This is a genomic window from Pseudomonas sp. AK106 (genome assembly GCF_053903055.1).
In genome coordinates this window covers 3,487,994-3,867,500 of the sequence record NZ_CP096426.1, presented here as the reverse complement: position 1 = coordinate 3,867,500, position 379,507 = coordinate 3,487,994, and the positions used below count along the sequence as shown (strand labels likewise).

Annotated in this window: 313 protein-coding genes, 4 tRNA genes, 3 rRNA genes and 7 pseudogenes (2 of these 327 cut by a window edge); 162 read left to right on the top strand and 165 right to left on the bottom strand. The window is 61.1% G+C overall.

Annotated features, from left to right (window positions below):
* From M1E04_RS17075 to rrf, 5 genes are all read left to right on the top strand, one after another.
* A 16S ribosomal RNA gene (locus M1E04_RS17075) occupies positions 1–319 on the top strand; it begins 1,218 nt to the left of the window's first position.
* A gap of 121 nt (positions 320–440) precedes the next feature.
* Positions 441–517 (top strand) — tRNA-Ile (locus tag M1E04_RS17070).
* 10 nt (positions 518–527) lie between these two features.
* Positions 528–603 (top strand) — tRNA-Ala (locus tag M1E04_RS17065).
* 233 nt (positions 604–836) lie between these two features.
* Positions 837–3,729, top strand: a 23S ribosomal RNA gene (locus M1E04_RS17060).
* A 146-nt stretch (positions 3,730–3,875) separates the two neighbouring features.
* A 5S ribosomal RNA gene (gene rrf / locus M1E04_RS17055) occupies positions 3,876–3,991 on the top strand.
* The 16S, 23S and 5S rRNA genes sit together here with 2 tRNA genes alongside, the layout of an rRNA operon.
* A 112-nt stretch (positions 3,992–4,103) precedes the next feature.
* Here rrf and queD read toward each other — a convergent pair.
* On the bottom strand, positions 4,104–4,460 hold the full coding sequence (gene queD / locus M1E04_RS17050; protein WP_074893670.1) for a 6-carboxytetrahydropterin synthase QueD: 357 nt from the start codon (positions 4,458–4,460) through the stop codon (positions 4,104–4,106).
* 104 nt (positions 4,461–4,564) lie between these two features.
* Entirely contained in the window at positions 4,565–5,647 is a 1,083-nt protein-coding gene (locus M1E04_RS17045; RefSeq protein WP_192136159.1) for a patatin-like phospholipase family protein, read from the bottom strand.
* Between the two features lie 162 nt (positions 5,648–5,809).
* On the opposite strand from M1E04_RS17045, the gene M1E04_RS17040 reads away from it, so the two are divergent.
* From M1E04_RS17040 to M1E04_RS17015, 6 genes are all read left to right on the top strand, one after another.
* A complete protein-coding gene (locus M1E04_RS17040) occupies positions 5,810–6,118 on the top strand; it encodes a PepSY domain-containing protein (RefSeq protein ID WP_065989102.1) in 309 nt (102 codons plus the stop codon).
* Complete coding sequence (locus M1E04_RS17035) at positions 6,118–6,447, top strand: PepSY domain-containing protein (RefSeq protein ID WP_065989104.1); 330 nt, start codon at positions 6,118–6,120, stop codon at positions 6,445–6,447. The genes M1E04_RS17040 and M1E04_RS17035 overlap by 1 nt, the downstream gene beginning before the upstream one ends.
* Complete coding sequence (locus M1E04_RS17030; RefSeq protein ID WP_065989106.1) at positions 6,447–7,115, top strand: response regulator transcription factor; 669 nt, start codon at positions 6,447–6,449, stop codon at positions 7,113–7,115. The genes M1E04_RS17035 and M1E04_RS17030 overlap by 1 nt, the downstream gene beginning before the upstream one ends.
* Positions 7,112–8,470, top strand: coding sequence for an ATP-binding protein (locus M1E04_RS17025; protein WP_456291763.1), 1,359 nt, complete (start codon positions 7,112–7,114; stop codon positions 8,468–8,470). Before M1E04_RS17030 ends, M1E04_RS17025 begins: the two co-directional genes overlap by 4 nt.
* Before the next feature lie 82 nt (positions 8,471–8,552).
* On the top strand, positions 8,553–10,232 hold the full coding sequence (locus M1E04_RS17020; RefSeq protein ID WP_456291762.1) for a methyl-accepting chemotaxis protein: 1,680 nt from the start codon (positions 8,553–8,555) through the stop codon (positions 10,230–10,232).
* 141 nt (positions 10,233–10,373) lie between these two features.
* Positions 10,374–11,438: an AI-2E family transporter gene (locus tag M1E04_RS17015; protein ID WP_192136167.1), complete on the top strand. Its 1,065-nt coding sequence runs from the start codon at positions 10,374–10,376 to the stop codon at positions 11,436–11,438.
* A 765-nt stretch (positions 11,439–12,203) separates the two neighbouring features.
* Here the strand turns inward: M1E04_RS17015 and nuoN are convergent.
* The 23 genes from nuoN to cspD all read right to left on the bottom strand — a co-directional run bounded on the left by nuoN (position 12,204) and on the right by cspD (position 39,272).
* Positions 12,204–13,661 carry an NADH-quinone oxidoreductase subunit NuoN gene (nuoN, locus tag M1E04_RS17010; protein ID WP_074892029.1) on the bottom strand — a complete coding sequence of 486 codons (1,458 nt, stop codon included), beginning with the start codon at positions 13,659–13,661 and terminating at the stop codon, positions 12,204–12,206.
* 7 nt (positions 13,662–13,668) lie between these two features.
* Positions 13,669–15,201 carry an NADH-quinone oxidoreductase subunit M gene (nuoM, locus tag M1E04_RS17005; protein ID WP_456291761.1) on the bottom strand — a complete coding sequence of 511 codons (1,533 nt, stop codon included), beginning with the start codon at positions 15,199–15,201 and terminating at the stop codon, positions 13,669–13,671.
* Positions 15,202–15,253: 52 nt separating this feature from the next.
* Positions 15,254–17,101 (bottom strand): NADH-quinone oxidoreductase subunit L, encoded by a 1,848-nt coding sequence (gene nuoL / locus M1E04_RS17000; protein WP_108122801.1) that lies wholly within the window; start codon positions 17,099–17,101, stop codon positions 15,254–15,256.
* A complete protein-coding gene (gene nuoK, locus M1E04_RS16995; protein WP_065989117.1) occupies positions 17,098–17,409 on the bottom strand; it encodes an NADH-quinone oxidoreductase subunit NuoK in 312 nt (103 codons plus the stop codon). Before nuoK ends, nuoL begins: the two co-directional genes overlap by 4 nt.
* 4 nt (positions 17,410–17,413) lie before the next feature.
* The gene (gene nuoJ / locus M1E04_RS16990) at positions 17,414–17,914 is read right to left on the bottom strand and encodes an NADH-quinone oxidoreductase subunit J (protein WP_037008804.1); all 501 of its coding nucleotides are present in this window, start codon (positions 17,912–17,914) and stop codon (positions 17,414–17,416) included.
* A gap of 9 nt (positions 17,915–17,923) precedes the next feature.
* Positions 17,924–18,472 carry an NADH-quinone oxidoreductase subunit NuoI gene (gene nuoI / locus M1E04_RS16985; RefSeq protein WP_037008808.1) on the bottom strand — a complete coding sequence of 183 codons (549 nt, stop codon included), beginning with the start codon at positions 18,470–18,472 and terminating at the stop codon, positions 17,924–17,926.
* A gap of 11 nt (positions 18,473–18,483) precedes the next feature.
* Positions 18,484–19,473, bottom strand: a complete 990-nt coding sequence (nuoH, locus tag M1E04_RS16980; protein ID WP_037008811.1) for an NADH-quinone oxidoreductase subunit NuoH — start codon at positions 19,471–19,473, stop codon at positions 18,484–18,486.
* Positions 19,470–22,181 (bottom strand): NADH-quinone oxidoreductase subunit NuoG, encoded by a 2,712-nt coding sequence (gene nuoG, locus M1E04_RS16975; RefSeq protein ID WP_456291760.1) that lies wholly within the window; start codon positions 22,179–22,181, stop codon positions 19,470–19,472. The genes nuoH and nuoG overlap by 4 nt, the downstream gene beginning before the upstream one ends.
* Before the next feature lie 134 nt (positions 22,182–22,315).
* On the bottom strand, positions 22,316–23,674 hold the full coding sequence (gene nuoF / locus M1E04_RS16970) for an NADH-quinone oxidoreductase subunit NuoF (protein ID WP_065989122.1): 1,359 nt from the start codon (positions 23,672–23,674) through the stop codon (positions 22,316–22,318).
* Positions 23,671–24,168 carry an NADH-quinone oxidoreductase subunit NuoE gene (nuoE, locus tag M1E04_RS16965; RefSeq protein ID WP_456291759.1) on the bottom strand — a complete coding sequence of 166 codons (498 nt, stop codon included), beginning with the start codon at positions 24,166–24,168 and terminating at the stop codon, positions 23,671–23,673. The genes nuoF and nuoE overlap by 4 nt, the downstream gene beginning before the upstream one ends.
* A gap of 2 nt (positions 24,169–24,170) precedes the next feature.
* Positions 24,171–25,952 (bottom strand): NADH-quinone oxidoreductase subunit C/D, encoded by a 1,782-nt coding sequence (nuoC, locus tag M1E04_RS16960; protein WP_108122805.1) that lies wholly within the window; start codon positions 25,950–25,952, stop codon positions 24,171–24,173.
* 74 nt (positions 25,953–26,026) lie between these two features.
* Positions 26,027–26,701 carry a NuoB/complex I 20 kDa subunit family protein gene (locus M1E04_RS16955; protein ID WP_065989126.1) on the bottom strand — a complete coding sequence of 225 codons (675 nt, stop codon included), beginning with the start codon at positions 26,699–26,701 and terminating at the stop codon, positions 26,027–26,029.
* A gap of 10 nt (positions 26,702–26,711) precedes the next feature.
* Entirely contained in the window at positions 26,712–27,125 is a 414-nt protein-coding gene (locus M1E04_RS16950; RefSeq protein WP_037008823.1) for an NADH-quinone oxidoreductase subunit A, read from the bottom strand.
* A 512-nt stretch (positions 27,126–27,637) separates the two neighbouring features.
* Complete coding sequence (gene aceA / locus M1E04_RS16945; RefSeq protein ID WP_065989127.1) at positions 27,638–28,963, bottom strand: isocitrate lyase; 1,326 nt, start codon at positions 28,961–28,963, stop codon at positions 27,638–27,640.
* 621 nt (positions 28,964–29,584) lie between these two features.
* A complete protein-coding gene (locus M1E04_RS16940) occupies positions 29,585–30,373 on the bottom strand; it encodes a secretin N-terminal domain-containing protein (protein WP_065989135.1) in 789 nt (262 codons plus the stop codon).
* Between the two features lie 164 nt (positions 30,374–30,537).
* Entirely contained in the window at positions 30,538–30,963 is a 426-nt protein-coding gene (locus M1E04_RS16935; RefSeq protein ID WP_065989671.1) for a GNAT family N-acetyltransferase, read from the bottom strand.
* Positions 30,956–32,122, bottom strand: a complete 1,167-nt coding sequence (locus M1E04_RS16930; RefSeq protein ID WP_192134588.1) for a ribosomal protein uL16 3-hydroxylase — start codon at positions 32,120–32,122, stop codon at positions 30,956–30,958. The genes M1E04_RS16935 and M1E04_RS16930 overlap by 8 nt, the downstream gene beginning before the upstream one ends.
* 84 nt (positions 32,123–32,206) lie before the next feature.
* Positions 32,207–33,577, bottom strand: coding sequence for an adenylosuccinate lyase (gene purB / locus M1E04_RS16925; protein ID WP_410935464.1), 1,371 nt, complete (start codon positions 33,575–33,577; stop codon positions 32,207–32,209).
* Positions 33,578–33,709: 132 nt separating this feature from the next.
* Positions 33,710–34,330 carry a high frequency lysogenization protein HflD gene (hflD, locus tag M1E04_RS16920; protein ID WP_065989140.1) on the bottom strand — a complete coding sequence of 207 codons (621 nt, stop codon included), beginning with the start codon at positions 34,328–34,330 and terminating at the stop codon, positions 33,710–33,712.
* The gene (gene mnmA, locus M1E04_RS16915; RefSeq protein ID WP_065989142.1) at positions 34,330–35,460 is read right to left on the bottom strand and encodes a tRNA 2-thiouridine(34) synthase MnmA; all 1,131 of its coding nucleotides are present in this window, start codon (positions 35,458–35,460) and stop codon (positions 34,330–34,332) included. The genes hflD and mnmA overlap by 1 nt, the downstream gene beginning before the upstream one ends.
* Before the next feature lie 93 nt (positions 35,461–35,553).
* Positions 35,554–35,994, bottom strand: a complete 441-nt coding sequence (locus M1E04_RS16910; RefSeq protein WP_065989143.1) for an NUDIX hydrolase — start codon at positions 35,992–35,994, stop codon at positions 35,554–35,556.
* Positions 35,995–36,194: 200 nt separating this feature from the next.
* Positions 36,195–38,420 (bottom strand): NADP-dependent isocitrate dehydrogenase, encoded by a 2,226-nt coding sequence (locus M1E04_RS16905; RefSeq protein ID WP_456291758.1) that lies wholly within the window; start codon positions 38,418–38,420, stop codon positions 36,195–36,197.
* Positions 38,421–39,005: 585 nt separating this feature from the next.
* Positions 39,006–39,272 carry a cold shock domain-containing protein CspD gene (gene cspD, locus M1E04_RS16900; RefSeq protein WP_296306127.1) on the bottom strand — a complete coding sequence of 89 codons (267 nt, stop codon included), beginning with the start codon at positions 39,270–39,272 and terminating at the stop codon, positions 39,006–39,008.
* Positions 39,273–39,494: 222 nt separating this feature from the next.
* Here cspD and clpS point away from each other — a divergent pair, with 222 nt between their 5' ends.
* Positions 39,495–39,857 carry an ATP-dependent Clp protease adapter ClpS gene (gene clpS, locus M1E04_RS16895; RefSeq protein ID WP_065989146.1) on the top strand — a complete coding sequence of 121 codons (363 nt, stop codon included), beginning with the start codon at positions 39,495–39,497 and terminating at the stop codon, positions 39,855–39,857.
* A 30-nt stretch (positions 39,858–39,887) separates the two neighbouring features.
* Positions 39,888–42,158 (top strand): ATP-dependent Clp protease ATP-binding subunit ClpA, encoded by a 2,271-nt coding sequence (gene clpA / locus M1E04_RS16890; RefSeq protein WP_065989148.1) that lies wholly within the window; start codon positions 39,888–39,890, stop codon positions 42,156–42,158.
* A 126-nt stretch (positions 42,159–42,284) separates the two neighbouring features.
* Here clpA and infA read toward each other — a convergent pair whose 3' ends face one another.
* The 3 genes from infA to aat form a co-directional block, all read right to left on the bottom strand.
* Entirely contained in the window at positions 42,285–42,503 is a 219-nt protein-coding gene (gene infA, locus M1E04_RS16885; protein WP_002553999.1) for a translation initiation factor IF-1, read from the bottom strand.
* A gap of 101 nt (positions 42,504–42,604) precedes the next feature.
* The gene (locus M1E04_RS16880) at positions 42,605–43,312 is read right to left on the bottom strand and encodes an arginyltransferase (protein WP_065989154.1); all 708 of its coding nucleotides are present in this window, start codon (positions 43,310–43,312) and stop codon (positions 42,605–42,607) included.
* Between the two features lie 47 nt (positions 43,313–43,359).
* Positions 43,360–44,049: a leucyl/phenylalanyl-tRNA--protein transferase gene (aat, locus tag M1E04_RS16875; protein ID WP_456291757.1), complete on the bottom strand. Its 690-nt coding sequence runs from the start codon at positions 44,047–44,049 to the stop codon at positions 43,360–43,362.
* A 461-nt stretch (positions 44,050–44,510) separates the two neighbouring features.
* On the opposite strand from aat, the gene M1E04_RS16870 reads away from it, so the two are divergent.
* The 6 genes from M1E04_RS16870 to cysG all read left to right on the top strand — a co-directional run bounded on the left by M1E04_RS16870 (position 44,511) and on the right by cysG (position 52,032).
* Entirely contained in the window at positions 44,511–46,925 is a 2,415-nt protein-coding gene (locus M1E04_RS16870) for a DNA translocase FtsK (protein ID WP_456291756.1), read from the top strand.
* A gap of 76 nt (positions 46,926–47,001) precedes the next feature.
* Positions 47,002–47,625 (top strand): outer membrane lipoprotein chaperone LolA, encoded by a 624-nt coding sequence (gene lolA, locus M1E04_RS16865; protein WP_065989159.1) that lies wholly within the window; start codon positions 47,002–47,004, stop codon positions 47,623–47,625.
* 18 nt (positions 47,626–47,643) lie between these two features.
* Positions 47,644–48,966 (top strand): replication-associated recombination protein A, encoded by a 1,323-nt coding sequence (locus M1E04_RS16860; protein ID WP_065989161.1) that lies wholly within the window; start codon positions 47,644–47,646, stop codon positions 48,964–48,966.
* The gene (gene crcB / locus M1E04_RS16855; protein ID WP_456291755.1) at positions 48,966–49,340 is read left to right on the top strand and encodes a fluoride efflux transporter CrcB; all 375 of its coding nucleotides are present in this window, start codon (positions 48,966–48,968) and stop codon (positions 49,338–49,340) included. Before M1E04_RS16860 ends, crcB begins: the two co-directional genes overlap by 1 nt.
* Before the next feature lie 16 nt (positions 49,341–49,356).
* The gene (gene serS, locus M1E04_RS16850) at positions 49,357–50,637 is read left to right on the top strand and encodes a serine--tRNA ligase (protein WP_456291754.1); all 1,281 of its coding nucleotides are present in this window, start codon (positions 49,357–49,359) and stop codon (positions 50,635–50,637) included.
* Entirely contained in the window at positions 50,638–52,032 is a 1,395-nt protein-coding gene (gene cysG, locus M1E04_RS16845) for a siroheme synthase CysG (RefSeq protein ID WP_065989167.1), read from the top strand.
* A 69-nt stretch (positions 52,033–52,101) separates the two neighbouring features.
* On the opposite strand, the gene M1E04_RS16840 is transcribed toward cysG, so the two are convergent.
* From M1E04_RS16840 to M1E04_RS16810, 7 genes are all read right to left on the bottom strand, one after another.
* Complete coding sequence (locus M1E04_RS16840; RefSeq protein ID WP_456291753.1) at positions 52,102–53,103, bottom strand: glutathione S-transferase family protein; 1,002 nt, start codon at positions 53,101–53,103, stop codon at positions 52,102–52,104.
* A gap of 97 nt (positions 53,104–53,200) precedes the next feature.
* On the bottom strand, positions 53,201–54,202 hold the full coding sequence (locus M1E04_RS16835; RefSeq protein WP_410935470.1) for a glycosyl transferase family protein: 1,002 nt from the start codon (positions 54,200–54,202) through the stop codon (positions 53,201–53,203).
* Entirely contained in the window at positions 54,199–54,534 is a 336-nt protein-coding gene (locus M1E04_RS16830) for a TusE/DsrC/DsvC family sulfur relay protein (RefSeq protein ID WP_410930390.1), read from the bottom strand. The genes M1E04_RS16835 and M1E04_RS16830 overlap by 4 nt, the downstream gene beginning before the upstream one ends.
* Entirely contained in the window at positions 54,531–54,830 is a 300-nt protein-coding gene (tusB, locus tag M1E04_RS16825) for a sulfurtransferase complex subunit TusB (RefSeq protein WP_456291752.1), read from the bottom strand. Before tusB ends, M1E04_RS16830 begins: the two co-directional genes overlap by 4 nt.
* Positions 54,830–55,192, bottom strand: coding sequence for a sulfurtransferase complex subunit TusC (gene tusC / locus M1E04_RS16820; protein ID WP_456291751.1), 363 nt, complete (start codon positions 55,190–55,192; stop codon positions 54,830–54,832). Before tusC ends, tusB begins: the two co-directional genes overlap by 1 nt.
* 1 nt (position 55,193) lies before the next feature.
* Positions 55,194–55,586 (bottom strand): sulfurtransferase complex subunit TusD, encoded by a 393-nt coding sequence (gene tusD, locus M1E04_RS16815; protein WP_456291750.1) that lies wholly within the window; start codon positions 55,584–55,586, stop codon positions 55,194–55,196.
* Between the two features lie 114 nt (positions 55,587–55,700).
* The gene (locus M1E04_RS16810) at positions 55,701–56,372 is read right to left on the bottom strand and encodes a Bax inhibitor-1/YccA family protein (protein ID WP_065989182.1); all 672 of its coding nucleotides are present in this window, start codon (positions 56,370–56,372) and stop codon (positions 55,701–55,703) included.
* Positions 56,373–56,541: 169 nt separating this feature from the next.
* Between M1E04_RS16810 and M1E04_RS16805 the strand changes: the two genes are divergently transcribed.
* Positions 56,542–56,632, top strand: a tRNA-Ser gene (locus tag M1E04_RS16805).
* A 187-nt stretch (positions 56,633–56,819) separates the two neighbouring features.
* Positions 56,820–57,632 (top strand): XRE family transcriptional regulator, encoded by an 813-nt coding sequence (locus M1E04_RS16800; protein ID WP_192134562.1) that lies wholly within the window; start codon positions 56,820–56,822, stop codon positions 57,630–57,632.
* A gap of 91 nt (positions 57,633–57,723) precedes the next feature.
* Here M1E04_RS16800 and M1E04_RS16795 read toward each other — a convergent pair whose 3' ends face one another.
* Positions 57,724–58,044 carry a DUF1654 domain-containing protein gene (locus M1E04_RS16795; protein ID WP_456291749.1) on the bottom strand — a complete coding sequence of 107 codons (321 nt, stop codon included), beginning with the start codon at positions 58,042–58,044 and terminating at the stop codon, positions 57,724–57,726.
* Between the two features lie 495 nt (positions 58,045–58,539).
* Here M1E04_RS16795 and M1E04_RS16790 point away from each other — a divergent pair, with 495 nt between their 5' ends.
* The 5 genes from M1E04_RS16790 to M1E04_RS16770 all read left to right on the top strand — a co-directional run bounded on the left by M1E04_RS16790 (position 58,540) and on the right by M1E04_RS16770 (position 61,153).
* Positions 58,540–58,743, top strand: a complete 204-nt coding sequence (locus tag M1E04_RS16790) for a Com family DNA-binding transcriptional regulator (protein WP_296311197.1) — start codon at positions 58,540–58,542, stop codon at positions 58,741–58,743.
* Positions 58,733–59,905, top strand: a complete 1,173-nt coding sequence (locus M1E04_RS16785) for a cellulase family glycosylhydrolase (RefSeq protein WP_192134556.1) — start codon at positions 58,733–58,735, stop codon at positions 59,903–59,905. The genes M1E04_RS16790 and M1E04_RS16785 overlap by 11 nt, the downstream gene beginning before the upstream one ends.
* Positions 59,906–60,180: 275 nt before the next feature.
* A complete protein-coding gene (locus M1E04_RS16780) occupies positions 60,181–60,498 on the top strand; it encodes a phage holin, lambda family (protein ID WP_192134554.1) in 318 nt (105 codons plus the stop codon).
* Entirely contained in the window at positions 60,495–60,701 is a 207-nt protein-coding gene (locus M1E04_RS16775; RefSeq protein WP_192134552.1) for a hypothetical protein, read from the top strand. Before M1E04_RS16780 ends, M1E04_RS16775 begins: the two co-directional genes overlap by 4 nt.
* 26 nt (positions 60,702–60,727) lie before the next feature.
* Positions 60,728–61,153 carry a cell wall hydrolase gene (locus tag M1E04_RS16770; RefSeq protein WP_192134551.1) on the top strand — a complete coding sequence of 142 codons (426 nt, stop codon included), beginning with the start codon at positions 60,728–60,730 and terminating at the stop codon, positions 61,151–61,153.
* Between the two features lie 70 nt (positions 61,154–61,223).
* Here M1E04_RS16770 and M1E04_RS16765 read toward each other — a convergent pair.
* Positions 61,224–61,823: pseudogene (locus M1E04_RS16765) on the bottom strand (methyl-accepting chemotaxis protein); the annotation flags it as partial.
* A gap of 306 nt (positions 61,824–62,129) precedes the next feature.
* Positions 62,130–62,849: pseudogene (locus M1E04_RS16760) on the bottom strand (MCP four helix bundle domain-containing protein); the annotation flags it as partial.
* A gap of 263 nt (positions 62,850–63,112) precedes the next feature.
* Between M1E04_RS16760 and M1E04_RS16755 the strand changes: the two are divergent.
* Positions 63,113–63,997, top strand: a complete 885-nt coding sequence (locus tag M1E04_RS16755; protein WP_192134549.1) for an EamA family transporter — start codon at positions 63,113–63,115, stop codon at positions 63,995–63,997.
* 119 nt (positions 63,998–64,116) lie between these two features.
* Here M1E04_RS16755 and M1E04_RS16750 read toward each other — a convergent pair whose 3' ends face one another.
* Positions 64,117–65,604, bottom strand: a complete 1,488-nt coding sequence (locus M1E04_RS16750; RefSeq protein ID WP_296311186.1) for a SulP family inorganic anion transporter — start codon at positions 65,602–65,604, stop codon at positions 64,117–64,119.
* Between the two features lie 469 nt (positions 65,605–66,073).
* On the opposite strand from M1E04_RS16750, the gene M1E04_RS16745 reads away from it, so the two are divergent.
* Entirely contained in the window at positions 66,074–68,296 is a 2,223-nt protein-coding gene (locus M1E04_RS16745; protein ID WP_456291748.1) for a TonB-dependent siderophore receptor, read from the top strand.
* A 50-nt stretch (positions 68,297–68,346) separates the two neighbouring features.
* On the opposite strand, the gene M1E04_RS16740 is transcribed toward M1E04_RS16745, so the two are convergent.
* Complete coding sequence (locus M1E04_RS16740; protein ID WP_192134543.1) at positions 68,347–69,075, bottom strand: SOS response-associated peptidase family protein; 729 nt, start codon at positions 69,073–69,075, stop codon at positions 68,347–68,349.
* Positions 69,076–69,173: 98 nt separating this feature from the next.
* Between M1E04_RS16740 and M1E04_RS16735 the strand changes: the two genes are divergently transcribed.
* The 15 genes and pseudogenes from M1E04_RS16735 to M1E04_RS16665 all read left to right on the top strand — a co-directional run bounded on the left by M1E04_RS16735 (position 69,174) and on the right by M1E04_RS16665 (position 81,333).
* A complete protein-coding gene (locus M1E04_RS16735) occupies positions 69,174–69,614 on the top strand; it encodes a LexA family protein (protein ID WP_065989204.1) in 441 nt (146 codons plus the stop codon).
* Between the two features lie 113 nt (positions 69,615–69,727).
* A pseudogene (locus M1E04_RS16730) lies at positions 69,728–70,813 on the top strand (transglycosylase SLT domain-containing protein); the annotation flags it as partial.
* Between the two features lie 1,065 nt (positions 70,814–71,878).
* On the top strand, positions 71,879–72,820 hold the full coding sequence (locus M1E04_RS16725) for a sigma 54-interacting transcriptional regulator (RefSeq protein WP_456291747.1): 942 nt from the start codon (positions 71,879–71,881) through the stop codon (positions 72,818–72,820).
* A 215-nt stretch (positions 72,821–73,035) separates the two neighbouring features.
* On the top strand, positions 73,036–73,944 hold the full coding sequence (locus M1E04_RS16720) for a sigma 54-interacting transcriptional regulator (protein WP_192134537.1): 909 nt from the start codon (positions 73,036–73,038) through the stop codon (positions 73,942–73,944).
* Positions 73,945–74,114: 170 nt separating this feature from the next.
* Complete coding sequence (locus M1E04_RS16715; RefSeq protein ID WP_065989208.1) at positions 74,115–74,447, top strand: hypothetical protein; 333 nt, start codon at positions 74,115–74,117, stop codon at positions 74,445–74,447.
* Positions 74,448–74,500: 53 nt separating this feature from the next.
* Complete coding sequence (locus M1E04_RS16710) at positions 74,501–75,547, top strand: type III secretion system effector HrpZ (protein WP_456291746.1); 1,047 nt, start codon at positions 74,501–74,503, stop codon at positions 75,545–75,547.
* 41 nt (positions 75,548–75,588) lie between these two features.
* Positions 75,589–75,963 (top strand): type III secretion system inner rod subunit SctI, encoded by a 375-nt coding sequence (sctI, locus tag M1E04_RS16705; RefSeq protein WP_065989211.1) that lies wholly within the window; start codon positions 75,589–75,591, stop codon positions 75,961–75,963.
* 9 nt (positions 75,964–75,972) lie between these two features.
* Positions 75,973–76,776 (top strand): type III secretion system inner membrane ring lipoprotein SctJ, encoded by an 804-nt coding sequence (gene sctJ, locus M1E04_RS16700; RefSeq protein WP_369319888.1) that lies wholly within the window; start codon positions 75,973–75,975, stop codon positions 76,774–76,776.
* Entirely contained in the window at positions 76,776–77,318 is a 543-nt protein-coding gene (locus M1E04_RS16695) for a type III secretion protein (RefSeq protein ID WP_456291745.1), read from the top strand. The genes sctJ and M1E04_RS16695 overlap by 1 nt, the downstream gene beginning before the upstream one ends.
* A gap of 37 nt (positions 77,319–77,355) precedes the next feature.
* A complete protein-coding gene (gene sctL, locus M1E04_RS16690; protein ID WP_456291744.1) occupies positions 77,356–77,937 on the top strand; it encodes a type III secretion system stator protein SctL in 582 nt (193 codons plus the stop codon).
* Positions 77,938–78,027: 90 nt separating this feature from the next.
* Positions 78,028–78,252: a type III secretion protein gene (locus M1E04_RS16685; protein WP_065989219.1), complete on the top strand. Its 225-nt coding sequence runs from the start codon at positions 78,028–78,030 to the stop codon at positions 78,250–78,252.
* Positions 78,239–78,667: a type III secretion system chaperone family protein gene (locus M1E04_RS16680; RefSeq protein ID WP_192134524.1), complete on the top strand. Its 429-nt coding sequence runs from the start codon at positions 78,239–78,241 to the stop codon at positions 78,665–78,667. The genes M1E04_RS16685 and M1E04_RS16680 overlap by 14 nt, the downstream gene beginning before the upstream one ends.
* A 1-nt stretch (position 78,668) precedes the next feature.
* Positions 78,669–80,771, top strand: a complete 2,103-nt coding sequence (gene sctC / locus M1E04_RS16675; RefSeq protein WP_065989224.1) for a type III secretion system outer membrane ring subunit SctC — start codon at positions 78,669–78,671, stop codon at positions 80,769–80,771.
* A complete protein-coding gene (gene hrpT, locus M1E04_RS16670; protein WP_074891941.1) occupies positions 80,768–80,971 on the top strand; it encodes an HrpT family type III secretion system protein in 204 nt (67 codons plus the stop codon). Before sctC ends, hrpT begins: the two co-directional genes overlap by 4 nt.
* Before the next feature lie 2 nt (positions 80,972–80,973).
* A complete protein-coding gene (locus M1E04_RS16665; protein WP_065989226.1) occupies positions 80,974–81,333 on the top strand; it encodes a type III secretion protein HrpV in 360 nt (119 codons plus the stop codon).
* Positions 81,334–82,145: 812 nt separating this feature from the next.
* Here the strand turns inward: M1E04_RS16665 and sctU are convergent.
* From sctU to sctW, 12 genes are read right to left on the bottom strand one after another with little or no spacing between them, the layout of a single operon-like run.
* A complete protein-coding gene (sctU, locus tag M1E04_RS16660) occupies positions 82,146–83,222 on the bottom strand; it encodes a type III secretion system export apparatus subunit SctU (RefSeq protein WP_456291743.1) in 1,077 nt (358 codons plus the stop codon).
* The gene (gene sctT / locus M1E04_RS16655) at positions 83,219–84,013 is read right to left on the bottom strand and encodes a type III secretion system export apparatus subunit SctT (protein WP_065989230.1); all 795 of its coding nucleotides are present in this window, start codon (positions 84,011–84,013) and stop codon (positions 83,219–83,221) included. Before sctT ends, sctU begins: the two co-directional genes overlap by 4 nt.
* Positions 84,014–84,280: a type III secretion system export apparatus subunit SctS gene (sctS, locus tag M1E04_RS16650; RefSeq protein ID WP_065989232.1), complete on the bottom strand. Its 267-nt coding sequence runs from the start codon at positions 84,278–84,280 to the stop codon at positions 84,014–84,016.
* Between the two features lie 7 nt (positions 84,281–84,287).
* Positions 84,288–84,941, bottom strand: a complete 654-nt coding sequence (gene sctR / locus M1E04_RS16645) for a type III secretion system export apparatus subunit SctR (protein ID WP_065989234.1) — start codon at positions 84,939–84,941, stop codon at positions 84,288–84,290.
* Positions 84,938–85,414: a FliM/FliN family flagellar motor switch protein gene (locus tag M1E04_RS16640; RefSeq protein WP_455914082.1), complete on the bottom strand. Its 477-nt coding sequence runs from the start codon at positions 85,412–85,414 to the stop codon at positions 84,938–84,940. Before M1E04_RS16640 ends, sctR begins: the two co-directional genes overlap by 4 nt.
* Positions 85,404–86,303: a type III secretion system protein gene (locus tag M1E04_RS16635; RefSeq protein WP_456291742.1), complete on the bottom strand. Its 900-nt coding sequence runs from the start codon at positions 86,301–86,303 to the stop codon at positions 85,404–85,406. The genes M1E04_RS16640 and M1E04_RS16635 overlap by 11 nt, the downstream gene beginning before the upstream one ends.
* Positions 86,300–86,854, bottom strand: coding sequence for a type III secretion system HrpP C-terminal domain-containing protein (locus tag M1E04_RS16630; RefSeq protein ID WP_410935495.1), 555 nt, complete (start codon positions 86,852–86,854; stop codon positions 86,300–86,302). The genes M1E04_RS16635 and M1E04_RS16630 overlap by 4 nt, the downstream gene beginning before the upstream one ends.
* Positions 86,851–87,306, bottom strand: a complete 456-nt coding sequence (locus M1E04_RS16625; RefSeq protein WP_369319405.1) for a type III secretion protein — start codon at positions 87,304–87,306, stop codon at positions 86,851–86,853. Before M1E04_RS16625 ends, M1E04_RS16630 begins: the two co-directional genes overlap by 4 nt.
* A gap of 4 nt (positions 87,307–87,310) precedes the next feature.
* Positions 87,311–88,660, bottom strand: a complete 1,350-nt coding sequence (locus tag M1E04_RS16620) for a FliI/YscN family ATPase (RefSeq protein WP_065989242.1) — start codon at positions 88,658–88,660, stop codon at positions 87,311–87,313.
* Complete coding sequence (gene sctD / locus M1E04_RS16615) at positions 88,657–89,637, bottom strand: type III secretion system inner membrane ring subunit SctD (RefSeq protein ID WP_192134508.1); 981 nt, start codon at positions 89,635–89,637, stop codon at positions 88,657–88,659. Before sctD ends, M1E04_RS16620 begins: the two co-directional genes overlap by 4 nt.
* A gap of 18 nt (positions 89,638–89,655) precedes the next feature.
* Positions 89,656–91,791, bottom strand: a complete 2,136-nt coding sequence (sctV, locus tag M1E04_RS16610; RefSeq protein ID WP_296313206.1) for a type III secretion system export apparatus subunit SctV — start codon at positions 91,789–91,791, stop codon at positions 89,656–89,658.
* A complete protein-coding gene (gene sctW / locus M1E04_RS16605) occupies positions 91,791–92,894 on the bottom strand; it encodes a type III secretion system gatekeeper subunit SctW (RefSeq protein WP_192134504.1) in 1,104 nt (367 codons plus the stop codon). The genes sctV and sctW overlap by 1 nt, the downstream gene beginning before the upstream one ends.
* Positions 92,895–93,164: 270 nt before the next feature.
* Between sctW and M1E04_RS16600 the strand changes: the two genes are divergently transcribed.
* The 3 genes from M1E04_RS16600 (at position 93,165) to M1E04_RS16590 (ending at position 97,805) form a co-directional block, all read left to right on the top strand.
* Positions 93,165–93,716, top strand: coding sequence for an RNA polymerase sigma factor (locus tag M1E04_RS16600; RefSeq protein ID WP_065989250.1), 552 nt, complete (start codon positions 93,165–93,167; stop codon positions 93,714–93,716).
* A 675-nt stretch (positions 93,717–94,391) separates the two neighbouring features.
* Entirely contained in the window at positions 94,392–96,770 is a 2,379-nt protein-coding gene (locus M1E04_RS16595) for a type III effector HrpK domain-containing protein (RefSeq protein ID WP_456291741.1), read from the top strand.
* A 30-nt stretch (positions 96,771–96,800) separates the two neighbouring features.
* Complete coding sequence (locus M1E04_RS16590; protein WP_456291740.1) at positions 96,801–97,805, top strand: transglycosylase SLT domain-containing protein; 1,005 nt, start codon at positions 96,801–96,803, stop codon at positions 97,803–97,805.
* Between the two features lie 55 nt (positions 97,806–97,860).
* Here M1E04_RS16590 and M1E04_RS16585 read toward each other — a convergent pair whose 3' ends face one another.
* The 8 genes from M1E04_RS16585 to M1E04_RS16550 form a co-directional block, all read right to left on the bottom strand.
* Positions 97,861–98,325 carry a GNAT family N-acetyltransferase gene (locus M1E04_RS16585; protein ID WP_456291739.1) on the bottom strand — a complete coding sequence of 155 codons (465 nt, stop codon included), beginning with the start codon at positions 98,323–98,325 and terminating at the stop codon, positions 97,861–97,863.
* Positions 98,326–98,472: 147 nt separating this feature from the next.
* Positions 98,473–99,765, bottom strand: coding sequence for a PQQ-dependent sugar dehydrogenase (locus M1E04_RS16580; RefSeq protein ID WP_456291738.1), 1,293 nt, complete (start codon positions 99,763–99,765; stop codon positions 98,473–98,475).
* Positions 99,762–100,190, bottom strand: a complete 429-nt coding sequence (locus M1E04_RS16575; protein WP_296310037.1) for a DUF2231 domain-containing protein — start codon at positions 100,188–100,190, stop codon at positions 99,762–99,764. The genes M1E04_RS16580 and M1E04_RS16575 overlap by 4 nt, the downstream gene beginning before the upstream one ends.
* A 197-nt stretch (positions 100,191–100,387) precedes the next feature.
* Positions 100,388–101,734, bottom strand: a complete 1,347-nt coding sequence (locus M1E04_RS16570) for a TolC family outer membrane protein (RefSeq protein WP_456291737.1) — start codon at positions 101,732–101,734, stop codon at positions 100,388–100,390.
* A gap of 13 nt (positions 101,735–101,747) precedes the next feature.
* The gene (locus tag M1E04_RS16565; RefSeq protein ID WP_296310033.1) at positions 101,748–103,052 is read right to left on the bottom strand and encodes an HlyD family type I secretion periplasmic adaptor subunit; all 1,305 of its coding nucleotides are present in this window, start codon (positions 103,050–103,052) and stop codon (positions 101,748–101,750) included.
* The gene (locus M1E04_RS16560) at positions 103,045–104,823 is read right to left on the bottom strand and encodes a type I secretion system permease/ATPase (RefSeq protein ID WP_456291736.1); all 1,779 of its coding nucleotides are present in this window, start codon (positions 104,821–104,823) and stop codon (positions 103,045–103,047) included. Before M1E04_RS16560 ends, M1E04_RS16565 begins: the two co-directional genes overlap by 8 nt.
* A 23-nt stretch (positions 104,824–104,846) precedes the next feature.
* Positions 104,847–105,176, bottom strand: a complete 330-nt coding sequence (locus M1E04_RS16555) for an AprI/Inh family metalloprotease inhibitor (RefSeq protein ID WP_456291735.1) — start codon at positions 105,174–105,176, stop codon at positions 104,847–104,849.
* Between the two features lie 112 nt (positions 105,177–105,288).
* The gene (locus M1E04_RS16550) at positions 105,289–106,704 is read right to left on the bottom strand and encodes a serralysin family metalloprotease (RefSeq protein WP_065989262.1); all 1,416 of its coding nucleotides are present in this window, start codon (positions 106,702–106,704) and stop codon (positions 105,289–105,291) included.
* A gap of 471 nt (positions 106,705–107,175) precedes the next feature.
* Between M1E04_RS16550 and M1E04_RS16545 the strand changes: the two genes are divergently transcribed.
* Both M1E04_RS16545 and M1E04_RS16540 read left to right on the top strand, forming a co-directional pair.
* Positions 107,176–107,406, top strand: coding sequence for a hypothetical protein (locus M1E04_RS16545; protein WP_296310027.1), 231 nt, complete (start codon positions 107,176–107,178; stop codon positions 107,404–107,406).
* 220 nt (positions 107,407–107,626) lie between these two features.
* Positions 107,627–108,625, top strand: coding sequence for a bile acid:sodium symporter family protein (locus tag M1E04_RS16540; RefSeq protein ID WP_456291734.1), 999 nt, complete (start codon positions 107,627–107,629; stop codon positions 108,623–108,625).
* Positions 108,626–108,699: 74 nt separating this feature from the next.
* On the opposite strand, the gene M1E04_RS16535 is transcribed toward M1E04_RS16540, so the two are convergent.
* The 4 genes from M1E04_RS16535 to M1E04_RS16520 form a co-directional block, all read right to left on the bottom strand.
* The gene (locus M1E04_RS16535) at positions 108,700–108,960 is read right to left on the bottom strand and encodes an Imm32 family immunity protein (RefSeq protein ID WP_192134483.1); all 261 of its coding nucleotides are present in this window, start codon (positions 108,958–108,960) and stop codon (positions 108,700–108,702) included.
* A gap of 581 nt (positions 108,961–109,541) precedes the next feature.
* The gene (locus M1E04_RS16530; RefSeq protein WP_456291733.1) at positions 109,542–110,174 is read right to left on the bottom strand and encodes a hypothetical protein; all 633 of its coding nucleotides are present in this window, start codon (positions 110,172–110,174) and stop codon (positions 109,542–109,544) included.
* Position 110,175: 1 nt separating this feature from the next.
* Positions 110,176–114,903, bottom strand: coding sequence for an RHS repeat-associated core domain-containing protein (locus M1E04_RS16525; protein WP_456291732.1), 4,728 nt, complete (start codon positions 114,901–114,903; stop codon positions 110,176–110,178).
* Between the two features lie 414 nt (positions 114,904–115,317).
* Positions 115,318–115,761: a hemerythrin domain-containing protein gene (locus tag M1E04_RS16520; protein ID WP_065989270.1), complete on the bottom strand. Its 444-nt coding sequence runs from the start codon at positions 115,759–115,761 to the stop codon at positions 115,318–115,320.
* 228 nt (positions 115,762–115,989) lie between these two features.
* Here M1E04_RS16520 and M1E04_RS16515 point away from each other — a divergent pair, with 228 nt between their 5' ends.
* Positions 115,990–116,724: an alpha/beta hydrolase gene (locus M1E04_RS16515; protein ID WP_456291731.1), complete on the top strand. Its 735-nt coding sequence runs from the start codon at positions 115,990–115,992 to the stop codon at positions 116,722–116,724.
* Between the two features lie 146 nt (positions 116,725–116,870).
* Positions 116,871–117,041 carry a hypothetical protein gene (locus M1E04_RS16510; protein ID WP_456291730.1) on the top strand — a complete coding sequence of 57 codons (171 nt, stop codon included), beginning with the start codon at positions 116,871–116,873 and terminating at the stop codon, positions 117,039–117,041.
* 100 nt (positions 117,042–117,141) lie between these two features.
* Here the strand turns inward: M1E04_RS16510 and M1E04_RS16505 are convergent, their stop codons facing one another.
* Positions 117,142–118,326, bottom strand: a complete 1,185-nt coding sequence (locus M1E04_RS16505; protein ID WP_410929476.1) for an MFS transporter — start codon at positions 118,324–118,326, stop codon at positions 117,142–117,144.
* 279 nt (positions 118,327–118,605) lie between these two features.
* Here M1E04_RS16505 and ku point away from each other — a divergent pair, with 279 nt between their 5' ends.
* A complete protein-coding gene (gene ku, locus M1E04_RS16500; RefSeq protein ID WP_065989284.1) occupies positions 118,606–119,523 on the top strand; it encodes a non-homologous end joining protein Ku in 918 nt (305 codons plus the stop codon).
* A gap of 60 nt (positions 119,524–119,583) precedes the next feature.
* The gene (gene ligD, locus M1E04_RS16495; protein ID WP_456291729.1) at positions 119,584–122,259 is read left to right on the top strand and encodes a DNA ligase D; all 2,676 of its coding nucleotides are present in this window, start codon (positions 119,584–119,586) and stop codon (positions 122,257–122,259) included.
* A gap of 65 nt (positions 122,260–122,324) precedes the next feature.
* On the opposite strand, the gene M1E04_RS16490 is transcribed toward ligD, so the two are convergent.
* Positions 122,325–122,660, bottom strand: a complete 336-nt coding sequence (locus tag M1E04_RS16490; protein WP_065989285.1) for a hypothetical protein — start codon at positions 122,658–122,660, stop codon at positions 122,325–122,327.
* A gap of 340 nt (positions 122,661–123,000) precedes the next feature.
* Here M1E04_RS16490 and M1E04_RS16485 point away from each other — a divergent pair, with 340 nt between their 5' ends.
* Positions 123,001–123,978, top strand: coding sequence for an aldo/keto reductase (locus M1E04_RS16485; protein WP_456291728.1), 978 nt, complete (start codon positions 123,001–123,003; stop codon positions 123,976–123,978).
* Between the two features lie 53 nt (positions 123,979–124,031).
* On the opposite strand, the gene M1E04_RS16480 is transcribed toward M1E04_RS16485, so the two are convergent.
* The 5 genes from M1E04_RS16480 to M1E04_RS16460 form a co-directional block, all read right to left on the bottom strand.
* On the bottom strand, positions 124,032–125,108 hold the full coding sequence (locus M1E04_RS16480; protein ID WP_456291727.1) for a nucleoside hydrolase: 1,077 nt from the start codon (positions 125,106–125,108) through the stop codon (positions 124,032–124,034).
* A 190-nt stretch (positions 125,109–125,298) separates the two neighbouring features.
* Positions 125,299–126,612 carry an MFS transporter gene (locus M1E04_RS16475; protein ID WP_456291726.1) on the bottom strand — a complete coding sequence of 438 codons (1,314 nt, stop codon included), beginning with the start codon at positions 126,610–126,612 and terminating at the stop codon, positions 125,299–125,301.
* A gap of 164 nt (positions 126,613–126,776) precedes the next feature.
* Positions 126,777–127,424, bottom strand: a complete 648-nt coding sequence (locus M1E04_RS16470; protein WP_192134464.1) for an N-carbamoylsarcosine amidohydrolase — start codon at positions 127,422–127,424, stop codon at positions 126,777–126,779.
* 35 nt (positions 127,425–127,459) lie between these two features.
* Positions 127,460–128,278: an alpha/beta fold hydrolase gene (locus tag M1E04_RS16465; protein WP_456291725.1), complete on the bottom strand. Its 819-nt coding sequence runs from the start codon at positions 128,276–128,278 to the stop codon at positions 127,460–127,462.
* Positions 128,275–129,423: an FAD-dependent monooxygenase gene (locus tag M1E04_RS16460; RefSeq protein WP_455914103.1), complete on the bottom strand. Its 1,149-nt coding sequence runs from the start codon at positions 129,421–129,423 to the stop codon at positions 128,275–128,277. The genes M1E04_RS16465 and M1E04_RS16460 overlap by 4 nt, the downstream gene beginning before the upstream one ends.
* 359 nt (positions 129,424–129,782) lie before the next feature.
* Between M1E04_RS16460 and M1E04_RS16455 the strand changes: the two genes are divergently transcribed.
* The 4 genes from M1E04_RS16455 (at position 129,783) to M1E04_RS16440 (ending at position 135,815) form a co-directional block, all read left to right on the top strand.
* Positions 129,783–130,832, top strand: coding sequence for a 2,5-dihydroxypyridine 5,6-dioxygenase (locus M1E04_RS16455; RefSeq protein ID WP_296312368.1), 1,050 nt, complete (start codon positions 129,783–129,785; stop codon positions 130,830–130,832).
* 287 nt (positions 130,833–131,119) lie between these two features.
* Complete coding sequence (locus M1E04_RS16450; RefSeq protein WP_065989299.1) at positions 131,120–131,578, top strand: MarR family winged helix-turn-helix transcriptional regulator; 459 nt, start codon at positions 131,120–131,122, stop codon at positions 131,576–131,578.
* A gap of 140 nt (positions 131,579–131,718) precedes the next feature.
* Entirely contained in the window at positions 131,719–132,237 is a 519-nt protein-coding gene (locus M1E04_RS16445) for a (2Fe-2S)-binding protein (protein WP_456291724.1), read from the top strand.
* Positions 132,234–135,815: a molybdopterin cofactor-binding domain-containing protein gene (locus M1E04_RS16440; RefSeq protein ID WP_456291723.1), complete on the top strand. Its 3,582-nt coding sequence runs from the start codon at positions 132,234–132,236 to the stop codon at positions 135,813–135,815. Before M1E04_RS16445 ends, M1E04_RS16440 begins: the two co-directional genes overlap by 4 nt.
* Before the next feature lie 229 nt (positions 135,816–136,044).
* Here M1E04_RS16440 and M1E04_RS16435 read toward each other — a convergent pair whose 3' ends face one another.
* The 3 genes from M1E04_RS16435 to M1E04_RS16425 all read right to left on the bottom strand — a co-directional run bounded on the left by M1E04_RS16435 (position 136,045) and on the right by M1E04_RS16425 (position 139,190).
* Positions 136,045–136,701, bottom strand: a complete 657-nt coding sequence (locus M1E04_RS16435; RefSeq protein ID WP_456291722.1) for a TetR family transcriptional regulator — start codon at positions 136,699–136,701, stop codon at positions 136,045–136,047.
* A 4-nt stretch (positions 136,702–136,705) separates the two neighbouring features.
* Positions 136,706–138,049, bottom strand: a complete 1,344-nt coding sequence (gene pssA / locus M1E04_RS16430; protein WP_456291721.1) for a CDP-diacylglycerol--serine O-phosphatidyltransferase — start codon at positions 138,047–138,049, stop codon at positions 136,706–136,708.
* Positions 138,050–138,185: 136 nt separating this feature from the next.
* Complete coding sequence (locus M1E04_RS16425; RefSeq protein ID WP_410935523.1) at positions 138,186–139,190, bottom strand: NADP-dependent oxidoreductase; 1,005 nt, start codon at positions 139,188–139,190, stop codon at positions 138,186–138,188.
* A gap of 267 nt (positions 139,191–139,457) precedes the next feature.
* Between M1E04_RS16425 and M1E04_RS16420 the strand changes: the two genes are divergently transcribed.
* The 4 genes from M1E04_RS16420 (at position 139,458) to M1E04_RS16405 (ending at position 143,527) form a co-directional block, all read left to right on the top strand.
* A complete protein-coding gene (locus tag M1E04_RS16420; RefSeq protein ID WP_065989312.1) occupies positions 139,458–140,219 on the top strand; it encodes an SDR family oxidoreductase in 762 nt (253 codons plus the stop codon).
* 834 nt (positions 140,220–141,053) lie between these two features.
* A complete protein-coding gene (locus M1E04_RS16415; protein WP_456291720.1) occupies positions 141,054–142,538 on the top strand; it encodes a mechanosensitive ion channel domain-containing protein in 1,485 nt (494 codons plus the stop codon).
* A 252-nt stretch (positions 142,539–142,790) separates the two neighbouring features.
* Complete coding sequence (locus M1E04_RS16410; protein WP_456291719.1) at positions 142,791–143,153, top strand: hypothetical protein; 363 nt, start codon at positions 142,791–142,793, stop codon at positions 143,151–143,153.
* The gene (locus tag M1E04_RS16405; protein WP_410935526.1) at positions 143,150–143,527 is read left to right on the top strand and encodes a hypothetical protein; all 378 of its coding nucleotides are present in this window, start codon (positions 143,150–143,152) and stop codon (positions 143,525–143,527) included. The genes M1E04_RS16410 and M1E04_RS16405 overlap by 4 nt, the downstream gene beginning before the upstream one ends.
* Positions 143,528–143,878: 351 nt before the next feature.
* Here the strand turns inward: M1E04_RS16405 and M1E04_RS16400 are convergent, their stop codons facing one another.
* Positions 143,879–146,590, bottom strand: coding sequence for an AAA domain-containing protein (locus M1E04_RS16400; protein ID WP_456291718.1), 2,712 nt, complete (start codon positions 146,588–146,590; stop codon positions 143,879–143,881).
* 702 nt (positions 146,591–147,292) lie between these two features.
* Here M1E04_RS16400 and M1E04_RS16395 point away from each other — a divergent pair.
* The 3 genes and pseudogenes from M1E04_RS16395 to M1E04_RS16385 form a co-directional block, all read left to right on the top strand.
* Positions 147,293–147,550 (top strand): annotated as a pseudogene (locus M1E04_RS16395) (SseB family protein); the annotation flags it as partial.
* A gap of 80 nt (positions 147,551–147,630) precedes the next feature.
* A complete protein-coding gene (locus M1E04_RS16390; protein WP_456293208.1) occupies positions 147,631–147,750 on the top strand; it encodes a hypothetical protein in 120 nt (39 codons plus the stop codon).
* Positions 147,751–147,871: 121 nt separating this feature from the next.
* Complete coding sequence (locus M1E04_RS16385; RefSeq protein ID WP_456291717.1) at positions 147,872–148,318, top strand: GNAT family N-acetyltransferase; 447 nt, start codon at positions 147,872–147,874, stop codon at positions 148,316–148,318.
* A gap of 169 nt (positions 148,319–148,487) precedes the next feature.
* On the opposite strand, the gene M1E04_RS16380 is transcribed toward M1E04_RS16385, so the two are convergent.
* From M1E04_RS16380 to M1E04_RS16365, 4 genes are read right to left on the bottom strand one after another with little or no spacing between them, the layout of a single operon-like run.
* Positions 148,488–149,441, bottom strand: a complete 954-nt coding sequence (locus M1E04_RS16380) for a hypothetical protein (protein ID WP_456291716.1) — start codon at positions 149,439–149,441, stop codon at positions 148,488–148,490.
* 2 nt (positions 149,442–149,443) lie between these two features.
* Positions 149,444–151,237: an ORC-CDC6 family AAA ATPase gene (locus M1E04_RS16375; RefSeq protein WP_456291715.1), complete on the bottom strand. Its 1,794-nt coding sequence runs from the start codon at positions 151,235–151,237 to the stop codon at positions 149,444–149,446.
* Complete coding sequence (locus tag M1E04_RS16370) at positions 151,230–152,405, bottom strand: metallophosphoesterase family protein (protein ID WP_456291714.1); 1,176 nt, start codon at positions 152,403–152,405, stop codon at positions 151,230–151,232. Before M1E04_RS16370 ends, M1E04_RS16375 begins: the two co-directional genes overlap by 8 nt.
* Positions 152,402–153,250, bottom strand: a complete 849-nt coding sequence (locus M1E04_RS16365; protein ID WP_456291713.1) for a DNA adenine methylase — start codon at positions 153,248–153,250, stop codon at positions 152,402–152,404. The genes M1E04_RS16370 and M1E04_RS16365 overlap by 4 nt, the downstream gene beginning before the upstream one ends.
* A 784-nt stretch (positions 153,251–154,034) precedes the next feature.
* Between M1E04_RS16365 and M1E04_RS16360 the strand changes: the two genes are divergently transcribed.
* The 3 genes and pseudogenes from M1E04_RS16360 to M1E04_RS16350 all read left to right on the top strand — a co-directional run bounded on the left by M1E04_RS16360 (position 154,035) and on the right by M1E04_RS16350 (position 157,100).
* Positions 154,035–154,964, top strand: coding sequence for a S66 peptidase family protein (locus tag M1E04_RS16360; protein ID WP_456291712.1), 930 nt, complete (start codon positions 154,035–154,037; stop codon positions 154,962–154,964).
* A 165-nt stretch (positions 154,965–155,129) separates the two neighbouring features.
* A pseudogene (locus tag M1E04_RS16355) lies at positions 155,130–156,239 on the top strand (HAMP domain-containing protein); the annotation flags it as partial.
* The gene (locus tag M1E04_RS16350) at positions 156,219–157,100 is read left to right on the top strand and encodes a methyl-accepting chemotaxis protein (protein WP_456293207.1); all 882 of its coding nucleotides are present in this window, start codon (positions 156,219–156,221) and stop codon (positions 157,098–157,100) included. The pseudogene M1E04_RS16355 and the gene M1E04_RS16350, both read left to right, overlap by 21 nt.
* A gap of 38 nt (positions 157,101–157,138) precedes the next feature.
* Here M1E04_RS16350 and M1E04_RS16345 read toward each other — a convergent pair whose 3' ends face one another.
* Together M1E04_RS16345 and M1E04_RS16340 are read right to left on the bottom strand one after the other, a co-directional pair.
* Positions 157,139–158,329: a benzoate/H(+) symporter BenE family transporter gene (locus M1E04_RS16345; protein WP_456291711.1), complete on the bottom strand. Its 1,191-nt coding sequence runs from the start codon at positions 158,327–158,329 to the stop codon at positions 157,139–157,141.
* 128 nt (positions 158,330–158,457) lie between these two features.
* Complete coding sequence (locus tag M1E04_RS16340; protein WP_192134429.1) at positions 158,458–158,901, bottom strand: MarR family transcriptional regulator; 444 nt, start codon at positions 158,899–158,901, stop codon at positions 158,458–158,460.
* 81 nt (positions 158,902–158,982) lie between these two features.
* Between M1E04_RS16340 and M1E04_RS16335 the strand changes: the two genes are divergently transcribed.
* From M1E04_RS16335 to M1E04_RS16325, 3 genes are read left to right on the top strand one after another with little or no spacing between them, the layout of a single operon-like run.
* Positions 158,983–160,149, top strand: a complete 1,167-nt coding sequence (locus tag M1E04_RS16335) for an aminotransferase-like domain-containing protein (protein ID WP_192134427.1) — start codon at positions 158,983–158,985, stop codon at positions 160,147–160,149.
* Between the two features lie 60 nt (positions 160,150–160,209).
* Positions 160,210–160,812, top strand: coding sequence for a glutathione S-transferase family protein (locus M1E04_RS16330; protein ID WP_192134425.1), 603 nt, complete (start codon positions 160,210–160,212; stop codon positions 160,810–160,812).
* Positions 160,813–160,845: 33 nt separating this feature from the next.
* Positions 160,846–161,232 carry a lysozyme inhibitor LprI family protein gene (locus M1E04_RS16325; protein WP_369319448.1) on the top strand — a complete coding sequence of 129 codons (387 nt, stop codon included), beginning with the start codon at positions 160,846–160,848 and terminating at the stop codon, positions 161,230–161,232.
* A gap of 270 nt (positions 161,233–161,502) precedes the next feature.
* Here M1E04_RS16325 and M1E04_RS16320 read toward each other — a convergent pair whose 3' ends face one another.
* Complete coding sequence (locus M1E04_RS16320; RefSeq protein WP_282373082.1) at positions 161,503–161,868, bottom strand: glutathione S-transferase N-terminal domain-containing protein; 366 nt, start codon at positions 161,866–161,868, stop codon at positions 161,503–161,505.
* Positions 161,869–161,947: 79 nt separating this feature from the next.
* Positions 161,948–162,493 (bottom strand): GTP cyclohydrolase I FolE, encoded by a 546-nt coding sequence (folE, locus tag M1E04_RS16315; protein ID WP_065989346.1) that lies wholly within the window; start codon positions 162,491–162,493, stop codon positions 161,948–161,950.
* 235 nt (positions 162,494–162,728) lie between these two features.
* Here folE and M1E04_RS16310 point away from each other — a divergent pair, with 235 nt between their 5' ends.
* Positions 162,729–162,929, top strand: a complete 201-nt coding sequence (locus M1E04_RS16310; protein WP_244160372.1) for a hypothetical protein — start codon at positions 162,729–162,731, stop codon at positions 162,927–162,929.
* A 470-nt stretch (positions 162,930–163,399) separates the two neighbouring features.
* Here the strand turns inward: M1E04_RS16310 and M1E04_RS16305 are convergent, their stop codons facing one another.
* The 3 genes from M1E04_RS16305 to M1E04_RS16295 form a co-directional block, all read right to left on the bottom strand.
* On the bottom strand, positions 163,400–163,960 hold the full coding sequence (locus tag M1E04_RS16305) for a Smr/MutS family protein (RefSeq protein ID WP_065989376.1): 561 nt from the start codon (positions 163,958–163,960) through the stop codon (positions 163,400–163,402).
* A gap of 106 nt (positions 163,961–164,066) precedes the next feature.
* Complete coding sequence (locus M1E04_RS16300; RefSeq protein ID WP_192134419.1) at positions 164,067–164,387, bottom strand: hypothetical protein; 321 nt, start codon at positions 164,385–164,387, stop codon at positions 164,067–164,069.
* 234 nt (positions 164,388–164,621) lie between these two features.
* On the bottom strand, positions 164,622–165,245 hold the full coding sequence (locus tag M1E04_RS16295) for a cysteine hydrolase family protein (RefSeq protein ID WP_065989378.1): 624 nt from the start codon (positions 165,243–165,245) through the stop codon (positions 164,622–164,624).
* 253 nt (positions 165,246–165,498) lie between these two features.
* On the opposite strand from M1E04_RS16295, the gene prmB reads away from it, so the two are divergent.
* Positions 165,499–166,407 (top strand): 50S ribosomal protein L3 N(5)-glutamine methyltransferase, encoded by a 909-nt coding sequence (gene prmB / locus M1E04_RS16290; RefSeq protein WP_065989379.1) that lies wholly within the window; start codon positions 165,499–165,501, stop codon positions 166,405–166,407.
* A 970-nt stretch (positions 166,408–167,377) separates the two neighbouring features.
* On the opposite strand, the gene M1E04_RS16285 is transcribed toward prmB, so the two are convergent.
* Both M1E04_RS16285 and M1E04_RS16280 read right to left on the bottom strand, forming a co-directional pair.
* Positions 167,378–168,178 (bottom strand): hypothetical protein, encoded by an 801-nt coding sequence (locus tag M1E04_RS16285; protein WP_065989380.1) that lies wholly within the window; start codon positions 168,176–168,178, stop codon positions 167,378–167,380.
* Between the two features lie 128 nt (positions 168,179–168,306).
* The gene (locus M1E04_RS16280; protein ID WP_456291710.1) at positions 168,307–169,302 is read right to left on the bottom strand and encodes an alpha/beta hydrolase; all 996 of its coding nucleotides are present in this window, start codon (positions 169,300–169,302) and stop codon (positions 168,307–168,309) included.
* Positions 169,303–169,429: 127 nt separating this feature from the next.
* Between M1E04_RS16280 and aroC the strand changes: the two genes are divergently transcribed.
* The 6 genes from aroC to M1E04_RS16250 all read left to right on the top strand — a co-directional run bounded on the left by aroC (position 169,430) and on the right by M1E04_RS16250 (position 174,703).
* Positions 169,430–170,521, top strand: a complete 1,092-nt coding sequence (aroC, locus tag M1E04_RS16275) for a chorismate synthase (RefSeq protein ID WP_456291709.1) — start codon at positions 169,430–169,432, stop codon at positions 170,519–170,521.
* Between the two features lie 31 nt (positions 170,522–170,552).
* The gene (locus tag M1E04_RS16270) at positions 170,553–171,707 is read left to right on the top strand and encodes an MFS transporter (RefSeq protein ID WP_296310881.1); all 1,155 of its coding nucleotides are present in this window, start codon (positions 170,553–170,555) and stop codon (positions 171,705–171,707) included.
* On the top strand, positions 171,704–172,318 hold the full coding sequence (locus M1E04_RS16265; RefSeq protein WP_192134414.1) for a methylthioribulose 1-phosphate dehydratase: 615 nt from the start codon (positions 171,704–171,706) through the stop codon (positions 172,316–172,318). Before M1E04_RS16270 ends, M1E04_RS16265 begins: the two co-directional genes overlap by 4 nt.
* A gap of 110 nt (positions 172,319–172,428) precedes the next feature.
* Positions 172,429–172,974, top strand: a complete 546-nt coding sequence (locus tag M1E04_RS16260) for a 1,2-dihydroxy-3-keto-5-methylthiopentene dioxygenase (protein ID WP_065989385.1) — start codon at positions 172,429–172,431, stop codon at positions 172,972–172,974.
* 6 nt (positions 172,975–172,980) lie between these two features.
* A complete protein-coding gene (gene mtnC / locus M1E04_RS16255) occupies positions 172,981–173,664 on the top strand; it encodes an acireductone synthase (protein ID WP_455914124.1) in 684 nt (227 codons plus the stop codon).
* 322 nt (positions 173,665–173,986) lie between these two features.
* Positions 173,987–174,703 (top strand): helix-turn-helix transcriptional regulator, encoded by a 717-nt coding sequence (locus tag M1E04_RS16250; RefSeq protein ID WP_065989388.1) that lies wholly within the window; start codon positions 173,987–173,989, stop codon positions 174,701–174,703.
* A gap of 168 nt (positions 174,704–174,871) precedes the next feature.
* Here the strand turns inward: M1E04_RS16250 and M1E04_RS16245 are convergent, their stop codons facing one another.
* Positions 174,872–175,150 (bottom strand): DUF3509 domain-containing protein, encoded by a 279-nt coding sequence (locus M1E04_RS16245; protein WP_065989389.1) that lies wholly within the window; start codon positions 175,148–175,150, stop codon positions 174,872–174,874.
* A 511-nt stretch (positions 175,151–175,661) separates the two neighbouring features.
* On the opposite strand from M1E04_RS16245, the gene M1E04_RS16240 reads away from it, so the two are divergent.
* The 15 genes from M1E04_RS16240 (at position 175,662) to M1E04_RS16170 (ending at position 191,910) form a co-directional block, all read left to right on the top strand.
* A complete protein-coding gene (locus tag M1E04_RS16240) occupies positions 175,662–176,198 on the top strand; it encodes an ankyrin repeat domain-containing protein (RefSeq protein WP_065989390.1) in 537 nt (178 codons plus the stop codon).
* A gap of 67 nt (positions 176,199–176,265) precedes the next feature.
* A complete protein-coding gene (locus M1E04_RS16235) occupies positions 176,266–176,790 on the top strand; it encodes a hypothetical protein (protein WP_192134410.1) in 525 nt (174 codons plus the stop codon).
* Positions 176,791–176,899: 109 nt separating this feature from the next.
* Positions 176,900–177,091 (top strand): PLDc N-terminal domain-containing protein, encoded by a 192-nt coding sequence (locus M1E04_RS16230; protein WP_037009073.1) that lies wholly within the window; start codon positions 176,900–176,902, stop codon positions 177,089–177,091.
* Between the two features lie 200 nt (positions 177,092–177,291).
* Positions 177,292–178,152 (top strand): polyamine aminopropyltransferase, encoded by an 861-nt coding sequence (gene speE, locus M1E04_RS16225; protein ID WP_065989394.1) that lies wholly within the window; start codon positions 177,292–177,294, stop codon positions 178,150–178,152.
* A 127-nt stretch (positions 178,153–178,279) separates the two neighbouring features.
* The gene (locus M1E04_RS16220) at positions 178,280–178,531 is read left to right on the top strand and encodes a helix-turn-helix domain-containing protein (protein ID WP_192134406.1); all 252 of its coding nucleotides are present in this window, start codon (positions 178,280–178,282) and stop codon (positions 178,529–178,531) included.
* Positions 178,528–179,739: a type II toxin-antitoxin system HipA family toxin gene (locus tag M1E04_RS16215; protein ID WP_456291708.1), complete on the top strand. Its 1,212-nt coding sequence runs from the start codon at positions 178,528–178,530 to the stop codon at positions 179,737–179,739. Before M1E04_RS16220 ends, M1E04_RS16215 begins: the two co-directional genes overlap by 4 nt.
* 270 nt (positions 179,740–180,009) lie before the next feature.
* Positions 180,010–182,082, top strand: a complete 2,073-nt coding sequence (locus tag M1E04_RS16210; protein ID WP_296311929.1) for an LTA synthase family protein — start codon at positions 180,010–180,012, stop codon at positions 182,080–182,082.
* A 169-nt stretch (positions 182,083–182,251) separates the two neighbouring features.
* A complete protein-coding gene (locus M1E04_RS16205; protein WP_065989399.1) occupies positions 182,252–182,488 on the top strand; it encodes a hypothetical protein in 237 nt (78 codons plus the stop codon).
* A 249-nt stretch (positions 182,489–182,737) separates the two neighbouring features.
* On the top strand, positions 182,738–183,076 hold the full coding sequence (locus tag M1E04_RS16200; protein WP_065989401.1) for a ribonuclease E inhibitor RraB: 339 nt from the start codon (positions 182,738–182,740) through the stop codon (positions 183,074–183,076).
* Between the two features lie 460 nt (positions 183,077–183,536).
* Positions 183,537–184,946, top strand: a complete 1,410-nt coding sequence (locus M1E04_RS16195) for a circularly permuted type 2 ATP-grasp protein (RefSeq protein ID WP_065989403.1) — start codon at positions 183,537–183,539, stop codon at positions 184,944–184,946.
* Positions 184,947–184,958: 12 nt separating this feature from the next.
* On the top strand, positions 184,959–185,918 hold the full coding sequence (locus M1E04_RS16190) for an alpha-E domain-containing protein (RefSeq protein ID WP_065989404.1): 960 nt from the start codon (positions 184,959–184,961) through the stop codon (positions 185,916–185,918).
* Positions 185,915–186,766 carry a transglutaminase family protein gene (locus M1E04_RS16185; protein WP_065989410.1) on the top strand — a complete coding sequence of 284 codons (852 nt, stop codon included), beginning with the start codon at positions 185,915–185,917 and terminating at the stop codon, positions 186,764–186,766. The genes M1E04_RS16190 and M1E04_RS16185 overlap by 4 nt, the downstream gene beginning before the upstream one ends.
* A gap of 857 nt (positions 186,767–187,623) precedes the next feature.
* Positions 187,624–188,829, top strand: coding sequence for an acetyl-CoA C-acetyltransferase (locus M1E04_RS16180; RefSeq protein WP_192134402.1), 1,206 nt, complete (start codon positions 187,624–187,626; stop codon positions 188,827–188,829).
* A gap of 67 nt (positions 188,830–188,896) precedes the next feature.
* Positions 188,897–191,038: a 3-hydroxyacyl-CoA dehydrogenase NAD-binding domain-containing protein gene (locus tag M1E04_RS16175; protein ID WP_456291707.1), complete on the top strand. Its 2,142-nt coding sequence runs from the start codon at positions 188,897–188,899 to the stop codon at positions 191,036–191,038.
* A 149-nt stretch (positions 191,039–191,187) separates the two neighbouring features.
* A complete protein-coding gene (locus tag M1E04_RS16170; protein ID WP_192134398.1) occupies positions 191,188–191,910 on the top strand; it encodes an amidotransferase in 723 nt (240 codons plus the stop codon).
* 880 nt (positions 191,911–192,790) lie between these two features.
* Here the strand turns inward: M1E04_RS16170 and M1E04_RS16165 are convergent.
* From M1E04_RS16165 to M1E04_RS16120, 10 genes are all read right to left on the bottom strand, one after another.
* Positions 192,791–193,762, bottom strand: a complete 972-nt coding sequence (locus tag M1E04_RS16165) for a magnesium and cobalt transport protein CorA (protein WP_065989417.1) — start codon at positions 193,760–193,762, stop codon at positions 192,791–192,793.
* A 92-nt stretch (positions 193,763–193,854) separates the two neighbouring features.
* Positions 193,855–194,610, bottom strand: a complete 756-nt coding sequence (locus M1E04_RS16160; RefSeq protein WP_192134396.1) for a lysophospholipid acyltransferase family protein — start codon at positions 194,608–194,610, stop codon at positions 193,855–193,857.
* Positions 194,611–194,760: 150 nt separating this feature from the next.
* Positions 194,761–195,450, bottom strand: a complete 690-nt coding sequence (locus M1E04_RS16155; RefSeq protein ID WP_192134394.1) for a crotonase/enoyl-CoA hydratase family protein — start codon at positions 195,448–195,450, stop codon at positions 194,761–194,763.
* 132 nt (positions 195,451–195,582) lie between these two features.
* Positions 195,583–195,876, bottom strand: coding sequence for a DUF6388 family protein (locus tag M1E04_RS16150; RefSeq protein ID WP_065989420.1), 294 nt, complete (start codon positions 195,874–195,876; stop codon positions 195,583–195,585).
* Between the two features lie 227 nt (positions 195,877–196,103).
* Positions 196,104–197,606, bottom strand: a complete 1,503-nt coding sequence (locus M1E04_RS16145; RefSeq protein WP_192134392.1) for a purine-cytosine permease family protein — start codon at positions 197,604–197,606, stop codon at positions 196,104–196,106.
* A gap of 183 nt (positions 197,607–197,789) precedes the next feature.
* Complete coding sequence (locus tag M1E04_RS16140; RefSeq protein ID WP_192134391.1) at positions 197,790–198,200, bottom strand: YybH family protein; 411 nt, start codon at positions 198,198–198,200, stop codon at positions 197,790–197,792.
* A 165-nt stretch (positions 198,201–198,365) separates the two neighbouring features.
* Positions 198,366–198,800, bottom strand: coding sequence for a DUF4124 domain-containing protein (locus tag M1E04_RS16135; RefSeq protein WP_065989424.1), 435 nt, complete (start codon positions 198,798–198,800; stop codon positions 198,366–198,368).
* Between the two features lie 67 nt (positions 198,801–198,867).
* The gene (locus M1E04_RS16130; RefSeq protein WP_065989425.1) at positions 198,868–199,362 is read right to left on the bottom strand and encodes a helix-turn-helix domain-containing protein; all 495 of its coding nucleotides are present in this window, start codon (positions 199,360–199,362) and stop codon (positions 198,868–198,870) included.
* 470 nt (positions 199,363–199,832) lie between these two features.
* A tRNA-Ser gene (locus tag M1E04_RS16125) sits at positions 199,833–199,922 on the bottom strand.
* A 165-nt stretch (positions 199,923–200,087) separates the two neighbouring features.
* Entirely contained in the window at positions 200,088–200,837 is a 750-nt protein-coding gene (locus M1E04_RS16120) for a 3-oxoacyl-ACP reductase family protein (RefSeq protein ID WP_296310414.1), read from the bottom strand.
* A 185-nt stretch (positions 200,838–201,022) separates the two neighbouring features.
* Here M1E04_RS16120 and M1E04_RS16115 point away from each other — a divergent pair, with 185 nt between their 5' ends.
* Positions 201,023–201,583 (top strand): cysteine hydrolase family protein, encoded by a 561-nt coding sequence (locus tag M1E04_RS16115; protein WP_456291706.1) that lies wholly within the window; start codon positions 201,023–201,025, stop codon positions 201,581–201,583.
* 27 nt (positions 201,584–201,610) lie between these two features.
* Here M1E04_RS16115 and M1E04_RS16110 read toward each other — a convergent pair whose 3' ends face one another.
* A complete protein-coding gene (locus tag M1E04_RS16110; protein WP_065989428.1) occupies positions 201,611–203,056 on the bottom strand; it encodes a SulP family inorganic anion transporter in 1,446 nt (481 codons plus the stop codon).
* A gap of 204 nt (positions 203,057–203,260) precedes the next feature.
* Here M1E04_RS16110 and M1E04_RS16105 point away from each other — a divergent pair, with 204 nt between their 5' ends.
* A complete protein-coding gene (locus M1E04_RS16105) occupies positions 203,261–204,469 on the top strand; it encodes an MFS transporter (protein ID WP_410929526.1) in 1,209 nt (402 codons plus the stop codon).
* A 9-nt stretch (positions 204,470–204,478) separates the two neighbouring features.
* A complete protein-coding gene (gene zapE, locus M1E04_RS16100) occupies positions 204,479–205,600 on the top strand; it encodes a cell division protein ZapE (protein WP_456291705.1) in 1,122 nt (373 codons plus the stop codon).
* Positions 205,601–205,624: 24 nt separating this feature from the next.
* On the opposite strand, the gene rarD is transcribed toward zapE, so the two are convergent.
* A complete protein-coding gene (gene rarD, locus M1E04_RS16095) occupies positions 205,625–206,509 on the bottom strand; it encodes an EamA family transporter RarD (protein WP_065989432.1) in 885 nt (294 codons plus the stop codon).
* 803 nt (positions 206,510–207,312) lie between these two features.
* On the opposite strand from rarD, the gene M1E04_RS16090 reads away from it, so the two are divergent.
* Complete coding sequence (locus tag M1E04_RS16090) at positions 207,313–208,464, top strand: MFS transporter (RefSeq protein WP_456291704.1); 1,152 nt, start codon at positions 207,313–207,315, stop codon at positions 208,462–208,464.
* 15 nt (positions 208,465–208,479) lie between these two features.
* Here the strand turns inward: M1E04_RS16090 and M1E04_RS16085 are convergent, their stop codons facing one another.
* Both M1E04_RS16085 and M1E04_RS16080 read right to left on the bottom strand, forming a co-directional pair.
* A complete protein-coding gene (locus tag M1E04_RS16085; RefSeq protein ID WP_192134378.1) occupies positions 208,480–208,917 on the bottom strand; it encodes a carboxymuconolactone decarboxylase family protein in 438 nt (145 codons plus the stop codon).
* A gap of 121 nt (positions 208,918–209,038) precedes the next feature.
* Entirely contained in the window at positions 209,039–209,524 is a 486-nt protein-coding gene (locus M1E04_RS16080) for a multidrug/biocide efflux PACE transporter (protein WP_369319480.1), read from the bottom strand.
* Positions 209,525–209,642: 118 nt separating this feature from the next.
* Between M1E04_RS16080 and M1E04_RS16075 the strand changes: the two genes are divergently transcribed.
* Entirely contained in the window at positions 209,643–210,530 is an 888-nt protein-coding gene (locus tag M1E04_RS16075; protein ID WP_192134376.1) for a LysR family transcriptional regulator, read from the top strand.
* A 6-nt stretch (positions 210,531–210,536) separates the two neighbouring features.
* Here M1E04_RS16075 and M1E04_RS16070 read toward each other — a convergent pair whose 3' ends face one another.
* Complete coding sequence (locus M1E04_RS16070) at positions 210,537–211,463, bottom strand: LysR family transcriptional regulator (RefSeq protein WP_065989446.1); 927 nt, start codon at positions 211,461–211,463, stop codon at positions 210,537–210,539.
* Between the two features lie 327 nt (positions 211,464–211,790).
* On the opposite strand from M1E04_RS16070, the gene M1E04_RS16065 reads away from it, so the two are divergent.
* From M1E04_RS16065 to M1E04_RS16045, 5 genes are all read left to right on the top strand, one after another.
* Positions 211,791–212,519 (top strand): DUF969 domain-containing protein, encoded by a 729-nt coding sequence (locus M1E04_RS16065; protein ID WP_192134371.1) that lies wholly within the window; start codon positions 211,791–211,793, stop codon positions 212,517–212,519.
* Positions 212,516–213,466: a DUF979 domain-containing protein gene (locus tag M1E04_RS16060; RefSeq protein WP_456291703.1), complete on the top strand. Its 951-nt coding sequence runs from the start codon at positions 212,516–212,518 to the stop codon at positions 213,464–213,466. Before M1E04_RS16065 ends, M1E04_RS16060 begins: the two co-directional genes overlap by 4 nt.
* A 337-nt stretch (positions 213,467–213,803) precedes the next feature.
* Positions 213,804–214,724: a ribokinase gene (gene rbsK / locus M1E04_RS16055; protein WP_296312252.1), complete on the top strand. Its 921-nt coding sequence runs from the start codon at positions 213,804–213,806 to the stop codon at positions 214,722–214,724.
* A 67-nt stretch (positions 214,725–214,791) separates the two neighbouring features.
* Positions 214,792–216,123 (top strand): L-fucose:H+ symporter permease, encoded by a 1,332-nt coding sequence (gene fucP, locus M1E04_RS16050; RefSeq protein WP_065989457.1) that lies wholly within the window; start codon positions 214,792–214,794, stop codon positions 216,121–216,123.
* Complete coding sequence (locus tag M1E04_RS16045) at positions 216,120–217,205, top strand: aldose 1-epimerase family protein (RefSeq protein WP_456291702.1); 1,086 nt, start codon at positions 216,120–216,122, stop codon at positions 217,203–217,205. Before fucP ends, M1E04_RS16045 begins: the two co-directional genes overlap by 4 nt.
* Positions 217,206–217,422: 217 nt before the next feature.
* Here the strand turns inward: M1E04_RS16045 and deoR are convergent, their stop codons facing one another.
* Positions 217,423–218,193, bottom strand: coding sequence for a DNA-binding transcriptional repressor DeoR (gene deoR / locus M1E04_RS16040; RefSeq protein WP_065989462.1), 771 nt, complete (start codon positions 218,191–218,193; stop codon positions 217,423–217,425).
* A gap of 130 nt (positions 218,194–218,323) precedes the next feature.
* Between deoR and deoC the strand changes: the two genes are divergently transcribed.
* The 5 genes from deoC to M1E04_RS16015 all read left to right on the top strand — a co-directional run bounded on the left by deoC (position 218,324) and on the right by M1E04_RS16015 (position 224,130).
* Positions 218,324–219,004, top strand: coding sequence for a deoxyribose-phosphate aldolase (gene deoC / locus M1E04_RS16035; RefSeq protein WP_456291701.1), 681 nt, complete (start codon positions 218,324–218,326; stop codon positions 219,002–219,004).
* Between the two features lie 173 nt (positions 219,005–219,177).
* The gene (locus M1E04_RS16030) at positions 219,178–220,131 is read left to right on the top strand and encodes an alpha/beta hydrolase (RefSeq protein WP_456291700.1); all 954 of its coding nucleotides are present in this window, start codon (positions 219,178–219,180) and stop codon (positions 220,129–220,131) included.
* 67 nt (positions 220,132–220,198) lie between these two features.
* Entirely contained in the window at positions 220,199–221,038 is an 840-nt protein-coding gene (locus M1E04_RS16025) for an AraC family transcriptional regulator (RefSeq protein WP_456291699.1), read from the top strand.
* A 1,005-nt stretch (positions 221,039–222,043) separates the two neighbouring features.
* The gene (locus M1E04_RS16020; protein WP_456291698.1) at positions 222,044–222,424 is read left to right on the top strand and encodes a cupin domain-containing protein; all 381 of its coding nucleotides are present in this window, start codon (positions 222,044–222,046) and stop codon (positions 222,422–222,424) included.
* A 629-nt stretch (positions 222,425–223,053) separates the two neighbouring features.
* On the top strand, positions 223,054–224,130 hold the full coding sequence (locus tag M1E04_RS16015) for a hypothetical protein (protein ID WP_456291697.1): 1,077 nt from the start codon (positions 223,054–223,056) through the stop codon (positions 224,128–224,130).
* A gap of 116 nt (positions 224,131–224,246) precedes the next feature.
* On the opposite strand, the gene M1E04_RS16010 is transcribed toward M1E04_RS16015, so the two are convergent.
* A complete protein-coding gene (locus M1E04_RS16010) occupies positions 224,247–225,158 on the bottom strand; it encodes a LysR family transcriptional regulator (RefSeq protein WP_456291696.1) in 912 nt (303 codons plus the stop codon).
* Between the two features lie 128 nt (positions 225,159–225,286).
* Here M1E04_RS16010 and M1E04_RS16005 point away from each other — a divergent pair, with 128 nt between their 5' ends.
* The 8 genes from M1E04_RS16005 to dctM all read left to right on the top strand — a co-directional run bounded on the left by M1E04_RS16005 (position 225,287) and on the right by dctM (position 234,153).
* On the top strand, positions 225,287–226,126 hold the full coding sequence (locus tag M1E04_RS16005) for an FAS1-like dehydratase domain-containing protein (RefSeq protein ID WP_456291695.1): 840 nt from the start codon (positions 225,287–225,289) through the stop codon (positions 226,124–226,126).
* A 64-nt stretch (positions 226,127–226,190) separates the two neighbouring features.
* Positions 226,191–227,354, top strand: coding sequence for an acyl-CoA dehydrogenase family protein (locus tag M1E04_RS16000; protein ID WP_456291694.1), 1,164 nt, complete (start codon positions 226,191–226,193; stop codon positions 227,352–227,354).
* A 10-nt stretch (positions 227,355–227,364) separates the two neighbouring features.
* Positions 227,365–228,714 carry an MmgE/PrpD family protein gene (locus M1E04_RS15995; RefSeq protein WP_456291693.1) on the top strand — a complete coding sequence of 450 codons (1,350 nt, stop codon included), beginning with the start codon at positions 227,365–227,367 and terminating at the stop codon, positions 228,712–228,714.
* Positions 228,715–228,843: 129 nt separating this feature from the next.
* Entirely contained in the window at positions 228,844–230,043 is a 1,200-nt protein-coding gene (locus M1E04_RS15990) for a CaiB/BaiF CoA transferase family protein (protein WP_456291692.1), read from the top strand.
* A gap of 68 nt (positions 230,044–230,111) precedes the next feature.
* Positions 230,112–230,936 (top strand): HpcH/HpaI aldolase/citrate lyase family protein, encoded by an 825-nt coding sequence (locus M1E04_RS15985; protein ID WP_456291691.1) that lies wholly within the window; start codon positions 230,112–230,114, stop codon positions 230,934–230,936.
* A gap of 182 nt (positions 230,937–231,118) precedes the next feature.
* On the top strand, positions 231,119–232,117 hold the full coding sequence (locus M1E04_RS15980) for a TRAP transporter substrate-binding protein (protein WP_296313269.1): 999 nt from the start codon (positions 231,119–231,121) through the stop codon (positions 232,115–232,117).
* Between the two features lie 120 nt (positions 232,118–232,237).
* Positions 232,238–232,870 (top strand): TRAP transporter small permease, encoded by a 633-nt coding sequence (locus M1E04_RS15975; RefSeq protein ID WP_410929544.1) that lies wholly within the window; start codon positions 232,238–232,240, stop codon positions 232,868–232,870.
* Positions 232,870–234,153, top strand: a complete 1,284-nt coding sequence (gene dctM, locus M1E04_RS15970; RefSeq protein ID WP_456291690.1) for a C4-dicarboxylate TRAP transporter large permease protein DctM — start codon at positions 232,870–232,872, stop codon at positions 234,151–234,153. Before M1E04_RS15975 ends, dctM begins: the two co-directional genes overlap by 1 nt.
* A 1,139-nt stretch (positions 234,154–235,292) precedes the next feature.
* On the opposite strand, the gene M1E04_RS15965 is transcribed toward dctM, so the two are convergent.
* Positions 235,293–236,225, bottom strand: a complete 933-nt coding sequence (locus tag M1E04_RS15965) for a hypothetical protein (RefSeq protein WP_456291689.1) — start codon at positions 236,223–236,225, stop codon at positions 235,293–235,295.
* A 343-nt stretch (positions 236,226–236,568) separates the two neighbouring features.
* Here M1E04_RS15965 and M1E04_RS15960 point away from each other — a divergent pair, with 343 nt between their 5' ends.
* From M1E04_RS15960 to M1E04_RS15950, 3 genes are all read left to right on the top strand, one after another.
* Positions 236,569–237,045 (top strand): GNAT family N-acetyltransferase, encoded by a 477-nt coding sequence (locus tag M1E04_RS15960; protein WP_065989503.1) that lies wholly within the window; start codon positions 236,569–236,571, stop codon positions 237,043–237,045.
* 361 nt (positions 237,046–237,406) lie between these two features.
* Positions 237,407–237,667, top strand: a complete 261-nt coding sequence (locus M1E04_RS15955; protein ID WP_456291688.1) for a DUF1652 domain-containing protein — start codon at positions 237,407–237,409, stop codon at positions 237,665–237,667.
* Between the two features lie 86 nt (positions 237,668–237,753).
* On the top strand, positions 237,754–238,215 hold the full coding sequence (locus M1E04_RS15950) for a hypothetical protein (RefSeq protein WP_456291687.1): 462 nt from the start codon (positions 237,754–237,756) through the stop codon (positions 238,213–238,215).
* A gap of 12 nt (positions 238,216–238,227) precedes the next feature.
* Here M1E04_RS15950 and M1E04_RS15945 read toward each other — a convergent pair whose 3' ends face one another.
* Positions 238,228–238,542: a hypothetical protein gene (locus tag M1E04_RS15945; RefSeq protein ID WP_456291686.1), complete on the bottom strand. Its 315-nt coding sequence runs from the start codon at positions 238,540–238,542 to the stop codon at positions 238,228–238,230.
* A 954-nt stretch (positions 238,543–239,496) separates the two neighbouring features.
* Between M1E04_RS15945 and M1E04_RS15940 the strand changes: the two genes are divergently transcribed.
* Positions 239,497–240,864 (top strand): pyridine nucleotide-disulfide oxidoreductase, encoded by a 1,368-nt coding sequence (locus M1E04_RS15940; protein WP_456291685.1) that lies wholly within the window; start codon positions 239,497–239,499, stop codon positions 240,862–240,864.
* An 84-nt stretch (positions 240,865–240,948) separates the two neighbouring features.
* On the opposite strand, the gene M1E04_RS15935 is transcribed toward M1E04_RS15940, so the two are convergent.
* Positions 240,949–242,202: a M20/M25/M40 family metallo-hydrolase gene (locus tag M1E04_RS15935; protein ID WP_456291684.1), complete on the bottom strand. Its 1,254-nt coding sequence runs from the start codon at positions 242,200–242,202 to the stop codon at positions 240,949–240,951.
* Positions 242,203–242,364: 162 nt separating this feature from the next.
* Here M1E04_RS15935 and M1E04_RS15930 point away from each other — a divergent pair, with 162 nt between their 5' ends.
* Positions 242,365–242,601: a DUF465 domain-containing protein gene (locus M1E04_RS15930; RefSeq protein ID WP_456291683.1), complete on the top strand. Its 237-nt coding sequence runs from the start codon at positions 242,365–242,367 to the stop codon at positions 242,599–242,601.
* A gap of 280 nt (positions 242,602–242,881) precedes the next feature.
* Here the strand turns inward: M1E04_RS15930 and csrA are convergent, their stop codons facing one another.
* The 3 genes from csrA to M1E04_RS15915 all read right to left on the bottom strand — a co-directional run bounded on the left by csrA (position 242,882) and on the right by M1E04_RS15915 (position 245,667).
* Positions 242,882–243,070 (bottom strand): carbon storage regulator CsrA, encoded by a 189-nt coding sequence (gene csrA / locus M1E04_RS15925; RefSeq protein WP_065989520.1) that lies wholly within the window; start codon positions 243,068–243,070, stop codon positions 242,882–242,884.
* 588 nt (positions 243,071–243,658) lie between these two features.
* Positions 243,659–245,011 (bottom strand): GntP family permease, encoded by a 1,353-nt coding sequence (locus tag M1E04_RS15920; protein ID WP_065989522.1) that lies wholly within the window; start codon positions 245,009–245,011, stop codon positions 243,659–243,661.
* A 128-nt stretch (positions 245,012–245,139) separates the two neighbouring features.
* Entirely contained in the window at positions 245,140–245,667 is a 528-nt protein-coding gene (locus tag M1E04_RS15915) for a gluconokinase (RefSeq protein WP_369319398.1), read from the bottom strand.
* Positions 245,668–245,934: 267 nt separating this feature from the next.
* Between M1E04_RS15915 and gntR the strand changes: the two genes are divergently transcribed.
* Positions 245,935–246,951, top strand: coding sequence for an HTH-type transcriptional regulator GntR (gntR, locus tag M1E04_RS15910; RefSeq protein ID WP_065989526.1), 1,017 nt, complete (start codon positions 245,935–245,937; stop codon positions 246,949–246,951).
* Positions 246,952–246,969: 18 nt separating this feature from the next.
* Here the strand turns inward: gntR and M1E04_RS15905 are convergent, their stop codons facing one another.
* The 5 genes from M1E04_RS15905 to glcD all read right to left on the bottom strand — a co-directional run bounded on the left by M1E04_RS15905 (position 246,970) and on the right by glcD (position 253,501).
* Positions 246,970–249,147, bottom strand: coding sequence for a malate synthase G (locus tag M1E04_RS15905; protein WP_410929549.1), 2,178 nt, complete (start codon positions 249,145–249,147; stop codon positions 246,970–246,972).
* A gap of 57 nt (positions 249,148–249,204) precedes the next feature.
* Complete coding sequence (locus tag M1E04_RS15900; RefSeq protein WP_065989530.1) at positions 249,205–249,612, bottom strand: heme-binding protein; 408 nt, start codon at positions 249,610–249,612, stop codon at positions 249,205–249,207.
* Between the two features lie 65 nt (positions 249,613–249,677).
* On the bottom strand, positions 249,678–250,901 hold the full coding sequence (gene glcF / locus M1E04_RS15895; protein ID WP_456291682.1) for a glycolate oxidase subunit GlcF: 1,224 nt from the start codon (positions 250,899–250,901) through the stop codon (positions 249,678–249,680).
* Positions 250,902–250,904: 3 nt separating this feature from the next.
* Positions 250,905–252,002, bottom strand: a complete 1,098-nt coding sequence (glcE, locus tag M1E04_RS15890) for a glycolate oxidase subunit GlcE (RefSeq protein ID WP_456291681.1) — start codon at positions 252,000–252,002, stop codon at positions 250,905–250,907.
* Entirely contained in the window at positions 252,002–253,501 is a 1,500-nt protein-coding gene (gene glcD / locus M1E04_RS15885) for a glycolate oxidase subunit GlcD (RefSeq protein WP_456291680.1), read from the bottom strand. Before glcD ends, glcE begins: the two co-directional genes overlap by 1 nt.
* 283 nt (positions 253,502–253,784) lie before the next feature.
* On the opposite strand from glcD, the gene glcC reads away from it, so the two are divergent.
* The 3 genes and pseudogenes from glcC (at position 253,785) to hppD (ending at position 256,533) form a co-directional block, all read left to right on the top strand.
* On the top strand, positions 253,785–254,558 hold the full coding sequence (gene glcC, locus M1E04_RS15880; protein ID WP_192134293.1) for a transcriptional regulator GlcC: 774 nt from the start codon (positions 253,785–253,787) through the stop codon (positions 254,556–254,558).
* A 125-nt stretch (positions 254,559–254,683) separates the two neighbouring features.
* Positions 254,684–255,314, top strand: a pseudogene (maiA, locus tag M1E04_RS15875) (maleylacetoacetate isomerase).
* Between the two features lie 142 nt (positions 255,315–255,456).
* Positions 255,457–256,533 carry a 4-hydroxyphenylpyruvate dioxygenase gene (hppD, locus tag M1E04_RS15870; RefSeq protein WP_065989542.1) on the top strand — a complete coding sequence of 359 codons (1,077 nt, stop codon included), beginning with the start codon at positions 255,457–255,459 and terminating at the stop codon, positions 256,531–256,533.
* 185 nt (positions 256,534–256,718) lie between these two features.
* On the opposite strand, the gene M1E04_RS15865 is transcribed toward hppD, so the two are convergent.
* Positions 256,719–257,513, bottom strand: a complete 795-nt coding sequence (locus M1E04_RS15865; RefSeq protein ID WP_369319357.1) for an IclR family transcriptional regulator — start codon at positions 257,511–257,513, stop codon at positions 256,719–256,721.
* Positions 257,514–257,621: 108 nt separating this feature from the next.
* On the opposite strand from M1E04_RS15865, the gene hmgA reads away from it, so the two are divergent.
* Both hmgA and fahA read left to right on the top strand, forming a co-directional pair.
* Positions 257,622–258,938, top strand: coding sequence for a homogentisate 1,2-dioxygenase (gene hmgA, locus M1E04_RS15860; protein WP_456291679.1), 1,317 nt, complete (start codon positions 257,622–257,624; stop codon positions 258,936–258,938).
* A complete protein-coding gene (gene fahA, locus M1E04_RS15855) occupies positions 258,935–260,233 on the top strand; it encodes a fumarylacetoacetase (RefSeq protein WP_192134283.1) in 1,299 nt (432 codons plus the stop codon). The genes hmgA and fahA overlap by 4 nt, the downstream gene beginning before the upstream one ends.
* Before the next feature lie 552 nt (positions 260,234–260,785).
* Here fahA and M1E04_RS15850 read toward each other — a convergent pair.
* The 4 genes from M1E04_RS15850 to M1E04_RS15835 form a co-directional block, all read right to left on the bottom strand.
* The gene (locus M1E04_RS15850) at positions 260,786–262,243 is read right to left on the bottom strand and encodes an N-acyl-D-amino-acid deacylase family protein (protein ID WP_456291678.1); all 1,458 of its coding nucleotides are present in this window, start codon (positions 262,241–262,243) and stop codon (positions 260,786–260,788) included.
* Positions 262,244–262,247: 4 nt separating this feature from the next.
* Complete coding sequence (locus M1E04_RS15845) at positions 262,248–263,108, bottom strand: MurR/RpiR family transcriptional regulator (RefSeq protein WP_456291677.1); 861 nt, start codon at positions 263,106–263,108, stop codon at positions 262,248–262,250.
* A complete protein-coding gene (locus M1E04_RS15840) occupies positions 263,109–264,458 on the bottom strand; it encodes a GntT/GntP/DsdX family permease (RefSeq protein WP_065989551.1) in 1,350 nt (449 codons plus the stop codon). It abuts the gene before it with no gap.
* Between the two features lie 382 nt (positions 264,459–264,840).
* A complete protein-coding gene (locus M1E04_RS15835) occupies positions 264,841–265,824 on the bottom strand; it encodes a GlxA family transcriptional regulator (RefSeq protein WP_456291676.1) in 984 nt (327 codons plus the stop codon).
* Between the two features lie 163 nt (positions 265,825–265,987).
* Between M1E04_RS15835 and M1E04_RS15830 the strand changes: the two genes are divergently transcribed.
* Complete coding sequence (locus M1E04_RS15830) at positions 265,988–266,668, top strand: DJ-1/PfpI family protein (RefSeq protein WP_065989554.1); 681 nt, start codon at positions 265,988–265,990, stop codon at positions 266,666–266,668.
* On the opposite strand, the gene M1E04_RS15825 is transcribed toward M1E04_RS15830, so the two are convergent.
* Both M1E04_RS15825 and M1E04_RS15820 read right to left on the bottom strand, forming a co-directional pair.
* Positions 266,665–267,306 (bottom strand): TetR/AcrR family transcriptional regulator, encoded by a 642-nt coding sequence (locus M1E04_RS15825; protein WP_456291675.1) that lies wholly within the window; start codon positions 267,304–267,306, stop codon positions 266,665–266,667. The two genes, M1E04_RS15830 and M1E04_RS15825, sit on opposite strands and share 4 nt — an antisense overlap.
* Before the next feature lie 131 nt (positions 267,307–267,437).
* On the bottom strand, positions 267,438–267,599 hold the full coding sequence (locus tag M1E04_RS15820; protein WP_456291674.1) for a hypothetical protein: 162 nt from the start codon (positions 267,597–267,599) through the stop codon (positions 267,438–267,440).
* Between the two features lie 15 nt (positions 267,600–267,614).
* Between M1E04_RS15820 and M1E04_RS15815 the strand changes: the two genes are divergently transcribed.
* A complete protein-coding gene (locus M1E04_RS15815; protein WP_456291673.1) occupies positions 267,615–268,712 on the top strand; it encodes an MBL fold metallo-hydrolase in 1,098 nt (365 codons plus the stop codon).
* A 10-nt stretch (positions 268,713–268,722) separates the two neighbouring features.
* On the opposite strand, the gene M1E04_RS15810 is transcribed toward M1E04_RS15815, so the two are convergent.
* The 3 genes from M1E04_RS15810 to M1E04_RS15800 all read right to left on the bottom strand — a co-directional run bounded on the left by M1E04_RS15810 (position 268,723) and on the right by M1E04_RS15800 (position 271,127).
* Positions 268,723–268,878: a hypothetical protein gene (locus M1E04_RS15810; RefSeq protein WP_167355798.1), complete on the bottom strand. Its 156-nt coding sequence runs from the start codon at positions 268,876–268,878 to the stop codon at positions 268,723–268,725.
* Between the two features lie 46 nt (positions 268,879–268,924).
* Entirely contained in the window at positions 268,925–270,472 is a 1,548-nt protein-coding gene (locus M1E04_RS15805) for an FAD-dependent oxidoreductase (RefSeq protein WP_456291672.1), read from the bottom strand.
* A gap of 166 nt (positions 270,473–270,638) precedes the next feature.
* Complete coding sequence (locus tag M1E04_RS15800; RefSeq protein ID WP_456291671.1) at positions 270,639–271,127, bottom strand: GFA family protein; 489 nt, start codon at positions 271,125–271,127, stop codon at positions 270,639–270,641.
* A 140-nt stretch (positions 271,128–271,267) separates the two neighbouring features.
* Between M1E04_RS15800 and M1E04_RS15795 the strand changes: the two are divergent.
* The 3 genes and pseudogenes from M1E04_RS15795 to M1E04_RS15785 form a co-directional block, all read left to right on the top strand.
* Positions 271,268–272,038: pseudogene (locus M1E04_RS15795) on the top strand (MCP four helix bundle domain-containing protein); the annotation flags it as partial.
* Positions 272,039–272,080: 42 nt separating this feature from the next.
* Positions 272,081–272,944 carry a methyl-accepting chemotaxis protein gene (locus M1E04_RS15790; RefSeq protein WP_410929565.1) on the top strand — a complete coding sequence of 288 codons (864 nt, stop codon included), beginning with the start codon at positions 272,081–272,083 and terminating at the stop codon, positions 272,942–272,944.
* A 281-nt stretch (positions 272,945–273,225) separates the two neighbouring features.
* Positions 273,226–274,470, top strand: a complete 1,245-nt coding sequence (locus M1E04_RS15785) for a D-mannose isomerase (protein WP_065989570.1) — start codon at positions 273,226–273,228, stop codon at positions 274,468–274,470.
* A 75-nt stretch (positions 274,471–274,545) separates the two neighbouring features.
* On the opposite strand, the gene M1E04_RS15780 is transcribed toward M1E04_RS15785, so the two are convergent.
* Both M1E04_RS15780 and M1E04_RS15775 read right to left on the bottom strand, forming a co-directional pair.
* On the bottom strand, positions 274,546–275,328 hold the full coding sequence (locus M1E04_RS15780; RefSeq protein WP_456291670.1) for an exodeoxyribonuclease III: 783 nt from the start codon (positions 275,326–275,328) through the stop codon (positions 274,546–274,548).
* Between the two features lie 119 nt (positions 275,329–275,447).
* A complete protein-coding gene (locus M1E04_RS15775) occupies positions 275,448–276,545 on the bottom strand; it encodes an AbrB family transcriptional regulator (RefSeq protein WP_296314258.1) in 1,098 nt (365 codons plus the stop codon).
* A gap of 102 nt (positions 276,546–276,647) precedes the next feature.
* Here M1E04_RS15775 and M1E04_RS15770 point away from each other — a divergent pair, with 102 nt between their 5' ends.
* On the top strand, positions 276,648–277,550 hold the full coding sequence (locus tag M1E04_RS15770; RefSeq protein WP_065989580.1) for a LysR family transcriptional regulator: 903 nt from the start codon (positions 276,648–276,650) through the stop codon (positions 277,548–277,550).
* Between the two features lie 66 nt (positions 277,551–277,616).
* Complete coding sequence (locus M1E04_RS15765; protein ID WP_065989581.1) at positions 277,617–277,838, top strand: hypothetical protein; 222 nt, start codon at positions 277,617–277,619, stop codon at positions 277,836–277,838.
* Positions 277,839–278,005: 167 nt separating this feature from the next.
* Here M1E04_RS15765 and M1E04_RS15760 read toward each other — a convergent pair whose 3' ends face one another.
* A complete protein-coding gene (locus M1E04_RS15760; protein WP_456291669.1) occupies positions 278,006–278,509 on the bottom strand; it encodes a nucleoside 2-deoxyribosyltransferase in 504 nt (167 codons plus the stop codon).
* A gap of 163 nt (positions 278,510–278,672) precedes the next feature.
* On the opposite strand from M1E04_RS15760, the gene M1E04_RS15755 reads away from it, so the two are divergent.
* Positions 278,673–280,334: a VRR-NUC domain-containing protein gene (locus tag M1E04_RS15755; protein WP_456291668.1), complete on the top strand. Its 1,662-nt coding sequence runs from the start codon at positions 278,673–278,675 to the stop codon at positions 280,332–280,334.
* A 406-nt stretch (positions 280,335–280,740) separates the two neighbouring features.
* On the opposite strand, the gene M1E04_RS15750 is transcribed toward M1E04_RS15755, so the two are convergent.
* From M1E04_RS15750 to mfd, 3 genes are read right to left on the bottom strand one after another with little or no spacing between them, the layout of a single operon-like run.
* On the bottom strand, positions 280,741–283,449 hold the full coding sequence (locus M1E04_RS15750) for a DEAD/DEAH box helicase (RefSeq protein ID WP_369319371.1): 2,709 nt from the start codon (positions 283,447–283,449) through the stop codon (positions 280,741–280,743).
* Between the two features lie 13 nt (positions 283,450–283,462).
* Entirely contained in the window at positions 283,463–283,999 is a 537-nt protein-coding gene (locus tag M1E04_RS15745; protein ID WP_456291667.1) for a CsiV family protein, read from the bottom strand.
* Positions 284,000–284,008: 9 nt separating this feature from the next.
* Positions 284,009–287,473, bottom strand: a complete 3,465-nt coding sequence (gene mfd / locus M1E04_RS15740) for a transcription-repair coupling factor (RefSeq protein WP_456291666.1) — start codon at positions 287,471–287,473, stop codon at positions 284,009–284,011.
* Positions 287,474–287,642: 169 nt separating this feature from the next.
* Here mfd and M1E04_RS15735 point away from each other — a divergent pair, with 169 nt between their 5' ends.
* Positions 287,643–289,106, top strand: a complete 1,464-nt coding sequence (locus M1E04_RS15735) for a glyceraldehyde-3-phosphate dehydrogenase (protein ID WP_065989594.1) — start codon at positions 287,643–287,645, stop codon at positions 289,104–289,106.
* Positions 289,107–289,237: 131 nt separating this feature from the next.
* Here M1E04_RS15735 and tcuC read toward each other — a convergent pair whose 3' ends face one another.
* Positions 289,238–290,530, bottom strand: a complete 1,293-nt coding sequence (tcuC, locus tag M1E04_RS15730; RefSeq protein ID WP_065989595.1) for an MFS transporter — start codon at positions 290,528–290,530, stop codon at positions 289,238–289,240.
* A gap of 297 nt (positions 290,531–290,827) precedes the next feature.
* Between tcuC and M1E04_RS15725 the strand changes: the two genes are divergently transcribed.
* Both M1E04_RS15725 and sthA read left to right on the top strand, forming a co-directional pair.
* The gene (locus tag M1E04_RS15725; RefSeq protein WP_456291665.1) at positions 290,828–295,414 is read left to right on the top strand and encodes a dermonecrotic toxin domain-containing protein; all 4,587 of its coding nucleotides are present in this window, start codon (positions 290,828–290,830) and stop codon (positions 295,412–295,414) included.
* A gap of 286 nt (positions 295,415–295,700) precedes the next feature.
* Entirely contained in the window at positions 295,701–297,095 is a 1,395-nt protein-coding gene (gene sthA / locus M1E04_RS15720) for a Si-specific NAD(P)(+) transhydrogenase (RefSeq protein ID WP_065989599.1), read from the top strand.
* Between the two features lie 42 nt (positions 297,096–297,137).
* Here sthA and M1E04_RS15715 read toward each other — a convergent pair whose 3' ends face one another.
* Together M1E04_RS15715 and M1E04_RS15710 are read right to left on the bottom strand one after the other, a co-directional pair.
* Positions 297,138–297,860: a glycerophosphodiester phosphodiesterase gene (locus tag M1E04_RS15715; protein WP_296306031.1), complete on the bottom strand. Its 723-nt coding sequence runs from the start codon at positions 297,858–297,860 to the stop codon at positions 297,138–297,140.
* 45 nt (positions 297,861–297,905) lie between these two features.
* On the bottom strand, positions 297,906–298,499 hold the full coding sequence (locus M1E04_RS15710) for a PilZ domain-containing protein (RefSeq protein WP_456291664.1): 594 nt from the start codon (positions 298,497–298,499) through the stop codon (positions 297,906–297,908).
* 148 nt (positions 298,500–298,647) lie between these two features.
* On the opposite strand from M1E04_RS15710, the gene M1E04_RS15705 reads away from it, so the two are divergent.
* The 4 genes from M1E04_RS15705 to queF all read left to right on the top strand — a co-directional run bounded on the left by M1E04_RS15705 (position 298,648) and on the right by queF (position 302,933).
* Entirely contained in the window at positions 298,648–299,898 is a 1,251-nt protein-coding gene (locus tag M1E04_RS15705) for a lipoprotein-releasing ABC transporter permease subunit (RefSeq protein ID WP_065989603.1), read from the top strand.
* Positions 299,899–299,905: 7 nt separating this feature from the next.
* Entirely contained in the window at positions 299,906–300,589 is a 684-nt protein-coding gene (gene lolD / locus M1E04_RS15700; protein ID WP_166650625.1) for a lipoprotein-releasing ABC transporter ATP-binding protein LolD, read from the top strand.
* 68 nt (positions 300,590–300,657) lie between these two features.
* Positions 300,658–301,902 (top strand): lipoprotein-releasing ABC transporter permease subunit, encoded by a 1,245-nt coding sequence (locus tag M1E04_RS15695; protein ID WP_065989608.1) that lies wholly within the window; start codon positions 300,658–300,660, stop codon positions 301,900–301,902.
* 200 nt (positions 301,903–302,102) lie between these two features.
* Positions 302,103–302,933: an NADPH-dependent 7-cyano-7-deazaguanine reductase QueF gene (gene queF / locus M1E04_RS15690; protein ID WP_456291663.1), complete on the top strand. Its 831-nt coding sequence runs from the start codon at positions 302,103–302,105 to the stop codon at positions 302,931–302,933.
* A gap of 94 nt (positions 302,934–303,027) precedes the next feature.
* On the opposite strand, the gene M1E04_RS15685 is transcribed toward queF, so the two are convergent.
* Together M1E04_RS15685 and M1E04_RS15680 are read right to left on the bottom strand one after the other, a co-directional pair.
* Complete coding sequence (locus tag M1E04_RS15685) at positions 303,028–303,291, bottom strand: DUF4404 family protein (protein ID WP_065989610.1); 264 nt, start codon at positions 303,289–303,291, stop codon at positions 303,028–303,030.
* 110 nt (positions 303,292–303,401) lie between these two features.
* On the bottom strand, positions 303,402–304,037 hold the full coding sequence (locus M1E04_RS15680; protein WP_296306032.1) for an HAD family phosphatase: 636 nt from the start codon (positions 304,035–304,037) through the stop codon (positions 303,402–303,404).
* 201 nt (positions 304,038–304,238) lie between these two features.
* On the opposite strand from M1E04_RS15680, the gene M1E04_RS15675 reads away from it, so the two are divergent.
* On the top strand, positions 304,239–304,940 hold the full coding sequence (locus tag M1E04_RS15675; protein ID WP_192134241.1) for an MlaA family lipoprotein: 702 nt from the start codon (positions 304,239–304,241) through the stop codon (positions 304,938–304,940).
* 98 nt (positions 304,941–305,038) lie between these two features.
* Here M1E04_RS15675 and M1E04_RS15670 read toward each other — a convergent pair whose 3' ends face one another.
* Positions 305,039–305,338 carry a PilZ domain-containing protein gene (locus tag M1E04_RS15670; protein ID WP_065989616.1) on the bottom strand — a complete coding sequence of 100 codons (300 nt, stop codon included), beginning with the start codon at positions 305,336–305,338 and terminating at the stop codon, positions 305,039–305,041.
* A gap of 265 nt (positions 305,339–305,603) precedes the next feature.
* Between M1E04_RS15670 and rssB the strand changes: the two genes are divergently transcribed.
* Together rssB and rssC are read left to right on the top strand one after the other, a co-directional pair.
* On the top strand, positions 305,604–306,785 hold the full coding sequence (gene rssB / locus M1E04_RS15665) for a two-component system response regulator RssB (protein ID WP_192134238.1): 1,182 nt from the start codon (positions 305,604–305,606) through the stop codon (positions 306,783–306,785).
* Positions 306,785–307,267, top strand: a complete 483-nt coding sequence (gene rssC / locus M1E04_RS15660) for an anti-sigma factor antagonist RssC (protein ID WP_037009276.1) — start codon at positions 306,785–306,787, stop codon at positions 307,265–307,267. The genes rssB and rssC overlap by 1 nt, the downstream gene beginning before the upstream one ends.
* Before the next feature lie 78 nt (positions 307,268–307,345).
* On the opposite strand, the gene tal is transcribed toward rssC, so the two are convergent.
* The 7 genes from tal to M1E04_RS15625 form a co-directional block, all read right to left on the bottom strand.
* A complete protein-coding gene (tal, locus tag M1E04_RS15655; protein ID WP_192134236.1) occupies positions 307,346–308,272 on the bottom strand; it encodes a transaldolase in 927 nt (308 codons plus the stop codon).
* 339 nt (positions 308,273–308,611) lie between these two features.
* Positions 308,612–308,920 carry a curli-like amyloid fiber formation chaperone CsgH gene (gene csgH, locus M1E04_RS15650; RefSeq protein ID WP_065989708.1) on the bottom strand — a complete coding sequence of 103 codons (309 nt, stop codon included), beginning with the start codon at positions 308,918–308,920 and terminating at the stop codon, positions 308,612–308,614.
* A 5-nt stretch (positions 308,921–308,925) separates the two neighbouring features.
* Positions 308,926–309,435 carry a curlin-associated protein gene (locus M1E04_RS15645; RefSeq protein ID WP_065989623.1) on the bottom strand — a complete coding sequence of 170 codons (510 nt, stop codon included), beginning with the start codon at positions 309,433–309,435 and terminating at the stop codon, positions 308,926–308,928.
* Positions 309,419–310,321 (bottom strand): CsgG/HfaB family protein, encoded by a 903-nt coding sequence (locus M1E04_RS15640; RefSeq protein WP_065989627.1) that lies wholly within the window; start codon positions 310,319–310,321, stop codon positions 309,419–309,421. The genes M1E04_RS15645 and M1E04_RS15640 overlap by 17 nt, the downstream gene beginning before the upstream one ends.
* Before the next feature lie 52 nt (positions 310,322–310,373).
* Positions 310,374–311,357 (bottom strand): hypothetical protein, encoded by a 984-nt coding sequence (locus tag M1E04_RS15635; RefSeq protein WP_065989631.1) that lies wholly within the window; start codon positions 311,355–311,357, stop codon positions 310,374–310,376.
* A 60-nt stretch (positions 311,358–311,417) separates the two neighbouring features.
* Complete coding sequence (locus M1E04_RS15630) at positions 311,418–311,864, bottom strand: curli assembly protein CsgF (RefSeq protein WP_197986036.1); 447 nt, start codon at positions 311,862–311,864, stop codon at positions 311,418–311,420.
* Positions 311,861–312,304, bottom strand: a complete 444-nt coding sequence (locus tag M1E04_RS15625; protein ID WP_065989635.1) for a CsgE family curli-type amyloid fiber assembly protein — start codon at positions 312,302–312,304, stop codon at positions 311,861–311,863. Before M1E04_RS15625 ends, M1E04_RS15630 begins: the two co-directional genes overlap by 4 nt.
* A 452-nt stretch (positions 312,305–312,756) precedes the next feature.
* On the opposite strand from M1E04_RS15625, the gene dusA reads away from it, so the two are divergent.
* Complete coding sequence (gene dusA / locus M1E04_RS15620) at positions 312,757–313,767, top strand: tRNA dihydrouridine(20/20a) synthase DusA (RefSeq protein WP_065989637.1); 1,011 nt, start codon at positions 312,757–312,759, stop codon at positions 313,765–313,767.
* Positions 313,768–313,810: 43 nt separating this feature from the next.
* Here the strand turns inward: dusA and M1E04_RS15615 are convergent, their stop codons facing one another.
* The 6 genes from M1E04_RS15615 to xylA form a co-directional block, all read right to left on the bottom strand.
* On the bottom strand, positions 313,811–314,095 hold the full coding sequence (locus M1E04_RS15615) for a type II toxin-antitoxin system RelE/ParE family toxin (RefSeq protein ID WP_456291662.1): 285 nt from the start codon (positions 314,093–314,095) through the stop codon (positions 313,811–313,813).
* Complete coding sequence (locus tag M1E04_RS15610; RefSeq protein WP_369319374.1) at positions 314,085–314,327, bottom strand: CopG family ribbon-helix-helix protein; 243 nt, start codon at positions 314,325–314,327, stop codon at positions 314,085–314,087. Before M1E04_RS15610 ends, M1E04_RS15615 begins: the two co-directional genes overlap by 11 nt.
* Positions 314,328–314,557: 230 nt before the next feature.
* On the bottom strand, positions 314,558–315,694 hold the full coding sequence (locus tag M1E04_RS15605; RefSeq protein ID WP_192134226.1) for a sugar ABC transporter permease: 1,137 nt from the start codon (positions 315,692–315,694) through the stop codon (positions 314,558–314,560).
* On the bottom strand, positions 315,691–317,277 hold the full coding sequence (xylG, locus tag M1E04_RS15600; protein ID WP_456291661.1) for a D-xylose ABC transporter ATP-binding protein: 1,587 nt from the start codon (positions 317,275–317,277) through the stop codon (positions 315,691–315,693). The genes M1E04_RS15605 and xylG overlap by 4 nt, the downstream gene beginning before the upstream one ends.
* Before the next feature lie 218 nt (positions 317,278–317,495).
* Complete coding sequence (xylF, locus tag M1E04_RS15595) at positions 317,496–318,497, bottom strand: D-xylose ABC transporter substrate-binding protein (RefSeq protein WP_065989643.1); 1,002 nt, start codon at positions 318,495–318,497, stop codon at positions 317,496–317,498.
* 712 nt (positions 318,498–319,209) lie between these two features.
* Positions 319,210–320,526, bottom strand: coding sequence for a xylose isomerase (gene xylA / locus M1E04_RS15590; RefSeq protein ID WP_456291660.1), 1,317 nt, complete (start codon positions 320,524–320,526; stop codon positions 319,210–319,212).
* 188 nt (positions 320,527–320,714) lie between these two features.
* Here xylA and M1E04_RS15585 point away from each other — a divergent pair, with 188 nt between their 5' ends.
* The 14 genes from M1E04_RS15585 (at position 320,715) to fhuF (ending at position 361,686) form a co-directional block, all read left to right on the top strand.
* Complete coding sequence (locus M1E04_RS15585; RefSeq protein WP_065989647.1) at positions 320,715–321,902, top strand: XylR family transcriptional regulator; 1,188 nt, start codon at positions 320,715–320,717, stop codon at positions 321,900–321,902.
* 66 nt (positions 321,903–321,968) lie between these two features.
* Positions 321,969–322,895, top strand: coding sequence for a Gfo/Idh/MocA family protein (locus tag M1E04_RS15580; protein WP_456291659.1), 927 nt, complete (start codon positions 321,969–321,971; stop codon positions 322,893–322,895).
* Between the two features lie 496 nt (positions 322,896–323,391).
* The gene (gene nudK / locus M1E04_RS15575; protein ID WP_369319378.1) at positions 323,392–323,970 is read left to right on the top strand and encodes a GDP-mannose pyrophosphatase NudK; all 579 of its coding nucleotides are present in this window, start codon (positions 323,392–323,394) and stop codon (positions 323,968–323,970) included.
* A gap of 147 nt (positions 323,971–324,117) precedes the next feature.
* Positions 324,118–324,669 (top strand): sigma-70 family RNA polymerase sigma factor, encoded by a 552-nt coding sequence (locus tag M1E04_RS15570; RefSeq protein WP_167355800.1) that lies wholly within the window; start codon positions 324,118–324,120, stop codon positions 324,667–324,669.
* Positions 324,670–324,714: 45 nt separating this feature from the next.
* Positions 324,715–326,409 carry a multidrug ABC transporter permease/ATP-binding protein gene (locus M1E04_RS15565; protein WP_192134216.1) on the top strand — a complete coding sequence of 565 codons (1,695 nt, stop codon included), beginning with the start codon at positions 324,715–324,717 and terminating at the stop codon, positions 326,407–326,409.
* Positions 326,410–326,573: 164 nt separating this feature from the next.
* A complete protein-coding gene (locus M1E04_RS15560) occupies positions 326,574–327,920 on the top strand; it encodes a lysine N(6)-hydroxylase/L-ornithine N(5)-oxygenase family protein (RefSeq protein ID WP_369319379.1) in 1,347 nt (448 codons plus the stop codon).
* Positions 327,921–328,049: 129 nt separating this feature from the next.
* The gene (locus M1E04_RS15555) at positions 328,050–337,784 is read left to right on the top strand and encodes an amino acid adenylation domain-containing protein (RefSeq protein WP_456291658.1); all 9,735 of its coding nucleotides are present in this window, start codon (positions 328,050–328,052) and stop codon (positions 337,782–337,784) included.
* On the top strand, positions 337,784–353,983 hold the full coding sequence (locus M1E04_RS15550) for a non-ribosomal peptide synthase/polyketide synthase (protein WP_456291657.1): 16,200 nt from the start codon (positions 337,784–337,786) through the stop codon (positions 353,981–353,983). Before M1E04_RS15555 ends, M1E04_RS15550 begins: the two co-directional genes overlap by 1 nt.
* Positions 353,976–355,406 (top strand): diaminobutyrate--2-oxoglutarate transaminase, encoded by a 1,431-nt coding sequence (locus tag M1E04_RS15545; protein ID WP_456291656.1) that lies wholly within the window; start codon positions 353,976–353,978, stop codon positions 355,404–355,406. The genes M1E04_RS15550 and M1E04_RS15545 overlap by 8 nt, the downstream gene beginning before the upstream one ends.
* A gap of 175 nt (positions 355,407–355,581) precedes the next feature.
* Entirely contained in the window at positions 355,582–357,780 is a 2,199-nt protein-coding gene (locus M1E04_RS15540; protein WP_456291655.1) for a TonB-dependent siderophore receptor, read from the top strand.
* A gap of 1,074 nt (positions 357,781–358,854) precedes the next feature.
* Positions 358,855–359,055, top strand: a complete 201-nt coding sequence (locus tag M1E04_RS15535; RefSeq protein WP_456291654.1) for an MbtH family protein — start codon at positions 358,855–358,857, stop codon at positions 359,053–359,055.
* Between the two features lie 37 nt (positions 359,056–359,092).
* The gene (locus tag M1E04_RS15530) at positions 359,093–360,085 is read left to right on the top strand and encodes a TauD/TfdA family dioxygenase (RefSeq protein ID WP_456291653.1); all 993 of its coding nucleotides are present in this window, start codon (positions 359,093–359,095) and stop codon (positions 360,083–360,085) included.
* 11 nt (positions 360,086–360,096) lie between these two features.
* On the top strand, positions 360,097–360,930 hold the full coding sequence (locus tag M1E04_RS15525; protein ID WP_410929411.1) for a N(5)-hydroxyornithine transformylase PvdF: 834 nt from the start codon (positions 360,097–360,099) through the stop codon (positions 360,928–360,930).
* 42 nt (positions 360,931–360,972) lie between these two features.
* The gene (fhuF, locus tag M1E04_RS15520; RefSeq protein ID WP_192134205.1) at positions 360,973–361,686 is read left to right on the top strand and encodes a siderophore-iron reductase FhuF; all 714 of its coding nucleotides are present in this window, start codon (positions 360,973–360,975) and stop codon (positions 361,684–361,686) included.
* A 229-nt stretch (positions 361,687–361,915) separates the two neighbouring features.
* On the opposite strand, the gene M1E04_RS15515 is transcribed toward fhuF, so the two are convergent.
* The 7 genes from M1E04_RS15515 to M1E04_RS15485 all read right to left on the bottom strand — a co-directional run bounded on the left by M1E04_RS15515 (position 361,916) and on the right by M1E04_RS15485 (position 368,536).
* Complete coding sequence (locus tag M1E04_RS15515; RefSeq protein WP_456291652.1) at positions 361,916–363,148, bottom strand: sugar MFS transporter; 1,233 nt, start codon at positions 363,146–363,148, stop codon at positions 361,916–361,918.
* Between the two features lie 160 nt (positions 363,149–363,308).
* Positions 363,309–363,686, bottom strand: a complete 378-nt coding sequence (locus tag M1E04_RS15510) for an L-rhamnose mutarotase (RefSeq protein WP_456291651.1) — start codon at positions 363,684–363,686, stop codon at positions 363,309–363,311.
* Positions 363,687–363,696: 10 nt separating this feature from the next.
* Positions 363,697–364,473: an L-fucose dehydrogenase gene (locus M1E04_RS15505; RefSeq protein ID WP_456291650.1), complete on the bottom strand. Its 777-nt coding sequence runs from the start codon at positions 364,471–364,473 to the stop codon at positions 363,697–363,699.
* The gene (locus M1E04_RS15500) at positions 364,470–365,363 is read right to left on the bottom strand and encodes an amidohydrolase family protein (protein WP_456291649.1); all 894 of its coding nucleotides are present in this window, start codon (positions 365,361–365,363) and stop codon (positions 364,470–364,472) included. The genes M1E04_RS15505 and M1E04_RS15500 overlap by 4 nt, the downstream gene beginning before the upstream one ends.
* Before the next feature lie 51 nt (positions 365,364–365,414).
* Positions 365,415–366,692: an L-fuconate dehydratase gene (locus M1E04_RS15495; protein WP_456291648.1), complete on the bottom strand. Its 1,278-nt coding sequence runs from the start codon at positions 366,690–366,692 to the stop codon at positions 365,415–365,417.
* 191 nt (positions 366,693–366,883) lie between these two features.
* Positions 366,884–367,729, bottom strand: coding sequence for a fumarylacetoacetate hydrolase family protein (locus M1E04_RS15490; RefSeq protein ID WP_456291647.1), 846 nt, complete (start codon positions 367,727–367,729; stop codon positions 366,884–366,886).
* A gap of 66 nt (positions 367,730–367,795) precedes the next feature.
* A complete protein-coding gene (locus tag M1E04_RS15485; RefSeq protein WP_456291646.1) occupies positions 367,796–368,536 on the bottom strand; it encodes an SDR family oxidoreductase in 741 nt (246 codons plus the stop codon).
* Between the two features lie 247 nt (positions 368,537–368,783).
* Here M1E04_RS15485 and M1E04_RS15480 point away from each other — a divergent pair, with 247 nt between their 5' ends.
* Positions 368,784–369,545 (top strand): FadR/GntR family transcriptional regulator, encoded by a 762-nt coding sequence (locus tag M1E04_RS15480; RefSeq protein WP_192134190.1) that lies wholly within the window; start codon positions 368,784–368,786, stop codon positions 369,543–369,545.
* Positions 369,546–370,018: 473 nt separating this feature from the next.
* Here M1E04_RS15480 and M1E04_RS15475 read toward each other — a convergent pair whose 3' ends face one another.
* From M1E04_RS15475 to M1E04_RS15460, 4 genes are all read right to left on the bottom strand, one after another.
* Positions 370,019–370,852 carry an oxidoreductase gene (locus M1E04_RS15475; protein WP_456291645.1) on the bottom strand — a complete coding sequence of 278 codons (834 nt, stop codon included), beginning with the start codon at positions 370,850–370,852 and terminating at the stop codon, positions 370,019–370,021.
* 141 nt (positions 370,853–370,993) lie between these two features.
* Positions 370,994–372,319 (bottom strand): MFS transporter, encoded by a 1,326-nt coding sequence (locus tag M1E04_RS15470; protein WP_456293206.1) that lies wholly within the window; start codon positions 372,317–372,319, stop codon positions 370,994–370,996.
* A gap of 397 nt (positions 372,320–372,716) precedes the next feature.
* Entirely contained in the window at positions 372,717–373,064 is a 348-nt protein-coding gene (locus tag M1E04_RS15465; protein ID WP_456291644.1) for a hypothetical protein, read from the bottom strand.
* A 590-nt stretch (positions 373,065–373,654) separates the two neighbouring features.
* Entirely contained in the window at positions 373,655–374,851 is a 1,197-nt protein-coding gene (locus tag M1E04_RS15460; RefSeq protein WP_456291643.1) for an amino acid aminotransferase, read from the bottom strand.
* A 333-nt stretch (positions 374,852–375,184) separates the two neighbouring features.
* Here M1E04_RS15460 and uvrB point away from each other — a divergent pair, with 333 nt between their 5' ends.
* Positions 375,185–377,200, top strand: a complete 2,016-nt coding sequence (gene uvrB, locus M1E04_RS15455; RefSeq protein WP_065986047.1) for an excinuclease ABC subunit UvrB — start codon at positions 375,185–375,187, stop codon at positions 377,198–377,200.
* A 259-nt stretch (positions 377,201–377,459) separates the two neighbouring features.
* On the opposite strand, the gene M1E04_RS15450 is transcribed toward uvrB, so the two are convergent.
* Both M1E04_RS15450 and M1E04_RS15445 read right to left on the bottom strand, forming a co-directional pair.
* The gene (locus M1E04_RS15450; protein WP_456293205.1) at positions 377,460–378,950 is read right to left on the bottom strand and encodes an MDR family MFS transporter; all 1,491 of its coding nucleotides are present in this window, start codon (positions 378,948–378,950) and stop codon (positions 377,460–377,462) included.
* 49 nt (positions 378,951–378,999) lie between these two features.
* Positions 379,000–379,507 carry the 3' portion of an HlyD family secretion protein gene (locus M1E04_RS15445; protein ID WP_456291642.1) on the bottom strand. The gene runs 548 nt beyond the window's last position, so the window shows 508 of its 1,056 coding nt (coding positions 549–1,056); the start codon falls outside the window, past its right edge — the gene reads right to left on this strand; the stop codon is at positions 379,000–379,002.

Genomic DNA, 379,507 nt, shown 5'->3' with positions numbered 1-379,507 from the left:
TACACACGTGCTACAATGGTCGGTACAGAGGGTTGCCAAGCCGCGAGGTGGAGCTAATCCCAGAAAACCGATCGTAGTCCGGATCGCAGTCTGCAACTCGACTGCGTGAAGTCGGAATCGCTAGTAATCGCGAATCAGAATGTCGCGGTGAATACGTTCCCGGGCCTTGTACACACCGCCCGTCACACCATGGGAGTGGGTTGCACCAGAAGTAGCTAGTCTAACCTTCGGGAGGACGGTTACCACGGTGTGATTCATGACTGGGGTGAAGTCGTAACAAGGTAGCCGTAGGGGAACCTGCGGCTGGATCACCTCCTTAATCGAAGACTCAGCTTCTTCGCAAGTTCCCACACGAATTGCTTGATTCATTGAAGAAGACGATAGAAGCAGCTTTAAGCTCCAAGCTGATAGCTCACGCTAACAGTTACAAGCTCGAAATTGGGTCTGTAGCTCAGTTGGTTAGAGCGCACCCCTGATAAGGGTGAGGTCGGCAGTTCGAATCTGCCCAGACCCACCAATTTTGTTATGGGGCCATAGCTCAGCTGGGAGAGCGCCTGCCTTGCACGCAGGAGGTCAACGGTTCGATCCCGTTTGGCTCCACCATAACTGCTTCTGATTGCTGAAAGCTTAGAAATGAGCGCTCCATCCGCTGGGATGATGAGTGTTGATTTCTGGTCTTTTGACCGGATCGTTCTTTAAAAATTTGGGTATGTGATTGAAATATAGACTGGGCACCTCTTTCACTGGTGTGTGTCCAGGCTAAGGTAAAGTTTGTGAAATGCAAACTTTCGGCGAATGTCGTCTTCACAGTATAACCAGATTGCTTGGGGTTATATGGTCAAGTGAAGAAGCGCATACGGTGGATGCCTTGGCAGTCAGAGGCGATGAAAGACGTGGTAGCCTGCGAAAAGCTTCGGGGAGTCGGCAAACAGACTGTGATCCGGAGATGTCTGAATGGGGGAACCCAGCTGTCATAAGACAGTTACCTTACACTGAATACATAGGTGTATGGAGCGAACCAGGGGAACTGAAACATCTAAGTACCCTGAGGAAAAGAAATCAACCGAGATTCCCTTAGTAGTGGCGAGCGAACGGGGACCAGCCCTTAAGTTGATTTGAGATTAGCGGAACGCTCTGGAAAGTGCGGCCATAGTGGGTGATAGCCCTGTACGCGAAAATCTCTTGTCAATGAAATCGAGTAGGACGGGGCACGAGAAACCTTGTCTGAACATGGGGGGACCATCCTCCAAGGCTAAATACTACTGACTGACCGATAGTGAACCAGTACCGTGAGGGAAAGGCGAAAAGAACCGCGGAGAGCGGAGTGAAATAGATCCTGAAACCGTATGCGTACAAGCAGTGGGAGCCCACTTTGTTGGGTGACTGCGTACCTTTTGTATAATGGGTCAGCGACTTATTTTCAGTGGCGAGCTTAACCGAATAGGGGAGGCGTAGCGAAAGCGAGTCTTAATAGGGCGTCTAGTCGCTGGGAATAGACCCGAAACCGGGCGATCTATCCATGGGCAGGTTGAAGGTTGGGTAACACTAACTGGAGGACCGAACCGACTACCGTTGAAAAGTTAGCGGATGACCTGTGGATCGGAGTGAAAGGCTAATCAAGCTCGGAGATAGCTGGTTCTCCTCGAAAGCTATTTAGGTAGCGCCTCATGTATCACTGTAGGGGGTAGAGCACTGTTTCGGCTAGGGGGTCATCCCGACTTACCAAACCGATGCAAACTCCGAATACCTACAAGTGCCGAGCATGGGAGACACACGGCGGGTGCTAACGTCCGTCGTGAAAAGGGAAACAACCCAGACCGTCAGCTAAGGTCCCAAAGTCATGGTTAAGTGGGAAACGATGTGGGAAGGCTTAGACAGCTAGGAGGTTGGCTTAGAAGCAGCCACCCTTTAAAGAAAGCGTAATAGCTCACTAGTCGAGTCGGCCTGCGCGGAAGATGTAACGGGGCTCAAACCATGCACCGAAGCTACGGGTATCATCTTAGGATGATGCGGTAGAGGAGCGTTCTGTAAGCCTGTGAAGGTGAGTTGAGAAGCTTGCTGGAGGTATCAGAAGTGCGAATGCTGACATGAGTAACGACAATGGGTGTGAAAAACACCCACGCCGAAAGACCAAGGTTTCCTGCGCAACGTTAATCGACGCAGGGTTAGTCGGTCCCTAAGGCGAGGCTGAAAAGCGTAGTCGATGGAAAACAGGTTAATATTCCTGTACTTCTGGTTATTGCGATGGAGGGACGGAGAAGGCTAGGCCAGCCTGGCGTTGGTTGTCCAGGTTTAAGGTGGTAGGCTGAAATCTTAGGTAAATCCGGGATTTCAAGGCCGAGAGCTGATGACGAGTGTTCTTTAGAATACGAAGTGGTTGATGCCATGCTTCCAAGAAAAGCTTCTAAGCTTCAGGTAACCAGGAACCGTACCCCAAACCGACACAGGTGGTTGGGTAGAGAATACCAAGGCGCTTGAGAGAACTCGGGTGAAGGAACTAGGCAAAATGGCACCGTAACTTCGGGAGAAGGTGCGCCGGTGAGGGTGAAGGACTTGCTCCGTAAGCTCATGCCGGTCGAAGATACCAGGCCGCTGCGACTGTTTATTAAAAACACAGCACTCTGCAAACACGAAAGTGGACGTATAGGGTGTGACGCCTGCCCGGTGCCGGAAGGTTAATTGATGGGGTTAGCTAACGCGAAGCTCTTGATCGAAGCCCCGGTAAACGGCGGCCGTAACTATAACGGTCCTAAGGTAGCGAAATTCCTTGTCGGGTAAGTTCCGACCTGCACGAATGGCGTAACGATGGCGGCGCTGTCTCCACCCGAGACTCAGTGAAATTGAAATCGCTGTGAAGATGCAGTGTATCCGCGGCTAGACGGAAAGACCCCGTGAACCTTTACTATAGCTTTGCACTGGACTTTGAATTTGCTTGTGTAGGATAGGTGGGAGGCTTTGAAGCGTGGACGCCAGTCTGCGTGGAGCCAACCTTGAAATACCACCCTGGCAACTTTGAGGTTCTAACTCAGGTCCGTTATCCGGATCGAGGACAGTGTATGGTGGGTAGTTTGACTGGGGCGGTCTCCTCCTAAAGAGTAACGGAGGAGTACGAAGGTGCGCTCAGACCGGTCGGAAATCGGTCGTAGAGTATAAAGGCAAAAGCGCGCTTGACTGCGAGACAGACACGTCGAGCAGGTACGAAAGTAGGTCTTAGTGATCCGGTGGTTCTGTATGGAAGGGCCATCGCTCAACGGATAAAAGGTACTCCGGGGATAACAGGCTGATACCGCCCAAGAGTTCATATCGACGGCGGTGTTTGGCACCTCGATGTCGGCTCATCACATCCTGGGGCTGAAGCCGGTCCCAAGGGTATGGCTGTTCGCCATTTAAAGTGGTACGCGAGCTGGGTTTAGAACGTCGTGAGACAGTTCGGTCCCTATCTGCCGTGGACGTTTGAGATTTGAGAGGGGCTGCTCCTAGTACGAGAGGACCGGAGTGGACGAACCTCTGGTGTTCCGGTTGTCACGCCAGTGGCATTGCCGGGTAGCTATGTTCGGAAAAGATAACCGCTGAAAGCATCTAAGCGGGAAACTTGCCTCAAGATGAGATCTCACTGGAACCTTGAGTTCCCTGAAGGGCCGTCGAAGACTACGACGTTGATAGGTTGGGTGTGTAAGCGCTGTGAGGCGTTGAGCTAACCAATACTAATTGCCCGTGAGGCTTGACCATATAACACCCAAGCAATCTGCACAAAGACAGCAGATTGCGGTGTGTGAAGACGCATGAAGACGAAAGTTTGCGAACACACAAGCGGTACCTTGATCACATACCCGATTTGCTGAAGCGTTCGAGAGAACGAGTCAGTACCCGAATTTCTTGACGACCATAGAGCGTTGGAACCACCTGATCCCATCCCGAACTCAGCAGTGAAACGATGCATCGCCGATGGTAGTGTGGGGTTTCCCCATGTGAGAGTAGGTCATCGTCAAGATTAAATTCCAGAACCCCATTTGCGAAAGCAGATGGGGTTTTGTTTTTGCGCGCGATAAAAGAATAGAGCAAAAAAAACCACCCCGTAGGGTGGTCTCCATTTCCAACGCTGATCAGTCACCACGATAGACGCAACCGCTAGTACAGGTTTCGTGAATCCGTATAGCGGACAACTCTGGCAGCAGCGGCTTAAGCTCTTTCCAAATCCACTTCACCAGCACTTCACTGGTCGGATTTTCGAGGCCGGGGATGTCATTCAGGTAGTTATGGTCCAGGCGCTCGTACAGAGGCTTGAAGATTGTCTTGATCTCGGAGAAATCGCGAATCCAGCCGGTATGCGGATCCGGTTCGCCCTGCAGATAGATCGCTACACGGAACGAGTGACCGTGCAGACGTCCGCACTTGTGTCCGTCCGGCACGTGAGGGAGCCGGTGAGCGGACTCGAACGTAAATTCTTTAAAAATTTCCACGGTGATATAAGCCTTGAGAAGTGGCGATCGCCTGCGCGATAAATGCAAGCTGCGAGTTTATCAGCAATGGTTTGGCGAGTGACAGGCTGAACCTGACCACGTGGTTAAACCAGAGGCTCCAGCCGTTCGGCGAGACGGCCCGTGTCTACGAGCTCCAGAAACTCATCCCCCAGCCGCTGGCTGCTTTCCATTGCAGTGCGCCAGTACCGTTGCCGATCTGCATCCCTCCCGACGAACCGTTTGAAATCGCTTCTATCAGGCAGCTTGCGGTAGGGCAGCGTAGCCAGGTACGCGTGTGAGGGAGCCAGCAGCACCACGTCTTGAAGCCGAGTCTGGTCGCCTCTGCGCCATGGCAGTGCCTTGTCAAACCAACCCGGAATGATTTTGTCGGTGAAGTGCGGATACAGCACAATGTCGCTTCCGCTGTACGGAAGGTCCAGATGGTAGTCGAGCAGGCCGCCGTCGCGGAACATCCCTGCGCCGACACCGGGTATCTCTCCAACGCCCTCCATGACCATCGGAATGGAGCCAGACGCCAGCAATGCCTGGCGCAGGTTCAGAGTGTCCAGCGGCAAGCAACACGATGGGAAGTCAGTCAATGGCAGCAGGGGAGGGACGAGGCGTGGGTCGTGCATGACCAGTCGTTCGAAATGTCGCGACAGGCGTGCGCGCCCGATCAGGTTATCAGCGACGACAGCCCCTAGCCCCAGGCTTAACCCTGCGCGATGATCCCGGGCAAGCAAGCCACGGCTTCTGACGATCATCACGTTGAGACGGTAATGAGCATTCGCCAGAACGTGTGCATCATTCGCCTGCAAAAGCGCATCAAGCATCGTCACGCAGCTTCGAGTGACCTGTGCCATCGTCACGCCTTTGGCGAAACTCTGCTCGTTGTACAGGTGGCCAAGTCGCCGGATACCTGCAACCGGGTCCGGCAGGCAGGCGCTAGCAAATCGCCACGAACCGATAGAGGCGCCAATCAACGATCGCTCCCGTTGAGCCCGGGGCAGCCATTCACCGAACAGCGCCAGATCCAGGCCCTGAATGCCCAATGCTTTCGGACCACCCGCGGCGCCAGGGATGATGCCGACATCTATCGGCGATAGGCCTTGCTCCCTGATCCGCGTCATCGCACGCCTGCCGGCCTTGATAGTCAATGCCGGGTATTTGATGTGAATGTTGCTCATGGCCCCTCCGGGTTGGACAGGGGCGAAGTATATCGTGGGTCCCGCTTTCATCCACTGGAGGCTCGACGGGTAGTGGCACGTAGCCAGATAAATTCAGCTTCAATTAAGTTCGCCCGTTTATGGTGGGTTCCGTAAACAACCAGACCCCTACGGAGATCCACCATGAAAATCCTGACTGCCTTTATCGCTGCCACTGCACTCACTGTCACAGCCGGTTATGTCCAGGCCCGGGATTTAGGTCCTGATGAGGCGCTGAAACTGCGCGATGCAGGTACTATTCAGTCCTTTGAAAAACTCAACGCTGTCGCCTTGGCCAAGCACCCTAAATCCACCATTACTGATACCGAGCTGGAACAGGAATATGGCAAGTACGTTTACCAGATCGAACTGCGCGATGCGCAAGGTGTGGAGTGGGACGTTGAAGTGGACGCCGTCAGCGGGCAGATTCTCAAAGATCACCAGGACGCCTGATGATCGCCAGTAAGCGTCCCGCCAAGCGTTTCGTTTACTGTCTGGTGGCCGTATGTGCGGTCACCTCGAGCCTGGAGTGCCTGGCTCGGGACCTGAATCAGGACGAGGTGCTTGAGCTGCGAAGGAAAGGCGTGATTCTGCCGCTTGAGCAGTTCATTGATCAGGCATTGGGGCGTTACCCCGGCTCTAAGTTGCTTGAGGCCGAACTTGAGGAAAAACACGGCGTGTTGGTGTATGAGATTGAGCTTCTCACTGCCGATCATGTGGTGCGCGAGCTGAAATTCGATGCCGGTGACAGCCGCCTCTTGCAAGACAAGGAAGACGATTGATGCGTTTGTTATTGGTTGAGGACCACGTTCCTTTGGCGGACGAGCTCATCAGTACGCTGGGCCGGCAGGGCTACGCGATCGACTGGCTGACCGACGGCCGCGACGCCATTCATCAAGGTGCCACCGAGCCCTACGACCTGATCGTGCTTGACCTCGGTCTGCCGGGGGTTCCGGGGCTTGAGGTCCTGCAGAAATGGCGCTCCGGCGGGCTGTCCACGCCTGTCCTCATTCTGACCGCGCGGGCCTCTTGGGCCGAGCGTATCGAGGGCCTCAAGGCCGGCGCCGACGACTACCTGACCAAACCCTTCCATCCCGAGGAACTGCAGTTGCGCATCCAGGCGCTGCTTCGCCGTGTCCGAGGTCTGGCCAACCAACCGAAACTCGAAGCCGCAGGCCTGCACCTGGACGAGGGGCGCCAGTGCGTCAGTCGCGGTGAGGAGGACATTCAACTGACGGCGGCGGAATTTCGCCTGCTCCGTTATTTCATGCTGCACCCCGGGCAGATACTCTCCAAGAGCCACTTGGCAGAGCACCTTTATGATGGGGAGAACGAACGGGACTCGAACGTCATCGAGGTCCATGTCAATCATTTGCGTCGCAAGCTTGGCCGCGCCGTTGTCGAGACGCGGCGTGGGCAGGGCTATCGTTTTGCCGGGACGGGCGAGTGAGGTCCATTCAGCGACGGTTGAGTCTGGGCCTGATCAGCGTGCTGTTGATTGTCGGGTTGGTCTTGGCGCAGATCAGCCTGTGGCTGTTTGAAGTGGGCTTGCAGCGATACCTCGAGTCTGGCCTGCGCAATGAAAGCGAACTGCTGCTGGTGGCACTGGTTCGCGGTCCGGACGGCTTGCAGCTCGACGAGCATCGGCTGTCGCCCGGCTACCAACGACCTTATTCCGGCCATTATTTCCGGATTGATTTCGACCAGGGTCATTGGCGGTCGCGCTCGTTGTGGGATCTCGAGTTGCCGCATCCCGGACAGCCCGGCCTGCATGCCGATCTTGCCCTGGAAAAGACCGATCAATCGCTGTTGTTGCTGCACACCGATTACCGCAAGTTCGGCCAGACCATCTCCATCACCGTCGCTCAGGACTACACCCCGGTGCGAGACAGCTTTGCACTGGTCCAGCGCATCGGTCTCGGGTTAGGGCTGATGGCCCTGATCTTGATTCTGGTGTTGCAGCGCGTCACCGTTCGCCGCGCCTTGCGCCCCTTGGAAAGGGCCAGAGAACAGATTTTCCAGCTGCAACAAGGGCAGCGATCGCAACTTGATGAGCGAGTGCCGGTGGAACTCGAGCCCTTGGTCGCGCAGATCAATCATCTGCTGGCCCACACCGAGGACAGTCTCAAACGTTCTCGCAATGCCCTTGGCAACCTGGGCCACGCGCTGAAGACGCCGCTCGCGGTCCTGATGAGCCTGGCCGAAGGCGACAAGCTGGCCGGCCACCCGCATGTGCGCGACACCCTGCGCGATCAATTGCAGCACATTCAGCAGCGTCTTGAGCGTGAACTTAATCGTGCGCGGTTGTCAGGCGATGCCTTGCCGGGCTCGCGGTTTGATTGCGCTGCGGAGATTCCCGGGCTGTTCTCCACCTTGCGGATGATTCATGGCGAGCACCTTGAGCTCAGCAGTGAAATCGGTGCGGGTCTGTTTCTGCCGTGGGACCGTGAGGACATCCTCGAATTGCTCGGCAACATCATGGACAACGCCTGCAAGTGGGCCGACAGCCAGGTCAGCCTGAGCATTGCCAAGCACGCTGACGGCTACTGCCTGCTGATCGACGACGATGGCCCGGGCATCCCCGTGCAGCATCGCGATGACGTCATCGGCCGTGGCAATCGCCTGGACGAGCAAGTGACCGGCCACGGTCTGGGACTCGGCATCGTCAAGGACATCGTCGAGGCGTGGGGCGGGCGCATTCAGTTGCTGGACAGCCCCATGGGCGGGTTGCAAGTGCGCATCGATTTGCCCGAGCGAATCAGCCCGCAACTGCCGGGGAGCGAAAGCGCACGTCAATCTTCATGACCTCAACTTTTTGCGCGCCGGGCCGTTAACCGTAAAGGAACCCCAACGGCTCAACGCACAAAAACAAAGGGTCATGACTGCTATGCGGCTAAATCTCAAAGCCAAAGTACTTTCGCTCGCGGTGCTCCCGGTATTGGTGTTCGCACTGATCATCAGCGCCAGCACCGTCATCATGCTGCGTGAACAGGGCAAGCGCGAAGTCGAGGAAACCCGCCAGCACCTGCTCGCGGAGGCCAAAGCCACGTTGCAAAGTTACGTGGCTGTCGCGCTGGGCACCATCAAACCGCTGTATGACGCCTCGGCCCCGGGTGACATGGAGGCCCGCGCGCAAGTCATCAAAATGCTCTCTCAGGTCAACTACGCCAAGGACGGATACTTCTTCGGTTACGATTCTCAGGCGGTGCGGCTGTTCAAGGGCAATAGTCCAGACGGCATCGGCAAGAGCTTTAAAGACGCCCGCGATCCGAACGGTGTTTTCGTCAATGCTGGTCTCGTTGACGTCGCGAAAGCAGGTACTCATTACCTGGAATATTCCTCGGCGCTGCCCGGTTCGAGCGAACTGGTGCCCAAACTGGGGTATACCGAATACCTGCCCAAATGGGACATGGCGTTCGGGTCGTCGATCAACCTGGACAACATCGATGCCAAAGTCATGGAGCTGCAGAAGAATGTCGCCGAGCGCCGGCAGAGCATGCTTGTCAGCATCATCGGCATCACGCTGCTGGTACTGGTGATCATCGCGGCGGCGGGTTTCTGGATCGCGGGCGGTATCCTGCGGCCCCTGCGCCTGATGAAAGCCAACCTCGATGACATCGCCGCCGGTGAGGGTGATCTGACACGGCGTCTGGCGGTGACCTCCCAGGACGAACTTGGCGATCTGGCGGGTTCGTTCAACCGTTTCGTCGACAAGATTCACGGGCTGGTCCGGCAGATCGCCGAAATGACCTCTCAATTGACCGGGCTAGTGGGTGAAGTGACCGATCAGGCGCAGCGTTCCGAGCAGGCCATGGAGCGTCAGCGTCACGAGACCGATCAGGTGGCTACGGCGATTAATCAGATGTCGGCCGCGGCCCAGGAAGTCGCGAAGAGCGCGCAGGGTGCCTCGGTGGCTGCGCAGCAAACCGATGCCGAGGGTCAGGCCGCCAAGCGAGTGGTCGACGGCAGCATTCAGCAGATTCACGCGTTGGTGAACGACATCCGCGACAGCGGTACGTCACTGGACAGCCTGCAGAATGACGTGTCGTCCATCGTCGGCGTGCTCGGGGTGATTCGTTCCATCGCCGATCAGACCAATCTCCTGGCGCTCAACGCCGCGATCGAAGCCGCGCGTGCCGGGGAAGCGGGTCGCGGGTTCGCAGTGGTAGCGGATGAGGTGCGTGCGTTGGCCAGCCGCACGCAGCAAAGCACTCAGGAAATTCAAGGCATGATCGACCGTTTGCAGCAGGGCACCCACGGCGCGGTGCAGGCCATGAAACGTTCGAGCGAGGCGGGCGACGGGACTTCCGCTCGCGCCAACGAAGCCGGCGCGTCGCTGGACACCATGGGTCAACTGATCGGCACTATCAACGCGATGAACGCGCAGATTGCCAGCGCTGCAGAGGAGCAGACGGCCGTGGCGGAAGAGATCAATCGCAGCGTCCACCAGATCGCCGTGGCGGTCGAAAGCGTGGCCGATGAAACCCGCCACAGCGCCTCCACGTCACGTAACCTCACGGCGCTTAACCAACGCCTCGGCCAGTTGGTTCGGCAGTTCAGAATCTAGACGGGGCGGCGGGCCTCGCTCGGGGCCCGCTGTCAGCGCTTCCTCCACTGACCGTGCACTTCAGGCGCGGCACTCCTGCGGCGATTGACGGACTAAGCATCAGGCCGTGTGCTTGGCGCGGTGTAATGACATGGAAGAAACATGAACGAAACCGCGCTGCAAAAGAAAACCCTCCTGCTGTTATTGATACTGGTCACCATCGCGTTTATCTGGATTCTGCTGCCGTTCTACGGCGCGGTGTTCTGGGCGGTGATCCTCGGTATCATCTTCGCGCCTCTGCAACGCCGTCTGTTGGCCCGCTTCGGCTGGCAGCGCAACCTGACGTCCCTTTGTACGCTGATGATCTGTCTGGTCATCGCGATTCTGCCGGTCATCGTCATTGCGGCGTTGATGGTTCAGGAGGGGGCGACGCTCTACAAGAATGTGGAAAGTGGTCAGCTCGACATCGCCAAGTACCTGGCTGAATTCAAGGTGCTGCTGCCGCCCTATGTGCAGCATTGGCTTGATCGTCTGGGCATGGGAGATTTCAACGGGCTGCGCGACAAGATCGCCAAAAGCGCGATGCAGGGCAGCAATTACCTGGCGACCCAGGCGTTCAGCTTCGGGCAGGGTACGTTCGATTTCGTGGTCAGTTTTTTCATCATGCTCTACCTGCTGTTCTTTTTCCTGCGTGACGGACAGGACCTTACCCGCAAGATCCGCATCGCGATTCCGTTGGCCGAGCCTCAGAAACGCCGATTGCAGTTGAAATTCACGCGTGTTGTGCGTGCAACGGTGAAGGGCAATATTGTCGTGGCCGTGACGCAAGGCGCGTTGGGCGGGTTTATTTTCTGGGCACTGGATATCCCGAGCGCTTTGCTGTGGGCGGTGATGATGGCGTTTCTGTCGTTGCTGCCGGCGGTGGGGGCGGGGATTGTCTGGGCCCCGGTTGCGCTGTATTTCCTGCTCAGCGGGATGATCTGGCAGGGTGTGGTGTTGGGGCTATTTGGGGTGTTTGTGATCGGGCTGGTGGATAATGTGTTGCGTCCGATCCTGGTGGGCAAGGATACGCGGATGCCCGATTATCTGATTCTGATCTCGACGCTGGGCGGCATGGCGGTGTTCGGGTTGAACGGGTTCGTGATCGGGCCGATGGTGGCGGCGTTGTTTATGTCGACGTGGGCGTTGTTTACCGGCGACAAGAAAACCGTTCGATTGCCTGGTTAGCGTGTGTTTTAAGATCAAGATCTAAAGCGTCTGCCTAAGGGCAGACTGTTTCGCCTTCGGCGAGTTACTTGGAAAAGCACCCCAAGTAACCAAGGGTGCTTGCTCCTGGTTGGGCCCTTCCTTCGTCAGGGTTCCTTCACTCCGGTCTCGCTCCGTGGGCCCGCGCCGAACGGACATCCATGTCCTGACGGCGCTCTCGCCGCATCCATGCGGCTCGGCCCACGGAGCGAGCCCTGCGTTCAGCCTGCACCCAAGTCGCGATTGGCGGTGTTTGAGCCTTTTGCGTGTGAAGATCAAAAGCACATCTAAAGCAGATCAAGGGCTTCCCGGCTAAAGCCAGTCCTACAGGTATTCGCGCACGGTCAGTAGGACCGGCTTTAGCCGGGAAGCTGTTGATCTTGATCTTCATACACAGCCAGTCCAGACGACGCCAATCGCGACATTGGTGCAGGCTGAACGCAGGTTTTGCGCAGTGTGCCGAGCCGCATGGATGCGGCGAGAGCGCCGTCAGGACATGGATGTCCGTTCGGCGCGGGCCCACGGAGCAAGACCGGAGTGAGGGTATTCCGACGAAGGAGGAACCAAACCGAGAGCAAGCACCCTTGGTTACTTGGGGTGCTTTTCCAAGTAACTCGCCGAAGGCGAAACCGAGGCCGTTAGGCCGTTAGGCCGACGCTCTTGATCCTCGGCTCTTCCAAAGTACTAAAGCCAAAGCCATAAAAAAACCCTGCTCTAGAGCAGGGTTTTTTTTGCATCACTCACTCATCACAAACCCGCATGGCCCACCAGGGTCAGCAGCGGTTGCGGGTACACGCCCAAGAAGAACGCCAGCAGCGTAATCCCCAACAGCATCACGCCACCTGCACGCTGTGCCCAGTTGAACGGGGCGTCGTGGCGCTGGATCTTCGAGTCCTGCAGATACAGCGTCACCATCACACGCAGGTAATAGAAGACACCAATGGCGCTGCCCACGACCAGTGAACCGGTCAGCCACCACAGGTGTGCTTCGACGCCCGTCGCGATGATGTAGAACTTGCCGATGAAGCCAGTCGTCAGCGGGATACCGGCCAGGGACAGCATCATCACGGTCAGCACCGCCGTCAGGTACGGACGACGCCAGAACAGGCCGCGGTATTCGAACATCGCATCGGCATCGCGGCCGCTGTACGGTGACGACATCAACGTGACCACGCCGAACGCGCCCAGGCTGGTCAGCACGTACGTCACCAGATAAACGTTGATCGCCTCGACGGCCATGCCTTTGCTCGCCACCATCGCGATCATCAGGTAACCGAAGTGCGCAATCGACGAATAGCCCAGCAGACGCTTGAGGTTGTTCTGCGTCAGGGCCAGCAGGTTACCGACCAGGATCGACGCCACGGCAATGACCGACATCACGTCGGTCAGCACACCACTGGTGGCCGCCGGAGATATCTGGAACAGGCGAACCAGCACGCCGAACACCGCGACCTTACTGGCCGTGGCAAGGAAAGCCGCCACCGGGGCAGGGGCGCCTTCGTACACGTCCGGTGTCCACAAGTGGAACGGCACCAGCGACAGCTTGAAGCCCAGACCCACCAGCATCATGCCCAGACCCAGGCTGGCGATCGGGCTTGGCATACCGGTGGCCGCGATAGCCTTGCCGATCTCGCTGAAACCCAGGCTGCCGGATTCGGCATACAGCAGCGCCATACCGAACAGCAAGAAAGCCGAACCGGCGGCTGACAGCACCATGTACTTGATGCCGCCTTCCAGCGAACGCTTGTTAAAGAAGGCGTAAGCGACCAGACCGTAGACCGGCACCGACAGCAGTTCCAGACCGATGAACAGGCTTGCCAAGTGTTGTGCAGCGACCAGTACCAAGCCACCGGCCGCGGCCATCAGGATCAGCAGGTAAAGTTCTTCGCGGTTACCCGGATAGCCCGCCTTGCCTTCACCCAGGTAAGCGTGAGCCAGGGTGACGCAAGCCAGCGTGGACACCAGGATGATGCCCATGTAGAGGCAGGCGAAGCTGTCGATTTGCAGCAATGGCGTGACCACCAGCGGCGCAACTTTCAGCGCCGGGTAGATGGACAGCAAAGCCAGGTTGAGTCCCGCTACCGTCAGCAGGAATGATTGCGAGTGATTGCGACGCCATGCGATGCCCAGCATCACCACCACAATGGTGATGCTGGTAATCAGCAGCGGCGCCAGCGCAATAAAGTGTTGAATCGTCAGGTCCATAGCGCTCTTACCGGGCCGAAGCGAGTTGAGTGAAGGCGGTGCCGAGCCATTGCTGCACGCCATGCATGGTCGCCGAGGAGGTGTCGAGGATCGGTTGCGGGTACACGCCCAGCAGAATCAACAACACCGCCAGACCCAGCACCATGATCAATTCCCGGCCGTCCATGCCTTTATAGACCGCGTCGGATTTGGCCGGGCCGAAGTAGGCGCGGTGGATCATGATCAGCGAGTAGACAGAACCGAACACCAGGCCGGAGGTGGCGATGGCGGTGATCCACGGCGCGCTGACAAAGCTGCCAATCAGGATCAGGAATTCGCCAACGAAGTTACCGGTGCCTGGCAGGCCGAGCGACGCGGCAGCGAAGAACAGGCTGATGGCCGGCAGGTACGCGATCTTGTTCCAGAGACCACCCATCTCACGCATGTCCCGGGTGTGCAGACGCTCGTACAACTGGCCGCTGAGGATAAACAGCGCAGCCGCCGACAGACCGTGAGCGAGCATCTGAACCACGACGCCCTGCAACGCCTGCTGGCTGCCGGAGTAGATGCCGATCAGCACGAAGCCCATGTGCGAAACGCTGGAAAACGCGATCAGGCGCTTGATGTCGGTCTGGGCGAAGGCCAGGAAGGCACCGTAGAAGATACCGATCAGGCCCAGAACCATGGCGATCGGAGCGAACTCGGCCGAAGCATTCGGGAACAGCGGCAGGGCAAAACGCAGCAGACCATACGCAGCGGTCTTCAGCAGGATGCCCGCCAGGTCCACGGAACCTGCGGTCGGCGCCTGGGCGTGAGCGTCAGGCAACCAGGAGTGCAGCGGCACGATCGGCAGCTTCACCGCGAAAGCGATGAAGAAGCCCAGCATCAGGATGTATTCGGTGCCGTGGGACAGCTTGGTTTTCAGCAGGTCCGCGTAACCGAAGGTGATCACGCCGGTCTGGTTGAAGTGCACCAGCACCAGACCCAGGATCGCTACCAACATGATCAGACCGCTGGCCTGAGTGAAGATGAAGAACTTGGTCGCTGCGTAGATCCGCGTCTTCTTGCCGTCCGCCGAGCTGTGACCCCAGAGCGCGATGAGGAAGTACATCGGCACCAGCATCATTTCCCAGAAGAAGAAGAACATGAACAGGTCGATGGCGAGGAACACGCCGACCACACCGCCCAGGATCCACATCAGGTTCAGGTGGAAGAAGCCGACGTTACGTTGAATCTCTTTCCACGAGCAGAGCACCGAGAGGATACCCAGCAGGCCGGTCAGCAGAATCATCAGCAGGGACAGGCCATCGAGGGCCAGGTGCACGCTGATGCCGAAGCGCTGGATCCACTGGAGCTTGAATTCAAGGGCCCAGGTCGGATCGGCGCCCGGAGCAGGAGCATAGGTAAAGGTACCGGTGCTCCAGACCCACAGGCCCAGAATCGTCTCGAGAGACATGGTCAACAGCGCAATCCAGCGCGGCAGGGTAGGGCCGAAGCGCTCACCTTGCCAGCACAGCAGGCCGCCGATGAAGGGGATCAGGATTAGCCAAGGCAGAATCATGACGGGCTCAATTCCTTTTCGTAAGTCGCAAGGTTCATGTCAGATCGACTCATCAGACCAGCACAATCGCGCCGAGTACCAGTACGGCACCTGCGGCGATCGAAGCGGCGTACCAACGGAGCTGACCGGTTTCGGTGCGGGTCATCAAGCCGTTACCGGCTTTGACCAGACGCGGAATCAGGCCGATTGTGTGGTCGAGCGGGTCGGCACGCAGGAGGCGACTGATTGCCAGGTAAGGTTTGACGAACAGCACGTCGTATACCCAGTCGAAGCCCCAGGCCGCAAACCACCATGCCGACAGGAAACGACCCGGACCGCTGTTGGCGATGGCAGTGGCCAGACGACGCTTGCCGAGGAACAGCACCGCCGCCAGAAGAATACCGGCCAGAGCGATGGCGCCCGAGGCGATTTCCAGACTGTGCTTGGCTTCGCCGCCCGCATGGCCCGCGCTTTCCGGCAGCACGCCGGCCAGTGGCGGATGAATCCAGGCGCCGATGAACGTCGACAGTACGATCAACACACCCAGCGGTAACCAGTGGGAAATCCCGTGGCCGGCGTGGGCTTCGGTCTTCGCTTCGCCGTGGAAGGCGATGAAGATCAGGCGGAAAGTGTAAAGCGAGGTCATGAACGCACCGACCAGACCTGCATACAGCAGGTACTGATGGCCGCTGGCGAAGGCTTCCCAGAGGATTTCGTCCTTGGAGTAGAAGCCCGCGGTGACCAGCGGCAAGGCCGACAGCGCAGCGCCGCCGACGATGAAGCTGGCGTAGGCCAGTGGCAGTTTCTTCCACAGGCCGCCCATCTTGAAGATGTTCTGCTCGTGGTGGCACGCAACGATCACCGCACCGGACGCGAGGAACAGCAGCGCCTTGAAGAAGGCGTGGGTCATCAGGTGGAAAATCGCGCCGTCCCAGGCGCCCACGCCCAACGCCAGGAACATGTAGCCAATCTGGCTCATGGTCGAGTAGGCGAGGATACGTTTGATGTCGGTCTGCACCAGTGCGGCGAAACCCGCCAGTACCAGGGTCACGCCGCCGACGATGCCCACCAGATGCAGGATGTCCGGCGCCAGGATGAACAGGCCGTGGGTCCGTGCGATCAGGTAAACGCCTGCGGTTACCATGGTTGCGGCGTGGATCAGTGCCGAAACCGGGGTAGGGCCGGCCATTGCGTCTGCCAGCCAGGTTTGCAGCGGCAGTTGCGCGGATTTACCGACCGCACCGCCCAGCAGCATCAGGGTGGCCAGAACAATCCAGAAGTCGCCGACCTTGAAGTGCTGTGGCGCACGAACCAGCAATTCCTGGATGTTCAGCGTGCCCAGTTGCTGGAACAGAATGAACAGGCCAATGGCCATGAACACGTCGCCGATGCGGGTCACGATGAAGGCTTTTAGTGCGGCGTTGCCGTTGTTGCGGTTGCTGTAATAGAAACCGATCAACAGGTACGAGCACAGGCCCACGCCTTCCCAACCGAAGTAGATGAACAGCAGGTTGTCGCCCAGGATCAGGAACAACATGCTGGCAATGAACAGGTTGGTGTAGGCGAAGAAGCGCGAGTAGCCGTCTTCACCGCGCATGTACCACGAGGCGAACAGGTGAATGAGGAAGCCGACGCCGACCACCACACCGAGCATGGTGATGGACAGGCCATCGACATACAGGGCGAAGTTGGGCTCGAAGCCGTCCACCGACATCCAGCGCCACAGCACCATGGTCAGATGACCGCCTTCCGGTGGTGAGACGTTGAATTGCCAGATCACGTACGCGGCAACGATGGCCGACAGGCCAATGGAACCTACGCCGATCAGGGCTGAAAGGTTTTCCGACCATTTGCCGCGCGAGAACGACAGCAGCAGGAAACCGATCAGGGGGAATACGAAAGTCAGAAAGAGTAGGTTCATCCGCGCATCTCGCTGGCAGCGTCGATATCGAGCGTGTGGAAGCGGCGATACAGTTGCAGCAGGATCGCCAGGCCAATGCTGGCCTCGGCTGCGGCAAGGCTGATCACCAGAATGAACATGATCTGGCCGTCAGGCTGTGCCCAGCGGCTGCCCGCGACGACAAAGGCCAGCGCGGCTGCGTTCATCATGATTTCCAGGCTCATCAACACGAACAGAATGTTGCGGCGTACCAACAGGCCCGCCAGGCCGAGGCAGAACAGGATGCCGGCGACCGCCAGACCATGTTCCAGAGGGATTGCTGAGTTCATGGCTTTACTCCTTCGCCTCGTTGCGGCCGACATGGAACGCCGTCACGGCTGCCGCAAGCAGCAGCATCGAGGCGAGTTCGACAACCAGCAGGTAAGGGCCAAACAGGCTGATGCCGACGGCTTTGGCGTCCACCGTGGTGTGCCCGATGGAGGCGCCGGTGGAGTTGGCAAACAGCACGTAGATCAACTCCGCCAACAGCAGGCCGCCCAGCAGAATCGGGCCGAGCCAGATGCCGGGTTTGAGCCAGGCGCGTTCTTGTTGAACCGAGGCCGGGCCCAGGTTCAGCATCATCACCACGAAGACGAACAGCACCATGATGGCGCCCGCATAGGCGATCACTTCAAGCGCACCGGCGAACGGCGCGCCGAGGCTGAAGAAGGTCATGGCCACGGCGATCAGCGAAATGATCAGGTAGAGCAGGGCGTGCACCGGGTTCGTGTTGGTGATCACCCGGAGGGTGGCCACCACAGCGATGCCGGATGCGAAATAGAAAGCGAATTCCATCTTTCTTCCTTAAGGCAGCAAGCTCTTGACGTTGATGGGCTGGGCTTCGTTCTGCGCATCGCCTTTCGGCTTGCCGGCGATGGCCATCCCTGCAACGCGGTAGAAGTTGTAATCAGGGTTCTTGCCGGGGCCGGAGATCAGCAGATCTTCCTTCTCGTACACCAGATCCTGACGTTTGAACTCGGCCATCTCGAAATCCGGTGTCAGCTGGATCGCGGTGGTCGGGCAAGCTTCCTCACACATGCCGCAGAAGATGCAACGCGAGAAATTGATGCGGAAGAACTCCGGATACCAACGACCGTCGTCGGTCTCGGCCTTCTGCAGCGAGATGCAACCCACCGGGCAGGCCACGGCGCACAGGTTGCAGGCCACGCAGCGTTCTTCGCCGTCGGGGTCGCGGGTCAGGACGATGCGGCCACGGTAGCGGGGCGGCAGATACACCTGTTCTTCCGGATATTGCAGGGTGTCACGCTTACGGAAGCCATGGCCGAAGACCATGATCAGGCTGCGCAGCTGGGTACCCGTACCCTTAACGATGTCGCCAATATATTTGAACATGGGTCAAATCCTCACTGAGCCGCCAGGACGACCGCAGCGGTCACCAGCAAATTGATCAGGGTCAGTGGCAAGCAGAACTTCCAGCTGAAATCCATCACCTGGTCATAACGCGGACGAGGGATCGAAGCACGCAACAGGATGAACAGCATGATGAAGAACGCGGTTTTCAGGGCAAACCACATGAACGACAGTTGCGGCAGGATATCGAACGGGCCATGCCAGCCACCGAAGAACAGCGTTACCAGCAGCGCCGAGATCAGGATGATGCCGATGTACTCACCGACGAAGAACATGCCCCATTTCATGCCGGCGTATTCAATGTGGTAACCGTCGGCCAGTTCCTGTTCCGCTTCCGGCTGGTCGAACGGGTGACGGTGAGTCACGGCGACGCCAGCGATGAAGAAGGTACAGAAACCGAAGAACTGCGGAATGATGAACCACAGGTGATCGGCCTGGTACTTGACGATGTCGCCCATGTTGAACGAACCGACCTGCACCACGATGCCCATCAGCGACAGGCCGAGGAACACTTCGTAGGACACCGTCTGCGCCGAAGCACGCAAGCTGCCCAGGAGGGCGTACTTGTTGTTCGATGACCAACCGGCGAACAGCACCGCATAGACCGACAGACCGGCCATGGCGAAGAAGAACAGCAGGCCGATGTTCAGGTCGGCGACCACCCAGGTCTGGGTCACCGGGATAACCGAGAACGCGATCAACAGCGCGCTCATGGCCACCACCGGCGCCAGGGTGAAGATCACCCGGTCGACGAAGGGCGGGTTCCAGTCTTCTTTGAAGAACATCTTCAGCATGTCGGCAGCAATCTGGAACATGCCGAACGGACCCACGCGGTTCGGCCCGTAACGGTCCTGCCACCAGCCCAGCAGACGGCGCTCGACGAAGCTGAGCAGCGCGCCGCAGACCACCACGGCGAGCAGCACCACGATGGCCTTGACGACAGCGATGATCGAGTCGATCACTTCAGGGGTGAACCAGGTCATTGAGCGGCCTCCTGCACTGCATCAACGGTTTTGCCGAGCAGCGCCGGAGGAATACCGGCCAGACCGGACGGCAGCGCCACCAGGCCTGCGCCCAGTTCCTCGCTGATGCGCAGCGGCAGACGCAGGGTCTGGCCGGCAACACTCAGGCTGAGCAAGGCGCCTTCGTTGACACCCAGACGGTCCGCTTCGGACTTGGCCAGCGCAACATAGGCCTGGGGAATACGCTCTTGAACCGGCGCGGCTTTGGAGGAGGTTTCTTCGCTGCCGAACAGGTGATAGAACGGCACAACCTGCCAGGTCCCTTGTGCAGGGGAGAAGGCACGCGGCACGTTGGCGAACCAGCCCAGCCTGTCGCCGCTGCTTTCGATCAGGCGTACGCCTGGATCGCCAGCACGCAAGTGACCGCCGACTTCGTCCTGAAACTTGTTCCACGCTTGTGGCGAGTTCCAGCCCGGCGACCAGGCAAATGGCACCTGAGAACGCGGTTCGGCAGAGCCCGAATAACCTTCCATCGAGAACGCGAACGCGGTGTCGATGTCCTGCGGCATACGCGGTTCGTGCACGCTGATGTTGGCGCGCATGGCGGTCCGGCCGCTATAACGCAGCGGTTCGCGTGCCAGCTTCAGGCCCTTGATGCGGAACGCGGCAGACGGCGCGGCACCAACGATCCCGGCCAGTTGCGGATTGCTTGCGGCGCAGGCAGCGGTGACGTGGTCGAGCTGGGTCCAGTCAACCGGCTGATTCAACAGGGTGGCGCGCAGGGCATGCAGCCAGCGCCAGCCTTCGTGAACCAGAATGCTCGCGTCCAGGTACGTCGGATCAAAGACCTGGAAGAAGCGCTGGGCGCGGCCTTCCTGGCTGACCAGCGTACCGTCGCCTTCGGCAAAGCTTGCGGCCGGCAGCACCAGGTGCGCGCGGTCGGTGGTCGCGGTCTTCTGATGATCGGCAACGATCACCACTTTCGCGGCCTTCAGTGCAGCCTCGACCGTCGCAGCGTCAACACGGGTGAACAGATCGTTTTCCAGCACGACGATGGCGTCGGCCTGGCCCGAAATCACGGCCTGCAGCGCAGCGTCGACCGAGTCGCCACCGAACAGGGTCAAGCCCATGCTGTTGGCTTCCGGCACGATCAGGCTCAGCGAACCCTGCTTGTCGCGCAGCTTCAAGGCCTTGGCGATGTTCGCCGCCGCTTCGATCAGCGCGTTCGAGCCCAGCGAGGCACCGGACACGATCAGTGGGCGCTTGGCTTCAAGCAACGCAGCAGCAATGCGCTCGGCCAGTTCCAGCGCTTCGCTGTCCAGACCAACAACGGCCGGGGCGCTCGGGTCGATGGCGTGGGCCACGGCGAAACCGATGCGCGCCAGATCATCGGGCGCCGCGTGCACGCACTCCTCGGCGATGTCGTCGAGGCGGGTGTCGGTCAGGCTGGCGATGAACAGTGGGTTCAGCTCGTGCTGACCGATATTTTTGACCGCAGCGTCCAGCCACGGTTGGACTTTCATCGCAGCGGCCATGTCTTCGGCTTTGTTCTTCACCGACTGACGCAGGCCGAGGGCCATGCGCGCAGCGGTCTGGGTGACGTCTTCACCGAGAATGAACACGGCGTCGTGCTCTTCGACTTCACGCAGCGTCGGGATCGGCAGCGGGCTGTCTTTCAGCACCTGAGCGATCAGGCGCAGACGCTCCAGCTCACCGGCCTCGATGCCCGAGTAGAAGTGCTCGGCACCGACCAGCTCGCGCAGGGCGAAGTTGCTTTCCAGGCTGGCGCGCGGCGAACCGATGCCGACGATGTTGCGCCCGCGCAGCAGGTCAGCGGCCTTGTCCAGCGCAGCGTCCAGGCCCAGCTTGGTGCCTTCGGCCAGCGGCTGGCGTGGACGGTCCGTGCGGTTGACGTAGCCATAACCGAAACGGCCGCGGTCGCAGAGGAAATACTGGTTCACCGAACCGTTGTAGCGGTTCTCGATACGGCGGATTTCACCATAACGTTCGCCCGGGCTGATGTTGCAGCCGCTTGAGCAGCCGTGGCAGATGCTCGGCGAGAACTGCATATCCCATTTCCGGTTGTAGCGCTCGGAGTGGGTCTTGTCGGTGAACACACCGGTCGGGCAGACCTCGGTCAGGTTGCCGGAGAACTCGCTTTCCAGGGTGCCGTCTTCAACGCGACCGAAGTACACGTTGTCGTGGGCGCCGAACACGCCGAGGTCAGTACCCCCGGCGTAGTCCTTATAGAAGCGCACGCAGCGATAGCAGGCGATGCAGCGGTTCATCTCGTGTGCGATGAACGGCCCCAGTTCCTGATTCTGGTGGGTGCGTTTGGTGAAGCGATAGCGGCGCTCGTTGTGGCCGGTCATCACCGTCATGTCCTGCAAATGACAGTGACCGCCTTCCTCGCAGACCGGGCAGTCGTGCGGGTGGTTGGTCATCAGCCATTCGACGACGCTGGCGCGAAACGCCTTGGATTCGTCGTCTTCGATGGAGATCCAGGTGTTGTCAGTGGCGGGCGTCATGCAGGACATGACGATACGACCACGGGTGTCGTTCTCGTCGGTGTACTGCTTGACCGCGCACTGGCGACAGGCGCCAACACTGCCAAGTGCCGGATGCCAGCAGAAATAAGGGATGTCGAGGCCCAGCGACAGACATGCCTGTAACAGGTTGTCTGCGCCATCGACTTCGAGCGCTTTGCCGTCTACGTGGATAGTGGCCATGGTTCAAAGTTCTTCGTTGGCCCGGTGTCAGCGGGCGTGGCTAATGGAATCTCGGTGCCATCCGACTCAAACAGCCTCGCGGCGTCGTCGGATGCAAGGAAGGCGGCCTTGAGAGCCGCCGACCGTTTATCGTGTTATGCGCCGACCACGGTCGGACTGATGACCTGATTGAGGTCGCCCGCACGTGCCGGTGCGATGCCTGCCTCGAATTCCGGCCGGAAATACTTGATCGCGCTGCCCAGAGGTTCCACGGCGCCCGGTGCGTGGGCGCAGAAGGTTTTGCCTGGGCCGAGGAAGTTGACCAACCCCAGCAGCGTCTCGATATCGCCCGGTTGACCCTGGCCATTCTCGAGGGCGCGCAGCATTTTCACGCTCCACGGCAAGCCATCGCGGCACGGCGTGCAGAAACCGCACGACTCCTGGGCGAAGAACTCTTCCATGTTGCGCAGCAGCGAAACCATGTTGACCTTGTCGTCCACCGCCATCGCCAGACCGGTACCCATCCGGGTGCCGACCTTTGCCACGCCGCCGGCGTAGAACTGGCAATCGAGGTGTTCCGGCAACAGGAAACCGGTACCGGCGCCGCCGGGCTGCCAGCACTTGAGCTTGAAGCCGTCGCGCATGCCACCGGCGTAGTCTTCGAACAGCTCGCGAGCGGGGAGGCCGAACGGCAGTTCCCACAGGCCAGGGTTCTTCACCTTGCCGGAGAAGCCCATCAGCTTGGTGCCGTGGTCTTCGCTGCCTTCGCGGGCGAGGGACTTGTACCAGTCGTTACCGTTGTTAACGATGGCCGGGACGTTGCACAGGGTTTCGACGTTGTTCACGCAGGTCGGCTTGCCCCATACGCCCACCGCAGCGGGGAAGGGCGGCTTGGAGCGCGGATTGGCGCGACGGCCTTCGAGGGAGTTGATCAGCGCGGTTTCTTCACCGCAGATGTAACGCCCTGCACCGGTGTGCACGATCAGCTCGAAATCAAACCCGCTGCCGAGGATGTTCTTGCCCAGCAGGCCGGCGGCTTCGGCTTCTTTCACCGCGCGGCGCAGGTGCACCGCCGCAGTGGTGTATTCGCCGCGCAGGAAGATGTAACCGCGGTAGGCCTTCAGCGCGCGCGCACTGATCAGCATGCCCTCGATCAGCAGATGGGGCTGTTGCTCCATCAGCATGCGGTCTTTCCAGGTGTTCGGCTCCATCTCATCGGCGTTACACAGCAGGTAACGGATGTTCATGGATTCGTCTTTGGGCATCAGCCCCCACTTCACGCCGGTGGGGAAGCCTGCACCGCCGCGGCCTTTGAGGCCGGAGTCTTTGACGGCCTGGACGATTTCGTCAGGCGACAGCGTCGCAAACGCTTTGCGCGCCGCGGCGTAGCCGTCTTTCTTCTGGTATTCATCGAGCCATACCGGCTCGCCGTCATCGCGCAGACGCCAGGTCAGCGGATGGGTTTCCGGGGCGCGAGTGATGAGGTTGGCGGGGCCGAAGGAAGTGATGGTCATACGTAACCCTCCAGCAGCGGGGCGACGCCCGCGGGCTGCAGATTGCCGAAAGTATCGTCGTCGATCATGACCGCCGGCGCCTTGTCACAGTTGCCCAGGCAGCAGGCCGGCAACAGCGTGAAGCGGCCGTCGGTGGTGGTCTGACCCAGGCCAATGCCCAGCTTGCTCTGAATCTCGCTGACGATGTCTTCGTGACCGGCGATGAAACAGACCATGCTGTTGCAGACGCGAATGATGTGGCGGCCCACCGGCTGACGGAAGATCTGGCTATAGAATGTCGCCACGCCTTCAACGTCGCTGGCAGGGATGCCCAGCACTTCACCGATGGCGTAGATGGCGCCGTCCGGCACCCAGCCGCGTTCTTTCTGGACGATCTTCAGGGCTTCGATGGACGCCGCACGCGGGTCCTCGTAGTGATGCATTTCGTGCTCGATGGCCGAGCGCTCGGATTCGCTCAGGGCGAAACGGTCTGTCTGGATAAGCGTGCTGTTCATGCTTAGCGGTCCACGTCGGCCATAACGAAATCGATACTACCCAGGTACGCGATCAAGTCCGCGACCATGCTGCCTTTGATCACCGAAGGGATCTGCTGCAGGTGCGGGTAGCTTGGGGTGCGAATCCGGGTACGGTAGCTCATGGTGCCGCCGTCGCTCGTCAGGTAATAACTGTTGATGCCCTTGGTCGCCTCGATCATCTGGAAGGATTCGTTGGCCGGCATGACCGGACCCCACGAAACCTGCAGGAAGTGCGTGATCAGGGTTTCAATGTGCTGCAGGGTGCGTTCTTTCGGCGGCGGCGTGGTCAGCGGGTGATCCGCCTTGTACGGCCCGGCCGGCATGTTGCGCATGCACTGCTCGATGATCTTCAGGCTCTGGCGCATCTCTTCGACACGCACGATGCAGCGATCGTAGGCGTCGCCATCGTGGGCCAGGGGCACTTCGAACTCGAAGTTCTCGTAACCCGAATACGGACGCGCCTTGCGCAGGTCGAAGTCCAGACCGGTCGCCCGCAGGCTAGGTCCGGTGACGCCCCATTCCAGCGCTTCCTTGGTGTTGTACGCGGCAACGCCGACGGTACGACCTTTGAGGATGCTGTTTTGCAGTGCCGCTTTGGTGTACTCGTCCAGACGCTTGGGCATCCAGTCGATGAAGTCCTTGACCAGTTTCTCCCACCCGCGGGGCAGGTCGTGGGCAACGCCGCCGATACGGAACCAGGCCGGGTGCAGGCGGAAACCGGTGACGGCTTCGATCACGGTGTAGGCGCGCTGACGGTCAGTGAACGTGAAGAATACCGGGGTCATGGCGCCGACGTCCTGGATGTAGGTCCCCAGGAACAGCAGGTGGCTGGTGATGCGGAAGAACTCGGACATCATGATGCGGATGACGTTGACCCGATCCGGCACGGTGATGCCGGCCAGTTTCTCGACCGAGAGCACGTACGGCAGGTTGTTCATCACGCCGCCGAGGTAATCGATGCGGTCGGTGTACGGAATGTAGCTGTGCCAGGACTGGCGCTCGGCCATCTTCTCGGCGCCACGGTGGTGGTAACCGATGTCCGGCACGCAGTCGACGATCTCTTCGCCGTCCAGCTGCAGGATGATGCGGAATGCACCGTGGGCCGAAGGGTGGTTCGGGCCCAGGTTGAGGAACATGTAGTCCTCGTTGGTGCCGGAACGCTTCATGCCCCAGTCTTCCGGACGAAAGCGCGCGGCTTCCTCTTCCAGCTGCTGCTTGGCGAGGGTCAGGCTGTAGGGGTCGAATTCGGTGGCACGGGCCGGGAAATCCTTGCGCAGCGGGTGACCTTCCCAGGTCGGCGGCATCATGATGCGGGTCAGGTGCGGGTGGCCCGGGAAGTCGATCCCGAACATGTCCCACACTTCACGCTCGTACCAGTTGGCGTTTGGCCAGATGCCGGTCACGGTCGGCATGCTCAGGTCGCTTTCGGAAAGCGCAACCTTGATCATCACGTCACTGTTACGTTCTATCGACATCAGGTGATAGAACACGGTGAAGTCAGCATCCGGCAGGCCACGTCGCTTGGTCCGCAGGCGTTCGTCGACGCCGTGCAGGTCGTACAGCATCACGTACGGCTTGGGCATCTGACGCAGGAAGGTCAGGATCTCGATCAGCCGGGCGCGTTGTACCCACAGCACGGGCATGCCAGTGACGGTGGACTGGGCGCTGAAGGCTTCAGCGCCAAAACGGTTATGGAGTTCAACGACGACCTCTTGGTCGTCAGCCTTGTGAGGCGGGATGTACAGAGCGGTGTCTGCAGTCATAGGTCTCGATCGCTATCGGTCAACGTACAGAATGAACCCAGGTTCAGGCTTCTTTTTGTAAAAGAAAAACTGGATCAGACTTCGTCGGGGCTGCGCAGGTTGGTCACCGCAATACGCTGTTCGCGGCGCTGTTCCTTCTGCGACGGCATCTCGGCGCGATAAACGCCCTGGTCACCGACGACCCAGGAAAGAGGACGACGCTCCTGTCCAATGGATTCCTGCAACAGCATCAAGCCTTGCAGAAATGCCTCTGGGCGGGGCGGGCAGCCGGGCACGTAAACATCCACGGGGAGGAATTTATCCACGCCCTGAACCACGGAGTAGATGTCGTACATGCCACCGGAGTTGGCACAGGCGCCCATGGAGATCACCCACTTGGGCTCCAGCATCTGCTCGTAGAGGCGCTGGATGATCGGGGCCATCTTCAGAAACGGTGTACCGGCGATCACCATGAAATCCGCCTGACGCGGCGATGCCCGGATGACTTCAGCGCCGAAGCGCGCGATGTCGTGGGGGGCAGTGAAGGCGGTGGTCATTTCCACATAGCAGCACGACAGACCGAAGTTGTACGGCCAAAGGGAGTTCTTGCGACCCCAGTTGACGGCACCATTCAGCACGTCTTCGAGCTTGCCCATGTAAATGTTTTTGTGGACTTGATCTTCTAACGGATCGGAAACGACTTCGCGTTCGCCGATGGGGTACTGCTCGTTAGGAGCATCCGGGTCGATCCTGGTGAGATTATATTGCATTGCCAAAGCCTCATTGTTTTAGCTTCGCCTGCCGGTTACGACGACCAACGGGAGCCCAATCGAGCGCCCCTACCCGCCATAGGTAGACAAGACCTGCCAACAGAATTGCTATGAAAACGAGCGCTTCGGCGAAGCCGGTCCAGCCGCTTTCGCGGACGGACACAGACCAGGCGTAAAGAAAGAGGGCTTCAATGTCGAAAATCACGAACAGCATCGCGACCAGATAGAATTTTGCCGAGAGCCGCAGACGGGCGCCGCCGGTGGGCAGCATGCCGGATTCAAACGGTTCGTTTTTGCTGCGGCCCCAGGCTTTGGAACCCAGCAGGCTGGAAAGGCCGAGCATGAAGGCGCAGAGGCCGACGACACCAAGGAGAAACACGGCGAAGCCCCAATTGTGGGCAATCAATCCTGTCGAGTCGGGCATGCTGGCAGTCCTTAACAGAGAGCAAAGGTCTCTGGGCTTGAAAGAAGTAGAAGCAGTGACGATATGTCGCAGTGCGATCAATCCCGGGATTTTATGTGCAAAAGGAGGGCAAGTAAATTTTCTGCATCAAATTTATTCGCAGGATTAATGAGATAGGTCACGGTTTTCATGCTTAGCCCCAGCAGGGGCGGGCGTCGAAGGCGCTTTGGAGAAATATGTATCGTAGGCCGAGCCGGCAATTAGCCACGACTTAAATGATAATAAATATCATTTGGACAGGATGATTATCATGTGTCACTGCGACGTGACGAAGTTCCCGTTAATTATCGCGGGGAAGTTATCCGGTTATTGATGGCCTGATTAATTAACTTTTATCGGCTGATGAGAGTTGTCTATCGTTAATAGTTGACTGTTAACGTAGGTTAATTCCGGGCAGTCAGCAGAAAGCCGCCCGAAGGCGGCTCCTGTATTCTGCGCCGGCTTTCGCCGGGAAGAGGGCGGTTCGAAAAGCGTCAGTGGAACTGTTCTTCTTCCGTCGAGCCAGTCAGTGCCGTCACCGAAGACTTGCCGCCCTGAATGACCGTGGTCATGTCATCAAAGTACCCGGTGCCCACTTCCTGCTGGTGCGCCACGAACGTGTAGCCCTTGGCGGCGTCGGCGAACTCCTGTTCTTGCAGCTTCACGTAGGCAGTCATGTCGTTGCGGGCGTAGTCATGGGCCAGGTTGAACATGCTGTGCCACATATTGTGGATGCCGGCCAGGGTGATGAACTGATGCTTGTAGCCCATTGCTGACAGCTCGCGCTGAAATTTCGCGATGGTCGCGTCGTCCAGGTTCTTCTTCCAGTTGAAGGAAGGCGAGCAGTTGTACGACAGCAGTTGATCGGGGTATTCCTTCTTGATCGCTTCGGCGAAGCGACGGGCCTCGTCCAGATCCGGCTTGGCGGTTTCACACCAGATGAGATCGGCATACGGCGCGTACGCCAGGCCGCGGGCAATGGCCTGGTCCAGGCCGGCACGTACTTTGTAGAAGCCTTCCGGCGTGCGGGTGCCGGTGACGAACGGCTGGTCGTACGGATCGCAGTCCGACGTCAGCAGGTCCGCCGCGTTGGCGTCGGTGCGCGCCAGAATGATGGTCGGCACGCCGGCAACGTCAGCCGCCAGACGTGCGGCCACCAGTTTCTGTACCGCCTCCTGGGTGGGGACCAGAACCTTGCCGCCCATGTGACCGCATTTTTTCACGGACGCCAGTTGGTCTTCGAAGTGCACGCCGGCAGCGCCTGCCTCGATCATGCTCTTCATCAGCTCGTAGGCATTGAGCACGCCGCCGAAACCGGCTTCGGCGTCGGCCACGATCGGCGCGAAATAATCGATATAGCCTTCGTCGCCCGGGTTCTTGCCGGCTTTCCACTGGATCTGGTCCGCGCGGCGAAACGAGTTATTGATGCGCTTGACCACGGTCGGCACCGAGTCCACCGGGTACAGCGACTGATCGGGGTACATCGATTCGGCGGAGTTGTTGTCCGCCGCGACTTGCCAGCCAGACAGGTAGATCGCCTGGATACCGGCTTTGACTTGTTGCACGGCCTGACCGCCAGTGAGAGCGCCCATGCAGTTGACGAAATCCTTGTCGGGACGAAAGGACGGCTTGGCGCCCTGGGTCACCAGGTTCCACAGCTTTTCAGCGCCCAGCTTTGCAAACGTGTGTTCAGGCTGAACCGAGCCACGCAGGCGGACGACGTCAGCAGCGGAGTAGGTGCGGGTGACGCCTTTCCAGCGTGGATTCTCGGCCCAGTCTTTCTCGATGGCTGCAATGTGTTGTTCGCGTGTCAGTGCCATGGGGTAAACCTCGTTGCTTGATGTTGTGGGTCTTGAGGTGAAGCGCCTTGCTTCGCCGGCGCCGGTCTTTCTTCAAGACGCGCGGATGGCTGCTCGCTGATTCGGGGAGCATTGTTTCGGTCAGATTTATTCGCCATCGAGATGATGAGGCGATGAAACAGCCGGCGTAAATGACGCTAATCGGCACGAACGTGTTGAGTTCGAGCGCGATCAGGGAGAGTTCTGCACGACCCCTGATCAGCGGGAGCGAGGCCATCATGCCTCGGCAATTTTGCCTCGTCAAACACTTTGTAGTGCTTTTTTGGATGCACTACATCTTTCGTCTCATGGGACTTGTCGGTCAGTTTCAGGCGTGTGGGTGCTGGGAAGGGGAAGTCACCGTGGACACTGGATGGTCACGGGTTTGCGGCGTTATGTAGTCCCGGATCGGGCACTACATAATTAGCGGTTTAACCGAAGCGGCACAGATGGACACGGTCCGTGTGGGAGCGACAGGGGTGGCGCTCCACCTTGCTCGCGAAGAGGCCAGTACATCCGCCGAATCTTCATTGGCTGAGACAGAGCCTTCGTGAGCAAGCTCACTCTCACAAGGTGTGCGCAGTAACTCGCGATCACATCATGTCAATCCAGGCTGTCGACCTTCACCCGCAGTTGCATGTCGTTGCTGCCCTGAGTCGAGTAGCGCCGGGCCACGCCGTGCTCATCGGCGCGGGACTGACCGCTGGCGCCCGCCAGCGTGATCCACTCACCCAGCCGACCACTGACTTGCGTGTCGGTGCTCTGCACCTTGATCGCGTCAGCCTGTTGCTGGCTCATGCGGTCGTTGTTGGTGCTGATGCTCAGATGGACGATATCGCCGGTGACCGTCGCCGTGACATAGAAGCCCTGGGTCACGTTGCGGTATTGAGTATTGGTCTGCGGGTAGCCATAGCCATCGGACTGCACCGAGGTGATCGGTATGCTCTGGCCCATCTGGATCAGCGCCGGCGTCCCTTCGCTGGCCTGAACCTGCTGCACGCCGCCGTCGCGGCTCGCGGTGCCGTAATTCTGGATGCGCGTCCGGCCGTCGGCACTGAGGCGTCCGTCCTGCGAACGCACGGTGCCGTTGACCGAGTAGCCCTGGTCGCTCTGCACCGTGCTGTCGCTGGTGTCGACGCTGATCATCAGACGCTTGGGCGCAGTGTCGAGCTGGCCGAGGAGGTCGCGCAGTTCGCTGATCTTGTCCGGTTCGGCGTTGACGATCAGTTTGTTGCCATAGGCATTGACGCTGCCTTCGTTGCCCAGGAACGACTTCACAGTGGGCAGCAAATCGTCGCTGGTGCGGTAATTCAGGGGGATGACTTCAGTGGCGGCCGCGGCCGTGAAGCTGCAAGCCAACAGCAGTGAAGCGAGCAGGGTGCGTAATGACATCGATGTGGTCTCCGCGAGGGGCACGTCTGAACGACGAGTTTGCCAGTTTGTCGGCCTGGGCAGCACCAAGTTGAATCGCAGACAGCAAAACGCCCCGGTGCTTTTGTTTCAGCTTAGGCAGCTGAAGCGCGAACGCCGGGGCGCAAGGATGTCGCCGGGCGCAGTCAGTGCGAGTTGCGCACCATGTCCACGTGGGGCAGGCCGGCTTCGAGAAACTCGTCGCTGACCACGGTAAAGCCAAAGCGCTCATACAGCGCCGTGGCATGAACCTGTGCGCTGAGCCGCGTCTGTTTCAGGTCGCGGCGCTCTGCTTCGGCGAGGATCGCGGTGATCAACGCCTCACCCACGTTCAGGCCGCGCCAGTCCTTGAGCACGGACAATCGGCCGAATTCACCATCGGGCAGCAAGCGCGCGGTGCCCACGGCGTAATCCCCTTCAAGCGCCAGAAAGTGCAGGGCGCCTGCATCTTCCGAGTCCCATTCCAGTTCGGGCGGAACCGACTGTTCAAACACGAACACGGCGTCACGAATTCGCCGAATGTCGGCGTTGTCTTTCTGCCAGTCGGCTACCCGTACGTGGATCTTATTCATCAGCAAACCCCAGACTTCCTTGTTTGACCAGCTCACAGAGCAGGTTACGTCCATCATCATCTGCCAGCCATTGGCCCAGATTGTCGATGTGCAGCGCATCGGCCGCGCAGATCATTTTCAGCAGTTCACGCAGATGGCCCGGCAACAGACGGCTCTGACCACTGGCGAACAGCAGCAGGTCGTCGTCGACTTCCGACCACGCCAGTCGCGCGCTCGGGTTGCGGATCAGCACGGCGCCCTGTTCCAGGCTGTCGAGTAACTCGCTCTCGGCCAGTTCCGGGCCGACCACCAGTTCAGGATAGCGCGGTTCGGTCATGAACTGGCCGAACCAGGTCAACAGCAGGCGCTCGTCACCCATGTGCTCGGCGAGCAAGCCCTTCAGGCGGTCAAGAGCGTCGTGTTGAATCTGGTGCGGATCGCTGACCGGTTGCGCGTCGGCGTCGGTGTAACGCTCTTCTTCAGGCATGAACTGGCTGAGGAAGTCCGTGAAGTGGGTCAGCACTTCGGCGGCGCTTGGCGCGCGGAACCCGACCGAGTAGGTCAGGCACTCATCCACCGCGACGCCGCAGTGGGCGAGGCGCGGCGGCAGGTAGAGCATGTCGCCCGGTTCCAGCGTCCACTCGTCGGTACCCTGGAAGTCGGCAAGGATGCGCAGGTCGGCGTGCTCGAGTAGCTTGCTTTCGGAGTCGCACATCTGGCCGATCTGCCAGTGACGCTTACCATGGCCCTGTAGCAGGAACACGTCGTAGTTGTCGAAATGCGGACCCACGCTGCCGCCCGGCGCGGCGTAGCTGATCATCACGTCATCGATGCGCCAGCTCGGCAGGAAGCGGAAGTTTTCCAACAATTCGCTGACTTCAGGAACGAACTGATCCACAGCCTGGACCAGCAGGGTCCACTCGCGCTCCGGCAACGTGCTGAAGTCGTCCTCGGCGAACGGGCCGCGACGCAGCTCCCACGGGCGCTCGCCTTTCTCGAGGACCAGGCGCGATTCAACTTCTTCTTCCAGTGCCAGGCCGGCCAATTCGTCAGCGTCGATCGGGCTCTGGAAATCCGGAATGGCCTGACGGATCAGCAAAGGTTTCTTCTGCCAGTAGTCACGCAGGAACTCGCGCGCTGTGATGCCACCTAGGAGCTGAAGAGGGATGTCAGGATTCATGTGTAACCTATTGAAAAAACGGATTTTTACGACGGGAATAAAAACGCCCGGCTCAGCCGGGCGTTCAGAGCGGGTGCAGTGCGGTCAGATGCGCTTGGCTTGCGCCACGGCGTTGCCGATGTAGTTCGCCGGCGTGAGCTTCTTCAGCTCGGCCTTGGCTTCGGCAGGCATGTCCAGGCCGTCGATGAAGGTCAGCAGCGCTTCAGGGCCGATGCCCTTGCCGCGCGTCAATTCCTTGAGCTTCTCGTACGGGTTTTCGATGTCGTAGCGACGCATGACCGTCTGGATCGGCTCGGCCAGGACTTCCCAGCAAGCGTCCAGATCGGCGGCGATCTTCTGCTCGTTGAGCTCCAGCTTGCCGATGCCTTTGAGGCTCGCTTCGTAGGCAATCACGCTGTGAGCAAAGCCCACGCCGAGGTTGCGCAGCACGGTGGAGTCGGTCAGGTCACGCTGCCAGCGGGAGATCGGCAACTTGCTGGCCAGATGCTGGAACAGCGCGTTGGCGATGCCGAGGTTGCCTTCGGAGTTTTCGAAGTCGATCGGGTTGACCTTGTGCGGCATGGTCGACGAACCGATTTCACCGGCGATGGTGCGCTGCTTGAAATAGCCCAGGGAGATGTAGCCCCAGATGTCGCGGTCGAAGTCGATCAGGATCGTGTTGTAGCGGGCGATCGCGTCGAACAGCTCGGCGATGTAGTCGTGGGGTTCGATCTGCGTGGTGTAGGGGTTGAAACCCAGACCCAGCTCGTCTTCGATGAAGGCGCGGGCGTTGGCTTCCCAGTCAATGTCCGGGTAGGCCGACAGGTGCGCGTTGTAGTTGCCGACGGCGCCGTTGATCTTGCCCAGCAGCGGCACGGCAGCGACTTGAGCGATCTGACGCTCCAGGCGGTAGACGACGTTCGCCAGTTCTTTGCCCAGGGTGGTCGGCGAGGCCGGCTGCCCGTGGGTGCGCGACAGCATCGGCACGGCGGCGAAACGGATCGCCAGCTCGCGGATGGACTCGGCGATCTGGCGCATCAGCGGCAGCAGCACGGTGTCACGGCCTTCGCGCAGCATCAGCGCGTGGGACAGGTTGTTGATGTCTTCGCTGGTGCACGCGAAGTGGATGAACTCGCTGACCTTGGCCAGCTCCGGCAACTTGGCAGCCTGCTCCTTGAGCAGGTACTCGATGGCCTTGACGTCGTGATTGGTGGTGCGCTCGATCTCTTTGACACGCTCGGCGTGCTCGAGAGCGAAATCGTTGGCCAGGGCATCGAGGATGGCGTTGGCTTCGGCGGAGAAGGCCGGGACTTCAGGGATTTGCGGGTGAGCCGCCAGGCGTTGCAGCCAGCGTACTTCCACCAGGGCGCGGAAACGGATCAGGCCGTATTCGCTGAAAATCGGGCGCAGGGCCTGGGTTTTGCCGGCGTAGCGGCCATCTACAGGGGAAACCGCAGTGAGCGAAGAAAGCTGCATAGGGTGTTCTCGGACTGTCGGGCAACGAAAAGGGGCGCGTATCATACATGAAAATTCCGGTCAGCCGAGGCTGGCTGACCGTTATGAGTCGCGCGATGTCGGGTCGGAAGCGAGCTGAAGGGCGTTGGCCCCTCAGCGGTGAAGCAATGGATACAGTTCTTTCAATAACTTGCGGCGGCTGATGACCAGTTGCCAGCGGTGACCGCCCACTTGTCGCCACAGTCGCGCGCAACGAATCCCGGCCAGCAAAAGCGCGCGGATTTTCGACGCATTGTTGGGTTGCTGCAGATTGCGCATGTCGCCGTGGACCTGAATCCGCTGGCGCAAGGTGCTCAGGGTGTCCTGATACAGCGCGCCGCTGGCGGCAATGACGTTCTCGTGAGCAATACCGAAATGCTCGACCTGGGATTTGATCTGCGGCAGGCGCTTGCCGATGGTGTCGAGCATGTCGTCGCGCTTGGACAGTTGACGCTCCAGGCCCAGCATCGCCAGGGCATAACGCAATGGTTCCCGTTGCAACGTGGCCGGATCGCGTTCCAGGGCGCTGGCGAGGGCGCGGTAGCCCTCGTGCAGATTCAGGTCGTCGCCACCGAACACGTCCAGCGTGTCTTTCGGGTCCATGACCAGCAGGGTGCCCATCATACAGCCCACGGCGGCTTCACCGGCCTGACCGGTCTTGGCGATGCGATCGACCAGCACGGCGGCCTGAAAGACCCCCGCCAGGGCGACGAGTTGTTCCTGAATCGGGGTCATCAACGTGCGTCCCTGGTGTGCCACGGCTCGGCGATTTCGATGACGCCGCCGCCCAGGCAGACCTCGCCGTCGTAAAACACGACGGACTGGCCGGGCGTGACCGCGCGTTGCGGCTCGTCGAAGGTGGCGCGGTAACCGCTTTCAGTGCGTTCCAGGGTGCAGCGCTGGTCGCTTTGGCGGTACCGCACTTTGGCGGTCAGCTGGCGCGGACTGCTCAGGTCGATCGGGTTGACCCAGTAGATCTCAGAGGCGAGCAGGGCGCGGGAAAACAGCCACGGATGCTCGTTGCCCTGGCCGACGATCAGCTCGTTGTGCTCCAGGTCCTTGACCAGTACGTACCACGGCTCATCACCGGCATCTTTCAGCCCGCCGATGCCCAGGCCCTGGCGCTGGCCGATGGTGTGGTACATCAGGCCGGCGTGGCGACCGATGACTTCGCCTTCGGTGGTCTTGATTTCGCCGGGCTGCGCAGGCAGATATTGCTTGAGGAAGTCGGTGAAGCGACGCTCGCCGATGAAGCAAATGCCGGTCGAGTCCTTCTTCTTCGCGGTCGCCAGCTGGTATTTCTCGGCGATGGCGCGCACCTGGGGCTTCTCCAGTTCGCCGACCGGGAACAGCGTCTTGGCGATCTGCTCGCCGCCGACGGCATGCAGGAAGTAGCTCTGGTCCTTGTTCGGGTCCAGGCCCTTGAGCAGTTCGGTGCGGCCGTCGATGTCGCGGCGACGCACGTAGTGACCGGTCGCGATCAGGTCGGCGCCGAGCATGAAGGCGTAGTCGAGGAAGGCTTTGAACTTGATTTCGCGGTTGCACAGGATGTCCGGGTTCGGCGTGCGCCCGGCTTTGTATTCCTCGAGGAAGTGTTCGAAGACGTGGTCCCAGTACTCGGCCGCGAAGTTCACGGTGTGCAGTTTGATACCGATCTTGTCGCACACGGCCTGGGCGTCCGCGAGGTCGTCCATGGCGGTGCAGTATTCCGTTCCGTCGTCTTCTTCCCAGTTCTTCATGAACAGGCCTTCCACCTGGTACCCCTGCTCCATGAGCAGAAGGGCGGAGACCGAAGAATCCACGCCGCCGGACATGCCGACAATGACGCGCTTCTTTTCTGTATCGGAAAAGGCTGAATCAGACATAGGAATTCGATTGGGTAGCAGCAGGAAAGGGCGCGATTCTAACAGGGAGTCGGCGCCAAGGCTAAAAGCTATTCAGTTGCGCTGGGCGGCCGGTCAGTCGCGCACAACCTCGATGCTGTGAATCGGACCTGTCAGGTAGTCGTCCACGCAGCGCAATACCAGCTCGCTGCGCCAGCGCTCCGGTTGGCTGGCGAGTTCGTCGCGGCTGAACCAGGGGGCGCCGACGATGCCGGTGTCCAGCGCACGCTCGGGGTGGTGTCGCGTCGCTTTGGCCGAAAAACACACACGCTGATAGGTCACGCCATTGCTTGGCGCAGTGTACAGGTAGATGCCGACGACGCCCGTCAGCTCGACGTCCCAGCCGGTTTCTTCAAGGGTTTCGCGGATGGCCGCTTCACGCAACGTCTCATCAGGCTCCAGGTGCCCGGCCGGCTGATTGAGCACCAGCTTGCCGTTTTTCAGTTCTTCAACGAACAGGAAACGGCCGTTGTCTTCGATGACGGTTGCGACGGTGATGTGGGGGTGCCAGGTCATTGGGGCTTCTCGTTATCTGTAGGAGCCATCCGAGTTTACGAGGGTCGCGATGCGGAGTGTCAGGTGAACCGCATTCGCGACCGTCGTAACCTCCGATGGCTCCTACATGGAGCGGTGTCAGTCAGCAAAAAAAGCCCCGGCGCAATGGCCAGGGCTTTCTTATCGCACTAGACAGCTTTTCAGCCGCCGGTCGCCGTGCCTTACTTCAACGCGTCGATCGCGTCGTTCAGGGTCTTGCTTGGGCGCATGGCGTTGCTGGCCAGTTCCGGGGTAGGGAAGTAGTAGCCGCCGATGTCCAATGGCTTGCCCTGTACGCTGTTCAGCTCGGCGACGATGGTCGCTTCATTGTCAGCCAGGGTTTTTGCAAGCTCGGTGAACTTGGCTTGCAGCGCCGTATCTTCGGTCTGTGCCGCCAGAGCCTGAGCCCAGTAGGTGGCCAGGTAGAAGTGGCTGCCACGGTTGTCGATACCGCCGACCTTGCGCGATGGCGACTTGTTGTTGTCCAGGAACTGGCCGGTGGCCTTGTCCAGGGCGGTGGCAAGTACCAGCGCTTTCGGGTTGTCGTAGACGTTGCCCAGGTGCTCGAGAGACGCGGCCAGCGCCAGGAATTCACCCAGCGAATCCCAGCGCAGGAAGTTCTCTTCGTTCAGCTGTTGAACGTGCTTGGGCGCCGAACCGCCTGCGCCGGTTTCGAACAGACCACCGCCGCTCATCAGCGGCACGATGGACAGCATCTTGGCGCTGGTGCCCAGTTCCATGATCGGGAACAGGTCGGTCAGGTAGTCGCGCAGCACGTTGCCGGTCACCGAAATGGTGTCCTTGCCCGCGCGGATACGCTCCAACGAAACCTTCATCGCGTCGACGGGCGACTGGATGCTGATGTCCAGGCCTGCCGTGTCGTGATCCTTCAGGTAGTGCTCGACCTTCTTGATCATCGCCGCGTCGTGGGCGCGCTCAGGGTCCAGCCAGAAAATGGCCGGGGTGCCGCTCAGGCGCGAACGGTTGACGGCCAGTTTGACCCAGTCCTGAATCGGCGCGTCTTTGGTCTGGCACATGCGCCAGATGTCGCCGGCTTCAACGGTCTGCTCCATCAAGACCTGACCTTTGTCGTCGGTCACACGGACCACGCCATCGGTGTCGATCTGGAAGGTTTTGTTGTGCGAGCCGTACTCTTCGGCTTTCTGCGCCATCAGGCCAACGTTTGGCACGCTGCCCATGGTGGTCGGGTCGAAGGCGCCGTGCTGCTTGCAGTCTTCGATTACTGCCTGGTAAATGGTCGCGTAGCAACGATCCGGGATCACGGCCTTGGTGTCCTGCAGAACGCCGTCGTTGTTCCACATCTTGCCGGAATCACGAATCATCGCCGGCATCGAGGCGTCGACAATGACGTCGCTCGGCACGTGCAGGTTGGTGATGCCTTTGTCGGAGTTGACCATCGCCAGAGCAGGGCGGGTCGCGTAAACGGCTTTGACGTCCGCTTCGATCTGCGCTTGCTGGTCGGCCGGCATGTCTTTGATGCGGGCGTACAGGTCGCCAATGCCGTTGTGCAGGTTGAAGCCGATTTCCTTCAGGACGTCAGCGTGCTTGCTCAGCGCTTCCTGATAGTACTCAGCGACGAACTCACCAAACATGATTGGGTCCGAGACCTTCATCATGGTGGCTTTCAAGTGCACGGAGAACAGCACGCCGAGCTTCTTGGCGTCTTCGATTTCACGGGCCACGAAAGCGCGCAGGGCTTTCTTGCTCATGACCGCGCAGTCGATGATCTCGCCGGCCAGTACCGAGGTCTTGTCCTTCAGCACGGTGGTGCTGCCGTCTTTGCCGATCAGCTCGATCTTCACGGCGCCAGCGGCTTCGATCAGCGAGGATTTTTCGCTGCCGTAGAAGTCGCCGTTGTCCATGTGCGCCACGTGGGACTTGGAGTCCGCCGACCAGGCGCCCATCTTGTGCGGGTGCTTGCGCGCGTAGTTCTTGACGGAGAGCGGCGCTCGACGATCAGAGTTACCTTCACGCAGAACCGGGTTCACGGCGCTGCCTTTCACTTTGTCGTAGCCCGCCTGGGCAACCTTGTCGGCTTCGGTCACGACTTCATCGGGGTAGTTCGGGATGTCGTAGCCCTTGGCTTGCAGTTCCTTGATCGCGGCCTTCAGTTGTGGAACCGAGGCGCTGATGTTCGGCAGCTTGATGATGTTGGCTTCCGGCGTGGTCGCCAGTTGGCCCAGCTCTGCCAGATCGTCGGACACCTTCTTGTCACCCAGGCGCTCGGGAAAGCTGGCGAGGATGCGGGCTGCAAGCGAGATGTCGCGGGTTTCAACGGCGATGTCAGCGGAGGCGGTGAACGCTTCGATGATAGGCAGCAGTGAGTAGGTGGCGAGGGCTGGCGCTTCGTCAGTGAAGGTGTAGATGATCTTCGAGCGGTTGGACATATTCGGGATAACTCTCTTCTTTGCTGAGCGTACACAAAATTTCGAGATGCGCAGGGTAGGCACTTTCGCCCAAGGTATCGATGAGCCGAAAGTCGAGAATTTCGTCGCGTGATAGGGGGTGCATCAGTCGAGCGTCAAACGGTCGGACCCGGGTAGCGGTCTGGCCTGTCGAGGGCTGAAAGCCTGGTCTCAGGTGGTTCGGCCCTCAATGACCCAACGGTCACCGGCGCTGAGTATATCACTGCACCCGGCCATTACTACGGTACTCGTGTGACGGCTTTGCGGTGCCCGGGGCGGTCGCGCGGATTCAGGCAAGCGTCATGATTTCCCCGGAAAACCCTTCAGCCCTTGTACAGCGGGGCCTGCGGCAAGCTGTCGCAGTGGTCTGAAGGCGATGTACCCGGTTCGGTCGCTCAAGGGATTTCGACTAAAGGCGCATCCCCATCACGGCAGCGTTTCTCACGGCTATATAGATGCACGTCGCGAGAGGGGAGCGGCACAAAAAAAAGCCGGTCAACCCTGAACGGATTGACCGGCTTTTCGAATCTCGCGCTTGAACGGTCCGGCTCAGGCGTGATTGTTACGCTATGCCCGCTGCTTCTCTTCCTGTCTCTGATGTTGAGTGACGGCTTCATGGGCAGCAGCGGGGACCTGCGCAATGATCCCCACGGCGTGAAGACCTTTTGGACCCTGGATGATCTCGAACTGGACCGCCTGTCCGGCCTTCAGCGTTTTATAGCCGTCCATAGCGATCGCCGAGTAATGAGCGAACAGGTCTTCAGACTTGCCGTCTTCAACGATGAAGCCATACCCCTTGGCGTTGTTGAACCACTTGACCTTACCGCTGTGCATAGTCACATCCCTCTGCAAAGGACTCCGATGGGAGTATCATCACCTCTCATCCGCCGGACCTAAAAAATTTTGGTTGACTGCGCGGACCCTTTTTACCCAATGTGGGTTCTATTGTTTGTAACACCGATTGGCCGATAGTCAAGGTCAAGCGGCGGTCCAGTTGAAAACCGGTATCACCGCCACCACTTATTTCAATCACGTCCTCTGTGAACCTTCTTTACCATGCATGCATTCAGCAAGATTCGACTAACATTCAATCAGGATGACCCGCAGCCCCATGAGGACGATGCGTCGGGCATCGCTGTACAAGAAGCCAAGCCGACATTGCAGGTGCCGCCTATGTATAAGGTGGTTTTGTTCAATGATGACTACACCCCGATGGATTTCGTTGTCGAAGTGCTCGAGGTGTTTTTCAACCTGAATCGTGAGCTGGCAACCAAGGTCATGCTGGCCGTCCATACAGAGGGACGGGCCGTTTGCGGATTGTTTACCCGCGACATCGCCGAGACCAAGGCTATGCAGGTCAACCAGTACGCCAGGGAAAGCCAGCATCCGCTACTCTGTGAAATCGAGAAGGACGGTTAACCGCCGGACACTTGGGTATGAGGTGAAGCTATGTTAAACCGTGAGCTCGAAGTCACCCTCAATCTGGCTTTCAAGGAGGCCCGCTCGAAACGTCATGAGTTCATGACCGTCGAGCACCTCCTGCTGGCCTTATTGGACAATGAGGCTGCCGCCACCGTACTGCGTGCCTGCGGCGCAAACCTCGACAAACTCAAACACGACCTCCAGGAGTTCATCGACTCCACCACGCCGCTGATTCCCGTCCACGACGAGGATCGCGAGACCCAACCTACACTCGGCTTCCAGCGCGTTCTACAGCGTGCGGTTTTTCATGTGCAGAGTTCCGGCAAGCGGGAAGTCACGGGCGCAAACGTGCTGGTGGCGATTTTCAGCGAGCAGGAAAGCCAGGCAGTGTTTCTGCTCAAGCAGCAGAGCGTTGCCCGTATCGATGTCGTCAACTACATCGCCCACGGCATTTCGAAAGTGCCCGGGCATGGCGATCAATCTGAAGGTGAGCAAGATATGCAGGATGACGAGGGCGGTGAGTCTTCTTCCTCAGGCAATCCTCTGGATGCCTATGCGAGCAACCTGAATGAGCTGGCCCGTCAAGGCCGCATCGATCCGCTGGTAGGGCGCGAGATGGAAGTCGAGCGCGTCGCTCAGATTCTCGCGCGGCGTCGCAAGAACAACCCGCTGCTGGTGGGCGAGGCCGGGGTGGGTAAAACCGCCATTGCCGAAGGCCTGGCCAAACGCATCGTCGACAACCAGGTGCCGGATCTGCTTGCCAACAGCGTCGTCTACTCCCTCGACCTGGGTGCACTGCTGGCCGGTACCAAGTACCGTGGCGATTTCGAGAAGCGCTTCAAGGCGTTGCTCGGCGAGTTGAAGAAACGTCCGCACGCGATCCTGTTCATCGACGAAATCCACACCATCATTGGTGCGGGCGCTGCGTCAGGTGGCGTGATGGACGCTTCCAACCTGCTCAAGCCGCTGCTGTCTTCGGGTGATATCCGTTGCATCGGCTCGACCACGTTCCAGGAATTCCGCGGCATCTTCGAGAAAGACCGTGCGCTGGCCCGCCGCTTCCAGAAAGTCGACGTGTCCGAGCCCTCCGTCGAAGACACCATCGGCATTCTGCGTGGCCTGAAAGGTCGTTTCGAACAGCATCACAATATCGAATACAGCGACGAAGCCCTGCGTGCCGCTGCCGAGCTGGCATCGCGCTACATCAATGATCGTCATATGCCCGACAAGGCCATTGACGTGATTGACGAGGCCGGCGCCTATCAGCGGCTGCAACCGGTGGAAATGCGCGTCAAGCGCATTGAAGTACCACAGGTCGAAGACATCGTGGCGAAGATCGCGCGGATTCCGCCAAAACACGTCAATAGCTCCGACAAGGAGTTGCTGCGTAACCTGGAACGCGACCTGAAGCTGACCGTTTTCGGTCAGGATGCCGCCATCGACTCGCTGTCCACTGCGATCAAGCTGTCCCGTGCCGGCCTCAAGTCGCCGGACAAGCCTGTCGGTTCGTTCCTGTTCGCAGGTCCGACCGGTGTCGGCAAGACCGAGGCTGCGCGTCAGTTGGCCAAGGCGCTGGGTATCGAGCTGGTGCGTTTCGACATGTCCGAGTACATGGAGCGTCACACCGTATCGCGTCTGATCGGTGCGCCGCCGGGCTATGTCGGTTTTGATCAGGGCGGCCTGCTCACTGAAGCCGTCACCAAGCAACCGCATTGCGTGCTGCTGCTCGATGAAATCGAGAAGGCGCACCCGGAAGTCTTCAACCTGCTGCTGCAGGTGATGGACCACGGGACGCTGACCGACAACAACGGACGCAAGGCTGACTTCCGGAATGTGATCGTGATCATGACCACCAACGCCGGTGCTGAAACGGCGGCGCGTGCTTCGATCGGTTTCACCCATCAGGATCACTCCTCTGATGCGATGGAAGTGATCAAGAAGAGCTTTACGCCGGAATTCCGCAACCGTCTGGACACCATCATTCAATTCGGTCGCCTCAGCCATGAGGTTATCAAGAGCGTGGTGGACAAGTTCCTTACCGAGCTTCAGGCGCAGCTGGAAGACAAGCGCGTACTGCTGGAAGTGACCGAAGCGGCGAGAGGTTATCTGGCCGAAGGTGGTTACGACGCGGCGATGGGCGCACGTCCGATGGCACGACTGATCCAGGACAAGATCAAGCGTCCGCTGGCCGAGGAAATCCTCTTTGGCGAGTTGTCCGAGCATGGCGGTGTGGTACACATCGACTTCAAGGACGGCGAGATCACGTTCGATTACGAGACCACGGCTGAAATGGCCTGAGGTTTTGGCTATCGCAATAACCCTCAAAGGCGCCGAAAGGCGCCTTTTTTGTGTCTGGCTGGCTCGGGACTAAACCCGCGCACACAAAAACGCCCGGCATATGCCGGGCGTTTTTGTTAAGACCTGTTAGCGGGCGCGGTAAGTGATGCGACCTTTGCTCAAGTCGTAGGGCGTCAGCTCAACGCGGACCTTGTCGCCGGTAAGAATGCGGATGTAGTTCTTGCGCATCTTGCCGGAGATGTGCGCGGTTACGACGTGCCCATTTTCCAACTCCACACGGAACATGGTGTTGGGCAGGGTGTCGACGACAGTGCCTTCCATTTCGAAGCTGTCTTCTTTCGACATGCAGTAAAGCCCTCGGTATCCAATGAATGGCCCGGTGCAAACGGCAGCCAGGCAAAAGCGGGCTGCATTGTGCCCGAAAACTGAGGTTTAAGCCAAGGGCTTCAGTAAAGAGTGACCCATCTTTGATTGGTGAGCAGTTCGATGGGGCGATATTGGGTCTTGTAATTCATCTTTTTGCAGTTCTTTATCCAGTAGCCGAGGTATACCGCATGCAATTGCATGCGTGCGGCTTCGGCGATCTGCCAGAGAATCGCGTACCGCCCAAGGCTGCGGCGCTCCTCCGATGGCTCGTAGAAGGTGTAAACGGCAGAAAGACCGTTGGGCAGCAGGTCGGTGACGGCCACGGCGAGCAGTCGGCCTTCCAGACGGAATTCGTAAAAACGCGAAAACGGCAGGTCCCGGACCAGGAAGGTGGAAAACTGGTCGCGGCTCGGCGGAAACATATCCCCATCGGCATGGCGCTGTTCGATGTAGCGCTGATACAGATCGAAGTACTCCTCACTGAAATGCGGCTTAGTGCTCGTCACTTCGAGGTCGGCGTTCCTTTTGAAAATACGTTTTTGCTGACGATCGGGCACGAACAGTCCCACAGGAATGCGCGCAGGCACACAGGCGCTGCAGTTCTGGCAGTGCGGACGGTAAAGATGATCGCCACTTCGGCGAAACCCCATGTCCGAGAGATCGGCATAGACCTGGACATCCATTGGCTGGCTGGGGTCGAGAAACAGCGTAGTGGCTTGTTCCTCGGGCAGGTAGCTACAGGAGTGGGGTTGAGTGGCATAGAACTTCAGCCGCGCCAGCTCGGTCATGATCAACCCTCGAGAAAAACTGTAGACATGAGTGTATGCCAGGCCAATCAAACTCGCCTAGGTGACCAATCGGCTGAATGGCTCCCGTCGAGGTGTTTGTGCAGATAGTCGGCGAAGGTCTGGCGCGCAATCGAGCGCGCGCCAAGGCTTAGCAGGTGCTCGGTAGGCATCTGGCAATCAATGAGAACAAAACCCGATTCTTTCAGGTATTCGACCAACGTTGCGAAACCGACCTTGGAAGCGTTGTCGGCGCGGCTGAACATCGATTCGCCGAAGAACAGCTGGCCCATTGCCAATCCGTACAGGCCGCCCGCCAGCGCGTCGCCGTCCCAGACTTCGACGCTGTGGGCGAAGCCGCGGGCGTGCAGTTCAATGTAGGCTGCCTGCATGGAGCCGGTGATCCACGTGCCGTCGGCGTAGGCCCGGGGTTCGGCGCAAGCTTGAATGACCGCCGCGAAATTTTGGTCGAAGGTGACCCGATAACGCCCCTGACGCAGCAACTTGCCCAGGCTGCGGGATACATGCAGCTCTTCCGGAAACAGCACGGTGCGCGGGTCCGGCGACCACCAGAGAATAGGCTGGCCCTGCTGATACCACGGAAAGCAGCCATGCCGGTACGCAGCGATCAGGCGATCAGCGGACAAATCGCCGCCGCCGGCCAGCAGTCCGTTGGGCTCGCGCATGGCTTTTTCCAGCGGAGGGAAATCAAAGGTGTCGCGTTGTAACCAGGTCAGCATGGCATCCAGACTTTACGAGAGGGGAGGGGAGTCAACGCGGTGTGCAACTCCGTAGTGCAAATGCGGTCACAAGCCGCTTGATCGCGCCTGGAAACTGGAACAGTTGGCTTTTTCATCCAGACATGGCCTTTTGATAGTTCAAGCGAGTCGCAAAAACCCGTCATAAGCCTTTGTCGGCAAAGAAAATGCGTGCTCAAATTGTCAGCGGCCGGCGAAGCTTGAACATCTGCAAGCACCGCGCCAGACTAACGTAGCGCGCGGCGCGCAAATCCGTACAATGCCGATGTTGTTTAACCTCATTTCAAGTCACCTGTCGAGCGTGCGTTATCGCAGGCGCGGTTTTCCCTGTTGCCAGGATGCTCTTCTGGCCGATGTTCGGGAAAGCCACTGCCATTTCGCCCAAGCAGTCGTACACAGTCAATCATCAGATGTTCGCGCTTGCGCGCAGGAATTGAAGCGTTTTGAAGAAATCCACCATAGCACCCACCCCCGTTCCGCTCTGGCGGCAGCACCTGCACTACCGGCTCAAGGAAGGTGCACTGATCGCGTTCGGCGCGCTGTGTCTGTATCTGATCATGGCGCTGTTGACCTACGATCAGGCCGATCCGGGCTGGAGCCACACAAGCAGCTCGAGCAATTCGGCGCAGATCCAGAACGCCGCAGGCTTCGCCGGTGCTTATTCTGCCGACATCCTGTTCATGATCCTCGGCTACTTCGCCTACATCTTCCCGTTGCTGCTGGGCGTCAAGGCCTATCAGGTGTTCCGCCAGCGCCATGAGCCATGGCAATGGAGCGGCTGGCTGTTTTCCTGGCGCATGATCGGGCTGGTGTTTCTCGTGCTGGCGGGCGCTTCGCTCGCGCACTTGCACTTTCATTCGGCGTCGGGCCTGCCGGGTTCGGCCGGTGGCGTGCTGGGCGAAGTGCTGGGCGATCTGGCCAAGCGTGCGCTGAATGTTCAGGGCAGCACGCTGCTGTTCATCGCCTTGTTTCTGTTCGGCCTGACCGTGTTCACCGATCTGTCCTGGTTCAAGGTGATGGACAACACCGGCAAGATCACCCTGGATCTGATCGAACTCTTCACCGGCTCCCTCAACCGCTGGTGGGCCGCCCGCAATGAGCGCAAGCAGATGGTGGCTCAGTTGCGTGAAGTCGACATGCGTGTCGACGAAGTGGTCGCACCGGTGGCCCCGGATCGACGTGAGCAGGCCAAGGCCAAAGAACGCCTCATCAAGCGCGAGCAGGCGCTGACTGAGCACATGGTCGCCCGTGAGAAGCACGTGCCCGCCGTCATCGCGCCTGCACCGCCACGCGCACCTGAGCCGAGCAAGCGCGTGCAGAAAGAGAAGCAGGCGCCGTTGTTCGTCGACAGCGCCGTGGAAGGCACCTTGCCACCCATCTCGATCCTCGATCCGGCTGAGAAAAAGCAGCTCAACTATTCGCCTGAATCCCTGGCGGCGGTGGGGCATCTGCTGGAGATCAAGCTCAAGGAATTCGGCGTCGAAGTCACCGTGGACTCGATTCATCCAGGGCCGGTGATCACCCGCTACGAAATCCAGCCGGCTGCCGGCGTGAAAGTCAGCCGTATCTCGAACCTGGCCAAAGACCTTGCGCGTTCCCTGGCAGTGACCAGCGTCCGTGTGGTCGAGGTCATTCCCGGCAAGACCACCGTCGGTATCGAAATTCCCAACGAAGATCGCCAGATCGTGCGCTTCTCCGAGGTCCTGTCGACGCCGGAATACGACGACGCGAAATCGCCGGTCACCCTGGCGCTGGGTCACGACATTGGCGGCAAACCGGTCATCACCGACCTCGCCAAGATGCCGCACCTGCTGGTCGCCGGTACCACCGGTTCCGGTAAGTCGGTGGGCGTGAACGCCATGATCCTGTCGATCCTGTTCAAGTCCGGCCCGGAAGACGCCAAGCTGATCATGATCGACCCGAAAATGCTCGAGCTGTCGATCTACGAAGGCATCCCGCATTTGCTGTGTCCGGTGGTGACCGACATGAAGGACGCCGCCAACGCCTTGCGCTGGTCGGTGGCTGAAATGGAACGCCGCTACAAACTGATGGCCAAGATGGGCGTGCGTAACCTGTCGGGCTTCAACCAGAAGGTGCGTGAAGCGGAGGAGGCCGGCACGCCGCTGTCCGATCCGCTGTACCACCGCGAAAGCATTCACGACGAAGCGCCGCTGCTGACCAAGCTGCCGACCATCGTTGTGGTGGTCGACGAATTCGCGGACATGATGATGATCGTCGGCAAGAAGGTCGAAGAACTCATCGCCCGTATCGCCCAGAAGGCCCGTGCGGCAGGTATCCACCTGATTCTCGCGACCCAGCGACCGTCGGTGGACGTGATCACCGGTCTGATCAAGGCCAACATCCCGACGCGCATGGCGTTCCAGGTGTCGAGCAAGATCGACTCCCGGACCATCATCGACCAGGGTGGCGCCGAACAACTGCTCGGTCACGGCGACATGCTCTACATGCCGCCGGGCACCAGCCTGCCGATTCGTGTGCACGGCGCGTTCGTCTCGGACGAAGAGGTTCACCGCGTCGTTGAGGCGTGGAAGCTGCGGGGTACGCCGAACTACAACGACGACATCCTGGCCGGCGTTGAAGAGCCGGGCAGCGGCTTCGACGGTGGCGGTGGCGGCGGTGATGGCGAAGACAGCGAAAGCGATGCGCTGTATGACGAAGCGGTCAAGTTCGTGCTGGAAAGCCGTCGCGCGTCGATCTCTGCGGTACAGCGCAAGCTGAAGATTGGTTACAACCGCGCCGCGCGGATGATCGAAACCATGGAAAACGCCGGCGTCGTGACACCCATGAACACCAACGGCTCGCGCGAAGTGATTGCGCCAGCCCCTGTGCGTGACTGACACTTCCCGGCCACGCGTTACCGGGCGTCGCCATCGCGACGGCGCCCGGCTTCAACCACACTCAAAGAGGAATCCCATGCGTCTTATCCGCATGCTGTTGGTATCTGCACTGGCTTTTTCTGCTGTCTCGGCCCACGCCGACAGCAAGGACGTGGCACGCCTGACCCAACTGCTGGAAAACTCGAAAACCCTGAGCGGGCGCTTCTCCCAGCTCACACTCGACGGTGGCGGCACGCAGTTGCAGGAAACCTCCGGTCAAATGACTTTGCAGCGCCCGGGCCTGTTCTACTGGCACACCGACGCGCCGCAAGAGCAACTGATGGTGTCCGATGGCAAGAAGGTTTCCCTGTGGGACCCTGACCTGGAGCAGGTCACCATCAAGACCCTCGACCAGCGTCTGACCCAGACCCCGGCGCTGCTGCTGTCCGGCGACGTGTCGAAAATCAGCGAGAGCTTCGACATCAGTGCCAAGGAGGCGGGCGGCGTGATCGACTTCGTGCTCAAGCCCAAGTCTCGGGACACCCTGTTCGACAGCCTGCGCCTGTCCTTTCGCAACGGCATGATCAACGACATGCAATTGATCGACAGTGTCGGCCAGCGCACCAATATCCTGTTCACCGGCGTCAAGGCCAACGAGCCTGTCGCCGCGAGCAAATTCCAGTTCCAGATCCCGAAGGGCGCTGACGTCATTCAGGAATAAAAGGGGTTCGCCTGTTTCATGGACCTGTTCAGCACTGAACCGATCGCGCAACCGTTGGCCGCGCGCCTGCGAGCGACCAATCTGGACGAGTACGTCGGCCAGCAGCACCTGCTCGCCCACGGCAAGCCACTGCGTGAAGCGCTGGAGCAGGGTGCGCTGCATTCGATGATTTTCTGGGGGCCGCCCGGCGTGGGCAAAACCACGCTGGCGCGGTTGCTGGCGAAAGTCTCCGACGCGCATTTTGAAACGGTGTCGGCGGTGCTGGCGGGGGTCAAAGAGATCCGCCAGGCGGTGGAGGTCGCCAAGCAGCAGGCGGGTCAGTACGGCCGCCGCACCATTCTGTTCGTCGACGAAGTGCACCGTTTCAACAAGTCCCAGCAGGATGCGTTTCTGCCCTACGTGGAAGACGGCACGCTGATCTTCATAGGCGCCACCACCGAAAACCCTTCTTTCGAACTCAACAACGCGCTGTTGTCTCGCGCCCGGGTCTATGTGCTCAAGAGCCTGGACGAAGGGGCGCTGCGCCAGTTGGTCAACCGCGCGCTGAACGAAGAACGCGGGCTGGGCAATCGCCATCTGACCTTGGGCGACGAGGCGTTCAAGACGCTTCTGGCTGCAGCGGATGGCGACGGCCGGCGGATGCTCAATCTGCTGGAGAACGCCTCGGACCTGGCGGAAGACGGCAGCGAAATCGATCCCGAGTTGCTGCAAAGCCTGCTGGGTGACAGTCGCCGTCGCTTCGACAAGGGCGGCGAAGCGTTCTACGACCAGATTTCCGCGCTGCACAAATCCATTCGCGGCTCCAACCCCGACGCCGCGCTGTATTGGTTCGCGCGAATGATCGACGGTGGCTGTGATCCGTTATACCTGGCGCGGCGCGTGGTGCGCATGGCCAGCGAAGACATCGGTAACGCCGATCCGCGCGCCTTGCCGCTGTGCATGTCGGCGTGGGATGTGCAGGAACGCCTCGGCAGCCCGGAAGGCGAGTTGGCCGTCGCCCAGGCCATCGTGTATCTGGCTTGCGCGCCGAAGAGCAACGCCGTGTACATGGGTTTCAAAATGGCCATGCGCGAAGCCACCGAGCACGGTTCGCTGGAAGTGCCCTTGCACCTGCGCAACGCGCCGACCAAGCTGATGAAACAGCTCGGCTACGGCGAAGAGTACCGCTACGCCCATGATGAGCCGGATGCCTACGCGGCGGGTGAAGACTACTTCCCCGACGAGCTTGAACCGCGTCAGTATTACCAGCCGGTCCCCCGCGGCCTTGAGCTGAAGATCGGCGAAAAACTCAAACACCTGTCGGCGCTCGACCGCGCCAGCCCTCGTCAACGGAGAAAATAGTGATTCAGTTGATTCTTGCCGTGTCCGCCGGTGGCGTCGCTGGTACATTACTGCGTTTCGCCACGGCTAACATCGTGGCCGCGAACTGGCCGCGCTACTTCTACACAGCAACGCTGGCGGTGAATCTGGTCGGGTGCCTGCTGATCGGTCTGCTCTACGGGCTGTTTCTGATTCGCCCGGAAGTCCCGATCGAGTTGCGCGCCGGATTGATGGTGGGATTCCTCGGTGGTTTGACGACGTTTTCGTCTTTCTCACTGGACACGATTCGTCTGCTTGAAAGCGGCCAGGCTCCTCTGGCCATTGGCTACGCCCTCATCAGCGTACTGGGCGGGCTGCTCGCAACGTGGGCTGGCCTGTCTTTGACCCGAATTTAATATACGAGAGACCGATATGCTCGACTCCAAACTGTTACGTACCCAACTTCAGGACGTAGCGGATCGCCTGGCTTCCCGTGGCTTCACACTGGACGTGGCCCGCATCGAAGCGCTGGAAGCCCAGCGCAAGACGGTGCAGACCCGCACCGAACAGCTTCAGGCCGAGCGTAACGCCCGTTCCAAATCCATCGGTCAGGCCAAGCAGCGCGGCGAAGACATCGCGCCGCTGATGGCTGACATCGATCGCATGGCCGAAGAGCTGAGCACCGGCAAGAAAGAACTGGACGCCATTCAGTCCGAGCTCGATGCCATGGCCCTGAGCATGCCGAACCTGCCCCACGAATCGGTGCCGGTGGGCGCTGACGAAGAACAAAACGTCGAAGTGCGTACCTGGGGCACACCGGCTTCATTCGACTTCGCGGTTCAGGATCATGTCGCCCTGGGCGAGAAGTTCGGCTGGCTGGACTTCGAAACCGCCGCCAAGCTGTCCGGGGCCCGTTTCGCGTTGTTGCGTGGCCCGATTGCGCGCCTGCACCGTGCGTTGGCACAGTTCATGATCACGCTGCACATCAATGAGCATGGTTACGAAGAGACCTACACGCCGTATCTGGTCCAGGCGCCCGCGCTACAGGGCACCGGCCAGCTGCCGAAATTCGAAGAAGACCTGTTCAAGATCTCCCGCGAAGGCGAGGCCGATCTGTACCTGATCCCGACCGCCGAAGTGTCGCTGACCAACATCGTCTCTGGCGAGATCCTCGACGCCAAGCAGCTGCCGCTGAAGTTTGTCGCCCACACCCCGTGCTTCCGCAGCGAAGCCGGCGCGTCGGGCCGCGATACCCGCGGCATGATCCGTCAGCACCAGTTCGACAAGGTCGAGATGGTGCAGATCGTCGAGCCGGAAAAATCCATGGAAGCGCTGGAGAGCCTGACCGGTCACGCCGAACGCGTTCTGCAACTGCTCGAATTGCCGTACCGCGTACTGGCGTTGTGCACAGGCGACATGGGTTTCAGTGCGGTGAAAACCTACGATCTGGAAGTGTGGATTCCGAGCCAGGACAAATACCGTGAAATCTCGTCGTGCTCCAACTGCGGCGATTTCCAGGCGCGTCGCATGCAGGCGCGCTGGCGCAACCCGGAAACCGGCAAGCCGGAACTGGTTCACACGCTGAACGGTTCGGGTCTTGCGGTGGGTCGCACGCTGGTGGCGGTACTGGAAAACTACCAGCAGGCCGACGGCTCGATCCGCGTGCCGGACGTTCTCAAGCCATGGATGGGCGGCATCGAGGTCATCGGCTAAATGGAATTTCTGCCACTGTTCCATAACCTTCGGGGCGCTCGGGTGCTGGTGGTCGGCGGCGGCGAGATTGCCTTGCGCAAGTCTCGCCTGCTGGCTGATTCCGGTGCGGTGCTGCGCGTGGTTGCTCCCGAGATCGGGGCGGAAGTGCGCGAGCTGATCGAGCGCAGCGGTGGCGAGCAGATTCTGCGTGGCTACACCGAGTCGGACCTCAACGGCTGCGTGCTGATTATCGCCGCCACCGACGATGAGCCGCTCAATGCGCAGGTGTCAGCCGATGCCCGCCAGCGCGGTGTGCCGGTCAACGTGGTGGATGCGCCTGCGCTGTGCAGCGTGATCTTCCCGGCGATTGTCGACCGGTCGCCGTTAGTGATCGCGGTGTCCAGCGGTGGCGATGCGCCGGTGCTGGCGCGTCTGATCCGCGCCAAGCTGGAAACCTGGATTCCGCCCACCTACGGGCATCTGGCCGGTCTGGCCGCGCGCTTTCGTCATCAGGTGAAAGGGCTGTTTCCTAACGTTCAGCAGCGTCGGGCGTTCTGGGAGGATGTATTTCAGGGGCCCATCGCTGATCGGCAGCTGGCCGGACAGGGCGCCGAAGCCGAGCGCTTGCTGCAAGCGAAGATCGACGGCGAGGCGCCGCCCACGACCGGTGAGGTGTACCTCGTCGGCGCGGGGCCGGGCGATCCTGATCTGCTGACCTTTCGCGCACTGCGTCTGATGCAACAGGCGGACGTGGTGCTTTACGACCGCCTCGTAGCGCCAGCGATCCTGGACTTGTGCCGACGCGACGCTGACCGGGTCTACGTCGGCAAGCAGCGCGCCGACCACGCCTTGCCCCAGGATCAGATCAACCAGCAGTTGGTGGACCTGGCCAAGCAGGGCAAACGCGTGGTGCGCCTCAAGGGCGGCGATCCGTTCATCTTCGGCCGTGGCGGCGAAGAAATCGAAGAGCTGGCCGCCCATGGCATTCCGTTCCAGGTCGTGCCGGGTATCACCGCGGCCAGTGGTTGCGCGGCCTACGCCGGTATTCCGCTGACCCATCGCGATCACGCGCAGTCCGTGCGTTTCGTGACCGGCCACCTGAAGAACGGCTCTACCGACCTGCCGTGGAAGGATCTGGTGTCGCCATCGCAGACGTTGGTGCTCTACATGGGCCTGATCGGGCTGCCGGTTATTTGCGAGCAGTTGATCCGGCACGGTCGCTCTGCCGATACCCCGGCTGCGCTGATCCAGCAGGGCACCACGGTTAACCAGCGCGTCTTCACCGGCACGCTGGCCAATCTGCCGCAGTTAGTCGCCGAGCACGAAGTCCATGCGCCGACCCTGGTGATTGTGGGCGAAGTGGTGAAGTTGCGGGAGAAACTGGCATGGTTCGAAGGGGCTCAGGCGAGCGTCTGATTCCACCGCAGTCTTTCAAAGTTTATGCGGTGGAGAGCCAGGTGGGGTTTCAGTGTTAACTGAAACCCTTCAGCCGTTGTGCAAGATCCCTTTCCCGTTCAAACGCCCCCGATCATGCTCGCCGCTGAAGTCCTGCTGCGGCCCTTTTGGCACGATACCGGTCGGGTTGATGGTGGCGTGGCTCCCGTAGTAGTGATGCTTGATGTGCACGAAGTCCACCGTCTCGGCAACACCCGGCAGCTGATACATCTCGCGCACCCAGTTGCTCAGGTTCGGGTAGTCGGCAATGCGTCGCAGGTTGCACTTGAAGTGCCCGTGGTACACCGCGTCAAAGCGAATCAGCGTGGTGAACAGGCGCACGTCCGCTTCAGTCAGGTACTCGCCCGCCAGATAGCGTTTCTCGCGGAGCAGCGTTTCCAGTGCATCCAGCTCGGCGAACACTCCATCGAAAGCCTCTTCGTACGCACCTTGCGACGTCGCGAATCCGGCGCGATAGACGCCGTTGTTCACGGCCGGGTAAATACGGTCGTTCAGCCGGTCGATCTCGTTGCGAAGCGGCTCTGGATAGAGATCCAGGTGATTGCCGGTCAGTTCGTCGAACGCCGAATTGAACATCCGGATGATTTCCGACGACTCATTGCTGACGATGCGATTCAGCTGCTTGTCCCACAGCACCGGTACCGTAACCCGACCGGTGTAATCGGCGGTGTCGGCGAGGTAGCGCTGGTACATAAAGGTATGGCCATCCAGCGCATCGCCGGTAGAACCGGTCTGCTTGTCGAATGTCCAGCCGTTCTCGCGCATCAGCCAACTGACCACCGAGACGTCGATCAGGCTTTCCAGACCCTTGAGCTTGCGCACGATCAACGTGCGATGGGCCCACGGGCAGGCCAGGGAAACGTACAAATGGTAGCGGCCGGCCTCCGCCTTGAAGCCGCCTTCACCGGACGGGCCGGGGCTGCCATCAGCAGTCACCCAGTTCCGGCGCTTGGCTTGCTCGCGCTGAAACGCGCCGTCTTTGCTGCTTTCGTACCACTGGTCTTGCCAGCGTCCTTCAACGAGAAGGCCCATGCCTGACTCCAAATTGAGCTGTACCGAAGTACGTTGGAGATCAGTCTAAAGGCAATCGTTCGAACGAATGGCGCAAAGACTGGGGAGTAGCTATCGGCTAAATCGATCTGTTCCGGTTTGCCCAATACTGCTCCGCCTGGGCGAATGCTTCAGCCCGCGGCATCCCGAGGCCCCGCAGTGCCAGCGCCATGGTTGCGATCAGCGCCAGCTGCGGGTAGCTGTCCTCGATATCGCCTTTCCAGATCGCGACCAGATGCAGCGGGTCGAGGGTGGCAGGCTTCACGTGGCGACGGTCCGACAATGCCGGCCATTCCTCATCCCACGGCTGGCCATCGGTGGTGCCGTACAAATGGCTGATGGTGTCGGGATTGATCTCGACCTCACCACCGTCGCCCTTGATCACGATGGCGTGGTCGCCGAGCAGGCTGCTGGCGTCGCGGTGCACGCCCTGATAGCCAGGATGGAAAATACTCTGCAGCCCGCACCGCGCGCCCAGTGGGTTGAGGATGCGCGCCAGCGAATGGATCGGCGAGCGCAGCCCCAGCGTGTTGCGCAGATCGATCATGCGCTGAAGCTGCGGCGCCCAGTCGCCGAGGGGAAAGAACGCAATGTTCTGCTGCTCCAGCGCTTCACCCACCGCTTGCCAGTTGCGACACAGCGGAATCCCCAACAACTCTAGCAACTGCTCGCTGTACAACCGGCCGGCGGTATGGGCGCCGCCGCCGTGCATCAATACGCGCACGCCGTTCTGCGCCAGGCACTTGGCCGCCAACAGATACCACGGCAGGTGACGCTTCTTGCCGGCGTAGGTCGGCCAGTCGATATCGACCGTCAGTTCCGGCGCATGCAGACGCTCGCGCACCGCTTCGGTGAAGCCTGCGAGCTCATCCGGGCTCTCTTCCTTGTGCCGCAGCAGCATCAGGAAAGCGCCGAGCTGGGTGTCTTCGACTTTTTCATCGAGCACCATGCCCATGGCTTCCCGGGCTTCGGCGCGGGTCATGTTGCGCGCACCACGCTTGCCCTTGCCGAGAATACGAACGAAGGGCGCGAAGGGATGCTCGGCAGGGGTTTCGGTGACAAGGGGGGTGAAGTCAGTCATAGGCAATTGGTCGGCTTGGGCAGGCCCGCCAGCTTGGCGGCAAGTTTGGCGGGAGTGCCGTTGAACAGACGATTCAGGTGCAAGCTGTTGCCTTTGTCGGCGCCCAGTTTCAGCGCGGTGTACTTGACCAGCGGCCGTGTGGCCGGGGACAGCTGAAATTCTGCATAGAACGCGCGCAGCAATTCGAGAACTTCCCAATGCTCCGGCGTCAGGGCGATGTCTGCCTCAAGGGCCAAGGCTTCAGCGACCTCGCTGGACCAGTCGTGCAGGTCCTCTAGATAGCCGTCTTTGTCCAGCTGAATATCGCGCCCGTCGACGATGAGCTGTTTCATAGCCACGTGTTGACCTTGTCGTAGTGCACCGAGAGCGTCACGAAGCCGGCATAGTCGACGCTTTGTGCCCAGTCAGGCAGCGCGATGTGTCGAGCGGTGGCGTCTTCATCGAGCACGAACACCTTCAGGCTGCCGGTTTTCGCGTTCAGCGACTGGGCGGCAGCGGTGTCTGCGCGCAACGCATAGGTCGCGTCGCCGCACAACAGGATTGCGTCTTCGCTGCCGAGCACGCGGAGGCAACTGCCCAGGCGCGAGTCTGTGAAAGGGGAATGAGAGAGTACGTGCAGGGTAGCCATCAGATCGTAATCACTTGGTCGTAACGGTCAATGAGCGCGGCGATTTGCGGGTCATCCAGCACCTGGAGCGGTTCGACGCTTAACCCGGTTGGCGGCATCCCGCGCTGATTCAGGCTGGTGCGGCAGACGAACAAGTCTTCCACGCCGAACATCGACAACGCCTGCAGGTTGGCGCTCAGGTCTTTCTGCTGCACCTGGCTGGCGTTCTGCGCCGTGGCCAACTGAAGCACACCGTCGTCCATGAACAGCATGGCGACCGGCAGATCGAACGCTCCGCCGGCCAGGGCAATATCCAGCGCCTCGCGGGCATCCGGACCCGCCCATGGCGCCTGACGGCTGATGATCAATAATGACTTCGCCACGTCATGGCCCTCCAAAGCAGATCAAGCGATCAGCCGCCTGGATCGCGTCATGCAGCTGACCCAGCCCCGACAACTCCCAGGGTGCCGCAAGGTTTGCCGCAGGTCGCGAGTAGCGCTCCGCTTCCTCAGCATTCAACACGCCCCGACGCAGGGCGGCGGCAATGCAGACCACGCCGTCAAGCTGGTGGGTGGTGACGAAATCACGCCATTGCGCGGCGGTGTCCGACTCGTCCTGGGGCGACACCACATTGCCGGACGCGCTGTGCACGCCGTCCTGATAGAAGAACAGGCGCACGATTTCATGGCCCTGCGCCAAAACCGCTTTGGCGAACAGCAATGCACGCCGGGAGGAGGGCGCGTTGGCGGGCGAATGCAGGGCAATGGCGAACTTCATGGGCGGCTCGGTCGGGCGCTGACAGGGAACATGGGCGCAATGATAAAGAATTCACGAACGCCGGACAGCAAAAAGCCCGCCGAAGCGGGCTTTTTGTTAAAGCGGGCAAACGGATCAGTCTTTGCTGCCCATGATGCCGAAGATCTGCAACAGGCTGATGAACAGGTTGTAGATCGATACATACAGGCTGATGGTCGCCATGATGTAGTTGCGTTCACCGCCGTGGATGATCGCGCTGGTCTGGAACAGAATGCAGACCGACGAGAACAGCACGAAGCCGGCGCTGATTGCCAGTTGCAGGCCGCTGATCTGGAAGAACATGCTCGCTACTACGGCCCCGAGCAACACGAAAAAGCCTGCGGTGATGAAGCCGCCGAGGAAGCTCATGTCCTTGCGCGTGATCAGCACATAGGCCGACAGACCACCGAAGACCAAGGCCGTCATCGCGAACGCGGAGGCAACGACTTCAGCGCCGCCCTGCATGCCGATATAGCGGTTGAGAATCGGGCCGAGGATGAACCCCATGAAGCCCGTCAGCGCGAACGCCGAGACCAGACCCCACGCCGAATCGCGCAATTTGTTGGTGAGGAAAAACAGACCGTAGAAGCCGATCAGCACAACGAAGACGTTCGGGTAACGGAAGTTCATCTGTTGGGAGACGAACGCCATGACGCCGCTGAAGGCGAGGGTGAGGGCCAGAAGGCCGTAAGTGTTGCGCAGGACGCGGCTAACCTCTAGCTGCTCGACCTGCACGCGGTTGTTGACTGCGTAATCCTGTTCGCGCATGGCGCTACTCCTGGTGGTGAAAACGAAGGGTTTGAAACCTCAAGTTGCAAAGATCATAACAGAGGCGAGGCAGCGCGCTAGCCGCAGAGTTTGACAGCTTGTTTCATTACGGTATTATGGCGCCCGCAAAGCGACGGAGGGGTGAAAAACCTTCGACGCCAAATGCTTCGGGGAATTGGCAGAGTGGTTGAATGCACCGGTCTTGAAAACCGGCGAACGTTAATAGCGTTTCTAGGGTTCGAATCCCTAGTTCCCCGCCAAACACAGTAAAAAGCCCTGCATATGCGGGGCTTTTTTCGTTTTCGGGGTCTGGTTTTCGCTGGGCTGGATTTGATCTTCATCTTTCGGATCATCCTGCCCGGCTTGCGTGAGCATTAGCAAAGGCTAATCATGTGGCTGATAGCAGACCGTAATTTACTGTATGCTAACCGGAAGCGATGATGGGACATGGACATTAACAAGCTTAGAGCCGACGCCCTGAAAGCCCTGATGGCCGGGGCCTCCCAGAAAGATTTCGCCAATAGGCACGGCCTTGATGCGTCGTATCTGTCCCAGATTCTTAACGGGCACAGAAATCTCGGCGAGAAAGCTGCTGCGAATTTGGAAGAGAAGATCGGCCTTCCTTCGGGAAGCCTGGTCAGCCCTGCTGCGTCCGAGACTTCCGCGACAGCAGTGAAGGCCGGGCTTTCGGCACTGGAACAGCTCAAACAGTCCCTCGCCAAGGTGAAAGGCTTTTCAAATGAGGCGCGGGACCGGATTGTGGCGGCGGCTGCCGACCCGGATGACCAGAGCACAGACGTGCTTCCGGCCAATTACGCCGCCCTTCGTCCTACCCAGGAAGAGATTGTCATTCGCCAGTACGACATACGTGCAGCGATGGGTCACGGACAGGTGCCGCCTGATTACAATGAGGTCGTGCGCAACTTGGTTGTCAGAGAGGAGATTCTTCGCGAGAAAGGTGTGACCTACACCTCGAAGACAGCTCTGGCCATGATCAGTGGCTGGGGTCAGAGCATGGAAGGAACCATCAACGATAAAGACTTGGTGATCGTCGACAAAGGCGTGCAGGACTTCATCGGTGAGGGCATCTACGTACTGACTTGGCACCAAGAGCTGTACATCAAGCGCGTGATGCGACTGGACGAAGAGAATTACAGGCTTATTTCAGACAATCAGCATTATGAGAACCAGACGGCAAGGATCGACGACGTGACGATCCATGCGAAGGTTTTATTGATCTGGAACGCAAGAAAGGCCTAGTTGCGCTGGCCGATCTGGCCGACTAGTGGCCGGCACAGGCGGTTTTTTGAAGGTGCAGACGCCCGCGAATCAAGCGGGCTTTTTTGTGCACTCAGAAAGGCGCGGCTTCCTCCAGTGCTTCGAATTCGTCCCGCACTTGGACGCGGGGATCGTCATCTGACGGCGCTTCCCACTTCAGCGTGACCGAACTGTCTTCATCGTTGAAAACCATCTCTATCCCATCCACTTCCGCAATAGCCCCCATCACCTCGTTCCACTCTCGATCGCCGTCGGTCTCCAGCTTATGGATCGTGACCCACATCTGATCCTGGGCGATCGGGTGGTTGATCATGCCCGCCACCCTTAGGTTCAGGCGCTCCAGGCCGGACATAGGCTCGCGCTCTTGAGACTTTTTCTTCTCTGGTAGGGACATCAGTTTCTCCTTGATTACTGTATATGCGTACAGTTCTCGTAAGCATAACGGCAGTCAGCTGTTTGCAAAACCCCTGTCAGAAATATCGACCTGCCTCGAGCGACCAGCACCCATTACAGGCACGAAAATAATTTAGCATTAGCTATTGACGCTAAATTTAGCGCTTGCTAACTTACATCCATCGCAGCGACATACCGCAGCGATACATGACTGGTGAAGCCGCCAGATAGCCAGGGACCAGCGAAGTGGTCTCCCAGCCCCGACAAGGGACCGACTGGATCAAAGCTCTTTAGCAGGACGGAATCACCGATTTCGCTGGCTGGCCTTGGCAACAGGGCCAGACGGGAAATCAACGAAGAAAGAGAGGGCAGTCAGGCGGGTGCACTAACACCCACAGGGATCGCCAGATCGCAGGCTGTACCTGCAAACCAGCCGAGGCCCTTACTCTCCGCGCGAGCGGGGCGGAGCCTGGCAGAATCCAAAAGGCTTCGCGGAATGTTGAAAGATTGCAGATGTGGAAAGTGCAAAAGACTTCTCGCCCGTATCGGTGAGATGACGGAGCTCCAGATCAAGTGTTCCCGGTGCGGGACGTTGAATCATGTGAGGGCCACGTGCCCCGAGCTATCGCCTGTGAGCGACATGAATGCGGAATTCTCCGCTAAAAATCATTCGACTCAAGGTAATCAAAATGTCCAATAGCAGCTCAGTAATCGCCCAGCTCAAAAACATTCCTCTGGTAGGAATCAACCTGGGCTCGGTCGCCAATGCTGGTCAAATCCTTCCAGGTTCGGCCGGCACTCATTATCAATGGCCCACTCGGGACACCATCACTCACTGGGTGAAGAACCTCGGTGTGCGCCTTATCCGTTTTCCGTTCGAACTGCAGCGCGCCATTGAGCTGTCGACAATTGACGGTCTGCCAGGTCAAGGCGCGAACTTGAAGCAGGAGTTCGTGGACAAGTGGAAGGTAATGCTGAAGGCGATCAGCGATGACTCTAACGGTGAAGCCAGGATCATCCCCGATCCGCATCACTACATGCGCCTGCATCGCTACCAGACCGATGCGAATGGCCAACTGACCGGTCAGCTTTACCCAAGTAAAGAGGCGGGCAATCAAGACGGCTGGAAAATTACAGAGCAGGTTCTGATCCAGGACGGTAACTCCGTCGGTGGTGGTTCCTGGAGTGCGGTCCACTTGGCGAACTTCCACCAGAAGTTGGTCGTTGCATGCGATGACCCTATGGTTCTGGGTTGGGGTTTGGGCAACGAGCCCTATCCCAACCCCAACGCCGGCGCAAAGGACTACATTACGTCGGGCGACTTGGAAACCCTTTACATCAACACGATGAATACCGTGCTGAAGGCCCTGCGCAACAGCTCCAAAAAGCCAGTCTTCATATGTGGGCTGCAATTCGCGAGTGCCAAGGACTGGGCGGGTGTCTCGGCGAATCTACAGTCGAAGATTGTAGATCCGGCGAACTCTATCGTGTGGGAAGCGCACGCCTATGCTGACGTCGATGGCGGATCGAGCGGTGCCTACAACGGCGACAACACCCAAATTTCGCCGACGGCACTGCGCGACCAAATCGTGGGTCCGTTTCTGACTTACGCCAAAGCCAACAAGATGGCAGCATTCATCGGCGAGACTGGCATTCCACCAACGGATGCTGGCCGTACCGCGCTGAAGAATCTGCTCGACAAAGCCAAGGCTGAGAAAATCCCCGTCACCCTATGGGTCGCGGGTCCGGGCACTGACGGCGAGAAGATGAGCCTTGAAGCGAGTAACCAGGCGGCAACGGTTACGATGGTGAAGCCATACTTCGCTGAGCGCATCACTCAGTGGGGTTACGCGCAAGCCTAGGTCTGGCTGGTAGAGCCTGAGCCTCCCATTCCGGGAGGCTCTCCTTCCCATTCTTTCAGCGACCGAGGGTGTGACACCCGATCCGGAACGCTACATAACAATACCCGCGCTGCTCCGACGGGCAGCGTGAACGACATGCACTTATTCAGAGCCTCGGCATTTGCCGGGGCTTTTTCGTATTCAGCCCCGCCACATTCATCGCTCCAAGTAGGGATTGCCGAGGGGCTGACCCATTCCCCGAGCCCGAGGGGGCGGACTGTCGGAGGTCGACGAAGATGCCGGAAAAAACACCTGACTTCTGGGCGCACGTCTGGCTGATCATCACGACGCCGCTCTGGCAGGGAGCGATCATGGCCGCCACCACTTCTCTGTTGCGCGTGCTCTATGAAGGCAAAGAAGCCAACAAATGGCGCGTCGTGCTTGAGGCGCTGATCTGTGGTGCGTTGAGCCTGTCAGCCAGCAGCGTCATCGAATGGATGGCCTGGCCGTCGAGTCTGTCCGTCGCCGCCGGCGGCACCATAGGGTTCATCGGCGTGACGGCGATCCGCGAGCTGATCATCCGGTTCCTCGGACGCAAGGCGGATTCGTTATGAGCCTTGGGGCCATTGTCGCCGTAGCCAAAGCGGGTTCCACATTGCGAGCCATTGCAGCCGCCGTGGTCATTGCAATCGTGCTGGGACTGCTGATTGCGCTCCAGCAGATTCGCGTTGTCAGTCTGCAGGGCGCCATCGCCCTCGATCGTGACGCGCGGCAGACCGCCCCCAAAAGCACATCCGATCGTCTAGCCCGCCGCTGAGCGGGTTTTTTGTCTGGAGAATAGCCATGACCGTCACTGATAGAGATCGCGACGTGCTCGCCCGCACGCTGTATGGCGAAGCTCGTGGGGAAGGGCTTGCCGGAATGCTGGCCGTGGCCTGGACGATCCGCAACCGCGTGAACGATGGACAAGAAAGGTCATGGTGGGGCGAGGGCTATGCCGGGGTGTGCCAGAAGCCCTATCAGTTCAGTTGCTGGAACAAGGGCGACCCGAACTATCCGTCCGTGAGCGGCGCGCGACAGATTCCGTTCCGCGAGTTGGCGCAGTGCCAAATCGCTGCCGACCAAGTAATCGACGGGAACGTGCCAGACCCCACCGGCGGGGCGACTCACTATTACGCGACCACTTTGTCGAGGGCTCCGGCGTGGGCAGCCAGCGCCAAGCCGACTCTGAAACTCGGGAGCCACATGTTTTTCAAGGACGTTCCGTGATCAGCGGCACAGTCATCTGCAAGCCGTTGGGGTAGGGAAGCCGGCTTCAGGGCGTCAAAGCAGCCATGGGCTAAAGCCGGAACTTGCCGACCATGTCGTTGAGTCGGACCGCGAGCGTCGACAGTTCGCTGCTTGCCTCCAACGTCTGTCTCGCGCCCTCGGTGCTTTGCATGGCCAAATCCCGAATGCTCACCAGGTTTCTGTCCACATCGCGGGCAACATGGGCTTGTTGCTCCGAAGCCGTCGCGATCTGCATGTTTCGTTCGTTGATTTCAAGGACTGCGTCGGTGATCAGGCGCAGGGACGAGCCTGCGTCTTTCGCAGAGGTCAGCGTGCTATGAACCTCCTGCCTGCTTTTGTCCATGGATTCCACCGCCGCGGCGGACCCTGACTGGACCTTGGTGATCATCTGCTCGATTTCCTGAGTAGACAGCTGGGTCCGGTGCGCCAGGGCTCGTACCTCATCTGCCACTACGGCAAAGCCGCGTCCTTGTTCCCCGGCGCGCGCCGCTTCAATTGCCGCGTTCAACGCGAGCAGGTTTGTCTGCTCGGCGATGGCGCGGATGACGCTCAGCACTTTCGTAATATCGTCAGCCTGACTGGCCAAGGCCTTGACCTGTACCACAGAGTTGTCCACGAGGTCGGCGAGGTTCGTCATGGCCGTCACCGTGTTGACGACCCGGCGGTTGCCCTCTTCGGCAGATGTGCTGGATGACTGCGCGGCCTCGGACGTCGAGTTTGCGTTTCTTGCGACTTCTTCCACCGCCGCACTCATCTCGGTGACCGCCGTGGCCGCCTGTTCGATCTCACTGTTCTGTCTTTGAAGTGTCCGGTCTGCGTTTTCGGTGATCGATGTCATTTCGACGGACGCGGTGCTCAGTTGGTCGGCCGCTCCCGATATTTCAGTCAGCGTGGTCTTCAAATTGCCGGCCATGAGATTGAGCGCAATCATCAGACTGGATATCTCATCCCGCCCTGTCACGGCGAGGACGCCGGAGAGGTCGCCCGTTGCGATTTTCTCCGCGAAGGTCAACGAACTGCCGACCGGCTTCACGATGCTTCGGGTCAGGGCATAAGCCAGGCCTATGGTGAGCACCGATGCACCCAGAACAACGGAGATAAGAACCATGATGCTGTGGTTGTAAACCTCTGCAGCGCGATGCCCGGCGTTGACGGCGTTCTGTGAATTAAGGTCGCGCAGCTTTGTGAGCTCTGCCTGATACTGCGTCGCGGTCTGCGCCTGTTCGTTGTTGGCGTAGTCCAGCGCGCTTTGATGGTCGGTTTTATTCAGCGAAATAATGTTTTTGACGCCAGCTATGTATTTCTCCATCAGGCCGTTCGCGGTTTGAAACTGCTTGTTATCTTCTTCGTCAGTAATCAGGTGTGCTCGGTAGTAGCCCGTCTTGTCTTCGAGCGTGGCGATGTCTTGAAAAATATTATCGGTGACTTTGCGTTGTGCGTCTGAGCCCGACACCGCCAGCGATCGTATGCTTTCCAGCCGGGTATGCAGCAGAGCGATCTGGATATCGTCAATCACCTGAATGCTGGGCACCACGTCGGTTTCCAGCTTTTGTTCAGTGGCACGCATTTCATCAATTTGAACGTAAGCGAACACGCCAAGGCCTAGCAGGATCAGCGTGATCAGACCGAAGCAGAGCAGCGCTCTGGTCGCAATTCTAAAGTTTTGTAGTTGCATGTGAGTTTCTCCGGAGCTCCAAAGGAAGGCGCTGAGGTCCGTTCCAGCGATCAGCGTGTCTGCCGGATTTTTGAATACTTAAGGTGCGTTCGGCGGATGGGCAGGCCTATGGCTAGCATGTCCGCGGGTTTGCTCAGTGCTAAATAATCAATTAACTAATTCTTCATTCAACGGTGCCAAGGCGTTTGCAAATGCAACAGACACGAGGCGATTATTGTTTCATCGGGCTCTCCCCAACTACCTGCCAACTCTTAAGGAACACCATGCCGTTTAAAGACCTTTGCCTGGCATTGCTGGTCATCATCGCGTGGGGTTTGAATTTCATCGTGATCAAATACGGGCTGGATGGCCTGCCGCCGATGCTGCTGGGCGCGCTGAGGTTCACGCTGGTTGCGATTCCGGCCGTGTTTTTCATCCGTCGTCCGCAGTTGCCCTGGTTCTGGCTGCTTGCGTACGGAGCGACCATTTCCTTCGGTCAGTTCGCCTTTCTGTTCGAGAGCATGGCCCATGGCATGCCACCGGGGCTGGCCTCCCTGCTGCTGCAGGCGCAGGCGTTCTTCACGCTGCTGTTCGCGGCGATCTTCATCGGTGAGAAATTACGCGTCTATAGCGTGGCGGGTTTGCTCATCGCCGCAGGCGGATTGACCCTTATCGGCATGGGCACAGGGGCTGCGACACCGCTGCTGGCGGTGTTGCTAGTGTTGTGCGCGGCCTCGATGTGGGCGTTGGGCAACATCATCACGCGCCGGTTCGGCAACGTCGATCTGGTTGCCCTGGTGGTATGGGGTGCGATTGTTCCGCCACTACCGTTTCTCGCCATGTCGCTGTGGCTGGAGGGGCCGGCGCTCATTGAGCATTCATTGCTCAACCTGAGTTGGAGCTCGGTGCTGTCGCTGGCTTATCTGGCCTTCGTCGCCACGCTCTTCGGCTACATCAGCTGGAGCAAGCTGCTGTCTCGCTACCCGGCGGGCAAGGTCGCGCCGTTTTCCCTGCTGGTGCCGGTGGTCGGCCTGAGTTCCTCAGCGTTGGTGCTGGGCGAGCGACTCAGCGTGCTGCAATGCGCGGGGGGTGTGCTTGTGATGTTGGGTCTGACAGTCAATTTGTTGGGCCCCAAATTATTCGGTGGAGGGCGACGCGCGGTGGCTTGATGACGCGCGACGCCGGATCACTTTCGCAAACCACGCGTATCCATTGCAGCGCTGCGTCTCTGCGCAGCGCAGGCCGTTGCCAAGCCTTCCCGGCGTCACTGCTGACCGTTTTGCTGCGGTCAGTGCCCCATTGGCGTCTCTAAACCGTCCGGTTTGTCATGAATGCCGAAGCGATCCACGAGAGTTGCACTGGCCTGGTTCATCCCGATGACATCCACCTGGACCCCCAGTCGACGAAGCTTGAGCACCACTTTGTCCAATGCCGCAACCGCCGTGATGTCCCAGAAGTGCGCGGCGCGAAGGTCAATGGCCAGCGTCTCGAGGGGCTCTTTGAGATCAAAGGATCGGATAAACCTGTCCGCTGATCCGAAGAACACCTGACCGGTTACCTCATACGTGCGGTGAGGGTGCTCGGGATCACGGGTTGAGCTCACCTCGAGCTGATGGCCGATCTTGTTTGCGAAGAACATTGCCGCCAGCAAGGTACCCGCCACAACGCCGAAGGCCAGGTTGTCGGTGGCGACCACGACCACGACCGTCACCACCATAACGATGTTGGTTGAAAGCGGGTACTTGTTGAGGTTGCGGATCGAGTCCCAGCTGAACGTACTGATCGACACCATGATCATCACGGCCACCAGCGCCGCCATCGGGATTCTCGCAAGCCAGTCGCCGAGAAACACCATCATGACCAGCAGCGACACCCCGGCGCTCAGCGTCGACAGTCGGGTGCGGCCGCCGGATTTCACGTTGATCATGGACTGCCCGATCATTGCGCAACCCGCCATGCCGCCTATCAGGCTGGACGCGATGTTCGCGATGCCTTGCCCCTTGCACTCGCGGTTCTTGTCGCTGGAGGTGTCAGTCAGGTCGTCGACGATGGTCGCGGTCATCATCGACTCCAGCAGCCCTACGACCGCCAGGGCGGCAGAGTAGGGCAAAACGATCAGCAGGGTGTCGAGGTTCAGCGGCACGTCCGGCCACAGAAATATCGGCAGGCTGTCAGGCAACGATCCCATGTCGCCTACGGTGTGTACGGTCAGTCCCATCGAGATTGAAATCGCGGTGAGTACGATAATGCACACCAGCGGCGAGGGGAGCAGTTTCCCCAGCACCGGCAGTCGTGGAAACAGGTAAATGATGGCCAGCCCGCCCGCCGTCAGGGCATAAACCGGCCAAGTCACTCCTGTGAGTTCCGGCAGTTGGGCCATGAAAATCAGGATCGCCAAGGCGTTCACGAACCCGGTCACGACGGAGCGGGAGACGAAACGCATCAGCTCACCCAGGCGCAGATAGCCGGCGATGATCTGAAGCACTCCGCACAGCAACGAAGCTGCCAGAAGGTATTGAAGGCCATGGTCCCTGACCAGATTGACCATAAGCAGGGCCATCGCACCGGTCGCCGCCGACACCATCGCCGGGCGGCCGCCGACGAAAGCGATGACGGTGCAGATGCAGAAAGAGGCATACAGGCCGACCTTAGGGTCGACGCCTGCAATGATGGAGAAGGCGATCGCCTCGGGGATGAGGGCCAGCGCAACAACGAGTCCAGCGAGTACGTTCGCTCTGGCGTCGGACAGCCAGGCGGTTCTGATGTTTTCAAACATTAATTCACCCAGGGCAGGCACGGCATGACGCACAGCGGCGGGCGCTGGGCGATACACGTGTGTCTGTTTCAATTGAGTTGTGGATTAGCCGCGGACAGAAAATCAGGCGCAGCAGGATTCGACCGCAGTCAGGTGGCGGTCAGGGTCAAGCGAGGGGGGCGTAGCGCTAAGGCGGCGTAGGCAGCCAGTTGGAACGGGGCAAGGTAGTACCTTTGGTTATTCATCGTGAGACATGGGCATGATAGTTGTGATCTCGCCGCCCGGTCCAGACTGAATTCGCCCGAGCCGACTGATGGACATAAGAGCAGTAAAAACAAATCACACGCTTTAACAAATGGAAACGGTTTGCATTAACAATTTATAAAAAGGTTGTTACGATCGGCGCCCTCATAGCTTTTCGCCATGTGGAACGTCGCTCATCAGGGTGATGCGCCGCAGATCAGCTCTCGCCCTTTCCAGGAAGCACCCGATGCTACGTCCCGCCCTGCCAGCCTTGTCGGCACTTGTTGCCCTTGGTTTCTCCAGCCATTCCTTCGCAGCGCCGACGCAGCAGAATTTGCCGGATCAGCCACCGGTAACATCGCTCGCTCAACCGGGCAGTGCCAGCAGCAATTTGGCGTCGGGCGCCGTCGCGCTGGAAGGCTTGAGCATCAACGCCGATTACGGCATTGCGGGGCAGGCGACCACGGAGAGTTCGGGCTCTTACACAACGGGTTCCATGAACACGGCAACCAAGCTGCCGCTGTCGATTCGCGAGACGCCGCAGTCGGTGAGTGTGATCACCCGCCAGCGCATGGACGATCAGGGCATGAATGACCTGAACGACGTGGTGAAATACGCGCCCGGCGTGACGTTGCACCGAACGGCGTCGGACCGTCAGGAGTTTCTGGCGCGCGGTTTCAAGATCGACAACATCATGTACGACGGCCTGCCGAGCAGCATCAGCGCCTACACCCAGGACGTGATTTCCGGCGCGGATCTGGCCATGTATGACCGCGTCGAAGTGGTTCGCGGGGCGACGGGCCTGATGACCGGCGCGGGCAGCCCGGCGGCGACGTTGAACCTGGTGCGCAAGCGCCCGACCGCCGTGCCGCAGGTCAGTGTCACCACCAGCGCCGGCAGTTGGGACCGTTACCGCACCGAGGTCGATGCGTCGAACAAGCTCAACGATTCCGGCACCGTTCGCGGCCGTGTGGTGGCCGCGTACGAAGATGACAAGAGCTTCTCCGATATCCGCAAAAATCAGCGGCAGACCTTTTACGGGATTCTCGAAGCCGACCTGAACGACTCGACCACCTGGACCGTCGGCGCGTCCAAACAGCGTGACGACAACACCTCGGACTGGGGCGGTCTGCCCAGCGGCCCGAACGGCGAAGACCTGCACCTCAAGCGTTCGACGTTCCTCAGCAACGACTGGTCGTACTGGAACAAAGACAACATCATGTTCTTCACCGACGTCACCCACCGTTTCGACAACGGCTGGTCGGCCAAGCTGGCGGGACAGAAGATCTGGGCTGAAGCGGACACCTTCTCCAGCTACATCGGCAACTACGACGGTCTGGGTTTTCAGCAGTACCACGGCAAGTACCGCGACGACGATGACCAGACCAACCTCGATGCGTCCCTCAGCGGGCCGTTTCAGATGTTCGGTCGCGAGCATGAACTGGTCGTGGGCGTGAGCCACCGGCAGGAGAAATTTCACCAGTGGGGCGGCTGGACCGACGGCACGCCCATTGACCTCTACAACCCGACCCATTCACTGCCCAAACCTGACGTCGACACCAGCCTGTACGAAACCCGCAATGCCGCTACCGAAGAAGGGGTTTACGCCGTCGCGCGCTTGAACCCGATCGACCCCCTGCACGTCACCCTCGGCAGCCGCGTCAGCTGGTATGACTTCGACAACCGCGCCGGCAGCGGCGATTACAAGGTGGTCCGCGAAGTCACGCCCTACGCCGGCGTCATCTATGACCTGAACGACACGTACTCGGCCTACGCCAGCTACACCGAAATCTTCAAGCCGCAGACCGAGATGGATTCAGCGCGCTCGGTGTTGAAGCCAATGACGGGCAAGAACTACGAGATCGGCCTGAAGGGCGAATACTTCGACGGCGCGCTGAATGCCTCGGTGGCGCTCTTTGAAATGGAGCAGGAAAACCGGGCGTACCTGGTGCAGGACCAGAACTCCACTAATTGCCCGAGCTTCCCGGCGTCCAGCTGCTACGGTGCAGCGGGCAAAGTGCGCAGCCGCGGGATTGATACCGAACTGAGCGGCGCGCTGACGCCGGACTGGCAGTTCTCGGCGTCGTACACCTACGTGTTGAGCCAGTTTGTCGAAGACGGCACCAAAAGCAACGAAGGCAAACTGTTCGCCCCCGAGCAGCCGAAGCATCTGTTCAAAGCCGCGACCAGCTACACCCTGCCGGGCGAGCTGCACAAATGGCGAGTGGGGGCGGACGTGCTGGCCCAGAGCAAGACCTTCAACCGCGTTGGCGACGGCCAGGCCGATCAGGACGCTTACGGCATCGTCGGCCTGATGGCCGGCTACAAGCTGAACGAGCACTGGGACGGCCGGGTCAACGTCAACAACCTGTTCGACACCCGCTACTGGCAGGGCATTCCGATCGCGTCGGGTACCGGCGTTTACGGCGATCCGCGCAACCTGATGTTCTCGGTGAAGTGGACGCTCTGATCACTCCAAACCTGCCCCATTGAGTGCCGCGTGATCGCCATGTGCAGCGATCAAACGTTCTCGTCCTGATCCTCCGTCAGCAAATCGGGCCCGGCCAAGGGCTCGATCAACTGCGCACCCTCGTTGCGCACATTTCCGACCTCTTTGCCCACGGCATGCCAGTGAAAATCGCTGACCGGCCGGCAGCCTTCCTGGGCGATTTGCGCGAGCCGTGAGGCCGGTGTCTGCGGGTCGACCCATTCCCGTGCGAGCTCGGGCGTCAGCACCAGGGGGCGGCGGTCGTGGATGTCGAGCATGCCCGCGTCGCTCGCTGCGGTGATGATGACGAAGCCGTCGCGCTCATCCGGCTCAAGGCCAGGCCTGACCTGTCCCAAGGCGGCGAAGTACATCGGCCCCTGGTCGTTCAGATGGATGAAGTACGGCTGCTTGCGCTTCGAGTCGATCGGGTCTTTGACCCATTCGTACCAGCCATTGGCCGGGGCCAGGGCGCGACCGTTCGGCCACAGATCCTTGAAGAACTTGCCTGTCATGACCGTTTCGACCCGCGCATTGATCGGGTCGGGCCGTTTACCTTTGGCCCAGTGGGGCGACCAGCCCCAGCGCACTTTGTCGACGCTCAGGCCGTCAGTCACCGGGCGGATGATTTCGACGCGGGTGGTCGGCGCCACGTTGTAACGCTCGATGGGCCAGAGATCGTAGCCGTTGATCACCAACTGCTCTGGCGCAAGCGTCTTGAGGTAATGGTCCATTGGCTCGTAGATCGAGTAGCGTCCGCACATGTGTCACCCGTCGAATTTTCCTGCCTACAACATTGACCGCACGCGGCTGAGAACGTTAACTGTATATACGTACAGTTAACAAACACAAGGTCAGTCCCATGAGTGTCACCATCCTTGGCCGGTTGTCAGCGGCGGGCGAGCGGTTCCCCCTTTATGCCTTTCAAGTACCGGCGGGTTTTCCCTCGCCAGCGGCCGATCACATCGAGCGGCACATCTCGCTGGACGAGCTCTTCGACATCCGCGCGCCCCATGTCTATCTGGTCAAAATAGAAGGCGACAGCATGCAGGGCGCGGGCATTTATTGCGGCGATCTGGTGATCGTCGACCGCAGCCTGTATGCCGAGCATGGCGACATCGTCATCGCCGCGCTGAATACCGAGCCCGTCTGCAAACGCCTGCACATGCGTGGCAACGAGGTCATCCTCAAGTCCGAGAACACCAAATACCCGCCGCGCTACGTTATGGAGGGCGACGAGCTGCTGATCTGGGGCGTGGTGAAATACAGCGTTCGCGATCACGACAAGGTGATGCACTCGTGATGCAGAGGCTTTCTATATAAGGAAGGCGCGCAGGAGGGGTGTGACAGCACGGGCGTATTGGAACCATTCAAGCGCCCGTGCCACACAGCATAAACCTCTCAGGATGACCTCCCATGCCGCCTGCCTTCCGCCCGTATTCGGGCGTTTTGCGTGTCGTTCGACCGATGCGCATCGCTTCACTGACCGTCGCGGTGCTGTGTGCCGGGTGCCAGTCCTACGGCCCTCCCGAGGCGAGTACCGAACGCACGCCGCGCCTGGTGGCGGGGCTCCATCGCAGCGAAGAGCCGTTGGCTTACTCGCGGCCGACGCAACCCTACGACGGCAGTGATATCTGGCAGCGAATGGGGCAGGATTTCCGCCTGGCCGACGACAATGGCGTCAATGAACGCATCGTGCGTCAGCGCAACTGGCTGCTGGGCAATGCAGGGTTCATCCGCAACGCCAGCCAGCGGGCCAGCCCGTATTTGCACTTCATCGTCGAAACCCTCGACCAGCGCGCGATGCCGGCGGAACTGGCCCTATTGCCGATCATCGAGAGCGCCTACAACCCCAAGGCCAATTCGATCCGTGACGCGGCCGGGCTGTGGCAGTTCATGGCGGCCACCGGGCGCGATTTTGACCTGCGCCAGACCGCCTGGTACGACGGCCGCCGGGACGTCGTGGCTTCCAGCAAAGCGGCGATGGATTACCTGACGCGTCTGCATGGCCAGTTCGGTGGCGACTGGTTGCTGGCCATGGCCGCCTATAACGCAGGGGAGGGCACGGTGAGCCGGGCTATCGACGCAAATCAGCGGCGAGGGCTACCCACCGATTACTGGCACCTGAGCCTGCCGAAGGAAACCCAGGATTATGTGCCGCGCCTGCTGGCGCTGTCGTTGCTGGTGCGCGAACCCGAGACCTATGGCGTGAAACTCAGCCCGGTGGCCAACGCGCCGTATTTCACGGAGCTGGAGCTGGCGCGGCCGGTGGATCTGGAGCGCCTCGCTGTCAGCGCCGGCATCGATCGCTCGGTGCTGTTGAACCTCAACCCGGCATTTCTGCGCAAAAAAACAGCCGACGGACCCTCTCGCCTGCTCGTGCCTCGCGACCAGTTCGAGCAGCTTTCCGCCACTCTGGACAAAATGACCGACGACGTCGTGCACGGTAACGAGGCACTGGCGGTCACGACTGCCACGGCGTCAGCGGGAATTGTGCGCCCCTGAGGCGACGCCTCAGCCGTGAGGTTGTCCGCTTCGGGCCCACTTTTGGCAGCAATGGGCTCGCCGTGTACCGGCGCAGACACACATCCGCCCGCCTGCTTTGCACGTCCCATCGACCCGGATGAGCCGGGTCAGACTTATTCACACAATGAATTAACGAAAATTTCACCGAACTTTGCCGGCGTTTTGTAAAAACGCCGATACATCATGGCCAGTCGCCTTCGAAGACACAATTCGAAACATCCACTGCCCTAGGTTGATGAGCCTTTTGGCTCGTTGAGCAGTGCCTGGCAGATCATCCTGCGCGGCGAGGATTAGTTGGATCCCATTACCGAATCGTTATTGATCCGCAAACCTTTGCTTCGCTGTTAATAGTTCAAATCATGATAGTCGGTATGTCCGACCCGCTAAACGCAAGGGGTTTGGACCTATACGCGAGAGTACAGTAAAGCGTGTTCGGAAAACCGACTTGGCTCAGTCGGATTTCCGAACGGAGTTAAACTAGCCTTCCTTGAAACTAATAATTCAGGTGTCAATGATAGGGTCGCTTTAAATAGGTGGGTGACGTTATATAAGTTATAAAGGGGCGGGATATATAAGTCAGGCGATCAAGTAAGTTCGCATTACTTGTCCGGGACGAGCGAATATTAAATAGGCGGTGGTCGAGCGCGCGCGAGGAATGACAATAAGTTTGAAACGGCATGAGTCAGCGTGCTGGCTTGTCAACCGGTTCGCCGCCGCCATAGCGATGAGGGGAAGACAAAGGGGACGCACCATGGCAGAGCATAACCTGATGATTGTTAAGCTATTGTGATGCAGGCGCCAGGCTGGCCGGGCCGTTGGACGCCTCCGACGCTTCATCGTCCAGTCGGGGGCAACGGATGATTTTAAATAGTCGTTTGAATGTTTTGCGGATAATTAGTTGTCTTCGTCAATAAAGTCAAAGTGCTACCACTGGTCGCGTGTGAAGTAGGTCTCGCGACGTCGGGGAACTAAATTTAATTGTGGCTGCCTTTGTAATGCGTGGTATTAATAAATCGCTTGCTCCCACTACGAGAGGTATCGATGAAAGAAGAAATCGATGTAAGCGACTGTTCCTGTCCGCCAGAAAATGTGGCGCTGGATATCCAGCAGATAGCATTGAATACCGCAAACCTGAGTATGGATTTGCTGCTGTGCGGGGAGACAGGAACAGGCAAAGACACGCTGGCCAAACGTATTCATGACTTGTCCGGTCGGACAGGTTCTTTCATCGGTATGAACTGCGCGGCTATTCCGGAATCCCTCGCGGAAAGTCAGCTGTTCGGGGTCGTGAACGGCGCCTATACCGGTGTCAGTCGGTCTCGGGAGGGGTACATCGAAGCGGCCTGCGGCGGCACGCTGTACCTGGACGAGATCGACAGCATGCCGCTGAGCCTGCAGGCCAAGCTGCTGCGGATTCTGGAAACCCGGGGCATCGAGCGCCTGGGGTCGACCGACTTCATTCCGGTGGACCTTCGTGTCATCGCTTCGGCGCAGCGCCCTCTGGATGAACTCGTGGAACAAGGGCTTTTTCGTCGCGACCTGTTTTTCCGGCTCAATGTGCTGACTATTCAAATGCCAGCCTTGCGCAAGCGTCGCGAGCAGATCCTGCCATTGTTCGACCAGTTCACCCAGCAAGTCGCCGCCGATTTTGGCTGCCCGGTTGCCGAGCTGGACAATCGCCTGGTGCAGGTCCTGCTCAGCCACTCATGGCCCGGCAACATTCGCGAGCTGAAGTCGGCCGCCAAGCGGTTTGTGCTGGGGTTCCCGCTGCTGGGCGGCGATGCGCCTGCGGACCGAGACCTGGAAACCGGCCTGAAGACCCAACTGCGCGTCATCGAAAGGATGCTCATCGAAGACGCACTCAAGCGTCACAAACACAGCATGGAAGCGGTGGTGCAGGAGCTCGAAATTCCTCGGCGCACCTTGTACCACCGGATGAAGGAGCTGGGGATGAATGATGCTGAAGAAGCGGTGATTTCGTAGGACCGTCTTCAGCCGGGAAGGGGCCGGTGTGAAAGGCATGAGATGTGTGGTGTGACGCCTGACGCCTTCCCGGCTAAAGCCGGTCCTACAAACGCGAGTTCCGCCCTGAGCCCCACAAATACCTGCCTCACCAAGCGCGCTGTTTCGCAATGGACGCCTCGCAGCCAATCTCGCGCAGCCAATGTCGCGTAACCCTGAGATACCAGAGGTCGTGGATGAGTGTGTACGAGTTATTCGATGAGCAACTGGAGGACGACCATCAGGTGCCGAACCTGCGGGTGGTGGCCCGCAGTCTCGGCCAGTTGGGGATCGACCTGCTGCTGTCAGGCGAAACCGGGACTGGCAAGGACACCGTCGCCAGCCGGATTCATGCGCTGTCCGGCCGCAAGGGCCGGCTGGTGGCGATGAACTGCGCGGCCATCCCGGAATCCCTGGCCGAGAGCGAACTGTTCGGCGTGGTCAGCGGCGCCTACACCGGTGCCGATCGGGCCCGGGTTGGCTACATCGAAGCGGCCCAGGGCGGCACGTTGTACCTCGACGAGATCGACAGCATGCCCTTGGCCCTGCAAGCCAAACTCCTGCGGGTGCTGGAAACGCGCTCCATCGAACGCCTCGGCTCGACATCACCCATTGCCTTGGACGTGTGCGTCATCGCCTCGGCTCAGCGCTCCCTTGACGAGATGGTCGAACAGGGACGTTTTCGCCGGGACCTGTATTTCCGCCTGAACGTCTTGACCGTGACCCTGGCGCCTTTGCGCGAGCAGAGGGCGCGCATCCTGCCGTTGTTCGCGCGTTTTGCTGAAGCCGCGGCGCAGGAATCGGGTGTTCCGATGCCCGAGACCACTGGCGTGCTGCGCCACGTCCTGCTCAACCACGACTGGCCGGGCAATATCCGCGAACTGAAATCAGCCGCCAAGCGTCACGTCATGGGCTTTCCGCTGCTGGGCGGGGAGGCCAGCGAAGAGGGCGAATCATCGGGCCTGAGATCGCAGTTGCGGGTCATCGAAAAAGCGCTGATTCAAGCCGCGCTCAAGCGCCACAACAACAGCGTCGATGCCGTGAGCCAGGAGCTCGAAATCCCCCGTCGGACGCTCTACCACCGCATGAAAGAGCTCGACGTCTGACCTCCGTTTATCCCGCTTTCTCTGGCGACACACCCTGCGTTCAAACGGCCAGATCCGCAGCGTCCCCGCCTGCTACGAACTTTATTGAGCGACATGGGAACCGATCCTGAGGTCCGGGCCACCCATTGGCACCAAGCACTTTCGCTGGTGATGACTCAGGAGTGTTCGACATGCCAAATCCAATAGCAATGGTCGGTGGCCTCGCCAACAGCTTTATCACTGGCGCCGGGCAGGCGACTCAGCAGGGCGCCAACGCTGTGACCAAAGTCCAGCAGGAAGGCCAGATCACGGATTCCGCTGCCCCTTCCAAGGCCGAAGCGGCACAAAACGCCGCTACCGAAAAGGCCGATGCCAGCCAGGCGCGCCTGATTGCCATGCAGACCGAAGCCGACATCCGCAAGCAGACCAACGATGTCCTCAGCGCCATCCGTTCCGGCAAGGAAGACAGCGCCAACAAGGCGATCAGTGCCGAAGCGCAGAACGCCAAGGGCATCAGCTACTGATCGGTCCGAGCGCCCCCTGAAAAGGGGGGCATCCACCTAAGGATGGAGGTTTCATGCTAAGTCTCAATGCCAATACCAATCCGCTGCAAAACCTGCACATCGGCACCGTGGCTTCCCAGCCGACGTCAGGCGGCGACAAGACCCCGCAGTCGCTGAAGGACGTCATTGATCAGCTGGCTCAGGCGCTGACCAAGGACGGGCACCTGGACAAGGAATCGCCGCTGGGCCAGATGGTCGGCAAGCAGATGGAGAAGAACAATCCGTTGGCGTCCCTGATCGGCGGCAATCCGGACATGATCAAGGCGGCGCTGGGCGACCTGATCAAAGACAAGCTGGGCGACAATTTTGGTGCTGCCGCCGATGCAGGCCAGGCGGGTGCCGGCGCGCCGGACCTGATGTCAAAGACCCTCAACGGTCTGGCCAAGGCCTCACTGGACGACCTCCTGACCAAGACGGACAAAGGCACCACCTTCTCCAAGGGCGACATGCCGCTGCTGGAAAAAATCGCTGAATTCATGGACCAGCGCACGGCCCAGGATCCGGTCAAATTCCCGGCACCGGACTCGGGCTCCTGGAAGATTGAGCTCACGGCTGAGGGCGACAACTTCCTCGACGGCAAAGAGACCGCTGATTTCCGTTCTGCGCTCGACTCTCTGGGCGGTCAACTCGATCAGCAACAGAACGGCCTCAGTGATGCCGGCGGCGGATCGCAGCTGAGCAGCCTTTCTCCCGCCGATCCATCGGGCGGCGCTATGCAAACCCCCGGCAGCGTGAATCAGGACCTCGGCCAACTGCTGGGCGATCTGCTCCAGAAGGGCGTCAATGCCAGCGTCGGCGGCGGCCTCGGTACGCCGATGAACGACGCGTCTCAGTCGGGCGGTGCCACCCAGAGCGTGACCCAGGACCTGGGGCAACTGCTCAGCGGCCTGATCAAGAAAGGGCTTGAAGCGGAACAGAACGGTGCCGGCGTCAACGGCGCAGGCGGGCAAAACCCGTTCGCCCAACAGGATCAGCAAAACACCCTGGCCCAGGCCGCTGCTGCCCTTGTCTCGGCATTGGTGGGCGGTGGCAACAGCAGCAATAGCAACAGCCTGTCCTGAACCGAGCTGCGCCCCTCGACACCGTCTGCCGGAGAACCCCCGTGACCCTTTCCAATGTCAACCAACTCAAATCGCCGTCCACCGATCTTGAGCCACGCCTGGATCAGGGACTGGTCAGCGGGCCTTCGCAGGCGGACGTCGATCTGTTCAACGCCGCCATGCGTCCCGAGCTGTCGATGCAGCAAAGCCATTTGTCCGAACAGATCGCCAGCGCGCTGTCGGAACGCCTTGGCGCCACTGACAAGCTGTCGCAGCAAGCGGCGCGCAAGATGAAACGGGCGTCCACCACCGACGACCCGCTGGAAATCTCCCAGATGAGCCGGTCGCTGTCGCAGTATTCGCTGCAAATGGCGCTGACCACCAAAGTCGTCAGCAAGAGCGCCCAGGCCCTCGATAAACTGACCAACCTGCAGTAGAGGCATGCCGTGAAATACCTGACTGCAGGACTGATCTGCCTGATGCTGCTGCTCAGCGGGTGCAGCGATGACACGGACCTGTTCACCGGGATGTCCGAGCAGGATTCCAACGACGTGATCGCCAGCCTCGCCGACCAGCACATCGACGCGCGCAAGCGCAGCGAGAAGACCGGTGTGGTCATCAGCGTGCCGACCGCCGAGATCAATCGCGCGGTGCGGATCCTCGATGCGGCCGGCCTGCCGCGTCGTTCGCGCACCAGCCTGGGTGAAATCTTCAAGAAAGAAGGGGTGATTTCCACGCCGCTGGAAGAGCGCGCGCGGTACATCTATGCCTTGTCCCAGGAGCTGGAAGCGACGCTGTCGCAGATCGACGGCGTGATCGTCGCCCGCGTGCATGTGGTGCTGCCTGAACGCATCGCGCCGGGCGAGCCGGTGCAGCCGGCTTCAGCGGCGGTGTTCATCAAACACACCTCGGCCCTCGACCCCGACAGCGTGCGCGGGCGTATTCAGCAGATGGTCGCCAGCAGCATTCCCGGCATGTCCGGCGAGCCCCTGGATTCGAAGAAATTCGCCATCGTGTTCGTGCCGGCGGCGGAGTTTCAGGACACCGAACGGCTGGTGAGTTTCGGGCCGTTTCTGGTCGACAGCGCCAACCTCGATTTCTGGAACCGCATGCTGTGGCTCGCGCCGTTTGCCGCGCTGCTGCTGATTGCCCTGATCGTGTTGGCCCTGCGCGGTGACTGGCGCGATGCGCTGTTGCAACGCATCGGCCTGCGCCGCAGTGCCCGGACGAGCATGCCGGTGAGGGCGTAATGCTCAGCGCCGAGGAGCACTGGATTCGCTGGTGGTGTGCGCCATGGGAATGGGCCCATGCCGACTGGATCGACGTGTTCGCGGACCATTGCGGCGTGACGCGCGAGGATGGCACCGAGTTGCTCGGCACGCGGCACGACGTCTTTCTGCACAGCGTCGGCGTGGTCCCGAGCCAGCCGCCGCCGCCCGTTGACTCGATGATGCAATGGCTGCAACTGGATGACGCGCAACAGCAGCAGGCGCTGTCGTTGGCCGGCCGCATCTGTTTCGGCCAGGGCGGGCAGGCGAGCGCTGATCACGCCGGGCATGTGCATGAGCCCTGGTGCCGCGCCGTGGCCAAGGCGTTGCGGCCCGGTTTATGGCTGGACGCCTCGGTGAGCGATGCGCGCGTATTGCTGGCGGCGTGGGCGGGCGAGCCTTGCTGGTCACGGCTGCGCCTGTCGTGGGCGCCGGATGTGTTGCCGACGGCGTGCGCCGAGCTGCCCGAGAACAAGCTGCAAACCCTCTGGCACTCGGTGTTGTGGCGAGTGACGACGCCTTGATGATTGCCGTTACCTCATTGTATTTCAGGAGCTGAACATGCTCGCCAAGCGTCGTCTCGTGTTGTCTTCCTCCACCGTGCTGGTCACCGACATCCTCCGTCGCGAAGACCTGGCCAGTACCGTGCTCGCCGCTGAGGTGCTGGACAATGCCCGGGCAGAAGCCGAGCAGATTCTGGCCGCCGCCCACGCCCAGGCGCAGCACGAAAAGGATCAGGCGCTGGCGCAATTCTGGGACAGCGCCAACGGTTTTCTGCAGCACCTTGAGCAGCAGCGACTGGCCTTGGCCGAGGCGTCGATGGAGGCCGTGGAATCCCTGCTCAATGAGGCCCTTGCCGAGTTGCTCGACCAGACCACACTCGCTGAACGCAGCCGCGCCCTGATGCGCAATCTGGCTGCCGGACAGTCCGTTGAAACCACCGCCGTGCTCAGCGCCCATCCCGACATGCTCGGCAGCCTCGGCGAGTGGCTGTCGGCCAGTCGATTCGCCGGTCACTGGCAGGTCAAGTCCGACCCGGCCCTGGCGCCGCAGACCCTGCGCCTGAGCGACGCCAACGGCGCGTTCGACATCGACTGGGACAGCCTGCGCCGCGGGCTGGTGGGGTCTTCGGCGCCTTCATGAGATTTTCTTGACCCGGTTGTGACGGTTCATGGAACCGGAGCGGCCGCAGATTCCACTCAGGGGTTGAATCCCTCAGTTGGAGCCACCGGCATGATCAGTTTCAAATCCCTGCAAAACCACCTCGATCACTCCTATTCCCGCGCCCAGGACGACATGCAGGACGCCGCCGAAACCGCCTCGGAAAGCGGCACCATGGAAGACTTCCAGGCGTTCAGCGATGCCTCGCAGCAGACCAACGTCGCCAACATGATCCTCAACGAAGGGCTGCGCGCCAAACACGGCATCACCAAAGCGATCATCGATGGAATTCAGTGAATTCAGCGCGATCCTCGCTCAGTGGTGCGAGCGACGTCCGCTCGCACCACTGGACTGCTGGATCGACGACGCCAACGCGCGGCTGGCGGTGTCGGGCAACGGCATTCGCCTGAGCCTGGATGTGCTTGATCCCTACGACGGCAGCGACCCGCAACGCCTCGACGCGGTACTCGCCCAGGGCGGTGCCGGCGTGGCCTGTGCCTGTGAGGGCGGACTGGCGATCGACCCCGACACCCGCTGCGTGGTGTTGGTCAGCTGGATTCCCGACCCCTGCAATCCCACGCAACTGCTCGAACGTCTGGAGCGCCTGGCCAATCAGCGCGCCGCGATGCTCAGCCTCATGCAAACCTCGATTCGCAGCGCGACCGCCTCGTCGTCCCGCTCGACCCTCAAAACCTGGCAACCGGGAGTGTGAAATGCGCAAGGCCTTAATGTGGTTGCCTTTGCTGATGATCGGCATCGGCGCGCCGGCGCTGGCAGCGGTGCCTGACGCCTGGAAACACACCGCCTACGCCTACGATGCGCGGCAGACCGAGCTGGCTACTGCGCTGGCAGATTTCGCCAAGGAGTTCGGCATCGGCCTGGACATGCCGGCGATGCCGGGCACGCTGGACGGGCGCATTCGTGCGCAGAACCCTCAGGAATTCCTCGACCGGCTGGGTCAGGAGCATCACTTCCAGTGGTTCGTCTACAACGAAACCCTGTACATCAGCCCGACCAGCGAGCAGACCTCGGCACGGATCGAAGTGTCGCCGGAAGCGGTCGATGACCTGCAGCAGGCGCTGTCCGATGTCGGCCTGCTGGACAAGCGTTTCGGCTGGGGCGCCTTGCCCGACGAAGGGGTGGTGCTGGTGCGCGGTCCGGCCAAGTACGTCGACTTCGTGCGCAGTTACAGCAAGAAGGTCGAGGCACCGGAAAAAGCCGAGAAGCAGGACGTCGTGGTCCTGCCGCTGAAGTACGCCAACGCCGCCGACCGCACCATTCGTTATCGCGATCAACAGCTCACCGTCGCCGGCGTCGCGAGCATTCTTCAGGAGCTGCTGGAAAGTCGCTCCCGTGGCGAATCCATCAACGGTGTCAACCTGCTGCAAGGGCAGGGTGGTACAGCCGGATCCGGAGGCGGCACCACGTCGTCGGGCCTGAATTACGGCGGCATGGAAGGCCAGGGTTTCGACACCGGCGCCATCGAACAGGGGCTGGACCGCGTGCTGGGATCCCGTGGCAAGCGCGGCGGGTCCTCCAGTGAAGAGAAGGGCCGTTCGAAGATCCGCGTCAGCGCCGACGTGCGCAACAACTCGGTGCTGATCTATGACCTGCCCAAACGCCGGGCGATGTACGAGAAGCTGGTCAAGCAACTGGACACGCCGCGTAACCTGATCGAGATCGACGCGGTGATTCTCGACATCGACCGCAACGAACTGGCGCAGCTGTCCAGCCGCTGGAATTTCAAGGGCGGCAGCGTGAGCGGCGGCGCCAACCTGTTCGAGCAGGGCACCAGCACCACGCTGTTTATCCAGGATGCCGGTAAATTTTCGGCCGACCTGCATGCCCTCGAAGGCAACGGCGCGGCGTCGGTGATCGGCAATCCGTCGATTCTGACCCTGGAAAACCAGCCGGCGGTGATCGACTTCAGCCGTACCGAATACCTCACTGCCACTTCCGAACGCGTCGCCGACATTCAGGCCATCACGGCGGGCACCAGCTTGCAGGTGATTCCGCGCTCCCTGGACCAGAACGGCAAATCCCAGGTGCAACTGATCGTCGACATCGAAGACGGCCAGATCGACACCTCGCAAATCAACGAAGATCAGCCGGCGGTGCGCAAGGGCAACGTCAGCACCCAGGCGGTGATCGCGGAGCATGGCTCCCTGGTGATCGGCGGATTCCACGGGCTGGAAACCACCGACAAGGTCAACAAGATCCCGCTGCTGGGCGACATTCCGGTGATCGGCAAGCTGCTGTTCCAGTCCCGCAGTCGCGAGCTAAACCAGCGTGAGCGCCTGTTCATCCTGACGCCTCGGCTGATCGGCGATCAGATCAATCCGGCGCGCTACGTGCAGAACGGCAACCCCCACGATGTCGATGACCAGATGAAGCGCATCAAGGAACGTCGCGACGGTGGTGAACAACCGACCCGCAGCGATGTGCAGAACGCCTTCACCCAGTTGCTCGACGGCGTGACCCCGGTGGGCTTCAACAGCGGCGAGACCCTGCCGTTCGAAGCCGACAGCCTGTGTGATCCGGGCGTCGGCCTGAGTATGGATCGCCAGCGTTCCCAGTGGTTTACCCGCAAGGACTGGGGCATCGCGGTGGTCGTGGCGCGCAACACCACCAGCAAGCCGGTGCGCATCGATGAAAGCCGCTGTGGCGGTCGCTGGGTGATGGGTGTCAGCGCCTGGCCCCATGCGTGGCTGCAGCCGGGGGCGGAGAGTGAAATCTACATCGCCCTGCGTCAGCCGCAGGTGTCGAGCAAGGCCAAACAGAACCGACCTTCGCTGCTCAAGGGGGCTACACGATGAACCTGCGCGGTTTGCTTTTGCTGTTTCTGGTCACTGCCACGTTGGCGGGGTGTGCCACCCATGGGTGCTCGGGTTATTCGTGCAAGCGGCCAGATTCCAATGACCGGGAGTTGGTGATCTGGTGGCCGCCGGACATGCGTCAGGGGATTGATGAGCGTGACCATGAGCAGGATTTTACTGTGGTGCCATTAAAGGACTGAGCATGATTCGGGTATCGGAAAAAGCAGCGTTTTATGCCCACGTCGCCGCTGAGCGTGCGGCGATCTGGCCGGTGGCGACGGGCGTGGCGTTTGTCAGTCGACGTGAGCATCGGGACTGGGGCATTGCGTTGCATATCGAGGGCCGGGCCTTGCGTCCGGAGCAGTTGCGCGATGCGTTGGAGCGGCGGTTTTCGCAGGCGGAGTTGTTTAACGATTTCTTTTTGTTTTTGGATGTTCAGCGGGATTTTGTGGTCTGGCATGCGGTGCCCGATGCGCAGGGGGCGGCGGTGAGTCTGGACAGTATTCGCCGGCAGGAGCTGGAGCTGGCGGGGTTGGGGCATCTGAGTGATGCTTTGCAGTAATTCAAGATCAAGATCAAGGGCGTCTGCCTGGGGGCAGACGTTTCGCCTTCGGCGAGTTACTTGGAAAAGCACCCCAAGTAACCAAGGGTGCTTGCTCCTGGTTAGGTTCCTCCTTCGTCGGAATACCCTCACTTCGACGACGCTCCGTGGGCCCGCGCCGAACGGACATCCATGTCCTGACGGCGCTCTCGCCGCATCCATGCGGCTCGGCCCACTGCGCGTCGTCTGCGTTCGGCCTGCACCCAAGTCGCGATTGGCGGTGACTGAGCCTTTTGCGTAGGAAGATCAAAAGCGCGCTTACGCTTAGTAGGACCGGCTTTAGCCGGGAAGAGGCCAGTGCGGCCACCACCCATTTCACTGGATGCACGCGCTGCTTTTTTGTGGGACCGGCTTTAGCCGGGAAGAGGCCCGCTCAGGCGCTGATATTTGATCGTTCCCACGCTCCAAGTGGGAACGATCAAAAGTGGCCGCAACCTCGACCGTAGTACCGGCTTTAGCCGGGAAGCCTTTGCTTTTGCTTTTGCTTTTGATCTTCTACGCAAGAAGTCCAAACGACACAAAACGCGACTTCGGTGCAGGCTGAACGCAGGTCTCGCGCAGTGGGTCGAGCCGCATGGATGCGGCGAGAGCGCCGTCAGGGCATGGATGCCCGTTCGGCGCGGGCCCACGGAGCGAGACCGGAGTGAAGGAACCCTGACGAAGGAAGGGCCCAACCAGGAGCACAAGCCCTTGGTTACTTGGGGCTTTATCAAGTAACTCGCCGAAGGCGAAACAGTCTGCCCCCAGGCAGACGCTGTTGATCTTGATCCTGATCAAACATCGTCAATTCGAATGACCTCGTCCGGAACGTCCTCAAGCTGCCGCACGATCTGATAAATATTCGCCACCGCCAACAGCGTCGTGCGCGGGATGTACTTGCCGGCCTTGACCTTATAAAGCGTCCGCGCCAGCCAGATACTCTGCACCACCGGAATCCCCGCCTTCTTCGCCCTCGCAATCAACGCCAGCGCCTCATCATCCTCACCCTTGCAATGAATCTGCGGCAGCGGCGTCGTGCCCGGCCGGTAATACAACGCCACCGCATAATGCGTCGGATTCACCACCACCATGTCCGCATCCTCCACCGGCTTGGCCGGCGCAGTCGGTGCCTGGTTCAACAACTCATGGGCCAGCTGCCGACGATGCCCCTTCACGTGTGGGTCACCCTCGGCCTGCTTGTACTCCTTCTTGATGTCCTCATGGCTCATCCGCAGCTTCTTCGCGTGGAAATACTTCTGCAGCGCAAAGTCCACCGCGCCGATGACCAACAGCAACCCCAGCGTCGCCCGCAAAATGTGCCGGAACACCTCCAACAGCGCATGCCAATACGTCGTCAGGTCCGTGCTCGACAGCAAAATCAGCGTGCCCAGCGACGGCTTCACCACCACGTACAGCGTCACGGCGATGGCCGTGGCTTTCAAAACGCTGAGCAGCAAGGTCGTCAGGCTCTGCGCCGAGAACATCTGCTTGGCGTGGGCGAAGGGGTTGAGCTTGTTGAAGTCCAGCTTCAATGCCTTGGGCGCAAACAGGAACCCGATCTGTATCCAGCTGCCCACCAGCCGCATCAGCATCGCGATGCCGACACTGCTCAGGATGAAGCCGATCAACACGCTCGCGCCCTCGCTGGCGACCTGCTCGACGGTGTGCATGAAGGGCTGGCCAACCCCCTTAAACGACAGGTTCAGCAAGTTCAGCAAGCGCGCGACGCTTTCATCCGCCAGGCCCAGGGTCACTTCGCTGACGACCAGCAGCACCAGCAGTTTGCTCAGGTCCTGGCTTTGCCCGACCTGACCCTTTTCGCGGGCGTCGCGCACCTGTTTGGGCGTGGCTTTTTCGGTTTTTTCGCTCACGGCATATGCACCAGTTGACCGAGCAAATGCTTCAGGTCGGCGAGTTGCATGATCTGGCCGTTGCCCAGTTCCAGCAGCGTCGGCAGGTAGATGAGCAGGAACGCGATGCCCGCCATGCTCTTGGCCGGCATGGCCAGGATCGACACGTTCAGTTGCTGCGCGTACAGGCCGATGATCGCCAGCGCGGCCTCGATCAACAGCAGCAAACCAATGAACGGCGCGGCGTAGAGCATCATGTGCTGGAGGGTCTGGTTGAGCTGTTCGAGAAACAGGTCCAGGCCGTCGACAGTCATGCCGGGCAGCCAGGCGGTGGGCGGCCAGACCTGATAGCTGTCCCAGATCACCTGCGTGATCAGCGACAAACCGCCGGACAGGATCACCAGCATGATCAACGTTTCCTGAAACAGCTCGCCCAGCGGCGTCGCGTCAGGCCCCAGCGCCGGGTTCAGCTGACCGCCGCTCAAGGCGCCGCGCTGGCTGTCGAGCAACGCGCCCACCGAGGCGAACATCCAGAACGGCGCATACAGCAACAGGCCGAGGAGGGTGCCGAGTACGGCCTCTTTGAGCAGCAGCGCGCCGATGGAAAACCAGTCGTCATTCATCCCCGACAGCGCGCGGCTGATGCTCGGCGCCGGCACCATCGACACCACCAGCACCACCGCGTAACGCAGCGGGCCCTTGAGGTATTTGAAGCAGAATGCCGGCACCAGAATCATGCACGGCAGGATGCGCGCCGCCGCCAGGCCCATGCCCAGCATCAGTTCGAACAGGCCCTGGGCGTCGAAGGGCATCTAGTGCGCGCCGCCGGACCGGGCGATCAGGTCGAAGGCCAGGTTGATGAACTGGATCAGCTCGACACCGATCCAGCGCCCGGTCATGGCCAGGGTCAGCCCAACGGCGGCGAGCTTGATGCCGAAGGGCAGGGTCTGGTCCTGGATCTGCATCAAGGCCTGCAGCAGCGAAGTGATGACGCCGACCAGCACGGCGACCCCCAACGGCGGCGCCGTGAGAATCACCACCAGAAACATGCCCTGCTTGAACAACGCCAGCGCTTCCATCACCGCCTCACATGTACGAGTAGAAAAGGCTGTCGAGCAGGCGCGTCCAGCCTTGCACCAGCACGAACAGCAGCAGTTTGAGGGGCAGCGAAATGGTCATCGGCGAGACCATCTGCATGCCCAGCGCCAGCAGCAGGTTGGAGACGATCAGGTCGATGACGATGAACGGGATGTAGATCAGAAAGCCGATCTGAAAACCGGCCTGCAACTCGGACAGGACGAAGGCGGGGACGGCCAGCAGCAGGTCGCTTTTGCTGGCCTGATCGGCCATGTCCTTGGGCCACATGCGCTGGGTGTTGTCGAGCAGATGCGCGACAACTTCCGGGTCGGTGTTGCGGCTCATGAACCGTTGCAACGGCTCGATGACGGTGTTGGCGCTGGCCTGCAATTTCTCGGTGCTGCCCATCTCCAGCGGGCGGTCGTGAACCCGCTGCTGGATTTCGTGGGCGACGGGGGCCATGACGAACATGGTCGCGGCCAGGGCGATGCCGTAGAGCGCCATGTTCGGCGGCACTTGCTGCACGCCGATGGCGTTGCGGGTAATCAGCAGGGTCATGGAGATCTTGAGAAAGGCCGTGCAGACGATCAACAGAAACGGAATCAACGACAGGGCGCCGAGAAACAGCGCCAGCATCACCGGGTTCATCCCGTCCATGATCATGGGCGGGACGCCATGCGGGTGATCTGCAGACCGAGCCGGCCCTCGACACTGACCAGCTCGCCCTCCGCGACGATGCGATCGCCATGGCACAGGGTGGCGAAGCCCGGCGTGACGCCGTTGACCGGTAATACGGTGCCGGCAGCGACGCGGCGCAGGTCGCCGAGGGTCAGTTCGAGGCTGCCGCAGCGCAGGGTCAGGGCCAGCGGCAGTTGATCGAGGGAGTCGAGGGAGGGGTGGGTTTCTGTTGATTGAGGCTCGTAAGAATCGTCCGCGTAGCCAACGGCGGCGGTTTCATCCTGCCACTCGTTTTCAGTGGATTGATGTTCGGGGGCGCCGTGATGTCCAGGGTCCTCAAAAGCTTCCCGGCTGAAGCCGGTCCTACTCTGATCCGGCGCCTGATTCAGCGGTGGCTCAATTGACTCATCGTCGGCAAGATCCTCGATCTCGTCTTCGTACAATTCTTCATTGACCATGTCCCAAGTCTTCCTCGTGGCTGAACCGTACATACAGCTGCTCTGCGCGGCTGTCCGTCTGCACTGCCCATTGCCGACCCGCCAGTTGCAGGCGCCCGCCGCCTTCCTCGTCGAAATGACACAACGACGGCAGCAGCACGTCCCCCGGTTGCAACGACGCCAACTGGTCGAGGCTCAACGACAGCTCGCCCAGCACCAGCGGCTGGCGGATGGGCCAGTCCTGCGCGACGTTCTGCCGGTGTGGCTGCCAGTGGTGGCCGCCGAGCAGTTGCAGCATGACCCGCGCGTCGGTGCAGAGCTGTGCGTGCAACACCTGCGAACCCAGCCGCAGGTGCAATCGGCAGGTCATCGGCGCGGTAGCCGGGCGTTGGTCATCAACGGACAGCGCAGTGATATCGCTGAGTGGCCGCAAGGGGCAAAGCAGTTCCGCCAGTTCGGTATTCATGCGTTGATTCACCAGTTGCCAGTACCACGGCTGGTGCTCGCCGCCGAGGGTGACCGGCAGTTCGCCCAGCAAACTGAGCACTGCTTCGGCGTCGCTCAGGGCGAAGGGGCCGATGGCGCTGTCGAACCAGGTCAGCGATGACGTGTTCCCGGCTAAAACCGGTCCTACGAAGGGCGAGCCATCCCGGTTTGCATCGTCGGCTATCAATCGCAGGGTCAGTTCGCCGCGCTGGCCCTGGGCGGTGTAGCTGCAGCTCACGCCGGCGCCCAGCAAACGCGAGGCCTCGGCGACGGCGGCGCTGACTTCCCGCAGTGTCAGCGGACTGAACGACGGGTTCCCGGCTAAAGCCAGTCCTACAGGGTTCGGGCGGCTGATGTTCAGAGGGTTCACGTCCAATCCAGCCATGTCCACGTTGCTCACGTCCGAATTTATATCCGGGTTCATGTTGCCGCCTCCTCGTGCAACGACAAATCAACGTCACAGCCCAGCGCCTGTTCCAGCGCGCTTTCGCAGTTGCGTTGATGGGGCTGCAAGCGTTTCAGCACGCCCCGTCGGGCGAAACCCAGTTCGATGCTCCACTGGTTGTCGCGCTTGTTCGCGTTGACCTGCACCTTGCCCAGATTGGGCATTAGCAAGGTCAGGCTCAACGGGCCGTCCGGCTGTTGGGGCAGGCGTTGGGCGAGCTCGTCGATGAGCTGCGTCGGCACGCCTTCAGCGGGGAACAACGTGCTGAAACTGCTGCCGGTAAAACCCGATTCGCTTTGATCTTCCGTCACCGGCGGCACCAGCAGTTGGGAGAAAAACATCCCGTCTGCACTCAACGACGCAGGCGAAGCGGATTCATCGCACAGCCGGCGCAGGCGTTCGGCATCGGCGCGACGCACGTTGGGCTGCGGCTGGCGCGTTTCACTTGGGGAAGCCGGAGAGGGCGTACGGGGCGGTTCAGCGCGTTGTTGCGGTTGCGGGCGAGGCGGGTGTTGCACCGGGCTGTTCATGACGATTCACCTTGTTCGTTGAGGGCCTCGGCCAGGCAGGCAAGTTTTTCCACGGCGCGTTGGGACGCTTTCGCCGCGTCTTTTGCCTGGGCCAGACGCTGCTGTTGTTCGTCGATACCCAACGCCTGGCGAGCCATGTCCTGGCGGATATAGGCGAGCCGGTCGAGCATGCGGTTTTCCTTCTCGTGCCAGCGTTCGAGGTCGTCCAGCGACATTGCTTTGTTGACGTGGGCGCTGCTCAATACCTGCCGGCGTTCACGCTGGTTATGGCGTTCCTGCGCGTAGGAATCGCGAGTCTGTTGCAGGTGTTCGTGCATCTGCTCCAGGGTTTTCTGCGCCTGCCGCTGCGCCCGTTCGGCGCTGGCCTGGCGATGCTGACGCAAAGGCGTGAGCACGCTGATGACCTGCTCCATGGCGAGGGTTTGCGGATCGACTTCGAGCGCTTCTTCCACGCGACTACTCCGGCAGTTGCGAGGTGAGTTGCATCAGTGCGGCCAGGGTCTCTTGCAGCGGCACCGGTTCGCGCAGGTCCTGGCGCAGAAACGCGTTGATCGGCTCGTTCAGCCGCACGGCGCAATCGGTCACCGGGTCGCTGCCGGGCTGGTATTCGCCCAGGCGCAGGAGCATTTCCACCTGCTTGTACGCGGCCATCAAGCGACGCAACCGGTTGTTCGCCTGCTGGTGCTCGCGTCCGGTGACGTTGCTGATGATCCGGCTGATGCTGGCCTGCACGTCGATGGCCGGGTAATGCCCGCGCTCGGCCAGTTTGCGCGACAGCACGATGTGGCCGTCGAGCAGCGAACGCACCTCGTCGGCGACCGGGTCGTTCATGGAATCCTGTTCGATCAGCACGGTATAGAGCGCCGTGATCGAGCCTTTTTCGCTCATGCCGGCCCGTTCAACCAGGCGCGGCAGCAGGGTGTAGACCGAAGGCGGCAGGCCGCCACGGCCGAGGGGTTCGCCGGCGGCAATACCGATCTCGCGCTGGGCCCGGGCGAACCGGGTCAGGGAGTCGAGCAGCAACAACACCTTCAGGCCGCGCTCGCGAAAGGCCTCGGCGATGGCGGTGGCAGTGAACGCCGCGCGGGCGCGCTCCATGCTGGAGCGGTCCGAGGTGGCGCAGACCAGCACCGAGCGCGCGCGCAAGGTGGCGTCCAGTTCGTGGTCGAGAAACTCGCGCAGCTCACGGCCCCGTTCGCCAATCAGGCCGAAGACGATGACGTCGCAGTCCATGTTGCGCGCCAGTTCGGCCATCAAGGTGGTCTTGCCGCAACCGGCGCCGGCGAATAAGCCGACGCGCTGGCCTTCGCCGAGCAGAATCGCGCTGTCGATGGCGCGCACGCCCGTGGGCAATGCCCGGCTGATCCGCGGCCGCTGGGTCGGCGGCAGGGCGTCGGCGATCACCGGCAGGGTCACGCGGCGATCACCGGGCCCGGCGAATGCGCCTTCTGAATCCCCCAGCAGCGGGCGACCGAAACCGTCGAGCACGCTGCCCAGCAAACGGTCATCGACGCCGATGCGGTGGGCCATGCCCAGGGGCCGGATGTGCGCGCCGACCTGAATCCCGTCCGGAGTGCCTAGGGCACTGAGCAACGTGCAGTCGCGGGTGAAACCGACGATTTCCGCGAGCATGGTGCTGCCGTCGGATTTGCTCACTTCACACAAGTCACCGACCTTGGCTGCGGGAATCTGACACTCCAGCAAGATGCCGCTGACGGCGCTGACACGGCCGCTGACTTTCACCGCAGAAAAGCCCTTCAGGCGCTGAAGGTGGGCGGATTTCCATTGATCCAGCGCCGCGTTCACCAGCTCACCTCGTAGTGGCGGTCGCCGTCGAACTGGATGCGGTTGTCATCGATGCGGGTCAGGCGCAGCCCGGCCAGTTCGTCGCCGACGTACAGCCGGCGACCGTCCGCCGTGACCAGGTGGGCGTGGGGACCGGACATGATCTGCACGATGGTGAACGGCAGGCCACTGGTGCCGGCGGCGACGTTGTCGATCAACGCGACCGGCGTGTCATAGCGGTCCTTGAAACGCTGCAGCATGCGCTGATACACCAGCTGCGATTCCGGCTTGAGATTGCCGCTCAACGCCAGGCCCTCGGGCGTCTGCTCCAGGGTGACGTCGCTCAGCAGGCGTTCGCTGAGCATGGTGTTGAGCTGGCGTTTGACGTCATCGATGCTGGTCAGCCGGATGCGCTTTTTGGCGGCTGCTTCGGTCGGTTTGCTCTTCTCGCTCGAAGGCCTGGCCTGCTGTGCGAGCTGCTGCGCAGGGGAGCTGATCGCCAGTTGCTCCGAAGCGGGTGCGGCGCTGCGGCTCAGGCTCCAGGCGCTGCCGGCAATGCCCAGCAACAGGCCGATGACCACGCCGGTGGTGCGGTTGAAGAAGCGTGAGCGAGACTCGACCTTCTCCAGCGGCGCGCTGGCCGGCGCTTCGGTCTGTGCCGTCTGTTCGGACTGCGCTTGAGGAATCACCGCCGGCAGCGAAGGCCAGGGGTCCTCGGCCGGGGACACGCACAGCCAGACCGAACCCAGCACAAAAGCGGTGTTGGGGGTGAGCAGGGTGCTCCCATGAAGGTGGCCTTCTTCATCGGCAACGGCGCCGTCGGCCGCGTCGAGCCGCCAGTCTTCGCCCTGGCGTTGCAGGCGGCAGTGCAGCTGTTCGACGCCGGGATCGTGCAGCGCCAGATCCTGATCGGCGTCAGCGCCAATGCCCCATTGCTCACCCACCAGCGGCAGCGCGGCGCCCTGGTGCAGGCCGGTCAATACGCGTAATTCAAACATGTGACGCTCTCCAGGCACTCAAGCGGCGTACTCGTTATCCAGCGCGTGCGGGTCGTCTTCGTGATCGCTCTCGAAGTCGTCTTCTAGGTCGAAGCGCCCGAGCACCTTGACCTGCGCCGCGTTGCTGATCTCGGCAAACGACAGCACCGGCACGTGATAGAACTCCTCCTGCAGCAGGGTGCGCAGCGGGCTGCGCAAATCCTGGGCGACCAGCAACACCGCGCGCTGGGCGCTGCGCAGGGGGAAGGCGATGTGCAGCTGCTGCACCAGCAGCTGGCTGGTTTCGTTGTCCAGCGCGAAGAAGGTTTCGGTCTGGGTCTGGCGCAGGCCGTCGCGCAGAATGCCTTCGCTTTCCGGCGTCAGGACCCAGACCAGCAAACCCTCAGGGCCGGAGTACTGGTGGTAGATCTGCGACTTCAGGGCGATGCGGACGTAGTCGGCGAGCACCGTGACTTCACGCTCGTGCTGTCCGTGCTCGATCAGGGTCTCGGCGATCACCCGGATCGCCCGCAGCGGCACGCACTCTGAAGCCAGGCGTTGCAGCACCGCCGAGAAGCGCGCCAGCGGCAGCACGCGCTGCATTTCCTGGGCAAGCTCCGGCTGCTCCGATTCCAGCCAGCCGAGGATCGCCTTGGTTTCCTGCAGGCCGATGAACTGCGGCCCGCACGACTGCAGCGCGCGTTCCATGCGCTCAATGATCAGCGTGGTCGCGTCGATGCGCTCGACGTCCCCATGCTGCAATTGCGGCGAATCGGTCGGCAGCCACAACCACTGAGCTTCTTCGCGCTCAACGCTGCCGTGCACGGCCGATTCCAGCGAGGCCGACTCCGGCAAGCCTTCTACCGAGCGCGCGTCCACCGCGACGTGGGTCTGGCTGAGCGTGGCCCGAAGCAGCGGCACTTCGTAAACCGAAAAACGAAACTCGTCCGGTGGCAGCAGCTCGCTGGTTTCGATGATGAAGGAGGGCAGGGTCAGGCCGTATTGCACCACCAGCCGGTTGCGTCGCTGACGGATTTCGCTGACCAGCGCTTCGATCTGCGCCGGGTTCTGGCTGGGGTGAAAATGCAGCACGAACTGGCGGCTGGGAGAGAAGGTGCGCAGGTCTTCGCGGCCGTTCATTTCCGGCGCGACGGCCACGGCCTGGGCAAGCTCGGCCTTGGGCTTGGCGCGGTGCAGCTGGAGCAGGCCGCCGACCCCGCAGATGATCGAGATGACCACGAACACCGCCGTCGGCATGCCCGGTAGTGCGGCGAATCCCAGCATGGCCACCGCCGCGATGATCCACGCCTTGGGCTGGCTGGTGATCTGCTCGGCGATCTCTCGGCCGATGTTGGCTTCGACGCCGTTTTCGCCGCTGGGCACGCGGGTGATGATCATGCCGCAGGTGACCGAAATCAGCAGCGCCGGGATCTGCGCGATCAGGCCGTCGCCGATGGTCAGCACGGTGTAGACCTGCAAGGCGTCGCCGGCGGTCATGTTGTGCTGCACCACGCCGATGGCGATGCCGCCGATCATGTTGATCGCGACGATGATCAGGCTGGCGATGGCATCACCGTTGACGAACTTCATGGCCCCGTCCATGGCGCCGAACAGCTGGCTTTCCTTGCCCAGTTCGGCGCGGCGTTTGCGCGCTTCGTGGACGCTGATCAGGTTGGCGCGCAGGTCACTGTCGATGGACATCTGCTTGCCGGGCATCGCGTCGAGGGTGAACCGCGCGCCGACTTCCGCCACCCGCTCCGACCCCTTGGTGATCACCAGAAAGTTGACCACGGTGAGGATCAGGAAGATCACCAGGCCCACCGCCAGATTGCCGCCGACCACGAACTGGCCGAACGCTTCGACGATGTGCCCGGCGTCCTGGTTGAGGAGGATCAGGCGCGTGGTGGAGATCGACAGCGCCAGCCGAAACATCGTCGTCAGCAGCAGCACCGCCGGAAACGTCGAGAACGCCAACGGGCGCGGCAGGTGCATCGCCAGCATGATCAACAGGCACGAGATGCAGATGTTGATGGCGATCAGCACGTCCACCAGTCCGGTGGGCAGCGGCGTGATCATCATGAACACGATGGCGATGACCACGAACGCACCGACGATTTCCGAGCGGCGCATGGCGGCGTGCGCGATCGAATTGAGCAGGTTAATGACACGATCCATCAGGCGAGGCCCCCCTGGAGCTGGTTCTGTTCCTGCCGAGTCAGTTCGGCCATGAGAATGAGCAGGTTGCCCAAGGCGTTCTGGCGGCTTTTCAGGTCGCGCCAGAGCAGAATCGGCAGCTGTTGCAGCATGGGCCGCAGCCCGTTGAGAAACGCCAGTTGATGCTTGAGCTGGTTGCCGCCGATGTGTTGCGTCAGTTGCAGGGTTTCGCCCAGGTTCATGCCCTTGCCCGACAGCGCCAGCAGGTGTTTGAGAAAGGCCGCTGCATCCACTTGCAGCGCGGGGTTCTTGTTGCGCATGCGGCCCAGCAGATGCTCGCAACTGCGCAGCAGGGTGGTGACGTGCCGGGCAGTGTTCAGGCCGTGCATCAAGGTGCGCAGTTGCTGCGGCGACGTAGATGGCGTGAGCGATGAAAGATCGTCGGCGAGGGCGCTGCGCATGTCCCGCAGGTTCAGCTCGAATTCGCCGGGTTCTTCCTGCTCATTGATCAGCGCGTCGATCAGCCCGGTGATGTTCTGCTGCCCGGCCACCGCCACGCTGTAGAGGTTGCGCAGGGCACCGCGGCGCTTTTCCGAGGTCGGCCGGGAAAACGCCTTGGCGCTGTTGATGCCTGCGCGGGTGCGTTTGCCGTATTGACGGCGCAGTTGCTTGAGCTGCTGGCTCAGCACCACGTGTTCGCCCATTTCGCCGTCGGCCTGGGCCTGCTTTCTCGCTGCTTGCAGCATCACATGGGCCTTGGCCGGGTCGCCGTCTGTGTAACTCAGAATCTGCGCGAGGCTCGACGCGTTCTGCTTTTGCAGCTGCTTGCGCAGGTTACGCGCGGCATCGTCGAGGCCTTTGTCCTGACTGCCCATCAACAGCTGATACAGCTCGCCCAGTTTCACCGCCCGCGATTGCAGGGCGTTCCCGCTGGCGAGCAGCTCCCGCTGGCTGAGGCTGCGGCTCTGCTGAACCAGCGCCGACGCGAAGCGCGCGACCTGTTGCGGCGAGGTGCCGTTGACGTTCGGCGGATTGACATGCAGCGGCGCGGGCGCCTGCGTTTTTGCCGGCGTGATCGCAGGGGGTTGCAATGCCTGTGGGGCAACGGGGGCGGCGATCTTCATAAGTCGGCTCTGGATGGCTCGGTTCGGGGCCTGGTCATGGGTCCTGAGTGGAGCGCGGCGGCAAACGGTTCCATCTATTTGTGCGCAGATGTGGGAGCAGACCGATCTGTGCCAAATCTCGTCCGAGAAACAGCGTGTTCGCGCAAAGATTTGCACAGTGCTGTGCCTGAAGATTTATTTATTCATCTAAATTCAATGGCTTATGGGTTTTTGAGGGGTGGCACGCATATCGCTATACGGCTAATACACTCAAAACAAGGAAGAGCCCTGATGTTTTCCAACCTTGCGATTCTCGACATTGACTCCCCAGTGCGCCGTCCCGCCCAAGGGATACGTCACCTGACCAGTGATCAGATCAAGATGATTCGCGGCTTCATTCAGAAGCGGGTCATGAACCCGGAAGATGTCGACGACATTCTGCAGAGCACCTTTCTGGAAGCGCTGCGCAGCGAACACAAGTTTCAACACGCGAGCAAACCCCAGACCTGGCTGTGTGGTATCGCGCTCAACCTGATCCGCAACCACTTCCGCAAAATGTATCGCCAGCCGTACCAGGAAAGCTGGGAAGACCACACCCATTCCGAACCCGATAGCCATGGCGACATCGGCCATCAGGTCGACGGCCATCGTCAGTTGATGCAGGCCGTCAGGGCGATCGGCACGCTGCCGTCGAACATGCAGCGGGTGATTGAGGTGTCGCTGGAAATGGACGGCAATTATCAGGAAACCGCGTCGTCCCTCGGCGTGCCGATCGGCACCGTTCGCTCACGCCTGTCCCGGGCCAGGGAACAACTCAAGCGGCAGATGGACCCGTTTGGCTGAGTGCCGAGTGGGACTGAAGGAACGCGGACTTTGTGGGACTGGCTTCAGCCGGGAAGGCGTCGGGCGCCACGCCGCAGGGTTAATGGTGTTCACCCAGGCCTGTTCCCGGCTAAAGCCGGTCCCACTAAAGCAGATTGCGTGCATCCAGCGGGACTGACGGAACGCGGGCTTTGTAGGACCGGCTTCAGCCGGGAATGCGTCGGGCGTCACGCCGCAGGATTGATGGTGTTCACACAGGCCTTTTCCCGGCTAAAGCCGGTCCTACGCAAAGCATTGTGCGTATCCAGCGGGACTGACGGAACGCGGACTTTGTGGGACCGGCTTCAGCCGGGAAGGCGTCGGGCGCCACGCCGCAGGGTTGATGGTGTTCACACAGGCTTCTTCCCGGCTGAAGCCGGTCCTACGCAAAGCACCGCGTGCATCCAGCGGGACTGACGGAACGCGGACTTTGTGGGACCGGCTTCAGCCGGGAAGGCGTCGGGCGTCACGCCGCAGGGTTGATGGTGTTCACCCAGGCCTGTTCCCGGCTGAAGCCGGTCCTACGCAAAGCACTGCGTGCATCCAGTGAGACTGGCTGCCCGCTCGGTGGTTGGGAAACAAACTGCAACATTTATCGGAACCGACGCGGCGCATCAGCCACACAGTCGCTATCCCTCATGCCCGGATGACGACTTCATGCGTATCTCAAGCACACCCTACAACGGCGTTGCCCCTCAACCCGCCGGCGCCGATGCCGCCCAGGGGTCGCCGCTGACCGAACCCAAATCGGCGCTGTTGCTGAAGGGCGGGGTCGATCCGAATGTGCGCTTCGGCGCCTCGACCCAGTCGTCCCCGGCGAACGGTGCATTTGCCGGCAGTAGCCCGTCAGGCAAGGCTCAAAGCACTGAACAGCAGCTGCTTTCGTTGCTGAACCAGCTCACTCAGCTCTTCAAGGGCCCGGCGCAATCGTCGCCCGAGTCCGCCGCCTCGTCGCCCGATGCCCCCGCGCAGAATGCGCCCACCGGCGGTGCGGTTCCCACAGGCAACCCGCAGCCTGTGGCTCAGGTCAACGCCCCAGCCCCCGCAGCCCCCGTCGAGGCGGCGAAACCCGCCGAAGAGCCGAAATCCACCGAAGCAGCGTTTCTCGATGACTCGAAATACTCGTCGCCCAAGGAGCTTGAGCGTTGGGCGCCAATGGTCGCCAACCTGCCGGCGGATCAACGCGATCAGGCCGCCAAAGAGCTGAACCGGCCCATCGCTGCTGCACGCATGGCCGCGGAAAAAGGCCCGGACGCGGCCAAGGCCATGGACTTCATCAACGCCAACCCGTCGCTGAAAACGGCGGTCGATACCGGCAAGCACGGCGGCAAAGCGGACGGCAAAATCACCGACGGCGACCTCAAGGCCTTTGCCAAGAACATGCAGAAAGCCGCCGACAGCGCGGACAAGGACATTGCCAACTACCAGAAAGACCATCCGGACGCCGACCCTCAATCCCTGGAAATGGTCCGCAGCGCGGCGATGATGCGGGCCAACGAACCCCTGACGAAAGCCGCCGACCCCAAGCATGCGCTGGGCGCCGACGGCAAAACCAAGGTCGACGGCCTGACCAGCGCCGACGGTCTCAAGGCGATTCAGAACGACAACCCCGGCCTGGGCGGGCCCTTGAAGCAGGCAGCGAAAACCTGGTCGCAGCCCGGTTTTCTCACCCAGATCGACCAGGGTGGCCTGAGCGGTCGCTCGCTGGCGGCTCACAGCCCGGACAAGTTGTTCAATGCCAAGAACATCAGCGACTGGATCAAGAAGCAGGCCCCCACCAACGGCGGCGAATTTGCCAGCGTGCTCAGCGATGCGGCCACGCTCAACTCAGTGGCCAACGTCGATATCTCCAAACTGGGGAAAGACGTCTTCGACAATCCATCGGCCTACAGCGGCGAGCAGAAAGCCGCAGTCATGGTCAAGCTGCAACAGACCCAGCAGAGCGTCGTCGCCGGCCAGGACCTGCGCAAGACCGGCAAGACCGAAGATGCGCTGAACGAAAAGATCGGCCAATTACAGGCCGATCCCGACGTGCAGGCATTTCTCGACAAACAGATACCGCAGCAGTCGCGGGCGCTGGTCGACAGTACGCCGTCGTTGCAGGAAGCCGTCACCCGGCAGATGCAGAGGGTCAACAGTGGCGAGGCCCTGCAAGCGGACCTGAGCACGGCCGACAAGGCCACCAAAAAAGACAAGCCGAACGCCGATTACAGCAGCGCCCTGGGTGGGTTGTCGGCGCAGTTGCAGATGCAGAAAGACCTGCTCGGCGACGACGCGAACGTGCCGACCGAGCAGCAGGTACTCGGCCAGCGTCCTGATCTGCAGGGCAAGATTCAGGATTCGTACGTGCGCAACTTCAGTGAAGGCGGCGCCGTCAGGCAGTTGCTCGATCAGAAGAAAGCCGATGGCGAAGAGGCGCTGCAGACCGCCGACGCGCAGAAGGCCGCCTACGACAGCGTCCTGCCGGACACCTTCGTGCAGAGCCAGCAGTCGCGCTATGTGGATTCGACCTTCCACCATCTGGAAGACACCAAGAGTGGTCGCAAGGTGCTGGAAAATGCCAAGGGCGATAAAGACCATGCGCCGTCGATGGCGGCTCAAGTGGCCTCAAATATGGGGCCTTCAGCGCTGCGCTCGGTCGCAGGCTTTGCCTCGGTCTCGGACATGCTCGCCCGCGGCGACAAGACCGATGCCGCCAAGACGATTTACGACAGCACCAAGTCAGGCCTTTCGGCCGCCAAGACCGGTTATGACGCCGTGGCCAAGTCCGCCGGACGTGCGGGGCTGGGCGAGGTCGCGGCGAAAGTCGGCGGCCGCGTTGCCGGCATGGTCGTGGGTGAAGCAGCGGGCTTGGCGGCCGGCGCTGCCATTGGCGCATCCATTCCGGTGGTCGGCTGGATCGCCGACGCGGCCATGGCCCTGGGTTTCGGCATCTCCGCCATCATCGAAGCCGTCAAGAAGCACAAAGCCCAGAAGGCCTTCGATCACAACGTCGACCCGGTCCTCGATCAGTTCGGCATCCCCAAAGCCCATTGATGTTTCCTGACCCGAAAGAGGTAAGTGATCATGAGTATCGGTATTTCCCAGAATCAGCCATTGAGCAATCCCGCCGCCCACACGGATTTTTCGTCCCTGAGCGGCAAGCCTGGCCAGAGTAATTCGCTGGGCGGTGGCGGCGGTGCCGGTCAGGCCCTCGACGCCAGCTCGATTCTCTTTGCCCATGCCGGGCAGTCCCAGGTCAACTTCGGATCGCCTGGAAACCAGGACACGAAAACCGACGCCGCCAACCCCCTCGCCAGCGGTGCGGATCAGAATGGCATTGCCCAGCAGCTCATGGCGTTACTCCTGCAGTTGATGCAAATGCTGATGCAGAACAACCCCAATCAAACCGGTAATCCCGCTGCGCAGAACAATGCGGTGACTGGCGGCGGCGGGGGAGGCGGTGGTGGCGCGACCGAGGGGGCTGGCGGCGGAGGCGGCGCTGCGCAAGGGGCGGGCGGTGGTGCAGAAGGCGCAGGTGCCGGCACGGGTGCTGCTCAAGCCGCCGCTTCACCCGCCGCCAGCACTGGCGCGGTGTCGAGCGACACCTCCCTCAGCGGCTCGGGGGATTTGCACTTGCCGCCCCAGCTTGAAGACTACCGCAAGGACATCATGGAGGCCTCCAGCGCCACCGGCGTGCCGCCGAGCATTCTGGCCGGGCAGATCTGGGCCGAGTCACGGGGTCAGTTGGGCCAGGACACCACCAACGTCAACGGCAAGACCGATGCCGGCGTGATGCAGGTCAACGCCGACACCTTCGCCGCCCTCAAGCGAGACAACCCCAAAGAGCTCGGCAACGCCGACGTCAACAACGCCCACGACAACATCATGGCCGGCGCGCTGTACATGCGCGACCAGAAGAAGGAGTTCGGTGACTGGGATTCGGCACTGCGTGCCTACAACTCGGGCCCGGACAAGGTCAACAAGGGCAACCTCGCGGACGCCGGCGGCATAGGCGATCCGAAGTACGTGGAGAACGTCATGAACTTCGCAAAAATCATTGAAAGCGGCCAGGGGCAATTGCCGGCCTGATGCAGGTCTTCGATCCACTAGGGGCGGGCGAGCAATCGCGCCCCTCTTGCCCCTCTTACAGCGTGAGGAGTTTTTCCATGAACACGCTGTTGGGATCATCCTGGTAATCACCAAAGGGACCCCGACGCTGATACCCGTTGCGCTCGTAAAACGAGAGGGCTTCGTGTTGCAGGTACCCGGTCTCAAGCATGACTCGCATGCAGCCTCGTCTCCGAGCCTCTTCTTCCAGAACAGCCAGAATGCTGCCGGCCAGACCCTGCCCGCGTGAGGCCGGTTGGGTGAACATCCGCTTCAGCTCGGCGTAGGTCGGGTGCACCACCAGCGCTCCGCACGCCACGGCTTGTCCATCACTTGAACGTGCGACGGCGAAGCCGGTATTAGCCGAAGCCAGCGCGTTTATGTCGATGCCATGGTGACTTTCCGCCGGATAGAGCGGTATTTGGTAGGCGTCCAGCGCTTCAATGAGCGCGATGATTTCCGGCTGGTTCGGTGATTCAAGGGAGACGGTGGGTGAGTTCAAAAGCCTGCACTCCGTTGGCCAGATGTCAGATCAATGGGGTTACGACGAATACTCGCCCTGTTACGTCCCATGAATCAACCTACGCCATTGGTGCGGTAACGGCCTTTTGTGCATTCCAGGCAGGATTGCCCTGCCCGGAATCGGTCCTCATCGATTGCGAGTGACCCGCCACACGGTGTTCGCCAGGTCGTCGGCGATGATCAGTGCACCGCGAGGGTCCACGGTGACGCCGACTGGCCGGCCGCGGGTTTTGCCGTCGGCACCCCGAAAGCCGGTCGCGAAGTCAATCGGCGCACCGTTCGGACGGCCATTGCTGAAGGGTACGAACACAACTTTGTAGCCCACCGGATTCTCCCGGTTCCAACTGCCGTGTTCGCCGATGAACACACCTTCGGCGTACTTGTCGCCCATCGCCGGGATGGAAAAATCCACGCCCAGCGCAGCGGCGTGGGACCCGAGGCTGTAGTCGGGTTTGATGGCGGCAGCGACCATTTTCGGGTTTTGCGGCTGGGCCCGCGTGTCGACGTTCTGACCCCAATAGCTGTAGGGCCACCCATAAAACCCGCCCTCGCGAACCGAGGTCAGGTAATCCGGTACCAGATCTGGGCCCAGTTCATCGCGTTCATTGACGACTGCCCATAACTGCCCGGTTTTCGGCTGGATTGTTAAGGCCGTCGGGTTACGGATGCCGGTCGCGAACGCCTTGTGAGCCCCAGTCTCGGCATCCACTTGCCAGACCCGCGCTCGGTCGAGTTCGACCTCCATACCGCGCTCGGTGACATTGCTGTTCGAACCGATGCCGACGTACAAGGTGCGCCCGTCGTCGCTGACGGCCAGTGACTTGGTCCAGTGGTGGTTGATTTCAGCAGGAAGGTCAGTGACTTTGATCGGCGGGCCGCCGGCTTTGGTCTGGCCTTCTTCATAATCGAAACGCACCAGTTCGTCCTGGTTGGCCACGTACAGTTTGCCGTTGGCAAAAGCGAGGCCGTAGGGCGCGTTAAGGTTCTCCGCGAACACCGTCTTCGTCTCGTAGACGCCGTCACCGTCAGCATCGCGCAGCAAGGTCAGGCGGTTGCCGCCTTTGACCTTGGTGTTGCCTTGAGCTTTGATATAGCCGGCGATGACGTCCTTGGGTTTGAGCTTCGCGGCGCTTCCGCCACGGCCTTCAGCCACGAGAATATCGCCGTTAGGCAGCACGAGGGTCTGGCGAGGAATCTGCAAGTCGGCGGCGATGGCCGTCACGCTGTAACCCTCAGGGACTGTCGGCTTTTGATCGCCCCACAAGACCGGTTCTGCAATCTTCATGTTGGGCAAAAGGCCGCGCTGGGGGGCCGGCATTTTCGGATCAGGCCCCAGGGCCTGGGTGGCATCCCCTCCGTCACCGCAGCCGCTTAACAGCAGCGCCATGCTGATCGCGGTCAGTTTGATCGAGTGGCTCATTGTCCTTCTCCCGAACGGATGCTGGTGAGTCCCAGCCACGCCGTCACGCCAATCAACAGCGTGGTCAGTGCGGAGAGAATGAGGCCCGACGGCATAGTGGCGAAGGCATCCTTGGCGTGTTCGAAGGCGTTGACCAGCCCCAGTGCCCAGGTCACCACCAACAACACGAGGTACACCACAGGGCGCCCGGCTTTGCGATCGGCCCGGATCAGATTGACCAGCGCGAACAGTACGGCGAGTCCGCAGAACACCAGGCCCCCGGCGATAAGCCAGGAGGCGAAGTTGCTCCACTGAATCTGGTACGTCTGAAAGTAGGTGATGTCGCTCAGCAATGCGCCGAGAAACAGCGGGACGGTGCCGGCCAGCAATATTGCGTGCAGCGGACCTGGCGGGCTTCGGTAATCAAGATGGGTAGTAGTGTTCAAAACGGCTCCCTATTTTACTGATGCTTACGCTGTGCAGATGAACTGACCCATCAGGGCCGCGCAGGGTGCGCATGGTTTGGGATCAACTCCCAAGGAACATAGTTCACCGCATTTAGGCGTCATGCATATGCAGTTACAACTGCCGTTCTGGTGGCCAGCTGAGGTGAGCCGGACGTTGCCCGTACGGCCACTGATGCTTAGCGATACGGACGTCCCGCGCCAAACGCCTCATCGACCCGCGCCAGCTGCTCGGCGGTCAAGGTGCCGGCGTAGTAATGCAGCTTGATCCAGGCCATCAAGTACTCATATCGAGTCTTCGCCAGGTCCTGACGGGTGCTGTAAAGCTGTTGTTGCGCATTCAGTTCGTCCAGGTTGACCCGCTCGCCACCCTTGATGCTGTATTGCGTGGACACCACCAATGCCTCCGCCGACGCCAACGCCTTGTCGTAAGCGCGAATCTTCCGTACGCCCGTAGCACAAGCGTTGAACTGGCGGCGCAACTGGATCAGCGTCTCACGGGTTTTGCCCTCAAGGTCATACTCCGCTTGCTCCAGGCTACGACTGGCCTGGCGGCTGGAGGCGCTGACGCCACCCCCGGCGTACAGCGGCAGGCTGATTTCAAGGCCAATGGTGTTGGTGTCGTAACGCTGGTTGTAGGTGTTGCCGCTGTCGGATTCCATGCTGCGCACCGTGGCGTAGGCGTTGAGCTTGGGCAGATGCCCGGCGACGTTGCGTTTCACCTCCTGGTGCGCGACTTCCAGCAGCTGGCGCTGGGAGGCGAGGTCGGCGTTCTCACTCAAGGCGATGGCGTTCCACGCCTCGTACGTGGTGGGCGTCAGGGCCAGGAAGTTGAACGGCGTCCGCAGGGGCGCCAGTTCGTCGATGCGCACCTCGGGCACGCCGATCAAGGCCCCCAGCTCACGCAACGCAGCGTCTTGCTCATTCTGCGCTTCGATTTCCTCGGCACCGGCCAGTTCGTAACGGGATTCGGCTTCCAGGATGTCGGTTCGGGTGCCTTCGCCTTGATCGAACATCTGTCGGTTTTGCTCGAACTGCCGCTCGAACGCTTTCTTCTTTGCCTCGGCAATCTCGATCTGGTCGCGACTGAACAGCGCCTGGCTGTAAGCGGACAGCACCCGCACCAGCAACTCCTGACTTTTGCCTCGAAAGGCCTGGTCGGCAAACAACGCCTGTGCCAAGCCCTTGCGATAGTTGGCGTAGGCCTCGTAGTCGATGATCGGCTGCTGCACGCTCAGGGTTGAACCGAAACTGTTGTAGTGACGGTCCTCGCGGGAGCTAGGGCGATCGTCGCTTTTGTACGTGGCCCTGGAGTCGTTGCGTCCCTTGTTGTAATTCCAGGCCACTTGAGGCAACAGCCCGGCACGGCCGATATTCCGATTCTCCAGCCCCGCGTCACGCTCCTTCATGGCGCCGAGAAAGACCGGGTCGTTACGCAAGGCCTGCTCATAAACGTCAAACAAACCCATTGCCTGGGCCTGCATGTTGGCGCTGATCCACAGCAGCGCTGCCAGCCAGATTTTCATGTACCGAAACATCCTATTCCTCGGTCAGTGCCATGCCTGCGCGATCCATCAAAGGCTTGAACAGGTAATTGAGAAGAGAGCGCTCGCCGGTGCGGACGAACATCTGCGCCGGCATGCCGGGTTTGATCACCAAGCCCTTGAGTGTGGCCAGCGCTTGGTCGGTGACAGTGCTGCGCACGATGTAATAGGGCTGGCCACTGCGCTCGTCGAGTAACTGGTCGGCGGAAATCAGGCTCACCGTGGCGTTCACCCGTGGCGTACGGCTCTGATTGAACGCGGTGAAGAGCACATCCACCGGCAGCTGTTCGGCCACCTTGTCGACCATGTTCACCGGGAGGTGGCCTTCGATCTCAAGGCCCTCGCCCTGGGGCACGATTTCCAACAGCGATTCACCGGCATGCACCACCGCGCCTTCGGTGTGCACCGAGAGGTTCACGGCGATGCCATCGGCCGGGGCGTTGATTTCACTGTGGGTCAGACTGAATTGTGCCGAGGCCAGTTGCTGGCTCAGCGTGATGCTTTTCAGCTCGGCATCGGCCAGTTGCCCGCGCACCTCCTTTTGGTACTCCTCGACACCTTGCTGCAGGCTCAGCCGCGATTGCTCGATCTGCTGAGCGACCCGCCCTGTGTCGCCGGTGTTCTGTGCCAGATCCCGTTGCACCTGGGACAGTTGCCGGTCGTAGTCCATCAAGCGGTTGCGGGCGATGTAGCCGCGCTCGGCCAGCGGCCGTAGGTTCTCCAGTTGCTGGCGCAACGACTCGGCCTGGGCCTGAAGGTCATTGCGCGCCTGGCGCATCCCGGCGAGTTGGGCAATGCCACCTTCGATGGTTGCATGGATGCCTGCCTGGGATCGCTGAAACGCCTGGTGCCGGCTGCTGAACAACTGCCGCTGGCCTTCCAGCACACCGAGCAGCTGTGCAGACGCTTTTTGTAACAGGGCCTCGGGAAAGCGCACCTGCACACTGCCGTCGCGTTCGGCCTGGAGCCTGGCAATGCTGGCCAGGGCCAGTTCGTACTGGGCGCGCAACGATTGCACGTCGGCCTGCACCTGGGTGTGGTCAAGCTGGAACAGCGGTTGGCCCTGATGCACCAATTGGCCCTCGCGCACCAGGATGCGACTGACCACGCCGCTGTCCACCGATTGCACCGCTTTGCGCTTGCCCGAGACCACCACGGTGCCAGGCACTGCAATGCCTTGGTCGAGCGGGGCAAGTGCAGCCCAGAGGAAAAAGCTCCCGGCACCGAGCAGGGCCAGCCACCAGCCTGCGCTGACGAAAAACTGTGCGCTGCGCTCGGGTTTGAGGATGTGTTCATTCATGGCGCTGACCTCCTTGCTGCGCGCCGAGCTGGCGACTGGTACTGACCCCTTGCATCCCATGCGGCCGTTCAGGCGCAGGCGGAGCACCGGAGAGCGCCCTCAAGACATCACCCGCGGGACCGAACAATTGCAGACGTCCATCGTTGAGCACCAGCAGGCGGTCTGCCTGATTCAGTACGGCTGAGCCATGGGTAATCAGAATCACCGTGCAACCGCGGGCCTTGAGCTGCGCGATGGCAGCGGCCAGTGCGGCCTCGCCGTTGCTGTCGAGGTTGGAGTTGGGCTCGTCGAGCACCACCAGTTTCGGCTCGCCGTACAGCGCACGGGCCAGCGCCACGCGCTGCTTCTGACCGCCGGACAGCCCGGAGCCGCCGTCGCCCAATTGCGTGTCATAGCCTTGGGGCAGACGCAGGATCATTTCGTGCACCCCTGCCAGTCGTGCGGCGGTCACCACCTGGTGCGGATCGGCGTCGGTAAAGCGTGCGATGTTGTCGGCGATGCTGCCGCTGAACAGTTCGATGTCCTGGGGCAGATAACCGACATGGGCGCCCAGCGCGTTGCGGTCCCAGCGGTGCAGCTCTGCACCGTCCAGACGCACCACCCCGGCCAGGGGTTGCCAGACCCCGATCAACACCCGGGCCAGGGTTGATTTGCCGGAGCCGGATGCACCCAGCACACCCAGGGTTTCTCCGGCATTCACGGTGAAACTCAGTTGCTGCAGCGTCACGGTGGTCCGCCCCGGTGGCGCGGCGCTGATTTGCTCGACACTGATATGGCCGGTGGGAGCGGGCAGGGGCATGGGCGTTGGACGCTCGGGATTGGCGATCAGCAGGGCGTCGAGCCGCTGCCATGCCAGGCGCGCTGAACTCCACTGTTTCCAGACCGCGATGAGTTGATCAATCGGGGCCAGCGCACGACCCATGAGGATGGAGCCGGCGATCATCATGCCGCCGCTCATCTGGCCTTCGATGACCAGCAGTGCACCCAGCCCCAGCACCAGCGATTGCAGGCACAAACGCAGGCATTTGCTGAACGAACCGATCAGCGCGCCGATGTCGCTCGCGCGGTTTTGCCGCTCCAGAAAACGGCTGTGCAAGGCGAACCAGCGCTGGCGCAACGGCACCAGCATGCCCATGGCCTGGATCGCTTCGGCATTGTTCAGGTGACTGCCGGACAACTGGCTCGATGCCACGGAAAAGTGCCCGGCCTGGGCCAGCGGCTTGCGGGTCAGCGTTTCATTCAGCCAGGCGAGGGCGATCAGTGCCAGCGCACCCACCGTGGCAAACACGCCCAGCCAGGGGTTGAACAGAAAGATCACCGCCAGGTAGATGGGGAACCACGGCGCATCGAAGAAGGCGAACAATGCCGGGCCGGTGGCGAACTGCCGGACCAGGGTCAAATCGCCCAGCGCCTGTGCGGCATTGCCTTCGCCCTGGCTGAGGTTGCGTTCGAAAGCCGCCTGGTACACCTGCAGGTTCAGGCGCCGCTCCATATCGCTGCCGATACGGATCACCACAAAGCTGCGTATGGCTTCCATGAGCCCGATGAACATGAAAAAGGCGACCACCATCACGGTCAGCATCGCCAGTGTGGTTTCGTTTTGCGATGACAGCACCCGGTCGTAAACCTGCAGCATGTAGACCGAGGGCACCAGCATTAACACGTTGATCAGCGCGGTGAAGGCGCCGATGCTGAGCAGGATGCCTTTATAGGCCTTGAGCGTGGCCCACATGGGCGCGCGCTGCAGGGGGCTTGGCCGGCCTTGGGTCATGGGGGTTCATCCTTGAAAAAGAGTCAGGAGCGTGGGGTGGCGCTGGCGGGTTCGCGTTGCAGTAAAAGGGTGCGGCCATCGGGCAGTTGGGCCATGTAGAACCCCTCTCGCTGGCGACCCATGTGCACCAGGAGTTCGTCGTGGTCGTCGACCAGCGCGATGCCATCAGGCGTCGGGTACCAGGTTGCCGCTGTGCCGCCCAGCCAGTGACCGGCGCAGGCCAGATCTCCGGCGAGCCGCCCGTCCTGTTCCTGCAGAATCAACGTGCAGGGTTTCTGCGCATCGTCCTTGGGGTAAAACTGCCAGGGACCGGCCAGTTCGGCGGGGCTCGCGAGACGTAGGCTGCTGGCCATGAGGGGTGCTCCGCTTAAGGTGAAAAGCGTCGTGAACAGACACGCCGCGGTCTTCCAATTCATTGATCTGCTCCGGGTATAGGGACGGCGCTCGCACGCCGCCCCCTCAGGCTTAAACCACGATGTCAGTCGTGGCGGCCTGGCCTACGGTGTTCACCATGAAATCGGCCGCACGGTCGCCCGTAAGGTCGATCGACAAGGTGCTGCCAGTGCTGATCTGGGACAGCATGGCCTGACCTGCCGTACCGCTGAACGCACTGACGAACGTCAGCGGGATGTGGCTTGTCGCAAACTCCGGCATGGCCGACAGATCGATTTTGTCCTGACCGCTGACAAAGTCCATGAGCTGGTCCGGCGCCGACGGCCGTGAGTCACTGCTGGCCGCGAATACAAACGTATCCGCGCCCGTACCACCCCACAGTTTATCGGCACCGCCGCCACCGAAGATGATGTCGTTGCCGGCACCACCACGGAGTTCGTTGGCTGCGCTGTTGCCAATGATCAGGTCATTGCCCGAGCCGCCGATGGCGTTCTCGATGACCACACCTTTGGCAATGGACACGTTGCCCACCAGGCCGCCGACATCCGAAAACGAAGCCTCGTTGAGGTTGATTTTCTGGCTGCTGGTGTAGCCGGAGAAGTCCAGAGTGTCCTTGCCACCGCCATCCCATACCGCGAACACCAGCTTGGACGACGAGGACGTCGCCGAGTAGTAGTCACGATCTGCTGTGGAGTTGAAGCCGTAGGTGGTGTCTGCGGCACGTGTCGCGAGATTGGCACCGTACAGCTTTTGTACGGCGGCAATATCGTCGAGCAAGGGTGCCGAGGCGTAAGCCCCTTTGGCGTTCTGCCCGGTGTTGGTTTCGCTCCAGTAGCTCATCACGCTGTAGCCGCGAGTGTCCTGGGCATAGGTGGCATCGGCATAGGTCGGGTTGCCGTTGCCGGCGTTGTAATCGCCGGGGTGCGACAGGCCCAGGGTATGGCCGATTTCGTGGGTCAGGGTCTGGCGCCCGTAGTTGCTGGTGCCAGGGTTGGCGTTGACCTGATAGCTGTTGTTGATCATGTACCAGGACTGACCTGCATACGAGCCGCTATCAGGGAGGTAGGCAAACGCCGCGCCGCCGTTGTCACCGCTGTAGTTGCCGAACGTCATGTGCCCGTCACCGCCGGAATTGGCTTGGGTGAAGGTGACTTTCGCGACATCGGCCCAGGACTGCATCGACAGCTTGGCCTGGGATTGTTGCAGCGCCGAAAAGGCGCTGAACGTGCCCAGGGTGCGATCGAAATCGGCGGGTCGGCTGGTCAGGAAGGTATAGGTCAACTCGATGGTGCCGCTCTTGTTCGAGTCTGCCCATGCGGCATGGTCGCGCAAGATGTAGTCGGCTGCCTTGTCCACCGTGTACGACGGTTTTCCGTTGATCGGGTTTCCGCCTCGATCATATTGGTGGCTGAACGTGTTGATCTGGTTGTAGGCAGAGCTTGGACCCTGCGGCGTGACGCCGAGGGCATTGAGTTTAAGTTTCGACATTCAGACATATCCTTGTCTGCGTGAAAAAAAACGACCGAATGACCTCAGGTGCGAGGTCATCCAATCACTCGCTTGGTGCATGAAGCGAGGAAAAATTGGCACAGGGTTGGGACGATCGTCCAGCGATTTAGTTAAAAATGTATCAAGATTTCTCAAATATGTAACAAATTCGACAAACATTTGCCATCAAGTGACACGCTGGCGTTACACATGAGGCGGGGTAGGAGGGTTGCAAGCTCAGCGAGACCGCTTTGTTCGTGATGGCACATTGGGGGTGGTTGAACCGGTCTTTCCCTGACAGTTTTGAAGGGGAAAATGAGTGAGAGGCGGCCAGGCCTCTGTTGGTCTGAACTTTGCTACAGCCCTGTTACAGGCGGCCTTGATCACCGAAAATTGGCGCGAAGGCACTCCTGACATCACCTTTCGTTTTGAATCGGCATGCGCCACGACGCGCACGCCCAGGAGCCGGCCATGAGTACTCTCTCGGAAATTGCAGCAAACCTCCTGAAACGCGAAGACAGTCCCGAGATATCCGCTGCACAGGCTGGCCCCCGTGGGCCGATGGGCTGGGAACAACTGATGATGCTCTCGAAAGAGAAAGACATATTGAAGTGGCAAGCCGCATTGTCCCGCCTCATCGCCGACAACCCGGGCCAGCGTCGGGTGACCGTGATGCGCGTGATTCAGGGCGGTCTTGCCTGACATAACCCGGGTTATCGCTGATCCGCTTGTCGACGCAATGTCTGGCAAGCGGCTCCCCCTGCGTCTAGTGGGACCGGCTTTAGCCGGGAACAGGTACTCGGTAGGTCCAGATCGGCCGAGTTGTCCGTTAGGCGCTATTGATCGACTTATTGGCGTTAGTCGGCACGTGCATTGCGCGCTAAAGTGACGGGCATGTTCCTGGCACCTTCGGATGACGCAGATGACCCGCCCCCGCTTTCTCCCCGACAACTTCACCCTCATGCTGATCACCGTGGTGATCATCGCCAGCTTCCTGCCGGCCACCGGGCAAGTGGCCGTTGGCTTCGGCTGGCTGACCAACATTGCCATTGCGCTGCTGTTCTTTCTCCACGGCGCCAAACTGTCCCGCGAATCGATCATCGCCGGGGCAGGGCACTGGCGCCTGCACCTGCTGGTATTCGGGCTGACATTCGTCCTGTTTCCCTTGCTCGGTCTGGCACTCAAACCCGTGCTGTCGCCCCTGATTGGCGAGGACCTGTACATGGGCATCCTGTACCTGTGTGCGCTGCCCGCGACGGTACAGTCGGCGATCGCCTTCACCTCACTGGCGCGCGGCAATATCCCGGCGGCGATCTGCAGCGCGGCGGCCTCCAGCCTGTTCGGGATATTCCTGACGCCGCTGCTGGTCACGCTGTTGCTGAACGTTCACGGCGAAGGTGGCTCGACCCTCGATGCGATTATCAAGATCAGCGTGCAGTTGCTGCTGCCGTTCATTGCCGGCCAGATCATGCGGCGCTGGATTGGCGCCTGGGTCGGACGCAACAAGAACTGGCTGAAATTCGTCGATCAAGGCTCGATCCTGCTGGTGGTCTACGGCGCGTTCAGTGAAGCGGTCAACGAAGGCATCTGGCAGAAAACACCGATCTGGGACCTGGCCGGGCTGGTGGGAGTGTGCTGCCTGCTGCTGACACTGGTGCTCGTGGCTGCGACCCTGCTGTCCAAGCTGTTCGGCTTCAATCAGGAAGACCGCATCACCATCCTGTTCTGCGGCTCGAAGAAAAGCCTGGCCACCGGCGTGCCGATGGCGCAGGTGCTGTTTGCGGGAAGTACGATTGGGTTGCTGATCTTGCCGCTGATGCTGTTTCACCAGATTCAGCTCATGGTGTGCGCGGTGGTGGCTCAGCGGTATGCGAAGCGGACGGAGCCGGTGGCGGAGTTGATGGCGCAGGTTGATCCTTGATTCTGGGGATCAACGAAGTGCCGTGATGAAAAGCCCCGATGATTCGGGGCTTTTTGTGTTTGGAGTGGGTGGGCTTATTCGTTCGCAAGGTCAACAAGCTCTCGGTTCAGGGCGATAAAATCCACCTGGGTTTCATGGGAGAAATTTTCGGCGAAGTCTTGAAGATGGAGGTGTTCCACACCGTATTGCGCCATTTCTTTCGCTGCATTGATCAGGAAATTTCCTAAAGCTCTCATGGTTTCTGAATCCGCGATGATCGATATCTCATCAAGTTGGATGCTTTTATGGCTGCCGGTTGCCGTGCCATGTACGGTAAAAGCTGTGAGGTTTTTCATAGGGTGAATGCGATCGAATGAGTTAGAGGGGGGCTAGTTTAAGTCAATCTTACTTTATGAAATGGCGTACGAGCTTACTTAGTTGAATGGCAGCTCTACCACGCTATCGAGACAAGTTAACTCGCCACGACCATCGACCATCGACCATCGAGTTAAACTCTTCGAAGAAATAATCCAAATTTCTCGAAAATACGAAAAACGCATCCTGTCCGTGTTCTCGAGAGATAGTTGGCACTAGGATATAGTGACAAGTCTCCACCAAAGCTTCGAATAATTTCTTGTGAGATATTGGCAGGTTGCTGTCTTGTAAAATTCCTGTGAGTCTGGATGTTTTAGGTTTATCGGCATGTCGATGCCTACTGATCACCAGATTTTTTTTAGGTTTCTCTCGTACTTGACGTGCTCTTCAAGAAGTTACTTAAAGCCACCACTCTTTGTTCTAAGCAAGATAAGTTAAAGGGAGCCGTCCCCTTTAACTCGCTATTGTTTTTCTACTGAAAGTCACATCTCCGCTACCTTTGTCGTGCACTGAATCGTCAATATGGCTTAAGGGTCTGTCCCCTTTATAATAACCCTTCAAGTTAATAATAGATAAGTTCGCGCGTGCTTTTGACAAACTTAATTGTCGCGTGATCCGCGATTATCTCTTTGAATTCGCTGAAGAAGAAATCTAGATTCGAGGAGAAAACGATAAATGCATCGCGGCCATGCTCGCCCGATACCACCCGCCGCATTACATAGTGGCAAGTCTTGTCTAAAGCTTCATATAAATCCTTCCCAGTGATCGACAAACGTTCGTCCCTAAGCATGCCGGCAAGTGTTGACATCGTTGGCATCACGGCAGGCCTGTGTCTTGAGATCACTTTATATTTTTTTAGGTCAGCTTCATATTTTGAATGTTCGCTCAGCAATGATTCAAACTTGCCATCCTTTTCCCGAAATAATAGTCGAGACATTCGCACGACGTCCCCTGCCTGCGGTCGTTTGACGCTTAAATGCTGTAAATCAACTGAATAGCATCTGGAAACCAGCGTGCGAATTGCGGCATTACCATGAGGTGTGGTATGGAAGCCAACATTATTTTGTAAGTCAGTTGCCATTAGTAGCGCAAACTCATCATGATTTCCCGCGGACATTTCGGTTATGAGATTATCCACTTGAGTTCTAAACTCTGAGAAATCCGCTTTGAAGCACATAATTTTATAGTATTTCATCTCAGTGTCCTTTACGGCCTGACGGATAGGTAAATATTAACACCTCACCTTTTTTATTTGTCGCGTGGACATGAGGCATTTCATGGTGCTCCGGTTGTCCAGGCCCAACCAAGTCAGGATGTCCATCTGGGTGGTCAAATACCTCTAGCTGCTGTTCTTCAACTTCGCGACCGAGCGTGGCAATTCCTCGTTTTTTTAGGCAGGCACAATTTACTCCACGGCTACTAGGGTGGAGTCGTTCCATTGGAATGTCCTTTCCTCCTCTACCTACTCGCGGGACTTGGGCATGTTGCTGCGCCTTCTTCATTGCGCTCCTACGGCTGTTCGTTGCGATGACTTTATGCAAGCCGAGTGGGTCGATCCACTCCACCGGGTTTGCAGCATATGCGTAAAGGTTTAGCCCGCCCGAATACCCTATCGGATCCTTGCTAATGAACCGCCCGACCTTTGGATCATAGTACCGATGCCGGTTGTAGTGCAGGCCGGTCTCGTGGTCGTGGTATTGGCCCTGGAAGCGGATCGGGTTGGTCAGGCCGACTTGTTGGGCGAATTCAGAACGCTGTTCTTTCGCTTCGCCCCACGCTTTGTATTGGGCGCTCCAGGCGGTATTGCCGTTTTGGTCGGTGATTTCCTGCGGGGTGCCGAGGTGGTCGCACTGGTACCAGGCTAGGACGTCGATGGGCAGTGCTACCGGTTTGTAGTTCCAGAGCGGGTCTTCCTTGAAGTTGTAGCGGCCCTGATAGGTCGGTTGGCTTACCAGGCGGATGGTTTCGTGGCGCATGGCCTGGGCCACGGGAACGAAGGTGCCGGGCTCGTGGATGTAATGCACCGTGCGGCCTAGCGCGCCGGCATAGGGCGGCGGACTGCTTTCCCACGCCAGGTTGTCGCCGTCCCAGCCATACAGGGTGAAGCCGCAGCCGAGCTCGCGCTCTTTACGGGCGTGTTCGTTTTCGTTCCAGCCAGTGCCGGCTTCCGGGCGCGGTCGGTAGTGTGCTTTTGAGAGTTTGTAGAGGCGACGTCCCAGTGGGTCGTAGCCGAAGTCGACAGCCAGGCGCGAATCTCGGAAATGCGCGAGGCGATCGAAGAGATCCCAGTGCAGCTCGCTGCGCAGGCCGTTGGTCCAGCGCTCCGTCTGGTTGCCGCGTTCGTCGTATTCGTAGTGGTTGCCGGCGTAGTCGCGCAGCAGGTTGTCCACGAGTTTGTTTTGAATTGGTTCTGGGTCGAGTGGGCGGCGGACGGGCGTGGCGGTTTCGTTGCGCAGGTTGCTCGCAGGGTCGAAGGCGAAGGTTTCCACACCCAAGCGACTAGTCGCATTGATTAGCCGGCTGACGGGATCGTAGCGGTAGCTGAGCGGCCCGCGGCGGCTGTCATTGATGTCGGTGAGTTGGCCGGCGGCATCGTAGGTGTACGCGCGTTTAATGAGTGTGGCTTTGTCGTCGGGACGTCCTAGCAGTTGCTCTTGCAGGCGTCCCGCCGGGTCCCATTGTTGGGTTTGCAGCAGTTTATTGCCTTGGTGGCGGGCGACTTCGCGATGGAGGTCATCACGTTCGTAACTGAGCAGTTCGTGCTCGTCGAGCTTCATACCCAGCAAATGACCGCTGCCGTATGTCAGCCAGCTGACGCGATGTCCGTCCGGTCTGATAGTCGCGACGCGGTGGTTAAGCGGGTCGTACTCGTGCTGCCAGACGGCAACCAGCGGTTTATCCAGATTCGAGTAGTGCTGGTGCTCTCGCAGCAGGTTGCCCGCCGGGTCGTGAAACCATTGCAGCCGGCTGACGGCGTTGGTTGCCATGACCAGATGGCCATTGCCGTCGTAGGCGAAGGTTTCGCTCTGGGACTTTTCGCCGAGGGTGGCGCGGCGTTCGGTCAGGCGGCCCACGGGGTCGAAGGTCAGCGCGATGGTGCGTTGGCCGTCGATGGTCTCCGCAAGGCGGCTGGTTTCGGGATCGTACTGATAGCGGGTGGATCGCCCGTCGAAGCCGCTTTCTTGCAGCAGCCGGCCCACCGGGTCGTAGTGAAAGTGCGCGCGGCGTTCGTTTTCGTTTTCCAGCGCAACGAGACGACCAAGTTTGTCCCAGCGGTAACGCAAGGTTTGCTCGGCAGCGTCGACGCGTTCGGCGATAAAACCGGCAGCCGTGTAGCGCCAGGTGGTGCAGCGTTCAAGGCCATCAGAATGCGCCAGCAAACGACCTTCGGCATCGCGGCTAAAACGTTCTTCGGTTTTGTCCGGATGCTTGATCAGCACTAACTGGCCTAACTTGTACTCGTAGGTCGTGCTGTGCCCGGCCGGATCGGTGAAGCGATCCATCTGGCCGCGTTCGTCGTACTCCCACGTACTGACCTTGCCCGAGCAGTCGGTGTACTTAACGAGTTGTCCGGCGTCGTTGTAGGCCAACGCTTTTGTATTGCCGTTGGCATCCTTGATCGCTGTAGGAAGGCCGAACGAGTTGTAGGCGTATTCGGTAACGTTCTCTAGCGGGTCGATCGCTTCAACCAAATTGCCGCGAAGGTCATAGTCCCGTTTCCACAAGCCACCCTCGCCATCGCTGATCTTGATCAGGTGGCTTTTGTCGTCGTACGCGTAATTCATCACGCTGTGATCAGCGCGGGTGTGTTCGGTCAGATTGCTTAGCTTGTCGTAGCGATAGCGGTCGGTGCTGCCGTCGGTGTGAACATGGCGGATGATGTTCTTGGCAGCATCACGGAAGAACCACTCAGAGCGCCCGTCGGCGTGGCAGATGCGGTACGTGTAACCCAGGCTGTCGTAGTAATGCCGGGTTTCATGACCGAGAGCATCGGTGACATAGGTCAGGCGGATGTTTTCATCCCACGCCAACCGAGTATCAAAGCTGCCGTCGTCAGCCCATTCACGGACAGCTTTCGCGTCGGGGCCTGTTCCTTGCCACTGCAAATTCAAACCACGATTGGTGCGGTCGGTGTAGCGAGTAATCAGGTGGTTCTGATACTCGTAGCGCCACGCGGCGCCATTCTCATCCTGAGCCAGAACAAGATCGCAATAATCGTCGTATTGATACGCGCACAGTTGGCGTTTGACGTCGCCGTCACGTATTTCCCAAAGGCCGGTCAACCGCCCCTGATCATCAATCAACGTACCCAGGCGCAGATGGACTTTGTTGACGTCTTTTTCCGAGTAAGTCACCAACTCGGAAAGAACCATCTGATCACCGTGCCGATGCTCGTGATGCAGCATCAGCCCGGCGCCGTTGGGCAAAACCTTGTTGATCAGAACAAAACGGCCACCCCGCCGAACATAGGTTTCCCTGTGTTCCAGGCCACGCATCAGCACTAACCGGTCCTTGCTGAGGCGAATAACGGTCAGATTTTCAATGGCGTCGAAGTGAAACAGCTTGACCTTGGGCAGAGGGAATTCATGACTGCGACCGTCGGCATCGTGGAAGACCAAACCATCGCCGACGAGATCAAAGCGTGTCGTAAACGGCGTAATCCAGCGTGCGCCGATAACGTCCTGATCGTAGGCATCGAGGCTCGAGCAATAAGTCCGAGTCCACTCAATCGGAAACGGCCCCGGCAGACTGAAATCGGTGTGACTGACCGACTCCGAGCCCATCGCAAAACTGATGCTGTTCCGCGTCGCCGCACACGCACACTCACAAGGACACGGGCACGCACATTTCTTCCGCTCGTTAGGCCGCCCCTTCGCAGGCCGCTCATGCTGAACAGCCTCCAGCTTGCCTTCACCCGCCTGGCGCTTGGCCTGATTGGTAACGCCAGGCTTGATGTTGAAAGACTGCCCATGCCCATTGCGCGAACGCCAACTGACAACCGCGCCGGCCAGTGTCTGCAGCAACGAACCGATGGAGTTCTGAACCTCTGGATCCGCCAGACGATTTATCTGAGTCCTGAGGTCTTTGCCCATAGCACGCAACGAGTCGGCGTGACCTTGGACTTTGGTTTCCAGCGCCTCGGGCAGCAGAGTCTCGACAACGTCATTGACCTTGTCTTTGCCTGCGGCGATGTAGAGTTCGGCAACCGCAGCGAACATGTTGCCAATCGAAGCTTTGTGGTCGTACGCCCACTGATCGCGGGAGACGCTGATCAGGTGTACCGCTTCATTTAGGTTGCTTTCGGCGTCAAGCTTGCCGACGACCTTCCTCGCGCCGTGGGCAACCTTGGCCACCTTCTCAAGGCCATCGGCGATCTCGATAAACACGCTTTCGCCCAGTGCCACGGCGCCATCGAGAATCCCGGGAAGCTTGCCCTGCGCCTGACGCACAAAGTCATCAAGGGTCCCGACAATGGTGGCATTGAGGTGCCCGATCAGAATCTCGATCAGCGCATCGCCCAACACAACCTTGCCCGACCGACGCATTTCCTGACGCACCAGAAACAGCATCGGACGAAGGCTCATCCGCGCTGCTGCCATGGTGGGCGGGATTGGCATCATCCCGATCAGATTAATGCCGAGGCTTACCCAATCCAGAAGCTCACGCTCCGGACTTTTCGAGAGGGTGGCGATGTCATTCAGCGCATCGACCAGCGCCATGACGTTGCCCACCACCGGCAGAAACCCGGCCGCGCTTTTGATTCGCTCGAGCGTGACAACCCCGCCACTGATCTCCTGCAGCCAGGCGTCAACGTTGGCCGCACCGGCGCCAACGTCTTCTAGCTGAATCTGATCAAGCGGAACGATCGCCACTTGGGGTTCGCGTTTCTCACCACCAACGGGCAGATTTAAGGGGGTCGCCAAGGATGCTCTCCGTGCTCAAAAAACCACCCGGCGGGCGTGTTTGCCGAGCCGGGGGCCACGGAGATATCAAGGGCTGTGCCAGCCACGAATTAGCCAATTAAAATCAATGACTTAAGAGAGGAAAAAGCAGGTATTAGTGAACGCCGCACCTAAAGACAAAGAAATAGTGCGCAAGAAGTTGCGCACCCCTGGGCAACTTCTTGCTCACTCGCCTGCACGCCACAAACTACGTGGCCTCCCGCCGGTCAATCGCCCCATTTCCAACAAACGGGTGCGCAACTTCCTGCGCACACCGCCAAGACAGCACCCAGCGGGTCTTCACCAGAAACACTGCATCGCGAACAAGAACACACGGCAGAAAACGCAGCCAAAAAAAAGCCCCGAAGAATCGGGGCTTTCAGCATTCAGAGCGGCTCAGGCTTCAGCCAGTTGCTCCTCGTACTCCTTCTGATACTCACTGGCCAGCGACTCTTTCTGCTTGTCGTCCAGCAGCTTACCCGCCGACTGGAAGAACTTCTGCTCTTCTTCCTTGAGGTGGTGGTGGACTTTCTCCGACAGCTTCTTGGCCGTCGCCAGCCATGAGGGGCTGGACATATCGGTCTCGTCGAGTTCTTCCATCATTTCGTCCATTTCATGGTGCTCGGAAATGGCATGGCGGCTGAGGTCGATGCCGTTGTCGAACTGCATCAACGGGATATAAAAGAAGCGCTCTTCGGCGGTTTCATGGGCCTGCAGCTCCGCTTTCAGCTGTTTGTAGGCTTCGACGCGTTCCTTGCTGTCGCCATGGGTTTGGATCAAGGCATCGGCATAGCCGCGTTGCCGGTCATGACTTTCTCTCAGGGCTTCAAAAATATTCACGGGTGCTCCTTGGTTCGGCGACGGGCTGATGTGCTTATCCCTAGACCGCAACGGGTATTCGGCCGTTCCGTTGTACTTCGAGCCTGAACGTATTGCCCATCCCCGGCCAAGATGAAAACCCGCTCCCATACAGCCCGCCGACAGCTCTGATCGAACACTCACGGGCTGACATTCGCGACATGCTGCGTATGATGAGCCCGACGTTTTTCGCAAAAAAGGCTCACCCCCATGATGAAATTTTTCGCCGCGCTGCTGTGCATGTTCACTGGCATGGCCCACGCAGAACCTGCGCTGCTCACCGATCTGGCGCTGCCGTACGTGGCAGCGGCGCCCGCTGAATCGAAAGACAAACCCCTGATCATTTTCCTGCACGGCTACGGCAGCGACGAGCGCGACTTGCTCGATATCAAAAACGATCTCTCCTCGAGCTACACCTACCTCTCCGTGCGTGCGCCGCAGGAAGTCGACGGCGGCGGCTACAAGTGGTTCACCCAAGACACCGATCAGGCCGAATACGAGGGCGTGACCAGCGACGCCGACAAAAGCACCGACTTGCTGCGGACCTTCATCCAGCAGGCCACCGAGAAATACCAGACCCAGCCCGATAAAGTGATCCTGGTCGGCTTCAGCCAGGGCGCGATGATGAGCTATCAGATCGGCCTGCAATACCCGGAACTGGTTCACGGCATCGCACCCTTGAGCGGCAAGATTCTCGCGTCCCTCCATTCACGTTTGAAACCTGATGAGCGCCTGAAATCGCTGAAAGTGTTTATCGGCCACGGCTCGGCCGACACCCGCGTGGCTTACTCTGGCGCGACGGATGCCAAAGCCGTGCTGGAGAATCTGCTGATCGTTCCGGAATTTCATTCCTACGCCGGGGCAGGGCATACGATTACAACGGCTGAGGTGGCGGATTTGAAACGCTGGCTGGAACGCGAGTTGAGGGTCAAGGGGGCTGATTAGCCGGGGAGCCAAGCGTGCAGAGAGCCGCGTTGCGGTTGATGTGTGATGTGGTCGCGAAAAATGCATTCGCTATAAATAGTTACCGCACAGAGGCGCGGCGCTACCGCCATAATCTGCGCTATGGATGTATGGCGAGAGGGCACGTTATGAACATCAAAAAACGCAAGGCCAAGATTCGGGAAATGACGGAATTCAGTGCCGAAGCGCGCAAGCGCGCTGTTGAAATAATCCCCTCGCAGATGCACTTTCTGCGCGGAGCGCTCGAGATTGAAAGAGACCTTGAACCCGCCGGCCCCATGGCTGGTTTCAGGGGCTGACTCTTCACAAAAAACCGCCGAATCGGCGGTTTTTTCTTGGGCTGCAATCAGCGGCTTACGTCTATGGTCTAAGCATCCTGCGCGTGCCGTGCTCCGTTCTTCATGGCCGTGAGTTCCTCAAAAAACCCAACAACGCCAACACCGGAAACACGCTCCCCACAATGACAATCCAGACCCAGCCACCATGGTCATACAGCGCGCTCGCCACCACCGAACCAATCGCGCCGCCGATAAAGATGCTGGTCATATACAGCGCGTTGAGCCGGCTGCGGCTTTTGGCGTCGAGGGCGTAGACCGCACGCTGGCCGAGGACCATGTTCATCTGCACGCAGAAATCGAGAATGACCCCGGTCACTGCCATGCCAATCACGGCGTATGCCGGTTCGATCAGGCTCGGCAGGAAGCTCAGTGCGGCGAATAGCATCGCGCACAGGCTGGCAACCCGGGTGTGTCCGGCATCGGCCAGGCGGCCGGCGATGGGGGCGGCGATAGCGCCAATGGCGCCGACCAGAGCGAAGAGGGCGATCTGGCTTTGCGACAGGCCGTGATTGCCTGCCAGTTCCAGCGGCGCGGCGGTCCAGAACAGGCTGAAGGTGGCAAACATGCAGGCCTGATAGAACGCGCGCTGTCGCAGGACCGGCTGTTTGCGCAGCAGGGTCCATAACGATTTGAGCAACTGGCCATAGGTGGCCGTGTGCGTCGGCTGATGTTTGGGAATGGTGGTCGCCAGCACCACGCTGATCAGCAGCATCACCGCGGCCGCCGTGCCAAACACCGCGCGCCAGCCGAAGTGGTCGGCGATCAGACTGGCAGCGGGCCTGGCCAGCAGAATCCCCAGCAGCAGGCCGCCCATGATGCTGCCGACCACGCGCCCGCGTGTTTCTTCCGGCGCCAGGTTGGCGGCCAGTGGCACCAGAATCTGCACCGCCACCGAGCTGAAACCCACCAGCAGCGAGGCGATCAGGAACAGATTGGGCGTTTGCGCGAACGCGGCGCTGAGCAGACTGAGAATGGCGACGCCGGTGGTGACGATCATCAGGCGACGGTTTTCCAGCAAGTCGCCCAGCGGCACGAGGAAGAACAGGCCGAGGGCGTAGCCGATCTGGGTGAGCGACACGATGAAGCTGGCCAGGGTGCCGGACAGCCCGATGTCCGGCGCAATCAGGCCAATGATGGGCTGGGCGTAATACAGGTTGGCAACGATCGCGCCGCAGCAGAAGGCGAACAGCATCGCCAGGCCCTTGGTCATCGTGGCGCCGTGGATTGCGGGGGAACTGGAGGTCATGGGGATACCGGTGAGGTCGCAGGCCTGACAGAGACGGCTCTGGTACGGCGTGCAGAATAGAGTGGCGCGAGGTTAACGCTTTTTCATTGCGTTAAGAAGGGGCCGCTGGGCAATCGCGCAGCGTTGGTCAGCGCGGCTTGCGGCCCGAGACCATGACTGCCCATAAGCCGGGCAGCCCCTGATAAGAGTGACGCTCCGGTCGTTCGGCCGAAACTTTTCCGCGTGCGCTCCGGTCACTGCTTACACATACCCCCTCACACCCCATCGGAAATACAAACTATGCCTCGGGCAATCTGGAAAGGCGCGATCAGTTTTGGGCTGGTGCATATTCCTGTGGCGCTGGTGTCGGCAACGTCCCGGCAAGGTGTCGATTTCGACTGGCTGGACAAGCGCAGCATGGATCCGGTCGGTTACAAGCGCATCAACAAGGTCTCCGGCAAGGAGATCAATAAAGAAAACATCGTCAAGGGCGTGCAGTACGAGAAGGGGCGATACGTCGTCATCAGTGAGGACGAGATTCGCTCGGCGCACCCGAAATCGACCCAGACCATCGATATTTTCGGTTTTGTCGACAGCGATCAGATTCCGCTCCAGCACATCGACACGCCTTATTTCCTGGCCCCCGACAAGCGCGGCGAAAAGGTTTACGCGCTGTTGCGCCAGTCGCTGGTCGACACCGGCAAGGTGGCGCTGGCCCATGTGGTGATTCGCACCAGTCAGCACCTGGCGGCGGTGATGCCGCTGGAATCGGCAATCGTGCTTGTGCTGCTGCGCTGGCCTTCGGAAGTGCGCGGGCTGGACAGCCTCGAACTCCCCAAGGAAGCCACCGACGTCAAGCTCAGCAAGAGCGAACTGGACATGGCCAAGCGCCTGATCAAGGACATGAGCACCGAGTGGACGCCGGACGCCGACGAGTACCGCGACACCTTCCAGGATCAGATCATGTCGCTGGTGGAAACCAAGGCCCGCGAAGGCAAGATCGAGAACGTCGAAACTGACGCCGGCGACACCGAGCGCAAGTCGGCTGATGTCATCGACCTGACCGAGCTGCTCAAGCGCAGTCTGGGCGGTCGCAGCGGCGCAGCCAAGGCACCTGCAAAAGCCAAACCGGCCAGCAAAAGCAAAGCCGAGTCCAAGGACGATGCGCCGGCAAAGCGCCGTGCACCGCCCCGGAAGAAGACCACCAAGGCTTCTTGAACGCGAGTCGTGTTGTAGCGTTAAAAGATGCAGCGTTCCAATGCGCAGAGGTTCATCGTCATGGCAAAACCTGTGAGTGAATACACCCGCAAGCGCAACTTCGATGTCACGTCCGAGCCGGCCGAAGGCGAGGGCAAGGCAAGAAGCAAGAAAGGCAAGGCGCTGAGTTTCGTCATTCACAAGCACGATGCGCGCAATCTGCATTACGACTTTCGCCTTGAGCTGGAGGGCACGCTGAAAAGCTGGGCGGTGCCGAAGGGGCCGAGTCTGGACCCGAAAAACAAGCGCCTGGCGGTGCACGTTGAAGACCACCCGCTGGACTACGGCAGCTTTGAGGGCAGCATTCCCGAGGGCGAATACGGCGCCGGTGACGTGATCGTCTGGGATCGCGGCATCTGGCAGCCCCACGGCGACCCGCAGGAAACCTACAAGGCGGGCAAGCTCAAATTCACCCTGATCGGCGAAAAACTCACCGGTGACTGGGCGCTGGTACGGACCCGTTTGCCGGGCAACAGCGACAAGGAGCAGTGGCTGTTGATCAAGGAAAAGGACGGCGCCGTGCGCGCGGGCGAAGACTACGACATCGTCGTCGACAAACCTGAGAGCGTGGTCAGTGGCGCAACGGTGGGCGAGGGACGTAACCCGGCTAAGAACGCCAAACGTCAATCGGCGGCGCCTGAACCCGCCAGTAAAACTTCGGCCAGTACGAAGCCCGCAAAAAAGCCAGTGGAAAAGAAAGCCAGAGCACCGTCGCCCAAACAGAAAGGCGTGCCGGCCAAGCTCTCGCCGCAGTTGGCGACGCTGATGGACGCGCCCCCCGAAGGCAAATGGCTTTACGAAATCAAGTACGACGGTTACCGGATCCTGACCCGCATCATCGATGGCGAGGTGAAGTTCTTCACCCGCAACGGCAACGACTGGACCGAGCGCCTGCCGCTGCAGGCCAAGGCCATTGGCGGTCTGAAGCTGGACAACACCTGGCTGGACGGCGAAGTCGTGGTCCTCAATGCCGCCGGGTTACCGGATTTTCAGGCGTTGCAGAATGCGTTCGACATCGACCGCAGCATGGACATCATTTATTACCTGTTTGACGTGCCGTTCCTGAACGGGGAAGACCTGCGCGAGACACCCGTCGAAGACCGTCGCGCGGCGCTGAAGAAAGTCCTTGGGCGACAGAAAAAAGGCCTGCTGCGGTTCTCCGAAGCCTTCTCGGCAGGCCATCGCGACATCATCGAGAGCGCCAGTCTGATGTCCCTCGAAGGCGTCATTGGCAAGCGTGCCGGTAGCGTGTATCAGTCCAGTCGCAATGCCGACTGGATCAAGCTCAAGTGCAAGTTACGGCAGGAGTTCGTCATTGTCGGCTTCACTAAACCCCAGGGCGCGCGCAACGGTTTTGGCGCGCTGCTGTTGGCGGTGAACGAGGAGGGCGCAGGTCTGGTGTACGCCGGTCGGGTCGGCACCGGATTCAATCAGCAGATGCTCGGCGACTTGCTCGAGCAGATGAAGCCGCTGGAACAGGACACATCGCCCTTGGAGAAAAAAGTGACGAGCGTCCAGGCCCGGGGCGTGCACTGGATAAAGCCGACCTTGGTGGCGGAAGTCGAGTTCGGCGAATGGACCCGCGACGGCATCATCCGTCATTCGGCGTTTGTCTCACTGCGCAGCGACAAGCCGGCCAGCGAAGTGGTCCACGAGCACCCGATACCGCCGAAGGACATCAAAGCGCCGTTCAAGCCCCGTGCCGCCAAGGCCTCAGCGCCCGCGAAGAAGTCCGGGGCCGGTGACAATGCTGGCGCCGAGAAATCCAGGCCGACCCGTAAGCGCGCAGGCAAGGACCGCATCGAAGTGGCCGGCGTGATGGTCAGCCATCCCGAACGGGTGATCGATGCGCAGAGCGGTTTGCACAAGATCGAGCTGGCGCAGTATTACGAGTCGGTGGCCGACTGGATTCTGCCGCACCTCGACCACCGTCCCGTGGCGCTGCTGCGTTGCCCCGAGGGCGTGGAAGGCGAGCAGTTTTTCCAGAAGCATTCCGAGCGCATGGCGATCCCCAATATCAAGCAGCTGGACCCCAAGCTCGACCCCGGCCACGCGCGGTTGATGGAGATCGACAGCGTCAAGGCACTGGTCGGCGCGGCGCAGATGGGCACCATCGAACTGCACACTTGGGGCGCGACCTACGACCAGATCGAGCTGCCGGACCACTTCGTTCTCGACCTCGACCCGGACGACCAGTTGCCTTGGCGCAGCATGATCGAAGCCACGCAACTGACGCTGTCGACCCTTGATGAGCTGGGCCTGGACGCGTACGTCAAGACCAGTGGCGGCAAGGGTATGCACATCGTCGTGCCACTGGCGCGTCGGGCCGATTGGGAGTCGGTCAAAGCCTTCGCCAAGGCGCTGGCGCAATTCATGTCGCGAGAGTTGCCGGACCGATTTACCGCCACGTCCGGGCCGAAAAACCGGGTCGGCAAAATTTTCATCGATTACCTGCGCAACAGCCGCGGCGCCAGCACCGTGGTGGCCTATTCGGCGAGGGCGCGGCCAGGGTTGCCAGTGTCGGTGCCGATCAGCCGTGACGAGCTGACTGAGGTGAAGTCCTCGGCGCAGTGGAACATCGCCAATCTGCAGCAGCGGTTGCGCAAGCTGAAGGCGGATCCGTGGGCCGGTTACAAGCACAGCCAACGCTTGACCAAACCGATGTGGAAACGCCTGGGCGCAACGCCGCCAGCTTGAGGCATCGGATCAGGCGTCGATATGGTTGGTCAGGCTGCGGCGCAAGTCGCCACCGCGCCGTTAAATCACTTGACCCCGTCGATCCTTTCGCCCACTTCCGCTGGATAAAACTCTCCCTCAAGCCCGGCGGTCAGCAGGCGTTCACGCACTTGGGTTTCGACCTCCAGGACTTGGTCGGGGTTATCAATGTTGTCGACGACGAGCCAGACGGGCATCACGTTCTGGCCATGGGTGCCTTCGCTGAGCATGTCGTGGGAGAAGACTTGATTGGCGCGCCACAGGCACAGTTCGTCATCGGTGTGGTGGGGTTCGCGGACGGCGGTTGGCGAGGTGAGCCAGATTTCGGTGTAGGGGCGAAGGTCGGCGTTGGCGAGTTCGTTCAGGGTGATGACGGTTTTCATTTTGTGTCCTCCAGTGTTCAAGATGGAGTTGTGACGCATCAGGCCGAGCAGCGTTCCCGCTATTTGCTTCGATGGTCGCGGTATTCGGCGAGATCGAGCGCGTCTGCCTGACGGCAGACTGTGAAGACCAAAAGCGCTGCGCAGATCAAGAGCTTCCCGGCTGAAGCCGGTCCTACGCCGCCGCCGGGGTGCCTCTGGATGCACGCGCTGCTTTTTAGTGGGACCGGCTTTAGCCGGGAAGAGGCCAGTGCAGGCGCTGATGGTCCTGCGGATTTGAACCGAGGCCGGCCGCGTGGGGTCGATTAATCACTGTGCGTTCACGTCAGCCCGACCCGGAGAGATGCCCGTGACCGACCCACACCCGCTCACCCGTAGAAGACTGCTCACCCTGGCAGCCGGTGCCTCGGCGGCGCTGGTGTTTGACGCCGTCAGTCGCCATGCGCAGGCATCCGAAGCGCCGCAACCCGGTCCTTCGCCCGGCCAATCTGGAGAACGGAACATGCTCACGCGAGACATTCCATCCAGCGGCGAAGCATTGCCGATGATCGGTCTCGGCACGTATCGCGGGTTCGATTTCGAGCCCGGCAGCGACGCGTACAAACTGCTGCCCGCCGTGGTGGACCAGCTGTTCCACGCCGGCGGCAGGGTGATCGACAGTTCGCCGATGTACGGTCGCGCCGAGGAAACCACCGGCGAGTTGCTGGCGATCCATCAGCCGCCATCGTCGGCTTTTCTGGCGACCAAGGTCTGGACCCGGGGACGCGATGAAGGCATTGCCCAGATGGAAGCCTCGTTCCGGCTGCTGCAGACCCAGCGCATCGACCTCATGCAGATCCACAACCTGCTGGACTGGAAAACCCACTTGCCGACGCTGCGTCAGTGGAAAGAACAAGGGCGCATTCGCTACATCGGCCTGACGCACTACACCCCGTCGGCCTACGCCGAGGTGGAAGCCGCGCTGAAGGCCGAGGTATTCGATTTCCTGCAGATCAATTACGCCCTGGACGATCGCGCCGTCGAAGCGCGGTTGTTGCCGCTGTGTCGTGAGCGCGGGGTGGCGGTGATCTGCAATCGGCCTTTTGGTGGCGGCGGTTTGCTCGGGCGATTGCGCGACAAACCCCTGCCGGGCTGGGCGGGGGAAGTTCAGGCCACGAGCTGGGCGCAGCTGGCGCTGAAGTTTTTGATCTCTCACCCGGCGGTGACGTGCGCGATTCCGGGTACGGGCAATCCGAAATACATGAAGGAAAACGCCGAGGCAGCCAGAGGGCCTTTGCTCACCGATGCCCAGCGCCAGCAGCTGATTGCCCTGATCGGCTGATTTTACCTACCGCCGGTTGGGCCGTTTCATATCATCCGCGCGAACCGAGGCGATCAGCGTTTGACCGGCGCAGGCAGAGTGACCAGATCTTCGTACGCGTCCCAGAACTTCTGCTGGTCCACGGTGTACACCACTTTCGCCTTCTGCGTGCCGACGGGCGCGCCCTTCTTGTAGCCCATGGAGCGGCCGTAATCCGGTCCGAAGTGGGCGTCGACGTCGACCCACAGGTCTTTGGACACGGTGACCAGTTCCGGATGCACCAGGTACAGCGCGGGCAGGCTGTCCCAGGTGAAGCTGTGATAATTCGGGTCCTTGTCGAACTCAGGCCCCAGCACCGCTTTGTACAGGTCGGGAATCACGCCTTTGCTGGCGACGATGCGTGTGTAGACCGAGGCGTCGAAGATGACTTTTTCGCAGACATCGTTGGGGAAAATCACGTGCTCGATGGGCGAGCGCAGGACGATTTTTGCCGCCTCGGGGTCGAACCACCAGTTGAATTCCGCCGCTGGCGTCGTGTTGCCGGGGATCTCGATGGCGCCGCCCATGTACACGATGCGTTTGATCAGCGGCACGATTTCCGGGGCGCTGCGAATCGCCAGCGCGATATTGGTCAATGGGCCAACGGCCAGCAGGGTCACCTCGTGAGGGTTTTCCTTCACGCTGTCGACGATGAACTGCGCGGCGGATTTACTGCGCAATGCAGTGTGCGTAGCAAGCCCGTCCGGCGGCGAAACCAGTTGCGAGGCCGAGGTCGGGCGCGGGGTCTTGAACGCCCCCGGCCAGCCTGCGCCGAACAGGGCTTTTTCCTGTTCATAGGTGGCGAAGTCGTGCAGCAGCGGGTAGGCCGCGCCAGAGTACACGCCGATGTCCTTTTCCACGCCCATGCGCTCGACCGCCTTCAGCGCATCGACCTGCTCCTGATCGACCCACGCGTTGCCACTGACAAGGGTCATGCCCAGCAGATCGATGCGCTGTTGCGCGTGCAGTTGCGCCAGCATGATGAAGGCCTGGCCGTCGTCGTTGAGCACGTTGAAATCGGTGTCGAAGATGACCTTTTCCGCCGCCTGCAAGGAGGTCGCGGACAGTCCCAGCGTCAGGGCCAGGGCACAGCTTTTCACAAACGCCTGCATGAGCGGTTTCCACCGTTGTTATTGGATGAATGCGATTAGCAGTGTAGGAGCGTGGCTTGTCCCGCGATCGGCTGCGCAGCAGTCGTAAAGTCAGACGCCCTTTGCACCTGATACACCGCATCTACCGGATACACGACGACTGCGTCGCCGATCGCGGGACAAGCCACGCTCCTACAGGATTTAGATCTGATTATCTGTTCACCAGCTTCGCCGGCAACGCCACCACCAGCAGGCTGCTCAAAATCAGGCACCCGGCGAAGAACCACAACGCCCCGGCGCTGCTGCCGGTGACGTCGATGGCGATGCCCATCATCGAGTTGCTCACCAGCCCGGCGATGTTCGCCAGCGAGCAGGCCAACGCAAACCCTGTCGCCGCCGCCCGGCCTTTGAGGAATGTGGCTGGAAGACTGAAGAACACCGGCACGGCGCCAATGATCGCGGCCGACGCCACGGCGAACAGCGCGACGGTCGCGACCAGGTTATGGGTGAAGAACGGGCTGGCGGCCATGGCCACGGCGCCGATCCAGAACGGCACGATGATGTGCCAGCGACGTTCACGACGACGGTCGGAGCTGGCGCCGATCATCAGCATGCCGATCAGCGCCGCCACGCTGGGCAATGCCGTCAACACGCCGATGTGGAAGGTGTCAGTGACCCCGGCGTTCTTGATGAACGTCGGCATCCAGAAACCCATGGCGTAGGCGCTGAGCAAGATCGAGAAATCGATGCCGCCGAGCATCCACACTTTCAGATTGAAAAACCCGTCGCGAAAGCTGTGTTTGCTGTCCTTGCCCTCGGCATCGTCCAGGCGCAGTTCGCCTTCCAGCAATGTTTGCTCGGCGCCGTTCAGCCATTTGGCTTCTTTCGGGTTATTCGGCAGCGCCCAGAACGTCATCACCCCCAGCAGCACGCTGGGAATGCCCTCGATCAAGAACAGCCACTGCCAGCCCCGCAGCCCGGCCGTCTGGTCGAAATGGCCCATGATCCAGCCCGACAGCGGACCGCCGATGACGCTGGAAAGCGGCAGGCCGATCATGAACAGCGCGATGATGCGACCCCGGCGATAGGTCGGGAACCAGGTGGTCAGGTAAAACAGCACCCCCGGCAGAAAGCCCGCTTCAGCGGCGCCGAGCAAAAAGCGCAGCACGTAGAACTGCGTCGGCGTGCTGACGAACAGCGTGCAGGACGACAGCAAGCCCCAGGTGATCATGATCCGCGCGATCCAGATTTTCGCGCCGACCTTTTCCAGCACCAGGTTGCTCGGCACTTCGAACAGGATATAACCGACGAAAAACAGCCCGGCGCCGAGCCCGAACGCGGTCTCGCTGAAGTGCAACTGGTCGAGCATCTGCAGCTTGGCGAAGCCGATGTTGATGCGGTCCAGGTACGCGGCCAGGTAGCAGAAACACAGGAAGGGGATGAGCTTCCAGGTGATCTTGGTGTACAGCGCTTTGATCGGGTCCACGGTTAAGTTCGCGGAGGTTTCTACATTCGCAGAGGGCATGGGTGTCTCCTGGCGGTTCTTCGACCGGTGAGCGCGGCGGCGGCTGATTTTGCCTGTGTTTGCGGTGTTCTGATATGGGTGAGGCAGGCTGCGAACTTCAGCGGCAAGCCACAAGCTTCAAGCTGCAAGAGGGGAACGCGTGCGCTTCACTTGCAGCTTGCGGCTTAACGCTTGGAGCTCACGGCCCGCAACTGCTCAATGGCTTCCTGCTTACCAACCACATCCCCGTACTTGCTGTCGATGTCGAACAGGTTCGCTTCGTGGGGATCGGGGTGACGGTCGCCCACGCACTCGCGCACGACGATGGTCCGGAAACCGTGCTGCACGGCATCCACCGCGGTTGCCCGGATACAGCCGCTGGTGGAGCAACCGGCCAGCACGACGGTATCGATGCCTTGGGCGTGCAGCATTGATGCCAGTGAGGTGCCGAAGAATGAACTGGCGTACTGCTTACTGATGACGACCTCTTCGGGCAATGGCTGCACGGCCTCGCAGAATGCGGCCAGCGGATTGCCTTCGACCATGTCCTTCATCACCGGCGCTTTTCTCACCCACATGCCGCCGTCCGCGAAATGCGTGGGGTGGTAGCGGATATTGGTGTGCACCACCGGGATGCCGTGTTCCCGCGCGCAGGCCAGCAGCTCGACGCTTTCGGCCACGGCGCTGACCACGCCCGGCGCATATAAAGGTGCACCGGGTTGGGTGTATCCCTGCATGAAGTCGATCATCAGCAAGGCCGGTTTCGCACCAAAACCGATGCGATTGCCCCAGACGCCCTGATAGTTGGCGTCCGCGCTTTGTGAATCGGTCATTGGGTTCTCCTGTTCATCGTATTAAGCGAAGGCCGTTAAGTGAGCGGCGTGCCGAGAAAATCGCCGAATGCGGCAAAGAATCCCGGCAGGTTGTCCCACGGGATCATGTGCCCGGCGTTTTCCACTCGCGCGATCAGAATGTTCGGCTGCAGCTGTCGGATCTCGGCCTCGTCTTCCGCCTGAATCACACCCCCACGCTCAGCGACGATGAGCAGGGCAGGGACCGGAAGATTCGGCAGGTCCTGATGGAAATCCACGTCATGGAAGTCGTTGAAGGCGCGGACGATGGCCGGTTCGTAGCAGGTGTGCAGCCACTCGGCACGCAACTGCAACTGCTCCTCGGTCCAGGTCGGGCAGAACGTGCGCATGTCCTCGGCGCTCATGCCCTGTTGCGACTGGCGGATCGAATCGACGTACCACGGCAACTTCGCCGGGTATTCACGACGCCCCGGACCGGACACCGGTGGATCGATCAGCACCAGGCTTTTCAGTCCTTGGGGACAACGAATCGACGCCCGTACCGCAAAACGTGCGCCCATCGAATGACCGGCCAGGTGGTAGCTGTGGATGCCCATGGCCGCGGCGAACGCACCGATGTCATCGGCGCAGGTGTCGACGCTGTAATCCAGATCCGGCCCCGTGGAAGAAAGCCCGCGACCCCTGGCATCCAGCACGTAGGTGTCGAAAGACTGGCCCAGACGTTCGGCAACGAAACCCCAGGTGATCGCCGGGCTGGTGATGCCCGGGATCAGGATCAGCGCCGGTTTGCCAGAGTGAATGTCGCCGCCGTAGCGCAGGTAATGCTGACGGATACCGTTGGCTTGGACGTTGCCGCCATGAATGAATGTGCTCACGCCGCCACCCCCGATTTCAGCGCCTGGCCGTACAAGTCATAGCCGTAGACCCAGGCCGGATCTTCCTGGGTGCGCAGCCAGGTGTTGGCGTTGGAAACCGCTTGCACGCGAGAGGCGCGTTCCTTGCGATTGGTTTCGTAGAGCTGGAACGCGGTGCGGTAGTCGCTGAGGCCGGTTTCCTGCAGGCAGCGGGTGAGCATCGCGGCGTCTTCAATGGCCATGCCGGCGCCCTGGGCCATGTGCGGCTTCATCGGGTGGCAGGCATCGCCGAGCAAAACGAGGCGGCCGCGACTCCACAGGGGCAGCGGGTTCCGGTTGAGCAGCGGCCACTTGGTCACGCTGTCGGTGGACTCGATCAGGGCCTGCACGGTGGGGTGGTAGCCGGCGAAGGCTTCGTACATTTCGTCCCGGCTGCTGTCGACCCAGTTGCCCTCGAAATCCCACGCCGCATGGGGTACGCCCGTGACGTAGTAGTACTCATCGCGCTTGCCGGTGGTGTGATAAACCATCATGTGACGGTCCTCGCTCCACCATTTCACGCAGTTCTCGAACTCCAGGTTGTACTTGGTGAGTACCTCGCTGGGGATCAGCGCACGGTGGGCGACCCAGCCGCTGTACAGCGGTTTCTCATGGCCCAGCAGCTCTTCGCGGATCTTCGAATTGATGCCGTCGGCGCCGATCACGATGTCCGCGTCGGCGTGGGTGCCGTCGGCAAAGTTCAGGCGCACGCCGTTGTCGCGTTCCTCCAGCGTGGTCAGGCATTTGCTGAAATGCACGCTGCCGGGCGCCAGCGTCGACATTTGCAGCGCATGCAAGTCCCCGCGGTGCACGGTGATGTAGGCCGCGCCGTACTCTTTGAGGGAGAACTCGCCCAAGGCGATGCGCGACAGGTAGTCGCCGGTCGCACCGTCGCGGCTGAACCAGAAATCCGGGTGCGAACCCATGTCGCTCAGCTGTTGCTCGATGCCCATGCGCCGGAAGATTTTCATGATGTTCGGGCCCATGTGAATCCCGGCACCGATGCGAGAAAAGGCGGGGGCCTGCTCGTAGATGTCGACGTGGAAACCGGCTTTCTGCAACAGCGTTGCAGCCGCAGCGCCCCCCAGACCGGATCCGACGATGGCGATTTTTTGCGTGGTTGGCATGGCGCGCATTCCTTTGTGTTTCATGAGCTCTGAATGACAGGAGCTCTGGATGACGGCGAGGCGAAGAAGGGCTGTCGCGTCGCTGGGTTTTTAAAGTGTATACGCTGATATTTTTAAAAGTGAACCGATATTTCCAGAAACGGCCGGAGGTGTCGCAAACAGACATGTCACTCGCTGTAACCCATATATTCGGGTATCTGTGTGGTTAGGTAACAGAGTGGCGTGCCTATTGCAGCGGCGTCCGGAATGATGTCTTATCGCTTTAAACAAGTGTGTACGCTTTAAAAAATGCACTGGTCTGATGCGCGACGCCTTGCAATGGTGCATCCGACCGGTCATCCCCCGAGAGGAGAGAAGAGATGCCGGTTAGCGATTGCGAATTGACCCAGATGTTCGAACACGTGCTGAAACTGTCGAAAGTGGACGCGACCCAAAGCGTGGCGGTGCTCAAGAGCCACTACTCCGATGGGCGCACGGTGCGCGCGGCCATGGACGCCGCCCAGCGCCTTGGCGCGAAGGTGTATGCGGTCGAGCTGCCTTCTTTCAATCACCCCAAAGCCATGGGCAATGACATGACCGCCTACTGCGGCGACACCGCGCTGACCGGCAACATCGCGGCGCAACGTGCCCTGGAGGCGGCTGACCTGATCGTCGACACGATGATGCTGCTGCACTCGCCGGAGCAGGAGCAGATCCTCAAGACCGGCACGCGGATCCTGCTGGCGGTCGAGCCCCCTGAAGTGCTGGCGCGGATGCTGCCGACAGTGGCCGACAAGGAGCGGGTGCTGGCCGCCGAACAGGTGTTGAAAGCGGCGCGCTCGATTCAGGTGAAGTCCCGCGCCGGCAGCGATTTCCGTGCGCAACTGGGGCAATACCCTTCCGTCACCGAATACGGTTTCGCCGACGAGCCGGGCCGTTGGGATCACTGGCCCAGCGGCTTTCTGTTCTCCTGGCCCAATGAAGAGACCGCCGAGGGCACGCTGGTCATTGATGTGGGCGACATTGTGCTGCCGTTCAAAACCTATTCCCGGGAGCAGATCACCCTGGAGATCGACAAGGGTTTTATCACCGGGATTCACGGTGGATTCGAGGCGGAGTACCTGCGCGAATACCTGAAGTACTTCAATGATCCGGAGGTCTACGGCATTTCCCACATCGGCTGGGGCCTGCAACCCCGCGCCCAGTGGACAGCCATGGGCCTGCACGACAAGAACGACGGCATGTGCATGGACGCCCGGGCGTTCTACGGCAATTTCCTGTTTTCCACGGGGCCGAATACCGAGGTCGGCGGCACCCGCAAAACGCCGTGCCACCTGGATATCCCGCTGCGCCGTTGTGACATATATCTGGACGACCAGGCCGTGGTGCTGGCGGGGGAAGTGGTGGCGCCCGAGGCTTCAAAGGCCTGAGGCAGATATACATCCCACCGCGGACCTGTAGGAGCGTGGCTTGTCCCGCGATCGGCTGCGCAGCAGCCGTAAACCCGACAATCGCGCTCTTACTGACGCACCGCGTTGGCAATATCACTGCCGCTGCGCGCCAGATCGCGGGACAAGCCACGCTCCTACAGTCGATATCGCCTTATCCATACGCGCATCTCTGGCGCGATAAAACACGCTCGTTCCGAAGATTCCCCTCAACCCCCGCAAACGTTACTGTAGCCACCACTTCCCAGATCCTGCCGAACGAGCCATCCGTGTCCACTGACAACCCTTCCAACAATAACTCGTCCTACACCTTCTCCGAGCAAGTGGGCCATTTGCTGCGCAAGGCCTATCAGCGGCATCTGGCGATCTTCCAGCAGAACGTCGGTGATTCGCAGCTCACGGCGGTGCAATTCGTGACGTTGTGCGCGCTGCGCGATCACGGCCCCAGCTCCCAGACCGAGCTGGTCAAGGCCACGGCCGTGGACCAGGCCACCATTCGCGGCATCGTCGATCGCCTGAAAGCCCGGGACCTGATCAGCCTTGAGCCGGACCCGCAGGATCGCCGCAAAGTCATCTGCAGCCTCACCGACAGTGGCCTGCATCTAGTGCAGGAAACCGTGCCCCGCGCCGCGCAGATCAGTGAACTGACCCTGAGCAAACTCAATCCTGCCGAGCGTGTGGCTGTGCTGTTTCTGCTGCGCAAACTGATCGACGAGGGTGATGAATAACGCCGGCTGACCCCCATCATCAGGCGATATATCTACGTCGGAAACTCCAACGTCCTACAGCCTTTTCTCCGCTGGCATGCTTCCTGCTCTCGTTTCATGAAGTAATCACTTCATCAAATGCAAGCTACAGCGGGTAACACATGAAGGCTGACACGAGCGAGCTGCAGCGGGCGGCGGAGAAGACCGTGACCCTGAACGTCAACGGTCAGGCCACACGCGTCACGGCAATGCCTGACACGCCGCTGTTACTGATCCTACGCAACGACCTGCACCTCAATGGGCCCAAATACGGTTGCGGCCTGGGCGAGTGCGGCGCCTGCACGGTGATCATCGACGGCGTCGCCGCACGTTCCTGCGTGTTTCCGCTGGCGGGCGCACAAGGGCGTGAGATCACCACGCTGGAAGGGATCGGTTCGCGAGACCGACCGCATCCGGTGCAGCAAGCCTTCATCGACGAACAAGCCGCGCAATGCGGCTACTGCATGAACGGCATGATCATGACCGCCAAAGCGTTACTCGACCGCAACCCGCACCCCACCGAAGCGCAGATCCGCAACGAACTGTCGGCCAACCTGTGCCGCTGCGGCACGCACCTGGAAATCCTCCGCGCGGTCATGCGTGCCGCGCGTCATCAGCCCAGCCCGGATCCCGTCCAATGACCCAGACTTTGCCCACGCGCGATGAATTGCTCGCCCAAAACGGCGTGCTGTTGATCGTCGACGACATCCTGCCGCCGTCCGGTCCGGTGGCCAAAGGCGGCATGCCCACGGTCCGGCCCATGGAGCTGGGGCTGTTCATCGCCATCGATCAGAACAGCCGCGTCTACGCTTTCAACGGCCACGTCGACCTCGGCACCGGCATCCGCACCTCGCTGACACAGATCGTCGCCGAAGAGCTGGACCTGCAGATGGATCAGGTGACGATGATTCTGGGGGACACCGAGCGTGCGCCGAATCAAGGTGCGACCATCGCCAGCGCCACGCTGCAGATTTCCGCCATTCCGCTGCGCAATGCCGCCGCCGAGGCCCGGCGGTACCTACTGCAGCAGGCCGCACAGCGCTGGGCGGTCGCTGTGGAATCGTTGGTGATTGAAAGCGGGGCGATCAAGGCGCAGGACGGGCGCGAACTGACCTTTGGCCAACTGCTGGTCGATCAGCGCGTCGAGTTGCGCATCTCCGGCAATGCGCCACTCAAGCGGCTGGAGGACTACAAACTGGTGGGGCAGGGCGCCGCTCGCGTGGACATTCCGGGCAAGGCCACTGGCGAATTGACCTACGTGCACGACATGCGTTTGCCGGACATGCTCCATGGCCGCGTCGTACGTCCGCCCTACGCCGGTTACGACACCGGCGAATTCGTCGGCACCAGCCTGCTGGACGTCGACGAATCTTCGATCGCGCACATTCCCGGCATCGTCCGCGTGGTGGTCATTCGCGACTTCGTCGGCATAGTGGCGATGCGTGAAGAGCAGGCGGCCAAGGCTGCGCGCGAGCTCAAGGTCACCTGGAAGCCGTGGCAGCATCAGTTGCCGGACATGGGCAACATCGAGCAGGCGATTCGCGACAACCCGAGCATTGAGCGCGTGGTGCTCGATCAGGGCAATGTCGAAGAGGCGTTGGCTCAGGCCAGCGAGCGGATGACGCGAACCTATCTGTGGCCCTACCAGATCCACGGCTCCATCGGACCTTCGTGCGGGCTGGCGGACTACAGCGAAGATGGCATTCGGGTCTGGTCCGGCACGCAGAACCCTCACATGCTGCGCGCCGATCTGGCCTGGCTGCTGGAATACCCTGAAGAGCGCATCGACATCATCCGCATGGAAGCGGCGGGTTGTTACGGGCGCAACTGCGCTGACGACGTTTGCGCCGACGCGGTGTTGCTGTCCCGCGCCGTGGGCCGGCCGGTGCGCGTGCAACTGACCCGTGAGCAGGAACATGCCTGGGAGCCGAAAGGCACCGCTCAATTGATGGAAGTCGACGGCGGGCTAAACGCCGATGGCGGCATCGCCGGTTATGACTTCAGCACCCGTTATCCGTCGAACAACTCGCCGACCCTGGCCTTGCTGCTGACCGGGCGCGTGGAGCCGGTGGCGACGATGTTCGAAATGGGCGATCGCACCTCGATCCCGCCCTACGACATCGAGCACATGCGCGTCACCATTCACGACATGGCGCCGATTGTGCGGGCGTCGTGGATGCGCGGCGTGTCGGCGCTTCCCAATACCTTTGCACACGAGTCCTACATCGACGAGTTGGCTTTCGCGGCCGGCGTCGACCCCGTCGAGTACCGGCTTCGTTATCTGCACGACGAGCGTGCCGCCGAACTGGTCCGTGCCACCGCCGCCCGGGCCGACTGGGCGCCGCGCACCCAACCGATGCAGATCCCGGAAGAAGACGGCGTCTTGCGCGGGCGCGGTTTTGCTTACGCGCGCTACATCCACAGCAAGTTTCCCGGCTTCGGCGCGGCCTGGGCGGCGTGGGTCGCGGACGTGGCGATCGACAAGCACACCGGCGATGTCTCGGTGACCCGCGTGGTGATCGGCCACGACGCCGGCATGATGGTCAACCCCGCGGGCGTGCAGCATCAGATTCACGGCAACGTCATTCAGTCCACCAGCCGCGTGCTCAAGGAACGGGTGACGTTCGAGGAGTCCACGGTGGCGAGCAAGGAGTGGGGCGGCTACCCGATTCTGACGTTCCCGGAAGTGCCGAAGGTCGACGTCATGATGATGCCGCGCCAGGCCGAGCCGCCCATGGGCGCCGGGGAATCGGCGTCGGTGCCGAGCGCGGCGGCCATCGCCAATGCTGTGTACGACGCGACCGGGATTCGCTTTCGCGAGCTGCCGATCACGGCGGAACGCATTCTTGCCGCGCTGAACAGCGCAGGCACGCAGGCCAACAGCCAACCCCCGCAATCGCCGAAAGCCAAACGTTCGAAATGGCTGTTCGGTTCGTTGTTCGCAGCGTTCGGTGCGCTGCTGGGCATGGCCGCGACCGCATTACCCTGGCGTGGGGAAATCGCGCCGATCACGCCGCCTTCATCGGGCACCTGGTCGTCGGCGACCCTGGAGCGCGGGCGTTTGCTGGCAGCGGTCGGCGATTGCGCGGTCTGCCACACCGCCCCGAATGGCGCCAGCAATGCCGGCGGGCTGGCGATGCAGACGCCGTTCGGCACTTTATACAGCAGCAACATCACCCCGGACCCGGAGACCGGCATCGGCAACTGGTCCTATCCGGCGTTCGAAAGGGCGATGCGTGACGGCATCAGTCGCGATGGCAAACACCTTTATCCGGCGTTTCCCTACACGGCTTTCAGAAATATCGAAGACGCCGACATGCAGGCGCTGTACGCGTACCTGATGTCGCAGACACCGGTAAAACAGGTTCAGCCCGCCAATGACATGCGCTTCCCCTTCAATGTGCGACCGTTGATGGCCGGTTGGAATGCCTTGTACCTGCGCAAAGGCGAGGTGCAGACGCAGCCCCAGCAAAGCGCGCAATGGAATCGCGGTCAGTATCTGGTCAATGGATTGGGGCATTGCGCAGCGTGTCATTCACCCCGGGATCTACTGGGAGCGGAGAAGGGCGGCACGTCGTTTCTTGCGGGCGGCACGGTGGACGGCTGGGAAGCGCCGGCGCTCAACAGCCTGTCGAAAGCGCCGACGCCGTGGACCGAGGATCAGTTGTTCAACTACCTGAGCAGCGGGTATTCCGATGCCCACGGTGTGGCCGCTGGGCCGATGGGGCCGGTGGTCTCGGAACTGGCGAAACTGCCGAAGAGTGACGTGCGGGCGATTGCGGTGTATCTGGCGGCGTTGAATGAGCCGGCGTCCGGCAGCGCTGATGCCCGTCCGGCGACGGCGACTCGTCTGGCAGAGATGCCCAGCGTTTCGCCCCAGTCGTTGAGCAATGGCCAGCGGGTGTTCGAAGGCTCGTGCCAGGGGTGTCATGCCGACGGTCTGGGGCCGAAGCTGTTTGGCGTGAGCCCTTCGCTGGCAACCAACACCAATGTCCACAGCGCGTTGCCGGACAATCTGATCAAAGTGATTCAGCAGGGAATAGACAGGCCGGCGACGGCAGATCTGGGTTACATGCCGGGCTTCAAGGACAGCCTGTCAGACACCCAGATCAGCGACCTGGCGGCGTACCTGCGCAGCCGATTTGCGCCGAATGAACCGCAGTGGACGGGGTTGTCAGAGAAGGTGGCGCATTTGAAAGCCAATCCCGGAACGCACTGATTGGGTAAGCCTGAGGGATTTACTTACTCTTCAGGGACTGCGCTGGACCTGTGCTGAATAAAGTCCGTGTGGGAGTGAGCTTGCTCACGAAGACTGCATTTCAACCGCTAAATATCTAGCGGGTGTACTGGCTTTTGTGGGAGTGAGCTTGCTCACGAAGACGGTATCTCAACCACAGAATAATCAGCGGATGTACTGGCCTCTTCGCGAGCAAGCTCGCTCCCACAGTTTAGATGTGTGGCGTCTGAGCGGCCTTTGCCACCCCGCGCATCACCAAGTCCTGAATAAACGCCAACCAGTCCGTGCGCTCCCCATCAGCCGCCATGTCCTGACCCAGGAAAGAGCTGAGGGTGTGCAGGTTGGAGTTATAGAAGTAGCACAGCGACGCGATCATCAAATACACGTGCTTGATGTCGAGGTCCTGCCGAAACAGACCCTGCGCCTGACCGGCATCAATGATTGGTCTGAGCACGCCGACGGCTTCGCCTGACAGGCGTCGCAGCTCACCGGACTGGCGCGCGTGCTTGCCCTTGTGCAGGTTTTCGATGCTGAGGATGGCAACGAATTCCGGGTGGCTGACGTAATAGTCCCAGACGAACGCCACCAACTGGCGCAGCGTCTCCACCGGCGTCGACGGGTCCAGTGACAGCAGGCTTTCGGCGCGGTTGAACTGCTCGTAGGTGTGCTCAAGCACTTTGACGAACAGCTTCTCCTTGCTGCCGAAATAGTAATAAATCATCCGGTCGTTGGACTCGGCTTCGGCGGAGATCTTCTCGATGCGCCCGCCGGAATAGCCGTCGCGGGTGAACACCGTGATCGCCGCCTGAAGAATGCGCGCCCGGGTCTGATCGGCCTGTTGCGCACGCACGCCGGTGCTTTTGCCCATGGGCTTACAGAATCCGGTAGAGCAGGCGCTCGACGCGGACCCGGCTGACACGGCGCAGGAAGGTGCGCACGCCGACCGGGTATTCGCTCAGGGTGTCGAGCTCGTCGAACTTGCCGACCCGATGGGTATCGCGCATCAGCAGCGCGATCTCTTCCGCGCGTGGCTTCAGCCATTCGCCCTTGGGGTCATCGATCAGCACGGCGTTTTCCAGGTCCAGCTGAAAGGCCCGCGGGTTCAGGTTGTTGCCGGTTAGCAGGGTGTAGCGGTCGTCCGACCACAGGCCCTTGAGGTGATAGGTGTTGTCGCCGTCTTTCCACAGATGGATGTTCAGCTGATGCTTGGCGATCGCCGTCTGATGCTTCTGCATGAAGCGACGCAGGCTGATCTCGTACAGATACGGCAGCGCGGAGATCACCTTGAACGGCTCCTCCGGCGAAATGAAAAAGTCGTTGGCGGTCTTGTCGCCGATGATGATGTCGACCTTCACGCCTCGCTTCAGCGCGCGGTTGATCTCGCGCTTCACCACCAGCGGCATGTTGAAGTACGGCGTGCACAGCGTCAGTTGCTCGTTCGTCGCGGCGATCAGGTCGCAGAGGGTTTTGCTCAGCGGGTTCTTGTTGCCGATGCCCAGCAGCGGAATGACGCGGAACCCACCGTTGTCCCGCACGCCGTCGTTGACGTCATAGCTGGCGCGCTTGAGGTGCTGACGGAACTGACGAATCTCCCCGCGCAGGCTGCGCGAGCTGGGCGGCGAGGGCAGGTCGAGGCGATGCACGGCGTCAGACGGCAGAATGTCCTGCTGCACCAGGCGCTGGAACGAGTCCGCCAAGCCTTTGCTGTCGATCAGGTGATAGCGATCGAGCCGGTATTTGCCGAGCTTGTGCAGGTAGACGTTGTTGATGCTGGCGCCGCTGTAAATCACGCAGTCATCGATGACGCAGCCCTTGAGGTGCAACACGCCGAACAGCTCGCGGGTTTGCACCGGCACGCCGTACACCGGCACTTCCTGGTCGTGTTCCAGGTTCTGCGCCTGATACCACGCCGAGTTCCCGGCCTGCTTGCCCGCGCCAATCAGACCTCGCTGTGCGCGGAACCAGTCGACCAGCACCACGACGTCCAGCGCCGGCCGGGCAGCCTTGGCGGCATACAACGCATCGAGAATTTCCTGGCCGGCTTCATCTTGCTGCAAATACAGGGCAACGATGTAAATCCGCCGGGTGGCGGCGGCAATCTTTGCCAGCAGCGTCTGCCGGTAATCGGCGGCACTCGGCAGAATCGTGATCGCCGTGCCGGAGGATTCAAAACCGCGCAGCGCTGCAAGGGTAGAACGTCGGAAGGGAGCCCGCATAAGCCTCTCGATGGGTCGGATCAACAGCGCACGAGCTTACACCAGAGTGCGCCCTCTGGTGGTTTTGGCAGCGTTATCCGTGAGTTGTTCAGCGGATTATCAGCCTCGGCTCAGCCCTTGAGGTCTCGCCTTCACCTCATACCTTCAGGACCAGCTTGCCGCTGTTTTCGCCCTTGAACAGCATCTGCAGGGTTTCGGGGAAAGTTTCCAGGCCTTCGACGATGTGCTCTTTGCTCTTCAGCTTGCCCTGGGCCAGCCAGCCGGCCATTTCCATCCCGGCTTTGGCGAAGTGTTCCGCATGGTCCATGACCACGAAACCTTCCATGCGTGCGCGGTTGACCAGCAGCGACAGGTAGTTGGCCGGGCCTTTGACGGCTTCTTTGTTGTTGTACTGGCTGATGGCGCCGCAGATCACCACCCGCGCCTTCAACGCCAGGCGCGTCAGGACCGCATCGAGGATGTCGCCGCCGACGTTGTCGAAATACACGTCCACGCCCTTGGGGCATTCGCGTTTCAGGGCGGCGTGGATGTCCTCGTTCTTATAATCGATGGCGCCGTCGAAGCCGAACTCATCCATCAGCGTTTGGCACTTTTCCTTGCCGCCGGCGATGCCGATGACCCGGCAGCCTTTGATTTTGGCGATCTGACCGGCAATGCTGCCCACCGCACCGGCCGCGCCGGAAATCACCACGGTGTCACCGGCCTTGGGCTGGCCGACTTCGAGCAGGGCGAAATACGCCGACATGCCGGTCATGCCCAGCGCCGCCAGGTACACCGGCAACGGCACGAGCTTGGGATCGACCTTGTTGAAGCCCTTGGGCTCGCCGACGAAATAATCCTGCACCCCCAGCACGCCCTGAACGTAATCGCCCACCGCGAATTTCGGGTGCTGCGACTCGATCACCTTGCCCGCACCCAACGCGCGCATCACCGCTCCCAGCTCGACCGGTGCGATGTACGACTTGCCCTCGTTCATCCAGCCGCGCATGGCCGGGTCCAGGGACAGGTATTCACTTTTCACCATGATCTGTCCTGGGGCGAGCTCCGCAACGGGCACGGTCTGGAAGGTGAAATCCTCCCGGCTGGCAGCACCCACCGGGCGGCGTGCGAGGAGGAATTGGCGGTTGTTCAAGGCAGTCATGACAGGCTCTCGTTTGCGGTGGCTGAAGGTTTACGGATCGCAGCATTGATAGACCGTAACGGTCCGGACAGCAAGGAATGCCACTGTACCGAATGCCCGCCGATCCATGCTGCTGATGGCGCACTTCGCGGATCATCATCGCCACCAATGGCCCGGCAACCGGCCTCCTGATAGTGCTGACGCCGATTGTGTCGCGACCGCTAAGCTGCGGCTCACCACGGCATGTGCCGAGCCTCCTATTAATACGTACAAAAAAAGGACGATCCCATGAGCATGACGTTTTCCGGCCAGGTTGCGTTGGTCACCGGCGCCGCTGCAGGCATTGGCCGAGCGACCGCGCTGGCGTTCGCCGAACACGGCCTGAAAGTGCTGGTGGTGGATCTGGACAGCGCGGGCGGCGAGGGCACGGCCCAGTTGATTCGGCAGGCGGGAGGCGAAGCGCTGTTTCTGCCGTGTGACGTGACCAAGGACGCCCAGGTGCAGCAGATGATGGCCCAGGCCGTGGACGCTTACGGCCGTGTCGATTACGCCTTCAACAACGCCGGCATCGAAATCGAGAAGGGCCGCCTCGCCGAAGGCAGTGAAGCCGAGTTCGACGCGATCATGGGCGTCAACGTCAAAGGCGTCTGGCTGTGCATGAAACACCAGTTGCCGCTGATGCTGGCCCAGGGCGGCGGGGCAATCGTCAACACCGCATCGGTCGCCGGACTGGGCGCGGCGCCCAAGATGAGCATCTACAGCGCGTCCAAGCACGCGGTAATCGGCCTGACCAAGTCGGCCGCCATCGAGTACGCCAAGAAACACATCCGGGTCAACGCCGTGTGCCCGGCGGTGATCGACACCGACATGTTCCGCCGCGCCCACGAAGCCGACCCGCGCAAGGCCGAATTCGCCGCGACCATGCACCCGGTCGGGCGGATCGGCAAAGTCGAAGAAATCGCCGCCGCCGTGCTCTACCTGTGCAGCGACGGCGCCGCGTTCACCACCGGGCATTCATTGGCGGTGGACGGCGGCGTCACGGCGTTCTGATTCGTCTGATCATTCACCACACGGCTAGCTGACCTACCGCATTCGCCAGCAAGCCGGCTCCCACAGAATACGTGTTCTCCGAAGATTCGGGATGTTGTCGAGATCAACTGTAGGAGCGCGCTTGCCCGCGAAAAATATCGGCTGCGACATCACCGGGCCTGATCCAACGCATTCGCCAGCAAGCCGGCTCCCACAGAATACGTGTACGCCAAAGATTCGGGATGTTGTCGAGATCAACTGTAGGAGCGCGCTTGCCCGCGAAAAATATCGGCTGCGACATCACCGGGCCTGATCCAACGCATTCGCCAGCAAGCCGGCTCCCACAGAATACGTGCACGCCAAAGATTCGGGATGTTGTCGAGATCACCTGTAGGAGCGCGCTTGCCCGCGAAAAATATCAGTCGCGACATCACCGCGCCTGACCCACCGTATTCGCCAGCAAGCCGGCTCCCACAGAATACGTGCACGCCAAAGATTCCGGATGTTGTCGAGATCAACTGTAGGAGCGCGCTTGCCCGCGAAAAATATCAGCCGCGACATCCGCATGCCTGAACCACCGCATTCGCCAGCAAGCCACCCCCCACAGAAAATGTGTACGCCAAAGATTCCGGATGGTGTCGAGATCAACTGTAGGAGCGCGCTTGCCCGCGAAAAATGTCAGCCGCGACATCCAGCCGCCTGCCCCCCGCATTCGCCAGCAGGCCGGCTACAGAGTGAACACCAGCATCAGCCTTCGCCCCGATTCGCTTCACTGTTCCCCCGATGAGGTGACCGGCACTTCCCTGCAGGGTATTCAGCTAAGCTTCACGGGCTGTCCACCCTCAGGGAATGTCGATGGATCATTTGTGGTTCGCCTATCCGCTGATCAGCGCTGCCGTGCTGCTGGTCATCGACCTCACGCTCTGGCAGTGGCTGCACCCGCGCTGGCTGCGTCGCAAACTCATGTGCCGGCTGGTGCTGTTCGTGCTGTTCAGCATGGCGCTGCTCGATGGCGGGCTGAGTCCGCTGTATGCGGTGCCCGCCGACTGGTCCGCTCCCCGGCATGTCCTGGCCACCATTTTGACCATCGCGTGGTGGCTTTACGGCGCGCGAACCCTGACCGTGCTCGCCGTCGTGGTCATGGAGCCACGCATCGGCGGCAAGGGCCATCTGCTGCAAGACGTCATGGGCGCGATCATCTTCCTCGTTGCGGCTGTGGCGGCGGCCGCCTACGTACTCGACCTTCCGGTCAAAGGCCTCTTGGCCACCTCCGGCGCGGTGGCAATCATCTTCGGCCTTGCCGTACAAAGCACACTGGGTGACGTGTTCTCCGGCATCGTCCTCAACGCGACCAAACCGTTCCGGGTGGACGACTGGATTCGCGTCGACGACATCGAAGGCAAAGTCATCGAAATCGACTGGCGCTCCACCCACCTGCTGACGGCCGAGGGCAGCATGGCCGTGATCCCCAATGCCATGGCCGCCAAGACCCGCATCGTCAACTTCAGCCGGCCGGACCATTTCCATTCGGTCACCCTGTCCATCGAACTGTCGACCCGCCTGCGGCCCAGCCTGGTGCTGGATTCCCTGGAGAAAGCGCTGCTCGGCTGCCGCGAATTACTGGCCCAACCCGCGCCGTCGGCAGTGGTGGTCAAGTCCGGCCTGCGCATCGTCGAATACGAAGTCACCGGCTACGTAAAATCCCGGGACCGGCGTTCAGCGGTGCGCAACCAATTGTTTGACCTGATCCACCGGCAACTGGCTTCCACTGAAACCCGCCAGGACCAACAACGCCCCGCCACCCGCCAGTCTGCCGTGCTCAATGCCGTGAATGCGCTGCGCATGCTCAGCGACGCCGACCGCGCGCAACTGGAACAGCACATGCGCCTGGGTGCGTATCCGGCGAAAGACATCGTGCTCGCCGAAGGCGTGGTGCCTGATGCGCTGTTCATTATTGAGTCCGGGGTGGTGTCGGCTTCGCTGCAACGGCCGGATGGCTGGCTGGAAGTAGGGCGCATGGGGCCGGGTGAACTGTTGGGTGAGACGGGTTTCCTGGACGCGACCCCGACGGTAGCGCGGTTCTGCGCGTACACCGACTGCATGATTTACCGGATCGACAAAGCGGATCTGGAGCCGTGGTTGGCGGAGCATCCGGAGTTGATTGGGGCGTTGGCCGGGTTGGCGAAGTTTCGGGCGAAGGCGCGGGCGGCGATGCTGGAGGCCAAGCCGGTGGTGGCTGATGCCAATGGGTTTCTGGGTTGGTTGCGTAAGAATGTCAGGCGGTTTGAGGTGACGCGGGGGCAGGGGGCTGATGATAGAAAAGCAGGGAAGAATGGCTGATAAGCCTGCTGGTTGCTGAGAAGTAACACTGTCGCGGTCAATCGGCGTTTGGCGAAAGCCACTCGATGAAGTCGCCAAACGAGGCTGACGGTGGATCTGGAATCACAAGACCTGCTACACGTTATCGATGCCCAAGGTGATTTCACCGAGTATTCGCACAAGGGGATAAGGGCTCTGGGCAAGCTGGCGTTTGCGCTCAAGTACCTTCATTGTCCGTAGCTGACTCTGTTGAGGGAACTGATGGTATCTGGGGTGGCGCAGGCCGTTAAATGGGTAAAACGAGGCACCTATATTGGGACAGCGCTTGATGTAGGCGCCACCGCACTGGCAATTCGAAATGCTTGCGCGGTGGGACGCGAGGAGCAGTGTACAAGAGCAAAATATGTTGAAAGCAGCTCTCTCCTTGGAAGTTTAGCAGGAGCTGGTTTCATGGGATATGTGGGCGGTTTTGCTGCAGGAGCTGCTTGCGTAATCATTGGTGTTCCCACTGGCGGAATGGGTACACTCGCGTGCGGAGTTGTCGGAGGGGCATTAGGAGGAATGGGCGGTGGAGCCTTAGGTGGAGCGGGCGGCGAAGCATTTGGTGATGTTTTATACGGTAAATTCGGAAAATGAATAGCATTCAGATTGGCTTGGCTAACGGGATCGTATTGTTGCTTTTGTCGTTAGTGTGTTTTTCAATAGCGTCTATTGCCCATAAGTATATTGACGCTATCGAGAGTCGTCTGACCAACTGCTCTTATGTGAGTGATACGCGAAAAGTGTGGGGTAATGCTGGTTTGATTGGAAAAGTCATGAGGGGTGGAGTTATTGCTGCCGTAGTAATGATGCCAAAGATCCATGCTAAACGAGGTTTGGTCGATGCTGGAGAGGTTGGACGCCTCCCTAGTTACTATAAAAAACTTCTGGTTGTTCCCATCGCTTTGGGTTCTGTATTGATTCTTTGTCTCATCGCTCTTAATCTAGCGTCGCGTCTGATCAGTCAATAATTATGCCTCCCCACTAGCCACATTTGCGCGCGCCGGGAACTGTCGCAGCGTGGAACCCCGCGTTGCGACCATTGGCCATTCGCGATGTTGTAAAGGGGAACGGATTTATTTGCTGGGTGAAGTAAATCCGTCTCATATTGAGGGATCGAAAGCGATCTCTCACCAGCAGTTGCTTCGATCCGATCACTGAGGCGAAACAAAGACCAATTTTGAGTCTCGCCAACCTAATGATGTCTTCGTGTGGCAGCCAGATCACTTTCGGGAACCTTCGATCCACCAGCTTTCGTCCTGGCTACAGGCAGCTTCGGATCGAAATCTACCAGCGGCGAATGGCGCCCGCCGCCGCAGCGCTTAGGCACTCTGAGTAGGACTCGCCCACTGCCCGATGAAGTCGTCAATTCTCCGCTCGATGTCACTTTCCACTGTCCGAAGCCGAAGAATCGGAATGCCACTTCTGGCCAAAATCTCATTTTTCATAGCGTCCCGAGCTGCCTGCACAGGTTGGTCGTGGTAACCCCCATCAACCTCAATCACCCCGATTGGTTTCTTGCCTACTTTAAAATAGAGCACGAAATCGCAACTGGCGCGCCTCATGAACGCCCGCTGGCGCTCCGTCCAGTCGAGGCTACCCGGCGATGCAAGCTGATCCAGCTGGATCTGGGTGTGATATTTCAGTGCCTGATAGGGCGGGGCTGACAGCGCCTCGCGCAGTAACTGAGCAATGATCTGCTCAGACTTGTAGCGCGAATCCTCAGCCCTAAGGCGGGCGTCCAGGCGGGCGAGCGACTGGTCGTACTCGCGGTACAGCAAGTCGAATGCCGATACCACGGGCGCGCGCACGATATGCTCGCCTTGCGCGTAATAGCTGATGTAGCGGATCAGCGCAGCGATGTGGCCATTGTTGTCAGTAAATACCTCATCGCCGGTCACCAGGGTGAAGCGATGTTTGGCCCGCGAAACTGCCACGTTGATCATGCGTGGATCGTCGACGAAATCCAGGCGTTTTTGCATTTGGTTGTAGCGCTTCTTGTCTAGGACGGTAGAGAAGACAATTTCGTCGCATTCGCGGCCCTGAAACTTGTGCACGGTGTCCTTCACGAAATCCGTCGGTAAGTGCGTGCCGGAAAGGCTGACCTGCGCCCGAAACGGAGCGATGTACCCGCGGCCTTCGCTGTCCACTCCGACGGGCTCCCCCTCGTCCTCAAGCACCTTTAGCAGAGAGTCCAATTCCCGAAGGTTGGTGTTAGTCCTGGCGTGGTTACCCTTGGCTGTAACTACCAGGCGCAAGGGATCTTCGCCCTTGTCTTGTGTCATTGGCACTAGCGCGTTGTCGTAGAACTGCTGGTTGCAGAACTGAATGATCCTGGGGTGGCAGCGGTAATGTTCTTTCAGCAGAGTTCTGGGCAGCGCGTCCTGGAACACGGCAATGCACGAATCCAGCAAGCTGTAGCGCTCGCAATCGTAGACATCGGCGGGCGCTTGAAGCCCGAGTGACACAGGTATATGCGGCAACTGTCGGTTGTCTCCAACAACGATCAGATTCTTTGCGCAGCCGAGTGGGAGGATGCCTGGCACGATGTCTTGCAAAGAAGCTTCGTCAATGATCACGTAGTCGAGAACCGCTCCCGGCGCGATGGAGTTCACGATCGAGTGCGTGCCGCTGCCAAGGATAGGGAAGCGCTTCACAAAGACGTCGAAATGCTTGCAGTAAGTTTTGGCATCAAAGCTATCCGACGGCGGCACCTGAAGTTGCAGATGCTGCTTCAGATGGTGCATGGACGCTGATGTAAGTTCGTTCAGCAAGGCTGTGAAGTTCGCACGTGCCAACGATTCACGGCACGCCCGGAGCTCCGCTTCCTTGTGCCGAAGCGACTCATCGTAGTAATGCATCTGCAATGCTTGGAAAACAGCCATGCGCGCTTCGCTATTGGCGAATGGCTTGGTGCGAAAGATTCTAAATTTGAACAGCAGCTCGACTCGGTCTTTGAGATGAATGCGCTGTTCGCCGAGGTAAGCCAGGTAGGCCATGAGGTCAGTAGTCTTGCGCGGTGTCAGGCAGTACTTGTCGAGCGAGCCTATGAGCTGCACATCGCTTTCTGCTTGCCACTGCTGCAAGTGGCGTCGCTCAATGACCAGCTCGTCCAGCTCAATTTGCAGTTGTGCCGCCCTGTTGTGCTCTTGCAGGTGCTGCTTCAAGCGGGTCAGCAACGCTTGGATATCCTCCAGGGACGGCGCAGGCTCGTGCGCGCATGTTGGCCAAGCAGGCAGGTCAGCGAAGAAGGCCTCACGTTTTTTCTGGTTCCCGAGTTGGGCGACCAAGTGGCCCAGGCCGTACTTCTCCAGCTTTTCATAGACGTTTTCTACGGCAGCATTGTTGTTCGACAGCACTGCTACCGTCTGCCCACGTAACAAAATATTGGCCAGGATATTGAGGATTGTCTGGGTCTTGCCGGTCCCTGGCGGGCCCTCGATCACGCTCACTTGCGCGCTGAACGCTCGCTCGACCGCCTGAAGCTGACTCTCGTTAAGCCCGAACGGGTAAATAAGCCCTTGACCCGGCGTCAGCGTGCCGTTGCGGCCCGTACAATAGGCATCCAACGCCGTACCGGCGATGGCGGGAAGTTTGTTTAGCTGGCGCACCACATTGTCGGCAATGTCGCGATCAGTCTTGGACTCAGCCTGATCCCGCCGGGCATTCGCAACGACGGTGATATAGCGGAAGACCGGCGTTTCCTTCATCGCTGTCGGCGCGGTCAAACCGATGCTGTCCATCTTGTAGACATAAGGCTTTTTGACGCCCGGGTAGTGCACTACGGCGTATCGCTCGTCGTAAATCGTAGCCTTGGCAATGGGCGTAGCTATCATGCTGCCGGGCTTTTGCAGCAATACGTTGGTCAAGTCGCGGCTGGGCGAAACTTGGCAATTACTGAGCGGGCGGGTGTATTTTTTTTTGGAAGGAAAGTGACAGGTCAGTTCCAGGGCTTCGTACTGGTCGCTCCAGCGAATCGTCCAATCGCTGATCTTTCCGGTCTTGTCCTCACCATCCATCTTTATCGAAGCCATCTTCCCTGTCCCTATGCGCATGACGTCCGGCTTGCTTTGCGCCGAACGTTACCTTTCTCCTAAGGGGGTCATAGTGCCATCGTTGCATCCAAGGTCGATAGCCGGTTCATGCGTTTATTCATCTTGGGTATTCCGACCTGGCTAGAAACCTATTGCCTGCGACAGCTGTCGACCTACAGCTGCCTGTTGCGAAGTGCGGGAACCAGCCAGAAGCGATCTGTCGCGAATACTCGGTCTTTGGGATGGTGGGCGATGCGAGCAGCAGTTGCGGTTCGCCGCTGATACCAAACATTGTGGTGCTGGATGGCTGCGGTAGGCCGCCGTGAATTTGCCACAGCAACGGCGCGGCGACGGCGAGTCAGGACAAACCGAAATCAATGCTCACCGATAAGGTTAAGCGATATACCCGCTGAGGGACGGAACATGACCCTGATTACTAAACTTCAATCAATGTTGGCGAGTGCTGTAGGTCTCAGCACTTGGGTATCGTGGCCGGCTACAGCATTGTATGGGAGCTGTTTGCACTGCTGCGGCAGCTTCGAGGTTAATCATCGCCTGCCCATAGGCGTACTTGCCTTAGACTGAGTCCGCTGCTCCTTACACTGCCGTTTGCCCCAGATTCATTCGTTTACTGTTCTTCCTGTTTTCACAATCACGTGAAAAACTACGCGCTGTTTGCGCTCATTTTTGATTGAACCACGGATGGATATCATGGATACCCAGCAAGAAAACACCCTCGAACAATCACTCAGGATGGCGGCGGATGAACCGGCCCATCGACCTGACTTTTTCACGACGCTGTTGAATTCCACCGTCTACGTGCTTGGCACTGCCGGGACCGGCAAAGGTCATGTCACGCTCGAAGCGGGTAGCGACATCAGCATCGCGAATTGGCACAAAGCTGACGGCTCCCCGGTCATCCCGTTTTTCTCTTCATTGCAAACACTCCAGGCATCCATAGAGAGCGAAGAGTCCTACGTAGAGATCCCGGCAAGATCGCTGTTTGAAATCACACTCCCCTTGCCGAAGATCAGGTCTACATCCCGCAGCCGTACCCGTTTCTCGGCGGCAGCGAAGCCCTGGAGACGTACGAAAAGGGGGATGCATGGGTCTTTATGAACATAGTGGCCCAAATGCACGACCTCGACGGCGGCGCCTGAACGGCCGCCCATTGACGCCGAACGACGGTGGAATCACGTACGGCAGGGCATCCCATCCTGTGTGACTGATCGGAAGACGCCTTGTGAGCCAGTTAGGTCTGCACTCCATCAAGGAAGACGCATGAGCCAAGTCGACATTCAACTGGTCACCCATCTGCCCACACAGATTCGGGCGCTGGAGAAAGAGGCGGTGCGCGAGGGCTTCAGGTTCCTTACCCGCCTGATTGACGAATGGAGCTCAGGAGCAAACCGCTTCGATGCCCCCGGCGAGTGTCTGATGGCTGCGTATCGAAACCAGCAGCTGATAGGCATCGGAGGCCTTTCAGTTGATCCCTATACCAGAGAGAACATGGCCAGGCTGAGACGGGTCTATGTCAGCGCTTCATCAAGAGGGCATCACGTTGGAAGAATGCTGGTAACGGAGCTTGTTGCACATGCCGCTATGAGCTTTCAGAGCGTGTGCCTTTTCACGGATACCGCTGAAGGCGATGCGTTTTACCTGAAGTGTGGCTTCATGCGGATAGACGATGATCATGCCACCCACTTAATGTTCTTAAGCAACAGCTAACTCAGACGAGCAAAAAAGGGGCGGGTTGATTTTTCAAGCAAAATCAATCAGTCCCCTTATCTGCAATCGCAAAACGGGGTTGTACACGCTTTTGGATGTGGGGATTTGGGTGCCAGCAATAACAACATATGCTGGCCCTCCGAAGTATCCCCTCACCCAGAAAAGCCGACTACGTAGATTCCACTCGAGATTGAGATTGCGGTGGTTGGCAAGAAAAGCGTGCCAAAGCGGTTTCACCAGATGCAACTCTATCAACAGGGCTTTCCAATTCTCCGGAACTCACTCGCCAGACCGAAATATCAGGGAAGAAATTTATAGCAGCAGCGCAAGTTATAGCAGTAAATATTTTCGGCCCGAAGGGAAGCATAAGTGGGCGGGTCTCGCTTTTAAGCCCCCACAGCAATGAATGAATCTGCATATACGCACTGACTGGATCATCTAGTCGGTAATCTATTACGCGGCTGGCTCCGGTTTTCTCAATCAGGGTTTGATTTGCTTTGTTAAGAGATGCAAGGAAACGGTTATCAAAACCGACCGGTCTAAACAACCAAAGCTGAGCTGCCTCTAAATACTCTGCAGCACCGATGGCGCGCCCCTCATCATAGCCAAGCCCAATCAGGCAGGAAATCGGCTTGCTTGGATCGCTAGGCCAACCTGCCAGTGATAAAGTTATCGGTCCCACATTTGTTATTGGAGGAAAATCAGAGGAAGGGGCAGTGTACCTCGCAACTGAATAGGCGACATCTACTTCTAGCTGGCTTGAGTTTGTCTTGGAAAAGCTATATATCGCCCAGATTAGTTTTGCAATTCGTAGCCTTGAAAAAGATGAAATGTCAATAAGAATCTTTGTCGGGCGGAACTCTGCGAGAAGGTGCTCAATATGAGCATCAAACCTATCATCGCTAAGCGCGGTTAGTTCCCATTTAGAGTCTTTATAGAAAGCACTAGATTTAGCATGAGCGAGCACATGTCCATAATTGAATCCAATAGCGACCTTTTTAAAGGCCTTTATCTTAAATTTTTTGACAACCGCTGTACATCTGGATTCATACCCATATGAGCTTATGAACAGATCATAGGCGTTATTTTCGATACTCTTCAAATTAGATATGAGTATAGTCATGATCAGCCAAATACCAAATCTGCTTGCTGGGATGTCTCGGTATGCGAGAGAATTCGTTTGAGTTTTACATCTTTCATGAGTTGTAGCGGTATTCTGTATTTTGGCGCCAGCAAGTAACAGATACGGAATCTTTGGTTGTCCAAGCTTCGTAAGAATGTCGCCTCGGTTAGTGTGCTTGCAAGTACTATTGCTCCAGCATTGAGAGCTGCACCTAGGCTCTTCTTGAGCTCGGGTGAAAGGTCGCTATCAACAACAAAGGAGCCTGCTGGCTCTATGATTAGCTTTTCACCCAGAACCTCGGATTTGAAATAGTTACCAATGGTATCTATTGCTTTGTCGACTCCGACAGCCGAGATAGAGGAGGACTTAATTGGGCAGGGAATTGTTTTCAGAAGCGAAAGAAACTTGGCAGCGGCTTTCTCGATCTCGATTACTTGCCTTTTGCGTGAAACACTTTTTTTACTAGTAATATATTCTGCAATGAGAGGTTCAAAAACTCCGATAAACCACCGCGGATTAGCCTCGACCATATCGAAAAGAGCATTAGCGCCGGAATACATTGTGGGAATAGACTTTCGACTACGTTGGCCATCACTTCCTTCCCTCAGGAACTCATAACGCGCGCGAAGTATAGGGATCGCCTTCCGTAAATGCTGTGCTCTTTTTATGCCCTTAAGCTGAATTAGGTCGGAAGCTCTGATATTATTTTCTGCTAGATAATTGATAGAGGCCTCATCGTCTTGCTCTCGCGCAATTCCATCGAGTATCTCATCGTAGCCATCCAGCTCAGATTTCCCGAATATCTGCTCAGCTGTGGTATCGAAAATTCCTTTCTCGGTGAGCATGGAATCAAGCAGGTCTATACAAAATTTTCTAGCTTCGCTGGTCTTTTTTGCACTCCAAAGTGGGATAAGATCGAAGTCATTCCCGTCTGTGGCAGAGAAAATATTACTCTCAATATCGAAGTTCGGGTTATATGGAGCTAAAGATAGTTTCAATAGGATCTTATCTCCGCCGCCACGCATTGACGTCATCAACCGTTTAACTATTAACGCTGGAGCGATTTCAAGTTCGTCGAATAGTAAGGCCCAAGTTTGGTTATCCTGCTTGGCGAAGCTGTTTACTATATCAATAAAGGTCTCAGTGGCCTTTAAGAAATCTAGGAAGAAAAATTCCTGATCAGCAATTCTCGACGATCTACCGTCCTCTCCCAAAACGCGTTCCCTTGCAATGAAGGCCGGGATTTCACATTTTAAGGAAGCAAGTTCTGATATGAGAGAATTAAATGTGTATGTCGATGGCTTAACGCGCCAGCCTTTCGAAATCTCTCTTACAAGTTCATACTCCTCGTTGTTACTCATCTCGATCTTCCAATTGATGGAGGAGGATTCTCGGCACCTGTACTTTATGCACTCGGCTAGCCTATGAAGAACCTGGGCACAAAAAAGAGAGGAGGTAAATAGCTCTGAATGTTCGCTTGTGAATCCGAGTCCTGTCAGAGTTTCAACTTGCTCATTCCAAAGGCGGTCGGTAGGTATGAATACGGCACAGAAATCAATATCTGTTAGATTTTTCTTGCTCTCAATCCATATGTCTTGGGCTCGACATTCTAACATTTTAAATAGTGTAGTTTTTCCACTTCCGCGGGGTCCCAAAACTACGCTGTGGCGTTTTTTGGAAATCTTCTTATAGTGCTCAGACGGAACAAATGTCTTCGCTACTTGTTCAGGTCGAAGGTTCCTGGCGTTAAAGGAGTCGAATGCAGATGGTGCTTGGTTAGTAATTGATTCAGTCATCTGCAGAAATCCCCATGGAAGTGATCTTTCCCTTAGTTATATCTATCGTTATGTTGTGGCTTTCCCTAAGCTTTTCTTTTACTTTCTGGAGGTCAAGTGGGGTGACGTATATTAAATCTTGATAATGGTTATAAATGTCATCTTGCTGAGCGAGTTTTTGGCTTGTTAGCAGCTTTGCAAGTTCAGTAGCGATCTTCGTGGAAGACGCCCGGTGGCCAAAACCACCTTGGTGTGGCAAGCCTTTTTCATCAGGTGCTGGTATCCAGCCTATGCCGTTCGACCAGTCCCAAGTTTTAAATGTCCCATGGCAATGGCCTTCGTCATTAGTCTTCTCAACATCAATTTCAATAACATGGAACTGATTCCCCACCCGAGCTGATATTTCTTGATGCAAATAAGCTGAAAAACTAGCAGCCGAGAATATAACTGGAGAATCGGAAGTTCCTTGTGCATAGAATATTTTGGGGAAGTGTTTGTGGCCATGGATAACTAGCCAAGGTCCGGAATTTGAGCTGTCAAGCCTGCTTAATAATAACTCGCCGTTGACCATTGACTCATAATCGCCCAGTATGTCTTCGTTTCTAACGGGATGGTGATGACAGACTAATACGTTTATTGGGTTTTTGTTATGGCTAACATAGTCTGCAATCATGTCAACAGTTCGCGGAGCTACTCTTCCATGACAATACTCCTCTTTTATGCCATGGTATGCGCTAGTATTTAATACAATAAATCTACATTTTTCAAGTTTCGACTCAGCCCAGTGCCATGCCCAGAAATGAGTATTCTTTTCGTGCTCAGAGAATGGAAAACCTGGCTCAAGGCTTTGGAGAAAATATTTTGGATCAAAATCTACCTGTGTCCCTCTAGAGTCATGATCATGATTCCCGGGTGAGGTAATGACTGCGCTTGCACACAAGTACTCTTTAATCTTATGTATGCTCTGCCAGCCATATTTTATGCTTGCCTGATCAGATTTATTACCAAAATCTCCAGGGCACACCACGACGTCCACTTTGAGCGAATAGCTTTTAGCTAGTTTTCTAATGCCACTGACAGGATGAAATGCTTCATTTTCTTCAGCATCTGTATGTAGATGTGATTTTTTCTGATCAGAGGATACTGTAGGATGAAGATCACTCAGAACGGCTATAGTTATCTTGGTCATAGCGATGCAAGCTCGTAGTTCGCGACTAATACTTCTTTCGCTATGCTCCGATGCTGCTTAAATCCAGCAACATGCCTATTCACACTTAGCTCAAGTTTATTCCATCTGCTAGGCAGCAAATCTAACAGCGCATTGTCACAGCTATACGACAAAAGAAAATAAGCACCTTTTTCATCAATTTTTTCCAGATAGCTTATAAGGGTTGGAATATCTTGGTAGTCAAATGACCCGTGGCCATATTCGCCTCTGTTTTTCGCTCCCTCCTTTGTGTAAGGGGGGTCAAGATATACAAAGTCGCCTTGCTCAATGTACTTTAATGTTTTCTTGAAGTCGCCATAAATAAGTCTGGCCCCCTTTAGGGCCTTTGCGCAATCTGAGATTTTTCCAGGGGTTGGTAGATTTCCTGTTTTGCTTCCCATGGGAACATTAAATTTTCCTTCCCTGTTTGTTCGATATACACCGTTAAAGCAAAATCTATTTAAATAAATGAATCGATATGATCTTTCAATCTCATCTAGACTGCTCGGATCCAACTCTCGTAGCCTGAGATACTCGTTTTTGCACTTTTCAGCACCTAAAAGTCTTTCAGTGATCTTTTTGGAGTCTTTTTTTATTGTTTTATAGCTTATTATTAGCTCTTTATTAATGTCGCTGAGCACAGCTTTAGTAGGCCGAAGGCTGAAATAAAGGCATGCCGATCCACAAAATGGTTCAATATATTTATTGAATGTTCTTGGTGTGTTTGCTTTAAGCAGGGGAATTAGTTTTTTCTTGCTTCCTGCCCATCTTATTAGGGGCTCTAATGGCCGCCTTGCAACTTCTTCTTTATATTCTGCGTTGGCCATTTTCATCTATATTAGGTAATAGTGAGATTCTCTCGATTCTACTGTATGCGCGGTCGCTCGACTACCCGTTACTGGGGGTGTTGATGCTCTATATGAGGTATTCGGCTTTTTGGGCGAACGAAACGAGGACCGTCGGGTGGTGAGAGGACCGCTACCCACTCTAAAAGCCTGATTGGGTGCACTGATTTGGTGCTCGCATTGCGCAGCGATCCCTTGCCCTTCGATTGGCTGAGTCAGTGAATTCCCCTCCACCAGTGATCATCAACGCAATCAATACGCTTTGCGCGGGTATCTGCTGCTCGTTCATCCGATGATAAATGTCGAGTGGAGTGCTTGGCTGCAAGAATGGCTCGAAGCTTATGGAGGGCTGCAGTAGCTGGTGCTAATGCTGGTCCAGCTTCAAGTGCTGATCCCAAGAGCCGCGACCCAATAGTGCTAAAAGCTCGTCGCATGGACACTTTGCTCATTAGCCCTTGAAATCAGCTTGACGACATTTAACGTAGTACCACTGCGGGGTTCTAATCTCAACCTTCTAAGCTTCTGAGCAGCCCCAAGCCTACCTGAACGTTCGTATCTGCCCGATTTTCGATCGTTACTCTGGATAGCTGCCAATCAAATGACCGCACAGCGGCTGCTGTCCAAACTTCAGCGAAGCACCTATGCACTATTTTCTGCAATCACGTCTCTAGCCGGTCCTAGAAGGCGGGTCAGCACCCCCCACTGGATTCACTCCCCCCAGTGCTCTACATTGCACCATCACCAAACACCCGCCGAGCCTCCAAAAATGCCTGCCTCCCGCCCAACCCTCCACCCCCAACCCCTCCGCGCTGGCGATGCCGTAGCGCTGGTATCCCCAGCCGGCCCGGTCGCCGAAGCCCGGGTCGAGGCAGCCGTGCGGGAACTGACCTCCTGGGGATTACGCCCCCGCGTCTACCCCCACGCTCTGGACAATATCGGGTTCCTGGCAGGCACCGACGCCAATCGCATTTCCGATCTAAACGACGCCCTGGCCGACCCTGAAATCCGCGCTGTCCTGTGCAACCGTGGCGGCTACGGCGTTCAACGCATCCTCGGGCAACTCGACTACGACGCCGTGCTCCGCGACCCGAAACTGGTAGTCGGTTTCTCGGACATCACCGCCTTGCACGCCGCACTCTGGACCCACACAGGCCTCGCCACAGTTCACGGCCCAATCGCCGCGCAGCTGGAAAAAGGCGGCATCTTTGCCAGCACGCTCAAGCACGCATTGATGAGCACCGAGCCTTCCATCATTCATGCCGACCCGGCCGAACCCACTTTCACCGTGCGCACGTCGGGTTCGGTGGAGGGCGTCCTGCTTGGGGGAAACCTGAGCATGCTGAGCACCTGCATCGGCACGCCGTTCATGCCGGATCTGGAAGGCGCGATCCTGCTGCTCGAAGACGTTGGCGAGCTGGCGTATCGGGTTGACCGCAATATCACTCACCTGCTCAATTGCGGGATTCTGCAACGGCTCGGCGGTATCGCGTTGGGTCAGTTCAGCGAGCCGGGTCACGGCAATAATCCGATCCGGCCGCCCGATGTCTTGATCGAGCGTCTGGGTGATCTGCGCATTCCGGTGCTCGGCGGTCTGTCCATCGGCCATGGCGACCCCAATTTGGCGGTGGCATTGGGCAGTCGCGCGGTGCTGGACACCGAGGCGGGCACGCTGACGGTGGCTGCGGCCACGCGCTAGTACGACGATCACCGTTCTGGAAGCGACTTCGATCTAGCTTTTTGCCATCATTCTGCCGTCAAGACCTTGTTTTGCCCCGTGGGCATTGCGAATCTTCACGGATATTGATTGGCCGTGCGCGGGTGGCCTTGCCATGTGCGCCCTCAAGCTGTGGAGCGGAAACTGATGATGTCGGCCGTGAAGACGCGTTTCGCCAATCTGGGGATGGCCAAGAAGCTGGGCATCGGGTTCGTGCTGGTGCTGCTGTTGACGGCGCTGGTCGCGGCCATCGGGGTCTGGTCGTTGCGTTCCATCAGCGCGCATTTCGACAGCCTGAAGGCGATGACGGCACTCAACGGCGACGCGAATCGCGTGCGGTTGCTGGAGCAGGATTACGCCTTGCACGGCGATCCGAAGGTGGTCGATCAGGTTCACACCGGGCTCGATGGCTTGAATGCCCAGGCGGAGCAGCTCAAGGCGGGCGCGCCGATCAACGCGCAGGTGATGGGCGAGGTGCAGCAAGCGCTGGCGGCCTATCGTGCGTCGTTCGACGAGTTTGTCAGCATCAGCCAGAGCAAGGACCTGGCGCTGGAGATGGCCAGTTGGTCGGTGTCCAGCGTCGCCAATAACCTGGACGTGTTGCAGGCGGGGCTGGCCGACGACGGTGCCTACACGCTGAAGGATTCCCAGGGCCAGCAGGGCGCGGAATTCATTGAGCAGGCCGGTCAGGTCAGCCAGGTGTCGAAACTGATGATGCAGGCCATGGATGAAGCCCGGGTGCGCCTCGACAAGAGCCGCAAGACGGGCTCGGGCGAGGAGGTCAAGACCGGCAAGATCGAGCAGGCGGTGCAGGCCCAAGAACTGGCCGAGCAGCTCAAGGGCGTGATCAAGGACGCCGGTTACCTCACGGTGCTGACCGAAGTGGGCGGGCACATCAGCAATTTCAGCGACAAGCTCAACGAATACACCGGGCTGCTGGAGTCGGAAGCGAAGGTCTCGCAACAACTGGCGAGCAACGCCAAAGCCGTGGTGCAGCAGGTCAATCAGGCCTATGACGCGGAAGGCCAGTCGATGCAGAGGGAGTTGCAGGCCAACGCGATGATGATCATCGGCTCGTCCTTGTTGGCGCTGCTGGTCGGGCTGATCGCGGCGTTGGTGATAACGCGCCTGATCGTCGCGCCGCTGCGCAGCGTGATTGCCACGGCCCAGCGGATTGCGGCCGGGGACCTGAGCCGCACCGTGAACGTCACGCGCAAGGACGAAATCGGCCAGTTGATGCAAGCGATGCAGCAGATGGGCGCGGGCTTGAGCACCATCGTCAGCGGCCTGCAGGCGGGCATCGAGCAGTTGGCGACGTCCGCCCGTTCCCTCTCGGCGGTCACGGAGCAGACCAATCTGGAAGTCAGCAGCCAGAAGGAAGAGACGGAGCAGGTGGCGACGGCGATGAACCAGATGACCGCCACCGTTCACGACGTCGCACGCAACGCGGAGGAAGCGGCGCTCGCGGCGCAGACTGCCGACACCAAGGTCGATTCCGGCCAGGCCGTGGTGCGCCAGAGCATGCAGCGGATTGAACAGTTGGCGTCGTCGTCCCGTTCCGCCAGCGATTCGATCGAGAACCTCAGCGCGGAAATCCACAACATCGGCACAGTGCTCGGCGTCATCAAAAGCGTCGCGGAGCAGACCAACCTGCTGGCACTGAACGCGGCCATCGAAGCGGCGCGGGCGGGGGAGCAGGGCAGGGGCTTTGCGGTGGTAGCCGATGAAGTTCGCGCGTTGGCCAAGCGCACGCAACAATCCACGGAAGAAATCGAGCGGCTGGTTACCCGATTACAAAGCGGTGCCCAGGCGTCGGTGGCGCAGATTCAGAACAGCGGCGAGCTGGTCAAACTGGCGGTGAGCGACGCCCTGCAAACCGAGAGCGCGCTGGGCAGCATTGCCGCGGCGGTGTCGATGATCCAACAGATGAACCAGCAGATTGCTGCGGCGGCGGAAGAGCAGAGTTCGGTGGCGGAAGAGATCAACCGCAGCGTCACCAGCATCCGTGCCAGTGCCGATCACTCCGCGCTGGCGATGCAGGGCAACGCGGCTTCCAGCATCGAATTGGCCTCGCTGGGGTTGGAGCTGAAAGGCATGGTCGGGCACTTCAAGCTGTGAATTCGGCGGCCCGTTTCTTGAGCCGCTCTAAATAAGACTCAGGCCTTGCGGCCGTTCAATATCACCAGCGTCAACACCCCCGCGACGATGCCCCAAAACGCCGAACCGATGGAAAACAGCGTCAGCCCCGACGCGGTGACCATGAAGGTGATCAGCGCGGCTTCGCGTTCCTTGGGCTCGTTCATGGCCACGGTCAGGCCGTTGATGATCGAGCCGAACAGCGCCAGGGCAGCGATCGACAACACCAGTTCCCTGGGAAACGCCGCGAACAATGCCGCCAGTGTCGCGCCGAAGACCCCGGCGATGGCGTAGAAAATCCCGCACCAGATTGCCGCCGTGTAGCGCTTGTCGCGGTCTTCGTGGGCGTGGGGGCCGGTGCAGATGGCGGCGCTGATGGCCGCGAGGTTGATGCCGTGGGCGCCAAACGGCGCAGTGATCAGCGAGAGGATGCCGGTGGCCGTGATCAGGGGCGAGGCGGGGACCTGATAACCGTCTGCGCGCAACACCGCAACGCCCGGCATGTTCTGCGAGGTCATGGCGACGACGAACAGCGGGATGCCGATGCTGACGGTCGCAGCGATGGAGAACGAAGGCGTGGTCCACACCGGCATCGCCACTTCGAGGGCGAAGCCGCTGAAGTTCAGCAGACCCAGCATGCCGGACAGCGCGACACCGACCAGCAAGGTCACCAGCACGGCGTAGCGCGGCGAGTAGCGCTTGACGATGAGATAGGTGAAGAACATGCCCAGCACCAGGCCGGTGCGGTGTTGCGCGGCGACGAAGATTTCGCTGCCGATCTTGAACAGAATGCCTGCCAAGAGTGCCGCCGCCAGTGACGTCGGCAAGCGCTTGACCAGCCGTTCGAAGCTGCCGGTGATGCCGCAGATGATCACCAATACCGCGCTGGTGATGAACGCGCCGATCGCTTCGGGGTAGGCGACGCCGCCCAGGCTGGTGATCAGCAATGCCGCGCCCGGCGTCGACCATGCCACGGTGATGGGCGAGCGATAGCGCAGCGACAGGCCGATGCTGCACACCGCCATCCCCATGAACAGCGCCCAGATCCACGAGGAAATCTGCGCCGAGGTCAGCCCGGCGGCCTGACCGGCCTGAAACATCAACACCAGCGAACTGGTGACGCCGGTCATCATGGCGATGAAGCCGGCGACGATGGCGGAGGGCGAAGAGTCGGTCAGTGGTCGCAATGGCGCGAGGGGCACGTCAGTCATGCGGGTCTATCCTTGGCGCAGCGGTTGAACAGAGCAGCCAGCCTATACGCAGTGGTCATGCCCCGTTGCAATACAGCCATCGGCGCAATGGTCGGCACAGTTTCGGCAGTGCCCTGTAACGCGCCCGATCAGCCGCGGGTCATCGTGTTGCCAAGCGCCTGGTTCACCGCCATCCAGCCGTCCACCGCTTCACGCCCGGCTTCGGCGAACACCCGTTGCAGCAGCTTGACCTGCTCGCGGCGCAACGACTCTTCAAACGTGCGGCCCTCGGTGGTCAGTTGCAGCAGGCGCTTACGTTTGTCGTCCTCGGGCGCCACGCTGAGCACCAGCTCCATCTCGATCAACTGCCGCAGCGGCGTGTTCAGTGCCTGCTTGCTCACCCCCAGTTTGCCGAGCAGTTCCTTGACGCTCAGGCCGGGATAGCGGGCAATGAAAAACACAATGCGCTGGTGCACCCGACTCAGGCCACGGCGGTCGAGCATTTCATCGGCTTTGGCAGTGAACGCCTGGTAGCCGAAGAAAAACGCTTCCATGGCAATTTGCTGGGTCGATGAATTTTTAAGGTCAAGCATATTGACGTATCCGTGCGCGGCATCGTAATTTCGGTCAAGCAGTTTGACTTATTCCCCTTTCTTTCCGCCAGCGGTGATCCGATGCCATTTTCCGAACGCGTTACCCGTTTGAAGAGTTCACTGATTCGCGAAATCCTCGCCGCCGCCCAGCGCCAGGAGATGATGTCGTTCGCGGGCGGATTGCCGGCCGAGGCCATGTTGCCGAAGAGTGAATGGTCTGACATGCCGCGCAGCATCGGCCAGTACGGCATGAGCGAAGGCGAGCCGCAGCTGCGTGAAGCGCTGGCCGCCCAGGCGCGCGCGTTGGGCATCGACTGCGACGCGAGTCAGGTGATGATCGTCAGCGGTTCCCAGCAGACGCTGGATCTGGCCGCCAAGCTGTACATCGATAAGGGCACCGAGATCCTGCTCGAAGCGCCGACCTATCTGGCCGCGCTGCAGATCTTCCAGCTGTTCGGCGCCGACTGCCTGACCGTGCCGCTGCTCGCCGAAGGCCCGGACCTTGCAGCGCTGCGCCAGCGACTGGAGCAGCACTCGCCCTCGTTCGCCTACCTGATTCCCACGTTCCAGAATCCGTCGGCGGTGCGTTACAGCGAAACCGCGCGGGATGCGGTGGCGGCGTTGCTCGACGAATTCGGCGTCACCCTGATCGAAGATGAGCCTTACCGCGAGCTGACGTTCGACGGCGGCAGCGCGCGGCCCATCGTCAGCCGCCTGAAAACAGCCAGCTGGATCTACACCGGCACCGTGTCGAAAACCCTGATGCCGGGGTTGCGCGTCGGCTACCTGATCGCCACGCCGGACCTGTTTCCGCATCTGCTCAAGCTCAAGCAATCGGCGGATCTGCACACCAATCGCGTGGGGCAATGGCAGGCGTTGCAGTGGATCGGCAGCGAGCACTACGAGCAGCATCTGCTGGAGCTGCGCACCTTCTATCGGACCCGTCGCGATGCATTCGAAGCCGCGCTGCAGCGGCACTTCGCGGATCTCGCTGAGTGGAACAGCCCTCAAGGTGGACTGTTCTTCTGGCTGACCCTCAAACACAAGCTCGACACCCGCACCTTGCTCGACAGCGCCCTGGCGCAGAACGTGGCGTTCATGCCGGGCGAGCCGTTCTTTGCCGACCCGGACGCCAACCCGGGGTATCTGCGGCTGAACTTCAGTCACATCGACCCCGAGCGCCTGGACGAAGGTTTGAAGCGGCTGGCCGACGTCATTCGGCAAACACAGCTTTCACAGGCGGCCTGATACATAACGCACACGCACGACCGGCAAGACTGACGGCACACGATTGAGGGGAGAGGGTTGATGTACAAGGTTTACGGCGATTACAACTCGGGCAACTGCTACAAGATCAAGCTGATGCTCAACCTGCTCGGCGCGGAATACGAGTGGGTGCCGGTGGACATTCTCAAGGGCGAGACCGAAACCGAGGCGTTTCTGGCGAAGAACCCGAACGGCAAGATTCCGGTCCTTGAGCTTGAAGACGGCACCTGCCTGTGGGAGTCCAACGCGATTCTCAACTTCCTCGCCGAAGGCACGCCTTACCTGCTGACCGAACCGCGGCTGCGCACGCAAATGCTGCAGTGGCAATTCTTCGAGCAGTACAGCCACGAGCCAACCCTGGCGGTGGCGCGCTTCATTCAGTTCTATCTGGGGATGCCAGAGGAGCGGATGGAGGAATACCACTCGCTGCACCGGCGCGGTAACAAGGCCCTGAAAGTCATGGAGCAGCAGTTGCTGCGCACGCCGTTCCTGGTGGGCGACAGTTTCTCCATCGCCGACATCGCGCTGTACGCTTACACCCATGTTGCCGATCAGGGCGGCTTCGATCTGGCGCAGTTCCCTGCGATTCAAGGGTGGCTCGCCCGGGTCAAGCAGCAACCGGGTTATGTCGGCATGCTGGACTGAGGTTTGGTGCTGTTCACTAAAAGGAGATGAGACATGCAGTACAGGATGATTGCGGTGGGAATGATGATGGCGTTGGGCATCGGCTGCTCGGCCCAGGCTCAGGACTGCGACGCCAATCAGGCGTCGATGAACCAGTGCGCGAGCCAGGAGTACAAGGCGCTGGACGCGGAATTGAACACCCAATACAACGCGCAGATGGGCTACCTGAAGACGCCGGCGCGCAAGAAGGCGCTGCAGGATGCGCAGAAGAAGTGGATCGCGTTTCGTGACGCCGATTGCCAGTATCAGGCCGGCAAGCGGGAAGACGGCGGGAGCATGTGGCCGCTGGTTCAGGCGCAATGCCTGTCAGCGCAGACCAAAGTGCGGGTTGAGCAATTGAAGGCGTATACGGCGTGTCGCCAGGAAGGTTGCCCGAAGTAAAGGCGTAAGAGGCCAGGACATTCGCTAAATCTCCAGCGGTTGAAACGGCCCTTTCCCGGCTAAAGCCGGTCCTACTCAGCGCATGGGGTGTGTCAGTGGGACCGGCTTTAGCCGGGAAGAGGCCAGTCATTACACTGGATCCCCATCGGCAGACATGCCACCTTCGCGAGCAAGCTCGCTCCCACAGGTTTTGCGGAATGGCTGAGAGGGTGAGTCGATCGCCGATCACGTTGGAGCGGCGTTGACGCATCGGCTATGTAAGCAGCATCGTCAAACTGCGGAGAATCGCTTCTCCAGGTAATCAACGATCACCTTCGATTCATACATCCACACCGTCTGACCTTCTTCCTCGATCCGCAGGCAAGGCACTTTGATCCGGCCGCCGCCACTCAGCAATGCCTGGCGATCCGGCTCGTTGTTCTTCGCGTCACGAAGGGCCACGGGCACGTTCAAACGGCGCAGCGCCCGGCGGGTTTTCACGCAGAACGGGCAGGCGTGGAACTGATACAGCGTCAACGCTTTCGCCGACGCATCGACGGCAGCCTGCGCTTCGGGAGAACGCTTCTTTTTGCTCGGCCGGGTCAGAAAATCGCCCGCGATCACGAGCTGTCCGAGCCCGACTCTCACTGCTTTCATCAACACGCTAAAACCTCACTCGGCGGCACGAACCGCCAGACAGCCGCAGCCTAATGCTGCGGCCTTCAGGACGCCGGGATCATTTGATCAGGCTGAGAAACTCGGTGCGGGTCGCGGCGTTTTCGCGGAATTCACCCAGCATCACCGACGTGATCATCGACGAATTCTGCTTTTCGACGCCGCGCATCATCATGCACATGTGCTTGGCTTCAATGACCACCGCCACACCCAGAGCGCCGGTGACCTGCTGAATGGCTTCGGCGATCTGGCGGCTGAGGTTTTCCTGGATCTGCAGACGACGGGCGTACATGTCGACGATGCGCGCGACCTTCGACAGGCCCAGCACTTTGCCGCTCGGGATATAGGCGACGTGGGCCTTGCCGATGAAGGGCAGCAGATGGTGTTCGCAGAGCGAATACAGCTCGATGTCCTTGACGACCACCATTTCGCTGTTGTCGGAGCTGAACAGCGCACCGTTGGTGACTTCTTCGAGGGTTTGCTCATAGCCGCGGCAAAGGTACTGCATGGCTTTGGCTGCGCGTTTCGGGGTGTCGCGCAGGCCTTCGCGGGAGACGTCTTCGCCGAGTTGACCGAGGATGGCGGTGTAGTTCTGTTCCAGAGTCACAGGGGTGTGTTCCGTGTGGGTTCAAAAAACGCAGGGTTGCAGGCCTGCAAAGGCGCACATAGTAGCGTAGCTGGACGCGCAGGGGTACGGCAGGCGGCCCGGACCCCTGCGGCATGGCGCCGCCGGGGCAGTGTCAGCTGACCTTTACCCAACCTTTACCGAGGGGATATGTCGGAATATGTCGGCGTGATGTCTGACGTAACGGGTGACAGATGCCCGGATGAAGAGAGTGCTCATGATGGTTAGCCGAATCGCGAAAATCGCACTGGTGATTGCCCTGGCGTCGTCGGTTTCGGGGTGTTTTTTCGGACCGGGTTGGGGCCGCCACGGCGGTGGCTGGCACGAACACCGTTATTACGACGGCGGCCCCTACGATGGCGGGCGGGGCGGTTATGGGCCCGGACCTGGACCTGGGCCGGGTTACTACCGCCGCTGATTGTCACTGATCATTTGAACGCGTAAAGCAAAGGCTGCGACGGCATTACCTGTCCCTCGCGGCCTTTTTTGTCGGCAGCTGCTTCGTACCTGTTTCGATACCTGATCGCTACCAAACCACGACGCGGATTCACGGGCGTGCGCTGTCAGAAGCAGCAGGTGATGAATGCCTGAGATCAAGCCCGTTTTGAGAGAGAAAACGAAATGTTGAGTCGTATAGCGAAAGTCGCGATGGTCATCGCGGTGATGTCAGCCATGTCCGGATGCTGGCCATTCTGGGGCCCGGGCGGGGGAGGCCACGGTGGTCACGGAGGCGGTGGCGGCGGCGGTCACTATGAAGGTGGCGGCCCGGGTGGCGGCGGCGGTGGCGGCGGTCCTGGTCCAGGTCCGCGCTGATCGGATAAACGCTCAATGAGCGGTGGGAGCGGGCGGGTTGGCGCTCCCACAGGGACTGGTCAGCAAGTCCCCGCGTTACTCGTCACGCCCTTCCATCATGGTCCGCTTGAGGATCACGTACACCGCACCGGCGCCGCCATGCTTGGCGATGCACGATGCGAATCCCAATACCTGCTGATGCTGGCGCAACCACGTGTTGACGTGGCTCTTGATCATCGGCCGCTTGCCGTCCAGCCGCACGGCCTTGCCGTGGGTAATGCGCACGCAACGCACTTCAAGCTTGGCCGCCTCGGCCAGGAATTCCCACATCGTCTCGCGCGCCATTTCGACGCTCATGCCGTGCAGGTCCAGGCTGCCTTCGAAGCTGATCTGCCCAAGCTTGAGCTTGCGCATCTGGCCTTCCTGCACCCCGTCACGGGCCCAGTACAACGTGTCTTCTGGGCCGACATCGATCACGAATTGGTCTGACAGGCCATCAACGGTAATCGTCGCATCGGAACGCACGGTGGCCGCCTGACGAAGCTTGGCCAGGTTCTTACGGTCGGTTTTGGGTTTTCCTACGTCCGCATGTTCAGTCTTGATGGGCTTTACGCCGCGAATCTCACTTCTGAACAGGGAAAAATCGTCGTCTTGCATGGTGGTCTCCGCGAAGGGGGCCAGTTTAACCGCGTCACGCCATAATCGGCGCGACTATCGATGATTTAGACTCTCGATGATTAAACGGCAGCGGATGACGCGAAGGTCAGTCGTGTTTCTTCATCAGATGGGGAGACATGTTGAGTTCACCGGCACGACGACGGCGGCGGCGACTGCGGCGCCAGAACCAGATACCGACGTACAGCATCAGCAAACCGATAATCACCGTCACCACGGCGCCCGCGGGACTGGCGTTGAGTTCGCCCAGCGCAACAGGGTTGCCGATCAGACTGGCAATGCCGGCCATGGCCAACAGCACGCCAGCGGTGGCCAGAACGGCCGAAATCGCAGCGATTATGCGCATCCGCCAGCTGCCCTGGCCCTTGGGGCGCAGGCGACGGGCATCAAAACCATCGGATATTTTCATTCCGATTTCCTCTATGGGTATCGGCGCTCTGACCAGCGCAGTGTGGGGGTGGTTCCCGCCTGGCCAGGTTTCAGGGGCATCGCGCATTGATTACGGATAGGCGGTCAGGTGAACAGGATTACCCTGCCTGACGACTGCATTTGTACGCCTTTTCTTCAGGAACTGCCGGAAAATGATCCGCGCGAGGGGCCTGCGCAGTCAGCTCGGTTGCAACAGCTCCTGTCGAGGGAGGAATCAGATCAGGTCTTTGGTCAGCGCCAGTTTGGCGAAGTTGTCGTTCATGATTGCCATCTCCGCCTGCTGCACCAGCTCGGCTTTGATGACACCGCTCGGGGTCGGCAGGTCGCGGGTGGCGCAGGCGTCTTCAACCAGCGTGCAGCGAAACCCGTAATCCTTGGCCGCGCGCACGGTGGTGCTGACGCTGGAGTGGCTCATGAAACCGCAGACCACCAGGTCCAGACGGCCACGGCTTTCCAGCAGGCTGTGCAGGGTGGTGCGGTCGTCGGTGGAGACCGTGCCATTCAGCGCGTTGGGCAGGCGTTTTTCGATGATGACTTCATCACCCTGTGGCTGCAGTTCGGGGACAAATTGCCCGCGCTCGCCCTGGGGATCGAACATGCCGCCGACGGTGCCGAGATGGCGCACGTGAATGATCGGCGACTTCGCAGCACGGGCTGCGGCGACCAGTTTGACGATGTTGTTGATGGCGTCCTGAACGCCGGTCAGGGCCAGAGGGCCGCTGAGGTATTCCTTCTGCGCATCGATGATGATCAGCGTGGCATTACTTAATGTCGCCGCTGCGTATTCACGGCCACTGAGTTGAAACATGGTCTTTGGACCAGTGTTTGAAACAGACATCGGGGGGCTCCTTCGAGTGGGGCTTTTGCCACATTGTCCACTGGCAGAGCGATTCTGTGAATCGCCGTGCGCACAGACCTCGCTATTTTGCCGGGCTTCAAGCCGTCGAGCAGGTCGCGGTTGCTGTCATAGTGCCTGCAAAACGAGGCAAAGACTGCGGAAAATTTTGCGCGGGGCCGCCGCGGCCGGTGCGGGATCGTTTGTTGCGTGGATGGCTGATAGAATCGCCCGTCGTTTTTTCAAGGAGTCTGCCGTGATCACTTCCCGCCTGCGCACCCTGCGCGATCATATCCGTTGGGCTGTCAGCCGATTCCACGGGGAAGACCTGTTTTTCGGTCATGGCACCGACAACGCGTGGGACGAAGCTCGCCAGCTGGTGCTCGGCGCCCTGCACCTGCCGTGGGAAATTGCCGACAGTTACCTGGATTGCAACCTGGAAGACGAAGAGCTGGTGGCGGTTCAACACCTGATCAAGCGACGCATCGAAGAGCGCGTGCCCACGGCGTATCTGCTGGGTGAAGCGTGGTTCTGCGGGATGTCATTTATCGTGGATGAGCGCGTGCTGATTCCGCGCTCGCCCATCGGTGAACTGATCGAGCAGCGGTTCGCACCCTGGCTGGCCAGCGATCCGGCCCGCATTCTCGACCTTTGCACCGGCTCCGGCTGCATTGGCATCGCCTGCGCCGACGTGTTCCCCGACGCTGAAGTGGTGTTGGCGGATCTGTCGTTCGAGGCGCTGGAAGTGGCGAATCAGAACATCGAGCGCCATGGTGTGGATCAGCGCGTGTACACCGTGCAGGGCGATGGTTTCGACGGCCTGCCGGGCCAGCGTTTTGACCTGATCGTGTCCAACCCGCCGTACGTCGATGCCGAAGATTTCGCCGACATGCCCGACGAATACCAGCACGAACCCGAGCTGGCGCTGGCCTGTGGTGACGACGGCTTGAACCTGGTGCGGCGCATGCTGGCCCAGGCAGCGGACCACCTGGAGGAAAAGGGCTTGTTGATCGTGGAAGTTGGCAACAGCCAGGTTCACGTCGAAGCGCTGTACCCGGAAGTGGATTTCGCCTGGCTGGAATTCGAGCGCGGCGGCCACGGCGTGTTCATGCTGACGGCCGAGCAGTGCCGCAATCATCAAGACCTCTTCGCGGCGCGGATCTAGTCAGGCCATCCGCGGGCCTCTTCCCGGCTAAAGCCGGTCCCACGAGGACACGGCATCCATCCAGATTCACCGCGCATGCTGGATGTAGGACCGGCTTCAGCCGGGAAGGCGTCGGTTGTCACGCCACACATCTGATGGCGAGCACACGGGCCTCCTCCCGGCTAAAGCCGGTCCCACGAGGACACGGCATCCATCCAGATTCACCGCGTATGCTGGATGTAGGACCGGCTTCAGCCGGGAAGGCGTCGGTTGTCACGCCACACAGCTGATGGCGAGCACACGGGCCTCTTCCCGGCTAAAGCCGGTCCCACGAGGACACCGCATCCATCCAGATTCACCGTGTATCCTGGATTTAGGACCGGCTTCAGCCGGGAAGGCGTCGGTTGTCACGCCACACAGCTGATGGCGAGCACACGGGCCTCTTCCCGGCTAAAGCCGGTCCCACGAGGACACGGCATCCATCCAGATTCACCGCGCATGCTGATGTAGGACCGGCTTCAGCCGGTAAGGCGTCGGTCGTCACGCCACACATCTGATGGCGAGCACACGGGCCTCTTCCCGGCTAGAGCCGGTCCCACGAGGACACCGCATTCATCCAGATTCACCGCGCATGCTGGATGTAGGACCGGCTTCAGCCGGGAAGGCGTCGGTTGTGACGCCGCAAATCTGATGGCGAGCACACGGGCCTCTTCCCGGCTAAAGCCGGTCCCACGAGGACACCGCATCCATCCAGATTCACCGTGTATCCTGGATTTAGGACCGGCTTCAGCCGGGAAGGCGTCGGTTGTCACGCCACACAGCTGATGGCGAGCACACGGGCCTCTTCCCGGCTAAAGCCGGTCCCACGAGGACACGGCATCCATCCAGATTCACCGTGTATCCTGGATGTAGGACCGGCTTCAGCCGGGAAGGCGTCGGTCGTCACGCCACACATCTGATGGCGAGCACACGGGCCTGGCTTAACGCCGGGTCACCGGTGCGTTGCAATCCAGATCAGGAGGCCGGCCTGAAACACGGCAAAGGTCACCAGGCAGGCGATGGTGAAGCGCAATCCGGCGTCGTCCCGGCGGTATTTGTTGACCTTGTCTTCGGTCTTCTTGATCGTAACGTCCTGTTCCTGAATCCTCTGTTCGGCCTGTTGCAGCATCTGCGCGGCGTCGAGGATCTGCACGATCTGGATTTTGTCGGCGTTCCAGGTGTTATTGAGGTTGCCGACCTTGGCGTCCTTGATGGTGCCTTTCAGGTGCTGCGCATCGGCGTAGACGACTTCGAAACCCTGGGTTTTGAGGAAGTGATCACGACGCAGGCGCGTGTCCTCGTTGAGCGCATCCTTGTTGGCCAGCGCAACGCCTTCGATCTTGTACGCGGCGCAACGTTTCTGCGCCCAGGTGATGCCCTGAGCCAGCATGAAGCGCCCCAGACCACGGTTCCACGGGTCGATCTGCAAACCGGATTCCGGGCCGACGCGGACGCTGCGATTGGCGTGGTCCACCCAGATATCCAGTCGATTCTGCTCTTTACGGACCTTCTGACCCGGCAACTGATAGCTCATGCGCAGCAGGCTGAATTCCTTGTTGTGGCGCTCGGCCTTGCCGAACTCGACGAACCGCAGCGGGCGTGCGCCGGTGGCACGGTCGGTGGGCAGAGGCGCCAGACGCAGCATCGAGAAGTGCTCGGCGTGGACTTCTTCCCACAGCACAGGCGCGGCGACTTCGCCTTCTTTGGCATCGGTCGGATCGACCGCGTCGGTTTGCATGGTTGCTTCTGTCATCACGGCGATCCTGTTATCGACATTGCCTGGCACATGGCACCGGCACACGATGCCAGCAGACTGCTATCGGCCGTTTCTGACGAAGCTGAAGGGATCCTGCGTTGAGCTCGAATCGAAGAGCGCCGGCCTCAGGCGGCCGGTATCGAGTCGAGGAATTTCAGGATGCGATCGGTGACTTCGCTGGCCAGTGGCAGCTGTGGATCCTTGTAGGACGCCAACTGCCGCTTGATGTCCATCGGCACGATGCGCAGCACGTGGTTCATGCCGTCGATGATCGCCAGTTGCGAGTCGGGTTTGGCCTTGTGCAGCAGCTCGGCATCGCCCACGCCCACTTGCATGTCGTTGCGCCCCTGAATGATCAGCGTCGGGATCTTCAACTGCGCGAACGCCGCCGTCGGGTTCTGCCGGAACAATGAAATCAGATAAGGCTGCACACTCGGCCGGAACACCACCTGAAGGGGTTCGGGCACGTCGTTGTCGGTCTTGCCGGCTTTGATCTCTTCGATCAGTTGCTCACTGCGCGCCAGCAGCGGAGGAGGGAGGCGATCCTGCAGTTGCTCGCGGACCACTTGATCCACCGGGCGACCGGTGCCGGCTACCGAGATCAACGCCACGGCGCCCGCACGTTCTGCTGCTAGGGTGGCGACCAGCGCGCCCTCGCTGTGGCCCATCAGAATCAGAGGCCCCAGGCGCGTATCGGTTTTGAGCTTGGCGGCCCAGGCGACCGCGTCGTCGACGTACTTTTCGATGCTCAGGTCGCGCTCGTCCGGGGTGGCAGGGCGACTGGCCGCGACGCCGCGCTTGTCGTAACGCACGCTGGCGATGTTGTGCTTGGCGAGGATCAGCGCGAGACGCTTCATGCTGTCGTTGCGCCCACCGTCAGAGTTGTTGCCGTCACGGTCGGTCGGCCCCGAACCGGCGATGATCAACACCACTGGCACGGGTTTGGTCGATTTGGGCAGCAGCAGCGTGCCGAACAGCTCGCCGGTCCCGGTGTCCAGGCTGATGGGGCGCTGCAGCACGACGGGCGTTCCGGCGTGGGCGATGGACGACAGCAGGGTCAGGCTCAAGATGATCGCTCGCAGCGGCCAGAAGCCGCGAATCAGGGGTAAGGCGCTTAGCATTGCAGGACCGTCATCAATAAAGTGTCAATTGGACGCGGGCAAATGAATAAGGTTCGAGGATGAACTGCGCCATAAGCCTGCGTATACTGGCGCGCTTGAGTTTTTGAACGTCCTCGGAGCCTCCCGCATGTCCGGCAATACCTACGGCAAGCTGTTCACTGTCACCACTGCCGGCGAAAGCCACGGTCCGGCACTGGTTGCCATCGTTGACGGCTGCCCGCCGGGCATCGAGCTGTCGCTGGAAGACCTGCAGCGTGACCTCGACCGCCGCAAGCCGGGGACCAGCCGCCACACCACCCAGCGTCAGGAGCCCGACGAGGTCGAAATCCTCTCCGGCGTCTTCGAAGGCAAGACCACCGGCGCGTCCATCGGCCTGCTGATCCGCAACACCGATCAGAAGTCCAAGGACTATTCAGGGATCAAGGACCTGTTCCGGCCCGCCCACGCCGATTACACCTACCACCATAAATACGGCCTCCGCGACTACCGTGGCGGCGGTCGCAGCTCGGCGCGGGAGACCGCCATGCGCGTCGCCGCCGGGGCCATCGCCAAGAAGTTTCTCGCCACCCAGGGCATTACCGTTCGCGGCTACATGAGCCAGCTCGGCCCGATCGAAATCCCGTTCAAGACCTGGGATTCGGTGGAAGACAACGCGTTCTTCAGCCCCGACCCGAGCAAGGTGCCGGAGCTGGAAGCCTACATGGATCAGCTGCGTCGCGATCAGGATTCGGTGGGCGCGAAGATCACGGTTGTGGCCGAAGGCGTGATGCCCGGCCTGGGCGAGCCGATTTTCGACCGTCTCGACGCTGAACTGGCCCACGCGCTGATGAGCATCAACGCGGTCAAGGGCGTCGAGATCGGCGCCGGCTTTGCCTGCGTTGCCCAGCGCGGTACCGAGCACCGCGATGAAATGAGCCCCGAGGGTTTTCTGTCGAACAACGCCGGCGGCATCCTCGGCGGGATTTCGTCCGGCCAGCCGATCATTGCGCACCTGGCGCTGAAGGCGACTTCCAGCATCACCACGCCGGGGCACTCGATCGACGTCGATGGCAACTCCGTTGAAGTCATCACCAAAGGCCGCCACGACCCGTGCGTCGGCATCCGCGCCACGCCCATTGCCGAAGCGATGATGGCCATCGTGCTGGTCGACCACCTGCTGCGCCATCGCGGCCAAAACGCTGACGTGCGTGTCACGACGCCGATTCTGGGTCAGCTGTAATGCCTGAGCCGCGCGTTGCCGCCGCGGTCATCTGAGCGTGGCGGCGCTTCCTTACTGGCGCCTCGCCAGCTTCTATCTCTTCTACTTCGCCCTGCTTGGGGCCACGGCGCCTTACATGGCGCTGTATTTCAGCCACCTGGGTTTTTCCGCTGCGCGCATCGGCGAGTTGGTAGCGATCCCGATGCTGATGCGCTGTGTCGCGCCCAATGTCTGGGGCTGGCTCGGCGATCACACCGGGCGACGTCTGGCCATCGTGCGCTTTGGCGCTCTCTGCGGGCTGGCCTGTTTCAGCCTGATTCTCGTCGACACGTCCTACGCCTGGCTGGCAATGGTCATGGCGCTCTATGCGTTTTTCTGGCACGCGGTGCTGCCGCAGTTCGAAGTCATCACGCTGACGCATTTGCAGGGCCAGACTTCCCGCTACAGCCAGATCCGGCTGTGGGGATCGATCGGCTTCATCCTCTCGGTGGTCGTGCTGGGCCGGATGCTCGAGTGGTTCAGCCTGGATTACTACCCGCAACTCTTGCTGCTCATTCTGATCGGCATTGTCGCCAGCAGTTGGTGGGTGCCGAATGCACAACCGGTGGTCTCGGGCGCGCGGGTCGCGGGGGAGGGGTTTCTCAGGCAGTTGATGAGGCCGGGCGTGCTGGCGTTTTACGTCAGCGTCGCCCTGATACAACTCAGCCACGGGCCGTATAACACTTTTCTTACGCTGCACCTGGAACACCTCGGTTACACCCGCGGCATCATTGGCCTGCTCTGGGCGCTGGGGGTGATTGCCGAAGTGTTGATGTTCATGCTGATGAGCCGTGTGCTGCAGCGATTCAGTGTCCGCCAGGTGCTGATGACCAGCTTCGTGATCGCCGCCTTGCGCTGGCTTTTATTGGGTAATCTGGCCGATCATCTGGCGATTCTGATCGTCGCCCAACTGATGCACGCGGCCACCTTCGGCAGTTTTCATGCCTCGGCCGTGCATTACGTGCAGCGCAGCTTCGGCCCGCGCCAGCAGGGTCAGGGTCAGGCGCTGTACGCCGCCCTTTCCGGCACCGGCGGGGCGATGGGCGCTTTGTATGCCGGGTACAGCTGGAATGCGCTGGGCGCCAGTTGGACCTTTGCCATTGCGAGTCTGGCGGCCGTGGCCGCTGCTGTTCTGACCGCCACATGTATGAAAGAGGAGCGCGTATGAGTCGCGAAGCACTGGTGCGGGAAATCATCGAAGCGGGGCAGTTTTTGTACGCCCGGGGCTGGTCGCCCGCCACCAGCAGCAATTATTCCGTGCGCCTGTCGCCGACCGAAGCGCTGCTGACCGTCTCCGGCAAGCACAAGGGCCAGTTGGGCATGGACGACGTGCTGGCCACCGACCTTGCCGGCAACAGCCTGGAGCCCGGCAAAAAGCCGTCGGCTGAAACCCTGCTGCACACGCAGCTTTATAGCTGCAAGCCGGCGGTGGGCGCGGTACTGCACACCCATTCGGTCAACGCCACCGTGCTGTCCCGGCTCACGGCCGGTGATCATCTGGTGTTCGAGGACTACGAGCTGCAAAAGGCCTTCAGCGGCGTTTCCACCCACGAATCAAAAGTGCTGGTACCGATTTTCGACAACGATCAGGACATCGCCCGGCTCGCCGACAAGGTCCAGCCCTGGCTGGACCAACACCCTGACTGCGCCGGTTACCTGATTCGCGGTCATGGTTTGTACACCTGGGGCGCGAAAATGAGCGATGCCTTGCGCCAGATCGAAGCCTTCGAATTCTTGTTCGAATGCGAGCTCAAGACGCTGTCCGTGCTCAACCGCTGATCCCTGACGTACGCAACGATCAACGCACCGCAGCGTTCCCACTGCCTGAATCAACGTGTCGGATCGGCCCCAGAGCCGACCGATGCGGACCGAACCGAGGAAGCCCCGAAATGAGCAGTCTGTCCGTTTATCACGTGTCATCCCCCGAGCTGCCCAACAAGGTCCTGACGCACCTGGAAGACATTGCCTCGACCCTGGCCGAGCACGGTGTGGCGTTCGACCGCTGGCAGGCGGCAGCGCCCATCACCCCGGGCGCCAGCCAGGAGGAGGTCGTCGCGGCCTACCGCACCCAGATTGACAGGCTGATGACCGAGCGCGGTTACGTGACCGTCGACGTGATCAGCCTCAACAGCGATCACCCGCAGAAGGCCGAACTGCGCGCCAAGTTCCTCGAGGAGCACCAGCATGGCGAAGATGAGGTGCGTTTCTTCGTTGCCGGCCGTGGGCTGTTTACCCTGCACATCGACGACTTTGTCTACGCCGTGCTGTGCGAAAAAAACGACCTGATCTCGGTGCCGGCCGGCACCCGCCACTGGTTCGACATGGGCGAGAATCCGCATTTCGTCGCCATCCGCCTGTTCAATAACCCGGAGGGCTGGGTGGCCAAATTCACCGGCGAAAGCATCGCCGGCCAGTTCCCGCGTCTGGAAGACTGATTACCCATGACCATTAAAGCGATCCTGACCGACATCGAAGGCACCACCAGCGCGGTGAGCTTCGTCTTCGACGTGCTCTTTCCGTATGCCAAACAGCATCTGCCCGCGTTCGTTCGCGAGCATGCCGCCGACCCCGAGGTGGCCGCGCAGTTGCAGGCCGTGCGCAACGACAGTGCCGAACCCGATGCGAGCGTCGATCGGGTGATCGAGATCCTGCTGCAATGGATCGCCGAAGATCGCAAAGCCACGCCGCTGAAAGCCTTGCAAGGCATGGTCTGGCAGCAGGGTTATCAGGCCGGCCAGCTCAAGGGGCATGTCTACCCGGACGCCGTGGAGGCGCTGAAACGCTGGCATCAGGCGGGGTACGCGCTTTACGTCTACTCCTCGGGCTCGATCCAGGCGCAGAAGCTGATCTTTGGTTGCTCCGAGGCGGGCGATCTGTCCGGACTGTTCAGCGGCTACTTTGACACCACCTCCGGGCCCAAGCGGGAGGAGGCGTCCTATCGATCGATTGCGTCGAGCATCGGTCAGCCGGCGGAAGCCATTCTGTTTCTGTCTGACATCGTGGAAGAGCTCGATGCGGCGCAAGGGGCCGGCATGGTCACCTGCGCACTGGTGCGCGATGGCGGAGAACTGGATGGGCACATCAACGTCAGCAGTTTTACGGGGATAGAGCCCTGCGCTTTCTGACGATTCAAGCGTGCTGAAAACCGACGGCCGATGTCTTTGACATTGGCCGTTTTTGTATCCAAATGCGGAAAAATGTAAGTTGGTTTTTGTTCGTTTGTGGGAAGTTGCTTGTTTTACGGTCAGGCATGCCTGTTTGTTTTTGACGCTGTGTTTAACCCTCCTCGACTGTGTAACCCTTCGCCTGCCGGACCCTGACAGCTTTTGAGTGCGCCTCGTGCGGTCGTGTTGACGACAGCACCTGACGCCGTTTTCAGCTGCCATGCATAAAAAATCCAAGGGGCATCAGGGCCGCGCATTTGATGGTTTTAAACGGGAGGGGAACATGAAAAACGCGCAGACAGGGACGCTGAGTCCGTTGATACAACAAATGGTCACCAGCATCACTGAACAGGATGGCGATGCGGCCATCGCCAACGCACTTGACTGGCTGAGAGCTGAATGCCGCAGCGAACGGGCCATGCTCTATCAGTACCGAAACGGCGTGCTCCTCAGTTGCATCACGTCGAACGTCGACAGCTACTGGAAGGACCTTTATTGCCAGGGACGCCTGATGATCGAGGACCCGGTTATCCGCTGCTACCGACACACCATGGGCTTTCTGAATTGGGAAGAGGCCTTCAAGACCTACCCGCCATCACCCGCCTACATGGCGGCGGTGGAGGATTGTGACCTGCTGCCGGCCTTCTCCTACGGCTACAGCAGCCAGACGCGGGCCAATCAGGGTGTCATCACCATTTGCACGCTCAACGGCATGGAGCGCCCGCTGACCCACAACGATCGTTACCTGCTGACGAGTCTGGTGCCGATGCTTCATGTGGCGGGGAAAGGGCGTCAACTGCAGACCCGGGCGCTGTCGCCCAAAGAGCTGGAAATTCTCAAGTGGGCGCGGGAAGGCAAGACGGCGTGGGAGATCGGGCTGATAAAGGAAGTCTCGGAAGCAACCGTCAAACATCACTTCAAGAGCATCTACGCCAAGCTCGGGGTGACCAATCGCGCGCAGGCGGTGGGCGAGGCGTTGTGCCGAGGGATTATTCAATAGGCCCGCTCTGACAGACAGCGCCGCAATGACTGTCATTGCGTGAAGGGAGTGACTCGAAAAAAGCTCAAAAAAAACCGCGATAGCATCAACTATCGCGGGAATCTACAAGGGATGCTTCGATGAGAGTGAAACGTGCTGCTGCCGGAACGCAATGTTCCGGCCTGATACCTATCGGGTGTGATAAGTAGGCAAATCAAAACGGTGCTGGCTTTGCAACATCGAGATGGCGGGCAGCTCGCTGGCTTGTGCGGCCAAGTCGCGACGAATCGCGCTGATCACCCATTCCAGTTGCACTGGGGTGTGCAGTTGAGCGTAGGACACGCAGCGACGGATGTTGGTGCCTTGATCGTTACGCAGAGTCAACAGAACCCCACCGTCCGGACGCGGTTGAGTGGTGACTTCGAAATCGGAAAATACGGATGCGAATTTTTCTTGGATGAAAGTCATGTCTAGAGGCTCCATTGCTCATGGGATAACAAGCTTGGAATGACTAGTGCAGTGACTGTGCCAGTTTTTGAGGTTAAATAAATATCAATGAAATCAGCGGCTTACGGTTTTTTAAAAAATGCTGCCTCGTGCAATTTGCATGAATGCCTCTCGTGCATCCTGCAATTTACCGGAGTTGGGAGTGAGTAGTGGGCGACGCGGGGAGGGGTGCACGCATTGCGTGACATAACTGAGACAGCGGTATAGGGGATTTATTTCACGTTGTTGCGAAATTTTCTCGGTGAGCGTTCAGGCGCCACTATCAGCCCCATTGAAACCGATGGTTGGGCGCCGATCATTGGTGCTGGCAGGGTTGGCGTCATGTGAGGCGGCGCTCTCTGCGCTGCGCGCCTGGAGTTGTTGCCGTGAGTGGAACTACCCGCTTTGTCCATGGCTCATAGATTGCCTGGCCCGTAGATCGCCGCATCCCTTGATTCATACCGCGCAATGCATTGCGCTACTGGAGTTACCTATGTCCGAAGCCCCCAACACGACCGGTTCTGCCACGCGCATGACAGACGAAGAAGCACTGGAATTTGCCGAGCAGGTATTCGACCGGGCCCGTGCTGGCGACGCCCCGATGCTCGACCGGCTGCTGGAAAACGGCTTGACCCCCAATCTTCGCAACCACAAAGGCGACACGCTGTTGATGCTGGCCAGCTATCACGGTCATCAAGACGCCGTGCGGGTGCTGCTCAAGCACAAGGCTGACCCTGAACTGCGCAACGACAACGGCCAGAGCCCCATCGCCGGCGCTGCTTTCAAGGGCGATCTGGAAACCGTGAAGATCCTCGTGGAAGCTGGCGCAGAGGTTGAAGGCGCTTCCGCCGACGGCCGCACGGCATTGATGATGGCGGCGATGTTCAACCGTACGGCGATCGTCGATTACCTGATCTCCAAGGGTGCCAACCCTCATATCCAGGATGCCAAGGGCGTCACTCCGCTGATGGCCGCGCAGACCATGGGTGCGACCGAGACCGCCGAGCAGCTCACCCGTCTGGGGGCGTAAGCGATAGAGGCGCGCCGCATTTCCAGCTATTCTGCGCGCCTGTTTTCCAGCCCTCGGACGATCTGCCATGAAAGCTTCACTCATCGAATTCATCAGCAAGATCAGCTCCGGCTGCATGAGCGATGAAGAAATCGAAAAAATCGCCGATGAGGCCACCCAGGCTTACGGCGATCCCGATGCGTTCCTGACCGCCAACCCTGACATCAATTTCGACGACACCTTCCCGATCCCGCTGGGGGAGTGGGTGGTGATCGGCAGCCTTCCCGACACCGTGTTGTTTCAGGCCGATACCTATCCCGACCTGCTCACCGAGATCATGGCGTCGTTTGGCCCGAACGTAATGTTCAACATCAAGCCCAAACAGCTGACCAAGGCCGAACCGCTGGCCGCGCTTAACCGTATACAGATTCAGCTGTCCAGCATGAACAAGGACATGGGCGGGTACGTGTTGATGGACGTCAGCGAGCCGCTGGACCACGTGCTGCAAACGGTGCTGGTCTACGGCGCCGACGTTGAGAGAGTCATGGCACTCGGCGTTGAACTCGGCCTATTGATCGAGCCCGCGCTGGAGGCGCTCAAGGCGCAGATTTGATCGCCTTCGACGCGTTTTGCTGCGCAGACAAATATCCCTGCCGACCAACGGAACCCTCGTTGCAGGCCACCACTCTCAAGTGGGCAAGCCTTCAATAAGGAGCAACACCATGGGTTCTACTTTCAACGGTCTGATCGGCCTGATCATTCTGGCGCTGGATATCTGGGCCATCATCAACGTGCTGAAAAGCGGCGCGGAAACCGGGAAGAAAATTCTCTGGATTTTGTTGATCGTCATCCTGCCGGTGCTGGGCCTGATCATCTGGGCAATCGCTGGCCCGCGCGGCAACGTGCGTATCTAGTAGCGTGCATCTCTAGAAGCGCAGCAAGGCTTCAGAACACATCACGCCCGACTGGCCTGGCCAGTCGGGCGTTTTTGTTGGGGGCGGATCACCCTTGCGCCGCCGCGACATTCGACCTGTCATGCGCCGCGACGTAGAATGCGCGCCTTCTTGTGGGCGGCGCGCCGTCCTGTCATCAGTAGTTATCGGGGACTCCATCCATGAGCGATTATCAAGAAACGTTGTACGAAGGCTATGGCCAGCGCTTTCGCATGGAAAAAATGCTGCATGAAGTGCGCACCGAGCATCAGCATCTGGTGATCTTCCAGAACCCGCGCATGGGTCGCGTCATGGCGCTGGACGGCGTGATTCAGACCACTGAAGCCGACGAGTTCATTTATCACGAGATGCTCACCCACGTGCCGATTCTGGCCCACGGCCGCGCCAAACGCGTCCTGATCATCGGCGGTGGCGACGGCGGCATGCTGCGCGAAGTCGCCAAGCACGCGACGGTCGAGCACATCACCATGGTCGAAATCGACGGCACCGTGGTCGAGATGTGCAAGGAATACCTGCCGAATCACTCCAAAGGCGCTTTCGATGATTCGCGTCTTAACCTGGTCATCGACGACGGCATGCGCTTCGTTGCCAACACCGAGGAAAAATTCGACGTCATCATTTCCGATTCCACCGACCCGATCGGGCCGGGCGAAGTGCTGTTCTCGGAGAATTTCTATCAGGCCTGCCATCGCTGCCTCAACGAAGGCGGCATTCTGGTCACGCAGAACGGCACGCCATTCATGCAGCTGAGCGAAGTGCAAACCACGGCAGGGCGCATGAATGGACTGTTCGCCGACTGGCATTTCTATCAGGCAGCGGTGCCCACCTACATTGGCGGCGCGATGACCTTTGCCTGGGGCTCTACGGATTCCCAGCACCGCAAGATTTCGCTGGACACTTTGCATCAGCGGTTCGCCGGCAGCGGCATCGTCACCCGTTACTACAACCCTGAGGTCCACATCGGCGCCTTCGCATTGCCGCAGTACGTGCTTCAGGCGATCAGCAAGCCAAGCAACGCCTGACCTCGCTGCAAGGTTACGTAAACCTGACATCCATGGGCTGATGTCAGGTAAGCGTAACTTCTCCTTGATCGCCCTGCATGTCACGTATACATTCCATTCATCGTTGAATGTTATGCAGGCGTGACAAATGGACGCGACGTTGTTGCTTGAGCGGCTGGGTAGCCAGATCGAAGAAATGCGTAGGTCCCGCGGGCTGACTCAGGTTCAGTTGGCCTACCAGTCGGGCATGACACGGCAAAAGCTTGCCGAAGTCGAAAAAGGCAGCCCGACCGTGGCGGTGAATTTCTACGCCAAGGTCCTGGCCGCGTTGAATGCCGAGATAAAAGTCGTCTCCGCACGACGTCCGACGTTTGAAGAGCTGCGCGAGGTGTTCCAGTGAAACCCCTGGATCGTGTACGCATTTTTACCCCGGAGGGTGAGAGTGGTGAGCTGTCGGCATCGGCGTCCGGCGACTACCTGTTTCGCTACGGCCTGGACGCCAGCCCGGCGTCGCAGATCAGCCTGACCATGGGGGTTCGCGATGCGGCCTACGTATCGCGCAGCCTGCACCCGGTCTTCCAGATGAACCTCCCCGAAGGCTTCGTGCTGGAACAGCTGCGCAATCGCCTCGCTAAAACCACACCCATCAACCCGATGCTGCTCATGGCATTGACCGGCAGCGGTTCGCCGGTCGGCCGCGTGGCGGTGGCGTCTCCCATGATCGACGAGTTGCTGGGTGGCGCGGGCCCCGTCCCAGGCAGAAGCCTGGGGCAGATACTCAGTTGGGACGGGACGCAGGATCTGTTTGCCGAACTGGTCGATCAGTACATTTTGCGCACCGGGATTTCAGGTGTTCAGCCCAAAGTCATCGTGCCCGACTCGGATTTCGTCACGGACCCGAAAGCCACGCTGTTGATGCCGGAACTGATCGTCAAATCGGGGAGGGCGGACTTCCCCGGGTTGGCCGTTAACGAGTACGTGTGCATGGACGCTGCGCGCGGAGCCGGCATGCCGGTGCCGGAATTTCATCTGTCGGATAACCGCCAGCTGTTCGTCATGCGCCGTTTTGATCGTGATGCTGAGCAGCGGGCCATCGGCTTCGAGGACATGGCTGTGCTGATGGGCCGGGGCACCGAGCAGAAATACGACTCCAGCTACGAAAACATCGCCAAGGCCATTCGCCTGTTTTGCGCGCCTGAGCATGTGCGTGAATCGCTGTATCAATTCTTCGACATCGTCGCGCTCAGTTGCATGGTCGGCAACGGCGACGCCCATCTGAAGAACTTCGGGGTGTTGTATCGCGACCCGCTGGGAGCGGACGCACAACTGGCGCCGGCCTACGACATCGTCAACACCACTGCGTACATAAAGGACGACGCGCTTGCCCTGCGTCTGGATGGCTCAAAGAGCCTGTTCGGATCGCGGCTCGGCATTCTGAGCCTGGCGTCGACCTGTGACATCCGCAAACCGAACGTGCGCATTGCGCGACTGATCGCGGCCGTGCAGGCGTCCCTGCAGGAAAACGCCTCGCTCCACCCCCACGCGCCCCTTGTCTTTGAAGCCATCGAGCACGCCGTCGAGCGCTATGCCCAGACGTTCAAGGTTTAATCCTGATTCGAGGCTTTGTAAGAAAATATGTGAGGGGGAACTAATCAACGGAATTTTCACCGTTTCTTCGGGAAGATTCGCGCCGTTCCGAGATTGCTCCCTGATTGTGATAACCGTTTGTGCCGATCCGTCATGAAGAATGCGCGGCATCGGTGGTAAACCGCGGAGGTTCACGTAATATTTGGCCCCCGCAGCCCGGACCGGCATTTCGATGGGGTCGGGCGCACAGCTTTTTGAACTTAAACCTGAATCCAACGGATCCCACAACCCATGGCCAAAACGGACGCCCCGGCGCGCGCGCCGCAACCTACCGTCAAATCGCACCTGGCCTATACGCTCCTGAGCGGCCTGGTGCTGATGGTTCTGTACACCCTTCTGCGCGTAGCGCTACTGGTCTATAACCGCGAAGGCATCGGTGCGACGCCAGCGTCGACCTTCGTCGAGGCGTTCGCCAATGGCCTGCGGTTCGATTTGCGTCTGGTCGTGTACATCCTGATTCCCCTTCTGCTGTCCCTGTTCAGCGCGCGCATGATGGCGGCCCGTGGGGTCTTCCGCTTCTGGCTGACGCTGGTCGCGAGCCTGACCGCGTTCTTCGGCCTGATGGAGATGGATTTCTACCGTGAATTCCACCAGCGCCTGAATGGCCTGGTGTTCCAGTACGTCAAAGAAGACCCGAAAACCGTCCTGAGCATGATCTGGTACGGCTATCCGGTGGTTCGCTATCTGCTGGCGTGGGCGCTGGTCACCTGGCTGCTGAGCCTGGTCTTCAAAGGCGTCGATCGCGTGACCCGGCCCCGTGGCGGGTTCAACGTTGCCAGCGCTGACAACCGTGTGGTGGCGCCGCTGTACAAGCGCGCCGTGGTGTTCCTGCTGTGCCTGGTGGTGGCCGTCATCGCCGCTCGCGGCACCCTGCGCCAGGGTCCGCCGCTGCGTTGGGGCGATGCGTACACCACTGACTCTAACTTCGCCAACACCCTCGGGCTAAACGGCACGCTGACGCTGATCGCGGCCGCCAAGAGCCGGATGTCCGAAGACCGCGACAACATCTGGAAGGCGACCCTGCCTCAGGCCGAAGCCCAGCAGGTCGTTCGTGACATGCTGCTGACCGCCAACGACAAGCTGATCGATCCAGAAAAAGCCGCTGTGCGTCGTGATTTCACGCCGCCGCCGGCCAACACGCTGCCGATCAAGAACGTCGTCGTGATCCTGATGGAAAGCTTCGCCGGCCATTCGGTGGGTGCGCTGGGCGACGAGTCGAACATCACGCCTTACTTCGACAAACTGTCCCAGGAAGGTCTGCTGTTTGATCGCTTCTTCTCCAACGGCACACACACCCACCAGGGCATGTTTGCGACCATGGCCTGCTTCCCGAACCTGCCGGGCTTCGAGTACCTGATGCAGACGCCGGAAGGCAGCCACAAACTGTCCGGTCTGCCGCAGCTGCTCAGCGCGCGCAAGTACGACGACGTGTATGTCTACAACGGGGACTTCGCCTGGGACAACCAGTCGGGCTTCTTCAGCAACCAGGGCATGACCAACTTCATTGGCCGCAATGACTTCGTCAATCCGGTGTTCTCGGACCCGACCTGGGGCGTTTCCGACCAGGACATGTTCGACCGTGGCGCCGAGGAACTCAAAGCCCGCGAAGCCAAGGGCAAGCCGTTCTATGCGTTGCTGCAGACCCTGTCCAACCACACGCCGTACGCACTGCCGGCAAACCTGCCGGTCGAGCGTGTGACCGGCCATGGCACGCTGGATGAACACCTCACCGCCATGCGTTATTCGGATTGGGCGCTGGGTCAGTTCTTCGAGAAGGCCAAGAAAGAGCCGTACTACAAGGACACGCTGTTTGTGGTCGTCGGTGACCACGGCTTCGGCAACAACGAGCAGATCACCGAGATGGACCTGGGCCGCTTCAACGTGCCGATGCTGATGATCGCCCCGGGCCTGCAGGACAAGTTCGGCAAGCGCAGCAGCATCGTCGGCACGCAGATCGACATCGTCCCGACCATCATGGGCCGCCTGGGTGGCGACACCGTGCACCAGTGCTGGGGCCGCGACCTGCTCAATCTGCCAGCGGGAGACGAGGGCTTTGGTGTGATCAAGCCATCGGGCAGCGAGCAGACGGTTGCGCTGGTCACTGGCAACCGGATCCTGATCGAACCCAAGGAAATGGAGCCGAAGGTGTACAGCTACGAGTTGGGCACCAAGCCCCACGCCGAGCTGATGCCGAACGCGCCGGACGTCACCGAGTTGCGCAAGAAGCTCGACAGCTTCCTGCAGACCGCGACCAAGAGCCTGCTGGACAACACGGCAGGGGTCAAAGACGCCAAGCCGCAATGACTGCAGCCTGATGAAGAACGCCCCGAGACCGGGGCGTTTTTTTTGCCTGCGGATCGTTGGCATCACGCTGCTAACGTCAGCCGGGCGCTGACGATTCGGGTTGAACGTCGTTGCGCTGCAAGGGTCAAGATCACTAGGCCGTTGTCCGGCCCTTACTGAGGAGACATTGATGAAAGTGTGGACTATTTCGTTTCTGGACAAAGACGGTGTGCAGCAAACCCTCGATCTTGAATCCGATCACCGTCCCAGTGATGAAGAGGCTGCGCAGCGAATCCGTCCGATCCTGTTTCCGGTCGCCAGTGATCTTGATCTGATCGACCTCGACGGTCGCACCGCCGAGCCCACCGTGAAGACACTCAAAGAGCAGAACGCGGTACAGATCATCTCCATCGTAGAAGCCCCCTAAAAAGCCTGGGTTTCCCGCCAACCTGCCAATTGGCAACGCACTATCAATGCGCGTACTCTGCCAGTGAGGTCGGTGAAGCATCTACCCGAGTCAGCTCGCGTACGTATGCCCGTTTTGTAAAACGCACCGGCCTTGTCAGCGACATGCTTGAGTCCCGGGCGGCAGATGACCTGCCGCTACACGCCTCGCCATCGGGGAGTGTTTCGGGATAGTTGAAACTCTATCTATCGTTGCATAGGAGGACGTTTCATGAGCACAGCCTATCAAGAAGACGTCAGCAGCCATGTTCTGCGCTGCATGAAAGAAGGCGGTTTCGACTTCGCACGCATTCACCCCATCGAGTTCTATGCCACCTTTCCGGATGAGGACCGGGCGCGTCAGGCAGCGGAAAAATTTCGTGGCGAGTCAGTCAATGTTCAGCTCAATGCTCTGGAAGACGGTGCGTGGCACCTGGAACTGAGCAAGTTGATGTACGCGACCTACGACGGGATAGGCGACTTCGAGCAGGATTTCCAGACCGCGATTTTCGGTCTGGACGGGGAGGTTGAAGGCTGGGGCGTCAAGCAGGAGCTCAAGCGCCTTCATTGATCGGGCTTAATTGACAGTCAGGCCCGAAAACAGGGCATGCACGGTTGAATGCCGTCTCTCGGCTCCACGGCAAATCAGTGGAGCGGGAGAGGCACCGAGCCGAATCGCAGGCAAAAAAAAGCCGCTCTCATGGGAGCGGCGGAAAGGGAATATCGGGTGGCGTTGCCAATCAGGTTTTGAGCCAATCGCCTTGTGGAATCCAGCGGGTTGGTCTGCGGTATGAGGCGATTATGCTCAGTGCGCGTAACGCGCGGAAATGAACTGTGGCTATGCCTGCGATAGATTTTCAAACGGAACGACGCTTCGCCATGAAGCGCCGGGGAACGGGTTAGGGCGCATCGTGCACAGGAATGGTGCGGACGCTCCGGCTGTTTAATTCAACCCATTGATATTAAAGCGTTTATGCCGATGGCACGGGCCTTGCGAAGGCTCTGGTGTCCATGGTGACAAGGAGTACGGCATGATCCGCACCTTTTATGACGAGATGTACGATGCGGGCGGCATAGTTCGTCCGCATTATCGGGAATTCGCCCGCTGGTTGGGCGAAGCGCCGCCTGAGTTGCTCGCTCAGCGCCGGCGTGAGGCCGATCTTTTGTTTCATCGCGCCGGGATCACGTTCACGCTGTACGGCGACGAGCAGGGCACCGAGCGGCTCATCCCTTTCGACACGATTCCGCGCAGCATTCCGGCCAGCGAATGGCGGGTGGTCGAGCGCGGCTGCATACAGCGCGTCAAGGCGCTGAACATGTTTCTCGCTGACCTCTATCACGATCAGCGCATCATCAAGGCCGGGATCATTCCCGCCGAACAGGTCCTCGCCAACGAGCAATACCAGTTGGCGATGCAGGGCCTGAATCTTCATCGTGACCTGTATTCGCACATCTCAGGCGTCGATCTGGTGCGTGATGGCGACGGCACGTATTACGTGCTCGAAGACAACCTGCGCACGCCCAGCGGCGTGAGCTACATGCTCGAAGACCGCAAGATGATGATGCGGCTGTTCCCCGAGCTGTTCGCCGCGCAACGCATCGCGCCGATCGATCACTACCCGAACCTGCTGCTGGACACCCTGAAAAGCTCCAGCCCGCTGGATAATCCGAGCGTCGTGGTGCTGACGCCCGGGCGCTTTAACAGCGCGTTTTTCGAGCACGCGTTTCTGGCTCGGGAAATGGGCGTCGAACTGGTGGAGGGCGCTGACCTTTTCGTGCGCGATGACCGCGTGTTCATGCGAACCACCGACGGCCCGAAAGCGGTCGACGTGATTTACCGCAGGCTCGACGACGCGTTCCTCGATCCGCTGGCATTCAACCCGGATTCAATGCTCGGCGTGCCGGGCCTGCTGTCCGCGTACCGTTCGGGCAATGTGGTGCTGGCCAATGCCATCGGCACCGGCGTGGCGGACGACAAGTCGGTTTACCCCTTTGTGACCGACATGATCCGTTTCTACCTCGACGAAGAGCCGATCCTGAAGAACGTGCCGACCTGGCAGTGCCGCAAGCCCGAAGAGCTGTCCCACGTGCTCGCCAATCTGGGCGATCTGGTGGTCAAGGAAACCCAGGGCTCCGGCGGTTACGGCATGCTCGTGGGCCCCGCCGCCACCGCCGCGGAAATCGAGTCGTTCCGGGCGCGGCTCAAAGCCAAGCCCCACGCGTATATCGCGCAACCGACCTTGTGTTTGTCGACCTGTCCGACCTTCGTCGAGAACGGCATCGCCCCGCGCCACATCGACCTTCGCCCGTTCGTCCTGGCTGGCCGTGAAACCCGTGTAGTGCCCGGTGGTCTCACGCGCGTTGCCTTGCGCGAAGGGTCGCTGGTGGTGAACTCGTCGCAGGGTGGCGGAACCAAGGACACCTGGGTGGTCGAGGATTAAGGATGCCTGCCAATGCTAAGTAGAACTGCCTCGGATTTATATTGGATGTCGCGGTACCTGGAGCGGGCCGAAAACCTCGCGCGGATGCTCGACGTCAGTTACTCGCTGTCGCTGATGCCACAGGACGGACGCGGGGATGGCCTCAATGAAATCGCCATGCCACTGCTGATCACCGGAACCCTGGACGATTACCTGGAGCGCCACGGCGACCTGCACGCCGAGCGCTTGCTGCACTTTTTCGCGCTGGACGCCGAAAACCCGGCCAGCATCTTCAGCTGCCTGGGCGCGGCGCGGGCCAGTGCCCATGCGGTACGCGGGCGTATTACTGCGGACATGTGGGAAAACATCAACGCCACTTACCTGGAAATTCGCGGCATCGCCGAGCAGGGATTGAGCCGCTACGGCATGAGCCGTTTCTGCGAGTGGGTCAAGGAGCGTTCGCACCTGTTCCGCGGCGCGACCTACGGCACCATCATGCGCAACGACGCCTTCCGGTTCATCCGTCTGGGGACGTTCATCGAGCGCGCCGACAACACCCTGCGCATGCTCGATGCGCGTTATGAAATGCTCGAATTGCGCGGCCCGTCCGCCAACGCGGCGGCAGACAGTTCCGCCGCCGGCTACTACCAATGGAGTGCGCTGTTGCGCGCCTTGTCGTCATTCGAGGCGTACACGGAAGTCTATCGCGACGCACCGGGTGCTCGTCAGGTCGCTGAATTGCTGCTGTTGCGTGCGGATATTCCGCGCTCATTGCGTGCGTGTCTGGAGGAGCTGGACATCATTCTCGCCAGTCTGCCCGGGGCCAATGGCCGTCCCGCTCAGCGTCTGGCCGCCGAGCTGGACGCTCGCCTGCGCTACACCGGCATCGACGAGATTCTCGATGAAGGCCTGCATGAGTGGTTGAACGAATTCATTCCACTTCTGGCCCAACTGGGTAGCGTCATTCACACTTCTTACCTGGAGGCTGCATGAGACTCTCAATTAGCCACGAGACCACTTATCACTACGACGATCAGGTCCGCGCCAGCATCCAGTATTTGCGTCTGACCCCCCACGACAGCGAGCGTCAGCAAGTGCTGAGCTGGCAGTTGGCGTTACCCCGTCCGGTGCGCGCGCAGATCGATCCTTTCGGCAATATTCTCCACGTGCTGACCCTGGACGAGCCCCACGAAGCGATCGTGATTGGCGCACGTGGCCAGGTCGAGATCGACGAGAAGCGCGAGTCGGAACATGAGAGCCAGTCGTCGCTGCCGTTCCTGCGTTTCACCCGCCTGACCGAAGCTGACGAAGCGATTCGCGCCTTCGCCGTCGCGCAGACCCAGAAGCGCACCGACCGCACTGCGCTGATCGATATGATGCACGCGCTCAACGAACACATCACTTACACGCCGGGCGCGACAGCGGTGGATACCTGCGCTGCCCAGGCATTCGCCAACCGCGCGGGCGTCTGTCAGGATCACACCCACGCATTTCTGGCCTGCGCCCGCAGCCTTGGGGTGCCGGCGCGCTATGTGTCGGGTTACCTCTACAGTGACAGCAGCGAACATCTGTCCAGCCATGCGTGGGCAGAGGCCTGGATCGACGACGCCTGGTACAGCTTCGACGTGACCAATCAGTTGGCGATCCCGGAGCGGCATCTGAAGCTGGCGGTGGGCCTGGATTATCTGGATGCCTGTCCGGTACGTGGCATGCGCCGCGGCGGCGGTTGTGAGCAGATGCACGCCAAGGTCGTGGTGTCGCCCTCAGCGCCGATTGCGGTTCCGGCGGCGAAGAAAAAGCCTGTTCCCGCGCCGATGATCCAGGTGCAACGCCAGGGCTGATCAGCCCGTCGCGGTCGAGCGCTCAGCTCGGCCGCGTTCCCACGGTCTGCGCGCCACTCAGTGCGACAGACAGCCCTGCGTTCATTTCGCCCAACGCGCTGATCTCATACAATCAGCCCCCTTACGATCCGCTGCCAGACCATCCGCCGCCACGCCCTCCAAGACGCAACCACGCGATACCCGCACGGCCAACGGCCGCCTGTTTGAAACAGGCAGCCCGCCGAGTGCGTGTGGGGGTCTGCAGGTAGCAGAGCGAAGCATGCTCAGCCGAACAGTCGCGTCATGTTCGGCAGGATCAGCAGCAGTGTGGTCGCGAAAACGATTAATCCGGCCTGACGTATTTTCGAGCGTTTGAACCTGAACTTGAACATGGTAAATGCCTTTTCTTGTTATTCCTGAGCAACAGAAACCCATGGACCTTGGGCGTGACCAAGACGAGGGTTGGCAAAGGTGAGGCAAAAGAGCAGGTGCCCCGATCAGCAAATCGCGGGCGGCAGGCGCTGGGTGAAACGATTTTGTTATGGCGCCACTGCTACTGACTAAACCTTAGAAGCCACGTGCCGCGCGGTTTAGATCATTGAGGACTAACCAGTTGCGCCTTTATAACTTTAGCACTTTTGGCGAATGGCCATCGCTCAAATATTCGCCTGCTAGACGCCTGCGTCCAAAACGGTCCACGCTCAATAGCTCGCTACCGTTCGTCCGAGTCCGAAACTTCGCACAACCCGCTACCCTGTCACTTGATCCGGCGAAACAGCGCGCCCTGTGTGTCGCTTCGTGATAGACAGTGCCCCCATGACAGTTCGACTGTCGATCGCACAGATAAAAAGACAGTTCATCGGGTTAGCGAGGACAGGATGACCGAAGCGTTTATTTACGATGCCTTGCGCACGCCGCGGGGCAGGGGCAAGTCGGACGGCGCGTTGTACAGCGTCAAACCGGTGGAGCTGGTGGCAGGGCTGTTGAAAGAACTGCAAGTGCGCAATCACCTCGACACCCACCACGTCGATGACATTGTGCTGGGCTGCGTCACGCCCATTGGCGATCAAGGCGCCGACATCGCCAAAACCGCAGCGCTGGTCGCCAATTGGGCCGTGAGCGTGGGCGGGGTTCAGGTCAACCGGTTCTGCGCCTCGGGGCTTGAAGCGGTGAATCTGGGGGCGATGAAGATCCGCTCCGGGTTCGAGGACTTGGTGGTGGTGGGCGGCGTGGAGTCGATGTCGCGCGTGCCGATGGGCACTGACGGCGGCGCCTGGATGCTGGACCCGCACACCAATCTGCACACCCACTTTACGCCCCAGGGGATCGGCGCCGATCTGATCGCCACCCTCGAAGGCTTCAGCCGCGACGATGTCGACCTGTTCGCCGTGCAGTCCCAGCACAAGGCGTCACTGGCGCGCGAGCGGGGTGCGTTTCGCCGTTCGCTGGTGCCGGTTAAAGACCAGAACGGCCTGCTCTTGCTCGACCATGACGAGTTCATTCGTCCCGACACCACGTCCGAGGCCCTGGGCAAGCTGCGCCCGAGTTTCGAAGCAATCGGCAAAATGGGCTATGACGCCACGGCGCTGCGGGTCTACAGCCATGTTGAACGGATCGAACACGTGCACACGCCGGGCAACAGCTCCGGCATCGTCGATGGCGCCGCCTTGATGCTGCTCGGCACCGCGCAAAAAGGCCAGGCGCTGGGGCTGCGACCACGGGCCCGCATTGTGGTGACGGCGGTGACCAGCACCGATCCGACCATCATGCTCACCGGTCCTGCGCCCGCTACGCGCAAAGCCTTGGCGCGAGCCGGGCTGACCATTGATGACATCGACCTGTTCGAGGTCAACGAAGCCTTCGCCTCGGTGGTGCTCAAGTTCATCAAGGACATGGGCGTCGACCCCGACAAGGTCAACGTCAACGGCGGCTCGATTGCCCTCGGCCACCCACTGGGTGCCACGGGTTGCATCATTCTCGGCACGCTGCTCGACGAGCTGGAAGCCCGGCAGTTGCGTTACGGCCTGGCGACCCTGTGCGTCGGCGGCGGTATGGGCATCGCGACGATCATCGAACGGGTATGAACGTGGAGCACGATAAGCGCTTCGCCCACCGCCTTTATCCGATAACTGTTTCAGGAAGAAAGACCGCATGAGCGATGCCATCCGCTACGAAACCGGGCCGGATCAGATCATCACGCTGACCATCGACATGCCCGGCCAGCAGGCCAATACCATGAATGCGGCCTATCGCCAGGCCATGGCGGAGACCCTTGAACGCCTGCTGGCGGACAAAGAGGCCATCGCCGGTGTGATCATCCGCTCGGCGAAGAAGACGTTCTTTGCCGGCGGAGACCTCAACGAGCTGAGTCAGATTGACGCCGCCCGCGCTGCCGCTTTCTACCAGATGACCATGGACGTCAAGGCCCAGCTTCGCGCGCTGGAAACATTCGGCAAACCGGTGGTGGCCGCCATCGAGGGTTCTGCTTTGGGCGGTGGCCTGGAGCTGTGCCTGGCCTGTCACCATCGCATCGCAATCAATGGTGGCCAGGTCAGATTGGGCTTGCCGGAAGTCACCCTCGGTTTGCTTCCGGGTGGCGGCGGCACCGTGCGGCTGGTGCGCATGTTGGGGCTGGAGAAAGCCCTGCCGTTGCTGATGGAGGGCCGGACCCTGGGCGTCGATCACGGGTTGAAACTCGGTGTGATCGATCAGTTGGCCAGCGACGCCGATGACCTGATGGCCAAGGCGCGTGAATGGATTATGGCCAATCCGGCGCCGATCAAAGGCTGGGATCAACCGGGGTTTGAATTGCCCGGCGGCACGCCTGCGCACCCGAAAGTGGCGCAGATGCTGGCCATCGCGCCGTCGATCCTGCGCAGCAAAACCTGGGGTTGTTACCCGGCGCCGGAGAAGATCCTGGCCGCCGCCGTGGAAGGCGCGCAGGTGGATTTCCATACGGCGGAGAAAATCGAGGCGCGTTACTTCACCGAGCTCGCCACCGGCCCCATCGCCAAGAACATGATCGGCAGCTGGTTTCAGCTCAACCGGGTCAAGGCCGCAGAGGCGCGGCCCAAGGCGCCGCCGGTGTTCAACATGCGCAAGGTCGGCATTCTCGGGGCGGGGTTAATGGGTGGCGGCATTGCCTATGTCACGGCGGTGGCGGGCGTCAGCGTGATCCTCAAGGACGTCAACCTGGCGGCGGCGCAGAAGGGCAAGGATTACTCGGCGCGGTTGCTGAACAAGCAGGTTGCCAGCGGTCGCCTCACCGAGGCTCAGCGCGACGCCGTGCTGAGCCGAATCAAGCCGACCGGCCGCGACAGCGATCTCGAAGGTTGCGACCTGATCATCGAGGCGGTATTCGAGAATCGCGAGCTGAAAGCGCAGGTCAGCGCCGCCGCCGAGCAGGTGGTGGTGCCCAATGCGGTGATTGCGTCCAACACCTCGACGCTGCCCATTACCGGGCTGGCCAGCGCCATCAGCCGGCAAGAGCGCTTCATCGGCCTGCATTTTTTCAGCCCGGTGGAGAAGATGCGCCTGGTGGAAATCATCAAGGGCGCACGCACCAACGACATGACCCTGGCGCGGGCCTTCGATTTCGTTCAGCAGATCGGCAAGACCGCGATTCTGGTCAACGACACACGTGGCTTCTTCTCCTCACGGGTGTTCGCCACCTATGCCGATGAAGGCATTGCCATGCTCGGCGAGGGCGTCAGTGCGCCGATGATCGAGACCGAGGCGCGCAAGGCCGGTATGCCCGTGGGGCCGCTGGCGGTGTCCGACGAGGTGTCGTTGAGGCTGATGATTCAGATTCGCCAGCAGGCGCGCAAGGACCTGGCCGAGCAGGGCGTTGAGCGGGCCGGGCATCCGGCCGACGCGGTGATCGAGCAGCTGCTGCATGAATTTGATCGCGCAGGGAAAACCTCCGGTGGCGGTTTTTACGACTACCCCGACGGCGCGCCCAAGCACTTGTGGCCAGAGCTGAAAATCCGGTTCGAGAAGCCCGACGCACAGATCAGTGGTCAGGATATTCGCGACCGCTTGCTGTTCATCCAGGCCCTCGAAACGGTGCGCTGCATGGAGGAGGGCGTGCTGCGCTCAACAGCGGACGCCAATGTTGGTTCGATGCTCGGGATCGGCTTTCCGGCCTGGACCGGCGGGTCTTTGCAGTTCATCAATCAATACGGGCTGAAGCCGTTCATTAACCGCGCCCGCGCCTTGGCTGAGCGCTACGGCGAGCGCTTTAAACCGCCTGCGCTGCTGTTGCAGAAAGCCGAGGAAGGGACGCTGTTCTAGCGAAGACTCCTCGCTGTGCCGTATCAAGTGTTGGGACAGCGTGGGTTCAACTGAACACGGCGCACTGCTTCAACTGGGCCTTGCCTTGCCCTGGCCTTCAAGGCAGGCTTGGCCCACGCATTTTCGCTTTTGTCGCTTCAGGGATTTTTATGTCGTTACGCATCTGCATTCTGGAAACCGACGTACTTCGCCCGGAACTGGTCGATCAATACCAGGGTTACGGGCGGATGTTCGAGAAACTCTTCGCGCGCCAGCCGGTGCCAGCGGAATTTGTCGTCTACAACGTCATGCAGGGCGATTACCCGCCAGATGACGAGCCGTTCGACGCGTATCTGATCACCGGCTCCAAGGCTGATTCCTTCGGCACCGATCCGTGGATCGAAACCCTGAAAACCTACCTGCTCGACCGCTACAAGCGCGGCGACAAGTTGCTGGGTGTGTGTTTCGGTCATCAGTTGCTGGCACTGCTACTGGGCGGCAAGACCGAGCGCGCGCCACAGGGGTGGGGTGTCGGCATTCATCATTACAACCTCGCACCCACCCAACCGTGGATGACGCCGGCGCTGGACAAGCTCACGCTGCTGATCAGCCATCAGGATCAGGTCACTGCGCTGCCCGAAGGCGCGACGGTCATTGCCACCAGCGAGTTCTGCCCGTTTGCTGCTTATCACATCAACGACCAGGTGCTGTGCTTCCAGGGGCATCCGGAATTCATCCACGACTACTCGCGCACGCTGCTCGACATCCGCCAGGACGCCCTGGGCGAACAGGTCTACGGCAAAGGCATCGCCAGCCTGGAAGAAGACCACCACGGCACGGCGGTGGCGGAATGGATGATGCGGTTTGTGGCGAACAAGCGGCCGGTGAGCTAAAGCGCTGTTTTGCCGGGTGCAATAACCAGGCAGGACCGGCTTCAGCTGGATTGCGCGTAGGACCGGCTTTAGCCGGGAAGGGGTCAGTTGCCACGCTGCAAAATTGATGCTGCTCAAACCGGCCTCTTCCCGGCTAAAGCCGGTCCTACTGACAGCGCGTATTCCACCTGCGGGACCGGCTTCAGCCGGGAAGGCGTCAGTCGCCACGCTGCAAAATTGATGGTGCTCACGCGGGCCTCTTCCCGGCTAAAGCCGGTCCTACTGACAGCACGTATTCCACCTGTGGGACCGGCTTCAGCGGGGAAGGCTCAGTTGCCACGCTGCAGAATGGATGGTGCTCACACCGGCCTCTTCCCGGCTAAAGCCGGTCCTACTGACAGCACGTATTCCACCTGTGGGACCGGCTTCAGCCGGGAAGGCGTCAGTTGCCACGCTGCAAATTTGATGGCGCTCACACCGGCCATTTCCCGGCTAAAGCCGGTCCGACTGACAGCACGTATTCCACCTGTGGGACCGGCTTCAGCGGGGAAGGCGTCAGTTGCCACGCTGCAAATTTGATGGCGCTCACACCGGCCATTTCCCGGCTAAAGCCGGTCCTACTGACAGCACGTATTCCACATGTGGGACCGGCTTCAGCCGGGAAGGCGTCAGTTGCCACGCTGCAAAATGGATGGCGTTCACACCGGCCACTTTCCCGGCTAAGGCCGGTCCTACTGACAGCGCGTATTCCACCTGTGGGACCGGCTTCAGCCGGGAAGGCGTCAGTCGCCATACTGCAAGATTCATGATGGTCACACCGGCCATTTTCCGGCTAAAGCCGGTCCCACAGTCGTAGGCGTCTTCGAAGCCGGTGCCACAGCCGTAAGCACATTCAAAAGCCTCAAAGCCAACCCGACCGCTTGAAGCTGGCAAACAAGATCCCGCACCCGCCGACGATCACCCCCAACACCATGTAATACCCGTAGTGCCAGGTCAGCTCGGGCATGTTCTCGAAGTTCATCCCATAGATCCCGGCGATGGCGGTGGGGAAGGCCAGGATCGCGGCCCAGGCGGCAAATTTGCGCTGGGTCAGGCTCTGTCGCGAAGACTCCAGCAGCAGGCTGATTTCGATGGTTTGGCTGGCGATGTCGCGAAGGTTGGAAAGGTCTTCCATCTGCCGCTTGACGTGGATTTCCACGTCGCGGAAGTAAGGGCGCATGTTCTTGTCGATGAAGGGGAAGCTGAGCTTCTGCAGCTCCTCGCCAATCTCGACCATGGGCGCCACGTAACGGCGCAGGCGCAGCAGGTCACGACGCAGCGAGTGGATCCGGTGGATGTCGGCTTCGTTGAGGTCCTTGCGCAGCACGTTGTGCTCAAGCTCTTCAAGCTCGCAGTGAATCGATTCGGTGACCGGCTGGTAGTTCTCGGTAACGAAATCCAGCAGTGCGTACAGGACGAAGTCTTCCCCATGTTCCAGCAGTAACGGCCGGGCTTCGCAGCGCTGGCGCACCAGGCCATAGGATTTCGAGTCACCGTTGCGCGAGGTGATGACGTAGCCCTTGCCGGCGAAAATATGGGTTTCGATGAAGATCAGCTTGCCGTTCTCGCGAATCGGCGCGTAGGTCACGATGAACAGCGCGTCACCAAAAGTCTCCAGCTTCGGCCGGCTGTGGACTTCCAGCGCGTCTTCGATGGCCAGCTCGTGCAGATTGAACTGCCGTTGCAGCGTGGTCAGTTCTTCGAGGCCCGGATGCTCCAGGCCGATCCAGACGAAATGCCCGGGTTTCGCCGCCCAGGCTGCGCCTTCGTCGAGGGCAATATTGGTGACTTTCTTTCCCGCACTGTAAACCGCAGCGGCAACCACTCGACCCATAATGTCTGCTTCTTCTTTTAGGGAAAACTCACGCGCAGCTTAGCGCGCTCCCTGATCAGAGTCGGCGGATTTAAACGAGTTCGCAGGTTTTTTCAGTGCGGTTCAGCGTCTGTTGGAAGGGTAGCCGCGCAGCCTCGGACTTGCGCGTCCATGCTGGCGATGCAGGCTTGCATCTGGCCGTGGCACAGCGCGATGAGTTGAGGGATATCGTCGCCGGTGAGGTTTGCGGTCGGGATCGCGGGCAGCGTGCGGATGATCACCTCGCCGCTGTTCCATCGGTTCAACTCCATGCTGCGCACGTAGGTGCTCACGCACACAGGCACAATGGGCACACCGGCTTCGATCGCCATCTGAAACGCCCCGCGCTTGAACGGCATCAGCCCTTCGCCCTTGTTGCGCGTGCCTTCAGGGAACACCCAGATGGACGTGTCCTTGTGCTGCAGGGTGTCGGTGGTCTGGAGAATGGCGCGGCGTGCCTTCTGCGGATTGCCTCGGTCGATCAGCACGTTGCCCGCCAGCCAGAACAGCTGGCCAAAAAACGGCACCCACTTGAGACTTTTTTTGCCGATGCAGACCGTGCGCGGCGGCACGATGTTGCCGAGGACAAACAAATCGTAGTTGGACTGATGGTTACAGATGATCACGCAGGGCCTGGTCTGCTCGAACTGCGGGCTGAGCTGGGTGTTCAGGCGCAGCCCGAGAATGCCGATGGCGGGGAGGGCGTAGAGGCGAGCACACAGACGGCTGTTGTCAGGGTTGAACGGGCGGCACAGGCCAAGTAAAAGCCCCAGTGCGCCTGCGATGAGAAAGTGCAGGCCCATCAACAACATACGCAGTAAGAACAGCATGCAAACCACCCGGTAGGCGAAAAGCCGCGCAGTGTACGGATGTGCACTGGAATCGGCAATCGCCCACAGGCCGGGGAGAGGATCAGGAATTTAACGGGATGTTTCATGGGCAACGCGCTGCCGGGAATGCAGCGCGTTGTCAGGGCTACCTCAGAGCGGGATCTGACGATCCAGCTCGATAGCCCGGTCGAGGGTCTCGAGAAATGCCTTGCGCACTTTTAGTTTGGTCTGCTTGTGGGCGCGCATGTTGATCTTCTTCATCTGCAGCGCCACGGCGCGCGCGGCCTCGGTGAGTTGTTCCGATGCGACCACCTTGTCGAAGAACCCGGCTTGCAGCGCGCCCTGGGGATCGAACATCTCGCCGCAGATCACCGAGCGACCGAAGGCACTTTTGCGCAGGCGATCACGGGCCAGTTCGATGCCGGCATGGTGCATGGTCATGCCGATCTGCACCTCGTTCAGACCGATGCTGAAAGGGCCTTCGACGCCGATGCGGTAATCCGCCGACAGCAGCAGGAACGCGCCTTTCGCTACAGCATGACCGCCGCACGCGACCACGACCGGGAACGGAAACGACAGCATTCGCCGCGCCAGGGTTGAGCCTTGGGCGACCAGGGCCATGGCGGCTTCCGGCGACGAGGTCATGATTTTCAGGTCATACCCGCCGGAGAGAATCCCCGGCTGACCGGTGATGATCACCACGGCACGGTCCTGCTCGGCGCGGTCCAGTGCGGCATTGAACGCGGCGACCACGTCGTTGCTGATGGCGTTGACCTTGCCGTTGGTCAGGGTCAGCGTCGCAACGCCGTCATCCAGTTGATAGGCGACCAAATCACTCATGGCGCGAGTCCTTTTTTGTTTTGAAGTGGCGCAGACGTTACTCACCCGGCAGGGCAAGGTAAAGCGTAAAGGATGACTGGCAAGTCAGGGGCGGGCCGCCAGGTCTGGCGACCCTGAGAGGGAACGGAGCGGTTAAACCTCGACTTCATTCAGTTCGCAGTACTCATCCCAGTCCATGTCCAGTGCCTCGGCCGCTTCCTTGTGCGTAGCCAGACGCAGTTCCTTCAATTGCTCGGGGGTTTCGGCAATGAAGGTCAGCGCCAGCTCCCAGGTCGGGATGCCCTGGGCTTCGGCTTCGTCTTCGAAAGCCCAGAGGGTTTGCTGCTGCTGTTCTTTCGGGCTCAAATCCTGGATTTCAGCCTGCAACATCGGATTGGTCACGATGTACTTCGCCAAGGCAGCTTCGGTCCAGTCGTTTGCGTTCATGCGGGGGTGATCTCCTGTGGGTCGAGCTGACGTGTTGCGGTGGGTGGGATGCTGCTGAGGTCATGAGCCAAGCGGCGATTGTGCGTGATGTGCATCACTGGCGCCAGTCACAGGCGACCCGTCGGTCGGTGTAGCCCGGGGCTTGGATCGCTGAACGAATAGCGCCGCCGCGGACACGTAAAAAGGGCCCGCCTTGCAGCGAGCCCGCGGGCGACGGCGTCGGACTGTCAACCGATCGCCATCGGCTTCTTCATATTACGGCGCGCGTTATTGCCGAGCAGCGGGTGCGGACCCTGAGCACCATACACGCCGACCGGTTCCGGGAAGGTGCGCAACAGGGTGATGTACAACAGCGTCGCCAGGCCAAGGGTGATCGGCAGGCTGATGTCGATACCGCCCGCCAGATTGCCCAGTGGACCGACAAACTGCCCCGGCAAGTTGACGAAGCACAGGCCCACTGCCGCGCTTGGCAGCCACGCGCCCAGCCCGCGCCAGTTCCAGCCATGCTCGAACCAGTAGTGTCCACCGCTCTGGCCACGGGTGAACACTTGCAGGTCCGCCGGATGATAGAAGCCACGGCGTACGATCAGGCCCAGGACCATGATGACGATCCACGGCGAGGTGCATGTCACGATCAGCACAGCGAAGGTCGACACGCTTTGCACCAGATTGAAGGCGAAACGGCCGATGAAGATGAAGGCAATCGCAGCGATGCCGATCAGAATCGTCGCCTGGGCGCGGTTGAGCAGGCGCGGAAACATGCTCGACATGTCCAGCCCGGTGCCATAAAGCGACGTCGTGCCGGTCGACATCCCGCCGATGATCGCAATCAGGCACACCGGCAGAAAGAACCAACTGGGCGAGACCGCCAGCAGGCCGCCAACGTAGTTGTTGTCCGTGATGTATTGCGGCGCCTGGGTGGCCACGATGGTCGCCGTGCACAGCCCGAACAGGAACGGAATCAGCGTGCAGATCTGCGCCAGGAACACCGACGCCATGATGCGTTTTTTCGACGTCTGGCGTGGGATATAGCGCGACCAGTCACCGAGAAATGCACCGAACGACACCGGATTGCTCATCGCCAGAAGCGCCGCCCCGATGAACGCTGCCCAGAACCCTTCGCTGCCCCGATTGACCGTGCCGGCGAAGCCCGCATCGAAGCTGCCGCCGAAGGCAAAGAGGCCGAGCAGGAACAACAGGCTGGAAGCGAAGACCGCGATCTTGTTGACCCACAGCATGAAGCGGAAACCGTAGATGCACACCGCCAACACCAGTACGGCAAAGACGCCGTAGGCCAACGCCAGGGTGACGTCGTTTTCCGGCAGGCCGACCATGCGTTTGGCGCCGCCGATCAACGCATCCCCCGAGCTCCAGACCGACAGCGAGAAGAACGCGACCGCCGTGAGCAGCGACAGGAACGAGCCGACGATGCGTCCGTGAACGCCAAAATGCGCGCCGGATGAAACCGCGTTGTTGGTGCCGTTGAGGGCGCCAAACAGACCCATCGGCGCAAGGATGATCGACCCGAGCACGACGCCCAACAGGATGGCCCAGACGCCGGCGTGGAACGACAGGCCGAACAGCACCGGAAAGCTGCCCAACACTGCCGTGGCGAACGTGTTGGCGCCGCCGAAGGTCAGACGAAACAGGTCGAGGGGTGCGGCGTCGCGCTGATGATCGGGGATTTGTTCGACCCCGAAGGTTTCGATCGTGGTGGTGGGGTGAGCCATGGGAGGTTCCTGCGCGCTGTCGTGTTGTTATGGGGCCGGCGAAAAGCGCTGGCCCGTTATCTCGACCGGTGAAACCGATCGTGGCATTGGCAGTGGTCGGCATTGCGACCCTGAATCAGGTGAGGCAATGGGTGGTGCGTACGGCAGCCTCTGAGGGCAACTCGCCATTGATTGCGCGTCGCGCTAGTCGGTTTTCACGGACAGGTGTTCGTGGCACGCCAGCCAGCGCGCGCCATATTGCCGAAAGACAATGGTTTCACGTTCGCTGGAATGGCTTTCCTGATCGCCGAAGCGGACGTGGGTGTCGACGTCGTGCATGAAAATCGCGGTCTCACCCTGCAGGCAGATGTGCGCGTTGCGCGATTGGCAACCCAGCACCGCAAAGCCGTCGGCCTGCCAGCCGGCCCACACATCGCGGTAAGCGGCGCGTGACAGCAGGGGCGCAGGCAGCGTGTGAAAGAGGAAAGTGGCGTCTTCGGCGAATGCGGCGAAGTAGGCGTCCGTGTTGTTGCTGGCGAACGCGTCAATGAGCGCTTGTGCCGCGTGTTGAACGGCGTCGTGGCGGGTGTCGTGGCGGGTGTCGGTGGAGGTCATGGCCGGCTCGTTTTTGTGATTCTGGCGATGGGGCCCGACTGTAAGCAGCTGTCACGGGGCGTCACATCGGCGCCGGTAAAAACTTAGTTCAGAAAATCGAGAAGTAACGGTGAGCGGCAAGCCTTAAGCGGCAAGCCGTAACTAAGCAATAAGCAGGCAACGCTGTCAGTTTCCTGAGGATTTCATCAGGCCGCTTTTGACCGGCTGACGAACCCGGCCGCCGGAGGGGTCGAAGCAGGCACTGTCGTAACGAGGGGCGACGCAGGTCGAGGGGAGGCCAGGGGGAGGGGGGCGAATGCTTTGCAGGCGATCGGCGATCTCCCGCTCGTTGGTGATGATGAGCTTCCGGCGTCGGCTGACTTGCAGAATTTCAGTGGCGTTTTTGTTCAGGCGATAGGGAAAATCAGTCTCTTCCCACTCGCTGGAAAGCCGGGACGGAGGCGGGCGCTGTACCGTGGATTCGCCCACGTAAGTCGGGCAAGGGCTTTGGGCGAAACTGATGGCGCCGTTGGCGGCGACGCATTTGAACACGTCGGCGTTTGCCATACCGGACAAGGGCAACATTATGGCCGTCAGGCACAGCGCTGGAAATCTGATCATCGAAACCTCCCTGGATGGCGCAAGGCTACCATCTGAGAGGTTCGGCTGTCAGTCACGCTGATCGGGATCAGTGGGTTTCGTGGGCGGCTTTCTGGACTTTCGCCAGGGCGAGTGCCGCGAACATGTCGGCGTCGCTTTGCAACACCCTCAGGTGGTCTTCGACATGATCAGCGCTTGCGCGCGGTTCTTCGGAATTCACCAAACGGGTCACTTCGCACAATGCATTGGCCGTGATCCACAGGCTCTGGCGCAGCTGGCTGATGATTTTCACCATGCTTTCCGAGCTGTCGAGATCGGCTGCACCCTCCATGTCCTGGTCTGTCTGCACCGTCGAAAAGGTGGGCATTTCAGCGCGGGCCGAGGGGTCGACCCCAGTGACAACGCGGTTAATGTCCACTCCGGCGGCGGCGATCTTGAACAGATAATCCGCCCTGGGCAATCGCTGCCCGCTCTCGTAATGCCCCTGAGCGTTGGCTTCCACACCACCGATAGCGCCCAGCGCGCTTTGTGTCAATTTCAGACGTTTTCGTTCTTGGCGCAAACGTTTGCCGATGCCATTCATCTACCTTCTCCTGCGAATTCGCACCCTGCAGATGTCTCTCGCGGGTGCGCAATGGGGGCCGGAATACGGACTGTTTTCTGTTGGTGTAGCGCTAGCCGTTAACGGGAATTGGAGTCATTCCCACGTACAACGGGTAGACCTTAGCTGCTAAGACACCCAAATGGCGATTTTTCCGACGCTTTGCGTGGAAAAATAAACGCGGGGCGATTCTAGTTATTCTATTGGGTCGGGTCACGTGTTGGTGACATGGCGGGATGGCAGGGGCATGGCGAGATACCTCACAGTTGTTTCAGTCGATGAAAGAACTGTGGGAGCGAGCTTGCTCGCGAAGATCGTGTTTAATCTGCAGAGTAGTCAACGGTTGAAATGCCGTCTTCGTGGGCAGGGTCACTCGCGCATAGACAGTGGTTGCCACGCACCACAAACAAAAATCCCCGCACGCCAGAAGCGTTGCGGGGATCTTTTTAATGTGGCGGTGAAGGAGAGATTCGAACTCTCGATACAATTTCTTGTATACACACTTTCCAGGCGTGCTCCTTAAGCCACTCGGACACTTCACCGTATCTCTTCAGACGTTCAGTCTGTCGAGGCGCGCTAATGTAGTCGAAAGCTTTGGCGAAGGCAAAACTTTTTTTCAGAATTTTCATGCGCTTAAGCAAAAAAGTCCGAGGCCCCGGCTCCTGAACGAGGTCCGGGGCTTCGTGTCGGTGGCGAGTGCGCGGGGATCAGGCGCCGAAGCCGCCGTCGATGGTCAGGCTGGCGCCGGTGACATAGCCCGCTTCGGGGCCGGCGAGGTAGGCGACCATCGCGGCGATTTCTTCGGACTTGCCGTAGCGCGGGATGGCCATCAGGCCCATCAGTGTTTCGGCGAACTCGCCGTCGGCCGGGTTCATGTCGGTGTCGACCGGGCCGGGCTGGACGTTGTTGATGGTGATGCCGCGCGGACCGAGGTCGCGGGCCAGGCCCTTGGTCAGGCCGACCAGCGCCGATTTGCTCATCGCGTAGACGCCGCCTCCGGCGAAGGGCATGCGGTCGGCGTTGGTGCTGCCGATGTTGATGATGCGACCGCCTTCTTTCATGTGACGCGCCGCTTCCTGACTGGCGATGAACACGCTGCGCACGTTGATCGCCAGGGTTCGGTCGAAGTCTTCGAGGGTGAATTCGTCCAGCGGCGCGATGGCCAGCACACCGGCGTTATTGACGAGGATGTCGAGGCCGCCGAAGGTCTTCACGGTCTCGGCGACGGCGTCGCGGATGTCTTCGGCGTTGGCGCTGTCGGCCTGGATCGCCAGGGCTTTGCCGCCGGCTGCGGTGATGCTGTCTTGCAGTTCCCGGGCTTTGGCTTCGGAGCTGACGAAGGTGAACGCCACCGCTGCGCCTTGTTCGACCAGACGCTTGACGATCGCAGCGCCGATACCGCGCGAGCCGCCTTGTACCAGTGCTGTTTTACCAATCAGATTGGTGGGATGAGTCATGTCGATCTCCTTTAGGCCTGAGTGCTCATTCGTGGGTGGATGGGCAACAGTATCTGCCCTCCATGGCTCGCGCGGTAACCGGTGGTCGAGATAGTCTGGGTAAACCGGAGGTCGTGAGTGAAGGCGATGAAGCACTTTCAACGCGCCTTGGTCTTCACGGCACTGACGTCATCAAAGGGGACAACATGCACATCCAACCGAAAGCCGCCCTGGTCCTCATCGATATGCAGCAGGGCATCAACCACCCGAAATTGGGCCAGCGCAACAACCCTGACGCCGAGCAGCGGATGCTGGAACTGCTGAGCGCGTGGCGCGAAAGCGGGCGCACGGTGATTCACGTGCGGCATTTCTCCCGCTCACCGGACTCGGTGTTCTGGCCGCAGCAGTCCGGCGTCGAGTTTCAGCCGGCATTTGTGCCGTGGGATGACGAAGGCGAGCTGCACAAACAGGTGCCAGACGCGTTCTGCCATTCGGCGCTGGAAGGGTGGCTGCGTGCGGACGGGATCAATCAGGTGGTGATCGTTGGTGTGGTGACCAACAATTCCGTGGAGTCCACCGCGCGCACTGGCGGCAATCTCGGCTTCGAGGTCATCGTGCCCCATGACGCCTGCTTCACCTTCGACGGCGCGGACTTCTTCGGGCAATCGCGCAGTGCCAAAGACATCCACGCCATGTCGCTGGCCAACCTGCACGGTGAGTACGCGCAGGTGATGGCGACCGAGGCGGTTCTGCGAGCGCTCAGTTAACCCGCATGTCAAGGCTCAACGCGCGGCTCAGGCGTGCTGCACACCCGCGCGCTTGAGCAGCTTTTTGCAGCGTTCCGACAGGTGCACCACGCGCAGGTGTTTCCCCGCTTTCTGGTAGCGCTCGCGCAGGGTTTTCAGTGCCGCGATGGCGGAATAGTCCACGAAGATAAGATGACGGCAATCCAGCGTGACCTGTTGCGGATCGTTGACGTGATCGAACTGATCCAGGAAGGGCGTGGTGGAGGCGAAGAACAGCGTGCCGTGCAGGTGATATATCTTGCTGCCGTCCGGCTCGGTGTGGCTGTCGGCGTACAGCTCGCGCGCCTGTTGCCAGGCGAAATTCAGCGCCGCCACCAGGATGCCGAACAGCACGGCGGTGGCCAGGTCGGTGAGGACGGTGACGATGGTCACGGCAATGATTGCGAAGACATCGTTCAGCGGGACTTTGCGCAGCACGCGCAAGGACGCCCAGGCGAACGTCTGCTGGGCCACCACGAACATCACGCCGACCAGCGCCGCCAAGGGAATGCGCTCGATGAGGGGCGACAGGAACAGCACGAACATCAGAATCATTACCCCGGCGACGATGCCGGACAGACGACCGCGGCCGCCGGAACTCAGGTTGATCACGGTCTGGCCGATCATCGCGCAGCCGCCCATGCCACCGCACAGACCGGACGCCAGGTTGGCGACGCCGAGGGCAACGCACTCGCGGTCGGGGTAGCCGCGGCTCTCGGTGATTTCGTCGGTGAGGTTCAGGGTCAGCAGGGTTTCCAGCAGACCGACCAGCGCCATGAGAATCGCGTAGGGCGCGATGATCTGCAGGGTCTCCAGATTCCACGGCACGTCCGGCAGCGACAGGCTCGGCAGACCGCCGGCGATGTGCGCCATGTCGCCGAGGGTGCGCGTCGGCAGGTCGAACAGGTACACCAGCAGGCCGACGCCGAGGATGGCGACCAGCGCCGGCGGCACCGAGCGGGTCAGGCGAGGCAGCAGGTACACCACCGCCATGGTCAGCGCCACCAGGCCGATCATCAGGTACAGCGGCGTGCCGCTGAGCCAGGATTCGCCGCTTTTGAAATGCTCCAGCTGCGCCATGGCGATAACGATCGCGAGGCCGTTGACGAACCCGAGCATGACCGGATACGGCACCATCCGCACCAGTTTGCCCAGGCGCAGCAGTCCGAACGCGATCATCACCAACCCGCCCAGCAACACCGTCGCCAGCAGGTACTGCACGCCGTGTTGCACCACCAGCGCCACGATGACCACGGCCATCGAACCCGCCGCGCCGGAGACCATGCCGGGACGCCCGCCGAACAGCGCGGTCAGCGTACAGATGATAAAGGCCCCATACAGGCCCATCAGCGGGTTGAGGTGCGCGACCAGCGCGAAGGCGATGCACTCGGGCACCAGGGCAAAAGAGGTGGTGAGTCCGGCGAGGACATCGGCGCGAAGACGGGCGGGTTTCATGACATTCCTGAAGGGCGGTGGGCAAAAGGAGGGGATGTTACGGAATGTAAGCGGCGACGGCCAGTCGCAGGAATGCCGCACCCTGCTGCCTTTCACTCATTCTTCATGTGTCCTGTCGCGGCCGATTATGTAACGATGTTTGACTCAAACAGCTCGCCGATTCCTGTCGCCCAGGCTCGGCACGTCATCAAGGACAGAACACGGATGCTCGCTGCGCTCAGACACTACCCGGCTTCGGTCAATCTCCTGCTTTCGTCGTCGTTGTTTCTGACGCTGGGCAGGGCGATTACTCTGCCGTACCTGGTGATTTACCTTTCTTCGAATTTCGTCCTGGGCATGAGCGACATCGGCATGGTCGTCGGCGGAGCGCTGATTGCCGGCTCATTGCTGAGTCTGTACGGCGGCTACCTCACCGACAAGCTGTCCAGCTACCGGCTGATTCTGTGCTTCACCGGGTTCTTCGTCGCCGGCTTCATCGGCATGTGCGTGACCAGCAAGCTGTGGCTGTTCTTCCTGTTTCTGGTGTCGTTCAATTTCGCGTATTCGGTCATTGATATCGTGGTCAAGGCGGCATTCGGCAAGCTGCTGCCGGTGGCCGAGCAGAGCAAGGTATTCTCGGTGCGCTATACGCTGATCAACATCGGTTATGCGGTCGGGCCGTTCATTGGCGCAGGGCTGGCGCACTGGAACATGAAGCTGCCGTTCGTGATGTCGGCCGCGCTGGGCCTGGGTTTCCTGGTGGTGTACGCGATGTACGGGGACCGCAAGCTGAGCTCGGCGGACCCGGCCAATGCGCCGATTTCCTTCATCGCCGTCGGACGCATCCTGCTCAAGGACTACCGACTGGTGTGCTTCACCATCGGCGGCGTGCTCAGCGCGGTGGTGTTCGGGCAGTTCACGGCGTACCTCTCGCAATACCTGGTGACCACCAGTACGCCGGAATTTACCTATCAGGTGATCAGCTCGGTGGTCGCGGTGAACGCCGCCGTGGTGATCTGCTTGCAGTACCTGGTCGGCAAACGCATCAGCCATGAGTACCTGAATCAGTGGCTGACCGCGGGTTTCAGCCTGTTCCTGATGGGCGTGGTGGGGTTCGCCCTGTCGACGACGGTGCTGCACTGGTCGCTGGCGGTGGCGGTGTTCACCCTCGGCGAGATCATCGTGTTTCCCGCCGAGTACATGTTCATCGACCGCATCGCGCCCACTCATTTGCGCGGCATGTATTACGGCGCGCAAAACCTCTCCAACCTCGGCGGCGCGCTGGGTCCGGTGTTGTGCGGCTTCGCATTGGCGACCCAGTCGGCGCATTTCATGTTTTACATGCTGGCGGCGTTTATCATTGCCGGCGGCTGCTTCTATCTGTTGGGCGCCTCGTATTCCAGACGCCACGACCAAAATTCCACTGCGCAGTGAAGCGTTTCGATGACCGTTCTGTCTCCACTTGAGGCCTGGCAGCAGGCCGTTGATGCCCAGGGCTTTCAGCCGGACGAGGCCCAGCGCAGTGCCGTGTTGCACTTGCAGGCGTGCTGGCAGGGGCTGAACGAAGGCAAGCGCGGCCACGCGGTCAAGGGCGTTTATCTGTGGGGCCCGGTGGGACGTGGCAAGACCTGGCTCATGGACCGTTTTTACGAAGGCCTGCAGGTCCCGGCCCGGCGCCAGCATTTTCATCACTTCATGCGGTGGGTGCATCAGCGGCTGTTCCAGCTGACTGGCGTGGCCAAACCCCTGCAGGTGCTGGCCCGGGAGCTGACCCAGGACGTGCGCGTGCTGTGTTTCGACGAGTTGTTCGTCAATGACATCGGCGACGCGGTGATTCTCGGCGGCCTGTTGCGCGCGATGTTCGACGAGGGCGTGGTGCTGGTCTGCACCTCAAATCAGTTGCCCGAGCAGCTGTACGCCACGGGGCATAACCGCGAGCGTTTCGTGCCCGCTATTACAGCGATCAACCACTTCATGGAAGTGGTGTCGGTTGACGGCGGCGAGGACCACCGGTTGCACCCCGGTCAGGCTCAGCAGCGTTACTGGGTGAAGGCGGAGCAGGGGCCGAGCGCGTTGGTGGAGGTATTCGAAGCGCTGAGCAGCGGTGAGTCGGTGTCGACTCAGCCGGTTCCGCTGGGTCGTCGCCATGTGCCGGTGGTGCGCAGCAGTCGAACGGTGATTTGGTGCCGGTATGCCGTCTTGTGCGAGCAACCGCTGGCGGCGATGGATTTCATCGAGCTGTGCGATCGCTATAAAGCGGTCTTGTTGAGTGAAGTGCCGGCGTTGAGCGCGCCCCAGCGCGAAGGGCGCATTGCCCGTGGTACCGAGGATGGCGTGGAGCAGGTGACGGCGGGGGACCGCGAGCTGCCCCAGCTGTCGCCTTACGACGACGGCGTTCGGCGCTTCATCGCCTTGGTCGACGAGTGCTACGACCGCAAGGTGCCGCTGTACATAGAAGCCGCGATGCCGATGGCCGAGCTGTACACCGAAGGCTACCTGGCGTTCGCGTTCCGGCGCACGCTGAGCCGGTTGCAGGAAATGCAGCTGGCGCGCTTCGGTCATTAACGCTGCCAACGAGCAAACGTCAATTCACACGCTGTTGCGTCGCCGCTGGGCCAACACATGTTTGGCGCCTTCTCCCACCAGGACCATGACCGCCAGCCAGATGGGCAGGTAGGTCATCCATTCATCGCGGCCGATGGATTCGCCCAGCAGCAGGGCGACGCCGACCAGCAGCACCGGCTCGACGTAGCTCAGCAGGCCGAACACGCTGAACGCCAGCAGGCGGCTGGCGCGAATGTAGCTGACCAGCGCCGACGCACTGATCGCCCCCAATACCGGAATCAGCACATAGAACCGCGGGAATTGTTCCACCACCGACGGGTTGCCTTGGCAGATGAACAGCACCGCGACGGGCAGGATCAGCAGCATGTCCCACCACAGGCCGCCGAGGTTGTCGGTCTTGAGCTTGCGCCGCAGCACGAAGTACAGCGGATAACCCAGGCAGACGAGCAGGGTTTCCCAGGAAAAACTGCCCAGGCGCAGCAGTTCGTTGCCGACGCCGACGAGGGCGCAGCAGGCGGCGATTTTTTGCAGGTGGGACAGGTGTTCGCCATACACCACGCGTCCGGTGAGGATCATCGTCAGCGGCAGCAGAAAATAACCCAGTGATACTTCCAGGCTGCGGCCGTGCAGCGGCGCCCACATGAACAGCCACAATTGCGCGCCCATCAAGGTCGCTGACAGCGCCATCGCCGCCAGCAGGGCAGGCGTCTGACGCACACGGGCGGCGAGGGCGCGGGCGAGTTTCCAGTCGCCGGTGGAGAGCATGAACAGCGTCACGCAGGGCAGGGTCAGCAGCATGCGCCAACCGAAGATTTCTTCACCGCTCAATGGCGTGAGCAGTGAGGTGTAGTAGTACATGACCGCGAACAGGCAGGAGGCCATGACCGATAACGCAACGCCCTTGTACACAGGGGCTCCTTGTTTTCGATGCTTCAGGATTGGGGTGCAGGGATGCTTTTATCGGCGGGCTCTGATGGCGCGCTTTGATGGCACTTGTTGAGGCGCTTTTTGAGGCATAGCGCACTGCAACGGCGCAGAGTTTATCCGAGGTCGTGCCGTCGGTCCGCAGCAATCTGGTAAACCGCAGGTGGGCTGGCAGTAAACGATGCTCGTTCGGGATCAAGATCAAGATCAAGATCTACAGCGGTCGGCCTAGGGGCCTCGGGTTTCGCCTTCGGCGAGTTACTTGGAAAAGCACCCCAAGTAACCAAGGGTGCTTGCTCTCGGTTAGGCCCTTCCTTCGTCAGGGTTCCTTCACTCCGGTCCAGCTCCGTGGGCCCGCCGCCATCCGCCATCCATGGCGGGGGGCGGCTCTCGCGGCATCCATGCCGCTCGGCCCACTCCGCGAGACCTGCGTTCAGCCTGCACCAAAGTCGCGATTGGCGGTGTTTGAACTACCGCGTAGAAGATCAACAGCGACAGCGACAGCAACAGCAACAGCAACAGCAACGGCAACGGCTTCCCGGCTGAAGCCGGTCCCACTGAAGCAATTGATCGTTCCCACGCTCCGCGTCCGTGTCGTCGAGATCGATTGAGGCGTTCTTGAGGCCACTCCCTTCAACATCCCTTCTTCGGCATTGTTTCAAGCTTTGTTAGGCTGGTCCCAATTCGAGGGGACTATTTCGAGGGGACTGATTTATTTACAGCGCTTCACCGTAAATGAATCTGTCCCCGTCCAAGAGTCCCCGTCCAAGCATTTCAAGGGAGCGGCAATGACTTCCATCAGCACCGCAGCGCCCGTGGTACCGGGGCGGCTGGAGCAGTTTTCGACGCGTATCGCGTTTTTTGTCACCGGGTTCAGTATGTCGGCCTGGGCGCCGCTGGTGCCTTATGCGAAAACCCGTCTGGGCCTGGATGACGCCGGCCTCGGGTTGTTGCTGTTGTGCCTGGGCATTGGCTCGATCGTGTCCATGCCACTGGCCGGAGCGATGACGGTGCGTTATGGCTGTCGGCGGTTGATCGTGATAACGGGCGGCATCGCCTGTGTGTGCCTGCCTTTATTGGCGACGCTCAGCTCGGTGCCGCTGATGGTCGCCACGCTGTTTGTCTATGGCGCGAGCATGGGCGCGCTGGGTTGCGTCACCAATATCCAGGCGATCATCGTCGAACGGGCGAGCGGCAAGACCATGATGTCCGGGTTTCACGGGCTGTTCAGCTGCGGTGGGATTCTGGGGGCGGCGGGGGTGTCGGCGTTGTTGAGCGTTGGCGTCTGGCCGTGGCTGGCGATGGCCTTCGTCGCGTTGTTCATTGCCCTCGCGCTGTATAAAGCCGCGCCGCACTTGTTGCCCTATGGCAGCGAACCGGGCGGGCCGGCGTTTGCGATTCCGCGGGGCGTGGTGCTGTTCATCGGGTTGATGTGCTTCACGGTGTTCCTCACCGAAGGCGCGATGCTCGACTGGAGCGCGGTGTTCCTCAGCGCCCAGCGCGGGGTCGAGCCGTCTTACGCAGGGTTCGGTTATGCGGTGTTCGCGCTGTTCATGGCAATTGGGCGCCTGTGCGGCGATCCGATCGTCCGGCGCCTCGGTGTGCACAAGATCATCCTGTTTGGCGGGCTGTGCGCGGCCGCCGGGATGACCGTCGCGACGCTGATTCCGGTTTGGCAGGCGGCGCTGTGCGGGTACGCGCTGGTGGGCATTGGCTGTTCCAACATCGTGCCGGTGTTTTACAGCGCGGTCGGCCGGCAGAAAACCATGCCGGAGAACGTGGCAGTGCCGGCGATCACCACATTGGGCTACATCGGCATTTTGATGGGGCCGGCCGGCATCGGTTTTGTCGCTCACCTCAGCAGCCTCGGCGCGGCGTTCATGATCATCGCTGTGATGCTGCTGGGCGTGGCGATCAGCGGGCGGTTCTTGCGGGTGTGAGGCCAATAACGGGAATCAGCTCGGCATCATCGCAAAGCCCACGCCGAAGCGGTTCCAGGCGTTGATGGTGGCGACGGCGAGCGTGATGTTGACCACCTCGGCGTCGCTGTAGTGCTTGAGCAGCGCCTCGTACTGATGCTGCGGCGCGCGGTGCACGGGCAGCAGCGTGAGGCTTTCCACCCAGGCAAGTACGACCTTTTCCTTCTCGGTGAAGAATTCGGTGTCTTCCCACACGCTAAGGGTCTGCAGACGGGCCTCGGTTTCGCCGGCCTTGCGTGCGTCATTGGCGTGCAGGTTGACGCAGTACGCACAGCCGTTGAGCTGCGAAGCACGCAGACGTATAAGCTCCGAGAGCGAATGATCCAGCCCCGATTTGCTCAGCGCCGTCTCCAGCCCGACCATGGCTTTGTAGGCCTCCGGCGATTTCTGGGCCCAGGCGATTCGGTTGTTCATGTCAGTGCTCTCTTCAAAGGTTGCCGGCGATAGCCGCTGGACGTGGCGAAAGCTTACGTCGGCGCTGGGGCACGCCGAATAGCCAATGAAGGAGGTTTAGGGGAGACCAATTACACGGTTATCAATCAGCGGCGCATGACTGGGGCCGGGCGATCAGTCGCTCGCGAATACCGTCGTAGGCCAGGTTGAACAGCATTGTGTACGGGAGATACAAAAGCACCAGGCCGATGTCCAGCAGGAAGGCTTCCAGCAATGTGACCGACAACCACCACGCCACCATCGGCACCACCAGGAAAATCAGTCCCGCTTCAAAGCCGATGGCATGCAGCGCACGCGCCTTGAGATTCAGGGCGAAACCCAACTGCGCCCGCAGGCGGTCGAACCCGGCGTTGAAGACCATGTTCCAGAGCATGGCGATCGTGGAGATCATCACGGTCATCGCGCCCATCTTGCCAATGGACTGGCCGAGCACCCAGGCCAGCCCTGGCGCAAACATCAGCACGCCGATCAGTTCGAACAGCAGCGCATGCAGGACGCGCTCTTTGAGGGACTTTCGCGACACAACCGGCTTCGCGGTCGTGTGGGAGGTCAGGGTATGCAGAGGCATGGGGGCGATCACTTTTTCGGGGCAGGTGTGCATTGTCGTGGTGCGATGGGCTAGAGTGAAAATCGGTCCCATCGGAAAAACCGATGGAGAATTCAGCGCTGTGCAGAGGTGCCACCCCGTGAGTTATTCCCCCGAAGCCCTTGAAGCGTTCGCGCAGACCATCGCGCTGGGCTCGTTCAGTGCCGCTGCGCGACGGCTGGGCAAGAGTCAATCGACCATCAGCGAGGCCATTTCGCGGCTGGAGATTGATCTGGGGGTCGAACTGTTTGATCGGTCAACCCGCCATCCGGCGCTTACCGAAGCGGGCAGGGCGCTGGAAGGGCGCATCGAAGACGTGCTCGCAGCGTCCGACACCTTGCGCCGCGCGGCAGGGCGTCTGGTTGAAGGGATGGAGCCGCGCCTGACGCTGGTGCTGTCCGACGCCAACCAGTTCGCTGAATTTCAGGCACGCATGACCGAACTCGATCAGCGCTTTCCGGAGCTGGAACTGGAGTGCGTGTTTGCCGAGCACGGCGACGCGATCAACTTGATCCAGACGGGTCGTGCCTCCCTGGGTTTGCTGTCGGCCCAGGCCTCGTATCCGCCGGAAGTGGGCTACGCGACTATCGTCGAGCGCGCCGACTTCGGCATCTTCGTTTCCCACAACCACCCGCTGGCCACTGAAAAGGCCGTCGATTATCGCCATCTCGCGCAGCATCGGGCGTTGCGCCTGAACACCATCGTCGACGAAAGCGTGCCCACCGACGATCTGCCCAGTGGCGCGCGGCGCAGCTGGTCAGCGCCTAATTACCTGCTGCTGATGGACATGGCGATCTTCGGATTCGGCTGGTCGGCACTGCCGCGCTGGCTGGTCAGCACCTGCGGTCAGGGCCGGTTGAAGGAACTCACGGTGCCGGGTTGGCCGCGCAGCTCGGCGGTCGACGTGATCTGGTCCCGGCAAAAAAGCCTGGGCCCGGCGGGGACGTGGCTGCTGGACACGCTGCTGGAGGGGCGGGGGGGCTATTGATCGGGCTTACTCGGGTCCGCCCTCCAGTACAAACCCTTCCGGCATCTCCTGAGCGAACGCGTTTACCACCTCGCGGGTCAGGCTGACGATGTCTTCCACCAACTCCATGCCCGCGCCGGTGCGCCAGCTGGCGACGATGTCCATCAGCGGCGGCAGCGGCACGTTCTCGATCAGCGTCAACGCGCCCTGGGCCAGTTCGCCATGGACCAGCGTCACCGGCAGCGCGCCGATGCCGAAGCCGTCGCGCACCAGGCGGGTGATCGCCGACGCCGAGTTCACGCAGTTGATCCGTGGCGTGACGATGTTGGCGGTGTGCAGCATGTTGAGGATGTCCTGGTGCGGCCGCGAGTTGCGCGAGAACGTGACGATGCGCGCTTCGGCGATCTCTTCGAGGGTCACGTCCGGGCGGTCGAACGCCGAGCCGGTCGGCACTACCCAGCGCAGGGGATAGCGCGCCAGCACCGCGTTGCGCACGCTGTCAAAACGCAGCACGTCGGTCTGGAAAATGATGTCCTGATACCCCTTTTCCAGCTGCGAGCAGAGGTTGCTGGCGGTCTCGGCGGTGAGCTCGATTTCCAGGTTCGGGTAACACTTCATCAGGCGTGTTACCAGGGGGCTGAGCCAGGTGTGTATCACCGTATCCATGGCGCCGATGCGGATGCGGCCGCGCACCTGGCTCGGGTCCTTGATCGCCGCCTTCATGCTTTGCATGGTGTCCATGATGTGCTCGGCGTATTCGAGCACGCGCAGACCCTCTTGGGTCAGCGACACGCCCCTGGAATCGCGGACGAACAGGCGCACGCCCATTTCGTCCTCCAGCGCGGCGATGCGGCTGGAGATAGAGGCCTGGGTGCTGAACAGCTTTTCCGCCGTCAGACGAAAGCTTTTCAGCCGCGCGACCCAGACGAAGGTTTCCAGAAACTTGAGATTCACCGAGGGATTTCCTTAAGCAATTGAGCGCCGGCTGACATTCAGCATGACCTGCGATCGACACATCGTGACCGGCACGGCCTGTGCAAACCGAGCACTGGAACAGCAGGTTGCATGCCATCCCGGCAACAGAAAATCTTATGGACCATAGCGGGTTTTTCCCGTTGGACGCCCCGGCGGGACTGCGGTGCCATGGGGCAGCGGCGCTGTGACTCCGTTGAGCCTGGGCTTAGCCTGTGCTGAGCATAAGTGCTGTCATCGCTCGTTTCTCGACCCTGTTCCTCATTCGTGCCCCAGCAAGGTACCGCCACTGCCAACGAGAACCCCATCATGCAAACCGCTATCAACCTCTGGCCGCTGCTTGGCGTGCTGGTCATCGTTCTGGGCTTCGTCCTGCGTTTCAACCCGATGCTGGTCGTGGCGCTTGCCGCTCTGGCCACCGGCCTTGCCGCCAGCATGCCGCTGGAAACCATTCTGGCGACCATCGGCACGGGCTTCATCAAAACCCGCACGCTGCCGCTGATCATCCTCTTGCCTCTGGCGGTGATCGGTTTGCTGGAACGCCACGGCCTGCGTCTGCACGCGCAGAACTGGATCGCCCGGTTCACCGGCGCGACGGCCGGACGTTTGCTGATCGCCTACCTGTTCGTGCGGGAAACCACTGCAGCCTTGGGGCTGACCAGCCTCGGCGGCCACCCGCAGATGGTGCGGCCGTTGCTCGCGCCCATGGCCGAGGGCGCCGCTGAATCGCGTTTCGGCAAGCTGCCCGAGGGGTTGCGCATCAAGCTGCTGGCGTTGTGCGCAGCGACCGACAATGTCGGGCTGTTCTTTGGTGAAGACATCTTCGTCGCGTTTGGTGCGATTGCGCTGATGCACACCTTCCTGCTCGGCTCCGGCATTGATGTCAACCCGATGCACATCGCCTTCTGGGGGATTCCGACAGCGATCTGTGCGTTCGTCATCCACGCCATCCGCCTGCACCGTTTTGATCAGCGCCTGAACCGTGAGCTGACGGCGCTGCCGCCGGCTTCCGCCGTCGACAAGGAGCTGGCGCGATGATCATTTCCATTCAATACCTGTACTGGCTGGCGGGCGTGATTCTGGCGATCACCGCGTTCATGACCGCGACTGATCGGAGCAACCCCAAGCGCTGGACCACGGGGCTGTTCTGGGGTCTGTTCGCCATAGCGTTTCTGGTCGGCGAGAAGCTGCCACCGGTGTGGGTGGGCGTCGGGGTGATCGTCATGGCGGTGATCGCGGGCTTCGGCGGCGTCGGTTTCGGCCAGCATGAGAACCTCAATGACCGGGCGCGGCGCGAGAGTGCAGGGCGCCTGAAGAACAAGCTGTTCATTCCGGCGCTGGCGATTCCGCTGGTGACCGTGATTGGCGCGGTGCTGCTGAAGAACATCAAGTTTGGCGACGTCTTTCTGCTGGACCCGGCCAACAGCACGTTCGTGTCGCTGGGCATTGGCAGTCTGGTAGCGCTGGGACTGGCCTGCTGGCTGACCCGCGACACGCCGGTGCAGGCCATGCGCGAATCGCGGCGCCTGACCGAAGCGCTGGGTTGGGCATTGGTGCTGCCGCAGATGCTGGCAATGCTCGGCCTGGTGTTCAACGATGCGGGCGTCGGCAAAGCGGTGGCTCACCTGGCCACGGCCTACATCAACCTGGATTTTCGTCTCGTCGCGGTGATGGTGTATGTGCTGGGCATGGCGCTGTTCACCATCGTCATGGGCAACGGCTTTGCTGCGTTTCCGGTGATGACCGGCGGCATCGGCGTGCCGGTGCTGGTAGGCATGTACGGCGCCAACCCGGCGGTGATGGCCGCCATCGGCATGTTCTCGGGCTACTGCGGCACGCTGATGACGCCGATGGCGGCCAACTACAACCTGATACCTGCGGCGTTGCTGGAACTGCCTGACAAATATGCCGTGATCAAAGCGCAAATCCCCACCGCGCTGGCGATGCTGGTGGCGAATATTCTCCTGCTGTATTTCCTGATGTAGTCATTTACTGATCTGGTTTCAGCGCCCGGCCCGCAGGCTTTTGCGGGCAGACCTCCTCCCTCGGCTCGCTTCCACCATTCAAATTCGGCGTTGTCTGCCCCTCACCGCAAACGTTTGCGCGAATTCGTGGTCTGTACGACCAGTGGCTGCAAACCCTCTGCCTCAGGGCTTACAGCCCGCTTCCCATGAACACCGTGTGCACCCGATACCAGGCCGCATGTCTCCCCGGGAAGAAATAGGTTGAATAGTCACACAAAATGTTATTTAAATAACAAAAATAAAACCGCGACGGTGGCTCATTCTTCGGGCCCAGCGCGTGAACAAGGTACTCACACACATGAATAAGATCGCGGTCATCGGCAGCAATATGGTGGATTTGATCACCTACATCGACCGGATGCCGGCGCAGGGTGAGACCCTCGAAGCACCGAATTTCGCCATGGGCTGCGGCGGCAAGGGCGCCAATCAGGCCGTTGCAGCGGCCAAGCTGGGCGCTGACGTGCTGATGCTGAGCAAGGTCGGCGACGACATGTTTGCCGACAACACCCTGGCCAATTTCAAGCGCTACGGCATCGATACCCAATTTGTCCAGCGCGTTCCCGGCGTATCCAGCGGCGTCGCGCCGATCTTCGTGCAAAGCGATTCCCACAACAGCATCCTCATCGTCAAAGGCGCCAATGCGCACCTGAAACCTGCGGACATCGACGCTGCCCAGGCCGCTTTGCGCGACTGCACGCTCATCGTGCTGCAACTGGAAATCGAGCTGGAAACCGTCTACTACGCCATCGAATTCGCCAAGGCCAACGGCATTCCGGTGCTGCTCAATCCTGCGCCTGCCGTGAAGGGCTTGAGCCGCGAGCACCTGTCGCAGCTGGACTTTTTCATTCCCAACGAAACCGAACTGGCGCTGGTCACCGGGCGTGTCATCGACTCGGTGGAATCGGCGCGCGCGGCCGCCCGGCAACTGGTGCAGGACGGGATTCGTCACGTCATCGTCACCCTCGGTGAGAAGGGTGCGCTGTACGTCGGCGAACAAGGCGAATTTCGCGTCGAAGGCATCAAGGTCGATGCCCGCGACACCACCGGCGCCGGCGACGCGTTCATCGGTTGCTTCGCCCGCCACTGGAGCGAAGACGGCGACATGCGCAACGCCATGACCCGCGCGGTGGCCTATTCCGCCTGCTCGGTCACCGGCCTCGGCACCCAGAGTTCCTACCCGGACGCTGCCGCGTTCAGCCACTTTCTCGACACTCTTTGAGCCGCCGCGCCCTGCCGATCGCCTGATCGGTGGGGCGGGTATTTCCTGTACTTCCCGGAGAACAACAATGACAAAGCCCGCGCTCCAACAATCACCGGACGGGTTCTACCTGAACCGCACGCCGTGGTTCGCCTTCCTGCTGCTGTGCTGCTGTTTCGCACTGTGGGCGGCGGCCGCGAGCATGAACGACGTGCTTATCGCGCACTTCAAGAAAGCCTTCCTGCTCAGCGATGTGCAGACCTCTTTCGTGCAATCGGCGTTCTACCTCGGTTACTTCTTCGTGGCGATTCCGGCGGCGATGGTCGTCAGACGTTTCAGCTACAAGACCACCATCCTCATCGGCCTGGTGCTGTACATGGCGGGCTGCTCGCTGTTCTTCCCCGCAGCGTCGATGGCCAAATACGGCATGTTCCTGATGGCGCTGTTCGTCATCGCGGCCGGCCTGGCTTTCCTTGAAACCGCCTGCAACACCTACTCGACGCTGATGGGGCCGCGTGAGACCGGCACCCGTCGCCTGAACATCTCCCAGACCTTCCACCCGTTCGGCGCGATGACCGGCGTGTACGTGGGCAGTTTTGTGATGTTCAAGGACACCGACGCAACCCGCGAGCAGTTGACGCAAATGAGCGCCTCGGAAGCCGCCGTCCAGCAACTGCAGATGATTCAGTCCACGCTGCTGCCGTATAAATGGATGATCGCGGTGCTGGTCCTGATGTTCGTGCTGATCGCGTTCACCAAGTTTCCGGCGTGCAAGGGCATCGTCAAGGCCAACGTCAAATCCAGCAGCATCGGCCAGAGCCTGTCGCGTCTGTGGCGCAACCCGCGCTTTACCTTCGGCGTGCTGGCGCAGTTTCTGTATGTCGGCGCCCAAGTGGGCGTGTGGAGTTTCACCATTCGCCTGGCGATGCAGATGGGCGGGATGAACGAGCGCAGCGCCTCGTGGTTCCTGCTGACCACTTTCGCGGCGTACTTCGTCGGCAAGATGGTCGCCAACCTGCTGATGCGCAAAATGTCCCCGGCCAAGGTGCTGGCGATCTACGGCGTGCTGGCCATCGTACTGCTGGCCTACACGATTCTGGTGCCGAACATCAGCGCGGTGTATGCGGCGGTGGGTGTGAGTATTTTCCTGGGCCCGTGCTGGCCGACCATTTATGGCCTGACCATCGACGGTCTGGGTGAGGACACCGGCGTCGGCGGTTCGCTGCTGGTGATGAGTATTGTCGGCGGCGGCGTGATGCCGATCTTCCAGGGCCTGCTCTCCGACGCCACCGGCGGCAACATGCAGATCGCCTACACCGTGCCACTGCTGTGCTTTGTGGCGATCGTCGCTTATGCCATCAAGTGCATGCGTGATCCGCTGCCGGCCCAGGCGCCGGCTGGCGCGGTGACGGCATCATGAGGGGCACCGAAACGCGCACCACGATTTCGCTGTACCCGGAGCTGTTCAGTGGCGATGAAAAGACGCTGCTGGAATCCGCTGACTTTCGTGTGCTGGCCTGGACCTATCCCAGCGGCGTGAAAGCCCTGGCGCTGGAGAATGACCGCGGCCGGGTCGTGGTGCTGCCTTATCAGGGGCAGATGGTCTGGTCAGCGGTGTTCGATGGCTGCGACCTGACCATGCGCAACATGTTCGAGCAGCCGCGCCCGAGCCCAACGGTGATAGGCACCTACGGCTGCTTCATGTTCCACAGCGGGATCTTGCGCAACGGCTGCCCGACGCCGGAAGACGATCATCCGTTGCACGGCGAAATGCCCTGCGCGCCCATGGACAGCGCCTGGCTGGAGATCGGCGAGGACGCTGGCGGCGGGTTTTTGCGCATCGGCGGCGAGTATGAATATGTGATGGGCTTTGGCGACCACTACCGCGCCAGGCCCAGCGTGACCTTGCGCCCGGGTTCGGCGCTGTTCGACATCGGCATGGACGTGCGCAACCTGGCCGGCAAGCCGATGGAGCTGATGTACATGGCGCACATGAACTATGCCTACGTCGACGGCGGACGTTTCGTCGAGCCATTGGGCATGGCGCGTACACGGGTTCGCAGCAGCGTGCCGGCCCACGTCAAGCCGACGCCGGCATGGTCGGCGTACATGGCCGAACTGAGCGAAGACCCTTCGCGGCTGGAAAGCCTGAGCACGCCTGATTTGTACGACCCGGAGATCGTTTGCTTCTTCGACGGCGTCCACGCGGACGACCAGGGCAATGCGCATTTCCTGCTCAAGCACCCTGAAGGCCCGGCGTTTTACACGCGTTATCAGCCGGCGCAGTTCGACCATGCGGCGCGGTGGATCCTGCACAACGCTGATCAGCAGGTGGCTGCGTTTGTGCTGCCTGCGACTTGCGAGCCCGAGGGGTATCTGGCGGAAAAGGCCAAAGGTAATGTGCGTTTGTTGGGTGCGGGGGAGAGCGCGTCGTTCAGCGTGACGACGGGGTATCTGGGGGCTGAAGAGGTGCGGCAGCTGGAAAGCGATCTGAAACGCTGAAGGCGCCTTCGCGATCAAGGTGGAGCGCCACCCCGGTCGCTCCCACCGTGACCGGTTTCCGTCAACAGATGTCCGGTGACTTCTGATTCGCTGAGAGTGAGCTTGCTTACTCTCACAGTGATCAGTTTCCATCCTCGGATCTTGAAACCACATCATACTTGTGGGAGTGAGCTTGCTCACGAATGCAGTGGCGCAGGCAACACAAATTCAGGGCCGATCACACCACCCAACGCGCCCCATACCCCTCAATCAAATCCCGATAAACCTTCGGCAGCTTCTTGTCGCTCACCACCACATGAAAGTCCTGCAACGTCGCGAAATGCGCCGTGCGCACGGCATCGAACTTGGAATGATCGGCCAGCAACATGCAGTGCCGGGCCTGGCGCAGGACCTTTTGCTTGACCTCCACTTCATTGAAGTTGAAGCAGGTCACGCCCAGCTCGTCGCTGACCCCGGCTGCTGAAACGAAGGCCCAGGTCAGGCGGATGCCATCCAGAATCGTCGCTTCGCTGTGGTGCTCGAACACCTGATTCTTGCGATGAAAGGTCCCCCCGCACAACACGATGGAGCAGTTGGGCTTCTGCTGCAGCTTGAGCAGGACGTTAAGGGAATTGCACACGGCGGTGAATTCCAGCTCGTCCGGAATGAAGTCGATGACGAAAGGGATCGTGGTGCCGCAATCGAAAAACACCGTATCGCCGGGTTGGATGAACGCTGCCGCGAGCTTGCCGACCCGGCGCTTTTCCTCGACGTGACGGGTGCCTTGCTCAGTGACCTTGTAATCACTGGCCTCGGACGGATCAAATGCCAGGGTGATGTGCCCGCCCAACAAGTGGAATTTGTCGGGGTGGCGGGTCAGGTCACGACGCAGGGTCATCTCCGAAACGTCCAGCAGGGCGGCCATTTCCTTCAGGTGAATAGCCTTCTGATCGTGCAGGGCTTGCTGGATCAATTTGATCCGGTCGGATTTTTTACTGTCCACGGGCATTCCGATTGTCGAATGGATATGGTAAAAAAATAACATTCATTGTTATATTTACAACATAAAATGATGCGCTCAGGCATGAAGCTTAAAGCGTGTCGCTGGTTACCGCCTCACTATCAGGAAACGATTGGCCATGAAGATCGAACCCGCAGCACTCGCCCAGTACATCGACCACACCTTGCTGGCCGCCGACGCCAGTCGCGAGCAGATCGCCACCCTGTGCCGCGAAGCCCAGGCGCACGGATTCTATTCGGTGTGCGTGAACTCTGGCCAGGTGCCTTACGCCGCCTCGTTGCTGGAAGGCCAGGTCGTCAAGGTCTGCGCCGTGGTCGGCTTTCCGCTTGGCGCCGGGCTGAGCGACACCAAGGCTTTCGAGGCGAAGCAGGCCATCGCGGCCGGCGCGGGCGAGATCGACATGGTCCTGAACATCGGCTGGCTGAAGGACGGTCTGTTTGATGAAGTGAGCGACGACATCGCTGCCGTCAAAGACGCCTGTGGTGCGGTCCCGCTGAAGGTCATCTTCGAAACCTGCCTGCTGGATGACGCGCAGAAAACCCGCGCCGCCGAGATCTGCCGTGACCTCAACGTCGCCTTCGTCAAGACCTCCACCGGTTTCAGCCGCAGCGGCGCGACCCTGGAAGACGTCGCCCTGATGCGCAAGGTCGTGGGGCAGGGCGTTGGCGTGAAAGCGTCCGGCGGCGTGCGTGACTATGCAACAGCGGTGGCGATGATCGAAGCGGGCGCGACGCGGCTGGGCACCAGTTCCGGGATCGCGATCGTCAGTGGGGCGGCGGCTTCGGGCTCGGGTTACTGATTCTGCCGGAAGGTGTCTGGCGCTGACCCTCGCAGGGCACCGTCCCTGGTGTGGGCTGGCCTTTCGACAGAAGGCCTTTCGACAGAAGCCTTTCGCCGAAAAGAGCAGGACCCACCCCGCCAATGAGTGGCAAACTGCCGGTGCACTCACTTCTGCACCGGACACCTTTCTCAATGCGAACATTCTCCCTGGCGCGGCTCAAGGCTCGCTGGTTCTTCTGGCTGTGCATGCTGCTGATCGTCGTCGGTCTGCCGGTCGGTTGCGCAGCGCTGCAGCACAAGGAGCGTGAACTGGTCTTCATGATCGAGCCCGGCACGGCGAGCTGGTACCGCGGCCTGCCGTCCGATGTGCAAGAGCTGGAACTCAAGGGGCCATCGTTTGGCCTCGGGCAGAACATCCATGCCTGGTGGTGGGCTTCGGACAAAAAAGACGCTCCCGCCATTCTGTATCTGCACGGCTCGCGCTGGAACCTCACCGGTCAGCTGTTCCGCATCGAACAACTGCGCGCCCTGGGCTTTTCAATCCTCGCCATCGACTACCGCGGTTTCGGTCAGAGCAAGGGCCAGTTGCCGTCGGAAGCGTCGGTCTATGAAGACGCGCGCATCGCCTGGGAACGTCTCAAGCAGATTCAACCCGACCCGCAAAAACGCCTCATCTACGGTCATTCGCTGGGTGGCGCCGTGGCCGTTGACCTCGCCGCCGAACTGGGCCGGGACACGCAGAAAGGCGACGGGCCAATTCAGGCGCGGGGTCTGATCATCGAATCGACCTTCACCAACCTCGCCGACGTCGCGTCCTCCGTCGCCAGCAAACGCACCTCGTTGCCGGTGCGCTGGCTGGTCTCGCAGAAATTCGACTCCATCGACAAGATCGCCGATGTGCACATGCCGGTGCTGATCGTCCATGGCACGGCGGACCCGTTCGTCGCGCCGCGTTTCAGTGAAGCGTTGTTCGACGCGGCACAGGAGCCGAAGAACCTGCTGATGGTGCCGGGTGGTAACCACAACAACAGCATGAACCTTGGGCGCGAGGCCTACAGCCAGGCGATCCAGAACCTGCTCAGGGAGAAGCCTCCGGCAGTGCATGCGTCCAACGCATCGGCGGCGTTGCTCAAGCAACCCGGTTAGCCCCTTTTCATGAACGCGGCCGGTGTCCTCTCAAAGCACCTGCCGTCCACTGCCGCGAGCGCTGCCAATGGACACACACGCAGACGAAGACACCCATCTGACCCACTCCGCCCGGGACTGGGTGCTGCGTGCCGCGCCACTGCCGCAGATCGAGCGGATCGAGGCGTATTTTCACGGCCACGGTTTCGAGATGCACCGCCACGACACCTACGCGATCGGCCACACGATGTCCGGAGTGCAGAGCTTTCAGTACGGCAAGGAACAGGTCAACAACCTGCCGGGGCAGACGATGGTGCTGCATCCCGACGAAGCCCATGACGGCCATGCCGGGACCGAAGACGGCTTTCGCTACCGGATGTTCTATCTGGAGCCGGCGATGATTCAGCAGGTGCTCGGTGGCAAGCCGCTGCCGTTCATCAAGGGCGGGGCGTCCAGTGATCCGTGCCTGTTCAGGGCGACTCAGGCGCTGCTGTCCGACCTGAATAACGCGCTGGATCCTCTGGAACTGGACGACGCGATCTACGACCTCGCCATCGCCCTGCAAGCGGCCGCCGGTGTGCGCAAGGGCCGTCAGACCGTCAATTACACCGGCGCGCAACGTGCGCGGGAAATGCTCATGGCCAGTCTGGAACAGGGCGTGAGCCTCACCGATCTGGAACAGGCCAGCGACACCGATCGCTGGCGCCTGTCGCGGGATTTCCGCGTGCTGTTCGGCACCACGCCCTACCGCTACCTGACCCTGCGCCGGCTGGACCTGGTGCGCCATTCGATAGCGTTGGGCGTGTCGTTGAGCGATGCGTCGGTGATGGCAGGATTCTCCGACCAGAGCCACATGACGCGGCATTTCCTGAAGACCTTCGGCTACCCGCCGGGGCGGTGGTTGAAGATGTTGGGGGCAGGCGCATAGCGGATCGAACGCCCTTGGTGGGACTGGCCTTGGCTGGGAAGGCTGTACACCTTGTGGGACCGGCTTTAGCCGGGAAGGCGCCAGGCGTCACGCCGCAGAATGGATGGCGTACCCACCGGCCTCTTCCCGGCTGAAGCCGGTCCTACTATTTGGACGCGGTCATCCTGTAGGACTGGCTTTAGCCGGGAATGCATCATGCGTCACACCGCAGAATGGATGGCGTACCCACCGGCCTCTTCCCGGCTGAAGCCGGTCCCACTATTTGAACGCGGTCATCCTGTAGGACTGGCTTTAGCCGGGAATGCATCATGCGTCACACCGCAAAATGGATGGCGTACATACCGGCCTCTTCCCGGCTGAAGCCGGTCCCACTATTTGAACGCGGTCATCCTGTGGGACTGGCTTTAGCCGGGAATGCATCATGCGTCACGCCGCAGAATGGATGGCGTCCACGAGGGCCTCTTCCCGGCTGAAGCCGGTCCTACTATTTGAACGCGGTCATCCTGTAGGACTGGCTTTAGCCGGGAAAGCGTCAGACGTCACACCGCAAGATGGATGGCGTATGCAAGGGCCTCTTCCCGGCTGAAGCCGGTCCTACTATTTGGACGCGGTCATCCTGTGGGACTGGCTTTAGCCGGGAATGCATCATGCGTCACACCGCAAAATGGATGGCGTACGCACTGGCCTCTTCCCGGCTAAAACCGGTCCCACTATTTGAACGCGGTCATCCTGTGGGACTGGCTTTAGCCGGGAAAGCGTAAGGCGTCACGCCGCAGAATGGATGGCGTACCCACCGGCCTCTTCCCGGCTGAAGCCGGTCCTACGAAGACACCGCATACCCCCCTGAAACACTGCCCGCTTTTGTAGGACTGGCTTTAGCCGGGAAAGCGTCAGTCGCAACACCGCAAAACCGGCTGCACCCACCACCGTGCAATAACGTACAAGACCCCACCCACTCCCGTGCTCTAGATTGGCTCTACATCAAACCCCATCGGAGCCGCCCTCGTGTCCACGTCCAACACCCAACACACCCCTATCAACTTCGCCCAGAAATACAGCCTGTTCACCGAGCAGTGGCAGCCAAAAGTCATCGCGCAGATGAACGACTACCAGTTCAAGCTGGCACGGCTGGAAGGGGAGTTTCTCTGGCACCGCCACGCTGACACCGACGAAACCTTCATCGTGCTCGACGGCTGTTTGCGCATCGATTTTCGCGACGGGTTCGTCGAACTCAATGCGGGCGAATTGTATGTCGTGCCCAAGGGCGTCGAGCACAAGCCGTCCGCCGCCCAAGAGGTGAAGCTGATGCTGATCGAGCCAAGCGGGGTGATCAACACCGGCGACGATACCAACGAGCGCACGGCGCCGAATGATAGGTGGATTTGAACAATGTGGTTCAACCTTCCGCTGATTATTGCCCGAGGCGCCCAGGGTTTTAGGTGTGGTCGATACCTGGCGCCTTTTGCAGGGCTCACCACTCATCCCCCTGGACCTCCCACCTGCACGTAATTGTCGTGGAAAGCGTAGGGCCTCAGACCGTTTCGAAATAGTGGTTATTTCGAAAGCGCCTGGTGTGAATTAACCCCCTGATTATTCGGTTCATTCGCAATCGCTCGGGCTTGGCAATTCTGTGGCTGCTGTCATATTTGACAGTAGCCACACCAAGCTTATGAAATTACCTTGGACGGAAAGGTCGTAGCAGATGTGTCGATATCGGGTTTCGGGAGTGTGGGTCAAAGCGTTGAACTGTCTGATGCTGGAGAAAACAGATGACTGACAATGTGGATGGTCCCTGAGGATTGAGTTCTACAAAGATCGGGCCAGTGAAAGCTGGCTTCATTCCAGCGGGTGATTTTTTTCACGAATACTTCGGTAGTAATTGCCCGCATAACATGTCCATCAACTTGACCGGCGCCAACAGGATACCCGTGCTTTGAGTCGTCTGTACGCAGTTGCCTGATATGACAGGGTTAACTTTCAATAACAGCAATGATCCAAACGTTTAGGTGAATACGATGACAGACGAAAATACTCTATGCGAGGTTGTCAAAAATCCGGGAGCAGGCTTGGCCTCTCGCACCGCCGGGATGGCTTCAACAACAGTGGATATATATGACGGTGATGTAAAAGTGGGAACAGCGCCGGTCGTCGATGGAGCATGGCAATATACCGCCTCCTCCCTCGCCAAAGGCGATCATCATTTTACGGCGAGACTCGATGCCCTGCGCAGTAATTCGTGGCACCTGACGATACGCGACGCGCTGCAACTGACCGCGCCGGGTGTCGTTGAGGTTTTCATGGACAGTGGGACTGGCTTTGGCAACTCGTTGAATCTCTTGAAAAGCATCAATTCTGCGACCGTGATTGTTAAATATCCCGGGATGGAAACGGGAGACCAGGTGACAATGAGCTGGAATGGAGCAGGAGGCTCCACCTCTGAAACCAAGCTGGCTGGAAGTTCAGGAGATGTAAGCTTTATCGTTCCGAAAACATATATAACTAGCAACATTAATCAGCGTGTTCGGGTGTCGTATACGGTCGTGCCAGTGGGTGCGACGAACACAGTTAATTCGCCCGAGGTGGTGTTTGAAATTACTAACGATTCGTTGGTTGGTAACCCCTATTTTGTTGAGGGGTTTAGAACATCGTGGTACCGCTGTACTTTTAGAGCGGGTGAAATAGCCGTAAGTAACAGTACGAGTTCAGGCACCCGTATAGGCTCGACTCCGGATGGAGATCCGAGCGCGGAAACGCGATTCAGAGCCACCGAGACAACCTCCACTTTTATGGAGAATAAAATCGGCGCTCAGCCGTGGCGCGATTCAGCAATATATCCAACTAACGTACCCGGTGTCGGTTTCAAGCTAATTGATGACCGTGGCCAAAGTTTTGAGGCTGGACCTGGTAATCGCAATGGGGCTGGCCTCTATGGTAATCCCGGTACTACGATGAGGGTCGAGTTTTTTAAGACAGGGTTCGTGGAACCCGGCACGATACCCGCAGGTGACGTAGTGGAGTGGAGATTTGGCGCTAATCGGCTTTATTACATGTCAGTTTACTTAGCTGACGCTATAAGAATAGTAGTGACTTGAATCGTAATCCTCGGCGAGATATCCACGGCATACCGCAATTACGTAGCGCGTCGCGTTGCAGCCGTCCGGCTTGCGGGCGCCCGTGTCGTCAGGGCCGCCGCCGACAAGCTGTGCGGCTACCGGATCGGTGTTTGCGGGGCTATGTTGTCGGGCAGCAACACCGCAATCAACGCCCTGACCACCCCCGGCAGGGCGTCCAGTTCGCGGACCAGAATGCTCCGTTCGCGCACCGCCCAGGGCTCGTCCAGCTCGATGGTCACCAGCTTCATCGTCCGGCTGTGGCGCGACGCTGCCGACTCCGGGATCACCCCGATGCCCACCCCGGCTTCGACCATCCGGCAAATGGCCTCGAAGCTCGACACCTGAATCCGCAACGACAAATTCTGCCCCAGCCGCTCCACGTGATCGCGCAGAAAACTCAGCAATGTGCTGCCTTCGTGCAGCCCGATGTGCTGAAACGCCAGGGTTTGCTTGAACGTGATCTTTTTCTCGGCCGCCAGCTCATGGCCCACCGGCACGGTCAGCACCAGGCGGTCGGTGCTGAAATGGATGACCTGCAAACCCGCTGCTTCCACCGGCCCGGCGATGATGCCCATGTCGGTGCTGCCGTCGAGCACGCCGCGCACGATGTCCCGGGACAGGCGCTCCTGCAGGTCCACCGTGACGCCGGGCCGTTTCGCCAGAAACCCTGCCAGCACTTCGGGCAGAAACTCGGTGACGGCAGTGGTGTTGGCGAAGATGCGAATGTGCCCGGCTGAATCAGTCCCGTAACTGGTGAACTCACTCTTCAGGTAGTCCACCTGGCTCATGATCAGCCGCGCGTGTTTGAGCAGGCGCTGACCGGCAGGGGTCAGTTCCACGCCGCGGCTGTCGCGGTACAGCAGGCGTGTGCCGAGTTGGCCTTCCAGCGCCTTGATCCGCGCGCTGGCGGCGGCAGGGGAGAGAAACGCCCGGCGCGCGCCCTGGGTCAGGCTCGGTGATTCGCCGATGTGAATGAAGAGGCGCAAGTCAGCCAGGTCGAAATGCATGGGCGTGTCCGGACGTTGCAGAAGGCGTTCAGCATACCCGAACGCCGCTATACGCAAATGCAAATTCACAGAATGCCGGCGCACTTCCATGATCGGGTCATAACAACAAACCCAGAGGGTTCCCGCCCATGAGCGCTGCAGCGTCACCCGTGGATTTCACGGCCTGGATCGGCCGCACCGAAGAAGCCCAGGACCATCTGAGCGTCAACCTGATCAAGCGCATCGCCGCCACCTTTAGCGAGCCCACGCCCGCTGCCGGCGATCCATTGCCGCCGCTGTGGCAATGGTGTTTTTTCCAGGAGCCGCTGTTCGAAGCGCAACTCGGCGGTGACGGCCACCCGGCCCGTGGCGGCTTTCTGCCCCCGGCGGACAATCGCAACCGCATGTGGGCCGGTGGCCGCGTCGAGTTCATTCAGCCGCTGAAGGTGGGTGCTGACGCCCATCGCCTGTCCACCATTCTGCACATTGAGGAAAAGCACGGCCGCACCGGGTCGCTGCTGTTCGTGACCGTGCGCCACGACTACTCTCAAGGCGGCGAGTTGTGCGTGCGGGAGGAGCAGGACATCGTTTACCGCGAGCCCAATCCGCCGAAGCTCAACAGCGGTGACGCGCCAGAGCAGGGCGAGTGGAGCGAGGTCATCGAGCCGACGCCGACGCTGCTGTTCCGCTATTCGGCCGTGACCTTCAACGGCCACCGCATTCACTACGACTACCCCTACGTCACCAACACCGAAGGCTATTCCGGCTTAGTGGTGCACGGGCCGATGATCGCCACGTTCAACCTGCGCGCCTTCATTCGCGCCCATCCCGACAAGCGCGTGCGGCATTTCGCCTATCGCGGCGTGCGCCCGCTCAACGTCCCTGCTGCATTCCGCGTCGGCGGACGAATCGTCGAGCCGGGCAAGGCTCAGCTGTGGGCCGGCAATGACGCCGGCGTCGCCCAGAGCGCCGAAGTCGTTTTTGACTGAACCCTTCTTTCTATACAGCCAGGCGCGCCGATTCCGTGGCCGCCGGCCGATGCGAGTGGACACCATGAACCCTTACGAAAACGAAGACCTCAATGCCATCCGTGACGGCGTGCGCGCGCTATGTGCCCAGTTTCCGGCCGAATACTGGCGCAAGATCGATGAACAGAAAGGCTTCCCGGACACCTTCGTCAAGGCGCTGACCGATGAAGGCTGGCTGTCGGCGATGATTCCCGAAGAGTACGGCGGCTCCGGGCTGGGCCTGGCGGAAGCTTCGGTGATCCTTGAAGAAGTGAACGCCTGCGGCGGCAATTCCGGCACCGTGCACGGCCAGATGTACAACATGTTCACCCTGTTGCGTCACGGCAGCGACGCACAGAAAAGCTACTACCTGCCCAAGCTCGCCAGCGGCGAACTGCGCCTGCAATCCATGGGCGTGACCGAACCGAGCACCGGCACCGACACCACCAAGATCAAGACCACGGCTGTGAAGCAGGGCGACAAGTATGTGATCAACGGCCAGAAGGTCTGGATCTCCCGCGTGCAGCATTCCGACCTGATGATCCTGCTGGCGCGCACCACGCCGTTGGCGGAAGTGACGAAAAAGTCCGAAGGCATGTCGATCTTCCTCGTCGACCTGCGCGACGCCATCGGCAACGGCCTGACCGTTCAGCCCATCGCCAACATGGTCAACCACGAGACCAACGAGCTGTTCTTCGACAATCTCGAACTCCCCGCCGAGAGCCTGATCGGCGAGGAAGGCAAGGGCTTCCGCTACATCCTCGACGGCCTGAATGCCGAACGCACGCTGATCGCCGCCGAGTGTATTGGCGACGGCCGCTGGTTCATCGAGAAGTCCGCCGCCTACGCCCGTGATCGCGTGGTGTTTGGCCGCCCGATCGGGCAGAACCAGGGCGTGCAGTTTCCCATCGCCGAAGCGCACATCGAAATCGAAGCGGCGGACCTGATGCGCTGGCGTGCCTGCGAGGAATACGACAACGGCAAGAACGCCGGTGCCAGCGCCAACATGGCCAAATACCTCGCGGCAAAAGCGTCGTGGGAAGCGGCCAATGCGTGCCTGCAAACCCATGGCGGTTTTGGCTTTGCCTGCGAGTACGACGTGGAGCGCAAATTCCGCGAAACCCGTCTGTATCAGGTCGCGCCGATCTCCACCAACCTGATTCTTTCCTACGTTGCCGAGCACTTGCTCGACCTGCCGCGCAGTTTCTGAGGACGCCGAAATGAGCCATACCCAGGCATTGGCGGGTTTCCTCGCCGAGCTGACCTACGTGCAAATTCCCGGCGTCGTGCTGGACCGTACCGAAGACCTGTTCCTCGACTGGATCGGCTCGGCGCTGGCCAGCCAGGGCGCACGGCCGATTCCGTTGTTCGAGCGCTACGCCGAACGCATGGGCCCGCGAGAGGGCAAGGCGAAGATTCTGGTGAGCGGTCGCGGCACTTCAGCGTACTTCGCCGCGCTGGTCAACGGTGCGTCTTCGCACCTGGTCGAGCAGGACGATCTGCACAACAGCTCGGTGCTGCACCCGGCGACGGTGGTGTTTTCCGCCGTACTGGCAGCGGCTCAGGACCTCGACAAAACCGGCCAGGATTTACTGCTGGCGTCGGTCGCCGGTTATGAAGCCGGCATCCGCATCGGCGAATTCATGGGCCGCTCCCACTACCGCATCTTCCACACCACCGCGACGGTCGGCACCCTGGCCGCTGCGGTGGGCGTCGGCAAGCTGTTGGATTTCGACAAAGAGCAGTTCATCAATCTGCTGGGCACGGCGGGCACCCAGGCCGCCGGGCTGTGGGAATTTCTCCGTGACGCAGCCGATTCCAAGCAGCTGCACACCGCCAAGGCGGCGGCCGATGGCCTGCTGGCGGCGTACCTCACCGAAGACGGCCTGACCGGCGCACGGAATATTCTCGAAGGCGATCAGGGCATGGCGGCGGGGATGTCCAGCGACAGCGATCCCGCCAAGCTGTCCGACCGCCTCGGCAGCCGATGGGCGCTGGTGGAGACCTCATTCAAGTTTCACGCCTCGTGCCGCCACACCCATCCGGCGGCCGATGCCCTGCTGCACCTGATGCAGCGCGAAGGCCTGCGCCATGGGCAGATCGCCAAGGTGGTAACACGGGTTCACCAGGGCGCCATCGATGTACTGGGTCGGGTCGATGTGCCGCAGACCGTGCATCAGGCGAAGTTTTCCATGGGCGCAGTGCTCGGGTTGATTGCAGTTCACGGCAGCGCGCAGTTGATCGAATTCCGCGACCTGGCCCTGAGCGATGCCGACGTTGCGGCCTTCCGCGAAAAAGTGACGATGGAACTGGACCCGGAGGTCGACGGCGCTTATCCAGCGCGGTGGCTGGGGCGGGTGATCGTGACCACCACCGATGGCCGGGTGTTGAGCGCTGGCATCGATGAGCCGAAGGGCGATCCGGGCAACACCCTGTCGCGGCCTGAGCTGGAGGACAAGGTTCAGCGCCTGCTGGCGTTCTCCGGCGCACGCACGGCGGAGCAGGGCGCAGCGTTGATCCAGCGGGTGTGGCAGCTGCGCGATGCGCAGGACTTGGTCACTTTGATTTAAGGCAAACGCCAACCCTTGTAGGAGTGAGCTTGCTCGCGATTGCAGTGTGTCAGCGCCATCAGCCCTGACTGACAAACTGCTATCGCGAGCAAGCTCACTCCTACAGGGGATTTGAAGAGGTTTTCGAACATGACTCAACAACCCCCGCGTCCTTTGGACGGCATCACCGTCGTCAGCCTTGAACACGCCATCGCGGCGCCGTTCTGCACCCGCCAACTGGCGGATTTGGGCGCCCGCGTGATCAAGATCGAGCGCCCCGGCGTCGGCGATTTCGCCCGTGGCTACGACCAGCGCGTCGACGGCCTGGCCTCGCATTTCGTCTGGACCAACCGCTCCAAGGAAAGCCTCACCCTGGACCTCAAGCAGGACCAGGCCGGCGACATTCTTGAGTCGTTGCTCGGCAAGGCCGACGTGCTGGTACAAAACCTGGCGCCGGGCGCCGCTGCCCGTATGGACCTGTCGTTCGAAGCCCTGCACAAACGCTTCCCGCGCCTGATCGTCTGTGACATTTCCGGCTACGGCGAAGGCGGGCCCTACGAGAAGAAGAAGGCCTACGACCTGTTGATCCAGAGCGAGGGCGGCTTTTTGTCGGTCACCGGTGGCCCCGGGGGAAACGAGATGGCCAAGGCCGGTTGCTCCATTGCCGACATCGCCGCCGGGATGTACGCCTACACCGGGATTCTGTCGGCGCTGATGCTGCGGGACAAAACCGGGCAGGGCAGCCGCATCGACGTCAGCATGCTGGAAAGCCTGGTGGAGTGGATGGGCTACCCGATGTATTACGCCTACCACGGCGCGCCCCCGCCGCCACGGGCCGGCGCGTCACACTCGACGATCTATCCTTACGGGCCATTTCCCACCGGCGGGGGCGGCACGATCATGCTGGGCCTGCAGAACGAGCGCGAGTGGGCGGTGTTCTGCGAGAAGGTCCTGTTCGATCCGGCGCTGGCCACCGACGAGCGCTTTTCCGCGAATTTCAAGCGCTCGGAAAACCGCGAGGCGCTGCGGCAGATCATCGTCGACGGCTTCGCCGCCTTGAGCGTCGATGAGGTGGTTGCCCGCTTGGAAGACGCGCAGATCGCCAACGCCCGGGTCAACGACATGCAGGGCGTCTGGGACCATCCGCAGCTCAAGGCCCGTGATCGATGGTGCGAAGTCGACAGTCCGTCCGGCCCGCTGCCGTCGCTGCTGCCGCCGGGCCACAACACCGCGTTCACGCCGCGCATGGACGGCGTGCCGGGCCTGGGGCAGCACACCGGCAGCATCCTCGGCGAGCTGGGGTTTTCGGCTGAAGACCAGGCGCGGATGGCGGCGGGCGGGGTGGTCTAGCGCCCGTTCTGCAAAAGGCTCTTTTGCGCAGCGCACCCCTTCCTACAGGACACTCTCAGGACACCCACATGGCCCACACCAAGATCCGCTCCGCACTGTTCGTCCCCGGCAGTCGCCCCGATCGTTTTGCCAAAGCGCTGGCGGCCGGCGCCGATGCCGTCATCGTTGATTTCGAAGACGCCGTCGAAGAACCCCTCAAGCGCCAGGCCCGGGACAATCTTGCGGTCTTCTTGAACGACAACCCCCAAGCCTCGGTGTGGGTGCGGGTCAATGCGCCGACTCATGCCGAACATGCCGATGACTTGGCGTTTTGCCGGCAGCACGCGGGCGTGGCCGGGGTGCTGCTGCCGAAAGTCGAAAGCGCTGCTCACGTCGCTGCGGTCTGGCAGACAGGCAAACCGGTTCTGCCGATCATCGAAAGCGCCAAGGGCCTGCTGGCCCTGGAGCAGATCGCCCATGCCGAGGGGGTCGAGCGTTTGTCGTTCGGCGGACTCGACCTGGCCCTGGACCTGAACCTCAATAGCGGCACCCACGCCGCGCAGATGTTTCTGGATCAGGCGCGGATGTCGGTGCAACTGCATTCAAGGGGCGCGGACCTGCTGCCCCCGCTGGACGGCGTGCACCCGGCCATCGGCGACCCGAAAGGTTTGCACCGCGCCATTCGCCACGCCTACGACATGGGGTATGGCGGCGCGTTGTGCATCCATCCGGCGCAAGTGCCGGTGATCCACGCCGCGTTGGCCCCCAGCGTGGATGACTTGAACTGGGCGCAAAAGGTGATCAACGCCAGCGCGGCGGCCAAGGGGGCGGGAGCCTTTCAGCTGGACGGGCACATGGTCGACGCGCCGGTGTTGCTGAGGGCCCAGCGTTTGCTGGCGCTGGCGGCGGGGTGAACGCAGTCACCGCCGGGGCGCCGGTGGAAAGCCTGATCGCGTTCGGCAACCCCGAACGCCGGCTTTCACAAAAGCAGATTCTCTAAACACCGGAGCTTCGTCATGGTGGAGTTGCACTATGCTCATGGGCTCCACCTGCTCCTGCCAACATAAGTTCATACAAAAATAAAAAGGTGATATCGATGTTGAAGCTGACCAAAGCGCTTTTCTGCGCGGCCGCAGTGTCTGTGGCCAGCCTTGCACAGGCCGCTGATCCGATCACGATCAAGTTCGCCCACGTAGTGGCGGAAAACACGCCGAAGGGGCAGGGCGCGTTGCTCTTCCAGAAGATGGTCGCCGCCGACCCGGCCTTGAAAGACAAAGTCAAAGTCGAGGTGTACCCCAACTCCTCGCTGTTCGGCGACGGCAAAGAAATGGAAGCCCTGCTGCTCGGCGACGTGCAGATGCTGGCGCCGTCACTGGCGAAATTCGAGCAGTACACCAAGAAAGTGCAGATCTTCGATCTGCCGTTTCTGTTCAACGACCTCGCTGCCGTCGACCGCTTCCAGCAGGGTCCCCAGGGTAAGGCGTTGCTGACCGCGATGGACGACAAAGGCATTCACGGTCTGGCGTATTGGCACAACGGCCTCAAGCAACTGTCCGCCAACAAGAAGCTCGTTGAACCGAAAGATGCCCGTGGCCTGAAATTCCGCGTTCAGGCCTCCAGCGTGCTCGAAGCCCAATTTGTCGCCCTGCACGCCAACCCGCGCAAGATGAGCTTCGCCGAGGTCTATCAAGGCCTGCAGACCGGCACCGTCAACGGCACCGAAAACACTTGGTCGAACTACGAAAGCCAGAAGGTCAACGAGGTGCAGCCGTTCTTCACCGAGTCCAACCACGGCCTGATTGACTACATGGTGATCACCAACTCCAAGTTCTGGAACGGCTTGCCGGCGGACGTGCGTGACGAACTGCAAACGATCATGGATCAGGTGACGGTCGAGGTGAACAAGCAGGCCGAAGCGCTGAACCAGACCGCCAAGCAGAAAATCATCGACGCCAAGACCAGCGAAATCGTGACGCTGACCCCTGAGCAGCGCGCGAAATGGCGTGAAGCCATGAAGCCGGTCTGGGACAAATTCTCCGAAGAAATCGGTGCCGACCTGATCAAGGCTGCCGATGATTCGAACAAGGCGCCTTGAGCCCTTCCTTCGCTTCTCGATACAGACCGTGACGGCCCGGCGGCCACCCGTTTCGCGGGTGGTCCGCCTCCACCGCCGTCGCCATGCCCGGCTACATTCGGCTTCGTTCGGAGAATGCTTATGCACCCGCTGACGCGACTCTGGGAGCATCTGGAGGAGGGCATCATTGCCTTTCTGCTGGCTGCCATGACCCTCGTGACTTTCGTCTACGTGGCGTTGAACAACATCTACACCCTGTTTTACTCCCTCAGCGATCAATGGGCCGTCAGCAGCGATTTCTTCGCCGGCATCGGCGACCACCTGATGGGTTACGCCCAGGGCATGACCTGGAGCGTGGCGCTGACCAAAGCCCTGTTTGGCTGGCTGATCTTCTTCGGGATTTCCTACGGCGTGCGCACGGCGGGCCACCTGGGCGTCGACGCGCTGGTCAAGAAAACCAGCAAGCCGGTGCAGCGGATTCTGGCGATGCTGGCCTGCGCCTGTTGCCTGGCGTACGCCGGCTTGTTCCTCGTCGCCAGCTACAAGTGGGTCGCAGCACTGTTCATGGCCGGCATCGGTGCCGAGGACCTTGATCGGTTCGGCATCAAAGTCGCCTACATCGCCGTCATCGTGCCCATCGGCTTTGCTCTGGTGATCGCGCGCTACCTGGAAATCCTTTACCGCATCTGGACGCACCGGCAGACCGGTCTGGGTCTGGCCGACGAAGCGGCTGAAGCGAGCAAACTCGCCAACCCTGCCGAGGAGCAGCACTGATGACCGTTATCTGCCTGTTCCTGCTGCTCTACGTTTTCATGTTCCTGGGCGTGCCTATCGCTATTTCCCTGGGCTTGTCCGGCGCCGTTTCGATCCTGCTGTTCAGCCCGGACTCGTTGAGTTCGCTGGCGATCAAACTGTTCGAAACCTCCGACAGCTACACCTTTCTGGCGATTCCGTTCTTCCTCTTGTCCGGGGCCTTCATGACCACCGGCGGGGTGGCGCAACGGCTGATCGACTTCGCCAACGCCTGCGTCGGCCACATTCGCGGCGGCTTGGCGATTGCGGCGGTGCTGGCGTGCATGCTGTTCGCAGCGTTGTCCGGTTCATCGCCCGCCACCGTGGCGGCCGTGGGGTCGATTGCGGTCGCCGGCATGGTGCGTTCCGGTTACCCGAAGGCATTCGGCGCGGGCATCATCTGCAACGCCGGTACGCTGGGCATTCTGATTCCGCCGTCCATCGTGATGGTGGTCTACGCCGCCGCGACGGAGACGTCGGTCGGCAAGCTGTTCATTGCCGGTGTGGTCCCCGGGATTCTGCTCGGTGTGATCCTGATGGTGGTGATCTACATCGTCGCCCGGGTCAAGAAACTCCCGGCCCAGCCACGGGTGACCTTCCGCCAGTGGCTGCACACGGCGCAACGGGCGTTTTGGGGCCTGATGCTGCTGGTCATTATCCTCGGCGGCATCTACAGCGGTATGTTCACGCCGACTGAAGCGGCGGCGGTGGCAGCGGTCTATTCGGCGTTCATCGCGCTGTTCGTTTACAAGGACATGAGCTTCAAGGACTGTCCGAAAGTGCTGCTGGAGTCGGGCCGGCTGTCGATCATGCTGATGTTCATCATCGCCAACGCCATGCTGTTCGCCCACGTTCTGACCACGGAGCAGATTCCGCAGCAGATCACCGCCTGGGTCATTTCCGAAGGCCTCACGCCGATCGGCTTCCTGATCATGGTGAACATCGTGCTGCTGGTCGCAGGTAGCTTCATGGAGCCTTCGGCAATCATCCTGATCCTGGCGCCGATCTTCTTCCCGATCGCGATGAAACTCGGCATCGACCCGATTCATTTGGGGATCGTCATGGTGGTCAATATGGAGATCGGGTTGGTCCACCCACCGGTGGGGCTGAACCTGTTCGTGACGTCTGCGGTGACGGGGCTGACACTGGGCGAGACCATCCGAGCGGCGCTGCCGTGGTTGTCGATCCTGCTGGTGTTCCTGCTGCTGGTGACTTACGTGCCTTATATCTCGCTGGCGCTGCCTAACTGGCTGGGGATGCCATGAGAGAGGGGACTCGTCCTTAGAGCTACATCAAGATCAAGATCAAGATCAAGGTCTACGGCGGTCTGCCTAAGGGCAGACTGTTTCGCCTTCGGCGAGTTACTTTTAAAAAGCACTAAAAGTAACCAAAAGTGCCTGCTCCTGGCTTGGCCCTTCCTTCGTCAGGGTTCCTTCACTCCGGTCCCGCTCCGTGGCCCCGCCGCCATCCGCCATCCATGGCGGGGGGCGGCTCTCGCGGCATCCATGCCGCTCGGCCCACTCCGCGAGACCTGCGTTCAGCCTGCACCCAAGTCGCGATTGGCGGCGTCTGATCTATTGCGTACGAAGATCAAGATCTAAAGCAGATCCAAAGCAGATCCAAAGCAGATCCAAAGCAGATCCAAAGCAGATCCAAAGCAGATCAGGGGCAAAGCACGGCAGATCAAGCGCGGAGGATTTGTGGGAGTGAGCTTGCTCACGAAGGGGTCAGTACATTCACCGGATTTCTGGTGTTTGGAATACAGCATTCGCGAGCGAGCTCGCTCCCACAGGTAGGAGGTGCTATCAGCAAAATTGTTGGCGGCTGGGCTGACCTCTTCCCGGCTAGCCGGTCCCACTAAGGCAGCGCATGCATCAATTGAAATCGGCTCCGATGGTAGGACCGGCTTCAGCCGGGAAGCCTTTGATCTGCTTAAAACGCGCTTTTGATCTTCATGCACAAATAGCTCAGTCACCGCCAATCGCGACTTGGGTGCAGGCCGAATGTAGACGACGCGCAGTGGGCCGAGCGGCATGGATGCCGCGAGAGCGCCGCTAGGACATGGATGTCCGTTCGGCGCGGGCCCACGGAGCGTCGTCGGAGTGAGGGAACCCCGAGGAACGAGGGGCCAAACCAAGAGCAGGCACTTTTGCTTACTTTTGGTGCTTTTCAAAAGTAAGTCGCCGAAGGCGAAACAGTCTGCCCTTAGGCAGACGCTCTTGATCTCTAAAACTGACAGACCCACTTTCCGGCAGACCAAAAAAATCCGCGCTGCCTCGGGGAGAAAAGCGCGGATCTTTAATCAATCACTCAATCAATGCACAAACAGCGCAATCAAAATAATGATAGGGATTGGAATGCCGAGGAACCACAGAAGTAGTGAACGCATGATGACTCTCCTTAATCAGCGAATGCTGGAAGTATTGGAATAAGCACGGGTTTCGACATACGTCACCGCATCACGACGACGACCACCCCAGATGGCAGCAAGGCTCGCGACGAACGCACCGCACAGCAGCGAAACGAAAGTCCACAGCGCAGCGGTTGCAGCGGCCTTCGCGGCAGCGTCGGCAGCCTGTTGAGCTTTCAGCTTGGCATCAGCCACGGCCTGCTTGGCCTGACCATAAACCTGATCAACCCGCGCCTGGGCATCGGCCTGACTCATGTTGGTACGCTGAGCGACCAGCTGTGCCAGGTAAGTACGGTCTTCCGGGGCCAGCTGACCATCGTTGGCCATGGTTTTGGTGAAGATACGTACCACAACACCGTGCGCAGCATCATCGCTGACGGCGGCAGGGCGATCATCGCGGAACAGCGAATCGATGTAATAGCCATACTGATCGCTGCTGGTATTGCCCGCTGCAGAACCGGTCGCGGTGGCGGCAGTACCTGCAACACCGGCAACCGCGGTAGCGCCGGCTTTCACGCCGCTGCCAACGATGCCGCTGACCGAACCGACGATCAACACGGCAGCGACCAGCGTAGCGACTGCCCACGACAGGAAACCGTGCGCAGTATCACGGAAGTAAACTTCGTCACCGTGCATATTGGCCCATTTGACGCGCAGGCGGCCGGCGAGGTAACCGCCAAGACCGGAGGCCACGATCTGCGTCAGTGCGAGCCAGACGACCGTGGAAATACCGATGGTCTTCGCGCTGGCACCTTCGTTGGCCCAAGGCGACATCGCCGAGAAACCGAGGCCCGATCCCAGCAGGACCAGGATTAAGGAAAGCGCGGCGGCGCCGGCGGCACCCGCGAAGATGGCCCCCCAAGACACGCCTGAGACCGAGGAGGATTCTTCTACAGCGGCAGGATAAGAATCAGGTGAGACGTTCATTGTGCTGCTCCGTGCGAATGATGTTGTGCTTCTCCCCATTACGGTGCACTGCCTGTGCCAGCGATCGCTTCTTTAAAAAGACCAATAAAATCAGTAAGTTATTGAATAAGGTTTTTGATGTGTTCGTGCAAAATGCATGAACCCGATAAATCGACGGATGCGTTCTGCCCGGTCAATGGATTTCCATGCCTGTCAAAGGTTTGCGACAATCCTTTGCGACGAATTCCGTCAACGCGCAACATTCCGGCACATTTATGTGTGGACGTTGTCTCATAACATCAGCCCCGCAGGTTGACAGCCATAGTCCGCCCACGGCTCCTGTTTCTTCGAGAGGTAACCCAGCATGTTTGTCCATCGCCCCCTGGAAGAAAAAGACGTCCCTTTTATCTGCGACATGCCCCAGAGCATTGATGAGCTCTTCTATATGTTTCCAAAGGCGGTGTTCCCGCTGACACCGGAGCAGCTCAATGAATCCATCGCGCAGCGTTCGGACAACACCGTCATCGAATTGGACGGCCAAGTAGTCGGATTCGCCAACTTCTCCCGATACGATTTCAGAGGCCGTTGTTCCATGGGCAACGTCATCATCGATCCGCGCTTTCGCTCAAAAGGCGTTGGCCGCTACATGATCGGCTGCATGATGGAGTTGGCGTTCGGCAAACACGAAGCGGCGGAGCTGACCGCCTCCTGCTTCAACCATAACGTCCCCGGACTGCTCTTCTACCCCAAGCTCGGTTTCAAGCCTTTCGCCATTGAAGAGCGCCTGGACAAGCGAGGCGCGCGCGTCGCCCTTATCCATCTCAAGTTGCCTCGAAGCTGACCCACAGACAGCTTAATGACGCCAGTCGTCGGGCGCCTCACGGCTGCCCGACGAACGGATGAGCACAACCCTTGGCCCCTCCCGGGCGACAAATCCCATTATTCCGCCAATTAAGCGATGAGCCGCGGCGTTTCCAATCCGGTGAATCGTTTTTCCTCGAGCAACTTGGCTCGTGCGCAGCCATTTGCGGGTGGAAGGCAGCTGTTTGCCTCACTTTGGGGCGCGGCGTATAAGGTGAATATCCCTGATTGCCGGATGGCGGACGGGGTACGGGAAACTTCTCCACCTTCGTGGAATGGGGTATTGATAGTCAGGCGAGCGGCTGAACGCATCAACCAGTCCTGCCTGTGGAGGATTGACGATGATTGCCTGTACGCTCTCTAACCTGGAACTGCGCAGCATTATAGAAAGCGCGTTTCTGCCCCTGCGGTGTCACTGCACCGTACTGGAGGACCTGATGACGGTTGAAGTCATCGACCCCGCGACCGAGCACGTCGAACTGTTCGCTTCCAGTATTGCCTTGGACTCACTCGATAACAGCCACGCCTTGTGCGCGCTGATCCGGGCGCTTCAGGCCGAGCTCGCAAAGGCCAGGCATTACCCCCATGCACTGGCGAGCTGAGCGCATGGCTCTAGCAATAATCGCCGTTCGGCCTTATGTTGGTCAGCATCGGCCCTGAGAGGCCAGGCGGGATATTGAGGATTTGCATGGCGCAGGCGCAACCCGAGATCGAGGCAGTACAAGAGCAGAGACCAGCGGCACCCTTGCGCCGTCGGCGCAAGGTTATGATCGGCGTCGGCGGCCTGCTGGGCATTGTGGTGGTGGGCGCGGCGACGATTGTCACGATGCTGGAGCAGCTGGAAATGCGGAATGCCAGCTTCCGACCGCCCATGACTTCCCTGGAACGGCAACAGCTCTTGCCACCGGAGCCTGTGCTGGAAGTCAAACCTCAGGTGGAAGGCCTGCGCTACGGCGCCGCCATTTTGCCGGAGCAGGCTGCGAGCGCCGATTCCGCCACGCCTGAACAGGCGTCGGCCTCAGCAGCGGCTCTGCTGTTTAGCGCGCCGTCTTCGCCCCTTGGCCCTGCACCCCTCACGACACCTGATCCGCGGTCCGGCAAGCCAACGGGCATCGCTCAGGCGATCCACGTGCCTAACAGCACGCAGTAGGCCCCACCTTTTTCAATGCATCCGGCGACGGTGCTCATTTTCGAAGAGCAGTTTGAACTGCTCTTCGCCGTTGTCATGAACCGCATAGTGCTCGCGAACAGGCCCTGCTTCGATGCGGCCATCCATTGCAACGCGGATGACGGCTGACTTGGGCAGATAGTCCGGCACGTCACCGATGATCGTCAGCTCGCGCAGGCGGTGGCCGTCGTGTTCTATGGTCGTAAGCCGCACTCGGCAGGTTGCCTGCATGGGGATAGGCCCAAACAGCGTGTCCCGCGAATAATCAATTTCGGCGATGCTGGACCGACTGATTTTATCAGCATTCATAAGGTCACCTCTCTCTGTCCATTGGAAAGTGTTCAAGCATGACAATGGAGGCATGGCAGGCCGGAATAGTTCTCATCGCTGCTGACGATAGTTCTCCATTCATCTGATACGCCAGTGCGTGCCCGTGCTTTTCGGGAGAGTGATGGTAATTACCGGGGTCGATAAATCTGACGTCAATAAACACGAGGGCACTTAATCGGTTATAGGACAGTACAAGCGAAGCGTGACACTAAAAGCACGACGCATGTTGCGAAGAAAGCCGCTTATATCCGTCAGCGACCTGCGATCTGAAATTAAATTGCGAAAGGCTCTTATTTTATAAATCCATGGGCGCCTGCTTGTGCGGCGGAATAATGGCGTCATATTTAAAAAATCTATATAAAACAATGGCTTGTATATATAAATTGTCGGGCAGCGCGTTTTTTCGGAAAATTGACACGTTGTCGGTTATTTGCAACCATCACTTTACGTTTTCAAGTCTGATGATCTGCACTTAGTGCAAGCGTCGACACTTCTGTTTTCGGGATTAATCTTTGCAGACGCGCGACGAGGTGGCGGTAGCGTCCCTGGAGAAACCTTGAAAAGAGCAGCGTAAAGAGTAGGCACCCGGGCAGGCTCGGAAAAGGCCCCGCCACCCGGCAAGCAGCGTGTCAGAGCCTGCGCCGATTGATCGACCGCGCATTGATCATCCGACCTTCCAGAGCCGCAAACGTGACGCAAATCACCGCGGTTGTCATGCCTGCCGAGTGCAGTAGTTCAATAACAGCGCCTTTATTTTTCAACTTGAAAGTCCAGACATCGCCTCAGCGATAGCGGTTGAACGCGCACGCAAGTGCGGCGGTTTATAACGCACGTGGCGATACGGTAACGACCCAGCGTGGAGTGACAGTTATGCAAGGAGATCATCTGGAAACCGTTTGCGGTTGCGTAGTAGGGGGTGCCGGACCTGCGGGAATGGGACTGCTTTTCAACGCATTGAAAAGTGGCGCCATGCCAGAACTGGCCAAGGAAGGTTTAATCATTGTCGACGCAAGTCCCACGCCGGGCACGGGTCGTTTGGGCGATTACCGGATCACCGCCAACTCGGTGGGCGATGTGTTCCTGGATTGTCTGCGCGACCCGGCTTTGCGTGATGTATTCGAACCCCTCGAACATTCGCCCGCTTATTGGCGCATCCGACGTCAGGCGCAAAGTGCGCCGCAATTGGCGGACGTCGCCGAACTGCTGGCGGAAGCCTCGAAGCTGGTGCTCGACTTTATCGTCGAGCGGTACGGCGTGAAGTTGTGGAGCAGCACGACGATCACCGAGATCGTGCGCGACGGCGATGACTATCAGGTGTGGGTCGAGTCCGATGGCCGCAGTCAGCGAATTCGCAGCCGTGCAGTCGTCCTCAATCTGGGGGGTTGGCAGGACCCGCAGCATCTCCTCGACAGTTTGGCGGATCAAGGCCTCGCGGTGCCGCCCTCGGCGCAGATCGAGAGCGCCGATGCGCTGCTGAGAATGAATGCCGTGCAACTGCGCCACCTCTTCGCGAAGACGCTGGCGGCCAAGGGCCGGGTGTGCGTCGTGGGCGGTTCCCACAGTGCGTTCTCGGTGCTGGAAAACCTGGCCGACGCGCTGGAGTTTGCCGGTCTGGAGGAGGTCACGCTGGTCCACCGTTCGCCGATCCGCCTGTTTTACGAAACCGCTCAGGCCGCGCTGGATGCAGGCTATGTGTTCGATGGGGTCAGGGATGTCTGCCCGGTGTCGGGGCGGGTCAACCGGTCAGGCGGCTTGCGCTATCGGGCGCTGGACGTGGGGCGTGAAGCCCTGTCCAAAGGCCAGATCGGCAAGACCGGCGTACGCGTGCAGCTGCTGCAAACCCATCAGGGTCCGACCGATCAGTTCGAGCGCGCTCGTCTGGCGCTGGCGGAAGCCGACATCGTCGTGCAGTGCACGGGCTATCAGCCGTTGCTGCCAGCCTTGAGTCATGCCGGTGGTGAGGCCATCACGCTGATGGAGGTCAAGGGCGGGCTGGATTCAGATCCAACGGGTTGCCCGCTCGACGCCAGTGGTCAGCGCCTGCACGGCCTGCACCTGTTCGGCCTGGGGGCCGGGCTGGGGGTTGATCCGCGATTGGGCAGCGAAGCATCGTTTGACGGCCGCATCTACGGGGTCTGGCAGTTCCATCACGACGCCAGCGGCGTGGTGATCGATTCGGTCCTGACCCGCTTGCAGACCCCGGCACTGCAGCCGGTCGCTGCGACGCCACGGTGGGTGTCCAGTCGCAGCGAAGAACGTTTGCCGTTCCTCTGGCCCGTGCTGATCAACGCGCAATCCTGAGGCACATTGCAACACCTGAATCCCGGCGCTCCTTTGGTTAGGCAGCCCGGGATTTTTTTTGCCCGAGAGGCGACCAGGCGTCGGTCACTTGCCCGGAGTGTGCGTCGCCAGCTCCATGATCATCCGCGTCAGCAGGTAGATGCGCGGCGACACGCTGTCGACTTCCGCGTATTCCTCGGGCGTGTGAATATTGCCGCCAACGATGCCGAAGCCATCCAGGGTTGGCACGCCGACCCCGGCCGAGAGGCTCGCATCGGCCGCGCCGCCGCTGCCTTCGATGGTCAGTTTGCGGCCGATCTCGCCGTAGATGCCCTGGGCGATATCGACCAGTTTGTCGGTTTCCGGCGTCTGCGGCATGGGTGGCAAACCGCGCTCCAGGCGGGTGGTCACTTGGGTGTCCGGGATCAGCTTGTCAGCCGACACCCGCGCCAGATCCTTCTCGATGCGGTCGAACTCTTCCGGCACGGCGGCGCGCACATCGGCCTTGGCGGTGGCCTGATCGGGGATGACGTTGGTGCGATCGCCGGCGCTGAGCACGGTGAAATTGATCGTGGTCTTCTTCTCGGCGTCGCCCAGCTTGCCCAGTTGCAGAATCTGATGCGCCACCTCCATGGCCGCGTTGCGTCCCAGTTCCGGCGCGACGCCGGCGTGGGACGCCTTGCCTTTTACCTCAACCACTGCGGTGGCGCTGCCTTTGCGCCAGATCACCAGACCGTCGGCGGGGCGCCCCGGCTCCAGGTTCAGGGTCACATCGTGCTGTTTGGCGACCTTCTGGATCAGCGCGGTGGCGGCGGCGGAACCGGTCTCCTCGCTGGCGTCCAGCAGGAAGGTAATCTGCGCGTAGTCCTTGAAGTCGAGCTTCTTCAGAATCTTCAGCGCGTAAAGGCCGGCAACGATGCCGCCCTTGTCGTCCATCACCCCTGGCCCGTACGCACGGCCGTCCTTGATGTGGAAGGGTCGGGCGGCGGCGGAACCTTCCTTGAACACGGTGTCCATGTGCGCCATCAGCAGTATCTTCGCCTTGCCGCTCCCTTTTAGCGTCGCGACCACATGCTGGCTCTTGTCCGGCGCGGTGTTGGGGATCATCTCGATGGTCGCACCGAGCGCCTTGAGCTGGGCGACGACGATGTCACGCACTTGGGTCAGTCCCGGCTCGTAGCCGGAGCCCGTATCGATATTGACCAATTGTTCCAGCAGCTTCAGCGCGTCGTCCTTGGATTGCTCGGCATCCGCCTGAACCTGTTTATTGGGCTCGGCAAAGGCAGGCGCTGCCGCGGAGAAGGCGATGCCGAACGCCAGCGCGCTGGCGAGAAGAGAGCGGGAAAACGGTGAGGTCATGGTCGATCCTTGAAGTGGCATAAAAGGGCTGGAGAGACACCGTAGCCCGTTGCGCAGGATCATGCATGCCAAAACGCGTTATTCACATCGACAAAAACGCCGAACCTTTAGGCTGGGCTACCCTCAACATTCTTACGTCAGTCATCAGAGGAGAGGCATCCCATGCCGGTTAAGCACGATTTGTACGCGGACCTGAGCATCACCAAAGACGAGCTCGCCAAGCGCAAGGGCACCGACGCGAAGCTCAATGCCCTGGTCGAGCACTACAATGAGCTGGACATCCATATTGTCACCGCCGAAGAGGCGGGCGATATTCCCGACGATGAGTTGAAGAAGCTCAAGGAAAAAAGGCTGCAGGCCAAAGACACCATCGCCAGCCACCTGAATACCTCAGGCTGATCGGGTCAAACGACTCAGCAACTAAAACGGCCGATCTCTTATGGAGGTCGGCCGTTTTTAGTTGGCGATTCCGGATGCCTGACAACTTGTCGCGGCATCGGGAAGTGCATCGCCCAATACGCTGGATCTGTGTGTTCGCTCGCGCTTAGTTATCAGCGGGGGCGACTTCGATGGATCCAAAGTTCAGACGAAAAAAAACGGCGTCTGGTCAGTCGCCGTCGCCGATCTGTCAGCACCGGGTGGCCGCTGACAGTAATCGAATAAGCATAAACCGGAAAGTTTATTGCGGATCCTGGTCGGGTGCAGCCTCGGCCTTGATGCGCTTGTAGATTTCTTCGCGGTGCACTGAAACATCTTTCGGAGCGTTGATGCCAAGACGGACTTGGAGACCCTGAACGCCCAAAATGGTAACGGTGATGTCGTCACCAATGTTTATGCTTTCGCCGACTTTGCGGGTGAGTATCAACATAATCTTTTCCTTGATGGCCTCATGAAGCGCCTCTACCGGGAGGCTGGCGTGAGCCTTTGGGTGGTGGTGATTGCCGATTGCATCCAAATGCGTTCATCAGTATGACGCCATTGGTACGATTTTAATTCCCCAGGTTCATCGTCTTGTCACAGTTAGCGCCGCTCCTGGGTCGAACGGCAGGGGAATCTTGCCTGATACTGGCGGTAAATTCCCGTGCAAATCGGCCATCGTTTGATAGCCGGATTCCGCGCGGCGCCTATTCCACACTCCTTTAGCCTTTATTGCAAAGAACTCATGCGGGCCGGTGATGAAATTTTCATTAGATTGCCCCGTACGAGTTCTCAGAAAGGAGTGTAGGAGACTTCCGAAATGAGTACCGGCAAAACGCCGTAACTTTAATCGAATTGATGACGGGATGTGTGAACGGTTTTGTATCAAGCCCCGGTTTATCAGACCTGAAGACTCGGACGTCGACATCGGGATAGGAGCGGAAGGGGGCGAGGAGGGCTGAAATAACATGCCCACCGCGGGGGTGGGCATGGATGCAACAGGGGGGCATGGCCGCGTCAATATGCCGCGATCAATGCATCAGACGACCAGCGACAGCAGCATGATCAGGATGATGCCCACCACCGACAGGATGGTTTCCATCACGGTCCAGGTTTTCAGTGTTTCAGCCACGGTCATGTTGAAGTACTGCTTGACCAGCCAGAAACCCGCATCGTTCACGTGGGACAGAATCAGCGAACCGGCACCGGTTGCCAGAACCAGCAGTTCGCGGTTCACGCCCGGGATCATGCCAACCACCGGCGCGACGATCCCGGCACCGGTGATGGTCGCGACGGTCGCGGAACCGGTGGCGATACGGATCACTGCAGCCACCAGCCACGCCAGCAGAATCGGCGAGATCTGCGCCTGAACGGCCATGTGGCCGATCAGGTTACCGACGCCACTGTCCACCAGCATCTGCTTGAAGCCACCGCCGGCGCCGACGATCAGCACGATCGCGGCCACTGGGGCCAGGCTCTGGTCGAGCAGCTTGATGATGTGATCGCGGCTGAAGCCACGGGCCGAACCGAAGGTGTAGAACGCCAGCAGCAGGGCGAACAGGAGAGCAGCGATCGGGTGACCGATGAAGTCCATCCAGATGCGGAAGATGTGACCGGCTGGCAGCGCAACGTCGGCAAACGTCTTGAGCAGCATCAGGAACACCGGCAGCAGGATGGTCACCAGCGTGATGGCAAAGCTTGGCAGGTTGTCGTTGGTCGATTCCTTGGCAATCTGGTCCATCAGCTCTTTCGACGGGTTGCCCGGAATGCGCTTGGCGATCCATTTACCGTAGATCGGGCCGGCGATGATGGCGGTCGGGAACGCGACGATCAGACCGTAGAAAATGGTCTTGCCGATATCGGCGTTGAAGATGCCGATCGCCAGCAACGGACCCGGGTGCGGCGGCACCAGACCGTGGACGGCCGACAGACCGGCCAGCAACGGGATACCGATCTTGACGATGGACACGCCGCTGCGACGGGCAACGATGAACACCAGCGGGATCAGCAGCACGAAGCCGATTTCGAAGAACAGCGGGATGCCCACCAGAAACGCCGAAAACATCATGGCCCAGTGCACGCGGTCCTTGCCGAAGCGACGGATCAGCGTCTGGGCGATCTGGTCAGCACCGCCGGAGTCGGCCATCAGCTTGCCGAGCATGGTGCCCAGGCCGAGGATGATGCCGACGAAACCCAGCACGCCGCCGAAACCGTCCTGGAACGATTTCATCACTTTGTCGACCGGCATCCCGGAGGTCAGCCCGAGAAAACCGGCAGCGATGGTCAATGCAATAAAGGGGTGGACTTTGAACTTGGTGATCAGAAGCACAAGGCCAATGATGGTCACCAACGCATCGACCAGCAGATACGTGTCTTGAGTCATACCGAACATGGGGGTGTCTCTCCGTTGTATTTTGTTTTTTTGGAGCTGCTGCTTGACGCTGTCGCTCTCTGCCCTGTGAAGCAAGGGCAGCGTCATCAGAGACAGCGCTACCTTTGCCGCTCACGCCTGATCGAGGATCAAGAGCCGGTGCGCGCGGTGACAGATGGGGTTTGAGCCTCGGAGCCAGACTCGCTCCACCATGTGGCTGCTTCCTTACCGATGGTCTCGATCGATTGGGTCGCGTCCACCACCAGTGTGCGGTCCTCGTTATACGGAGGCTCGAGGGTCGCGAACTGGCTGTCGACCAGACTGGCCGGCATGAAGTGGCCCGGGCGATGGGAGCAGCGTTCGGTGGCGAGTTCCTTGGTCAGCTCCAGAAACACAAAGCCCAACTCCGGCACGGCTGCACGCAGACGTTCACGGTAGATAAGCTTGAGGGAGGAGCAGGTCAGGACGGGCTTTTCGCCCTTCTTTACAGCGGCGGCAACTTCTTCGCCGAGGCGGGTCAGCCAGCCGGCGCGATCGTTGTCGTCAAGGGGATGGCCCGCGCTCATCTTGTCGATGTTGGCTTGAGGATGGAACGCATCACCCTCGATCAGGCGGCCGCCGCTGTTTTTAGCGATGGCCTCGCCGACGGCGCTCTTGCCGCAGCCGGAAACACCCATTACCACGATGGCGGAAATAGCATGTGGAGCAGTAGTCATAAAAACCTCGTCCCGGAGACAGCGCTGTCTTCGCCGAATGGTGTGCAAGTCCGGCGAGACTGTTTCCAGGTGTAGTCATTGTTATGGGTATCTCGCTGATCCATGAGATGCAAAACCCGGTCGTGGAATCGATCGAAAAGTTGCGGGCCTCCGTGAGATAGCGCTACCTTAGAGCCCATCCCACACAATCGCAACCCCCGCAGCTTTCTTCCAATCAGTTGGCAACGCATGACACGTATTGGTTCCCGCTCCACCGGTCGTCCCACCCTCAACGAAGTCGCCAAACTGGCCGCCGTCTCGCCGATTACCGCGTCCCGGGCCTTGCGTGGCGTGGCCACTGTGGCGCCGGAGCTGGTGGAAAAAGTCCGCGCTGCTGCGCTGAGTCTAGGCTATGTCACCAATCCTGCCGCCCGGGCGCTGGCGTCTTCGCACAGTCAGTCGGTGGTGGTGCTGGTGCCGTCGCTGTCCAACCAGTTGTTCATCGAAACCCTTGAAGCGATTCAAACGGTTCTGCGCCCGCGCGGGCTTGAAGTGGTGATCGGTAACTATCACTACTCGCCTATAGAAGAAGAGAACCTGCTGCGCAGTCATCTGTCCCACCGGCCGCGGGGGATTCTGCTGACAGGGTTTGATCGCAGCGTGGCGGCGCAGCAGTTGCTGGCGTCCAGTGGCGTGCCCTGCGTGCACATGATGGAGCTGGACCCGACCCGTGCCGAGCCCTGCGTGGGGTTTTCCCAGCAACAGGCGGGTGCCGAGGCGGCGCGGCATCTGTTGAGCCGCGGCCGGCGGCGGCTGGCGTATGTGTCGGCACAGCTGGATCCACGGGTGATTCAACGGGGCGTAGGTTTTCGCGGCGCGCTGGAGCAGGAAGGGCTGTATGACGAAGCGCTGCAATTGGCGTCGCCGCTGCCGTCGTCCATCGGTTTGGGGAGTGAGTTGTTCGCCCGTTTGATGGAAACGCACCCGGACGTCGACGGGGTGTTTTTCTGCAATGACGACCTGGCCCAGGGTGCATCGCTGGAAGCCCTGCGGCGGGGCATTCGTATTCCGGAGCAGGTGTCGCTGATCGGCTTCAACGACCTGCCGGGCTCGGCGCACATGGTGCCGCGCCTGACCTCCATCCGCACCCCGCGCGAACAGGTCGGCCAGCGCGCCGCACAATTATTGCTCGGCTTGCTGGACGGCACGGTTCAAGAGGCGCAGGTGGATCTGGGGTTTGAACTGGTGGTGCGGGAGAGCACGTAGCTCGCTCGCACCCTTGGATCAATGCTCCTTCTTGAATGCGAGGCGGAACTCATGCAGCAGCGGTTCGGTGTAGCCGCTCGGCTGTTCGCGGCCTTTGAACACCAGCGCGCTGGCGGCCTGGAAGGCCACTGACTTCTCGAAATTGCCGGCCATTGGCGTGTAGGCCGAGTCCCCGGCGTTTTGCCGGTCGACCACCTTGGCCATACGTTTCAATGCATCTTTCACGTAGTCCTCGGAGACCACGCCGTGGCGCAGCCAGTTGGCGATGTGCTGGCTGGAAATACGCAGCGTCGCGCGGTCTTCCATCAGGCCGACGTTGTGGATGTCCGGCACCTTCGAACAGCCAACGCCTTGCTCCACCCAGCGCACCACATAACCCAGCAGCCCTTGGGCGTTGTTTTCAACTTCCTCGCGAATCTGATCCTCGTTCCACTCCGCCTTTTCGACGACCGGAATGCTCAGCAGATCCAGCAGAATGTCTTCGCTGATGCTGTCCAGGTCGACCTGTTCCAGCTCCTGCTGCACCGCTTTCACGTCCACTTTGTGGTAGTGCAGCGCGTGCAAGGTGGCCGCCGTTGGCGAAGGCACCCACGCGGTGGTCGCGCCGGATTTCGGGTGCGCGATCTTCTGCTCGAGCATGTCGGCCATCAGGTCCGGCATTGCCCACATGCCCTTGCCGATCTGCGCACGGCCGCGCAGTCCGCAAGCCAGGCCGACCAGCACGTTATTGCGCTCATACGCCTTGATCCACGGCGTGGCTTTCATGTCGCCCTTGCGCAGCATCGGCCCGGCTTCCATCGAGCTGTGCATCTCGTCGCCGGTGCGGTCGAGGAAGCCGGTGTTGATGAATGCCACCCGCGACGATGCCGCTTCGATGCACGCCTTGAGGTTGACGCTGGTGCGCCGCTCCTCGTCCATGATCCCCATCTTCAGGGTATTGCGCGGGATCTTCAGCGCGTCTTCGATGCGGCTGAACAGCGTGTTGGCGAACGCCACTTCGTCCGGGCCGTGCATCTTCGGTTTGACGATGTAGACGCTGCCGGCGCGGGAGTTGGTGCGGTTATGCAAGTCGTGCAAGGCGATCAGGCTGGTGATGACGCCGTCGAGAATGCCTTCGGGGATTTCCTTGTTGCCGTCGTAGAGGATCGCCGGGTTGGTCATCAGGTGGCCAACGTTGCGGATGAACAGCAGCGAGCGCCCGTGCAGGGTGATCGCGCTGCCGTCGGCGGCCGTGTACTGGCGGTCGGCGTTCAGGCGACGGGTGATGGTCTTGCCGTTCTTGACCAGCGCTTCGGTCAGGTCGCCTTTCATCAGGCCCAGCCAGTTGCGGTAGATCACCAGCTTGTCGTCGGCATCGACGGCGGCGACCGAGTCTTCGCAGTCGATGATGGTCGACAGCGCGGCTTCCAGCAGCAGGTCCTTGATCCCGGCCGGGTCAGTGCCACCGATCGGGCTGGCGGGGTCGATCTGGATTTCGATGTGCAGGCCGTTGTTCTTCAGCAGGATCGCATTCGGCTGGCGCGGCTCGCCCTGATAACCGACGTATTTCTCGGGCTGGGCAAGGCGCGACGGGCTGCCGTCGGCGAGGGTGACCAGCAATTCGCCGCTGTCCACCGCGTAGGCCTTGGCGCCGACGTGGGAACCGGTGGCCAGGGGCGCGGCTTCATCGAGCAGGGCGCGGGCGAAGGCGATGACTTTCTCGCCCCGCAGCGGGTTGTAACCGGCTTTGATCTCGGCGCCGTTCGCCGAGGAAATGGCATCGGTGCCGTACAGCGCGTCGTACAGCGAACCCCAGCGCGCATTGGCGGCATTAAGGGCGTAACGGGCGTTGGCAGCGGGCACCACCAATTGCGGGCCGGCCTGTTCGCTGACTTCGATATCCACCTTGTTGGTGGACACCTGGACCTGCGCCGGTACCTGCTTGAGGTAGCCGATGCTGTCGAGGAAGGCGATGTATGCCGGCATGTCGTTGACCGGGCCGGGGTTGGATTTGTGCCACTTATCCAGCTGAGCCTGTAGGCGGTCGCGCTCTTTCAGCAGTTCGCGGTTGACCGGGGCGAGGTCGTGGACCAGCGAGTCGAAATCGGCCCAGAACAGCTCCGGGGTCAGGCCTGTCCCGGGAATCACTTCCTCGTCGACAAAGCGCTTGAGGTTGGCCGCCACTTTAAGGTTGTGGCAATTGACGAACTCGGTCATCTCGGTCTCCATCATGAATTGGGTTTGCAGCGTTGCGGCAGGCGGTCGCGGCGGGCGTTATTGCGCGCTCACCGCCGCCACCCCTGCCTTGGCCACTTGCGCATCCTGGTCGGCTTTGACGCCGGACACACCTACCGCGCCGATAGTCTCTCCGTCGATGATCACCGGCACGCCGCCTTCCAGCGACGTCAGCAGTGGCGCGGTGACGAAGGCGGTACGCCCGCCGTTGACCATTTCCTCGTAACCCTTGGATTCACGACGACCCAACGCCGAGGTGCGCGCTTTTTCGATGGCGATGTACCCGCCAATCGGCGCGCAGCCGTCCAGGCGCTCGAAGCCCAGCAGGTGACCACCGTCGTCCGTCACGGCGATGGACACGGCCCAGCCGTTGTTCTGCGCCTCGGTGCGTGCCGCGGCGAGGATCTGGGTGACTTCGGTCTGGGTCAGTACGGATTTGGTTTTCATGCAGTTCTCCTGAAGGCAAAGGGTGTCATGAGTGTGCGTCTGATACGGAGCCAGGGCGCCTGCAATCAACTTGGAGGCAAGGCGTCCTCGATGAGTTCGATCCAGTGTTTGACCGGCGTGCGGTTGGCGCTGGCCAAGTGCGTCTGACAGCCAATGTTGGCCGTCGCGATCACGTCCGGGTTGCCGCTTTCCAGCGCGTTCATTTTGTTGTCACGCAGCTGTTTCGCCAGCACTGGCTGAGTCACCGAATAGGTGCCGGCCGAGCCGCAGCATAAGTGACTGTCGGGCACCGGTGTGAGGTTGAAGCCCAATCGGGTCAACACCGACTCAACGGCGCCGCCGAGTTTCTGCGCGTGCTGCAGCGTACACGGGCAATGGAAGGCCAGGGTCTGGCGCGTGCAACCGCCGAGCTGTTCAAGGGGTTCGGCGCGCAGCACTTCAACCAGGTCCAAGGTGCGTTCGCTGATGGCCGCCGCTTTTTGCGCATAAGCCGGGTCATTGCGCAGCAGGTGGCCGTAATCCTTGACGAAGGCGCCGCAACCGCTGGCGGTCTGCACGATGGCCTCGGCACCGGCCTGAATGCTCGGCCACCACGCGTCGATGTTCCGACGTGCGCGCTGCAAGCCTTGTTCCTGGGCGTTCAAGTGGTAATCCACGGCGCCGCAGCAACCGGCCTGGGCGATGGATGTGATGCTGATGCCCAGCCGATCCAGCACACGCGCCGTGGCCGCATTGGTGTTGGGCGACAAACCGGGTTGCACGCAGCCTTCGAGAATCAACATCTGTCGCGCATGCTGCCGGGTCGGCCGCGCCTTGGCGGGGCGGATGTTGCCCGGCAGCTTGGTCTTCAATGCGCCGGGCAGCAGGGGCCTGAAGGAATTGCCCAACTGGGTCAGGGATTTGAACAGGCCGGCGTTTGGCACCACGGCCCGCAGGCTGTCCCGCAGCAGACGCTGGCCGAGGGGGCGCGGCACGGCGGCGTCGACCACCTCCCGGCCGATGTCCAGCAGGTTGTGGTAGTCGACGCCGGAGGGGCAGGTGGTTTCACAGTTGCGGCAGGACAGGCAACGATCCAGGTGCAACTGGGTTTTCTCGGTGACCTCCTTGCCTTCCAGCACTTGCTTGATCAGGTAAATGCGCCCGCGCGGTCCATCCAGTTCGTCGCCGAGCAACTGATAGGTCGGGCAGGTGGCGTTGCAGAAACCGCAGTGCACGCAGCTGCGCAAAATGCTTTCCGCTTCCTCGCCACGGGGCAGGCTCTTGGCGTGGTCGCTCAGGGTCGTCTGCATGGTTCAGATCTCCGCGTACATTCGGCCCGGATTGAAAACTCCGTGCGGATCAAGTTGCGCCTTGAGCTGGCGGTGGTAGCGCAGCAAGGGCGTGGCCAACGGCTGAAAAGGGCTGTCGTCGACGCCGTGGCTGAAGCAGGTGGCGTGACCACCTGCAGCGCTGGCGATCCGCCGAATCTCGCTGCCGCTGGCGTCGGATTTCAACCAGCGTTGCGCACCGGCCCAGTCGATCAATTGATCCCCCGGCAGGTCCAGCGCCGCCGTGCTGACGGGCAATGACAGGCGCCACAGCGGCCGCCCATCGGTGAAGAACTCCAGGCGGTGTTCGTTGAGCGCGCGCCAATAAGCCGGGTCGATGGATTCGCCGCCCAGGCGTTCATGGGCCGCCGCGACCGAACCTTCGCCGCCTTCAAGACGCAAGCGCAGCACGCGGCCGTCATGGCTGGCGGCGCTGATGGGCAGCGGTTCCTGACCCCATTGCGCCAAGCGGGCGAGGGCGGTGGCGCTGTCCATTTCCAGCGCAATGCTGGTGCACAGTCGCGGCTTGGGCAGGACTTTCAACGAGACTTCGGTGATCAGGCCCAGGCAGCCAAAACTGCCCGCCATCAAGCGTGACAGATCGTAACCGGCGACGTTTTTCATCACCTCGCCACCGAAACGCAAATGCTTGCCGAGACCTGTGATCACCCGCGTGCCAAGGACGAAATCCCGCACCGAGCCTGACCATGGACGGCGTGGCCCGGACAAGCCTGCGGCGACCATGCCGCCGACGGTTCCATCACCTGCGCCGCCATCGCTGTAGCTGGGTGGCTCGCAGGGCAGCATCTGACCGGCGTCTTCCAGCGCGGCATTCAGCACCGACAACGGCGTCCCGGCGCGGGCGGTGATCACCAGTTCGGTTGGGTCGTAGGTGACGATGCCACTGTGGATGCGCGTATCGAGCACGTCACCGGCCACCTCACGACCCAGGAATACCTTGCTGTTGGCGCCTTGAATGCGCAGCGGCAGGGCGGACTGAATCGCCTGATTGACCTGTTCCAGCAGTGCGTCGCTGGCATCGCGCTCCTGGGCCACGAAGGCTGGCTGACGTTGGGCATCCATCAGAAACGCTCCAGTTCAGGGAAGGGCAGCTTGCCCATGTGCACGTGCATGGCACCGAATTCGGCGCAGCGGTGCAGGGTGGGGATGTTCTTGCCGGGGTTGAGGGTGCCGGCCGGATCGAACGCGGCTTTTACCGCGTGAAACAACGTCAGCTCGTCACTGTTGAATTGCGCGCACATCTGATTGATCTTCTCGCGGCCCACGCCGTGCTCGCCGGTGATGCTGCCGCCGACCTTCACGCACAGCTCCAGAATCTTTCCGCCCAATGCTTCGGCGCGGTCCAGTTCACCGGGTTGGTTGGCATCGAAGAGGATCAGCGGGTGCATGTTGCCGTCGCCGGCGTGGAAAACGTTGGCGACGCGCAGGCCGTATTCTTCCGACAGCGCGGAAATACCCTGCAGCACGCCGGGCAATTCCCGACGCGGGATGGTGCCGTCCATGCAGTAGTAATCCGGCGACAGCCGACCGACCGCCGGGAAAGCGTTCTTGCGCCCGGCCCAGAAGCGCACGCGTTCGGCTTCGTCCTTTGCCTGGCGGATCTCGGTGGCGCCGGCGTTTTCCAGCACGGCGCGAACCCGGTCGCAATCGGCGTGAACGTCAGCTTCCACGCCATCGAGTTCGCACAGCAGGATGGCTTCGGCGTCGACCGGGTAGCCGGCGTGGATGAAGTCTTCAGCGGCGCGAATAGCGAGGTTGTCCATCATTTCCAGGCCGCCGGGGATGATTCCTTCGGCGATGATGTCACCCACCGCGCGCCCGGCTTTTTCCACCGAGTCGAAGGCGGCCAGCAGCACCCGCGCCACTTGGGGTTTGGGCAGCAGTTTGACGGTGACCTCGGTGATCACGCCGAGCATGCCTTCGGAACCGGTGAACAGCGCCAGCAAGTCGAAGCCCGGTGAATCCAGCGCGTCAGAGCCCAACACCATGTGCTCGCCCTCGACCGTGAGGATGTCGACCTTGAGCAGGTTGTGCACGGTCAGGCCGTATTTCAGGCAATGCACGCCGCCGGCGTTTTCCGCGACGTTGCCGCCGATGGAGCAGGCAATCTGCGAGGAGGGATCAGGCGCGTAATAGAGGTCGTAGGGCGCGGCGGCCTGGGAGATGGCCAGGTTGCGCACGCCGGGCTGCACGCGGGCATAGCGCCCGGCAGGGTCGATGTGCAGGATTTTATTGAAGCGCGCCATCACCAGCAGCACGCCTTTTTCCAGGGGCAGGGCGCCGCCGGACAGTCCGGTCCCGGCACCGCGCGCCACCACCGGCACGCCGCGCTCGTGGCAGACCTTCAGCAGCGTCTGCACCTGCTCGATGCGCTGGGGCAGCACCACCAGTATCGGCGTCGTGCGGTAGGCGGAGAGGCCATCGCATTCGTAGGGGCGCAGTTCTTCCTCGCGGTGGAGGATGTCCAGATCAGGCAGGCGGGATTGCAGCGCGTGCAGCAGCTGTTGTTTGTCGATGACCGGCAGGACGCCGTCGACGCGTTCGTCGTACAGGATATTCATGATGGGTTCGCAACCCTGTCTTGTTTTTATTGGAGGCCCGTTCCGTGACGGAACGTGAATGGCTGGCTTGCATCATTGGCTCAGCGGGGCTTAGTGTCTACCGGGTGGGGCGGTGGTCGAACCAGTTTATTGAAGAGAGGTGATGAAATCTTCGGCCAATTGCCTTTTTTATCAGTGAGATAGCTCGGCACGCGGTGTTCGTCATTTTTAGGGTTGCCCGTGGTCATACCAGTGCCCAGTGTGTCTGGCCCAGTCTTTTAAAGCACTCAAGGAAGTCCGAACCATGCAAACCACTCAAGCCCAACGCCCGCAGCAGGTCGCCGATGTGGTCAGCGAGCGCATTGAGCGGCTGATTGTCGATGGAGTGCTCAAAGTCGGTCAGCTGTTGCCTTCCGAACGGCGGCTGACCGAAAAGCTCGGTGTGTCGCGCACCGCCCTGCGCGAGGGCCTGCAGCTGCTGCGCGCCAGGGGCATCATCGAAACCCGCCAGGGCAAGGGCTCGTTCGTCGCGCAAATGGGCGGGCTCGGGCTGACCGCCAATTCGCCGCTGATGCACTTGTTCGCCTCCCAGCCGCGCACGCTGTATGACCTGTTCGAGGTGCGCAGCCTGCTGGAAGGGGAGTCTGCGCGGCTGGCGGCGCTGCGCGGCACTGACGCGGATTTTGTGCTGATCACCCGCGCCTACGACGCACTGGTCGCTGGCCACGATCACCCCTTGCCCGCGTCCGAACACGCGCGGCTCGACCATGCGTTTCACCTGGCCATCTGCGAAGCGTCACACAACCCGGTGCTGGTGCAGACCCTGCGTTCGTTGACGGATCTGCTGCTGAACACGGTGTTCGCCTCGGTCAACAACCTCTATCACCGTGACGCCCAGAAGCGGCAGATCGATCGCCATCACGCTCGGCTTTATAACGCGGTGACCGGGCGGTTGCCTGAGCAGGCGCGCAAAGCGGCCGTGGCGCATATCCAGAACATCTGCGACAACCTGCGGGAGATCGAAAGCGAGGAGCAACGGCTGGTGCGCGCCACCCTGCGACTGGAGGGCTGGGCCTGAGCCACGCGGGAGGTTTACGCGTGTGGACCTTGGCTTGACACCCATCCCGTATTGCCGCAGCTTACGCATTGCGTAAGTCGCTTACGCCGTAGTGAAAACCAAAACAACAATAACAGGCCATTCCCGTGGATCTTTTCACCTACTACCGATCGACCTCGAGCTACCGGGTGCGCATTGCCCTGGCGCTGAGGTCTCGCGTTCAACGCATTGCCGGTCAACCTGATCCGTGACGGCGGCGAACACCACACGCCCGATTATCTGGTGATCAACCCCCAGGGCCGCGTCCCCTCTTTAAGGCTGGACGACGGCGAGGTGATCATCCAGTCCATGGCGATCATCGAATACCTCGAAGAATTATGCCCTGAACCTGCATTGCTCCCCGACGCGCTGCTCGACCGCGCGCGCCATCGGCAGGTCGCCGCGCTGATCGGCTGCGACATTCATCCGTTGCACAACGTCGCGGTGCTGAACCGCCTGCGCGGCATGGGTCACGACGAAGGCGATGTGACGGCGTGGATCGGCCACTGGATCGGCGAAGGCTTCGCCGCAGTGGAGGCCCTGATTGGCGACGCTGAGTTTTGTTTTGGCGCGGTTGGCCTGGCCGATGTGCACCTGTTGCCCCAGGTCTATGCGGCGCGACGCTTCAACGTGGACATGACTCCGTATCCACGCATTTGCCGGGTCGAAGCGCTGGCGTTGCAGCATCCGGCATTTCAGGCCGCCCATCCCGATGCGCAATCGGACAAGCCGGAGTAATCTTTCCCCCATGAAAAGCTTCGGTCTGCAATTGATCTTCGGCGACTTTCTCGCCCGCAGCGTGCGGGGGATTTCCTGCGCGCCACCCGCTGAATCGTGATTCGAGCCGCTGTGCCTCTCACTATTTAGCAGGAGCAAGACCGTGACTGATCTCTACGAAAACCCGATGGGCCTGATGGGCTTTGAATTCATCGAATTCGCCTCGCCCACCCCGAACGTGCTGGAGCCGGTGTTCCAGATCATGGGCTTCACCAAAGTCGCCCATCACCGCTCCAAGAACGTGTCGCTCTACCGTCAGGGCGCGATCAACATCATCCTTAACAACGAGCCGAACAGCGAAGCGTCCTACTTCGCTGCGGAGCACGGTCCTTCCGTGTGCGGCATGGCCTTCCGGGTCAAGGATTCGCAACTGGCCTACAAGCGCGCGCTGGAACTCGGCGCCCAGCCTGTGGAAATCGGCACCGGGCCGATGGAGCTTCGCCTGCCGGCAATCAAGGGCATTGGCGGCGCGCCGTTGTACCTGATCGACCGTTTCGGTGAAGGCACCTCGATCTACGACATCGACTTCGTGTACCTCGAGGGCGTCGACCGTCACCCCAAGGGCGCCGGTCTGCAATTCATCGATCACCTGACCCACAACGTCTATCGCGGGCGGATGGCCTATTGGGCGAACTTCTACGAGAAGCTGTTCAACTTCCGCGAGCTGCGCTATTTCGACATCAAGGGCGAGTACACCGGCCTGACCTCGAAAGCGATGACCGCGCCGGACGGCATGATCCGCATCCCGCTGAACGAGGAATCCTCAAAGGGCGCCGGGCAGATCGAAGAGTTTTTGATGAAGTTCAATGGCGAGGGGATTCAGCACGTCGCGTTCTTCACCGAAAACCTGATCGACACCTGGGACCGGCTCAAGGCGCTGGGCATGCGCTTCATGACCCCGCCGCCGGACACCTACTACGAAATGCTCGAAGGCCGTCTGCCCAACCACGGCGAGCCCGAGCATGAGCTGAAAGCGCGGGGGATCCTGCTGGATGGCAACTCCGAAGGCGGCAGTCAGCGTCTGCTGCTGCAGATCTTCTCGGAAACCCTGATGGGGCCGGTGTTCTTCGAATTCATCCAGCGCAAGGGCGACGATGGCTTCGGCGAGGGCAATTTCAAGGCGCTGTTTGAATCGATCGAGCGCGATCAAGTGCGCAGGGGAGTGTTGGCGGTGGATTGAAGTACGCAGCCCGATTTGGTGCACGCGATATGTCTGTAGGACCGGCTTCAGCCGGGAAGGGGCCGGTTTGAACACCCTCAATTTTGTGGCGTAACCGCCGACGTCTTCCCGGCTAAAGCCGGTCCTACACGAGGAACGCGGTCCGTCAGTGGGAGCGCGGTCCTGCCCTTTGTGATCCTGACCAATCACTCCAGCCGCGGCATTTCCCCACCCATCCGCGCGCTGATCGCCTGTGCCGTTTGCAGCAGTTTCTGCGCGGCCGTCGCCTGGCGCTGATCGGTAAACACCGACGCCGAACCCACCACCGTCACCACACCCACCAGCTTGTTGCCCATGGCAAACACCGGCGACGACACCGCGTTGACGCCGGCCATCAACATCCCGTGAATCTGATGCACCCCGGTGCTGCGGATTTCGTGGACGTGCCGATCGATCTCCTTCAACTGCGCTGCATTCAACGAAGCCGATTCCGCCTCTCTCAACGCGGCGGTTTCGGTCGGCGACAGAAAGGTGTCGAACACCAGCCCGGTGGACGAACCGAGCAGCGGCAGCACCGAACCGATCTGCGTGACCAGGGTGACCGCCCCCAGCGACTGCTCGACGTACACCACCGTCGGGCCTTTGTTGCCCCACACGGCCAGAAAGCAGGTTTCGTTGAGTTCGTCGCGCAGGGCGATCAGGGCCGGGGCAGAGGTCTTCAGCACATCCAGCTGGCTTAACGCCGCAAGGCCGACCTGCAGCGCCGAACGCCCCAGACGGTAATGGTTGCTGGCCGGGTCCTGTTCGGCAAAACCGCTGTCCACCAGCGCTTGCAGGTAGCGATGCACCTTGCTGGCCGGCATGCCGACGTATTCGGCGAGTTTCGACAGTGACGTGGCAGGCGCCAGTTCGGCCAGCGCCTTGAGGATGCCGACGCCGACCTCAGCCGACTGGACTTTCTGCTGGCGCGGCGCGGTGGCGGGGGTGGAATCGTCGGTCATGGAAGGGAGGCCCCCGGTCTGGAAAGGCTGCTTTATAGCTTGACCCTTCTGCAAACTCAAATTACGTTATGCGTAACAAGCTTACGATAAAAACAATAAGAGGTCGTCATGTCGACAGCACCCCGGTCCGAGTCCCTGCGCTACCAGTGCGGATTCGGCAATCATTTCAGCAGCGAGGCGATGCCGGGCGGTTTGCCCCACGGGCAGAACTCGCCGCAGCGTCACCCGCTGGGCCTCTACGCCGAGCAATTCTCCGGGACCGCGTTCACCGTACCCCGCGCCGAAGCCCGACGCTCCTGGCTCTATCGCATTCAACCCTCCGCCGCGCACCCTCGTTTTCAGCGCCTTGAGCGGCAGATCCCCGGTCAGCAGCAAGGCCCGGTCACACCCAATCGCCTGCGCTGGAATGCGTTCGACGTCCCCGCCGAACCCACCGATTTCATCGACGGCCTGCATGCCCTGGCCAGCACCTCGTCTACCGAACAGGCCGAGGGCGTAAGCGTCTACGTCTACACCGCCAACCGCTCCATGCAGCGCGCGTTCTTCAGCGCCGACGGCGAGTGGCTGATCGTCCCCCAACAGGGCCGATTGCGCATCACCACCGAGCTGGGCCTGCTCGACATTGAACCCCAGGAAATCGTCGTGCTGCCCCGTGGTTTGAAATTCAGCGTCGAGTTGCTCGACGGCACAGCGCGGGGCTATCTCTGCGAGAACCACGGCTGCCCCCTGCGCCTGCCGGACCTCGGGCCGATCGGCAGCAACGGCCTGGCCAATCCCCGGGATTTCCAGATCCCCCACGCGCATTTTGAAGACAGCGCACAGCCCACCGTGCTGGTGCAGAAATTTCTCGGCGAACTGTGGGCCACCACGCTGGGTCATTCCCCCTTCGATGTCGTCGCGTGGCATGGCAACAACGTCCCGTATAAATACGATCTGCGCCTGTTCAACACCTTGGGCACCGTGAGTTACGACCACCCCGATCCGTCGATCTTCACCGTGCTGACTTCGCCGAGTGCGGTGGCGGGTCAGGCGAACATCGATTTCGTGATTTTCCCGCCGCGCTGGATGGTGGCGGAAAACACCTTCCGGCCACCGTGGTTCCACCGCAACCTGATGAACGAATTCATGGGGCTGATCGACGGTGCCTACGACGCCAAGGCTGCAGGTTTCATGCCCGGCGGCGCGTCGCTGCACAACTGCATGAGCGCCCACGGCCCGGACAATGCCAGCGCCGAGAAGGCTATCGCCGCCGAGCTGACGCCGCACAAGATCGAGCAGACCATGGCCTTCATGTTCGAGACCGGCAAAGTTCTGCGCCCCAGCTATCACGCGCTGGAATGCCCACAGCTGCAAAGCGACTACGATGCCTGCTGGGATGGCATCGCCAGAACGTTCAAGCCTTTCGACACGGACAGCCAACGATGAGCACTCCACAGCATCCGCGCAGCTGGGTGACCAGCGCCAACGACCATCCTGATTTCCCCCTGCAAAACCTGCCCTTGGGCGTGTTCAGCCGCCCCGGTTTCGGCAAGCGCGGCGGCGTGGCCATCGGCGATTTCGTTCTGGACCTGCAGACGGCCCTTGAGGCCAGCCTGTTCAATGGCGCCGCGCGGGTGGCCGTCGAAGCCGCCTGTCGCGGGCAGTTGAACGACTTTTTCGCCTTGGGTGGTTCGTCGCGCCAGGCCCTGCGCAACGAATTGCTGCACTTGCTCGACGAAAAAACACTGCAGCGTGAACGCTTGCAGGCCATGGGGGATCGCCTGCTGGTGCCAATGGCGGACTGCCAGATGCACATGCCTGCGCAGGTCGGCGACTACACCGATTTTTACGTCGGCATTCATCACGCGATGAACGTCGGCAAGCTGTTCCGCCCGGACAATCCGCTGTTGCCGAACTACAAATACGTGCCGATCGCTTATCACGGCCGGGCGTCGACGCTGGGTGTGTCCGGGATGCCGATCAGGCGCCCCAGCGGGCAGACCTTGAAACCGGGCGCCGAGACACCGGACTTCGGGCCGAGCAAGCGCCTGGATTACGAACTGGAAGTGGGCGTGTGGATCGGGCAGGGCAACGAGGCCGGCGAGCCTGTCCCCATCGGCAAGGCGGGTGAGCACATCGCCGGTTTCTGCTTGCTGAACGACTGGTCGGCCCGGGACCTGCAGGCCTGGGAATACCAGCCGCTGGGGCCGTTTCTGTCGAAGAGTTTTGCCACGAGCATTTCGCCGTGGGTGGTCACGGCCGAGGCGCTGGCGCCGTTTCGTGCGGCCCAACCGACGCGTCCCGAGGGTGACCCGCAGCCGATGGCTTATCTGTTCGACGAGCAGGATCAGGCCGGGGGCGCGCTGGACATCGAGCTGGAAGTGCTGCTGCTTACCGCGCGGATGAAAGAGCAGGGCGTCGCGCCGCAACGGTTGGCCCTGAGCAACACGCTGAACATGTACTGGACCGTCGCGCAGATGGTGGCCCACCACAGCGTCAACGGCTGCAAGCTGCAAGCGGGCGATCTTTTCGGCACCGGCACCTTGTCAGGCCCGCAACCCGGTCAGCTCGGCAGCTTGCTGGAAATGACCGAAGGCGGAAAACGCGCCGTCGAATTGTCCAACGGCGAGACGCGGACCTTCCTGCAAGCGGGCGATGAGGTGATCCTCAAAGCGCGCTGCCGCAAGGACGGTGAAGTGAGTATCGGGTTTGGCGAATGCCGTGGGGTGGTGGTGGGCTAAAGCCAGTCCACTGGCACAGCGCATGCTCTGAGTAGGGCCACGCACTTTTAGTGGGACCGGCTTCAGCCGGGAAAGCGTCATGCGTGACACCCCGTAATTGATGGCGTCTACATGGGCGTCTTCCCGGCTAAAGCCAGTCCTACGGTCGAGATCACCGCCGATTTCTCTGGACGCATGGGATGTTTCGTAGGACCGGCTTCAGCCGGGAAAGCGTCATGCGTGACACCCCGAAATTGATGGCGTCCACATGGGCGTCTTCCCGGCTAAAGCCAGTCCTACGGTCGAGGTCACCGCCGATTTCTCTGGACGCATGGGATGTTAGTAGGACCGGCTTCAGCCGGGAAAGCGTCATACGTGACACCCCGTAATTGATGGCGTCTCCATGGGCGTCTTCCCGGCTAAAGCCAGTCCTACGGTCGAGGTCACCGCCCATTTCTCTGAGCGCATGGGATGTTAGTAGGACCGGCTTCAGCCGGGAAGAGGCCAGCGCGTACAGCTCAGATTTGCGGTGTGCCGCCTGACGTCTTCCCGGCTAAAGCCAGTCCTACAGAATCAACCAAACCCACCCACCAACGACCCACTCCTCGGCAAGAACCTCCCTTGCCGTTCCCCCTGCGGTTTGCCTTCGGCGTAGCTCAAATGCCCGTTCACCCACACCGCATCAATCCCCTCGGCAGCGCGCTTGGGTTCTTTGAAATCCGCCACATCGCGCACGGTTTCGGCGTTGAACAACACCAGATCCGCGCAATACCCTTCGCGCACGAATCCGCGATCATGCAGCCCGAAGCGTGTGGCGGTCAGTCCGGTCATCTTGTGCACAGCGGTGTGCAGCGGGAACAGCCCCAGATCCCGACTGAAATGCCCAAGCACCCGGGGAAACGCACCCCACAGGCGCGGGTGCGGGAACGGGTCTTCCGGCAGACCGTCCGAACCGATCATCGACAGCGGGTGCTTCATGATCCGCTGCACGTCGTTCTCGTCCATGCCGTAATACACGGCGCCAGCGGGTTGCAGTTTTCGTGCGGCCTCCACCAGCGACAGGCCCCAGTCGGCGGCGATGTCCTTCAGCTCGCGGCCGCCCTGGTCCGGGTGCGGCGTCGACCAGGTGATGGTGATCGGGAACGCATCCGTGACCTGCTTTAAATCCAGCGTTGAAGAGCTGGCCGCATAGGGATAGCAATCGCAACCCACCGGGTGGCTCAGCGCGGCGTTTTCCAGGGACGCCAGCAGCTGCGGGCTGCGGCCCCAGTTGCCGGCGCCCGCGCATTTCATGTGGGAAATAACCACCGGTGATCGGGCGTGACGGCCGATCGCGAACGCCTCGTCCATGGCCTCCAGCACCGGCTCGAACTCACTGCGCAGATGGGTCGTGTACACCGCGCCGAACGCCGTGAGCTCCTCGGCCAGCTGCTTGACTTCGTCGGTCTCGGCCGAGTAAGCCGAGGCGTAGGCCAGACCGGTGGATAGGCCCAGCGCACCGTCCGCCAGGCTGTCGCGCAATTGCCCGCGCATGGCGCTGATTTCATCAGCGCGCGCCGTTCGAAAAAGATCGTCCATGTGATTGCTGCGCAGCGCAGTGTGGCCAATCAGCGCCGCCACATTGACCGCCGGCTGCGCCGCATCCACCGCGTTGCGGTAGTCGATGAAGCGCGGATAAACGAACGCGGCGGCGGGACCCAGCAGGTTCATCGGGTCCGGCGGATCGCCCGCGAGCGTTACCGGCGAGGCGCTGATGCCGCAGTTGCCGACGATCACCGTGGTCACGCCCTGGGTGATCTTCGGCAGCATCGCCGGCTGGCGAATCACCACGGTGTCGTCGTGGGTGTGCACGTCGATGAAACCCGGGGCCAGCACGCGGCCGGCGGCGTTTATTTCTTCGCGGGCGGAGACGTCGCGGAGGTCACCGATGCGCTGGATGCGGCCGTCGCGGATGGCCACATCGGCGCGGTAACCGGGGGTATCGCTGCCGTCGATCACCAGCGCGTCGCGAATGATCAGGTCGTAAAGCATGGGGTCAGTCTCCAAGGGGCAGGCCGTCGTCGCCGCCGCGGTAGTCATCCAGCGCGAGTTTGATCCGTCGCAGCCGTTCGCGGTTGGCGTCGGGCGCCGTCAGTGCCAGTTCGGTGGCCAGCACGTCGATGGTCAGCAGCATGCCGTAGCGCGCGGCGGTGGGTTTGTAGATGAAATTGGTTTCGGCGATCTGCAGCGGCAGCAGGACATCCGCCCGTTCCGCCAGCGGTGAGCCGGGCAGGGTGATGGCGAGAATCTTCGCGCCATAGCTGCGGGCCAGGTCCACTGCGTCGAGCAGTTCAGGGGTGCGCCCGCTCAGTGAGCAGACAATGACGCAGTGCTCGGGGCCAAGGGTTGCGGCGATCAGGCGCATCATCACCGGGTCGCGGCTGGCGGCAATCGGGTAGCCGAGGCGCACCAGACGGGTCTGCAGTTCTTCGCTGCACAGGCTGGACGCGCCGCCCATGCCGAAGCTGTGAATCATCCGCGCTGGCGTCAGCAGAGCCACCGCCGCCTGGAAGCGCGACTCATCGAAACCGGCCAGATGCTGGCGCAGGGTGGACTCGATGTCGCCGACGATCTGGGTGAAAAACGCCGACTGTTCCGGCGCCTGCTCCGGGGTGAGGAAGCGGTTGCCCACGGCGCTGGCCTGGGCCAGTTGCAGGCGCAGGTCGCGCAGGTCCTTGCAGCCCACCGTGCGGGCGAAGCGTGACAGCGTGGCGCTGCTGACCTCGGCACGGGCGGCGAGGTCGTCGAGGCTGGCGCTGGCGGCAAAGGCCACGTCGCTGAGCACCAGCCTGGCGATGCGGCCTTCCCCGGCGCTGAAAGAGTCCTGACGGGCGCGGATCTGGTAAAGAATGTCCACTCAGATCACCTGCGCCAGCCCGAGGGTCAGGACGAAAGCAATCACCGATATCAGCGTTTCCAGCACCGTCCAGGTTTTGAAAGTCTGTGCCACGGTCATGTTGAAATACTCCTTGATCAGCCAGAACCCGCCGTCGTTGACGTGGGAAAAAATCACCGAGCCCGCGCCGGTTGCCAGCACCAGCAACTCCGGATGGGGATAGCCCAGACCCAGCGCGACGGGGGCGACGATGCCGGACGCGGTGGTCATTGCCACGGTGGCCGAGCCGGTGGCGACCCGCATCAGTGCGGCGAACAGCCAGCCCATCAACAGCGGCGACAGATGCCAGTCCTGCGCCAGACCGACAATCTCGTTGGTCACGCCGCTGTCGACCAGAATCCGGTTCAGACCGCCGCCGGCGCCCACCAGCAACGTAATGCTGGCCGTTGGTGCCAGGCACTCCTGGGTGAATTTCAGGATCGAATCCCGGGAGAAGCCCTGGGCGATGCCCAAGGTCCAGAAGCTTAGTAACGTGGCCAGCAGCAGCGCGATCACCGAGTTGCCGATGAACAGCAGGAAGCTGTTGAAGCCGCTGCCCGGCGTGGCAATCAGGTTGGCCCAGCCACCCAGCAGCATCAGTACGACCGGCAGCAGAATGGTCGCCATGGTGATGCCGAAGCTTGGCAGTTGGGCGCGGGGTTCGCGGTCGAGAAATTGTTTGGCCAGCGGGTTTTCATCGGGCAAGTGAATGTGCGGCACGATGAAGCGCGCGTAGATCGGGCCGGCAATGATCGCGGTGGGGATGCCGATGAGGATGGCGTAGAACAGGGTCTGGCCGACCGACGCCTGATAGGCCTGCACCGCCAGCATCGCGGCCGGGTGCGGCGGTACCAGGGCGTGGACCACCGAGAGGCCGGCGACCATGGGCAGCCCGACCATCAGAATCGACACGCCGACCCGACGTGCGACGGTGAAAGCGATGGGCACCAACAGCACGAAACCGACTTCGAAAAACAGCGGCAGCCCCACGAGAAAGGCGATGCAGACCATCGCCCAGTGCGCGTTGCGCTCGCCGAAGCGGTCGATCAAGGTGCGCGCCACCTGCTCGGCGCCACCGGATTCGGCCATCATCTTGCCGAGCATGGTGCCCAGCGCCACAACCAGCGCGATGTGCCCCAGCGTCTTGCCGACCCCGCCCTCATAGGACGCAACGACGGCATTGGCCGGCATCCCGGCGACCAGGGCGAGGCCGACGGACACCAGGGTGATGACGATAAACGGGTTGAGACGAAACCGCGCGATAAGCACGATCAAGGCGATGATCGCGACGGCGGCATAGACCAACAGAGACAGGCCGGTTGACGGAGGCATGCAACGGATTCCTTGCTGAGGATGAGGAGGTCAGGGCTTGGGCGGCGGCGGGGCTGAGCCTGTCGAGCTGAAACAGGGCAGGACTCCCCCGCGCAGTGGCGTTAACCGGTGCGCAGCCAGGCGGTGAAAACGATCTCGGCAGTGGATGTTGCAAGCGCCATCAGCGGCGAAAGAAGAACAGGGGCGGGACGATCACAGGCAGTCATTATTGTTATCTCTGATTTCGTGATGAAAATTAAATTACACGAAACAGGGTAAAAATTTCAATTAATGAAAATTAATTTCTCCATGAGCCTTGCCTTGTAACGCATCTCAGTCACGCAACGTCACCCCGGATTTGCCGGTCGGTGCATCCCATTAGTGGCAGCTTGTAGCGGCCAAGTCATGCCGCGCTGAAACGCTCTCGATACGCCTGGGGCGTCACCGATACCGCGCGCATGAAGCTGCGGCGCAATGTCTCTTCCGTGCCGAAACCGCAGCGGTCGGCGATGCGCTTGATTGGCAGCGCGCTGTCCCCCAACAGACGCCGCGCCGCTTCGACGCGCAACTGCTCGATGGCCCGCGCTGGCGTGTTGCCGGTGTGGGCGCGGTAGTGGCGGACGAAACTGCGCTCGCTCATGCCGACCTGCGCCGCCAGCGTGCCGACGGACAGGTCGCTGGCCAGGTTGTCGAGAATCCAGGCGTGCAGGTCGCCAAACCGGCTGCCCTGATCGCGGGTCTGGTGCTGCATCGACAGCGCCGTGCTGAATTGCGATTGCCCGCCCGGGCGCTTGAGAAACACCACCAGATCCCGCGCGACGGCCAGTGCGATGTCGCGGCCCAGGTCCGCCTCGACCATTGCCAGCGCCAGATCGATGCCTGCCGTCACCCCGGCCGACGTCCACAGTTTGTCCTCGTTGATGAAGATCGGGTCCGGGTCGACGCGCAGTTGCGGGAAGCACCGCGCCAGTTCGTCGCAACTGTCCCAGTGAGTGACCACCCGATGACCGTCCAGCACGCCGGCGGCGGCGAGCAAAAATGCGCCGGTACACACTGACGCCACGCGCCGGGCACTGGCGGATTGCGTTCGCACCCAGTCCACCAGAACCGGGTCCAGCAGCGCTGTGTGCACCGCGCCGCCACCGGCGATGATCAGCGTGTCCGAAGGCGTGGACGGCAGCGGGTGAGTGAGCAGTCCGAGCCCGGCGGAGGAGATCACGCTGCCGGGGTCGCGAGCGATAACCTCGGGCCGGTAAGGGATTTTTTTCAGGCCGGCTTCCTGCGCCATGACGTTGGCCGAGGCGAACACCTGCAGCGGTCCGGTGACGTCGAGTAACTGAACGTTGGGAAAGGCCAGAACATGAACCGGCCTGGGCTGATGGGGCATGGCGCGCTCACTGTGAAGATTGGCGTGAATTGTTGGCTTTATGGCGTATCCGCCAGAGGCTAGCCCTCTACAGTGCTTTCGTCCAGCCGGTGGCCTTCAGGTGCAACCGGCTGCTCGGCTCACGCATTCAGATGACCCACGTTTAAACGATAAGGAACACGCCATGACCCTGCATATCGGCCTGCTGGTATTCCCCAAAGTCCAGCAACTGGACCTGACCGGTCCCTACGATGTTTTCGCCACCATGCCCGGGGTGGTCGTGCACCTGGTCTGGAAAGATCTCGAGCCGCTGCAGTCCAGCACCGGCCTCACCCTTGTCCCGACCGCGACCTTCGCCGACTGCATCGACCTCGACGTGATCTGCGTGCCGGGCGGGGTAGGCGTCGATGCATTGATGGAAGATGCGCAAACCCTGGCGTTCATCCGGCATCAGGCCGCGACGGCTCAGTACGTGACCTCGGTCTGCACCGGCGCGTTAGTGCTCGGCGCGGCCGGGCTGTTGAAAGGCCGCCGCGCCACCACCCACTGGGCGTCCCATTCACTGCTGGAGCAGTTCGGCGCGATTCCGGTACACGAGCGCGTGGTGCGCGACGGCAACCTGATGACCGGCGGCGGCGTGACGGCGGGGATCGATTTTGCGTTGACGCTGATCAGCGAGGTGTTCGATCCGGATACGGCCCGGACCATTCAGCTGCAACTGGAGTACGCACCGGCGCCGCCTTACGATTCGGGGCGACCCGATACGGCACCGGCGAATATCGTCGGCGTCGCCATCGATCGCGCCATGCAGGGTTTGCTGGCCCGCAGGCAGATCGTCGAGCGCGTCACGGCGGCCATGGACTAACGGGCAGTGGCGGACCGAGATTTGTCGAGCGGGATTTCATACCAGCACAGGAACAGGTCGAGGGCCGACTCCACCACTTCGCGTTGCTTGTCCGGCGCGAGCAGGGGTTCGTTGAGGGTGACTTGTGGCCAGAAGGCGAAGGCCTTGAGCAACGCATGGATCTGCGACGCGGCGAACACCGGCTCGACGGCCTTGAGGCGGCCGTCCTGCTGGGCGCCGCGCACCCAGACGGTGAAGGTTTCTTCGCGCTGATTGAGTCGGCTGACCCAGACCTGCGCGCGATCGGGGGAGTGGATGGTCGCGCCGATGGCCACGCGGGCCAGGTCGATGAAATTGCTGTCGCCGAGGGTTTTCATTTTCGCGTCGAGCAATTCGCGCAGTTGATCGCGCAGGGGCACGCCGGGTTTGTACACCGCATCGGTCTGCGTCGCGGCGGAGGACCACAGACGATGGAGCATTTCGGAAAACAGCTCTTCCTTGCTGGGGAAGTGGTTGTAGACCGTGCGCTTGGAGACCTCCGCCCGGGCGGCGATGCGGTCCATGCTCGTGACCTCGAAACCGTTGTCGCGAAATTCGGCTATCGCCGCTTGAACAATGGCTTCGCGTTTACGGTCGGTCAGTCGCAGTGGGGCAGTCATGGATTCGCTTCTGTGAGGTGAGCCGGGCAACGAAGTCACCCGGCAAGAAAATTACACCGGGCAGTTTACTTCTCTTTGCCCATCGTGCAAGCTTGAAACTACACTGTGTAGTGTAGAAGCAGCCGGAAGCTTCAAGTTTTAAGCTTCAAGCTAAAGCCACGGCCAAAGCCAAAGCCAAAGCCAAAGCGCAAGGCGTACGTCATGCTCTTGCAGCTTGCAGCTTGCAGCTTGCAGCTTGCAGCTTGCAGCTTGCAGCTTGCAGCTTGCGCACGCGCCACCTTCACCCGTTTCATGGAGTCAGCACCCTCATGGCCTCGATCGACAAACACCTTGATTCACATCCTGCGCTGCCTGTCCTGACTCGGCGTGAAGGCCGCTATTTCAATCACAAGCCGATGGCGCGCTCAGGCTTCGTCAAGACCCTGCGCATCTTCTGGAACGCCCTGTTCAACAAACCCCACCACACCCGCCCGGCCGGCGAGATACCGGTTCAGCCGCTGTCGCGCCAGCAACTGTTGGCGGCGCCCGACAACACGGTCTATCGGCTCGGCCATTCCACCGTGCTGCTGAAACTGCGCGGTGAATACTTCCTCACCGACCCCGTCTTCGCTGACCGTGCCTCGCCGGTGCAGTGGGCCGGTCCGCAGCGCTTCCATCAGCCGCCGATCAGCCTTGCAGACCTGCCACCGCTGAAAGCAGTGATCCTGTCCCACAACCATTACGACCATCTCGATCACATGACCATCCAGGTGCTCAAGGACAAGGCCGAGCATTTCATCACGCCGCTGGGGGTAGGGGACACGCTGATCGAGTGGGGTGTGCCGGCGGCCAAGGTTCAGCAGTTGAACTGGTGGCAGTCGACCGATATTCATGGGATTCGCTTTGTGGCAACGCCGGCGCAGCACTTTTCAGGGCGTACGTTGCGCGACGGCAATCAGACGCTCTGGGCGTCGTGGGTGATGCTCGACGGCGAGCAGCGGATCTTCTTCAGCGGCGACACCGGTTATCACGACGGCTTCAAGTTGATTGGCGAGCAGTACGGCCCGTTCGACCTGACGCTGATGGAAACCGGCGCCTATAACGAGGACTGGCCAAACGTGCACATGCAGCCCGAAGAAACGCTGCAGGCGCACATCGACCTGCGCGGCAAGTGGCTGTTGCCGATTCACAACGGCACCTTCGACCTGGCGATGCACGCCTGGCACGAGCCGTTCGACCGGATTCTCGCGCTGGCGTGGGACCGCAGCATCTCCATCACCACCCCGGAAATGGGCCAGCCTTTTTACGTGCAGTACCCAAGTCGGGGCGAGGCGTGGTGGCTGAAGGTGGAGACCGCTGAGCAGCCTGCAACCAGCCGCTGCGCAAAGCAGCAAAGTGATCGTCAGCAGGCCACCAGCCGCGGCTGATGCCGCTGGTTCAGGGTTTGGCGTCGGTCGCGTCTGCCGGATGCTCCGTTTCCGGTGGTCGCTGTTGTTCACCACTTTGATTGGCTTGTTTGTGTTCCTCGCCGACCTTGCCTGCGTTTTCAGGCTTGTGGTCGAGGTCTTCGCGGTTGGACTCTTTATCAGGCATGGCGCCCTCCGGTATGCGGATAAATGAATGACGCTGAAGTGCGTGCTCAATCACCGATCTGGTTGATCAGCATCTGCGCTTCATCTTTGAACAGCGGTTGTTTCATGCGTTCGGCGAGCATCGCCATGGGCCGTTCGCGCCCACAGCTGACCACGGCCGCCACCACATTCTGCTTGCAGAAAAGCGCCAGGAAGTCGAACCGCTCCGCTTCGCCCAGGTAGACGATGTCGTCCCAGTCCTCTGCGTGGCCGAGATAATCCAGGCGCTTTTCAAAATGGTAGGTCCAGAAATACGGCACGTCGGTGTAATGCCGGTCTTCGCCGAGCATATTGCCCGTCGCGATACGTGCCTGCTGTTGGGCAAGCCGCCAGTGCTCGATGCGCTGCGGCTGGAGGTTGAGTGGAAAGGTGGCGATATCGCCTGCTGCCCACACATCCTTGCCTGCGCGCATGCCGTCGTCGACGGGGAGTGAGCCGTCTTCCTCCAGCTGAAGACCGTCGATGAAATGCGTGACCGGACTTACACCGACGCCAACCAACGCCAGATCCACCTGCAGTCGTTCACCATTGCTGAGCACGGCGGTCTGCAGCACCTGCTGGCCGTCCCGTTCAACGCCTTCGAAGCGACTGACATCGACGTGGGTGCGGAACAACACGCCGTTTTGCTCATGCAGCGCGCGCAGCGCCTTGCCGATGCGCTCGCCCAGGAGGCGGACAAACGGCACTTCGTGATGGGCCAGAATCGTGACGTTCACACCCTGTGTGCGCAACGCCGACGCCGCTTCCAGCCCGATAAAACTGTCGCCCACGACCAACGCGTGGCTGCCGGAGTGGACCGCCGCGAGAATTCGGCTGGCGTCATCGCGGCTGCGCAGCGTCAGCACCTGCGGCAGATCGGCGCCCTCCACAGGCAGCGCGCAGGGCTCGGCGCCCGTGGTGACCAGCGCCGCGTCATAGTCAAAGCGGCGCCCGTCCGCCAAGGTCACGCGCTTGTTGATGACGTCCAGCTTCATCACCTCGCCGTGCACCCGCTCGATGCGGTTATCCAGGTAAAACGCCTCCTCGCGCAGGGCAGGGATTTCATCGGTTTTCATTTCGGCGGACAGCACAAATTTGCTGAGCGCCGTGCGGTCGTAGCCGGGCGCGGCTTCTCTGTCGATGAGCCGTAATTGACCATTGAAGCCTTTTTCCCTCAACGCGCAGGCCGCCGCTGTGCCCGCGGCCCCGGCGCCAATGATGACGAAGCGGCGGCTGTCCTCGGCCAGTGTCGGCGTGTGAACGGCCATGGGCTGGTCATCGACGTGCACCTGGCCTTCGATGAGTTGAACGGGGTAACGGATAAGGGCGTCCAGGGCGGGCGGTTCGCACAGGTGGCCGTCGTCGATGGAAAATTCGGCTTTGTGCCAGGGGCAGATCAGGTGACCGTTGCAGATGGCGCCGTCCGCCAGGGGGGCGCCGGCGTGGGGGCAGAAGGCTTGAAACGCGCGGACTTCTTCGCCGTGCAGAACCAGTAGCGCCTTGGTTTCGCCAAACTCGACCTGGAGACCGCGGTCTCGATGAAGCTCGGTCAGGGTGGCGACTCGATGCAAAGGCATGTGCGCTTCCTCGTGGGCTTATTATTGGGCTTATCAGCGTTTAGTTGGGAGTGGGCCGGCGGGGGAGAGGTTCAGGGAATTATCCAGTGGTCGGTCGGGCGGGCGCTCCGTCGGCAGCCACTGCCAGAGGAACGCCCGACGCCTGTGCTCATTCCAGCGCGGCAGATTATTGAGTCAGCTTCAGCCGCTCATGCCAGTCGGCAATCGACTCTTCAGGGTAGGCCTCGAACTGCTGGTCATGGGGCCCTGCGGCGACTTCCACCCACGGCGCTTTGGAGTTCAGCAGCAGGTGGGTGTGCTCCGGCGGGGTCGGCAACGGCGTGTCGATCGCCGATGCGAAGGGATGAATCAGCGCCGGCCACTCGGGGCTGAACAACCACAGCCCGCTGCCGCACCGCTTGCAGAAATGCCGTTCGGCGCTGCTGATGTGGGTTTCGTGACCGTCGTCATCGCGCATTTTGGCGTGGTAGATGGCGATGTTGTCCTTGCCTTCGACGGTGAGGGTTTTCGCGTCGCCGCCCAGGTTGATCGCGTAACCGCCGCCACCTTGGGTCTTGCGGCAGATCGAGCAGTAGCAGCGCTGATAAGGATAGGGATGGGCGCTTGTCAGGCTGAATGCGACAGCGCCGCAGTGGCAGGAACCTTCCAGATGCATGATTCACCTCGGTTCAAATGGGGTATGGGGCTCAAGGGTCTAGACCCCGCATGCTGGCAGGGTTCGATGTTTTCTCGAACAGGCGTTCGGATTCTTAGTGGGACGACGGCTAAAGAACCCTGCGGCAATGTCGATAAGCCATGGTCATACGACGACTTTGCGTCCCGCCCCTACAACAACGAGCCCCCGCTATGAGCCTACGCAACCTGACCATCGCCCGCCGCGCCGGCCTTGGGTTTACCCTGATTTCCCTGTTGGTCGCGTTGCTCGGCTGGTTCGCCCTGAGCCAGATGTCGACGATTCGACAGAGCGAGGTGGCGGTCGAGAGCAACTGGATGCCGAGCATGCGTCTGGTCAACGATATCCGCGAAGCGATGCTGCGCATTCGCACCATCTCGCTGCGGGTCGCCCTCGACGCCGATCCAAAAAACGTCAGCGTTTATAAAGGCCAGATGGACGCACGTTCGAAAATCCTTGATGAAAAACTCACCAGCCTCGACGCCTTTATCGACACGCCGGAGGAGAAGGCGCTGTACGGCAAATTCCGCGCGACCCTGGTTGAGTATCAGCGCGGTTTGACCCAGTCATTCGCCCTTGCCGAAAGCGGAGAGCTAAAGGCACTGAACAAGCTGCTGCTGGTGGACATGAAGACTGCCGTCGACAACTCCGGCGCGCAATTGGGCGATCTGGGTGATTTCTACTCCCATCAGGTTGAGCTCGAAGGTGCGGCCGCCGAAGCGCAATACGGCAAGTCGCGCAACGTGGTGCTGGTGTTCGTGCTGATCGCGGCGCTGGCCACCGTGGTGCTCGCGGTGTGGCTGACCCGCAGCATCGTGCGGCCGTTGCAGCAAGCGGTTGATGCCGCCGAATATGTGGCGAAGGGCGATCTGACCCACGACATTCGCGTCGAAGGCAATGACGAAGTCACCCGATTGCAGAGCGCGTTGCAGCAGATGCAGACCAACCTGCGCTCGACCCTGAGCCTGATCGGCAACTCGGCGAGCCAGTTGGCGTCGGCCGCCACGGAGCTGAATTCGGTGACCGAAGACAGCCATCGCGGCCTGCACCAGCAGAACGCCGAAATCGAACAGGCCGCCACGGCGGTGAACGAGATGACCTCGGCGGTCGAGGAAGTCGCGCGCAACGCGGTGTCGACGTCCCAGGCCTCGAGCGAATCGAACACCGCGGCCCGCGACGGCCAGAGCCGGGTCATTGACACGGTCAATTCGATCCAGACCCTGTCCGGCAACGTCCAGCACACCTCGGACCTGGTGCAGACCCTGGCCGAGCAGTCCAAGGACATCGGCAAGGTGCTGGACGTGATCCGTTCCATCGCCGAGCAGACCAACCTGCTGGCGCTGAACGCCGCCATCGAAGCCGCACGGGCGGGCGAGTCCGGACGCGGGTTTGCCGTGGTCGCCGATGAGGTGCGCGCACTGGCCCACCGCACCCAGCAGTCGACCCTGGAAATCGACAAGATGGTCACCACCATGCGCAGCGGTTCCACCGAAGCGCTGGAATCGATGTCGGTGAGCCGCACCCGCGCCACAGAAACACTGGGGCTGGCCCAGGGTGCGGGCGAGTCGCTGAACCGGATCACCACCTCGATCAACGAAATTTCCGAGCGCAACCTGGTCATCGCCAGCGCTGCCGAAGAGCAGGCCCAGGTCGCCCGGGAAGTGGACCGCAATATCGTCAACATCCGCGACCTGTCCATGCAATCGTCGTCCGGTGCCAACCAGATCAGCGCGTCGAGCAATGAACTGTCCCGGCTGGCGGCGGAGTTGAATCAGGTGGTGACGCGCTTTCGGGTTTGATTGCGGAGTTCAAAGCCCTCAAAGGCTTCCCGCCTAAAGCCGGTCCTACAGGCTGCACACGCAAGTAGGACCGGCTTCAGCCGGGAAGGGGCCGGTTTGAGCACTCTCAGTTTTTCGGTGTAGCGAATGACGTCTTCCCGGCTTAAGCCGGTCCTACAAACGTCCCACAGTCCGCGCCTTTCACCTCATTCACTTGCCTGTCGCTGCCCTCGGCTTGCATGATTCGCCCCGACTAATAATTCCTGGCGGGCCGAACCTGCCGACAAGATAGGTGAAGGGCAATGGATGACGTGAATCGCGATTTCAGCAGTTGGCTGCGCTCCCCGGGTCACACGGCCTGGCTGATGCAGGAGGGCAATCGGCTGCTGGCGTTTGCCAAGGCCTCGAAGCTGCCCCAGGGCTTCGGCAATCTGGACGATTTCGGCCGGCTCCCCGCCGATGCCGTGGCCGAAACCATGAACACCGCGCGCATGACCCACAGTTTCGCCATGGCCCACATCAACGGTATTCCCGGTTGCGCCGCGCTGGTCGATCACGGCATCGCCGCACTGGCCGGGCCGTTGCGCGACGCTGAGCACGGTGGCTGGTTCGCCAAGCCTCTGGAACACAGCGACGACACCGGCAAGAACGCCTACCTGCACGCCTTCGTTGCCCTGGCCGCCAGCTCTGCAGTGGTTGCCCGTCGCCCCGGCGCGCAGGCGCTGCTGGAACAAGCGATTCAGGTGATCACCGGGCACTTCTGGAGCGAGGAAGAGGGCGCGATGCGCGAATCCTTCGACCGCGACTGGAGCAACGAAGAAGCCTATCGCGGCGCCAACAGCAACATGCACAGCACCGAGGCGTTTCTCGCCCTGGCCGACGTCACTGGCGATGCGCGCTGGCTGGAACGGGCGCTGAGCATCGTCGAGCGGGTCATCCATCAGCACGCCGCCGGCAACAATCATCAAGTGATCGAGCATTTCACCCTGCAGTGGCAGCCGATGCTCGACTACAACGTCGACAAGCCCGACGACGGTTTTCGCCCCTACGGCACGACGCCCGGCCATGCCTTCGAGTGGGCGAGGCTGGTGCTGCACCTGGAGGCGGCGCGGCGCAAAGCCGGGCTGGAAACGCCGGCCTGGCTGCTGGAAGACGCGCGGGGATTATTCGAAAACGCCTGCCGTTATGGCTGGGACGTCGATGGCGCGCCGGGGATCGTCTACACCCTCGACTGGGAAAACCGCCCGGTGGTCCGCCATCGCCTGCACTGGACCCACGCCGAAGCGGCCGCCGCCGCAGCCGCACTGCTGCAACGGACCCACGAGCAGCCATACGAAGACTGGTACCGGACGTTCTGGGAATTCAGCGAGACCCTGTTCATCGATTACGAAAACGGCAGCTGGCGCCACGAGCTCAACTCGCAAAACCAGCCCAGCGCCGACATCTGGGCCGGCAAACCGGACCTGTACCACGCCTATCAGGCCACGCTGCTACCGGTGTTGCCGCTGGAGCAGAGCCTGGCGACGGCCTTGGCGAGCCGGGCCTAGTCCGCTGGGTCCTGCGCAGTCTCAAGGCCAACACTCCTACAGGTGATGTGTTGTTTGAGGAACGGTGCATCTCGCTTAAACCTTCAACTCGATCCACGTCGGTGCATGGTCACTGGCGTGGGGCAGGTCCCTGACCCAGCGATCCACGCCCGCATTTTTAAGTTTGGGCGCCAGGTCCTTGCTCAACAGCAGGTGGTCAATGCGCAGGCCGGAGTTGGTCTTCCAGTGGTTGCGGAAATAATCCCAGAACGTGTAAATCCGCTCGTCCGGGAATTTCGCGCGCAGGGCGTCGGTCCAGCCCTGGTCCAACAGGCGCTCGAAGCAGGCGCGGCTTTCCGGTTGCAGCAAGGCATCCTTCAGCCATGAGCGGGTGTTGTAGATATCGTTGTCGGTGGGGATGACGTTGTAGTCCCCGGCCAGCACCACCGGATGCTCGCTGTTGAACAGCGAGTCGGCGTGTTTGATGAAATGCTCGAACCAGTCCAGTTTGTACTCGAACTTCGGTCCCGGCTGCGGGTTGCCATTGGGCAGGTACAGGCAGCCGACGATCACGCCCTGAACAGCTGCCTCCAGATAGCGGCTGTGCTTGTCCTTCTCATTGCCCGGCAAACCCCGGCGAATCTCCAGCGGCTCACTGTCGCGGGACAGAATCGCCACGCCGTTCCACGACGGCTCGCCCTGCCAGATCACGCCGTAGCCGGCATTGCGGATGTCGTCGGCGGGAAAGGCTGCGTCGGCGGCCTTCAGTTCCTGCAGACAGACGATGTCGGGCGCTTCCTTTTCCAGCCATTGCAACAGAATGGGCAAACGCGCGCGGATGCCGTTGATGTTGAACGTGGCGATTTTCAGCGTGGCCATGGCGTCCGCCTCCAGTGAGTGTGAAGGGTTGGAGGTCGCAGGAGCGATGAAGATTCCGTCAGACTGCGCGCGCGAGACTGTGTGCGCGAGACTATGGGCGCGAACCCGGCCGAGCGGATTCACGCAAAGCGGTGCGACACGCGAATCACCTGCCGGGCGATGTACGCGCCGGTCACAATCACAGCGAACAGCCGCAGCGTCTGCATCGCCAGCACGAAGCCGACGTCCGAATGGGTGTCGATGGCAATGATCGCCATGGCGTCAAGGCCGCCGGGGCTGGTCGCCAGGTACACCGAGAGAAAGTCCTTGCCCATGATTTCAGCGATGCCCCAGGCTGACAGGGCGCAGAGCAGGATCAGCACCAGCGCGCCGGCGATCATCGCGGGCAGCCGCCGCCAGACATAGCTGATGGTCACGCGGTCGAAGCGCAGGCCGATGTAACTGCCGATCGCGCCGTAGGCAATCGCCAGCACCCAGGTGGGCAGGGTGATCTGCAGCATGCCGCTCAATTGCAACGCGCCGCCGAGCAGCAAGGGCACCAGTAACGCCCCGGCCGGCAACCGACTGCCGAGCATCACGCCGACCCCGATCACCAGCAGGCTCAGCCCCAGATTGAGCAGGTTCATCCCGTGCAGCAGCGCGTCGGTGCTATGGGTGTCCGAACCGCCAGCATCGGCGCCGATCAGCCGGCTCACCAGCGCGCCGACCATGACCACGCAGACCACCCGCACGTATTGCATGGTGGCGACCACCCGGGAGTCGGCGCCGTAATCCTCGGACATCGCGACCATCGCCGACGCCGCCCCCGGTGAAGTCCCCCACGCCGCGGTGCTGCTCTGAATGCCGCCCCAGCGCGCCATGGCGATGCCGACCACCGCGCTCAACGCGACGGTGAGCAAGGTGGCGAAGACCATCACATGCCACGACTGCATCGCCGCCAGCAAAACGCCAACGGTCATGGAGTGGGCGACCAGCACGCCGACGGTGCCCTGACCCAGGCGGAACACGTGCTTGTTGAGGCGAACACTGGCCCCGGCAACGCCGAAGCCGATTGCCACCAGCATCGGCCCAAGAAACAGCGCGGCGGGGACGTGGAAGTACTTGAACAGTTGGCCGGCGCTACCGGCCATGAGGATGAGCAGCAACCATTGGGTCAGCGGGTGCTGGTGGGCGAGGGCGAACGAGGCGGGGCGTGGCAACGCGGATCTCCAGAGCATTGGCGATTCCTGGTAGGTGTTTTCCAATGACGCCCAGTATCGACAGCGCAATCGATCAAGTCTATTTTCTAATAATCATGAATTGATAACTTTGGTTGATATATGGACCTGCGTGACCTGACCTATTTCGAAACCATCGCCGAGCTCGGTCACCTGGGCCGGGCGGCGGAAAAACTCAATCGCAGCCAGCCGGCGTTGACCAAAAGCATCCAGCGGCTGGAGGAGTCCTTCGGCACCAAGCTGTTCCAGCGCGACGGCCGCCGAATTAAGCTCACGCCGGTGGGGGAACTGCTGCAGGCGCGGGGCAAGGTGCTGCAGCAAAGCATCGCCCAGACCCAGCGCGAGGTGCGCGATTTCGCCAGTGGCGCGGTAGGGGATATCCGTCTGGGCTGTGCGGCGACCATGGCCGAGTACCTGCTGCCCGAGCTGACCAATGCGTTGCTCAAACGCTCGCCTCAAGTGACCCTGAAACTGGTGATCGGTCAGGACGATATGCTGCGCGAACAGCTGCGCTCCGGGCACCTCGACATGATCATCTGCGCCCAGCGCGGCGCCGAAGAGGAGTTCACCTTCTACCCGATCCTGACCGACGAAGCGGTGGTGATCGCCAGTCGTAATCACCCGATCTTTAAGGCGCCGTTCGAGATGCGCGACCTGTGTCGCTATCGCTGGGTGTTGCCGCCGTCCGGGGTGTCGTCGCGCATCTGGGTCGACGACGCCTTCGCCCGCCACGACCTGCCACTGCCGGACGTGCAAATCGAATCCAACTCGATTTCCCTGCTGCCCCGACTGATCGCCCAGACCAGTCTGCTGAGTTTCATTGCCCGGGAGACGCTGGAGTTCGGCAAGAACATGCAGGACCTGCGCGAGGTGCAGCTGGAACAAACCACCATGGAACGCACCCTGTGCGTCATGCTGCGCCGCGAAGGCTATCTGTCGCCTGCCGCCCACGCCATGGTGCGGATGCTGCGCGACGACGGCGGATCCTTCCTCAGTTTGTCCTGACCGGTGCTTTTAACCCGCCGGGTGGGTTAGCCTGCACACAGACATTCAACTTCCGGAGCGTCAACGATGCAGGTACAGATCCAGCCACAGACCCGCCAGCCGGGCGCCCACGCCATCGCCTATCTGGCCCACGATGGCGAGCATTTCGGCGGCGATCAGTCGCCCCTCAACGACGCCGATTCCGACGAAGACCGCGACCCGGAGGGCGAACTGGATTTGAGCGAACTGGATCTGGACGAGTTCGCCGACGCTGACAAGCTGGACATCAGTTCGTCGAACCTGGAATAGGTGAGGGCGTTCGCGATCGCATGACCTTAGTGACGACACCGCAGATGGATCTGCCGTCTAAGGATCTGTGGGAGCGAGCTTGCTCGCGAAGACGGCAGTACATCCGCCAGATATTCAGCGGATGTACCCACCACTTCGCGAGCAAGCTCACTCCTACAGGGTTGAGTTCAGTCAGCTAGATACGCAGTTAACCCCTCAATCGCTTCTTCGGCCGTCTTGCTACTGCCAGCCCAGGTACACGCCAGCATCAAATTACGCGGCAAACCGAAATCCTCCACCTGAAACCCCTGCGCGTCGAAGCCTGCCGCGTCATGGGCAATTTGCTCGCGCAACGAGCCATTCGCTGCGAAATACGCCCAGACCGGTTTGCCCAGCGCAACGGCCATTCCCACTTCGAAAGCCGTGCCTGAATCCGGCTCGGCGCCGCGAAACGGGTCGAGGTTGGCCAGCACCGCGTCGCAGCCTTTGATCATCGCGATATTGGCATTGCAAATGACCGCGGCGGCCTCTTCAGGCGACAGCCCCTGAGGCACTTCGTTATCAAAAGGGTACAAACCCTCAAGACCGTGCCGAGCGCAGAGGGCTTTCAACGCGCGGCCGTGCTCGATGGCGTCGGCGCGAAACACGTCGAAGCCTGCGAGATAAACGAGGGGTTTGTCAGCGGAAGCCATGACGATCTCCTGAAAAATGCGTGAAGGGAGTGTAGCGGGTGGGCAGCGCTCTTTGGTCCGCGCCGTTGATCGGGCGGGCGCCATCCTACAGCAGTCAGGGCTGGAATCTGTACGGATAACCAGTATCCTGACGCTCTTCCGTCAGCCTTTACGTGACCTCGCCGTGAGCCTTTCCCCCCTCGACAATCCGTTTTATTACCTGGAGAACTTCCGCCAGGTCCTGAACTGGATCGCCCAGCGCTACGACGACCTGCTCGATGAAGACGAGCGTCGCTTCATCGACGATTTTGCCCAGCTGCCGCAGCCAGCACAGGCCTTGCTGGTGCGCATGGTCATGCGCAAAGGCACGCTGTTCCGCGCCAGCAAGCTGGATTACGCCGAGATCGGCGATGTCCGGTTGGCCGCCGCGCCACTGCTGGAATCCGGCTGGGTCGACGGTCAGCCTCATCTGGACCTTCACGCTCTGTTCGCGCTGCTGCGCAAAGATGAGCTGGGCCAGTGTTTCAAAGCCCACGGCGTCAAAAGCGCCGAGAAAAAATCCGACCTGCTGCAGCGCCTGCTGCCGATCTACGAATCGCCCCAGCGCCTGGAGCACTGGTTTGCCGGGTTTGAAGAAGTGATCTTCGCCCTCCAGGTCATGCCCCTGTGCGACCGGCTTCGCTTGCTGTACTTCGGCAACCTGTATCAGGAGTGGTCGGAGTTCGTGCTGGCGGACCTGGGCATCTATCGGTACGAAAAAGTCGAGTTTTCCGTCGAATCCCGTGGCATCAACCAACGCGCCGACATCGACACCTGCGTGCACCTGCACAGCTGCCGACAGGCGCTGGACGACGGCATGGCATTGACCGACCTGGCGCCGCAAGCGCTGGCGGTCACGACCGACAACCCCTGGCTGGCCATGCGTCGCGCCAAGCTGTTGTTCAAGATCGGTCAGCAGGCCGAACGCGAACAGGACTGGCCGCTGGCGCTCAGCGTCTACGCGCAGTCCAGCTACCCCGGCGCCCGCGTGCGCAGGATTCGCGTGCTCGAACGCAGCGAGCAATTTCTCGACGCGATGACGTTGCTGCTGGAAGCCCAATCGGCGCCTGAAAACGACGAAGAAACCCAACACCTGCTGCGCATACAGCCGCGTCTGAAACGCAAGCTGGGCGAGGGCAGCGTGCAGAAACGGTTGAAACGAACGGTCACTCGGCTTGATTTGAGCGTGCTGCCGCTGCCCGATCACAGCGTCGAACGGCTGATCCAGCAGCACCTGGCGGAAGAGGGCAGCGAGGTGCACTACGTCGAGAATGCGCTGGTCAATTCGCTGTTCGGTTTGCTCTGTTGGCGGGCGATCTTCGCGCCACTGCCGGGGGCTTTTTTCCACCCGTTTCACAGCGCACCGAGTGACCTCTACAGCCCGGACTTTTACCAACGCCGCGCAGCCCTGTTCGACGAATGCCTGGCGCAGCTCGACGACCAGCGTTACGAAGCAGTGATCCGCGACACCTACCTCAGCAAATTCGGCCTGCAATCGCCCTTCGTGTTCTGGGGCGCGCTGACCCCCGAACTGCTGGATCAAGCGCTGCATTGCCTGCCGGCGCAACACCTCAAACGCTGGTTCCGCCGCCTGCTGCAAGACATCAAAGCCAACCGCACCGGCATGCCCGACCTCATCCAGTTCTACCCCGAACAACGCCGCTACCGAATGATCGAAGTCAAAGGCCCCGGCGACCGCCTGCAAGACAACCAACTGCGCTGGATCGACTTCTGCGCCGAACACGACATGCCGGTGGTGGTGTGCTATGTGAAATGGGCGGAAGAAGAAGTGCGGGCGGTGGGGTGAGCTGGGATTGGCTGACGCGGGGACAGATTAATTTACGGTGAAGCGCTGTAAATAAATCAGTCCCCTTTAAACAAAAGGCTTCCCGGCTAATGCCGGTCCTACTAACCGCTTTTGATCTTCATACGCAAAAAGTTCAGACACCGCCAATCGCGACTTGGGTGCAGGCCGAACGCAGACGACGCGGAGTGGGTCGAGCCGCATGGATGCGGCGAGAGCGCCGTCAGGACATGGATGTCCGTTCGGCGCGGGCCCACGGAGCGTCGTCGGAGTGAGGGTACCCTGACGAAGGAAGGGCCCAACCAGGAGCAAGCACCCTTGGTTACTTGGGGTGCTTTTCCAAGTAACTCGCCGAAGGCGAAACAGTCTGCCCCCAGGCAGACGCTCTTGATCCAAAAAATAAGCTGCCTTAGCGCTTCACCTTTTTGGCCACCACCGGCAACGGCGCAAACAACGCCGCAATATCCTCATCCTGCAACTTCCAGTCCCCAGCCTTGCGCCCATCCAGCACACCCGCCGCCAGCGCCGCCTTCTCCTGCTGCAAATGCTGAATCTTCTCCTCCACCGTCCCCCGCGCAATCATCTTGTACACGAACACCGGCTTATCCTGACCAATCCGATACGCCCGATCCGTCGCCTGATTCTCCGCCGCAGGGTTCCACCACGGATCATAGTGAATCACCGTATCGGCCGCCGTCAGATTCAGCCCCGTGCCCCCCGCCTTCAGACTGATCAGAAAAATCGAATGCTTGCCGCTCTGGAAATCCTGCACCGGCACCCGCCGGTCCTTGGTCTTCCCGGTCAGCAGCGAATACGCGATCCCGCGCTGCTTCAACTCCGCCTCAATCAACTCCAGCATCGACGTAAATTGCGAGAACAATAGAATCTTGCGGTTTTCCGCAAACAACTCCTCCAGCATCTCCATCAGGCTGTCCAGCTTGCCCGAACTCGACTGCCGCGGATTGACCGGCGCACTGTTGACCAGCCGCAGGTCACAGCAGACCTGACGCAGCTTGAGCAACGCTTCAAGGATAATGATCTGGCTGCGCCCCACGCCTTTCCGGGTGATCTCGTCGCGGACCTTCTTGTCCATCGCCAGACGCATGGTTTCGTACACATCGCGCTGGGTGTCATTGAGCTCGACCCAATGCACGATCTCGGTCTTCGGCGGCAGCTCGGTCGCCACCTGCTCCTTGGTCCGGCGCAGCAGGAATGGCTTGATCCGCGCATTGAGGTGCTCCAGGCGCTCCTCGTTGCCGAGCTTTTCGATCGGCGTGCGGTAATTGCTGTTGAACTGCTTGGCATCCCCCAGCCAGCCGGGCATCAGGAAATGGAAAAGCGACCACAACTCGCCCAAGTGGTTTTCCAGCGGCGTACCGCTCAGGCACAGACGCTGCCGCGCATTCAACTCACGCGCCGCCTGCGCCGCTTTGCTATTGGGATTCTTGATGTACTGCGCTTCATCAAGCACCAACACATGAAACAGTTGCTGGCTGAGCACTTCAACGTCGCGCGGAAGCAGGGCATAGGTGGTCAGGATCAGGTCGACATCCTGCAGGCGCTTGAAATCCTGATGGCGCTGGGTGCCGAACAGCGCCAGCACGTTGAGTTGCGGCGTGAAGTGCTTCGCCTCGTCCATCCAGTTGGGGATCAGGCTGGTGGGCATCACCACCAGCGCCGGCCGATCGAGACGCCCGGCCTGTTTCTCCAGCAGCAGGTGCGCCAGGGTTTGCAGGGTCTTGCCCAGGCCCATGTCATCAGCGAGCACGCCACCGACTTCCAGCTCGCGCAACGCCTGCATCCAGCTCAGGCCCTCCAGCTGATAAGGCCGCAACGTCGCATTCAGGCCTTCCGGCACCTCGCCGCGCACATCCTTGATGTTCACCAGTCGTTCGGAGAACTGCCGCAGCCGGTCGCCGCCCTGCCACACCAGCGGCAAGTCATCGAGCTGCCGGAGCCGCGCGGCGTCCGCAGTATTCAGGCGAATGGCGTTGTTGCCATCCTCGCGCCAGTAGAAATCGCCGAGGGTCGCCAGCACCGGTTTCAATCGGCCATAAGGCAGCGCCACCTGAATCGGCACGCCCCCACGCTGAGTGAAATGGTTGAGCTGAACCAGCAACTGCTCGTCGTCCCGACGCTTGGCGATACCGCTGGCGGTCATCAATTCCGGGTGGGTGCGCAGCAGGTTGATCAGGATCGGCAGCAGGCTCAGCCGCTCGCCGTTGACGATGATCCCCAGCTCCAGATCGAACCAGTCGCGCTCCGGCTCGTCATCGACCACGGCATACCAGTCGTCCACCGGGGTCACGTCGAAGCCGAAGTCTTCGCTCATCTCGACCTGCCAGCCTTCGGCGCGCAACCGGGGCAACTCGTCGAGAATGAAGCTCAGCCAGGCTTTGTCGTTCGGCAGCTCGAACATTTCGCCAGCACTGTCCGGTAGCGCCTTGCTCTGGCGGGTGGCGATGCGGAAGCCCAGCTCCTGGAGCTGTTTGCGGTACACGCCTTCACGCTCCGGATGCCGGCGCATGCGCAGCGTCTCGTCCGGCAAATGCCAGAGGATGTCGCCGCCACGGCCCGGGGCAGGCACGCCGGACACATAGGATTCGCGATAGCGAAACGCCAGGGCGGCGCGGTGCTGGATGTGCCGCTGCATCTTGCCGTTGCGCGGCTCGTAGGCGCTGTACTCGAAGCTGGCGAGAATCAACCGCGGCTCGGGCTTGATGTTCTTTTCCAGGCGCTCGGGCAACTTGGGTTTTTGCTCGACGACGTTCGGCCTGCGCGCAACCGCTTCGCCATCGACCGCTGCCAGAATCCCGGGGCTGTTTTCCGGGGCCTGCAAAAAGAACAGCGCCGCCGCACAGTGCTTGCAGTTGTTTCTGACCGGGCAGGTGCATTTGCCGACGATGAAATTGCGCGTGCGCTCCGGGTCCTTGAACAACAGCGTCTGGGTGTAGTTCTCCAGGCTTGAACCCCGGCACACTGTGCGCACGACATCGCCGCTCAGGTGGTCGAGCATGACGCGCTTCTGCCGCGCGTACTCCAGACCCCGCTCGACTGACTGGGTTTTGAACAGGGGTTCCCACGGCAGGGCGAGGGCTTTTTCCAGGTTGGACGCCACGTCTAGGCCTGCGTCAGCGGGGTGGCTGGACAGGAGAAACCTTGATCAGCATGGCGAGGCTTCCGTTGTCCATGTAAGTAAGTTCTCCGTTTCTGACCCGGGTGGCCTGACGCATGCGTTCGCTGGTCACCAACACGCCATGACTGTCCACCTGGTTGACCCAGAAATTCGCGTCGATGTCAGTGAAGCGCGCCAGACCCAGGCTCACCGTCCCCTCGATGGGGAAGTGCCCGAACTGCTCCTGACCGTCACTGATCGCCACCTTGCTCGGCGTGGCGCTGAGGTCCTGTTGCCAGGCGGTGTGCAGCAGCACTTTATAGCCGTCGCTTGATTCCAGCTTGTTCACCAGGGTGTCCAGCGCTGTCGGCGTCTGGCTGTCCGTGCCCAGCCGCTGTGCCCCTTCGGCCCAGGTTTCCGGCGCGGGTTGATTGGTCGCCGCCGGCTCGCCGTTCTGGCGGAACAGGATCAGTTCCACCTGATAGGCGCCATCGGCGAAGGCCGCCGGGGCAAACAGCACCAGCAGCAGGGTGAAGGAGCGGATCAAACCCATGGTGAATCCTTAAGCCGATTTTTTGGAAGGCGGTGGGGTCAGGCGTTCGAACAGCGCCTCCAGCGTGGCAAAGCGTTCTTCGGGGCGCTCCATCGGTACCATGAATTTGAACAGCGTGGCGCCTTCGAACTTGTAGCGTTTGGGCTGGCTCTGGATCAGCTTGATCAGCGTCAGCGGGTCGACCGGGGTCTCGGCCGCGAACTCGATGCGTCCACCCTGGGGCCCGGCGTCGACCTTCTTGATGCCCAGTTGCTCTGCCTTCAGCTTGAGGGACGTCAGCCGCACCAGGTTTTTGGTGGGTTCCGGCAACAGACCGAAGCGGTCGATCATCTCGACCTGCAGGTCCTTGAGGCCCTCTTCATCGGCGGCGTTGGCGATGCGCTTGTACAGAATCAGGCGCGTATGGACGTCCGGCAAATAGGCTTCCGGAATCAGCCCCGGCACCCGCAGATTGACCTCGGGACCGCCACCCAGCGGCTGGTCGAGGTTCGGCTGCTCGCCCTTGCGGATCGACTTCACCGCGCGTTCGAGCATTTCCATGTACAGGGTGAAACCCACCGCTTGAATCTGCCCGCTCTGGCCGTCGCCGAGCAGTTCGCCGGCGCCACGGATTTCCAGGTCGTTGGTGGCGAGCACGAAGCCTGCGCCGAGGTCTTGGGTGTTGGCGATCGCCTCCAGACGCTTCTCGGCATCCGGGGTGATCTGCTTGCGCGGCGGCGTCAGCAGGTAGGCGTAGGCCTGGTGGTGACTGCGCCCGACCCGGCCGCGCAACTGATGCAGCTGGGCCAGACCGAATTTGTCGGCACGTTCGATGATGATGGTGTTGGCGCTCGGCACGTCGATGCCGGTCTCGATGATGGTCGAGGCGATCAGCACGTTGAAGCGCTTGTGGTAGAAGTCGCTCATCACCTGTTCGAGATCACGTTCGTGCATCTGGCCGTGGCCGATGCCGATGCGCGCTTCCGGCACCAGTTCGGCCAGGTCTGCGGCGCATTTCTCGATGGTCTTCACATCGTTGTGCAGGTAGTACACCTGACCGCCGCGCAGCAACTCACGCAGCAACGCCTCTTTCACGGTCGGCTTGTTCTGCTCCATCACGAAGGTGCGCACCGACAGACGACGGGCCGGCGGCGTGGCGATGATCGACAGGTCACGCATGCCGGCCACGGCCATGTTCAGGGTCCGCGGGATCGGCGTGGCGGTGAGGGTCAGAATGTCGACCTCACTGCGCAGGGCCTTGAGCTGTTCCTTCTGACGCACACCGAAGCGGTGCTCTTCGTCGATGATCACCAGCCCGAGGTTTTTGATCTTGACGTCGTCCTGGAGCAACTTGTGGGTGCCGATGACGATGTCGATCTTGCCCTCGGCCAGATCGGCCACGGCGGCGTTAATCTCTTTCGCCGACTTGAAGCGGCTCATCACTTCAACCGTCACCGGCCAGTCAGCGAAACGGTCGCGGAAACTGTTGTAGTGCTGCTGGGCGAGGAGGGTGGTGGGCACCAGAATCGCCACCTGGCGGCCGCCGTGCACGGCAATGAACGCCGCGCGCATGGCCACTTCGGTCTTGCCGAAGCCGACGTCACCGCAGACCAGACGGTCCATGGGCTTGGGCGCGAGCATGTCGGCGCGCACGGCCTCGATGGTGGTCTGCTGATCCGGGGTTTCTTCGAACGGGAAGCCGGCGCTGAAGGTGTCGTAGTCCAGCTTCGGATCGGCGAAGGCATACCCCTCGCGAGCCGCGCGGCGGGCATAGATGTCGAGCAGCTCGGCGGCCACGTCGCGGACCTGTTCGGCGGCCTTGCGCTTGGCTTTCTGCCAGGCTTCCGAACCCAGACGGTGCAAAGGCGCGAGCTCGTCATCGCTGCCGGTGTAGCGGGCGATCAGGTGCAGGTTGGCCACCGGCACGTACAGCTTGGCCTCTTCGGCGTAGGCCAGCATGAGGAACTCGGCGACCTGATTTTCGACTTCCAGCGTTGCCAGCCCGAGATAACGGCCGACACCGTGATCGATGTGCACCACCGGCGCGCCTTCACGCAGCTCGGCGAGGTTTTTGATCACCGCGTCGCTGGCGTGGCTGTCGGCGCGCTTGTCGCGCCGACGACGCTGCATGACCCGCTGACCGAACAACGGGCTTTCTGCCACCAGCGCCAGCGCCGGCTCCTCCAGCACCAGGCCTTCGTCCAGCGGCCCGATGGTGATCGCCAGACGCTCCTTGCTGTCGACGAACTCCTGCCAGCTGTCCAGGGTTTTCGGGCGCAGCTTCAGGCGTTCGAGCAGCTCCAGCAACACTTCACGGCGACCGGCGGATTCAGCGGTAAACAGCACGCGTCCCGGGAACTCGCCGAGGAACTTCGACAGCGCCGCCAGCGGTTGACTTGCCTTGGCTTCGATCGCCAGATCAGGCAGCACCTGCGCCGGAAAACGCTCGCGGCCAACGCCGCTTTCGACGTCGTCCTGGCTCGCGACCACGCGGGGCCAGTTTTTCAGGCGGGCGAAACAGTCGTCCACCGGCAGGAACAGCTCGGCCGGTGGCAGCAACGGGCGCTCCGGGTCGACACGGCGTTCTTCGTAACGGTTGCGCACGTCCTTCCAGAACGTCTCGGCCGCCGCTTCGATCCCCGGCATCGAGAACACCTGGGTGTCCTGGGGCAGGTAGTCGAACAGCGTGGAGGTTTCTTCGAAGAACAGCGGGATGTAGTACTCGATACCGGCGGGGGTGATGCCGCTGTTCAAGTCCTGGAAGATCGGGCTGCGGCGGAAGTCGACGTCGAAGCGTTCGCGGAAGCGCGCCTTGAAGCGCGTCACCGCTTCCTTCTGCAGCGGGAATTCCTTCGCCGGCAACAGACGCACCGAATCGACCTTGTCGATGGAGCGCTGGGTTTCCGGCTCGAAGGTGCGCAGTGTTTCGATTTCGTCATCGAACAGGTCGATGCGGTAAGGCAGTTTGCTGCCCATCGGGAACAGGTCGATCAGCGCGCCACGGACGGTGAACTCGCCGTGCTCATACACCGTGTCGACGTAGCGATAGCCGCTGGCTTCAAGGCGGGTGCGCATGGCGTCGACGTCGAGCTTCTGGCCGACGTCGAGCACCAGGCTGCTGCCGAGCAGGAAACTGGTCGGCGCCAGACGGTGCAGGGCGGTGGTGATCGGCACCACCAGCACGCCGTGCACCAGCTCCGGCAGCCGGTACAGGCTGGCGATGCGCTGGGAGATGATGTCCTGATGGGGCGAGAACAGGTCGTAGGGCAGGGTTTCCCAATCGGGGAAATGCAAGACCGGGAGATCAGGGGCAAAAAACTTCAGTTCCTGTTCCAGTCGCTCGGCGCTCTGGCTGTCTGCGGTAAGCAGCAGGGTGAAGCGTTTCGCGGCGCTGGCAGCCTCGGCGATGGCGAGACTCAGGGCGGCACCGGGGAGGTTACCCCAATGTTGTTTGCCTGCTGCAGCAGGCAGAATCGGAAGGCGCAGAACGGGCACGGAAGTTAAAGCTCCAGGCGTTTCGGCAAAGCCGGGGAGTGTAACTAATCCGCAGAGACGCTGTCAGTTTTGTGCGCCGGGAATTATGTAGTGCTCCAGGTCGTGAAAAGTCTGGATTGCTCATAAACAAAGGCCTGTGCATAATGTAGTCCCTTTTTTCAGCCCCTACATGTGGAAGGTTCCCGTGACTCAGAAGCCCGACCAGTGTCTTGGTGAATGGATCGATCGTGAAGCCCTCGCCGAGGCGATGATCCCGCTTATCGGTCAGCTCTACCGCAATAATAATGTGGTGAGTTCGATCTATGGCCGCAGCCTGATCAACCGTTCAGTCATCGCGATTCTCAAAGCACACCGCTTTGCGCGTCACCGCCAGGCCGACGCCAGCGAGTTGTCCGTACACGAGACGTTCCCCCTCGTCAAAGCCATGAGCGAGCTCAAGCTGGGCGCCGCTTCGGTGGACCTGGGCAAGCTGGCGGTGAAGTACAAGGCCGAGGCCAATGGCCGCACCCCTGAAGAGTTCATCCGCGAAGAAATGGCCGAGGTCATCGGTCAGCAGAATTCCGGTGAGCGCAAGGGCACTGACGTCGTACTGTACGGCTTCGGTCGCATCGGTCGTCTGCTGGCACGCATCCTGATCGAAAAAACCGGTGGCGGCGACGGCCTGCGTCTGCGCGCCATCGTGGTCCGCAAGGGCGCTGAAAACGATCTGGTCAAGCGCGCGAGCCTGCTGCGCCGCGACTCGGTCCACGGTCCTTTCGACGGCACCATCACCATTGATGAAGCCAACAACACCATTTGCGCCAACGGCAACCTGATTCAGGTGATCTACGCCAAGAACCCGGCCGAGGTGGATTACACCCAGTACGGTATCAAGGACGCGCTGCTGGTCGACAACACCGGTGTGTGGCGCGATGCCGAGGGCCTGGGCCAGCACCTGCAATGCCCGGGCATCGACCGCGTGGTTCTGACCGCGCCGGGCAAGGGCAAACTGAAGAACATCGTGCACGGCATCAACCATCAGCAGATCACCGCTGATGACAAGATTATCTCGGCGGCGTCCTGCACCACCAACGCCATCGTGCCGGTGCTCAAGGCGGTCAACGACAAGTTCGGCATCGTCAACGGTCACGTCGAAACGGTTCACTCGTACACCAACGACCAGAACCTGATCGACAACTTCCACAAGGGCGATCGCCGTGGCCGCAGCGCTGCGCTGAACATGGTCATCACCGAAACCGGTGCGGCCACCGCTGCAGCCAAGGCCCTGCCCGAGCTGGCTGGCAAGCTGACCGGTAACGCGATCCGCGTTCCAACGCCAAACGTGTCCATGGCCATCCTCAACCTGAACCTGGGGACGGCGACCACCCGCGAAGAGATGAACGAGTACCTGCGCCACACTGCGCTGTATTCGGATCTGCACAAACAGATCGACTTCGTGAACTCCCTGGAAGTCGTCTCCACCGACTTCGTCGGCTCGCGTTACGCCGGTGTGGTGGATGCCGAAGCGACCATCGCCATGGATAACCGCGTTGTGCTGTACGTCTGGTACGACAACGAATTCGGCTACAGCTGCCAGGTGGTCCGCGTGATGGAAGAAATGACCGGGGTCAACCCGCCAGCCTTCCCGAAGTAGGTTGAAGGCAGCGGCAAGCGCTAAGCCGCAAGCTGCAAGCTGAACTGCGAAGTAAAAAAACGCCCCGACTGGTTCGGGGCGTTTTTGTTTTTACTTGCTGCTTGAAGCTTGCCGCTTATAGCTCTCGGCGATCAGCCGACCGCTGTCACGCCCTGAATCCGCGTCTGACCCTTGCGGAACAGCACCAGCGTGGCGATCAGGCCCAGCACCGCCGCGCCGCTCAGCCAGATGCCCGGTGCGGCTTTATTGTCCAGCACGTGAATCAGGTAAGTACAGGCCGCCGGCGTGAAGCCGCCGAACGTCGCAGTCGCCAGGCTGTAGGCCAGGGAGAAGCCGGTGGTGCGTACTTCGACCGGCATGATTTCGGTCAGGGAAACCACCATCGCGCCGTTGTACGAGCCGTACAGGAAGGACAGCCACAGCTCGACCATCAGCAGGTTGCCGAAGCTCGGGTTGGCGGTCAGCCAGGACAGGGCAGGGTACGCCGTGATGATCGCCAGAATGGTCGCCGCCAGCAGCAGGGGCTTGCGGCCGATCCGGTCTGACAGCGCACCCATCACCGGCAGCCAGATGAAGTTCGAGATACCGACGCAGACGGTCACCAGCAAGCTGTCCAGATCAGACAGGTGCAGCTCGTTTTTGCCGAACGTCGGGGTATAGGCGGTGATCAGGTAAAACGACACGGTGGTCATGACCACCAGCGCCATGCCGGCGATGACCAGACCGAAGTTCTGACCGATCGACTTGACCACTTCGCCCAGGCTTGGGCGGTGGTGTTGCGCGCGGGCTTCGAACTCAGGGGTTTCTTCGAGGGAACGGCGGATCACGAAGATCGCCGGAACGATCAGGCAGCCAATCAGGAACGGCACGCGCCAGCCCCATTGGCCCATGTCTTCCGGGCTCAGCCAGTGGTTCAGGCCGACGCCCAGCAGACCAGCGAAAACCACTGCGGCCTGTTGGCTAGCCGACTGCCAGCTGACGAAAAAGCCCTTGCGGCCCGGCGTGGAAATCTCCGCCAGATAAACCGAGACGCCGCCCAGTTCAACCCCGGCCGAGAAGCCTTGCAGCAGGCGGCCAATCAACACCAGGATCGGTGCGGCGACGCCCAGGGTCGCGTAACCCGGCACGCAGGCAATCAGCACCGTACCCATGGCCATCATCGCCAGCGTAATCACCAGGCCTTTTTTCCGGCCGTGATGGTCGATGTAGGCCCCGAGGAAAATGGCACCCAGCGGGCGCATGAGAAAGCCGGCGCCAAAGGTCGCCAGCGACAGCATCAACGATGCGAATTCACTGTCGGCGGGGAAGAAGGTTTTGGCGATGGCCGTGGCGTAAAAGCCATAGACCATGAAGTCAAACATTTCAAGGAAGTTGCCGCTCACAACGCGAAATATCGCCTTGCCTTTGCCCGTGTTCGAGGCCATCTGGAATTACTCACTTAAGCTGTCTAGCTGGGGGGATCCGTTGTATTTATGCGTCCTCTGCTGCGGCGCCCGCGCTTGGCCTCGGGCGCCCCAGATTTGTAACGATATGTGTAAAGCTGGCGGTTGGCAATCAGAACGCCCCGCCCATCGACCACGGACCTCCCGCTGCGCCCACGCGAAAACAATATTTATGTATCCCATCGATGGGCTCATTCCCGGTTTAACTCCCCGCAAATTCTCTCAGTGCCTGACAGGCCCCTGAGAGATCCTCAATCCCTTGCACGAGTTAACCGGCAAATGAGCCCGAAATTTGACCTGATTGCTGCGGCTTCCCGGCGACCGACCCTGAATGACGTCGCGATCAAGCAGCTGCATTGCGCAGTGCAACAACAATTCCCGAACCTTGAAATCGATCCCGAGATTTCCGTCATCACCCGTACGGGACCCGACGGCATTCAGCGCGCGGAAACCCTGCTCAAAAATCTGCAGCAGGCATTTCTGACAGGGAAAACCCCACGCTGGCGCGCCGGCGCCAACACCTTTGTCATTGATCCCGCCGTCCGGGACGCGACTGCGACGCCAATCGATTTTGACCAACTGAATATCCTGGTCGATACAGTTGCTCTGGACCTGAACGACCAGTTTCAGCGAGCGACGGTGGAATTCTGGGGCGCGTCGGCGGCAGACGGGCAAACCCTCTGGTCACGCCTCGCCGATGCGTTGAAGAAGGGTTATCTGAAGGCGCTGGACGACACCCCGGGGTTGCCCGAAAACGAGGGGGATTTCCTGCGTCCCCTCGCTTCTTTTTCCGATCAGACCCAGCGCAATTTCATGGTGAGTCTGGACCAGGCCCATCCGGACGATGTCATTCGCGCCTGCATCCCCCAGGCAGTGGACGCCTCGTCACCGGCGTCAGTGCTGCCCGTGCTGGCGGCGACCGGTGTCTGGGGCGGCACGGAGATGTTCTTCACCTGGCAGTCGCCGGGCCTCCTGGTCAGGCATGGCTCGCTGACCGAGCTGTTAGCCAGCATCGATATTCCTCAGTCCGTCGACCATCCCCAGACCTGGGCGCTGCGCGAGGTTGAGGGTGATCTGTTCTGCGCGCTGGCTCAGTCGATACTGGCCCAACAACTGCAGCAGATCGCCCGGCTGGACGCCGCCGACGCGGAGGATTTTGCTGATCTCGATCGCCGTATGGCCGCTGCCACCGACATCACGCCTTTTTTGCTCCCGGCCGTCCCCGGGATGCAAAGCCCCGAGACGCTTCCGGACTGGTTGCGCAACGCCAATGTTGCCGACCGAATGGATTTCAGCCGTCGAATGATTGCCGTGGCGAGCGCTCCGTCGGGGGCACCCGGCACGTTTAACCAAGACCTTCCGCCGTTGCTGGATTACGCCAGCCAGCAACTGCAGCGTGAAATGCTCGCCGATCACCCGGAGGCCGCGGATCTGCTGATCGCCGATCTGGACGTGGTTATCCGCAAAGTGATCGCCGCTGCCATTCCCAGCGGTGGTCAAGTGGTCGCCTCAGGCCTGGTCGAGCCCGTACGCATGAGCCTTGCCGAGTTTGCGCTGGAAAACCTTTCCGGCGAGCCGGCCGGTGCGCTGCACGTCGTGCACAGGGACGGCACGCCGGCGCCGGACTGGTTCAGTGGCGATTATCTGCGGTTGCTGGTGTGTCAGGTGGACATCGGGCGCCACTATCCGGCGCTGCTGAAACGGGTGTTGGTGACTGACCCCGTTGAGTCCGCCAAGCGACAGGGGGCTTATATTGCCCAGCTTCGCGCTCGACTGCCTCTGCAGGCGCTGGAGCTGAAAATGCGTGGAGAAGGGCATTTCTGCGACAGCGCCTATCAGCACGTTATCGCCCTCGTGCAGCCGCCGCAGCAGCGCCCTCCAGCGCTGCGCAACACGACCCTGCGTCCGCTGGCCTTTCACGCAACGGCGGGGTCCCAGGCGGATGAGGTCGCCAACATGTTCGTGATCGGTGATCGCGATACGACCCGAGGACCGGTGTTGCTGTACCGGCCGTTTTCCCGCCAGTCGCTGACTGAGTTCACGTCCTGGGCTGCGCTGCGTACCGCGATTCTCGAGCCGGGCGAACTTCAGGACGACGTACTGACGTGGATGGACGATCACGCACGGCAGATCTACGCCAATGGCGGCTTTGATCAGCCCCATGTCGTGCGCTTCGGCCAGGGGTCGGAGTTCGCGCCCCTGGAGACGCCGGCGCCTGCACAGCTGGCGGTCGACGAAGTCGTCGGTGATCCGCTGGTTGCGCTGTTTAAGGCCAACGCGTCCGCACTGATCCAGCTGGCGGACAGGCAGTCCACCTCCAACGCCGAAAGCCGCTGGGCGCTGCTCAAACGGGGCGGCTGGCTGGCGCTGGAATCGCTCATGCCTTTCATGTCGGGGCCGGTCGGCCACGCGCTGTGGCTGGTTCAACTGATGAGCGAAACCCAGGGAGCCCTGGCTGAAGACTGCAATGCCACTGCCAGCGAACGCAGGGAATCCATGGGCAACGTGCTGCTGACGGTGGCGATGCTGCTGTTGCACAGCTCGCTGGGCGAGGCCGCCGTCCCCGCTCGCCAGCGCGCTGCCCGGGTTGTGCGACCGATGCTGGCGGATCTGCTCACAGCGGCGTCGACGCCTTCAAGGGCTTCAAGCCCGTCGACCCCGATCATTCCGGCCCCCGCGCCTGATTCAGTTGCCATGCCGGCCAACCTTGAAAACCGGCTCGACTTCACCTGGTCTCGACCCGATCAGAGCCTGACTACGGTGCAGAAGCTGGCGCTGCGGTCGTTCGAAATTCTGCCGACGCCCGAGCTGCCGCAGCCGTCGGACGCTCCTGGCACCCACGGTCTGTATGAGCAGGACGGCGCCTGGTATGCCCACGTCGACAACGCCGTCTTCAGGGTTCAGATCGATGATGGTGACGTGCAGATTGTTCATCCCCACAACCCTGAACGCTCCGGGCCATGGCTGATGCGCGAGGGTGATGTGTGGCGTCTGGACCTCGGGCTGCGACTGCGTGGCGGAGGGCCCAAGCGCAGCGCCCGGCAGTTGGCCCTGGAAAATGCCGCCCGGCTCAAGCGCGTCAACGCCGAGAAGTCCGAGCTGCTGAAGCGTCAGAACGATCTGTACATTCGCATTGTGGCGAACGACAACCGCATTGATGCCACGCCCCTCGAACAGCACCACGAGGTCATTGCGCTGATCGAGACAGACGTCCGTGCCGTGATGGAGATCATTGATCGCAAAAACGAGCTCGATCAGTCGCTGCGTCCTGCCGACCGCACCCCGGACAAAACCTATGCCACGGACCTGCAAGGCATCGCCCGGCGGATCTGTTTGCTGGAGGGCGTGCTGCTCAGCGACATGCTCGTCGTGGCCCAAGAAGACCTGGCCCGGATGCGCGCGGTGTCCAGAACCGTTTCGCCGGAGAATGTGGGGCTTTATCTGGGGTTGTTCGAAAAGTCCCTGGTGCTGCAAGAGAGCGGCGTGCACTGGGCGATGGTCAGAGAGGGACTGTGGCAAAGGCTGCGCGAGGTGCCAAAGGTGGGCGAGGCCTACTGGCGCACGGAGGCGCTGGAGTTCTACAACAACCGCATGTTCTCCCTGATTGATTGGCGCGCCAGTCGCATGTGGTCGTCCCTGGAGCTGTGTTTCAGTGCCGAGAGCGTCCTCGATACCCAAAGAGCTGTCAGGTTCAAGCGTCTGCTCGACGACGACTCGCTGCACGCCGCACTCACCTCCCAGGCGGAGCTGGAAAGGCCTCACGATTACACGATCGCTGAACAGATCAGCGTGCTGGAGAGCTCGCTCAGGGAATATGACCGGGCCTCGATCGTCGCCCTGGCCACCTTTGAGAGTGAGCCCGAGGTGGTCAATCCCACGCACTTTCACCGGTTTTTCGAAGACCTGTCGGCGATTTCCGATCGGGCCGAGCACCGGCTGTCGGCCCTGATACGCGAGAGCGAGGAACCCGCCGATACGCCTGCTGAATATGTCCCGAGGGTCAGGCAGACTCGCAAGCGAGTCATCAAGACCCGAGGGCAGCGCACATTGATCGGCCGACTGCGTGAAGGCGAAGAGCCCTCACTGGGTGAAGTCGTTGAGGTCAAGGCGGCCACCGGCGATCGCGTGGTCGGCGCGTACCACCAGCACGCGGAGGGGGAATGGGTCGAGATTGAGGAGCAGCCACGCAAGCCGGTCAATCGCGACAGCATCGTTCCACTGGCAGAGCTCATGCGTCGAAGCCGCGCCCTGCTGGAACGGGTGGAGCCCGAGATTGCCAGCGCAGTGCGTCAGTCACGCCGTGCCAACGAGCCCGAGGACATGGAAGACATCCTGGTGCAGAAGGCCGACAAGCTTGGCGAGCTGGTGGAAAAACTGCAGATCCATCTGGACGACCCCGATGCGGGAGAGGACGGCGCTCGTTCGCTGCAGGCGGTGCTCGACGATTTGCAGGCGGGCCAGTCGCGGTTTCGCGAGCAGGGGCGCCAGCTGCGTATCGAGATGATCAAGCGCCAGCCGCCGACGGCCAGTCGCATCAGTTATCTGGATCGCCAGCACGAGGTGCACATCGCCCGGGTGGAGGGGAGGAAAAACATGTCGGGGGCCCGTCGCAACGATTTTGTGCAGGAGTATGCGATCCGCGGCAAGGACGACCACCTCCTGTGGTGGGCGCATTTTCACTACGCCACTGAGCACGCGGCGGCGGATGCCTTCACTGCCGCGCACCTTAAACTCCCGGAACAGCGGCTTATGGGTTACAGCGCGATGCTCAAGGCCGCCAAGGACAACAAGGAAGTGGTGAGCATTTATCGCAGCGCCATCGGCAAGGAACTGGCGCAGCGGTTGTTTCTGCATCTGGCCGAGTAATTCCTCAGGCCAGGGCAGAGGCAGATGCCTGGGTGTGCGATTTTTTTAGGATTCGTCACGCAAGGGATTTATCATCCGCAGCAATTCGGCGGTCGAGTGAGGTTTCCAGCACTCGACCCGCGACTGCGCAGAGAAGTCTGCCGGGGGACGCGACCAAGGGTTAATGGTCGTTTGTCCTCGTTGAGACTAGACTGCGCCGCGAGTTTCGATCCTTCATGCCGCCCGCGGCGGCATGATTCAGCCAGAGGCACCAGAGTGGTGTCTCGGCCAGTTCTGAGGAGTACGCATGGCTGTCTACAACTACGACGTGGTAGTGCTGGGTTCGGGCCCGGCGGGTGAAGGCGCGGCGATGAACGCTGCCAAGGCCGGGCGCAAGGTGGCAATGGTCGACAGCCGCCGGCAGGTCGGCGGCAACTGCACCCACCTGGGCACGATCCCGTCGAAGGCCCTGCGTCACTCGGTCAAACAGATCATCCAGTTCAACACCAACCCGATGTTCCGCGCCATCGGTGAGCCACGCTGGTTTTCCTTCCCGGACGTTCTGAAGAACGCCGAGAGGGTCATCAGCAAGCAAGTGGCGTCGCGCACCGGTTACTACGCCCGCAACCGTGTCGACGTGTTCTTCGGCACCGGCAGCTTTGCCGACGAGCGCAGCATCGACGTGGTCTGCAACACCGGAATCGTGGAAAAACTGGTCGCCAATCAGATCATCATCGCCACCGGCTCGCGGCCTTATCGCCCGGCCGATATCGATTTTTCCCACAAGCGCATCTACGACAGCGACACCATCCTCAGCCTCGGTCACACACCACGCAAACTGATCATCTACGGCGCAGGGGTCATCGGCTGCGAATACGCGTCGATTTTCAGCGGTCTCGGCGTCGAGATCGAACTGATCGACAACCGTGACCAGTTGCTGAGCTTCCTCGACTCGGAAATCTCGCGGGGCCTGAGCTATCACTTCAGCAACAACAACGTGATGGTTCGCCACAACGAAGAATACGAGCGCGTAGAAGGGCTGGACAACGGCGTGATTCTGCACCTCAAGTCCGGCAAGAAGGTCAAGGCCGACGCTTTGCTGTGGTGTAACGGCCGTACCGGCAACACCGACAAGCTGGGTCTGGAGAACGTCGGCATCAAGGCCAACGGTCGTGGACAGATCGATGTCGACGAAGCCTACCGCACCAGCCAGCCGAACATTTATGGCGCCGGCGATGTGATTGGCTGGCCGAGTCTGGCCAGCGCAGCTTATGACCAGGGTCGTTCGGCGTCGGGCAGCGCGGTCGACAACGGCGCGTGGCGCTTCGTCAACGATGTGCCGACCGGGATCTACACCATTCCCGAGATCAGCTCCATCGGTCAGAACGAACACGACCTCACCATCGCAAAAGTGCCGTACGAAGTGGGCAAGGCGTTTTTCAAGAGCATGGCCCGCGCGCAGATTTCCCACGAGCCGGTCGGCATGTTGAAAATCCTGTTCCACCGGGAAACCCTTCAGATCCTGGGCGTGCACTGCTTTGGCGACCAGGCATCGGAGATTGTGCACATCGGTCAGGCGATCATGAATCAGCCGGGCGAGGCGAACACCCTCAAGTACTTCGTCAACACCACGTTCAACTACCCGACCATGGCCGAGGCTTATCGGGTAGCGGCGTACGACGGCCTTAACCGGCTTTTTTGAGCGGCTCCGGCCGGTGGCCTGAGCCGGCCGGGGAGACCGATTTCAGTACTTCCCAAGGGTGGCGCTGGCCAAACCGGGAAAGTCTGTAATCAGGCTGTCAACGCCGAAGTCAGCGAGCCTGCGCATGAGCGCGGGCTCATTGACTGTCCAGACAGACACGTGCAGGCCCTGATTCTGTGCTTTCTTCAGGCGCTCCGGCGTGCACAGCGTCCAGTTCAGCGCCAGTATTTCGCAGCCATAGCCCTGAGCCACTTTGAGTGGATCAAGCCAGGCGTATTCCGCCACCAGCCCGCGTGAGATGTCCGGCGTCAGCTCCAAAGCTGCGCGCAGCACTTCCCGGGAACTCGATGTGATCGTCACTTTATCCAGCAGTCCGTGGCGCTGAGCCAGTTCACGAATGGCCAGCACGGTGGTTGCCGCACGGGTGCGCGACGCGCTTTTGACTTCCAGCTGCCAGTGGTCGAAGGGGCACTGTTCGAACAGTTCTTCCAGACGAGGAATGGGGCAGGGCTGCACCCAGCCCGGTCCGCCCTTGCGCGCGTCGTAGGTGACCAGATCGGCGGCATCGTGTTCGACGACCTTGCCGCGCCGGTCGGTGGTGCGCTTGAGCGTCGGGTCGTGGATCACCATCAGCTCGCCGTCGCGGGACAGATGCAGGTCCAGTTCGCAGCGTTTGACGCCGTGTTTGAGGCATTCCTGAAAGCTGGTGAGGGTGTTTTCCGGTGCTTCGCCCTTGGCGCCGCGGTGGCCGTAAATAATGGTCACAATCACTCCTTGGTACGCATAGCGCTGGAATAAGTCGAGCTGGAATCAGTTGGGCTTGACGTCTGGGTCACTTTGCTCACGGGCCAGGCGTCGCTGCGCGGCTTGTCGTTGCAGGATGTGTCGGGCAAGCAATTGGCGCTGGGCATCGGTGAGGTCGATCCACTCGCTGCCGACATCAAAATCGCCGATGGCCAACGCATCGCAATGTGTCACCCGGGCGCGCAGCATCATCCCCGAAGCCTGGGGCATCAGCACCATTTTCACCGACAGCAAGGTGCCGGGCGGGAAGGGTTGAGGGGTCACGAATTGCAGACCGCCCTCGGACATGATCACGCGCTGGGGGGCGCCCAGCTTGCCCAATGCGGTGTGCGCAACCACTTGACCGAGCAGGTCGATGCGTTTGCTCATGGCCCGAAGGAAGCTGTTGGTGGTGCGGTCGCGATCATCCAGCTGACGCAGCAGGTGCTGGGATTCGAACTCGGCGACGTGCAATTCGCTCAGCAGATCGAACAGCGTGGAAGTGTCGTGATGGCCAGGTTCATCTCCCGTCTGTGGGCCGGCGATGCGGTTAATTTCCAGTGCGACGCTGTCCTCGATACGGTAGTATTCGCGGCGTTCTTCTTCATCTAGTGTCGGCATGGCGAACCCATGGTAGCGGCGATTGTCAGAGTGATTGCTCAAAATCATGGCTCGGCTTTTCGAGCATGATTCGGCGGTGATTCGAGTGTAAAGCCGCTGGCCCAAGCCCGCCACAAGGACGTTCCCATTCCTTCGAACAAGCCCCTAAATGTTCAGACCTCTTTTTGTATTTATCGGTACGCGCTACACCCGTGCCAAACGTCGTAATCATTTTGTCTCTTTCATTTCCCTGACGTCGATGATCGGCCTCGCCCTGGGCGTGGTGGTGATGATCGTCGTGCTCTCGGTCATGAACGGCTTCGACCACGAGATGCGCACCCGCGTGCTGGGCATGGTGCCCCACGCGACCATCGAGTCCGGCGAGCCCATCAATGACTGGCAGGCCCTGGCCGCCCGCGTCAAACAGAATAAACAGGTCGAAGCCGTTGCGCCGTTTACCCAGATGCAAGGCCTGCTGACCAACAACGGCAACGTGCAGAAGATCCTGCTCAACGCCATCGACCCGGCGCAGGAGCGCAAGGTGTCGATCATCGACGGCTTCATGAAGCAGGGCAGCCTCGACGATCTGGTCGCGGGCGGCTTCGGCGTGGTGATCGGCGACAAGGCCGCGACCAAGCTCGGTGTCGGCATGGGCGACAAAGTCACCTTCGTGTCACCCGAAGTCACCGTGACCCCGGCGGGCATGTTCCCGCGCATGAAGCGCTTCACCGTGGTCGGCATCTTTCATGTCGGCGCCGGCGAGCTGGACGGCTACCTGGGCGTTACCAACCTGCAGGATCTGGCGCGGCTGCACCGCTGGAAGCCGGATCAGGTGCAGGGCTTGCGCCTGAAGTTCACCGACCTGTTCAAGGCGCCGCGCACGGCGTACGACATCGCCCAGAATCTCGGCGAGCATCAGTATTACTCCCGTGACTGGACCCGCACCCACGGCAACCTGTATCAGGCGATCGGCATGGAGAAATCCATTATCGGCCTGCTGCTGTTGCTGATCGTGGCGGTGGCGGCGTTCAACATCATTTCCACGCTGGTCATGGTGGTGAACGACAAGCGCGGCGACATCGCCATTTTGCGCACCCTGGGTGCCACCCCGGGCCAGATCATGGCGATCTTCATGGTCCAGGGCACGGTTATCGGCGTGGTCGGAACATTGATTGGCGCCGGTGTCGGCATTCTTGCGGCGCTCAACGTCAGTTCGGCGATCTCGGCGCTGGAAGGCCTGATCGGTCACAAGTTTCTCAATGCGGATGTCTACTTCATCGACTATCTGCCTTCGCAATTGATGGCCCAGGACGTGCTGCTGGTATGCGGCGCGGCGCTGGTCCTGAGTTTCCTCGCCACCCTGTATCCGGCTTGGCGTGCTGCGCGCACCCAGCCGGCGGAGGCGCTACGTTATGAGTGAGTCGGGCATGAGTGATAAAGCTGTACTGAGCTGCCGCAACCTGGGCAAGTCCTACGAGGAAGGTCCGGAATCCGTGGTCGTCCTGTCGGGACTGCAACTGGAGTTGCACCCGGGCGAACGCGTGGCGATCGTCGGCAGTTCGGGGTCGGGCAAAAGTACCTTGCTCAACTTGCTCGGCGGCCTCGACACGCCGACCGAAGGCAGTGTCTGGCTGGCGGGCGAAGAGCTCTCGGCGCTGAACGAGAAAGCCCGAGGCCTGCTGCGCAATCGCGCCCTTGGCTTCGTCTATCAGTTCCACCACTTGCTGGCCGAGTTCACTGCACTGGAAAACGTCTGCATGCCGCTGCTGATCGGCAAGACGCCGATTCCGGAAGCGCGTCAGCGCGCAACCGCCCTGCTGGAGCGGGTAGGGCTCAAACATCGACTGGCGCACAAGCCATCGGAGTTGTCGGGTGGCGAACGCCAACGGGTGGCGATTGCCCGCGCGCTGGTCAACCAGCCGGGTCTGGTCATGCTCGACGAGCCCACCGGCAACCTCGATTCGCATACCGCCCAAGGGATTCAGGACCTGATGCTGGAACTCAGCACGTCGTCGCGCACCGCGTTTCTGGTGGTGACCCACGACATGGCGCTGGCCCGGCAGATGGACCGCGTGTGGCGTCTTGAAGAAGGCCGTCTGGTCGAAGCCTGACCCGCACAACCGGTGCCTTTCGGGCATCGGCTTTTTACTTTCAGCTGCTTAGTTACGGTGCTCCACGAATGTTCAGACCGTTATCCATCTTTATCGGTACGCGCTACACGCGGGCCAAGCGTCGCAACCACTTCATCTCGTTCATTTCCATGACCTCGATGATCGGGCTGGCGCTGGGCGTGCTGGCGATGATCGTGGTGCTGTCCGTGATGAACGGTTTCCAGCAGGAAATGAGCTCGCGGATCCTCGGCATGGTTCCCCACGCGGTGATCTCCGGGGTGAAGCCGCTGGACGATTGGCAGCCGGCTGCCAAGGCATCGCTCAAGGATCCGCAAGTCACCGCCGCCGTGCCGTTCACTGAAATGGACGGCATGCTGTCGTACAAGGGGTCGATGCAGCCGATTCAAATCAACGGCGTCGATCCGGCGCTGGAATCCAAGGTCTCCATCGTGACCCAGCACATCGTGCAGGGCCGGTTGCAGGACTTGAAGGCGGGCGAGTTTGGTGTGGTGATCGGCGAAATCACCGCCCGGCGCTTTCGCCTGAACGTCGGCGACAAACTGACGCTGATCGTTCCGGAAATCAGCAGCGCCCCAGGTGGCATCACCCCGCGTTTGCAGCGTTTGACGGTGGTGGGCGTGTTCAAGGTCGGCGCTGAACTGGACGGTTCCATGGCGCTGGTGAACGTCGCGGATGCTGCGGTGATCCAGCGCTGGCAGCCCAATCAGGTGCAGGGCGTGCGCCTGGCGCTGACGGATCTTTACGCCGCGCCCCAGGTGTCCACGGCCATTGCCGCCGGACTCGGAGCGGACTACAAAGCGGATGACTGGACCCACAGTCAGGGCAGCCTGTTCAGCGCCATGAAGATGGAAAAGACCATGATCGGCCTGTTGCTGCTGATGATCGTTGCCGTGGCGGCCTTCAACATCATCGCCACGCTGATCATGGTCGTGAACGACAAGGGCGCCGACATCGCGATTCTGCGCACCATTGGCGCCACCCCCGGGCAGATCATGGCCATCTTCATGGTGCAGGGCACCGTCATCGGCATCGTCGGCACCGTCATCGGCGGTGTGCTGGGCGTGATCGCGGCGATCAACGTCAGTCAGATCGTCGGCTGGGTCGAGCGGGTGACAGGCCAGCACATCTTCACCTCGGACGTGTACTTCATCAGCAACCTTCCGTCGAAGCTCGAAGGCAGCGATGTGGCGCTGATCTGCAGTGCCGGCTTCATCCTCAGCTTTCTGGCGACGATCTACCCGGCCTATCGCGCCGCGCAGATTCAGCCGGCCCACGCCCTGCGCTACGAGTAGGAGAGGGATCAGGGGCTGACCCGCGGCGGGGAGCAATGACGCCACGGGTCTGGCGTCCGCGTGCAATATCCCCGGGCATGGCCAGGGGGCACGGTCGGTAAGTTGGCGATCAGTCAGTAAACGCTGAAAACCCGGGCCGAACCCGATAAACTTCGCGGCCTTGGTTTTTACAGCCGCTTTATTCAGGTTCAGGTCCCGCCATGCATCCCGCAGCCGAACACTCGCCGCTGGGCAAGTCCAGCGAATACATCACCACGTACACCCCGTCTCTGCTGTTCCCGATTCCGCGCGCTGCCAAGTGGGCGGAGCTGGGCCTGACCGCCGAGACGCTGCCTTATCAGGGTGTCGATTTCTGGAATTGTTATGAGCTGTCCTGGCTGCTGCCGTCGGGCAAGCCGGTGGTGGCCATCGGTGAGTTCAGCATTCCGGCGGACTCGGCCAATATCATCGAATCCAAGTCGTTCAAGCTGTACCTGAACTCGCTCAACCAGACTGCGTTCGCGTCTGAAGCCGAGCTGATCGCCACGTTGGAGAAAGACCTCTCGGCGGCCGCAGGCAAGCCGGTTGGCGTCCGCGTTCGCAGTCTGAAGGACATCGAGGCCGAGGGTATCGTCGCGGTGCCGGGTCTGTGTGTCGATGACCTGGACGTGAGCATTTCAAGCTACGACCGGCCTCAACCCGAGCTGCTGCGCTGCGATGAGTCGCAAGTGGTGGACGACGCGCTGCACAGCCATCTGCTCAAATCCAACTGCCCGGTGACGAGCCAGCCGGACTGGGGCAGCGTCGCGGTGGAGTACCGTGGCGCGGCGCTGGATCACGCAAGTTTTCTGGCGTACATCGTCAGCTTCCGCCAGCATTCGGATTTCCACGAGCAGTGCGTGGAACGCATCTTCATGGACCTGAAGCGCTTGCTGAAGCCAGAGAAGCTGACGGTGTATGCGCGTTACGTGCGCCGCGGCGGGCTGGACATCAATCCGTACCGCAGCACGGAAACACTGACGCTGGAGACCGGGCGTCTCGCGCGGCAGTAACTTCTCGACCACTTTCTGCACGTTAACGCACTGTGGGAGTGACCGGGGTGGAACGCCATCCCCGTCATTCCCACATGAAGAGGGACGGGATGATTCAGATCCCCATGCTGCCCAGGGTTACCAACACATTGCGCAGCGTGCCGGCGATGGTCGGGTGATCGACTTCAAACCGCTCGACCGCCAGATTGACGCCATCGGCAATGCTCGGGTCCTGGGAGACGGTTTCGAGTTCGATCTGCGCCTGGATCTGCTCCATGACCTCAGTCAGGTTCCCGCGCTCTTCCAGCGTCAGCTGCGGATTTTGCTCAAGCTGCTCGCGCAACGTGTTGAGTTGTAGTTGCAAGTCACTGACGGACATGGGGTCTTCCTTAATGTGATGGGTCTCACGATGGACCGCAATGCGCAGGCAAAGGTCCTTACCGCTCTAGACTAATCCACTCCCGGCCGCCGTGCATGACCGCTGTCAGCTCAAGGCTTTTCCGACTTCTGCCGGCGCAGCGTGATATCCGCCAGGCAGGACTCCAGTTCCCCCAAGTGATCGATGACCGAATGCGCGCCGGCGGCATACAGCTCAAGGGTGGCGCGGCCGCGACGGCGCTCGCGATCCAGGTCGCTCAGCGCTTCCCATTGCTCGGGTGACAAACCGCACAGCGGCCCGCAGGACGCGAGCCCGACCGTCCACAGCCCTGCGTTGATTCCGGCCATGAGCAGACGCGGATCACCGCTGACCAGCACGCAGCCGTCCAGTTGCATGACGCCAAGGATCATCAGCGCCTGCCAGCACGCATCAGGTGCTGGCCAGCGGTGGGTTGGCGGGGGCGTGGGCAAAATCAGGTTGCTCAGTGGCGCAGCCAGTTGATCGGTAACCGGGGAGGGGTACTCATCGATCCAGGCGCAGGGAATGCCGTGCTGCTTGAGGTACTTCAGTGCGTTGATTGCCCCGGGCGCCGGCGCTGCAAAGGATTGGACGTCATGGGAGGCGAGGGACTTGCCATCGGCGGCAAGCAGCGTGCGTGTCTGGGCGCCGAAGTCGACGAGGCATCCGCTGAGTCCGAACAACACAGCGGTGAACGGCGGAACAGCGACGGCAACCGGGGCGAGCATGGCATTCCCTCTCAAAGCCGTAGACGCTAAGGGATTGCCATGACAAATCGATGACTGAACGATGACAGTGACTCGGGATGTTTATTGCCCTACAAAACCCTGACCATTTCAGCGACGTAAATAGTCACAGAAGGCTTTATACTCTCGCCTTTGGTTTGGGGCGTAGCGCCCGCTTCATTACTTTGACTGGGAGTCTCAGCTATGCCCGAGAACGGTGCTGGCTTTATTAATCGTCTGGTTCGAACGTGCGTCTGGGCCAGCCTGGCCGTGGCGCCGATGGCTGCAAACGCGGCAGACGAAGATCCGTGGGAAGGCGTCAACCGTGCGATTTTCCGTTTCAACGACACCGTCGACACCTACGCGCTGAAACCCATCGCCCAAGGCTATGAGTTCATCACGCCGCAGTTCCTCGAAGACGGCATTCACAACATGTTCAAGAACGTCGGCGAAGTGACCAACTTTGCCAACGACGTGCTCCAGGCCAAGCCTGAGGCCGCTGGCGTCGACACCGCGCGCCTGATCTTCAACACCACGTTCGGTCTGCTCGGCTTCTTCGACGTCGGCACCAAGATGGGCCTGCAGCGCAACGACGAAGACTTCGGTCAGACCCTCGGTCACTGGGGTGTTGCCAGCGGTCCGTTCGTGATGCTGCCGCTGTTCGGTCCCAGCACCGTGCGTGACGCATTCGCCAAATACCCTGACACCTACACCCAGCCTTGGCGGTACATTGATCACGTGCCGACGCGCAACACCGCGCTGGGCGTGAGTCTGGTCGATACCCGCGCCAGCCTGCTGTCGGCTGAAAAGCTGATCAATGGCGACAAGTACATCTTCATCCGCAACGCTTACCTGCAGAACCGTGAGTTCAAGGTCAAAGACGGCAAGGTCGTCGACGACTTCTGATTCAGCCGGTCCGCAAAACGACGCAAAAAAAGGCGACCTTAGGGTCGCCTTTTTATTTTCGCTAATTTTCGAAAATGTGACGGAGTTCCGGGCTGCCGTCACTTGATCTTCAAGATCGTCAGGCCCAGTCTCTGATCGCCGCCGTCGATGTCGGCAATCCACACCACCTCGGTGTCGGCCTCCAGGCCCTTGAGCGCGGCATGCTCGGAATCGATGCTCACGCTGATCTTGTCACCCACCTGAAACGAGCGCGGCGCCTGTATCTGCATGCCGGAGCTGGATAAATCCACGCACACCGCCGGGATAATCTGGCCGGCGTAGATCAGACTGATGTCCGCATCGACCCGCATGCGAATGTAATCCCGTTTTTCTTCGTAATCGCGATCGAGCTGACCCATGGCACATCCTTTGTTTTGATTGCTGATTTAACGGTTCTTATAACTCCGGGTGATTTGCGATGTAAAGACGCCGCTCGGCAGCCGGGCCACGCTTGAAACGCCAGGCGGATGGGAGTACCGTCTGCGCCTTGAAGGGCAGCTCTGTCATGTGAAGCGTTTGACCAAAAGTCCGCTACCTGAGCCAGAGAGGCTAGAAGCGAATCCAGTACGCGGGCTGACTGCAACCAGCCGCCTACGCCAACCTAATCTGGCGCCGTTTGCCCACATGCAAAAAACCAGTGCCACGCTGCTGATCATCGATGACGACGAAGTAGTGCGCGCGAGTCTCGCGGCCTATTTGGAAGACAGCGGTTTCAGCGTTCTGCAAGCCGGTAATGGCCTGCAGGGTCTCCAGACCTTCGAGCAGGAAAAGCCCGATCTGCTGATCTGCGATCTGCGCATGCCGCAGGTGGGCGGTCTCGAGCTGATTCGTCAGGTCACCAGCCTTGCGCCGGAAACCCCGGTCATCGTGGTGTCCGGCGCAGGCGTGATGAGCGATGCCGTCGAAGCCCTGCGCCTTGGCGCGGCCGACTACCTGATCAAACCCCTCGAAGACCTCGCAGTGCTTGAGCACTCGGTCCGACGCGCGCTGGATCGCGCACGCCTGCTCCACGAAAACCAGGAATACCGCCAGAAGCTGGAGACCGCCAACCGCGAGCTCGAGGCCAGCCTGCATTTGCTGCAGGAAGACCAGGACGCGGGGCGTCAGGTGCAGATGAACATGCTGCCTACCAGCCCCTGGGCCATTGATGCGTTCGAATTCGAACATGAGATCATCCCGTCGCTGTACCTGTCGGGCGATTTCGTTGACTATTTCCGGGTCGATGAGCGCCGTGTTGCGTTCTACCTGGCGGACGTGTCCGGCCATGGCGCGTCGTCTGCGTTCATCACCGTGCTGTTGAAATTCATGACCACGCGTCTGCTGTTCGAATCAAAGCGCGGCGGCAGTCTGCCGGAATTCAAACCGTCAGACGTGCTGGGCCATATCAATCGCGGGCTGATCAGCTGCAAGCTGGGCAAGCACGTGACGATGGTGGGCGGCGTGATCGACGAAGACACCGGGCAGTTGACCTACAGCGTCGGCGGCCATTTGCCGCTGCCGGTGTTCTACACCCCGGGTGACACGCATTACCTAGAAGGCCGTGGTCTGCCCGTCGGGCTGTTCAACGAAGCGACTTACACGGATCACGTCATCGATCTGCCGGAGTCCTTTAGTCTGACGCTGCTGTCCGACGGCATTCTGGACCTTCTGCCAGGTGATACACTCAAAGAGAAAGAAGCCAGCTTGCCCGAACTGGTCAAGGCGGCGGGGGGCAGCCTGGATGGTCTGCGCCAAACGTTTGGATTGGCCACGCTAGGGGAGATGCCGGATGATATCGCCTTGTTAGTGTTGAGCAGGAACCTTTAATGAGTACCGGTAGAATCCAGTTCGCCGAGCAAGACGGCACATTCGTCCTCAAGTTTGTGGGTGAAGTGCGTCTGACACTGTGCTCGGCGTTGGATGCGACAATTGAACGGATCTTCACCTCGATGAACTTCTCGACGGTGGTCATCGATCTGACCGAAACCCGCAGCATCGACAGCACGACCCTCGGTCTGCTGGCCAAGCTGTCGATCCTCTCGCGCCAGAAAGCCGGGTTGTTGCCGACGGTCGTCACCACCCACGAAGACATCACGCGCCTGTTGCAGTCGATGGGCTTCGATCAGGTGTTCAACATTGTCGGTCGGCCGATTCCGCGTCCTGAAGCGCTGAGCGATCTGCCGAGCCAGGATCAGTGCGAAGACGTGGTCAAGGCCAAAGTGCTGGAGGCCCACAAGATCCTCATGGGCTTGAACGATTCGAACCGCGAAGCCTTCCGTGATCTGGTCAACGCACTCGAACACCAGTAACACGCCTCGGTCCTGAACCGAGGTATTAAAAAAGGGCGGCACCTGTGAGGGTGCCGCCCTTTTTACATGCCCGACGCTTTACGCTTTGGCCGACAGCATTTTTTCCAGTGCCACTTGGTCACGGGCGAACTGACGGATGCCTTCGGCCAGTTTCTCGGTGGCCATGGCGTCTTCGTTGGAAGCCCAGCGGAACTGGCTTTCGTTGAGGGTCACGCGCGCCTCGCCACCGTTGCCCGGCTTGAGTTTCTGCGCCAGCGTGCCGTTGTCTTCTGCCAGTTTCTGCAGCAGGTCAGGGCTGATGGTCAGACGGTCGCAGCCGGCCAGTTCTTCGATCTGGCTGAGGTTGCGGAAGCTGGCGCCCATGACCACGGTCTTGTAATCATTGGCCTTGTAGTAGTTGTAGATGCGGGTCACCGACTGCACGCCCGGGTCTTCTGCACCGACGTAGTCTTTGCCTTCGGCTTTCTTGTACCAGTCGTAGATGCGACCTACGAATGGCGAGATCAGGAACACGCCGGCATCGGCACAGGCCTGGGCCTGGGCGAAGGAGAACAGCAGGGTCAGGTTGCACTGGATGCCTTTCTTTTCCAGCACTTCAGCGGCCTTGATGCCTTCCCAGGTTGACGCCAGCTTGATCAGGATGCGGTCGCGACCGATGCCGAAATCTTCGTACAGACCGACGATGCGGTCGGCGCGTTCGATGCAGGCCTGGGTGTCGAACGACAGGCGTGCGTCCACTTCGGTGGAGACGCGGCCCGGGACCACTTTCAGAATCTCGCGGCCAATGGCGACGGCGAAACGGTCGCTGGCGACGTTGATGTCGTTGTTGCTGCCGGTGAACGCCTCTTTCAACCGATCGCTGTTGCTGTCGCTGGAAGCGGCCTTGAGCAAGAGGGAAGGGTTGGTGGTGGCGTCGACGGGTTTGAGTTTTTCGATGGCAGCGAAGTCGCCGGTGTCGGCAACGACGGTGGTGAATTGCTTGAGTTGTTCCAGCTTGGAAGTCATGAGCGTGCTCTGTCCTGTGGTTGTGCTGACATTACCCGAGCGCCGCCGGTCACTCAAGGGCGTAAACCGCGACAGACACGCCGGTTTAGACGCCTGCGTTTGCGCAAACGTCGCGCCTGCGCGTCAGCCATGATCCGGGCGGTGCGAGCTTTTTAAAAGGGCAGCGCGGGGTCATGGTCTGTCGGTTCCCGAGGAGGGCGGATACTCGATCCAGACTGGTTGGAGCCCGGACCGCCCGGGATGTTCCCGGCGCCCGGCATCTTATCCGCTGACGGTCGGGGGCCGAGCGAGGGAGAGGGCGCTGATGCGGCTTGTGCTTCTGAACCCGCACCGTCTGAATCAGCGGGCGGGCGTGTCGCCGCAGTCGCTGTCCACCGATTTGATCAGCGTGGTGCGGTCGAAGACCTCCAGATGCACCTGACACGTGGCGTCAGCCGGCAGCGTCAGGCTCACGCTGTTTGCCGCAACGCCGTTCTGCAGGTCGCCCTGCTGGTTGATGGCCGAGGTGCCTTGGGCGCTGTTCTGCCTGACGGTCATTCGGTATTGCAGCGTCAGCGGGGCAGGATTCTCGAGGTGCGGGCGGATCACCACCGTCGAGCCGCTGCGCTGGGCGTCAACCGTCACCACCAGCTGCGTGAAATCCATCATCAAGGTCACCGTTGGGTCGCGCTTGCGTTCATGTTGTCGCCGAACTGCTTGATGGAGACGGCGCCGCCCGATCCGGCCTGGGTAACGCTGGCCTGGTTGGCCTGACCGTACTGCCCGACGAAGGCCTGATTGTAGGCGCCGGTCTGCACCACGCTTGCGGCGTTGTCGGTGCCGTTCTGCATCACGCCGGTCTGGTTGTTGTTGCCCGACTGGCTGACCTGCGCGGTGTTCGCTGTGCCGTACTGCTGGGCGGTGAGCGCGTTGTTGACGCCGCTCTGGTTGACCACCGCCTGGTTGCGACTGCCGGTCTGGCTCACGGCCTGATTCTGTCGGGCCCCGCTTTGATCGACGCGCGCAGTGTTATAGGCGCCGATCTGCAAGATGGTGGCGACGCTGTTGCCGACGGTGATGTCCGCGTAGCGTGCTTCGCGCACCAGATCCTGCGCCTGGGCGAGCGTGCCGGTGAGCAGCAGTGCCGCTGCGACCCAGCCGAATCCTTTAGCGTTGCGTTCCATTTTTCTCTCCTGTGGCAACGATGTCCTTGTCCGCGTCAGCCAGCGGCAAGGTGGTCATCTGTTCGTCGTAGCTCTGCAGGTAACTCTGCAGCAGCGGTTTGTTCAGGTCAGTGGGATTTTTCAGGTTCCAGCTACCGTCCCGCGCACCTTGGGCAATCATGTGGATCAACGCCGTCTCGATGGCTTCGCGAACGCATTGCTGCACGGGCTCGTTGCGTGACACGCCGGTCTCCACCTCCAGCAGGTGCTTGAGGGAGACAAAACGGAAGATGCCGAAATCGACCTGGATCGAGAATATGGTCTTGGTGGTGGTGATGCTCTGGATGATGTCACCGGTGCGGATGTCCACCGCCCTCAGGTTGACGGTCACCTGATCCTGACGGTAAAGCTCCGAGGGCCCGACACCCAGATAGCGAACGCCGATGCCGCCGGTGCGCACATTGCTTTCGTAGGCGACGATGGCGCCTTCGATGATCATGTTCGCCGGTCGCAGCGCAGGCAGTTGCACCTGGGCCTGGTCCTGGGGCTGCTCCAGGGCGCGGATGATTTTGCGCTCGGTCAGCAGGTCCTGAAGGTTTTCGCGTTCCACCGGCTTGAACCAGCGTGAGTCCCGCAGGGCGCTGATCAGCAGCGACGCGGCGCCCTGGGTCACCGAGGTGGAAAACGAGCTGTCGGGGGACGGTTTGTATTGCCCGGTCTGGTCGCGCAGGCCGTACACCGCAACGCTGATGGGGCCAGCGGGCGGCGGCAGGTGAGTCAGGTCACGCAGGCTCTGGGTCGCAGGCGACAGCGTGGCCGGGGAAATGGTCGCGGCAGGGCGGGACGTGGTGCAGCCGGCAATCAGCATGACGGCGGTGACGATCAACATGAGGGGGCGGACGCGCATTCTTTTTCTTCCCGCAAGAAAACCCCGCCAGAACCTGGCGGGGTACACCATCTTAGTGTTGGTAGATCGTTGCCACGTTGCCGCTGCCGCCGGTCTGGCTGACGTTGGCGACCATGTTGTTGCCGGACTGAGTCAGGCGAACGGCGTTGGTGGAGAGGTAAGTGCCGGTGCCGGTCTGGCTCACAGCCGCGCGGTTGTTGTTGCCGGTCTGCAGCAGCGTATCTTCGTTGTTAAGGCCGGTCTGGGTGCTGGACGCGTAGTTGTTGTTGCCGTTCTGCTGGACGTCGGCGTTCAGCAGAGAGCCGTTCTGCGAAACGGAAAGCGTGTTGAAATCGCCGCGCTGTTGAGCCTTGGCTGTGGTGACGAGGGTGTCGTTCTGCTGGATCGAGCCGACGTTGTAGTTGCCGTTCTGTTGCAGAGTGGCGGACACCTGCTGGGCGTTATGCTGTTGCGAAACAATCCCGGTATTGCTGTTGCCCGCCTGGGTGACGCTGCTGGTGACGGTGTTGTTATTTCTCTCTTGCGAAACAGTCGCCAGGTTGTAGCTGCCGGCTTGGGAGACAGTCGTGCCGACGCGCGTGCTATTGCCGATCTGCGAAGTGCTGGCGGTGTTGTTGTTACCGCCGCCCTGGGTGATGGAGGCGCTGGTGCTGTGGTTGCTCTGTTGATCAATGCTGGCTTTGCTGTAGCCGCCGGACTGATCCAGGCTGGCGATCTGCGGCTGAGGGCCGCCGCCGTTCTGAGTGATGGAGCCGGTATTGTTGTTCCCGGCCTGTTTGGCGCTGCTGAGGTTGTAGTAGCCGGTCTGATTGATCGTCAGGTTGCTGTAAGTGGCCGTCTGGTTGATAGCGCCTGCGGTGTTACGGCCGCCGTTCTGATTAACGGTGACAGTGGACTGGGTGGCGCCGCGTTGCTCGACGTTCAGTCCGTTGTCAGAACCTGCCTGGGTGGTGTTGACGGTGCTGGAGTCGGCCATGGCCGCACCGGAGACAGCAAACAGGATGGCCAGAGACAGTAAGGATTTGCGTGCTTGCATGGTGATCTTCCTTATTCAGTTGGGTAGTGGGGTGTTGCGGGGTAGCGGGTGCGACGGGTGTTACGGTTGATTCACTTGAAACTGGGTGGTCTGGCCGGTGTTCTTGTCGGTGGTGACGATCTGCAGCAGGCCGCCTTGCAGGTTGGTGATTGCGATGCGGAAGTCAGTGGTTTCGACGGTGCCCGGCACCAGTTGGCCGTTGGTACCGACGATGCTGGACGTGACCGCCGACGACACCCGGCTGAGGATGGCGCTCTGCAACATGCTGTTGAACTGGGTCAGCGCGGTCTGCCCGGCGTAGGCGCCGGACGATGAAGACTTTTCGACGTAATGGTTTTGCGCCTGCGCCTGATTGAGCAGCACCGGGCCGTTCAACGGATTGCCGCCAAATGACGGGTTGTTCGGGACATACGCCAGTTCGCTGGCCTGGACGCCTGACCCCATGCCGGCCATCAAGGCGAGGCTGGCAACAACCACCAAACTGCGGTTAATAGTGAGTGCTTTCATAGCTCGTCTCGTCCCATGTCCGGGTCGCCAAAGAATTGTGCCAATTGATAATCAAGGATGCCCTGATACACCTGGCCGGCCGCGTCGGCGGCAATGGCCGGAATAAGCGTTCGATTGGGTGGCAGGAACATTTGAAATAACCGGCGATTGCCGTAATCCACGAATACCTGGCTGCCTAAACGCGCCGTGGGTCGCTCGGTAATAGTGACGGTGAATGTTTCCGCTTCATCTTTCTCACGCCAGGTGTTTGCGAAACTGTCATAAAACGTTCGGCCTGCCAGCGTCATGGTCTGCCCGATCACAATGCCGCCGACGTCCCGGTGGTTAAGCGTCCGGTGTTGTTCAACCGTTGCGGAAGTGTTCACGCTGGGCTGAGCAAACGCCGTGGTGGCGGCGCACAGAGGCAGCAGCCAGAGGCCGATGAACTTAAGGGTTGTCATGTTTGTACGTTCGTGTGTGCAGGTTGTTACTTGTTATATCTCAATAAAAATACTTTGCCAGTGGTGAGTTAAAATAAAGTTCATTTATTTTGTTGGCGTCAACTTCCTTTCTTATTTAAATAACCCTGTTTAAAGAGTCATGGATTAACCAGGCTGCGAATTAATGGCGTCAAAGAATCCGCCGGGCGATGGCGTTAATAACGCCAGCGTCTATGGGCGTGTAAAAAGCGTGTTTTAAAAGGCGGTTGTTAGCGTGCTAATGTTTAGGAGGGTCGCTAAGCGTAGGACTGTGCGGTATCGATTAAGTTGTTATAAGTTCTGAACACTTGGGTCATTAATGTCAGGATGGAACCGGTTCTGCAGAGGGTGTCTTTTCAGCCGGATCGGCTTCAGCCTGGCGGGCGAGCTGTTAGAATGCGCGTCCTCCTTCGCCCGACCTGCTAATTGCGCCCATGTTGCCTATCACAGAACCCCGTACCGACCGCCTTCCGTCCGAGCCCTCACGGCGTTTTTCCGTGGCCCCGATGATGGACTGGACGGATCGTCACTGCCGTTTCTTCCTGCGTCTGCTGTCGAAAAATGCGCTGCTGTACACCGAAATGGTGACCACCGGCGCGTTGCTGCACGGCGATACCGAGCGCTTTTTGCGCCATGACGAAACGGAGCATCCGCTGGCCTTGCAATTAGGTGGCAGCAACCCGGCCGACCTTGCTGCCAGCGCGCGTCTGGCGCAGGCCGCGGGGTACGATGAGGTCAACCTCAACGTCGGTTGCCCGAGCGATCGCGTGCAGAACAACATGATCGGCGCGGTGTTGATGGGGCATCCGCAGTTGGTGGCCGATTGCGTCAAGGCCATGCGCGACGCCGTGACGATTCCGGTGACCGTCAAGCACCGCATCGGCATCAACGGCCGCGACAGTTACGAGCAGCTGTGCGAGTTCGTTGGCACCGTTCGCGACGCCGGCTGCACGAGCTTCACTGTGCATGCACGTATCGCCATTCTCGAGGGCCTGTCGCCCAAGGAAAACCGTGACATTCCGCCGCTGCGTTATGACATCGCCGCGCAGTTGAAGCAGGACTTCCCCGAACTGGAGATCATCCTCAACGGCGGCATCAAGACTCTGGAGCAGTGCCAGGCGCACCTGAACACCTTCGACGGCGTGATGCTTGGCCGCGAGGCGTATCACAATCCCTACCTGCTGGCCGGCGTGGACCGCGAACTGTTCGGCAGCGACGCCCCGCAGATCACCCGCGCCGAAGCCCTGGCGCTGATGCGCCCCTATGTGGAAGCGCACCTACGCGACGGCGGCTCCATGCACCACATCACCCGCCACGTGCTGGGCCTGGGCACCGGCTTCCCCGGCGCGCGCAAGTTCCGGCAGATGCTCTCGGTGGACATTCACAAGACGGACGACCCGCTGGGGTTGCTGGATCGGGCGGGGGAGTTGCTGGAGGGGCGGTGAGTTCGGAGCGCCTACAGGCTCCCGGAGTCCGGATTGTCAGCGGTCACCAATTTGCGCGAGGCCGCTGTCTTGTATGAAAAATCCCGAGGATCTGCAGTCGGTCGCCGACAAGTCGGTACGGTATCAAAAAGGACCAATTGGGTACCGCCCATTCCCGCGTATTCTTAACCCGACCCTCACGGCCCATACCGGGAAACAAAGCCAAGTTATCGACGCTCGCGAAAATGGCATCGGCGAAATCATCAGCGGCGTCCGGGTTCTCCAGCGCAATGTAATCGGCTTCATCCTTGAGATTCTTGAGGGCTTGTTCCAGCCACTCAACTCGCATCCCGACCCCAGCGCCGGGCGCGCATCGCCGCGACTTGCTGGTCGCTCGCGAATTTTCCTTCGTCTGCCTCAATCACCGCTTGCTCGATCTGAGTGGTCAGGGTCTTTTCGTGTTCGATGTAGTCACGAAGGACATCCATCGCCAGATAGCTTGCGCTCTGGCCATGGGCCTTTGCGAGGTCGGCGAGGGAGTTGGATAGGTCTTCCGGGAGGTTCAGCGATAGTCCGGTCATGGCAACCTCGACATTGAGTGGTGGGCCGTATGTTACACCGTCGTCCTGAATCGAGAACCGGCAGGTTGTCGCGAGGCGTGTACGACAGATCCAGGATTTACCGGTCCGGCGCTCCAACTTGCTGGCGAAGGCACTCGTCCAGGCATGAACGTGTGAGCTTACACAGCCGGTTCGCCAGCAAGCCGGCCCCTACAGACTCGAGTGTAGTGAAAGTCGGTGTGGTTAAGCACTCACCGTCGTCCCGCCCGCGTGCTCACATCCACCCACACCGCCAGCACCAGAATGCTGCCCTTGACGATCATCTGCCAGTAGCTGTCGACGTCGAGCATGGACATGCCGTTGTCGAGGCTGGTGATGACGAGGGCGCCGAGCAGGGCGCCGTAGACGGTGCCCGAGCCGCCGCGCATGGAGGTGCCGCCGATGAAGCAGGCGGCGATGGCGTCGAGTTCACCCATGTTACCCGCCGACGGCGAACCCGCAGCCAGGCGCGCGGTGTTGACCAGGCCGGCGAGGGCGCACATGACGCCCATGATGCCGAAGATCCACAATTTCACCGCCTGCACATTGATGCCGGAAAGCCGCGTGGCTTCCATGTTGCTGCCCACCGAGTAGATGCGCCGGCCGAACACGGTCTGGGTGGTGATATAGCTGAAGACGCCAAGCAGGACCAACAGCAGCAGGACCGGGACCGGAATCCCGTCGTAGCTGTTCAGCGTGTAGACGAAGCCTGCCAGGACGGCGCCAATCGCCACGACCCGCACCACATCCCGAACCAGTGAATGGGCCGCGAGCCCGTGCAAAGCGCGGTTGCTGCGCTGACGCCAGGTCAGGAACAGCGTCAGCGCGAAGAGCAGCACGCCAAGCACGATCCCCACCAGCGGCGGCAGATACCCCTGGCCGATGTAGACCAGCTCCGGCGACACCGGCGCAATGGTGGTGCCGCCGGTGATCCCCAGCAGAATGCCGCGAAACGCGAGCATGCCGCCCAGGCCGACGATGAATGACGGGATGCGCAGGTACGCGGTCATGCAGCCGTTGGCCAGACCGATCAACAGCCCGCAGCCGGCGACGATGCACAGGTTCAGCGGCAGCGGCAGGTGGTAGACCACGTCGAGAAGCGCCGCCACGCCGCCGAGCAGGCCGAGCAACGACCCCACCGACAGATCGATCTCACCGCTGATGATCACAAGCACCATGCCGCAGGCCAGAATCCCGGTGATCGACATCTGCCGCAGCAGATTGGACAGATTGCGCGGCGTCAGAAAGCCTCCGTCGGTCTCCCAGCTGAAGAACAGCCAGATGACCGCGATGGCGATCACCAGCGCGAGCATTTTGTAGCGGGTGAACAGTTGCTTGAGCTGATTCATTGACGCGCGTCTCCCACAGCACCTGGCCGGTCGTTATTGTTTTTGTTGTGCGCAGTGTCGCCGGACTGACTGAGTGCGGCCGCGAGCACCTGTTCCTGGGTCAGCCCTTCGTTGATGAAGTCCCCGCGCAGCTGGCCTTCGCCGATCACCAGCACCCGGTCGGAGACGCCGAGCACTTCGGCCAGCTCCGACGACACCATGATGATCGACACGCCGCTGGCCGCCAGCGCACCCATCAGTTTGTAGATTTCGTATTTGGCGCCGACGTCCACGCCGCGGGTGGGCTCGTCGAGAATCAGCACCCGCGGCTTCGTCAGCAGCATCTTCGCCAGCACGGCTTTTTGCTGATTGCCGCCGGACAGGCTGGTGATCGGCAGAAACGGGTTCGCGGTCTTCAGGTGCATGCGCGCGATTTCCTTGTCGATGCTGCCCAGCTCGGCTTCGGCGTCGATGCGCGTCAGGTGGGCGAAGCTGTCGAGCACGGCGAGGGTGATGTTCTGGCCCACGCCCAGGTCGGGAATGATGCCCTGGCGCTTGCGGTCCTCAGGGACCATGCACAGCCCCGCGCGGATGGATTTGAGCGGTGTGCGCGTGTCGATGGCTTTACCGTCCAGCCACACTTCGCCGATGTAGCGTCCCGGGTAAGCGCCGAACAGTGCCGAGACCAGTTCGGTGCGGCCGGCCCCGACCAGCCCGGCGATGCCGAGGATTTCTCCGCGCCTGAGCACGAAGGAGATGTCGTCCACGCGTTTGCGCTTCGGGTTGTCGACGTCGTAGCAGGTGACGTGGCGCGCCTCGAAAATCACCTCACCGACGCTGTGGGGTTCGGTGGGGTAGAGGTTGCTCATCTCGCGGCCGACCATCTGCGTGATGATGCTGGGAATGTCCATGTCCGCCATGGCCGTGGTCGCGATGTGTTTGCCGTCGCGGATCACCGAGATGGTGTCGCAGACGGCAGCGACTTCATCGAGCTTGTGGGAAATGTAGACGCAGGCGACGCCTTTGGCTTTGAGATCACGAATGATGTCGAGCAGGACGTCGATTTCCGAGCGGGTCAGGGCCGAAGAGGGTTCGTCGAGGATCAGCAGTCGCGCCTGCTTGTTCAGCGCCTTGGCGATCTCCACGAGTTGCTGATAGCCGCCGCCGTATTGCGAGACCGGCAGGGCGACGTTCATGTCCGGCACTTTCAGTTCGCGCATCAGGGCTTCGGCGCGGTGAATCATCGCCGGGTAATTCATCCGCCCGCCCGGCAGGGTCAGTTCATGGCCCATGAAGATGTTTTCCGCCACCGACAGGTCGGGGACGAGGGTGAGTTCCTGGTGAATGATGACGATCCCGGCGGCCTCGGTTTCGCTGATGGATTGCGCCTTCAGCGGCTGGCCGTCCCAGAGGATTTCACCCTCCCAGGTGCCGTGGGGATAGACCGCCGAGAGGACTTTCATCAGGGTCGATTTGCCGGCGCCGTTCTCGCCGCACAGGCCGACGCATTCGCCGGCCCGCACCTTGATGTCGATGCCATTGAGCGCCTTGACGCCGCCGAAGGATTTGACGATGCCGTTCATTTGCAGCAGATAGTCGGACATGGCGCGGTATTCCAGGACAGGCCGGAGTTCTTGTGCAGGAGCGCGGCGTGTCCCGCGACAGGCTTCGAATCAGTCGTAAATTCAGCAGACGCGTTGTGTCAGGCAAACCACAGTGTCAGGTTTTACGACGGGTTCCCCGCCGCTCGCGGGACAAGCCACGCTCCTACAGGTGTCGGTGCAGGGGTCACACTGCAGCTATGGCAACCTGCAAAAAGTGATCACTTCCCGGCGATCTGATCCTTGGTGTAAAACCCGTCCTTCTCCAGCAGATCGATGTTGTCCTTGGTCAGCGGCGTCGGGGTCAGGAGGATGGTGTCGACCTTCTTCGTGCCGTTGTCGTACTGCGAGCTGTACGTAGGCTTTTCATTGCGCGCCAGTTGCACGGACAGTTTTGCCGCTTCCGAGGCAATGAGTTTCAGCGGTTTGTAGACGGTCATGGTCTGGGTGCCGTCGATCACGCGCTTGACCGCTGCCAGGTCGGCGTCTTGCCCGGAGATGGGCACCTTGCCGGCCAGCTTCTGCGCGGCTAGGGCCTGAATCGCGCCGCCGGCGGTGGCGTCGTTTGAGGCGACGATGCCGTCGATCTTGTTGTTGTTTTTGGTCAGGGCGTTTTCGACGATGCTCAGGGCTTCGGTCGGGTTCCATTCCTTGACCCACTGCTGGCCGACAATCTTGATGTCGCCCTTGTCGATGGCTGGCTGCAGCACTTTCATCTGGCCTTCGCGCAGGACCTTGGCGTTGTTGTCGGTGGGTGCCCCGCCGAGCAGGAAGTAGTTGCCTTTCGGGGCTGCCTTGAGCACGCCCGCCGCCTGCATTTCGCCGACTTTTTCGTTATCGAAGGAGATATAGGCGTCGATGTCGGCGTTGAGGATCAGCCGGTCGTAGGACACCACTTTGATGCCGGCCTTCTTGGCTTCAGCGACGGCGTTGGTCAGCACGGTGGCGTTGAACGGCACGATGACAATGACGTCGACGCCGCGGGAGATCAGGTTTTCGATCTGGGAGATCTGTTTGCCTTCGTTGGCATCGGCGGACTGTACGTAGACCTTGGCGTCCATTTTCTCCGCTGCCGCGACGAAGTAATCGCGGTCCCGGGCCCAGCGTTCGAGGCGCAGGTCATCGATGGAAAAGCCGATTTTCGGATGGGCCGAATCGGCCATGACGGGCAGGCTGAGCAGGGCCAGAGCACTGGCGAGCAGGGTGGTCTTGAAACTCTTCATGGGGTTGCGTCCTGTTATTTTTGTTTAAAGACACTTTTCGAGCATGTATGGGTTTGCCGGTGGAACTGTAGATACTGGCCGCGCGCCGCGAGCAGGGAATTGTCGTGAGAATGTAACCAACGCAATTCCCTTAGTAGGACCGGCTTTAGCCGGGAAGCTGTTGGCGTCACACCGCAAGATGAATGTTGCACGCATTGGCCTCTTCCCGGCTGAAGCCGGTCCTACGAAAACCATCGCGTCCATCCAGCGGATTTGGCGTTGACCTCGACTGTAGGACCGGCTTTAGCCGGGAATGCGTCAGTCGTCACGCTGCAAATGTGAGGGTGCTACCACTGGCCTCTTCCCGGCTGAAGCCGGTCCTACGAAAACCACCGCGTCCATCCGACGGCATTGGCGATGACCTCGGTTGTAGGACCGGCTTTAGCCGGAAAGCTGTTGGCGTCACACCGCAAGATGAATGTTGCACGCATTGGCCTCTTCCCGGCTGAAGCCGGTCCTACGAAAACCACCGCGTCCAGCCCGCGGATTTGGCGTTGACCTCGACTGTAGGACCGGCTTTAGCCGGGAAGCTGTTGGCGTCACACCGCAAGATGAATGTTGCACGCATTGGCCTCTTCCCGGCTGAAGCCGATCCTACGAAAATCATCGCGTCCATCCAGCGGATTTGGTGATGACCTCGCCGGTCCTGCATGTGAATCGCGGGCGCCTGCTGTCAGGGATAGATAAACCGGTTCACCACGCCTTCGAGCATTTCCTGGCGGCCGCTCACGGCCTGCGGGTTAAGTTCGTTGTCCAGCGCGTGTTGCGCCAGAGAATCCAGGCTGAAGTCCCCCGACAGCACGGCGCGCCCGAACGGTTGGTCCCAGCCGGCGTAGCGCTGGTCCTTGAACGCTTGCAGCTTATCGTCCTGAATCATCGCAGCAGCCCGTTCCAGCGACAGCGCGAGGACGTCCATGGCCGCGACGTGGCCGTAGAACAGGTCGATTTCGTCCAGGCTCTGCCGGCGCACTTTCGAATCGAAATTGTAGCCGCCGTTCTTGAAACCGCCGGCCTTGAGGATTTCGTAGGTGGCCAGGGTCAGCTCTTCGACGCTGTTGGGGAACTGATCGGTGTCCCAGCCGTTCTGCGGATCACCGCGGTTGGCGTCGATGCTGCCGAAGATGCCGAGGGACGCCGCCGTGGCGATTTCATGGTGAAAACTGTGGCCGGCGAGGGTGGCGTGGTTGGCCTCGATATTGACCTTGATCTCTTTCTCCAGGCCGAACTGTTGCAGAAAGCCGAACACCGTGGCCGTGTCGTAATCGTACTGGTGCTTGGTCGGCTCCTGGGGTTTGGGCTCGATCAGCAGGTCGCCGGTAAAACCGATCTTGTGTTTGTGCTCGACCACCATGGCCATGAAGCGGCCCAGTTGCTCGCGCTCGCGCGCAAGGTCGGTATTGAGCAGCGTCTCGTAACCCTCGCGGCCACCCCACAGCACGTAGTTCGAGCCCTTGAGCCGATGGGTGGCGTTCATCGCGCTGAACACCTGAGCGGCGGCAAAGGCGAACACTTCCGGGTCCGGATTACTCGCAGCGCCGGCCGCAAAGCGCGGGTTGCTGAAGCAATTGGCGGTGCCCCACAGCAGCTGAATGCCGCTCTGTTCCTGATGGCGTTCGAGTTCGTCGACCATCTGCGCGAAGTTGCGGCTGTACTCTTTCAGACTGGCGCCTTCGGGGGCGACGTCGGTGTCGTGGAAACTGTAGTAGTCGATGCCCAGCTTGGAGAAGAATTCGAATGCTGCATCGGCCTTCAAGCGCGCCAGCTCCATGGCGTCCCCCGGTTTGACCCATGGCCGCTTGAAGGTGCCGACGCCGAACATATCAGCGCCGGGCCAGACGAAGGTGTGCCAGTAGCAGGCGGCCATGCGCAGGTGTTCGCGCATGGGCTTGCCGAGGATGATCTTGTTGGCGTCGTAATGGCGGAAGGCGAGGGGCGACTCGCTGCCGGGGCCTTCGTAGCGAATGGTGTCGACATCGGGGAAGCAGGGCATCGGAGTTTCCTTATTATTCTTGCCAGCGTTGACGGGCGATGTGTTATTGCCTGTGTGCCGATACTAGCAACGGCCCCGTCCGCGCCGATTGCGAAAATCACCAACTCGGTGTTCGATTTTGAGTATTGAGATTCCCCCGGCGCAGGCCTAGTCTGTGCCGACTCGCTTCACAGGCCCGGGGAACAATAATGAAAACCGTCCCGCCCGCTCACCGCATCGCGCTGTTGTTCAACGGCGGCAAAATCTACGACCGCGGCATTATCACCGGCATCGGCAATTACCTGAGCAGCACCCGCGCGACCTGGGATCTGTTTCTGGAAGAGGACTTTCTCTGCCGCCTGAAAGGCATCGAGCGCTGGCAGGGCGACGGCATCATTGCCGACTTCGACGATCCACTGATCGGCGAGGCGCTGGCCGGCAGCACCTTGCCGGTGGTGGCCGTGGGCGGTTCCTACGAGGACGAGCGGGCCTACCCGAAGCACATTCCCTACGTGGCCACCGACAACTTCGCCCTGATCAAGCTGGCCTACGAGCACCTGATCGAGGCGGGTCTGACGCGCTTCGCCTGTTTCAGCCTGCCGGAAGCCCAGAGCAATCGCTGGGCCCAGGAGCGTGAGAAAGCCTTTCGCCGGCTGTTGCAGCGTGACGGTCTGTACGGCGAGGTCTATCGCGGTCTGAGCACCAGCGCACCGTTGTGGGACAGCGCCGTCGAACAGCAGATCACCTGGCTGCAAAGCCTGCCCAAACCCATCGGCATCATCGCCGTCAGCGACGCCCGCGCCCGGCAGTTGCTGCAGGCGTGTCTGACGGCGGGCATTGCGGTACCCGAGCAGGTGGCGCTGATCGGCATCGACAACGACCCGCTGACCCGCACCCTCACGCGGGTTCCCCTCAGTTCGGTGACGCAAGGCACCCAGCTGATGGGGCGCACGGCGGCACAGTTGCTGCACCAGATGCTCCACGGCATGCCCTCGACCGCTCGCCAGATTCTGGTGCCGCCCGAGGCCATCAACGTTCAGGCCTCCAGCCTGCATCAGCCGCTGGGCAATCCGTACGTCATGCAGGCGCTGCATTTCATTCGCCAGTACGCGTGCCAGGGCATCAAGACCGCCCAGGTCGCGGGCTACGTCGGCATTTCCCGTTCTTCCCTGGAATCACACTTTCGCAAGGAACGCGGCTGCAGCGTGCATGACGAGATTCTGAGCTTCAAACTGACCGCCGCCGCTTCAGGGCTGAAACACGGTGACTCGGCCATCGCCGACATCGCGCAAAACTGCGGCTTCAAGTCCGCGCAATACCTGCACACCGTGTTCCGCCGGGAGTTCGGCTGCACCCCGCGCGAATACCAGCAGGGCGAGGCAGCACCGCTTCATTGAATTGCTTTAGCGCGTCTCGTTTGGGGCGCGTCTGTCATAACAACGACAACATCACAGGAGTCATCGATGCATCCGATTCGTTTAGGGCTGGTGGGTTACGGCAAGATCGCCCAGGACCAGCACGTGCCGGCGATCCACGGCAGTGACCGCTTTGAGCTGGTGGCCGTGGCGACGCTGGGTCAGCACTGTCCGGGCGTGCCCAATTTCAGCTCGCTGGCTGAGTTGCTGGCCCAAGGACCGGCGGTGGACGCCATCGCCTTTTGCACGCCGCCCCAAGGGCGTTTTGCGCTGGTTGAACAGGCGCTGAAAGCCGGCAAACACGTGCTGGTGGAGAAGCCGCCGTGCTCGACCCTCGGTGAAGCCCTTGCCCTGATCGACGAGGTCAATGCAGCGGGCGTCAGCGGGCTGTTCGCCTGGCATTCACGTTTCGCCCCGGGCGTGGGCAACGCGGTGCAATGGCTTGAAGGCAAGACCCTCAAACAGGTGCGGATCGACTGGAAAGAGCAGGTGCGTAAATGGCACCCGGGTCAGGCGTGGATCTGGCAGGCGGGCGGGTTGGGGGTGTTCGATCCGGGGATCAACGCGTTGTCGATCGTCACCGAATTGCTGCCCCGTGCACTGTTCGTCGAATCGGCGAACCTCAGCGTGCCGAGCAACTGCCAGTCGCCGATTGCGGCGTCGTTGCAGATGCGCTCCGGTGACGACGTGCGGGTAATTGCCGAACTGGATTTCGATCACAGCGTCAACGAGCAGTGGAGTATCGAGCTGCAGTGCGACGAGGGCGTGATGCGTCTGGACGCGGGCGGCGCGCAGGTCAGCATCGACGGCGTGACGCAGGCCGTATCGGAGGAGGGCGAGTACCCGGCGATGTACGGGCACTTCGCGCGCCTGATCGACGGGGGCAAGAGCGACCTGGATCTGCAGCCGCTGCGCATCGTCGCCGACAGTTTTTTTGTCGGCAGTAAGGAGACGGTAGCGGCGTTTCACGAGTAAAAAGTGACGATCGATGGCCCGATCTGGTGTGCCGGACCGGGCTTCGGCGCCTAATGCGTATCTGCAGCCAGTGTCAGATATGCACCACGCCGACCAGGGCGATGGAAAACGAAACGATGAGGGCCAACAGAATGGTCATGTTGATGGACATTGCGGGCAAATCCTTGTCTGGTTAATCAGTGTCGCCATCATCCGGATTTGCACAGGCAAACTGAACGGCGTTCGTGACTATGTTGGCAATCGATGGAAACAATAGTTCGGGGTTTTGCCAGGAACGCAGATGAAGTGGCACATGTAGGCAATGTGGGAGTGAGCTTGCTCACGAAGGCGGCATTTCAGGCGCCAGAGATGTAACGGATGCCTCGGCCTCTTCGCGAGCAACCTCGCCCCCACAAAATCCGTGTCACTTTCACAATTCCGTGTCGTTGCTTAAATCCCTGCAGCTGCGCCAACTCAATGAGCCAAATCCAACCACTCCCTACCCATAAGGACCACCATGCCTTCCACCCCCATCCGCCTCACCGATGAACAACTCCTCTCTGACAACTGGTACGTGCTCAAGAAATACAGCTTCGAGCTGCAACGCCGCGACGGCAGTTGGCAGTCGCAGACCCGCGAGGTGTACGACCGGGGCAATGGCGCGACGATTCTGTTGTACAACCTCGAACGCCGGACCGTGGTGCTGACCCGCCAGTTCCGCATGCCGGCCTTCGTCAACGGTCACAGCGGTTATTTGATTGAAGCGGCAGCAGGGTTGCTGGACAACGCCAGCCCCGAAGAGCGCATTCGCCTGGAAGCCGAGGAAGAGACCGGCTACGTCGTGCGCTCGGTGAAGAAAATCTTCGATGCCTTCATGAGCCCCGGTTCAGTGACCGAGCGCATTCACTTTTTCATCGGCGAATACCAGCCCGACGATCGAGTCAGCGACGGCGGCGGACTGGAAGAGGAGGGCGAAGACATCGAGGTGCTGGAGCTGAACTTCGAGCGGGCCATCGCCATGGTGGAAAGCGGTGAAATCAATGACGGCAAGACCATCATGCTCCTGCAATACCTGGAGCTGCGCCTTATGAAATGAGGATTGCAGGGCCGAAACGACTCAGGGTGCGGCGAGAAAGTTTCACCAATCGGTAAACTTTCTTACGTTGCAATGAGAATCGTTTGCGTTATCCTTCGCGTTCCTTTGTTACCAGGGATGTCGAACAAGATGGATTTTCGCCCTGCAATGAGCCAGCCCACCCGGCTCGGCTCACCGTGTGTTGGCGCCACCCGTGGCGCGAGAGACCCGCGCCTCGAGGCGCTGATGGGCACCTACAACACCCACCGCGAGGCGCTGATGCGCCTGGCGGCAAAATTCCTTGGCTGTCGCGCCCGCGCCGAGGACGTGGTCCAGGACGCTTTCGTGAAGATGCTCGAAAGCGACCTGGCGTCTGCGGAACCGGCGCGCTACATGTTTCGCGTCGTGCGCAATCTGTCCATCGACCGTCTTCGCCGCCAGCGTCTTGAACGCAACCACGGCGCCGAAGCCGAGCATGAAGAGCAGATACGTTTCGAGGTGTCCCCCGAACGTGTGCTGGCCGGTCGCGAGTCACTGGATCAGCTGGTCGGGGCGCTCAACGAACTGCCCAAGCGCATGCGCATCGTCTTCGACCTCAGCCAGATCCAGGGCTACACCCAGCGCGACGTGGCCAAGGTCATCGGCACCTCGCCGACGATGGTCAACTTCCTCCTGCGCGACACCTTGTCTCACTGCCGCGCGCGGCTCGGCGAGCTCTAGCCACCGCCGCGCCATGTCCCCCGTTTTCACTGCCCGGAGTCATCCATGAAATTAGTTCGTCTGGTCTTCCAGCAATACCGCTGGCCGCTTGCGATGGTGCTGCTGCTGAGCGTCAGCAGCGGGCTGTTGAGCGTCGGCGTGATTGCCTTCGTCAACCAACGCATGATCAGCAGCCACGAAGGCCTCGGCACCGCGCTGTGGCAGTTTGGCCTGATGCTCGCCGTGCTGCTGGCGCTGGCGTCCGGGGCGTCGTTGTCGCTGACCGCCCTGGGTCACCGGTTCGTCTACGGCCTGCGCCGGGTGATGGTCAAGCGCCTGCTGGACACCAACATCGAGCGCATCGAATCCATCGGCGGGGCGAAGATTTTTGCCAGCCTGTCCAGCGACATTCGCGCGGTGACCATGGCCTTCGTGCAGCTGCCGGACCTGATCTACGGCTCGGTGCTCAGCATCGCGTCGTTCAGTTACCTGGCCTGGCTGTCGCCGTCGCTGTTCATCACCACCTTGTGCTGGATGGCTTTCACGTTGGGGGTGGGCTGGCTGCTGGTGGGTAAGCTCAACGCCCACATCCGCGCGCTGCGTGAGTCCGAAGACAAGCTCTATCAGAGCTATCAAGGGGTGATCGACGGGCGCAAGGAGCTGACCCTCAACCGCGACCGCGCGCGCCGGCTGTACGAGGAAACCTTCGACGTCGCCGCCCAGCGCTACCGCGAGCATTTCACCCTGGCCGATCGTTATCACGGCCTGGCCAGCAACTGGGCCAACATCATGGTCCTCGGCACCATTGGCCTGGCGTTTTACCTGGCCAACGGCCTGGGCTGGGCGCCGACGGAAGTGGCGGCGACCTACGCGCTGACCGTGCTGTTCATGCGCACGCCGCTGGTGCTGGCGGTGGCAGCGATTCCGGCGCAGATCTCCGGGCGCGTGGCGCTGGATAAAGTCGAGTCCCTGGCCCTGGCCGAGCACCACGAAAGCTTTGACGTCGCCCCGAGCCACATCGCCGGCCACTGGCAAACCCTCGAACTGCGTGACGTTGAATACCACTATGCGCCCCAGGGTGACGAGCCCGGTTTCGATGTCGGCCCGGTCAACCTGACCCTGCGCCGGGGCGAAACGGTGTTCCTCATGGGTGGCAACGGCAGCGGCAAATCCAGCCTGGCGCGCTTGCTCAGCGGTTTGTATCGACCGTCGGCGGGGGCGATCCTGATCGACGGCCAGGTCATCGGCTCGGACGACTGGCTGGCCTATCGTCAGCTGTTCGCCAGCGTGTTCACCGACTTCCATCTTTTCGCTCAATTGCTCGGCGCCGATGGGCAGAACGCTGAAGTCGCTGACGTCGAGCACTGGCTGGAGAAACTGCACATGAAGCACAAGGTGCAGCTCGCCGACGGGCACTTGCTCGACACGCGTTTTTCCCAAGGTCAGCGCAAGCGTCTGGCGCTGATGCTGGCGCTGCTGGAGAAGCGCGACATCCTGCTGCTGGACGAATGGGCCGCCGATCAGGACCCGTTGTTCCGCCGCTTCTTCTACCGCGAGCTGCTGCCGATGTTCAAAAAAGCCGGCGTGACGGTGTTCGCCATCAGCCACGACGACCAGTATTTCGACCTGGCCGACCGCCTGGTGAAGATGGAGTCCGGGCAGCTCAGCGAACTGCAGGGTGATCGCCGGGAAAACGCCAGCCGCGACGCGGTGGAAGAGATTGGCGCTGCCTACCAGATGAAGACAGTAGAGGCGTTGTAAGAATTTTCGGCGACTGCGACTAAACAGCCGTCAGCCTCAGTCGTCATGTTAATGAGAATCAGTCTTAAACATTTTTGATGCGCGTGAACTGCCATCCGGCGCCAGCGATTTTGTCGCGCGGCTTGCCGGAGTCGATCGCGCGTCGCGCCTTACGAGAGGGAAGCATGGAACTCGTCTACGACTTCATCGGCATCGGTTTCGGCCCGTCGAACCTGGCTTTGGCCATTGCCACCCAGGAGCATGCCCAGCGCAGCGGTCTGGCGCCCCACGTGTGTTTCCTCGAGAAAAAGCCGGCGTTCAACTGGCACGAAGGCATGCTGATCGACGGTTCCACCATGCAGATTTCCTTTCTCAAGGACCTGGTGACCCTGCGCAATCCGGCCAGCCGTTTCACCTTCGTCAACTACCTCAACGAGCGCGGCCGCCTGCAGGACTTCATCAACCTGAAGACCTTCTTCCCGACCCGCGAGGAATACACCGATTACCTGACTTGGGCCGCCTCGCATTTCAACGAACAGGCCCATTACGGTGCCGAAGTGATGTCGGTGGAACCGCATTTCGAAGACGGCCGCTTCGTCGCCATGGACGTGTTGTCCCGCGATGAGCACGGCGAAATCTCCCGCCGTCGCGCGCGCAATCTGGTGTTCGGCATCGGCGGCATTCCCCAGGCGCCAGTGGCCTTCGACGGTCTGGAAGATGCCCGCGTGCTGCACTCTGCCGGCTACCGCGGCGGCATCGAAAAACTCCTCGCCAATCGCCCCGGCCCGGTGCGCGTGGCGGTGGTCGGCGGCGGTCAGAGCGCAGCGGAAATCTTCGAAGACCTAGCCTCGCGTTTCGACAACGTCGAGGCCACTTTGGTGATTCGCGGCAGCGCGCTGAAGCCGTCCGATGACAGCCCCTTCGTCAATCAGATCTTCAACCCGTCGTTCACCGACACTATTTTCAACCACAGTCAGGAGCGTCGCGTCGCGCTGTTCGACGAGTTCCGCAACACCAACTATTCGGTGGTCGACACCGATCTGATCGAGACGATTTTCCAGCGCATGTACCAGCAAAAGGTGCGCGGCGAAGAGCGTCACCGCATGCTCACCAACCGTGAAGTGGTCCACGCCGAAGTGGCCGCCGACGGCATTGAGCTGTTCCTGCGCGATGCGCCCCATGACCAGATGCACAGCGAGTCCTTCGACGTTGTCGTGCTCGCCACCGGCTACCGCCGCGACTATCACCTGGAGCTGCTCTCGGGCATTCAGCAATACATCGAGGGCGCCAACGTCGACCGGCACTACCGTTTGCCCCTGACCCCCGGCAGCGAAGCGGGCATCTTCCTGCAGGGTTGCTGCGAAGACAGCCACGGCTTGAGCGACACGCTGTTGTCGGTGCTGGCGATCCGCTCCCAGGAAGTCGTCGAATCGATCTTCGGCGATCAGCAGCCACCGTGTTCGGCGCGCTCTGCCCATGGGTCGTTGCAGGCCCAGGCCGAGCCCCGCGTGGCACTCAAGCTGGCGCGCTGAGCCCGGGCCTTCAAACAAAGCCCGTCACAACGGTGGTCGTCAGCGGCCACCCACTCTTTTCTCACAACGTTGTGGGCCGCCGTTGCGCGGCCTGCGGGTTGAGCCTTGCCGATACAAACAGGTGAAAGAATGAAATCCATACGAGATCAGGCCGCGCATTTTCCCGAACTGGTGGGCTTTTATGCGCAGACCCAGCCGGACCGGATTGCCCTTCGACACATCGTCCACGAGGACCAGGCGCCGCTGCTGACCACCTACGCCCAGCTGGATGCCAGGGCGCGTTCGATTGCCGCCTGCCTTCAGCAGCACCTCGGCGTGCAGGGCGGCGAGCGATGCGTGCTGATCCTGCCGACCGGCGCCGATTACGCGGCGGCATTTCTCGGCTGTTTGTACGCTCGGGTCATCGCGGTGCCGGCCTTCGCTCCGGAGTACAACCGCCAGACCCACCTCGACCGTCTCACCGGCATCCTTCACGACGCCGCGCCGCAGATGGTCCTCGGGCGCCGGGAAGACCTGGACAAATTCCAACACCTGTTGCAACCCTTTATGCCCGCTGGCGGGCGCTTCGCTGCAGTGGAAGAAATCGCCGACGGCCACGCAGGGTTTCAGGCGCCGCTGATCGACACCGCCTCGCTGGCCTTCCTGCAATACACCTCGGGCTCCACCAGCGCACCGAAAGGCGTGATGGTCTCCCACGACAATCTCATGGCCAACGAAATCGCCATGGCCCGGCACTTCATTTCGGACCCCGCATCGGAAAGCTGGGTCAGCTGGCTGCCGCTTTACCACGACATGGGGCTGATGTGCGGCCTGCTGTTGCCGCTGTACTACGGCGGCACGCTGACAATGATGTCGCCTAACTACTTCCTCGGCCGGCCGGCGCGCTGGCTGGAAGCGATGAGTCAGTACGGTGGGACCTTCTCCGGTGGCCCGGATTTCGCCTATCGCCTGTGCGTCGAGCGCATCAAGCCCGCCGCCGTGAAAGGCCTGGTGCTGGATCGCTGGAGCCTGGCGTTTTCCGGCTCCGAGCCGATCCGCATCGCCACGCTGGATGCCTTCAGCGAACATTTTGAGCCAGCCGGTTTCAACCGCCGCGCCCTGACGCCGAGCTACGGGCTGGCCGAAGCGACCTTGTATGTGAGCGCCGCCGAGCGCGACAGGCCGTTCGGCATCAAGCATTTCGACGGCAGCCAACTGGCCGCCGGGGAGGCCGCAGAGGCGGTGTTCGCCAACCAGAACGCGAAAAGTCGTCTGCCGGGGTGCGGCTGGTGCCGGCCCGATCACGACCTGCGCATTGTCGATCCGGCGACGCTGCAGCGCCTCGCGCCGGGTCACGTCGGCGAAATCTGGATTACCGGGCCGAGTGTCGCCCAGGGCTACTGGCAGAACGCCGAAGCCACCGCGCAGACCTTCGTCGAGGAAGACGGCCAGCGCTGGTTGCGCAGCGGCGATCTGGGTATCGCCAGCGACAACGAGCTGTTCATCACCGGTCGCTTGAAGGATTTGATCATCCTCAACGGCCAGAACCTCTACCCCCAGGACATCGAGCAGGCGCTGGAGAAGAGCGTCGAGCTGCTGCGTCGCGGGCGCATCGCGGCGTTTCCAGTGACGGACGAGCAGGGCGTCGAAGGCGTCGGCCTGGCCCTGGAGATCAGCCGCAACGTGCGCCGCCTGATGAAGCCGCCGATGATCTGCGATGCGGTGCGCGACGCCGTGTCCGAGCTGTTTCTGGTGGCGCCCAAAGTCATCGTGCTGCTGGAGCCGGGCGCACTGCCGCGCACCACCAGTGGCAAGCTGCAGCGTTCCGCCTGCCGCAGTGGCTGGCAGAACGGCAGCCTCGACAGCTTCGCGATCTGGCAGGACGGGCGCTTGCTCGATGCTGACAGCACGGACGTCTCGGTTGAGGCTTCGCCTTTGCTGTCGGAAGTGCGGGCCGCGTGGCAGGAAGTCCTCGGCAAAAGCGACCTGATCGCTGCCGATCACTTCTTTGCCCGTGGCGGTGATTCGGTGGGCGTGGTGCAAGTGCTGTCCCGTCTGAACAGCGAGTTGGGCCTGAAACTTGAGCCCGCCCACCTGTTCGAACATCCGACCCTTGGCGCCTTCAACGCCCACGTCGCCGCGCACCTCTCCACCCATGACCGCAGTGCCGAAGCCTCTGCGGGCGTGCCGCGCATTTCCCGTGACAGCGATCCCGAGCAATCCTTCGCCCAGCAGCGCCTGTGGTTCCTCGCGCAACTGGAGCCGGACAGCAGCGCCTATCACCTGTGCGGTCAGCTGAGTCTCAACGGCGCGCTGGATGATGCCGCGCTGCAACGCAGCCTTGACGACCTGGCCGCCCGCCACGAAAGCCTGCGCACCACCTTCGCCATCGACGCCAACGAAAAGCTGGTGCAGCGCATCCACGCGCCGGTCCCGGTGCTGGTCGAACGCCATTACCTGAGCGAGGACACCGACCCGGCAGCCGCCTTGAGCGAACTGGCCAGAGCGGCCGTCGAGCAGCCAATGGATTTGCAGAAAGGTCCGCTGTGGCGGGTGCTCAATGTGCGGTTGGCACCGGACCGGCAGCAATTGGTGCTGGTGTTGCACCACATCATTGCCGACGGCTGGTCGGTGCAGGTCATGCTCAAGGAATTCGCTGCGCTGTACAGCGCCCATGCAAAGGGGGCACAACCGACGTTGCCGCCTCTGCCGGTTCAATACGCCGACTTCGCCGCCTGGCAGCGCGCGCGTCTGGCCGGTGGGGAAGGCCAGCGTCAACTGGCCTACTGGCGTGAGCAATTGGGTGATGCCCAGACCGTTTTGAATCTGCCGGCCGATCGCCCGCGTCCGGCGCAACAAAGCCATCGCGGCGCCCGTTACGCCATCGCCCTTGACCGCGACTTGAGCCAGGGCCTGCGCGACCTCGCCAGCCGTCACGGCGCGACCCTGTTCATGGTCATGCTCGGCGCCTACAAAACCCTGTTGCAGCGTTACAGCAGCCATACCGATCTGCGCGTCGGCGTGCCGGTGGCGGGGCGGACCTGCACCGAATCCGAAGGCCTGATCGGCCTGTTCGTCAATACCCTGGTGCTGCGCAGCGAGGTGTCGCCGCAGCAGTCGTTCAGCACGCTGATCGAGGAGGTTCGTCACACCGCGCTGGGTGCGCAACACCATCAGGATCTGCCATTCGAGCAACTGGTCGAAGCCCTCGGCGTGTCGCGCAACCTCAGCCACAACCCGCTGTGCCAGGTAAAATTCACCCAGCAGTTCCCGCTGCCGCAGAACGTTGAAATGGCCGGCGTGCGCATGGACGTCAATCAGCTCGACGACTACTCGGCGCACTTCGATTTAGGCCTGGACATCACCGATGACGCCGACGGCATTCAGGCGGTGTTCACCTATGCGTGCGACCTGTTCGACGAACCGCGTATCGCCGGTCTCGCCGGTGACCTGCTGCGGATCTGCGCGCAAGTGGTGGCGCAACCGCAGGTGCGTCTGGCTGATTTGCAGATCGGTGCCGAACCTTCCTGCATCGCTGCCGAATCCGTGACGTTCCCGGCCACCGATGTCCTGAGCCTGTGGGACGCCAGCGTGCGCGCACAACCGAATCGTCTGGCCCTGCAAGACGAACAGCGCAGCGCCGGTTTTGCCGAGGTCGACGCCCAGGCCAATCAACTGGCGCAGCATTTGCGCCAGGCCGGGGTGGGCGCGGAAAGCCGCGTGGGTATTCTGCTGGAACGCTCGGTGGAGTTCGTCGTCGGCCTGCTGGCGGTGATGAAGAGTGGCGCCGCATTTTTGCCGATGGACCCGAAATGGCCCGCCGAGCGTCAGGCGTTTGTGCTGGACGACAGTGGCGCAAGCGCGTTGATCAGTGACGTGGCGGCGCCAGGCGACTTCCATGGCGACGTCATCAGCGTGGGTGCCGACGCTGCGTGGCGTTCGCTACCGGCGACAACACTGGATGTGCCCGTAAACGCCGATCAGGCCGCGTACCTGATCTACACCTCCGGCACCAGCGGCACGCCGAAAGGGGTGGTGATCAGTCACGGCGCCCTGGCCGATTACGTCCAGGGCTTACTCGCCCGTCTTGATCTGACGCCCGAGGCGAGCATGGCGATGGTCTCCACCGTCGGCGCCGACCTGGGCCACACCGTGCTGTTCGGCGCGCTGTGCTCGGCGCGCTCGCTGCACCTGATCAGCCCCGACCGCACCAACGACGCCGACCGCTTCGCCGCCTACATGGCCGAGCACAGGGTGGGCGTGCTGAAGATCGTGCCGACCCATTTGAACGGCCTGTTGCAGGCGACGAATGCCGCCGATGTGCTGCCGGAACACGCGCTGATTCTTGGTGGCGATACGCTGCCGTGGGAGCTGGCGGCCCAGGTCAACCGCTTGAAGCCCGGCTGCCGGGTCATCAATCACTATGGGCCCACCGAAACCACCGTGGGCGTGCTGAGCAATGAGGCTCTTGGAGCCGCATTGGGTGAAAGCGTGCCCGTTGGCCGTCCCCTGCCGAACGCCGTGGCGCTGATTCTCAACGACCATCTGCAACCGGTGGTGCAGGGCGACGTCGGCGAGCTGTACATCGGCGGGCCGGGCCTGGCGCGCGGGTATCACCAGCGCCCGGCGATGACCGCTGCGGCGTTTATTCCGGACCCGAGGGGCAGCGGCGCGCGGCTCTACCGCAGTGGCGACCGCGCGCGCTTGCTGGTCAACGGGCAGATTCAGTTCCTTGGCCGTGCCGACGATCAGATCAAAGTGCGTGGTTACCGCGTGGCCCTGGGCGAAATCGCCCAGCGCCTGCGCCAGCTGGACGGCCTGCGTGACGCCCATGTCCGCGTCGATGATCGCGGCCAATTAATCGCTTATGCGCTGGTGGCGAGTGGTGCAACGGTGGACGGCGAGACGCTGCGCGCGCAACTGGCCCACAGCCTGCCGGACTACATGGTGCCGAGCCATATCCTGACCCTCGACGCCTTCCCGCTGACCGCCAACGGCAAGCTCGACGCCAGCGCGCTGCCGTCGCCGACCACAACATCGGAAGATTTCGAAGCGCCTCACGAAGGGGTCGAAGCTGCACTCGCCGCGCTCTGGCAAGCGGCGTTGAACGTCGAAGCGGTGGGCCGTCACGACAACTTCTTCACCCTCGGGGGCGACTCGATTCTCAGCCTGCAGATCATTGCCCGGGCGCGGCGTCAGGGCATTCGCCTGACGCCCAAGCAGCTGTTCGAAAAACAGACCATCGCCGAACTCGCCCAGGTCGCCACGGTGGCCGAAGCCAAGCCTGCCGCTGCGCCCGTCACGGCGGCCATTGCGCCCCGCGAGTTTGCCCTGACGCCGATTCAGGCCCGCTTCTTCAGCCTGCCCATCGCCCAGCGTCAGCACTGGAACCAGTCGCTGTTGCTCGACGTGCCCCAGGCGCTGGACACCGCGCTGTTGCAGCAGGCCCTCGCCGCTGTGCTGGCCCACCACGACAGCCTGCGCCTGAGCTTCCATCAGAACGACGCAGGCCAGTGGCAGCAGCGTTACCGCGACAGCGAAAGTGCCGAGCGCGTGCTGTGGACCTGCGAACTGAGCCGCGAAGACGACCTCGATTCGCTCAACGACGAAGCCCAGCGCAGCCTGAACATCGACACCGGTCCGCTGCTGCGGGTAGTGCATGCGCGCCTGCCGTCGGGTGAAGCGCGGTTGCTGCTGGCCATCCATCACCTGGCCGTGGACGGCGTGTCATGGCGGGTGCTGCTGGAAGACCTGCAACTGGCGTACAGCCAACTGGCGGCTGGAAAGAGCGTGGCATTGGCCGACAAAACCGCCAGCTTCCAGGCCTGGTCGCAGTCGGTGAACACCCTGGCGGGCAGCCCTGAGCTGCAAAACCAATTGCCGCACTGGCAAGGGCTGAACGCCGCCGATGCCACTCTGCCCGGCGATGCTTCGGTAGAGAGCCTTGTCGGCGACAGCGAAACAATGCACCTGACCCTCGACGCAGACAACACCCGTCGCCTGCTCAGCGAAGCCCCGGCGGCGTATCGCACCCGCATCGACGACCTGCTGCTGGCGGCATTGTCCCAGGCGCTGTGGCAGTGGAGCGGTCGGCGTCGCCAGGTCATCAGCCTCGAAGGCCATGGCCGCGAAGACGCCACCGGCACCCTGGACCTGAGCCGCAGCGTCGGCTGGTTCACCAGCCTGTACCCGCTGGCGCTGGACGCCGCAGATGACGCGGTCGCCACCCTCAAGGCGGTCAAGGAAGCCGTGCGCGCGGTACCGGAAAAAGGCCTCGGCTACGGAATACTGAAGTACATCGCTGGGGCGGATTTGCCTGAGCTGATCGGCCAGGGCGTGACCTTCAATTACCTCGGACGCTTCGACGACAGCGAGGGCGCGCTGTTCGCCCTGTCGAGCCGCACGCCGAACAATCTGCGTGACCCACAAGGGCCGCTGGCCAATGCGTTGGCGGTGGACGGCCAAGTCCGCGACGGCCAGTTGCAGCTGGACTGGACCTTCAGCCGCGAACGCTTCAGCCGCGACAGCATTGGGCAACTGGTTGCGCTGTATGAAGCGCAGTTGTTGCAGCTGATCGCCCATTGCAGCGACGAAACCAATGCCGGCCTGACGCCGTCGGACTTCCCCCTGGCGGCGTTGAATCAAACGCAACTCGACGGGCTGGGCATCCCCGCGCGGGAGATCGAAGACATCCTGCCGCTGGCGCCCATGCAGCAGGGCATTTTGCTCCACAGCCTGCTGGAGCAGGGCAACGGCATCTACCTGATGCAGGATCAGTACGACGTCGGCAGTCACGTGGATTTTGAGGCGTTCAAATTCGCCTGGCAGCAAGTGGTGCAACGACACCCGGCGTTGCGCACGGCGTTTCATGGGCTGGAAAGCGGCGTGCAGCGTCAGATTGTGATGCGCCGCGTGCCGTCGCCGGTGCAACTGATCGACCTCAGCCATCTGCCCCGCGACGCCGCCGAGGCCGAGCTGGATGAGCTGCTGAAAAGCGAGCGCGAGCAGGGCTTCGATTTCGCCCGGGCGCCGTTGCTGCGCCTGCGCCTGATCAAGTTCGGCGAGGCGGATTTCCGCATCGTCCAGAGCCACCACCACGCGCTGATCGACGCCTGGTGCCGGGGTCTGATGCTCACCGAATTCTTCACCCATTACCGCGCGTTTCTCGAAGGCCGTCAGGTCAGCCTGCCGCCGGCGCGACCGTACCGCGACTTCCTCGCCTGGCTCGCCGAGCAGGACGAAGCGGTGAGCCGCGATTACTGGCGCAACGCATTGGCGGGCTTCACCGACGTCACGCCACTGCCGTACCGCCACAGTCCTCAGGGTGATTCGCAAATGCGCGACGTGACCTTGGCCCTGGGTGTCGAGCAGACGACGAAACTGGCCGAACAAGCCCGTCAGCATCGTCTGACGGCGAACACCTTCGTGCAGGCCGCCTGGGCCTTGTTGCTGATGCGCCATGCCGACCGCGACGAAGTGCTGTTCGGTGTCACCGTGGCCGGTCGTCCGACCGAGCTGGAAGGCATCGAAGGCGCGCTGGGGTTGTTCATCAACACCTTGCCGCTGCGCATCCGCCGGCCGGGCATGGGCGCGTCGGCGCTGGAGCTGCTCAACGCCTTGCAGGGGCAGAACGCCGACATGCGCCAGCACGAACACCTGTCCCTGGCCGACATTCAGCTGCTCGCCGACACCCCCCGCGGCCAGCCGCTGTTCGACAGCCTGTTTGTTTTCGAGAACGTTCCGTTGGGCGCCGAGGTGCAGCAGGCCGTGAACGAATACCGCATCAACCCGCTGGCCAACCGTACTCACACCAACTACCCGTTGACCGTGGTGCTGCTGCCGGGTGAATCCCTGCAACTGCAGTTGACCTACGACAGCCGGCACTTCAACGACGCCGAGATGGGCACGCTGGTCAGCCATTTCCGCCGCTTGCTGACCCAGTTGATCGACAACCCGCAGCAGACCCTGAGCCAGTTGCAGATTCTTGAGCACAATGAGCGCGAGCAGCTGCTGGCCCAAGGGCTCGGCCCGGTGCAAAAACACTGGTACAACATCAGCTACCTGGAGCGTTTCGAGGCGCGGGTGCTGGCCCATCCGGCCCAGGAAGTGGCCCGTTGTCAGGGTCAACGCCTGAGCTACCGCGAACTGAACCGTCAGGCCAACCGCATCGGTCACGGCCTCATCGCAGCGGGCGTACAGGGCGACGACGTGGTGGCGCTCTTCGCACCCCGCGGTCTGCCGTTGTTGAGCATGATCGTCGGCGCGTTCAAGGCCGGTGCGGCCTATCTGGCGCTGGATGATCGTCACCCGGCCGGGCGCAGCGCGCGCATGCTGGTCAGCAGCGCCGCGCCGGTATTGCTGACGCCGCGGGAGTGTCTGCCTCAGGTCGAGGCGATTGTCGCGCTGGCTGAACGCAAGCCCCGTGTGCGGGTGCTTGAGGACGTGCTGGCGGGCGCCGATGAGTCCGCCGACGAGAACCCGGGCCGCTACGCAACGGCCGAGCAACTGGCCTACGTCATCTACACCTCCGGTTCCACCGGCGAGCCGAAAGGGGTGATGGTTAACCAGCGCGGCATGCTCAACAACCAGATGTCCAAGCTGCCGTATCTGCGGCTGGGCGAGGGCGATGTCATTGCCCAGACCGCCGCCACCGGCTTCGACATTTCCGTGTGGCAGTTCCTCACGGCGCCGCTGTTCGGCGGGCGCGTGGAGATTCTGCCGGACGCCGTGGTGCAGGACCCGCAACGCCTGCTGGAGGAAGTCGCGGCCAATCAGGTCAGCGTGCTGGAATGCGTGCCGGCGGTGATCGACGCCATGCTCGCGGTCGCGCCCCAGCGGCTTGATGCCCTGCGCTGGCTGCTGCCGACCGGTGAAGCGCTGACCACCGACCTCGCCGCGCGCTGGTTTGCCCGCTACCCCGAGGTGCCGCTGGTCAACGCCTACGGCCCGGCTGAGTGCGCCGACGATGTCGCGCTGCACACCCTGACCGCCGCGCCCGCCCTCAACGCCAACATGCCGATTGGCCGGCCCACCGACAACAACGGCCTGTACGTGCTGGATTCCAACCTGCAACTGGCCGCGCCCGGTGTGGTGGGCGAGCTGTACATCGGCGGCGTTGGCGTCGGCCGTGGCTATGCTGCGCGGCCAGGGCTGACCGCCGAGCGCTTCCTGCCCGATCCGTTCGGCGAAACCGGTGCGCGGCTGTACCGCAGCGGCGACCTGGCCCGCTGGAACGCCGACGGCGCGCTGGAATACGTCGGCCGCGCGGACTTCCAGGTGAAGATCCGCGGCCAGCGCATCGAGCTGGGCGAAATCGAAAACCTGCTGTTGGCGCAACCCTCGGTGCGCGACGCCGTGGTCAGCGCGCAACCGACGGCCCACGGCCCGCAACTGGTGGCCTATGTGGTCGCCGAGGCCCAGCAGGCGTTGTCCAGCGACGTGCTGAAAAGCGCGCTGGCGCAGACCCTGCCGGCGTTCATGGTGCCGGCCCACGTCGTCGTGCTGGCACTGATGCCGCGCAACGCCAACGGCAAGCTCGACCGCAAGGCACTGCCGGCGCCGAGCCTGGAAGAGCGCGTGTTCGAAGCGCCACAGGGCGAGCGTGAGGAAGTCCTCGCCGAACTCTGGCAGAGCCTGCTGAAGGTCGAGCAGGTCGGTCGTCATGACAACTTCTTTGAACTCGGCGGCCATTCGTTGCTGGCGACGCGGCTGCTGTCGCGCATTCGCGAGCGCCTCGGGGTGAGCATCCCGCTGGCCCAGGCCTTCGAAGCCACCACCGTCGCCGCCCAGGCGGCGCTGATCGACACCTTGCAGGGGCAGACCCTGACACTCGACCGGCTCGATGCCCTGGACGAGTTAATGAATGAGCTGGAGGAAAGCAACTGATGTCGCAACCGAGCATGACTTCACAGAGCAAGCTGCTGGCCCTGGCCACGCGTTTCCTCAGCCTTGGCAGCGCTCAGCGTCGGGTGTTTCTGAACAAGCTGCGCGAGCAGGGCCTGGACGCGTCGTCGCTGCCGGTGCCACCGGGGGTGGCGGGCGAGCGCAGCCCGGCGTCGTTTTCCCAGCAGCGTCTGTGGTTTCTGGAGCAACTGGAACCGGGCAACAGCACCTATCACCTGCCGGGTGCCTTGCGCCTGAAGGGCGAGCTAAATGTTGCAGCCGTGGGAACGGCGTTCGAGCGCGTGGCCGAGCGACATGCCAGCCTGCGCACGGTGTTCGCCACCGCTGAAGACGGCACGCCGGAGCAGGTGATTCAATCTGGTCAACCGCTGCCATTCGAACGTCTGCACGCAGCTGACGAAGCCGAAATGCAGGCGCTGGCCGACGCCTTCGCCCGACGCCCGTTTGACCTGGCCCAGGGCCCGCTGTGGCGCGTGGCGTTGATCGAACGCGCCGCAGACGATCACGTGCTGCTGGTCTGTCTGCACCACATCATCGCCGACGGTTGGTCGATTCAAGTGCTGCTGCTGGATTTCGTCGAGGCCTATCGCGCTGCCGTTCAAAACGATACTGACTCACTGCCAGCGCTGCCTCTGAGCTACGCCGACGTCGCCCTGTGGCAGCGCGCCTGTCTGGACGCGGGCGAGGGTGATCGGCAACTCGCCTACTGGCAGCAGCAACTGGGCGATGAGCCGCCGGTGCTGGAATTGCCGGCCGACCGTCCACGTCCAGCGCGCCAGAGTTTCCGTGGGGCGCGCCTGCCGTTCAGCTTCGACTCGGCACTGTCCGGGCGTATGCGTGAACTGGCCCGCCAGCGCGGCGTGACACTATTTACCGTCCTGCTCGCGGCCTATCAAGTGCTGTTGCAACGGCTGAGCGGCCAGACCGATCTGCGCATTGGCGTGCCCATTGCCGGCCGTCAGCGCGCCGAAACCGAGGGCCTGATCGGCTTCTTCGTCAACACCCAGATTCTGCGCGGCGACGTGCAGGCCGACGCCAGTTTCAACCAGATCATCGACAACGTTCGTCTGGCCTCCCAGGGCGCACAAGCCCATCAGGACCTGCCGTTCGAGCAACTGGTGGACGCCCTGGCGCCGGAACGCAGCCTCAGCCACAACCCGCTGTTTCAAGTGCTCTACAACCATCAGCAACGCCAGGACGAAGCGCTGCAATTGATGCCCGGCCTCAACGCCACGCTGATGCCGCTCGACAACGGCAGCGCGCAGTTCGACCTGGCGCTGCACACCTGGGAAAACGCGGCGGGGGAACTGGCGGGGAACTGGAATTACGCTACGGATCTGTTTGATCACGGCAGCATCGAGCGTTTGCATGGGCGTTTTGAGCAGCTGTTTGCCGAGTTGCTGGAGCGGCCGGATGCGGCGATTGGCGACTTCGAGTTGCTGGATGTTGAGGACCGCGCGCAGTTGGCGGTGGTCAATGACACGGCGCGGGATTGGTCTGATACCGAGCCGTTTGTGCATCGGCATTTTGAGCGGCTGGCGCAGGCACATCCCGAGCGGGAGGCTGTGCGCTTTGGCGATGCGGTGTTGAGTTATTGCGAACTGGATCAGCGTGCGAATCAGCTGGCCCATTACCTGCGCGAACAGGGCGTGGGGAGGGAATCTCTGGTGGGCGTGGCGGCGTTGCGATCGGTTGAGATGGTGGTTGCGCTGTATGCGGTGCTCAAAGCGGGTGCTGCGTATGTGCCACTGGACCCTGAGTACCCGGCAGATCGTCTGCGCTACATGCTGGAAGACGCCGGGATCGGGTTGCTGCTGAGCCACGATGGGGTGATCGCTGATTTGCCGGTCGTGGAAGGCCTGCGGGTGCTGAATCTGGATCATCTGGGATTGGCGGATTATCCCGTCACAGCGCCAGTTGTAGAGCTGCACCCCGAGCAGCTGGCCTACATGATTTACACCTCCGGTTCGACGGGGAAACCCAAGGGCGCCGGCAATACCCATGCCGCACTGTTCAACCGTCTGGCCTGGATGCAAGAGGCTTACGCACTCGACGCCTCGGACGCGGTATTGCAAAAAACGCCGTTCAGTTTTGACGTGTCAGTCTGGGAGTTCTTCTGGCCGTTGATGGTCGGTGCGCGTCTGGTGGTCGCTCAGCCCGGGGATCATCGCGATCCTCTGCTGTTGAAAGCGTTGATCCAACAGCAGCGCATCACCACACTGCACTTCGTCCCGTCGATGCTCGGTGCCTTCATGGCTCAGGACGATCTCGCCGGCTGTGCGTCCCTGAAACGCATCGTCTGCAGCGGCGAAGCCTTGCCTGCCGATCTGGCGCGGGAAACCCTTGAGCGCCTGCCAAATGCTGGCCTGTTCAATCTGTATGGCCCGACCGAAGCGGCCATCGACGTGACTCACTGGACGTGCGCTGATGAGCCGGGCGTTTCCGTGCCCATCGGCGCCCCCATCGCCAACCTGCAGATCCACATCCTCGACAGCCGCCTCAACCCGCAACCCGTCGGCGTGCCCGGCGAGCTGTACATCGGCGGCGACGGTTTGGCTCGCGGTTACCATCTGCGTCCGGGGCTGACCGCCGAGCGTTTTGTTGCCAGTCCGTTCGGCAGTGGCGAGCGTTTGTACCGCACCGGCGACCTGGCCCGCTGGCGTGCCGACGGCGTGGTGGAATACCTCGGCCGTCTCGATCACCAGATCAAACTGCGCGGCTTGCGCGTGGAAATCGGCGAGATCGAAGCGGCGCTGCTGGATCACCCCGCGGTCAGCGAAGCAGTGGTTATCGCCCGTGAACTCAGCACTGGGATGCAGCTGGTGGGCTATCTGGTGGCCGACGATTTCGACGAAGAACACCTTCGCACTCAACTGAAACAACGCCTGCCGGACTACATGGTCCCGGCCCACTTCGTCACGCTGGACAGCTTGCCGCTGTCGGCCAACGGCAAGCTCGACCGCAAGGCGCTGCCCGACCCACAGATCCAGCAGCGCGCTTTCGAAGCACCGCTGGCCGGGGTCGAAACCCAGCTGGCGGCGTTGTGGCAAGACCTGCTCGGCGTCGCGCAAATCGGTCGCCAAGACAACTTCTTTGCCCTCGGTGGCGACTCGATCCTCAGCCTGCAAATCATCTCCCGCGCCCGCAAGGCCGGCATCGTGCTGTCGCCTCGGCAGATGTTCGAACGCCAGACCATCGCCGAACTGGCCCAGGTCGCCCAGGTGGTCAGTCAGGATGCGCCCGCGGTTGAGCGAATCGAGCTGAACCGCGACATACCGCTGACGCCGATTCAGCACTGGTTCTTCCAGCAGCCAATGCGCAACCGTAGCCACTGGAACCAGTCGCTGCTGCTGAACCCGAGCGAAGCGCTGGACCTCCCGGCGCTGACCCAAGCCCTTCACGCCGTGCTCAACCACCACGACGCCCTGCGGATGCGCTTTGTGCAGCAGGACAACGGCCAGTGGCAGCAACGCTATCGCGCCGAGCACTCCGCGGACGAAAATACCGCCGATGGCCTGATCTGGCAGCGTACAACCAGCCTGAACGAGCTGACCCCAGACTGCGACGAAGCCCAGGCCAGCCTCGATCTGAGGGACGGCCCGTTGCTGCGCGCCGTGCATTTCACCCTGGCCGAAGGCGGCGAGCGTCTGTTGCTGGTGGTGCATCATTTGGTGGTGGATGGCGTGTCGTGGCGCATCCTCCTGGAGGACCTGCAAAACGCCTACACCCAGGCCCAAGCCGGCCTCGCCATCGATCTCGGCGACAAGACCGCGTCGTTCCAGCGCTGGGCCAACCGCCTGCTCGATTTCGCCTACAGCGACGCGGTGCTGGCCGAAGCCGAATACTGGCGCAATCTGCCGTCAGCACCTGCGTTGCCCTGCGCCAATCCGAAGGGAGAGGCGCGACAAAGCAACGTGCGCCAGCTGCATTTGCAACTGGACGCTGCTCGCACCGAAAAGCTGATCAGCGAGGCGCCGGCGGCGTATCGCACGCAGATCAACGACCTGCTGCTGACCGCGCTGGTCCGCGCGATGAAGCGCTGGAGCGGCGAGTCCCAGGCGATGATCGCCCTGGAAGGCCACGGCCGCGAAGACCTGTTCGACGGCGTTGACCCGGCGCGCACCGTCGGCTGGTTCACCAGCCTGTACCCGGTCAGCCTGCACGCCCACGACGACCTCGACGTCGCCCTCAAACACACCAAGGAAACCCTGCGCGCTGTGCCCCACGGCGGCTTGGGTTACGGCCTGTTGCGCCATCTGCGCGGCGAGGCCTTGCCGGCGCTGGACGGCTGCGTGCTGTTCAATTACATGGGGCGACTGCAAAACAGCAGCAGGCTTTTCAATCTGGCCGAGGAGGGCAGCGGTGCCCAGCGCGCCGCCGATGCGCCGCTCAATGGCGAGCTGTCCATCGATGCGCAAATCCGTGACGGCCAGTTCAGCCTGACCTGCAGTTTCAGCAGCGAGCGCCATGAATCGGCGTCGATCCAACGCTTGCTAGACGCCTACGGCGAAGCGCTGAACGAGGTGATCGAACACTGCCGCCGCCACGCTGCGGTCACCCCGTCGGACTTCCCGGCACTCGCTCTGACTCAGGCACAACTCGACGCACTGCCGGTCGCCGCATGGGACATCGAACAGCTGTACCCGCTGACGCCGATGCAGCAAGGCCTGCTGTTTCACACCGAGCTGAGCGGCAGCGAGGTCGTCGATCCCGACAGCGCCCGCGATCTGTACATCAACCAGGTGGCTCTGGACATCGAACACTTGCCGGTGGCCCGTTTTAAATCGGCGTGGGCGGCGGCGGTGCAGCGTCATCCGATCCTGCGTGCGGCGTTCCTGCGCGTCTCCGGCAGCGAACAGCCGGTGCAACTGATTCGTCGCGATGCGGCGTTGGTCGTGCGCGAACTGGATCTACGTGAACTGGAACCGGGCGGCAGCGATCAGGCACTGGCCGACGTACTGGCGAACGAGCGCGAAACCCCGTTCGACCTGCACGCCGCGCCGCTGATGCGCGTGCTGCTGGTTCGCCAAAGCGAGACGCTGTGGAAGCTGGTCTGGACCTTCCACCACATTTTGCTGGACGGCTGGAGCAGCGCGGCGGTGCTGGGCGAAGTGATTCAGGCGGCGATGTCCGACGCCACCCCGCAGCCCGCCGGGCATTACGGCGACTACGTCGAATGGCTGCTGAGCCGGGATGCCGAGCGCAGCAAGGCCTTCTGGCAGAGCCATCTGGCCGGTTTCGATCAGCCCACGATGATGGCAGCAGCGCTGACCGCACCGACCTCCAGCACGGGCGAGCCGTTGCCGAACCAGGTGCGGGTCACGTCCATGGATCTGAACAGCGAACTGCTGAACAGCGCCGCCCGCCGCCAGCGCGTGACCGTCAACACGCTGATTCAGGCGGTGTGGGTGTTGCTGTTGCAGCGCTACACCGGCCAGCAACGGGTGGCGTTCGGCGCCACCGTGTCCGGTCGTTCCGCGCAAGTGCCGGGCATCGAACGCATGCTCGGGCTGTTCATCAACACCCTGCCGCTGGTGCAGGCACCCGAGGCGCAGCAGAAGGTCGGCGATTGGCTGAACGACCTGCAAGCCCACAACCTGGAACTGCGCGAGCACGAACACACGCCACTGTTTGAGGCCCAGCGCTATGCGGGTCACGCCGGTCGTGACCTGTTCGACAGCCTGCTGGTGTTCGAGAACTACCCAGTGGACGCGGTGCTGCGGGACAAGCAGGCCAACGGCGTCAACCTGGGTTCCGTCGAACTCAGCGACAAGACCCACTATCCGCTGAGCCTGGCGGTGGTGGCGGGCGAGCACGCCCATGTTCACGTCAACTACCACAGCAACGTGTTCAGCGCCGAACAGATCACGCGTCTGTGCGGGCATTTCCAGGCGCTATTGGACGGCCTCTGCCGCTTCCCCGAGGCGCGCATCGGCGAGCTGTCGATGCTCACCGAAGGCGACATCCAGCAGATGCACGCGTGGAACACGCCGCCGTTTTCGCCGTATGTGGATCGGCCGATTCACGAGCTGATCGCCGACCACGCACGCCTTCGTCCTGACGCCATCGCGCTGGTCCATCGCGAACAGCGCCTGACCTTCGCCGAGTTCGACCGACGCGCCAATCAACTGGCCCACGCCTTGCGCGCCCGGGGCATCGGCACCGAAGTGCGCGTGGCGATTGCCATGGAGCGGGGGATTGATTTGTGGCTGGCGTTCTACGCCGTTTTGAAATCCGGAGGGGCGTACATTCCGCTCGACCCGGATTACCCGACCGAGCGCCTGCGTTACATGCTGGAGGACGGTGGCGTGAAGCTGTTGATCAGCCACGATGCAGCGCTGGATCGAGTGCCGGTGGGCAACGTGCCGCTGCTCAACATCGACGAGCTTGATTGCTCGTCCGAGCCAGTGACGGCACCCGATGTGGTGATTCATCCGCAGCAACTGGCGTACCTAATCTACACCTCGGGCTCGACCGGCAAGCCGAAAGGCGCCGCCATCGCCCACGCCGACATCTCGATGCACATCCAGACCATCGGCGAGCGCTACCGCTTCACCCCGGAAGACCGCAAGTTTCACTTCCTGTCGATCAGCTTCGACGGCGCCCATGAAGGCTGGATGATGCCGCTGTGTTACGGCGCGCGAGTCGTGTTGCGCGATCAGGAGTTGTGGAGCGTCGAACAGACCTACGACACGCTGATTCGCGAAGGCATCACCGTGGCCTCGTTCCCGCCGAGCTACCTGCGTCAGCTGTCCGACTGGGCCGGGGTGCAGGGCAAGGGTCCTGGCGTGAAGACCTACTGCTTCGCCGGTGAAGCTTTCAGCCGCGAAATGCTCCACGACGTCATTCGTAACCTGCAACCGCTGTGGATCATCAACGGTTATGGCCCGACCGAAACCGTGGTCACGCCGACGCTGTGGCTGGCGTCTGCCGAGACCGCCGATTTCACCACCGCCTACGCGCCGATTGGTGATCTGGTAGGTGATCGCCAAGGCTATGTGATGGACGCGGACCTCAATCCGCTGCCCCAAGGGATTGCGGGCGAACTCTATCTGGGTGGCGCCGTGGCGCGGGGTTATCTCGACCGTCCCGGCGCAACGGCCGAGCGCTTTCTGCCGCACCCGTTCCGGGCCGGCGAGCGGATTTATCGCAGCGGCGACCGCGTGCGCCTGAACAGCAAGGGGCTGCTGGAATACCTCGGCCGTATCGACCATCAGATCAAAATCCGTGGCTTCCGCATCGAGGCCGGCGAGATCGAAGCGGCGCTGAAAGCGTGCGAAGGCGTGCGCGAAGCCTTGGTCGTTGTCCGTGACAGCGCGAACGGAAAGGTCCTGCTGGGTTATGTCGGCGGAAACGGTCTGGCGGAGGACAGCCTCAAGCAGCAGCTGAAAAACACCCTGCCGGAATACATGGTGCCGGCGCACATCGTGGTCATGGAGCGCCTGCCGCAGTTGCCCAATGGCAAGCTCGACCGCAACGCGCTGCCTGACCCGCAGGTGATCTCCAGCGATTATCAGGCGCCGCAAACGCTCCTTGAACAGCAATTGGCGGCGCTGTGGCAGCCGTTGCTGGGCATCGACGCCGTCGGCCGCAACGATCACTTTTTCGAACTCGGCGGCCACTCGCTGCTGGCGATGCAGCTGATCTCCCGGCTGCGCCATGAGCATCAATTGAGCGTGCCGTTGCGGGTGCTGTTCGACGCGCCGCGCCTCAGTGATTTCGCCCAGCGCATCACCGGGCTGACAGGCATTGATTCGCCCCAGCTAGAGCTGTCCCCACGCCAGCAAGAATGCGCCGTGCAGTCCTTTTCCCAGCAGCGCTTGTGGTTCCTCGATCAACTGCAACCCGGCGGCCATGCCTACAACCTGCCGGGCGCCGTGCGCTTGTGCGGCGACCTGAACGAGGCTGCGTTGCAGGCGGCCTTCGACGGCCTGACCGCACGCCATGAAGTACTGCGCACACGGTTCCTGGCGGTCAATGGCATGCCGATGCAACAGATCGAGCCTGCCCAGTCTGTGCAGATTGAGCGGATAGACATCACCGCCGAGCCGAATCTCGACACCGCTTTCAACGCCCTGGCCCAGGCCTTCGTCAAGCGCCCGTTCGACCTGTCGCGCAGCCCGGTCTGGCGGCTGGCGCTGGTGCGTGTCGCGCCTGATGAGCAGCGTCTGCTGCTGTGCCTGCACCACATGATCTCGGACGGCTGGTCAGTGCGCGTGCTGCTGCAGGAATTCTGTGAGCTGTACCGCGCGGCCGTGGAAAACCGCGCGCCGCAACTCGCGCCATTGCCGGCGCAATACGCCGACTTTGCCGCCTGGCAGCGCGAATGGCTGGCGGCGGGCGAGGGCGAGCGGCAACTGAACTACTGGCGCGAGCAACTGGGTGACGAGCACCCGGTGCTGGAACTGCCCACCGACCGGCCCCGCCCGCCCCAGCAGAGTTATCGCGGCGACCGCGTGCTGTTCGCCTTCGATGCCGCGTTCAGCCAGCGTGTGCGCGGGTTCGCGAAACAGCAGGGCGTCACGCCGTTCATGGCGATTCTGTCGGCCTACCAAGTATTGCTGCACCGCCTGAGCGGGCAGAACGACCTGCGCATCGGCGTGCCGATTGCCGGCCGTTCGCGGCTGGAAGTCGAAGGGCTGATCGGCTTTTTCGTCAGCACCCAGGTGCTGCGCGCCGAGGTGTCTGCCGAGCTGAGCTATCGCCAGGTGCTGGAGCAGGCCAAGGCGCGGACCCTCGGCGCCCAAGCCCATCAGGACCTGCCGTTCGAGCAATTGGTCGAAGCGCTGCAACCTGCGCGCAGCCTGAGCCACAACCCGCTGTTCCAGGTGGCCTACGATCACGAGCAGCAGAACTTCGAATCACTCGCCGGGCTGCCGGGCCTACGCGCCGACGTGCTGCCGCTGGACGATGGCAGCAGCCAGTTCGACCTGGCGCTGAACACCCACGAAGACGCCGAGGGCGGGCTGGGTGGGTCGTGGAATTACGCCACGGATCTGTTTGATCACGGCAGCATTGAGCGTTTGCATGGGCGTTTTGAGCAGCTGTTCGCCGAGTTGATCGAGCAGCCGGACGCGGCGATTGGCGATTTCGAGCTGCTGGATGCCGAGGATCGCGCGCAGTTGGCGGTGGTCAATGACACGGCGCGGGAGCGGTCTGATACCGAGCCGTTTGTGCATCGGCATTTTGAGCGGCTGGCGCAGGTACATCCCGACCGGGAAGCGGTGCGCTTCGGCGATGAGACGCTGAGTTATCGCGAGCTGGATCAGCGTGCCAATCAGCTGGCCCATTACCTTCGCGAGCAGGGCGTCGACCGGGAATCGCTGGTGGGCGTGGCGGCGTTGCGCTCGGTGGAGATGGTGGTTGCGCTGTATGCCGTGCTGAAGGCGGGCGGGGCGTATGTGCCGCTCGATCCGGAGTACCCGGCGGACCGTCTGCGCTACATGCTCGAAGACGCCGGGATCGGGTTGCTGCTGAGCCACGATGCCGTGATCAATGACCTCCCGGTTGTGGAAGGCCTGCGAGTGGTGAACCTCGATCACCTGGCACTGGCGGATTATCCGGTCACAGCGCCAGTTGTAGAGCTGCACCCCGAACAACTGGCCTACATGATTTACACCTCCGGTTCGACCGGCAAACCCAAGGGCGCGGGCAACACTCACGCCGCGCTGTTCAACCGTTTGGCCTGGATGCAAGAGGCCTATGTTCTCGACGCCTCGGACGCGGTACTGCAAAAAACGCCGTTCAGTTTCGATGTGTCGGTCTGGGAGTTCTTCTGGCCGTTGATGGTGGGCGCGCGTTTGGTGGTCGCTCAACCGGGGGATCATCGCGATCCGCTGCTGTTGAAATCGCTGATCGAACAACAGCGCATCACCACGCTGCACTTCGTCCCGTCGATGCTTGGGGCCTTCATGGCTCAGGACGATGTCGCCGGCTGTGCGTCCCTGAAACGCATCGTCTGCAGCGGCGAAGCCTTGCCTGCAGACTTGGCGCGGGAAACCCTTCAACGCCTGCCCAAGGCCGGCCTGTTCAACCTGTATGGCCCGACGGAAGCGGCCATCGACGTGACTCACTGGACTTGCGCTGATGAGCCGGGCGTTTCCGTGCCCATCGGCGCCCCCATCGCCAATCTGCAGATCCACATCCTCGACAGCCGCCTCAACCCGCAACCCGTCGGCGTACCCGGTGAGCTGTACATCGGCGGCGCCGGTTTGGCTCGCGGTTACCATCTGCGTCCCGGCCTGACCGCCGAGCGCTTCGTTGCCAGCCCGTTCGGCACCGGCGAGCGTCTGTATCGCACCGGTGACCTGGCCCGCTGGCGTGCCGATGGCGTGGTGGAATACCTCGGCCGTCTCGATCACCAGATCAAACTGCGCGGCCTGCGGGTTGAGATCGGCGAGATCGAAGCGGCGCTGCTGGATCACCCCGCCGTCAACGAAGCGGTGGTTATCGCCCGTGAACTCAGCACTGGGATGCAGCTGGTGGGCTATCTGGTGGCCGAGGACTTCGACGAAGAACACCTGCGCACTCAACTGAAACAACGCCTGCCGGACTACATGGTCCCGGCCCACTTCGTCACGCTGGACAGCCTGCCGCTGTCCGCCAACGGCAAGCTCGACCGCAAGACGTTGCCCGACCCACACATCCAGCAACGGGCCTTCGAAGCGCCACTGGCGGGGGTCGAAACCCAGCTGGCCGCGCTGTGGCAAGACCTGCTTGGCGTGGCGCAGATCGGCCGTCAGGACAACTTCTTCGTCCTCGGCGGGCATTCGCTGCTCGGCATTCAACTGGTGGCCCAGATCCGCCGCGACCTGAAACTTGAGCTGCCCCTGCGTGCGCTGTTCGAGTCGCCGGTGCTGGCCGATCTGGCCCACTACCTGAACACCCAGGCGCTCGCCACGGCGATGCCTGCTCTGCAGCGTCGCACTGACCGGGAATTCGCGCCGCAGTCCTTCGCCCAGCAGCGCCTGTGGTTCCTCGCGCAACTGGAGCCCGAGAGCGTCGCGTACAACCTGCCGTGCGTGCTCAACCTCAGCGGCGCGCTGAAACTTGATGCCCTGCAGCAGACCTTCGACGCCCTGGCGGCCCGTCACGAAACCCTGCGCACCTGCTTCCGCCCATCCCCGATGCAAAACGGGGAGGCGGTGCCGCAGCAACGGATTTTGCCGATCAGCAGCGTGCACATCGGCCGTCACGATCTGCGCGACAACGCGGCGCCGGAAGCCGCCTTCGACGCGCTGGCCGAGGCGTTCATGAATCAGCCGTTCGACCTCGATGCCGAGCGTGCGCCGTGGCGGGTGGCCCTGGCACGGGTGGCGGACGATCAGTGGCGCCTGCTGCTGTGCATGCACCACATCATCTCCGACGGCTGGTCGGTGCAGGTCATGCTGGAGGACTTCGCCGCGTTGTACCGCCGGTTCGCCCAGGGCAGCGAGGTGCAATTGCCCGAGCTAAGCGTGCACTACGCCGACTACGCCCGCTGGCAGCGCGAACACCTGAGCGGCGCTGAGCGCGAGCGCCAGTTGAACTGGTGGCGTGAAGCCTTGGGTGACGAGCAGCCGGTGCTGGAACTGCCGGCGGACCGTTCGCGTCCGGCCGAGCGCGACGGCAAAGGCGGGCGCCATGCCTTCGTCCTGCCGCAGGATCTGGCCGACACGCTGCGCCAGACCGCCAAGACCCACGACGCCACGCTGTTCATGCTGTTTCTGGCCTCGTTCGACACGCTGCTCTATCGCCTCAGCGGCCAGCGCGACTTGCGCATCGGCGTGCCGGTGGCGGGGCGTGCCGAGGTGCAGACCCAGAGCCTGATCGGCTTCTTCGTCAACACCCTGGTGCTGCGCGCCGAAGTCAGCGGCGACCAGCCGTTCACCGCGCTGCTCGCCCAGGTCAAGGACAACCTGCTCGGCGCCCATGCCCATCAGGACCTGCCGTTCGAACAACTGGTGGAGGCGCTGCAACCGGCGCGCAGCCTGAGCGTCAACCCGCTGTTCCAGGTCAGCTACAACCATCAGCAGCAGCCGGACCTGTCGCTGCTGCAGTTCGACGACCTGAGCTGCGAAGCCCGCCAATGGGACATCAAGGGCGCGCAATTCGACCTGGTGCTGGGCACCTTCGAGCACCGCGACGGCAGTATCAGCGGCTACCTCGATTACGCCATTGACCTGTTCGACGCCTCAACCGTGGCGCGTTTGTTCGAGCAACTGGTCACGCTGCTGCGGGCGATCTGCGCCCAGCCCGACGCCGCCATCGGCGACCTGCCGTTGCTCGGCGAGACCGACCTGGCCGCGCTGGATCAATGGAACACGCCGCCGTTTTCGCCTTATGTCGATCGGCCGATTCACGCGCTGATCGCCGACCACGCACGCCTTCGGCCCCACGCCATTGCGCTGGTCCACGGCGAGGAACGCCTGACCTTCGCCGAGTTCGACCGTCGTGCCAATCAACTGGCTCACGCCTTGCGCGCCCGGGGCATCGGCACCGAAGTTCGGGTGGCGATTGCCATGGAGCGGGGGATTGATCTGTGGCTGGCGTTTTATGCGGTGCTCAAGTCCGGGGGCGCGTACATCCCGCTCGACCCGGATTACCCGACAGAGCGCCTGCGTTACATGCTGGAAGACGGCGGCGTGAAGCTGCTGATCAGCCACGACGCTGCGCTGGGTCGTGTGCCGGTCGGTGATGTGCCGCTGCTGAATATCGATGAACTGGATTGCTCATCCGAGCCAACTACGGCACCGGATGTGGTCATTCACCCGCAGCAACTGGCCTATCTGATTTACACCTCGGGTTCGACCGGCAAGCCAAAGGGCGCGGCCATCGCCCACGCCGACATCTCGATGCACATCCAGACCATCGGCGAGCGTTATCGCTTTACCCCGGAAGACCGCAAGTTCCACTTCCTGTCGATCAGCTTCGACGGCGCCCACGAAGGCTGGATGATGCCGCTGTGCTACGGCGCCCGCGTCGTACTGCGCGATCAGGAGTTGTGGAGCGTCGAGCAGACCTACGACACGCTGATCCGCGAAGGCATCACCGTCGCCTCGTTCCCGCCGAGCTACCTGCGTCAGCTGTCCGACTGGGCCGGCGTGCAGGGCAAAGGCCCTGGCGTGAAGACTTACTGCTTCGCCGGCGAAGCTTTCAGCCGCGAAATGCTCCACGACGTCATTCGTAACCTGCAACCGCTGTGGATCATCAACGGTTACGGCCCGACCGAGACTGTAGTCACGCCAACGCTGTGGCTGGCCTCCGCCGAGACCGCTGATTTCACCACCGCCTACGCGCCGATTGGTGATCTGGTGGGTGATCGTCAGGGCTATGTGATGGACGCCGATTTGAACCCGCTGCCCCAGGGCATCGCGGGCGAGTTGTACCTGGGTGGTGCCGTGGCGCGGGGTTATCTCGACCGTCCCGGCGCAACCGCCGAGCGTTTCTTGCCGCACCCGTTCCGCTCCGGTGAGCGCATCTACCGCAGTGGCGACCGCGTGCGCCTCAACAGCGAGGGACTGCTGGAATACCTCGGCCGTATCGACCATCAGATCAAGATCCGTGGCTTCCGCATCGAGGCCGGTGAAATCGAAGCGGCGCTCAAGGCCTGCGAGAGCGTGCGTGAAGCGCTGGTGATCGTCCGCGACAAAGGCAACGGCAAGCAGTTGCTCGGCTACGTCGGCGGCAATGATCTGTCGGAAGACAGCCTCAAGGATCAGCTGAAAAACACCCTGCCGGAATACATGGTGCCGGCGCACATCGTGGTCATGGAGCGCCTGCCGCAGTTGCCCAACGGCAAGCTCGATCGCAACGCGCTGCCTGATCCGCAGCTCGGCAGTCAGGCCGTCGAAGCGCCGGAAGGTGAGCGCGAAGTCGAGCTGGCAAAGGTCTGGCAACAATTGCTGGGCGTCGAAACCATCAGCCGTCAGGACAGCTTCTTCGAGCTGGGCGGCGATTCGATCCAGTCGTTGGCGGTCATCACCCGTCTGCGTCAGGTCGGTTTCAAGCTGCTGCCCAAAGACGTGTTCAGCCATCCGCGGCTCAAGGATCTGGCCCTGCGCCTCACGGTCATCGAGGCCGGCGCAGCGCCGTTGATTGAAGACGCGCCGAAGGGCGAGTTGCCGTTGACGCCGATTCAGGCGCATTTCTTCGAGCAGCCGATGAGCAACCGCGCGCACTTCAACCAGGCGCTGTTGCTGGACGTGCAGCGCCCGCTGGAAGCGGCATTGCTGAGCAAGGCGCTGGACGCGCTGCTGGGTCATCACGATGCCCTGAACCTGAGTTTCCATCAGCACGCCGACGGTCGCTGGCAGCAGCGCTATCGAGCGACACCGGCTGTCGACAGCCTCTGGCTGCGTGACGTGGCCGACGAGCGCGCCATGACTGCGCTGTGCGAACAGGCCCAGCGCAGCCTTGACCTGCATAACGGCCCGCTGTTGCGCGTGGTGCTGGCGCAGATACCTGAAGGGCAAAAGCTGTTGCTGGTCGCTCATCACCTGGTGGTCGACGGCGTGTCGTGGCGGGTGCTGCTGGAGGATCTGGCGCGGGCTTACGCCCAGATTGCTTCGGGCAGCTCGGTCGATCTGGGGCCGAAATCCAGCAGCTTTCAGCGCTGGGCCCGGCATCTGGTCGATGCGGCACAAGCGCCTGAGCGTCAAACCGAAGTGGGCCAGTGGCGGGAGCAGGTCGGCAGCACCGAGCCGGTGTGGCCGGTGGACCACCCGGAAGGCCGCGCCACGCAACAGGACCTCGAACAGTGCGAGCTGCTGCTGGACGCCGGGCTGACCCGCCGTCTGCTGCGCGAAGCCCCGGCGGCACTGGCGGCGCGCACTGATGAAATTCTGTTGGCGGTGCTCGCCGAAGCGCTCAAGGACTGGAGTGGCCAGCCCGACACCCTCATCGCGCTGGAAGGCCATGGCCGCGAAGCCCTCGCCGACGGCCTGGATGTGGGTCGCACAGTGGGCTGGTTCACCAGTCTGTTCCCGCTGCGGGTGCGTGCTGCGAACGACATCCGCCAGACCCTCGCCAGCGTGCGCGACAGCCTGCGGGGCTTGCCGGACAAGGGCGTCGGCTTCGGCCTGCTGCGCTATCTGGGCAACGATTCGGCGCGTCAGTCATTGGCCGCGCTGGCGGAGCCCAAGGTGGTGTTCAACTACCTGGGTCAGTTTGATCAGGACCTGGGCGATGGCCGCTTCTCGCCGTCGAAGGTGTCGGCCGGCGCGCTGGTGGACCCGTCCACGCCGCTCAATCGCGAGCTGGAAATCAACGGTCAGGTGTTCGCCGGGCAACTGGGGCTGACTTTCCGTTTCAGCGGTCAGCGCTATCAGCGCCAGACCATCGAACGCCTGCAAGCGGCTTATCGCGATGCGCTGGTCGCACTGCTGGAAAGCCTGCCGTCGGCACAGCCAGCCGCGCCGCAATCGACTGCACCGCAAAACCAGCGTGTCAGCCGCGACGGCGCGCCGAATCCATTGATTCGTCTGAGCGGCGGCGCCAGTGACAAGCCGCCGGTGTTCTGCGTGCACCCGGTCAGCGGCACGGTGGTGGGTTACTACGCACTGGCCCGTCGGCTGTCTGCGCAGTGGGACGTGTGGGGCATTCAGAACCGTCAGGTGCTGGACGGTCAGTGGCGCGACAGTTCTATCGAGCAAATGGCCCGCGACTACGTCAAGGCGCTGCTCGAACAGCAGCCGTCCGGCCCATACCGGCTGATCGGCTGGTCCATGGGCGGGACCATGGTCCTGGAAATGGCCCGGCTGCTGACCCGACTCGGCAAGCGCGTCGAGTTCGTCGGCCTGATCGACGGCTACGTACCGGGCGCCGGTCAGCCGCGTCCTGCCGTGCCAGAAACCCCGGTTCTCGACGCTGAGGACGAGGGCCTTGAAGCCGACGCGCACTGGCAACAGTTGCTCGGCGTCGAGCGGCACATGCGCCAGCTGGCCAATCAATGCCGCCAGATCCACGCCCTCAGGGTGCCGGTCTACGCCTGGTGGGCCGAGCGCTCGCCGGAAAATAACGATAACGCACCGGCTCTTCTGGAGCAGGGCATGGGTGTTCGCTTGCAGGTTTCTGCCTGGATCGACGCCGACCACCTTTCGATCGTCCGTGATCAGCCGTTCATCACTCAGCTTGCCGAGGCCCTCGCGCAGGTCAACGAACGCCCTCATTCCTACGATTCCCAGGAGCACGAACATGCATAGCCAACACAATGTGACGCCGATTGCCGCCCGCCACAGCGAGGCGCTGTCGAGCAGCCCGGACGCCGCCGTGGCCAACGCCGACTACCGCTTTGCGCCGACCCCGCGACTGGAGCGGCAGGCCGCCGTGGAATCCAATGCGCGCAGCTACCCACGGCGCATCCCCCTGGAACTCAAGCGCGCCCAGGGCATTCACGTGCAGGACAGCGAAGGGCGCTGGTTCATCGATTGCCTGGCCGGCGCCGGCACTCTGGCACTTGGGCATAACCACCCCGAGGTGATCCAGGCGATGCGCGCCACCCTCGACGGCCAGCGTCCGCTGCACACCCTGGACCTGATGACTGAAGCCAAGGACGATTTCATCAACGAGCTGTTCGCCTTGCTACCGCCAGAATTCGCCAAGGACGCGCGCATTCAGTTTTGCGGCCCGGCCGGTACCGATGCGGTGGAAGCGGCGCTGAAACTGGTACGCACCGCCACCGGGCGCAGCAATCTCATGGCTTACCACGGCGCCTATCACGGCATGACCCAGGGCGCGCTTGCGCTGATGGGCAACTTGGGGCCGAAGACTTATCTGGACGGCATGGCCGGCGGCGCGCAGTTCCTGCCGTTTCCCTACGACTACCGCTGCCCGTTCGGCGTCGGTGGCGAGGCCGGCGAGCGCATCGGCCTGCACTACATCGAGAACCAGCTGACCGACCCGGAAAGCGGCGTCCTGCCGCCGGCCGGGATGATTCTGGAAACCCTGCAGGGGGAGGGCGGCGTGGTGCCGACCTCGGCCAACTGGCTGCGGGAAATCCGCCGCATCACCCGCGACGCTGGCGTGCCGCTGATTCTCGACGAAATCCAGTGTGGCGTCGGTCGCACCGGCAAGCCGTTTGCCTTCGAACACGCGGGTATCGTGCCGGACGTGCTGGTGCTGTCCAAAGCCATCGGCGGCAGCCAGCCGATGGCGGTGGTCGTCTACAACAAGTCCCTGGACGTGTGGAAACCGGGCTCCCACGCCGGCACCTTCCGTGGCAATCAGCTGGCGATGGTGGCGGGTTCGACAACCTTGCGCATCGTCCGCGAACAGCAACTGGACCTGCACGCCGCCGCCATGGGCGAGCGCCTGATCGGCCACCTGCGCTCGCTGCAGAAGGACTTCCCGCAGATGGGTGATGTGCGTGGCATGGGCTTGATGCTCGGGGTGGAAATGGTCGATCTCGACGGCCGCCCGGACGCCCTCGGTCACTTCCCCCACAGCGGCGCGCTGGCCTCGAATGTTCAGCGTGAGTGCTTGCAACGCGGCCTGATCATCGAAGTGGGCGGGCGGCACTCGTCGGTCATTCGCTTCCTGCCGCCGCTGATCGTCACCGCGACGCAAATCGACCAGATCGCCGACATCTTCGCCGCCGGCGTTTCAGCGGCCGTCAAACAGCGTTAAACCCTTGTTGTAACAGCGTTGAACCAGGGCGTAGGACCAGCAGTGGCCCTTCGCCCTTTTTTACGATAAGAATGGTAATGAGAAACGTTCTTTGTTACATTTTCACGCTTTTTTGACATATGTGGTCAATTTTGGGGCCTTGCCCCGTGTGATATCAAAGGGAGGGGGAGTTCGGATGGCGAGCAATAACAAGGGTCAATTCAAGGTCAATGCCTTGGCCGCACTGGTCGCAACGGTCGCCTGCCACGGCGCGGCGTGGGCGGCGGATGCCCCGGCCAAGGCCGAGCAGGGCGCTACCATCGAGCTGCAGAATTCGGTGGTCACCGGCGAAGCACCCGAAGGGGAGCAAACCGTAGGCTATCAGGTGAAAAACAGCACGGCCGGCACCAAGACCAGCACACCGCTGTCGGAAACCCCGCGCTCGGTGTCAGTGGTGACACGCCAGCGCATTCAGGATCAGGGCTCGCAATCCCTGACCGACATCCTCGGTTACGTCCCCGGCATCTTCGCCCCGCCATTCGCCGTCGGCGACGGCCTCGCGGGCGACCTGTTCTCCATTCGCGGCTACAACGCCACCGACTACGGTTACGGCCTGCTCAAGGACGGCCTGCGTCTGCAAGGCAACCGTTACGACACCACCACCGAACCCTATGGCCTGGAACGCACTGAAGTGTTCCGCGGCCCGAGCTCGATCCTCTACGGCGAAAACGCGCCGGGCGGGCTGGTCAACCTGGTCAGCAAGCGCCCGACCGAAACGCCCCAGGGCGAAGCCAAATTCACCTACGGCAGCAACAACCGCCGCCAGCTCTCCCTCGACGTCTCCGGCCCGCTGACCGACGACAACCGCATCCTCGGCCGCGTGGTCATGCTCGGCCGCAACGCCGACACCCAAGTGGACTCGGTGCCTGACGACCGCATCTACATCGCGCCGTCGATGACCTTCAACTTCGACGAAGACACCGCGCTGACCCTGCTCTCGTCCTACCAGCGCGACCGCACCAAGCTGCTGCTCGGCTACCCCGCAGCGGGCACCTTGCTGAACAACGTCAACGGCAAGATCGGCAAGGACCAGTTCAACGGCAACCCGAACTGGGACGACTTCGAGCGCGAAACCTGGACCCTGGGTTACGAGTTCAAGCACCAGCTCAACGACACCTGGCAGTTCCGCCAGAACTCGCGCTTCATGGAATCGCGTCTGGACCGTCATGAGACCTGGCCAGGTGATCTTAGTAATTCTGGCTTCGGTAGCACGCTGAGCAGCCAAGCCTACGATCGCGACAACAAGTCGATCACCTACTCGCTGGACAACCAGTTCGAAGGCCACTTCACCTCCGGCGCACTGGAAAACACCGTGCTGCTGGGCGCGAGCTACGACCGCACCTCTTACAACCAAGACTGGGCGATCGGTAACGGCGGTACCTACAACGCCTTTAGTCCGGTGTTTCCGTCGGGCACTCCACGGATGCTCGTTACAGCGCAGAACTCGCAACTGGACCAGCAGATGTACGGCGTTTACGGCCAGCTGCAGAGCAAGTACAACAACTGGATCTATCTGTTGGGCGGTCGCCAGGACTTCGTCAACAGCCAGTACCGCAACCGCGCCGGAACCGCCAGTGGCGCCGCAGACCTGGACGGCTGGGACCATCGTTTCAGCTGGCAGACCGGCTTGATGTACCAGTTCGAGAACGGTATTTCGCCGTACGTGAGTTACTCGACGGCGTTCACGCCGGTGCAGCAGTCGTCGCAACCGAACGGTGAGTTGCTGGACCCGATCCTCAGCGAGCAGTACGAGGTGGGCCTGAAGTACGAGCCGGCTGGCTGGAACACGACGTTCAGCGCGGCGGTGTTTGACCTGACCAAGACCCACGACGTGATTGCCGGTTCGAACGGGTTCAGCCGTCAGATCGGCAAGAGCGAGTCGAAGGGCGTGGAGCTGGAGGTCAACAGTGATGTGACCAAGAACCTGAGCCTGACGGCGTCGTACACCTACACCGATGCGCGGGTGACGAAGGACAGTCCGGGCTCGTTGTACGAGGATCATCAGTTGACCGGCATACCGCGTAATCAGGCGAGTACGTGGGCGACGTATCGCTTCCTGGATGGCCCGATGAGCGGTTTCCGTGTGGGTGGCGGGGTGCGTTATTTCGACAATACGTTCGCGTATACCGCGCCGACGTTGTACGGGAAGTTGAAGACGGGCGATGTGACGCTGGTGGATGCGTTGGTGGGGTATGACATCGATAAGCATTGGTCGGTGGATGTGAATGCGAAGAATCTGTTCGACAAGGAGTATGTGAGCGGCTGCAATAACGCGGGTCGGTGTTATTGGGGCGAAGAGCGTACGGTCCTGGGCACTGTGGCGTTCCGCTGGTAATCCGTTAGGGGACCGATTTATTTAATCCGTTAGGGGACCGATTTATTTACAGCGCTTCATCGTAAATTAATCTGTCCCCGAGGTGCGCGGTGCGGCTTATTGCGCCAGGATCAAAAGCGTCTGCCTAGGGGCAGACGTTTCGCCTTCGGCGAGTTACTTGGAAAAGCACCCCAAGTAACCAAGGGTGCTTGCTCTCGGTTGGGCCCGACTTCGTCGGGTTCCTTCACTCCGGTCCCGCTCCGTGGGCCCGCTGCCATCCGCCATCCATGGCGGGGGGCAGCTCTCGCCGCATCCATGCGGCTCGGCCCACTGCGCGAGACCTCCGTTCAGCCTGCACCCAAGTCGCGATGGGTGTCGTCTGAGCTTCATGTGTATGAAGATCAAAAGCAACGGCTTCCCGGCTAAAGCCGGTCCTACAGTCGAGGCACCGCCAATTCCACTGGACGCCTGCGATCCCTTTGTAGGACCGGCTTCAGCCGGGAAGAGGCCAGCCCACTCCCCAACAATTTTGCTGATAGCACCCCCTCCCTTTATCGATCGTGCCCACGCTCCGCGTGGGCATGCATCCTGTGACGCTCCGCGTCACCCCACCTAAGAAGGGACGCGGAGCGTCCTAGGCGGCATTACCACGCGGAGCGTGGGAACGATCACAACCGCATGTTCTTCGCTTCTGCCGTTGATCTTCCTACACAAAAAGCCCAGTCACCGCCAAACGCGACTTGGGTGCAGGCTGAACGCAGACGACGCGCAGTGGGTCGAGCCGCATGGATGCGGCGAGAGCGCCGTCAGGACATGGATGTCCGTTCGGCGCGGGCCCACGGAGTGTCGTCGGAGTGAAGGAACCCTGACGAAGGAAGGGCCCAACCAGGAGCAAGCACCCTTGGTTACTTGGGGTGCTTTTCCAAGTAACTCGCCGAAGGCGAAACGATCTGCCGTTAGGCAGATGCTTGTGATCTTCAAGCTTCACGCGGCAACAGATTTTTTACTGAAAACCACTAACCATCCCGCCCCCTCGTTCGTCTTTCAGGTAAGGCGCGCTTACCTGCGCCGTTCCAACACCACGAGGGATAACACATGAGCTTCGACAGCGAAAACACACAGTTCCGGGTCGTCATCAACCACGAAGAACAGTACTCCATCTGGCCCGACTACAAAGCCATCCCGGACGGCTGGAAAAGCGTCGGCGTCGAAGGCGACAAACAGACCTGCCTCAACCACATCGAAAACGTCTGGAACGACATGCGCCCCCTCAGCCTGCGCAAGGCCATGGCCTGAACCCACCCCCTTCAGCCACATCAGGAGCGTCCCGCCCATGAACATGCGCATGCTCACCCCCGAACGCCTGCGCCTTGAAGCCGGCTTCCCCCTGCGCGTCCAGCCCGGCCAGACCGGCGTCTCCCTGGCCGCCGAAATCGACGCCCTGCGCAACGTCGTCGACCACTCCCTAGAACGCGACGGCGCCATCCTCTTCAGCGGCTTCACCCCTGAAGGCGTCGAAGGCTTCCAGCAGTTCGCCGCCTCTTTCGGCCACCCGCTGCTCAACTACGAATTCGGCTCCACCCCGCGCAGCCAGGTCGATGGCAAAGGCGTCTACACCTCCACCGAATACCCGGCCCACCGCTCGATCCCCCTGCACAACGAACAGGCCTACACCACCGAATGGCCCATGCGCATCTTCTTCTACTGCGCCAAAGCCGCGGCCAGCGGAGGCGAGACGCCGATTGCCGACAGCCGCTGGGTGTTCCAGCGCATCAGTCCGGCGCTGCGCAAACGCTTTGAAGAAAAGCGCCTGATGTACGTGCGCAACTACGGCAACGGTCTCGACCTGACCTGGCAACAGGTCTTCAACACCGAGCGCCACAGCGACGTCGAAGACTACTGCCGCCCCCGGGGCATCCAGTGCGACTGGAACGAGGACGGCGACCTGCGCACCCGGCAGCTGGTGCAAGGCGTCGCCCAGCATCCGCGCACCAAAGACTGGGTCTGGTTCAACCAGGCGCACCTGTTCCACCTATCGAACCTGGACGAGGAGATGCAGGAGATCCTCCTCGACACCGTTGGCGAAGAAGGCCTGCCGCGCAACGTCTACTACGGCGACGGCAGCCCGCTGGAGGCCGACGCCCTGGCAGAAATTCGTGGCGTGCTGAGCGAATGCGAAGTGGTCTTCCCCTGGCAGACCGGCGACGTGCTGATGCTCGACAACATGCTCACGGCGCACTCGCGCAAGCCGTTCAGCGGCGAACGCAAAGTCGTGGTCGCCATGGCCGAAGGCGTCAGCGGCGACACCCTGCACACCCTTTCCTGAGTCCGATATTCATGCAGAAAACCAAGCTTGTTTACGTCTGGTCGCTGCGTAACGCCGCGGCGGACAAGGCCGGTCAATACGTCGATTACCACGGCGAGCAGCGTTACATGACCTCGCCGCTGGAGTACCTGGTCAAGGCGCTCAACGACACCGCCCTCGGCGATCACTACTCGCTGGAAGCGATCATCTACGACGAGAATCCTGAGTCCGCGCGGGACCGCGAGAGCATCAAGGACTACGGGTTCAAGCCGGGGCAGGGCGCCCACTGGTTCTACCCGGCGGGCCTGACGGTGCAGGGGCGCAAGGTCGATGACCTGCTGGAAAACGTGCCGTCGAGCTACCGCGCCTTGCCCCTCGACGACAGCGCGCGGCCGGCCGGCAAGTCGGATTTCGAGCGACGTCTCGGCGAGCGACTGCACGCGCTGGGCGCCGACGTCGTGGTCCTCGACGGGTTGCTGGTGATCCTCGACGAACTGGTGCGCGAAGGCGCTGATTTCCATCGCCGCATCTTCAACGTGCACCCGGGCATCACGCGGCTGGAGTCACCGTACGAACGGCGCGGAGCCTATGCCACCCTCGACGCGCTGTACGGCGCCCGGGGCAAGAAAGTGGTCGACTGGACCACGCGGGAGATGGTCGACACGCCGGTGGTGAACATGACCGGCGCGTCGTTCCATTACGTCGACACCGGCATCGATTCCGGTGAGGTGGTGTTCGACGTGCTCGACACGCCGATCGCGCCCGACGACACCATCCTCGAACTGCGCTGGAACAACTTCAACAACAGCCTGTTTCCCGCGCTGGAGCAGGGGTTGTGGGTGCTGGCGCGGCAGCAGTCCCATTGACCGCTTCACGATGAACAGGCGGCCAGCACAGCGAATCGCCCCATGATTCCTGCGCTGGCGCCGCTGTTTATCGCTGACTTCGAGCACTATCGCGATGTGCTCGTATTGCCCGACGACCCTCGCGTCGGTGTGCCTTTACGCACCTTTCTCGGCGGCGATTACCTGAACGATGTCCTAACGCGATTCGGTACTGCCTATCCCGAGAGCGACCCGCGCGGGCTGGCGTCGATCTGGAGCAAGTATTACTTCATCAAACTGATACCACCGGTGGTCGCGGCCTCACTGATACTCGACCATCGCCTGCCGCTGCACCTCGATCATCTGCAGCTGATTCTCGACGATGATTGCCTGCCTGTCGCCTTCAAGCTGCCTGACGAGGGACAGCAATGGACGCCCGGTCCGAGTGATGCCTTCGAGCGTTTCGATGATTTGCTGGAGCAGCACCTCAGGCCCTTCATCGACACTTTCGCCCGCCATGTGCGCCTGTCGCCGAAGGTGCTGTGGAGCAACGCCGGCAACTATTTCGAATGGCTATTGGGCGTCCTCGCAAACGCGATACCCCACGCCGATGTGAGTCACGGCCACCAGCTGCTCAACGCCCACTACCTGCCAGACAGACGCCGCAATCCTCTGTTTCAACCGGTGCGCTACATCAAGGTCAAAGGGCAAGACGAACCCAAGCGACAACGCCGTGTGTGCTGCATTCGCTATCGAGTTAAAGGCCTCGATTACTGCAGCAACTGCCCGCTGTCCTGACTGATCGCGCACACCGATTGGGGCTGGCTGAAACCTGACAGTAGGACCGGCTTCAGCCGGGAAAGCACCAGGCGTCACACCGCAAAAGTGAGGCTGCTGCCACGGGCCTCTTCCCGGCTAAAGCCGGTCCCACAAAAGCGTCGCGCACGCCGATTGGGACTGGCTTAAACCTGATAGTAGGACCGGCTTCAGCCGGGAAGGCGTCAGTCCTCACACCGCAAAACCTAGATCACACCTCCCGCCCGCGCAACCCGCTACGCCCATAAAACGCCACCACCACAAAACACCCCAGCGGCAGCAGGTACGCCAGCGCCGTGGAGAAGTGGTCCGCCACCAGCCCCATGAAATACGGCATCAGGGCGCCGCCGACGATGGCCATGATCAGGAACGAGCTGCCGCGTTTGGTGTGGGGGCCGAGGTTTTTCACGCCCATGGCGAAGATGGTCGGGAACATGATCGACATGAAGAAGAACACCGCCACCAGCGCCACCACGGACACGCTTTCCACGCCGCTGACCACTACCGCGCACAGCGCAACGTTGATCCACGCGTAGACCATCAACAACCGCTGCGCCGGGATGCGCCCCATCAGCCAGGTGCTGAAGAAGCGCCCGCACATGAAGCAGATCATCGCCACCGACAGCAAATAGGCGGCGCTCTGGCTGGTCATGCTCGCCCAGTGCTCGGTGACGTAATTGATGAAGAACGCGCCGACGCCGACTTGCGCCGCCACGTAGAAGAACTGCGTGACCACGCCACCGACGAATTCGCGGTGCTGCCAGAGGGTTTTGCTGTCCTGACGCTGGATGCTCGATTCCTGTTCGCGCAGATCGGGCATCGGCGTTCGGGCGAACAGCGCCGCCACCAGCAGGACGATCACCGCGATAACCACATACGTGGTTTGCAGCGAACTGTTGTCACTGCCGGCGTTGCTGCCGCCGAAGAACAGCGCGCCACCCAGCAGCGGCCCGACGAACTGGCCAAGGCCGTTGAACGATTGCGCCAGATTGAGCCGACGTTCAGCACCTTTCGGATCACCCAGCACCGTCGCATAGGGATTGGCTGCTGTCTCCAGACAACCCAGCCCCAGGGCGATGACGAACAGCGCGAACAGGAAAAACGGGAAGCTCGCCGCATTGGCCGCCGGCATGAACAGCAACGCGCCCGCAGCGTACAGGCACAGACCCAGCAGGATCCCGGCCTTGTAGCCGAAGCGGTCCATCAAAAAGCCGGCGGGCAGGGCGATGATGAAATACGCGCCGAAGTAGGCCGCCTGCAGCAGCCCGGACTGGGCCTTGCTGACGTGCAGCGTTTCCTGAAAATGCTTGTTCAGCACATCAAGCAGGCCATACGACAGGCCCCAGAGAAAAAACAGGCTGGTCACCAGCATCAACGCCATCCGCACCGATGGCTCAGCGTGCCGATACACCCCAGTCTGTACTTTGCTGTGTTTGGTCAACATAACGCTCTCCTTTTTTGTTGTTGTTCAAGCGTGCCTGTGGAAGTGAGCTTGCTCACGAAGAGGCCGGTACATCCACGAGTTTTCCAGCGTTTGAAACTCAGCTTTCGCGAGCAAGCTCGCTCCCACCAGAGACCCATTCAGCAGCCGGCGCAGAGGGGTGTCAGGGCTCATGCAGTCTTTTCAATTGCTCATCCAGACTGAAAATCTGCGCCATGGGCTGCCATTTATTCCCCGGCTCGGTCCACGGCGTCGGCGTCTGAAACCGCCACATCAGCGCTTCCCATTCCTGCACTTTGGGATGGGCCGCCGATGCCTGCTCCATCGCGTCGGCACTGAAGCCCGGCGCTGTGTCCATGACCATGAACAGCCGCGTGCCCAGTCGCCAGATCTGCATGTCCAGCACGCCCTGACTGCGCAAGTGTTCTGCAATTTCCGGCCAGATGCGTCGATGCAATTGCTCATACTCGGCGATCAACGCCTGGTCATCGGCAAGGTCCAAGGCCAGACAAAAACGCTGCGCAACCGTCCCAGTATTCATGTCAGCGCGCTCATGTCAGTGCCCGGTCAAGGTGGGTGTAGCCGCCATCCACCACCAGCCATTGCCCGGTCGTGTGTGATGCGCGTGGGGACAGCAGAAACAGCACGCTGTCGGCGATCTCGGTCGGCGTGGTCATGCGCTGGCCCAAGGGGATTTTCTCGACGATCTTCGCCAGCTTCCCATCAGGGTCGTCAAAGCTGGCAATCCAGCGCTCGTACAGCGGCGTCATCACTTCGGCCGGGATCACCGCGTTCACCCTCACGCCATCGCTCAGCAACGACGCCGCCCATTCCCGTGTCAGGGACAGTTGCGCGCCTTTCGAGGCGGTATAACCGCTGGTGCCGCCCTGGCCGGTGAGGGCGGTTTTCGAGCCGATGTTGACGATGGCGCCCTTGCTGGCCTTCAGCGCGTCAACGCACAAATGCGCCATGACGTAGTAGTGAATGAGGTTCTTCTCCAGCGACTCGATGAACGCGCTGCGACCGGCCTCCAGCCCGACGTTGTCATTGACCCCAGCGTTGTTGACCAGCCCGTCGATGCGACCAAAGCGTCCCAGCACCTGGCTCACCGCCGCCGCACATTCGGCCTCATCGCGCAGCTCGACCTGGACGAACAGGGTGTGCGGCTGGCGTCTGTCCAGTTCTGCCGCGAGTTCGGCGGGCAGCGGTTGATTGGCGAAGATCACCGGGATCGCGCCTTCTTCGGCCAGCCCCAGCGAGATGGCTGCGCCAATCCCCGAGCCGCCGCCGGTGACGATGATGATTTTGTCGCGCAGGTGCAGATTCATGGGCAGTTTCCTTGCAGGCCATAAAGGCGAATGGCGGTGCCGCCGCGCAGCGCATTTTGCTCATCGACGGAGAGCGTACTGATGGCGGTTTCGAACAACTGGTGGACGTCGCTGTAACGGCCGGCGAGCTGGCAGACCGGCCAGTCGGAACCGAACATCAACCGTTGCGGCCCGAACAGCTCCAGCGCCAGATAGAAGTACGGCAGCAGCTCCCCCGGTCGCCAGTGCTGCCAGTCGGCCTCGGTAATCAGCCCGGAGAGCTTGCAGGCGACGTGGGGCAGGGCGGCCAGCGGGGCGAGGCGGTCGGCCCAGTCGATGGGGTCTTCCCGGGACAGGTCCGGTTTGCCGAGGTGATCGAGGATCAGGTGATGCCGGTCGTGGCGTTGGCAGAAGTCGGTAGCGGCGTGCAGGTCTTTGTCTTTTATCAGCACGTCGTACGCCAGCCCGTGGCGTTGCAACAGCTGAATGCCACGGGCGAACGCAGGGTCCTGGAGGAACAGCGACGGCGCCGGTTCGTCCTGGATCAGATGACGGAGGCCGACCAGTTTTTGCGCGCCTTTATGAGCGTCGCCCCAGCGTGAGAGTTGCGCCTCTAGGTCATCCGCCCGCAGATCCGCCCAGCCGACCACGCCAAAGATCCACGGGTAAGTGGCGGCGTGGCTGAGCAACGCGTCGGTCTCGCTGACGCTGTGCCGCGCCTGCACCGCGATGCAGCCGTCGATACCGTGCTCATCGAGCAGAGGTTTCAAATCCCCCGGCAGGAAATCCCGTTGCAACGCAGCATGGCGCTGGTCGATCCAGGGGTAATCCCGGGCGTCGTAGGTCCAGAAATGCTGATGGGCATCCACCCGCAAGGGCGCTGCCGGAATGCTTGAGTGTCGGGACGACATTGTTGTTGTACTCCGTCCGTTTCATGCCTGGGCAAAGCTCTGGCGGGGTCCTCAGCCTTTGTACGCGTACTGCTCCCGCGAAGCGGTTTTCATCTGAATCGAAAACCCCGGCGCGGCCGGCGGCAGATACGCGGCATCGCGAATCACACACGGGTCTTCAAAGTGCTCATGCAGGTGATCGACATACTCCACCACCCGACCTTCATGGGTTCCGGCGATGCACAGAAAATCAATCATCGACAGGTGCTGCACGTACTCGCACAGGCCGACGCCGCCGGCATGGGGGCAGACCGGCAGCTGGTATTTGGCGGCCATCAACATCACCGCCAGCACCTCGTTGACCCCGCCGAGCCGGCAGGCGTCGATCTGCACCACGTCGATGGCGCCGCGCATGATCAGCTGCTTGAAGACGATGCGGTTCTGGCACATCTCGCCGGTCGCCACCTTCACCGGGTGGACGCCAAGACGAATCGTGCGATGGCCCTCGACGTCGTCGGGGCTGGTCGGTTCTTCGATGAACCAGGGCTTGGCGAACGCCAGCTCGCGGACCCAGTCGATGGCCTCTTTGACCTCCCAGACCTGATTGGCGTCGATCATCAGATGGCGATCCGGCCCCAGCACTTCCCGGGCGATGCGCACCCGACGAATGTCGTCCTGCAGGTCGCGGCCCACTTTCAGCTTGATGTGAGAAAAGCCGCCATCGACCGCTTCCTGACACAGCCGGCGCAGCTTGTCGTCGGGGTAGCCCAGCCAGCCCGCCGACGTGGTGTAGCAGGGGTAACCGTCGGCCAGCAGCGTTCGCAGCCGCTGCGCCTTGCCCTCGGCGCGCTCGGTCAGCAGGGTCAGGGCTTCGTCCGGGGTGAGGCAGTCGGTGATGTAGCGAAAATCGATGCAGCGCACCAGTTGCGCCGGGGTCATTTCCGCCACCAGTTGCCACACCGGCTTGCCCTCGGATTTGGCCCACAGGTCCCAGGTGGCGTTGACCACGGCGCCGGTCGCCAGGTGAATCGCGCCCTTGTCCGGGCCGATCCAGCGCAACTGGCTGTCGCTGGTGACGTGGCGCCAGAAACGGCCCATGTCTTCGGTGATCCATTCCAGCGTCAAGCCGACCATCACGCCGGCCAGTGCGTTGATCGCTGTGCAGCAAATCTCGTTGCCACGGCCGATGGTGAAGGTCAGGCCGTGGCCCTGCAGGGTGGGGTGATCGGTTTCGAGAATGACGTAGGCCGCCGAGTAATCGGGGTCCGGGTTCATCGCGTCGGAGCCGTCGAGCAATTGCGACGTGGGGAAACGGATGTCTTCAACGCGCAAGGCGGTGATGGTGGTCATGGCGGGTCCCTTTGGCATTGTTATGGGCAGCGCGGCGTATTGGGAAAACTGAGGAAACCACTGATCTCAAGTGCATGCAGAACCTGTGGGAGCGAGCTTGCTCGCGAAGCCTTTACTCCTGATGAATAGGCAGGGAATGCACTGGCCTCTTCGCGAGCAAGCTCGCTCCCACAGGAATGGTGTTTGCTGCCTCAGGCGTCGACCGTCAGCTGCTGCTGTTCGCCCAGCCCTTCAATCCCCAGACGCATGGTCTGGCCGGCGCGCAGGAACACCGGTTCCGGCTTGATGCCCAGGCCCACGCCCGGCGGTGTGCCGGTTGAAATCACGTCGCCCGGTTGCAGGCTCATGAACTGGCTCAGGTAGCTCACCAGCTTGGGAATCTGGAAAATCATCGTGCGCGTATTGCCGTTCTGGTAGCGCTTGCCGTCGACTTCCAGCCACAGGTTGAGCTGATGGGGGTCGGCGATTTCATCGCGGGTCACCAGCCATGGGCCGATCGGGCCGAAGGTGTCGCAACCCTTGCCCTTGTCCCAGGTGCCGCCGCGCTCGAGCTGGTATTCACGCTCGGACACGTCGTTGATCACGCAATAACCCGCCACGTGTTCCAGCGCATCGGCCTCGTCGATGTAGCGACCACCCTTGCCGATGACCACGCCCAGCTCGACTTCCCAGTCGGTCTTCTTCGAGTTGCGCGGGATCTCCACGTTGTCGTTGGGGCCGACGATGGCGCTGGTCCACTTGTTGAAAATAATCGGCTCTTTCGGAATATCCGCGCCGGTTTCAGCGGCGTGGTCGGCGTAGTTCAGGCCGATGCAGATGAACTTGCCGATCTTGCCCACGCTTGGACCGAGGCGCGGAGTGCCCTCGACCAGCGGCAGGCTGTTGATGTCCTGGGACTGCAAGTGCGCGATGCTTTCCGGGCTCAGGGCGGTGCCCGACAGGTCGCCGATGAGATCGGTCAGATCGCGAATGCGGCCGTTGCTGTCCAGCAGGCCAGGGCGTTCTTGACCGGGTTCGCCGTAACGCAGCAATTTCATGGGGAGTCCTCTAAATGGTGATTGATCAGAAATCGGTTTAACGAATACGCGGGATTGGCGGCGGGCTCAATTGCTCCAGCCGCCGTCGATGATTTGCGCAGTGCCGGTGGTAAAGCCGCTGGCGGACGACCCGAGGTACAGCGCCAGTTGGGCAATTTCTTCGGGCGTACCCAGGCGTCCCATGGGTTGGCGGGCTTCGAACGCGGCGTACACCTCGGCCTCTTCCCGTCCCTCGCGCGCGGCCTGATCGGCCACCCGCTGACGCAGGGAAGGGGATTCCACGGTGCCGGGGCAAATGCAGTTGCAGCGGATGTTCTGCCCGACGAAGTCGGCGGCGACCGAACGGGTGATGCCGATCACGGCGGCCTTGCTCGCGCAGTAGGCGAAGCGGTTGGGCACGCCCTTGATGGCCGAGGCGACCGACGACATATTGATGATCGAGCCGCCACCGTTTGCCAGCATTGCCGGCAGAAACGCGCGGATCATCTTGTACATCGCGGTGACGTTGAGGTCGAAGGCGAAGCGCCAGTCGTCTTCGGAGCATTCGAGGATGTTGCCGCTGTGCACCACGCCTGCGCAGTTGAACAGTACGTCCAGCGCGCCCACTTCGGCGGCCAGCCGTTCGATGGCGGCGTGGTCGGTGACGTCGAGCACGCGCTTGTGCACGCCTTGCAGATGGTCCAGCGCTGCACCGTTGATGTCGATGGCGAAGACTTCCGCGCCGGCCTTCAGGTAGGCCTCGACGCTGGCTTGACCGATGCCCTGGGCGGCGGCCGTGATGAGCACTCGCTTACCGGTGAGGTCCATGTTGATCCCTTGTTTTTATTGTTGAGACGACCTGCCTGGCTATCAAGCGGTTCAGGTCTGCTGACCGGGCCACGGAGGCCGCATTCAAGCGAAGACGACGCACGCTAACCCCATCGGGTTTTGCTATGCTCCGCTCACTGCAGTGCTCCAATGGTCAGGCCATTGGTCCTGTTTTTAGCACTTGTCATGGGCCGCAACAAGGCCATTTGTCGATCCAGTGCGCTGAAAATTTCCGAGCCGATTCCCCATGCCAATCCAAGTAATTGATAACCAGAGACTTTATCGCCAGATCGCCGATCAGCTGCGTGCGCTGATCGACAGTGGCGAGTTTCCACCGGGCAGCCGCCTGCCGGCCGAACGTGAATTGGCGAAGATGCTGGGGGTGAGCAGGGCGTCGGTGCGTGAGGCGATGATTGCCCTTGAGGTAATCGGGCTGGTGGATGTGCGGGTGGGCAATGGCGTGCTGGTCTGCGAACCGCCGGGGCAGAAGCTGTCCGATGAACCGGTGATGACCCAGGTCACCCGCGATCAGTGGAAGGACGTCGACCCGGAGCTGGGCATCGAGGTGGATTTCAGCGCGGAGATTCCGCCGTTTGCCCTGCTTCAGGCGCGTCGGCTGATCGAACCGGAAGCGGCGGCGCTTGCCGCGCAAAACGCCAGCGATGAAGAACTCGACGCGATCCGCGAGGCCTTCGAACGCAACGCCCGGGACAACCGCGAGCATTCCCATACCCACCCCGGCGATCGCCTGTTCCACATCCGCATCGCCCAGGCCTCGGGCAACCCGGCCTATGGGCTGATGATCAAGCACCTGCTCGGGCATCAGTACGGCAGCATGTTCCAGCGTTTGCAGGCCCACTACACCTCCGACGACATGCCGTTCCGCTCCGAGCACGAACACCGCCTGATCCTCGATGCCCTGCAACACCGCGATGCAGAAGCCGCGAGGCAGGCGATGGCGGGGCATCTGGATGAAGTGATCCGCATCTTCAGCCGGGGCGGGGTGTAGGTTAAGTTACGCCACGAGTTCCCGGTTGACGGCTCCTACAAGGAGGGCGTTTCCCAGAAAAAATGATGGTGGTCATGCCGTCCTCTTCCCGGCTAAAGCCAGTCCTACAGTGGGTACGCAGCAGGTCTGTAGGACCGGCTTCAGCCGGGAAGCTTTTGATGTTGATGTTGATGTTGATGTTGATCTGCTTTTGACCTTCATACGCAAAAAGTCCAGTTACCGCCAAACGCGACTTGGGTGCAGGCTGAACGCAGGTCTCGCGCAGTGGGCCGAGCCGCATGGATGCGGCGAGAGCGCCGTCAGGACATGGATGTCCGTTCGGCGCGGACCCACGGAGCGAGACCGGAGTGAAGGAACCCTGACGAAGGAAGGGCCCAACCAGGAGCAAAAGCCCTTGGTTACTTGGGGCTTTATCAAGTAACTCGCCGAAGGCGAAACCCGAGGCCGTTAGGCCGACGCACTTTCATCGAACTTCACCCATCCGTCGAACGCGACACCTCTTCCCATTCCGCAAACTCGGCTTCCAGCTGCGCGAGCTTTTCCCGCACCAGCTTCAACGCATCGCTGCCCAGTAACAAGTGCGCGGGCGGGGTGGGGCTATCAATCAGCTTGAGCATCGCGTCCGCCGCCTTGACCGGATCCCCCGGCTGCTTGCCGCTGCGTTCTTCGCGGGCCTTGCGGATCGGGTCGAAGCTGGCGTCGTAGTCGGCAATCTGCCGCGCAGTACGCTGCATCGAACGCCCGGCCCAGTCCGTGCGGAACGAACCCGGCGCCACGGCCGTGACAAACACATTGAAGGGCTTCAGCTCCTTGCTCAGGGATTCGGAAATCCCTTCCAGCGCAAACTTGCTGCCGTGGTAGTAGGAAATCCCCGGCATCGTGATGAAGCCGCCCATGGAGGTGACGTTGAGGATGTGCCCGCTGCGGCGCTGGCGGAACAGCGGCACGAAGGCCTTGATGATCGCCACCGCGCCGAACACGTTGACGTCGAACTGCCGACGCAAATCCTCCAGCGGCGACTCTTCCAGAATGCCTTCGTGACCATAGCCGGCGTTGTTGACCAGCACGTCGATGGGCCCGAACGCGGTGTCGGCCCCGGCGACCACGCGGTCGATGGCGTGGAAGTCGGTGACGTCCAGCAACACGCCGTGGGCGCGACCGGGCGCCTGGGCTTCGAATGCCTGAACGGCGTCTTCATTGCGCAGGGTGCCGATCACCGTATGACCCGCCGCCAGCGCCTGTTGCGCCAGCGCTTGACCGAAGCCGCTGCTGACACCGGTGATGAACAGGGTTTTTGATGTGCTCATTGTGGGTTTCCTCTCGGGGCCGAAGCCGTTGATCGATGGTCGATGCTTGAAGTCCCCCATGGTAGGAACCCTGCGCGCCAAACCGATGACCCAGTCCTGCGCGATGATTGCCTGATCCTGCGCTGGCTGGATTGACGACGTTTAAGGCCGCGGATTGGCGGTGTTCTTGGTCACCAACCGCAAGCCGCTCGCCACACTGCCCACCGCCGCAAAGCCGGCGCCGATGCTCAACGCCAGCACCGGGCCGTGGGTGCTGGAAATGCCGAAACTCAAGGCCACCAACGCCGCGCCCGTGGCCTGGCCAATCAGGCGTGCCGTCGCAATCGTGCCGCTGGCGCCGCTGGAGCGCTCCTTCGGGGCGCTGGTCATCAGCGCTTTCTGGTTCGGCGCCTGGAAGAAACCGAAGCCGATTCCGCACAGCATCATCCGCGCGATGATGGAGATTACGCTGGCGTCGGCCGGCATAGTCGCCAGGGAAATCATCCCCATACAGAGAATCGCCAGCCCGATCCCGCCCAGCAGCCCCGGCGCATAACGGTCTGACAGGCGCCCGGCGAACGGCGCGATCATGGCCACCACCACCGACCATGGGGTCATGAGAAACCCGGTCTGGATCGGGTCGCGGCCCAGGGTGCTTTCAAAAAAGAACGGCAGTGAGACAAACGCCAGCCCTTGGGTGGCGAACGAACAGAACGCCGTCAGCGCCGACAACGCGAACATCGGCCGCTTGAGCAAATCCAGCGGGAACATCGGCGCAGGGTGCCCGACCTCGCGCTTGAGCATCAGCGCGCCGCCCACCAGAAAAACCGCCAGGGCGATCAGCACGCTGGCCATGGAGCCCAGTTGCGCCGCCTGACTCAGGGCAAAGATCAGCGCGCCGAAGGTGACGACGTTGAGCACGGCGGTGACGCGGTCGAAGGTCAGTGTGCCGAGACGGGTCGCGGGCAGCGAATTCCAGGCGAACACCAGGGCGAACAGGCCGATGGGCAGGTTGATCGCGAACAGCCACGGCCAACTCGCCACCGACAACACCAGCGAGGCCACGGTCGGGCCGATGGAGAACGAGGTGCCGACCACCAGCGCGTTCATGCCCAGTCCGCGGCCGAGCCGTTCGTGGGGGAAGATCGAGCCGATCAACGCGGCGTTGACGCTCATGATCGCGCTGGCGCCGATGCCCTGCAGCACGCGGGCGACGGTCAGCGTCGGCAGTGACCAGGACAGCGCACACAACGCCGACGACACCACGAACAGAATCAGCCCGCCCAGATACACCTTGCGGTGGCCAAGCACGCCGCCGAGCGCCGCAAACGGCAACAGCGTGGCGACGGCGGCGAGCTGGTAGGCGTTGATGATCCACACCGACGCCGCCGGTGAGGCGTTCAAATCAGCCGCGATGGCGGGGAGGGCGGTATTGGCGATGGCGGTGTCGAGGGTGGCCAGGGCGATGGACATCAGAATCGCCGCCATGCCGCGAAACTCGCGGGGTGTGAGTTTATTACCGACGCGCGGGGCATCCTGAGTGGCGGGCTGGACCATTATCGACAACGCTCCGGGGATGAACTTCAGGCAAGTCTGCGGGCGCAGACCAAGGCGTGATGGTGCCGTTTTGTTAGGGTGCTACGCAATCAAAGATACGGAAGCTTGAGCGGATGGCCGGGCGTTTAGATGCAAACCCGGTCGGCGGCAGCGGTGAGAATCCTGTGGGAGCGAGCATGCTTGCGAAGACCTAAGCCAAGCCCCTGAAGATTCAGCGGCCTTACCGACATCTTCGCGAGCAAGCTCACTCCCGCATGGGCCTGGGCGGGATCCGACCCGGCAATCAAACCCATCGGCCTGATCCGGCTATCTGATTTTCAAACTGCCCTCAACCTCCGGCGGTATCAATGTCCTTGTCCAGTTCACCCGTCTGCAGCTCCTCTTTTGTGGTGTCCGGCGACTCATGCTCTTCAGGCTCGAAATCAGGCGTGAAACTGTTCTCGTCGGTCAGGTTGCCGTTGTTCTCCTGACTCCGCGCGCCGTCCTCGGACTGGCTTTGCGACCCGCCCTGGTTCTTCAGCGCATCGTTCTGCGCCAGGCTGCTATCCGGCGTCTCAGGATTAATCTCCGGGTCGTTACGGTTGACGGTTTGATCATTGTTCTGGGTAGCCATATGCACCTCTTCTGTCATATCCCGTTCACAGGACTTACAGATATCGAGGGCAACGGCGCGCAAGGGTTCGATCCATGTGCTGACCGGCAATGTCGCGGCTTCATTTACCCGATCGTTCCCCCGCTCCGTGTGGTAATGCCGCCTCGGATGCTCTGCGTCCAACAAAAACTGCGGAACACGCCAGGTATCTGATGCGGAGCGTCACAGGATGCATTCCCACGCGGAGCGGGGGAACGATCAGCAATTTCCCGGCGTGCCCGCTGACGCCTTCCCGGCTAAAGCCGGTCCCACATAAAAGCGACGCGTGCACTCAGTAGGACCGGCTTCAGCCGGGAAGCTCTTCATGTGCTTTTGATCTTCCTACGCAGAAAGCCCAGACACCGCCAAACGCGACTTGGGTGCAGGCTGAACGCAGGTCTTGCGGAGTGGGCCGAGCGGCATGGATGCCGCGAGAGCCGCCCCCCGCCATGGATGGCGGATGGCGGCGGGCCCACGGAGCGAGACCGGAGTGAAGGAACCCTGACGAAGGAAGGGCCAAACCAAGAGCAGGCACTTTTGCTTACTTTTGGTGCTTTTCAAAAGTAAGTCGCCTAAGGCGAAACAGTCTGCCCCCAGGCAGACGCTCCTGATCTTGACCTTAAAATCTTGGCGGTTTAGATAACCGCCAGGATCGCCTCGGTCACAGCCCCGATATTCCCCTGATTCAACGCCGCCACACAAATCCGCCCGGTATCCAACGCATAAATCCCGAACTCATTGCGCAACCGATGAACCTGCGCCGTCGTCAGACCCGAATACGAAAACATCCCCCGCTGACGCGCGACAAAACTGAAATCCTGCCCCGCCGCATTATTCGCCAGACGCTGCGTCATCTCCTCACGCATCCCGCGAATCCGCAGGCGCATCTCGCCCAGCTCCTCCTCCCACTTGGCACGCAACTCAGGGCTGTTCAACACCGTCGCCACAATCGACGCGCCATGGGTCGGCGGGTTCGAATAGTTCGTACGGATCACACGCTTCACCTGAGACAACACCCGCGCCGTCTCTTCCTTCGACTCCGTCACGATCGACAACGCACCGACCCGCTCGCCATACAGCGAAAACGACTTCGAAAACGAACTGGAAGCAAAGAACGTCAGGCCGCTGTCAGCGAACAAGCGCACCGCCGCTGCGTCCTCGTCAATCCCGTCACCGAAGCCCTGGTACGCCATGTCCAGAAACGGCACATGCCCCTTGGCCTTCAGCACCTCAAGCACCTTCTTCCAGTCTTCCAGGGTCAGGTCAACGCCAGTGGGGTTATGGCAGCAGGCGTGCAGCACGACGATCGAACCGGACGGCAGGTTCTGCAGATCCTCCAGCATGCCCGTGCGGTTCACGTCATGGGTGGCGGCGTCGTAGTAACGGTAGTTCTGCACCGGGAAACCGGCGGTTTCGAACAGCGCGCGGTGGTTTTCCCAGCTTGGGTCGCTGATCGCCACAACGGCGTCAGGGGAGAGCTGCTTGAGGAAGTCCGCGCCGATTTTCAGAGCGCCCGTACCGCCTACCGCCTGGACGGTCATTACCTGACCCGAAGCCAGCAGCGGCGACCCGGCGCCGAACAGCAGGGTTTGCACGGCCTTGTCGTAGGCAGCAATGCCGTCGATCGGCAGGTAACCGCGGGGCAGGTGTTGAGCCACCCGGTTTTCTTCCGCTTCGACAACGGCGCGCAGCAGCGGAATTTTCCCTTCTTCGTTGCTGTAGACGCCGACACCCAGGTTGACCTTGGTCGTACGGGTATCGGCGTTGAATGCTTCGTTGAGGCCCAGGATTGGATCGCGTGGTGCCATTTCGACAGCGGAGAACAGGCTCATTGTGCGGGGGCTCTGAGTGGGGAGTGAATGGGTCGCGTCGCTCCAGCCGATTGCACTAGAGCGGTGCACAAACGGGGAGCAAGTATAAAGGCCTGCGCCAGTGCGGGCGACAGTCCCGCGCAGGTTTTTCAGGGTTTTTCGCGAAATTTTTCGACCGTTAGTCCCGTGCCGCGGACTAATCTGCGGAGGGTGGCTTGAAAGGTGGCGCCGTCGACTCCACTTGTAGTCCCATCACTTCTTTTATGTACGTCTTTTCCCTGACGGGATCAGCCGTCCGTGCTCAATTGCGTTGCTGCGGGATTCATCCGGCAGTGGCCCCTCCAGAGGTACGTTATGTCCGAGTTTCAGCTCGTTACCCGTTTTGAGCCGGCCGGCGATCAACCGGAGGCGATTCGTCAGTTGGTTGAAGGCATCGACGCCGGCCTGTCGCACCAGACCCTGCTCGGTGTAACCGGTTCGGGCAAGACCTTCAGCATCGCCAACGTCATTCAGCAAGTGCAGCGCCCGACCCTGGTGCTGGCGCCGAACAAGACCCTGGCCGCCCAGCTGTACGGCGAGTTCAAGGCCTTTTTTCCGAACAACTCGGTCGAGTACTTCGTTTCCTACTACGACTACTACCAGCCGGAAGCCTACGTGCCGTCGTCGGACACCTTCATTGAGAAGGATGCGTCGATCAACGACCACATCGAGCAGATGCGCCTTTCCGCGACCAAAGCGCTGCTGGAGCGCAAGGACTCGATCATCGTCACCACGGTGTCGTGCATCTACGGTTTGGGCAGTCCGGAAACCTACCTGCGCATGGTTCTGCACGTGGACCGCGGCGACAAGCTTGATCAGCGCGCCTTGCTCCGTCGCTTGGCCGACCTGCAGTACACCCGCAACGACATGGATTTTGCCCGGGCGACCTTCCGGGTGCGCGGCGACGTGATCGACGTGTTCCCGGCGGAATCGGACCTGGAAGCCATCCGCATCGAGCTGTTCGATGACGAGGTCGAGAGCCTTTCGGCGTTCGACCCGCTGACCGGCGAGGTCATTCGCAAACTGCCGCGCTTCACCTTCTACCCGAAGAGCCACTACGTGACCCCGCGGGAAACGCTGCTGGAGGCGATGGAAGGCATCAAGGTCGAGCTGAACGAGCGTCTGGAATACCTGCGCGGCGCCAACAAGCTGGTGGAAGCCCAGCGTCTGGAGCAGCGCACCCGTTTCGACCTGGAGATGATCCTCGAGCTGGGTTACTGCAACGGCATCGAAAACTACTCGCGCTACCTGTCCGGGCGTCCGTCTGGCGCGCCGCCGCCGACGCTCTACGACTACCTGCCCGCTGACGCGCTGCTGGTGATCGACGAATCCCACGTCAGCGTGCCCCAGGTCGGGGCCATGTATAAGGGCGACCGTTCGCGCAAAGAGACGCTGGTGGAATACGGTTTCCGCCTGCCATCGGCGCTGGACAACCGGCCGATGCGTTTCGATGAGTGGGAAAACGTCAGCCCGCAGACCATTTTCGTCTCAGCGACGCCGGGTAACTACGAAGCCGAGCACGCGGGCCGCATCGTCGAGCAAGTGGTGCGGCCGACCGGTCTGGTCGACCCGCAGATCGAGATCCGTCCGGCTCTGACCCAGGTCGACGACCTGCTCTCGGAGATCCACAAGCGCGTGGCGATCGAGGAGCGGGTGCTGGTGACCACGCTGACCAAGCGCATGTCCGAAGACCTCACCGATTACCTGGCCGACCACGGCGTGCGCGTGCGTTACCTGCACTCGGACATCGACACCGTCGAGCGCGTCGAGATCATCCGCGACCTGCGCCTGGGCACCTTCGATGTGCTGGTGGGGATCAACTTGCTGCGCGAAGGCCTGGACATGCCGGAGGTGTCGCTGGTGGCGATTCTGGATGCCGACAAGGAAGGCTTCCTGCGTTCCGAGCGCTCGCTGATCCAGACCATCGGCCGGGCCGCGCGTAACCTCAACGGCCGCGCGATCCTGTACGCCGATCGCATCACGGGGTCCATGGAGCGTGCGATCGAAGAAACCGATCGTCGTCGCGAAAAGCAGATCGCGTTCAACCTGGCCAACGGCATCACGCCGAAAAGCGTCATCAAGGACGTCGCCGACATCATGGAAGGCGCCACCGTGCCCGGCTCGCGCAGCAAGAAGCGCAAAGGCATGGCCAAAGCCGCCGAAGAGAACGCCAAGTACGAGGCCGAACTGCGCTCGCCGAGCGAAATCACCAAACGCATTCGTCAGCTGGAAGAGAAGATGTACCAACTGGCCCGCGACCTGGAGTTCGAAGCCGCGGCACAAATGCGCGACGAGATCGGCAAACTGCGCGAGCGCCTGCTGGCAGTTTGAGGACTCGCGGGAGTGACCGGGGTGGCGCTCCCACACGATCCGGGTTGACTTGGAATCCCGGCCACGCCGCTGGACCTTGTGGGAGTGAGGTTGCTCACGAAGGCTGGTCCTGCAGATGGAGATGCGGCGGATGTGCCGACGCTTTCGCGAGCAAGCTCGCTCCCACAGGGGTTGTGTTCGACTTGGCATCTCGGTCACGCCGCTGAACCTTGTGGGAGTGAGCTTGCTCACGAAGGCGTTCTCGGCGTTTCAGGGCGGCTTAATGCGCCGCGCCACTCTCGACCCCCGAAGGCAACTTCCGCGTCAACAGCACCGCCAGCATGCTGATCCCCAGCGCAATCCCGACAAAATGAAAGGCGTCGTTGTAGGCCATGATCGCCGCCTGTTGATGGGCGATCTCGCTGAGCTTGCCCAACGCTGCCGTTTCGCTGCCCAGCCGGTCGGTCAGCATCGCCATGCGTTCGGCGACCTGCGGGTTGGCGGGGGAGATCGATTCGCGCAAGTAGTCGAAGTAGGTCTTGGTTCGCGCATCCAGCAACGTCGCCAGCAGCGCAATGCCGATGGCGCCGCCCAGATTCCGCAGAATGTTAAACAGGCTCGACGCCGACCCCGCGTCCTGGGGCTGAATGAACACTGTGGCGATCAGCGAAATAGTCACCATGATCAGCGGCTGACCCAGCGCCCGCACGAGCTGAATCTGATTGAACTGCGGCCCGGCGAAATCCGGATTGAGCACGCCGGACGAAAAGCTCGCCAGCCCGAACAAACCAAACCCCAGCGTACACAGCAGCTTCGGCGAGATCACCTTCATCAGTTGCGGCACCAGCGGAATCAGAAACAGCTGGGGCACGCCCATCCACATGATCACCTCACCGATCTGCTGGGCGTTGTAGCCCTGGATCTGTGCCAGGTACAGCGGCAGCAGATAGATCGAGCCATACAGCCCGACGCCCATGCCCACGCTGGAAATACTCGACAGCCCAAAATTGCGGTTGCCGAGAATGCCCAGGTTGATCAGCGGTTTGTCCTTGGAAAACTGAATGATCACGAAGCTGATCAGGCTCACCAGCGCAATGCTGCCCAGGCTGACGATCAGGTTCGATTCCAGCCAGTCCTTGCGATGCCCCTCTTCAAGAAACACCTGCAGGCAACCCAGCCCGACCCCCAGGGTGAGGATGCCGGCGTAGTCGGTGCTCTTGAGCAATTCCCAGTGGGGCGCCTTTTTCTCCAGGCCGTAGAACAGGCCGCCGATCATCACCAGCCCTGGCGGGATGTTGATGTAAAAGATGTATTCCCAGCCGAAGTTCTCCGTCAGCCAGCCGCCCAGGGTCGGGCCGATGGACGGGGCGAAGGTGGCGGTCATGGCGAACAGCGCCATGCCTTTGGCCCGGTGATGCTCCGGCAGTTTGATCAAGGTCAGGGTGAACGCCAGCGGGATCAGCGCGCCGCCGGTGAAGCCCTGCAGGGCGCGGAAGACGATCATGCTTTCCAGGCTCCAGGCCATCGAGCAGAGCAGGGACGACAGCAGAAACCCCACCGACACCCAGACCGCCAGGCGCCGCGCCGAGAGCAACTGCACCAACCAGGCCGTCAGCGGGATCATGATGATTTCCGCCACCAGATACGAGGTGGAAATCCATGAGCCTTCTTCCAGTGTCGCCGACAGCGCGCCCTGAATGTCCTTGAGCGACGAGTTGGTGATCTGGATATCAAGGACCGCCATGAACGCGCCAAGCATGACGCTCATCACGGCAATCCAGTCGCGCCGGGTCGGTTCGCCGACCGGGCGGATCAGTTCGTCACTGGCCATGTCGGGCGTCGTTCGGCGGCCGGATATCGACTGAAACGGTCACCGACATGCCCGGGCGAATCTTGCCGTGCAGCGGGTTGTCCGGCGCGAAAGTCAGCTTGACCGGGATGCGCTGCACGACCTTGGTGAAGTTGCCGGTGGCGTTGTCCGGCGGCAGCAGGCTGAACTGCGCACCGGAGGCGGCAAACAGGCTGTCGACGCGGCCCTCGATGGGCGTGCCGGGAAAGCTGTCGAAGGTCAGCTGGGCGACCTGACCGATCTCCATGTGCTCGATCTGGGTTTCCTTGAAATTGGCCTGCACCCAGATGTCCTGGTCCGGCACGATCGACAGCAGATACGCGCCGGCCTGAACGAACTGGCCATTGCGCGCCGCCCGCTGGCCGACCAGCCCGCTGAGGGGCGAGTGGATCTCGGTGCGCTGCACATTAATCTGCGCCTGGGCCAGGTCGGCACGGGCGGTGGCGATCTGCGCGTCGAGGCGCTTGATCTCGGCGTTC

Bases quoted from the DNA above. Each gene is read 5' to 3' on its own strand.
- M1E04_RS16200 (WP_065989401.1), top strand. From the start codon at position 182,738: ATGAGCACAGCCTATCAAGAAGACGTCAGCAGCCATGTTCTGCGCTGC.
- M1E04_RS16235 (WP_192134410.1), top strand. From the start codon at position 176,266: ATGAAAGCTTCACTCATCGAATTCATCAGCAAGATCAGCTCCGGCTGC.
- nuoK (WP_065989117.1), bottom strand. From the start codon at position 17,409: ATGAACTCAGCAATCCCTCTGGAACATGGTCTGGCGGTCGCCGGCATC.
- M1E04_RS16950 (WP_037008823.1), bottom strand. From the start codon at position 27,125: ATGCCCGACTCGACAGGATTGATTGCCCACAATTGGGGCTTCGCCGTG.
- M1E04_RS15930 (WP_456291683.1), top strand. From the start codon at position 242,365: ATGCCGGTTAAGCACGATTTGTACGCGGACCTGAGCATCACCAAAGAC.
- M1E04_RS16065 (WP_192134371.1), top strand. From the start codon at position 211,791: ATGCAAACCGCTATCAACCTCTGGCCGCTGCTTGGCGTGCTGGTCATC.
- M1E04_RS15585 (WP_065989647.1), top strand. From the start codon at position 320,715: ATGAAAACCGTCCCGCCCGCTCACCGCATCGCGCTGTTGTTCAACGGC.
- fahA (WP_192134283.1), top strand. From the start codon at position 258,935: ATGAGCACTCCACAGCATCCGCGCAGCTGGGTGACCAGCGCCAACGAC.
- M1E04_RS15775 (WP_296314258.1), bottom strand. From the start codon at position 276,545: ATGCTCTGGAGATCCGCGTTGCCACGCCCCGCCTCGTTCGCCCTCGCC.
- M1E04_RS15735 (WP_065989594.1), top strand. From the start codon at position 287,643: ATGTGGAAGGTTCCCGTGACTCAGAAGCCCGACCAGTGTCTTGGTGAA.
- clpS (WP_065989146.1), top strand. From the start codon at position 39,495: ATGCATGCATTCAGCAAGATTCGACTAACATTCAATCAGGATGACCCG.
- M1E04_RS15675 (WP_192134241.1), top strand. From the start codon at position 304,239: ATGCCCGAGAACGGTGCTGGCTTTATTAATCGTCTGGTTCGAACGTGC.
- M1E04_RS16350 (WP_456293207.1), top strand. From the start codon at position 156,219: ATGCAAGCGATGCAGCAGATGGGCGCGGGCTTGAGCACCATCGTCAGC.
- M1E04_RS16005 (WP_456291695.1), top strand. From the start codon at position 225,287: ATGAGCGCTGCAGCGTCACCCGTGGATTTCACGGCCTGGATCGGCCGC.
- M1E04_RS16170 (WP_192134398.1), top strand. From the start codon at position 191,188: ATGTCGTTACGCATCTGCATTCTGGAAACCGACGTACTTCGCCCGGAA.
- M1E04_RS16160 (WP_192134396.1), bottom strand. From the start codon at position 194,610: ATGCTGTTCTTACTGCGTATGTTGTTGATGGGCCTGCACTTTCTCATC.
- rbsK (WP_296312252.1), top strand. From the start codon at position 213,804: ATGAATAAGATCGCGGTCATCGGCAGCAATATGGTGGATTTGATCACC.
- M1E04_RS16695 (WP_456291745.1), top strand. From the start codon at position 76,776: ATGCTCAGCGCCGAGGAGCACTGGATTCGCTGGTGGTGTGCGCCATGG.
- M1E04_RS16060 (WP_456291703.1), top strand. From the start codon at position 212,516: ATGATCATTTCCATTCAATACCTGTACTGGCTGGCGGGCGTGATTCTG.
- M1E04_RS16360 (WP_456291712.1), top strand. From the start codon at position 154,035: ATGCCTGCCTCCCGCCCAACCCTCCACCCCCAACCCCTCCGCGCTGGC.
- M1E04_RS16140 (WP_192134391.1), bottom strand. From the start codon at position 198,200: ATGACCTCCACCGACACCCGCCACGACACCCGCCACGACGCCGTTCAA.
- hmgA (WP_456291679.1), top strand. From the start codon at position 257,622: ATGTCGACAGCACCCCGGTCCGAGTCCCTGCGCTACCAGTGCGGATTC.
- M1E04_RS16155 (WP_192134394.1), bottom strand. From the start codon at position 195,450: ATGAGTGATTTGGTCGCCTATCAACTGGATGACGGCGTTGCGACGCTG.
- sctL (WP_456291744.1), top strand. From the start codon at position 77,356: ATGCTCGCCAAGCGTCGTCTCGTGTTGTCTTCCTCCACCGTGCTGGTC.
- sthA (WP_065989599.1), top strand. From the start codon at position 295,701: ATGGCTGTCTACAACTACGACGTGGTAGTGCTGGGTTCGGGCCCGGCG.
- M1E04_RS16030 (WP_456291700.1), top strand. From the start codon at position 219,178: ATGCGAACATTCTCCCTGGCGCGGCTCAAGGCTCGCTGGTTCTTCTGG.
- M1E04_RS15725 (WP_456291665.1), top strand. From the start codon at position 290,828: ATGAGCCCGAAATTTGACCTGATTGCTGCGGCTTCCCGGCGACCGACC.
- M1E04_RS16505 (WP_410929476.1), bottom strand. From the start codon at position 118,326: ATGACCTCCAGTTCCCCCGCAATCCACGGCGCCACGATGACCAAGGGC.
- M1E04_RS15810 (WP_167355798.1), bottom strand. From the start codon at position 268,878: ATGCCTGATAAAGAGTCCAACCGCGAAGACCTCGACCACAAGCCTGAA.
- nuoJ (WP_037008804.1), bottom strand. From the start codon at position 17,914: ATGGAATTCGCTTTCTATTTCGCATCCGGCATCGCTGTGGTGGCCACC.
- lolD (WP_166650625.1), top strand. From the start codon at position 299,906: ATGAGTGATAAAGCTGTACTGAGCTGCCGCAACCTGGGCAAGTCCTAC.
- M1E04_RS15695 (WP_065989608.1), top strand. From the start codon at position 300,658: ATGTTCAGACCGTTATCCATCTTTATCGGTACGCGCTACACGCGGGCC.
- M1E04_RS16770 (WP_192134551.1), top strand. From the start codon at position 60,728: ATGACCGTCACTGATAGAGATCGCGACGTGCTCGCCCGCACGCTGTAT.
- tal (WP_192134236.1), bottom strand. From the start codon at position 308,272: ATGACTTCCAAGCTGGAACAACTCAAGCAATTCACCACCGTCGTTGCC.
- M1E04_RS16835 (WP_410935470.1), bottom strand. From the start codon at position 54,202: ATGACTGACTTCACCCCCCTTGTCACCGAAACCCCTGCCGAGCATCCC.
- M1E04_RS16905 (WP_456291758.1), bottom strand. From the start codon at position 38,420: ATGTCCAACCGCTCGAAGATCATCTACACCTTCACTGACGAAGCGCCA.
- ligD (WP_456291729.1), top strand. From the start codon at position 119,584: ATGGCAAAACCTGTGAGTGAATACACCCGCAAGCGCAACTTCGATGTC.
- M1E04_RS15960 (WP_065989503.1), top strand. From the start codon at position 236,569: ATGTTTGTCCATCGCCCCCTGGAAGAAAAAGACGTCCCTTTTATCTGC.
- M1E04_RS16595 (WP_456291741.1), top strand. From the start codon at position 94,392: ATGCGTATCTCAAGCACACCCTACAACGGCGTTGCCCCTCAACCCGCC.
- uvrB (WP_065986047.1), top strand. From the start codon at position 375,185: ATGTCCGAGTTTCAGCTCGTTACCCGTTTTGAGCCGGCCGGCGATCAA.
- rssB (WP_192134238.1), top strand. From the start codon at position 305,604: ATGCAAAAAACCAGTGCCACGCTGCTGATCATCGATGACGACGAAGTA.
- M1E04_RS16455 (WP_296312368.1), top strand. From the start codon at position 129,783: ATGCCGGTTAGCGATTGCGAATTGACCCAGATGTTCGAACACGTGCTG.
- sctD (WP_192134508.1), bottom strand. From the start codon at position 89,637: ATGTTTGAATTACGCGTATTGACCGGCCTGCACCAGGGCGCCGCGCTG.
- M1E04_RS15785 (WP_065989570.1), top strand. From the start codon at position 273,226: ATGGATGACGTGAATCGCGATTTCAGCAGTTGGCTGCGCTCCCCGGGT.
- aceA (WP_065989127.1), bottom strand. From the start codon at position 28,963: ATGGCACTGACACGCGAACAACACATTGCAGCCATCGAGAAAGACTGG.
- sctW (WP_192134504.1), bottom strand. From the start codon at position 92,894: ATGAAGATCGCCGCCCCCGTTGCCCCACAGGCATTGCAACCCCCTGCG.
- M1E04_RS16025 (WP_456291699.1), top strand. From the start codon at position 220,199: ATGGACACACACGCAGACGAAGACACCCATCTGACCCACTCCGCCCGG.
- dctM (WP_456291690.1), top strand. From the start codon at position 232,870: ATGACCGTTATCTGCCTGTTCCTGCTGCTCTACGTTTTCATGTTCCTG.
- M1E04_RS15935 (WP_456291684.1), bottom strand. From the start codon at position 242,202: ATGACCTCACCGTTTTCCCGCTCTCTTCTCGCCAGCGCGCTGGCGTTC.
- M1E04_RS15760 (WP_456291669.1), bottom strand. From the start codon at position 278,509: ATGGCTTCCGCTGACAAACCCCTCGTTTATCTCGCAGGCTTCGACGTG.
- M1E04_RS16880 (WP_065989154.1), bottom strand. From the start codon at position 43,312: ATGACCGAGCTGGCGCGGCTGAAGTTCTATGCCACTCAACCCCACTCC.
- M1E04_RS15635 (WP_065989631.1), bottom strand. From the start codon at position 311,357: ATGCAAGCACGCAAATCCTTACTGTCTCTGGCCATCCTGTTTGCTGTC.
- M1E04_RS15625 (WP_065989635.1), bottom strand. From the start codon at position 312,304: ATGACAACCCTTAAGTTCATCGGCCTCTGGCTGCTGCCTCTGTGCGCC.
- M1E04_RS15945 (WP_456291686.1), bottom strand. From the start codon at position 238,542: ATGAATGCTGATAAAATCAGTCGGTCCAGCATCGCCGAAATTGATTAT.
- nuoC (WP_108122805.1), bottom strand. From the start codon at position 25,952: ATGACTGCAGACACCGCTCTGTACATCCCGCCTCACAAGGCTGACGAC.
- M1E04_RS15985 (WP_456291691.1), top strand. From the start codon at position 230,112: ATGGCCCACACCAAGATCCGCTCCGCACTGTTCGTCCCCGGCAGTCGC.
- M1E04_RS17015 (WP_192136167.1), top strand. From the start codon at position 10,374: ATGAACGAAACCGCGCTGCAAAAGAAAACCCTCCTGCTGTTATTGATA.
- lolA (WP_065989159.1), top strand. From the start codon at position 47,002: ATGCGTCTTATCCGCATGCTGTTGGTATCTGCACTGGCTTTTTCTGCT.
- M1E04_RS16250 (WP_065989388.1), top strand. From the start codon at position 173,987: ATGAAAAACGCGCAGACAGGGACGCTGAGTCCGTTGATACAACAAATG.
- M1E04_RS15900 (WP_065989530.1), bottom strand. From the start codon at position 249,612: ATGAAAACCAAATCCGTACTGACCCAGACCGAAGTCACCCAGATCCTC.
- glcE (WP_456291681.1), bottom strand. From the start codon at position 252,002: ATGGATGCCCAACGTCAGCCAGCCTTCGTGGCCCAGGAGCGCGATGCC.
- M1E04_RS16540 (WP_456291734.1), top strand. From the start codon at position 107,627: ATGACCCGCCCCCGCTTTCTCCCCGACAACTTCACCCTCATGCTGATC.
- M1E04_RS15570 (WP_167355800.1), top strand. From the start codon at position 324,118: ATGAGCCAGCCCACCCGGCTCGGCTCACCGTGTGTTGGCGCCACCCGT.
- M1E04_RS15475 (WP_456291645.1), bottom strand. From the start codon at position 370,852: ATGAGCACATCAAAAACCCTGTTCATCACCGGTGTCAGCAGCGGCTTC.
- M1E04_RS16330 (WP_192134425.1), top strand. From the start codon at position 160,210: ATGTACAAGGTTTACGGCGATTACAACTCGGGCAACTGCTACAAGATC.
- M1E04_RS16480 (WP_456291727.1), bottom strand. From the start codon at position 125,108: ATGCAGGCGTTTGTGAAAAGCTGTGCCCTGGCCCTGACGCTGGGACTG.
- M1E04_RS16240 (WP_065989390.1), top strand. From the start codon at position 175,662: ATGTCCGAAGCCCCCAACACGACCGGTTCTGCCACGCGCATGACAGAC.
- xylF (WP_065989643.1), bottom strand. From the start codon at position 318,497: ATGAAGAGTTTCAAGACCACCCTGCTCGCCAGTGCTCTGGCCCTGCTC.
- M1E04_RS16425 (WP_410935523.1), bottom strand. From the start codon at position 139,190: ATGACTGCCTTGAACAACCGCCAATTCCTCCTCGCACGCCGCCCGGTG.
- tcuC (WP_065989595.1), bottom strand. From the start codon at position 290,530: ATGGCCTCGAACACGGGCAAAGGCAAGGCGATATTTCGCGTTGTGAGC.
- M1E04_RS16195 (WP_065989403.1), top strand. From the start codon at position 183,537: ATGATCCGCACCTTTTATGACGAGATGTACGATGCGGGCGGCATAGTT.
- M1E04_RS15505 (WP_456291650.1), bottom strand. From the start codon at position 364,473: ATGAATCTGCACCTGCGCGACAAAATCATCATCGTCACCGGCGGCGGC.
- M1E04_RS16340 (WP_192134429.1), bottom strand. From the start codon at position 158,901: ATGCTTGACCTTAAAAATTCATCGACCCAGCAAATTGCCATGGAAGCG.
- M1E04_RS15490 (WP_456291647.1), bottom strand. From the start codon at position 367,729: ATGAAATTGCTGCGTTACGGCGAACCCGGTCAAGAACGCCCTGGCCTG.
- M1E04_RS15580 (WP_456291659.1), top strand. From the start codon at position 321,969: ATGCATCCGATTCGTTTAGGGCTGGTGGGTTACGGCAAGATCGCCCAG.
- M1E04_RS16630 (WP_410935495.1), bottom strand. From the start codon at position 86,854: ATGAACAGCCCGGTGCAACACCCGCCTCGCCCGCAACCGCAACAACGC.
- nuoE (WP_456291759.1), bottom strand. From the start codon at position 24,168: ATGAACAGCACGCTTATCCAGACAGACCGTTTCGCCCTGAGCGAATCC.
- M1E04_RS16570 (WP_456291737.1), bottom strand. From the start codon at position 101,734: ATGAAAATCTGGCTGGCAGCGCTGCTGTGGATCAGCGCCAACATGCAG.
- hflD (WP_065989140.1), bottom strand. From the start codon at position 34,330: ATGACCCCGATTCAGGAACAACTCGTCGCCCTGGCGGGGGTCTTTCAG.
- infA (WP_002553999.1), bottom strand. From the start codon at position 42,503: ATGTCGAAAGAAGACAGCTTCGAAATGGAAGGCACTGTCGTCGACACC.
- xylG (WP_456291661.1), bottom strand. From the start codon at position 317,277: ATGTCCGACTATCTGCTGCAAATGAACGGCATCGTCAAATCCTTCGGC.
- M1E04_RS16810 (WP_065989182.1), bottom strand. From the start codon at position 56,372: ATGCGCGAACAGGATTACGCAGTCAACAACCGCGTGCAGGTCGAGCAG.
- mtnC (WP_455914124.1), top strand. From the start codon at position 172,981: ATGACCATTAAAGCGATCCTGACCGACATCGAAGGCACCACCAGCGCG.
- M1E04_RS16515 (WP_456291731.1), top strand. From the start codon at position 115,990: ATGATGAAATTTTTCGCCGCGCTGCTGTGCATGTTCACTGGCATGGCC.
- M1E04_RS16115 (WP_456291706.1), top strand. From the start codon at position 201,023: ATGCACATCCAACCGAAAGCCGCCCTGGTCCTCATCGATATGCAGCAG.
- M1E04_RS16755 (WP_192134549.1), top strand. From the start codon at position 63,113: ATGCCGTTTAAAGACCTTTGCCTGGCATTGCTGGTCATCATCGCGTGG.
- csrA (WP_065989520.1), bottom strand. From the start codon at position 243,070: ATGTTGATACTCACCCGCAAAGTCGGCGAAAGCATAAACATTGGTGAC.
- M1E04_RS16665 (WP_065989226.1), top strand. From the start codon at position 80,974: ATGATTCGGGTATCGGAAAAAGCAGCGTTTTATGCCCACGTCGCCGCT.
- M1E04_RS15500 (WP_456291649.1), bottom strand. From the start codon at position 365,363: ATGTCGTCCCGACACTCAAGCATTCCGGCAGCGCCCTTGCGGGTGGAT.
- M1E04_RS15460 (WP_456291643.1), bottom strand. From the start codon at position 374,851: ATGAGCCTGTTCTCCGCTGTCGAAATGGCACCACGCGATCCAATCCTG.
- nuoF (WP_065989122.1), bottom strand. From the start codon at position 23,674: ATGACCATCACTTCCTTCGGCCCCGCCAACCTCATCACTCGCGCCCCG.
- M1E04_RS16935 (WP_065989671.1), bottom strand. From the start codon at position 30,963: ATGAATAAGATCCACGTACGGGTAGCCGACTGGCAGAAAGACAACGCC.
- M1E04_RS16555 (WP_456291735.1), bottom strand. From the start codon at position 105,176: ATGGCCAGCAGCCTACGTCTCGCGAGCCCCGCCGAACTGGCCGGTCCC.
- M1E04_RS16510 (WP_456291730.1), top strand. From the start codon at position 116,871: ATGAACATCAAAAAACGCAAGGCCAAGATTCGGGAAATGACGGAATTC.
- M1E04_RS16365 (WP_456291713.1), bottom strand. From the start codon at position 153,250: ATGGCCAACGCAGAATATAAAGAAGAAGTTGCAAGGCGGCCATTAGAG.
- fhuF (WP_192134205.1), top strand. From the start codon at position 360,973: ATGATTCCTGCGCTGGCGCCGCTGTTTATCGCTGACTTCGAGCACTAT.
- M1E04_RS16720 (WP_192134537.1), top strand. From the start codon at position 73,036: ATGAGTGTGTACGAGTTATTCGATGAGCAACTGGAGGACGACCATCAG.
- M1E04_RS15990 (WP_456291692.1), top strand. From the start codon at position 228,844: ATGACTCAACAACCCCCGCGTCCTTTGGACGGCATCACCGTCGTCAGC.
- M1E04_RS15630 (WP_197986036.1), bottom strand. From the start codon at position 311,864: ATGAAAGCACTCACTATTAACCGCAGTTTGGTGGTTGTTGCCAGCCTC.
- M1E04_RS15615 (WP_456291662.1), bottom strand. From the start codon at position 314,095: ATGCGAGTTGAGTGGCTGGAACAAGCCCTCAAGAATCTCAAGGATGAA.
- M1E04_RS16105 (WP_410929526.1), top strand. From the start codon at position 203,261: ATGCTCGCTGCGCTCAGACACTACCCGGCTTCGGTCAATCTCCTGCTT.
- M1E04_RS16800 (WP_192134562.1), top strand. From the start codon at position 56,820: ATGGACATTAACAAGCTTAGAGCCGACGCCCTGAAAGCCCTGATGGCC.
- M1E04_RS16420 (WP_065989312.1), top strand. From the start codon at position 139,458: ATGAGCATGACGTTTTCCGGCCAGGTTGCGTTGGTCACCGGCGCCGCT.
- M1E04_RS16090 (WP_456291704.1), top strand. From the start codon at position 207,313: ATGACTTCCATCAGCACCGCAGCGCCCGTGGTACCGGGGCGGCTGGAG.
- M1E04_RS15565 (WP_192134216.1), top strand. From the start codon at position 324,715: ATGAAATTAGTTCGTCTGGTCTTCCAGCAATACCGCTGGCCGCTTGCG.
- M1E04_RS15525 (WP_410929411.1), top strand. From the start codon at position 360,097: ATGCAGAAAACCAAGCTTGTTTACGTCTGGTCGCTGCGTAACGCCGCG.
- M1E04_RS15850 (WP_456291678.1), bottom strand. From the start codon at position 262,243: ATGCTTTACGACCTGATCATTCGCGACGCGCTGGTGATCGACGGCAGC.
- M1E04_RS16010 (WP_456291696.1), bottom strand. From the start codon at position 225,158: ATGCATTTCGACCTGGCTGACTTGCGCCTCTTCATTCACATCGGCGAA.
- M1E04_RS15965 (WP_456291689.1), bottom strand. From the start codon at position 236,225: ATGAACGTCTCACCTGATTCTTATCCTGCCGCTGTAGAAGAATCCTCC.
- M1E04_RS15535 (WP_456291654.1), top strand. From the start codon at position 358,855: ATGAGCTTCGACAGCGAAAACACACAGTTCCGGGTCGTCATCAACCAC.
- M1E04_RS16460 (WP_455914103.1), bottom strand. From the start codon at position 129,423: ATGCCAACCACGCAAAAAATCGCCATCGTCGGATCCGGTCTGGGGGGC.
- M1E04_RS16015 (WP_456291697.1), top strand. From the start codon at position 223,054: ATGACAGACGAAAATACTCTATGCGAGGTTGTCAAAAATCCGGGAGCA.
- M1E04_RS15645 (WP_065989623.1), bottom strand. From the start codon at position 309,435: ATGGAACGCAACGCTAAAGGATTCGGCTGGGTCGCAGCGGCACTGCTG.
- xylA (WP_456291660.1), bottom strand. From the start codon at position 320,526: ATGCCCTGCTTCCCCGATGTCGACACCATTCGCTACGAAGGCCCCGGC.
- M1E04_RS16415 (WP_456291720.1), top strand. From the start codon at position 141,054: ATGGATCATTTGTGGTTCGCCTATCCGCTGATCAGCGCTGCCGTGCTG.
- M1E04_RS15830 (WP_065989554.1), top strand. From the start codon at position 265,988: ATGACCCTGCATATCGGCCTGCTGGTATTCCCCAAAGTCCAGCAACTG.
- M1E04_RS16475 (WP_456291726.1), bottom strand. From the start codon at position 126,612: ATGCCCTCTGCGAATGTAGAAACCTCCGCGAACTTAACCGTGGACCCG.
- M1E04_RS16165 (WP_065989417.1), bottom strand. From the start codon at position 193,762: ATGGGTCGAGTGGTTGCCGCTGCGGTTTACAGTGCGGGAAAGAAAGTC.
- M1E04_RS16120 (WP_296310414.1), bottom strand. From the start codon at position 200,837: ATGACTCATCCCACCAATCTGATTGGTAAAACAGCACTGGTACAAGGC.
- M1E04_RS16135 (WP_065989424.1), bottom strand. From the start codon at position 198,800: ATGATCAGATTTCCAGCGCTGTGCCTGACGGCCATAATGTTGCCCTTG.
- M1E04_RS16110 (WP_065989428.1), bottom strand. From the start codon at position 203,056: ATGAAACCCGCCCGTCTTCGCGCCGATGTCCTCGCCGGACTCACCACC.
- nudK (WP_369319378.1), top strand. From the start codon at position 323,392: ATGCCTTCCACCCCCATCCGCCTCACCGATGAACAACTCCTCTCTGAC.
- M1E04_RS16740 (WP_192134543.1), bottom strand. From the start codon at position 69,075: ATGTGCGGACGCTACTCGATCTACGAGCCAATGGACCATTACCTCAAG.
- ku (WP_065989284.1), top strand. From the start codon at position 118,606: ATGCCTCGGGCAATCTGGAAAGGCGCGATCAGTTTTGGGCTGGTGCAT.
- csgH (WP_065989708.1), bottom strand. From the start codon at position 308,920: ATGATGGATTTCACGCAGCTGGTGGTGACGGTTGACGCCCAGCGCAGC.
- aat (WP_456291757.1), bottom strand. From the start codon at position 44,049: ATGCTGACCTGGTTACAACGCGACACCTTTGATTTCCCTCCGCTGGAA.
- M1E04_RS16325 (WP_369319448.1), top strand. From the start codon at position 160,846: ATGCAGTACAGGATGATTGCGGTGGGAATGATGATGGCGTTGGGCATC.
- M1E04_RS16180 (WP_192134402.1), top strand. From the start codon at position 187,624: ATGACCGAAGCGTTTATTTACGATGCCTTGCGCACGCCGCGGGGCAGG.
- sctS (WP_065989232.1), bottom strand. From the start codon at position 84,280: ATGGAAGCGCTGGCGTTGTTCAAGCAGGGCATGTTTCTGGTGGTGATT.
- M1E04_RS17030 (WP_065989106.1), top strand. From the start codon at position 6,447: ATGCGTTTGTTATTGGTTGAGGACCACGTTCCTTTGGCGGACGAGCTC.
- M1E04_RS15560 (WP_369319379.1), top strand. From the start codon at position 326,574: ATGGAACTCGTCTACGACTTCATCGGCATCGGTTTCGGCCCGTCGAAC.
- M1E04_RS15640 (WP_065989627.1), bottom strand. From the start codon at position 310,321: ATGCGCGTCCGCCCCCTCATGTTGATCGTCACCGCCGTCATGCTGATT.
- M1E04_RS16560 (WP_456291736.1), bottom strand. From the start codon at position 104,823: ATGACCCAAGGCCGGCCAAGCCCCCTGCAGCGCGCGCCCATGTGGGCC.
- M1E04_RS16790 (WP_296311197.1), top strand. From the start codon at position 58,540: ATGTTGAAAGATTGCAGATGTGGAAAGTGCAAAAGACTTCTCGCCCGT.
- M1E04_RS15780 (WP_456291670.1), bottom strand. From the start codon at position 275,328: ATGGCCACGCTGAAAATCGCCACGTTCAACATCAACGGCATCCGCGCG.
- M1E04_RS16745 (WP_456291748.1), top strand. From the start codon at position 66,074: ATGCTACGTCCCGCCCTGCCAGCCTTGTCGGCACTTGTTGCCCTTGGT.
- M1E04_RS15805 (WP_456291672.1), bottom strand. From the start codon at position 270,472: ATGCCTTTGCATCGAGTCGCCACCCTGACCGAGCTTCATCGAGACCGC.
- M1E04_RS15705 (WP_065989603.1), top strand. From the start codon at position 298,648: ATGTTCAGACCTCTTTTTGTATTTATCGGTACGCGCTACACCCGTGCC.
- M1E04_RS16085 (WP_192134378.1), bottom strand. From the start codon at position 208,917: ATGAACAACCGAATCGCCTGGGCCCAGAAATCGCCGGAGGCCTACAAA.
- M1E04_RS16185 (WP_065989410.1), top strand. From the start codon at position 185,915: ATGAGACTCTCAATTAGCCACGAGACCACTTATCACTACGACGATCAG.
- M1E04_RS15800 (WP_456291671.1), bottom strand. From the start codon at position 271,127: ATGCATCTGGAAGGTTCCTGCCACTGCGGCGCTGTCGCATTCAGCCTG.
- M1E04_RS16295 (WP_065989378.1), bottom strand. From the start codon at position 165,245: ATGTCTGTTTCAAACACTGGTCCAAAGACCATGTTTCAACTCAGTGGC.
- M1E04_RS16930 (WP_192134588.1), bottom strand. From the start codon at position 32,122: ATGAATCCTGACATCCCTCTTCAGCTCCTAGGTGGCATCACAGCGCGC.
- M1E04_RS16260 (WP_065989385.1), top strand. From the start codon at position 172,429: ATGAGCAGTCTGTCCGTTTATCACGTGTCATCCCCCGAGCTGCCCAAC.
- M1E04_RS16405 (WP_410935526.1), top strand. From the start codon at position 143,150: ATGAATAGCATTCAGATTGGCTTGGCTAACGGGATCGTATTGTTGCTT.
- M1E04_RS16305 (WP_065989376.1), bottom strand. From the start codon at position 163,960: ATGCAAGACGACGATTTTTCCCTGTTCAGAAGTGAGATTCGCGGCGTA.
- deoC (WP_456291701.1), top strand. From the start codon at position 218,324: ATGAAGATCGAACCCGCAGCACTCGCCCAGTACATCGACCACACCTTG.
- M1E04_RS15610 (WP_369319374.1), bottom strand. From the start codon at position 314,327: ATGACCGGACTATCGCTGAACCTCCCGGAAGACCTATCCAACTCCCTC.
- M1E04_RS16910 (WP_065989143.1), bottom strand. From the start codon at position 35,994: ATGACCTGGCACCCCCACATCACCGTCGCAACCGTCATCGAAGACAAC.
- M1E04_RS16485 (WP_456291728.1), top strand. From the start codon at position 123,001: ATGCCCGTGACCGACCCACACCCGCTCACCCGTAGAAGACTGCTCACC.
- M1E04_RS15770 (WP_065989580.1), top strand. From the start codon at position 276,648: ATGGACCTGCGTGACCTGACCTATTTCGAAACCATCGCCGAGCTCGGT.
- M1E04_RS15950 (WP_456291687.1), top strand. From the start codon at position 237,754: ATGGCGCAGGCGCAACCCGAGATCGAGGCAGTACAAGAGCAGAGACCA.
- purB (WP_410935464.1), bottom strand. From the start codon at position 33,577: ATGCAGCTTTCTTCGCTCACTGCGGTTTCCCCTGTAGATGGCCGCTAC.
- M1E04_RS16545 (WP_296310027.1), top strand. From the start codon at position 107,176: ATGAGTACTCTCTCGGAAATTGCAGCAAACCTCCTGAAACGCGAAGAC.
- fucP (WP_065989457.1), top strand. From the start codon at position 214,792: ATGACAAAGCCCGCGCTCCAACAATCACCGGACGGGTTCTACCTGAAC.
- M1E04_RS16375 (WP_456291715.1), bottom strand. From the start codon at position 151,237: ATGACTGAATCAATTACTAACCAAGCACCATCTGCATTCGACTCCTTT.
- M1E04_RS16535 (WP_192134483.1), bottom strand. From the start codon at position 108,960: ATGAAAAACCTCACAGCTTTTACCGTACATGGCACGGCAACCGGCAGC.
- aroC (WP_456291709.1), top strand. From the start codon at position 169,430: ATGTCCGGCAATACCTACGGCAAGCTGTTCACTGTCACCACTGCCGGC.
- M1E04_RS15815 (WP_456291673.1), top strand. From the start codon at position 267,615: ATGGCCTCGATCGACAAACACCTTGATTCACATCCTGCGCTGCCTGTC.
- M1E04_RS15670 (WP_065989616.1), bottom strand. From the start codon at position 305,338: ATGGGTCAGCTCGATCGCGATTACGAAGAAAAACGGGATTACATTCGC.
- M1E04_RS15995 (WP_456291693.1), top strand. From the start codon at position 227,365: ATGAGCCATACCCAGGCATTGGCGGGTTTCCTCGCCGAGCTGACCTAC.
- M1E04_RS16530 (WP_456291733.1), bottom strand. From the start codon at position 110,174: ATGAAATACTATAAAATTATGTGCTTCAAAGCGGATTTCTCAGAGTTT.
- M1E04_RS16775 (WP_192134552.1), top strand. From the start codon at position 60,495: ATGAGCCTTGGGGCCATTGTCGCCGTAGCCAAAGCGGGTTCCACATTG.
- M1E04_RS15765 (WP_065989581.1), top strand. From the start codon at position 277,617: ATGCAGGTACAGATCCAGCCACAGACCCGCCAGCCGGGCGCCCACGCC.
- M1E04_RS16280 (WP_456291710.1), bottom strand. From the start codon at position 169,302: ATGCTAAGCGCCTTACCCCTGATTCGCGGCTTCTGGCCGCTGCGAGCG.
- sctR (WP_065989234.1), bottom strand. From the start codon at position 84,941: ATGATCATGGACGGGATGAACCCGGTGATGCTGGCGCTGTTTCTCGGC.
- rssC (WP_037009276.1), top strand. From the start codon at position 306,785: ATGAGTACCGGTAGAATCCAGTTCGCCGAGCAAGACGGCACATTCGTC.
- M1E04_RS16385 (WP_456291717.1), top strand. From the start codon at position 147,872: ATGAGCCAAGTCGACATTCAACTGGTCACCCATCTGCCCACACAGATT.
- M1E04_RS16440 (WP_456291723.1), top strand. From the start codon at position 132,234: ATGACCCAGACTTTGCCCACGCGCGATGAATTGCTCGCCCAAAACGGC.
- M1E04_RS15940 (WP_456291685.1), top strand. From the start codon at position 239,497: ATGGGACTGCTTTTCAACGCATTGAAAAGTGGCGCCATGCCAGAACTG.
- M1E04_RS15555 (WP_456291658.1), top strand. From the start codon at position 328,050: ATGAAATCCATACGAGATCAGGCCGCGCATTTTCCCGAACTGGTGGGC.
- tusB (WP_456291752.1), bottom strand. From the start codon at position 54,830: ATGGCTACCCTGCACGTACTCTCTCATTCCCCTTTCACAGACTCGCGC.
- M1E04_RS17020 (WP_456291762.1), top strand. From the start codon at position 8,553: ATGCGGCTAAATCTCAAAGCCAAAGTACTTTCGCTCGCGGTGCTCCCG.
- M1E04_RS16735 (WP_065989204.1), top strand. From the start codon at position 69,174: ATGAGTGTCACCATCCTTGGCCGGTTGTCAGCGGCGGGCGAGCGGTTC.
- M1E04_RS16230 (WP_037009073.1), top strand. From the start codon at position 176,900: ATGGGTTCTACTTTCAACGGTCTGATCGGCCTGATCATTCTGGCGCTG.
- M1E04_RS15955 (WP_456291688.1), top strand. From the start codon at position 237,407: ATGATTGCCTGTACGCTCTCTAACCTGGAACTGCGCAGCATTATAGAA.
- speE (WP_065989394.1), top strand. From the start codon at position 177,292: ATGAGCGATTATCAAGAAACGTTGTACGAAGGCTATGGCCAGCGCTTT.
- M1E04_RS15840 (WP_065989551.1), bottom strand. From the start codon at position 264,458: ATGCCTCCGTCAACCGGCCTGTCTCTGTTGGTCTATGCCGCCGTCGCG.
- serS (WP_456291754.1), top strand. From the start codon at position 49,357: ATGCTCGACTCCAAACTGTTACGTACCCAACTTCAGGACGTAGCGGAT.
- M1E04_RS15980 (WP_296313269.1), top strand. From the start codon at position 231,119: ATGTTGAAGCTGACCAAAGCGCTTTTCTGCGCGGCCGCAGTGTCTGTG.
- M1E04_RS15905 (WP_410929549.1), bottom strand. From the start codon at position 249,147: ATGACCGAGTTCGTCAATTGCCACAACCTTAAAGTGGCGGCCAACCTC.
- nuoG (WP_456291760.1), bottom strand. From the start codon at position 22,181: ATGGCCACTATCCACGTAGACGGCAAAGCGCTCGAAGTCGATGGCGCA.
- M1E04_RS17040 (WP_065989102.1), top strand. From the start codon at position 5,810: ATGAAAATCCTGACTGCCTTTATCGCTGCCACTGCACTCACTGTCACA.
- M1E04_RS15540 (WP_456291655.1), top strand. From the start codon at position 355,582: ATGGCGAGCAATAACAAGGGTCAATTCAAGGTCAATGCCTTGGCCGCA.
- M1E04_RS16210 (WP_296311929.1), top strand. From the start codon at position 180,010: ATGGCCAAAACGGACGCCCCGGCGCGCGCGCCGCAACCTACCGTCAAA.
- M1E04_RS15510 (WP_456291651.1), bottom strand. From the start codon at position 363,686: ATGAATACTGGGACGGTTGCGCAGCGTTTTTGTCTGGCCTTGGACCTT.
- M1E04_RS15820 (WP_456291674.1), bottom strand. From the start codon at position 267,599: ATGAAACGGGTGAAGGTGGCGCGTGCGCAAGCTGCAAGCTGCAAGCTG.
- M1E04_RS15485 (WP_456291646.1), bottom strand. From the start codon at position 368,536: ATGGACCTCACCGGTAAGCGAGTGCTCATCACGGCCGCCGCCCAGGGC.
- M1E04_RS16175 (WP_456291707.1), top strand. From the start codon at position 188,897: ATGAGCGATGCCATCCGCTACGAAACCGGGCCGGATCAGATCATCACG.
- nuoL (WP_108122801.1), bottom strand. From the start codon at position 17,101: ATGAACCTACTCTTTCTGACTTTCGTATTCCCCCTGATCGGTTTCCTG.
- M1E04_RS16265 (WP_192134414.1), top strand. From the start codon at position 171,704: ATGAGTCGCGAAGCACTGGTGCGGGAAATCATCGAAGCGGGGCAGTTT.
- M1E04_RS15975 (WP_410929544.1), top strand. From the start codon at position 232,238: ATGCACCCGCTGACGCGACTCTGGGAGCATCTGGAGGAGGGCATCATT.
- M1E04_RS15790 (WP_410929565.1), top strand. From the start codon at position 272,081: ATGCAGACCAACCTGCGCTCGACCCTGAGCCTGATCGGCAACTCGGCG.
- M1E04_RS16780 (WP_192134554.1), top strand. From the start codon at position 60,181: ATGCCGGAAAAAACACCTGACTTCTGGGCGCACGTCTGGCTGATCATC.
- dusA (WP_065989637.1), top strand. From the start codon at position 312,757: ATGTTGCCTATCACAGAACCCCGTACCGACCGCCTTCCGTCCGAGCCC.
- M1E04_RS16470 (WP_192134464.1), bottom strand. From the start codon at position 127,424: ATGACCGATTCACAAAGCGCGGACGCCAACTATCAGGGCGTCTGGGGC.
- M1E04_RS16550 (WP_065989262.1), bottom strand. From the start codon at position 106,704: ATGTCGAAACTTAAACTCAATGCCCTCGGCGTCACGCCGCAGGGTCCA.
- M1E04_RS16145 (WP_192134392.1), bottom strand. From the start codon at position 197,606: ATGGCTCACCCCACCACCACGATCGAAACCTTCGGGGTCGAACAAATC.
- M1E04_RS15550 (WP_456291657.1), top strand. From the start codon at position 337,784: ATGTCGCAACCGAGCATGACTTCACAGAGCAAGCTGCTGGCCCTGGCC.
- M1E04_RS16940 (WP_065989135.1), bottom strand. From the start codon at position 30,373: ATGTCATTACGCACCCTGCTCGCTTCACTGCTGTTGGCTTGCAGCTTC.
- queF (WP_456291663.1), top strand. From the start codon at position 302,103: ATGCATCCCGCAGCCGAACACTCGCCGCTGGGCAAGTCCAGCGAATAC.
- M1E04_RS16130 (WP_065989425.1), bottom strand. From the start codon at position 199,362: ATGAATGGCATCGGCAAACGTTTGCGCCAAGAACGAAAACGTCTGAAA.
- M1E04_RS16715 (WP_065989208.1), top strand. From the start codon at position 74,115: ATGCCAAATCCAATAGCAATGGTCGGTGGCCTCGCCAACAGCTTTATC.
- M1E04_RS16190 (WP_065989404.1), top strand. From the start codon at position 184,959: ATGCTAAGTAGAACTGCCTCGGATTTATATTGGATGTCGCGGTACCTG.
- deoR (WP_065989462.1), bottom strand. From the start codon at position 218,193: ATGCCCGTGGACAGTAAAAAATCCGACCGGATCAAATTGATCCAGCAA.
- M1E04_RS16685 (WP_065989219.1), top strand. From the start codon at position 78,028: ATGATCAGTTTCAAATCCCTGCAAAACCACCTCGATCACTCCTATTCC.
- M1E04_RS16220 (WP_192134406.1), top strand. From the start codon at position 178,280: ATGGACGCGACGTTGTTGCTTGAGCGGCTGGGTAGCCAGATCGAAGAA.
- M1E04_RS16000 (WP_456291694.1), top strand. From the start codon at position 226,191: ATGAACCCTTACGAAAACGAAGACCTCAATGCCATCCGTGACGGCGTG.
- M1E04_RS15515 (WP_456291652.1), bottom strand. From the start codon at position 363,148: ATGTTGACCAAACACAGCAAAGTACAGACTGGGGTGTATCGGCACGCT.
- M1E04_RS16795 (WP_456291749.1), bottom strand. From the start codon at position 58,044: ATGTCCCTACCAGAGAAGAAAAAGTCTCAAGAGCGCGAGCCTATGTCC.
- M1E04_RS16590 (WP_456291740.1), top strand. From the start codon at position 96,801: ATGAGTATCGGTATTTCCCAGAATCAGCCATTGAGCAATCCCGCCGCC.
- M1E04_RS16370 (WP_456291714.1), bottom strand. From the start codon at position 152,405: ATGACCAAGATAACTATAGCCGTTCTGAGTGATCTTCATCCTACAGTA.
- M1E04_RS16680 (WP_192134524.1), top strand. From the start codon at position 78,239: ATGGAATTCAGTGAATTCAGCGCGATCCTCGCTCAGTGGTGCGAGCGA.
- sctC (WP_065989224.1), top strand. From the start codon at position 78,669: ATGCGCAAGGCCTTAATGTGGTTGCCTTTGCTGATGATCGGCATCGGC.
- M1E04_RS16600 (WP_065989250.1), top strand. From the start codon at position 93,165: ATGTTTTCCAACCTTGCGATTCTCGACATTGACTCCCCAGTGCGCCGT.
- M1E04_RS15710 (WP_456291664.1), bottom strand. From the start codon at position 298,499: ATGCCGACACTAGATGAAGAAGAACGCCGCGAATACTACCGTATCGAG.
- M1E04_RS15545 (WP_456291656.1), top strand. From the start codon at position 353,976: ATGCATAGCCAACACAATGTGACGCCGATTGCCGCCCGCCACAGCGAG.
- sctV (WP_296313206.1), bottom strand. From the start codon at position 91,791: ATGGATCGTGTCATTAACCTGCTCAATTCGATCGCGCACGCCGCCATG.
- M1E04_RS16285 (WP_065989380.1), bottom strand. From the start codon at position 168,178: ATGACAGAAGCAACCATGCAAACCGACGCGGTCGATCCGACCGATGCC.
- M1E04_RS16860 (WP_065989161.1), top strand. From the start codon at position 47,644: ATGGACCTGTTCAGCACTGAACCGATCGCGCAACCGTTGGCCGCGCGC.
- M1E04_RS15480 (WP_192134190.1), top strand. From the start codon at position 368,784: ATGCCAATCCAAGTAATTGATAACCAGAGACTTTATCGCCAGATCGCC.
- M1E04_RS15605 (WP_192134226.1), bottom strand. From the start codon at position 315,694: ATGAATCAGCTCAAGCAACTGTTCACCCGCTACAAAATGCTCGCGCTG.
- M1E04_RS16300 (WP_192134419.1), bottom strand. From the start codon at position 164,387: ATGAAAATATCCGATGGTTTTGATGCCCGTCGCCTGCGCCCCAAGGGC.
- glcF (WP_456291682.1), bottom strand. From the start codon at position 250,901: ATGCAGACGACCCTGAGCGACCACGCCAAGAGCCTGCCCCGTGGCGAG.
- cysG (WP_065989167.1), top strand. From the start codon at position 50,638: ATGGAATTTCTGCCACTGTTCCATAACCTTCGGGGCGCTCGGGTGCTG.
- M1E04_RS16435 (WP_456291722.1), bottom strand. From the start codon at position 136,701: ATGGGCAAAAGCACCGGCGTGCGTGCGCAACAGGCCGATCAGACCCGG.
- clpA (WP_065989148.1), top strand. From the start codon at position 39,888: ATGTTAAACCGTGAGCTCGAAGTCACCCTCAATCTGGCTTTCAAGGAG.
- M1E04_RS16380 (WP_456291716.1), bottom strand. From the start codon at position 149,441: ATGACTATACTCATATCTAATTTGAAGAGTATCGAAAATAACGCCTAT.
- nuoH (WP_037008811.1), bottom strand. From the start codon at position 19,473: ATGACCTGGTTCACCCCTGAAGTGATCGACTCGATCATCGCTGTCGTC.
- M1E04_RS15865 (WP_369319357.1), bottom strand. From the start codon at position 257,513: ATGACCGACGATTCCACCCCCGCCACCGCGCCGCGCCAGCAGAAAGTC.
- M1E04_RS16635 (WP_456291742.1), bottom strand. From the start codon at position 86,303: ATGAACCCGGATATAAATTCGGACGTGAGCAACGTGGACATGGCTGGA.
- M1E04_RS16725 (WP_456291747.1), top strand. From the start codon at position 71,879: ATGAAAGAAGAAATCGATGTAAGCGACTGTTCCTGTCCGCCAGAAAAT.
- gntR (WP_065989526.1), top strand. From the start codon at position 245,935: ATGACACGTATTGGTTCCCGCTCCACCGGTCGTCCCACCCTCAACGAA.
- M1E04_RS15680 (WP_296306032.1), bottom strand. From the start codon at position 304,037: ATGCTCGCCCCGGTTGCCGTCGCTGTTCCGCCGTTCACCGCTGTGTTG.
- M1E04_RS16490 (WP_065989285.1), bottom strand. From the start codon at position 122,660: ATGAAAACCGTCATCACCCTGAACGAACTCGCCAACGCCGACCTTCGC.
- M1E04_RS16710 (WP_456291746.1), top strand. From the start codon at position 74,501: ATGCTAAGTCTCAATGCCAATACCAATCCGCTGCAAAACCTGCACATC.
- zapE (WP_456291705.1), top strand. From the start codon at position 204,479: ATGACCGTTCTGTCTCCACTTGAGGCCTGGCAGCAGGCCGTTGATGCC.
- M1E04_RS16205 (WP_065989399.1), top strand. From the start codon at position 182,252: ATGAAAGTGTGGACTATTTCGTTTCTGGACAAAGACGGTGTGCAGCAA.
- M1E04_RS16080 (WP_369319480.1), bottom strand. From the start codon at position 209,524: ATGCCTCTGCATACCCTGACCTCCCACACGACCGCGAAGCCGGTTGTG.
- M1E04_RS15920 (WP_065989522.1), bottom strand. From the start codon at position 245,011: ATGTTCGGTATGACTCAAGACACGTATCTGCTGGTCGATGCGTTGGTG.
- M1E04_RS16750 (WP_296311186.1), bottom strand. From the start codon at position 65,604: ATGTTTGAAAACATCAGAACCGCCTGGCTGTCCGACGCCAGAGCGAAC.
- M1E04_RS15915 (WP_369319398.1), bottom strand. From the start codon at position 245,667: ATGGGTGTTTCCGGCTGCGGCAAGAGCGCCGTCGGCGAGGCCATCGCT.
- M1E04_RS17035 (WP_065989104.1), top strand. From the start codon at position 6,118: ATGATCGCCAGTAAGCGTCCCGCCAAGCGTTTCGTTTACTGTCTGGTG.
- M1E04_RS16840 (WP_456291753.1), bottom strand. From the start codon at position 53,103: ATGGGCCTTCTCGTTGAAGGACGCTGGCAAGACCAGTGGTACGAAAGC.
- pssA (WP_456291721.1), bottom strand. From the start codon at position 138,049: ATGCGGGCTCCCTTCCGACGTTCTACCCTTGCAGCGCTGCGCGGTTTT.
- M1E04_RS16830 (WP_410930390.1), bottom strand. From the start codon at position 54,534: ATGAAACAGCTCATCGTCGACGGGCGCGATATTCAGCTGGACAAAGAC.
- M1E04_RS16580 (WP_456291738.1), bottom strand. From the start codon at position 99,765: ATGAGCCACTCGATCAAACTGACCGCGATCAGCATGGCGCTGCTGTTA.
- M1E04_RS16565 (WP_296310033.1), bottom strand. From the start codon at position 103,052: ATGAATGAACACATCCTCAAACCCGAGCGCAGCGCACAGTTTTTCGTC.
- M1E04_RS15745 (WP_456291667.1), bottom strand. From the start codon at position 283,999: ATGGGTTTGATCCGCTCCTTCACCCTGCTGCTGGTGCTGTTTGCCCCG.
- nuoM (WP_456291761.1), bottom strand. From the start codon at position 15,201: ATGATTCTGCCTTGGCTAATCCTGATCCCCTTCATCGGCGGCCTGCTG.
- glcC (WP_192134293.1), top strand. From the start codon at position 253,785: ATGCAAACCACTCAAGCCCAACGCCCGCAGCAGGTCGCCGATGTGGTC.
- tusD (WP_456291750.1), bottom strand. From the start codon at position 55,586: ATGAAGTTCGCCATTGCCCTGCATTCGCCCGCCAACGCGCCCTCCTCC.
- mnmA (WP_065989142.1), bottom strand. From the start codon at position 35,460: ATGTCTGATTCAGCCTTTTCCGATACAGAAAAGAAGCGCGTCATTGTC.
- M1E04_RS15835 (WP_456291676.1), bottom strand. From the start codon at position 265,824: ATGCCCCATCAGCCCAGGCCGGTTCATGTTCTGGCCTTTCCCAACGTT.
- M1E04_RS16335 (WP_192134427.1), top strand. From the start codon at position 158,983: ATGCCATTTTCCGAACGCGTTACCCGTTTGAAGAGTTCACTGATTCGC.
- M1E04_RS17045 (WP_192136159.1), bottom strand. From the start codon at position 5,647: ATGAGCAACATTCACATCAAATACCCGGCATTGACTATCAAGGCCGGC.
- M1E04_RS16045 (WP_456291702.1), top strand. From the start codon at position 216,120: ATGAGGGGCACCGAAACGCGCACCACGATTTCGCTGTACCCGGAGCTG.
- M1E04_RS16785 (WP_192134556.1), top strand. From the start codon at position 58,733: ATGTCCAATAGCAGCTCAGTAATCGCCCAGCTCAAAAACATTCCTCTG.
- M1E04_RS15825 (WP_456291675.1), bottom strand. From the start codon at position 267,306: ATGACTGCCCCACTGCGACTGACCGACCGTAAACGCGAAGCCATTGTT.
- M1E04_RS16245 (WP_065989389.1), bottom strand. From the start codon at position 175,150: ATGACTTTCATCCAAGAAAAATTCGCATCCGTATTTTCCGATTTCGAA.
- M1E04_RS16345 (WP_456291711.1), bottom strand. From the start codon at position 158,329: ATGACTGACGTGCCCCTCGCGCCATTGCGACCACTGACCGACTCTTCG.
- M1E04_RS15470 (WP_456293206.1), bottom strand. From the start codon at position 372,319: ATGGCGGCGATTCTGATGTCCATCGCCCTGGCCACCCTCGACACCGCC.
- M1E04_RS16445 (WP_456291724.1), top strand. From the start codon at position 131,719: ATGAAGGCTGACACGAGCGAGCTGCAGCGGGCGGCGGAGAAGACCGTG.
- sctT (WP_065989230.1), bottom strand. From the start codon at position 84,013: ATGCCCTTCGACGCCCAGGGCCTGTTCGAACTGATGCTGGGCATGGGC.
- M1E04_RS16310 (WP_244160372.1), top strand. From the start codon at position 162,729: ATGATGGTTAGCCGAATCGCGAAAATCGCACTGGTGATTGCCCTGGCG.
- nuoI (WP_037008808.1), bottom strand. From the start codon at position 18,472: ATGTTCAAATATATTGGCGACATCGTTAAGGGTACGGGTACCCAGCTG.
- M1E04_RS15495 (WP_456291648.1), bottom strand. From the start codon at position 366,692: ATGACCACCATCACCGCCTTGCGCGTTGAAGACATCCGTTTCCCCACG.
- M1E04_RS16400 (WP_456291718.1), bottom strand. From the start codon at position 146,590: ATGGCTTCGATAAAGATGGATGGTGAGGACAAGACCGGAAAGATCAGC.
- cspD (WP_296306127.1), bottom strand. From the start codon at position 39,272: ATGCACAGCGGTAAGGTCAAGTGGTTCAACAACGCCAAGGGGTATGGC.
- glcD (WP_456291680.1), bottom strand. From the start codon at position 253,501: ATGAATATCCTGTACGACGAACGCGTCGACGGCGTCCTGCCGGTCATC.
- nuoN (WP_074892029.1), bottom strand. From the start codon at position 13,661: ATGGACCTGACGATTCAACACTTTATTGCGCTGGCGCCGCTGCTGATT.
- M1E04_RS15685 (WP_065989610.1), bottom strand. From the start codon at position 303,291: ATGTCCGTCAGTGACTTGCAACTACAACTCAACACGTTGCGCGAGCAG.
- M1E04_RS16150 (WP_065989420.1), bottom strand. From the start codon at position 195,876: ATGAACGCAAACGACTGGACCGAAGCTGCCTTGGCGAAGTACATCGTG.
- M1E04_RS16955 (WP_065989126.1), bottom strand. From the start codon at position 26,701: ATGCAATATAATCTCACCAGGATCGACCCGGATGCTCCTAACGAGCAG.
- M1E04_RS15530 (WP_456291653.1), top strand. From the start codon at position 359,093: ATGAACATGCGCATGCTCACCCCCGAACGCCTGCGCCTTGAAGCCGGC.
- M1E04_RS16320 (WP_282373082.1), bottom strand. From the start codon at position 161,868: ATGAAAGCAGTGAGAGTCGGGCTCGGACAGCTCGTGATCGCGGGCGAT.
- hrpT (WP_074891941.1), top strand. From the start codon at position 80,768: ATGAACCTGCGCGGTTTGCTTTTGCTGTTTCTGGTCACTGCCACGTTG.
- M1E04_RS16640 (WP_455914082.1), bottom strand. From the start codon at position 85,414: ATGGTCAATGAAGAATTGTACGAAGACGAGATCGAGGATCTTGCCGAC.